The following is a 371,032-nucleotide window of genomic DNA, read 5'->3' as shown; positions in this document are numbered from 1 at the left end:
GGTTATCACCGCGGGAGAGCCGTCTAGGGTTGGACACCGACATCCTCCTGTCGTGGTTGGGACACCAAGCCCGAGCACCACAACAGGGGGATGTCCTCGTTTTCAACCACTCAGGCACTTACTAGGCCCGGGGCGCCTCGGGCGAAGTTCAGGAAAGCCACATTCCGGGCCTCTCCGGCCCTGAATGTGGCTTTCCTGAACTCCAGGGCGGCAGCGGCGCGCGGGCGGAGAAGGCCGGCCTCAGGCCTTCAGCCGCTCCACCGCCGCCTCGATCCGCTCGTCGGTGGCCGTGAGGGCCACGCGCACGTGCCGCCCCCCGATGGGGCCGTAGAAGTCGCCGGGGGCCACGAGGATCCCGGCCTGCGCGAGCCGCCGCACCGTGACGCGGCAGGGCTCGTCGGCGGTGGCCCACAGGTAGAGACCGGCCTCCGAGTGGTCGATGCGGTAGCCCGCGGCCTCCATCGCGGCCCGCAGCCGCACGCGGCGCCGGGCGTAGGTCTGCGCCTGGGCGGCGACGTGGGCGTCGTCCGACGCGGCCGCCTCCATCGCCGCCTGCACCGGCCGGGGCACGATCATTCCGGCGTGCTTGCGCACCTCCAGGAGGTCGGCGACGAGCCGGGGGTCACCGGCGACGAACCCGGCCCGGTACCCGGCGAGGCTGGAGGACTTCGACATCGAGTGCACCGCGAGCAGGCCCTCGTGGGATCCACCGCAGACGTCGGGGTGCAGCACCGACTGCGCCCCGTCGGACAGCGAGAGGTAGCACTCGTCCGACGCCACGACGGCGCCCCGTTCCCGCGCCCAGTCGACGACCTTGCGCAGGTGCTCGACCGGCAGCACCCGGCCGGTGGGGTTGGACGGCGAGTTCAGCCACACGAGCGCCACGCGGCGCGGGCCGAGCGCGGCCGTGGAGTCGGAGCGCACGAGCTGGGCACCGGCGAGCCGGACCCCCACCTCGTAGGTGGGGTAGGCGAGCTCGGGGATCACCACCGTGTGCTCGGCGCCCAGCCCCAGCAGCGTGGGCAGCCAGGCGACGAGCTCCTTGGACCCGATGGTCGGCAGCACCGGGACGGGGTCGATCTCGACCCCGAAGCGCCGCCGGAGCGATCCGGCGATCGCGGTGCGCAGCGACGGGGCGCCGTGGGTGGTCGGGTAGCCCGGCACGTCCGCGGCCGGGCCGGCGAGCGCCTCGCGCACGACGGCGGGCACGGGGTCGACCGGGGTGCCGACCGAGAGGTCGACGATCCCACCGGGGTGCGCCGCGGCGAGCGCCTTGTCCTCGGCGATGGTGTCCCAGGGGAAGTCCGGGAGCGCGCGTCTCACTCGTCGTGCTGCTGGGGCGGGAGGCTGAGTGCGGGCTCGACGTCCCGGTTGATCTTGCCGACCTTCGAGGCGCCGCCCGGGGAGCCCAGCTCGTCGAAGAAGTCGACGTTGGCCTTGGTGTAGGCGGCCCACTGCTCGGGGACGTCGTCCTCGTAGTAGATCGCCTCGACGGGGCAGACGGGCTCGCAGGCGCCGCAGTCGACGCACTCGTCGGGGTGGATGTAGAGCATCCGCCCACCCTCGTAGATGCAGTCCACCGGGCACTCTTCGATGCACGCCTTGTCGAGCAGGTCGACGCAGGGCTCGGCGATCACGTAGGTCACGGGTGGTCCTCCACGCGGGCGAACAGGGGCTGCCCACAGTATGTATCGCGGTGAGAGGGGTGTGGGAGCCGGGGCAGGTGTGACGCGCGTCCTCGGCCGGGCGCACGATGGCCGGGTGGAGATCCCGGACGAGCTGGTGGGGCGCCGCGTGGCGTTGCGGCACCGCGTCGGCGAGCGGGACGGGAGGCCGCTCTACACCGACGCGGTGGGCGAGCTGGCGGCCGACGGCCCCGGGGCGGTGGTCGTCCGGACGCGGCGCGGACCCGTCCGCGTCGACCGCTCCGCGGTGGTTGCGGTGCGCGCCGTGCCGCCCGCGCCGCCGCGCCGGGCCCCGCTCGCCGCGGTCACAAGGCTGGAGGGGCTCTGCGCGGACGCCTGGCCCGCGCAGGTCGAGCGCCCGCTCGGGGAGTGGCGATTGCGCGCCGCGAGCGGGTACACGGGCCGGGCCAACGGGGCGCTCGCGATCGGCGACCCGGGGATGCCGGTGGCCGCAGCGCTGGACGAGGTGCGCCGCTTCGCCCGCGAGCACGGCGTGGAGCCGCGCGTCCAGGTGCCCGTCGGCTCGCCGTGGGACCACGCCGTGGCCGCGCAGGGCTGGGTGCTGAACGTCGGGCACGCACGGGGCGCCGAGGTGTCGGTGCTGGTGGCGCCGGCCGCCGAGGCCGATCCGCCCGCCGCCGGCGCCCTCGAGATGCCGACCGCGCCGTCCGACGAGTGGTGGCGGCTGGCCGTCGGAGGCGCGCCCACTCCGGCCCAAGAGCGGGTGCTCGCCGGCGCGCCCGCCACCGCGTTCGGCCTGCTGCGCGACCGGGACGGCGCGGTGCTCGGGCAGGTGCGCGCCACCGTGCTGGACGACCACGTGCACATCTCCACGCTGGAGGTCGTGCCGGCTGCCCGCCGCCGGGGGCACGCCACCACCCTGCTCGCCGCCGCCGGCGCGTGGGGCCGGGAGCGGGGTGCGCGGTGGGCGGTGCTGCAGGTGGCCCTGCGCAACGACGGTGCCCGTGCGCTCTACGACCGCCTCGGCTACGTCGAGCACCACCGCTACCGCTACCTGGTGCCCCCGCGCTGACGCCCGCGGCTCACTCCTTCTGGAAGCGGACCTCGCGGCTGCGCAGGTGGGCCTCGGCCTGGCGGGCCGCCTTCTTCAGGCCGGACCACTCGCCCAGGTACTTCCCCACCGCCCCGACCACCGGCAGCATGCCGAGGCCCTCGTGCAGGATGTTGCCGTGCGGGCGCTTGTCGAGCTCGTCCTCCACGGCGAAGAGCGCCCGCCCCAGCCGCCACACCGCGCGCGCCACCGTGCCGAGCGTGGGTGTGGTCGACGGTTTCGCCAGGTCGCCGGTGAGCTCGGCCGCGCGGGCGTCGGCGGCCGCGTCCTCGGCCCCGGTGGCGGCCTGCACGGCGAGCTCGCGGCGGAAGAGCACCGTGCCGAGCAGGTCGACCAGCTCGTCCTCGTCGCGGATGCCGTGCTCGCCCGCGATGGCCACCAGCAGCAGGCCCTGCCCGGCCGCCCCGACGGCCTTGGAGACGGGCAACCGGTTGGCGAGCGCGCCCCCGAGCCCGGGCACGGCGGCGATCAGCGTGGTGAACCGTCCCACGCGGCGCACCCACCAGCGGGTGCGCGCGGGCACGTCCATCGCCGCCCAGGCGGCCGTGCCGGGGAACTCGACGGCGGCCAGGGTGTCGAGCACCTTCTCCCGCAGCCCGCGCTCCTCGGCGGGTTCGGCCCCGTCCGCGGAGGCGCGGGAGCGGAGGCCGAAGGGATCGGATTCGCGCAGGGCGTCGAGCACCGGGCGGGTGGCCCGCACGAACGGGCGGAGGATCGCGACGATCGCCCGGTCCGGGATCGCTTCAGCCACCGCTGCCCCCGCGCGACGCGCTCGCGGCGTCGACCCGGTCGCGGTAGTCCCGCTCCATCACCGCGCGCAGGCCCCACAGGCCCGCACCGATCCCGCCGACGGCGAGCGCGAGCGACTGCCAGTTGGCCAGCAGCATCGAGTCGCCGCCCGGGCCGAACAGCCCCAGCACCCCGACGGCGAGCACCCACGCGGTGAGCGGCGCCCCGGCCACGGCGGGCCGGGCGTCGATCTCGCCTGCCTGGCGCACGAGCCACGGGAGCAGCAGCACCGACAGCACGACGCCCATGGGGACGGGGATGCCGTTGGTGTAGAGCGGGGTGAACATCAGCCCGAACGCCCCGAGCAGCAGCCCGTTGACGACGAGGAGGGCGAGCAGCACGGGGTCGGGAAGCAGCGGCTGGTCCTCGTCCTCGACGAAGTCGGCGGTCTCGTCCACGGTCGGCTCAGACATCGCCGACCTCCCCGAACAGGTCGTCCGCGGGGCCGGCCGTGCCGTCGGCGGGCACGTACTCCTCGACGTCGCGCAGGGGCTGCGCCACGAAGTTGCTCACGGCGAAGGCCGTGACCTCGTCGTCGGACCACACGGCCACCTGGGTGGCGTGGGCGCGCAGGGCCGCCACGTGGGCCGCGCGCTGGGCCGAGACGTCGATGCGGACGCCGATCGACGCGTCCGGCACGGTGGGCAGCTCGTCGGGCTCGGGCATCCGGAACGGCAGGCCCTCCCGGCCCGCGAGCTTCGCGAGCCCGGCGTCGAGGGTGGATCGGCCCACCACCGTGTGGAGGAGCCGGGCGGGCACCCGGCGCACCGCGGCGGCGGTGATGTCGTGGGCCCGGACGTGGTCGGGGTGCCCGTAGCCGCCGTCGGGGCCGTAGGTGATCACCGCCTGCGGGCGCACCTCCTCCAGCACGGCCACGAGCTGCTCGACCTGCTCGTCGAACGACTCGGGCCGGGCGAACGCGCGCGGGTGCAGCCGCTCCGGCATGGCGGCGCGCACCCCGTGGCCGGCCAGCGCCATGCCCGTGTCGCGCCAGCGGCAGATCCCGCCGAGGAAGCGGTGGTCACGCACGCCGAGCGCCGCGCAGGCGGCGGCCAGCTCACCGGCGCGGTAGCCGCCGAGCTGGTCACCCCGCTCGGGCGCGAGCTCGGCGAGCTCGGGAGGGATCACCTCGCCCTGCTCTCCGAGCGTGCAGGTGACCAGCGTCACAGAGGTTTCGGGGTCGGCCGCGTACCGCGCGATCGTGCCGCCCGTGGCGAGCGTCTCGTCGTCCGGGTGGGCGTGCACGAGGAGCAGCCGCCGCCGGGCCGGGGGTGGCGTCACGGTCGCAGAGTACGTGCCCCGCGCGTGTGGCCGCTCCCGCCGCGTGCGCAACCCATTTGTGACCTGGAAGGGGTCAACAGGAACGATCCGTCCGGATACTGTCCGGCTCCGAGATCACCCGCTGATACGGAGAAGGCACCACCTCCGCCCTCCGTTCGGACGATATGGGGGCCCATGCGAGCACGACGAGCAGCCGCCTGGACAGCCGTACCCCTGGCCGTCGCACTGGCCACCACCGCGTGCGGTGGCGGCGGGGAGTCCGGCGGGGACGGCGCGGCCGAGAGCGGCGTGACGATCAGTGTGAACGGCACCGAGCCGGAGAACCCGCTCGTGCCCGGCAACACGAACGAGACCGGCGGCGGGAAGATCCTCGACGCGCTGTTCAGCCCGCTCGTCGAGTACAACCCCCAGACGGCGGAGCCGGAGAACCTGGTGGCCGAGTCGATCGAGACCACCGACTCGCAGGTCTACACGATCAAGCTGAACGAGGGCTGGACCTTCCACGACGGCACCCCGGTCACCGCGAACAACTTCGTGCGGGCCTGGAACTACACCGCGTACTCGCCCAACGGCCAGCAGAACGGCTCCTTCTTCTCCCACATCCAGGGCTACGACCAGGTGCACACGGAGGACCCGGACGGCACCGCGGGCCCGCAGACCGCGCCGGAGCCCACGGCGCAGGAGATGTCGGGGCTGCGCGTGGTGGACGACCTGACCTTCGAGGTCACGCTGTCCGCCCCGTTCGCGGTGTTCCCCACGATGCTGGGCTACCGCGCGTTCTCGCCGCTCCCGGACCTCTTCTTCACCGACCGGGCCGCGTTCGAGGCCCACCCGATCGGCAACGGCCCGTTCCGGTTCGTCTCCCGGCAGCCGAACACGAACGTCGTGGTCGAGCGCTACGAGCAGTGGCCGGGGGCGCCGAAGCCGAGCATCGGCGGGGTGGAGTTCCGGTTCTACGAGTCCGCTGAGGCGGCCTACGCCGACGTGGTGGCGAACAACCTCGACTTCATCGAGATCATCCCGCCGTCCGGGCTCGCGGGGAACCTCTACGAGACCGACCTGGCCGGCCGGAGCGTGTCGCGGACGTACCTCGGTGTGCAGCGCCTCGGCTTCCCGCTCTACGACCCGCGCTACCAGAATCCGCAGTTGCGGCAGGCCATCTCGATGGCGATCGACCGGGAAGCGGTCAACCAGCAGATCTTCGGCGGCACCCGCCCGCCGGCTGACGGACTGGTCGCACCCGACGTGCCGGGCCGGGTGCCGGGCCAGTGCGGCGACCTCTGCACCTACCAGCCGGAGCGCGCGCGGCAGATGTTCGAGGCCAGCGGGTTCCAGGGCCCGATCGAGCTCACCTCGAACGCCGACGCGGGCAACCGGGAGTGGATGGAGGCCACCTGCGTGTCGATCAGCAACGCGCTCGGCGTGCAGTGCAATTTCGTGCCGGTGACCACGTTCGGCGAGATCCGCACGGCGATCAACGCGCGGAAGATGGACGACATCTACCGCACCGGCTGGGTGGCGGACTACCCGTCGATCGAGAACTTCCTCAACCCGATGTACCGCACGGGGGCCTCGACGAACGACGGCGAGTACTCCAACCCCGCGGTCGACGAACTGCTCGCCCGCGCCGACGCCGCACCGTCGATCGAGGAGGGCAACGCCCTCTACCAGGAGGCGGAGCGCATGGTCATCCAGGACATGCCCGCGATCCCGGTGTACTTCCAGTCGTTCCAGGCCGGGTGGTCGGAGCGGCTGCAGGACGTCACGGTCACCCCGTTCCGCGAGCTCGACCTCGAGAGCGTCACGGTCGCGGCCCAGTCGTGACGGCGCAGCAGTAACAGCGCAGTAGTAGCGCGGCTCCTGCGGACGGCGACCGGCCACCCCGGTCGCCGTCCGCTCCCGCGATCGGAAGGCGGCATCCTTGGGGCGCTACATCGTCCAACGGCTCCTCCAGCTCGTCCCGGTGTTCCTCGGCACGACGTTCCTGATCTACCTGCTCGTGTGGGCCCTCCCCGGGGACCCGTTCGCGGGCAAGTGCGGTGACCGCCCCTGCCCGGACGCCTACATCAACCGGATGCGCGAGGAGTTCCACCTCGACGAGAACGTGGTGGTGCAGTACCTGCGCTACCTCGGCAACCTGCTGCAGGGCGACTTCGGGCAGACGTTCTCCGGCACGTCGGTGGGCGAGCTGATCGCCGCCGCCTACCCGGTCACGCTGCGCCTGGCCATCGTCGCGCTGGTGATCGAGGCGGTGATCGGGCTGCTCGCCGGGGTCCTCACGGGGCTGCGATCGGGTGGGTTCCTCGACAACCTCGTGCTGGTCTCCACCCTCTTCCTGATCTCGGTGCCGGTGTTCGTCACCGGCTACGTGCTGCAGACCGTGCTCGGGCTGCGGCTGGGGATCATCTCCCCGACGGTGTCGGCCGACGCCGGGTTCGGCGAGCTGCTCGTGCCCGGATTCGTGCTGGCCAGCCTGTCGATGGCCTACGTCGCCCGGCTGACCCGCACGTCCATCGCGGAGAACCGGCAGTCCGACTACGTCCGCACCGCCGTGGCCAAGGGCCTGGCGCCGCACCGGGTGGTGGGCGTGCACCTGCTGCGCAACTCCCTGATCCCGGTGATCACCTTCCTCGGCGTCGACCTCGGATCGCTCATGAGCGGCGCGATCGTCACCGAGGGCATCTTCAACATCCGCGGCATCGGCGGGTTGATCTTCCGCTCCATCGCGCTGCGGGAGGGCGCCACGGTCACCGGCGTGGTCGTCCTGCTCGTGATCGTCTACCTGCTGATGAACCTGCTGGTGGACGTGCTGTACGCCGTTCTCGACCCGAGGATCCGCTATGTCTGACCCCGGCGTGCTCCGCTCCGCGGTGGCCGAGCCCACCGCGGCGGGCGCGGTCTCAGGGGACGCCCCCGACCAGCCACGCAGCCTCGCCTCCGACGCCTGGCACGACCTGCGCAGGCGCCCGCTGTTCCTGATCTCGATGGCGCTGATCGCGTTCCTGCTCGTGCTCGCAGCGTTCCCGCAGCTGTTCACGTCCGTCGACCCGAGCGCGGGCGACCTGGCCCGCAGCCGGCAGCCACCGTCGGCGGAGGCGTGGTTCGGCTACGACCTGCTGGGCCGCGACGTCTACGCGCGCACCATCCACGGCACCCGGGTGTCGATCGTCGTCGGCGTGCTGGCCACGACGTCCACGGTGCTGCTCGGCGGCGCGCTCGGCATGCTCGCCGGGTACCACGGCGGGTGGCTGGACACCCTCGTCTCCCGGATCACCGACGTCGTCTTCGGCCTGCCGTTCGTGCTCGGCGCGATCGTGATCCTCTCCTCGTTCCGCGAGGCCGTCGGCGAGGGCGCGGTCGGGATCACCGCGCTGGTGGTGGTGACGATGGCCGCCCTGCAGTGGCCGGTGGCGATGCGGATCACGCGGTCGGCCGCGATCGCCGCGCGCAGCCAGGACTACGTGCGCGCCGCCCGCGCGCTCGGTGCGAGCCCGGCACGGGTGATCTGGCGGCACATGCTGCCCAACTGCCTCGCGCCCGTGCTGGTCTACGCCACGATCGCGCTCGGTGCCTTCATCGGCATCGAGGCCACGCTGTCGTTCCTCGGGATCGGCCTGCGCAGTCCCGTCGTGTCGTGGGGCGTCATGATCAGCGAGGCGCGCGACTACATCCGCGTCGCCCCGCACCTGCTGCTGTTCCCGGCCGCGTTCCTCGCCGTCACGGTGCTCGCCTTCGTGATGCTGGGCGATGCGGTGCGCGACGCGTTCGACCCGAAGGGGCGCTGATGGCCGACCCGTTGCTCCAGGTCGAGGGCCTGCGGGTGGAGTTCCGCACCCGCGACGGAGTGGCGCACGTGCTCAACGGCGTCGACTTCCACGTGGACGCCGGGGAGACGCTCGCCGTGCTCGGTGAGTCCGGCTCCGGCAAGAGCGTCACGGCGGGCACGGTGATGGGGATCCTGCCCACGCCGCCCGCCGCCGTCACCGGCGGCTCGGTCCGCTACCGCGGCGAGGAGCTGCTCACCGCCACCCCGGAGCGGCGCCGGGAGCTGCGCGGCGAGCACATCGCGATGATCTTCCAGGACGCGCTGTCGGCGTTGAACCCGGTGTTCACGGTCGGGTTCCAGATCGGCGAGCAGCTGCGCACGCGCCGCGGGATGAGCAAGCGGGACGCGGAGAAGCGGGCCGTCGAGCTGCTGGACGTGGTCGGCATCCCGGGCGCGCGGCAGCGGGTGCACGACCACCCGCACCAGTTCTCCGGCGGGATGCGGCAGCGCGTCATGATCGCGATGTCGCTGGCGCTCGACCCCGACGTCCTCATCGCCGACGAGCCCACCACGGCACTCGACGTCACCGTGCAGGCGCAGATCATGGACCTGCTCGCCGAGATCCAGGCCGAGCGGCACATGGCCCTCATCCTGATCACGCACGACCTGGGCGTGGTGGCGGAGGTCGCCGACCGGATCGCCGTGATGTACGCGGGCCGGATCGTCGAGCACGGGGACGTGCACTCCCTCTACGCCAACCCGGGCCACCCCTACACGCGGGCCCTGTTGGAGTCGATCCCGCGCGTCGACACGAAGGGCACCAGCCTGGCCGCCATCCGCGGGCTGCCGCCCAGCCTCACCCGGATCCCGCCCGGCTGCCCGTTCCACCCGCGGTGCCCGATGGCCGCGCAGCGCTGCGCTGACGAGCTGCCGCCGCTGGTGCTCCTGCCGGGCGAGCGGGCGTCCGCGTGCCTGTTCGCCGAGGAGTTGGTCTCCCCATGACCCCGGTCCTGGAGGTCGAGGACCTCGTCAAGCACTTCCCGGTGCAGACCGGCGTCGTCGTCAAGCGCACCGTGGGCCACGTGCGGGCCGTCGACGGCGTGTCGTTCACGCTGCACCAGGGCGAGACCCTCGGCGTGGTCGGCGAGTCGGGCTGCGGCAAATCGACGCTGGCGCAGGTGCTGATGCGGCTGGAACCGCCCACCTCGGGGCGGGTCCGGTTCCGCGGCGAGGACGTCTTCGCCAAGCGCGGCAAGGAGTTGCAGACCCTGCGGCGGTCGATCCAGATCGTGCTGCAGGACCCCTACACGTCGCTGAACCCGCGCATGACCGTGGGCGACATCGTCGGGGAGCCGTTCGACATCCACCCCGACGTCGCCCCGAAGGGCGCGCGGCGCAAGAAGGTGCAGGAGCTGCTCGACGTCGTCGGGCTCAACCCGGAGCACATCAACCGCTACCCGCACCAGTTCTCCGGCGGGCAGCGCCAGCGCATCGGGATCGCCCGCGCGCTGGCGCTGCGCCCCGAGGTGATCGTCTGCGACGAGCCGGTGTCGGCGCTGGACGTGTCGATCCAGGCCCAGGTGATGAACCTGCTCGCCGAGCTGCAGCGCGAGTTCGGGCTCTCCTACCTGTTCATCGCCCACGACCTGTCCGTGGTGCGGCACCTGTCGGACCGGGTGGCCGTGATGTACCTGGGCAAGATCGTGGAGATCGGCACCGAGGAGGAGATCTACGGACGCCCGTCCCACCCGTACACGCAGGCGCTCCTGTCGGCCGTGCCGGTGCCCGACCCCGCGGCCCGCGCCGGCCGCGCCCGCATCCGCCTCACCGGCGACGTCCCCAGCCCGGTGAACCCTCCCAGCGGCTGCCGCTTCCGCACGAGGTGCTGGAAGGCCACGGAGATCTGCGAGACCGAGGAACCGGCGCTCGTGGCCCACGGAGGCGGCCACCACCCGAGCGCCTGCCACCACGCGGAGGAGCAGCACCTGCTCCCCTCCTAGCAGTACGAACGGCACCCTCGTCCGATAGAGCGGTACGAAGGTGCCGTTCGTCCGTCAGAGCAGGGCCTTGCGCTCCGCGTAGTGGCATGCCACCGGGTGGCCCTGACCCCGGTCGACCAGCTCCGGGGGCTGCTCGACGCATGCCGTGCGCTCGGCCTCGGTGAGCTGGTTGGCGAACTTGGGGCACCGCGTGCGGAAGCGGCAGCCGCTGGGCGGGTCGGCCGGACTGGGCACGTCACCGACCACGGTGATGCGCTCGCGCACGCGTTCCTTGCGCGGGTCCGGCAGCGGGATCGCCGAGATCAGCGCCTGGGTGTACGGGTGGGCGGGCCCCTCGAACAGCTGCTCCGACGTGCCCGTCTCGACGATCGTGCCCAGGTACATCACGGCGATGCGGTCGGCGATGTGGCGCACCACGGACAGGTCGTGCGAGACGAACAGGTAGGACAGCCCCAGCTCGGACTGCAGCTCGTCGAGCAGGTTCAGCACGCCCGCCTGGATGGAGACGTCGAGCGCCGACACCGGCTCGTCCAGCACCAGCACCTTGGGGCGCAGCGCGAGCGCCCGCGCCACGCCGATGCGCTGGCGCTGGCCGCCGGAGAACTCGTGCGGGAACCGGTTGCCGTGCTCGGGCTTGAGCCCGACGGTGCGCAGCAGGTCGCGCACGACGGCGCGGCCCTCGTCCCCGAAGAGGCCGTGGATGCGCAGCGGCTCGGCGATGATCTCGTTGACCGGCATCCGCGGGTCGAGCGACGCGTACGGGTCCTGGAACACGATCTGCAGGTCGCGGCGCAGCGAGCGCATCTCCGAGCGGGAGAGCGAGGTGAGCTCCCGGCCCTGGTAGTAGACCTCGCCCGAGGTGGCGGGCTGGAGGTTCAGCAGCACGCGGGCGGTGGTGCTCTTGCCGCACCCCGACTCACCGACGAGGCCGAGGGTCTCGCGCTCGGCGAGCTCGAACGAGACGCCGCAGACCGCGTGCACCTCGCCGACCTGGCGGCGCAGGAGCCCGCGGGAACGCACCGGGAAGTGCTTGACGAGGTTGCGCACGCTCAGCACGGGCGGCGCGGTGGCGGGAGCGGTCATGAGGGGTCGTCCTGCGAGTCGCGGTCGGAGGTCTCGCGCACGAACTCGGCGAGCGCTGCGGTGTCGGTGGCCCGGGTGCCGAACAGCTCGGTGGGCCCGACGCCGACGAGCTCGTCGGAGAAGTGGCACGCGGCCGTGTGGTCGGAGCCGGTGGTGGGCCGCAGCGCGGGTTCCTCCTCGTCGCAGACCTCGCGCGCCAGCGGGCAGCGCGGGGTGAACGGGCACCCGGGCGGCATGTTGACCAGCGACGGCGGGGCGCCGGGGATCGGCGTGAGCCGCTCGGAGGGGCGGTCGAGGCGGGGCAGGCTGCCCAGCAGGCCGAGCGAGTACGGCATGCGCGGGGTGTAGAACACGTCCTCGGCGGTGCCGCTCTCCACGAGCTTGCCCGCGTACATCACGAGCACCCGGTCGGCCCGCCCGGCGATCACGCCGAGGTCGTGGGTGATCAGCACCATGGCGGCGCCGGTCTCCTCGCGGGCGGTGTCGAGCGCGTCGAGGATCTGCGCCTGCACGGTGACGTCGAGCGCCGTGGTGGGCTCGTCGGCGATGATCACGTCGGGGTCGTTGGCCATCGCGATCGCGATGACGACGCGCTGCCGCATGCCGCCCGACAGCTCGTGCGGGTAGCTGTTCAGCCGGGCCTGCGCGTTGGGGATGCGCACGATCTCCAGCAGCTCGACGGCCCGCTTCAGCGCGGCGTCCTTGCTGACGTCGTGGTGGGCGCGCACCGCCTCCGCGATCTGGTACCCGACGGTGTAGACGGGGTTCAGCGACGTCATCGGGTCCTGGAAGATCATCGCGATGCGCCGCCCGCGGACCTTCGCGAGCTCCGCGTCCGGGGCGCCCACCAGCTCCTTGCCGCCGAACCGCACCGAGCCTGCCACCCGGGCCGTGCCCGGGAGCAGCCCCATCACGGCCATCGAGGTGACCGACTTCCCGGAGCCGGACTCGCCGACGATGCCGAGCACCTCGCCGCGGCGCAGCTGGTAGCTCACGCCGCGCACGGCCTGCACCAGGCCGTCGTCGGTGGGGAAGCCGACCGTGAGGCCGTCCACCTCGAGCACCACGTCCTGGGACGCGCGGGCCGCCTCGCCCGCGGTCTGGGTCACCGCGAGCAGGTCCTCCTCGGGCGGGGTCATGAGCGCACCTTCGTCTGCTGCGGGTCGAGCGCGTCCCGCAGGCCGTCCCCGATGAAGTTGATGGTGAGGGCGATCAGGATGATGAACAGGCCCGGGAAGTAGAACAGCCACGGCCGGGTGGTGAGCGCGGTCTGCGCCTCGCTGACGAGGGTGCCGAGCGAGGTGTCCGGCGGACGGGAGCCGAAGCCGAGGTAGGACAGCGCCGTCTCGAGCAGGATCGCGAGCGCCACGAGCACCGTGGCGTTCACGATGATCGCCCCGAGCGCGTTGGGCACCAGGTGCCGGAAGATGATCCGCGCGTCGCTGGCGCCCAGCGCCCGGGCCGCCTCGATGTACTCCTTCTCCCGCAGCGACAGCACGACGCCGCGGGCCACCCGGGAGACGTACGCCCAGTACAGGCCGGCGATCACCAGCGAGATCAACCACCACGTGCCGCCGAAGTTGTGCGCGAGCATGGCCGCGACGGCCAGCAGCGGCAGCGTGAGGACGAGGTCGGAGACCCGCATCATGATCGTGTCGGTGAGCCCGCCGAAGTAGCCCGCGACCGCGCCCCAGACCGTGCCGACGAGCGTGGAGAACAGCGCCACGAGCACGGCGATCTGCAGCGAGATCTGGGTGCCCCGAAGGACCTGCGCGAACTGGTCCTTGCCCGCGGCGTCCGTGCCGAACGGATGGGCGAGCGAGGGGGCGTCGGACTTGTCGGGCGTGAACTCACCGACGTCGTACACCCAGAGCGCCCCGCCGACGTAGGCCAGCAGGACCAGCAGCGCGAGCACGACGAGGCTGCCGACGGCCAGCCGGTGCTGCAGGAACCGGCGCAGCACGAGCTGGAACTGGGTGCGCTCGGCGACGGTGAACTCGCGATCCGCCGCCCCGGTGCGGGGTTCGGCCGCAGGGGCCGTCGTGGGCGTCTCAGGCATAACGGATCCTGGGGTCGAGGACGGCGTAGAGCAGGTCGGCGAGCAGGTTGAACACGATCACCACGGTGGCCGTGACCAGCAGCCAGGCCATCACGACGTACACGTCGTCGGTGCGGATCGCGTTGAGGAGCAGGTCGCCCATCCCCCGCCATTGGAACACGGTCTCGGTGACCACGGCGCCGCTGATGATCGACGCGAGGTCGAGCGCGGTGACCGTGGTGAGCGGGATCAGCGCGTTGCGCAGCGCGTGCTTGATCATGACCCGCCGCCGCGACAGGCCCTTGGCCCTGGCCAGCCGCACGTAGTCGCTGTTCATCACCTCGAGCATCGACGCGCGCTGGTAGCGGCTCCACGCCGCGTACGAGATCAGGGCGAGCGAGATGGTGGGCAGGACCATGTGCCCCGCGATGTCGGCGAGCTGCGCCCCGAAGCCCTCAGGTGGTGGCACCGAGGAGTCGCCGATCGTGTAGATGACCTGCTCGTCGACGGCGTTGTTGAATTCGATCCCCAGCTGCTTGAGCAGGATCGCGAGCCAGAACGCCGGCATCGCGAGGAACAGGAACCCGAGGAACGTGGCGACGTAGTCGGTCTTGGAGTACTGCTTCACCGCGCTGATCACGCCGATGACGACGGCCAGCACGAGCGCCAGGATCATCGCCACCGCGATCAGGCGCATCGTGACCATGAACCGGGCGGCCACCTCGGCGCCGATGTCGAGGTTCGACTGGACCGACGGGCCGAAGTCACCGCTGAGGAGTCCGGTGAGCCACATCCAGTACCGCTCGAGCAGCGGGTGGTCCAGGCGCAGCCGCTCCGCCTCGAGGGCGATCGATGCCGGCGGCGGGGGCGGGTTCCGGTTCAGCAGCGGCGAGAGCGGGTTGCCCGACAGCGACGCGAGCATGAAGACGATGAACGTTGAGATCAGCAGGATCGGGAGCGACACCGCGATCCGCCGCACTGCGAAGGCGAGCATTGGGGATCTTCCGGGTGGTGGGTACGGCGGGTCGACGGGAGGCTACGCCGCTGCCCGGGCGGCCGCTGCAGCTGTGCGGCGGCCGCCCGGGCAGTGGGGAGTGATCAGCCTGCCGCCCGCAGACCCCACTCCTCGACGTTGTAGGTGGGTCCGTCGAGCGAGGAGTTGTTCCGGATGTTCGCGACGTCGTTGCGCGTCGCGATGATCGTCGGCTTCTGGTAGAGCGGCAGCACGTAGGAGTCCTCGGCGAGGATCCGGCCGGCCTCGTTGAGCTTGTCGCGGGCCGGGCCGAGGTCGGTGGACGTGGCGGCCTCGTGCATCAGCCGGTCGACCTCGGGGTTGCTGTACTTGCCGTAGTTGCTCTCCGACTCGCTGTTCCACGTCTGCTCGGCGTTGCTGAACGACGCGGGCGTCTGCACCCAGGCGAAGACGATCAGGTCGTAGTCACCGCTGCTGGTGGTGCCGCCGAGGTCGTCGGTGGGCACGATGTCCATGGTGATGCCGAGCGGGCGCACCTGCGCCTGGATCAGCTCCACGGTGGTCTGCCGGATCGCGTTGCCGACGGTGTAGCGGATGCGCAGCGGCGGCACCGCGCGGCCGTCCGGCCGGGTGAGCTGCTGCCCCTCGGCGATGTTCGTGTAGCCGGCCTCGGTGAGGATCTGGCGGGCGCGCTCGACGTCACCGCTGCCCTGCTCCGCGGGCAGGTAGTCCTCGTAGCCCTCGATGCCCGGCACGAACATGTGGCTCTTGAGGGGCGTGACCTCCTCGTTGAACTGGCCGACGGTGGAGTCGATGATCGCCTGCACGTCGGTGGCCGCGAAGATCGCGTCACGCAGCGGCTCGTCGGCGAGGAACTCGTTCTGCAGGTTCAGGTCGAGGTGCTCCCAGGTGAGCCCGAGGTCCTGGTACTGGGACACACCGGGGATCTCCTGCACCTGCTGCACGAGGTCGACCTGCGGCTGCGGGTAGACCACCTGCACCTCGTCGTTCTGCAGGGCGATCGGCTCCTGCGACGCCTCGGTGATCACCCGGATGACCAGCTGCTGGAGCGAGGGCTTGGTCTCGCCGTACCACTTCGGGTTGGGCATCAGGGTGAGCGCGACGTTGTCCTGCCAGTTCTCCACCTGGAAGGGACCGCCGCTGTAGGTCGGCACCGTGGCGCCGAACCAGTTCCACGCCGCCGCGAGCCCCTCGGGCGTGTTCAGGTCGCCCTGCTGCGCGGCGATGTGCGCCGGGTAGATGGGGGTGCCCGACGCGAAGAGGTTCTGCCAGTCGGCGTACGGCGTGCCGAACACCAGGGTGACGGTCTTGCCGTCGTCCGAGCCGGTGATCGACTCGATCTGGTTGTAGCCCGCGCTCTGGGCCGCCGCGCAGTCCGGGCAGTCCTTGCCGTTCATCGTCTTCCACTGGAAGACGAAGTCCTCGGCCGTCATCGGGGTGCCGTCACTCCACACCGCGTCCGGCCGGATCTTGTAGACGATGGTCTGCGGGCTGGTGCTGGTCTGCTCGGCCGAGACGAGGAAGTTCTCGTTGAGCACCATCTTGAGGTCAGGCGTGGTGGTGAAGGTCCACGGCAGGAACGTCTTGATCGCCATCGCGGGCTCGAAGACGTTGCCCTCGGAGGAGTTGATGTTCCAGTTCGCGATGTTCTTCTCGATCGCGAACGTGAGCGTGCCACCCTGCTGCAGCTGTGCGGCGGGCACGGCGTTGCAGGTGTTCGGGTTGGCGGAGCAGTCCTCGTAGATGCCGCCCTCCGAGGCGTCACCACCACCGCCCCCGCCCCCGCCGCCGCACGCGGCGAGCACGAGCGCCGCCGCGGTCGTGATGGCGGCGAGCGATGCTGCCCTCGATCTCCTCATCCGACTTCCTGCCCTTTCTCTGCTGGACCAGCCCGGTCGGGCCTCCCCGTCACCGGCTCGGCGAAGCCCGGCCCATGTGGCGAACCGGCGCACCGACCCAGGGCACGGTAGGAAGCGCTTTCGCGCACGTCAGCCGCCGCCGCGCGATCGTGACCAAAGGGTGACCGGAGCCCTACGGAGCGACAACATCTCATTACCTCTCGGTAACTTACCCTCGACTCACCCGGCCGGGGCCCGCCACCGTTGGGCACCGGTGATCGGTCCGGTGGTCAGCGGCCCCGGCCCGATCCCCGTCACGGCGTCGGCGGCGGGCGTGCTCACCACGAGGTCCACGGGCTGGAACAGCGGGAGGAACGGCAGCTGCGCCCACAGCACCTGCTCGACGGCGCCCGCCGTCTCCGGACGGGGTGCGGCCGACAGGAGCTCGTCCAGCGCGGGACGCAGCGCCGGGTAGCAGAAGCCGGTGGGCGGGCGCGGCGGGTCCGGCACCAGCTCGGTGGGGGCCGGGCAGCCGTAGTCGGAGGCGAGCTCGGTGCCCGGATCGCCGCCCACCGTGCGGGGCAGCACCATGAGGTCGACCTGCACCCCACCCGGAGCCGGTGGCAGACCGGGGGTGGCGGGGGCCGTGGTGGGGGGCGTCGGGGCGGCCGCCTCCGGGGCGGGCTCGGCCGAGGTGGTGGGCGGGCCGCCCGGCTGGGAGGTCGGCGTGGGGGTGGCGCTCGGGCTCGGCGGCACGGCGGGCACCGCGGCCTGCCCGAACAGCTCGACGGCCGTGGGCGCCACCATCGTGACGTCCACGCCGGCCGCGTCCAGCTGCTCCGCGACGGCGCGGGCCACGTCGACGTCCTCTGGCCGCTCGTTCGCCGCCCCGATCACCAGCGAGACCGGGCCACCCGCCACCGCCCAGCGGCCGGTGGTGAGGTCACGGCTCCACCCCGCGCTCGCCAGCAGCTGGGCCGCGCGCGCCGCGTCGGGGTGCAGCGGCGAGTCGTCCGCCGCCGTGGGCGCGTACCCCGGCTGCGACGGCGCGAGGCCGAACGCGTCGGCCGTGAGGGCCTCCGGGGCCACCGACGCGCGGATCGCCTCCCGGTCGAGCAGCATGGCGATCCCGCGGCGGATCCGGGCGTCGGCCAGCGGGCCCCCGTCGGCGCGCATGCCCAGCTGCGTGACCACCGACTCCGCCACCGACTGCAGCTTGGGCGCCGGCTGCAGCCCGCCCAGCGCTGTGCGGATCTCCGGCTCGGCCCGGGGCATGGCCACGTCGACGTCGCCCGCGGCGAGCGCGGGAGCCAGCTCGTCGGGCCCCAGCCTGCGGAACTGCAGCTCGTCGAGCACGGCCGGGGTGTCCCAGTAGAGGTCGTTGCGGGTGAGCAGCACCTCGCCGCGGGCACGGTCGACCGTGGTGACCCGGAACGGGCCGCCGGAAGCCGGGATGCCGTCGGTGAGCGCACCCGTCCACGAGCCCGGGGCGTCCTTCAGGATGTGCGCGGGCAGCAGGTTGGAGAACAGGTGCTGCCAGGCCGGGTACTGCTGGGAGAACACGACGTCCACGGCCTTGCCCCCCGCGCGGGACCGCACCTCCGTGATGAGCTGGTAGCCGGCGGCGTCGGTGACGCCCGGTTGGCTGCGCATCTGCTCCCAGAGGTAGACGAAGTCCTCGGCCGCGATCGGCGCGTTCGACGACCACGAGGCCTCGAGGTTGAGCTCGTAGCTCACGGTGAACGGCTCGGTGGCGGTGACCTCGGCGCTCGTCGCGATCGTCGGGTCGATGTGCATCGCACCCTCGGCGTCGGGGCGGAACACCGAGGGCAGCACGAGCGTGGCGAGCGCCGAGGTCACCGGCGACTGGTGGGCGAGCAGGTGCGGGTTGAACCCGGCACCCATGTCGTCCACGCCCACCACCAGCCGCGTCGGCTCGGGCTGCGGGGTGGGGATCGGTGCGGGTGGCGGCGGTGCCACCGGCTCGTTCGAGCAGGCCGCCAGCGCCACGACGAGCGCCAGGACCAAGGCAGCACAGCCCGACACCCGCACCTTCCTCATGCCTCCACCGTATGGAGGTGCGGAAGCCCCGAGATCAGCGGGGGTTGCGCGCCCTGGCGCGCTGCCGGGCCCTTGCGTGCGAGTCCAGCTCCACCTTGCGGATCCGCACCGATTCCGGCGTGACCTCGACACATTCGTCCGTGGCGCAGAACTCCAGGGCCTGCTCCAGGTTCAGCACCGTGGGCGGGGTCAGCTTCACCAGCTCGTCGCCCGTGGACGAACGCATGTTGGTGAGCTTCTTCTCGCGCGTGATGTTGACCTCGAGGTCCTCGGCGCGGGTGTACTCGCCGATCACCATGCCCCCGTACACCTGGGTGCCGGGCCCGACGAACAGCACACCGCGGTCGGAGAGCTGGTCCACCGCGTACGCCGTGACCGGGCCGGAGCGGTCGGACACCAGCGAGCCGCGCAGCCGGGTGCGCAGCTCGCCCACCCACGGCCCGTAGCCGTCGAAGACGTGGCTCGCGATGCCCGCACCGCGGGTGATCGTGAGGAACTCGGTGCGGAAGCCGATCAGGCCGCGCGCGGGCACCCGGTAGTCCATCCGCACCCGGCTCTCGCCGTGCACCATCTGGCCCAGCTCGCCCTTGCGCCCCGCCACCAGCTGCGTGACGGCCCCGAGGTGCTCGGTGGGCACGTCGACCGACAGCTGCTCGAACGGCTCGTGCACCTTGCCGTCGATCGTGCGCGTGACGACCTCCGGCTTGCCGACAGTGAGCTCGAAGCCCTCCCGGCGCATGGTCTCGACCAGCACCGCGAGGGCCAGCTCACCGCGGCCCTGCACCTCCCACGCGTCCGGGCGCTCGGTGGGCAGCACGCGCAACGACACGTTGCCCACGAGCTCGGCGTCGAGGCGGCCCTTCACCTGGCGGGCCGTCAGCTTGGTGCCCGGGTGCTCGTCGCGGCCGACCAGCGGCGAGGTGTTGATCCCGACCGTGACGGCGATCGCAGGCTCGTCGACGTGGATGCGCGGCAGCGGCACGGGGTTGTCGGGGTCGGCGAGGGTGTCGCCGATCATGACGTCGGCGATGCCCGCGACGGCCACCAGGTCACCGGCGCTCGCCGAATCCGCGGGCACCCGGTCCAGCGCCTCGGTGCGGAGCAACTCGGTGATCTTCACGCGGGTGACCGTGCCGTCGGCCTTGCACCAGCCGACCTGCTGGCCGCGCCGGATCACCCCGGCCCGCACCCGGCACAGCGCGATGCGGCCGAGGAAGCTCGTGGCGTCCAGGTTGGTGACGTGCGCCTGCAGCGGCGCGTCCGGGTCGTCCGCGGGCGGCGGCACCGTCTCGGCGATCACGTCGAACAGGGCCTCGAGGCCCGGGTCTGCAGGCAGGTCGCCGTCGGCGGGACGGGTGCGGGAAGCGCGCCCGGCGCGGCCGCTCGCGTACACGACGGGGAGGTCCAGCAGCTGGCCCGTGGTGTCCTCGTCGAGCTCCAGCTCGTCGGCCAGCTCCAGCAGCAGCTCGAGGCTCTCGTCGACCACCTCGGCGCAACGCGCGTCGGGCCGGTCGGTCTTGTTGACCACGAGGACGACCGGCAGGCCGGCGGCGAGGGTCTTGCGCAGCACGAAGCGGGTCTGCGGGAGCGGGCCCTCGCTCGCGTCGACGAGCAGCACGACACCGTCGACCATCGACAGACCGCGCTCGACCTCGCCGCCGAAGTCGGCGTGCCCCGGCGTGTCGACGACGTTCAGCGTCATGCCGTGCCAGTCGATCGCCGTGTGCTTGGCGAGGATCGTGATGCCCTTCTCGCGCTCGAGGTCGCCCGAGTCCATGACCCGGTCGACCACGGCGGCGCGCTCCCCGAACGCGCCGGAGGCGCGGAGCATGGCGTCGACGAGGGTGGTCTTGCCGTGGTCGACGTGGGCGACGATGGCGACGTTGCGCAGCCCGGCCGCTCCGCGGGCCGCGCCGGACCGCTGGGCGGGTGCCGCGAGGGTGGATGCTGTGCTCACACTTCACGGTAGCCCGCCCGGGCACGCGCCCTGCGCCCGGCGTGAGGACAGCCTCACCTCCGCACCCCGGTTGAGGGCCCGATCCGGGCCTCCGGGTGGTGGACATCACGTCCCACGGCCGCCGCGATCGTCCCGAGCACGGCTGCGGGCCGCTCGGCGATCCCGGTGCGGTCGACCCGCACCACGTGCCACCCGGGGTGCGCGCGCGACGCTGCGGGCACCCAGCCGGTGACCTCCACGGCCACCCGGGCGGCCGGGAACACCACGGTGGTGGGCCGGCCCGGCAGGAGCCGCCACCCCGCGGCCGGCAGCGACCGCACCAGTGCCCGGTCGGCGGCCCCGGCCAGCACGGCGCTCCCGGCGGCCGTCGGGTGGCGCCGGTGGGCCGCGAGCAGCGCGGGCCAGCCGACCGGGCCCGCGAGCGCGTGGTCCAGCAGCCGCCCGCCCGCGCCCGTGCCGAGCTCGACGGCCGCCTCCAGCGCCGCGAGCGCGGGCGTGGTGACGTCGAGGTGGCGGTGCACGGTGCGGTCGGCCGCCGCGAGCACCCGGCACCGCACCACCACGCCCGGCCGCGCGGGCCGGCGCGCGGGCGCCGTCACGGCGAGGGTGCGCGGGGCGGCGGGCAGCATCCCGTGCCACCAGGCCGCGGCCGCGCCCGACAGCACCGCACCCCCACCCGCCCACAGGGCCGCGGCCCGGGCCCGCGCCTCGTCGCCCGGCTCGTAGCCGCGCACCAGGTAGACGCGCGGGTGCAGCGGCCGCCACCGGCGGGTGCGCACCATCCGGTCGACCGCCGCCGCGGCGCACCCCGCCCGCAGCGCCTGCCCGCGGGAGATCACGCCCGCCTGGCGGCGGAGGAGGGGGTCGAGAACCATGCCGGCACGGACGACACCGGCCGCCGCGCGGTTCCCCCGCGTTCACGGGTGCGAACGAACCGCCCCGCGCAGCAGGGTGAGCAGGTCAGCGGCCACGGCGCGGTCGGCGGCCACCCAGTCGACGTCGGGCACGTCGTCGGCCGTCACCCAGCGCAGCGCGGCGTGCTCCAGCGGCTGCGGCTCGGGGCTGCCCGGTGCCGGCTCGGCGGTGTACACGCGCAGCACCACGTCGGGGAGCGGGAGGTCGGTGCCCAGCCGCCCGGTCACGCGGACGTCCACGCCCAGCTCCTCGCGCATCTCGCGCACCACGGCCGCGGGCTCGGTCTCCCCCTCCTCCACCCGGCCACCCGGCAGCTCCCAGCGACCCGCGAGCGCCGGCGGCCGGGTGCGCTGCGCGGCGAGCACGGCGCCGTCGCGCACCAGGGCCGTGGCCACCACCACCGGCCGGTCCACCAGCTGCGCCGCCTGCTCCACCAGCACCTCCGAGCGCGCGGCCAGCAGCCGCAGCACGAGCCCGCGACCCCGCACCACGTCCCCGGCCCGCCCGAGCACACCCAGCAGGGAGGTCCACGCGACCTCGTCGAGCACCAGCGTGCCCGCGCCGGTCGGCGTCAGCGTGGTGCGGTGCTCCAACGCCCGCAGCGGCCCCGCCACGAGCACCGACTCGATGCCCGACGGCGACACCGCGGTGATCCGGGTGCGCAGCGGCACCCGCACACCGGGGGCGACCCGCACCCCGAACCGGACCGTCTCACCGAGGCACAGCAGCGGGCCGCTCCCCGCGAACCGGTGGCCGCAGCGGCGCATCGCCTCCGCGGAGACCGTGCCATCGCGCAGGAGACCCGCGACGGTGCGCTGGGGGGCGTCGATCAGCACGGTCGACCGCAGTACGGGCACTCACCGATCGTGGCAGCGCCGCCCACCAGGTGCCGCTCCGAGGTACGACAACGCCCACGACCAGGTGAAATAGCCGTGGTGCCACCACCAGAGCACCCCACTCGCTCGTACCGTGATCGACATGGCTCCAGCCGAGCAGCCGCCGATCACCACCCCCGCGTTCGCCGTCGTGCGCCGCGGTTACGACCCGGATCAGGTCGCGTACCACCTCAACCGGGTGGACGCCGAGACCACGATCCTGGCCGCCGACCGCGCCGCCGCCGTCGAGCAGGCCTCCCAGCTCGGCCAGCAGCTCGCGGCGTGCCGCAAGGAGCTGGCGAGCGCACACGCCGAGATCGAACGGCTGCGCGGGGAGCTGCGGGTGCTGTCCGGCCCACCGGACACGGTCGACAGCATGAACGAGCGGCTGCAGGTGATGCTCCGCCTCGCCAAGGAGGAGTTCACCGGGCTGCGGGCCGACGCGTCCGCCCAGGCCGCGTCGCACGCCGCGGACATCATCGCCGCCGTCGGCGCAGAGGGCGACCTCGGCGGCTTCGGCTTCAGCGAGGACGAGCTGCGCGGCCCCCGCGACCTCGACGAGATCGAACGAATGCGCCGCGATGCCGCCGCCGAGCGCACCCGGCTCGACGACGAGGCCGCCGCCCGCCGCGCCGCGGAGGACGAGGAGTTCCGCCAGGTCCTCGCGCTGCGGTGCCGCGAGGCGATGGCCCAGCTCGCGAAGATGCAGACCGAGGCGATGCGCACCGCCCGCCGGGTGATGGACGACGCCGAGGAGCAGTCCCGCACCGTCGTCGCGGACGCGAAGGACGCCGTCCGCCAGACCGTCGAGGACGCTCAGCGCGAGGTCGACGACCTGCAGGCGCTGCGCCTGCGCCTCGCCGCCCAGCTCGACACCAGCCGCCAGCTGCTCGACAGCGCCATCCCCGAGGGGCGGTCTGCGGCCGGCGGCGGCGAGGCGAGCTCCACCAACGGGTCCACCCCCGCCGCGACGCCCCCGGCCGCCGGCCCCGCGGCAGCGGCCGCGGGTGCGGGGGCGGGCGCGGCGGCAGCGACGCCGACCGAGCAGGCCCCGGCCCAGCAGTCGTCGACCCAGCAACCGACCACGCCGGCCAAGCACGCCCCGGCGGCGCAGTCGTCGCCCCAGCAGCCGGCGCAGCAAGCGGTCGCGCAGCAGGCCGAGTCCCAGCAGACGGCGCCCGAGCAGGCGGCCGCGCCCAAGACGGCATCCCAGGAGACCGGGCCCCACACGGTGCCCCAGACGGCGAGCCGACCGGCGAACCCGACGGCACCCGAGCAGCCGAGCACTCCCGCCCCGGAGAGCACCCCCGCCGCCGCGGCACCGGACGCCCGGCCCGAGCCCGCAGCACCGGCACAGCCGGCCTCCCCGCCGCTGCCCGCGCTCGCCGTGCCGCCGGGATGGCCGGTCCAGCCCGGTGCGCCGACGGGATCGGGCGACGTGTTCGAGCAGACGGCGTCGGGCCTGGCCGGGCTCGGCCTCGTCCCCGCCGACGAGGCCCCCCGCGCGCAGCCGATGCGGATCCCGCCCCGCGACCCCGAGGCCTCCGACGTGCCGGGCCCGTCCCGCGTGCCGGTGGAGGAGCAGGAACAGGAGATCGCGCCCCCGCGGCGCTACCCCTGACCCCCCGAGGCTGTCGGGAACGCAGCACTCACCCCGCGAAACGCGAGACTCGCGCATCCGGGGGCGAGTCCCGCGTTTCGGGCGGCGAGTCTCCCGGTTTAAGGGCTGAGAGTCGCGTGTGGAGGGGTGAGCTCAGCTCGTCCGGCTGCTCGACGCGGGCCATCGCACCTCGATGCGGCCGCCGCCGGTGGGCGTGGCCCCCGCCGACACGACGCCGCCACGCCCGTGCACGAGCGCGGCCACCAGCGCCAGCCCCAGCCCGGCGCCGCCGCCCGCGCCCGCCTCGGGGCACAGCCGCACGAACCGGTCGAAGATCCGCTCCCGGTCGCCGGGCGGGATCCCGGGGCCGTCGTCCTCGACCAGCAGCCGCACCACCCGGCCCGCGGGCAGCACGCTGATGCGCACGAACGACCGGGCGTAGCGGCGCGCGTTGGAGATGAGGTTGTCCAGCACCAGCGCCACCTCGGACGGGCTCGCCCCGACCTCGGCGGGGGTGGGCGCCACGAGCTGCAGCACCGGGTCCTCGAGCCGGGTGCAGCCGTGGCCGCCGCTCGCGCGGTCGATGGCCGCCTTGGCGGCGGCGACGAGGTCCACCGGCTGGGCGGGCGGGCGTTGCCCGGCGTCGGCGCGGGCGAGGGCGAGCAGATCGGACAGCAGCGTGGTGAGCCGCGTCGCCTCGTCGACGACGGCGCGCAGCGTCTCCTCCGTGAGCTCCGGGTCCGGGTGGGCGACGGCCACCTCCGCCTGGGCGCGGATCGCGGCCACCGGGGAGCGCAGCTCGTGGGCGGCGTCGCCCGTGAAGCGTTCGAGGCGGGCCACGGCCTCGTCGCGGCGGGCCAGGAGGGCATTGAACTCCTCGGCGAGGGCCCGCAGCTCGTCGCGGGCCACGGGCACCGGCAGCCGCTCCCCCGGTGGCAGCGCGGAGGCGGCCACGCGCATGCGGTCGACCGGGCGGAGGGCGGCGCGGGTGGCCGCCCACCCCGCGAGCGCCACCACGGCGGCGACCACGAGCGCACCGACGACGAACCCGACGGCGGCGTTGGCCAGCAGGATGGCCCCGCCGACGAGGTCGGAGGTGACGACGACGAGCCGCGGCGCACCGTCCGGCAGCACGGCGGGCACGGCGAGCCAGCGGCGCAGCTCCCGGAAGTCGCCGACGACGAAGGCGTCGCCCGAGGCGAGGGCGCGCAACTGGTCGGGTCGCAGCGGCAGGTCGGGGCCGCCGTCGACGGGCACCCCCGACATGTCGACGACCCGCAGCTCGAACCGGCGGACCTGCTCGGGCGGGGTGCCTGCGGCCAGCTGCTCGGCGACGGTGCGGGCGTCGGTGCGCAGCTCGGCGTCGGCGGCACCGAGCATGGTCTCGTAGAGGAGGCTGACGCCGAGCCTGCTCAGCGCGAGCAGCCCGATCAGCGCGACGCACCCCACCACGAGCGTGATGCGCAATCGCAGCGGGCGGGCCGACCACCACTGTCGGAACCCTGCACGGATCACGGCGACTCGACGATGTACCCGTAGCCGCGGACGGTCTTGAGCACGTGCCCCGCTCCCACGGCGTCGAGCTTGCGCCGGACGTACCCGACGTAGACCTCGACGACGTTGCGGCTGGCGGCCTGCTCGTCGCCCCAGACGAGGCGCAGGAGCTCGTCCTTGGACACCGCGGTGTCGGGCCGGCTGGCGAGGGCGTGCAGCAGGGCGAACTCGCGGGGCGAGAGCTCCACGACGTCGCCGTGCCAGCTGACGGAGCGGGCCACCGGGTCGACGACGAGGGGCCCGAGCCGCACCCGCTGGCCGGTGCGGCCCAGTGCGGCGTCGCGCCGACGCAGCATGGCCCGCAGCTGCGCGACCAGCACCACGAACGCGAAGGGTTTGACGAGGTAGCCGTCGGCGCCGAGGTCGAGGCCGTCGGCCTGGTCGAACTCGCCGTCCTTGGCGGAGAGCAGCAGCACCGGGGTGTCGACGCCGGCGGTGCGCAGCTGCTCGAGCACGCGGTAGCCGGACAGCCCTGGCAGGATGATGTCGAGCACGACGGCGTCGAAGCTGCCGGTGAGGGCGGCCTGCAGCCCGGAGTGTCCGTCGCCGACCGCGACGACCTCCATGCCCTCCGCCGTCAGGCCACGCGCGACCGCCGTGCGGATGCCCGGCTCGTCGTCCACCACAAGCACGCGCGCCACGTCCGTTTGCCTCCGCTTCGCTCCGGTGGGCTCGCGGCGGACGCTACCCGCACCGGCATCTGCACACCTCAGAACACTCTCAGCGCGCGTCCGTCACGCTATGCCCCATGGCCACCGCGCGCAGCAACAGGATCGGACGCTCGGCTGCCGCCGGCGTGGCGGTGGCGGGCGTCGTGGGCTTGAGCCTGCTGGCGGCTCCCGCGGGGGCGGGAGCGCAGCCGGCACTGCCCCCGGTGGACCCGGAGGAGCTGGTCCGGTCGGTGCTCGCCGCCGATCACCAGCCGCTCGCGGGCGCCGTGGAGATGGAGAACGGGCTCGGACTGCCCGCCATGCCGGGCATGCCGCAGACCGGCGACGGCACGAGCACGGCCCGCATCTGGACCGATGGCGACCGCCGCGGCCGCGTGCAGCTCCCGACCGGTTCGGGTGAACGCACACTGGTGTCCGACGGCGAGACGTTCTGGTCGTGGAACTCGGAGGACCGCACGGTGCGGCGGGTGCCCGAGGACGGCCACGAGCGCGACACGGCCAACGCCGACCCGGGGGCGGCCGCCGCGGAGGCGCTGGCGGCCCTGCGGCCCACGAGCGAGATCAGTGTCGAAGGCACCTCCGAGGTCGCGGGCCGGGCCGCATACGATCTGGTCCTCGCGCCCGCGTCGTCGGAGCGCACGCTTCTGCGGGAGGTACGGGTCGCGGTGGACGCCGAGCACCGGATGCCGCTGCGGCTCACCGTCCTGGGCACGGGATCGTCCGATCCGGCCGTGGAGATCGGGTTCACCGAGCTCGAGTTCGGCCCGCAGGACCCGGAACTGTTCCGCTTCACCCCGCCGCCGGGCGCCCGGATCGAGGACGCGCAACCGCCGGAGGGGCACCCGTCGAAGGACGACGCCACCGCGGTCGGCGAGGGCTGGGACACGGTCTACGTCATGGCTGCACCCGGTCCCGAACGCCGCGAGGGTGCGCCCGACCTGTCCCAACTGGGCAGGCCGATCTCCGGGCCGTGGGGCAGCGGACGGTTGATCACCAGTGCGGTGGCGGGCGTGATCGTCACCGACGACGGGCGGATCGCGGCCGGGGCGGTGCCGGAACAGGTCCTCAGCGAGGCACTGGCCCGGTGACCACGATGCCATCGGTCGACGCGGCGCCCGCTCCGGCGGGCGCCGCTCCCGTAGAAGGGGTCGCGGCCCGCTCGCTGGGCCTGCGGAAGGTGTTCGGCCGCACGGTCGCGGTGGACGGCATCGACCTGGAGGTCCCGGCGGGTGCCGTGCTCGGGATGCTCGGGCCCAACGGCTCGGGCAAGACCACGCTGATCCGGATGCTGCTGGGGCTCACGCGGCCCACGGCGGGCTCGGCGGAGCTGCTGGGCCGGCCGGTGCCCGAGGGCATCGACCGCGCGCTCCCGCACGTCGGCGCGCTCGTGGAGGGGCCCGGTTTCCACCCCTTCCTGTCCGGGCGGGAGAACCTCCGCAGGGCCGCCGCGATGGAGCCCCTGCTGCCGCGCGGCGAGCTCACGAACGCCGTGGACGTCGCGCTGAAGCGGGTGGGGCTCGCCGACGCCGCCGACCGCCGGTTCCGCGGCTACTCGCTCGGGATGAAGCAACGCCTCGGATTGGCCGCCGTGCTGCTGCTGCCGCGCAGGCTGGTGGTGCTCGACGAGCCGACCAACGGGCTCGACCCGGCGGGCACCCGCGACGTCCGGCGGATCATCGCCGAGCTGCACGCCGCGGGCACCACCGTCATCGTCTCCTCGCACCTCCTCGCCGAGGTCGAGGCCACCTGCACGCACGTCGCCGTGCTGCAGGCGGGCTCGCTCGTCGCGGCCGGTGAGCTGCGCGCGCTGCTCGCTGCTGGCACCACCGGTCTGGTGATCACCACCCCGGACATCGACCTGGCGCTGCGCACGCTGCGCGGCGCGGGCGCCACGGCGTACCGGGCCGAGCGCACCAGCTCCGAGGAGCAGGCCGTGGTGGTGGCCGACGACGGACCGGCCGCGCCCGAGCTGATCGCCCTGCTCGTCCGGGCCGGGGTGGCGGTGCACGAGGCGCGCCGCAGCCGCACCAACCTGGAGGAGCTGTTCGCCCGCCTCACCGAGGACCCGTCGTGACCGCCGCCGTGATCTCCCGCCCCGAATCCGACGCCGCCCCCCGCACCGTCCCGCTGATCCGCCTGCTCGGCGCGGAGGTGCGGTGGGTGCTGCGGCGCCCGCGCACACTCGTGATGCTCGGCGTGTTCGCGCTCGTCCCGGTGCTGATCTCGATCGGCGTGGCGGTGGCCGACGCCGGGCCCGGGCCCGGCCTCATCGGGGCCGTGGCGGGCAACGGGTTCATGCTGCCGATCGTCGCGATCACGGTGTCGCTGTCGTTGCTGCTGCCGCTGGCCGTCGCCATGGCGGCCGCCGACGCGATCGCGGGCGAGGCCGCCCACGGCACCCTGCGCGGGCTGCTGCTCGCCCCCGTCGGCCGGTTGCGGCTGGTGGGGATGAAGGCGTTCGGCGTGCTCGTGGTCGCCGTCCTCGCCGTGCTCGCCCTCGCGGTGATGGGCGTGCTCGCCGGCGTCGTCGTCGTGGGCCGGGCGGAGGGGCAGCTCGTCACGCTGTCGGGCACCGCGCTCGGCCCGGGGGACGCGTTCGCGCGGGTCTCGCTGGTCGTGGCGTGGACGATCGTTCAGCTCGCCGCGGTCGGTGCGGTGGCCCTCGCGGTCTCCGCGCTCACCGAGCACCCGTCGGTGGTGGTCACGTCCGTGCTCGGCGGGCTGATCCTCTTCGGGGTGCTGACGGCGATCCCGGCCCTGGAGTGGCTGCAGCCCTACCTGCTCACCAGCGGCTGGACGGCCGCGGTGGACGCCCTGCGCGACCCGATGCCGCTCGGGGAGATGGTGCAGAGCACGGTGCGGGCGCTGTGCTACCTGGCCCTGGGGGCCGGTCTCACCGTGTACCGGATGCTGCGCCGCGACTTCTGACGGGCTCGCCCGTCAGGCCAGGCGCTCCCGGATCGCGGTCGCGAACGCGTCCGGCGCCTCCAGCGGCCCGAAGTGCCCCACGCCGTCGAGCGGGCGCAGCTCGACGGCGGAGAAGAACTGCTCGAGCCGGTCGGACCAGGTCCGGGGGAAGAGCGGGTCGTGTTCGGGCCACAGCACGGTGGTGGGCACGGCGAGCCGGTCGGCAGGCGCGGGCGGCTGCTCCGCGAGCGAACGTGCGACCGCGCCGGACCCGGCCCGGTACCAGTTGATCGACGCGACGAAGGCACCCGGGCGCCCGTAGGCGGCGGCGAGCCGGTCGAGCTCGGCCGGTTCGGGCTCGTAGTCGGGCCCGGACCAGTGCGACCAGAAGTGCGCGAGGTAGGTGCGCACCACGCCCGGGGACCCGTCGAGCAGCTGTTCGGCGAGGTCCAGCGCGTGGAAGGGCTGGTACCAGAACTCGCGCTGCGCGTCCGGCGTCAGCACCCGATCCCCCACGCCGGGCAGCGGCGGGGCGACGACGAGTGCCCGCACGAGGTCGGGTCGCGCCCTGGCCGCGGCCTGGGCGATGCGGGAGCCGATGTCGTAGCCGGCGAGCACCACAGGCCCCAGCGCCAGCTCCTCGACCAGCGCCAGCACGCTGCGGGCCTGCGCGTCAGCCGCGAAGTCGGCGGGGTCGGCACCGGCCGGACCGGTGGAATCGCCGAACCCGCGCAGGTCCGGCACCACGATCCGGCACGTCCCGGTCAGCCGCGCCACCAGCTCACGGTGGTCGTGGCGGTCTCCTGGCCACCCGTGCAGCAGGACGACGGGGCCGCCGGTTCCTGGGCGGTCGTCTCCTGCGTGGTCTTCGTAGGCGAGGCGGAATCCTTCGACAGGGGAACTGATCGGCACGACTGCACCGTAAGGGGCAGGATGGGCCCATGCCCAGGTTGCTGGACGACCACGAGATCGCAGCCGCTCTCGGAGGCCTCGACGGCTGGGAACGCGACGGCGACGAGCTGGTGCGGGTGGCGGAGCTGCCCTCGTTCCCGGCCGCGATCGCGGTGGTGGACCGGGTCGCGGCGATCGCCGAGGAGCGCGACCACCACCCCGACATCGACATCCGCTGGCGCACCCTGGTGTTCCGCCTCTCCACCCACTCGAAGGGCGGGATCACGGAGCTGGACACCGCGCTCGCCGCGTCGATCTCGCAGGAGCTCGACGCGGCGGCGGAGTAGCCCCTCAGTCCGCGAGCGCGGGCGCGGTGCGGCGACCGCCCGACCGCAGCGCGAGCAGCAGGCCGAGCACCACGAGCCCGAGCACCGCACCCACCTCCGGCAGCGCGAGCACGCCGACGGCACCGATCACGGTGCCGCCGAGCACGCCCGCGAGCCCCATGCCGAAGTAGATCGCCGACGCGTTGAGCGAGAGCACCAACCCGCCCGACGGTGCCAGCTCCAGCAGGAGGCTCTGCACCGGTGGGTTGAACGACCAGGTGAACACACTCCACACGAACAGCGCCACCGCGGCGCCCACGGCAGTCGTGGCGGTGAACGGCAGGGTCGCGATCATGACGACGAAGCCGGCGAGCGTGGCGAAGAGCGTGGGGATGCTGCCGAAGCGGTCGGTGGACCGCCCGCCCGCGGCGTTGCCCACCAGTGCACCCAGCCCGTAGGCGAGCAGGAGCGAGCCGATGGTGGACCCGGTGAGGCCGGTGGTGGCGGTGAGCAGCGGCACGACGTAGATGTAGACCGACATCGTGGCGACCACGCCGAACACGGTGATCGCCAGCACCGTCAGCACGCGGCCGTCGGCCGCCACCGCGAACCGCTCGCGCAGCGGCACCGCGGGCGAGCCTGCGAGGTAGGGCAGCTGCAGGCGCACCGCGGCCGCCGCGAGGACGCTGACGAACGCCACGAGCGCGAACACCCAGCGGTAGCCGATGCCGCCGGCGAGCAGAGAGCTCAGCGGCACGCCGAGCGCCAGGGACAGCGTCAGGCCTCCGAACACGATCGCGACCGCCCGGCCCCGTTCCTCCGGCGGGCGCAGCACGGTGGCGAACAGCGTGGCCGCGGGCGTGTACGCGGCGGCGCCCAGCGCCGCGACGATGCGCCCGCCGAGGAGCAGCGGGTACGTGGTGGCGATCGCCGAGATCGCGTTGCCCGCTGCGGCCACCAGCAGCGCGGCGAGCAGCAGGCGCCGCCGCTCCCAGCGGGCGGTGACGGTGGCGATCAGCGGGGCGCTCACGGCGTAGGCGAGCGCGAAGGCGGTGGTCAGCTGGCCGGCGGCGGTGACGGAGACGTCCAGCTCGGCGCTGACGGCAGGCAGCACGCCGGAGACCACGTAAGCGCTCGTGCCGACGGCGAACGCCCCGGCGGCGAGCAGGTAGGAGCGTGCGGACATCGATGGGAACCTTCCCGATCGGGACGAGTACGACCGGAACCGTACTACGACGTTCGTCGAACTTCGACAGTCGTCGTACCATTCCGCCATGTCCCCGGTCACACAGCCGACCGAGCTCCCGCAGCCGGGCCGCGAGGAGATCCGCATCGAACAGGTGCTCGCCGCGCTCGGCGACCCGGTGCGCCTGCTGTACGTGCGCCAGCTCGCCGAGGCACCGCCCGAGGGGCTGGCGTGCGGATCGGTGCCGCTCCCGGTCACGAAGTCCACCCGCACCCACCACCTGCGGATCCTGCGCGAGGCGGGAGTGATCAGCATGCGCGCGGTGGGCACGCGCCGCATCGCCACCCTGCGCCGCGACGACCTGAACGCGCTCTACCCGGGGCTCCTGGACGGCGTCCTGGGCGCCCCCCACTGACCCACCCGTGAGTGGATACGAGTGCTGGAGCACTCGTATCCACTCACGACCCCGGTGGGGCCTCAGAAGCGGCGGTTGGCCAGCACCGGCACGACGGCGCGGGCCTCCTGCACCTCGTCGAGGTCGATGTCGGTGACCAGCAGGTCCGGCTCCGCGCCCAGCTGGGCCCGGACGTCACCCAGCGGCCCGACCACGGCGCTGGCGCCGATCCCGGTGGGCGCCTTGCCCGCCTCCCGCCCCACGGTGGTGGGGTCGGCCTGGTCGCACGCGGCCACGAAGGCGGTGCTGTCCAGCGCCCTGGCCCGCACGAGCAGGTCCCACTGCTCCCGCTTCCCCGGGCCGGCACCCCACGACGCGGGCACCGCGATCACGCCGGCGCCGCTCGCGGCGAGGCGCTGGAAGAGGCCGGGGAAGCGCAGGTCGTAGCACGTGGCGAGGCCGACGGTGACGCCCTCGACCTTGATGCTCACCGGCCGGGTGCCCGCCGCGACGGTACGGGACTCGGAGAAGCCGAAGGCGTCGAAGAGGTGGATCTTGTCGTAGCTCGCCTCGACCCCCTTGCCGGTGGCGAGCAGCGTGTTGTGGACGCGGCCGTGGGTGGCGGGGGTGAACATCCCCGCGACGACGGTGAGGCGCGCCGTGTCCGCGATGGCGTGCACGCGCTTCGCCCACGGGCCGTCGAGCGGCTCGGCGACCGGACCGAGGGGGTGCCCGAAGGCGCACATGGTGGCCTCGGGGAACACGACCAGCGAAGCCCCGGCGTCCGCGGCCCGCGTGGCCCCGTCCGCGACGAGGTCGAGGTTCTCCGCCGGGTCTGCGGTGGCGGCGATCTGGGCGAGGGCGATCCGCACGAAACCTCCAGTTAATGTATACCTATTGCATGCAGAAGGCGCAGATCTCCGGTCGTGAACGCGCCTACCGCCATCTGCGCGAGACGGTGCTGGTCGATCCTGCCGTGCAAGGAACCTTCCTCAACGAGGTCGACCTCGCCCAGGACATCGGCGTGTCCCGCACCCCCGTGCGGGAGGCACTGCTCCTGCTCGTCTCCGAGGGCCTGGTCGAGATGGTGCCCAAGCGGGGAGCGTACGTCCCTCCGCTGTCCGGGCGGCAGATCCGTGAGCTGATGGAGTTGCGCGAGCTCCTCGAACGGCACTCGGCGTCCGTCACGCTCGCCCAGGGCACGGTCCCCCTCGATGCGATGCGCGCCGCGCTCGCCGAGCAGGAGCGGCTGCTTGCCGCCGGACCGTGCGACGCGCAGGACTTCATCGAGTGGGACCGCCAGTTCCACCAGTCCCTGGTCGACGCGGCCGGCAACGAATTGATCGCCCGCACCTACGCCGGCCTGCGCACGCGGCAGGTGCGCGTGGGCGTCGCGGCTTTGTTCCGGGCGGCCGACCGGCAGCGGTCGGTCTGCGTGGAACACGGCCGCATCGTCGACGCGCTGGACAGCGGTGACGAGGCGGCCGCGCACGAGGCGATCTCCGAGCACCTGCGGATCACGCTGCAGCTCTTCCTCCAAGCGTGAGCAGGTACTCCTCGTCCTCCGCCGGGTCCGGGTTCCGGCCCAGTGCGAGGCCGGCGAGCGTGCACAGCGACGCCACCAGCACGTAGAGGGCGACGGGCACCCAGGTGCCCCACGCGCTGAGCAGCGCGGTGAAGGCGAGCGGCGCGATCGCGCCGCCGAACACGCCCGCGATGGTGTACGCGAGCGAGCTGCCGGTGTAGCGCAGCCGGGTGCTGAACTGCTCGGTGACGAAGGCGGCCTGCGGGCCGTACATGAACGAGTGCAGCGCGAGCCCGATGACGACGCCGATGATCAGCAGCACCGTCGAACCGGTCGAGATCGCCGGGAAGAACAGGAACGGCCAGACGGCGGCGCCTGCGGCGGCCACCCCGTACACGGCGCGCCGGTTGACGCGGTCGGACACGGCCCCGGCCAGCGGGATCAGGCCGAGCTGGCAGGCCGAGCCGATGAGGATGGCGGTGAGCACCTGGCCGCGGCTCATCCCCACAACCGTCGTGGCGTAGGTGATCACGAAGACCGTGAACAGCGCGTAGCTCACGTCCGGGCCGATCCGGCTGAGCACGCCGGCCAGGAGGCCGCGGCCCTGGGTGCGGAAGACGTCGCCGATCGGGGCGGCCGGCTGCTCGCCGCGCTCCTGGATGGCGCGGAACACCGGGGTGTCCTCGAGGCGCAGCCGGATCCACAGCCCGAACGCCACGAGCACGGCGGAGAGCAGGAACGCGAGGCGCCAGCCCCAGCCGAGGAACGCCTCGTCCGACAGCACGCCGGACAGCAGCGCCAGCACGCCGTTGGAGAGCAGGTTGCCCGCGGGCGGGCCGATCTGCGCCGCCGACGACCAGAAGCCGCGCTTGCGCGGGTCGCCGAACTCGCTCGACAGGAGCACCGCGCCGCCCCACTCACCGCCGACGCCGACGCCCTGCGCGAACCGCAGCAGCACCAGGATGATCGGTGCGGCCACGCCGATCGTGCCGTAGGTGGGCAGCAGGCCGATCAGGAACGTCGCGGCCCCGATCAGGAGCAGCGTGAGCACCAGCACCTGCTTGCGCCCGATGACGTCGCCGAGCCGCCCGAACACGAACCCGCCGAGCGGGCGCGAGACGTAACCGACGGCGTAGGTCGAGAAGGCCAGCAGGGTGCCGGTCAGCGGATCGGAGTCGGGGAAGAACAGCTGCGGGAAGACCAGCGCGGCGGCCGCCGAGTAGACCGCGAAGTCGTACCACTCCAGCGACGTGCCGGTGAGGCTCGCCGTGAAGGCCTTGGCCAGCGAGCGCCGGTCGATCTCCGGCGTCTTCGGGTCGGGCATGCGGAATCTCCTGTCAGGTGGTGCGTGCCGCCATACTTCATGTATACAACTGGCATGCGCAAGTCCTGGATGACCGAGCTCGCCTTCGACCTGCCCGACGGGACGTCCGTGCCCGTCACCGTCACCCGCCTGCTCAACGCCGGGTACGCCGGGCGCGAACAGGACGAGGTCGCCGCCCACGTCGCCGAGCTCGCCGAGCTGGGTGTCCCGGCTCCGGAAGTCACACCCGCCCTGTACCCGGTGGCGCCCTACCTCGCCGCGCAGGCCGACGGCGTCCCCGTCCAGCACGGCCGCACGTCCGGCGAGGCCGAGTGGGCGCTCGTGGTGGCCGGCCCGCGGCCCGAGGACCTGCTGCTCACCGTGGCGTGCGACCACACCGACCGCGCCCTCGAGGTGCACGGCGTGGCGTGGAGCAAGAACGCCGGCCTCGACGTGCTCGGCAACGGGGCCTGGCGGCTCGCCGACGTCGAGGACCACCTCGACGAGCTCCGCCTCCGCGCCTGGGTCGCCCACGACGGCGGGCCCGAGCAGCTGATCCAGGACTCCACGCTCGCCGCGCTGCTGCCCCCGCGCCACTGGCTCGACGACATCGCCGAGCTGCTCGAACCCGGCACCGTGCTCCTGTCGGGCACGGTGGCGATGCTGCCGGGCGTCGACCAGTTCGGTGACCGCTGGCGCGTGGAGCTCGCCGACCCGGTGACCGGGCAAACCCTCGAACTGGCGTACGCGGTGGAGCGCATGCCGGAACCGATCGGGTAGGGTCGCGCCCGTGCAGCGCTGGTACTACTGGTTTAGCCGACCGGCCCGGGAGGGGTCGGCGGGCGAACCGCTGCGCTGACCCCCCACCCCGAGCCGGATCCCGAGCCGGCTCGGCGGGTACCTCCTCGGGCGCGGCTCGCCTGACGCAGAGAGCGCCCTCATGACACTCAGCACCGCCGTCCCCGCGCTGGACGAGCACCGCACCACCCGGATCAGCCCGCTGCTGTCCCCGTCCCTGCTGCGCCACGAGCTCCCCGTCGACGCGGCGGTGGCGGACACCGTCACGAGATCGAGAGCAGAGGTCGTCGACATCCTCGACGGCCGCGACGACCGGCTCGTGGTCGTCGTCGGGCCGTGCTCCATCCACGACCCCGACGCCGCGATGGACTACGCCACTCGCCTGGCGGAGCACACCGAGCGCGTGTCCGGCGAGCTGCGGATCGTCATGCGCGCCTACTTCGAGAAGCCGCGCTCGACCGTGGGCTGGAAGGGTCTGATCAACGACCCCGGCCTGGACGGCACGTACGACGTCAACACCGGCCTGCGCACGGCGCGCCGCCTGCTCCTGGACGTGTCGGCGCTCGGCCTGCCGGTCGGCTGCGAATTCCTCGACCCGATCACCCCGCAGTTCCTCGCCGACGTCGTGAGCTGGGGAGCCATCGGCGCCCGCACGGCCGCGAGCCAGGTGCACCGCCAGCTCTGCAGCGCCCTGTCGATGCCGGTCGGGATCAAGAACCCGACCGACGGCGATGTGCAGGTCGCGATCGACGGCGTCCGCGCGGCCGGGGCGAGCCACGTGTTCATGGGGATCAACCCGGACGGCCTCGCCGCCCTGATCACCACCACCGGCAACCCGGACTGCCACGTCATCCTCCGCGGCAGCACCAGCGGCCCCAACCACGACGCCGCGTCCGTGGCCGCCACCCTGGAGCGGCTGCGCGGCAACGACCTCCCGGCTCGGGTCGTCGTCGACGCCAGCCACGGCAACAGCGGCAAGGACCACGTCCGGCAGGCCGCCGTGGTGCACGAGCTCGCCGAGCGCATCGGCGCGGGCGAGGACGGCATCGCGGGCGTGATGATGGAGAGCTTCCTCGTGGCGGGTCGTCAGGACCTCGGCCCGTCGATGACCCGGGGTCAGAGCATCACCGACGCGTGCATGGACTGGGACACCACCGCCGGGCTCCTCGACGAGCTCGCGGCGGCCGTGGCGGCGCGGCGGGGCTGACGCGACCCGCGTCCCACCGTTTGCAGGACTCGGCCCACCGTTCGCGGAACTCGCCCCTTCGGTCGCGGGACTCGCCGCATCGGGGCCAACTGCCCCCGCGAGTCTCGCGTTTCGTCGGGCGAGTCCCGCGTTCTGTTGGGCGAGTTCCGCGGCGTGTACCCACCCGAGACCCACGTCACTGAAACAGCAACTTCTCCCCGTACGAACTTGCAGGCGGCACCCAGGCGGGCCGCACGCAGCGCACCGCACGGCACTCCGAGGCGCGCATCGAGAGCCGCAAGGGCGACAGCAACTTCGTCGTGTGGTTGATCAGCGGCGCCGGCGGTTACCGGCCGGACCTCGCGGTCAACACGATCGGCGGCCACTCCGGCACCGTCCGGGTGGAGACGCCGGCCGTGGCGACCGTGACCTCGGACGGCGAGTGGTCGATCACGCCCGAGTGATCGTCACCCCTCCACCTCCGCCAGGCGACGGGTGAGGAAGCGGCGCTCGGCGTCCGACTCCGTCATCGCCAGGGCCTTGCGGTACTCCTCGGCCGCCGCCTCCCGGCGGCCCTGGCGGCGGAGCAGGTCGGCCCGGGTGGCGGGCACCATCCGGTAGCCGGCCAGCTCGTCGCCCAGCTCGTCGACGAGGGCGAGGCCGGCTGCGGGCCCGTCGGCCATCGCGACGGCGACGGCGCGGTTGAGCCGCACCACCGGCGAGGGCGTGAGCCGGGCGAGCGTGCCGTAGAGGGCGGCGATCTGGCGCCAGTCGGTGTCGGAGGCGTGAGCGGCACTGGCGTGGCAGGCGGCGATGGCGGCCTGCACCTGGTACGTGCCGGGCTCCCGGCGGCGCAGGGCGGCGTCGAGGAGCGCGAGGCCCTCGGCGATCTCGTCCCGGTTCCACGCGCCGCGATCCTGGTCCTCGAGCGCGACGGGGTCGCCGTCGGCGTCGAGCCGGGCCGCCCGCCTGGAGTGCTGCAGGAGCAGCAGGGCCGTCAGGCCGAGCACCTCGGGGTCGTCGGGCATGAGCGTGGCGAGGACGCGCGCGAGGCGGATCGCCTCCTCGCAGAGGTCGTGCCGCACGAGGTCGGGCCCGGTGGCGGCCGAGTAGCCCTCGTTGAACAGCAGGTACACGACCCCGAACACGCCCACGAGCCGATCGGGGAGCAGGTGGTCCGGCGGCACCCGGTACGGGATGCCCGCCTGCCGGATCTTGCGCTTCGCCCGCACGAGCCGCTGGGCCATCGTCGCCTCCGGCACCAGGAACGCCCGCGCGATCTCGGGCGTGGTCAGCCCGGTGAGCGTGCGCAGCGTCAGCGCCACGCGGCCGTCGAGGGGCAGCGCGGGGTGGCAGCAGGTGAAGATCAGCCGCAGCCGGTCGTCCGGCACGGTGCTCTCGTCGCCGTCGTCCGCGGGTCCGACCGGCATCGCCACCACCTCCCTCAGCCTCGCCGATTCGATCTTGCTGCGCTTGAGCCGGTTGAGCGCCGCGTTGCGGGCGGTGGTCGTGAGCCACGCGCCCGGGTTGCGCGGGACGCCGTCGCGCGGCCAGCGGGCCAGCGCCTGCGCGACGGCGTCCTGCGCGCACTCCTCGGCGAGGTCCCAGTCGCCGGTCATCCGGATGAGGGTGGCGACGACCCGGCCCCACTCGTCGCGGAACGCCTCGGCGACCGCGGCCTCGACCTCCGTCATGCCTGGTCGAGCGGCCACACCGGACGGATCTCCAGCACGCCCTGCCGGGCGTGCGGGTGCTTGGACGCCACCTCGATGGCCTCGTCGAGGTCGGCGCACTCCAGCAGGTCGAAGCCGTACATCTGCTCCTTGGTCTCGGCGAACGGACCGTCGGAGATCAGCACCTCGCCGCCGCGGACGCGGACGGTGGTGCTGTCGGCCTGGGGCCGCAGCCGGTCGCCCACCAGCCGCACGCCGCGACCGTCCATCTCGGCCACCCAGTCCTCGATCGTGTAGTCGCTCCGGTCCTCCGGGGCCACCTCGTCGCCGTCGTAGCCGCAGATCAGAAGCATGTACTGCATCTCGGGTCCCTCCTCGTTCTCGGTCGGTCATCCCGACGACAACCGGGACCGCCCGAAATCGACACCAGCTTGACAGGCAAGTCTCCACTTGCCTATAAAGGGCCGTGTCCGAAGCGCTCTTCAAGGCCCTCGCCGACGCGACGCGGCGCGCGATCCTCGACGAGCTCACCGACCGCAACGACCAGACCCTGTTCGAGATCTGCACGCGCCTGGCGATGAAGCACGGGCTCGGCTCCTCGCGACAGGCGATCTCGCAGCACCTCGCTGTGCTCGAGGAGGCCGGGCTGGTCACCACGCGGCGCGAGGGCCGCTACAAGTACCACCACCTCGACACCACCCCGCTGCGCTCGATCGTCGAGCGCTGGCCGACCGAATAGTGGAGCAACGATGCTGACGATCAACGTCACCGCGGTCTACGTCGACGACCAGGCGAAGGCGCTCGCCTTCTACACCGACGTGCTCGGGTTCGTGAAGAAGACCGACGTGCCCGCCGGTGGCGCCCGCTGGCTCACCGTCGTGTCCCCCGCCCACCCGGACGGCGTCGAGCTCCTCCTCGAGCCCACCGGTCACCCGGCGGCCAAGGTGTACAAGGAGGCGCTCGTCGCGGACGGCATCCCGTTCACCTCGTTCGCGGTGGAGGACGTGCAGGCCGAGTACGAGCGCCTGAGCGCCGCGGGTGTGGAGTTCACGCAGAAGCCGACGGACCTGGGGCCGGTCGTCACGGCCGTCTTCGACGACACCTGCGGGAACCTCATCCAGATCGCCGCCGAGAAGGGCTGATCGATCAAGGGAAGATGGTCGCTCACGGAGATCATCAGGCAACCATTTCCCCTTGATCGCGGGGTTCATCGGCTGGGCGTCCGCACCACCGCGTACTGGTAGTGCAGGTCGTGCGTGCCCTCCCACGTCTCCCACCGCTCGATCTCCCCGTGGGCCGCGAGGGCGGCGCGCACCTCGTCGTCAGTGCGGAAGCGGAAGTAGCGCGGCCCGTGGTCCTCGACGGACCGGCCGCCACCCCACAGCCCGACCGCGAGGGGCGAGCCCGGGCGCAGCACGCGCACGGTCTCGGCGAGCGCGGCGGGCAGGTCCTCGTCGGCAACGTGCAGCAGGGTGCTCATGGTCCAGCCCGCGTCGAAAGCGGCGTCGACGAAGGGGAGGTCGAGCACCGACGCCACGTGCGCGTCGAGGCCCGCGGCCCGGCAGGTGGCGACGCTCGCCGGTGCGAGGTCGACGCCGGTGTAGTCGAGCCCTGACGCGGCGAACGCGACACCGTCGCGGCCCGGTCCGGCGCCGACCTCGAGCACCGTCCGGCGCCTCTCGGACCGCAACTGCTCGACGAACGCGCCGCGCCGCGCCACCCGCTCGGCGGGCAGTTCCCGGCGGAGCCGCTCGGCCACCTCGTCGTCGTAGTAGGCGACGAGGGCGCCCTCCCGCTCGGTCCGGCCGGTGTCGGTCACGCCCGCAGCGTGCCACGCGCGGCCTCGGTGGATCCCCCAATCCCTCATCCCCCAACGGTCGCCCCACCCCACAACCGCTGCGGCCGGGCGCTCGCTCGATCCCCGATGTCCAGGGGGTCGCCGCCTCCTAGCTTTTTCCTCAGATCGCCGGAGTGCGAATCGGAAACCGATCTAGGAGACGATCAGGATGACCTCGATCACCAATGTTGCGGATCTGCTCGAGGCGCTGCGCCAGTGGCTGCTCGCGAACCCGAACGGGAACCTGCAGGACTTCGCGGAGGAACACGACACCACGCCGCAGGAGCTGGCGGAGGCGTGGAACAACCACTTCGTGCAGGCCGACTTCAGCCGCCACTACGACCTGGACACCGCGCAGTCCGGCTCGCAGGGCGCCACGCAGGCCGCCACGCAGGCCGCCGCGACCTCGGCCCCGGTGTACGTGCCCTCGGAGCCGCCGCCCTACGACGCGAGCCCGCAGGAATACGTGCAGTACCTCACGCAGGAAGTGAACAACTACCAGAACTTCACGACGATCAACAACATCGAGGACAAGTCGATCAACCAGGTGATCGACACCGGTGGTGGCGATTTCAACCAGGAGATCGACAACAGCGAGCAGACCGTCGGCGAGGGCGGCGTTCTCATCGACGACAGCGACCTGGACGACGTGAACGTCAACACCGGTGACGTCGGCGAGGGCGGCGTGCTGCAGCAGGGCGACGACAACCAGGCCGCCACGGGCGACGAGAACGTGCTGCAGGACGGCGACAACAACGTCGGCAACACCGGCGACCTCACGGCCACCGACGGCAGCGCCGTCAGCGTCGGTGGCGACGCCACCACGATCGGCAGCGGCAACGACAACTTCGGCAGCGGCCAGCAGGCCACCAACGTCGCGGTCGGTGACGGCAACAAGCAGGCCAACCAGCAGCAGGACAACGACACCGACATCGACGTGGACGACGTCCGCGGTGGGGACGCGAGCGCCGACGGCGGAGACGGCGGCACGGGTGGCGCGGCCACCGGTGGCGCGGGCGGTGCCGGTGGCGCAGGCGGCGACGGCGGCCTCGACGACTTCCCGTTCGACGGCGGCGACGGCGGCGACGGCGGCGACGGTGGTGCCGGTGGCGCAGGCGGTGCGGCGACCGGTGGCAGCGCAGACGGCGGTGCCGGTGGCACGGCCGACGGTGGCGACGCGGACGTCGACATCGACGTGGACAACGAGCAGAACATCGATTTCTGACGCATGACCCAGGCCGGCTCGGCACCCGCGGGTGCCGGGTCGGCCCTGCGTCGTGGCACGTCGATCAGGGGGAAACATGGCGGTGGCCGCTGCGATCGAGCTCGTCGATGTCGCCCGCAAGGCGACGCAGGCCTACGGACGCCCGGACCTCACGGCGAAGCTGGCCCGCACCCGGGAACGGCTGACCGACGCGGCGGTGCGGGTGCTCGTGGTCGGGGAGTTCAAGCAGGGCAAGAGCCTGCTGGTCAACTCGCTCGTGTCGGCGTCGGTGTGCCCGGTGGACGACGACGTCGCCACCTCGGTGCCCACGATGGTGCGGCACTCCGCCGAGCCGACGGCGGCGCTGGTGCGCGAACCGGCCGACGGGGGTGAGGTGGAGCGGACCGCGATCCCGATCGCGCAGCTCGCCCGGCACGTCTCCGAGGCGGGCAACCCGGGCAACCAGGAGCGGATCTCGTACGCGGAGGTGGGCCTGCCCCGCGCGCTGCTCGCGGGCGGGCTGGTGCTCGTGGACACGCCGGGCGTGGGCGGGCTCGGTTCCGCGCACGGCGCCGCCACGATGGCCGCGATCGCGGGGGCCGACGCGGTGGTGCTGGTGTCGGACGCCGCGCAGGAGTACACGAAGCCGGAGCTGGACTTCCTGGCGACGGCGATGCAGGTGTGCCCGAACGTCGTCGCGGTGCTCACGAAGACCGACCTGTACCCGGCGTGGCGGCGCATCGCCGACCTCGACCGCGCACACCTCGCCGCGGCCGGCGTGGAGGCCGAGCTCATCCCGGTCTCGTCGACGGTGCGCCAGCTGGCGCTGCGGACGAAGAGCAAGGCGCTCAACGCGGAGTCGGGCTACCCGGTGCTCGTGGAGTACCTGCGGGACAAGGTGCTCGGCCAGGCCGAGCAGCTGGCGCGCCGGTCCACAGGGCACGACATCTTCGCGGTCTGCGAGCAGCTGTCCACGACGATGCGCGCAGAGCTCGCCGCGCAGGAGAACCCGGAGAAGGCCCACGAGCTGGTCGCACAGCTGGAGAAGGCGCGGGGTGCGGCGACGCGGCTCAAGGAGCGCACGGCGCGCTGGCAGGTCACCCTGAACGACGCGGTCGCGGACCTGTCCGCCGACGTCGACCACGATCTGCGCGACCGGCTGCGGAAGGTGCTGCGGGAGGCCGAGACCCTCGTCGACGACGCCGACCCGGCCGACGTGTGGGACCAGCTCGCCAAGTGGGTGCAGCACCAGGTCACCTGCGCTGCCTCGGCCAACTTCGTGTGGGCGAGCGAGCGCGCGGCCGCGCTCGCCCGGCGGGTGGCCTCGCTGTTCGCCGAGGACGGGCAGGTCGCGCTGCCGGAGCTGCCGATGGCCGAGACCGGGCCCGGGCCGCGGGTGGCGGCGCTCGAGCGTCCCGACCTCGCCCGGCCGGGGCTTGGCGAGAAAGCGCTGAGCGGATTGCGTGGCGGCTACGGGGGCGGGCTGATGTTCTTCATGCCGCTCAGCCTCATCCCGGGGCTCGCGATCGCCGCCCCGTTCGCGGCCATCGGCGGGGCGCTGCTGCTGGGCACGAAGCAGGTCCGCGACGAGAAGCAGCGGGCCCTGCAGCGGCGCAAGTCCGAGGCGAAGATGCTGGTGCGCAAGCACATCGACGAGGTGCAGTTCCAGGTGGGCAAGGACTCCCGGGACATGCTGCGGTGCACCCACCGCACGCTGCGCGACCACTTCACGGCGCTCGCCGAGGAGATGCAGACGTCGATGGTGGAGTCGGTGGCCGCGGCGCAGAGCGCGGTGAAATCGACGCAGGCCGAACGCGGCACCCGGATCGGCGACCTCAAGGCCGAGCTCGACCGGGTGGCCCACCTCGCCGACCGGGCCCGCACACTGGTGGAGGGGTCGTGACGGCGACGGCGAACGGCTCCCCCGCGCTGCGCGAGTCGGTCCGCGCGGTGCTGCGGCAGGCCGTCGAGACCTACCGGGACAGCCCGAACGCGCTGCGCTGGCTGCGCCACCACCTCGACCGCTACGACGAGCCGCTGCGCCTCGCGATCGCGGGCAAGGTGAAGGCGGGCAAGTCGACGCTGCTCAACGCGCTGGTCGGGGAGGAGATCGCCCCGACCGACGCGGGTGAGTGCACGCGGGTGGTCACCTGGTACCAGGACGGGCACGCCCCAGCCGTGATGCTCTACCCGCGCGGGGGACGGCCGGAGCCGCTGCGGATCGCCCGCGACAACGGCGCCCTGCGGATCGACATGGGCGTGCCCGCGGAGACGGTGGACCGGCTGGAGGTCACCTGGCCCTCGGCGAGCCTGCGGACCACCACGCTCATCGACACCCCGGGCATCGCATCCCTCTCGCTGGACGTCTCGGCGCGCAGCGAGCGGTTCCTCGCCCCGGAGGACGCGCCGACCGCCGCCGACGCCGTGCTGTACCTGATGCGCCACCTGCACTCGGCCGACATGCGGTTCCTGGAGTCGTTCCACGACCAGGGCGTGGCCCGGGCCGCGCCGGTCAACACGGTCGCGGTGCTGTCGCGGGCCGACGAGGTCGGCGTCGGCCGGGTGGACGCCCTGCGGTCGGCCCGCCTGATCGCGGCGCGCTACCGGGCCGACGAGACGCTGCGGTCGTTCTGCCAGACGGTGGTGCCGGTCGCGGGCCTGCTCGCCGTGACCGGGCGGACGATGCGCCAGGACGAGTTCACCGCGCTCACGAAGCTGGCCGCCCTGCCTCCCGAGAAGCTGGACGCGCTGCTGCTCACCGTCGACCGCTTCGTGAGTGCCGACGAGGACGCGGTGACCGAGCCGTCGGCGGCCGTCCGCGCGGCCCTGCTCGAACGGTTCGGGATGTTCGGGCTCCGGCTGGCCACCTCGCTGCTGCGGCAGGGCGTCGGCGACGCCACGGCGCTCGCCAAGGAGCTCGTGCAGCGCAGCGGGCTCGTCGAGCTGCGCGAGGTGCTGGCCAGCCAGTTCACCCAGCGCCGCGACGTGCTCAAGGCGCGCTCCGCGCTCATCGCGCTCGACCTGGTGCTGCGCCGGGAACCGCGGCCCGCCGCGGCCCGGCTGGCCGTGGAGGTCGAGCGGATCCTCTCGGGCGCGCACGAGTTCGCCGAGCTGCGGCTGCTGTCGGACCTGCGGGGCCGAGTCCTGAAGCCGCCGAAGGAGCAGGCGGCGGAGGCGGAGCGGCTGATCGGCGGGGAGGGCTCCGCCCCCCACCAGCGGCTCGGCCTGCCCGCGGACGCCGACCGGGACGCGCTGCGCGCCGCGGCACTGGCGCACCTGACGGCGTGGCGGCGGCGCGCGGAGAGCCCGCTGACGAGCCGGGCGATGGCCAACGCCGCCCGCGTGGTGGTGCGCAGCTGCGAGGGGATCCTGGCCGGGCTGGGCTAGCCGCGGCCGGGACCCGGGTCACCCCCCGGTGCCCGGCTCCCGGCCGCCGTCCCCGGCCCGGGCGCACTTCTCACGCGCGGACTCCATGTCCGGGTCGTCGCCGTAGTACAGGATGTGGCCGTTGGCGTCCGGGTCCGGGAAGTCCTCCACCCCGTTCTCGCGCATGCAGCGGGCCGCCTCGCGGCGCACCTCCAGCAGCTCTTCCAGTTCAGCGGGACTGGGAGGGGGTCCCGTGGGACCGGTTCGATCGCCGACGTCACCGGTCTCACCGGTCGCGTTCGAATCCGAGTTGCCCGCGGGGGCGGGCGCCGCGCCGCCCGTCTCGGCGGGTGCGTTCGAACAGCCGGTACCGATCAGGGCGACGAGGGCGACGGCGGCCAACACCCGCGCTCCTGTTCGTGCCCGTCCGCAGTAGGTCATGCCTCCAGCCAAGGCGGCGCGGTGTTGCCAGGACGTATCCGGATATCGATACGCCGGCGATATGCCCCGTCTCGTAGCGCCCGCCCGGGAGCATGATCGAGTTCGGACCAGGGCGTGTCTGGTGGATCGTGGTCGATGGGCTTCGGGATCCGGATCGTCCCTGGCAAGGCGGAGGCGCGAGCCGTTGTACCGGCGTACCCGGTCGCGCCGACAACGCAGCCAGGGGTGATCCGGGCCCGAAGACCGCGATCATGATCTGCCGGACGCGCCCTGGAAGTAGGTCCTGACGGCGGGGTGGCCGTAGACGTGACAGGAGGGTGTTCACGATCAGTTTGTGAGGACCGGGTCGTCCGTGGCGACGAGCTGGCCCCACGCGCGCTGATCGATCTGAGATCTGGGTGATCGCCCTCAGGAGGGCGTTCCCAGGCATCTCGCAGCGATCAACGCCGGTGATCCATCCGAGATGTTGCGGAACGTCCTGGGGAGGGCGCTGAGGCGTACCTCGGAACGATCACCGCTCGCCATCGCTCGACGGGCACGGTCGCGAGCACCGTCCGGGGTTCACTGCCGGGCGCGCAGCTCCCGCCGCAGCAGCTTCCCGGTGACGGTCCTCGGGATCTCGTCCAGGAACTCCACCTGCCGCGGGTACTTGTACGCCGCCATCCGCTCCTTGCAGAACGCGATCAGTTCGGCCTCGTCGGCGCTGCGGCGGACTGCGCATGCACCTGGTCTGCACCCCGGCCGGGCTGCCCACCACCTGGACCCCACCCTCACCGCCGACCGGCCCGGGCCGACGATCATCGCCGACAAGGGTGACGTCTCGCCGAGCTGGACCACTACCTGGCCGAGCGCGGGGTGAAGCTGCTCCGCCCCTCCTACCGCAACCGCCGCTACGCCCCGGCGAACAGCTACTCAAACCGATCCGCCAGCTCATCGAGTCGGTCAACGACACCCTCAAAGGCCAGCTCGACCTCGAACTCCACGGCGCACGCAGCATCGACGGTGTCGGCGCCCGTTGAGGCTCAGCGCCTGCTCGCCCTGACCGCGGCGATCTGGCACAACCGCGCCACCGGCCAGCCCTTCACCCGATTTCTGATCGCCTACGACCACTGATCGAGTTCGGACTTGCTCGTCTAGGGCTGCTTCTCCCCCACCAGCATGCGGAGGTGGGCGAAGAGCTCACCCCGGCTGCCGGAGCCCAGCCGCTGGCGCATGCGGGCCACGTGGTTCTCCACGGTCTTGGCGGAGATGAACAGCTGCTCGCCGATCTGCTTGTACGTGAGGCCGGACAGGACGAGCTCGGCCACCTCGCGCTCCCGGCCGCTGATCGCCCCGCCCGGGCTCTCGGTGGCCTGCTCGGGCACCTTGACGCGGCGCACCGGCTGCGCGCGGCCGGCGTCGCCGGTCGTGGCGGGCGGCTGCTCGGTGCCCGCCTGCAGGGCCCGGGCGCAGCCGAGCAGCGCGTTCATGCTCTTGCGGTCGCGGCAGCGGATCGCCGCCTGGCTGGCCAGTCGCCCGCCCTCCCAGCTGAGCCCTGCGGCGTGCAGCCCGCGGGCCGCGGCCTCCACCGCGTCGGCGTCGACGTCGCCCGCGAGGCTGCGCAGCCACTCGCGGCCCGCCGCCGCCACGGCCCCGGCGTAGCGGCCCGCGCCCGCCATGGCGTCCAGCGCGGCCGCGTGCCGTTGCGCCTCCGCGCCCGCGCCGGAGCCGATCGCGGCCTGCAGGCCCGACCAGTGCAGCGCCACCGCCCACAGCGGTGGGTTGCCGAGGCGGTCGAGCAGCGCCTCGGCCTCGTCGAGGTAGGGCTGCACCCACCCCTGCTCGTTGAGCCGGGCGGCGCCGACCACGAGCTCCCCGAGCGGCTGCAGCGAGTACAGGTCGACCGGGTGCCGCACGATCGCCTCCCGGGCCCGCTGCCAGCCGGCGAGGAGCCCCGCGAGGTCGCCCGCCCGGCGCGCGAGGCCCACCTCGAGCGCGGCGGCGAGCAGCTCGTCCCGCGGCTCGAACCGGCCCCCGTCCGACGCCGACTGCAGCAGCGCCCGCGCCTGCGCGCCGGCTCCCCGGTGCATGGCGACCAGGGCCTGCACGAGCAGGTGGCGGGCCGCGGCGGCGCGCCCGCCCAGCTCCGCGGCGACGGCTTGCGCGAGTACCGACCGGGCGACGTCCAGCTCGCCGCAGTGGATCGCGACGAGGGCGGCCAGCGCGGCGGGGGTGTCCGGGAGCAACGTGGCCCGGCCGGACGGCTGCAGCAGCGCCGCTGCCCGGGTGAGCTGCGAGAGCGCGGTGGTGGGGCTGCCGGTGACGGTGTCGTGGATGCCGCGGGCGAGCAGCGCCTCCGCGCCGGCGAGCAGAGTGGGAGCCTGACCTGCGCCGTTCGGGGACGTCCCGAGCACGGCCCGGGCCTCGTCGATCGCGCCCGTTCCGACGAGCGCGGGCACCGCGAGCAGCGACGGGCCGGCGAACGGCTGCGCGGCGAGCCAGCGGTACAGCTCGGCGCTGCGGCTGAGCAGCCCGCGGTGGGCGAGGACGGCGGCGGCCACCGCCACCGCGCGTTCCACCGCGTCGCCGTCGACCGCGGCCGGTTCGGCGAGCACCTGGTCGGCCCGCAGCAACGCCGTGTCCAGGTCGCCCGCGAGGAGCGCCGCCTCGGCCCGCCGCGCCGCCAGCGGGAGCGGTGGCGCCCCGGCCCCCACCGCGGCGTCGAACAGGTCGCCCGCCACGGGCAGGCACTCGCGCAACGCCTCGTCACCCGCGCGTTCGAAGGCGGCCGCCACCCGGGTGCCGGTGGCGCCGCTGCCGAGCAGTCCGCGCGCGGCCACGAGCACGCTGCCGCCCGCGTCGAGCTGGATCTCCGCCAACCGGCGCTGGAGCACCTGGCGGTGGGCGGCCGGGATCGTGCGCAGCAGCGCATGGCGCACCAACGGCACGAGGCCACCGTCGGGGGTCATCAGCCCGGTGGCGGCGGCCTGCTCCAGCAGCTCACCCACCTCGTCGGGAGCCACACCGAGCAGCGCGCCGAGCACGTCCGGGTCGAGCGGGGCGCCCACGCCGCGGCCCAGCAGGAGCTCGCGCACCCCGTCCGGCTGCGCGTCGATCTCGTACCCCAGCTGCCGCACGACCGCCGCGGGCGGCTCACCGCCGGACGATCGTTCGTCGCGCAGCGCCGCCGCCAGCCGGTCGACGAGCACGGGCGATCCGCCGGTCTGCTCGAACACCAGGTCCACCAGCTCGGGGCCGGCCCGCTCCCCCACCAGCAGGTTCACCCGCGCGGCCACCCCCGGGCGGTCCAGCGGCCCGAGCACGACCGGGCCGCGACCCGCTCCGAAGGCGCTGATGAGCGCGCCGAGGCCACCGCCGCGCGGCCACGGCCGGTGGGCGAGCACCACCCGCGCCCCGGGCTGCGCCGCCCGGTCCCGCAGGCGGGAGAGCGCCGCCTCGTCGAGCTCGTGGGCGTCGTCGACGATCAGGACGACGGTCGGGTCGACCGGCTCGTCCGGCCCGGGAACCTCCCTGCGGACGTCGTCACCGGCGGCGGTGTGGAGCGCGGCCAGCGCGTCGAGCAGCACGCTCTTGCCGCTGCCACCCGGCCCGACCACAGCCACCCGGCGAGGCGCGGCGGGATCGGCGGCGACCTCCCGGTAGAGCCTGCGAGCGACGGGCGCACCGGCGAGCGCGCTGTCGGAGGCAGCGCTCCCGGCCTGCACCGCGGTCACGGTCCGGCCTCTCGTCTGCACCGCGGCGAGCCCCTCCCGATGTGTCCCGTCCTGTCGCCGTACGCGACGTTGACGTGCTGCGAGCCCGGGGAGCCCGCTCAGGGTAGCGATCCGCTCGGCAACAGGAGTCGTCCGAACGGCCGCTGATACACGGGCAGCCTGGGTATCAGCTCGGCCCGCCGGCCTGGTCCGTTAGCCGATGTCGAGCGGGTCGTCCAGGTCGTCCGGCGCCCCCAGCTCGGCACCGTCGACCACGTAGGCCTCGTCCGCCGCGGGCTCGACGGGGGCGGGCTCGGCGAACGGGTCGTCGGCGACGAGGTCGTCCACCGGCCCGGCACCCTCCTGAGCGGGCTGGGCGTCCGGCGCGCCGCCGTCGAGCTCGACGCTGTCGTCGGCCACCTCGGCAGGCACGTCCACCGGCCGCAGCCCGTCGAGGTCGTCGACGGCCGCGGAGCCCAGCGTGTCGTAGCCGACCACGTCGAGGCGCGCGTCCTGGGCGAGCTCGCGCAGGTAGCGGTCGGCGTGCTCCTCCGCGGTCTCGTCGGGCTGCTGCACGGGCGGGACGAGCTCGGGCGCGGGCCCGTCGGCCGACGAGAAGTCGGTGCGCAGGTTGTCGACGAAGATCGGGAGCAGCTCGGCGATCTCCACCGCGCTGAAGCCGTGGGCGTGCGCGATCACGGACGGACTGGTCCCGGGACTGTCCAGGATCATCCGCGTGACCTCCCAGATGGAGGCGCTCGGATCAGCAGACACGAAGCAACCCTACGAACTCCGGCGCCGGTCGCAATCAGGGATGCGACGCCGCTCGCGACGGTCCCGGGCGGGACCTCCTGGCCCGCGCGCCTTGGGGGGTTTAGGGGATCCGACCGCGACTTGCCCACCGGGGGATGACCGGGGGCGCACCGGACGTGGACGCTCCGATCGGAGCAGGCGAGGGGGCACCCATGGGCTACCAGCTGGGGATCGATCTCGGCACCACGTACACGGCGGCGTCGGTGTCCCGGGCCACGGCGCAGCAGCACGCCGAGCCGGAGATGGTGTCGCTCGGCGACCGTGCCGTACAGGTGCCCTCGGTGCTGTACCTCGCCCCCGACGGCACCGTCGTGGTCGGCGAGGCGGCCGAACGACGCGCGGCCACCGACCCGGACCGCGTGGTGCGCGAGTTCAAGCGGCAGGTCGGCGACGAGATCCCGCTGGTGGTGGGTGGCACGCCGTACCCGGCCCACGAGCTGGCCTCGATGTTGGTGGGTTGGGTGGTGCAGCGGGTGGCCGAGCGCGAGGGCGGCCCGGCGGACCGGATCGCGCTCACCCACCCCGCGTCCTGGGGCGCGCACAAGAAGGACCTGCTGCACGGGGCGCTGGCCGCCCGCGGCCTGAACGTCACGTTCCTGGCCGAGCCCCAGGCCGCCGCCCTCAGCTATGCGGCTGCCGAACGCGTGGAGCGCGGCTCGACGATCGCGGTCTACGACCTGGGCGGCGGCACCTTCGACTCGGCGGTGGTGCGCAAGAACGGCACGTTCACGCTGCTGGGGCACCCGGAGGGCATCGACCGGCTCGGCGGCGTCGACTTCGACGACGCCGTCTTCGAGCACGTCCGCGCCGCCGTCGGCGACGCCTTCGACCACCTCGACCCGGCCGACGACACCGCCGTGGCCGCGGTGGCGCGGCTGCGGCGCGAGTGCAAGGAGGCGAAGGAGGCGCTCTCGGTCGACACCGAGGTGCGGATCGCCGTACTGCTGCCGGGTCTGCAGACCGCGGTGCGTCTCACCCGCGGCGAGTTCGAGGCGATGATCCGTCCGCAGCTGGAGGAGAGCGTCGACGCGCTGGGCCGCGCGGTGGCCTCGGCCGGGTTGGCGTCCGCGGACCTGAACGCGGTGCTCCTCGTCGGCGGGTCGTCGCGGATCCCGTTGGTGGCCCAGCTGGTGTCGGCTGCGTTCGGCCGCCCCGTGGCGGTGGACGCCGACCCGAAGAACGCAATCGCGCTCGGCGCCGCGCTGTCGATCTCGCCGCGCCCGGAGTCGTGGCCCGCCGCCGCCATCCCGCCGATCCCGGAGCCCAGCGCGGCCGAGCAGACCGGTCCGCTGCCGCTGATCGTCGACCCGCCGCGTCCGCCGATGCCGTCGCTGCCCGCGCCCGACCAGCAGCCACCGCCCGACACCGGCACGCGCCGCCCGGCCGTCGTGCTGGGGGCGGGCGGCCTCCTCGTGGCGGCGGCGCTCGCTGCCGCGCTGCTGTACTCCCCCGAGCCCCCGCCGCCCGCGCCCACGGGCGGCACGACCACCTCGGTGGTGGAGGTCCCCCAGCTCACGCAGGTCCCCGCTCCCCAGGAGCCGGAGAGCGGCGGCGACCCGGCGCCCGCGCGCAACCAGGGCGGGGTGCAACCGCAACGTCCGCAACCCGAGCAGGGTGGCGGCGCCCGCCCCGAGCAACCCGAGACGGAGCCGGAACGGCCACCCACCACGACGACGACCACCACCGAGCCGGAGGTCCCCACGACCACCCCGACCACGGAGCCGGTCCCCCCGCCCTCGAGCGACAATCCGCCACCCGACACCGGCACGCCGGCGGGCGGCGCCCCGGCCGCGGGCAGCACCGCGTCGACCGGGGACGAGGAGGGCACGGGCGAGGAGGGGCCCGCCACCCCCACCACCTGAGGTCGGCGTCAGGCGGCCGGTGCCGGCTCGGTGACGTGTGCGCGGGGCAGCAGGAGCGGCGTGGCCAGGAGCAGCACGCCCGCCGCCGCGAGCGCCGCGCGCGGGCCGGTGGCGGCGGCCACCAGACCCCAGACGGCGGTTGTGGCCGCGATCGTGAGCTTGGTGGTGACCGACCACGCCGACAGCGCCCGTGCCACCTGCCCGGCCGGGATCTCGTCGAGCCGGTGGGCTGCGAGCACCGTGTTGTACGCGCTCGCGCAGACGATCAGCCCGAGCTCCACTCCGATCACCAGGACGAGCCCGCTCGTGCCCTCGTGCACGAACGCCAGCCCGACGGGCCAGCAGGCGCGCAGGACCCCGGCGACGCGCAGCACCCGCAGCCGCCCGTACCTGTTCACGCAGCGCCGGGCGAGCCGCGAACCGACCAGACCGCCCAGGCACGGCACCGCGAACGCGACGCCGTAGTGCCATGGCGTGAACCCCAGCTCGCCGAGCATGAGCACCGCGAGCAGCGGCGCTCCCGCCATGATCAGGCCGTTGACCAGCGCAGTGTTGACCAGCAGCGGGCGCAGCGTGCGGTGGGCCAGGATGCAGCGCCACCCGTCGAGCAGGTCGCGCAGGCGCAGGCGTGGCTGTTCCGGCGGGGCGGGCCGGGGTTCCGTCCCGCCGATCGCCCGGATGCCCGCGGCGGAGAGCAGGTAGCTGACGGCATCGACCGCCACCATCGTCACCGGCCCGAACATCCCCATCGCGACGCCGCCGATCGGCGGCCCGACCGCCGTGGCGGTCCACATCGTCGACTCGAACCGCCCGTTCGCCACCACCAGGTCCTCCGGGCGCACCAGCGACTTCAGGTACGCGCCCGCGGCGGCCTGGAACGTGATGTCGGCCGCCGCCACCACAACCGCCACCACCACGAGCTGGACGTACGACAGCACGCCCGCCGCGTACGCGACCGGGACGCTCATCATGGCCGCGAACCGCGTGCCGTCCATCGCGATCATCACGGGACGCTTGCGGCGCAGGTCCACCCACGGGCCCAGCGGCACCGCGACCACCGCCCCCACCGCGAGCCCCGCCGCCGCCAGCGCCGACACCGCGGCCGGCCCGACCTCCAGCACGAAGATCGCGATCAGCGTGAAGGCGTTGAAACCGAGCCAGGTGCCGAACGTGCTGACCGCGTACGCGCCCCACAACCACCCGAACCGCCGCCCCAGCGCCACCCTGTGATCGAACACCCGGGGGGCCGACAGTCCTACTCCCGGCGGGTACGGAGGTTCAGCAGCTGCTCACGCAGGTCCTCGATGTCCCACAGGTACCGGCCCGACCTCTTGTCCCCACCCGGCGTGACCAGGGCCGGCCGCAGCCTGCCCTCCTGGGCCCACCTCGCCAGCGAGCGTGCCGACACCCCGAGCTCCCGCGCCGCCTGGGTGGTCGTCAGCAGGTCCACGCGGCGACCGTACGTGTGCACCACCGGCCTGAGCACACCCGGGCTGACAGGGCCTAATCGCGGCGGGTTCGGAGCTGCCGGAGTTGTTCCCGCACATCCTCCGACTGCCAGCGGTACTGACCGCCCGGTGTGACCAGCGTCGGTTGCAGCTTCCCCTCCTGCGCCCAGCGCGCGATCGACCGCGCGGAGAGGCCGAGCTCACGAGCCAGCTCACCTGTCGTCAGGAGCCGATCCGCTGCCACTCCCGGACGGTACGTCCGCTCGTCTGTCCTGGTCAGCCTTAGTGACTCGGCTCGCGTGGATAGCGTACATGTCCGAGTTGGCTTAGTCTGCAGGTATGGCGTTCTGGATGACCGAGCTGCTGGGCGGAGTCCGAGGCGGAGGGGTGGTGGTTCGCGAAGGAGGCGGTGAACCGCCCGTACCGACCGACCCACCGCCGTCGCCCGCGGGGCCTGTGGAGCATGCCCCCGGAATGACAGGCGTGCCCGCGGGGTTCGTTGCAGCGTGAAGAACATTGGCTTCCTGTCGTTCGGACACTGGTCGGAGGGTCCGCACTCGATGGTGCGCACGGGTGCGGACGCCCTGCTGCAGTCGATCGAGCTGGCCGTGGCCGCGGAGGAGCTGGGCGCCGACGGCGCGTACTTCCGGGTGCACCACTTCGCGCAGCAGCTCGCGTCCCCGTTCCCGTTGCTGGCCGCCGCCGGGCCGCGCACGAGCCGGATCGAGCTGGGCACCGCGGTGATCGACATGCGGTACGAGAACCCGCTCTACATGGCCGAGGACGCGGGCGCCGCGGACCTCATCGCCGGTGGCCGCCTGCAGCTGGGGATCAGCCGCGGGTCGCCGGAGCAGGTGATCGACGGCTTCCGCTACTTCGGGTACGTGCCGCCCGAGGGCACGAGCGACGCCGACATGGCCCGCGAGCACACCCGGGTGTTCCTCGACGTGATCACGGGCAAGGGCTTCGCGCGCCCCAACCCGCGCCCGATGTTCCCCAACCCGCCGGGCCTGCTGCGCATCGAGCCGCACTCGCCGGGGCTGCGTGACCGGATCTGGTGGGGTGCGGGCACCCGCGCCACGGCGGAGTGGACGGCCGAGCAGGGCATGAACCTGATGAGCTCGACGCTGCTCACCGAGGACACCGGCGTGCCCTTCCACCAGCTGCAGGCCGAGCAGATCCAGCGGTTCCGAGACGCGTGGAAGGCCGCGGGGCACGAGCGCGAACCGCGCGTCTCGGTGAGCCGCAGCATCTTCCCGATCGTCACCGACCTCGACCGGCAGCTCTTCGGCCGCGAGCGCGGCAGCACCGACCAGGTCGGGTTCCTCGACGGCGGCAACGCCCGGTTCGGCCGCAGCTACGCGGGCGAACCGGACGAGCTGGCCGACGAGCTCGCCGAGGACGAGGCGATCGCGGCCGCCGACACGCTGCTGCTCACCGTGCCGAACCAGCTGGGCGTCGAGTACAACGCCCACGTCCTCGAGAGCGTGCTGACGCACCTCGCCCCGAAGCTCGGCTGGCGCTGACCGCCGGTATCGGTTGTCCGTTGCTGCGGACACAGCAACAGAGAACCGATACCGCGGATCATCGCGTTCACCCCCGCGGTGGCGGGAGCACGCAGAACTCGTTGCCCGACGGGTCGGCGAACACGATCCAGGGCAGTTCGCCCTGCCGGGTCAGCTGCCGCGCCCCCATGCCGGTGACGCGCGGCACCGGGTCGCCGTCCTCGTGGTCGGCGCGGACGTCGAGGTGCAGGCGGCTCTTCCCCCGCCTCGGCTCCGGCTCGGGGCAGAGCTCCAGCAGCGGCCCGGCGCCGGACGGGTGGCGCAGCGACACCAGGCCCGCCACGCCGTCGAACGGCACCCAGCCGGTGATCCCGGCCCAGAACGCGGCGTCGCGTTCGGGGTCGGCGCTGTCGAGCGGCAGCGCCGCGATCGGGCCGGTTCCGCGGTAGGCCTCCCGGTCCTCCATCACGCAGAACGCGTTGCCCTCCGGGTCGGCGAGCACCGCCCACGGCACGTCGCCCTGGCCGATGTCGGCGGGGGTCGCGCCCAGCCCCAGCAACCTCTCGACGACCTCCTGCTGCCGGGCGCCGCCCGCAAGGTCGAGGTGCAGCCGCGCCGGCGCCGAGGACGGCTCAGCGACGTGCCCGAAGCACAGGTCGAGGAACGCGTCGCCGGACAGGGGCAACCGGGTCTCGAAGCCATCCGGCCCGTCGGTGATCGGCTCGGCGCCGAGTGCGGCGCTCCAGAACAGACCGAGCGTGCGGGGGTCACGGGCGTCCCACACGACGTTCTCCAGACGCATACCGGACAGCGTGCCAGTCCTTGACATACAACCGATCGGTTGTATGTTTGTGCCGTGACCGACGCGGACGAGGACCGGGCGGACGCCCTGTTCCACGCGCTCGCCGACCGCACCCGGCGCGACATCATGCGCAGGGTGCTGGCCGGGGAGCACTCGGTCTCCGCGCTCGCGGCGAAGTACGACATGAGCTTCGCCGCGGTGCAGAAGCACGTCGCCGTGCTGGAGAGGGCCGGCCTGCTCACGAAGCGGCGCAACGGCCGTGAACAGCTGGCCAGCGGTGACGTGGCGGCGGTGCGGTCGGTGCGGTCCATGCTCACCGAGCTGGAACAGCTCTGGCGTGGCCGCATCGCACGCATCGACGAATTGCTCGCGCTCGACCCCACGACCCGTCCCGACCAGGAGGACTGAGCCATGCCCGTCACCGACGTCCAGCACGACATCGACAGCCGGACCCTGACCATCACCGCCGAGTTCGCGGCACCTCCGGAGCGGGTCTGGCAGATCTACGCCGACCCGCGCCAGCTCGAGAAGATCTGGGGCCCTCCGGGCTACCCGGCCACCTTCGTGGAGCACGACCTCTCACCCGGAGGCCGGGCCCACTTCTACATGACCAGCCCGGAGGGCGAGAAGTTCGCCGGGTACTGGAAGGTCCTGGCCGTCGACGAGCCGAGGAGCTTCACGTTCGAGGACGGTTTCGCCGACCTCGAATTCAACGCGATCCCCGACATGCCGGTCTCGACGAACGTCTACACGTTCACCGAGCACGACGGCCACACCCGCGCGACCTACGTGGCCACCTACGAGACCGCGGAAGGACTCGAGAAGGTGCTGGCGATGGGCGTCGTGGAGGGCGCGAGCTCCGCGATCAACCAGATCGACGACCTCCTCGCGGCCTGACCGTCAGGCCGACCGCAGTGGTTCGATCCGGCCCAGCGCCTCACCCAGCGCGTCGCGCTCGATCTCGAGGTCGTAGCGGTTCTGCAGGTTGACCCAGAAGAGATCGGTGGTGCCGAAGTAGCGGGCCAGGCGCAGGGCCGTGTCGGCCGTGATCCGGCGCTTGCCGTGCACGATCTCGTTGATGCGCCGCGGCGGCACGCCGATCGCCACCGCGACCTTGTGCTGGGTGATCCCGAGCGGCTCGATGAAGTCCTCCATCAGGACCTCGCCCGGGTGCACGGGGGCGAGCTCGTCCATCGATGCCACCCCCTCAGTGGTAGTCCACGATCTCGACGTCCTCCGATCGCCCCGGAGCGCCTCCAGGCGGTTGCCGGGTGGCACCCGGAGATCGTCGAGCGTGACCGCGGCGTCGAGGTGCCCCAGCTTCCGGAGCGCTGCTCGGTGCCCCGGTCCCCGAACGACCCGATCACCCCATCCAGCAAAACGCATCGCGTTGACGACGTCACGCGTCGAACCCGAACTCGGCGAGCGATCGCCGATGAGTCCGGGGCGCCCGCGTGGTCCGATCAGACATGGCCACCGCGAGAACCGCCCGCCGCATGTTCGAGCTCCTCGAGCCGATCTGCCTCGTCACTTTCTTCGCCGACGAGTGCAACGAGGAGCTGGCGGCCCTCGGCCACCGCACCTACTGGGACGGCTACTTCGCCAGCCGCGCCGCACCGCTGGGGCGGGTGGCCGCGCAGGTCGTGCACGCCGCGTTCTACAGCTTCGCCGACGGGGAGGCCGCCCGGCACATCCCGAGCGCGTGGGAGACGATCCCGCCCGAGGCGTCCGTCGCCGCCCGGGAGCGGGGCAGCGCCGCCTCGATCCGGCGCATCCTCGGCGACGACCTGGCCCGCTCCCCCGGCCTGGTGCGCGCCGCCGACCTGACCACCAAGGCCGCGACCAGCGCACCGACGGAAGGCCGGGTGATGTACGCCGGGATGCGCACGCTCCCGGTGCCCGCCGACCCGGTCGCCCGGCTGTGGCACTCCGCCACCATGCTGCGCGAACACCGCGGTGACGGGCACGTGGCCGCGCTCGTCTGCCACCGCATCGGCGGCACCGGGTCCCACGTGCTGTCCGCGCTGGAGATGGGCATCCACCCGCCCGAGTCGTTCGGGCGCATCCACCACCTGCCGAAGAAGCGGCTGGCCGAGGTGATGGGCGGCCTGCGCGAGCGCGGGCTCGTCGACGCCGACGGCCGGTTCACCGACGCCGGCCGCGAGACCAAGCGGCGCATCGAAGAGCTCACCGACGAGCTCGCCACCCCGCCCTACGACGCCCTCTCCCCCGCCGAGCTCGACGAGCTGGTCGCCGAACTCGAACCCATCACCGCGAAGCTGGTGGCCTCGGGGTCGCGGTGAGCGCCGTGCCCAGCCGGGACGGGATCGGCTCGTCGCAACGCCGCTTCGCCTCACCGCCCTCATCTCGGTCATACGCTGTGCCGGATGCTCGATCATGAGGAGGTAATCCGGCTCTACGGCCCGTGGAGGGATCGCACTCCCCCGGACGCGGCAAAGCTGCTCCGCGACTACCCGGGTCGCTGGTGGATCGCCGGCGGATGGGCCATCGACGCCTTCGTCGGATCGTTCCGCGAGCACGGCGACCTCGATCTCGGCATCCCGCGGGAAGAAGCCGGAGGTTTCGCGGCCTTCGTCTCGTCGGAACTCGACGTCTGGGCCGCAGCGGGAAGCCTGACACCGATCCTCCCCGGCCGGGACTCACGCATCCCCGGTGAATGCGGCAACCTCTGGCTGCGGGCCGGCGGTGCCGAGCCGTGGGAGTTCGACGTCCTGCTCGAGAGCGTCCGGGGCGGCACGTGGCACCACAAGCGTGCCCCGCACGTCACGAAGCCCCTCGCCGAATGCCTGTGGACCCGCGAGGGGATCTCGTACCTGGCACCCGAGATCCAGCTCGTCCTCAAGGCGAAGCACGTCCGGCCGAAGGACACCCTGGATCTTCAACGCTGCCTGCCCCACCTCGACGGCGCACGCCGCTCCTGGCTCGAGACGATCGTGCGGCAGGAGCATCCCCGGCATCCGTGGCTCCCGCTGCTGACGCCGTCGGTTAGGAGATCGCTCAACGAGCGCCCACTCTCCTGACCACGAGCGTCTGCGAGAGGCGATCGGCGAACGCCTCCAGAGCTTCCAGGTAGGACGTGTGCCCACCGGGGAGTGGCCGGCTGATGCGGGACTATGCGGACCGTCTGCGGGCCACGCTGCTGACACATCCCGAGGCCGTGCCGATCTTCGCCACCCGGCCCGTCCGTTCGCCGTCCGCGATCGAGATCGGTGGGCCAGCTGCTCGACCCTCAGCGGCCTGCTGGCCGGCGAGAACAGGGGCCGATCAGACGTTGAAGCGGAACTCCACCACGTCGCCGTCGGCCATGACGTAGTCCTTGCCCTCCATCCGCACCTTGCCCGCGGCCTTGGCGGCGGCCATCGACCCGGCCTCGACGAGGTCGTCGTAGGACACGATCTCGGCCTTGATGAAGCCGCGCTCGAAGTCGGTGTGGATCACGCCGGCCGCCTGGGGCGCGGTGGCGCCCTTCTTGATCGTCCAGGCGCGCGCCTCCTTCGGGCCCGCGGTGAGGTAGGTCTGCAGGCCCAGCGTGTGGAAGCCGGCGCGCGCAAGCGAGTACAGCCCCGGCTCCTCCTGGCCGATCGACTCCAGCAGCTCGCGGGCCGACTCCTCGTCCAGCTCCAGCAGCTCCGCCTCGACCTTGGCGTCGAGGAACACCGCGTCGGCCGGGGCGACCAGTGCCTCGAGCTCCTTGCGGCGGCCCTCGTCGGAGAGCACCGCCTCGTCGGCGTTGAAGACGTAGAGGAACGGCTTCGTGGTGAGCAGCGACAGCTCGCGCAACGGCTCGCGGTCGACGCCGGCCGCGAAGAGGGTGGTGCCCCCGTTCAGCACTTCGACGGCGCGCTCGGCCGCCTCCAGCGCCGGGCGGCGGTCCTTGTGGGTGCGCGCCTCCTTCTGCAGGCGCGGCACGGCCTTCTCCAGCGTCTGCAGGTCGGCGAGGATCAGCTCGGTGGAGATCGTCTCGATGTCGCCCGCGGCGTCGATGCGACCGTCGACGTGCACGACGTCCGGGTCGTCGAACACGCGCACGACCTGGCAGATCGCGTCCGACTCGCGGATGTTCGCGAGGAACTTGTTGCCCAGCCCCGCACCCTCCGAGGCGCCCTTGACGATGCCGGCGATGTCGACGAAGGACACCGTGGCCGGCACGGTCCTGGCCGACGAGAACATCTTCGCCAGCACGTCGAGGCGCGCGTCGGGCAGCGGCACCACCCCGACGTTCGGCTCGATCGTGGCGAACGGGTAGTTCGCGGCGAGCACGTCGTTGCGGGTGAGGGCGTTGAACAGCGTCGACTTGCCCACGTTGGGCAGGCCGACGATGCCGAGGGTGAGTGACACGAGAATCCAGGGTAGTCGCGGTCAGCTCACGGCCTGCAGGTACGCGAGCACGGCGCGGGCGCGGCGGTTTTCGTCGTCGGACGGCGCCGGCGCGAGCTTGCCGAAGATGCTGCTGATGTGCTTGCCCACCGCCTTCTCGGTGACGGTCAGCGCAGCCAGGCGAGCGAAGTCGTGGCGTGCACCCAGAACTACTCGAGCCCCGGCCTCTCGCCGGAGGCATGATCATTGTTTCGGTACGAATCCCGCCGTCACGGGTCGGGAAACGCGCCCGACTGACGATCATGGCCTTGCCGGGGCAGGGCTCGCTGCCGCTCCCCGGGGAGCCCCCGCGCCCCGTCGGGCAGCCCTGGCCGGCCCGCTCCGGTGGCAGCCGAGGCCGCCCGTGTGTCGCGGGCGAGCCTCCGTTCCCGGCGCCGAGCGCCCAGTCGTCGCGTGGCCAGTTGGCACCACTGCCGGAAGACCTGGTTGCTCCGACGGCCGTCCCGACGCGGGGGCACGCCCGTTCCCCGGCGACCGTCCCGCTGGCGGCCCCTCCTTCGCCTGTGGTGCCGTTCCGCACCGGCGCCCGGGCGTGATCACAGGTTTGGCGCGATAACGGGCGAAATCGACCCGGGAATGCGCCCACTTCGTGATCATCGGGCCGGTGGGGGCCAGGCTCGCGGCGCGCGCGAGCCGACGGGGGGTCCAAGCCACCCCGCCGTAGGGCTGACCCCCGGGTCGATCCGGGTCCCAGCCCGATCGTCTTCCGACCTCCCTGCCGGAAGCGTGGCCCTCGTGACCCCCCACCCCGTCCCGCCGTGCTGAGCCCGTCGTGCTGACCGCGCTGCTCCACACCGCCGCGGCGTGGCCCGTGCGGGTCGTGCTGGTCGTCGCCTCTGCGGTGCTGGTCGTCGAGAGCGGCTCGCTCGTCGGGATCGCCCTGCCCGGCAGCACGCTCCTCGTGGCGCTCGGGCTCTGGTCGCTCGCCGGGCACGTTGTCCGGGTCGGGGTGTGACGCCGGCCGCAGGACCCGGCCCTCCCCGCGCTCGCCACCGCCGCCGATCCCGTCCGGCTGTCCGAGGCGCTGCGGTCCCCGGGGTACGACGCGACGCGGTCCCACGGGTCCGGGTGCGGTCTCGGTCGCCGCCGACGCCCCCGGCGCACCACAGGCGGCCGAGCCCTCCCACGAATCGGCCGACTCGCCCTACGACAGCCCCGACGACACGCCTGACGACAACACCCCGGACGACGCCTGACGGTGGGTACGGGGCGGGGAAGGGACGTCGCCCCTCTCCGCCCGCGGCCGTCGCCGACTGGCCGGTAGCCGCTCAGCGCGCCCGTTCGCCCGTTCGCGGAACCCGGATAACGCGGCCGGAGCTGGCTCGATGGTCTGAGTGGAGCTGCTGCCGGAACGAAGGGTGGTCGTCGTGCGGTTCCCGCCCCGACTCGTGCTCGCGGCCTCGGCCGTGATCATGATTGCCGCGAGCAGCGGTGCCGTACTTCTGATGCCCGGAAACGCCGGCGAGGACACCGTTCCGGTCCCCGAGATCGCCGTGGCCTCCGACCAGCAGCAGGTACCCGAGACCACGCTCACGCCCGGGCCCTCGATCACCGGGGAGCAGCTCGCCGCCGTCGGGCTCACCCCTGCCCGCGACCGGGCCGCCGCGCTGATCGAGGAGCAGGCCCGTGCCGAGGAGGAACGAGCCCGGCAACGCGAGCGGCGCTCCGACGACGACGGTGATGACCAGGACCGGTGGCGCGAGTTGCGCGACGAGATCCGGGACGCCTGCGACGACGGCCGCATCCGCGGACCGATCTGCCGGTGAGCTTCCGGTGGGTCGGCCCCGGCCGTCGTCGAGCCGGTAGCCCATCCCCCGCACCGTCGTGATCCGCTCCGCTCCGAGCTTGCGGCGCAGGTACCGCACGTAGACGTCCACGACGTTGGACCCGGGGTCGAGTCGTAGCCCCACACGTCGCGGGCGGTCAGCACGATCACCGACCGCAGGGACCGCAGCACCGCGAAGCCGTCGAGGCCCGGCAGGCCGATGTGCCCGGGTCAGCCGCCACCGGCTCGGCGGCGGGTCGGGCGGGGGCGTCGGCATCGCGGTCCCTGCGGGGCCGGTTCCGCCGGTCCGGTGGCGGGGCCGCCGGTGGCGCGGCGGGCGCCCGCAGCGATCTCATCAGCGGGCAGCGTCCGATTCCCGCCAGTCGGAAGCCGTTGCGGGTGGCAGAGTCGACGGCGTGCTGCTCGACCAGGAACGTTGCTACCGCGCCGTCGCCTCGCGCGACGCCCGCTTCGACGGGCACTTCATCACGGCGGTGCGTACGACCGGGATCTACTGCCGGCCGTCGTGCCCCGCGGTGACGCCGAAGCGCCACAACGTCGAGTTCCTCCCGACAGCCGGTGCCGCCCAGCAGCGCGGATACCGCGCGTGCCGCCGGTGCCAGCCCGACGCCGTGCCGGGTTCCCCGGACTGGAACCTGCGCGCCGACCTCGCCGCGCGGGCGATGCGCCTCATCGCCGACGGCGTGGTGGAGCGCGAGGGCGTGCCCGGGCTCGCGGCCCGGCTCGGCTACTCGGAGCGCCACCTCAACCGGGTGCTCACCGCGGAACTCGGCGCGGGCCCGCTGGCGCTGGCCAGGGCGCACCGGGCGCACACCGCGCGGCTGCTCATCGAGACCACACCGCTCGGGATGGCCGACATCGCGTTCGCGGCCGGGTTCGCGAGCGTGCGGCAGTTCAACGACACGGTCCGGGAGGTCTACGGGGTGCCGCCCACCACGCTGCGGACGGAGGCGGGGCGCCGCCGCGGCGCGGCCCCAGCGGTCGCGGGCACGCTGGTGCTGCGGCTGCCCTACCGCCCTCCGTTCGACGCCGACGGGCTGCTCGCGTTCTTCGCCGCCCGCGCGATCGAGGGCGTGGAGTCGGTGGAGGGCACCACCTACCGCCGCACGCTGCGGCTGCCGCACGGTGCGGCCACCGTGGCTCTCGACCTCGTGCCGACGCCGCGCAACGGGCACGTCGTGGCCACGCTGCGGCTCGCCGACCCGCGCGACCTCGGTCCGGCCGTCGCCCGGCTGCGCAGGCTGCTCGACCTGGACGCCGACCCGGTGGCCGTCGACGCCGCGCTCGGCGCCGACCCGGACCTCGCGCCGGCTGTCGCGGCGGTGCCGGGGATCCGGCTGCCGGGCACGGTCGACGGTGTCGAGACCGCGCTGCGGGCGGTGCTGGGCCAGCAGGTCTCGGTGGCCGCGGCCCGCACCGCGGCGAGCCGGCTCGCCGCCGCGCTCGGCGAACGGCTGCCCGCCGGCCTGGCAGGCGACGGCCCTGACCTGCTCTTCCCCACCCCGGAGGCGATCGCCGAGCGGGGCGCGGAGGTGCTCACCGGGCCGCAGCGGCGGATCGCGACCGTCGTCGGGCTGGCCGGGGCCGTGGCCGACGGCTCCCTCGTGCTCGACCCCGGGTGCGACCCCGCCGAGCTGCGCACCACGCTGTGCGCGCTGCCCGGCGTCGGGCCGTGGACCGCGGGCTACCTCGCGATGCGACTCCTCGGCGACCCCGACGAGCTGCTCGCCACCGACCTCGGCGTGCGCCGCGGCGCGGCCGCGCTCGGGCTCCCGTCCGACCTCGCCGGTCTGACGGCCCGGGCCGCCGGCTGGGCGCCGTGGCGCTCCTACGCCGCCACCCACCTCTGGCGGGCGATGCCCGCCGCCACCTCGAACGGAAGGACGTCATGAGCACCGCCACCTGGGCCACGACCGACACGCGGATCGGCCCCTTCACCGCGGTCGTCGACGCCGACGGGGCCGTGCTGGCCTCGGGCTGGACGGCCGACCTCGGCGAGCTCCTGCCGCAGGTCCACCCGACGCTGCGCCCCGCAGAGCTCGTGGCGGGCGACCTCGGCCCCGTCGGCGACGCGATCGTCCGCTACCACGACGGCGACCTCTCCGCGATCGACGACGTGCCCGTGCGGCAGCGGTCGGGCGCGTTCCTCGAGCACGCGTGGGAGGTGCTGCGCACGGTGCCGGCCGGCGCGCCGGTGACCTACACCGAGTACGCCGCGAAGTCCGGCCGTCCGGCGGCGGTGCGGGCGGCGGCGTCGGCCTGCGCGCGCAACGCGGCGGCCCTGTTCGTCCCCTGCCACCGCGTGCTGCGGACCGACGGCACCCTCGGCGGCTTCCGCTGGGGGGTGGAGGTCAAGCGGGCGCTCCTGGAGCACGAGGCGCAAGGCGCGTAGGTCTCTCCCGAGGGGGGCAGGAAAGCCACATTCAGGGCCGCTGCGGCCCTGAATGTGGCTTTCCTGAACTTCCCCCGGGCCCCGCCCCGCTCGACCGTCCGTTCGACCGTTCGCCGATCAACCGCCCCCGCGCCCGCGTGCCTTCCACAGATCGTCGGCCCCGTCCGTGAGGCTGGTGGGATGGAGACCGCGACCGTATCCGTGCTGCTCATCGGCATCATCGTGGGCGCAGCGCTGGGCGCGGGGGCCGTGTGGTTCCTCCTGACGTCCCGGGCCCGGCTCTCCGCGGCGGAGGCCGCGAAGGCCGCGGCCGACGCCACCGCGATGCTGCGGGCCGACGCCGCCGGGCTGCGTGCCGAACGGGCCGGGCTGGTGCAGCGGCTCGACGAGCTCACCGCCGCGCACGACGTGGTGGTCGAGCGCATGCGGAAGGCCGAGGCGGAGTCGGCGGCCGCCACGGCGGCGCTGCGCAGCGAACGCGAGGCGGGGGCGCAGCGCGAGGCACTGCTCACCCGGCGCGACGCCGAGCTGAAGCAGGCGTTCCAGGCGTTGTCAGCCGACGCGCTGGCCCGCAACAACGAGCAGTTCGTGGCGCTGGCCGAGGGCCGGATCAAGGAGGCGACGGCCGCGCTGGCCTCGAAGGCCGACGGCGACGCGGCGGCCCACGCGCAGGCGATCAGCAAGATGGTGGACCCGGTGGCCGCGGCGCTGCAGCGCGTCGAGGGGCAGCTGCGCACCGTCGAGAAGGAGCGGGAGTCGGCGTACGCGAGCCTGCGCGAGCAGGTCACCGCCATGCGTTCGAGCTCCGAGCGGCTGCAGGACGAGACGAAGCAGCTGGTCAACGCGCTGCGGGCACCTCAGGTGCGCGGCCGGTGGGGCGAGTTGCAGCTGGAGCGGATCGTGCAGCTCGCCGGGATGGTCGAGCACTGCGACTTCTCCACGCAGGTCGTCGGGCGGGGCGAGGACGGCGGGGTCCGCCCCGACCTGGTGGTGCACCTCGCGGGCGGCAAGCAGGTGGTGGTGGACGCGAAGGTGCCGTTCGCCGCGTACCTGGAGGCGGTGGAGTCCCGCGACCCCGAGGTCCACCGCGAGCGTCTCGCCGCCCACGCCCGCCAGCTGCGCCAGCACGTCGACGCGCTCAGCGCCAAGAGCTACTGGGCGGCGTTCCAGCCCTCGCCCGAGTTCGTGGTGCTGTTCGTGCCGGGCGACCCGTTCCTGGAGGCGGCACTCCAGTCCGACCCGGCGCTGCTGGAGCACTCCTTCTCGAACAACGTCGTGATCGCCACGCCCACCACGCTGATCGCCCTGCTGCGCACCGTGGCCTACACCTGGCGGCAGGAGGCGCTGGCCCGCAACGCCGCGCAGGTGCACCAGCTGGGCAAGGAGCTGCACAGCAGGCTCGCCACGATGGGCACCCACGTCGCCAAGCTGGGCCGCAGCCTCGACTCCGCGGTGTCGAGCTACAACCAGACGGTGTCCTCGCTGGAGGCCCGGGTGCTGGTCACGGCACGCAAGCTCACCGACCTCGGCGCGGCCGACGGGGAGATCGCCGAGCCGGCGCAGGTCGAGCGCGCACCGCGGACGGTGGCGGCGCCCGAGCTGGTGGCGTCGGCCGCGGAGTCCCTGGTGGCGCTGCACGAGCTCAACCGCGTCGATCGACCGGGTGAACGCACTGGCGGCGACGGACGCGGGGAGTCGCGGGCTACCGTGACGGGATGACCGAACCGGCAGGTGAGCGCAGTCCTCGACGTCGCCCGTCCGCCGATTCCGCCCGCGGCTCCGCCCGGCCTCGCACCGGTGCGTCCGGCCGCGGCGCACGCACGGGATCGGCGGCCGCCCGCTCCCCGAAGGCGGCGCGCAGCGGGGCCGATCCGGCGAAGGACGGGTCGGCGGCCCGCCGGTCGCCCGCGCGTCCGGCGAAGGAGACGACGCCCCCGGCCAAGCTCCCGGCGAAGGCGGCACGCGAGCGGCCCGCCCCGGAGCGGGGCGCGGGCGGGCGCTGGCCGATGGCCGACCGCTCGGCGCTGCCCTCCGTGCTAGGCCTGCCCCCGATCGCGGCGGTCGGGCTCGCAGCCGCGCTCACCGCGATCGGCGTGCTCGTCGACCTCACGTGGGTCGGCAACCTCAGCACCGTGTTCACGGTCTGCCACCTCACCGGGTGCGTGCTCGCGGTGGTCTGGGTGCGCCGCACCGGGCTGTTCGGCCCGATGGTCCAGCCGCCGTTGCTGGTGGCCGCCGCGGTGCCGGTGGTGGTGCTCGCCTCCGGCCCGCCGCGGCCCGGTCAGGGGGTGGCCGAGCAGCTGCTGGTGATCGGGGCACCCCTGGTGAACGCGTTCCCGGTGATGGCGTGGACCACCGGCGCGGTGCTGGTGGTGGGTGTGGCGCGGGCGCTGGTGCAGCGCCCGGTCAACGCGCCGCGCGAGCCGGCCGGAGCTCGCGAGGCAGCGAGAACCTGAGGGTCTCCTCGGCGGTGGTGACCTCCTCCACCGACTCCCAGCCGCGCTCGGCGAGGTGGTCGATCACCCCACGCACGAGCACCTCGGGCACCGACGCGCCGCTCGTGATCCCGACCGTGGTGACGCCCTCGAGCCAGGCGTCGTCGATCTCGCGGGCGTAGTCGATGAGGTGCGCGGCCCCGGCGCCCGCGGTGAGCGCCACCTCGACGAGCCGCACCGAGTTGGACGAGTTCTTGGAGCCGACGACGAGCACCAGGTCGCAGTGCGGCGCCATCGCCTTGACGGCCACCTGCCGGTTCTGGGTGGCGTAGCAGATGTCGTCGCTCGGGGGGTTCTGCAGCGAGGGGAACCGCTCGCGCAGCGCCCGCACCGTCTCCATCGTCTCGTCGACCGACAGCGTGGTCTGCGAGAGCCACACGACCTTCTCCGGGTCGCGGACCGCGACGTTCGCGACGTCGGCTGCCGTCTCCACCAGCTGGATGTGCTCGGGGGCCTCCCCGGAGGTGCCCTCGACCTCCTCGTGCCCGTGGTGGCCCACCAGCAGGATGTCGTAGTCCTCGCGGGCGAAGCGCTTCGCCTCGCCGTGCACCTTGGTGACGAGCGGGCAGGTGGCGTCGATGGTTCGCAGGCCCCGGTCCTTCGCCTGCTCGCGCACCGCGGGCGAGACGCCGTGGGCGGAGAACACGACGAGCGCGCCCTCGGGCACCTCGTCCGCCTCGTCCACGAAGATCGCGCCGCGCTCGCTGAGCGTCTCGACGACGTGCACGTTGTGCACGATCTGCTTGCGCACGTAGACCGGCGGGCCGTGCTGCTCGAGCGCCTGTTCGACGGCCTCGACGGCCCGGTCGACACCAGCGCAATACCCGCGTGGCGCGGCCAGCAGGACGCGCTTCGTGGCAACCGACATGCCACCAGCCTACGGACGACTCCCTCAGCCCGTGGTCCACGGCCGGAGCTTCTCGGGGTTGCGGACCGCCCAGATGCGGGTGATCCGCCCGTCGGCCACCGCGAATGCGTAGACCGTGACGGTGACCTCGTCGACCCGGGCGACGAGGCCCGGCTGCCCGTTGACCGTGCGCTCGAGGAGCGTGAGGCCGGGGAGCCGGCCCGCGATGTCGATGCAGGCCTGCGCGACCTGCTCGCCGCCCTCGGTCGGGTGCAGCTGGGCGGTGGCGATGCCGCCGCCGTCGGCCACGGCCACGGCATCGGGGTCGAGCAGCCCGACGAGGGCGGCGATGTCCCTGGCCTCCCACGCCCGCTTGAACTCCCGGATCACCTCGGCCTGCTGGGACGCGGGCGCGGCCGTGGCACGGGACGCGCTGATGCGGTGCCGGGCCGAGGAGGCCAGCTGCCGGCACGCGGCCGGTGTGCGGCCCACGATCTCGGCCACCTCGCCGAACGGGTACCGGAACACGTCGTGCAGGACGAACGCCACCCGCTCGGCCGGGGTCATCGACTCCAGGACCACGAGGAACGCCATGCTCACCGACTCGTCGAGCGTCACCCGGTCCGCGGGGTCGTCGGCGACGTCGGGCACCGGTTCGGGGATCCACTCCCCCACGTAGCTCTCCCGCCGCTTGCGCGCGGAGCCGAGCAGGTCGAGGCAGATCCGGCCCGTCACCTTCGTCAGCCAGGCGCCCGGGGACACGATCGCGTCCCGCTCGGCGTCGGACAGCGCGTACCAGCGGGCGTAGGTCTCCTGCACGACGTCCTCGGCGTCCGACAGCGAGCCCAGCAGCCGGTAGCCGAGGTTGATCAGCTGCCGGCGCTCGCTCATGACCGCGTTCGGTCCCGGGTCGGTCACGTTCCCGCTCCCTCGCTCGTGGTGTCCCACCGGTACGACGACGCGCAGGCCCCGAGTGTCAGGCCGCCCGCCCGGATCCGGCACGCGGGAGGCCCCTGACTTGTGGAGGCGCCCGGGCAGGGGAGACTGGGGGCATGAGTCCGCTGCCACTGCCGGTCCGCGTCGCCGCCGGCCTCGTCGCGTCCGCCGTGGAACAGGCCAGGGACCTGCCCCGCATCGTCGTCGAGCTGCCCGTCACCGCGGTCAGCCAGGCCCTGCAGGCGTCCATGCGCGTGCAGCAGAAGGTCACCGAGCTGGCGATCAAGGGCGACCAGGCCCTCGGTGCCCTGCGGCCCGTCGAGGAACGACCCGCGTGGGCCACGTTCGACGACGAGGACGACGTGGTGTCCGGGAACGGGGCGCGTGCGGTCACCGAGCTGAGGCCGCACCGCACGCCGGAACCGCCCGCCGACACGGCGGTGGAGACGGCGGCGGCCACCACCGCGGCCGCTGCGGAGGGCCGCTCCGCGGAGCGCGCCGAGCCCGTGCAGGCCGACGCGGCGGGGCCGAACGTCCTGCCCGGCTACCAGGAGCTCACGATCCCGCAGCTGCGCGGGCGGCTGCGCCACCTCACCCTCGACGACCTGCGCACGCTGCTCGAGTGGGAGACCACCCACGACAACCGCGCGCCCTACGTCACGATGCTCAGCAACCGGATCACCACGGTCTCCGAGGGGTGAGCGCGCCGACCTCGCCCGAGCAGCCCTGGCCGGTGCGCACGGTGGCCCGCAAGATCGCCGAGTGGGTCGACCGGCTCGGCGCGGTGTGGGTCGAGGGCCAGCTCGCGCAGGTCACGGCCCGGGCGGGCACCGGCACCGCGTTCCTGGTGCTGCGCGACCCCGCGGCCGACGTCTCGCTGCAGCTCACGGCGCCGATCGGCCTGGTCCGCGACGGCGGCCCCGCGGTGGCGGAGGGCAACCGCGTGGTGGTGCACGGCAAGCCGTCGTTCTTCCTCGGCCGGGGCACCCTCTCGCTGCGCGTCGACGACATCCGCGCCGTCGGTATCGGCGAACTGCTCGCGCGCATCGAGCGGCTGCGGCGGCTGCTGGCCGCCGAGGGCCTGTTCGACGCCGCCCGCAAGCGCCGCCCGCCGTTCCTCCCCAGCTGCATCGGGCTGGTCACGGGGCGCGCGTCGGCCGCCGAGCACGACGTCGTCACCAATGCGCAGACCCGCTGGCCCGCCGTCCGCTTCCGGATCGAGTCCGTTGCCGTGCAGGGCGCGCTGGCCGTGCCGCAGATCGTCGACGCGCTCGGTGCGCTCGACCGCGACCCCGACGTGGACGTCATCGTCCTGGCCCGGGGCGGCGGCAGCGTCGAGGACCTGCTGCCGTTCTCCGACGAGACGCTGTGCCGCGCGGTGGCCGACTGCCGCACCCCGGTGGTCTCCGCGATCGGGCACGAGCCCGACACCCCGCTGGTCGACCACGTCGCCGACGTCCGCTGCTCGACGCCCACCGAGGCCGGCCGCAGGCTGGTGCCCGACATCGCCGAGGAGACCGCCCGGATCGCCGGCCTGCGCGACCGGGCCCGGCGGGCGCTGGCCGGGTGGGTCGACCGCGAGGAGCGGCTGCTCGCGGCGCTGCGCGGCCGCCCGGTGCTGGCCGACCCGCTGCGCGCCCTCGACACCCGCGCCGTGGACGTCGAGCGGCTGCGCGACGCGGCCCGCGCGTGCGTGGAACGCGGGCTCGAACGGCGCGCCCACGACTTCGAGCACGTCCGGGCCCGGCTGACGGCCCTCGGCCCGGCCGCCACGCTCGCGCGCGGCTACGCGGTGGTGCAGCGGGTGCCCGAGGGTGGCGCCGACCCGCTGCCGGTGCTGCGCTCGGTCGACGAGGTCGGGCCCGGGGACCGGCTGCGGATCCGGGTGGCCGACGGCGCGGTCCCCGCCACCGTCGGTGAGCCCGCGGCGGAACGGAACGGCACACGTGCGAAGAGGAAGGCCGGCGCGACATGAGTGAACGCCCCGCCGTCGACGGGCTGGGCTACGAGCAGGCCCGCGACGAGCTCGCCGAGGTGGTGCGCGCCCTGGAGGCGGGCAACCTCGGCCTCGACGAGTCCGTGGCGCTGTGGGAGCGCGGCGAGGCACTGGCCCGCCGGTGCGAGGAACAGCTGGCCGGTGCCCGCGAGCGCGTTCAGAAGGTGCTGGACGAGGCCTCCGACTGAGGTTCGTAGGCGGGCAGCTCGATCGCGTCCGCCTTGCCGAACTGCGTCGCCAGCAGGTTCCGCACCGGCCACCGGTTCATCCACCGCAGCACCGCGGTGGAGAACGCGATCGCGAGCCGTGACGACGGCACGAACCCGGCGACCCCGCCGGGCGGCAGCTCCTGCGCCTGGTCGGTGTAGGGCCGCAGCACGCGCTCGTACGCGGCAAAGGCGGCGTCGCGGTCGCCCCCGGCCCGGGCCAGCTCGCCCGCCAGCACGTAGGCGCCCACCAGCGCGGTGCTGGTGCCCAGGCCCGTGATCGGGGACGGGCACCACGCGGCGTCGCCGAGCAGCACGACGCGCCCGGCCGACCACGAACCCAGGTGCGCCTGGCCGAGCTCCTCGACCACGAGGTCGGTGCTCTCCCGCAGGTCGGCCACCACCTGGTCGGCCACCCACCCGATGCCGGTGAACGTGCGGGTGAGCAGCGCGCGCTGAGCGGCCGGGTCGCTCCGGTGCAGGCCCGACGGCGGCGTGCGGAACGCCATGAGCGCCTTCACGCGGCCGGGCACCCGGTCCGGCCGCAGCGCGAGCGTGGCGCCGGGTGCCTGGTACATCCGCATCCACCCGTCGAGCCCGTAGCGGTCGGGCACGGTGAAGAACGCCATGGCACACCCGAGCGGCCGCACGCACCGCCCCTCCGGCCCGAAGCCCAGCTCCCGCACCCCGGAGTGCAGCCCGTCCGCCCCGACCACGATCTCGAACCGGCGGGCGGGCCCGCGGCGGAACCGCACGGTGACGCCGTCCGCGTCCTGGTCGATCGCGGTGACCGCGTCGTCGTAGCGGTACTCCACGCCCTCCGCGGTGGCGTCGAGGAGCACCCGCGCGAGGTCGCCCCGCATCACCTCGATCTCCGCGACCATCCCCTCACCGCCGAAGGCGTCGGCCGCCATCCGCGCGCGGCACCGGCCGCGGGTGTCGACGTACGCGATGCCGCGCTCCTCCACGGCGACCGCGCGGACGGCAGGCAGCAGGCCCATCCGTTCGACGACGGTGCGCCCGGCTCCGCGCAGGTCCACGGTCTGCCCGCCGGGGCGCGGCGCGGGGGCCCGCTCCACCACCGTGGGCCGGTACCCGTACCGGACCAGCCAGTGGGCGAGCGCGGGACCGGCGATCCCCGCGCCGGAGATCAGAACGTCCTTCTCGTGCACCGTACAACCCCTTTCGACGTGGCAGACCGTACGGCGTACGTACGCTTCTAGCTAGGTGCTCGCTCGGCTTCAGGAAAGGGAGCACTAGTGCACTAGCATGTGTTGCCGAGACAGCCGGATCCCGCCGCACTAGTGCACACGCCCTCGGGAGGATCGAACATGACGGAGACCACATCCGCACGAATCGCCGCCGACCTGCGCGCGCGCATCGCGGCCGGCGAGTTCGGCCCCGGCGACCGCGTCCCGTCCACACGGGAGCTCACACGGCGGTGGGGGGTGGCGATGGCCACCGCCACCCGGGCCCTGTCCCTCCTGCAGGACGAGGGCGTGCTGCGCGCGGTCCGCGGCGTCGGCACCGTGGTGGCCGCGCGACCGGGCGGCGCTCGCCCCGCCCGCCGCCGCGCCGTCGCGAGCCCGGTGCGGGACGACGTCGTGCGCACCGCGATCGCGGTGGCCGACGACGAGGGCCTCGCCACGCTGTCGATGCGGCGGATCGCCGCCGAGCTCGGCATGCCGACGATGTCGCTCTACCAGCACGTGTCCGGCAAGGACGACCTCGTCACGCTCATGATCGACCGGGCGTTCGCCGAGCAGCCGCTCCCCGAGCCGGCGCCGTCGGACTGGCGCGGCGCCCTGGAGGCCACGGCCCGGCTGCAGTGGGCCGTGTTCCGGCGCCACCCCTGGGTCGCGCCCGCGATGTCGCTCACCCGGCCCCAGCTCTTGCCGAGCGCGGTGCGGCACACCGAGTGGGTGCTCGCCGCACTCGACGACCGCGGGCTCACCCCGGCCGCCTCATTCGACGTCCACGTCATGCTGTTCAGCTACGTGCGGGGCATGGCGGTGAACCTCGACGCGGAGGCGCAGGCCGAGGCGGAGAGCGGCGTCACCGCGGACGAGTGGATGGACGCGCAGGCCGGCGCGCTCGCGTCCCTCACGGAGGGCGAGGATTTCCCGCACTTCCGGCGCGTCACCGAGCTCGACTACGACCTCGACCTCGACGCCCTCTTCGAGCTCGGCCTGCGCTGCCTGCTCGACGGCCTGCGCGGCGCGCTCCCCTGACCCGCGACCCGGGACGGATCCGGGGAAATTCCTGATCACGCGGCCGTCCCGGCAGGGCACCGTCGTGGGTGTGCGTGGGAACGATCGGACGTGGCGGCACCTGGTGGTGTGGCTGCACATCGTGACGTCGGTGGGCTGGATGGCGCTGGCGCTGGCCCTCTTCGCCCTGCTCCTCCACGGCGCCACCGATCCCGGCAGCGCCCCGGCCGCCACCGAGATGGCCCACTTCGTCGACACCGTCCTGCTGGCGCCCCTGGCCAACACGTCGGCGTCCACCGGGCTGGTGCTCGCCCTCGGCACGGCGTGGGGGCTGGTGCACCAGCTGTGGGTGCTCACGAAGTTCGCGATCACGCTCGTCCAGCTCTACGCGGGGATCTTCCTGCTCTCCCGCGGGCTCGAGGCCGCCGCCTCGTCCGCCGAGGCCGGCCCCACCCTGGCCGCGGGAACCGTCGCGATGGCAGGCGCGCTCGGATTCCAGGCGTGGCTCTCGGTCGCGAAGCCCGGGTCGCGCACGCGCTGGGCGCGGGACCGGCGGACCGGGCGTCCGGTGAAGCTCCCGACGGCCCCCGCCGCGCTCTTCGCGGTGGCCGTGCTCGCCCCGCTCATCGACATCGCCGTCGGCACCGCCGTCGGCTTCCCGACCCCGCTGCTGTCGCTGCTGTCGGTGGTGGCGGCGGTGGTCGTCCGGCGGCGCGCGCTGCGGGCGCACGCGGCGCCCGTACCGGCCATCCGGTGATGGTCTACCTCGTGAGCACCTCGCCGCGCACCGCGGCCGCCGCGAGCGTGCGGAAGTCGGCCTCGCTCCCGCTCCCGGTGACCAGCATCCGCACCCCGTCGACGTCGGTGATCCAGATCGGCTCTCCGCGCTCCCCCGTGTAGGACACCCACTGCAAGCCCTCGACGTCGACCACGCCGGTGCCCTGCGTGGCGTCGCCCGCCTCGGCGCGCAGCATCGACTCCTCGCCCGCGTCGCCCTGCTGCAACCGCAGGTACCGACCCTCCGCGGTGAGGTAGCCGATGCGCACGGCCCGCCCGCCGTCGGGCAGGGACGTGCGGTCCACCGCGTTGGCACGCCACTGCGGCGGCACCGCGGGCACGCGCAGCGGGAACGTCGAGTCGGGCACGAGCCGCCCCACCTCGGCCGGGACGTCGACGGCCGGGAGCCGGGAGGCGTCGACCGTGGGGCCGGTGGGCGCGAACGTGCAGGACCGCGAGAGCCCGCCCGCCGCGAGGACCACCAGGCCGAGCACGACGAGTGCGCCGATCATGTCGCGCACGGTCAGGGCGGACCGCGGCGGCTTCGCCGGTGGGCCGGGTTCGGTGCTCACGGCTCCATCGTGCACCCCGGGCCGAACCCCCGGTCGAGCCGCTGCCGTCGTCGTGCGAATGATCTCACTGCGCATCGACCCCACCTCGGACCCCGTCGTATCTGCGAGGATCGGTGTCCACAGGCCCCGCGCCATCGCCGCCGCGGGAGGTAAGGAGGGCGAGATGACGACTTCCGAGGGCACCACCGCCCCGCGCGAGAGCCGCCGCGAGGCACCGGACCGCAACCTCGCGATGGAACTCGTCCGCGTCACCGAGGCGGCCGCGATGGCGGCGGGCCGCTGGGTGGGGCGCGGCGACAAGAACGGCGGCGACGGCGCAGCGGTCGACGCGATGCGCCAGCTGATCGGCACCGTGTCGATGCGCGGCGTCGTGGTGATCGGCGAGGGCGAGAAGGACGAGGCGCCCATGCTGTACAACGGCGAGCACGTCGGCGACGGCACGGGCCCCGAGTGCGACGTGGCGGTCGACCCGATCGACGGCACCACGCTGATGGCCAAGGGCATGCCCGGGTCCGTCGCGGTGCTCGCGGTGGCCGAACGCGGCGCGATGTTCGACCCGTCGGCCGTCTTCTACATGGAGAAGCTGGCCGTCGGCCCGGAGGCGGCCGACGTCATCGACATCACGGCACCGATCGGCGAGAACATCCGCCGGGTGGCCAAGGCCAAACACCTCGACGTCAGCGACGTCACCGTGTGCGTCCTGGACCGGCCGCGCCACGAGTCCCTCGTGAAGGAGATCCGCCGCACCGGGGCGCGCATCCAGTTCATCACCGACGGCGACGTCGCGGGCTCCATCTCCGCCGCCCGGGCCAACACCGGCATCGACCTGCTCGTCGGGATCGGCGGCACCCCGGAGGGCATCATCAGCGCGGCCGCGCTCAAGTGCATGGGCGGCGCGATCCAGGGCAGGCTGTGGCCCCGCGACGACGAGGAGCGGGAGAAGGCCATCGCAGCCGGGCACGACCTCGACCGCGTGCTCACCACCGACGAGCTCGTCCGCGGCGACAACGTCTTCTTCTGCGCCACCGGCGTCACCGACGGCGACCTGCTGCAGGGCGTGCGCTATTGGGCAGGCGGCTGCACCACGCAGTCGATCGTGATGCGCTCGAAGTCGGGCACCGTGCGGATGATCGAGGGCTCCCACCGGCTCACGAAGCTGCGCGAGTACTCCTCGGTGAACTTCGACCTCTCGGCGGAGCAGCTCGCCGAGGTCGAGCACACGCCGCCGCCGCTGCCCTAGCCCCGGAAGTTCAGGAAAGCCACATTCAGGGCCGCTGCGGCCCTGAATGTGGCTTTCCTGCCCTCGTGGGCGGGGCGGGCGGGGCCCGCCTACCGCGGCGCGATCAGGCCCAGGCGCTGGGCCCGCAGCACGGCGGCCAGCCGGTCTCCGACGCCGAGCTTGGTGTAGAGCCGTTCGAGGTGCTTGTGCACCGTCCGCTCGGTGATCAGCAACTTGCGGCCGATCGCGGCGGCGGTGAGCCCGTCGGCCAGCACGGCGAGCACGGCGAGCTCGCGGGGCGTCAGGTGGAGGCTGGTGGCCACCTCGCGAGCGGGACCGTCGACGCGCGCCGCGGTGGCGGCGACATGGCGGTCCAGCCCGCGCACCAGGCGCAGCAACGTCTCCGCGAGGCGCACCTCGCCGGGGCTGAACGGGTCGGGCCTGCCCATCACGAACGCGCGGTGGCTGTGCTGGCCGACGTGCAGGGGAAGAGCTAGCTGCGCCGGCGCGCCCCAGGGCACGGTCAGCTCCCGCCATCTCGCCTGCACCGACGCGTCCGCGAACCGCATCGGGACGTCGGCCACCTGGATGGCCCGCCAGTCGCGCGTGGCGAGGTAGTACCGCAGGATCGGGTGCATGTGCGGGGTGCAGCGCACGCCCCAGTGGTCGACCTCGGTGCGGTGGCCGAAGAACTGCTCGTCGGGCGGCCACAGCCGCTGCACCACCCCGTGCTGGGGGTCGCGGTGGTGGTAGGCCACGGCGAGCAGGCCGAACGTGGTGTGGAGCTGCTCGGCGATCCGCTCCTCGGGCAGCTCCGTGAGCGGAGCGGCCAGCAGCTCCGCAACGAGGTCCAGCCACTCCCGCTCGCGGGTCGTGCCGTCCATGGTGGTGGCCTCGCCGCGGGGGTTCGGCGGCGTTAGCGCGCCACGGCCTCGCTCACCCGGCCGGAAGGCCCGGTTCCCACGGTCAGCGGACACCAGCACCGCGGCGCCGCCCGACCGCAGCAGGGCTGGGCAGCACGTCCGGCGGGAACGTCACCGTCCTGCCGGTCCTCGGGGTCCGGTCGCGCACGCGGCTCGGGGCGGGGCTTCCGCACACGGAGATGGTGCTGCGTCGAAGCGGTCCCGGGGATACGTAGACCTGCGTACCGCGTGGGCGCCGCCACCTCCGGGTGCGTGCGGGCGGGCCCGAGGAGAACACTGGACGCATGGCATCCGACGACCGGTTCCGGATCGAGCACGACACGATGGGCGAGGTCCAGGTGCCCGTCGACGCGCTGTGGCGCGCACAGACCCAGCGCGCCGTCGAGAACTTCCCGATCTCCGGGCGCGGCCTGGAGCGCGCCCAGATCCGGGCGCTGGGCCTCGTCAAGGGCGCCGCCGCGCGGGTGAACAAGAAGATCGGGGTGCTCGCGCCCGAGCTCGCCGACGCGATCGCCGCCGCTGCCGACGAGGTGGCCGCGGGTCGTCACGACGACCACTTCCCCGTCGACGTGTTCCAGACCGGGTCGGGCACAAGCTCCAACATGAACGCCAACGAGGTGATCGCCTCGGTCGCCGGTCGCGCCGGGCTCGACGTGCACCCGAACGACCACGTCAACGCCTCGCAGTCGTCGAACGACGTCTTCCCGACCACGATCCACCTCGCCGCCACCGAGGCGTTGCTGCGCGACGTCGTCCCCGCGCTCGAGCACCTCGCCGCGGCGCTGCGGCGCCGGTCGGAGGACTGGGCCGAGGTCGTCAAGGCCGGTCGCACGCACCTGATGGACGCCGTGCCGATCACGCTCGGCCAGGAGGCGGGCGGCTGGGCCTCGCAGATGGAGTACGGTGCCGACCGCGTCCGCGACGCGCTGCCCCGCCTCGCCCAGCTCCCGATCGGCGGCACCGCGGTCGGCACCGGACTCAACGCGCCCGAGGGGTTCGCGGCGGGGGTGGTCGAGGAGCTGCGCACCGCCACCAGGCTCGACCAGCTCAGCGAGGCCAAGGACCACATCGAGGCCCAGGGCGCGCGCGACGGGCTCGTGGAGGCCTCCGGCGCGCTGCGCACCGTGGCCGTGTCCCTGTACAAGGTGGCCAACGACATCCGCTGGCTCGGATCGGGCCCGCGCACCGGCCTCGCCGAGCTGCGCCTGCCGGACCTGCAGCCCGGCAGCTCGATCATGCCGGGCAAGGTCAACCCGGTGATCTGCGAGGCCGCGATGATGGTGGCCGCCCAGGTGATCGGCAACGACACCACCGTCGCGTTCGCAGGCACCCAGGGCAACCTCGAGCTCAACGTGATGATGCCGGTGATGGCGCGCAACCTCCTCGAGTCGGCCCGGCTGCTCGCCTCCGCGGCCCGGGTGCTCGCGGACAAGGTCGTCGACGGCGCCGAGGCCGACGTGGAGCGCACCCGCGAGTACGCCGAGTCGTCCCCGTCGATCGTCACCCCGCTCAACCGCTACCTCGGCTACGAGGAGGCGGCCTCGATCGCGAAGCAGTCCCTCGCGGAGCGCAAGACTATCCGCGAGGTCGTGATCGAACGCGGCCACGTCGAGAGCGGCACGCTCACCCTCGAGCAGCTCGACGCCGCCCTCGACGTGCTGGCGATGGCCCGGGGCGGCCGGTCCACCGGATAACCCACGCCCGCTGCTCCGAACAGGGGAAACGCCGGTCGCGGGAAGGCGGCCGGCATCCTGTGGGACGACGTGCCCGCGGAGGCCGTCCGGCAGGTGCTCGCCGGCCACCCGCAGGCCGGAACCGTGGTGCTGCTCGACGACGCGGGCGCCTGCACCGGCATCGTCCGCGTCACCGACCTGCTGCAGGAGGCGGCGCCGGCCGCCTGCACCGCCGGCCCGGCGAACTCCGGCGCCGGAACGGGGGTTTCCGCCACCGAGACGGGAGACTCGCCCCCCAAAGTCAGCGAGTCTCCCGTCTCGCGGCGTGAGTCCCCCGTCTCGGCGGGCGAGTCCCCCGATCGTCGGCTGTGTCCGCGCGGTGTCGGTGCGCGCTGCCAGGATGGGGACGTGCTGCTCGCCGACGTCGTCGCCACGTCCGCCGCGGTCGGGGCCACTCGCGCCCGCACGGCGAAGACGGCCGCCCTGGCCGCGCTGCTGCGCCGTGCCGACGATGCCGAGATCGAGCCCGCCACCGCGTGGCTGGCCGGGGAGCCGCGGCAGAACCGGCTGGGCACGGGCTGGCGCACCCTCTCCGGCATCGACGCCGCGCCGGCGGATCAGCCGACGTTGGAGGTCGCCGCGGTCGAGCGCACGCTCGACGAGCTCGCCGCCACCACAGGTCCCGGGTCCACGGCCCGCCGGGCCGCCGTGCTCGGCGAGCTGTTCGGCGCCGCCACCGCCGACGAGCAGGCATTCCTGAAGAGGCTGCTCACCGGCGAGCTGCGCCAGGGCGCGCTCGAGGGCGTCATGCTGGAGGCCATCGCCGCGGCGGCGGAGGTCCCGGCGGCGGTCGTGCGCCGGGCGTTCATGCTGTCCGGGCAGCTCCCGGCCACGGCCCGGCTCGCGCTCACCGCGGGCGTCGCCGGGCTCGAGGCCGTCCGGCTGCAGGTCGGCACGCCGGTCCGGCCGATGCTCGCCTCCCCCGCCGACACGCTCGACACCGCGCTGGCCGAGCTGGCGCCGGAGGCGAGCGTGGAGTTCAAGCTCGACGGGGCACGCATCCAGGTCCACCGCGACGGCCCCGAGGTGCGGGTGTGGACGCGCACGCTGCGGGAGATCACGGGGAGCGTGCCCGAGCTGGTCGAGCTGGTGCGCGGCCTGCCCTGCCGCACGGTGGTGCTCGGCGGCGAGACGCTCGCGCTGCGCGACGACGGCAGGCCGCGGCCGTTCCAGGACACGATGAGCCGCTTCGGTGCGGCCGCGGGCGAGCTGCTTCTGCAGCCGTTCTTCTTCGACTGCCTCCACCTCGACGGCACCGACCTGCTCGACGAGCCGCTGCACGTCCGGCTCGACGCCCTGGAGCGGGCGGCACCGGGCCACCGGATGCCGGGTGCGGTGCGGCCCACCCCGGAGGAGGCGGCCGAACTGCTCGAACGGGCGCTCGACGCGGGCCACGAGGGCGTCATGGTCAAGTCGCTCTCCGCGCCGTACGCCGCGGGCAGGCGGGGCCGGGCGTGGCAGAAGGTCAAGCCGGTCCACACGCTCGACCTGGTGGTGCTCGGCGCCGAGTGGGGCTACGGCAGGCGCACCGGGTCGCTGTCCAACATCCACCTCGGGGCGCGCGACCCCGACGGCGGCGAGCCGATCATGGTGGGGAAGACGTTCAAGGGCATGACCGACGAGCTGCTCGCCTGGCAGACGGCCACGTTCCCGGGCCTCGCCCGCGAAGAACGCGATCACGCGGTGCTGCTGCGCCCGGAACTGGTGGTCGAGATCGAGCTCGACGGCGTGCAGCGCAGCCCGCGCTACCCCGGCGGCGTGGCGCTTCGGTTCGCCCGGGTGCTGCGCTACCGCCCCGACAAGTCGCCCGCGGAGGCCGACACGATCGACGCCGTGCGGGCGCTGCTGCGCGAATGACGCTCCTCTGGTCGTTCCAGCCGCTCTCCCGGGTGGCGGTGCTGCGCGAGGCGGGCGAGCTGGTGGGCTCGTGGGAACACGTGCCGCCCAGCCCGGGCGGGGTGATCCGCGGGGCGTACGAGGAGATGGTGGCGGCCATGGCGCGGGCGGGCGTGCCCACGCAGGGGCGGCCGCCGGTGTGGGCGTGGGGCGGCGGCCGCGGCGTCACCGTCGAGGATGCGCACATGCTGGTGGGCGATCCCCCTTCCGTCGACCACGCCACCGTCGAGTTCGACGCTCCCGACGGGCTGCTGCTCGCCACCGACTACGGGGCGTGGAACGACTACCTGGCCGCGCTGTTCGACCGCTCCGGGCCGGTAGCACGCACGTGGGACGTCCCCACTGCCGTCGCCGACCACCTCGTGCAGGTGTGCCTGCCGGTCCTGCGCCTCGAGTGGGTGCGCGCGATCCGGCCGCTGCCGCGGTCTCCGCACGGGAGCGCGGGCGCGTAGACTCATCTATTCGTGCGCTTCCTCGACGGGCAAGAGCCGAACCACGACCTCACCTACGACGACGTCTTCCTCGTCCCGGGCCGGTCGTCGGTGGCCTCGCGGTACGACGTCGATCTCACCACCGCCGACGGATCCGGTGCCACGGTCCCGGTGATCGCCGCGAACATGACCGCGGTCGCCGGCCGCCGCATGGCCGAGACGCTCGCCCGCCGCGGCGGCCTCACCGTGCTCCCCCAGGACGTCGCGCCGGAGGCGGTGGCGGAGATCGTCGCGTGGATCAAGTCCCGGCACCCGGTGTGGGACACCCCGCTCGTGCTCACGCGCTCCGACGCCGTGGCCGACGCGCTGAACCTGCTGCCGAAGCGCGCCCACGGCGCGGTGGTGGTGGTGGACGAGGCCGGCCGCCCGGTCGGCACGGTCGACGAGGCCGCGTGCACGGGCGTCGACCGCTTCACCCGGCTCGGCGATGTGCTCGACCCCGGCCCGCTCACGCTCCCCCTGGACACGCCTCCCGGCGAGGTCTTCGAGGCGCTCGGCGGCCGCCGCGTGGCCCTCGGCCTGGACGCAGACGGCCGGCTCGCCGGCCTGCTCACCGGGCTCGGTGCGCTGCGCGCCGAGCTCTACCGCCCCACCCTCGACGGCGCGGGCCGGTTGCGCACCGCGGCCGCGGTGGGGATCAACGGCGACGTCGGCGTCAAGGCGAAGGCCCTGCTGGACGCCGGCGTGGACGTGCTCGTGGTCGACACCGCGCACGGCCACCAGGACAAGATGCTCGACGCGCTGCGGGCCGTCCGCAAGGCCGTGTCCGAGGCCGACCGGGACGTGCCGGTGGCGGCGGGAAACGTCGTCACCGCGGAGGGTGTCCGCGACCTCGCGGCAGCGGGCGCCGACATCATCAAGGTCGGCGTGGGCCCCGGCGCGATGTGCACCACGCGGATGATGACCGGCGTCGGGCGCCCGCAGTTCTCCGCGGTGCTGGAGTGCGCGGCCGCGGGCCGCGACCTCGGCGTGCGGATCTGGGCCGACGGCGGTGTGCGCCACCCGCGCGACGTCGCGCTCGCGCTCGCGGCGGGCGCGTCGGCCGTGATGATCGGCTCCTGGCTGGCGGGCACCTACGAGTCGCCCGGCGACCTGCTGCGCGACGAGAACGGCCGCCCGTACAAGGAGTCGTTCGGGATGGCGTCCAAGCGGGCGGTGAGCGCCCGCACCCGCGAGGAGAGCGCGTTCGACCGGGCCCGGAAGGCGCTGTTCGAGGAGGGCATCTCCAGCTCGAAGCAGCTGCTCGACCCCATCCGTCCCGGGGTGGAGGACGTGCTCGACGAGATCTGCTCCGGCGTCCGCTCGGCGTGCACGTACACCGGCGCGCGGAGCCTCGACGAGCTGCACGAGCGCGCGGTGATCGGCGTGCAGACCACGGCCGGCTTCACGGAGGGCACGCCGCACGGCCTCTGACGAGCCGTGAGTGGATACGAGTGCTGGAGCACCCGTATCCACTCACGACCGGCGTCAGGCGGCCGGGCCCTCCAGCATCTCCGTCACCAACGCCGCGATCGGGCTGCGCTCCGAGCGCGTGAGCGTCACGTGGGCGAAGAGCGGGTGGCCCTTCAACTTCTCGATCACCGCCGCGATGCCGTCGTGCCGCCCCACGCGGAGGTTGTCGCGCTGCGCCACGTCGTGGGTGAGCACCACCCGGGACGCGGTGCCCAGCCGCGACAGCACCGTGAGCAGCACGTTGCGCTCCAGCGACTGCGCCTCGTCGACGATGACGAACGCGTCGTGCAGCGACCGGCCGCGGATGTGGGTGAGCGGGAGCACCTCGAGCATCCCGCGTGCGATGACCTCCTCGAGCACGTTCTGGCTGACCAGCGCACCGAGGGTGTCGAAGACGGCCTGCGCCCAGGGCGCCATCTTCTCGCTCTCGCTGCCCGGCAGGTAGCCCAGCTCCTGCCCGCCGACGGCGTAGAGCGGCCGGAAGACGACGACCTTGCGGTGCTGCTGGCGCTCCATCACCGCCTCCAGGCCCGCGCACAGGGCGAGCGCCGACTTGCCGGTGCCGGCCCGGCCGCCGAGCGAGACGATGCCGACCTCGGGGTCGAGGAGCAGGTCGAGCGCCACGCGCTGCTCCGCGGAGCGCCCGTGCAGCCCGAAGGCCTCCCGGTCGCCGCGCACGAGCCGCACGCGCTTGTCCGCACCGACCCGCCCGAGCGCCGCCGACGCGCCGCCGATGAGCCGCAGCCCGGTGTTGGGGGGCAGCTCGCGGGCGGCGTCGTGGTCGATCACGCCGTCGCGGAAGAGCGCGTCCACGTCCTCGCTGGTGACCTCCAGATCTGCCATCCCGGTCCACCCCGAGGGCACCACGTCGAGGGCGTGGTACTCGTCGGCCTGCAACCCGACGGCGGCCGCCTTGACGCGCAACGGCATGTCCTTGCTGACCAGCACGACCTCACCGCGGCCCTCGAGCTTGCGCTCGGCGGCCAGGTTGAGGGCGCACGCCAGGATCCGGCTGTCGTTGGAGTCGGTGCGGAATCCCGCGGGCAGCACCTCCGGGTCGCTGTGGTTGAGCTCGACGTGCAGGGTTCCGCCTCCGGTGCCGATCGGCACCGGTGAGTCCAGGCGGCCGTGTTCGATGCGCAGCTCGTCGAGCGTGCGCAACGCCGTGCGGGCGAACCACCCCAGTTCGGGGTGGTGCCGCTTGCCCTCGAGTTCGGAGATCACCACGAGCGGCAGGACGACCTCGTGTTCGTCGAACCGGGTCAGCGACCAGGGGTCCGACAGCAGCACCGAGGTGTCGAGCACGTAGCAGCGGGTGGTGGGCGAAGCGGGGGCATTACGACGGTCGGTCACGGAGGCTCCTCGCTAGCGCTCGCTTCGGCCGCCACCGGTGCCCGGGGTCCCAGCGCGCTGAACCCGGGCGTGCGACCGACGAGTGCTCCCTGGTGGACACGGCACCGCGTCCACGTCACCGGTGGGCCGGTCGGCCCTGGCTCGGACGCTGCCGACGACGTGGAGCTCGCCGCCGAACACGCCCACGAGGGCCGGGTGCCGGCCCCCTCTGGTGCAAGTGCCACCACGACCAGGGCCTCCCCAGCGGTCCGCATCGGGTACGGGCCGCCGCCCTGAACGCTACCGGCGGTCACCCGGGTGCGGTCAACAGCAACTCAGTGTTCTCCTTCGTCAGCGAACCGAGAATTAACAGAACGGACTACCGCTCATCGCTCCACAGACACCGCCCGTCGCGCCTGTTGTGGGCGGTCTGACCCGTTCGGCCGCGCCCGGCGACCCCGCCCGGCGCACGGAGTGGGGCCGCACCGGGTGTCTGCGCGTGCGCCGGACGCCGGACACGCGCAACCCGCACCGCAAGATGCGGCGCACGACGCCGGAATGGCGTCACGGAGCCGCGAACACGCTGCGTCTCCGACAAAAAGGATACGCGCGCATCCGAGTGATTCAGGATCACGGATCGTGGCGATCACGTGCGTTCGGGCAGTCGGCACCAGTGCGCAGCACCCCCGAAAGAGGGCGTAACCAAACGCAGAGTACCCGACTCACACGATAGTGGTAGGCAGTTTGTTTTCGCCAGGTGCAGCCCACTAACTTTTTCCTCAGTCAGCGAGGGCTCCCCGGTCATAAACGCTGACTCTGAATGGGATCGGCTCCGGTCGACTCCGGACACTCAACAGGAGATGAACTGTGCTGAAGAAGGCTGGAATTGTCGTGGCTGCGGCCGCTGCCGGTCTGCTCGCGGTGAGCCCGCTCGCCTTCGCTGGCGACAAGGACGACCACGACCACCACGGGCACGGCAGCAAGACCAAGGTCGAGGACGTCAACAGCATTGACGGGTCGAACGAGGGCCTGATCAACGTGGCCGGCAACAACATCGCCGTCCCGGTCAACGTCTGCGACAACCAGGTGCCGGTGAACGTCCTGGGTGTCCAGGTGCCGCTGAACGACACCTCCGTGCTCGCCGACCTGACCGGTGCGCTCGGCCTCGGCCTGCTGGGCGAGAACGACACGGACGCCGACTCCGACGGCGACAACACGATCGACGACTCCTGCAAGGCGGCCGCCGAGTCGGGCGACAGCGCCGAGATCGACGACTGATCTCAGGATTTCGCGCCGAACGGCGCCGGACCTCCGGGTCCGGCGCCGTTTTGGTGTGCCGGGATCGGGCGGATCAGGAACCGAAGCGGCGGTGCCGGGCGGCGTAGTCGCGCAGCGCCCGCAGGAAGTCGACGCGGCGGAACTCCGGCCAGTAGGCCTCGCAGAACCAGAACTCGGAGTGCGCCGACTGCCAGAGCAGGAATCCGGAGAGCCGCTGCTCCCCCGAAGTGCGGATGACCAGATCCGGGTCGGGTTGGCCGGACGTGTACAGGTGCGCCGCGATGTGGTCGACGTCGAGCACCTCGGCGAGCTCCTCGATCGAGGTGCCCGACTCCGCGTGCTGCAGCAGCAGCTTGCGCACCGCGTCGGCGATCTCCTGCCGGCCGCCGTAGCCGATCGCGACGTTGAGCTCGAGGCCCGGCCGCCCGCGGGTGCGCGCCGCCGCGGCGGAGAGCTTCTCGGACATGTCGCCCGGCAGCAGCTCGAGCGCACCCACCACCCGCAGCCGCCAGCGGGCGGCGGGCCCGGACAGCTCGTCGACGACGTCGGTGATGATCTTCAGGAGCGGTTCGAGCTCCTCCGCCGGGCGCTTGAGGTTGTCGGTGGACAGCAGCCACAGCGTGACGACCTCGACGCCCGCCTCCTCGCACCACTCGAGGAGGTCGGCGATCCGCGCGGCGCCCGCCCGGTGCCCGTCGTTGACGTCGACGAAGCCGGCGTCGCGGGCCCAGCGCCGGTTGCCGTCGAGCATCACCGCCACGTGCCGGGGCCGGGCGGCCGCACCGGCCAGCTCTCGGCTCAGCTTTCGCTCGTACACCGAGTACAGCAGGTCGCGTACGCCCACGGCCGAACAGCGTACGCCCGGCCGGTTCGCCGCTCCGCGCACCCGGTCGTGCGTTCACGCACACGACACCCGGGCAGCCCCGGACCTGACGTAACCTCGGTCGGGTGGCCGCCGAGACACTGAACCCGCCTCCCGCCGGCGGGCAGCTGCTCAAGCCGCGGATGCGGGGATGGTTGCACTTCTGGTCGTTCACCGTGTCGATCGGCGCGGGCGCCACCATGATCGCCGTTTCGGCGGCGCTGGTCGGCGCCGGCGCGGCGCTCGCGACGTCGGTGTACGCCGCCACCACCCTCGGCCTCTTCGGCGTGAGCGCGCTCTACCACCGGCGCACCTGGCGCACCCCGCGCAGCCGGGCCGTGATGCGCAGGCTCGACCACTCAATGATCTTCCTGTTCATCGCGGGCACGTACACGCCGGTCGCCGCGCTCGCGATGGACCCGGACACCGCCCGCACCGTGCTCACGGTGGTCTGGGTGGGTGCGGCGGCCGGCGTGGTGCTGAAAACGGTGTGGCCGCACGCGCCCGCCTGGGTCGGGGTGCCGGTCTACATCGCCCTCGGCTGGGTGGCGGTGTTCGTCATCCCCGCCATCCTGGTGGGCGGCGGCGTGGCGGCCCTGGTGCTGATCCTGGTCGGCGGTCTCCTCTACACCGTGGGCGCGATCTTCTACGCCACGCGCAGGCCGAACCCGTGGCCCGCCACGTTCGGGTTCCACGAGTTCTTCCACGCCGCCACGGTGCTCGCGGCCATCTGCCACCACGTCGCGATCTGGCTCATCCTGTTCTGAGCGCCGAGCGGAATGCGGGTCCGCTGCCGTCGGTTGGCCCGGGCATGACCACCGCCTTCGACCCGCATGCCCTGCTCGCCGAGAACCGGATCGGTGTGCTCGCCACGATCCGCGCCGACGGCCGTCCGCAGCTCTCCCCGGTCACCCCGTTCTACGACCGGGAGGCCGGGATCATCTACGTCTCGATCGTGGAGGGCCGCGCGAAGACCAAGAACCTCCGGCGCGACCCGCGCGCCGCGCTCGAGGTCACCAGCGCCGACGGCTGGTCCTGGGCCACCGCCGACGGCACGGCCGAGCTGATCGGCCCCGGCACCGACCCGCACGGGCCGGAGGTCGAGGCGTTGGTCCGGTACTACCGGTCGGCCGCGGGCGAGCACCCGGACTGGGACGAGTACCGCTCCGTGATGGTGGCCGACAAGCGGGTGCTGCTCGCGCTGCACGTCGAGCGCGTGTACGGCGAGAAGATCCGCTAGGACGCACGGGTTCAGGCGCTGCTGCTGCCGCTGGTGGGACCCTTGGCCCGAAGCTCGTCGACGCGCGCCATGGCCGCCCGCAGCTCCCCCAGCCACTCGTCGGCGTGCTGGCCGACCAGCTTGACGGCCCAGGCCAGCGCGTCCGACCGGGACCGGGCGACCCCGGAGTCGACGAGCGTGTCGAGCACGATGCGCTCCGGCTGGCGCAGCCGCGTCATCACCGGCACCGAGGCCACCGTGAACAGCTCGACGGTGTCGCCGATCCGCGCACCCCATGCCACCTTGCGCTGGTAGCGGTGCTCGGCCTGGCGCGCGATCTCGATGCGCTCCTCCCGCGTGGTCTCCCGGAACCGCGAGATGCGCCCGGCCACGGCCGCGGCGCGGTCGGCCCGGCCCGATTCGGTATCGGGGAACTCGGTCTCGAGCGGCGGCAGCTCGCCGACGATCAGGATCTCCTCGCGGTCGACCGTGACGTCCGCCGGGCCGGTGAACCACCCGTCGGGCAGCCGGCCCTGCAGCCAGGCCGCCGCGTCCTCGGCTCCGGGGAGGTCGGCCTGCTGCCAGCCGCCCCGGCCCGGACCGCGCCCTCGCCCACCGGGCCACCCGCGATGGATCCGTCCGCTCATCACACACCTCCCGTGAACGATGCTTACGAGATTACACCGCAAACACGGGTGTGGCGGGACGTTCTCCGGGGGTGAACAGGCCGGCAGCCCGGCTCAGGGGCGCAGGAGGAGGCTCGCCGTGAGCTCCTCCTCCGTGGTGGCCGGGCGGTCGCAGACGAAGCCGCGGCAGACGTAGGCGGCAGGCGCGCCGTCGACGAGGGGCCGGTCGGCCAGGAGGGGCACGCCCGGCGCGTCGGGTGGGCCGGGCACCACCACGGTGCCGCCCGCGGCCCGCCGCCGTGCGTGGGCGAGCAGCGCGTCCCGGCGCGGGTCACCATCCGGCCCGGCCACCGCAACCTGCAGCGGGCCGCGCACCAGCGCCTCGGCCGCCGTGAGCCAGTGGCCCGCGAAGCGCGGGTGCTTCTCCGCGAGGAACCCGGCGGACCGCAGCGCCGCCTCGGCCGCCACCCGGTACCGGTCCGGCTCCGCCACCAGCACCGACGCGGCGAGCAGCGCCGACGCGAGTGCCGACGCCCCACACGGGGACGCGTTGTCCGTGACGTCGCGGGGCCGGTGCAGGAGCGCCTCCGCGTCGTCCGCGGTGTCGAAGAACGAGCCCGGCTGGTGGGGGTCGGCGAAGTGCGCGAGCGCGGTGTCGAGCAGGTCCGTGGCGGCACCCAGCCACCGGGCCTCGCCGGTGGCCTGGTGCAGCGCGAGCAGCCCCTCGGCGAGGCAGCCGTGGTCCTCCAGCACGCCCGCCGCCGCGCCGACCCTGCCGCCGCGCGACGAGCGCCGCAGGCGCCCGTCCACCACGTGCAGCCGCAGCAGCAGGTCGGCGGCCTCCGCGGCGGCGGTGACCCACTCTGGCCTGCCCAGCGCGGCCCCGGCCTCGGCGAGGGCGAGCACCGCCATGCCGTTCCACGACGTCACGACCTTGTCGTCGCGAGCGGGCTGCGGCCGCAGCGCGCGGGCGGCGAGCAGGGCGGCGCGCACGCGTTCCCAACGGTCGGGGTCGTCGGGGTCGCGGAGCAGCTGCAGGGTGGACGAGCCGTGCTCGAAGGTGCCGGCCTCCGTGACCGTCAGCAGCTCGGCGGCCCACGCGCCGTCATCGGGGCCGAGCACGTCACGCAGCTGCTGGGGCGTCCACGCGTAGGTGAGGCCCTCGACGCCCTCGGTGTCGGCGTCGAGGGCGGAGGCGAAGCCGCCCTCCGCGGTGCGCAGGTCGCGCAGCAGGAAGGCCGCGGTCTCCTCGGCGATCCGGCGCGGCAGCGGGTCGGCCGTGAGCCGCGCCAGGTGCGCGTAGACCCGCAGCAGCAGCGCGTTGTCGTAGAGCATCTTCTCGAAGTGCGGCACGACCCACCCGGCATCCACGCTGTAGCGGGCGAACCCGCCTGCGAGCTGGTCGTACATCCCGCCGCGGGCCATCCGCTCGCACGTCACCGCCACCGCGGCGGGCAGCTCGGCCGCGCCGCTGCGCTCGTGCCTGCGCAGGAGGAACTCGAGCACCATCGACGGCGGGAACTTGGGGGCGCCGCCGAACCCGCCCGTCCGCGGGTCGAACTGCGCCTCGAGAGCCGACGCGGCGCGGTCCAGCAGGTCGGGGTCGATCGCCGCCTCCGGAAGCACGGCCGCGGCGCTGTCGGCCAGGCGCGCCGCGATCTCGCCCGCCGCCCCGCGCACCCGCACGCCGTCCTCCCGCCACGCGGTGGTGACGGCGTCGAGGAGCTGGCGGAAGCCGGGCATCCCGCCCCGCGGCGTGGGCGGGTAGTAGGTGCCGCAGTGGAACGGCTCCCCCGCCGGGGTGAGGAAGCACGTCATCGGCCAGCCACCCTGGCCGGTCATGGCCTGCGTGGCGGCCATGTAGACCGCGTCGATGTCCGGGCGTTCCTCCCGGTCCACCTTGATGGCCACGAAGTCGGCGTTGACCTGCTCGGCGGTGGCCGGGTCCTCGAACGACTCGTGCGCCATCACGTGGCACCAGTGGCAGGCCGCGTACCCGACGGACAGCAGCACCGGCACATCGCGGCGCGCGGCCTCCGCGAACGCCTCGTCGGACCACTCCCACCAGTCGATGGGGTTGCCGGCGTGCTGGAGCAGGTACGGGCTGGTGGCCGAGGCCAGGCGGTTCGGCATGGCACCAGCCTCTCAGGCGGTGCCGCCGTCCGCCGTTTTGCCGTCGGCCTTCTGCGTGCCGGGCTCCTGCTCCGGCTCGGCCTGCTCGAAGCTCGCGGGCAGCCGGCGGATGCGCTTGCTCATCCCCCGGATCAGCAGGATCGTGGCCAGGGCCAGCACGAGGATGACCACCAGCGCGATCGGCGATGCCTTGCCGAACTCCTCACCCTCCCCGGCAGGCGGGGCGGGGTTCTGCACGGGCACGGCGACCTGCGCCGTGCCGGCAGGTACGGCGTGGACCAGCAGCGGACTCATCGGACGAACGGTACGCGCCCGTCAGACGGCCGGGCGCACCGCTACTGGCGCCCGGATGCCGGCGAACAGGTCGTCCTCGGGGACCGGGGAGTCGACGAGGCTGCGGACGAGCTCGTAGTCCTCGGTGGGCCAGATGTCGCGCTGGATCTCCAGCGGCACGGAGAACCACCGGCTGCCCGGGTCGATCTGGGTCTCGTGGGCGAGCAGCGCCTTGTCGCGGGTCTCGAACCAGTCGGCGCACTCCACGCGGGTGGTGACGCGCTCGCCCGGGTCGGGCCGGTCGGCGGGCCAGTTCTTGAGCCACTCGTCGTAGGGCGACTGCATCCCGCGCGACTCGAGCGCCTCGTGGAACATCTCCATGCGCTTCTTCGAGAAGCCGTGGGAGTAGTACAGCTTGAGCGGCTGCCAGGGCTCGCCCGACTCCGGGAAGCGGTCGGGGTCGCCCGCGGCGTCGAAGGCCGCCACCGAGATCTCGTGGCAGCGGATGTGGTCGGGGTGGGGGTAGCCGCCGTTCTCGTCGTAGGTGACGACCACGTGCGGCCGGAACTCGCGCACGATCCGCACCAGGCGCTCGGTGGCGACGTCGAGCGGCTGCAGCGCGAAGCACCCCTCGGGCAGCGCCGGCTTGGGGTCGCCCTCCGGGAGACCGGAGTCGACGAAGCCGAGCCACCGGTGCTGCACACCGAGGATCTCGGCAGCCCGTGCCATCTCGCCCCGCCGGATCTCGGCCATGTTCTCGAGGACCTCGGGGCGGTCCATCGCGGGGTTGAGGATGCTGCCCGCCTCGCCCCCGGTGCACGTGACGACCATGACCTCGTGGCCCTCGGCCACGTAGCGGGCCGTGGTGGCCGCGCCCTTGCTGGACTCGTCGTCGGGGTGCGCGTGCACCGTGATGAGCCGCAGCGGACCGGCACTGTTCGGATGGATCGAGGACATCGGAACGGCCGCGTTCCTTCCCACTCGGGCCCACGGGGGCCGAACGAATTCTGATCGGGGTGTCGATGGTCCCAGACATCCCCGACGGTTCCTGCAACGCGATCCGGCGCCCGTACGTTCCCTCCGACGGGCTTCGCGTACCCGGCCGTCGCAGTGCTCGCGCGCCCTCCCCCGGACGGCTAAGATGAGCGGTCGTTCGCCCGCCGAACAGCCCAACCGGATGCGCGCGCAGATGCACGTTCATCCGCTTGACCAGCACCGATGTCGATGTCGGGAACTTCTGCGGACACCCGACCGTTTGTCGAAAGGCTGCGACGAGCGGCACGCTCCGTGTTACGGTGGACACCACACGGCCCGCAGGCGGGTCGTGTTTTTCCTTACTCGGGGCTTTGCCGCCCTCGAACCGGGCCGCCCTCACAGGGCGGTCGTGGCCGCGGGCGAAGTGGTCCGTGAGTCACATGGACCCTGGACAGGCTGGAGGAGTGATGACCGTGACGGACACCCAGGCGACCTGGCTGACCCAGGATGCCTACGACCGGCTCAAGCAGGAACTCGACGAGCTGATCGCGAACCGCCCCGTCATCGCTGCCGAGATCAACGCCCGCCGCGAGGAGGGCGACCTCAAGGAGAACGGCGGCTACCACGCCGCGCGCGAGGAGCAGGGCCAGCAGGAGGCGCGCATCCGCCAGCTGCAGGAGCTCCTGCGCACGGCCAAGGTCGGCGAGACGCCCACCGATTCCGACACCGCGGCTCCCGGCATGGTGCTGAAGATCCGCTACGACGGCGACGACGAGACCGAGACGGTGCTGCTCGGCTCCCGCGAGGAGGGCAGCCGCGCCGACCTGGAGGTCGTGTCGCCCAACAGCCCGCTCGGCGGGGCGCTCCTGGGCGCGCACCCGGGCGACACGCGCGAGTACCAGCTGCCCGACGGCGGCAGCATGGCCGTCACGCTCGTGTCCGCGGAGCCGTTCCGCGCCTGATCGACCCACCGCCGGCCCGTGCGGGGAGTGCGCTCCCCCGCGCGGGCCGGTCGTTTCACCCCTCCGGTCGGGCCACGTCTAGCACGGAGTGCCCGGCCGCGCGCAGGGCGTCCACCACCTCGGCGCAGTGCTCGGGTCCGCGGGTCTCCATCGAGAGGGCGATCTGCACCTCGCCCAACGGGGTGCCGGACACCCGGGAGTGCGAGACGTCGAGGACGTTGGCGCCGAGGGAACCGACGAGGGCGAGCAGCTCGGCGAGCGCGCCGGGCCGGTCGCGCACCCGCACCCGCAACGACAGGTAGCGGGCGGCGGACGCCATGCCGTGCTCGATGACGTGCAGCAGCACGAGCGGGTCGATGTTCCCGCCGGAGAGCACGGCCACCGCGGGCGTGGCGAACCGGCCTGGTTCCTCCATCAGCGCCGCCACCGCCGCCGCACCCGCCGGCTCCACCAGCAGCTTGGCCCGTTCGAGGCAGTGCAGCAGGGCGCGGGATATCGCCTCCTCGGACACGGTCACGATCTCGTCGACCAGGGCCGCGACCTGCGGGAACGTCACGTCTCCCGGACGGCCGACCGCGATGCCGTCGGCCACCGTGCGCATGGTCTCGAGCGCACGCGGGCCACCGGCGGCGAGCGAGGGCGGCCACGCGGCGGCGCCCTCGGCCTGCACGCCCACCACCGCGACGTCCGGCCGCTGCCCCTTGACGGCCGCGGCGATCCCGCCGAGCAACCCGCCACCACCGGTGCAGACGAGCACGGTGCGCACGTCGGGCACCTGCTCCAGCACCTCCAGACCCACGGTGCCCTGGCCCGCGATCACGTCGGGGTGGTCGAACGGGTGGACGAACACCGCACCCGTGCGCTCGGCGAACTCGGTGGCGGCCGCGATGCTGCCCTCGATCGTCTCGCCGACCAGGTGGACCTCCGCGCCGTAGCCGCGGGTGGCGCCGACCTTCGGGATCGCGGCCCGTTCGGGCATGAAGACGGTGGCTCGGATGCCCAGCATCTGCGCTGCGAGCGCCACGCCTTGCGCGTGGTTGCCCGCGCTCGCGGCCACCACCCCACGGGCCCGTTCGGCGTCGTCCAACCGGGCGATCCTCGTGTACGCGCCCCTGATCTTGAACGAGCCGGTGCGCTGCAGGTTCTCGCACTTGAGCCAGACCGGCCCGCCGCACAGCTCGCTCAGGGCCCGGGACCCGGCCATCGGCGTGGTCGAGACCACCCCGGCGAGCAGCTCGCGCGCCGCGCGGACGTCGTCCAGCGCGACGGGCGGAACGGCGGTATCAGGGGCCGGCATGCGGGCATCCTCGCACCGGCCTTCACCACCACCGTCGCAGCACCGGGGCGAGCGGCCCGGTAACCTCGGCGTGGAAGACAGCGGTGCGTCGCGGGGGCCACCGCTCTCCGGGAGGTCGGGATGACACGGCTGCGGGCGATCGCTCCGCTGCTCGTGGCCGCGGTGCTCACCGCGATCGCGGTGGTCACGGTCAAGAGCGCCGGGTGCGACGACCCGGGGCGCTACGAGCTGGTGGGCGGCGCCTACCAACTCGTGGGCGGGTGCATCGCCCCGGGCGACCTCGTGGTGCCCGAGCCAGCCCCGGTCACCCCGCTGCCCGCGGCCGAGCCCGCCCCCGCCAAGGGCTGAGCTCAGCCCGCCGCCGCGTCCAGGGCCTGGCGCAGGTCCTCCACGAGGTCCTCGACGTCCTCGATGCCCACCGAGAGGCGCACGAGGTCGTCCGGCACCTCGAGCGCGGACCCGGCCACCGAGGCGTGTGTCATGGCGCCGGGGTGCTCGATCAGCGACTCGACGCCGCCGAGCGACTCCGCGAGCGTGAAGATCTCGGTGGCGGCGCACACGCGCAGCGCCGCCTCGCGCCCGCCTGCCACCGTGAACGACACCATCCCGCCGAAGCGGCGCATCTGCTTGGCGGCCACCTCGTGGCCGGGGTGCTCGGCGCGGCCGGGGTAGTACACCCGGGTGACGGCCGGGTGGGCGGCCAGCAGCTCCGCCACCCGCTCGGCGTTGTCGCTGTGGCGCTCCATCCGCACGGCGAGGGTCTTCACCCCGCGCAGCGTGAGCCACGCGTCGAACGGACCGGGCACGGAGCCGACCGCGTTCTGCGTGAACCGGAGGGCATCGGCGATCTCGTCGTCGCTGGTGACGAGGGCGCCACCCACCACGTCGGAGTGCCCGCCGACGTACTTGGTGGTGGAGTGCAGCACCACGTCGGCCCCGAGGGCGAGCGGCTGCTGCAGGTAGGGCGAGGCGAACGTGTTGTCCACGACGAGGCGCGCGCCCGCCGTGCGCGTGACGTCGGCGACCGCGGCGATGTCGGCGATCCCCAGCAGCGGGTTGGTGGGCGTCTCGCACCACACGACGCGCGTGGTGGGCCGCAGCGCCGCACGCAGCGCGTCGACGTCACCCAGGTCGACGGGCGTGTACTCCACGCCCCACTGCGCCAGCACCTTGTCGACCAGGCGGAACGTGCCGCCGTACGCGTCGTGCGGGATGACGAGGTGGTCACCGGGCTTCGCCAGTACCCGCAGCAGCACATCGGAGGCGCCCATGCCGGAGCCGAACGCCACCGCGTGGCGGCCGCCCTCCAGCGCCGCGAGGCACTCCTGCAGGGCGGTGCGGGTGGGGTTGGCGCTGCGCGAGTACTCGTAGCCGGAACGCAGGCCGCCCACCCCGTCCTGCGCGAACGTGGACGACGCGTGGATCGGCGGGATCACCGCCCCCGTGGTGGGGTCCGGGTCCTGGCCGGCGTGGATCGCGTTGGTCGAGAAGCCGCGCATGCGACCACGCTACGCGCGGGCCGGCAGCCGACCCGAACGGGTCAACTGCCCAGGAAGGCCAGGACGTCGGACCGGGTCACCACGCCTGCAGGCTTGCCGTCCACCAGCACCAGCGCCGCGTCCGCCGAGGCGAACGCGGTCATCGCGGTGTCCAGCGGCTCGCCCGCCCCGATCGTCGGGAGCGGCGGGGACATGTGGTGCTCCAGCCGGTCCGAGAGCTGCGCCCGCCCGGTGAACAGCGCGTCGAGCAGGTCGCGCTCCACCACGGCGCCCGCCACCTCGGCGGCCATCACCGGCGGCTCAGCCCGCACCACCGGCATCTGCGACACGTGGAACTCACGCAGGTACTGCACGGCGTCGGCCACCGTCTCGTTCGGGTGGACGTGCACGAGGGCGGGGATCGTGCCGTCCTTGCGGCGCAGCACGTCGCCGACAGTGGCCCCCTCGGTGGGCGGCAGGAAGCCGTAGCTTGCCATCCACTTGTCGTTGAAGACCTTGCCCAGGTAGCCACGGCCCCCGTCGGGGAGCAGTACGACCACCACGGCGTCGGCGGGCAGCTCGCGGGCCACCCGCAGCGCCGCGACCGTGGCCATCCCGCACGAACCGCCCACCAGCAGCGCCTCCTCGCGGGCCAGGCGGCGGGTCATGTCGAACGAGTCGGCGTCGGACACGGCGACGATCCGGTCGCAGATCCCCTTGTCGTACGTGGTGGGCCAGAAGTCCTCGCCGACGCCCTCCACGAGGTAGGGCCGCCCCCCACCACCGCTGTACACCGACCCCTCCGGGTCGGCACCGATCACCTGCACGCGCCCGCCCGACACCTCCTTGAGGTACCGGCCGGTGCCGCTGATCGTGCCGCCCGTCCCGATGCCGGCCACGAAGTGCGTGATGCGCCCCTCGGTCTGCTCCCACAGCTCCGGGCCGGTCGCCCGGTAGTGCGACTCCGGGTTCTCGGTGTTGGCGTACTGGTTGGGCTTCCACGCGCCGTCGATCTCGCCGACCAGGCGGTCGGAGACCTGGTAGTAGGAGTCCGGGTGGTCCGGCTCCACCGCCGTCGGGCACACGACGACCTCGGCGCCGTACGCGCGCAGCACGTTGCGCTTGTCCTCGCTCACCTTGTCCGGGCACACGAAGACGCACTTGTAGCCCTTGCGCTGGGCCACCATCGCCAGCCCGACACCGGTGTTGCCGGAGGTCGGCTCCACGATGGTGCCGCCCGGCTTCAGCTCCCCGGACGCCTCGGCCGCCTCGATCATCCGCAGCGCGATGCGGTCCTTGACGCTGCCGCCGGGGTTGAAGTACTCGACCTTCGCCAGCACCGTGGCCGCGATGCCGTCGGCCACCGGGCCGAGCCGCACGAGCGGGGTGTTCCCGACCAGGTCGGCGACGTGCTCGACGTAGCGCATGGCGCCATCGTCGCACTGGCCGTCGCCGGCGGGCGGATCGGTGGGGCGACCGGCACCTGCTCCACCGATCGGGTACCCGCGCAGCGCCGAGCGGCGCGGAGGCGCCGTGTAACACGGGCGAATGCGCCCGATCCGCACCGGCCGCCGTGTACGGCCGCCGAACGGCAGCGCGGGAGGGCGCGTACGGACTACTGTTCGCCGTCGGAGAGTAACCGGGACGAGGGGCGGGTCGACCGGTCGGAGGTCATTCGGACGAGACCGGGCGCGGGCGGCACACCGCGCCCGCCGACCGGGCCTTCCGCGAGGGGGCAGGAGGGGCGCCGGTGTCAGCCACCGGGGACGAGGTGATCGGTGCCGACGAAGCCGAGCGGGCCGACCGGGCCCGGTCGGCCGCTCGGGATGCCGAGCTGAACCGCCTCGCCACGCTCGCCGCCGCCGGTGACCAGGGGGCGCTCGAAGGGCTGCTCGGCCGGATCCGGCCGATGGTCGTGCAGTACTGCCGCGCGCGGATCGGGCTCGGGACGCTCGGCACGCAGTCCGCGGAGGACATCGCCCAGGACACCCTGATGGCCGTGGTCGGCGCCCTGCGGCGCTGGCAGCCCGACAAGCGCGTGATGTCGTTCGTGTACGGCATCGCGAGCAACAAGGTGGTGGACGCCTACCGGGCGGCCGGCCGCGACCGGTCGGTGCCCACGGACGTCGTGCCGGACGCGCCGGACCTGGACCACGGCCCCGAGCAGTCCGCGATGCGCGGCGGCCTGCTCGCCGAGCTGCGGAACCTGCTCGACCAGCTCCCCGAGCACCACCGGGAGATCCTGGTGCTGCGCGTGGCCCTCGGGATGACGGCCGTGGAGACGGCCGCGGCCGTCGGGTCGACCTCCGGGGCCGTGCGTGTCACCCAGCACCGGGCGATGGCGAGGCTGCGGGAGCTGGTGGCCCGCCGCACGACCTGACCGCGGCGCGCACCTCCTCGAGCCGGCGCGCCAGATACTCTCGTTCCGCGTCGTTGCCCACCGCCGCCAGCGCCTCCTCGTAGGCAGCGGCCGCCTCCCCGCACCGGCCGAGCCTGCGCAGCAGGTCGGCACGGACAGCAGGCAGGAGGTGGTAGCCGCGCAGCCGCTCCTCGCCCGCGAGCCCGTCCAGCAGCGCGAGCCCGGCCGCGGGACCGTCGCGCATGGCGACGGCGACAGCCCGGTTGAGCGCCACCACCGGGGACGGGGCGACGTCGGTGAGCACGTCGTAGAGCGCCACCACCTGCGGCCAGTCGGTGGTGGCGACGTCGGCGGCCTCGTCGTGGACCGCGGCGATCGCCGCCTGCAGCGCGTACGGACCGGGCGGGCCGCCGCGCAACGCCGCCACCACGAGCGCCCGGCCCTCCTCGATCGACCCGCGGTCCCACCGCGAACGGTCCTGGTCGGCGAGCAGCACGAGCTGCCCGTCCGGGCCCGTGCGCGCGTCGCGGCGGGCGTCGACGAGCAGCAGCAACGCCAGCAGCCCCGTCACCTCCCGCTCCAGCGGGAGCAGCCGGCGCAGGATCCGCGCCAGCCGGATCGCCTCGTCGGCGAGGTCGCCGCGCACCAGTTCCGGGCCGGCGCTCGCCGCGTACCCCTCGGTGAAGATCGCGTAGAGGACGCGGAGCACGCCGGGCAACCGCGCGGGCAACTCGTCCGCCTCCGGCACCCGGAACGGGATCCGCGCCGCCTTGATCTTGCGTTTGGCCCGCACGATGCGCTGCGCCATCGTGGCCGGCGGCACCAGGAACGCCCGCGCCACCTCCGGCGTCGACAACCCGCCCAGGCAACGCAGGGTGAGCGCCACCTGCGCGTCGAGCGGGAGGGCGGGGTGGCAGCAGGTGAAGAACAGGCGCAGGCGCTCGTCGGGCACGTCCCCGTCCTCGGCGGGCGGCGCGGCCGGTCCGTCCCGATCGGCCTCCGCCTGCAGCACCGCGAGCCGCGCCGCGTAGGCCCGGTCACGCCGCAGCCGGTCCACCGCCTTGCGCCGCGCGGTCGTGAGCAGCCACGCGCCCGGCCGGGCGGGCACCCCGTCCACCGGCCACCGCTCCAGCGCCGCGGCCACCGCCTCGGAGGCGACCTCCTCCGCCAGGTCGAGGTCGCCGAACCGGTGCACCAGCGCGGCGAGCAGCCGGCCCCGTTCCTCCCGGAAGACGGACTCCACGGAGCCGGCCACCCCGTTCACGGCTCCTCGAACTCCATGACCGGCCGCACCTCGACCCGGCTCCCGTGGTGCGCACCGGGGCAGCGGGCCGCCCAGTCGAGCGCCGCGTCGAGATCGGGGACGTCGAGCAGGTAGTAACCGCCCAGGATCTCGCGCGTCTCGGCGAACGGCCCGTCGGTCACCACCCGTTCCCCGTCGTCGCGGACCTCGACGGTCGTGGCCGTCTCGACCCCCTGCAGCGCGTCGCTCGCGATGCGCACGCCGGCGTCGGCCACGGCCTTCTCGTAGGCCCAGTACTCGTCCATCACCTTGTCGATGGCCTCGGGTGTCTGCGGCTGCACCTCCGGCGCCCCGTAGATCAACAGCATGTATTTCACGTCCGGCTCCTCGTCGTGTCCCGCGGTGGCCCGGGTGGCCACCAGCATGACGACGAACGGGGACACGCGGAATCGACAGCGGCCCTCCTCCTGCACCGGCCTCCTGGTGGCGCCGCGGATCATCTAGCGACCATTTGCCCTTGATCGACGACCCTGGGCCACCAATTTGGCCCATGATCAGAGGTTTGGCGCATTCCCGGGTCGATTTCGCCCGGGAACGCGCCGAACCCGTGATCATGCCAGAAACCGGCCGCAGGCGGCGCGCGCCAAGAGGCCAGGCCCCGGCCTGCCCAAGTGATGCCTGGGAGGGGCCGCAGGGGCTCACGGGTCAAGGGGTGCGAAGCGCTCGCGCCCGCCGAAGGCGCCCTTGACGCGTGAGAGGCGGCCCCGCACGATGCGCGGCGCCACCGGAGGCCCCGGCGCCACCAGAAGCAGCGGCACCACCGGAGGCCCGGCGCCACCGGAGGCAGCGCGGCACCGGGAGCAGCGCGGCTCCGACTGCTCCCGCTATTCCCGCTCCACCCGCCGCAACCCCCGGCCGGGCGTCCAGCTCTCGATCACCAGCTTCGTGGCCTCGGGATTCAGCCCGGTGACGACGACCTCGGTGATGTCGGCGCGGAACTGCTCGCCGTCGGCGTCGCCGCCGACGGTGCCGGCCGGAACCGCCCGGCCCGCGATCTTCGCGTCACCCGCCCAACCGGCCGGGTTGCCCTCCGGCGGGTCCACCGAGGGGCTGTGGAGTGCGAACCGAGGGTCCCGGTGCAGGTCGGCACCCTTGCGCGCGCCGGGCATCGAGCCGAAGGTCAGCTCGCCGTCGGCGAACTCCGCCTCGATGCCCGAGATGCGGGGCCCGCCGTCGGCCCGCAGCGTGGCGATCGTCTTGTGCTTGTGCGCGGCGAAGATCTTCCGGACCCGCGCGGCGAACTCGGGTACTGCGTCCTCGACGTCCTTCCATGCGGTCATGACGACGAGGATCGCGCACAACCCTGCGAACGGGTGTCGGGTTCTGCCGCCCCCACGAGGGGTTACCGGCGCGTAGGCTCCGCCGTGAACCCAGCCCGTGCGAGGAGGAACGACCATGCCCGAAGCCGTGATCGTCGCGGCGGCCCGGTCCCCCATCGGCCGCGCGCACAAGGGATCGCTCACCACGATCCGCCCGGACGACCTGACCGTGCAGATGGTGCGCGCCGCGCTCGCGCAGGTCCCGCAACTCGATCCGGCCGACATCGACGACCTCATGCTCGGCTGCGGCCTCCCCGGCGGCGAGCAGGGCTTCAACATGGCCCGGGTGGTCGCCGTCCTCCTCGGCCACGACACGCTGCCCGGCACCACGATCACCCGCTACTGCTCCTCGTCGCTGCAGACCACGCGCATGGCGTTGCACGCCATCAAGGCGGGCGAGGGCGACGTCTTCATCTCCGCGGGTGTCGAGACCGTCTCGCGCTTCACCAAGGGCAGCTCCGACTCGTTGCCCGACACCCACAATCCCGTGTTCGCCGACGCCGAGGACCGCACCCGTCACATCGCCGAGAACGGCGCCGACTCGTGGAGCGACCCGCGCGCCGACGAGCACCTGCCCGACGTCTACATCGCCATGGGCCAGACCGCGGAGAACCTCGCCCGGCTCAAGGGCGTCACCCGCGAGGACATGGACCACTTCGGTGTCCGCTCGCAGAACCTCGCCGAGAAGGCCATCGCCGACGGCTTCTTCGCCCGCGAGATCAGCCCGGTCACCCTGCCCGACGGCACCGTGGTCGAGAAGGACGACGGGCCGCGGGCGGGCGTCACCTACGAGGCGGTCTCCCAGCTCAAGCCCGTCTTCCGCCCTGACGGCCGGGTCACCGCGGGCAACTGCTGCCCGCTCAACGACGGCGCAGCCGCCCTCGTGATCATGTCCGACACGAAGGCCGCCGAGCTGGGCGTCACCCCGCTCGCCCGCGTGGTCTCCACCGGCGTCACCGGGCTCTCCCCCGAGATCATGGGCCTCGGCCCCGTCGAGGCGTCGAAGCAGGCGCTCGCCCGTGCCGGCATGACCCTCGACGACGTCGACCTCGTCGAGATCAACGAGGCGTTCGCCGCCCAGGTCCTGCCGTCGGCCCGCGATCTGGGCGTCGACGAGGAGAAGCTGAACGTCAACGGCGGCGCCATCGCACTCGGCCACCCGTTCGGCATGACGGGCGCCCGCATCACCACCACCCTGCTCAACGGCCTGCGCGCCCACGACAAGACCATCGGGCTGGAGACCATGTGCGTCGGCGGCGGCCAGGGCATGGCGATGATCGTCGAACGGTTGAGCTGACCCCTTGCCCGGCGGGTAGCGCCGGAGGAAGGTGTGGGACTCCGGCGGCGCCGCCGGGGCGCTGCCCCGACCTCCAAGGGGGTGGGTCGTGCACGCACGCTCCACCACGATCCGCGCGCACCCGGAATCGCTCGACGCGGGTATCGCGCTCATCCGTGACGAGATCATGCCCGAGGTGCTGGACCTGGAGGGCTGCGTCGGGATGTCCATGCTCGTCGACCGGATGACGGGCTACTGCATCATCACCACGGCGTGGCAGTCCGAGGAGGCGATGAACGCCACGGCGCAGCGGGTCCAGCCGTTGCGGGAGCGGGTCGCCGACGTGCTCGGCGGGCGGCCGCAGGTCGACGTGTGGGAGATCGCGGTCATGCACCGCGACCACAACTCGGCGCCCGGCGCCTGCGTCCGGGCCACGTGGGTGCGGATGGCGCCCGAGGAGATGGACCGCGGCATCGACGTCTACCGCATGGGGGTGCTGCCGGCCACGCAGGAGTTCGAGGGCTTCTGCAGTGCCAGCCTGATGGTGGACCGCTCTGACGGCTACGCCGTGTCCTCGGTGGTGTTCGACAGCCAGGAGGCGATGGAGCGCTGCCGCGCGGAGGCCGACGAACTGCGCGAGCGAGCCACGCGGGAGGCCGGGATCGAGATCGTGGAGGTCGGTGAGTTCGAGCTCGCGCTCGCCCACCTGCGCGTGCCCGAGATGGCCTGACGACGCGGAACGGCGCCCGCCCCCGGCTCGGGGACGGGCGCCGTTCGCGTCAGGCGCGGATCATTCCTGGCGGAGGTAGCTCAGGAGCCGCAGGATCTCGATGTACAGCCAGACCAGGGTGGTCATCAGGCCGAACGCGATGTACCACGCGAACTTCGCCGGGGCACCGTCGCGGACGGCGCGGTCGGCCATGTCGAAGTCGAGCAGCAGGCTGAACGCGGCCACGCCGATGCAGACGATGCTGAACAGGTAGGCCAGCGGCGAGCCGTCGCGCAGGCCGATGCCGCCGGTGGTGAAGAAGCTGGCGACCAGGTTCACCACCATCAGGATGACGACGCCGAACATGGCGCCCATCAACCACTTCGTGAACTTCGGTGTGACCCGCACGGCGCCGGTCTTGTAGACGACCAGCATGCCGATGAACACACCGGCGGTGCCGACGACGGCCTGGAAGCCGATACCCTCGAACTGGGTGCCCGACATCTCCAGCGCGCCGGTGATGCCCCCGAGCGCCACACCCATGGCGGCCGAGTAGGTGAGCACCAGACCCGGGTTCGTGCTCTGCTTGAAGATGACGATCAGCGAGACGATGAACCCGGCGATGAACGCCGGGAGCACGAGCCAGTACATCCCGCTGAGGGCGGTGAGCACGCCCGCGGCGAGCGCGACGCCGCCGGTGATCGCCGTCTTGGTGACGACATCGTCCATGGTGAGCGGGCGCTCATCGACCCCGGCCCGCCCGTAGCCGACCTGCGCGGCCTGGGCGTCGGCGTAGGCGGTGGCCCCGCCCATCGCGCCGCCCTGGCGGTCGAACGTGGCGTACCCACCCTGCCCACCGGGCAGGTTGCGGAACGCCGGGTTGCTGCTGGTGCGCACCTGGGTCCTCCTCGGAAGCGAATCATGCGTCCGTGCACTTCAACGAGGGAGCGCCCTTGGACGTTCCCCGTTCGGTAAAGATGACTTTACTGCGATTCGGTCACGGCGGGTCCAGGGCGATCCCCGCGCGCTCCAGGGCGGCCTCGGTGAGGAGCCGGGCGAAGGGCCGGTCCCGCGGATCCGCGGTGGCGAGCGGGGCGTCCACGGCCACGAGCCGGCAGCACTCCAGCAGCGTCTCGTCGTACGCCTCGAGCGTGGCCCGGCGGCGCACCTGGTTGCGGAAACAGCCGCAGCACACCTCGCGGCGCAGCCGGCGCAGGTTCGCGACCACGGACTCGAGCGGCGGCCCGGCCGGTGCGACGTGACGGCGCCTGCGACGCTCGATCCACGCCGTGGCGGCGGCGGGGAGCAGCCGCACGACCACCCAGAAGAGCGCGGTGGGCAGCACCGCGACGAGGACGTAGAGCAGCAGCCCCAGCAGGACAGGACGGTCGCCCGCCATCGTCGAATGGTAGCCCGCACGCACGGGCCGCGGGAGCGTTCGCGCCGGTCGTCCAGGGGACGTACCCCGGTTTGCACGTGCACGCAGCGGCCGCGCCGCATACGCTCCGGCACTCGGCACTGGGGAATTCGACACTCGGGGAACCTGCTGGAGGTGGCCGTCGATGTGGGCGTTCTTGTCCGCCCGGCTGCGGTGGTGGCTGATTCTCACGATCGGCGTACCGCTGCTCGCCTGGGTGCTCGGCCGGATCGGCGATCTCATCGAGGCGAAGCGTGGCCCCAACGGCGTGAGCACGGCGTTGCAGAAGGGCCGCGGATGGCTGCGTCGCCGCTCGCGCGGGCCGCTCGCCCGGCGCCGGTCCGGCGACCCCACCGGGGTCCGCGACGCCGGCGCCCCGGCCCGTTGACCGGCCGCAGATGACCGAGCAGCCGGTCCACACCTACCGCGCCCTGTGCTCCTGGTCCGGTTCCACCGCGGGTGGCTACCCGGCCTACGACCGCGGGCACCGTGGCAGCACCCCGCCCGCCGAGCAGGAGCTCGCGCTCTCGTCCGACCCGGCGTTCCTCGGCGATCCCACCCGGCTCAACCCCGAGCAGCTCCTCGTGCTCTCCGCGGCGTCCTGCCAGCTGCTGTCGTTCCTCGCGGTGGCCGCGCGCGCCCGGCTCGACGTGCGCGACTACCGCGACGACGCCACCGCGCTGATGCCGGAGACGCTGCGTCCGGTGCGGCTCTCCGAGATCGTGCTGCGGCCGCGGATCACGCTCGTCGCGGGCCCGACAGAGGAACGGGTGCGTCACCTCGTCGAGGTGGCACACCGGGAGTGCTTCATCGCCAACAGCCTCACCACCCCGGTGCACGTCGAGCCGTTGATCGCGTTCGTCGAGGCCGGATGAGGGCCGCCCCGTTCGTCGCGGCGTTGGCCGTCGCCACGGTGGTGCTGTGGCTGGTCGCGTTCCCGGCCGACTGGAGTTCGGTGCCCACCGCCGACCCGCAGACCTGGGAGTCCCCACTCACGGCCGGGCACTGGGCCGCGGCGCTGGCCGGGCTGGCGGTGCTGGCCTTCGCGGGCGGTTACGCGCGCGGCCCGGTGGCCGCCCTGCTGGGCGTCGCGGTGCCCGCCGTCGTGCTGTTCTGCTGGTTCAGCGCCACGGCGGAGGTCATCGGGGCGAACCTCTGGCCGGTCGGGGCCCTGTTCCTCGCCCCGCCGCTCCTCGCGGGCGTCGCACTGGCGGCGGCGCTCGGCGCCGCGGCGCGCCGGCACCGCAACCGGGTCTGACCGCCCGCGTCAGCGGCCCGCGCCGGTACGGGCCGCCGCCAGCAACTCCGCCCGCAGCACCCCGCCCAGCTGCGCGGGCCGGGACAGGAACGGGGAGTGCGAACCGGGCATCCGCAGCACCCGGTCGGCGCGCTGCGCCATCGCCTCCTGCGACGCCACGGGGATCGCCGCGTCCCGCTCGCACACGACGTAGGTGCTCGGGATCGTGCGCCAGGCCGCGTTCGTGAGCGGCTGCTCGAACGCAGTCAGTGACTGGTGACCCAGCCGGGCGACCGCGCCGCGCGCCGTGTGCGGGCGCACGTCGGCGTAGAACACCTCGAACGGGCGCAGCGCGTCGACGTAGCCCTCCGTGCGGTGCACGTCCCACCAGCTCGGGACGTCGCCGCCGGCGGCCCCGAGCACCGACTCCCCGATGTCGAGCTGGAACGCACACAGGTAGACCAGCCCGACGACATTGGAGGCGCCTGCCAGGCCCTGCGTGGCCGGCACGCCGCCGTAGGAGTGGGCGCACACCACCACCGGCCCGTCCACCACCGCCACCGCCGCCCGCACGGCCTCGGCGTCGGTGCGCATGTCGGCGAGCGCGCTCGCGTCGGGACCCACCGAGGGGAGGGACACGGTGCGGACGTCGAGGTCGGCGAGCTCCCCGACCAGCCTGCGCCACACCCACGGCCCGTGCCACGCGCCGTGCACGAGGACAAGGGTGGGAGCCGGGGCCATGGCGACCTCCAGGAAGCGCGTGCGGAGCCCGGAGCAAACCGCCGCAGGCCGCAACCGGGCAACGTCACTTCCGCGGAACGGAAGAACCGTTGCCCGGCCTTGACGGACGGCTCAGGGTTTGCGGCCGACCGCGCCGACGATGGTGTAGGAGACCGACGGCATCGGACGCACCCGCGGGCCGTCGGGCCACCAGTTGGCACAAAGCACGAGACCCGGTTCGACGAGTTCGAGCCCCTCCAACATGCTGAGGATCTGTTCCCGGGTGCGGAACGACCCGCTCCCCATCGGGCTGTGCAGGAAGATGTCTTCCATCTTGCGCGCGAGCGCGCTGTACTCGTCGGTCTCCGGGTCGAAGAAGTGGCTCAGCGCCACGTACGAACCCGACGGCAATGCGTCGATGTACTCCCGCATGATCTCGGCGTACCGGTCACCCGTGTAATGGTGCATGGTGCCGCAGTGGTACAGCGCGATCGGCTCGGAGAAATCGAGGTTCTTGCGCACGACCTCGTTCTGCAGCACCTCGCTCGGCTCGAAGATGTCGGCACCGATGAGGTGGGTCTGGTCGTTCTCCTCGAGCAGCGCACGGCCGTGGGCCAGCACCACGGGGTCGTTGTCGACGTAGACGACCTTGGACTCGGGGTCGATCCGCTGCACGACCTGGTGGGTGTTCTCCGCGGTGGGCAGACCGGAACCGCAGTCGAGGTATTGCTTCACGCCGGTCTGGCTCGCGATGAACCGGCTCGCACGAATGAGGAATTCCCGGTTGTCCCATCCGAGCTGAGTGGCCTCGGGAGCGACTTTCTGGATCCGCCGCAGAACCTCGCGGTCGATCTCGTAGTTGTCCTTGCCGTTCAGGAAGGCGTCGTAGACCCGGGCAACACTGGCCTTCGACACATCGATGTAGGCGGGAACGACCTCTTCCTCGGTACTCGACACACTCGCCTCACTCGGTAGTTGATCTCGGGAACCCGGGAGTCTACGGCGGCCAGACGAGTGTAGGGCAAGGACTGATCGTGTTGAACCTCGGACGCGATCCTCCACTTGCCCTTCTTCCCGTGTACGGTCATCGTCCAGCAGAGTGCCGGCCTTGCTCGTTCTCCCATCAGCGGGAAGTGGGGTGGGGCCCGAACAACGGAGCCGGAAGTCCGCGAGGAGGAGCGATGGCCGAGGGTGGCCGCGCCGAGCCCAGCTCCGCGCTGTCCGCCGACGCCCGCGGGGTCACCGCACGGCGGATCGTGCTCGGCACCCAGCTGCGCAAGCTGCGCGAGAACGCAGGCATCTCGCGCGCCGACGCCGGCTACCAGATCCGAGCGTCCGACTCCAAGGTCTCCCGGCTCGAGCTCGGCCGCGTGGCGTTCAAGGAACGCGACGTCGCCGACCTGCTCACCATGTACGGCGTCAGCGACCCCGAGGAGCGCGAGCAGTTCCTCGAGATGGTGCGCCGGGCCAACGAGCCGGGCTGGTGGCGCCGCTACACGGACGTCACGCCGAGCTGGTTCCAGGACTTCGTCGGCATGCAGGAATCGGCATCGCGCATCCACACCTACGAGCTGCAGTTCGTCCCCGGCCTGCTGCAGACCGAGGGGTACGTGCGCGCCGTGCTCACGCGCGGCCGCCCCGACTACGCACCGCCCGACACCGAGAAGCGCATCCACCTGCGCATGCAGCGCCAGACCCTGATCACCAACCCGAACCCGCCCCGACTGTGGGCGGTCATCGACGAGTCGGTGATCCACCGCCCGATCGGCGGACGCAGGGTGCTGAAGGAGCAGCTGCAGTTCCTGCTCGAGATGTCGAAGCAGCCGCACATCACGATCCAGATCGTGCCCACGCAGCTCAGCGGCTACGCCGCGGAGGGCCCCTTCACCCTCCTGCGCTTCGCCGAGCCCGAGCTGCCGGACGTCGTCTACATCGAGCACCTCGGCGGGGCCGTCATGCTCGACGGCGTCGAGGAGATCGAGATCTTCAGCCGCGCCCTCGACCGCCTCACCGTCGACGCGGAGACCCCGGACCGTTCCCGGCAGATGCTCTCGAAGGCGATCGCCGAGCTCTAGCCGGCTCCCCGCGCCGAGAAGCACCACAGGGTCGCCGCACCCGCCGCGCACTGCTCGATCAACAGCCCCGAGCAGCACCTCGCTGCTGTCCCAGCAGCCCTGCTGTGCGGCTCGGCGCCGATCGGGGCACCAGGTCCCCGGCCCCGAGAAGCACCACACAGTTGCCACGCCCACAACGACGTACTACTCACTTCGATCAAGGACCCCCAGCAGCACCCCACAGCTGTCCTCGCGGCTCTGACGTGCGACTCGGGCACGACCACGAGCGGGTGACCGGTGCCCACGAAGATCGAGGCGAGCCTCGGCCGGCCGTCACCGCGGCGCCACCCCGGCCCCGAGAAGCACCGCACGGTCGTCCGCTCGCGGTGACGTACTGCTCGGCCCGATCAACAACCCCGAGCCGCACCCCACAGCTGTGTCGACAACGCTCATGTGCGGGTCGGCGCCGATCACCGCCCGGCAGGACCCCGTCCCGAGAAGCACCACACGGTCGCCGCGCATACAGGGACGTACTTCTCGCTCCGATCAACATCCCCGAGCAGCACTTCACTGCTGCCGCGACAGCCCTGACGTGCGGGTCGCGCAGTGCGTCAGCCGGTCCGGACACACCGACGCCCGGCGTGAGGAGCACGCCGGGCGGCAGTCGGAGCGGGGCGAACCCGGTGGTCAGCGCGCGGGGCGCTCGCCGAACTCGCCGTGCCAGGCGCCCTGGAGGAACGCCGACCACTCGTCGGGGGTGAACACGAGCGCGGGGCCGGCCGGCTGGCGCGAGTGGCGCACGGCCACGTCGCCATGGTCCAGCATCGCGACCTCGACGCAGTTGTGCTGCCCGCTGAACGAGCTCTTGCGCCAGTGGGCGCCGTCGATCTCCTGCGCCGGCACCACGATGCGATCGTTCGCCATCTTGATCACCTTCCGGGTGGTCGAACAGAACGGCGTGCGTCGCTGACGGTAGCAGCCTGCATATGCACGTGCATATGGCTTGCGCACCTGCAGTCGACGAACGCAGCCCGGTTCATCCGAATGAGTGGCCCCTGATCAGGGCTTCTGGCAGGCGAGCACTCTCCGTGCGTGCCTGTCGGTCACCCCGAAGATCGGGATTTCGGCCGTGCAGGACTCAAGTGCACGCTCGTCTGCACGTGCACCAATGCATGTGCAGCGTCGGCTTGCATTTGCAACCTGTGACCGTCACACTGCTCTATGTGTCCGAGACTTCACTCAGCGGAGCCTCGAACGCTTCAGGGGAATCGACGGCACGAGCCGTCTGACGGGCGCCCGAGCTCGTCGTTCGGGCCGGGTTTCCGGCCCCCGACGATCGGCGGCACGGTGAGCGACGGAGCGCCAACCGGCGAGAGGAGCAGCGGTGTTGCGGGGTACAGCGAGGGGGAGCTCGCGGGCAGGTCGACGAGAACGACGGGCGGCAGGTCTGCGCGACCTGCGGATCGCGTGATGGGCGCGGCTCCGGTGGCCCGGGAACCGAGCGACCAGATCCACAGCATCGCCGAGGTCCTCGCGGCCACCTTCACCACGTCGGCGGTGCGCCACATCCTCGCCGAACACAGTCCCGACGACACCGGCCACTGCCGCGGCTGCCGGCTCCCCACCACCACCGCGCCGGTGTGGCCCTGCCGGCTGTGGGAGATCGGCAAGGAGATGGAACGGCTGCGCGCCGCGGGCGGGCGTCGCTAGGCCCGCTCCCACCCCTGAACCCGGCGGCGGGCGTCCCCAGAGGGGGTGCGCTCGTCGCCGGCCTGTTCCGGGGTTTCCGGCCGGCGGTCAGCGGGACCCGTGCACGACCCAGGCCCGCGCGAACAGCCGGATCGAGCCGTCCGGCTCCACGGGGAGGCGGTCGCCCAGCAGCCCGCGCAGCCCCGCGCGCCCGCGGTCGTCGAGCGAGCTGACGTACCCGGGAGCGGGGCCCTGGCCGCCGAGGAACGGATCCCAGAAGTCGTCGAGGTCGCGGAACCGGGTGGGGACGTCGACGGGCTCCACGTCGACGCCGGTGAGGCCGGCCGCACGCCAGAGCGCCGCGAGGGGCCCGGGCCGGCACAGCGGGAACCGGCGCCCCTCGGCCCGCTCCGCCATCGCAGGGTCCAGCTCGGTGGCGGCGTCCCAGAAGTGGCGGATCATCTGCATGCCCTCGGCGTAGTCCCACAGGTAGGCGGCCACCACGCCGCCGGGCGCCGTCACCCGCACCAGCTCCCCGAGCGCCTCCTCTGGATCCGCGACGAAGTTGAGCACGAGCCCACTCACCGCGGCGTCGAAGCACCGGTCGCGGAACGGCAGCGCACGGGCGTCGGCCACCGCGAAGTGCGCCCGCGGGTCGGCCACCGACCGGCGGGCGTGGCCGATGAAGCCCCTCGACGGGTCGATGCCGAACACACCGGCCGGCTCGCAGTGCCGCAACACGGCCGCGGTCAGGGCGCCGGTGCCGCAGCCGACGTCCAGCCACCGTGCGCCGGCGGGCACTCCGAGCCGGCGCACGACGACCTCGGCGACCACGCGGCTCCATCGGCCGACGTACCGCTCGTAGGCCTCCCCGACCTCCCAGGCCTCGGCGCCGTCCACGAGCGGGAACCTACGCGCTTGCCGTCAATAGCTGAACGTCGTCGCGCCGTCGCCTATCCAGCGCCACATCGGCACGGTGCCGCCGATCTCGGCCGACTTGATCAGGTTCGTCTCGTCGAGCTGCTTGGCGGTGAAGCAGATCGGGCAGACCAGGAACGTGCCGCCGGCGGTCTGGTAGCGCTCGATCAGGTCCGCGAGCGACGGGCAGCCCGCGCACGCCGTGCCGGTGGCGACGCCGGGGACGGCCAGGCGGACGGCCTCCTTGGTGAGGAACACCAGCGTGGGGCGGCCCTCCTCGGCCGCGGCGAAGGCCACGAGCATCGCGACGGTGACCCGCTCGGCGTCCTCCAGGCCCGTGGTCAGGCTGATCACGGCCTTGTTCGTGGTGGTCGTGGTGGTGGTCGGGGCGGTCATGGCGGTCGTCCTCTCCGTGTCATCGGTACGACCGGGACGACGTTAGGAACCGCGGACCCGCGGCGGATCGGGGTCGGCCGCCGACTTCCGCGGGCCGGGTCCGCGGGCGATGGCGGTGAACACGTAGCCCTCACCCGTGGGTGAGCAGCCGCGCCACCGCGGCCGCGCGGGCCGAGCGCCCGGACAGGCCGAGCTTGCTGTAGACGCTCGTGAGGTGCCGTTCCACGGTGCGCACCGACATCGCGAGCTGGCGCGCCACCTCCTGGTTGTCGTCCCCGCGACCGACCAGCCGCAGCACGTCGAGCTCGCGCTCGGTGAGCAGCCGCAGCACCGCGTCGGGGGCACGGGCGGCGATGCGGTCGGCGGCGAGGAACGCCGCGAGCTCGTCGAGCAGCACGGGCCAGGCCGCTTCGTGGGCGAGGGTGATGTGGTTGTCGCTGTCCAGGGTCACGAACCGCGCGCCCGGGATCCGCGCGGCCAGCTCGCGCCCCCGGGCGAACTCGACCATGCGATCGCCGCGGGCGTGCAGCACGAGCGTGGGCACCGTGACCGCCGGCGCGAGGTCGGAGACGTCCACCCGCATCCGCGCCGCGCGGGAGCGCACCGCGTTGTCCGGGCTCGTCGCCACCGCCTGCAGGTCGTCGAGCCAGCCCGCCTGCTCCTCGGTGGCGTCGGGGATCATGAGCGTGGTGAACACCCGCCGGAAGGTGCTGTCCTTCCGGCCGAACCCGACCTTGATCATCTGCTGGAACGTCTGCTCCAGCTCGGCGCCCTCCGGGTCCCGGCTGATCGCCACCGCGTACGTGCCGTAGAGGACGAGCCTGCTGAGCCGGTCCGGGTGCCGCACGGCGTAGGAGACCGCCACCGGCCCGCCCTGAGACATGCCCAGCAGCGCGAACCTGTCGAGCCCCGCGGCGTCGGCCACCGCCTCGAGGTCGGCGAGCCGGGCGTCGAGACCGTAGTCGGGCACCTCCCGGTCGGAGAGGCCGTAGCCGCGCTCGTCGTACCGCACGACGGTGGCGAACCGGCCGATGTCGAGCAGGAAGTGCCGCCACACCGGGCTCTGCCAGTCGAACTCCAGGTGGCTGAGCCAGCACGACGCCAGCAGCAGCGGCGGCCCCGCCCCATGCACGGCGTAGGCCAGGCGCGTGCCGTCGGCGCTGCGACAGAACCGCAGGTCCTGCGGCGGATCGGCCCCCGGCGGCATCGGGCCAGCGTAACCGCGCTCACCCCGTACGCGGACCCCTCGTCACCAGGTCCGCCGCAGGATCGCGTAGCCGTCGCCCTCGGCGACCGGCGTGTACGCCGGCGCGAGCACCTGCTCGACACCGGCCAGGTCGGCTGGGCACGCCACCGCCTGGACGTAGGGGTGGTCGGCCGCGCTGGGCAGCACCGCGCCCGGCACTTCCGCGGGCGAACGCGCGAGGACGGTCATGCCACCGGTCATCGGCTCGCGGGCGCGGACGATGGAGGTCTCGTCGACGTTGACCTTCTCCTGCCCCGTCTCGATCGCGTGGTCGACTCCGAACCACTTGAGGGTCGGCACGCCGACGGTCACGCCCGGGGTGTCCTCGCAGCCGTGCCGCGACGGCACCGTCAGGTACAGCAGCGGTGACCCGGCCGGCACCGCGGCGTCCGTGGCCGCGTCCACCCGCGCGATCCGCCGGCCGACGTCGACGTACTCCACGGCGTGCAGCCCGAGGACGCCGACCACGAGCAGGCCGGTCACGACCGTCAGCCGCGCCCGGACGGCCCGGTACGGCAACGCCGCGACCGCCAGGAGCAGCGCGGGCATCACGAACCGCTCGTCGGGCTTGATCAGACCGTTGATCATGCTGATCGGCAGCACCAGGGCGATACCTGCGAGCAGGCCGGCGAGCCAGAGCACCGGCCTGCCCTCGACCGCGGCGCGCAACGCCCGCCGGTCGAGCTGGAACAACACGAGCGCGGTGAACGCGACCGCGAGCCCCAGGTTGAGCCAGAAGAGCGGCCACACCGCGGGGAACGGGTCGAGCCGCAGGAACAGCTGCAACGTCTCGGTCAGCGAGATCGCCTTGTCGAACCACGACGAGTACAGGACGACGCCGTCGCCGCCGCGTTCGGCGCCCACGTACCAGGCCGCCAGCAGCACGCCGGGTAGCACCGTGCCGAGCAGGAACAGGGCCCGGCGGCCGCGCCCGGTGCGGGCGAGGACCAGCGCGTGCAGGAGGACGGCGAGCCCGCCGATCCCCCACGCCACCAGGTGGGTCAGGTAGAGCCCGACGCCGAGCAGGCCCAGCTGCACCAGGCGCCCGCGGCCCGGGCCGTCCGGCGTCCCCACCGCCCGGTGCAGCACCGCGACGAGCACGAACACGAGGGCGAGCCCCACCATGAAGCTGAGGTAGCCCTTGTAGAGGTAGAAGCCCGGGGCCCACAGGAACCCGAGGAACTCGATCGGCGTGGCTCGGCCCTGCAGGGTGCGCACCAGGTAGCCGAAGGAGATCGCGAACGCGAGCACCGTGAGGACGACGAAGAGCTGCCCCGCGGCCTCGATCGGCAGGAACACGTCGAGCACGGCGATGCCGAGCGGTGCGGCGAGGTTGGGCACCGGCACGGGGTCGAGCGAGTAGGTGCGGGCGAGCCCGAGGGAGCTCGCATCCGTCCCGAACAGCAGACCCGACACGACGTGGCCCTGGAAGAGCCACTGGTAGTAGTCGTAGAACGGCAGGAGCTGCGAGCTGTAGAGCACCGCGACCGTGGCCGAGCACAGGACGAGCCAGGTCACCGCGCCGTCGAAGCGCACTCCCGAGCGGACCGTCGTGGGCATCCCGGCATGGTGCGTTCCGGACGCTGTGGATTCGCTGAACGTGTCCGATCTGTTCACGACGTCACACCCCGAGGCGAGCAGGCTGGGGCCATGTCCATCGACCTGAAGGCCGCGGAGTCCTTCCTCGCCCGCCACGCCCGCCTGCTCGACCGGCGCCGCTACGAGTTCCTCATCGGCGCCGCGCCGCCGGAGGCCGTGCTCGCCGCCGTCGACGGCTACCGCAACCCCGACGGCGGGTACGGCTGGGGGCTCGAGCCCGACCTGCGCGCGCCGGAGAGCCAGCCGGGCGGCGCGCTGCACGCGTTCGAGGTCTTCGCCGAGATCGGTCCGCGCACCACCCCGCGCGCAGCGCAGCTCTGCGACTGGCTCGAGACGATCACGCTGCCGGACGGCGGGCTGCCGTTCGCCGTGCCGGTGGCCGACGACAGCGGCTGCGCGCCGTTCTGGGCTCAGGCGGATCCGGCGGTCTCCACGCTGCACAGCACGGCGTTCGTGACGGGCGTCGCGCTGCGGGTGGCGGCCCACGACCGGGCCGTCGCAGGCCACCGGTGGACCGGCCGAGCCGTCGAGTACTGCCTGGCCCGGATCGACGCGCTGGACGCCGCCCCGCACGCGATCGAGCTGTCCTTCGCGGTCCGGTTCCTGGACGAGCTGGCCGCCACACGGCCCGACGCCGCCGACCGGATCGACCGGTTGCGCCGCTTCTTCCCGGACGACGGCATCGTCCCGGTGGCGGGCGGCTCGCCCGGCGAGGTCCTGCGACCGCTCGACTTCTCGCCCCTGCCCGGCCGCCCCTCCCGCGGGCTGTTCCGGCCGGAGGTCGTCGAGGCCGAAGTCGACCGGCTCGAGTCCACGCAGCACGACGACGGCGGCTGGTCCGTCGACTTCGCCAGCTACTCGCCCGCGGCCGAGCTCGAGTGGCGCGGGTACGCGACCGTCGGCGCGATCGCGACCCTGCGCGCCAACGGCAGGCTGACACGCGCGGCGGTGGCGGGTTAGAGCACCCTCCGGGCGCCCGGCAGCCTGCGGACCACGAACGCCACGACCCAGCACAGCGGCACCCCGAGCACGGCCAGCAGCGCGAACTTCGCCACGGCAGGCGCCTGCACACCGCTGAGCGCGTGGCCCAGGGCGACCAGCACCACGGGGTGGACGACGTAGACGGCGAAGGCGTGCGCCGACAGGAACCGGGCGCGTCGCCCCTGCCGGTCGGCGCGCTCCCGGAACAGCACCAGCAGGCCTACGACGATCCCGACAGCGAACGCCTGCTCGCAGGCCGCCATCAGCAGGGACGGCCAGGTGCCGCCACCCAGCACCGCGTCGGCCCCGGCGTTCATCAACAGGAGGACGATCGCCACCGCGGCGACGGCCGCGGTGGCGAACCCGGCCCGCCCCGCCGCCCGGGACAACCCCGCCGTCCACCCTCGGCGGGCCGCGACCAGCCCGACGACGAACAACGCCGCGTACTGCGGCAGGTAGGCGGCCGTCGGCAGGCCGGGGACCTGCACGTCCATCGGCACCACGATGCGCCACAGGTAGGTCACCAGGGCCAGTCCGGCGACGAAACCGGCGATGGCGCCGGCTCCGGGTGCGCGCTCGGCGGCCGGGACCGGTGCGGCGTGCCGCCCGTCGTCGGACCGCCGCCGCCACAGCACGTACAGCGCGCTGAACACCAGCAGCACCCCGACGAACCACATCGGTCCCGGGTTGATCGACTGCAGCGAGAACTGCCAGTAGGGCAGGTCGACGCCGTGCCGGGCGGCGGCGTCGCGCTCCTGCACGAAACGGTCCACCGTCACCAGGGGACGCAGCACCAGCAGCCAGAACACCAGCGGCACCCCCAGGCGCAGCAGGCGGTCGGAGAGGAACCGGCCCGCCCCCTTGCGGTCGTAGGACCCGGGGACGAAGAGCGCCGAGATGAGGAAGAAGGCGCCCATGAAGAACGCCTGGTCGAGCAGCACCAGCACGTCCAGCAGCACCGCCGAGGCGTCGGCAGGCGGCTCCACGTAGAACCAACCCGGGATGGTGCCGTACCCGAGCGCGGCGTGGTGGATCACGACCAGGGCCGTCAGGGCGGTGCGCAGGTTGTCGACGTACCCGAGCCGGGGGCGGGTGGTGGTGGACCGGGTCATCGCTCGACCACGCCCTCCGGAGCCGCGGCGCGCATGGCGTGCTCGAACAGGTCAGCCAGTTCCTCGGCGTGCGCCGCCATGTCGTGGTCGGGATGGGCCACCCAGTAGGCGAACATCGCGTCGATCGCGGCCTGCACGGACACGGCCATCACGCGCGTGTCGAAGCGGCGCAGCTCGCCGGACCGCTGGCCGCGGCGGAACAGCTCCTCCCGGGCGCGGTGCACCGGCTCGTTGAAGGCGGCGCCGTACCGGCGCCTGCCCTCCGCGTCGCGGACGTTGTGGAAGATCTCGCCGAGCGCGAGAAGGTGGGCCCGCCGGTCGCGCATGTAGGCGGCCACCGACCGGATGTTCGCCCGCAGCGCGCCGCACGCCGTGGGCTGCTCCTCCATCCGCGGCAGGACGAACTCGCCGATCTCGCGGTAGACCTCCTCGACGATCTGCTCCATCAGCTCGGTCTTGCCCGCGAAGTGGTAGGAGATCACGCCCTTGCTGATGCCGGCGCGCTCCGCGATGCGCGCGAGCGACGTGCCGGCGTAACCCAGCTCGGCGAACGTCTCGATGGCGCTCTCGATGATCTGGGCGCGGCGCGCCTCTTCGATGAAGGACGGCCGCTTCTGACCAGCCGTCGCATTTTCTGACCGCACGGCCAGAAAGTAGCACGAGCGGTCAGCCCGGCACACTGCGCGCGCCTCGTCGGTATGGGAGTGAGTTCGCGTCTACGTCTACGACAGCGCTGGCGACCGGTCCAAGAGCGCGAGATCGTGCTGGGCAACCGCGTCGGCGGGCCGGAGATGGTGATCGACGAGGTCGAGCGCCGCGCCCCGGACGGCTTCGACCGCCTCGACGACGTCATCGACCCGGCCGAACTGGAGGCCATCGGGAAGAGCTACGCCGCGGCGTCCGTGGCGGCACCCCCCGCTAGCCCACACACCACCTCAGTCGTTCACACACCGACTGCAACCGGTGTGCCGGCACCACACCTGGTGTGCGAGCGCCTGGACGACGTCGGCGCTGGTGTCTCCCTCGGCGGCGCTGTCGCTGGCACATCGACTTCGGCACTGGCACATCAGCGCGAGCGTCGACACATCGACTGCAACTGGTGTGTCGGCGCGAGAGGTGGTGTGTGAGCGCCCGGAGACCGGTGGAGGCGTCGGCAGGGGCTGGCGGCTGGCACACCGGCTTCGGCGCTCACACACCGACTGCAACCGGTGTGCCGGCACCACAACCGATGTGCGAGCGCCCCAGCCGCCTCGCGGACGCCCCACGGAAGGCCGGCCTCCACCCCGACGAGCTCACACACAACCTCCGGCCCTCACACACCGACTGCAACCGGTGTGCCGGCACCACGACCGTTGTGCGAGCCCGGCGGGGCCGGCCTCATTGCCCCCGCAGCCGCGACGACCTCCTTGACGAAGAGGTCGAGCCGCCGGCGCCGGTCCCAGGAGGTGATCCGGAGGGTGACCTCGGTGGCGCCGTCGGCGTAGACAGGCGCTGCTCGTGGAGATGCAGTACGTGCCCCCGGTGGGGTTCGAACCCACACACGAGCCCTTTTAAGGGGCTTGCCTCTGCCGGTTGGGCCACGGGGGCGCGCGCCCAGCCTACGGCCGGCGCCCGCCCCGGGCGATCAGGCGTTCTTGGGTCCGGTGGCGACCGGCTCCGGGTCCTTCTTCTCCTCCGCGGTGCGCTTGCTCGGGCCCGCGACTCGGCTGAACTCCGCCTTCGGGTCCATGAGCTGGCCGAGCGCCACGACCTCGCGCCCGAGGAACAGCGCGCCCGTCCAGTCGAAGACGATGCGGATGCGCCGGTTCCAGGTGGGCATGCGGCTCACGTGGTACGTGCGGTGCATGAACCACGCGATCGGCCCGCGGAGCTTGACGCCGTAGATCTCCGCCACGCCCTTGTACAGGCCGAGGCTGGCCACCGAACCGGCGTAGCTGTGTTCGTACTTCTTCAGCGGCCGCCCGCGCAGGTGCGCCACGATGTTGTCGGCGAGCACCTTGGCCTGGCGCACCGCGTGCTGGGCCGACGGGCTGGTGCGGGCCTCCGGGTCGTCCTTCGACAGGTCGGGCACCGACGCGCAGTCGCCCGCGCTGAACACCTCGGGCATCCCGACCACCTGCAGCTCAGCCGTGCACTCGACCCGGCCCCGGCTGTCGCGCGGCAGGTCGGTGTGCTCGAGCATCGGGTTCGGCTTGACGCCCGCGGTCCAGACGATCGTGTCGGTGTCGAACTCGGTGCCGTCGTCGAGGACGACGTGGCCGTCCTCCATCGTCTTCACCCGGGTGTCGAGGAAGACCTCGATCCCGGCCTCCATCAGCCGCTCGACGGTGTAGCGGCCCATCCGCGGCCCGACCTCGGGCATGATCCGCCCCGCCGCCTCGACGAGCACCCAGCGCAGGTCCTCCGGCGCGATGTTCTCGTAGTAGCGCGTGGCGTACCGGGCCATGTCCTGCAGCTCGGCGAGCGCCTCGATCCCGGCGTAGCCGCCACCGACCACGAGGAACGTGAGCAGCCGGCGCCGCAGCTCGGGGTCGACCGTGGTGGCGGCCGCGTCGAGCTGCCCCAGCACGTGGTTGCGCAGGTAGATCGCCTCGCCGACGGTCTTGAACGCGATACCCCGCTCGGCCAGCCCCGGCACCGGGAGCGTGCGCGCCACCGACCCGGGCGCCACGACGAGCACGTCGTAGCCGAGCGTGGTGACCGTGCCCGAGACCAGCTCGGCGGTGACCTCGCGCGCCGCGTGGTTGATCGAGGTGACCCGACCGGTGAGGTGGTGACACTTGCGCAGGACCTTGCGCAGCGGCACCACCACGTGACGCGGCTCGATCGAGCCGGCCGCCGCCTCCGGGAGGAACGGCTGGTAGGTCATGTGCGGCTGCGGGTCGATGACGGTGATCTCGGCCTCGCCGCGCCGCAGCTTCTTCTGGAGCCGCAGTGCGGTGTACATGCCGACGTAGCCGCCGCCGACGACGACGATCCGCGTGTTGCGCGCCATGACACCCATGTTCCCACTGCTCACGGTGCGGACACCTCCCTCCCGGGGGTGAGCCTGGCAACGCCCGCCGCACGTTTGAGCACGTCCTCGAGCATCGCGGGCGTCAACCGCCCGGTGAAGGTGTTCTGCTGGCTCACGTGGTAGCAGCCGAAGAGGTGCAGCGGGCCCCGCTCACCCGCGAGGTCGACGTGCGCGCCGTGGGCGAACCGCGGCCGCGGCCGGGGCACCACCCAGCCCGCCTCGGCGAGCACGGGGAGCAGCGCCTGCCAGCCGAACGCCCCGAGCACCACCACCGCCCGTGGCCGCAGCAGCGCGAGCTCCGCGCGCAGCCACGTGCCGCAGCGGTCGCGCTCCTCCGGCGTGGGCTTGTTGTCCGGCGGCGCACAGTGCACGGGCGCGGTGATCCGGGTGTCGAACAGTTCCAGCCCGTCGCCACTGTGCACGGCCGTCGGCTGGTTGGCGAGCCCGACGGCGTGCAGCGCCGCGTACAGGACGTCACCGGAGCGGTCGCCGGTGAACATCCGGCCCGTGCGGTTCGCCCCGTGCGCGGCCGGGGCGAGCCCGACGATCAGCAGCCGCGCGTCCGTGGGCCCGAACCCGGGCACCGGCCTGCCCCAGTACTCCTGGTCGCGGAACGCGGCTCGCTTCTCCGCGGCCACCCGCTCCCGCCAGGCGACCAGGCGCGGGCAGGCGCGGCAGTCGACGAGCGCCGCATCCATCTCGGCGACGCTCCGGAAGCCCCCCGTGGCCGCGCTCGTCCCCCCGGCGCTCGTCCCCACGGCTTCCACGCTACGCACGCCCACCCCCTCCCGCGCGAGTCCCCCACCCACTCCGGCGAGTCTCGCGTTCCGCCGGCTGAGAGCCCCAATCCGTACGGAGAACTCAGCCGCACCGACGCGGGACTCGCGCGGCCAGACGGGAGACTCGCCCGACTTGGCGCGAGTCCCGCGTTCCAGTGGCCGAAAGCCCCATACCGAACGGAGAACCCGGCCGCGCGGATGCGCGACTCGCCCGACGAAACGCGGGACTCGCCGGCCAGATGGGGGACTCGCACGGCGAGACGGGAGACTCGCCCTGGCCGAATGCGGGACTCGCGCCATGAGACGGGAGACTCGCGCGGCCGGGTGGGGGACTCGCCGGGTCAGGCGATGGAGCGGGCGATGCCGTCGAGGATGTCGTGCTCGCTCACGACCAGCTCGGAGATGCCGGCGCGGGCGTGCAGCTCGGCGGCCAGCACGTCGACGATCAGCGCCCCACCGCCGATCACATCGATGCGGCCGGGGTGGATGCCGCCGTGGCGGCCGCGCTCCTCGCGCGTCATCCCGAGGAGCTCGTCGGCGATCCGGTGCAGGTCGGCCCGGGGGATCCGGGACAGGTGCACGGCGTCCGGGTCGTACTGCTCGAGGCCCTGCGCCACCGCGGACAGCGTGGTGATCGTGCCCGCGACGCCGACCCAGGTGCGCACGCCGTCGACGGGCACGGCGTCGAACGCCTCGTGCAGCACGGCTGCGGCCAGCTCGCGCCCCTCGGCCACCTCGGCCGCGGTGGGTGGGTCGCCGTGCAGGCACCGCTCGGTGATCCGGACGCTGCCGATGTCGACCGACCGGGCGGCGCGCACCGCGGCCGCACCGTCCTCGATCGTGCCGACGACCAATTCCGTGGACCCGCCCCCGACGTCGACCACGACGAACGGCCCGTCGTCCGGGTCGAGGTCACCGACGGCGCCGGTGAAGGCGAGCTGGGCCTCCTCGTCCCCGGAGATCACCTCGGCGTCGACGCCGAGGGTGTCGCGGACCATGCCGAAGAAGTCGTCGCGGTTGCGCGCGTCGCGGGTGGCGCTCGTGGCCACCATGCGGACGCGTTCGGCGCCCTTGCGCCGCAACACGGCGGTGTAGTCGGCGAGGGCGGCGCGGGTGCGCTCGATCGCCTCCGGCACGAGCTCGCCGGTGGCGTCGACGCCCTGGCCGAGCCGCACGATCCGGGTCTCGCGGTGCACATCGCGCAGCGCGGGCACCCCGTCGAAGCCGGTGGTCACATCCGCGACCAGCAGGCGGATCGAGTTCGTCCCGCAGTCGATCGCGGCCACCCGTGCCATGCGCTCCCCCTCCGTCGCCCTCACCGTAGCGCCACGGCGCGAATCGGCTACGCGGCGCCGACCTGCCGCTACCCTCGGCGCGTGGACCCGATCAGCGAGGAGCAGGCGCGGAGCGCTCCGGCGGGTTCCGCGCCCAGCATCCCGGCCCAGGCCGGGCGCAACGGCCGTGGCCGGCCCGGGCGCGTCCCCTCCCCCGAGCCACCGTTGCAGCCCGGCGACCACCGCACCCACCGCGTCGAGAACCAACCGCCACCCGTGGCCGGTGCCGACGTGCTGGCCTGCGACCCGGCGCTCACCGAAGCGGTGGCCCGCGAGGGCGCGGAGGAGGCGCTGCCCGCCCTGCGGCAGCTCGGCGCCCTCGTCACGTCACCGGAGGCCCGGGAGCACGCCCGCCTCGCCGACACCCACCGGCCGGTGCTGCACACGCACGACCGGTACGGGCACCGCATCGACGAGGTCGAGTTCCACCCGTCGTGGCACTGGTTGATGCGCACGTCGGTGGGCTGGGGCCTGCACGGGGCGCCGTGGGTGGCCGAGCCCGGCACCGGCGCCCACGTCGCGCGCGCCGCGGGCTTCTACCTGATGAGCCAGCTGGAGGCGGGCCACGGCTGCCCCATCTCCATGACGTACGCGGCGGTGCCCGCCCTGCGCCACGACCCGGAGCTCGCCCGGCGGTTCGAGCCGGGCCTGCGCTCCACCTCGTACGAGTTCGGGCTGGCGGAGCCGTCCACGAAGGCGGGGCTGCTCGCCGGGATGTCGATGACGGAGAAGCAGGGCGGCTCGGACGTACGCGCCGGCACCACCACGGCCACCGTCACCTCCGACGGCACCTACCGCCTCCTCGGGCACAAGTGGTTCACCTCGGCCCCGATGAACGACCTGTTCCTGACGCTGGCGCAGGCCCCGGGCGGGTTGACCTGCTTCGTGCTCCCCCGGGTGCTGCCCGACGGCACGCGCAACGCCATCCGCCTGCAGCGGCTCAAGGACAAGCTCGGCAACCGGTCGAACGCCTCGGCCGAGATCGAGTACACCGGGGCCACCGGCTGGCGCCTCGGCGACGAGGGCCGGGGCGTGCAGACGATCATCGAGATGGTGTCGATGACCCGCCTGGACTGCGTGCTCGGCTCGGCCGCGCTCACCCGGGCCGCGCTCACCGAGGCCGCCCACCACGTGGCCCACCGCAGCGCGTTCGGCACCCGGCTCGCCGACGCCCCGCTCATGCAGGCGGTGGTCGCGGACCTCGCGCTGGAGTCCGAGGGCGCCACCGCCCTCGCGATGCGCCTCGCCGGGGCCGTGGACCGCGGGGAACGGCAGCTGCTGCGGCTCGCGCTGCCCGCCGCCAAGTACCTGGTGTGCAAGCGGGCGCCCGCCGCGGTCGCCGAGGCCCTCGAGTGCCTGGGCGGCAACGGCTACGTCGAGGAGTCCGGCATGCCGCGCCTCTACCGGGAGGCACCGCTGAACTCGATCTGGGAGGGCTCGGGCAACGTCACCGCGCTCGACGTGCTGCGCGCGGTCACGCGGGAGCCGGACTCGGTCGACGCCGTGTTCGAGGAGATCGAGTCGGCCTCCGGCCGCGACTCCTGGTTCGACCGCGGGGTGCGCGAGCTGCGCACCGAGCTGCGCGCCCGCGAGGAGCGGCGCGCCCGCAGGCTGGCCGAGATGCTCGCGCTGTGCCTGCAGGGCTCGCTGCTGCTGCGCCACGCGCCCGACGAGGTGGCGCGCGCCTTCGTCGCGAGCCGCTTCCTGCCCGACGGGCCGTGGCGCACGTCGGGCACGCTGCCCGCGGAGTCGCAGACCGCCGAGCTGGTCGCGCGGGTCACGCCGTCCTGAGCCCCACCCGGCGGCGGGCCGCGGCACCGGCCGCGGCGGCGCGGGCCACGGCGTCGGCGTGCGAGCGTTCGGCGAGGTGGCGCAGCTCCGCGAGCGCGGGGTCGTCCGCGGCGGCCGTGAGCTCGGCGACCAGCAGGGTGACGTCGGCCCCGAACAGGTCGGCGAAGATCCGCCGCAGGTACGGGGTGGCGTGGTCCCAGCCCTCCCGCGGGCTGCCCGCGCCGTAGCCGCCACCGCACGCCACGGCCAGCACCACCGGCACCCCGTCCAGCGCCGTGCCGGGCGGTGTGCGGCGCGGGTCGAAGCGCGGGTCGACGATCAGCAGGTCGATCCAGCTCTTCACGACCGCCGGGATCCCGAAGTTGTACATCGGCGCCCCGACGACCACCGCGTCGGCGGCGAGCACCTCGTCGGCCAGGGCCGCCGCCACCGACGAGCGCTGCGGCCAGGCGCCGGTCAGCCGCGGGTCGGCTGCCAGGTCCCGGTGCACGACGTCGCCGCCCGGCCCGGCGGCCCGCCACGCCCGTTCCACCGCGCCGGTCAGCTCGCGGCTCACGGAGCCGTCGTGCCGGATGCTCGAGTCCACGCGCAGGAGTGCCATCGGTGTCCCTTCCTGGTGATCCGATCCGTCACCCTCATGACGGACGCCGGGAGACGGAGGGGACGGATGCCGGACGACGAACTCGCGCCGCGGTTCGAGGAGCACCGCGCGCACCTGCGGTCGGTGGCGCAGCGGCTGCTCGGCTCCCCCGCGGAGGCGGACGACGCGGTGCAGGAGGCGTGGCTGCGCTACCGGCGCGCCGACACCCGCGACGTCGCCAACCTGCGCGGCTGGCTCACCACCGTGGTCGCTCGGGTGTGCCTGGACGCGCTGCGCGCACGGACGGCGCGCCGGGAACAACCGGCCGGATGGGACCTCCCGGACCTCGCGGGCGGCCCGGACCCGCAGGACGAGGCACAGCTGGCCGACTCCGTCGGCCGGGCCCTGCTCGTCGTGCTGGAACGGCTCGGGCCCGCCGAGCGGATCGCGTTCGTGCTGCACGACGTGTTCGCGGTGCCGTTCGCCGACATCGGCGCGGTCCTGCACCGCTCACCGGACGCGGCGAAGAAGCTCGCGGGCCGCGCCCGGCGGAAGGTGCGGCTGCCCGACGGCGAGCTGCCACCCGACCTCGACGGGCACCGCCGGATCGTCGACGCGTTCCTCGACGCCGTCCGCCGCGCCGACCTGGACGCGCTGCTGGAACTGCTCACGCCCGACGTCGAGCGGCGTGCCGACCCGGTGGCCCTGCCGCGGGGTGCGGCGACGGTTCTCCGCGGTGCCGCGGACGTCGCGGCCGAGGCGCGGGTGCTGTCCCCGCGGCGGGCCCGGCACGCGACGCCCGCGCTCGTGGACGGCGGCGTCGGCGCGGTGGTCGTGTCCCCGGCCGGGCGGCTCGTGGCGGCGCTGACGTTCACGATCGCCGACGGCCGGATCACCGCCTTCGAGGTGATCGCCGACCCGGCCCGGCTGGCCGGACTGGACGTGGCCACCCTCGCCTGAGCCTGAGCCCGGGTTCGGAGGTTCAGGAAAGCCACATTCAAGGCCTCTGCGGCCCTGAATGTGGCTTTCCTGAACTTGCCGGCGTCACGGGCCCTCAGGGCTGGACGCAGGGCCCCGCGCACCACCAGTCGCCGATCTCGGCCAGCGCCTCGTCACCGAACGGGTTCACGCCGGGCCCCGCGGCGAGCGCGTGGGCGACGCAGACGTGCAGGCACTTGACGCGGCCGGGCATCCCGCCCGCGCTGACGTCCGTGCCCAGCGGCTCGATCGCGTCGCGCTCGGCGAGGTAGGACTCGTGCGCCCGCCGGTAGGCCGCGGCCAGCTCGGGGTCTTCGGAGAGCCGCTGCGTCATCTCCCGCATCCGCCCGGAGGCCTCCAGCCCGCCGATCCGGGAGTTCAGCCGGGAGCAGGTCAGGTAGTAGAGGGTGGGGAACGGGGTGCCGTCCTCCAGCCGCGGCGAGGTCTTGACCACCGCGGGCAACCCGCACCGGCAGCGGTGCGCCACCTCACGTACTGCTCGTGGCTTGCGCCCCAGCTGGGCCGCCACGGCCGCCACGTCCGCGTCGGCGATCTCGTGCTGTTCCGTCACCGCGGTCCTTCCGCCACCTCGCGCCACAACACCCGGTACCACGGCACACCCGCGTTGGCCGCGTCCGCCGGGTCGGGGCCGGGCGGGAGCGGCAGCTGCACCACGTAGGGGACCTCGCCGGGCATCACGTATCCGAGCCGGGAGCGGGCCTGCGCCTCGATCTCGGCCGGGTCCGACAGCCGGGCTCGTTCCTGCTGCAGCCGGGCGACCTCCGCCGAGAGCGCCTGCTGCTGCTCGGACACCGCGGCCAGCTCCTGGCGCTGGGCCACGTAGTTGCGCAGCGGCACCGCGACCGTGAGGGCGAGCGCGCACACGACGAGCGCGAGGATGCCCGCCCGCTTCGTCGAGGACAGGCCGAGGAAGCCCGTGGTGGCCGCGACGACGCCGCGCCCGCGGCGCACCCGCTCCAGCCGCGGCTCCCGGACGCGACGGCGCGGCGCGGCGGTGCCCGAACGGCGGGGACGCGGGGTGCTGCGCGTGCGCTCCCCGCGTGCCCTGGTCCGCTCGTCCCCCACGTGCGCGCCTACGCCCCGGCGTCGGCCGACGAGGTGTAGCGCGGGAACGCGAGGTCGCCCGCGTACCGGGCCGCGTCGCCCAGCGCCTCCTCGATGCGCAGCAGCTGGTTGTACTTGGCCACGCGCTCCGAGCGGGCGGGCGCGCCGGTCTTGATCTGCCCGCACCCGGTGGCGACGGCGAGGTCGGCGATGGTGGTGTCCTCGGTCTCGCCCGACCGGTGGCTCATCATGCAGCGGTATCCGGACGACTGCGCGAGCGTGACCGCGTCCAGGGTCTCCGAGAGAGTGCCGATCTGGTTGACCTTCACCAGCAGCGCGTTGGCCGCACCGCGGGCGATGCCCTCGTCGAGCCGCTCCGGGTTGGTGACGAACAGGTCGTCGCCCACGAGCTGGACCTTGTCGCCGATCGACGAGGTGAGGGCCACCCAGCCGTCCCAGTCGTCCTCGGACAGCGGGTCCTCGATCGAGACGAGCGGGTAGGCCTCGACGAGCTCGGCGTACACGGCCGCGAGCTCGTCGGACGACAGCTTCTTGCCCTCGTAGCCGTAGACGCCGTCGCTGTGGAACTCGGTGGCGGCCACGTCGAGCGCGAGCGCGACGTCGCGGCCCAGCGTGTAGCCGGTCTTGTCGATCGCCTCGGAGATCAGGTCCAGCGCGGCGCGGGTGCCGGGCAGGTCGGGCGCGAACCCGCCCTCGTCGCCCAGCCCCGTGGGCAGGCCCTTGCTCTTCAGCACCGACTTGAGCGACTGGTAGACCTCCGCTCCCCAGCGCAACGCCTCGCGGAAGGAGTCGGCACCCACCGGCGCGATCATGAACTCCTGGACGTCCACGGACGTGTCGGCGTGGGCACCGCCGTTGAGGATGTTCAGCATCGGCACCGGCAGCACGTGGGCGTTGGGCCCGCCGACGTAGCGGAACAGCTCCAGCCCGGACGACTCGGCTGCTGCCTTCGCGACGGCGAGGGAGACGCCCAGCAGGGCGTTGGCGCCGAGCGCCGACTTGTCCGGTGTGCCGTCGAGGTCGACCAGCCGCTGGTCGACCAGCCGCTGGTCGACGGCCTCCATGCCGGTGAGCTCCGGGCCGATCGTGTCGAGCACCGCGGAGACGGCCTTCTCGACCCCCTTGCCGCCGAAGCGCAACGGGTCGCCGTCGCGCAGCTCGACCGCCTCGTGCTCACCCGTCGACGCGCCGGACGGGACCGCGGCACGCGCCAGCGTCCCGTCGTCGAGCGCGACCTCGACCTCGATCGTCGGGTTGCCCCGCGAGTCCAGGATCTCGCGTGCGCCGACCTGCTCGATGACCGCCACCAGTGCTCCCGTCGGAAAGGTTCGCTCGTCCGGGGGGCCAGCCTAGTCGGCGGGGGTGCAGGGCCCGTGGAGGAACCCGCACGTCGGCTGCGGTTTCCCCCGAGGACACCTCGTCACCTCTCGCAGATGGCGCCGCCGACACCTAACGTAGGAACGACCATGACGAGCCAGCCAGCATCCGACGGCCTGTTCGAGTCGTTCCGCCGCGCCGAGATGCTGATCGCGCGCAGCCGGCCGCTCGACGCGCTGCAGGCACTCTCCCCCGTCCTGGAAAGCCAGCCAAACGACGCGTCGGTGCAGCTGCTCGCCGGTCGTGCCTATCTCAACTCCGCACAGCTCCAGCGTGCAGAGGAGGCATTCGGCCGGGTCGTGGACATCGACCCGGCCGATCACTACGCGCGGTTCGCGCTCGGCAAGGCACTGCAGCGGCAGGGCAGGCTCGCCGAGGCGCACACGCAGCTGAAGATGGCCTCCGCGATGGATCCGCGCCCCGAGTACCAGGAGGCGCTCGGCGAGGTGCGGGCCCGGCTGGCGAACGAAGGCGCCGAACCGGGCGATCCGGGCTGAGCCGGCGACGCCGATCCTGAGCTGCGCGGATGTGCTCCGCATGACTCTTCCGCATCCTCGACACTCAGGCTAGCCTCACCGAGCCAGTGGTCAGCCTGGCCTCACAGGGGGGCGGATGTGCTCGGGAACGCTCTGATCGGACTGCGGGAAGGCCTGGAGGCCGCCCTCGTGGTCAGCATCCTCATCGCCTTCCTCGTGCGCACCGACCGGCGCTCCGAGCTGCCCAAGGTCTGGCTGGGCGTGGGCATCGCGGTCGTCGTGAGCGCAGGCGTCACCCTCGCGCTCGCACTCGCCCAGCAGCAGCTGACGTTCGAGGCGCAGGAGGCCTTCGGCGGCGCGCTCTCGATCGTCGCGGTCGGCTTCGTCACGTGGATGGTCTTCTGGATGCGCCGCGCCGCCCGCACGATCTCCGCGGAGCTGCGCGGCAGGCTCGAGGGCGCACTCGCGATGGGCCCGGTCGCCGTGGTGGTGATGGCCGCCCTCGCGGTGGGCCGCGAAGGTCTCGAGACGGCGCTGTTCTTCTTCACCGCCGCGCGGGCGGCCGGTGAGACCACCCAGCCGCTGATCGCCTTCCTCGCGGGCATCGCGGTCGCGATCGTGCTCGCCCACCTCGTCTACCGCGGCGCGATCAGCCTGAACCTGGGCCGGTTCTTCACGGTCACCGGCGTGCTGCTGATCCTCGTGGCCGCCGGCATCCTCGCCTACGGCGTCCACGACCTGCAGGAGGCCGGCATCCTTCCCGGGCTCACCACGCTCGCGTTCGACGTCAGCGCCGCCGTTCCGCCCGACTCCTGGTACGGCACCCTGCTGAAGGGGATCTTCAACTTCTCGCCGCAGACCACGGTGGCGGAGGCCGTCGTCTGGGTCGCCTACGTGGCTGTCGTCCTCCCCCTGTTCCTCCGCCCCCAGCGGACCCGCGCCGCCGCCCCCACCACCTGATCCGCTCGAGGAGCACCATGTCCCGCACGTCCCGAGTCGCGGTCCTCATCACGACCGCCGCCGCGCTGGCCGCCTGCACCAGCACCGCACCACCGGCCGGCGCACCCGAGGGCGGTGGCGCCATCCCCGTCACCGCGGGGGACGACAGCTGCGAGGTCGGCGTCGCCGAGGCATCCGCAGGCACGATCACCTTCTCCGTGCGCAACACCGGCAACAAGGTCACCGAGTTCTACCTCTACGGCACCGGCGACCGGATCATGGGCGAGGTCGAGAACATCGGACCCGGCCTCACCCGCGACCTGATCGTCGAGGTGCCCGACGGCGGGGCCTACACCACGGCGTGCAAGCCCGGCATGGTCGGCGACGGCATCCGCGCCCCGTTCACGGTCACCGGCTCGGCCACCCGGTCCGTCGACGAGAACACGCGACTCGCCGAGGCCACCGCCGGCTACCACCGGTGGGTCACCTCGCAGGTCGAGGCGCTCGTGCCGAAGACCCAGGAGTTCGCCCACGCCGTGAAGGCGGGCGACGTCGCCACCGCGCAGGCGCTGTTCCCCGTGGCACGGACCTACTGGGAGCGGATCGAGCCGGTGGCCGAGTCGTTCGGCGACATCGACCCGAAGATCGACGGTCGCGAGGACGACGAACGCGACCCCGGCGTGGAGTTCACCGGCTACCACCGGCTGGAGAAGGACCTGTGGGTCGACGGCCTGCAGCCCGACTCGCCCGCTGTCGCCGACCAGCTGATGGCCGACATCCAGGACCTGCAGTCGCGGGTCGCCACCGTGGAACTCACGCCGGTGCAGCTCGCCAACGGCGCCAAGGAGCTGCTCGACGAGGTCGCCACCGGGAAGATCACGGGCGAGGAGGACCGCTACTCGCACACCGACCTGTGGGACTTCAAGGCCAACGTCGAGGGCTCCCAGGGCGCCGTCGCCTCCCTCCGCCCGGTGATCGACGAGAAGGACCCGACGCTCGGCCCGCTGCTCGACGAGCAGTTCGCCGCGGTCGACGCGCTGCTCGAGGAGTACCGCTCCGGCGACGGCTACACGCTCTACACCGAGCTCACCGAGGATGACATCCGGCGGATGTCCGAGGCGGTCGACGCCCTCGGTGAGCCGGTCAGCCAGGTCGCCGGGGTCGTCACTTCGTGATGGTGCGACTCTCTCGGCGGCGGCTGCTCGGCTGGGCGGGCGCCGGGGCGGCGCTCGCCGGCACCGGCGCGGTGACCGCCTGCTCGGCGACGACCGCGCCCGCCGCCGAGGGGGTCGTCCCGTTCCGCGGCGAGCGGCAGGCCGGGATCGTCACGCCGGCGCAGGACCGGCTGCACTTCGTCGCACTGGACCTCACCACCGACAACCGCGACCGCGTCCGCGCGCTGCTGCGGAAGTGGACGACCGCGGCCGAGCGCATGACCGCGGGGGCGGAGACCGCGCCCAGCGGCGCCGTGGGCGGCAACCCGGACGGGCCACCCGCCGACACCGGCGAGGCGCTCGGGCTCCCGGCCGCGTCGCTCACGCTCACGTTCGGGCTCGGGGCCGGCTTCTTCGACCGGCTCGGCCTCGACCCCGCCCTGCGCCCGCCGGGTCTGGCCGAGCTCCCCCACTTCACGCTCGACCAGCTCGATCCCGCTCTCTCCGGCGGGGACCTGTGCATCCAGGCCTGCGCCGACGACCCGCAGGTCGCGGTGCACGCCGTGCGCAACCTCGTCCGGATGGGTTTCGGCACCACCGCGGTGCGGTGGTCGCAACTCGGGTTCGGGCGCACGTCCTCGACGTCCACCGCGCAGGCCACGCCGCGCAACCTCTTCGGCTTCAAGGACGGCACGCGCAACCTCAAGGCGGAGGACGGCGCCGAGCTCGACCGGCACGTCTGGGTGCAGCCCGGCGACGGCCCCGGCTGGCTGGCGGGCGGCACGTACCTCGTGGCCCGCCGGATCCGGATGCACATCGAGACCTGGGACCGCACCTCCCTCGCCGAGCAGGAGGCGATCGTGGGGCGGACGAAGGGCGAGGGTGCCCCGCTCGGGGCGAGCGGCGAGTTCGACACCGCCGACTTCGCCGCGACCGGCCCGGACGGCACCCCGCGGATCCCGGAGGACGCCCACATCCGGCTCGCGTCGCCCGAATCGCTCGGCGGCGTGCGCATCCTGCGGCGCGGCTACAACTTCGTCGACGGCAGCGACGGCCGCGGCCACCTGAACGCCGGGCTGTTCTTCGTGGCGTTCATGCGCGACCCACACGCCCAGTTCGTGCCGATGCAGCGGGCGCTGGCCAACAACGACGTGATGATGGAGTACATCGAGCACACCGGGTCCGCCGTCTTCGCCTGCCCGCCCGGCCTGGGGGACGGCCAGTACTGGGGCCAGCCGCTCCTCGAGGCCTGAGTCACCGGGTCGTCGCGCGGAGGCGCGAGCAGCACGTGGCTGTCGCCGTGCCCGCTCGGAGGTGCTTCTCGATTCGACCGACCGGCCCGAGCAGTACCTCACGGCTGCCGCAACAGCCGCGGCGTGCGGCTCGCGCTGATCTGCGCGGCGCCACCAGGGGCCGCTGCGGTAGCGGAACTCGGGGCCCGACGAGACACCAGAGCCCTGGCGGGGCGCCAACCATCGGTTGCCCGAGGCTGCGCCCACGACCCCAGGCGCCCGAAGCCGCGGATCAGGCGGCCGTGGCCTCGGCGTAGCGGTCGACCGCGGCCCAGACGAGGCGGGCGTAGTCGAGGGAGGCGTTGTAGGTGAGCACCCCGGCCCACCAGCCCTCGCCACTGGCGGTGTTGCGGCCGCCGGCGCACAGGTAGTGGGCGGCGGCCAGCGCGGCGTCGTCGAGCTGGTGGGGGTCACGCACGCCGTCACCGTTGCCGTCGGCGCCGAAGTCGGCCCAGGTGGTGGGCAGGAACTGCATCGGGCCGACAGCCCGGTCGAACGTGGTGTCGCCGTCGAGGCGGCCGCCGTCGGTGTCGCGGATCTCGCGCACGCCCGCGGTGCCGTCGAGCGGCACCCCGATGATGCGCGGGCGGGCCACGCCGTCGGCGTCGACGTCGGCGCCGCCGAAGCGGCCGTGGTCGGACTCGACGCGCCCGATCCCGGCGAGGGTGCTCCAGGACAGGCGGCAGCCGGGGGTGTCGGAGCGCTGGGCGATCTCCGCGGCCGCGTAGGCGCGCAGGGCGCGGGCGGGCACGCCGCTGCGCCGGGCGGCCGTGCCGGCCCATGCGGCGAGGTCGGTGTCCTCGGCCAGCGGCGCCGGCTGGGGAACGGGGGTGTCCGGGGCGACGTCGGCGGCGGTGAGGCCGTCACCCCGCTGGGGGCGGTTCGACCGGTCGTCACGGTCGTCGAGGGCGGTGACGATCGAGACGCCGACGATCACCACCATCGCCGTGATCGCGAGGACGGCCACTGCGATCGCGCCTGCCCGCGATCGACGAGGTGCGCTCACCCGACCAGGTTAACCAGATCAGCTCGGCCAGTACCGGCGCCACCCGGCGGCGTCGAGGGCATGGGGATCGGCGCCGTCGGCCACCGCGGCGCGCTCGGCGGCGCGCACGGTGTCGGCGAACCGCCGGGAGGCCGCGCGCAGCTCGGCCTCCGGGTCGATCCCGGCGAGCTTGGCGCGGGCGGCCAGTGCGAACAGCTGCTCCCCCACTCCCGCGCCGGTGGGCAGCAGGTCGGGGGGCAGGTGCACGCGGGCGGTGCGGCTGGTGAGCTTCGCCGCGAGCGCGACGGCGGGCTGCCCGAGCGGCACGCCGTCGACGCTCGACTCGCGCTGCTTCTCGGCGCGCTTGAGCTCCTCCCAGCGGTGCTCCTGGCGTTCGGCGGTGTCGATCCGCTCGCTGCCCGCGAACACGTGCGGGTGCCTGCCCACGAGCTTCGCGACGAGGTCGCCCGCGACGTCGTCGATCGTGAACGGCCGGGAATCGTGCTCCGCGGCGACGCGGGAGTGGAACAGCACCTGCAGCAGCACGTCGCCGAGCTCCTCGCGGATGGCGTCGCGGTCGCCGTCCTCCACGGCCTGGTAGAGCTCGTAGCACTCCTCGATCAGGTACTGCAGGAGCGACTCGTGGGTCTGCTCGGCGTCCCACGGGCAGCCGCCGGGGGAACGCAGCCGGTCCATCACGGCGACGGCGTCGAGGAGCGCGGCTCCGGCGGGCGGCCCGACGACGGCCTCACCGTCGGCACGGGCGGGGTCGGTCGTGAGCAGCACCTCGGGTGCCCCATCGTCGCCCCAGGTGTCAGCGCGGGTGGCGCCCGTGGCGGCGACGACCTCCTCGGGCACGGTGGCGTCGGCGAGCACGCGCTCGGCGGCGCGCAGGGCGGGGAGGGCGGCTGCGGGCAGGACGCCAGCCCACCGCTCGGGCAGGACGACGACCGTGCGCTGCACGGTCCCCGTACTCATCAACTCGCGACCGGCGGCAGGACCGTGCCCGCCAGCTGGTCCTCGCCGACGATCCGCAGCTGGACCGGGTCCCACACGCCGTAGCGGGGGTTGACCCGGATGCCGACCTGCTCGGCGGTGGGCTGGAGCAGCCGCTCCCCGATCGCGACGAGCTGGGCCTGGCTGATGCCGCTCACGGCGGCCGGGTCGGACGGCGCGTCGGTGCGGCGGTCGGTGATCCGGGCGATGATCCACGTGCTCTGCTGCGGGTTCGGCTGCCACGCGACCACGGCGCCGACGGGCAGCCCGAACAGCACGGTGCTCGCGTTCTCCGGCGAGGAGATGGCGTCGAACGTCCGGCCCCGGGCCGAGGTGTTCGGGTCGGCGAACAGGGCCTCGGCCTCCGCGCCGCCCGCCTGCAGTGCCCTGGCCGCGGCCTCGGCGTCCTCCCGGGATGCGGCGCCCACGAGGTCGGCCGTGACCGCGAGCCCGCCGACCTCGCGCTGGGCGAGCTGTGCGGCGACCAGGTCGTCGCGCATGCGCTCGCGCAGCGCGGGCAGGTCGTAGAGGGAACCGTCGAGGAGGGCGTCGGCCCCGCCGTTCTCGGCGATCTGGGCGTCGACCTGCGCGTCGGTGACGACGATGCCCTCCTCCTCCGCGCGCCGGCCGAGGAGCTCGTGCATCACCGCACGGGTGACGACGCTGCGGGCCAGGTCGGCCGTGGTACCGCCCTGAGCCGTGATCTGCGCGATGAGGTCCTTCTTCTCGAGCGCGGCGTCGAGCCGGGTCTGGACGCGCTCGATCGGGACGGCCTCGTCTCCGACGAACACCGCCGTGCCCGCCTGGACCGGTCCACCGCACCCGCTGATCACAGCGCCGATGACGGCGACCGCCGCCGCGACGCGTCCCACCTGCATGCGCACGACCGACACCCTCTCACGCTCGGCGTGAGGCCCGGATCAGAGGTCGACCTGCACCACGAGCGTCGAGCAGGCCTTGTCGGCGAACGTCTGCCGCTGCTCGTCCCACAACGGCCAGAGGAAGCCGATCCCGAGCGGGAGCCCGTCGAGCAGGTGGGCGATCTGGCGGACGAAGGCGCGGGCGGTGCCGACGGGTTCGCCCGAGTGCACGCTGACCAGGCGCGTGCCCAGCGCCCACTTGCCGAGGCTCTGGCCGGAGCGCCCCTGCCGGTAGCCGCTGTTCCAGAGCAGGAACGCCAGCCCGACGAGCGCGGCGACCGGGTAGACGAGGCCGATCACGACGATGTCCCGGGTGGCGAGCGCGGCGATCAGCACGATCGCCAGCAGGCCGGCGGGGATGCCGACGTCGATGAGGTAGCCGCCGACCCGTTGGCCGTACGTCGCGAGGAACCCGTGGTGCGCGGGGGGCTGTGGTCGCAGCGCCCCGCCCGGGGCTTCCCGTCGCGACGGTTCGGTCTCCGGATGGGGCTCGGGCACGCATGTCTCCCGGCGGGCGTCGCGCCCTTCCAGGCCGGTCCCGGAGGGCTCCAACTAGTTGATCGCGCGAGCGACCGGTCCGTTACTCCGCGCAGGTGATCGGATGCACCCTGTCAGACCCGCACGGGTGCCAGCAGGTCGCTGAGGAGCTTCGTGCACCACTCCAACAGCCCAACGTCGCGCAGCGGAGCCCCGCCGACCCGGCCGTTCTCGGTGGGCTTGGGAATGCTGACGATCTTGGCCGCCGGCTTGTAGGTGGCCTTCGGGTGCAGGCGCTTGAGCCGCATCTGGGCCGAGTCGGGCAGTTCGACGGGACCGATCCGGATGCTCGTGCCCGCCGCGGCCACCTCGGCGACGCCGAGGGTGCGGCAGGTCTGGCGGAACGCCGCCACGGCGAGCAGGTTGCGCACCGGGGTGGGCGGCTCGCCGTAGCGGTCGGTGAGCTCCTCGACGATCGCGTCGAGGGCGGCGCCGTCCGCGGCCTCGGCGATCTTGCGGTAGACCTCGAGCCGCAGCCGTTCGCCGGTGACGTAGTCGTGGGGCACGTGCGCGTCGATGGGCAGGTCGACCCGCACCTCGGCCAGCTGCTGCTCCTCCTCCTCGCCGTTGCCGGCCCCGGCCTGCTTGCGGAAGGCGGCGACGGCCTCGCCGACGAGGCGGATGTAGAGGTCGAACCCGACGCCCGCGATGTGGCCGGACTGCTCCGCACCGAGGATGTTGCCCGCGCCGCGGATCTCCAGGTCCTTCATGGCGACGGCGGCACCGGAGCCGAGGTCGGAGTGCTGGGCGATGGTGGCGAGCCGGTCGTGCGCGGTCTCGGTGAGCGGGTGCTCGGGCGGGAACAGGAAGTAGGCGTACCCGCGCTCGCGGCCGCGCCCGACCCGGCCGCGCAGCTGGTGCAGCTGCGAGAGCCCGAGCGTGTCGGAGCGCTCCACGATGAGGGTGTTGGCGTTGGAGATGTCGAGGCCGTTCTCGACGATCGTGGTGCAGACGAGGACGTCGAACTCCTTGTGCCAGAACCCGTTTACCGTGCGTTCGAGCAGGTCCTCGTTCATCTGGCCGTGCGCGATCGCCACGCGCGCCTCGGGCACGAGGTCGCGGATCCTGCGCGCGGCGCGGTCGATCGACGAGACGCGGTTGTGCACGTAGAACACCTGGCCGTCGCGCAGCAGCTCGCGCCGGATCGCCGCGGCCACCTGCTTGTCGTCGTAGGCGCCGACGTAGGTGAGCGTGGGGTGGCGGTCCTCGGGCGGGGTGGCGATCGTCGACATCTCGCGGATGCCCGCGAGGCTCATCTCCAGCGTGCGCGGGATCGGGGTGGCCGACAGCGTGAGGACGTCGACGTGCGTGCGCAGGGCCGTGATGTGCTCCTTGTGCTCCACACCGAAGCGCTGCTCCTCGTCGACGATCACGAGGCCCAGGTCCTTCCAGCGCACGCCGGTCTGCAGCAGCCGGTGGGTGCCCACGACGATGTCGACGGTGCCGTCGGCGAGGCCCTCGATCGTCTGCTTCGCGTCAGCGGCGTCGGTGAACCGGGACAGACCCTTGACGGTGACCGGGAACGCGCGCATGCGGTCGGAGAACGTCTGCAGGTGCTGGGTGGCCAGCAGCGTGGTGGGCACCAGCACGGCCACCTGCTTGCCGTCCTGCACGGCCTTGAACGCCGCGCGCACCGCGATCTCGGTCTTGCCGAACCCGACGTCGCCGGAGATCACCCGGTCCATCGGGACCGGCCGCTCCATGTCGCGCTTGACCTCCTCGATGGCGGCGAGCTGGTCGGGGGTCTCGGTGAACGGGAAGGCGTCCTCCAGCTCGCGCTGCCACGGGCTGTCCTTGCCGAACGCGTGGCCCGGCGAGGACTGGCGCGCGGCGTAGAGCTGCACGAGCTGCGCCGCGATCTGCCGCACGGCCTTGCGGGCCCGGCCCTTGGTCTTGGCCCAGTCGGCGCCGCCCAGCTTGTTGAGCGTGGGCACCTCGCCGCCGACGTAGCGGCTGATCTCGTCGAGCGCGTCGGTGGGGACGAAGAGGCGGTCGGCCGGCTGGCCGCGCTTCGAGCTCGCGTACTCGAGCACGAGGTATTCGCGGGTGGCCCCGCCGACCGTGCGCTCGCGCATCTCCACGAACCGGCCGATCCCGTGCTGGGAGTGCACGACGTAGTCGCCGGGCTGCAGGGTGACCAGGTCCACCGCGTTGCGGCGCCGGGACGCGAGTTTGCGCGGCTCGGTGCCCGCCGCCCGGTTGCCGGTGAGGTCGGCCTCGGTGAGCACGACGAGCCCCCGGGCGGTGAAGCCCTCGGTGAGCCGGCCGCAGGTGACGGTGACCAGCCCCGGTTCCGGGGCGCCCACGAGCTCCTCGACGAGCTTGGCGGGCACGTCGGCGTCGCGCAGCTGCTCGAGCGAGCGCTGCGCGGTGCCCTGACCCGCGACGACCAGCGCGGCGGTGCCGCCGGTGGCGACGTGGGCGCGCAGGTCGACCAGCGCGCGGTCGATGTCGCCGCGGTAGCTCTCGATCTCGTGGACGGCCGGCGCGAGCACGTCGTCGCGCCCGGACATGAGCGGGCTCAGCGTGACGACCGGGCGCCCGCTCGCGGACGCGTGCTCCAGCACCTCACCGAGGTCGCGGTAGGCCGAGGCGCCGACGTCGATCGGCGAGTCGCCCCCGACGCCCGCGGCGAACCAGGAGGCCTCCAGGAACTCCTGGCCCGTGCGCACCAGGTCGGCGCTGCGGGTGCGGATGCGCTCCGGGTCGGCGAGCAGCACCAGCGACCGCGCGGGCAGCAGGTCGGTGAGCAGCTCCAGCTCGCCCGCGACGAGCGCGGGCACCAGCGACTCCATGCCCTCGCCCGGGATGCCCTGGGCGAGGTGCTCGAGCAGCTCCCGCAGCTGGGGGTTGTTCTCGTGCACGCGCGCGAGTTCCGCGGCCCGCTCCCGCACCGGTTCGGTGAGCAGCAGCTCCCGGCAGCCCGGCGCGAGCAGCTCGTCGACCGGGGACACCGAACGCTGGTCGGCCACGGAGAACGAGCGCAGCTCGCTCACCTCGTCACCCCAGAACTCGACCCGCACCGGGTGCTCGGCCGTGGGCGGGAAGACGTCGACGATCCCGCCGCGGACGGCGAACTCGCCGCGGGCGGTGACCATCTCGACGCGGGTGTAGGCGAGCTCGACGAGGCGCACGAGCAGCCCGTCGAAGTCGTGGGTGTCGCCGACGCGCAGCCGCACCGGGTCGAGCGTGCCCAGCCCGGGCGCGATCGGCTGGATCAGGCTGCGCGCCGCGGTGACCACCACGCGCGGGGCGGTCTCCGGCGCGGAGAGCCTGCGGAAGATCTCCAGGCGCCGCCCGACCGTGTCCGGGCGCGGTGAGAGCCGCTCGTGCGGCAGCGTCTCCCAGGACGGCAGCACGGCCACGTCGTCGGACCCGAGCAGGTCGGCGGTGGCCGCGGCGGTGTCCTCGGCCTCGCGGTCGGTGGCGGTGACGACGAGCACGGTACGGCCCGAGCCGCCGTCGGCCTCGGGCGCGCCGAACGCGGCGGCGAGGAACGGGCGCAGCGCCGCGGGCCCCTCCACCTCCAGGGCGGGCACGTCGCCGGGGCGGGCGTCGCGGGCGGCCTCGACCACCGCGTTCAGGTCGGGGTCGGACAGGCTGATGTGCAGGAGACCGGAGAGCTTGGCCACGATCGAGGACCCTCGCAAGGCAGGAGAAGCGCACGCAGAACAGACCCCTGCCCGGGTCGTCCCCCGGGGTCGGGGCCTTCCCCCACCCTACGCTGGCCTGCCCCGGCGCCCGTGAGCTGGCAGCATCAGCCGACATGACCACCGACCTGTCGAAGCTGCCGCCGGTCGACCCCGAGGTGCCCAACGCCGCCCGGATGTACGACTACTTCCTGGGCGGATCGCACAACTTCGCCGCCGACCGGGCCGCCGTGGAGCGGATCACGGCCGTGATGCCCTTCGCCACCCAGGTGATCCACGCCAACCGGTACTTCCTGGGCCGGGCCGTGCGGTTCTGCGTGCGGGAGGGGATCGACCAGTTCCTCGACCTCGGCTCCGGCATCCCGACCGTGGGCAACGTGCACGAGGCGGCGCGGGAGACCACGCCGACCGCCCGCGTGGCCTACGTCGACAACGAGCCGGTGACCGTGGCCTCGGCGGCGGCGCTGCTCGACGGGGACCCGCTCACCTCCATCACGGCGGCCGACCTGCGCGACCCGGACGACGTGCTCGCCGCGTCCGGCGTGCGCGACCTGCTGGACTTCTCCCGCCCGGTCGCCCTCCTCACGCTGTCGGTGATGCAGTTCGTGCACGACGACGCCGAGGCCGCGGGCCTGCTCGCGGAGTACCGCAGCCGCCTCGCTCCGGGCAGCCTGCACGCGCTGTCGCACGTCACCGGCGACCACGACGCGGCCGAGCTGAGCGCCGCCGAGGACGAGTACCGGTCCACCGCCAACCCGGGCCTGCTGCGCACCCGGGAGCAGGTCGCCGCCCTGCTGGGCGACGTCGAGCTCGTGGAGCCGGGGATCGTGGACGTCACCGAGTGGCGCTCGGAGGACATGGTGGGCGAACAGCACCGGGGGATGTGGGCGGGCGTCGGCCGGATCGGCTGACGGAGGCTTTCACGAACCGGTAACGGCCGGCGCGATCACCTGCAACATCACCTGCGTGTACTGATCCGCGACTCACGGAACGTGAGGCGCGTCTAGGGTTCCGCCCCGCTCGCCGGGGGTCTGGTCCGAGAGACGCAGGCGGCCACGCACGTCGGTCGCCCCACGGCGGGACAAAAGCCCGGGAGACAGCTGGTGGTTCCGGCTGCTCCGCGGTCGGTGCCCCCGACCGTGAGGAGCTTCCGTGCACTACCACCCCCGACGCCCCGATCAGACGCCCGACGGTCCGCAGCTGCACGAGAACTACGGCCCCGAGGCGGCGTTCGCGGTGCGCGCCGAGGCCGGCCTCCCCACCACCAAGTGGGACGAGGAGGTGGCCCGCGGTCTCGAGCTGGGGCTCCCCGGCGCCGACTCGATCGTCGACAAGCGCATCCCGACGTTCTCCCGGGGCGAGCTGCCGCACTTCGCCGGCATCAACACCTTCCTCAAGGCCCCGTACGTCGAGGACGTGCGCCGCTGCGGCGAGTACGACGTGGCCGTGCTCGGCGCCCCGTTCGACGGGGGCACGACGTACCGCTCGGGCACCCGGTTCGGACCGCAGGGCATCCGCAAGATCTCCGCGCTGTACGGCCCGTACAGCTTCGAGCTGGGCGTCGACCTGCGGGAGTCGATCACGATCGCCGACCTGGGCGACGTCTTCACGATCCCCGGCAACATCGAGAAGACCTTCGACCAGATCAGCAAGGCCGTCTCGCACGTCTACGCGTCCGGCGCGTTCCCGGTGGTGCTCGGCGGCGACCACTCGATCGGCTACCCGACGGTGCGCGGCGTCGCCCCGCACCTGAACGGCGGCAACCTCGGGATCATCCACTTCGACCGCCACGTCGACACCCAGGAGACCGACCTCGACGAGCGGATGCACACCACGCCCTGGTTCCACGCCACCGACATCCCGAACGTGCCGGCGAAGAACCTCGTGCAGATCGGCATCGGCGGCTGGCAGGCCCCGCGCCCCGGCGTGCAGGTCGGCCGCGAGCGCGGCACCACGATCATGACCGTCACCGACTGCGTCGAGATGGGCATCGAGGAGGCCGCGCAGCGCGCCCTCGACGTGGCGTGGGACGGCGCCGACGCGGTGTGGCTGTCGTTCGACGTCGACTGCCTCGACGCGGCCTTCGTGCCCGGCACCGGCTGGCCCGAGCCCGGCGGGTTCCTGCCCCGCGAGGTGCTCAAGTTCATCCAGATCATCGCCGACGCCCGCCCGCTCGCCGGGATCGAGGTCGTCGAGTGCTCACCGCCCTACGACAACGCCGAGATCACGTCGCTGATCGCCACCCGCGTCATCTGCGACACCCTCGGCTGCCTGGTCCGTTCCGGTCACCTGCCCCGCCGCGCGGCCTGAGGAGCAACCATGATCATCCTCGGTGTCGCGATCAGCGTCCTCGTCGTGCTCGCCGTCGGGCTCGCCGTCGCCCGCAAGGTCGACGGGGACAGCACCAACTTCCTCGTCGCCGGGCGCTCGCTGGCCCTGCCGCTGTCCGCGGCAGGCCTGATGGGCCAGGCCGTCGACTCCAACGCCACGCTCGGCAACACGGACCTCTCGGCCGGCCTGGGCTTCTGGGCGGGTGCGTCGCTGCCGCTCGGGCTCGGCATCTGCCTGCTGCTCACCGGCATCTTCTTCGCCAAGCCGATGAACCGGATGGGCCTGCTGAGCCTGCCCGACTTCTACCGCCGCCGGTACGGGCGCGGGATCGAGCTCGTCGCATCCGTCCTCATGATCTTCAGCTTCTGCATCCTGCTCGCGGGCAACCTCGTGGCGGGAGGCTTCCTGTTCGAGCGCTTCCTCGGCACCAACTACACCGTCGGCGTGCTGCTGATCGTCGGCGTCGTGCTCGCGTACACGATCACCGGCGGCATGTTCAGCGACGCTTACACGGCGTTCATCCAGATGGTGATCACGGTGATCGGCTCGGCGGCCCTGCTGATCTGGGTGGCCGTGACCTACGGGATCACGATCCCCGAGGGCATGGGCCCGTTCGACCTCGGCCAGCTCACCGACTCCGCCCAGGGCGCCCCGATCAACTGGGCCACGCTCGTGGCGCTCGGCATCGGCGACATCGTCGCCATCGACTTCATGCAGCGCATCTTCTCCGCGAGGTCGCCCGAGACCGCGCGGCGCGCCTGCTTCGTCGGAGCGGCGGGCACGGCCGTCGTCGGCATCCCGTACGCGCTCGTGGCGCTGTCCAGCGGCGCGATCCTCGGCGCCCCCGCCGACGGCCCCGTGCTGTTCGCGCTGCTGGAGGGCTACGCCCCCGCGGTCCTCACGATCCTCGTGCTGTCCGCGATCGTCGCCGCGTCGTGCTCCACGGCCAACGGCGTCATCCTCGGCACGGCGTGCGTGGCCGTCCGCAACATCGCCGGGCTCGAGCAGCAGGCCGACCCGGCAGGCGGGCGCGACCCGCTGCTGCGACGCGTGCGGATCACCATGCCGGTCGTGGTGGGCATCGCGATCTTCTTCGCGCTCCGGGTGCCCGAGACCGGCATCCTCCTCACGCTGGCGTTCGACCTCATGCTCGCCGGGCTCGTGGTGCCGTTCGTGCTCGGCCACTGGTGGGCCACCCGCGTCACCTCGGCGGCCGCCGCGGCCGCGATCACCGTGGGCGTGCTGCTGCGGCTCGTGCTCTTCGCGCTGACCCCCACGTTCTACGGCGTCGACAACACGCTGTTCCACATCCCCAACGACCTGATCGGCGCAGGCTTCGACGGCTGGCCGACGCTGATCTGCCCGGTGGTGGCGCTTGGGGTGTTCGTCGCGGTGACCCTGCTGGCCCCGAGGAGGACCCCGTCGGAACCGCTGCCGGCGGCGGTCCCGGCCGAGCGCTAGCGGCCCCGCCGGGGTGCCGGCATGGTGGCTTTGCTGGCGTATTACGCCAGTAAAGCCACTGGGATGATGTTGGTGTCGCTGCTGCGGGTGGTCTGACCCTTAAAGCCACCGGCTTCGTGCCTTGGCATGGATCTGTCGACCCTTGTGGCAGCGGTGTGTGGATTCCGCCGGGAAGACGAGCGGTGACCTGATAGGAGCCTGGCCAGAGGCCCCGTCCCAGTGCTGTCCCGCTCGCCCGTCCCGGCGGTGACCATCCCGTCCACCCAACCGGAGGAGACAGCCGTGACCAGCATGACCGATCCCGCCGCCGGTGACGACCCGGCCCCGGTCACGGGGGTGGTGATCGGGGTCGACACCCACAAAGACCGCCACGTCGCGGTGGCGATCACCCCGCTCGGGGTGCGGCTGGGCCAGACCAGCTGCCCGGCCAGCACCACCGGCTACCGCCAGCTCCATGCGTGGGCGGGCGGGTTCGGGCCGGTGCACGCCTTCGGGGTGGAAGGCACCGGCAGCTACGGGGCCGGGTTGCAGCGTCACCTGCGCGCGGCCGGGCAGGTGGTGTGTGAGGTCAACCGGCCTGACCGGGCCACCCGCCGCCGCCGCGGCAAGTCCGACCCGATCGATGCCGAGGCCGCCGCCCGCGCGGTCCTGGCCGGACACGCCCAGACGAGTCCGAAGGCCGCCGACGCGGCCGTGGAAATGATCCGGATGGTCAAAACCGTCCGCAGCTCCGCGGTCAAGGCCCGCACCCAGGCGATCAACCAGATCCACGCCCTGCTGGTCACCGCACCCGCCGAGCTGCGCGAGGAACTGGCCGGGCTGTCCACCACCCAGCTGATCACCACCTGCGCCGACCTCACCGACACCACCGACAGCACCGACCCGGGCGACCTGGCCGACGCCGCTGGCCTGGCTGATCTGTTGGCCGGCCCGACCGCGCTGGCCCGCCACACCCTGGCCGTCCTCGCGCGGCGCGCCCAGGCCCTGCACACCGAGGCCACCCAGGCCAGCGCCCTGATCGCGCGCCTGGCCCGGCGGGCCGCGCCCCGGCTGCTGCAGCTGTTCGGGGTCGGCCCCGACACCGGCGCCACCCTGCTGATCACCGCCGGGGACAACCCCGAGCGCATCCACACCGAAGCCGCGCTCGCCGCGCTGTGTGGCACCAACCCCATCCCCGCCAGCTCCGGCAAAACCAACCGGCACCGGCTCAACCGAGGCGGAGACCGCCAAGCCAACGCCGCCCTGCACCGCATCATCGTGGTCCGCCTACGCCACCACGCACCCACCCGCGCCTACATGGCCCGCCGCACCGCCGAAGGCAAAACCAAACGCGAGATCATCCGCTGCCTCAAGCGCTACCTCGTCCGCGAGATCTACCAGGCCCTCAACACCCCAACCGCCGCTTGACATCAATAGGAGCGTCCATGCCGGCATTCCGGGGCGCTCCTACGATCAGCCGATGAGGTTCGGGATCGGCATTCCGCAGTTCTACTCCGACGGCGATTTCGACGGCGAGGCGTTCCGCCGCTACCTGCTGCGGGCCGAGGAGCTCGGCTTCGAGAGCGGGTGGACCCAGGAGCAGGTGCTGGGGACGTCGTCGCAGCTGTCGGCGCTCGAGACCATGACCTGGGCCGCCGCGTGCACGCAGCGGCTGCGGCTGGGCTGCGCGGTGTTCGTGTCCACGCTGCACAGCCCCGTCCACCTCGCCAAGAGCCTGGCCACGCTGGACCAGATGAGCCGGGGCCGGCTCGAGATCGGCCTCGGCCACGGGGGCAAGCGGCCATTCGGCCCGTTCCGGGTGGACCCCGAGCGCTACATCGCGCAGTTCACCGAGGGGATCGCGCTGCTGAAGGCGCTGTGGACGGACGAGCGCGTGACGTTCGACGGCGAGTTCTGGCAGCTGGAGAACGCGGGGATGCAGCCGAAGCCGTTCCAGAAGCCGTACCCGCCGATCTGGATGGGCGGCCGCGTCGAGGCGGCCCTGCGGCGCGGGGTCCGGCTGGGCACGGGCTTCTTCGGGGCCGGGTCGTCGCCCACCGCGCGGTTCGCCGAGCAGGTCACCACGGTGCGCCGCCTGGTCACCGAGAACGGCGGGGACGCGGCGGCGTACCCGATTGCGAAGCGGGTGTACGTGCTCGTCGACGACGACGCCGGACGCGCCCGGCGCCGCATGGACGACGCGCTGGCCTCCATCTACGGCGCGCGGATCCCGGCCATCGAGGCCGCCGGCGTGGCCGGCCCGCCCGCCGACTGCGCCCGCGCGGTGCAGGAGGTGCTCGACGCGGGCGCCGAGCTCGTCCTGTTCACGTGCGTGGGCGACCCGGCCGAGCAGATGGAGCGCCTGGCGGCGGAGGTGATCCCGCAGCTCGAGCCGTCCCGGGCGTAGGTACTCCCACCCACCCCACCCGCCCGAATGCCAGCAAGGTGGCTCTCCTGGCGTATTACGCCGGTAAAGCCACCTTGCTGGCGTCTTGGGGGCGGTCACGGGCGCGGGGGCAGCTCCGGGCGCCGTAGGGACGGCCGCGTGGCCGGGTCCGGCGGGCGCACGGCCGGGCGCGCGGCGAGCGCCTCGAGTGCCAGGTCGACCGCGCGCTCCAGCTGCGGGTCGCGTCCTGCCACCCAGTCCTGGGGCCGGACCACCACCTCGACGTCGGGGTCGACGCCGTGGTTCTCGACCGACCAGCCGGAGTCGTCGAACCAGGTGGCGTAGCGCGGCTGCGTGACGCCGGTGCCGTCGACGAGGCTGTAGCGGCTGTCGATGCCGATCACGCCGCCCCACGTGCGCACGCCGACGACCGGGCCGATCCCGAGCCGCTTGATCGCGGCGGTGACGATGTCGCCGTCGGATCCCGCGAGCTCGTCGGCGAGCGCGACGACCGGGCCGCGCGGCGCGTCCTCCGGGTAGGTGGTGGCCTGGCGGTGTCGCGGCACGTCCCAGCCGATCACCCGCCGGGCGAGCTTCTCGATCACCAGCTGCGAGGTGTGGCCGCCGCCGTTGCCGCGCACGTCGAGGATCAGCCCGTCACGCGAGGTCTCCCGCGACAGGTCGCGGTGCAGCTGCGCCCACCCCGGCGCCGCCATGTCCGGGACGTGCAGGTACCCGAGCCTGCCCTCGGACCGGTCCGCGACGAACGCGCGCCGCCCCGCGACCCAGTCCTGGTAGCGGAGCGCGGCGTCGGAGCGCAGGGGCTTGACGACCACCCGGCGCACGGTGCCCGCGTCCGGTCGGTCCGGCCCGGACCGCACCGTGAGCTCCACCAGCGCGTCCGCCCCGGAGAGCAGCAGCGGCGCCGGGCCGTACCCCGGGTCGACGGGCCGGCCTGCCACCTCGAGGATCACGTCCCCCGCCCGCACGTCGACGCCCGGGCCGGAGAGCGGGCTGCGGGCGGCGGGCGCCGAGGTCTCCGGCGGGAGCACCCGCACCACGCGCCAGCCCTCCCCGTCAGGAGCGGGTTCGAGGTCGGCGCCGAGCAGCCCGGGCCGCCCGCCCGGGTCGCCCGCCCCGCCCGACTGGACGTAGGCGTGCGACGTGCCGAGCTCGCCGTGCAGCTCCCAGAGCAGGTCGACGAGGTCGTCGTGGCTGCCGACGGCGTCCACGAGCGGGCGGTAGCGCGCGAGTTCCGCGTCCCAGTCGACGCCCGCCATGTCGGCGACCCAGAAGTGGTCGCGCATCAACCGCCCCGCCTCGTCGAACATCTGGCGCCACTCGGCCGTCGGGTCCACCGTGACGACGATCCGGCGGGTGTCGATCTCGAACTCGTCGGCGTCGCCGGGCGAGGGCGCGTCGGAGCCGGACCGGTCGGTGCGCAGCAGCCGCAGCGTGCGCCCGTCGCGCACGACGAGGCGGGTTCCGTCACCGCTCACCGCGAACGCGCTCACCGGGTCGGCGATGACGTCGAGCTTGCGGCGCACCAGGTCGAACCGCTCCAGCACCGGGCGGTCGGCGCGGTCGTCCGCGTCGGCCAGCGAGTCGCCCAGCACCCCGGAGACGGGGATGCGGTACCAGAGCAGGCAGTCCTTGCCCGCCTGCATCCCGCTGTAGCGGGCCGCCTGCACCGGCACCGGCACGACCCGGGCGGTGAGCCCCTCGACGTCGACGACCACCTGCGGCGGCGCGTCGTCGTCCTTCTTCTCCTCCTCGGCCCGCTCCTCGTCCTCCCCGGGCGCGGGCAGGTCCGTGTTCTGCTCCTCCCCTGGCGTCACCGGGCGCCCGTCCGGGCTCGCCCCGAACGGGGACGGCGTCCGCGCCGCGAGCGGCACCAGGAACGGCCGCCACGACGCGGGGAACGTGAGGTCGAACGCGTGCTCGTCGTAGATCGGGTCGAAGCTGCGCCGGGACAGGAACGCCAGGTACTTGCCGTCGGAGGTGAAGACGGGGTCGGTGTCGGCGAAGCGGGGCTCGGTGACGGCCACGAGCGTGTCGTCGGCCATCCGGACCATCATGATCCGGGACAACCCCGCCTCCGCCGGGTCGCTGTAGGCGAGCCAGGCGCTGTCGGGCGACCAGGCGAGATCGGTCACCTCCCGGTCGGCGCCCCGGGCCACCTGCCGCAACGCGCCCGCCGCCACGTCGAGCACCAGGAGCCTGCCGTCGTGCGTGGCCAGGGCCACCGCGGAGGCGTCCGGGGCGGGCGCCAGCTCCAGCACCCGGCCCACCTCGCCCGCGCCGAACCGCCGCAGTGGCTCGGCGCCCTCGGCGCGCTCGTCGAGCGGGGCGATGCAGACGGCGTCCTCGCCCTCGGCGTCGTCGATCCACACCGCGCGGTCCGCCCCCAGCGGCCGCGCGAGCCGGGCCCGCACGCCCGGCTCGGCGAGCAGCGTGCGCGCCGGGCCGTCGCGGTGGGTGAGGCGGTGCACGGTGCCGCGCACCAGCGCGATGCTCGTGCGGCCCGTCTTGTCCGGGGCCGCCGAGGTGAGCTCGGAGGCGGTCGACACCCGGTAGGGCTCCCGGCTGCGCCGCGGACCGCCGAGCCGCACGTCCAGCCGCCGCGGCTCGGCGTCGAGCGCGTCGAGTATCCACAGCTCGCCCGCGGACTCGTAGACCACCCGCTGCCCGTCGGTGCTCGCGTGCCGCACGTAGAAGGCGGGCGTGCCCGGGCCGCCGTGGTCGGTGTGCCTGCGCAGCCCGGTGCCGTCGGCGGCGAGGGAGTAGACGTTGCCCCAGCCCTCGTGGTCGGACAGGAACGCGATCCGCAGTTCCTCACCGCTGCCGACGAGCATCGGCGAGCTGAGCTGCCCGTCGAGGTCGGCCGCGAGCCGCTCGAACTCCCCGGCCCCCTCGCGGTCCCACCACAGCTTGCCCGCGGTGCCACCGCGGTAGCGCTTCCACCACGCCGGCTCCCGGCCCATCAGCGTGCTGACGAGGACGGTGGGCCCGCCCGCGGCCGACGCCACGTCCGACACCGGGCCGTAGGGCAACCGCCGCGGCGTGCCACCGCCCGCGGGGATCGCGTAGGCCCACGCCCGCCGCGGCGACGCCTGACCGGACGCGCTCGCCGCCAGCACCTCGCCCTCGGGCGTCCAGTCGAGCGACTGCGCCCGCGGATCACCCCAGTACGTCAGCCGCAGGGCCCCGCCACCGTCGACGTCGCTCACGCAGACCTCGGGCGCCCCGTACTTCCACGACGTCCACGCCACCCGCGTGCCGTCCGGGGACAGCCGCGGCCGCGCGACCGGCACGTCGTCGGCCGTGAGCCGGTAGGCGCGGCCCCCGGCGACGGGGGCCGTCCAGACGTCGTCCTCCGCCGTGAACACGATCGTGTCGCCGTGCAGGTGGGGGAAGCGCAGGTAACTCGGGGGCATGACCGCGACCGTATCGAGTGGTGCCCCGCCTACGGCACGTTCACCCCGGCGGCGGGAGGATGGGCGGCATGTGGGGGTTGTCGCGGGTGACGGGGCCGGTCCGAGCCGCTCTGGTGGGCGTCGCAGCGATCCTCGGCGCCACAGGCTGCGCCACCGCGGAACCCACCCCGGGCGAGGCCGCCGCCCCACCACCGCCGCCGGTCGCGCTCACCTCCACCGCCCCCGCCCGCACCGGCGTGCCCGAACTGCAGGTCGAGCTGGTGGCGGGCGGGCTCTCCCACGTCTGGGACATCGGCTTCCTCCCCGACGGCCAGGCCCTCGTCACCCAGCGCGACGGGCGGATCGCGCTCCTGTCCGGGATCGGGCCGGGCGCCACCGTCCGCCCCGTCGACGCCGACCTCACAGACGTCCACGTCCGCGGCGAGGGCGGCCTGATGGGCATGGTCGTGCACCCCGACTTCGCGCAGACGCGCCGCTTCACCACCTGCCAGACCCACACGCAGGACGGCACCCCCACCGACGTCCGGCTCGTCACGTGGCAGCTGTCGGCCGACGGCGCCTCGGCCACCCGCGTGACCGACCCCCTCGTCGGCGGGCTGCCGATCAACTCCTCCGGGCGCCACTCCGGCTGCCGCCCCACGATCGGCCCGGACGGGGCGCTGCTCGTCGGCACCGGCGACACCGCCCGCGGCGCCGTCTCGCAGGACCTCAACTCGCTCGGCGGCAAGGTGCTGCGCGTCGACCTCGAGACCGGTGAGCCCGCCCCCGGCAACCCGTTCGCCGACGCGCAGAACCCGGCACAGCGTCTGCTCTGGACCTACGGGCACCGCAACGTGCAGGGCGTGGCCGTGCGGCCGGGCACCACCGACGTCTACACCGTCGAGCACGGCCCCACCGTCGACGACGAGGTCAACGTCCTGCGGCCGGGAGGCAACTACGGCTGGGACCCCTCGCAGGGCGGCCGCGTGGGTGGCTACGACGAGTCCGTGCCGATGACCGACGTGGAACGCTTCCCCGACGCCGTCCCCGCTGTGTGGAGCTCGGGCAGCCCGGTGGAGGCCGTGTCCGGGGCGGCGTTCCTGTCGGGCGGGCAGTGGGGCGACCTGGACGGCGCGCTCGCCGTCGGCGCACTGCGGGGCGAGAAGCTCCTCCTGATGACCCTCGGCCCCGACGGCGCCGTCGCGAACGTCACAGTCCCCGAGCCGCTCGACGGCACCTTCGGCCGGCTGCGAGCGGTGCGGCTCGGGCCGGACGGGGCGCTGTACGTCTCGACCTCGAACGGCACCGACGACCAGGTCCTGCGGGTCACGCCGATCTAGGCTTCCCGCGGCGCCATCACCCGGTCATGATCGCCGGCTTGGCGCGTTTTCCGACGCCTCGCGTCGGGCTTTGCGCCGGAGCAACGATCATGCGAATGGTCGCTCCCGAAGATCATCTAGCGACCATTTCCCCTTGATCGGCGACCCCGCGGCCGCAAATCTTGCCCATGATCGCGTTGGCGCATTCCCGTGTCGATTAGAACCGACCGCAGGTGGCGCCGCGCGCGTCCACCGGGCAGGCCCGGCCTACCCCCGCAAATGCCCGGGGGGCCGCAGAGGCTCACCGGTCAAGGGGCGCGAAGCGACGCCGAAGGCGCCCTTGACGCGTGAGAGGCGGCCCCGCACGATGCACGGCGCCACAGGAGGCCTGGCACCACCGGGCCGCCGTGGCCGCGCTCGTGGTGGCCGCGGCGTGGCCGGGCCCGGGTCAGCGGGCGTAGCGCAGCGCCGCCCGTTCCCGCGCCTTCGCCGCCTCGACCTCGCGGTTCTTCGGCGGCGCCGCGGTGACCAGCTCGTCGAGGAGCCGCTGGGTGGCCTCGGTGACGGCGTCGACGGCCCGGGCGAACGCGGCCTCGTTGGCCTGTGACGGCTTGGCCGCCCCGCTGATCTTCCGCACGTACTGCACCGCCGCGGCACGCACCTCGTCGGAGGTGGCGGGCGGCTCGAAGTTGTGCAGGGTCCGGATGTTGCGGCACACGGGACAACCCCCTCGTCGGCGAACAGCTCTCGCGGCCCGAAGGTACGCGGCCGCACCGACCGGCCACACGTACGAACGGCACCCTCGTCCCGCTCTATCGGACGAAGGTGCCGTTCGTACGGGTCGTGCTCAGGAGACGACGCGCATGTTCCCGTCCAGCTCGCCCTTCTCCTGGCGGGCGGCCAGCACGGCGAGGCGCGTGAACTTCTTGTCGAACGCCTCCTGCGTGAGGCCGCGCTCCTTGTACTCCTTCGCCAGCTGGACCGCGCCGTCCGGAATGGACCACTGCGCCTCGAAGCCGAGCTCCTTGCGGGCGCGCGAGAAGTCCACGCGGTAGGAGCGCGGGTCGTTGCCGGCCTCGCCGGTGATCGACAGCTCGGAGCCGGGGACGGCGTCGACGACCGCCTGCGCGATCTCGGCGACCGTGCGGTTGTTCTTCTCCGTGCCCACGTTGTAGGCGCGGGCGCGCACCACGTCGGCGGGGGCCCCGAGGGCGGCCACCACGGCACCGGCGATGTCCTCGGCGTGGGCGAGCGGGCGCCACGGGGTGCCGTCGGACAGCACCTTGACCACGTTCGACAGGATCGCGTGGCCCACCAGGTTGTTCAGCACGATGTCGGCGCGCAGCCGCGGCGAGAAGCCGAAGGCCGTGGCGTTGCGCATCGAGACCGGCACGAAGTCGCTGTCGGCCAGCTCGGCCAGGTCGTCCTCCACGCGGACCTTCGAGATCGCGTACGGGGTGACCGGCTTGAGCGGGGCGTCCTCGTCCACGAGGTCGTCGCCGGACTGGGCGCCGTACACCGAGCAGGTGGAGGCGTAGACGAACCGCTGGACGCCCGCCTCCTTCGACAGCCGCGCCAGCCGGGTGGAGGCGTGGTGGTTGATGTCGTAGGTGATCTCCGGGGCGAGCGAGCCCAGCGGGTCGTTCGACAGCGCCGCCATGTGCACCACGGCGTCGAAGCCCTGCAGCTGGTCGACGGTGACGTCACGCAGGTCGGTGGACAGACCCTGCACGTCGGGCACGTCGAGGGTGCCGAGGACGCAGTCGGCGAACAGGCCGCTGTCCAGGCCGGTCACCTCGTGTCCTGCCGCGGTGAGGATCGGGGCCATCACGGTGCCCAGGTAGCCCTGGTGGCCGGTCAGCAGGATGCGCACGAGTGGTTCTTCCCTTCGATCGTTCGTCTCGTTGTCCGTCGGGCGGTTCGGGGCGCCCGTTACCGGATCCCGTCCATGGGGTCGCCACCCGGGAGCGGCGCCACGCCGAGCACGAGCTTCGCGACGTGGAACGCCTCGGCGTACCGGGCGTGGCACTGCACGCCCCGGATCCGCGCGAGACCGCCGAACGTCTCCGCATCGAACCAGACCCGGTCGCGCTGCGAACCGTAGTGCTCGTGCAGTTTGGCGATCTTCTCGCGCAGCACCGGTTCGGCGAGCGGGAGGTACACCGAGGGCTGGGCGAGGTCGCCGTCCCACTTGAGGATCTCGTAGCCCAGCGTGAGGTGATCGCGGAACACGGTGGGGACGAGCTCCGCGAGCGTGCGATGGTCCTGGTGGGCATCGTGGGCCGAGGGGGCGATCACCAGGTCGGGTTCGCCGTGCGTGCGCAGCTCCTCCAGCGCGAGCTTGGCCCGTTCCCAGCGGGTGGGGACGCGCCCGTCGGGCAGGTCGAGCACCGTGACGTCGAGCTTGGCGCCGGGGCAGAACGCGGTGAGGGCCGCGCGCTCCTCCTCCTCGCGCAGCGACCCGCCGCCGGTGAGCACGAGCGCCGTGACGGTGACGCCCGGGTGCGCCCGGCACAGCTCCAGCAGCGCCCCACCCGCGCCGATCGCGATGTCGTCGCAGTGGGCGCCCAGGAGCGTCATCCGGTCCAGGCGTTCGGGTAGCAGGCTCAGCACGGGTCGCGCCTTCGTCAACGCTCGACGAGGGAACCGCGCACGGACGCGAAGGCGGCGTGCAGCGGATCGTTCTCGGGGGTGGTGAGATCGGGGTCGCCCGCGCTCGCGTTGTCGGCGTCCCGCTCCCAGAGCATCCACGGGCGGTCGCCGACCTGGTAGGACGCCTCCAGGGCGTGCCGTTCCTTGACGGTGTCGGCCGGCTGCCAGAACCCGCGGTGGCGGTAGGCCATCAGGCGGCCCTCCTTCGCCAGTGGCCGGCAGGCGTCCATGATCAGGTCGCCGTTGCGGGGCAGGTAGTCGAAGATCTCCGGGCGCAGCACGAAGTAGCCGCCGTTCTCCCACAGCGGCATCTCCTGCAGCGTGCTGATCCCCGCGACCCGGTCGTCGTCGCCCACGTCGACGCAGTGGAACGCCGACTGCGGCGGCACCGCCAGCAGCGCCCCCACCGCGTTCGATGTCCGGAACCGGTCGATCATCCGGTTCAAGGGGAGGTCGGTGAGCACGTCGGCGTAGTTGGCCAGGAACATCTCCTCGCCGGCCACGTGCGGGCGCACGCGCCGCAGCCGCTCCCCGATCGGGGAGTCGAGGCCGGTGTGCACGAACGTGATCGTCCAGTCCGAGATGTCGCTGCCCAACAGGTGCACGTCGCCGCCGCGCAGCACGAAGTCGTTGGACGCCGTCTCGGAGTAGGTGAGGAAGAAGTCCTTGATGTGGTGCGCCCCGTACCCCAGGCAGAGCACGAAGTCGGTGTGCCCGAAGTGTGCGTAGTAGCGCATCACGTGCCAGATCAGCGGCCGCGGTCCGACCTGGTGCATCGGCTTGGGCAGATCGGAGACGCCGTCGCGCATCCGCATCCCGTACCCACCGCAGAACAGCACGACCTTCACGAGACCACCTCGAGCTCGGGGATCGGGAACACGAGCTTGCCGCCCCACTCGCGCACGTAGGACAGCTGCTCGACCAGCTCGTCACGCAGGTTCCACGGCAGGACGAGCACGTAGTCCGGCCGGTCGGCGGCGATCCGCCCCGGCTCCAGCACGGGGATCCGCATCCCCGGGGTGAACTTGCCGTGCTTGTAGGGGTTGCGATCCACGGTGTAGGCGAGCAGGTCCGGCCGGATCCCGCAGTAGTTCAGCAGCGTGTTGCCCTTGCCCGGCGCGCCGTAACCCACCACACGCTTGCCGGCCCGGCGCGCCTCGACCAGGAACGCCACCAGGTCATCCCGCACCCGCGACACCGCCTCGGCGAACCCGTCGTGCCCCTCCGCCGTGTGCAGCCCCGCAGCCTCCTCCGCGGCCAGCACCTCACGCACCCGCGCCGACGGCTCCCCCGCCACCTCACTGGGCCGCGCCCACATCCGGATCGACCCACCATGGGTGTCCAGCAGCTCCACGTCCACCAGCGTGAGTCCACCCGAGGCCAACGCCCGCTGCCCGGTCAGCAGCGTGTAGTACTGGAAGTGCTCGTGGTAGATCGTGTCGAACTGCGTGCGCTGCACCAGCGTCAACAGGTGCTGCACCTCGATCGACACCCACCCGTCGTCGGCCACCATCGACCGCAGCCCGCGGGTGAACCCGATGACGTCCGGGATGTGCGCGTACACGTTGTTCAGGCACACCAGATCGGCCGGACCGTGCTCGGCCCGCACCCGCTCCCCCGTCTCCGGGGTCAGGAACGCCGTCAACGTCGGCACGCCCTTCTCGCGCGCCGCGTCGCCGACGTTCACCGACGGCTCCACACCCAGGCACCGGATCCCGCGCTCCACCACGTGCTGCAGCAGGTACCCGTCGTTGCTGGCCACCTCGACCACGAACGAGTCGCTACCCAGCCCCAGCCGCGACACCGCATCGTCGACGAACCGGCGCGCGTGCTCCACCCACGACGTCGAGAACGACGAGAAGTACGCGTACTCGGTGAACGTCTCCTCCGGCGTGATCAACGGCGGCAACTGCGCCAGCAGGCAACCCCCGCACACCCGCACGTGCAACGGGTAGGTCACCTCCGGCGCCTCCGCCTCCTGCGCCGTGAGGATCCGCTCACACGGCGGCGTGGCCCCCAGATCCAGGAAGCTCCGCAGCTGCGTGGACCCGCACAACCGGCACGTCAGAGCCGGTGCTTCGGCGGTCTCCACGGGCGCGGGCGCGCCGGATCGGACAGAGTTGTCGGTCAGCACCTCGTCGTCGCCCCCCGGGTGTCGCCGGTGTGCGCTGGCTCCACGCGCACGGCGGCCAGTGTTCCACGACCCGCGCCGCGCCCGGCCCCGGGTCGGTCGGCGAGTCACGCAACAGCTGTGGCGGGCACCCGGTGGCGCGGAACCCGTTCCGCCTGGTCAGACCGTTGGACCGGGGGTCATCCTGCGGTGAGGCGGGCCAGCCTGCGGCTCGTCGGCCAGCGGACGTCGTAGGCCCAGCCGAGCCGTTCGAACACCCAGATGAGTCGAGCGGAGATGTCGATCTGGCCGCGCAGCACCCCGTGCCGGGCGCACGTCGGGTCGGCGTGGTGGAGGTTGTGCCAGGACTCGCCCATCGACAGGATCGCGAGCGGCCAGAAGTTGCGCGAGCGGTCGCGGGACCGGAACGGGCGCTCCCCCACCATGTGGCAGATCGAGTTGATCGACCACGTGACGTGGTTGGAGACCGCGAGCCGCACGAGGCCGCCCCAGAAGAAGCCGGTGATCGCGCCGGTCCACGACCACGACAGCAGCGCGCCCAGCGCCGCGGGCAGCAGCATGCTGAGCGCCACCCACACCCCGAACGTCCTGCTGACCCGCACGATCGCGCGATCGGCGAGCAGGTCGGGGATGAACCGGCGGTGGTTGGTCTCGTTGCGGTCGAAGAACCAGGTCATGTGCGCGTGCAGGAAGCCGCGCGCCACCGCCAGCGGCGAGGTGCCGAACAGCCACGGCGAGTGCGGGTCGCCCTCCCGGTCGGAGAACGCGTGGTGGCGGCGGTGGTCGGCCACCCAGTTGAGCACGTTGCCCTGCACGGCGAGCGAACCCGTGATCGCCATCGCCACCCGCAGCCACGGCTTCGCCTTGAACGACTTGTGGGTGAAGTGCCGGTGGTAGCCGACGGTGACCCCCAGCACCGCCACCACGTAGAACACGGCGAGCAGCAGCAGGTCGTGCCAGTCGACGCCCCAGCCCCAGACGAGCGGCACCGCCAGCACGAGCGCGACCATCGGCGTGGCGACGAAGACGTAGATCAGCGCGTGCTGGAACCCCGTGCGGCGGCCGGCGACGACCGGGTGCGGACCGGACCTGGGCGGGTCCTCTGCCGTGACGGACATCTGGCTCCTCGGGCTCTGGACCACCGGTCGGTACGTGGGGCTGTGCGGCGAGGTTAAGCGAACTCGGTGTCGTCCACCGCGTGAGGACACGAACTCCGGGCGAACCGCCCGGAGCGCGCAGACGTCTCCGCGAATCGCCAACGCGGCGCCGTGCACGGCGGTTCCCGGGCCCGTGCCAGGATGAAGGCCTGTCCGCCGTGGTGTAACGGCAGCACCTCGGATTTTGGTTCCGATGGTCCAGGTTCGAATCCTGGCGGCGGAGCAGCACGTCCGCGCGACGAGGGCGGCGGTCCTCAGGCCGCGGGCAGCAGGTCGTCGAGCCCCTCCACGCACTCCTTCGCGGTCTCGCCCGAACGCGGCAGCATCACCCGTTCGTAGGCGCGCACCGCGTCGTCCACAGTGGCCTCCGCGGCGATGGCGGTGGCGAGTTCGGCGCCGTCGAGCATCGCGAGGTTGGCCCCCACCCCGAGGGGTGGCATCAGGTGCGCGGCGTCCCCGAGGAGCGTCACCCCGGGCACGTGGTCCCACAGGTGCGGCGCCGGCAGCACGAACAGCGGCCGGTCGACGAACCCGGAGTCGCTGTGGCGGATGAAGGCGCGGAGGCTCTCGTGCCAGCTGTCGAGCAGCGACAACAGGTGGGCACGGGTGGCGGCCGCGTCGGCGAGGTCGAGTCCGGCCGCGGCGGCCCAGTCCGCACGCCTGCGGAGGGCGAGGAAGACCTGCACGCGGCCGCCGCTGTTGCGCTGCGCGATCAGCCCCGTGCCGGGCATGACGGCGAACATCGTGCCGTGGCCGACGAGCCGCACGACCTCGGCGTGCCGGTCCTCCTCGAGCCAGGTCTCCACGAACGTCACACCGCTGTAGGTGGGCACGGCGGGCGACACCGCCGGGCGCACGCGCGACCACGCCCCGTCGGCGCCGACGACCAGGTCGAAGGTCTCGCTCGTGCCGTCGAGGAACTCCACGCGGGTGCCGCCCGCTGCGCCCGCGTGGACGCGACCGACCCCGCGACCCCACCGGACGGTGCCGTCGGCGAGCGAGTCCAGGAGCAGGGCCCGCAGCAGGCCGCGGTCGATCTCGGGCCCTGCGCTGAACTCGGCGTCCGGCTGGTCCTGAACGGTGCCGGTGGCGGCGTCGAGCAGCCTCGACTGCTGGCCGTCGGGGCGGGCGAGCGCGGTGAACACGTCGAGCAGGCCCGCGGTGCGCAGCGCGGCCTGGCCGCTGTCCGGATGCATGTCGAGCGTGCCGCCCTGCGAGCGCGCGCCGGGCCCGGGTTCGCGCTCGAACACGGTGACCGGGTGCCCGTGGAGCTGGAGCACGCGTGCGCAGACGAGGCCGCCGAGCCCTGCTCCGGCGATCGCGATACGAGGTTCATCAGCCATGTCCCCAGATAAGCAGACCGACTCCAAAAGTACAACGACTCAACTTGTTGACTGAGTAAGCCTCGCGCTAGGCTGACGTCGTGACCGAACCGAGCGGCCGCCGCGAGCGGAAGAAGGCCCGTACCCGCCAGGCGCTGGCCGACGCGGCCCTCCGGCTGTTCCTCGAGCGCGGCTACGACGACGTGGGCGTGAAGGAGATCGCGGACGAGGCCGACGTGTCGGTCACGACGCTGTTCAAGCACTTCCCGAGCAAGGAAGCGCTGGTCTTCGACGAGGACGAGGAGGTCGAGAGCGCACTGGTCGCCGCGGTGCGGGAGCGCTCCCGCGGCGAGTCGATTCCCGAGGCGCTGCGGGCGCACCTGGTGCGGTCGCGGCGCACCCACGACGACCCGGAGAGCGCGCGGTTCGTGCGCCTGGTCGAGGAGACCCCGGCGCTGCGGGAGCACTGGCACCGGATGTGGCTGCGGCACGAGACGGCGCTCGCGAGCGCCATCGCGCAGGAGACGGGGGTGCCCGACGACGACGTGCGCTGTGCGGCCCTGGCCCGGTTCGCGCTCGAGGCACGGGAGCTGGCCTCCCGGTACCCGGACCCGGACCGCACCCTCGGAGAGGTGTTCGCGTTGCTCGAAGACGGTTGGGCGGGTCGTGAGCCGGCCGGATGAGCGGTCAGCTTGATCATCGATTTGGCGCGTTCTCCGACGCGAGCCGTCGGGAAACGCGCCCGAGCAGTGATCATTGCTCTTATCAGCGGCCTCCTGGTGGCGCCGCGCATCGTGCGGGGCCACCCCTCACAGGTCCCCTTGAAGGGGCGAATCCGGAGGTTTCACGGCGATCAAGGGCAAATGGTCGCCCTTGAAGATCATCAAGCGACCATTTCCCCTTGATCGACGCTACTTGCGGAAGATCAGGTAGAGCACCAGCAGGATCAGGAGCAGGGCGATCAGCCCTCCGCCTTCCTCGGACCCGCCGCCGTCGGCAAGCAGCTGTCCCACCGTTCCTGTCACGGCCAACCCTCCGGAGCGTGTCCGAGTAGGAGTCGGGAAACGCTATCGGGTGTACCCAGGTCAACCGGTCAGCGACACTCGCCGGGCGTGCATTCACGCACCGATACGCCGCCTGCGAGCGCGGGACGGCTCCGAACGGCGGTGGACGGGCGGCAGAAAGGCAGCACCCCCGCCGGCGGGATCGCCTGCGGGGGTGCGCGTCGGAGTGTTCTCAGCGGCCGCCGGGACGCGGCGGCGGCTCGGGCGGACGCCCGTTCCCCGTGCACCTCATGTCCAACTCCTCACCCCTCGAGACCCGCCGGGTACCCGCCCTAGTCGAGGGCGGCGTCCAGCGTGATCGTGGTTCCGGCCAGTGCCTTGCTGACCGGGCAACCGTCCTTGGCCGCCTGGGCGGCCCGATCGAAACCAGCGGCGTCGAGGCCCTCGACCTCGGCCCGCACGGTGAGCGCGATCTCCGAGATGCGGAACCCGCCCGCGGGGTCCGGCCCGAGCGTGGCGGCCGCCGTGACGTCGAGCGACTGCGGGGTGCCCCCCGCGCGGCCGATCTCCGCCGAGAGCGCCATCGAGTAGCACGCCGAGTGGGCGGCCGCGATGAGCTCCTCCGGACTGGTGGTGCCGCCGGCGTCGTCGGCCGTCCGCTTCGGGAAGCTGACGTCATAGGTCCCGACGCCGCTGCTGGTGAGCTCGACCTGGCCCGACCCGTTCTGCAGGTCGCCGTTCCAGGCCGTGCGGGCGGTGCGCGTCGGCATCCGTGCCTCCTCCTCGTCGCTCTACCCCGTCAACTGATGTGTCGCGCCGACAGTCTCCGATGACACAGGTGTTGAGCCGACCGGTTCCTGATCGACGCCGAGTGGTCGTTCCGCCCGGACGAGTGCCGGGGAGACTAGTGGACCTCGACCGCGTCGCCCACTTCGAGGAAGTCGTAGAACTCGATGGCGTCCTCGCGCCCGAGGCGCACGCACCCCTTCGAGGGACTGTTGAGCTCGCCCTCGTGGAACGCGATGCCGCCCTCGGCGAAGAACACCGCGAACGGCATCGGGGCGCCGTCGTACTCGACGCTGCGGTGGTTCGTGTGCTTCCACTCGACGCGGAAGGAGCCCTTCGGCGTCTCGTGCCCCGGGGCGCCCACGGCGACCTTGACGGGACCACGCGTCACCACGCCGTCCTCGATGAGCCAGGCGCGCTTCGCGCCGAGGTCGACGCAGGCGCGCGTGTCCTCCGAGCAGGGGGTGCCCTGGACGGTTCCGTCGTCGGCCTGGGCGGTGCCGGCCACCCCGAACGCGCCGAGGACGATCAGCGCGGCCACCGCCACCAGCGAACGTCCCCGCAGGCGTGCCGCCCTGCTGTGCTTGCCCATCGACGCCTTCCGACTCGAACCCCCGCGCGCTCCGTGACGTCTCGTGCACGGAGAGTGCCCGGCTCGCCCAACGAGCGGCTCCCGTCGGGGTTACGAGGGCTCCCCGGGCAGCGGCGCACCGTCGGGTGAAGCCGTACGATCGGCCGGTCCCGACCGCCGGCACCGGCGCGTCGTGCCGCGCCCGGCGCGGCATCGCCGTCCCGCCTGCCGTGCTGGTCCCGGCCACGACCAGGAGTGGACTCCATGCTCGACCCGCACGGGCGAGGACCGTCCGGCGCCACACCGAACCGGCCCGCCGCAGCGATCGTGCTGGCAGCGGGCGAGGGCACGCGGATGCGGTCCGCCGTCCCGAAGGTCCTGCACCCCATCGGAGGCCGCAGCCTGCTCGGCCACGCGGTGCACGCCGTCGCCGCGCTCGAACCCGAGCACCTGGTGGTGGTCGTGGGAGCCGGGGCCGAGCAGGTCCGGGAGGCGATCAAGGGGATGGAGGCCGCCCTGGCCCGTCCCGTGCTCGTCGCCGAGCAGCACGAGCGGCGGGGCACCGGCCACGCCGTGCGCTGCGCGCTCGACGCGCTCCCCGGCGACATCGCGGGGTCGATCGTCGTCACCTACGGCGACGTGCCGCTGCTCGAGCCGCCCACCCTGGCCGGCCTGCTCGACCACCACGCGGCGGCGGGCGGGCCGCTCACGCTGCTCACCAGCGACGTCGACGACCCCACCGGTTACGGCCGGGTGGTCCGCGAGTCCGACGGCACGGTCACACGGATCGTCGAGGAGGCCGACGCCACCCCCGAGCAGCGGGCGCTGCGGGAGGTCAACTCCGGCGTCTACGCGTTCGACGCGGCCTTCCTGCTCGGCGCGATCGACCGCCTGAGCACCCACAACAGCCAGCACGAGCTGTACCTCACCGACCTGGTGAAGATCGCCCACGACGACGGCGCCGACGTGCACGGCGTCCGCTGCAGCGACGACTGGCAGGTCCGCGGCGTGAACGACCGGGTGCAGCTGGCCGCGATGCGCGCCGAGCTCAACCGGCGGCTGCTCGAGCGGTGGATGCGCGAGGGCGTCACCGTGATCGATCCCGCCACCACCTGGGTGGACGTGCAGGTCCGGCTGGAGCCCGACACCGTGCTGCACCCCGGCACCCAGCTGCACGGGGCCACGTCGGTGGCGGGCGGCGCCGAGATCGGCCCCGACACCACGCTCACCGACTGCGAGATCGGCGCCGGGGCCGTCGTGGTGCGCACGCACGGCAGCGGGGCGGCGATCGGGCCAGGCGCGAACGTCGGGCCGTTCGCGTACCTGCGCCCGGGCGCGCAGCTCGGCGAGCGGGGCAAGATCGGCACGTTCGTCGAGGTCAAGAACGCCGAGATCGGCGCGGGCTCCAAGGTGCCGCACCTGACCTACGTCGGCGACGCCACGATCGGCGAGCACAGCAACATCGGCGCGTCCTCGGTGTTCGTCAACTACGACGGGGTGCGCAAGCAGCGCACGGTGGTCGGCTCGCACGTGCGGACCGGATCGGACAACACGTTCGTCGCTCCCGTGCAGATCGGCGACGGTGCGTACACGGGTGCTGGCACTGTGGTGCGGGAGGACGTCCCGCCGGGGGCGCTGGCCGTGTCGGCCGGGTCACAGCGCACCATCGAGGGGTGGGTCGCGCGCAAGCGGCCCGGCACCCCGGCCGCAGAGGCCGCCGCCAGGGCGGCCGATCCGGCCATCGACGTCCATGGAGGCACAGCACGGTGAGCGCGATGTCGGCGACGCCCAAGAAGAACCTCATGCTCTTCTCGGGGCGGGCGCACCCGGAGCTGGCCGAGCAGGTGGCGAAGCACCTCGACGTGACGATCACGCCCCAGTCGGCGTACTCGTTCGCCAACGGGGAGATCTTCGTCCGGTTCGAGGAGTCGGTACGCGGCTGCGACGCATTCGTGCTGCAGTCGCACTCGGCACCGATCAACGACCAGATCATGGAACAGCTGATCATGGTCGACGCGCTGAAACGCGCGTCCGCCAAGCGGATCACGGTCGTGATGCCGTTCTGGGGCTACGCCCGCCAGGACAAGAAGCACCGCGGCCGCGAGCCGATCTCGGCCCGACTCGTCGCCGACATGTTCAAGGTCGCAGGCGCCGACCGGATCATGACCGTCGACCTGCACACCGCCCAGATCCAGGGCTTCTTCGACGGCCCGGTCGACCACCTGTTCGCGTTGCCCGTGCTCGCCGAGCACATCAAGCGCACCTACGCCGACGAGCAGCTCGCCGTGGTCTCCCCCGACTCCGGCCGCGTCCGGCTCGCCGAGCGGTGGGCCGAGACGCTGGGCGGCACGCCGCTGGCGTTCATCCACAAGACGCGCGACCCGCGCCGGCCGAACGAGGCCGTGGCCAACCGCGTCGTCGGCGAGATCGACGGCCGCACGTGCGTCGTGATCGACGACATGATCGACACCGGTGGCACTGTGGCGAAGACGGTCGAGGTGCTGCTCAAGGGCGGCGCGAAGGACGTCGTCGTAGCGGCCACGCACGGCGTGCTCTCCGGGCCCGCCCCGAACCGGCTCGCCACGTGCGGCGCGCGTGAGGTGATCTTCACCGACACCCTGCCGATCCCCGACGAGAAGCGCTTCACGTCGATGACCGTGCTGTCGATCGCCCCGCTGCTCGCCCGCGCCATCCACGAGGTCTTCGACGACGGCTCGGTCACGAGCCTGTTCGACGGCAACGCCTGACCCGGGTGGGGCGTCGGATCCGGCGCCCTACCCGATCACCTGGAACAGGATCGCGACGCTCCACAGCCCGAGCGCGAGTGCGACGACACCGGCCACGATGCCGAACACGAGTCTCCTCCGCGAATCGCTCTCGCGATCGGCGGGCTGGGGCTGTGGGGGCTGGGGCGCCGGCTCCGCCGGCGGCTCGTACGCGCGGTGGCGGCCGGGCCCGGCCGGGCGCGCGGGCTGCCCGTGCGACGGCCGGGGCTGGGGCCACGGCTGCGGGTGCGACCCGTTCGTCCGCTGCAGCGGGAACCCGTTCGGCGGGCGGGGCGGGCCGCAGGGCTGGGGGCCGCGCGGCTGCTGCTCGAGCCCGTCGGGGGGCGTCCAGGGTTGGGTCACGGGGAGCGCTCCTGATCGTGCGGTCCCCGACGCCGATCACGGAGTCGGAGGCGGGGACGGGCCCGTTACCCCGCGGGTACCCGGGCGGCCGGGCGGCGCAGGCGGCGCGTATCGTTGATGACCGTTCCGCGGCGAGGGTGGGTGCACGCTGGCCCGCCGTGATCGACGCAGTTCCGGTTCGACCGGTCTGCCTCGTCGCGCGCGTCCACCGCAGCAGTTCTGATCGAGGAGACCCACCGTGGCCGAGGCCCGTATCGACGCCGAGACCCGCACGGAGTTCGGCAAGGGCGCCGCCCGTCGCACCCGCCGTGCCGGCAAGATCCCCGCCGTGCTCTACGGGCACGGCACCGACCCGCAGCACCTCTCGCTCCCGCAGCTCGAGTTCGCCCGCGTGGTCCGCGACCAGGGCCGCAACGCCGTGCTCACCCTCAACATCGACGGCACGCCGCAGCTCGCGCTGACGAAGACCGTCGTCACGCACCCGATCCGCCCCTACATCGAGCACGTCGACCTGCTGGTGATCCGCCGCGGCGAGAAGGTGTCGGTGGACGTTCAGCTGGTGGTCACCGGCGAGGCCGCCCCCGGCACGATGGTCAGCCAGGAGCTCAACACGCTCGAGGTGGAGGCCGACGTGTCGAGCATCCCCGAGCAGATCGAGGTGTCGGTCGAGGGCCTCGAGGTCGGCGCCCAGATCCACGCCTCCGACGTGCAGCTGCCCGAGGGCACCGAGCTGAAGGCCGACCCGGAGCTGCTCGTCGTCAACGTCGTGCCGTCGCCCACGGCGGAGCAGCTCGAGAGCGAGGTCGACCTCGAGGCCGCCGGTGTGGTCGAGGACGCCCCGTCCACCCCGGCCGCGTCGGACGACTCCTCGGAGAGCTGATCGTGGCGCCCGGGCCCGCGCTCGTGGTCGGGCTCGGCAACCCGGGCCCGGCCTACGCCGACACCCGGCACAACGTCGGGTTCGCCGTGGTCGACCTGCTCGCCGCGCGTGCGGGCGGTGGCAGGTTCTCCAAGCACCGCAGCAACGCCGACGTGCTGGAGGGCCGGCTCGCCGGCCGCCGCGTGGTGCTCGCCAAGCCGCGCACGTACATGAACGTCTCGGGCGGGCCGGTCGCCGGCCTCGTCCGGTACTTCTCGGTGCCGGTCGAGGACCTCGTCGTGGTGCACGACGACCTGGACCTCGGGTTCGGCGTGATCCGGCTCAAGCGGGGCGGCGGCGAGGGCGGCCACAACGGGCTGCGCTCGATCAGCGCGTCGCTGGGCACGAAGGACTACCTGCGCGTGCGGTTCGGCATCGGCCGGCCGCCGGGGCGCCAGGACCCGGCCGACTTCGTGCTCAAGCGCTTCTCGAGCACGGAGCGCAAGGAGCTGGACCTGGCCGTCGACCTGGCGGCCGACGCGGCGGAGGCCCTCCTGTCCGACGGCCTCGAGCCCGCCCAGAACAAGTTCCACGCCCTGAGCGGCTAGGTGTACCCGGCCGCGGGCCACCGCAAGTCATGCTCGTGAGCTGAGCAGCTCCGCGGTGGCCGCCCGGCGCAGCTTCCCGGACGGGGTCTTGGGGAGCGATCCGGGCGGCAGCACCACCACCTCCGCGGGGCGCACGCCCACGGCCGAGACCACGCAGCCGATCACATCCTTGCGGATCAGCTGCTCGGCCTCGTGGTCGCCGGCTCGGCGCGATTCGACGACCACGGTGAAGGACTCACGGTGCCGCCCGCCCTCGGCACCGGCGAGCGCCCGCACGGCGACGGTGTTGCCCGCCCGCACGTCCGCGGCGGTGGCGGCGGCGCGCTCGATGTCGGTGGGGTAGATGTTGCGGCCACCCATGATGATCACGTCCTTGCGGCGCCCGCAGACCACGACCTCGCCGTCGACGAGGTAGCCCTCGTCGCCGGTGTCCAGCCAGCCCTCGGCGTCCTGGGTGGCGACCGGGCCGTCGACGGTGAGGTACCCGGGCGTCACCGACTCGCCGCGCAGCTGCAGCACGCCCACCTCACGCTCGCCGAGCACGCGGCCGTCGTCGGCCACGGCGCGCGCCTCGATCCCGGGCAGGGTCGGGCCCAGCCGCGGGAACCGGCGCGCGGGTGCGTCGCCCGCCGGGACGGCGCGGCGGTGCTCCTCCAGCTGCTCGGCGTCGATCGTGTCGACCTGCAAGCCCGTCTCCACGGGCGCGAACGACACCCCCAGCGCCGTCTCCGCCATCCCGTAGGCGGCGAGCACGGACTCGGGCCGCAGCCCGAACCGCGCGCCCGCGGAGGTGAACGCCTCGACCGCGTCCGGGTCGATCGGCTCGGCGCCGTTGAGCGCGATGCGCAGCGTCGAGAGGTCGAGCGAGCCCTCCTCGGCACGTGCGAGCTGGCGGGCCAGCACCGCGTAGGCGAAGTTCGGGGCGGCGGTGACGGTGCCGCCGTGCTTCGAGATGAGCTCGGCCCACAGCAGCGGGCGGGTGAGGAAGTCGGCGGGCGTGACCGACACGAGCTCCAGACCCGTGGTCATCGGGACCGTCATGAACCCGACCATCCCCATGTCGTGGAACAGCGGCAGCCACGACACCATCACGTCGCGCTCGACGTCGAGCCGCGAGGCCTCGACCATGCCGGAGAGGTTCGCGTACAGGTTGCGGTGGGTGATCCGCACCGCCTTCGGCTCGGCCGTCGACCCGCTCGTGAGCTGCAGCAACGCTGTGTCGTCCTCGCCTGCGACGGCCGCGTCCGGCTCGAGGTCGCCGTTCTCGGCGAGCGCGTCGAGGGTGCGGAACGGGATGCCGTACTCGGTGAGCACCGGCGCGAGCGCGTCGAACGGGGCGCCGAGCAGCACGAGCCGCGCGTCGATCATCCGCAGCACCGACACCGTGTCCTGCGCCCACGCGGCCAGGTCGGTGCGCGCGGTGGGCTGGTGCAGCATCGTGACGCTGCCGCCGCACAGCCACACGGCCTGCGCGGCCGGGGCGATCGTGACGGGCTGGCCCGCGAGCACGCCGACCGCGCCGCCGCGCTCGAGGCCGGGCACGCCCGCGGCGCCGGAGCGCAGCGCCGCCGCCATCCGGCGAGCCGTGGCGTGCACCTGCGGCCAGGTGTGGCGCACCGGCTCCCCGGGCTCACCGGTCGTCATGCCGCGCGGCGAGCCGTCGGCGGAGTCCAGCAACATGGCGAGGAACCGGGACATGGTCACCAACCTACGGCCTCCCAGCGGCTACTAGCATCGGCGCACATGTCTGAGCAGTCCGTCGCCGCCACCGTGGCCGCCGCCCTGCCGGGCGCGCGCGCCGACCTCGAACGGCTGGTGCGCATCCCGAGCATCTGGGCCGATCCGGCCCACGCCGACGACACGCACCGCAGCGCCGAGGCCGTCGCCGACCTGGCCCGGGACGCGGGCGCAGCGGACGTCACGATCATTTCCGCCGACGGCGGCGCCCCCGCCGTGGTGGCGCACTTCCCGGGCCCGGAGGGCACGCCCACCGTGCTGCTCTACGCCCACCACGACGTGCAGCCCACCGGCGGCGACGAACACTGGACGAGCCCGCCGTTCGAGCCCACCGAGCGTGACGGCAGGCTCTACGGGCGCGGCGCGGCCGACGACAAGGCCGGTGTGATGACCCACCTCGCGGTGCTGCGGGCCTACGGCGGGCGGCCCCCGGTGGGCGTCACGCTGTTCGTGGAGGGCGAGGAGGAGTCCGGTTCCCCCACGCTGCCCGCGCTGCTGCGCGCCCACCGGGATCTGCTGGCCTGCGACGTCATCGTGATCGCGGACGCGGCCAACCCCGCCACGGACGTGCCCGCGCTCACCACGAGCCTGCGCGGGCTCGTGGACGTCACGGTCGAGGTGGCGATGCTGGAGCGGCCCGCGCACTCGGGCGTGTACGGCGGTCCGGTCGGCGACGCGCTCACCGCGCTGTGCCGGGCGCTCGCCACCCTGCACGACGAGCGCGGCGAGGTGGCCGTGGCCGGCCTCGTGCACGGCACCTCCGAGGCGCCCGACGTCGACGAGTCCGTGTTCCGCTCCGACGTCGGCCTGCTCGAGGGCGTGGAGCTCATCGGCAGCGGCAGCATCCCGACGCGGACGTGGGCGAAGCCCGCCTTGGCCGTTCTGGGGATCGACGCGCCCCGCGTGGAGGAGGCGGCGAACGTGCTGCTCCCCCGCGCGCGGGCGCGGGTGGGGATGCGGCTCGCCCCGGGCGACGACGCGGTCAAGGCGCAGCGCGCGCTCGCCGACCACCTCGAGGCCAACGTGCCGTGGGGCGCCCACGTGGCGGTGCGGCTCGAACCCGGGATCGCCGAGCCGTTCACGATCGAGGCGTCGGGCAGCGCGTACGACGCGGCACGGCGCGCGTTCGCGGAGGCTTACGGCAACCCCGTGGTGGAGACCGGGATCGGCGGTTCCATCCCGTTCATCGGGGAGTTCGCGCGCCAGTTCCCCGGCGCGGCCGTGCTCGTCACCGGGGTGGGCGACCCCGCGAGCCGCTGGCACGGCATCGACGAGAGCCTCGACCTCGCGATGTTCGGGCGGGCCGTGCTCGCCGAGGCCCTCATGCTGGCCGAGCTGGCCCCCCGGTAGCGCGTTCCTCCAGGTCGTACATGCCGACCGGCCCCTGCCGCCGTCGGGCCGGCAGGGGCCGGTCGCGCGGTGCGGGACTCCCCGTCCCGGGCCCCCCAGCCCGGCCCGCACGCTGATCACGTTATGCGGGTGGCCGCGTCACCGGATCGGTCGAAAGGTTGATCCTGCCCCCTACTTCGGTTGGAGGCCGTCGCGGACCACCGCGAGGAGCCGGTGCGGGAGATCCGGGTCCGGGTCGCCCTGCACCGCCACCACGAGGCCCTTGAGCAGCGCGACCAGGTCCCCCACCGACACGTCGCGGCGCACGGCGCCCGCCTCCTGCGCCCTCGCGAGGAGGACGCCGAGCGCGTCGTCCATCTCGGCCCGCGCCGCCACCATCGCGTCCGCGCCCGCTCCCGCGAAGGCGTCGGGGAGATCGCGCTTGGCGATGGCCTGCTCCGCGATGCGGTCCAGGAACCCGATGAAGGCGGCACCGGGGTCGGCGGCCGACGCCCGGGCGCGGGCCTCGGCGGCGAGCTCCTCGACGTTCGCCACCGCGATCGCCGCGAACAGCGCCTCTTTCGTGGGGAAGTGCCGGTAGACGGTGCCCGGGCCGACGCCGGCCGCCGCGGCGATCTCGTCGAGCGGCACCGCGTAGCCGCGCTCGGCGAACGCGCTGCGGGCAGCGGCGAGCACCCGCTCGCGGTTGCGGCGGGCGTCGGCGCGCAGGGGTCGCTCAGCCATGGCGGTTGCTAACCGGGGCGTGCGTTCCGTATCTTCGAAACGGGGTCACCGTTCCGATTCTAGGAGGGTCACATGAGCCGCAGCCCGCGCGATGTCGTGGAGGACGTTCGCCGGATGGTCGCCGGGGAGGGCATCCTCTTCGGCGACCTCTTCGCCGAGGACGGGGTGCTGCGCTACCCCTTCGCCCCTCCCGGCACGCCGCGCGAGCTCGCGGGCCGCGACACGATCCGCAAATACCACGGCAAGGCGTCCACTGCGCGGTCGATGCTCGAGATGGAAGGCGTCGACATGCTCGTCCGCGACACCGACGACCCGGAGGTCGTCGTCGTCGAGATCGAGCACCACGGGCACTCGCACGCGATCGGCGGGCCCTACCGCTTCCGCGCGATCGGGGTGGTCCGCGTCCGGGACGGCGAGATCGTGGAGTACGACGACTACATGGACCCGATCGCCCAGGCCGCGTTGTTCGGCCGCACCCGGGACCTCGCGCAGGCCCTCGGCGCGGCCTGACCGCTCAGAGGTGGCGCGCCGAGGCCCACAGCTGCTCCCACGGCACCTGCCTGCCCTCGAGCAGGTGGATCGGGGTGCCCTGCACGAGGTTCGCGACCCGTTCGTCGTTGTCGAGCTCGCCGATCCGGGTCACGGAGCGGAACGCGCCCGCGATCGGCGCCGGGTCGCCGACGAACACCACGGCGCCGGAGTCCTCCGGGGGCACCCCGAACCACGCGGCGCCGCGGGCGAAGCTGAACGAGGGCAGCTCGGGCGCGAACACCTGCACGGCGGAGTAGGTCCAGTAGTCACCGGTGACCACCACGGCGTCGCGCGCGAGCTCGGGCGGCAGCGCCCGGTACGCCGCCTGCACGTCGGCCACCATCGCGGGCCACCCGATCTCGTCCCGCTGGAAGTTGCCGATCTGCAGCGGCTGGTCGGCGTGCGCCGACACCGGCTGCACCGGCAGGACGTTGCCCAGCAGGAGCGCAGCGGCCGTCACGGCGTAGACCGGCCAGGTGGGCACCCACCGCCACCACGCCGCGGGCCGCTGCCGCTCCACGCGGGCCGCGCCTGCGGCCCACAGCAGCGGCAGCACGCCCGCGATGTAGTACGGGCGCCCGCCGGACACCATGAACAGCAGCGTGACACCCAGCGCCACGATGCCGAGGAACCGCAGCTCGCGCGAGCGGAGCAGCCATCCGAGGCCTGCGATCCCGAGTGCCGTGCCCACGACCAGCCCGGCCAGCAGGAAGCCGAGCGGGAGGAAGCCGAGCATCCCGCCGGCGTACACGCTCTCCGCGGCGACGACCCGCCCCATCTCCAGCTGCGGCCAGCCGTTGCGCGCCTGCCAGACGAGGGTCGGGATCGTGGCGAGCACGGCGATCGCCCCACCGGTCCACAGGGCGGGGCGGCGCAGCAGCTCGCGCGGCCCGCACGCCAGCACGGCGACGATCACCACAACCCAGAGCCCGCCGATCAGGAACTTCGCCTGCAGCCCGAGCGCCGTGACGATCCCGGCCACGACGAGCAGCCGGTCCGAGCGGGTGCGGACCCAGCGCACCAGCAGGAACGTCACCGCGATCCAGACCACCGGGTCGATCGTCGACGTGGCCAGCAGGTGGCCCGTGCCGAGGAAGCCGGGTGAGACGGCCACCGCTCCCGCCGCCAGCAGCTGCGCCCGCCTGCCCCCGCCGAACTCGCGCGCGAGGAGCGCGCTGAGCACCACCGCCACGACGATCGCGAGGGTCGCCGGGATGCGCAGGACCGCGACGGAGCCCGGGGCGATGCTGTCCATCGCCAGCGCGAGCAGCGGCAGGAGCGGCGGCTGGTCGGCGTAGCCCCAGTCGAGGTGGCGCCCGGCCGCCACGAAGTACAGCTCGTCGCCGAAGTAGCCGTAGCGCCCGCTCACGGCGGTGAGCGCCACCCCGACGGCCGCGGCCACGGCGAACACCGGGCCGCGGGCGAACGGGTGCACCACCCCAACCGGTGCCGGCCCCTCGGTGGTCGTCGTCGTTGTTGTCATACGTCCCCCCTCGGGGTCGACGCTAGATCGGGTCGACGCCCCGCCACGTCGATCGTTCGGTGGATTCGCCGGTCCACCGGGCGGCGCCCGCCAGAAATCGATTGCAGCCGTAAACTGCGAGCCCCGTCCGCGGCGGGCGGGATCCGACGACCTGACCTGCGTTGGGGGCCATGGCGACGATCTACGACGTGGCGGCGCGGGCCGGGGTGTCACCGGCCACCGTCTCCCGGGTCTTCAACGGGTCGAGCGTGTCCCCCGACAAGGTCCGCCAGGTGCTGCGCGTGGCGAAGGAACTCGGCTACACGCCCAACCGCACCGCGCGCGCCCTGCGCATGCAGACCTCGAACGTGATCGGGCTGATCCTCGCCGACATCGAGAACCCGTTCTTCACCGCCCTCGCCCGGGGTGTCGAGGACGTCGCGGGCGAGGCCGGGTGCTCCGTGGTGCTCTGCAACAGCGACGAGGACCCCGCTCGGGAGGCTCGGCACCTGCAGATCGCCGTGTCCGAGCACATGGCGGGCGTGATCCTGGTGCCCGCGGGCGGCCACAGCGACGTCACCGCGCTGATCGAGCGGGGACGCCCGGTGGTGAGCGTCGACCGCACGCTGCACGGGTCGCCCGTCGACTCCGTGGTGGCCGACAACCTCGCGGGCGGCCGGGCCGCCACCACCCGCCTCTACGAGCGCGGGGCGCGCCGGGTGGCGTGCGTGACGGGCCCGGAGGCGGCCGAGACCGCCCAGCTGCGTAGCGCGGGCTGGCAGGAGGTGTTCACCGAGCGGTCCCCGGGGGCCGACCCGCGCGAGTACCTCGTGCACGCCGACTACCGGGTGGGCGGCGGCCGCGCGGCGATGGTGCGGCTCCTGGCCCACCCCGACCCGCCGGACGCCGTGTTCGTCGCCAACAACCTCATGGCCGTCGGGGCGCTGCGCGCGCTCGAGGAGCGGGGGCTGCGCCCGCCCGGGTTCGGGATGGCGGCCTTCGGCGACCTGCCCTACTTCCCGCTCGGCCCGGCCGGGATCGACGTCGTACCGCTGCCCGCGCGCACGATCGGCGCCACCGCCGCCAAGCTGCTCCTGGAGCGCATCAAGGGCAGCACCGAACCCCACCGCACGATCGTCCTGGGCAACGAACCCGACACCTGACCCGTGAGTGGCAACGAGTGCTGGAGCACCCGTATCCACTCACGGGGTGGCCAGGGCGGCCAGCGCCGGAGCCACCTCCTCCGGGGCCGAGCGGGTGGACGCGCTCATCTCGACGTGGGCGAACGGCAACCCGAACAGCGCCGCGGCCCGGCCCTGCACGTTCGTGCGGCCCTCCAGCTCACTGCAGCCGCCGTCCCACGCCCGGCACACCTGCAGGCCCGCGCCCTCGATCCGGTCGGCGAGCGCCCGCACCGCCTGCGCGGGCTCGTCCGGGCCGCCGCCGAGCACGATGTCCGCGTCGAGGTCGTCGCGGTCGGCGAAGCCGTGCAGCTGCAGCTGCGGGAGCCGCAGCCGCGTGCTGAGGTCCACGGCCAGGGCGTGGAACAGCGAGTCCTCCTCGTGCGCGACGTCGGCCCGCTCGTCGTCGGCCCTGCGGTGCGCACCGGCCTGCAGGTACACGGCGTCCGGCATCGCGGCGAGCACCGCCGTGCCGACGTTCTCGGTGTCGTAGTCGGCGTTCGGGTGGGGCACCTCGACGATAAGCCGCGGCGCCCGGCCCAGCGGGAGCGCGATCAGCCCCCACGACCGGGGCGAGTCCGGGTCGCTGCGGGCCACGAGGAACTCCGCACCCGACGCGTTGCGCGCCGTGCCGACGGTGAACCCGGCGTCCTCGAGCACCCGCCGGGCGGGCTCGTCCGCGCCGGCCCCGGCCAGCACCGCCACCGCACCGACCACGGCCTCCCGCTCGGCGGTTTCGGGCGCGCGGTACGGGCCGCGCGGGCTGAGCCGGTCGGTGAACTCCCTGACCTGCGCCTCCAGCGACGGCGGCGGGGCGGGCGGCGCCTCCCGTTGCGCGAGCACGGCGAACATCGCCGCCACCGCGGCGATCGCGAGCGCCACCAGCACGGCCACCATGGTCCCTGCCCGCGTCACAGCCGCTTGGCCGCCCGGAACGACCTGGCGTAGTGCCCGCCGTCGTCCAGCAGCGAGGTGCCACCGAGGTCGCCGAGCGTCGGCCCGTCGGCCCGCCGCCTGCTCGAGACGAACCGGTGCTGCCCGTTGACGTCGCGCCCCAGGTAGATCCCGACGTGGTCGCTGCGCAGGTCCGGCGCCTGGTCGAGGTCGAAGAAGAGCAGGTCGCCCGCCTGCAGCGCACCGAGGTTGGACGGCGGGACGCCGTTGTCGGGGAGCACGACGACGCCCGGGCCGGTGTCGGCCATGGCCCGCGCGCGCCGCGGCAGGCCGGGGCCGGGGTCCTCGGTGGCGAGCAGTGGATAGCCTCCGCGGTAGCCGTACACGAGCCGGACGAACCCGGAGCAGTCCACCGCCCCGTAGCGCACCGGGTCCGGCCTGCGGGCCGCCCCGTCGGCGAACCGCCACCGGACGCCGAGGTAGTCGTAGAAGTCCGAGTTCTCCGGGGAGGGGCCGCCGTTCGGTCCGGGCGGGCCGAACCGCGCGTCACCACGGATGCGCATCCCCTCGTCGTCCTCGCCCGCGGGCGCCCCGTCCAGGTACTCGCCCGCCATCGCGAGGATGTCGGGCGCCGGGCTGTCCAGCTGCTCCTGCAGCCACGGCCGGAACCAGCCCTCCTGCTCCGCGCCCGCCCGCCACTCCTCGGGCAGCAGCCGCACCCACACCCGCGTGGTGACCGCGGCGCCGTCGAACTGCGGCTCCGCGAACGTCCGCTCCGGGCCGTCGAGGGTGGCCGTACGCGCGCCGTCGGTGAGGGTGGCGAGCACGGTGCCCGCGGCGTCGACCACCGTGGTGCCGTCCGGGTCGTCCCGGCGCAGGAAGCGCAGGTCGGCCGCGGCCGCCGCCACCCGCGACTGCGGCTGCCCGGGCACCGGCGGCGCGTCCTGCATCCTGCCGACGACGATCCCGCTGCCCCCGATTACCAGCGCCAGCACGCCCATGAGGATGCGGCGGGCGCGCAGGCCGGCGGCCCGGGTGGTCACAGCGCCGTCACCGCCCCCAGCACGAGCCCGCTCGCCAGCACGCCGTAGCTGGCGAGGCTCACCGCCGACGTCGCCAGCACCGTGGCCAGCGGCGGCTGCCGCACGAGCTGGTAGGCCACCAGCCCCGGGATCACGAAGCCGAGCGTCTCGTGCGCGAAGATCAGCGGGTAGTCGCGCTGCACCAGCAGGAACAGGCCGGTGGAGAGCAGCACGGACAGCATCATCACGGCCGCGAACAGGCGCTTGCCGTAGAGGATCACGGCCCGCTGCAGGCCGCGCAGGCCGAGGTAGGTGACGACCGTGACGGCGGCGATCACGGCGACCTTGCGCGGGTCCTCCACCAGCGTGAGCGCGAGCCAGCCGGGCGTGATCATCCCGCCGGGCGAGAGGTTCGTGGTGAGGTAGCAGACCAGCGCGAAGAGCAGGCCGATGGCGAGTGCGACGGTGGCGGCCTGCGGTGCGAGGGAGCCCGCCAGCATCAGACGGCCCTGAGCCGGGCAGGTGGTCGCGGCAGCTCCGCGATCTTCTCCAGCAGCACCTCGCCCTGGCCGTGGATGTTCCCGGCGGTGACCACGGAGCCCGTGCCGTCCGGCCCGATCGCGACGGCGTCGAGGAACGCCGTCACGTCGAGCGCGCCACCGAGGTCGACGACGCGATCCGCGAGCTCGCGCGGCACCCGGGCGCGCGCCGTGTGGGTCTGCTCCCCGATCAGCACGATGCGATCCGGGAGGACCCGGCCGGTGAGCTCCCCCATCTGACCGTTGCGCTCGATGCGGTCCGGCCGGCAGTTGATCACCATCGTGAGCGGCGAGGAGATCAGCCCGCGGTCGCGCAGCAGCCCGATGTTCATCAGCGTGGACTCGGGGTCGTTCGCCGCGAAGACGTTGGCGAACGCGATCACGCCGCGCGGCGTGGCGTAGCGCTCCACGGTGACCGTGCCCGGGTCGGGCCGCGCCGCCACCATCCCGGCCATCGCCTCGCCGCGCCCGATGCCCGCGAGCTGCGCGACGGCGAGCGCGATCGCCACGTTCTCCTTGAACGTGATCCAGCGGAAGCGCTCCATCTCGTCGTCGCGCACCGACTCCGGGTCGACGGCCACGAGCTCGCAGCCCCGCCGGTCGGCCTCCTCCTGCAGGACGTGCAGCCGGTCTCGCTCGGCCGTGACGCAGATGCCACCGCGCGGCATCGACCGCGACAGCGAACGGGCGACGTCGTCGAGGGTGGGCCCCATCTCGTCGAGGTGGTCCTCGCGGACGTTGCAGATCACGCAGATCGTCGACTGGATCAGCTTGCGCTCGTTGACCTCCTGCAGGTCCGGCAGCACGGCCATGCACTCGATCACCAGCGCGTCCGGCTTCCAGGACGCCGCCCGGCGCACGATGCCGATCTGCTCCACGACGTTGGCGATGCCGAACTTGCGATGCACCGGTTCCTCGGTGCCGTCGGGGAGGATGAAGCGCGCCGCCGTGCCGGTGGTCTTCGCGACGACCCGCCGCCCGCCGCCGCGCATCGCGCCCGCGCAGAGCCGGGTGATGGAGCTCTTCCCGCGGATCCCGTTCACCACGATCCGCTGCGGGATGGAGCGCAACCGCTGGTGGTGGTTGCGCTGCTCCACGACACCGGCCACGAGGAGCGTCAGGCAGCCCGCGACGTACACGCCGAACAGGAACGTCACGTGCCGGCCACCGCCCTCGGCGTCTGCACGTGGGGCCGGCGGACGCCGCGCACCTCCGCGGCGACCACCTTCGGGCTGACGGTGCGGACGGCGGCCAGCCGGTTCGTGGCCTCCACCGAGGTACCGATCTCATCGAGGCGCTGCGGCGCCAGCGGCGCCACCGGCTCCCCGGTCGCGAGCAGCTCGGCGTGCCGCACCAGCCTGCGCGCCGGCGCGATCACCGTGACGGCCGTCCACAGGAGCGCCCCGCACGCGACGAACGCAGCCGCGACGATCGCCACCAGCGAGGCCCGCCGGTTCCCGTCGCCCGCGAACGCCGCCGCCACCACGCCCTGGTCCTCGACCAGCACCCAGCCCAGGTCGGTGGCCGTACCGGGAGGCGCCACCCGCTGCGCGGCCGCCACCCGCCCCTCGTCCGGGGTGTCCACCACCGGCGGGCCCCCGGCCGCCGCGGCGGCAAGCGCCCCGAGCGCCGGGTCGTCCAGCGGGGCGAACGCGGTGTAGCCGCTGTCGTCCAGCACGGTGGCCCGCTGCTCGTCGACCACCCGCGTGTGCCCGCCCGGGCCGCGGATCACGGCGTTCAGCGCGCGCGGGTCGAACTCGGCGACCACTGCGCTCGTGCCGTCCCACATCGGGGCCGAGGCACGGACGATCGGCTCGCTGCCCGCGGTGTTGGCCTGCACCACCCGCGGCCCGCCGGGCGGCACCTCGAACTCGGCCCCCGCGGGTGCCCCCGCCGTCGCGACCGGACGGCCGGACGCGTCCACGACCGCCGCGGAGCGGAAGAGCGGCTGCTCCTCCAGCACCTGGGCGGCGGTGGTGGCCGGATCGGCGACCGCGGCGCCCGTCGGCAGGGCTGCGGCCCGCTCGACGGCCTCCAGGCCCCCGCGCAAAGCGCCGTGCAGGTCCGCCGCCTCCGCCGCGGCGTTCGCGCCCGCGTCACGCACCACGACGTCCGTGCGCGCTTCGACGCCGCCCACCGTGGCGACCGCCGCCGGGAGCGCCCACGCCAGCACCAGCCCCGCCACCAGGCACGGGGCGGTGGCCAGCGGGAACCGCCTGCGGGGCCGGGCGCTGCGCCGACCGGGCCGGATGCGCCGGAACCGGTACAGGGCCACGGCGATGCTGTCGAACTCCGCGATGCGGGCCCGGGGCACCAGGTCCACCCGGTCCTCGGCGGCCATGCGGGCCATCGCCGCGGCGAACCGCCGCGCCGGCCGCACGAAACCGCCCCAGAGCGCAACGGACGCGACGACCGTCACCAGCGCCAGACCGGCCGGGAGCCACCAGTCCGGCCAGCCGCCACCGAGCACGGCGATGACGGTGAGCGCGACGGCGCCTGCCACCAGCGCCGCCAGCGCGATGATCGGGCCACCGCTCACGCCGGACGACGATCGCGGCTCCGGGAACGGGGGGAACCGCATGTCGGGCATCGTCTGCGCGGGCAGCGGGACCGTCGGCGGGGAGGACTGCATACGGGGGGAGCTGTCCCTTCGAACGTTCGACGGGCTGCAGCGGTGCCACGGCGGACATCGGCGTCCACCCCGCCCCAGCCCGTGATGTCACGACACCAGGTCCAGACCGTCACGATAGCGTGACGGTGTCGCCCGAATGACGCAGCGTCCATCACAGTAACGCCACACACCGTCGCGCCTGGTCGCGCAGCCGTCACCCGGTGGTGTAGGTGCCCCTCAGGATTCGGCGAGCTCCGCCGCCGCGAGCCACTCCATCTCGACCGTCTCCCGCTCCGCCACCACGGCCTTGAGCTCGCGGTCCAGCTCCATCAACCGCTCCGGGTCCGTGGCCGCCTCCACGAGCTGCGCGTGCAACCGCTCCTCGGTGGCCGCCAGCGCTTCCATGCGCCGCTCCAGCCGGGCCGCCTCCTTGCGGGCGGCGCGCTGCTGCGCCGCGTTCGACGCCTGCTTCGCCCGCGGCGCGGACGGCGTGGGGCCCGCGCCCCCGGCGTCCGCCCGCCGCTGCAGGTACTCGTCGATCCCGCCCGGCAGGTGCGTGATCTTCCCGTCGCCCAGCAGCGCCACCACCGTGTCGCAGGCCCGTTCCACCAGGTAGCGGTCGTGGCTGACGACGACGAGCGTGCCCGGCCAGCCGTCCAGGAGGTCCTCGAGCTGCGTGAGCGTGTCGACGTCGAGGTCGTTGGTGGGCTCGTCGAGCAGCAGGACGTTCGGCTCCGCCATCAGCAGGCGCGTGAGCTGCAGGCGGCGCCGCTCGCCACCGGACAGGTCACCCACCGGCGTCCACTGCCGCGCCGCCGGGAACCCCAGCCGCTCCAGCACCTGCGACGCCGACATCTCCGTCTTGCCGAGCCGCACGTACTTCGCCACCTGCTCCGTGGCCTCCAGCACCCGCATGTCCGCGGGCAGGTCCACCAGCTCCTGGGAGAGCTGGGCCAGCTGCACCGTGCGCCCGCGCACCAGCCGGCCGCCGTCGAGCGGGCGCTCGCCGGACAGCGTGCGCAGCAACGTGGTCTTGCCCGACCCGTTCACGCCGACGATCCCGATCCGGTCGCCCGGCCCGATCCGCCACGTGACGGCGTCGAGCAGCGTGCGCCCGGCCACGACCGCGGTGGCGTCCTCCAGCTCCAGCACCGTGCGGCCCAGCCGGTTGGCGGCGAAGCGGTGCAGCTCCACGCTGTTGCGGGGCGGTGGGACGTCCGCGATCAGCGCCTCGGCCGCCTCGATCCGGAACCGCGGCTTCGACGTGCGCGCGGGCGCGCCGCGGCGCAGCCACGCCAGCTCCTTGCGGGCGAGGTTCTGCCGGCGCGCCTCCGCGGCGTCGGCCTGCCGGGCGCGCTCGGCCCGCGCGTAGACCCAGTCGGCGTAGCCACCCAGGTAGCTCTCCACCCGGCCGTTCGCGACCTCCCAGGTGCGCGTGCAGACGGCGTCGAGGAACCACCGGTCGTGCGTGACGACCACCACCCCGCACCGCCGGGCGATCAGGTGGCGGGCCAGCCACGTGATGCCCTCGACGTCGAGGTGGTTCGTGGGCTCGTCCAACACCACGAGGTCCGGGTCGCCGACCAGGGCGGCCGCGAGCGCCACCCGCCGCTTCTCGCCACCGGACAGGCCCTCGACGCCGCGGTCGAGGTCGGTGATGCCCAGCCCGTCGAGGACGTCGCGCACCTTCGGGTCGCCCGCCCACTCGTGCTCCGCGGCGCCCGCCCACGCCGCCAGCACGACGTCGCGCACCCGCGCGCCCGCCGGCAGCACGTCGGACTGCGCGAGGTGCGCCAGGCGCAGGCCACCGAGCCGGCTCACCCGGCCCCCGTTCGGCTCGCGCTGCCCGGTGATGATGTCGAGCAACGTGGTCTTGCCACCGCCGTTGAGCCCGACCACACCGATCCGCTCGCCCTGCTCCACCCCGAGCGACACCGCGTCCAGCAGCACCCGGGACGCGTCGCCCGGCACGTGCGCCGTGACCGTCTCCAGGTTGACCAGGTTCTGCCCCGCCATCAGGCACGCACCGGGGGCCACGAGGTGGGCGGCGGCGGGATCGTCGGTGGATCGTGGTCGACGACGCGGGCCCCCGGCACCGGGCCGTGCGCGATCCGGACCGTGCGGCACACCCCCACCCCGGCGAGCTCGGTGGCGACGTCCAGCGCCGCCTCCGCGCTGCTGCACAGGAACGCGCAGGTCGGGCCGGAGCCCGACACCAACCCGGCCAGCGCGCCCGCCGCCACGCCGGCCCGCAGCGTGCGCCGCAGGTCGGGCGCCATGCTCACGGCCGCCGCCTGCAGGTCGTTGCCCAGGCTGAGCGCGAGCTGGCGGGGATCACCGCCGGCGAGCGCCTCCAGCACCGGCTCCACCGGGCGCTCCGCGGGCGCGCTGTCGCCACGCAACCGGTCGAGCTCGCGGAACACCGCAGGCGTGGCCAGGCCCCCGCGGTGCAGCGCGATCACCCAGTGCTGCGTGTGCCGCGACAGCACCGGCACGATCTGCTCCCCGCGCCCGGTGCCCACCGCGGTGCCGCCGTAGAGCGCGAACGTGACGTCGCTGCCCAGCTCGGCCGCGAACACCGACAGCTCGTCCCGGGACAGGTCGAGCTTCCACAACGCCGACAGCCCGACGAGCGCCGCCGCCGCGTCGGCGCTGCCACCCGCCATCCCCCCGGCCACCGGGATGCCCTTGCGGAGCACCAGCCGCACGTCCGGCTCCCGCTCGGCCTTCTCCGCGAGCAGCTGGACGGCCCGCCACGCGAGGTTCGTCTCGTCCGCCGGCACCTCGGACACGCCCTCGCCGTGCACCTCGATCCCGGGTTCCTCGCTGGTGGCGACCGTCACCTCGTCGAACAGGCTCACGGCGTGGAAGACCGTGACCAGGTCGTGGAAGCCGTCGGCACGCAGCTGTCCGACGGCGAGATGCAGGTTGATCTTGGCGGGCACGCGCACGGTGACCGGTGGTGGGACGGCGGCGAGCACCGGTCAACCCTACGTGCGTCCGCACCCGGCGTGCCGCGCCCCGGCGGCGCCGACGCCCCGGGAGGCCGGGTTGTCCATCCGCAACCGGACGGTTCCCCCACCCCAACCAGCCGAGTCCCGCATTCCAACAGGCCGAGTCCCCGCCGGCACGAGCCGAGTCCCACGCCCCACAGGCCGAGTCCCCCGTCCTGCACAGCGCCGTCCCCCACCCAGGCGAGTCTCGCGTTCTGCCGGGCGAGTCTCGCGTTCCATAGGCCGAGTCCCACGTCCTGCGCAGCGGCACCGCCCCGACCCGGCGAGTCCCGCGTCCCACGAGCCGAGATGCGCGTTCGGCCAGCACGCCGGGCCGTCGCGACGCGAGGTCCCCCGACCTCGACGCGGCGAGTCCCGCGTCCCACGAGGCGAGATCCGCGTTCGGCCCGGGCGCCGAGCCGTCCCGACGCGGGTACACCCGAACGTTCGCGCAAACCACCCCGGCATCTGTGGCACTCGCCCGGCGATTTGGGGGACGCGCCCGAAGATGTGCGGGACTCGCCCTCCCCTGTACACCACCAAACGCGCAACTCCCGCCGACGAACGCGGGACTCGCCGGACGATTCGGGGGACTCCCCGGCGATGTGCCGGACTCGCCACCCTGCCCACCCTCGAATCGCGCAACTCACGCCGACGAACGCGAGACTCGCCCGGCCATTTGGGGGACTCGCCCGACGATGTGGGGGACTCGCGGTCAGGGGCGCGTCGCGGCGAGGCGGGCGAAGTCCTCGATGGCGAGGGTCTCGGCGCGGGCGAGCGGGTCGATGCCTGCCGCGCGGAGGGCGGCCTCGGCTGCGGCCGGCGAGCCCGCCCAGCCGGCGAGGCCGGCGCGCAGGGCCTTGCGACGCTGGGCGAACGCCGCGTCGATCAGCCGGAAGACGGCCTCGCGGTCGCCGGGGGGTGGGTCGCGGCGGTCGAAGGCGAGCAGGCCCGAGTCGACGTTCGGCACGGGCCAGAACACCGCACGCGGCACGGGCCCGGCCCGGCGGGCGGCCGCGTACCAGGCCAGCTTGGCGCTCGGCACCCCGTACGCGCGGCTGCCCGGCGCGGCGGCGAGCCGCTCGGCCACCTCGGACTGCACCATCACCAGCCCACGGCGCAGCTGCGGGAGTTCAGCGAGCAGGTGCAGCACCACCGGGACGCCGACGTTGTAGGGCAGGTTCGCGACGATCGCGGTGGGTGCGGGGTCGGGCAGGTCTGTCGCGCGCACGGCGAGGGCGTCGGCCGTGGTGACGGAGAGCCGGTCGGCGAGGGCCGGCGCCCGGTCCGCGACGGTCTGCGGCAGGCGGCCCGCGAGGACCGGGTCGATCTCGATGGCGTGCACGGCGCGCACGGCGGGCAGCAGCGCGAGCGTCAGGGAGCCGAGCCCGGGCCCGACCTCGACCACGACGTCGTCGGGCTCCAGCCGGGCCGCCTTGACGATGCGGCGCACCGTGTTCGCGTCGTGCACGAAGTTCTGCCCGAGCCGCTTCGTGGGGCGCAGGCCGAGCTCGGCGGCGAGGGCCCGGACCTCGGCCGGCCCGAGGAGGCCGGGCTGAGTGTTCGTCACGGGGGCAGCATGCCCGGTCAGCGCGGGAGGCCCAGCCGCCGGGAGCACGCGGGCCACGCCCCGTAGCCGCCGCGGTCGTCCCGCACCCGGGACGCGACGGCGATCTGCTCCTCGCGCGATGCCTGGTGCGGCAGCGGTGCGTAGTCGGTGCCGCCGTAGGCCCGCCAGGTGCCGGCGTCGAACTGGAGGCCGCCGTAGTAGCCGTTGCCGGAGTTGACCGCCCAGTTGCCGGTGGCCTCGCACTGGGCCAGGCGGTCCCACACGCTGCCATCGGACACGAAGGGGGCGCGGAGGCTGTCGTTCGTGCCGAGCCGCACGACGCGCTCCTTCGGGGGCGTCATGCTCCCCGCCCGAACCTGCTCGCGGCGGACTTCCTGGCCGTTCTGCACGTAGACGCGCATGATCGCGGTCTGCTCCCCGGGCTCGCCGCGCTCGGCGATCACCCGCTTGCCCCGCGGCAGCTCCGGGTCCTCGATCACGCGCTCGGGCGGCGCGATGGGCCGGACCTCGACCACCTCGCCCTCACCGTTGCGCACGACGTGGACGTCGAGGCCCTCGGTGAGCGGGGTGTCCGCCGAGGGCACCGAGACGTCGTCCGGCCCGAGCTGGATGCCCTTCTCGACGAGGAGCCCGCCGACCGTGCCGGACGTGGTGGTGACGGGTTCGAGCGCGCCGGTGCCGTCGGTGAACTTGACGGTGCGGGGCACGCGCAGTTCCAGCCGGAACCCCTCGAGCGGGATCGGGGTGGACGGCGCGGCGGACATCTGCAGCGGCGCCGCCTCCAGCCCCAGGAGCTGCATGGCCTCCTCCACCGTGGTGGCGGGGATGGGCATTTCGCGCACGGAGCTGCCCTCGACGAGGGTCAGCGTGCGGGAGTGGGTGAAGATCACCTCGTCGCCGTCGAAGAGCTCGGTGGTGGGCGCGGGTTCCACGCGGTCCCGGGGGGTGGCGTCGATCCCGGCGGCCTCGAGCGCCGCAGCCACGTCAGCGGCGTAGGTGTGCACGGTGCGGTTCTGGCCGTCCACCATCACCGTGATCGTTTTGGAGAAGGTGAGCGCGCTCGCCGCGCCGGCCAGCATCGCGAGCACGACGAGCACCACGGTGGCCCGCAACAGCGCGCTGCGCTGCGGCTCCTCCTCCGCCATGCGGCGTTCGCGGCGCGACCGGCGGGGGGTCGCGACGGGCGCTGCCGCCGGCCGGGGCCGCGGCCGCGGGGCGGCCACCGGCGGGGGTGCTGCGGCTGGTGCCGGCGCCGCGGCTTCGACCGGCTCGGGTTCGGGGGCGGGCGTGGGCGGCGCGGGGGCCGGGGCGGGCGGCGCGGCGACGGCGTCGACCGGTCCGGTGACCGTGCCCATCGGGTGCGTGAGCGGCAGGTCGTCGAGCACCGGCATGGGTCCGGTGGGCGCGTCGTTGAGGTACGCCGTCCAGGACGCCCGGCCGGCCCGTGCCCTGGCCCGCTCGAGCGCCTCGGCGCTGCGCCGGTCCGGCTCGACGACCGCGGGCTGCGGACCGGTGATCTCCGTGGCGGCGGGGCTCGGGACCGCGCCGGTGCGCGCGACGGCCGGTGCGGCGACGTCGTACGCACCGGTGGGCGAGCCGGCGGGCCGGGCCTGCGCGCCACTGCGCTCGACGGGGGGCACCGCGCCCGTCCCGGTCGCCCCCGGACGCGGAGGCGCGTCGGCAGGAGGGGCGCTGCGCTGGCCGGGCCGAGCCACCGGCGCCGCCTGCGCACCACTCCGCTCGACCACGGGCACCACACCGGTGCCGGTGGCGGTGGGCGCGACCGGGAGGGGCCCGGTGGGCGCGTCCGCCGCGATGACGGGCAGTTCGCCGGTGACCGGGTCGGCCGAGGCGTCGTCGGCGGAGCCGTCGGTGGGGCGGGTGACGATGGGCCGGAACTGCCCGGTGGTGATGGCGGGGTGGTCCGGGGACTGCGGGGCGCGGCGGTGGGCGCGTGAGCGGGTGAGGGTGGAGCGGGCCGCCGGGGTGGCGGGCGGGACGACCTCGAGAGCGGAGGTGGGGACCGCCTCGGGGGCCTCCGGGTCACCGCCCGCGTACCAGGCCGAGTACGGGTCCTCCGGGGTCTCGGCGTCAGCGGCAGCGCGATCGAGCCGGGCGCGCACGGCGGCGACTCGCCGAGCTCGCGTTGGGACGTCGACCACGGGCTTCCAGACCTCGTCGGACCGGGCAGGGGAGGACGTCGCGGTCACGGTGGCCCGGAGGCCGTGGTGCTGGGGGAGCGCCCCGGACCACCGTGACCGCATCAGCTGGGGAGCGTTCCCCACCCCGGCTAGCGATCACAGAACCGTAACGGACGGTGAGCGCCAGGGTCGATTCCCGACACGCGGCCAGCGCTGAACGGCCAGCCCCCTACGCCGAGCGCGAGCCCTCGCCGCCGGGTGCCGCGGGCGCTGCGGCGGGCGGCAGCTCGGCGAGCCCGAAGACCCGCTCGGCGTTGCGCCCGGCGACGGCCGCCAACCGTTCGTCGGGGACTTCCCGCAGGTCCGCCAGGCCACGGACGGTCCACGGCAGGCAGTACGGCTCGTTCGCCCTCCCGCGGTGGGGGTGCGGGGTGAGGAACGGCGCGTCGGTCTCGACGAGCAGTTGCTCCTCGGGCACGACGACGGCTGCCTGCTGGAGTGCGCGGGCGTTGCGGAACGTAACCGGCCCGGCGAACGAGAGGACGTACCCGGCGTCGGCGCACTCGCGGGCCATCGCGGCGTCGCCGGAGAAGCAGTGGAACACCACGGTGGCGGGCGCGCCCTCCTCGCGGAGGATGCGCAGGACGTCGTCGTGGGCGTCCCGGTCGTGGATCATCAGCGGCTTGCCGAGGCGTTTGGCGAGGTCGATGTGCCAGCGGAACGAGGCCTGTTGCGCGTCGGGGGGCGAGTGGTCCCAGTAGTAGTCCAGGCCGGTCTCCCCCACCGCGACGACGCGGGGGTCGGCGGCGAGCCGCTCGATCTCGGCGCGGTCGCCGTCGGTGAGCGCGGCCGTCCGCGTGGGGTGCAGCGCGACGGCGGCCACGACCCGGTCGTCCCAGTGCGCCGCCTGCACGACCCAGCGTGCCGACGCGAGGTCGTCGGCCACGGTGACCGCGCGCGTGACGCCGACGGCCGCGGCACGGTCCATCGCGGCGCGCACGTCGGCCGCCGACTCGCACCCGCAGGCGTCGAGGTGCGTGTGGGCGTCGACGGTGGCGGCGCCCAGGGGTTCGGGAGGAGGCGGCGCCTCCCGCCGCCCGTACGCCCCACTCACCGGGGCCTCCGACCCCCGTGAGTGGATACGAGGGCTGGAGCACTCGTATCCACTCACGGCCTCATTTCTCGATCGGGGCCCACTCTGGTCCCGTCTCGGCGAGCTCCGGCTCGAGCTTCCGGAAGATCGGCGTGGGCTTCGCGAGCGGCCGGCCCACCTCGATCGGCGTGGACTCCCAGCGCGCCTGCTCCTTCCCGTAGTCCCCGGTGAGGATCGGGTTGATGCGGCCGGGGATGTCCAGGTCGGGCACGTCCTGCAGCTCCGGCTGGGCCGCCCACACACCGGTGCCGCCCAGCGCCTCGTGCACCTTCTGCGCGGAGTGCGGCAGGAACGGCGTGAGCAGGGTGTTGACGTCCTGGACGACCTGCAGCGCCGTGTGCAGCACCGCGTCGCGCCTGCCCGGGTCGTCCTTCAGCTTCCACGGCTCCTGGTCGGACAGGTACCGGTTGGCCGCGGACACGACCCGCATCGCCTCGCTGACTCCGGCCCGGAAGCGCGACCGGACCAGGTGCCCTCCGACGGTGTCGAACGCCGCCTTCGACAGCGCCAACAGCTCGGCGTCGGCCGCGGCGGGGGTGGTGGGCGGCGGGACGGCCCCGTTGTTCTTGTGGGCCATCGAGATCGACCGGTTGACGAGGTTGCCCCACTCGTTGGCGAGCTCGAAGTTGACCCGGCGGACGAACTCGTCCCACGTGAAGTCGACGTCCTGGGTCTCCGGCCCGGCCGCTGCGATGAAGTACCGCAGGCTGTCCGGCCCGAAGCCGCGCAGGAAGTCGTTCAGGTAGATCACGGTGCCGCGGGAGGTGGAGAACTTCGAGCCGCTCATCGTGAGGAACTCGCTCGACGCGATCTCCGACGGCAGGTTCAGCACCCCGTACGGCCCCGGCTCGCCGCCGTGGTCGCCCTGACCGTTGTGGCCGAGCAGCAGCGCGGGCCAGATCTGGGCGTGGAAGGTGATGTTGTCCTTGCCCATGAAGTACACGAGCTCGGAGGCGGGGTCGTTCCACCACGCCTTCCACGCGTCCGGGTCGCCGGTGCGCCGGGCCCACTCGACGCTGGCCGAGAAGTAGCCGATCACCGCGTCGAACCACACGTAGAACTTCTTGAGCGGCTGGTCGCTCCACCCGTCCAGCGGGATCGTGACGCCCCAGTCGAGGTCGCGCGTGATCGGCCGCGGCCGCATGTCGTCGACCAGGTTCCTGGTGAAGTTCAGGACGTTCGGGCGCCACCCGGTCTTCGACGCGAGCCACTTGCCCAGCGACTCGGTGAACGCGGGCAGGTCGAGGAACAGGTGCTCGGTCTCGACGAACTTCGGCACCTCGCCGTTGATCCGCGACCGCGGGTTGATCAGGTCGGCGGCGTCGAGCTGGTTGCCGCAGTTGTCGCACTGGTCGCCGCGCGCACCGTCGTACCCGCAGATCGGGCAGGTGCCCTCGACGTAGCGGTCGGGCAGCGTGCGCCCGGTGGACGGGCTGATCGCCCCGGTGGTGGTCTTCGGCACCACGTACCCGTTGCGGTGCAGCGCCAGGAAGATCTGCTGCACGACGTCGGAGTGGTTGCCCGTGGTGGTGCGCGTGTAGAGGTCGTAGGTGACGCCGAGCCCGCGCAGGTCCTCCGCGATCACGCGGTGGTACTTGTCCACGGTCTGCTGCGGGGTGAGGCCCTCCTTCTCGGCCTGCACCAGGATCGGGGTGCCGTGCTCGTCGCTGCCCGAGACCATGAGCACCCGGTTGCCGGCCATCCGCTGGTAGCGGGCGAACACGTCGGAGGGCACACCGATGCCGGAGACGTGGCCGATGTGCCGCGGGCCGTTGGCGTAGGGCCAGGCCACGGCGGTCAGCACGTGGGAGCTCATGCTCCCAGCCTATGCCCGGGCATCATCCCGTTTCCCGCGCCCGGTCCCGGGCACGGGCCGCCGGGCGGCAGCAGCGGCCGTCACCCACCGCACCGCGTGAGCACCGAGTACCGGCCGTTATGTTGAAAGGGTGAACGTGGAGGTCACCCCCCTGCCCGGAATCGGAGTGCGCAAGGACTTCGCCCTGCGCAACGGCAGGCGGATCGGCGTCGTCACCCACCGTGACGGCAAGATCGATCTGATCGTGTCGAAATCCGACGACCCGGACGCATGCCTCGCCGAGCTGCCGCTCACCACCGAGGAGGCGGGGGCCTTGGCCAACCTGCTGGGTGCCCCCCAGCTCGTCGCGCAGCTCCGCGAGGAGCACGCCGACCTGCCGGGCATCCACACCCGCCAGCTCCCCGTCGGCCCGCCGTTCGACGGCCGCACCCTCGGCGACACCGCCCTGCGCACCCGCACCGGTGTGTCCGTGGTGGCCGTGATGCGAGCCGGGCAGGTGCACGCCAGCCCCACCCCCGACTTCACCCTCACCGCGGGCGACCTGTTGGTCACCGTCGGCACCGCGGAGGGTCTCGACAACGCCATCAAGATCCTCAAGCGTGGATGACGCGTGACCGATACCGCGCTGGAGCTCATCGAACTCGGAGCCGTCTTCTTCGGACTGGGCCTGCTCGGCCGGCTCGCGGGCCGCATCGGCCTGTCCCCGATCCCGCTGTACCTGGTCGGCGGCCTGTTCTTCGGCACGGGCGGTGTGCTTCCCCTGCACGGCATCGAGGGCTTCACGGCCCTCGCGGGTGAGGTCGGCGTCATCCTCCTGCTCCTCCTGCTCGGCCTCGAGTACTCGGCCACGGAGCTGATCGTCGGCATGCGGCGGTCGTGGACGGCGGGGCTGCTCGACATCGTGCTCAACGCCGCGCCCGGCGTGGCGGTGGCACTGATCCTCGGGTGGGGGCCGGTCGGCGCGCTCGTGATGGGCGGGGTCACCTACATCTCGTCGTCCGGCATCGTCGCGAAGGTCCTGGGCGACCTGGGCCGCCTCGGTAACCGGGAGACGCCGGTCGTGCTGTCCATCCTCGTGTTCGAGGACCTCGTGATGGCGCTGTACCTGCCGATCCTCACCGCCCTGCTGGTCGGGGTGACGCTCACCGGTGCGCTGGGCGCGGTCGGCATCTCGGTGGCGGTGCTCGCGGTCGTGCTGGTGGTGGCGCTGCGCTACGGGCGTTACGTCTCCGCCGTGGTCGACTCCCCCGACCGCGAGGTGTTCCTGCTCAAGGTGCTCGGGCTCGCCCTGCTCGTGGCGGGCGTCGCCTCGGCGATGCAGGTCTCCGCCGCGGTCGGCGCGTTCCTGCTGGGCATCGCGATCTCGGGTTCCACCGCGGAGAACGCCACCAAGCTGCTCGAGCCGCTGCGCGACCTGTTCGCTGCGGTGTTCTTCGTGGTCTTCGGGCTGAACACCGACCCGGCGTCGATCCCGCCGGTGCTCGGCTGGGCCGTCGTCCTCGCCGTCGCCACCACGGTCACGAAGCTGGGCACCGGCTGGTTCGCGGCACGCCGGGTGGGGATCGGCCCGCTGGGTCGCGCCCGCGCGGGCGCGGCGCTCATCGCGCGCGGGGAGTTCTCCATCGTCATCGCCGGGCTGGCCGTCGGCTACGCCGTGGCGGATGACCGGCTCGCGGCCCTCGCCACCACCTACGTGCTGCTGATGGCGGTGATCGGCCCGGTGGCTGCGCGCCTCGTCGAACCCGCCGCGCAGTGGGCGCGGGCCCGCCGCCCTGCGGCCGCTACGGCGCCCTCAGCGGGCAACTGACCAGGCGACGAAACACCGTTGCTCCGAATGGCCTAGTGCCCGGTACCGCTCATCGCACAGATCGATCAACTCGTCGGTGGGCAGGCAACCCCGGACGGAGACGTCGATAGCTTTCCTCTCGACCGAACCGGTCACGGAACGGACACGGGGACTCCCCACCCCAACCGGCACCCCCCGAGCCGGGTCCGCGCCGGCCGGTCGTCGATCCGGAAGGCAGGTTCGTGGCCCGGCACCGCTCCCCCGGAACCCGCCACGCGCAGCCGTCCCGACCGCCGCACGCGCAGTGGTCGGAGCAAGGCGACGGCGCGCGTGCAGCGGGTCCCGCCCGTTCACTGACCCACCACAGCACGATCCTCGTGGCCGTCGCCGTCGCCGCGGTGATCGCGGTGGTCGGCAGCATGCTCTCGTTCGCGGGCGCGCTCGGCCCGCCCGCCGAGGAGGACGTCAACCTCGCCTCCCGCGACCTGGCGGACCTCCCCACCCCGGAACTGCCCCTCCCCGAGCTGCCTCTGCCCGAGCCGGAGCCCACCACCGAGGCGCCCGAGCCCACCACCGAGGCCCCGCCCACCACCGAGGGCGAGAGCGAGGGCGAGGACGAGAAGGAGGGCGAGGGGCTCGGCGCCGCCGTGGCCCGCGCCGTGAAGTTCCCGGCCGAGCTCATCGACACCAGCAAGTGGTACCTCACCCTGCCCACCGGCTCCGAGGGCAGCCCCGACACGGTCGAGACGAAGGACCTGGCCACCTACACGAGCAAGTGGTTCCAGCTCAACGACTCGAAGGACGGCGTCGTGTTCACCGCCAACGCGGGCGGCGCCACCACCAAGAACAGCAAGTACCCGCGCTCCGAGCTGCGGGAGATGATCAACGGCGAGAACGCCGCCTGGGACGGCCGGTCCGGCAAGCACGTCATGGAGCTCGACCAGGCGATCACGAAGACGCCCGCCACCAAGCCGGACGTCATCGCCGGGCAGATCCACGGCGGCGACGACGACGTCATGCAGATCCACCTGTCCGGCGCCCGGCTCACCGTGAAGTACGCCGACGGCGACAAGGACGTCCTGCTCGACCCCTCGTACGAGCTCGGTCAGCGCTTCCGCGTGAAGATCGAGTCGTCCGGCGGCAAGGTCAAGGTCTGGTTCAACGGCAACCTGAAGGCCGACCTGCCGATCTACGGGGCGGAGAGCTACTTCAAGGCCGGCGCGTACGTGAACTCGAACACGAGCAAGGGTGCCAGCGCGTCGGACATCGGCCAGGTCGTCATCTACGGGCTGAAGATCAGCCACAGCTGACGGCTACGGCCGTTCGTGCCTGAGCCGCATCTCCCGCGTCAGGTCCGCGGCGCGCCGGGCGTGGACGTCGGGGACCTGCGCGACGAGCCGGTCGGCCCGTTCGGCCACCAGTGCGAGCCGGCCACGCAGCTCACGGGCCCCGGGTTCGTCGAGGCACCCGGGCAGGTCGGCGCGCACGATCTCGGCGACGTCGGCGAGCCGTCCGGGCGCCGCGATGCGGTCGGCCTCCTCGTCGGAGACCTCGTCGAGCCGGTCCAGGGCGAGCTGCACGGAACGCACGATCCGGTCGACCTCGGCGGCCGTGCCCCTCGGCAGGTCGGCCGCGCGACTCTGCACACGGCGGAGCAGCTCGGTGGCCTCAGAGCGCAGTTCGTCGGTGAGGCGGGGCTCGGGTGCCCGGGCCGGCGGGTCACTCGGGCCGACGAGGGCACCGACGCCGTACAGCCCGGCGGCGACCACCGGCCAGACGTCGCCGACGATCCCCGCGAGGTGCAGTCCGACCCCGCAGAGCGCGCCCGCCGTCCCGGCGGTGTTCCTCCGGGACCCGAGGTAGCGGCGTACGGCGCGGCCCCGTCTGCCGGAGCGCCGGGCCGCCGGAGCGGTCATGCCGTGATCGTCACCTGCGCGGGTGAACGGGTCGTGAACGCCGGGATCCGGCTTCCGCTACGAGTCGCCTGCGGCGAGCGTGGCCGCGTACAGCTCCCGCTTCTTGACCCCCGCCGCCTCCGCCACGGCGGCCACCGCGTCCTTCATGCGCTCGCCGTCCGCCACCCGCTCCTGCACAGCGCCCACCAGCGACTCGACGGCGGGCGCCTCCGCGGGTGCGGCCCCTGCCAGCACCACGGTGATCTCACCGCGGACCGGCCCCTCGGCCGCCCACCCCGCGAGCTCGGTGAGCGGCCCGCGCAGCACCTCCTCGTGCACCTTGGTGAGCTCCCGGCACACCGCGGCCGCGCGGTCGCCGCCCAGCAGGTCGACGGCCGCGGCGAGGGTGTCGGCGAGGCGGTGCGGGGACTCGAAGAACACCACCGCCCGCGGCTCCGCCACGAGGCCGGCGAGCCAGCGCCGCCGCTCCCCGTCGCGGCGCGGGGCGAACCCCTCGAAGCAGAACCGCTCGGCCGGCAGGCCGGAGAGCACGAGCGCCGTGGTGACGGCCGACGGCCCGGGCAGGCACGTCACCGGGAGGCCGGCCTCCGCAGCGGCCGCGACGAGCCGGTAGCCGGGGTCGGACACGGCGGGCATGCCGGCGTCGGTGACGACGAGCACGGTGCGGCCGGACCGGACGTCGTCGAGCAGGCGGGGCAGGCGCGCCGCCTCGACCGCGTCGTAGTGGCTGATCACGCGGCCGCCGACCGCGACGCCGAGAGCGGCCGCGAGCGACCGGAACCTGCGCGTGTCCTCCGCCGCGACCACGTCCGCTGTAGTCATCGCCTCGCGCAACCGATCGGAGGCGTCGCGGGCGTCGCCGAGCGGGGTGGCGGCGAGTACGAGGCGACCGGGACCTGAGCCAGTGGACACGGGCCACAGCCTACGATCGGGGCCGTGGTCAGCCGGGCGGTCGAGGGCACCCGGGCGGCCTCGGGGGACCGGCCCGTCGCGGGCGTCGAGCCGCTGGGGGTGTGCCCGGAGCTACCGCCGCGCCCGCTCGACCCCACGGCCGTGTTCGGGCCGCCGCCACCCACCGACCGCCTGCGCGGCTGGGCCGTCACCCTCCTCCTGACGCTCGTGGCGGGGCTGGTCCGGTTCGCGGGCCTCGGCTACCCCACCGACGGCGGCACCCCGGTCTTCGACGAGAAGCACTACGTGCCCCAGGCGTGGCAGATGCTGCGCAACGGCGGGGTGGAGGACAACCCGGGCTACGAGCTCGTGGTGCACCCGCCCCTGGGCAAGCAGCTCATCGCGCTGGGCGAGCTGGTCTTCGGCTACGACGGGTTCGGCTGGCGCGCCGCGTCGGCGATCGCCGGCACGCTCACGGTGCTGCTGGTGATCCGCGTGGCGCGCAGGCTCACCCGCTCCACGCTGCTGGGCGGTCTCGCCGGGATCCTGCTGATCTGCGACGGCCTGTCCCACGTCCAGTCCCGGATGGGGATGCTCGACAGCTTCTCGGCGTTCTTCGTGCTCGCCGCGTTCGCGGCGCTGCTCTGCGACCGCGACGACGTGCGCGCCCGGATGGCGCTCGTCGTCACCGAGGGCCGGGTCGACGACACCCCGTACGGACCCCGGTTCGGAGTGCGCTGGTGGCGGCTGCTGGCGGGCGCCGTGCTCGGGTGGGGGTGCGCCGTCAAGTGGTCGGGGGCGTACTGGGTGGCCGGGTTCGCCCTGCTCGTCCTGCTGTGGGACGTCGGCCTCCGGCGCGCCGCGGGCGTGCGGCGCCCGTGGGTGGGCACGCTGCGCCGCGACCTGGGCCCCGCGGTGTGGGCGCTCGCCGTGGTGCCGGTGCTCGCGTACCTGTCGGCGTGGTGGGCCTGGTTCCGCAGCGAGACCGCCACCGACCGGTACGTCGTCGGGCTCGACGTGGGCACGGGCGGGCCGTGGTCGTTCGTGCCCGACGCCCTGCGCTCGCTCTGGTACTACAGCGGGAAGGTGCTGGAGTTCCACAGCGAGCTCACCACGGAGGCCAGCGGGGTGCACCCGTGGGAGTCGAAGCCGTGGACGTGGCCGATGGGGCTGCGGCCGATGCTCTACCACTACGCGTCGGGCGACCAGGTCACCGGCTGCGGGCGCAGCGACTGCATCAGCGCGGTGATGCTGATCGGCACCCCCGCCCTGTGGTGGCCCGCGGTGATCGTGCTGGGGTTCGCCCTGTGGCGCACGGTGGCGCGCTACGACTGGCGCTCCGGAGCCGTGCTGCTCGCGTACGCGGCGGGCATCCTGCCGTGGTTCGCCAACATGTCCCGGCAGATGTACTACTTCTACATGGCGCCGCTCGCGCCGTTCCTCGTGCTCGCCACGGTGCTGGCGATGGGTGTGGTGCTCGGGCCGGCCGGCGCCGGGCGCGAACGCCGTCAGACCGGGCTGCTGGTCGTCACGTTGTGGACCGGGCTGGTGGTCGCCAACTTCATGTGGCTGTGGCCGATCCTGATGGGCGTGCCGATCACGCCGGAGATGTGGGACGCGCAGCTCTGGCTGCCGTCCTGGCGCCAGTAGGGCTCAACCGGCGGCGAGCATCGCGCTCGACGTCAGCGCGAGGGCGGCGGCCACCAGCTGGGTGGGCGTGAGCCGCTCCCCGAGCACCACGCGGGCGAGCAGCACCACCACCACGGGGTAGAGCGAGACCACCACGGCGCTCACGCCGAGGTCGCCGATCCGCGCGGCCACGAGGAACAGCACGTTGGCGAGCGTGTCGAACACCCCGCTCACCACCATCAGCACGACCGGGGTGCGCCCGGTGCGCGGCCGCGGTGCGGGGGCGGCGGCCGCGCCGGGGACGGGCACGAGCCGCGCGGTGCGCGTGGGCAGCGGCAGGTGGTGGCGCAGGACGAGGCCGGTGAGCAGCACCACCGAGACGACCCGGCCGCCGAGCAGCGGCCACAGGCCCGAGTCGTCCGGCGCGGCGTCGACGCCCACGAAGAACATGCCGAAGCCGACGCCCGCGGCCAGGCCGAGCAGCACGCCCGTGCCCGCGGCGCGGTCGGCCCGGGTGCCCGCCGTGGCGAGCAGGATGGCCACGAGCGCCACCCCCACGCCGATCAGGGCGACCGGCCCGAGCCGCTCCCCGCCCAGCAGCCCGACCGCGAGCGGGAGCCCGGCGCCGACCACCGCCGACAACGGCGCGACGACGCCCATCGGCCCGACCGCGAGCGCCTTGAGGTAGAGCAGCAGCCCGCTCGCCCCGGCGATCCCCGCGAGCGCGCCGAAGCCGAACGCCGCCGTCGACGGGCGGCCCGCCACCAGGCCGATCACGAGCAGCAGGCTCAGGAGCCCGGCCGCCTGCGCCACCACGGTGACGACCAGCACGGGTGCGCGGCGCGCCGCGAGTCCACCCGCGAAGTCGGCGATGCCGTACGTGACGGCGGAGGGCAGGGCGAACGGAACGGACATCGGACCTCGGTTCAGCGTGGTGCAGCAGAGCGAACTTCAAAGGACAGCGAACTAGACGCTAACCGAGAACCACTCCGGAGTACAACCAACTATCCGCCAGGGTCCGGCAAACTGTCCGAATGCAGTCCCCCGAGGACGTGGCCACCGCCGTCGGCCGCAACGTCCGCGCCCTGCGCCAGCAGCGGCGGATGACCATCGACGCGCTGGCGGCCGCGGCCGGCGTCAGCCGCGGCACCGTGATCCAGATCGAGACCGCGCGGGGCAACCCGAGCATCGCCACGCTCACCGCGCTCGCGGTCGCGCTCCGCGTGGGCGTGGCCTCCCTCGTCGAGGACGCCACCGAGCCACGTGTGATCGTCCGCCGCGGCAGCGAGGCCGCCACGCTCTGGAGCAGCGCGGCGGGCAGCAGCGCCCTGTTCCGCATCGGGACCGACCCGCCCGACGTCGTCGAGCTGTGGGACTGGACGCTCCAACCCGACGACGGGTTCGACGGCGAGGCCCACCCCATCGGCACGCAGGAGGTGCTCTCGGTGCTGTCGGGGCGGCTCGGCCTGCGCGTCGGCACCACCGAGCAGGCGCTGGACACCGGCGACACCGTGCTGTTCCAGGCCCACGTCCCGCACCGGTACTCCGGCATCGGCGACGAGCCCGTCCGCTTCGTGATGGTGGTGCTGCAGCCCGGCGACGCCGGCCTCGTGCCCCCGACGAGCATCGCCGAGGCGGAGCTGCCCGGGCCCTCCTGAATGCCGACCCCGGGGGCCCTGGCCCGGTATGCCAGCAAGGTGGCTTTACTGGCGTAATGGGCCGGCAAAGCCACCATGCTGGCGTACGGGGCGGGCCTCAGCAGGTGTCGGGGCGCAGGGTGCGGTACACCGGGTCCACCGCGAGCGTCACCGGCTCGACCTCCGCACGGTAGACGCAGGGCCCGGTGCGCACCTCGACGGTGTCGGCGTCGACGAACCGGACGTCGGACGGCGCCGGCCCGGCCTCCACGCCCTGGTAGACGACGGTTTCCTGCTCGAAGAGGCCGTCGCCGGAGCGGACCACCACCGCGTAGACGGGCCGCGCGGGCGGGGTCGCAGCTTCCACCACCACGAGCCGGCGGCCACCGTCCTGCACCTCCGACACCGTGCGGTTCTCCACCGTCGCGCGGGTCGCGAGCGCCACCATCCCCACCCAGCCGAGCGCGGCGATCCCGCCGAGGACGAGCACGGCCACCCGCACACCGCCACGCGGCACGAGCACTGCCAGCGCCGCGGCGCCGAGCACCACGGCGAGCAGCACGGCGGAGGCGGTGAACCACCGGATGTGCCGCAGGTGGAACGGATCGGTGAGCGCCACCACGGCCAGCCCGACGACGAGCACGGCGCATGCCGCGAGGACGAGGGCTCCGCGCAGTCTCCGCACCCGGGGCATCCTGCCCTGCCGGGCAGCCGGACGCCCGACGGACGGGAACGGCGGGCTTCGGCCGACAGGCAGACCTCCCTCGGCCGCCCATCACCACGTCTTGATCGCCAGTGTGGCGCGTTTTCCGACGTGTTTCGTCGGGTTTTGCACCGGACCAACGATCATGCCCCCATCTCGAGGCCTCCCCGGGAGGCCTGGGTTCCGCGGCGATCAGGGCCAAACGGCGGATCTCACGGCGATCAAGGGCAAATGGTCGCTCTCAGAGATCATCTAGCGACTATTTCCCCTTGATCGACGCCCCTGAGCCGCAAATTTGGCCCATGATCGGAGCGTTGGCGCATTCCCGTGTCGATTTCGCCCGATGATGCGCCGAACCCGTGATCATGCCCGCGGAACCGGCTTCGGTGGCACCGCGCGCCCACCGGGCGGAACGACATCGGGCCGCACCCACCTGCGCGGTGTGTGCGGCCCGAGGATGACCTCCGAGGAACCCGCCTACGGCGTGGCGGCCGGCCCGATGGTCGGCATCTGCACCCGGTTGCGGCCGCGGTTGAAGCGCCGCTGCCGGATCGAGTGGACCTCCTCCAGCACCACGGCCAGCAGGATCAGCGGGATGCCGATCACGCTGATCACGCCGAGGGGCGGCAGGCTGAGGTCGTTGATGCCCGCGAGGTCGATCTCGCCGCGCACCGAGTCGAGGGCGTGCACCTGCGAGTCGGCGAGCAGGAACGGGCTCCCGGACGCGGCGTTCACCCCGATCTCCTGGGTGTCGATCACCACGCCGCTGACCCGGACGAGGTCGGGCGAGCTGGACCGGATCCCGGCCAGGGCCGAGTCGATCGTGGTGGCGGTGATCGTGGTGGCGGCCTCGGCGTCGATGCCGGTCTCGCCACCGGTGATCCGGCCACCGACGATCCGGGTGCCCGGGCCCGCGGTACGGATGGCGTCGGACTCCACGTGGCTCGCCGTGAGGCCCGTGATGACGACCCCCTCGCTGCCCGGCTTGGTGACGATGCCGTCGCGCCCGCCCGCGATCGTGAGGTTGTTGAGCACGGCGTCGTGCGCGCCGCGTTCGACCCGCACGGCGGTGGTCGAGTCGTCCACCCGCACCCCGTCGAGGGTGGTGCGGCGGCCACCGATGGCCACCCCCGCCACCTGGGCTCCCTCGAACGAGGAGTCGCGGATCTCGACGCCGTCGGTGCTCTTCTCGAGCGACACGCCCCACCGGCCGTCGGAGGTGCGCACGCGCTCGAGCGTGAGCCCACCGCTGCCCACGTGGCTGAACACGCCGACCCGCTGGTCGGTGGCCGTGAAGTCGGCCACGAGGACGTCCCGGCTGCCGCTCAGCTCCAGCCCGCCGCTCTGGTCGGCGGTGGTGGTGACGGCCGTGATCTGCGGGCCCGTCTGGTTCTTCACAGCGATGCCGTAGTTGCCGTTGCCTGCCGTGGTGATGCCGGTGATCGGGCGGTCGGAGCTCTCGCCGGTGACCAGCACGCCGTTGCCACCGTTGCGTTCGACGCTGATCCCGCTCAGCGCGGTGCCGCGGTCACCGGACAGCACCAGGCCGTCGCCGCGCGACTCCGCGATCGCGACGTCGGCGACCTGCACGCCGTCGGAGCGCCGCAGCGCCAGCCCGGTGCTGCTGCGCAGCAGGGTGGTGCGGGCGATCGAGCCGGTGCTCTGCCGGTTGAACACCACGGCGGGCTCGCCGTCGTCGTCGCCCACGGGCGGCGCGCCGAGTTCGGTGATCGTGAGGTCGGCCGCGTCCAGCCTGCCACCAGAGGAGGCCACGATGGACGGACGGCCGGCCGCCCCCGGGGGGAGGGGCTGCCCGGTGGCCGCGTCGACCGACGTCACGGTGAGGCCGGTGAGCTTCAGCGCGCCCCCACCGGTGTGCAGGGACGCCACGTCGGTCGAGTTGGACCCACCGGCGAGCCGCAGCGTGTGCGTGGTGTCGCCTGCGATGCCGAGAGCGGTCCCCCTGCTCAGCACGACGGTGGCGGTGAGCGTCGCCGCCCCGTCCTCGATCGTCAGCCAGTCCCCGGGGAGGGCCCGGTCGAGCTCGCCGAGGGTGAGCGCGCCGCCGCCGAACGGGATGCGGCTGCGCACCCGCCCGTCGACGAGCACGTCGAGCGACGTGGTGCGCACGGTGACCATGCGGCTCGGACGGCCCCGCGAGACCCAGGACCTGGGCCCGGCGATCTGCGGGGCCTCCTCGAGCGACGGAGCCACCGGGACCTCCGGCGGCGGCGCCAGCTCGACGTCCTCGTCGTAGGCGCCCGCCGCGAGCCCGGACGCGGGTTCCGCGGTGCCGGCGATCGGCCGCGCGAGCCCCCACGCCGCGGCGCCCCCCGCCAGCAGTCCGACGCCGATGACCAGCGCGAATGCGATGCCCTTGGCCGATGTGCGGCGGCCCGATCGGGCGGTGGTCATGCCGGATTCCTCATTCGTTCTGGGTTCTGCTCAGGACGGGATGCGGGCCCGCCCCTCACTCCTCGCCCGCGGCAGCGGGGACGACGGCGTGGGTGGCGGCCTCGCGCAGCTGGTCGTGGGTGGCGTGCCCGATGACGTCCGCCTCGTGGCCGACGATCTCGGCGAGCCGGTCGTTGACCTCGACCACGGCCGACAGCAGCGGCATCTCCACCCCGACGGTGTCGGCGTACCCGAGGAAGCCCTGGGTGTCCTTGGGCAGGCACACGCCGCCGTAGGGGGCGCCGCCGCGGATGCCGTACTCGGGGTTGATCGAGCCCTCGGCGGAGCGTGCCACGGTGGCGGCGATCGGGTCCAGGTCGACGCCGATCTTCTGCGCGACCAGCCACATCTCGTTCCAGAAGCTGATCTTCGTGGCGTTGTAGATGTTGTGGGCGCTCTTGACGAACTCGGCCTCGGCCGGGTTGGTGAAGGTGCGCAGCTCACCACCGAACGGCGACAGCAGCGCGCGCAGCCGCTCGACGGTCTCCGGGTCCCGGCTGGCGACGATCGTCATCCAGGGGTTGGCGAAGTCCTCGGCCGCCGACACGGCCCGCAGGAACTCCGGGTTCGACCCGAGCGCGAACCCGTTGCCCGCGACGAGCTTCGAGTTCTCCTCGAGGGTCGACTTGACCAGGCCCTCGGTGGTGCCCGGCGGCACGGTCGAGCGCACCACGACGGTGTGCTTGGCCGTGGCCGTGGCCAGCGCCTTCCCGACCGCAGCGGTCCCCGCGGTGAAAGCGGTCAGGTCGTAGCGGTGCCCGTCGTTGGGCGTGGGCAGGGTCAGGAAGATGAACGACTCCGGCTCACCGGACAGGTCGAGCTCGGAGCGGACGTCCAGGCCGCGCTCGGCCAGCTCGGCGATCCGCGGCGCCGACACGTCGATGAAGGTCACCTTGTGCCCGGCCGCGAGGAAGCCCTCGCCCGTCGCCGCCCCGACGACACCCGAACCCACGATGAAGATCCGCGAAGACTCCACGACTTACCTCTCGGTCTGTTGATGACACGCTTGTTCGAAGCTCATGCAGCTTCTGATCGGCTCGCTCGAGCCGGGACCCGGCGATGGGCCGGAAGCAGCGGGTTCAGCGGCGGTGCGCCACGCGGCCGGGAGGCATCGATGCCCCCAGGCGGCACGTCGCCGCTGGTGGACGGTGAAGCCGCAGCGGGGAGGTTCGACCGGTTTACGCGGCGGCGCGCACCCGATCGACGCCCTGGAGCAACACTTCAACCATGTAGCTTCAACGCTGAAGCAACTCCGAGGGTTACGCACCCGATCGTGTGCCCATGATCACTTCAATCTTGAAGGAAGATTCGTTCAACCGTTGAGCTACACTCCGCGGCGTGCAGACGACGGAGCGGGCGAGCTGGCTGGACGAGGAGGAGTTGTCCACCTGGCTCGCGCTCGTCGGAGTGCTGATCAAGCTGCCCGCCGCGCTGGACGACCAGCTGCAGCGCGACGCCGGGATGAACCACTTCGAGTACCTCGCGATGATGGCGCTGTCGCGGCACGAGGGCCATCGCGTCCGGATGAGCGAGCTGGCGGTACTCACCAACGGTTCGCTGTCGCGGCTGTCCCAGGTGATCTCGCGGCTCGAGAAGCGCGGCTGGGTGCGCCGCGAGCCGGATCCGACCGACGGCCGCTGCACCCTGGCGATCCTCACCGCCGACGGGCTGGCGAAGCTCGTCGACACGATCCCCGGCAACGCGGAGGCGATCCGCCGCCTCGTCTTCGAGCCGCTGACGAAGGCGCAGTCGCGTCAGCTGCGCGAGATCGCCCACCGGATCATCCGGACCATCGACCCGGCCTTCGCCGACCGCAAGGGCATCGGCGAGCCCCCCGCGAAGAACTGCTGCTGCTGACGGCCTCCCCCGCTGACAGCCCGCTGAGCGCTGCTGCCGCCGGCCGAGCTGCTCAACCCTCCGTCGGAACGGCACCGCTGCCGGGCTGCCACATCGCGTGGTTCCCGCACTCTGCCGTGATCTCAGCCGTGGCCAGAGCCGCGGCGAAGAAGTCGTCGGCCAGCGGCGAGGTCCGCGATGCCGCCATCGCGAGGTACACCTGGTCGGGCGCCAGATCCGGGATGGGCACGTAGCTGATGTCCGGACGCGAGTAGAACACGGTCTCCGAACGCCCCGCGTACGAGATACCCCGCCCGGCCGCGACGTGCTCGAGCTTCTCCTCCACCCCGCGCACCCGGAGCCCGGAATCGGGGTGCGGGCGCCTGGTGGGCTGCGTGCTCGCGTCGGCGTGCCAGACCAGCGGCTCACCGGCCAGGTCGGCCTCGGTGACCTCCTCCTTGCCGGCCAACCGGTGACCGGCGGGCAGCACCACCATGAGTGGCTCGGTGTAGAGCGGAGTCAGTCGCAGACCGGTCTCGTCGATGGGCAGCCGCACATAGCCGACGTCGACGCGGCCGTCGAGCAGCATCCGGGCCTGGTCGTCCCATTCCATGCGCTGCACGTCCACGACCACGTCCGGATGCTGTTTCCCGAACGCCCGCGCCGCAGGGATGACCGGGATGCCGGCCCGGAAGCCGACCACCAGCCGCCGGCCGCCGCGGGCGGCCACTGCCACCCGGCGCCGGACCGCGTGCGCGGAGGCGAGCAGCGGACCGGCGTCGTCCAACAGCTGTCGGCCCGCGTCGGTGAGCGTGACGCCGTGGCTGTCCCTGGTGAACAGCGAGGCGCCGAGATCCTGTTCCAGCGCGCGGATCTGCCGGCTCAGCGCCGGCTGAGCGATGTGCAGCTCATCGGCGGCGCGGCCGAAGTGCAGCTTGCCGGCGACGGCGACGAAGTACCGCAGCTTGCGCAGGTCCAGATCCACGGGGCCTCCCGGTGCGGCAATGCCTCAAGGGTATCACCACGGCCGAAACAGGTCTTGGACACGCACTCAGGCCAATGGCATCGTGATCGGTGCCGAAAGAATTTGGTACACGAATTCGGGATCAGCATTCGACAGCAGGGCTCCAGCCCAGGGTAGGCACATCAAGAAACGGGCTTTTCCCGATCCAGTTCGGAGCCCATCATTTCAAAGGAGTGACCGTGGGGAAGCTCGACGGCAAGGTCGCGGTGATCACCGGAGGGTCCGCCGGCCTGGCACTGGCCGGCGCCGAACTGTTCGTCGTGGAAGGAGCACACGTCTTCATCCAGGCCCGGCGGAAGGAAGCGCTGGACGAGGCCGTCGCGCTGATCGGCCGCAACGTCACGGCCGTCCAGGGTGACGCGGCCGACCTGGGCGACCTGGACCGCTTGTTCGACACCGTCGAGCGGGAGAAGGGCTCGATCGACGTGCTGTGGGCCAGCGCGGGGATGGGCGAACCCGCCGTGCTCGGCGAGATCACCGAGGAACAGTTCGAACGCTCCTTCTCGCTCAACGCGCGCGGCACCCTGTTCACCGTGCAGAAGGCACTGCCGCTGATCAACGACAACGGCTCGATCATCATGACCGGTTCCAACGCCTCTCTCGGCGCCTTCCCCGGCTGGAGCCTCTACGCGGGAAGCAAAGCCGTTCAGCAGGCCTTTGCCCGCGTCTGGCTCAACGAGCTGCGCGACCGCAAGATCCGGGTCAACGTCCTGACCCCCGGCCAGGTCGGCACCGCCAAGCAGGAAGAGCTGTTCGACGAGGCAACGAGGGCCGCATTCGAGTCCCTCATTCCCCGCGGAACGATGGGCCGCCCCGAAGAGATCGCAACCATCGCCCTGTTCCTCGCATCCGACGACTCCAGCTATGTCAACGGCCTGGAGCTGGTCGCCGACGGCGGCACGACCGCCATCTGATCCACACACGAAACGAGTCGGAACGGTGCCTGGAGAACAGGCGCCTCAAGAACAGGAAGAGAGCACAGCTCATGAGCAGCATCACGTTCATCGGTGCGGGGAACATGGCCCGCACGATCGGCACGCGCGCGGTAGCGGGCGGCAACACCGTCGAGATCATGGCACGAGATCAGTCCAAGGCCGAGGACCTGGCCAAGGCTCTGGGCGGCGGCGCGACGACAGGTGAGTGGGGCGCCGTCCCGGCCGGGGACATCGTCATCACGGCCCTGTTGCACGCGGGTGTCGTTCCGACCGTCGCCGAGTACGGAGACGCCCTCGCGGGCAAGATCATCATCGACATCAGCAACCCCTTCAACGCCACGTTCGACGGGTTGGCCCACAGCGAGGAGACCTCGATCGCGCAGGAGGCCGCCAAGATCGCCCCGGCCGGCGCCAGCGTGTTCAAGGCCTTCAACACCATCTTCCGGGACGTCCTCGAGAAGGGCCGGCCCGACGTCTTCTTCGCCGGCGACGACCCGCAGGCCAAGGCGGCCGTGACGGCATTCATCGAGAGCCTCGGACTGCGCCCGCTGGACGTCGGCGGCCTGAAGATGGCGCATTGGCTGGAAAGAGCGGGCGTGCTCACGGTAGGCCTCGCCGGCAACGGGATCGGCCACGGGAACTTCGCCATGGGCGTCAAGGAATTCACAGACTGACCCCCTGGGCTGAGCAGTCGGCGAAGACACGACCACGCGAGGAAGAGAGCACTCACCATGAGCAGCATCAGTGTCATCGGACTGGGTGGCATGGCCCACGCCATCGCCGCGCGCGCGGTCGCGGGCGGCCACTCGGTCGAACTCATCGGCCGCGACCCGGCCAAGGCCAAGGGCCTGGCCGCCGAACTCGGTGTCGGGGCCACGGTGGGGACCTTCGGCACCGTTCCCGTGGGCGACATCGTCGTCCTGGCCGTGCCGTACGCCGGCGCCGTGCCGGTCGTCGCCCAGTACGGGGACGCACTCGCCGGCAAGGTCGTCATCGACATCTCCAACACCTTCAACGCCGACGCCACCGCGCTGGTCGTCCCCGATGGCACGTCCGGTGCGCAGGAGATCGCCAAGGCGATCCCCGCGAGCGCGCACGTCGTGAAGGCGTTCAACACCGTCTTCGGTCACGTGCTGGTCCAGGAGCGTCCGTTGGACGTGTTCTTCGCCGGAGATGACGCGCAGTCCAAGGCGAGCGTGTCGGCGTTCATCGAGAGCCTCGGACTGCGTCCCCTCGATGTCGGCGGCCTGGAGATGGCCCACTGGCTGGAAGGGGTCGGGCCGCTGCTGATGGGCCTGGCCCGCCACGGCGCGGGCACCTTCGACGTCGCGCTCGGCGTCGACATCCCCGGCTGAGGGCCCGACACCACCTCCCGCGCCACATCACTCACGAGGAGCAGGAACGTGCGCGTTCTCGTCACCGGTGGAACCGGCCATTCCGGTTCGTACATCATCCCCGAGCTCATCGCCGCCGGGCACGAGGTCACCGGCCTGGCCCGGTCGGACACGGCCGCGGCGGCGGTGTCCGCGCTCGGCGCCACGGTGCGTCGGGGCGACCTCGAGGATCTCGACGGGCTCAAGGAGGCGGCCGCCGATTCCGACGGCGTCATCCACGTCGCGCACAGGCAGGACCTGCTCCCCTCCGGCGGGATTAACGCCGTGGCCGCCGCCGAGCTCCCGATCGTGCTCGCGTACGGCGAGGCACTCGCGGGAACCGGAAAGCCGCTGGTCGCGGCGGGGAGCATCGGTTCGCCCGGGAATGGGGGAGGGAACCTGGGCCGCCCGGCCACCGAGGACGACCCGGCCCTTCCCGTCGGCGATGAGCACAAGGGCACCCTCCGGGCCCGCAACGTCGTGGAGACCGCGGTCATCGGCCTCGCCGAGCGGGGAGTGCGGTCTTCGGTCGTGCGGATCGCCAACATCGCGCACAGCACCTCCGACCGGGCCGGCTTCCTCCCCACGCTGATCGCCCTCGCGAAGGAGAAGGGCTTCGCCGGGTACCCCGGCGACGGCACGAACCAGTGGAACGCCGTGCACGCCCGCGACGCCGCCTCCTTGTTCCGCCTGGCGCTCGAGAAGGGCCCGGCCGGCAGGTACTGGCACGCCGTGGGGGACGGGGCCATCCCGGTCCGCGATATCGCCGAGGCCATCGGCAGCCGCCTGGGCCTGCCCGCCGTGAGCGTGCCCCTGGACGAACTGATGGTGCCGGGGTACTTCGGGTTCCTCGCGAACGTCGTCACGCAGAACTACCCGGCGTCCAACCTCATCACCCGCCGGACCCTGGGCTGGGAACCCGCTCAGCCCAGCCTGCTCGCCGATCTGGACAACGGCCACTACTTCCCCGCCGGCTGACGGAAGGCGGACACACATCGGGCATCCCCGAGGTTCAGGAAAGCCACATTCAGGGCCGCAGAGGGCCTGAAAGTGGCTTTCCTGAACTCCTCGGGAGGCGGGACGAGCACCCCCGGAAGGCACCCACCGAATCGACAGGCGCCGAAGATCGCCAACCGGCACCGCGGGGATGGGGGTCCGGGAGCGTAGCCCCCGGCTGGGGGTCTGGGGGCTCGGCCCCCAGAGGGAACGCGACCCCCCGACGAGGGGAGCGCAACCCGCGACCGCGGGTTGCCAGAGGGTGGAGCTGAGGGGAATCGAACCCCTGACCTACTCGATGCGAACGAGTCGCGCTACCAACTGCGCCACAGCCCCGGGTCCGGCGGACCGGACGTTGAAGACCTTAGCAGGGGGTCATTCGCCCGCCGCACGGCGGTAGCCGGGTCGGGCCGGGCCGCCGAGGTCGTAGAGGTCGGGGTCGTCCTCGTCGGCTTCGAGGAGCGAGGTGCCGGCGGGCAGCGCGGGGGGTGGGGCGGGGCGCAGGCGCGGGAGGGCGGGTTCGGGGTCGGCCGGTTCGGGCTCGTCGTGCTCGGCGCGGGCGGCCTCGTGGTCGCGTCCGTCGTCTGCGGTGTCGTCCTCGTCGTCCCAGTCGTCGTGCTGGTCGTCGGCGTAGTCGTCGGCCCAGTCGTCGTCGGCGGCGTGGTGGTCGTCGCGGCGGGTGAGTTCGCGGCCGCGGCGGGCCCACGCGTCGAGCTCGGGGTCGTCGGCGGCTGCGGGGCGGCGGGTGCCTGCCATGCGGGCGGCTCGGCGTTCGCGGATCGCTTCCTCGAGCCGGACCTGGCGGCGCAGGTAGACGAGGTAGCCGACGAGTGCGAGGTCGACGGCGCCGTGCACCCACCACATGCCCTGGACGACGGCGGCGGCGATGACGCCGGTGACGAGCGCCGTGATCAGCATGGTGAGAACGACCCGCTGGCGGAAGGCGTAGCGGGTGCGGGCGGCGAGGGCGGCGGCCTCGGGATCGAACCCGCCACGGCCGGGGCGGTAGCGGGGCTGCGGGGGTTCCCAGCGGCGGTCGTCGTGGGCGGCGACCCCGCGGGCCGGCGGGTCGTCGTAGTCGTCGACCCGGTCGTGGTCGTGGTCGTCGATCCGGTCGTGGCCGTCGATCCGGTCGTGGTCCTGGTCGTCGTCCTCGATCTCGACGCGGCCCGTCTCGTCCATCCCGTCCACCTCCCGTTCGCGGCCCGGGGCCGGAACCTGGCGCTGCCGCGGTCGGTCGAGCACCCGCCCGGACAGGGCGGCGACGCTCGGTCGTGCCACTTCCTGCCGGCGTCGCGCCACGGCGGGGACGAGGATGAGCAGCCAGACCACGACCAGGCTCGCGAAGATCATCGAGCTCGGCACGGCTGCCTCCTACCCCTCCCCCACGGCGCAGTCCCGGGGCGATCCGGTGTACCCCGGACAAGATCGCTCCCGCGGGTCCACGGTAGTGAGCGCCACCGGGTGAGGGTGGCAACGACGCGCCGACGCGCCGAGGTTCACCCCTACGCCGGTGTGGTGTGGACGCGTTCCGCGCGGCCCGCCGCGACGAGCCGGCCGGTGAGCCCGCCGGGGCGCGTCTCGTCGGCGGTGAGGGCGAAGCAGGCGTGGTCGCGCCAGTCGCCGTCGACGTCGAGGTAGCGGCGGAAGAGCCCTTCCTCGCGGAACCCGAGCTTTTCGAGGACGCGCAGGCTGGCGGCGTTCTCCGGGCGGACGGTTGCCTCGACGCGGTGCAGGCCGACGCGGGTGAAGCAGTGGTCGACGACGAGCGCGACGGCCCCGGTGATCACGCCGCCGCCCGCGACGGAGGAGTCGACCCAGTAGCCGACGTAGGCCGACAGCAGTGGTTCCCGGACGACGTTGCCGACCATGACGTGCCCGACGAACCGGTCGTCGAGGGTGACGGCGAACGGGAGGGCGGTGCCGCGGCGCCCGGCGGCGCGCAGCTGCAGCCAGCGGGCGGGCCACTCGCCGGGGGCGTGGCGCTCGGCCCAGCTGCCGGGCATGGTGGGTTCCCACGGCGCGAGGTACTGCTCGTCGCGGATCCGGATGGCCGACCAGACGCCGCCGTCGCGCAGGCGGACGGGGCGCAGTGCCACCACGCCCGCGCGGACGCGCAGCGGCCCGAGCCGCGCCGGCCAGCCGGGGTGGCGGGCGGACGACCGGCCCGGGTACGCGTGCGCCATCGGGCCTTCAGTGGGGTGCGGGCAGGAACGCCACGCTGACCTGTTCGTCGACCGTGGCTTCCGTGAGGTCCTCGGGGAGGACGATGAGCCCGTTGGCCTCGCCGATGGACGACAGCAGGTGCGTGCCGGAGGTGCCGAGGGGTTGCACGAGGTAGTCGCCGGTGGCCTCTTCGCGCAGGAGCCTGCCGCGCAGGTAGCCGCGGCGGCCCTTCACCGAGACCACGGGGGACGTGAGCCGGGCCGAGACCATGCGCCGGTACGGGTCGGTGCGGCCGAGCGCGAGGCGCACGAGCGGGCGGACCAGCACCTCGAACAGCAGCAGCGCCGTGGCCGGGTACGAGGGGAACACGAAGGTGGGCACGGCGTCGGGCCCGAGCCGCCCGAACGCCTGGGTGGAGCCGGGGTGCATGGCGACGCGGGTGATGTCGAGGTCGCCGAGGCCGGCGAGCGCGGAGCGCACCTCGGCTCCCGCGGAGCCGCCTGCCGCACCGCACACGACGATCACGTCGCTGAACGGGAGACGGTCCTGCAGGGCGGCGCACACCTCGCGCGCGTCGCCGCGGACGAGCCCGGCCCGCGCGGTCTCGGCGCCGGCCTCGCGCGCGGCCGCGGTGAGGGCGTGCGAGCAGACGTCGGCGAGCTGGCCCGCGCCGGGGGTGCGGGCGAGCTCCACGAGCTCGTCTCCCACGGAGATCACCGACACGCGGGGCTTCGGGTGCACGAGCACCTTGTCGCGGCCGGCCGCGGCCAGCATGGCCACCTGGGCGGCGCCGATCACGGTGTCGCGGCGCACGGCGACGTCGCCGGGCTGCACGTCCTCGCCGATGCGCCGCACGAACGCGGCGGACGGCACGCCCTGGTGGATGTCGAGGCGGGCGGTGCCCGCGTCGGTGTTGGCGACCGGGACGACGGCGTCGGCGAGGGTGGGCAGGGGCGCGCCCGTGGCGACTCGCACCGCCTGGCCGGGCTGCAGCCTCAGCGGCTGGCGCGAGCCGGCCGGGATCTCCCCGACGACCGGCAGGGACACCGGGTCGGACACCGACGCGCCGACGAGGTCGACGCTGCGCACCGCGTAGCCCTCGATCGCCGCCTGGTCGAAGCCGGGAAGCGGGCGGGAGGACACGACGTCCTCCGCGCAGCGCAGTCCGTGCGCGTCCGAGATCGCGACCCGCACCGGGGCGGGTCGCACCGCCGCGGAGAGGATCCGCTCGAGCTGCTCGTCGACGGTGCGCACCGCGTCAACTTTCCAGGCGGGCGGCCAGCCAGGCACGCAGGTCTGGGCCGATGTCCGGGTCGGCGAGGGCGAAGTCGACGTAGGCGCGGACGTACCCGGCCGGGTTGCCGAGGTCGTGGTGGCCGCCGCGGTGCACCACCACGTGGACGGGGTGGCCCTCGTCGATCAGGAGCGCGATGGCGTCGGTGAGCTGCAGCTCGCCGCCCGCGCCCGGCTCGATCCGGTCGAGGGCGTCGAAGACGGCCCGGTCGAGCAGGTAGCGCCCGGCGGCCGCGAACGTGGACGGGGCCTCGTCCGGCGCCGGCTTCTCGACCATGCCACGGACGCGCTTCACGTCGTCGTCGTCGGTGTCCTCGACCTGGAAGACACCGTAGGCCGCGGTGGCCTCGCGCGGGACGTCGAAGGCGCAGAGCACGCTGCCGCCGTAGCGCTCGCGCACCTGCGCCATCGTGGTGAGCACCCCGGTGGGCAGCACGAGGTCGTCGGGCAGCAGCACGGCGAACGCCTGCTCGTCGGGCCCGATGGCGGGGCGGGCGCAGCCGACGGCGTGGCCGAGGCCCCGCGGCTCGTCCTGGGTGACGGTGCGCACGGCGATCAGCTCGTGGGCCCGGCGCACCTTCGCGACCAGCTCCTCCTTGCCGCGTTCCGCGAGCTCCTTCTCCAGCTCGGGCGACTCGGCGAAGTAGGCGGCCACGGAGTCCTTGCCGGGCGAGCTGACGATCAGCAGCTGCTCGGCACCCGCCTCCGCGGCCTCGGCGGCGACGAGCTCGATGCCCGGCGTGTCGACGACCGGGAGCAGCTCCTTCGGCACGGCCTTGGTGGTGGGCAGGAAACGGGTGCCCAGACCGGCGGCCGGAACCACCGCGGAGCGGAACGGCAGCTTGCCAGGGCCCTCGTCGCGCTCTCGCTCGCTCATGGTCGGCGAGCCTAACGGCGAGAGTAGGGTCATCGCGTGTCAGGACGCGCCGTTCTTGCCGAGAAGAACCGGTGGCGTACCGCTCTCGTGGCTGCTCGGCGGGCCCTTCCCGCTGCCGAGCGGGCGGCGCGGGCCACGGCGCTGGCCGCCGCAGCGGTCCGTCTGGCCGCCACCACCGGCGGGCCGGTGTGCGCGTACCTCCCCGTCGGTTCCGAGCCCGGGTCGCCGGAGCTCGCCGACGCCCTGCACGACGCGGGCCACGAGGTCCTCCTGCCCGTGGTGCCACCCGAAGCCGGTCCGCTCGACTGGGCCGTCTACACCGGTCCCCGCTCGTTGCGGCCCGGCCCGCACGGTCTGCGCGAGCCGTCGGGGCCGCGTCTCGGGCCCGACGCGATCGCCCGCGCACGCCTCGTGCTCGTGCCGGGACTCGCTGTGGACCGGCGTGGCGTGCGGCTCGGCCGCGGCGGCGGCTACTACGACCGCAGCCTCCCGCTGGTCGGGCCGCAGGTACCCATCGTGATCGTGCTCAACGACGAGGAAATCGTCGACGAGCTACCCGCCGAGCCGCACGACCGTCCGGTGACCGGTGCGCTGCTGCCCGGAGCGGGCCTCGTCACGCTGGGGAACAACAGCGGGCACTGACGGGTTATGCTGGCACTCAGACTGTTCGAGTGCCAGCTCGATCGTGTGTGCCTCCGGAGGGACACGTGCCGACCTACCAGTACGCCTGCACCGCCTGCGACCACCGGTTCGAGGCCGTGCAGTCCTTCACCGACGCGTCGCTCACCGAATGCCCGGCGTGTTCGGGCCACCTGCGCAAGGTGTTCTCGTCGGTCGGCATCGTGTTCAAGGGCAGCGGCTTCTACCGCACCGACAGCCGTTCCGGCGGCGGTGGCGTCGCCGCCGGCAGCGACTCCGGCAAGAGCGACTCGGGCAAGAGCGAGTCCAGCTCGTCCGCGCCGTCGTCGAACGGCTCGAAGGACAGCTCCTCGTCGTCGTCGTCGAGCTCGAGCGGCTCGTCGAGCGCTCCCGCCGCCGCCGCGTCCTGAGCGCGGCCGCACCCATCCACATCGCCACCCGGTTGTCCACAGGCCGGTCGTCCCGGCCCCGGTGACCCCGCCGCCGCCCTAGCGTCGGCCGCATGACCGACTCCCGGCTCGCGCCCCGGCCGCTCGCCCGGCTCGGCACGCTCCTGGGGGCGCCGGGCTGGCGGCGGATCGCGCTGCTGCGCCGGGTCGCCGCGGGCGTTCTCGCCGCATTCGCGCTGGTGCTGGCCGTCGCGCCCGGTCCCGACCGCGCCGGCGTGCCCGTGGTCGTCGCCGCCGTCGACGTCGTGGCGGGAGCCACGCTCGCCCCCCACCACCTGGCCGTGCGCCACTGGCCCGCCGAGCTCGTACCCGGAGGAGCCCTCCCCGATCAGGCAGGCGCCGAGGGCCGCGTGCTCGTGGGCGCGGCGCGGGCGGGCGAACCGATCACCGACACCCGGCTGGCCGGTCCCACGGCCGCGCTGGGCGCGCCTCCCGGCTCGGCCGCCGTGCCCGTACGGCTGGCCGACGCCGGGGCGGCCGCGTTGCTCGTGCCGGGGAGCACCGTCGACGTCGTCACGCTCGGTGCGGCGAGCGACGACCCGATCGTGCTCGCCGTGGGCGCCTCCGTGCTGGCGGTCCTGCCTCCCGACTCACCGTCGTCGGGGCGGTTGGTGCTGGTGGCGATGCCGTCCGCGGTGGCGGCGCGGGTGGCGGCGGCCTCATTGTCCGAGCAGGTGGCCGTTACCCTGCGGTGAGTGATCAAAGGATTCAAGGACTTCATCCTGCGCGGCAACGTCGTCGACCTCGCCGTCGCGGTGGTCATCGGGGCGGCGTTCGGCAGCATCGTCACCTCGTTCACCCAACGCATCCTGCAGCCGCTCATCAACGCGATCACGCCCCCGGAGAGCCCCGGGTTCGGGATCCAGATCGTGCCGGGCAAGGAGAGCACCTACATCGACATCGCCTCGGTGATCTCGGCCGCGCTCAACTTCCTCATCGTGGCCGCCGTCGTCTACTTCCTGATCGTGCTCCCGCTGAACCACCTCAAGGAGCGGCGCAAGCGCGGTGAGGAGGCCGGCCCGGCGGAGCCCACCGACGTCGAACTGCTCATCGAGATCCGCGACCTGCTGCGCGAGCAGCGCGCAGGCAGCGGCGGTCACTCCTGATCGTGGTGGGGCGGCCGGTCGGCCAGTAGAGCGGCGTCGGCGGAGCGGGGGTCCTGCGGGTCCTCGCGCTCGTCCGAGGTGGTATCGGGGAGCACGTCGCCGAACACCTCGTCGAGCCGGCGACGCACCTGTTCGGGCAGTTCGTCCACCCCACCATCGTGCACCGGTGCCACCATGGTCCGCATGGGACTCACGGACAAGGCCAAGGAACTCGCCGACACCGCGCTGACCAAGGCCGGCGAGCTGTCGGAGGTGGCGCGTGAGAAGGCGCCCGGCTACCTCGACCGGGCCGCCGACCTGGCGGTGAAAGCCACCGACGCCGCCGCCGGCGGGGTGGACCGCGCGACCGGTGGGCGCTTCCACGAGCGGATCGAGGAGGTCACCGCGAAGGTGGGGGCCTCGCTGGACCGCCCGCGCCCGGCCGACTCCCCCACCGTGGTGGTGGAGCCCGACGAGCCCAAGCAGCCCTAGGGCCACGCTCAGTCGAGCCCGGACAGCTCCGAGATCACGTGGGAGACGAGCGGGGTGAGCGTGGCCATCCCGTCGCGCACGGCCGCGCGGGACGGCGCCAGGTTCACCACGAGCGTGCTGCCGGACACCCCGACGAGCCCGCGTGACAGCCCGGCGTCCACCGCGCCCGCGGCGAGGCCGGAGGCGCGGATGGCCTCGGCGATGCCGGGGATCGGCCGGTCGAGCACGCCCGCGGTGGCGTCGGCGGTGACGTCGCGGGGGGACACCCCGGTGCCCCCCACCGTGACCACCAGGTCGACCCCGCCGATCACGGCGGTGTTGAGCGCGTTGCGGATCGCCACCGGGTCGCCCGGCACCACGACGACACCGTCGACCACCAGGCGCGCCTCCTCGAGCAGCTCCGTGACGAGCGGCCCGATGGAGTCCTCTCGTTCGCCGTGGCTCACCCGGTCGTCCACGACCACCACGAGGGCTCGACCGATCTGGGGCGGCGCCATCTCCATGCCACTCACCGTAGCGGGGAGGCCCGAGGTCCTTGGTCACCCGGTCCGGGGACGCCGGGTCGCGCCGGCGCTGGGAGGGGGTACCGGCGCCGACGCGACGGGCGCTCGGCGTGGGGCACCACGACCGAGACCACTGAACGAGACCAGAACGTCACCCTCCGCGTCAACTGCTGGCCACGACGATCCACCTGAGGTGCGAACCCACCGCCGCAGGTACCCGCACACCGAGCCGCCGAACTTCTGGCTCCGGCTGATCCGGCAGGCGCGGCATGATCACGGCTTCGGCGCATTCTCGGGCGTTTTCGACCCGGGAATGCGCCAACCCCCTGATCATGAGCCAAGTTGGCGGCCCGAGGTCGTCGATCAAGGGGAAATGACCGCTAGATGATCTCTGAGAGCAACCATTTCCCCTTGATCGCGTATAGCCTCCGACCCGGGCCTGCCGGTGAAGCCTGCCGCGCAGGCCCTGGCCCGACCGCGGTGACCACGGCACGCCTGGGGCCTCCGGTGGCGCCACGCATCGTGCGGGGCATTCACGTGGGCAGACAGGGCCTGCCCGGTGGCCGCGGCGCCACCGGAGGCCGGTCCCGCGGCCATGATCACGGGTTTGGCGCATTCTCGGGCGAGATAGACCCGGGAATGCGCCAACTCTGTGATCATGGCCAAATTGGCGGCCCCGGGGCCGTCGAGAGTGGCCGTTTCGCCCCTGATCGCCGCGGAACCCAGGCCTCCCGGGGAGGCTGCCTCCTGGTGGCGCCGCGCCCCATCGGGCAGGCCCTGGCCTGCCCGCGGCGCCTGCCGTAGGGCGGCCCCGCACGATGCGCGGCGCCACCAGGAGGCCCTGCGATGCGGGCACTGAGGGCCAGGGATTGGACTCCCGGTCGTCGAGAGTCGCCGTCCGGCGCCGATGACGCCGGCCTGATCAGCGACGCGGCCCTTCTAGGCCGTGTTCAAGAAGTCCTGATCGCGGTCTTCGCGCCCAGGCGACCCCCATCGACCCGGACTTCCTAAACACGGCCTAGTTCGGGGCCGCGGTGAGGGTGGCCTGCACCGTGCGGTCGGCGAGCTGGATCTCGACCACCTCGCCCGGGGCGCGGGACCCGACCGCCGCCTGCAGGTCGGTGCCGGTGGAGATGCGCTGGTCGCCGAAGCGGAGCACGACGTCGCCCTCGCGGATGCCCGCCAGCTGGGCGGCCCCGCCGGGGGTGACGCCCCGGATGATCGCCCCGGCCTGCCGGGGGTCGTCGGCCACGGTGACGCCGAGGACGGCGCGGGAGGCGCGCCCGGTGCGCTCGAGCTCCTCCGCCACCCGGCGGGCCTGGTTGATCGGGATCGAGAAGCCGACGCCGATCGACCCGCCCTGGGCGCCGGTGGTGGCGATCGCGGAGTTGATGCCGACGACCCGGCCCTCCATGTCGACCAGTGGCCCGCCGGAGTTGCCGGGGTTGATCGCGGCGTCGGTCTGCAGCGCGTTCAGGACGGTGGGGGTGTTGGCGCCCGCCTCCTCGCCGACGTTCACGGCGCGGTCGACGGCGCTGATGATCCCGGTGGTGACGGTGCCGCCGAGGCCGAGCGGCGCACCGAAGGCCACGACCTGCTGGCCGACGCGGATCGAGTCGGAGTTGCCGAGCTCGACGGGGGTGAGCCCGGTGAGGTTCTGGGCGCGGAGCACGGCGACGTCCGAGCTCGGGTCGCGGCCGACGATCTGGGCCTGGGCGGTGGTGCCGTCGTGGAACACCGCGGTGACGGTGCCCGCCTGAGCCGCCTCCTCCACGACGTGGTTGTTGGTGAGCATCAGGCCGTCGGCGCTCAGGACCATCCCCGAGCCCTCGCCGGTGGCCGTGGGGCCCTCGACGCGCAGCTGCACGACGCTCGGCAGCACCCGTGCCGCGACCGCCTCCACCGGGGTGGTGGGAGCGGCGGCCTCGTCGACGGACGGCAGCGGCTGCCCCAGCACGCCGATCGATCCGCCGCGTCCGCCGGCCAGCGAATTGCCGACGACCCCGCCGATCAGCCCGGACAGCAGCACCGCCACCAGCCCGAGCCCGATCAGGGCGCCCCGGCGCGGCGCCCGCTGCCGCGGCGGCGGGAGCTGGTACGGGCCGAACCCGTGGGCCTGTGTGGCGGCGTTCGGTGCGGGCGCGCCGTACCCGGGCACGGGGTACTGGGTGGTGCTCTGCTGCGGCGCCCCGTACTGGGACCCGCTGTACGGGTCGGCGCTGTACTGGTTGGCGCTGTACTGGTTCGCGTTGGGCTGGTTGGCGGCGTATTGGGGCGGGCTGTACCGGGACGCGCTCGACCACGGCGGCGCCGCCGGGCTGCCCGGCGCCCACTGGGAGTCGCCGGAAGTCTGCTGGGTGGGCCAGCCGCCCGACCAGGACGAGGCCGGCGGTGGGGAGTAGGAGCCGACGTCACCCTGCCCAGCGGGTGGGGGGAACTCCGCCGTGGCCGCTGCGGGTGGCTGCGCGCCGGCGCTGCGTGGACCCCCCTCGTCCGGCCCTCCCGCAGCCCCGTTGTGGTCGGAAGGGTGGTTCGCCATGCCATCACCGAATTCGCGTCAGGGGACGTGCGGTCCCCAGCCTAGCGACGCGCGGGGTGTTCCATCGATCTTCCGGTCAGGCGAACAAACGGTGTCCCGGCAGCCGCATCGCGAGCAGTGCGCCGCCCTCCGGGGCCCGCCCGGCCCAGACCGCGCCGCCGTGCCGCACGGCCACCTGCCGCACGATCGCGAGGCCCAGCCCGGAGCCGGGCATCGTCCGGGACGTGGCAGCCCGGTAGAAGCGCTCGAACACCAGCGGAAGGTCCTCCTCGGCGATCCCCGGCCCGGCGTCGGCCACCTCGAGCACCACCGACCACTCGTCCACCGGCCGCATCTGCACGCGCACCCGTCCCCCGGGCGGGCTCCACTTCGCGGCGTTGTCGAGCAGGTTCAGCACGGCGCGTTCGAGCGCGGTGGCGTCCCCCATGAGCGTCCAGGGCACCAGCATCGGGTCGAACTCGACGTCACCCGACCGCCGCCGCGCCCGTTCGAGCGCCCGCATGATGACGTCGGTGAGTTCGAGGGGCTCGTGCACGACCATCGGGGCGTCATCGCGTGCCAGCTCGACGAGGTCGCCGACCAGCGTGGACAGCTCGGCCACCTGCGCCTGGACGTCGTCGAGGATCTCGGCGCGCTCGGACTCGGGCAGGCTGGGCGCGCCGGGCCTGCTGGCGGCGGCGAGCAGCTCCAGATTGGTGCGCATCGAGGTGAGCGGTGTGCGCAGCTCGTGCCCGGCGTCCGCCACGAGCCGCCGCTGCTGTTCCTGCGACGCGGCGAGGGCGCCGAGCATCTCGTTGAAGCTGGCCGTGAGCCGCGCGAGCTCGTCGGACCCCTCCACCGGGATCGGTCGCAGGTCCCCGGTGGCGGCGACGCGCTCGGTGGCGGCGGTGAGCCGGTCGACCGGGCGCAGCCCGGCGCGCGCGACCGCCACGCCCGCGAACGCCGCGACCACCACCCCGAGCCCGCCGACGATCGGCAGCGCGAACCCGAGCTTCGTGAGCACCTGCTCGGTGGCGTCGAGGCGCTGCGCGATGACGAGCGCCTGCGCGGGCCCGGCCTGGACGGCCACCACCCGGTACGGCACCCCGTCCTCGGTGGCCGTCCTCGTGGAGGAGCTGACCTCGCCCTTGGCAACCTCCAGCTCGTCGGCGCCCAGCGGGGGCGCGGACGCCGCTCCCTCCGCGGAGATCGCCTGCCCGTTCGCGAGCAACAGCGCGAGCCGGATGTCACCCGCGCCGAGCACCTCGGTGGGGATCGTGGCGAGCTGCTGCGGGTCGGCGAGCTCGCTCTGCGCCGCGGCGGACGCGCGCTGGAGCAGGTTGGCGTCGAGCGTCTGCAGGATGTTGACCCGCACGGTGACGAACGCGGCGGCCGACACCAGCACCACCGCCAGCGCCGCCACGAGCGCGGCCAGCGCGCCGACGCGGGTACGCAGCGAGAGCTGGTCGAACCGCTCCATGCCGGGCGTCCCGTTCGGCCTCGCGGGCCGCTGCGGCACACCGGGCCACGTCACGGCGGCGTGTCGCGCAGGACGTACCCCACGCCGCGAACGGTGTGGATCAGCCTCGGCTCACCCTCGGCCTCGGTCTTGCGCCGCAGGTAGCCGATGTAGACCTCGAGGGCGTTGCCGGTGGTCGGGAAGTCGTAGCCCCAGACCTGCTCCAGGATCTGGGCGCGGGTGAGCACCCGGCGCGGGTTGGTGAGCAGCAGCTCCAGCAGCGAGAACTCGGTGCGGGTGAGGCTGATGTGCCGGTCACCCCGGCGGACCTCGCGGGTGTCGGGGTCGAGCGAGAGGTCGGCGAACTCCAGCGGCTTGCTCTGGCCGGCCGCGGCGGCGATGTCGTCGGGTGAGCGCCTGCGCAGCAACGCGCGCAGGCGGGCGAGCAGCTCCTCGAGCGCGAACGGCTTGGGCAGGTAGTCGTCGGCGCCCGCGTCTAGCCCGGCCACCCGGTCCGACACGGCGTCGCGGGCCGTGAGGACGAGGATCGGCAGCTCGTCGCCCGCGGCGCGCATCCGGCGGCACACCTCGAGCCCGTCGAGGCGAGGCATCATCACATCGAGGACCATCGCGTCCGGGCGCTGGTTGAGCACGGCGTCGAGAGCTGCCTGCCCGTCGCCGGCGAGCTCCACCTGGTAGCCGTTGAAGGCCAGCGAACGGCGCAGTGACTCCCGGACGGACCGGTCGTCGTCGACGACGAGGATGCGCATGCCGCAAGTGTGAACCGGCGATCTGAGACGTGCCTGAGAGCTGCCTGTGTCGCGGGCAACGTTCCCCCCGCGGGTGACCAGGGATTTCAGCGGCACGGCGCGGGCTGCCGCGCTACCGTTCCTGCATGGTGCACACGCAGCGGTTTCCCCGCCCCCGGCCGCGGTGCGGCCGCGGGGGCGCAGGCGCATCCGTCTGATCCCGCGCGCCGGAGCGACCGGGGGGGTGAGCCCCGCCTGCCGGCCCCCGTCGGTGCCGAGCAGGCACGCTCGGAGGCGCCGGCCGAGCGCCTCCTCCGAACGGGAGGACCCGTCGTGCCCACCACCCTCTCCCCCGAGCAGGTCGCCGCGGCGCTCGCGCTGCGCGACCTCTCCGACCCCGCGCAGGGCCCGCACGCCGTCGGGCTCGTGCTCGACGCCGTGGTCGGCGCGCTCGCCGCCCGCTGGGCCTGCAGCGTGCGCGTGCTGCGCTCGTCGCCCGCCGTGGCCGTCGAGGACAACTACGACCGCCTCGGCTACCCGCCCGCGGCGGTCACCCGCGACTCGCGCTACTCGCGCTACCTCGGCGACACGGTGATGCTGCGCAGCCACACCTCCGCCGGCGTGCCACCGGCGTTGCGCGCCCTCGCCGCCGAGCCGGACCCGCCCGACGACGTCCTGCTCGTGCTGCCCGGGCTCGTGTACCGGCGCGACGTCATCGACCGCACGCACGTGGGCGAACCCCACCAGGTCGACCTGTGGCGCATCACCCGGGGCGTCGTCGACCTGGACGAGATGGTCGGCACGGTCGGCGAGGCCGTTCTGCCAGGGGCCGGCCTGCGCACCGTGCCCGCCCGCCACCCGTACACCGAGCAGGGGCGCCAGGTGGACGTCCGCATCGACGACGAGTGGGTCGAGCTCGCGGAGTGCGGGCTCGCCGCGCCGCACGTGCTGGCCGGGGCGGGGCTGGACCCGGACCGCCGGCGCGGCCTCGCCCTCGGCATGGGCCTCGACCGGGCCGTGATGCTGCGCAAGGGCCTGCCGGACATCCGGCTGCTGCGCGCCACCGACCCGCGGATCGCCGAACAGATGCTGGACCTCTCGCCGTGGCGGCAGGTCTCGATGCTGCCGCCCGTCCGGCGCGACCTCTCGGTGGTCACCGCGGCCGGCACCGACGACGAGGTGCTCGGCGACCGTGTCCGCTCCGCCCTCGGCGCCGACGCCGACCTGCTCGAGAGCCTCACGGTGCTGGCCCGCACGCCCCACGAGCGGCTGCCCGCCCCGGCGCGCGACCGCCTGGGCACCGTTCCCGGGCAGGACAACGTGCTGCTGCGGATGGTGCTGCGCCCGCTCGACCGCACGCTCACCGACGCCCGGGCCAACGCCGTACGCGACCGCGTCTACGCCGCCTTGCACGAGGGGCCCTACCAGGAGTGGTCCTGGTTGCCGGAACGGCAACAACGCTCGACGGGGTCAACGGCCGGCGGGCACGGTGCCGGCATGGATGACAAGGACGTGTTCTCCGCGGCGAGCGAGGCCGAGGTGTGCGAGCGGGTGCTCGGCGACGCCCGGCACGGCCTCACCCCGGAATGACCGCGGGGTGATCAGGAGGCGGCCCACTGCGCCAGCACGTCCTGCGCGTCGCCCACCACGCGGGCGTGGAACGCAGGGTCGACCGGACCGTCCGGGTGGAGGTCGACGTTCACACAGAACGCGCCGGCCGCGCGGGCCGTGGGCGCCAGCCAGGACGCGGGCGCCACCCGGCCCGAGGTACCGACCGCGAGGAAGAGGTCGCACGCCGACACGAGCCGGCGCGCCGCGCCGAGCGCCTCCGGGTCGAGCACCTCGCCGAAGAGGACGACGGCGGGCCGCGCCGGTTCGGTGCAGCGCGCGCACCGCGGCGGCTCGGCGCGCCGCGCCTCGTCGGCGGGCCCGGTCCAGCCGCAGAAGTCGTCGTCGAGGCAGCGGGCCCGACCCGCGGAACCGTGCAGCTCCACGACGTCGACGGAGCCCGCGGCCTGGTGCAGCCCGTCGACGTTCTGGGTGATCACCGCTGCCCCGGCGGCCGCGAGCGCGCGGTGCGCGGGCGTGGGCCCGGCGGCCGCGGCCGTGTTCCACATGCCGCCCCAGACCTCCCAGAGCGCGTCGACGTTGCCGGGAAGCAGGTGGGCGTGCATGGCCCGCTCCACCTCGGGCGCCAGCGTCCAGAGCCCGTCCGGGCCGCGGAACGTGCCGAGCCCGGCGGCCACGCTGATCCCGGCTCCGGTGAGCGCGCAGATCCGCGTGAACCGCTCCCGCGGCGCGACCTCGTCGAGGGTGCTGACGTCCACGCGCTCCGGCCTCCCGCCACATCGCGAACAATGAATAGGCCACCAGGGTAGAAGTGGGTTCCGCTGCACGCTGCCATGCGTAAGATCCGCTCGGTGGACGTATCGAATCGGCTGATTGCCGAGGCGTTCGTCGAGCTCGCCGACCGACCCGCTGCCCGTATCGGCCGGCTCGCCGACCGCTGCGTCCAGTTGCTCGGGGCGGACGCCGCGGGGGCGCTGCTGGCCGGCCCGTCCAACGGCTCGACGGCTGCGCTGGACACGCGCCCGGTGCAGGTGAACGAAGGCCCCGGCATCGAGTGCCTCACCACCGGGCTACCGGTCCGCTGCCTCGACCTCGACACCGCCTGGCCACGCTGGCCTCGCTTCACCCCACCCGCCCTCGAGGCCGGGTTCGGCTCGGTCTACGCGTTCCCCATGCGGCACAGCGGCGGGACCGTCGGCGCGCTCGAGGTCTTCGCCGCTCACGCCGTCGGACTCGGCGACGACGAGCTCGCGCTCGCCCAGGGGCTGGCCGACATCGCCGCCGTCGGTATCGTCCACGAGCGCGTCGCACGCGAGGCCACCACCCGGGTCGAGCAGCTCCAGCAGGCCCTGAACAGCAGGGTCACCATCGAGCAGGCCAAGGGCATCATCGCCGAGCGCTACGAGATCGACGTCGACACGGCGTTCAGCGCCCTGCGCGACTACGCCCGCAGCCACGGCAGGCGGCTGCACGACGTGGCCGAGGCCGTGGTCACCACGCCCACCGGCTCGGCCACCTGCTCGCAGTGACGCCGCCTGTCGACGTTGCCGCCGGGCGGGCGGAGCGCCCCGGGTACGCTGCCGCCAGGCCCTCGTAGCTCAGGGGATAGAGCACCGCTCTCCTAAAGCGGGTGTCGCAGGTTCGAATCCTGCCGGGGGCACGCAGGTCAGCAGCTCGGGCCACCGATCAGGTTCTCCGACGGGGAGCCATTCGGGGAGCGAGAGCGCTAGCTTCGCTCCCGTGGCGCGCAAGCCGACCCGCCAGCGGGGCGAGATCGAGGCCAGGGCCAGCGGCTCCCTGCGGGTCCGCGTGTACGCAGGCGTCGATGCCCTGACGGGCGCCGGCACTACCTCACGGAGTCCGTGCCTGCCGGGCCGAAGGCGTACGCGGAAGCGGAGAAGATCCGCAGGCGCCTCGTCAACCAGGTCGACGAGGCAGTGCAACCCGCGCACGAAGGCCACGGTCAACCAGCTCATGGACCGCTACCTCGAACTCCTCGACGTCGAGGAGACGACGCTCGAGCGGTACGAGCAGGCGATCCGCATCCACATCCGCCCCACTCCTTGGGCATCTGCCCGTCGCGAAGCTCGACGGCGAGACGCTCGACGCCCACCAGGCGATCCTGCGCCGGTGCCGGACGCACTGCGGCGGGCGGCCACGCGTCGAGCACGCCACAGCCGGCCCGCACAGCTGCTCTCCCGCCTGCAAACCCCACGTCTGCCGACCGCTGGCCACCTCGACGATCTGACTCGCCCTGGGTCTGATGGAGGCCCGGTCTATGGGATTCCGACCGCAGTGCGGTCGTCCCGTTGGGCAGCGTAGAACGTCTGCTCGAACTCGGTCGGTGGCCGGTCGTCGAGGTAGGCGTGCAGGCGCCCGGTGTTGTGCCGGTGCACCCAGCCCAGCGTGGCGAGTTCGACGTCCTCGACGGTCTTCCACGGCTGCCGGCGGGCGGGTCCGCGGATCAGCTCTGCCTTGTAGTAGCCGTTGACCGTCTCGGCCAGGGCGTTGTCGTAGGAGTCGCCGACCGAGCCGATCGACGGGACTGCGCCGATCTCGGCGAGCCGCTCGCCATAGCGCACCGATGTGAACTGCGACCCGGCATCCGAGTGACACCGCAGCCCGGCCAGCGTGGTGCCGCGTGACCAGCGGGCCATCTCGATGGCGTCGAGCACCATGCTGGTGCGCATGTGCCCGGCGACGCGCCACCCGACGATCGCCCGGGAGAAGGCGTCGACGATGAAACACACGTAAGCCACCCCCGCCCAGGTCGGGACGTAGGTCAGGTCAGTGACCCACAGCTGGTTCGGTGCCTCGGCCTGAAAGTGGCGGCCGACCAGGTCGGGGTGGCGGGCTGCGACGGGATCGGGCCGGGTGGTGCGCACCTTCTTGGTCCTCCGGACGCCCTCGATCCCAGCCATGCGCATGAGGCGGGCGACCTGATCACGGCCCACCTTCAGGCCGGCCCGGCGGGCGGCCTTCCAGAGTTTGCGAGCCCCATAGACGCGGTAGTTGTCTTTCCACAACGTGACCAGCTGCGGGGTCAGTTCCGCGTCGCGGCATGCCCGCTTCGAGGGTGGGCGGGTCTTCGCGGCGTAGTAGGTGCTCGGGGCCACCTGCAGGACCCGGCAGATGGGCTCGACCCCGAGCGGCTTTCCTTCAACCACGTCGTCGCGGTGGGCGTCGATGAACGCCACTACCTGCGATGCTGGCGGTCGAGCTCCGCCCCGAAGAAACTCGCGGCCCTCTTCAAAATCTCGTTCGCCCGGCGCAGCTCGCGGACCTCCTGCTCGAGCTCGCGGACCCGGGCAGCCTCGTCGGTGCTCACGCCGGGTTCGTGCCCGTCGTCGATGTCGGCCTGGCGCACCCACAACCGCACCGACTCGACCCCGTAGCCGAGCTGCTCGGCCACCCGCTTCACGGTGCCATGATCGCTGCCCAACTCCGCGCGCAATGTCCGAACCATCCTCACCGCGGCGGTCTTCTCCTCCTCGGAGTACCGGCGCGTGGTCGGCTTGCCCGGCGACTGCTCTCTCGGCATGACTCCATCCTCGTTTCCAAGGTCAGGAGCCTCCACAGGACCCAGGGCGAGTCACGGATCGTCGCCGCGCCCCCTCCACCGCGGCGAGCATCGGAGCGCTGGTCGGGCCTCCGCTTCCCCCGCCGTTGACACCGACGCGTCAAACACCGGCGATGCCTCGACAGGCGCGGTCACCGGTCACCTCGAGTACTGGCGTACCGGGTTCGACTGGCGGGCCCAAGAGGCTGCGGCCGGGTCGCCGGCAGGGGTGTGACCGGTAGCTCGGCAGGACTCAGGGCGTCATGGGCCGCCACTCCGACGACGTCCGGAGCCGCTCATCCCGGCCCTCGGCGCCCTTGCGCCATGATCGGCGAGTTCCGGCCCCACCGCCTCAATAGCCGTCATGAACGAGATTGGTAAGAGGGCGTCCGGCTCCGAACAGGGCGATCTGCTCGGCAGCGACGCGGTAGGCACGAACGAGCGCGCCCGGCGTGTTGCTGCCGATGTGCGGGGTGAGGAGGAGGCCGGGTGCCCGCCACAGCGGGTGCTCTGGCGGGAGTGGCTCGGGGTCGGTGACGTCCAGAGCCGCCCGCAGGCGACCGCTGCTCAGCTCGGCCACCAGCGCACCGGTGTTCACCACCGCACCGCGGCCGGCATTCACCAGGACCGCTCCGCGGGGCATCGCGGACAGGAACCCGGCATCGACGAGTCCTCGCGTGGCATCCGTCAGCGGAACGACCACGACGCAGGCGTCGTGCGCCGGGAGCAGCCGGTGGACCTCCTCCACCCCGTGGACGCCGGGCCGAGGAGTCCGTCCGACCATCGTCGTCGTGACCTCGAACGCGGCGAGGCGCCGCGCGACGTGCGACGCGATGTCACCGGCGCCGAGGATCAGCACCCGCTTCCCGTCCAGATCGTCCACCGGGGAGGGCGACCAGCGGCCCTGCAACTGGTCGCGCATGAAGTGCGGGATGTTCCGCCATGTCGCGAGGAGTGCGGCGAGCACCCAGTCGGCGGTGGCGGCCCCGTGTGCGCCTCGACAGTCGGACAATTGCACCGCGCGGGGCACCTTCCCCGTCCAGATCTCCGCGCCGGCGGACAGCAGCTGCACGAGCTCGAGCCGCGGCATCGCCTTCATGAGCGCCGCAGTGTCCGTCGGTGCCAGCGGAGGGATCAGGACCGGTGCTGTCGCCGCCGCGTCGGGCAGTGGGGCGTTCGGCTCGTACGGAACGGGCTCGACAGCCGGGACGTCCCCCAACAGTTCGGGGCCGTCCCGGTGCGGAACCAGCACGACCAGGGGTCTGGCGGGCGCCGTCACCGGTCGACCTGCGCGCGCGTGGCGTCGATCGGGGTGGTTAGGTCCCGGTCCCTCGTCTCGGGAGCCAGCCGTGACGCGACGAAGCTCATCGCCGCCATCGCGGACATGTACACGGCGACCGGCACCCAGGACCCGGCGAACGCGCCGATCAGGGCGGCGCAGATGAGCGGGGCGAGCCCGCCCCCGAGTACCGCGGCGAACTCGCGGCCGAGCGTAACCCCGGCGTAGCGGTAGCGGTTCCCGAACAGCTCCGGGTAGTAGCTCATCTGGACCCCGGACGAGCCGAACCCGGCAAGCACGAATCCGAGGATGATCGTGACGCTGATCGCGACCGGGGACCCGGTGTGCAGGGCGATGAAGGAGGGCCCCGGAATCAGGACCATCGCGCCGAGGATCGCCGAGTAGACGGGCTTGCGCCCGATCCGGTCGGACAGGATGCCGAATCCGACGGTGGCCACCCCGCCGCACACGGCGGCGACGAGCAGCAGCGGCGGCACGAAGGCCGGGTCGACACTCATGGCGGTGATCAGATACGAGGCCATGAAGACCTGGTAGGTATACGACTGGGCACCGGCCCCCAGCGTCATGAAGATCACCAGCAGCAGCGGTCGCCTGCCGTTGCGGAAGATCTCCGCGACGGGTTTGCGAGGTTCGATGTGCTGTCGCTTGAGGTCCTGGAAGACGGGGCTCTCGTTGAGCCTCCGGCGGATCAGCAGTGCGACGACGGTGACTCCGAGGCTGGAGAGGAACACGAGGCGCCATCCCCAGATCAGGACCTGGTCCTGCGGGAGGAGTTGCACCAGCGCCCAGACGCCCGCGCCGGCAGCCGTTCCCGCCGCAGCGCCCGCGATGACGAGCGAGGCCAGCCGGCCCCGACGCCCCCGGGGCGCGGTCTCGGTCAGCAGGGTGGCCCCGCCGGACTGCTCGGCGCCGGCCCCGAAGCCCTGCATAAAGCGGCAGGCGACCAGCAGCACCGGAGCCAGGACGCCGACCTGCTCGTAGGTGGGCAGTAGGCCGATGGCCATCGTCGAGATGCCCATCAGCAGGAGGGTGCAGACGAGCACCCATTTGCGTCCCAGCCGATCGCCGAACCGGGAGAAGAACAGCCCACCCAGCGGTCGGGCCGCGAACCCGACGGCGTAGGCGCCGAAGCTGGCGATCACACCGGCAACGGGCGAGAAGTTGGGGAAGAACAACGTGGAGAAGACCAGCGCCGACGCCGTGCCGTAGATGACGAAGTCGTACTGTTCGAGCGCGGTTCCGATGAACCCCGCCCATGCGGCGCGCCGCGTACCGGAGCGAGGAGCACCGTGCGCGGCCGGGGCCGGTGCGGGCCGTTCTGTTCCCGAGGCCATCACCGCGCTCCAGCCGTTGGGCACGGGAGCCCCACGGCGGGGCGAGCGGGTCCCAGGTCTGTCCGATCAGGATGCAGCGACGTCATCGTCGTTCCCTCGTTGTCGTGGACTCGGTCCGGTGGGTGGTCGGGGCGTGACAGGGCCTGGCACCGACGTATTGGGACGTGGGTGTCGCGGAAGTCCGGCGCGGAGGCTCAGCTCACCGGCCGGTTCGCCTGGTGGGCCGCCCCGTCACGGTCGGAGCAGCGCGGACGCGTCGGCGTAGCGGCCGAGCGACTCGGGGTCGAGATCGACGCCGAGGCCGGGCCGGTCCGGGACGGCGAGCATCCCGTCAGCGTCGAGTCGCCAGGGCGTGGTCGTGATGTCATCGACGTAGGGGGACCCGGTGACGTACTCGACGAGGTCCGTCTCGGGGAGCGCCGACGCCAGGTGCAGGTCGGCGGCGAGCCCGATGGCCGTGTTCCACCCGTGCGGAATGAGCCGCAGGCCGTGGTCGTGCGCGGCCCACCCGATCCGGCGCTGCTCGCTGAGCCCGCCGACCTTCGTGACGTCGGGCTGGACGATGTCGAAGCAGCCGGCCTCGATCCACGGATGGAAGCTCTGCCGCCGGGTTAGAACCTCACCACCGGCTATCGGGACTGGTGCCGCGCGGCGCAGCGCCGCGTAGTCGGCGAGCGCGTCGGGACTCAGCGGCTCCTCGAACCAGGCGACGTCGTGGTCGTCGAGCATCCGTGCGGTGCGCAGCGCCCACTTGTAGCCGTTCGTCCACCCGCTGTCACTGCCGCCCGCATCCACCATCAGGAGCGCATCCGGACCGACGGCGTCGCGGGCCGCGGCCACGATCCGCTCGTCGAGCGCCGAACTCACCCGCCCGAACGGCCCCCAGCCGATCTTGAACGCGGTCCATCCGCCGTCGGCCAGCCGCCGCAGGTGCTCGGCCAGGGCCTCTGGCTCCTCCATCAGGAGGGAGGCGTAGGGGCGGACCCGCTGGCGGTACCGGCCGCCGAGCAGCCTCCCGACGGGTTGACCGGTGACCTTGCCGAGGATGTCCCACAGCGCGGTGTCGACGCCGCTGATCGTGTGGGTGATCGCCCCACCGCGCCCGAGCCAGAAGGTGGAGCGGTGCAGGCGCTCGGAGACCCGTTCCGGCTCGGTCGCCTCCTCGCCGGCCAGCAGCGGAGAGAGCACCTCGAGCGCGGCCTGCACCAGCGCCTCGCTGGTGAAGACGCTCCCGACGCCGACCACCCCCTCGTCGGTGTGCACCGCCACGAGCGTGTGCACGACGTCTTCCTGGGTGAGCTCCTCCTCCCATCCCCCCGCAGGGGTCGCCCCGCGGAGACCGACGGCTCGGATGTCACGAATCTTCATAAGTGCCTTTCGGTGTATTGCGCTCAGAAGGAGCGACGGAGGTGAACGCCGGCTCGCGCACCGAGGTGCACCCCCCGGTCGACGACCTGGACTCCGTTCACCAGGACATGCGGCACCCCGGCCGCGTACGTCCCCTGCCGGTAGGTGGAGGTGTCCTGCTCGGCGAGGACCGCGACGTCCAGCACGGCGACGTCGGCGTGGCAGCCGGGGACGAGGCGCCCCCGGTCTGCCAGTCCGAAGTGGTCGGCGACCATCGAGGTCATCTTGCGCACGGCCTCGGCCAGCGTGAGGGTTCCGCGTTGCAGCACGTGGTGGGTCAGGTAGTGGGTGTGACCGGTGAAGAACAGCGGATGGCGGGTGCGGGCGGCGAGCACCCCGTCGGTCCGGCTCGTGAAGCCGTCAACGCCGAGGCAGAACAGCCGGTGCTCCACGGCGTCCGCGACGTGCTCCGGGGTGAACAGCCGCCCCATGAGCTGCACGGCGGGCATGTCCGCCCCCGCGGCCTGCAGGACGTCGAACAGGCAGTCCCACGGGTCGCGGCCCAGGCGCTCGGCGATCTCGGGGAAGCCGAGCCCCTCCAGCTCCGGCGTGGCCGGGCTGACCGCGAGGGTGACCCGGTCCCACTGTCCCCGGTGCAGGAACCGCCAGTACCGGTCGCAGTCCCCGCGCAGCTGTTGACGCACCTCCGGGTCGGCTAGCCGCTGCGCCGCCCGGACCGGCCCGTCGGCGACCAGCCAGGCGGGCAGCAGGCCGATGGCGAGACCGATGCCGTCCGGGTACGGAGTGATGTCGGCCAGCACGTCGAGCCCCGCCTCCCGCTCGGCGTCGAGGCGCTCCACCGCGCGGGCCCAGGCGTCTGGAGCCGCACCCGTGTCGTAGCGGACGTTCAGGTGGGACAGCTGGGCACGGAGCCCAGTGCGCCGGGCAACGTCGAAGAACTCGTCCACGGCGGCACCGAGATGCGCGTCGCGGTTGCGGATGTGGCTGGCATAGAGCCCACCGTGCCGGGCGACCCGCGCGGCCGTGCGGGTGAGTTCCGCAGTCGTGGCGTCGCGGCCCGAGCCGTACTCGAGTCCGGTCGAGAGTCCGATGGCCCCGGCGTCCAGCGCCTCGTCGAGCAGGCGGTCGACGCGTGTGGCCTCGTCGTCGGTGACCCGGTCCCCGTGGATCCCGGCGGCGTCGCGCAGCGCGGTGTGCCCGACGAACCAGGCGAGGTTCTGCGCGGTGCCCCCGCCGTGCACCCGTTGCAGGAGCTCACCGAACGAGCGCCAGTCGACCTCACCCTCGTAGCCGAAGGCGGCCAGTGCGGCGCCGGCCTCCCGTGCGTTGCCGTCGGTGAGCGGGGCGTAGGTGACCCCGCAGTTCCCGACGACCTCGGTGGTCACTCCCTGCCGGATCGTGCTCTGCGCGTCCCGGTTGCCGAGGATCGACCAGTCGGAATGGCTGTGCGGATCGATGAACCCCGGCGTGACGGTCAGCCCGGTCGCATCGATGGTCCGCGCCGCGCGGGTCTCGATCTCCGGTCGTACGGCGACGACCTTCCCGTCCGCGACGGCGACGTCCGCCCGCAGCGGCCGGGCGCCGGTCCCGTCGATGACGGTCCCGTTCCGGATCAGGACGTCGAGCACGGGCGCACTCCCGGCGATCGCAGGTCGTTCCCGGTCGGACGCCCGGTCACCGGAGCTCCTCCGCGTGCCGGTCGGTGATCCGGACCAGAAGCAGCAGCGAGACGGCGGCGCCGAAGATCAGGTAGAAGGCCGGCGCCACGTCGATCCCCGTCCGGGTGGCGAGGAGGGTGTTCACGAACGGCGCCGTGCCGCCGAACACCGCGACGCCGATGTTGTAGGAGCTGGAGAACGCGGTACTCCTGACCCGGGTCGGGAACATCTCGACGAACATCGCCGCCATCGGCCCGGACACGGCGGCGAACAGCGTGACGAAGACGATCTGTCCCAGCAGCGCTCCGAGCACGGTGCCGCCGGACACCAGCAGGAAGATCGGATAGGTCGCCAGGGCGAGCAGGGACAGCCCTCCGACCATCATCGGCTTGCGCCCGACCCGGTCGGACAGCGCGCCGGCCGCGACGATGAGCGGTACCTGGATGCAGAGGGCCACGACGTTGGTGGTGAGGGCGTCGGCCAGGGGGAGATCAGTGGTTCCGGCGAGGAACGCGGGGAAGCTGGTAGCCGTGTAGCCGTGGACCGTGATGCCGAAGACGATCCCGAGCAGGAGCAACCAGTTGCGACGGGTGCCCTGCCGCTCCGCGGACTCCGTCGGGCCGGGTGCGGCAGGCCCAGCGTTGCGGAGCTCGGCGTAGGCCGGTGACTCATCCAGCTTGAGTCGCACGAAGAGTCCGATCGCGGCGACCAGGCCGCCGACGACGAACGGTACCCGCCACGCCCAGGAGTCGACCGCGTCCTGCGGGACCAGCCGGACGATGACGGTGGCCACGCCCGTGCCGAGCAGGAAACCCAGGACCGTGGAGGCCTGCACGATGCTCGCGAACAGGCCCCGGCGGCCGGTCCGCGCGTGCTCGATGAGGTAGGTCGCCCCGCCGGTCCACTCAGCGCCGACCGCGAGTCCCTGCACCATCCGCAGCGCGACGAGCAGGATCGGGGCGAGGACCCCGACGCTGGCGTAGGTCGGCAGCAGCCCGATGAGCAGGCTCGACACTCCGACGATGACCATCGTGATCGCGAGCATGCTGCGCCGGCCCGCGCGGTCGCCGAGCCGACCGAGCCAGATCGCCCCGAGCGGTCGGCAGACGAACCCGACGGCGTACGACGCGAGCGTGACCAGCAACGACACCGTCGGATCGTCCGACGGGAAGAACAGGCGGCCGATCACCGTGGCGAGCGCTGCGTAGACAGCGAAGTCGTACCACTCCAGCACGGTGCCGAGTGCGGCCGCCGCTGTGGCCTTCCGAGGAACACCGGCGGTGGTCGCTTCGGACGGCGCGGAGACGGAGCTTGATCTCACTGGCGGCCTCCTTCGATCCGGTGTCCAGCGAGGCACGAACGTACGGCCCAAATGGCAGATGGTCAACCATCTGCAACCTGCAGGTCATCGTCTACCATCGAGGCGGCCGCGCCCTGCGACCGCTGGAACAGGAGAACCGTTGCCCAGATCAGCACCGCCGGCGGCGCTGCCCGTGTCTCGCCGGGACTGGATCTTGGCCTGGCTGCGCCAGGCGATCGCCTCGGGCGAGCTAAAGCCGGGCGAGCGGCTCGTCGAACGGGACATCTCCGCTCGTTCGGGAGTCAGTCGCGGCCCGGTCCGGGAGGCGATCAAGGTCCTGGAGCAGGAGGGACTGGTCGTGTCCCACCTCTACCGGGGCGCGGAGGTCGCCGGGATCTCCCAACGTGAGGTGCGCGAGGTGCTCGTGCCGATCCGGGTGGCCATCGAGCGGTTCGCCTTCCGAGAGGTCGTGGCGCTCATTGACCGCGACGACCTGGTCCAGGAGCTCGAACGGATCGTCGACGAGATGGAACGGGTTGCCCGTGACGTCGAGCGGTCAGCAGAACGACTGGCCGATCTCGACGTCGCGTTCCACGAAGCGGTGATTGCCGCCAGCGGGCACGTGCAGAGCCTGCAAATCTGGCGGACGATCCTGCCCAGGGTCAGGGCGTACTTCGTCCGGGACGCCCCTCGGCACGCGAACCCCAACGAGATCCCCGAGCAGCACCGAGCACTGCTCGACGCCCTGCGCTCCGCCGACAGCGACGCGGTCGACCGCATCGTCATCGAGCACATCGGTGTTTACCTGGAGGATTAAGCGCTGGGCTCAGTGGGTGGCGGTGCGATGCCCGGTATGATCATCCTGACGCGCCCGCCCCGGTGAGATGAGATGAACGCAAGCTGCCGGGCCTTGCCACTCTGGGATCCGGGAGAACCGCGACCGGATCGACACGGGAGAGGCCGAAGACATGAGCGCGTCACCGTCGCCATCCGGTGCGGACCGAGCCCGCCGTCTGGACCGCGGCGCAGGCCGTGGCCTTCCTCGGCCACGTGGCCGACGACCGGCTCGGCGGGCTGTTCGAGGTGCTCATTGGCACCGGCCTGCGCCGTGGCGAGCTACTCGCGTTGCGTTGGGAGGACATCGACATCACGGCGCGCACGCTGCACATCGACCCGGAGCGCGGCACGTTGTCGAGCGTGGCCGGGCAGCTGGTCTTCACTGCGTCCGGCAGGTCGGCCGGCGTCGGACTGTCGCCCCGGGTGGTGCGCGCGCTGGAGCGGCAGGCCGAGGTGCAAGCCGTCGAGCGCGCGCAGTGGGGCTCTGCCTACGAGGACGACCGACTCGTGTTCGCCCGCGAGAACGGCACCGTTGGTGGGGTGCCGGGGACGCTGATGTGCAGGATCAGGGGCCCTCGCCTCAGGAGAGACTCACGGCAGTCAGCTGCACGACCGGCAGCGGGTCCTCGGCCCCGACCACCCGCCACATCGAGCACGCGCCGCGGGATCGCCGCCCTTGCCGCATCGGGCGCGGAACCGAGCAGTGAGACGTCATAGCCGCAGAATGGCCCTCCGATTGGAGGAGCTGCCCGGCGGAGAGCGCAGTCGCGAACGCGCCCGTATACGCCGGACGCCGACGGAGAGCTGAGGACTACCCTGCAAAGCTGGCCGACGACGTCGACCAGGACCACTACCAGCCGCTGCGGCATCGCGGCGACCCACTGTGACCACCCGTGACACATCGGTCGACCACGGTTCGTGTCACGACACGTGTCACGACGTCCGCCGCACCTCGGGTGCCTCGGGCTGCCCTTGACCGTGAGCCTCAGCTGGGACATCGCAGGCCCTCTCGGACAACCGCCGCTTCAAGGTCGTCTGGCAGGTCCTGAACGCGCTGCGCGCGCACGACGACCGCTTCAACACCATGGTCAACTCCATCGCGCTCAACGTCGCCGAACCCAGCGCCGAGAAGGGACAGGGCACCGACCGGCTTCTCGGCGGGCACATCGGCGACCCGCGCGCCGACGCTACCGAGACCCTCGCCGACACCGACACCACCACCGAGGAACCCGGCGACGCCGGTGAGCCCGCGACCGGGCAGCTCGCCACCCAGATGGCGCTATTCTCCCTATCGGAGTGGCAGGAGGCGATCTTCGCGCGGATCGTCGACAAGGTCGGCACCCGCACCTACTGGGAGGACTGGGCCCGCGACGTCGCCGACATCGCCAACGCCCTGATCACCCGCATCATCGCTCTCCTGGGCGCCGACACCGCCGTGACGGCCGCGTTCGAGCAGTTTCTGCAGGGCCTGCGGGACAACCTCAACGGCTCCATCACCGCCGCCGACGCGGTCAGCATGCTGGCCCAGCACCTGATCACCAAACCGGTGTTCGACGCCCTGTTCACCGGCCACGAGTTCGCCGCCAGCAACCCCGTCTCCCAGGTGATGGAGACGATGATTGACCGGCTCGGCGACGCCGGCCTCGGCGCGGAGACCGCAAACCTGGAACGCTTCTACGCCTCCGTGCGGGTCCGCGCGGCGGAGGTGACCACGCTTGAGAGCAAACAGCAGGTGGTCGCCGACCTGTACGACAGGTTCTTCACGATCGGCTTCGCGAAACAGGCCGACGCGCTGGGCAACGTCTCCACTCCAGTGGAGATCGTCGACTTCATCCTGCGCTCAGCTGAGGACATCCTGCGCCAGCACTTCGGTCATGGGCTCACTGACGAAGGTGTGCACATCATCGACGGGTTCACTGGTACGGGCACCGTCATCACTCGCCTCCTGCAGGCCGGTTTCATCCACCCCGATGACCTGGTCCGCAAGTACCGCGAGGAATTACACGCCAACGAGATCATGCTGTTGACATATTACATCGCCGCGGTCAATATCGAAACCATCTACGCCGACGACTCCTACATTCGAGCAATCAAGTGAGCCAGCCTGGCCATCAAGGACCGCGGCGTCATCGCCTATGTCACCAACGGGAACTGGCTCGACTCCAACACCGCCGCGCTGGGCGAGGCCTACGAGACACAGTCGGCCACGAAGAAGGGCCGCGAGTCTGTCCAGAGGGACGCAGAGGGAGGCAGAGGGCGCTCCCATCGTCGACGCTGACTCGCAGCTCACGAGGCTGGACCGAGCGTCGACCCGGGAGCGGGCTGCAGCCGGCGTGCCCGCGCCGGAGTGCGTTTGGGACCGGACGGGAGCCCGGTGACCACCTCGACCGAAGTGAAGCCGGCATCTGCAGGTGGAGCCTCGAATGTAGACGGAGGTCAACACCCCTGAAGCGGGTGTCGCAGGTTCGAATCCTGCCGGGGGCACGCAGGTCGGAGCGGGAGCGCGCCGCGGGCCGGTGCGGGTCTTCAGCTGGGCAAGGCGATGCTGTGCGTGTCCATGAATTCCCGCAGACCCTCGATGCCCATCTCCCGCCCCATCCCCGAGCCCTTCACCCCGCCGAACGGGGCGCGCTGGTCGAGCACGGCGGCGCTGTGGCAGTTGACGAACACGTAGCCCGCGTGCAGGCGCGCGCCGATCTCCGCCGCCTTCGCCCGGTCCGCGGTCCAGACGGACGCGCAGAGCCCGGCCCAGGTGTCGTTGGCCGCGGCGACGGCGTCGTCCTCGTCGTCGAACGGGATCACCGGGATCGTCGGACCGAACTGCTCCTCGGTCACCACCCGCAGGGCCGGATCCGGATCGAGCACCAGCGACGGGCGCACGAAGTTGCCGCCTCCGAACTCCGGGCCGGCCGGGAGCGCACCGAACTCCCGCACGTCCGCCCCGGCCGCGCGGGCCTCCGCCACGATCTCCTCGACGAACTCCTTCTGCGTGGCCGCGTGCAGCGGCCCCATCGTGGTGTCCGGCGCGTGCCCGTCTCCCAGGACGGTGCGCTCCAGGCGGGCGGACAGACCGTCCACCACCTCCTGGTAGCGCGAGCGGTGCACGTAGACGCGCTTCGCGGCCATGCATATCTGGCCGGTCGTGTCGAAGATCCCGTGGAAGAGCCCGTCCAGGGCCGCGTCGTCCAGCACCGCGTCGGCGAGGATCAGCGCCGGATCGTTCCCTCCCAGCTCGAGCGCCACGCGGGTGAGCGTCCGCGACGCCATCGCCATGATCGTGTTCCCGCCGCGGGGGCTGCCCGTGAAACAGACCTTGGCGACGTCGGTATTGGCCACGAGCGCCTCACCGATCTCGGCGTCGGCACCGGTGACGACGTTGAGCACGCCCGGCGGCAGTTGCTCGGCCATCCGCTGCACGAGCCGGGTGGTCGCCAGGGGCGCGGTCGGTGGTGGCTTGACGACGACGGTGTTGCCGGCGACGAGCGCGTAGGGCAGCGAGGCGCCGAGGATCGCGAGCGGCCAGTTGAACGGGATGATGATCGTGACCACGCCGAGGGGCGCGTACCGGACCACGGTCTCGGTGGGCGGCCCGGGCAGGACCACCTCGTCGTCGACCTGGTCGGCCATCGCCGTCGCGAGGCCGCAGCGGTGGGAGAAGACGAACACGTCGCCGTGCGCCTCGCCGAGGATCTTGCCGGTCTCGCGCGCCAGAATCCCGGCGTGCTCGTCGGCGAACGGGGCGAGCGCCGCCACGGCCGCGTCGATCCGGGCCGCCCGCTCCTGCGCACCGAGCGCCGACCACGCGGGGAAGGCGCTCCTCGCCGCGGCAACCGCGCCGAGGGCCTGCGCGCGGGACGCCGCCGCGGCAGCGCCGACACGCACCCCCGCGCGGGCGGGGTCGGCGACATCGAGCGCGCCGGCCTCGCCGTCCGCCTCGACCCCGTCGACGTACAGCCGGGTGGCCACGTCGACGGCTTGCAGATCACCTTCGCTGACCGTCATCCGTCCTCCTCGACGAACGCGCACCTGTGAGGTGTCGCCAGGCCCGACGGGACGTCCGGCATCCACCACCCGCACACCCTCGTGCCCCGGGCACCTCTGTGTCCCGAGCACTTCCGCGTTGCGAAAGGCGTGGGCCCCGTCAGCGTTCCGCGGAACCCGCCCACAGGTTGATCCCGGCGTCCACCGCGTGCTGGTCGATCTCCGCGAGCTCGTCGGTGCTGAACTGGAGGTTGGCGAGCGCTCCGAGGCTGTCGTCGAGCTGCGCCACGCTGCTGGCGCCGATCAGCGCCGAGGTGACCCGCGGGTCGCGCAACGTCCAGGCGATGGCCATCTGGGCGAGCGACTGACCGCGGGAGCGCGCGATCTCGTTCAGCGCACGGACGTGGCCGAGCGCCTCGTCGGTGAGCAGGTCGGGCGAGAGGGACTTGCCCTGCGACGCGCGGGAACCCTCGGGCACACCGTCCAGGTACTTGCTGGTGAGCATTCCCTGCGCGAGCGGCGAGAAGGCGATGCAGCCCGCGCCGGTCTCCTCGAGGGCGTCGAGCAGGTCCTCCTCGATCCAGCGGTTCAGCATCGAGTAGGACGGCTGGTGGATCAGCAGCGGCGTGCCCAGCTCGCGCAGGATCGCAGCGGCCTCCCGGGTGCGCTCACCGCTGTAGGACGAGATGCCGACGTAGAGCGCCTTACCGGAGCGGACGGCCGCGTCGAGCGCGCCCATCGTCTCCTCGAGCGGCGTGCTCGGGTCGAAGCGGTGGCTGTAGAAGATGTCGACGTAGTCGACGCCCATCCGGGCGAGCGACTGGTCGAGGCTCGCGAGCAGGTACTTCCGCGAGCCACCACCCTGGCCGTACGGGCCCGGCCACATGTCGTAGCCGGCCTTCGTCGAGAGGATCAGCTCGTCGCGGTAGGGACGGAAGTCCTGGGCGAAGATCGTGCCGAAGTTCTTCTCGGCGCTGCCGTACGGCGGCCCGTAGTTGTTGGCGAGGTCGAAGTGCGTGACACCCGAGTCGAACGCACGACGCAGCACCGCCCGCTGCGTCTCGATCGGCTTGTCGTCGCCGAAGTTGTGCCACAACCCCAGCGAGATCGCCGGCAGGTCGAGGCCACTGCGTCCGCAGCGGCGGAAGGCCGGACGGCCGGAACCGTCGGAGTCGTACCGCGTGGGGTCGGCGACGTAGGTCATGGGCCCATCATCGTCCAGACCCACTCGCTGACACGGCGGTCGGGCCGGTGATCAGGTTCTCCAGCGCCGATCGGGGAGCGAGCGATGCTTCGCCGTTCGTCGTTCACACCTCGACGCGCACCAACGTGGGGTGGCTCGTGTCCGCGGGCTCGGCGATGTCCTCGAAGCTCCATGCGGCGATCGTGGCCGTCTCGGGCACGAGGTGGACGTAGGTCATCTCGGCCTCGAACCCGGGCTGGAGGTGGTAATTGCACTCGGGGTTGCCCTTGATCTTGTACAGGTCGTCGATCGGGTCGAACTCGCGGTCGAGAGCGTCGATCAACTTCGTGTCGACCGGCCGGCTGCACGTCAGGTCGATGCTGCTCTTCCCGCTGTTGACGATCCGGGTCTGGATCATCACGAACTTCGCGCCCTGCTGCGGCTGGGTCGCCGTGTAGGTCTCGTAGCCCGAGCCCGGACGGAAGCCGGACTCGTTCATCTCGACCGACTCGACGACGCGTGCCCCGGTCACCGTGAGGGTGATCCCGCCGTTGCTGACGACCTGACCGACCTCTGCCGGCGGCTCCTCCGCGGGCAGGGTCGGCGCAACGGGTGCGGCCGAGGGGATCGCGGCCGGGGCCGGAGCCGCCGACGGCGCGGCCGGATCCTGGCGGCCGTTCACGAGGCCGATGACGACGAGCAGCGCGACGACGGCACCGACGACTACCCACGGAAGCCTGCGTCGCACCGTCTTCCCGCGCGCAGGCGGCGGGGCGTCGAAGCTGAACCGGCGCGCGATCCCCTGCGGATCGCCGGCGGCGCGGCCGCGCGCCTCGGCCTTCGCGATGTCCCGCTCGGCTCGCAGGCGGGCCACCGCGGCGTCGGCGACCGCCTGCTCCTCAGGGGTGAGCATGTCGGACATCGGCGTGTCTCCTCGGCTTGATCGGCTCCCGACGCGATCAACTGCTCGGGCGAGGGACCGAGGTTGTTACCGCTCGTCGCCGGCCGACCGGCGTCTATGATCGCGCCTCGCGCACTCCGCACGTCCGTCCCACCCGCTTGACGCGGCACGCGCAGACCCGAGGGGACCGTGGCCACAGGCGTCGACATCCGCGGGCGGTGGTCGCCGGGCCGGTGGGCGGGGTTCACGGGGTTGGTCGGCCTGGTGTGCGGTGTGCTGCTGCTGTTCGCCCCGGTCGAGTTGGACGTGCCGACGGTGCGCTGGCCGCTCGACCGGGCGGCGCCCCGGTCGACGCTGCTCACGCCCACGGCGCACCGGCCGCTGGATCTCGACGTGCGCTTCGGCTGCGACGTCGCGCGGGCCGGTGGGGTGGTGCTCTCGACCCTCCCGCCGGGGTCGCCCGACGCCTCGGCGGGGCTGCTCGTGACCGCCGCCGACGGCAGGCTCGCGATCACGGCGCAGGGGAGACTCGTCCTGGACGAGGCCGTGCCGGCCGGGCCGTGCGAGTACCGGATCACCGGCAGCGGTTCGGGGCGCCCGGTCCACGTCGCCGCGCCGCCGAGCCCGGCCACCCGGTTCGACCCGGGCGTGCCCGTCGAGGGCGCCCCGGTGGACCGCAGCCGGTTCGCCGGGCCAGGCGACGCCCAGCTGCTCGTCCTCCGCGACGGCGTGCAGCTGGCCACGGACCAGGCGGAGCAGCTCCCCGAGGTCGCCGTCCTCGGCACGGACCTCACGCGCCTGCCCGCCGGGGTGGACGCGCCGCTCGCGGTCACACTTCGCCTGGACGACGAGTCGGCGAGCCGGCCGGCACCGGTCAAGGTCGCGCTGATCGTCGCGGTCCTCGTGGTCCTGCCGGTCACGGCCGCGCTGCTCGTGCTCGCCGACCGGGGGCCGCCGCGGCGGCCGCGGTTCGCCGTCCCGCGGGTGGTCGACGTGGTGGTGCCGGGTGCGCTCGGGCTGTGGCTCGTGGTCGCCCCCGCCACCGACGACGACGGCTGGTTCGCCACCCAGGCCCGCAACGCGGCGCTCTCCGGCGAGGTCGGCGGCTACTACCAGCTCTACGACCAGAGCTTCACCCCGTTCACGTGGGTGTACCGGGGGCTGTCGTGGTGGCAGCAGTTCGCGGGACTCACGCCGGTGGTCCAGCGGGTGCCCGCGCTCGTCGCGGGCCTGCTGACCTGGGTGGTCCTGCGGCGCGTCCTCGCGGTGGTGCTCGCCGCCGCGCCCGGGTCGCGCAGGCGGGACGCGGTGGCGCGCGGGGCGCTCGCCGTCGCCTTCCTCGCATGGTGGCTGCCGTACGACATGGGGGTGCGGCCGGAGGCGGTGGTCGCGCTGTGCGCCGCGGCCGCGCTGCACCTGGTGCTCGGCGAGCGGCTCTGGACGGCGTGGGCGGCCTGCGCCGTCGCCGGGGTCGGGCTCGTCGCGCACCCGAGCGGGACGGTCGCGCTCGCGCCGCTGGTGGCGGGGCTGCCGCTGCTCGCCCGTCGCGTCCGGGTGCCGGGCGACCGCGCGGCCACCGCGTTGCGCGCGCTCGCCGTCGGCTCCGGCGGTGCCACCGCGCTGCTGCTCGGGTTCGCCGACGGGGCGCTGCGCGACTTCCTGCGCGGCCAGCTCGTGACGGAGTCGATCTTCCCGCAGGACGGGTGGGCCGAGGAGCTGGAGCGCTACGCGTTCCTGCTCGACCAGATCCCGATGGGGTCCTACGCGAAGCGGGCCGCGGTGCTGGCCTGCCTCGTCGCGGTCTGCTGGTTCGTCGCGCTCGCCCTCGTCGCCCGCGCACGCCGGGGGACGGTGCTGCAGCCGCTGCTCATGGCGGCCGGCGCCACGGCGCTGGGGTTCGCGGCGCTCGCGTTCACCCCGTCGAAGTGGACCCACCACTTCGGCTCGCTCGCGGGCGTCGGGCCGGTGTTCCTCGCGGGGGTGCTCGTGCTCGGCGTGCCGCTGGCGCGCGCCGCGCTCGGGCGGCGCGTCCCGCCGCCGGTGGTGGTCGCGGTGGCAGCCTCGGTCGTGGTCGCCGCCGCGCTGGCCTGGCGCGGGCCGAACTCGTGGCCCTACGCCTGGCTCGACGGGATGCCGTCGGCGTACCGGCCACCCGCACCCGGCGGGATCGCCCTCGACGACCCGGCGCTCTGGGCCATGGCCGTCGCAGTGGGCGCACTCGTCCTCGTGCGCCGCACCGGGGCGTGGGAGGCGCTGCTGCGCGCCGCGCCCGCCGTGCTCGCGCTGTCGCTGGCGGCCTCGACCGTGCACCTGCTGGCCACGTTCACGGGCGCCGCGGCCGCGGGCACCCCGCGCGACTCGGTGTGGGCCCGGTCGTGGGCCGGCTCGCAGTGCGGGGTGGGCGACACGCTGCACGTACTCGACCCGTTCACCGCCCGCCCGCTGCCGGTGGTGGAGCCCGCCGGGCCGAGCGGGATCTTCGTGGCGGACGGCGGGTACTACGCGGGCAATGCGCCCCAGGGGTCGTTGGCCCGCCAGGTCTGGGGCAGCCACGACGGGGCCGCCGCCGACGCGCCGACCGGCAGCACGGCCACGGGCTGGTACGCGCTGCCCGGCGGGGACGCGCACGTCACGGTGATCGCGGCGGGCACCTTCGACCGCGGCAACGCGCTCACCGCGGTCTACCGGCGAGGATTGGCGACCGTCGGCGTGCAGCCCCTCACCGACGCCGCCGCCTCGCCGTCGTGGCGCACGTTCACCCTCGCCCCGCCCGCGGGGGCCGACGCCGTCCGCCTCGAGGCCACCGACGCGCTCGCCGGCACCCACGGGTGGCTCGCGTTCAGCGCACCCGCCGTGGCCCGCCCGGTGCCGGTGAGCGAGCTCGCGCCGCGGCAGACACCGGTCGCCCTCTCCTGGCAGGTGGCGTTCGGCTTCCCCTGCCTGCGCCCCTCCGCCGTGGTCCACGGGATCACCGAGCCGCCCGCCGTCGGCGTGCTGCGCGCCGCCCAGCCCCTCGGCGGGCTCTCCGACCTCGCCTGGCAAGGCGCGCGCGGTGGCGTGTTCGCCCAGGTGCCGCGCACGCAGTCGGTGCTGCAGCTGGCCACCGTCGCCCCGGCCGACCCCTACCTGCAGGTGTACGTCTTCGGCTCGCCGCTCGCCCGCTCGGCCTACGCGCTCGAGGTGACGACCCGCACCGTCGCGGGCGGATCGGTCGCGGTCCGCTGAGCGACGGCCTCCCGAGATGCCAGCAAGGTGGCTTTGCCGGCGCAATATGCCAGTAAAGCCACCTTGCTGGCCTAAGGGCACGGGCCACAGCCGGGGATGCCTTAGGGTCCCCTTCGTGACGTCGGGTTCGAGCGCGCCCGCGCCGAGCGTGCGCCGCCCGGTGCTGGTCGGGGCGGTCGGGAAGGTGGCGGAGGCCGCCACCCTCGCGCTGCTCGCCACCGTGGTGCCTCGGGTGCTCGGCCCCGCCGAGTACGGCCGGTTCTCCGTGGCGCTGACGGTCGTGACGCTCGGCTCGCTCGCCATGACGCTCGGCGGCTCGACGACGCTGTCCCGGTTCGTGCCGGCCGCCTCGCCGGCGGACCGCGCCGCGCTGGCCGTGGCGTTGACGCTGCGGCTGGCCCGCAACCGCGCCGCGCTGTTCGCGGCGCCGGTGCTCGCGGGTGCCGCGCTCGCGGTCCTCGTCCCCGCCGTGTTCCCGCCGCTCGTGGTGGTGTGCGTGCTGGTCGCGCTCGGCCTGAACGTGGCGGTGACGCTGGTGCTGCAGGCCGACCTCGGGCTGGGGCGCGCGGCCGGCTGGTGCCTGCGCTACCCCGTGCAGAACGCCGTGCTGGTGCTGGTGGTCCTCGTGCTGCACGACGACCTCGGCCTCGCCGGGGCGGCGCTCGCGATCCTGGCGTCGGCGGTGGCGGGGGCGGCGGTCGCGGTGGCCGCGTCCGGGCCGCTGCGGGCGGGCGCCGGACGCCGCGTGCCCCTGCCCGACGGCGCCCTGCGCTTCGGGCTCCTGCAGGCCGCGGGCGGGGCGGCCACGCAGTTCGTGCACCGCGGTGGGGTGCTCGCCGTCGTGTTGCTCACCGGCTCGGCCGTGCAGACCGGGTTCGCCGCACTGCCGATCGGGATCGCGCTGGCCGCCACCTACGCGGTGGCGCAGCTGTTCACGGTGGCCCTCCCGGCGCTCACCGCGCGGGCGGACGGGGAGCCCGCGCTGCGCAGGCTGGCCGGGATCCTGCTCGCCCCGGTCGCGCTGGGCGCGGTCGGTGCGGCGCTGGTCGTCGACGCGGTCGTGCCGGTCGTGTTCGGCGAGGCGTACGCCGCCGCGGCGGCCACGTTCGTGCCGGCGATCGCGATGGTCGTCCTCGCCCCGGTCAACGCGCTGCTGGTGCAGGCGAGCGCTCTGCGCATGCGCCCGGACGCCGTCCTGTACGCGGGGCTCGCCGGTGCCGCGGCGTTCGTCGCGGCGTGCCTCGCCCTCGTGCCCGGCGCGGGTGCGGCGGGCGCGACGACCGCCGCGCTGGTGGGCACGGCCGTCACCGCACTGGTGTCGTTGCTGCTCCTCCCCCGCGCGGTCGGGGCCCGGCTCGCCCTGGGCACCGCCGCTGCGGTCGCGGCCGTGCTGGTGCTGGGATGACCGGGCTGAGCGTGGTCGTGCCGACCCGCGACCGGCCCGATCGGCTCGCCGTCTGCCTCGCGGCTCTGGAGGCCCAGACCGCCGCCGAGATGGAGATCGTCGTGGTGGACGACGCCTCCCGCGACGCCCGTGCCGTCGCCGCGGTCGTGGCGGACGCGCCGCGGGCCCGGCTGCTGCGCGGCGAGGGCCGCGGGCCGGCGGCGGCTCGCAACCTCGGCGCCCGCGCCGCGGAGGGGGCGATCGTCTGCCTCACCGACGACGACTGCGAGCCGGTGCCGGAGTGGGCGGCCCGCCTCGCCGCCCGTCTGGAGGACGACGAGGTCCAGGCCGCGGCCGGGCCCACCCGCAACGCCCGCCCGGACAACCCCTTCGCCGCGGCTGCGCAGACCATCGCCAGCCACCTCGCCGAGGCGTCGATCGACGCCGCGGGCCGGATGCGGTTCGCGCCGACGAGCAACCTGGCCTGCCGCGCCGACGTGCTCGCCGCCCTCCCGTTCGACGAGCGCTACCCGCTCGCCGCGGGTGAGGACCGCGACTGGTGCGCCCGGCTGGTCGGCTCGGCGCGCAGCCTCGTCTTCGAACCGGCCGCGGTGGTGCGCCACCACCAGGAGCTCGGCGCGCGGACGTTCTGGCGCCAGCAGGTGCGGTACGGGCGCGGCGCGTACCGCTTCCGCGCCGACCACGGCACGCTCCGCCGCCCCGAGCCGCCCTCGTTCTACGCGGGCCTGCTGCGGCGCGGTTTCGCCGAGGGTGTGCCGGCGGGGCTGCTGGTGTGCCTGGCGCAGGTCGCCACGGCGTGGGGATTGGGCCGGGAGGCGCTCGCCCGTCAGGACAGGTAAGGCTAAGTTTCCCGTCATGCTGACGATCCTGCAGTTCGACGCCGCCAGCGCCTCGGTGCTGCAGCGCCTGCTCGCGGCCGGAGACCTGCCCACGCTCGCGGGGCTGCGGGAGCGTGGGCGCTGGCACGAGCTCGACGCCCCGGCCACGCAGTTCGCCGCGGGAGCGCAGCACACCCTGTACAGCGGCGTCGAGCTGGGCGAGCACGGGCTGTTCTACCCGTTCCAGTGGTCGGCGCCCGACCAGCGCGTGCGCTACATGGGCGCGTTCGAGGCACCGGCCCCGATCTGGGAGCGGCTGGGCACGCGCACCCTCGCCGTCGACCCGTACGAGAGCAGGCCGCCCACCACCACGCCCCCGGGCGAGCTCATCTGCGGGTGGCAGCTGCACGACCGGGTGGTGCTGCGGCAGTGGTCGGCGCCGGGCGGCGCGCACGGCAGGCTGGAGCGGCTGTTCGGCCCGCCGGAGCCGGTGGACGAGGTGTTCGGCCGCCACACCGCCGACGAGATGCTCGGCCTGCGCCGCCGCCTGCTCGCCGCGCCGGGCCGGGTGGCCGACGCCGCCACGCTGCTGCTGGGCGAGCAGTCCTTCGACCTGGCCTGGCTCACGTTCTGCGCCGCGCACGTCGCGGGCCACCAGTTCTGGGACCTCTCCCAGCTCGACCCCGCCGGGCTCGACCCCGCGGCCGAGCGGGTGCTCGGCGCCACGCTGGAGGACGTCTACCGGGCCGTCGACGCCGCGATGGGGCGGGTCGTCGCGGCGCTCCCCCCGGACGCGGATCTCATGGTCGTCTCCCCGGTCGGCATGGAGATCAACACGAGCCGGGCGGACATGCTGCCCGAGATGCTGCGCGCCGTGCTCGACCCCGCCACCACCCGGGACGCGCCGGCGCAGGGCGGATCGATCTGGCGGCTGCGGGCGGCGCTGCCCAGCGGGCTGCGGGCGAAGGTGGCCTCGGCACTCCCGGAGAAGGTCGCGCTGGAGCTGACGTCGCGGCTGGAGACGCGCGGCGTGGACTGGAGTACCACGAAGGCGTTCGCGCACCCCGCCGAGAACCAGGGCTACATCCGGCTGAACCTCCGCGGCCGCGAGCGCGACGGAATCGTCGCCCCCGAGGAGGCGAAGGACGTCATGGAGGAGATCATCGCGGGTCTCTCCACCTTCACCGACCTCGACGGCTCCCCGGTGATCCGCTCGATCGAACGCGTCGCCGACCTCTTCGGCACCGGCGAGCGCGCCCACCAGCTGCCGGACCTCATCGTGAAGTGGGTCGACACCCCGGCCACGCAGGCCCGCGGGGTGACGTCACCGCAGTACGGCACGGTGCTGCGCCACGGCGTGGGCAGCGGCCGGTCGGGCAACCACACCGAGGGCGACGCGTGGGCGCTCGTCGTGCCCGGCGCGTCGACGCCGGTGCACCCCGAGGGCAGGCCCCGCCTGGAGGACATCGCGGCGACGGCGGCCGCGCTGGCGGGCCGCGACGCCGGGCTGACGGGCCGTCCCCTCCTGCGCCCGTAGCCGGGTCAGGCCGCCCGCTGCGCCGCGCCGCGGGCGGCCTCCAGCGCCGCCATCACCGCCACGCCGTCCGCGGCCGTGCCCAGGGTCGGCTCGGCCTCGCCGCGCACCGTGCGGGCGAACGCCTCCAGCTGGGCGGTGAGCGACGCGACGAGGGGGTGCGGGCCGGACGGGCCGATGCGGCCGCGCACGGCGGCGACCAGCCCGCCGCGGACCAGGCGCCCGACCAGCCCGCCGCCGCGGTGGCGTACCTCGATGCGCTCGCGGTGGGGACGGTCGGTGGCGCAGCGGATCCGGGCCCGCGCGACCCCCAGCACGAGGTCGAACTCGGCACGCTCCGGGCGGACGACGGCGCGCCGGACGTCGGTGACGTCGGCGCCGGTGAGCCACCGGGCCATGTCGACGAGGTGCGGGCCGAGGTCGGTCAGCGCGTCGTCGCGGACGGTGTGCGCGGCCCAGCCGCCGCGGCGGTAGGAGATCTCGAGGAACGCCCCCACCTCGGCGTCGCGCGGCACGGCGGCCCGTAGCGCGGCGACGCCCTCGTCGAAGCGGCGGTTGAAGCCGACCCGCGGCGCGGGCTGCAGCCGAGCGAGCTCTTCGGCCCCGGCGAGATCGGGCGCGGGCGGCTTCTCGACGAGCACCGGCAGCCCGGCATCCACGGCGAGCCGGGCGTCGACGAGGTGCGCGGGGGCCGGGCTGGCGAGCACGACGGCGTCGACGCCGCCCGCCGCGATCAGCTCGTGCGCCGACGCGAACCCGGGCACGCCCGCCGCCACTCGGCGGCGCCGGATGGGGTCCGGTTCGGCCACCGCCGCGAGCCGCACCCCGGCAGCCGCCGCGAGAGCGGGGACGTATCCCTGCTCGCCGAGGCGACCGGCGCCCACGAGCCCGATCCGCAGGTCCTCACCCATCGTTCCTCCGATCACGCAGGTGGCGGGCGACGCCGAACGGCACGGACGCCACTGCCGTGAGGTGGTGCACCGCGTGCAGGCCGACGCCGAGCAGCGCCTCGCCGGGCCCGCGCCTGCGCGCGAGCAGCCGGTAGAAGCCGTGGTTCAGGCCGAGCAGCGCCGCGAGCGCCGCGCCCGCGGCGGCCGGGCGGCGCACGAGCAGGGCGCCCACGCCGACGACGCAGGCGAGCGCGCTCGCCCGGTGCCGCCACCCGAGGTTCAGGGCGGTGGACCCGGCGCGCCCGTGGCGCAGCTGCAGCGCCACCCACGGCACCCCGCGCCGGGCGAAGTCGGTGACCACCATCGACCGCAGCGTCCACGCCTTGAGGTGGGTGCCCTGGGTCCGCGGGTCCAGCTCGATGCGGGCGCCTGCCGCGACGAGCCGGGCGCCGAGGTCGATGTCCTCCACCGACGGCACCGGGTAGCGCTGCTCGTCGAACCCGCCCGCATCCAGGAACGCCTGCCTGCGGACCGCACCGAGCCCGGACCAGAACGTCTGGGCCGGGCCGCCCGCGTGCTGGTGGACGTGGTGGTGCAGCAGGTTGCGGAACGCTGCGACGGGCCCGCCGCGCGACGGCGAGTCGTCGTAGGAGCCGAAGAGGGCGGTGAGGGCCGGGTCGCCGAACGCGGCGGCGATGCGGACCAGCGCGTCGGGGTGGACCTCGACGTCGGCGTCGACGAACACCACCACGTCGCCGGACGCTCGCCGCGCGCCGCTGTTGCGGGCGGCGCACACGGGCTGGAACGCGGGCGCGTCGACGACCACCACCTCCGCCGCGCCGCCCGCCGCCTCGAGCGCCGCGACCGCGCGGTGGAGGGCCGCGCGGCACGCGGGCAGCGTGGGTGGTGCGTCGGTGGCGGGCACCACGACCGACAGCATGATCATCCGGGGCTCCCGCAGGACTCGGTGTAGACGGCCCAGCGCGCGGTGCGGGCCACGAGCACGACGTCGCCCGCGGAACGCTGCCGCATCGCCGCGTGCAGCGGGCTGCCCACCTGGGCGATCGTCGTGCCGGGGCCCGGGGTGTGGGTGATCGCGCTGAGCGGCACGTCGAGCCGGTAGGTGATCGCGGGCCGCACCTCGACGGCAGGGCGGACGGTGTCGATGGCGATGTTCCCGCAGGCCAGCATGCGTTCCCGGCCGCCGAGAGCGGCCACCACCGCGTACAGGTCGCGTTCGTACGCCGACCGCTCTTCGGCGTGCTGCAGCTGCAGCGGCAGCCAGGCCACGCGCGGCGCTGCGAACGGCACGGCGACGCCGGCGAGCCCGACCGCGACGGCGGCCCGTAGCAGCACCGGGCGCGGCACGGTGACGACCCACCCGGCCGCCACCCCGCCCAGCACGCAGAGCACGGCCGAGACCGGGGCGAGGAACCGGCCGAGCGCCGCGTAGCCGAACACGCCCGCCATCACCGCCACCTCGGCCGCCCACAGCAGGGCGCACGCGGCCAGCGCGGCGGGTAGCCCCCGCCGCAGGTGGGCCGCCCACACGACGCACACCGCGGCCGCCACCCACACCGGCGCGATCACGCACGCCGCGATGTTCTCGATCGCGAGGAGCCAGCGCTGCGTCGGCGTGCTGGCCGTGAGCACCTGCGCGACGACCGCGCCGCTCAGCGGGTGCCCCGACACCAGCCGGTCACCCGCGAACCACAGCACCGGCACCGCGGCGAGGACGGCGAGCACCGCGGGCGCCGCCCACCACCACCGGCGCCGCTCGCACCACAGCAGCCACCCGGCGTACAGGCCGAGGAACGGCCACGCCTCGGGCCGCGCCAGCGCGGCGGCGCAGATCAGCAGCAGGGCCTGCCACCGGCGCCCGTCGAGGTGCCGTTCCACCGCCCAGAGGCAGCACATCACGATGACCGGCTCGATGTTGGCCTGCAGCGCGTGCCGCACCCAGCGCGACTCCGCGTCCGGGGTGAGCAGGAACGCCGCCCCCGCCACGATCCCGGCCACGGCCCGGCCGCGCGGCGCCGCGATGCGCGCGGCCAGGCGCACGACCAGCACGACCCCGAACAGCCCGCAGGCCCGCACCACGACCGCCCAGAGCGCGGGCGCGGCGTCGCCGAACACCGCCGCGGGGGCGGTGACCAGCACCGGGAGCGGCTTCCACGCCACCGACCCGTCGGTGGCGAGCGCGCCGCGCAGGGCCTCCCGGCCCCAGATCAGCCACACCCAGGGGTCGAAGCCGAGCAGGGCGGGCAGCACGAGCGACGCCGTCGCGACCCCGGTGCAGCCGGCGAACACGGCGAGCCCCGCGAACCGGCCCGCCACGGCGGCGCGGACCGGCGCGGCGGCGGCCACCGGCGCGGCGGCGACGGCAGCGCCCGCCGAGCCGTTCATGCAGGCAGGACGATGGGGTCGCCGGACAGCCGCAGCCGGACCGTGGCGCCCGTTCCCCAGGACACCCGGCCGTGCGTGCGGCTGCGCAGCCGCACCCCGCTCGCGAGCTCGAGCCACACGATCTGGTCGTGGCCGAAGTAGGAGTGGCCCAGAACCGTGGCCGTCGGGCCCGCACCGTCGTCGACGATCTCGATCTGCTCGGGACGCAGGATGACCTCCCCGCGGTCGCGCACCCCGGGGGCGGGGAACGCGCCGAGCTCGGTGGAGATGAATTCGCCCGCCACGGACCCGGGCACCGCGTCGGCGTCACCGAGGAACTCCGCGACCCATCGCGACACCGGCCGCTCGTAGATCTCGCGGGGCGCTCCGACCTGCTCGATGCGCCCGCTGCGCATCACGGCCACGACGTCGGCGAGCGAGAGCGCCTCCTCCTGGTTGTGCGTGACGAGCAGGGCGCTCGCACCCGCCGCGCGCAGCACGGCCGCCACCTCCTCGCGCAGGCCCACGCGCAGGCCCTCGTCGAGCGCGGCGAACGGCTCGTCGAGGAGCACGACGTCGGGGTCGACGGCGAGCGCGCGGGCCAGGGCGACGCGCTGGCGTTCGCCACCGGACAGCTCGTGCGGGTACGACGCGGCGCGGTCGGCGAGCCCGACGAGGGCGAGGCACTCCTGCGCGCGCCCGGGGCGCGGCTTGCCGAACTCGAGGTTCTCGCCGACCGTGAGGTGCGAGAACAGGGCTCCGTCCTGGAACACCATGCCGATCCGGCGCCGGTCCGGTTCCTCCCAGACGCCCTCGCCCGCCACGAGGCGCCCGCCGATGCGGACCGTGCCGCTGTCGGGGGCCTCGAACCCGGCGAGGAGCCGCAGCAGCGTGGTCTTGCCCGACCCGCTGGGGCCCAGCAGCGCCACCAGCTCGCCCCGTCGCACCCGCAGGTCGGCACGGTCGACGGCACGGTTGGCCCCGAACGACTTCGTCACGCCGGTGGCGTCGATCGCGAACTCTGTCATGGCGCGTTCAACTTAGCCTAAGCTCGCTCCACTCGAGCTTCGCTGAACCTGGAGCGCTGGATGGCCGCATCCCCCCGCGGACGCCTGTTGTTGCTGATCGCCGTACCGGTTGCCGTCGTGGCGCTCGTCGTCGCACTGGCCGTCGCCGTGCTCGACGGCGGGTCCGATGCGGGCACGGCCGACGCGGCGCCGCCTGCACCGGAAACGGGACCGGCCGAGGTCAGTACCGACGGCATCCGGTACGCCGAGACGCTGGTGGTCTACAACGGCCGCTCGCACTACGGCGACGAGCAGGTGTTCCGCGACTTCGAGGCCGCCACCGGCGTGCGGCTGGAGCTGCGCGGCGGCACCGGGCCGGAGCTGTTCGAGCGGCTGCGCCGGGAAGGGGCCGACACCCCCGCCGACGTCCTCGTCACCACCGACCTGGCCAACCTGTGGCGGGCCGAGGAGGCGGGCCTGCTGCAGGGCGTCACGAGCGAGGGCCTGCGCGCGCAGGTCCCGGACGGGCTGCACGACGTCGACGGCACCTGGTGGGCGGTCTCCACGCGGCTGCGGGTGCCCGTCGTCTCCACCGAGCGGGTGCCCGCGGGCGCGGTGACGAGCTACGAGTCGCTGGCCGACCCCCGGTTCCGCGGCCGCACCTGCCTGCGCACGTCCAACAACGAGTACAACCAGTCGCTGGTGGCCGACATGATCGTCAAGCGCGGGCCGGAGGCCACCGAGCAGCTGTTGCGGTCGTGGATGGCCAACGAGCCGCAGATCATCAACTCCGACGGCGAGATGCTCGCGATGATCGCGGGCGGCGAGTGCGACGTGGGCCTGGCCAACCACTACTACCTCGGCCGCACCCTGAAGGAGAACCCTGCCTTCCCGGTGGCGCCCGCGTGGCCCGACCAGCAGGCCGCCGGCGCGCACGCCAACGTCTCCGGCGTCGGGGTGGTCGCGGGCTCCGACGCGGTGCCCACTGCCGTGGCGCTGATGGAGTGGCTCACCTCGCCGCCCGCGCAGGAGCAGATCATCGCCGGCAGCGAGTTCGCCGCCAACCCCGCCGTCGCACCGCCCGCGCACATCGGCGACTGGGCGAACGTGAAGATCGACCCGATCGACGGCCAGCAGGCCGGGCCTGCGCTCCAGCAGGCCGTCGAGATGATGCTGAGGGTGGGGTGGACGTAGCCACGGCCCCTCGGCGGAGGGTGTCGGGCTGGGCCGTCCTCGGGGTGCTGGTCGCGCTCGGGGTGGCCGGCCCGCTGGTCGCGCTGCCCGCGAGCTTCGTGCTCGGCGGCGTCGACGCGGTCACGCTCACGCTGCTGCCGCCCGCGCTCGGGCGCAGCGTGCTGCTCGGCGCCGGCGTCGGGATCGGCACCCTCCTGCTCGGCGGGGCCCTCGCCGTGCTCGTCTCGTTCTACGACTTCCCGGGCCGCCGCGTCGTGGAGTGGGCGCTCGTGCTCCCGCTCGCGATCCCCGGTTACGTGCTGGTGTTCGTGATCGTCGGCCAGTTCGGGTACGCCGACCCGCTGCAGAGCAGCCTGTTCGGCGGGTTGCAGTTGCCCGGCCTGCGCGGACCGGTCGGTGCGATCGGCGTGCTCACCGCGGTGCTCTACCCCTACGTGTACGTGCTGGGGCGCAGCGCCTTCCTCGGGCAGTCGCGGCAGTCCCTCGAGGCCGCCCGCAGCCTCGGCCACGGGTACCTCGGCTCGGTGTGGACGGTGGCGCTGCCGTTGGCGCGGCCCGCGCTCGCCGGCGGGGTCGCCCTCGCGGTGATGGAGGCGCTCGCCGACTTCGGCGCCGTGAACCTGCTCGGCTACCAGGCGCTCACCGACGCGATCTACCGCGTATGGTACGGCGCCTTCGACACCACCGCGGCCCTGCAGCTGGCCACCGTGCTGGTGGGGCTCGCGCTCCTCGCGGTGGTGCTGGAGCGGGCGCTGCGCGGCCGGGCGCGCTACCACCAATCTCTCGCCCACGGCGACGCCGTGCTGCCCCGCAGGCTCACCGGCTGGCGCGCCGGGTTCGCCTGCGGCCTCCCGGTGCTGCTCCTCGTGCTGGTCTTCGCCTTCCCGGTCACCCAGCTCGCGGCGTGGTCGGTGGAGACGGTCCTCACCGGGCGGGTGGCCGACCGGCTCGGCGAGGCCGCCGTCAGCACGTTGCTGCTCGCCGCGGCCGCCGCGGCCGTCGCGGTCTGCACCTCGACCACCGTGGCGTACGGGCAGCGCGTCCGGCCCACCCGCACCGGCGCCGTCGCCGCCCGCCTCGCGGCCGTGGGGTACGCGGTGCCCGGGGCCGTGATCGCCGTGGCGATCTACGTGCCGCTGGTCTGGCTCGACCGGCGCCTCATCGCGGTGGCCGACAACTGGTTCGGCGTGGAGATCGGGCTGCTGTTCACCGGCACGATCCTCGGGCTGGTCGGCGCGTACGTGGTGCGGTTCCACGCGCAGGCCTACGCCGCGGTCGAGTCCCGCATGGGCCGCGTCCACCCGCACCTGGACGACGCCGCCCGGGCGCTCGGCGCCGACCGCGCCCGCGTGCTCACCGACGTCCACCTGCCCCTGCTGTGGCCGGGGATCGCCACGGCGGCCCTCCTCGTGACCGTCGAGGTGATCAAGGAGCTGCCCGCCACCGCGCTGCTGCGGCCGCTCGGGCGCGACACCCTCGCGATCATGACGTGGGAGGCCACGAAGGACTCCCGCTTCGACACCGCCGCCCTGCCCGCGCTGCTGATCGTGCTGGTCGGGCTCGTGCCGGTGGTGGTGCTCGTCCGGTTGTGGAACCGGCCCGTCGGAACGGCCCCGCCGGTCCCCCAGGGGTGAGGCGTGAGGGCTCCCCGAAGTTCAGGAAAGCCACATTGCAGGCCTCTCCGGCCCTGAATGTGGCTTTCCTGAACTTCCCGGGGCCTCAGCGGCACGAGCGGGGCCGCACCGGGGCGTCCCGACCCGTGCCGATCTCCTCGTGGTAGTCGGCGTCGACGTTCACCGACCAGATGTCGTGGTGGCCGACGCCGAGGAGGTTCTCCACGGCGAGCATGGCCGTGAGCATGGAGTGGTCCTGGTTGTTGTAGCGGTGCTGGCCGTTGCGGCCCACGGGATGGACGTTCGGGGCGTGCTCGGCGAGCCACGCGCGCAGCAGCGCGACGCGCTCGGCGAACCCCTCCTCGTAGACGGGGTAGGCCTTCGGCATCCGCACGACGTAGCCGGCCTCGACCCGGTCGGCGGGCACCAGCCCCATCGCGGCGAGCTCCCGGGCGGCCAAGGCCACCAGCTCGTCGTCGGGTCGCTCCCACAGCTCGTCGCCCTCGAACACGAAGTACTCAAGGCCCAGGCACGTGCGCCCGGGCTGGACCATCGACTCCGACCACGCCCCGAAGTTCTGGATCCGGCCCACCGCGACGTCGGGCGTGTGCACGTAGATCCAGTTGTCGGGGAACGCGCACTCCTCGGGCACGACGAGCGCCACGGTGAGGAAGTCGCGGAAGCGCAGGCCGTCGGCCGCGGCGAGCACGGCGGGCGGTGCGGGCGGGTCCATGGCCCGGACCAGCTCGGGCAGCGGCATCGACGAGATCACGTGCGTGCAGGGGTAGACGGTGACGGCGCCTTCGGCGGTGGTCTCCACCGCCACCACGCGCCCGCCCTCGCGGCGGACGCGGGTGACCGGCTGCTCGAGGTGGACCTTGCACCCGGCGGCCTCCACCCGCTCGGCGCAGCGCTCCCACATCAGGCCGGGTCCGAGGCGCGGGTAGTGGAACCGCTCGATCAGCGAGACGATCCCGGCCGACCGCCCGCGGGGCAGCACCGCGCTGCGCGCCGCGGCCGCGAGGGAGAGGTTCTTGATGCGCTGGGCCGCCCAGTCGGCGGGCATGGCCGACGCGGGCATGCCCCACACCTTCTCGTTGTAGCTCTTGAAGAAGTGCCGGTAGAGGCGCGCTCCGAAGCGCGCGGAGACCCAGCCCTCCAGGTTCGTCTGGTCGGCGGGTGGGCGCACGCGCGCCCACGCGTACGACGCGATGCAGCGCAGCGCTTCGACGGCGCCGAGGTTGCGCAGCGCGTCCCAGGGCCGCAGCGGGTATTCGAAGAACCGGCCGCGGTAGAGGATCCGGCTGCGCCGCGGCCGCACGAGGAACTCCTCGTCGCTCAGCAGCGCGTGCCAGAACCGCGACACCCGCTCCACCTTGGTGAAGAAGCGGTGGCCGCCGATGTCGAAGCGCCAGCCCTCGCGCTCGACGGTGCGGCTGATGCCGCCGACCACCGAGTCGGCCTCGACGACGGTGGTGGGCACCCCGGCCGCCACGAGCTCGGCGGCCGCGGTGAGGCCGGCCGGCCCGGCTCCGATCACGACGACGTCCAGCTCGGGCTGGACTTCGGCCGACGACGACATCCAGGTCAGACGGCGCGCGCCGGGGCGGGGTCGGCGCCGAGCTCCCCGCGGAACCAGTCGATGGTGCGGCGCAGGCCGTCGGCGAGGTCGACCCGTGGCTCCCACCCGAGCACGGAGCGGGCGAGGGAGATGTCGGGCCTGCGCACGGTGGGGTCGTCCTCGGGCCGGGGGACGTACTCCAGCAGGCTGGCGGAGCCCACCAGCTCGCGGACGAGCAGCGCCAGCTCGGCCATCGAGACCTCGCAGGGGTTGCCGATGTTGACGGGCCCGGCTTCCCGCGAGTGCAGCAGCCGCAGGCAGCCGTCGACGAGGTCGTCGACGTACTGGATGGAGCGGGTCTGGCTGCCGTCGCCCGCCACGGTGATCGGCCCGCCCGACAGGGCCTGGCGGATGAACGTGGGCACCGCGCGGCCGTCGTCGGGGCGCATCCGGGGCCCGTGGGTGTTGAAGATGCGCACGATCGCGGTGTCGACGCCCTGGGCCCGCCGGTAGGCCATCGTCATCGCCTCGGCGAACCGCTTCGCCTCGTCGTAGACCCCGCGGGGCCCGACCGGGTTGACGTGGCCCCAGTAGGTCTCCGGCTGGGGGTGCACCTGCGGGTCGCCGTACGCCTCGGACGTGGAGGCCAGCAGGAACCGGGCCCCCTTCTCCTTGGCCAGGCCCAGCGTGTGCAGCGTGCCGATGGAGCCGACCTTGAGCGTCTCGATCGGCATCCGAAGGTAGTCGACCGGCGACGCGGGCGAGGCGAAGTGCAGCACCACGTCGACGTCGCCCACCACGTGCACGAAGTCGGTGACGTTGGCCCGGACCAGCCGGAACGGCCCCGCCTCCGCGAGGTGGGCGACGTTGGCCGGGGAGCCGGTGGAGAAGTCGTCGAGGCACAGCACGCTGTAGCCCTCGTGCAGCAATCGTTCCGACAGGTGCGAGCCGAGGAACCCGGCCCCACCCGTGACGACAGCTCTCGGTCGCGCCACAGCCCACCACCCCTGATCGGCCCCGACGACTGAAAAGGTGTGGTCACCCTAGCCTAAGAAACTCGCGAACCCGGACGAACCGCTCGATCGGTTGTCGAGATCACGGGACCGGCGCGGCGCCCTCGGTCAGCCCGGGCCGGCGCCGTCCGGCGCGACCTGCACGACCGCCTCGACCTCGACGGCGATACCGACCGGCAGCTCGGCCACCCCGATCGCCGAACGCGCGCCCCACCCGGCGTCGCCGAACACGTCGATCAGCAGCTCCGAGCAACCGTCGATCACCTGCGGGGCCTGGGTGAACCCGGGCGCGGCGTTGACCATCCCCAACACCTTGACCACCCGGCGCACCCGGTCCAACGACCCGAGTTCGGCGGTCAGCGCCGCGAGGACCTGCAGGCCGGTGAGCCGGGCGGCGTCCAGGTCGAGGTCGCGGCCGACCTTGCCGGTGACGACGGTGCCGTCCGGGCGCACCGGGCCGGTACCGGAGAGGAACAGCAGGTCGCCGACCTGCACCGCCGGGAGGTAGCGCCCCATGGGCGGGAACGGGTCCGGCACGGTGATGCCGTGGCGGCGCAGGCGCAGGTCGATCGTGGTCATGGAGCCCCCTCCGGACGCACGTCAGCGGCGTCTCGGGAGGACTCGCCATCCGATCCCACCGGGTTACGACCACGGCGCACCTCGTCTACCCGGCGAGGACCTCCCGCAGCCTGCGCGCGAACGCCTCGGGCTGCCCGGGGTAGCCGAACTCGTCGCCTGCGAAGCCGCCGTGGTGGCTCGGGAACACCGTGGCCTCCTGGCCGAGCAGTTCGGCTGCGGCCACCGCTGTGCGTCCGGTGAACGTGTCGCCGGTCTCCTCCCCCACCGCGATCACGATCCGGGTGGACGCCGCGGTGAGCGCACCGACGTCGAGCCGGTAGCTGCTGACGGCCCAGGACCGGTCGGAGAGCAGCGGGTCGTCGCGCGAGCCGTCGTCCTCGGCCGGCAGCCCGAAGTCGGCGGGACCCGGAACGGGCTGGGCGAAGTACTCCTCGGTGAACTCGCCCTCCCAGGACGTCATCGCAATGAAGGCCGCCATGCCGGCACCGAACCCGCCCGCCTCGTACGCGTCGCGGAAACCGGCCCGGGCGCGCTCGGCCGCCTCCGCGTCGGGCAGGACCGGGATCAGCGGCGGCTCGTGCGCCACCAGCACGGTGACGTCCTCGGGGTGCGCCGTGACGAGCGCGAGCGCGGTGACCGCGCCTCCGCTGCTCGCGAACACCTCTACCGGGCCCGCGTCGAGGTGTTGGACGAGGGCGTGCAGGTCGGCGGCCTGGACCTCGGGGTCGTGGTCGGTGCGGCCGTCCTTGCGCGTGCTGCGCCCGATCCCGCGCGGGTCGTAGGTGATCACCGTGCGGTCCGGGAGGAAGGACGCCAGCGTCGCGAAGCCGTCGGCCGCCATCGGCTGGCCGACCATCAGGATCGGACGGCGTCCGTCAGCGGGCGGCAGCGGACCGCGGACGTCGTAGGTGAGCTCGACCTCGGGGGTCACGAGCGTGCCGGTCTTCATGGAGGTATGACGCCCCGGCCGCCCGGAACTCATCGGTCACACCCGGGCGAGCCACTCGTCGAAGGTGGTGGGCGCGATGCGGGCGCCGTCGGCGGGCAGCAGCGCGTCGCCCGCCATGTCGGGACCGAAGAGGCCCGACCACGTCGGCACGAGCTTCACGTCGCGCCCGCGGGCGGCGAGCGTGCGCCGGGCCATGTCGACGAGGTCCTGCGGGTCCGGCCCGGCGAGGTCGGGGTGGCGGCCGAGCGGCTCGCCGGTGGCCACCTCTGCCAGCACACCGGCCACGTCCCCGGGTGCGACGGGCTGCACGAGCAGCGGCGCGATCGTGGCCACCCCGTCCTGCTCGGTCCATCTCGCCACCATCTCGGCGAAGTCGTGGAACTGGGTGGCCGGCACGATCGTCCACGGGATCGGGCCCGCGACGACGAGGCGCTCCTGCTCGCGCTTGCCCGCGTAGTGGGCGTTGCCCTCCACGCGGTCGACCCCCGCGATCGACAGCAGCACGTGGTGACGCACCCCCGCCCGCTCCTCGGCGGCGAGCAGGGTGCGCGTGGTGCCGCCGAAGAACGCGACGGCCTCGGCCGGGTCGCCCGCCGGGCCGTTGAGGACGTCGACGACCGCGTCGACGCCGGTCAGCGCGGCGTCCAGCCCCTCGCCGGTGCTGAGGTCGACGCCGAGCGCGCGGCTGATGCGCACGACCTCGTGGCCGCCGCGCTCGAGGACGTCGACGGTGAGTGCTCCGATGTTGCCGGTGGCCCCGGCGACCGCGATCCGCATGCCGGCACCGTATCTCGGACTAAAAAGGTCTGCAATATCCAAGATAGGATGGGCGGGTGAAGCTGCCCACGAGCACCGAATGGGTTCTGCACTGCGCCACCACGCTGGCGCAGCTCGAGCCGGGGGCCACGGCCTCGGCCAAGCAGCTCGCGGAGTACTACGACCTCCCGGCGCCCTACCTGGCCAAACAGCTCCAGGCCCTGGTCAGGGCGGGCGTGCTGGCCGCCACCACCGGGCCGCGCGGCGGTTTCCGCCTCGCCCGGCCGGCTACCGGGATCACGTTGCTGCAGCTCGTGGAGGCCGTCGACGGCGCCGCCCCGCCGTACGAGTGCCGCGAGATCCGACAACAGGGGCGCGGCGCGCTGCCGCCCGAGGACTGCCGCGACACGTGCATCCTCGCCCGGAAGATGGGCGAGGCGCACGACGTGTGGCGCCGCCACCTCGACGGCACCACCGTCGCCGACATCATCGCCGAGCTGCCCCCGACCGTGCCGGCCCGCACCCGCTCGCGCATGGCGTCCACGGGCGGCCGCTGATCACCGGCCGCTGATCACCGGCCGTTGCGCCACTCGCTCGGCGTCATGCCGTACGCGACCCGGAACCGCCGCGCGAAGTGGGTCGGGTCGCGGAAACCCCAGCGCCGGGCGACCACCGCGATCGGCCGCGTGCTCCCCTGCGCCGCGAGCTCGTCGCGCGCACCGCGCAGCCGCTCGGCGATGATCCACTGTTCGAGGCTGACGCCGGCCTGCGCGCAGACCTTGTACAGCTGCCGCTGCGACACGGCGTGCGCCGCGGCGATGGAGGCGGGCGACAGGTCGGGGTCGGTGAGGTGCAGGCGCACGTGGGCGCGCACGCGCGTGAGCAGGGTGTCGGCCGACACCTCGCGGGAGTCCACCCGCGCCGCCGACACGAGCAGCGCCCTCGCCAGCTCGACGGAGGCGGTCCCGAGCGCGGGGGCGCCCGGGTCGGCGCAGATCCGATCGGCGCGGGCCGTGAGGTGTGCGACGTGGTGGCGGACGAGCGGGTAGAGCGGGCTGCCCCGCACGTTGCCCACGGCCCGCCGGACCACGTCGACGGGGAGAGCGAGCTCGTCGATCGGGATCTGGACGCACCCGGCGGCACCCCGGCCCGACCAGGAGAAGTCGTAGGGCGCGGACAGGTCCACCACCATCAGTGCCCCGGGCGGCACGATCTCCTGCCCGGCCGGCCGGGCGTACCGGCCCTCGGCCCGGCGCTGCACCGACAGCGCGACCACCGGCATCACGTCCTGCCTCGCCTGCCGGGGCGTGCGCAGCAACCGGAGCCCGGAGGCCCGCGCGGTGAAGATCGTGGTGGCGCCCAGCTCCCACAGCCCCATCCGGACGCGCACGTCGCCGGGATCCTCGTGGAACACCTGGCACGGCGCCGACGCCCGGCTCATCGCGTCGGCGACGGCCTCGACCCGGTCGCGGGCGGGGAGCGCGGTCGAGTCCAGCAGGAAGGGCATGCGAGGTCGCCTCCGCTCGTGCCGCCCCGACCACTGTGCAGAGTAGGCCGACAACCGTGCGCCCACAGCCGAGCAACCGGATGACCGCGCTGCCAATGTCGGCGTGGTCCTGGTGCTCGACGTGAGGGGGTCCCCCGATGCCGTACATGTCGCCGCTCGACTCCGAACGGAGCACCGCGTGAGCGCCCCCGACACGATCGTCCTGGTGCACGGCTTCTGGGTGACCCCGCGCAGCTGGGAGAACTGGGTCACGCACTACGAACGGCGCGGCCTGCGGGTGCTCGCCCCCGCGTACCCCGGGTTCGAGGTGGAGGTGGAGGCGTTGAACGCCGATCCGGCTCCGGTCACCGCCCTGACCGTGCCCCGGATCATCGAGCACCTCACCGCGGTGGTCGAGGCGCTGCCGGCACCGCCGATCATCATCGGGCACTCCGCCGGTGGCGCGTTCACCCAGATCCTGCTCGACCACGGGCTCGGCGCCGCGGGCGTTGCGCTGAACTCGGCACCCACCGAGGGCGTCCGGGTGGCCCCGCTGGCGCAGCTGAAGTCGACGTTCCCGGTGTTCCGCAGCCTCGCGAACCGGCACAAGGCGGTCGGGCTCTCGTTCGAGGAGTGGCGCTACGCGTTCACCAACACCTTCAGCGAGGAGGAGTCGCGCTCGCTCTACGACCGCTACCACGTGCCGGCGGCGGGATCGATCGTGTGGGGTGGCGTGCTGGCCAACTTCCAGCCGGGCCACCAGGACACGTGGGTGGACTACCACAACGACGCCCGGGCACCGCTGCTCTTCGTCTCCGGCAGCGAGGACCACATCATGCCGCCGGCGATCCAGCGGTCCAACGCGAAGCACTACACGTCGGACGCCGTCACCGAGATCGAGGAGTACGAGGGCTTCGCCCACCTGCTGCCGGCCCAGAAGGGCTGGGAGGAGATCGCCGACCACGTCCTCGACTGGGCGCTGGAGCACGCGCGGAGGTGACCGGCGTCCGCATCACCCACGTCGGCGGCCCGACCACGCTGATCGAGGTCGGCGAGTGGCGGATCCTGACCGACCCGACGTTCGACCCGCCCGGGCGCCGGTACGCGTTCGGGTGGGGCACGTCGTCCACCAAGCTCGTGGGCCCGGCGATGCCACCCGAGGCGATCGGCCGGATCGACGCGGTGCTGCTCACCCACGACCACCACGGCGACAACCTCGACGACGCCGGCCGGGCGCTGCTGCCCTCGGCAGGCGCGGTGCTGACCACGGTGCCGGGCGCGGCCCGGATCGGCGGCGGCGCCGTGGGGCTCCGGCCGTGGTCGGCCACGCTGCTCGAACAGCCCGGCCGCCCGACGATCGAGGTCACGGCCACCCCGTGCCGGCACGGCCCGCCGCTGTCCGGCCCGATCGTCGGCGCCGTGATCGGGTTCGCGCTGCGCTGGACCGGTCAGCGCCACGGGGTGCTGTGGGTCTCCGGCGACACGGTGCTGCACCGCGGCACCCGCCAGGTGGCCGACCGGCTGCGGGTCGGGGTGGCCCTGCTGCACCTCGGCGGGGTGCGGTTCCCGGTGACCGGGCCGCTGCGCTACACGCTGACCGCCCGCCGGGCCGTGCGGCTGTGCCGCGTCCTGCGCCCCCACACGGTCGTGCCGGTGCACTACGAGGGGTGGCAGCACTTCCGCGAGCCGAGGCCGGCCGCCGAGCGCGAGCTCGCGCAGGTGCGGGAGAACGTCCGCTGGCTGCCGCTCGGTGCCCCGGTGGAGCTCGACATCTGACCGGAGCTGGTCAGTCGGACTCGCCGAGCTTCACACCCTCGACGAACGCCCGCCACTCCGACGGCGTGAACAGCAACGTGGGCCCGCCACAGCCGGTCCTTGCTGTCGCGCACCGCCCGCGACCCGTCCGGCAGATCGGCCACCTCGACGCACTCGCCGCCGTCGCCGTTGCTCCGGCTGGACTTACGCCAGACCGCGTCCGCAAGGTCGGTCATCGGAGGCAGCCGGAGGATGTGGAACGACGAGCCCATCGCGGCCGCCCGCCTCCGGCGGGTCGTGAGTGGATACGAGTGCTGGAGCACTCGTATCCACTCACAGGGCCCGGAGGGCTACTCCGGCTGGCAGCGCGGGCACCACGCCGTACCCCGCCCACCGACGCGCCCGTGGCACAGCGTCGTGCCGCACCTCGGGCACGCGCCGGGCCGCTCGTCGCGGTGCCCGGTGAGCCAGGACCCCCGCGGCGGCACCCGGCCGGTCGGCACGGAACGGCGCAGGACCTCCCGCATCGCGGTGTGCAGCCGCGCGAGGTCGTCCGGCGTCAGGTCCGCGCAGCTGCGGCGGGGGTGGATCCGGGCGCGCCAGAGGATCTCGTCGGCCAGCAGGTTGCCCAGGCCTGCCAGCACCGACTGGTCCACCAGCGCCGGCTTGACCTGCCGTCGCACCCCCGCGAGCAGGTCGCGCAGCTGGGCCCGGGACACCGTAGACGCGTCGGGCCCCAGCCCGCCCAGCGCCTCTTCCACCTCGTCGTCGGCGGCGAGCCGCAGCCCCTGCAGCTTGCGCATGTCCCGGTAGCGCAGCTCACCGTCGGGGAGGACGAACACCACGCGATCGTGCGGGTGCCGCGCCTCGCCGCCGTCCGGCACCCAGTGCAGGGAACCGGTCATGCCGAAGTGCGCCAGCAGCACCGGGCGCCCGTCCGTCGGCACGATCAGCCACTTGCCGTGGCGGCGCGGCTCGGCGAACCGGCACCCGCGCAGCCGTTCCCGGAACCGCCGCGGGGTCACACCGCGCAGCACACCCTCGTCGAGGACGTCGACCCGCTGGACCGGCCGGCCGGTGGCGTGCTCGGCCAGCACCCGGCGGAAGCCCTCGACGTCCGGCAGTTCGGGCACGAACACCGACTACCCCGGCCGGAGCGCGCTCAACTCCCGGTGATCGGCCGGACGTCCCACACCCACGCATCGACAGCCCGGTGGGCCGGGCCGAGGAGCGCCGACACCGCGGTGTGCAGCTCCTCCTGGCGCGGGCCGTCGGTGAGCACCACGGCGTCGGCGCGCCAGAACCGCAGGTCGTCGACCATGGCGGCGCGGTCGGCGTCGGAGATCGGGGGCACCTCCCCGGTGGCGGCCACCCCGTCGAGCAGGAGGGAGCTCGGCCGCTTCGGCGCACCGTAGGAGCCCAGGCGCTCCTCCCCGGCCGGGCCCACGAAGTACCCCTGCGGGATCGCGAAGCCCATCCCGGCGTCGATCTGCCACCGCAGGGGATCGGCGCGCAGTGGCTCGGGAAGCGGCACCGGCACGATCGTGCCGCCGTCGCCGACCCACCTCGCCCACTCCCCGCCCGCGTAGAACTCGGGGGTCGGCGCGCGCGTCACGGTGTCGAACGGCAGCGGGGCGATGGGCAGCAGCGCCACCACGAGCGCCCCGGCCCAGACGGCCCGCAGCGACGCCGTGCCGAACCGGCGGTCCGGCGGCGCGTCGAGCACGCGCTGGGTGGCGACGGCGAGCAGGCAGCCCACCGCGGGCACGCAGGCCAGCGCGAGCCGGGACTCCAGCACCGACTCCAGGAGGGGCAGGTCGGCCAGCAGCGCCCACGGCGCGGGCCACCCGGTCGGCTCCCCGTCGACGCTGAGCACCGGACCGAGGGACAGCACGGCACCCACCGCGCACGCCGCGGTGGCGATCCGCGCGGGCAGCTCGGCACGCAGCCACACCGCCAGCACCACGACGAGCGTGACGAGGCCCCAGCCGAAGAACGCGTTCTCCTCGGTGCCGTTCATCGCGAGGGTTCCGGGCCCGCCGGTCACCAGGCCGCCGAGCGACTGGCTGGGATACCCGACGAATGCGGCGAGCGCGTTGCCCTTCGGGCCGTGCTCGATGGCGTGGTAGCTCTGCGGGCCGGCGAACTGCAGCCACAGCGGGTAGGCCACGAGCGCGGTGGAGACGCCGATCGCCGTCGCGACCCCGACCACCACCTGCCGGGGCATCCGCCTGCGGGTGAGCCCGAACCAGATCGCGTACGGCGCGACGGCCAGCACGCCGATCAGCAGGATCTCCTCGCCGATCAGCACCTGCAACGCGCCGAGCACGCCGAGGCCCACCCCGTGCAGCACCGGCCTGCGCGCCTCCGGGAGTCGGATCAGCCGGATCGCGATCACCGGGAGGAGGAACGTCGCGGCGAAGTTGGGGTGGGCCTTGGCGTGCGAGATCACCGCGGGCGCGAACGCGCAGAACGCCCCGCCCACCGCCGCCGCGACCGGCGACCGCACGACGTGCCGGGAGAACAGCCAGTACCAGGCGGTGGCCGTGCCTGCGAGCCCGCCGGTGAGCACGACCGTCCACGTCGCCGTGGACCCGAACGCCAGGGTGACCGGCGTCAGCGGCACGGCCAGGGCGGGCAGTCCGGTGTTCGCCATCAGATTCACGCCGAGCGGGGCGTTCTGCAGGTCGGAGAACAGCGGGTTCTCCCCGCGCGCCACCGCGTGCGCCTGGGCGGCGAACATCCACTCGAACAGGTTCTGGTCCTGCATGCTCCCGACGAGGTAGCCGCCGTCGAGGTCCCGCCACAGCCCGGCGTACAGCAGCACCGCGGCGAGCACGTACCCCTCGATGACGAGGAGGTCCGCCCCCCCGATGCCGAGCCACCGCCGCCCGGCCGGGACGCGGGTCCGAGCCGTCACCCGCTGCTCCCCGCCCACGCATCCGTCACGGGCCCCATGCCATCACGCCGGGTCGCCCGCGCCCAAGCGGGCCTCCGCTCAGGCGCGCCGCGACCGCCCGGTCACTCGGACTGCGCGGGAACCGGCGGGGTGCCGTGCGTGTGGAAGGACTGGATGGTCTTCAGCCCCCACGCCTGCCCCTTGGCCCGCTCGGCCTCGGTCCAGGTGACCGGCTCCCAGTCGGGGGCGAAGATGAGCCGCGCCGTCGGGTTGCACAGCTCGATGCGGTTGCCGCCGGGCTCGTAGACGTAGAGGAAGAAGGTCTGCTGGATGGCGTGCTTGTGCGGCCCGGTCTCGATGAACACGCCGTTGTCGAGGGAGATGTCCGCGGCGCGGAGGATGTCCTCGCGGGTGTCCGTGGCGAACGCGATGTGGTGCAGGCGCCCCGTGGAGCCGGTCCAGTCGTTCGTGTAGACGAGGTCGTAGGACTTCTGCGCGAAGTTGGTCCACTGCCCCGAGATCACCCCGGTGTCGAGCTGGATCTGCTCGGTGACGCGGCCGCCGAGCGCGTCGCAGATGAACCCGCCGTTGGTGGCGGCGTCCTTGGCGAGGTAGTTGACGTGGTCGAGTCTCCGCACGCTGACGCCGCGCCCGGGGTAGGCCTGGGCCTGGTTCTTCAGGGCGGGCCGCAGCTCCTCCGGGGGCTGGTAGCGCTCGGTCTCCCAGTAGATCTCGATCTCGTGGCCGTCGGGGTCGCGGAACAGGTACGTGGGACCGAGGCCCGGGTCGCCGTCCACCCAGCCGATCCCCAGCCCGCGCTCCTCGACCGCCGCCACCCGCCGCTTCAGCGCCTCCTCGCTGGACGCCCGCAGGCCGGTGCGCCCCACCCCCGAGGTCGTCGCGGCGGTCAGCTTCAGGCTGTGGTGCTCGTAGTCGTCCCAGGTGCGCAGGAAGACGGAGTCGCCCTGGCTGCCGTTCTCGGTGAGCCCCAGCACGCGGACGAAGAAGTCGAGGCTGCGCTCGGGCTCGGGCGTGAACAGCTCCACGTGCCCGAGGTGCGCGATCTCGTGGCGGGGGGACTTCTCGTGGGTCATCGTGGCTCCAGACGTCGGTCAGGGGCGGGGGTAGGTCGTGCCGTCGAACAGGGGCCGGGCGGTGCGGATGACGGCGGCGCGGCGCACCGCGGGCGGGTCGCTGTGCTGGTCGAGGTCCACCTCGACCTCCAGCGCACCGCTCGCGTGCTCCACGGCGAAGGGCCGTCCGGACGGCGGGCGCACCAGCAGCTCGTGGCCGACGGCGCCGTCGAGCAGGGCGGCGGTGACCACGCTGACCGCCCCGAACACGCCGATCGACGGGTGCGGGCGCACCGGGTCGAACACGTTGAACGTGCGCGTGGCGATCGCCCCGCCGTGCCGCGGGGCCGAGACCAGCGTGACCTTCGGGACGGCGGTGCCCGTGACGTCGCCCAGCCCCATGCGCTTGCCCGCGTGGCGCCGCAGCGACCCGACGCGCTCAGCCAGCTCGGCGTCGGCGGCCAGCTCGGCCCGCGTCTCGTACCCGGTGCGGCCGAGGTCCGCCGCGCGGACGACCACCACGGGCATCCCGTTGTCGACGCAGGTCACCGCGAGCCCGTCGATCTCGTCGACGCGCCGCCCGGTGGGCAGGAGGCTGCCGCAGACCGAGCCCTCGGTGCCGGCGAACGCCAGCGCCACCGGGGCCGCCGTGCCCGGCACGCCCGCCACCGCCGTGGCGCCCGCGTAGTCCACGCACCCGCCGGGAGTGGCGAACGTCGACTCCGCGCGCCCGCCGGTGTTGACCATGTGGATCCGCACGCTGGTGCGCTCCGGCCCCGCCGCGACGAGACCCCGCTCCACGGCGAACTGGCCGACGGCGGCCAGGAGATTGCCGCAGGTCTGGTTGTCCGCCACGGTGGCGCTGTCGATCCCGACCTGCAGGAACAGGTAGTCCACGTCGCAGTCCGGCTCGGCCGAGGGCGACAGCACGGCCACCTTGCTCGTCACCGGCTGGGCGCCACCGAGCCCGTCGATCTGCGTGGGGTCCGGGCTGCCCATGATCCGCAGCAACAGGTCGTCGCGCTCCGCGGCGTCGGCAGGCAGGTCCGAGGCCAGGAAGAACGCCCCCTTCGACGTGCCGCCGCGCATGAGCAGGCAGCGGACTCCCGTCATCGGGGCGCCTTCACGTACTCCACGCCCAGCTCGGCCAGCTTCGCGCGCAGGCCGTAGCGGTCGAGGCCGAGCTCTCCATCGAGGAACGCCCGGCGGGTGGCCTCCTCCTTGGCGACCCGCGCGCGGCCCGCCTCGAGGGCCTCGCCGACCCGTTCCCGCGGCACGCACACGACGCCGTCGTCGTCGGCCACCACGGCGTCGCCGGGCCGCACGACCTGGCCGCCCACCACGATCGGCACGTTCACCGCACCGGCCGTCGCCTTCACGGTGCCCTGCGCGCTCACCGCGCCCGACCAGGCCGGGAAGCCCATCGACCGCAGGTCACCCACGTCCCGCACCCCGGTGGTGGTGACCAGTCCGCGCACCCCGCGGTGGGCCAGCGCGGTGGCGAACAGCTCGCCGAACAGCCCGTCCCGGCAGGGCGACGTGGTGGTCACGACCACCAGGTCGCCCGGGCCGCACTGCTCGACGGCCGCGTGGATCATGAGGTTGTCGCCCGGCCAGCACAGCACGGTGACGGCCGTGCCGCCCACCCGCGCGCCCTGCTGCACCGCGCGCAGGTCCGGACCCAGGTAGCAGGTGCGCCCCAGCGCCTCGTGCACCGTGGCCACCCCGAGCTCGGCGAGCGCGTCGACGTCGGCGAGATCGGCGCGCGGCGGGTCGGTGACGATGATCGGCTTCATGCGGCGGCTCCCGTGCCCGTCGCTCCGGTGATCCGCCTCGACTCCGCCATGCCCCCAGCATCGACGCGGGCCGGAACCGATGTCATCGATCTCAGCGCCCGCTCCGGCCGAGTCGAATGTCGTACCCGGCGCCGTGCTGGGCCGTAAGCTGCGAAAATGGCGGATCTCGTGGAGGCGTTGCGCCACGTCTCCTACGAGGTCCTCCCGCTGAAGGGCACCGAGCAGGCCGTGCTGGCCCACGTGCCGGCCGACGTGCCGATCACCATCAGCACCAGCCACGTCAAGGGCGTCGAACCCACCGTCGACCTCGCCGTCCGGCTCACCCGCCACGGCTACTGCGCGTCCCCGCACCTGGCGGCACGCCAGATCCACAGCCGCGCGCACCTGTCCGACCTGGTCGGGCGGCTGCGCGACGGCGGCGTCGACACCGCGTTCGTCATCGGGGGCGACGCGCCGCGGCCCGCCGGGCCGTACTGCGACGCTCTCGCGCTGCTCGGGGCGCTCGACGCGCTCGGGCACCCGTTCCGGCGCATCGGGATCGCGGGCTACCCCGAAGGGCACGCCCGGATCGACACCCGCCTGCTCGACGAGGCGCTCGACCGCAAGGCCGCCCACGCCACCCACGTCATCACCCAGATCTGCTTCGACGCCGCCGCCACCGTCGGATGGGCCCGGCAGGTGCGCGAACGCGGCATCACGCTCCCCATCAGGGTGGGCCTGCCCGGGGCCGTGAGCAGGCAGAAGCTGGTGCGCATCGCGGCCGGCCTCGGCCTGGGCCAGTCGGCGCGGTTCCTGCTCGGGCAGCAGAACCTGTTCTGGCGCTTCTTCCTGCCCGGTGGCTACCGGCCCGGCCGCCTCGCCCGCAGGCTCGCCCCGCACCTGCAGGAGCCCGCCACCCACCTCGCGGGCTTCCACTTCTTCACCTTCAACGAGGTCGCGGCCACCGAGGCGTGGCGCCGCACGCTGCTCGCCCGCGGCTAGTCACTCCCCGGCCCGCTGCGTCGCGGCGAGCGTGCCGAGCAGGCGCAGGGCGTCGGCGCTGCTGCTGCCGCGTTCGGCGTGGTACACCACGAGCTCCTGGCCCGGGCGCTCCCGCACGTCGAACGTCTGCATCGTGAGCGTCAGATCCCCCACCTCCGGGTGGTGGAACCGCTTGCGCTCCAGCGACTTGCCGCGCGCGTCGTGCCGCGACCACAGCGCCCGGAACTCCGAGCTCATCTCCACCAGCTCGACCAGCACCTGGCGGACCCGGGGGTCGTCCGGCGCCCGGCCGTGCCCCACCCGGAACCCCGCCGTGGAGTTGCGGGCCACGTCGTCCCAATCGACGTAGAACTCGCGCGCCCGCGGGTCCCGGAACACCACGTGCATCAGGTTGCGGGAGAACGACCAGCCGCCGAACAGGGCGTCCGCGATCTCGTTCGACGCGAGCACGTCGTAGGCGCGGTTGTACACGAGGGCCGGGTTGTCCGGCCACGAGTCCATCAGCTCCAGCAGGCTCGGGTCGACCCGGTCGGGCACCGCCGCCGCCCGGTCCCGCGGGGTGACACCCGCGAGGTCGAACAGGTGCCGCCGCTCGTCGGGGTTCAACCGCAGCGCCCCGGCCAGCGCGTCGAGCACCTGCGCCGACGGGTGGCGCTCACGCCCCTGCTCGAGCCGCACGTAGTAGTCCACGCTCGTGCCGGCGAGCAGCGCCACCTCCTCGCGGCGCAGCCCGGGCACCCGCCGCAACCCGGTGGAGGCGAGGCCGACGTCCGCGGGCGTGATGCGCGCACGCCGCGTGCCGAGGAAATCGCCCAGGTCCGAACCCATGCCGTCGACGGTAGGAGCTCGCCACCGGACGTGCATGGGTGCGGCACACCCAGGAAGAGCTCGTCCTGCCGCGCACCACCGGCCCGCCGCACGGTGGAGGCCACCGACAACAGGAGGCACCGCATGTCCGGATCCACCCGCAAGGTCGTGCTCGTCACCGGCGCCAGCAGCGGCATCGGCGAGGCCATCGCCGCCCGCCTCGCCCGCGAGGGCCACCAGGTCGTCGCAGGCGCGCGCCGCACCGACCGGCTCGAGCACCTCGTCGGGAACACCCGCGCCGACGCCGCGGCGGCGGGCGGCGGGATCGAGGCCGTGCGCCTCGACGTCACCGACCGCGCCGACGTCGCCGCCTTCGTCGAGGACGCACGGGACCGGCACGGCCGCGTCGACGTGCTCGTCAACAACGCGGGCGTGATGCCGCTGTCCCGGCTCGACTCGCTCCTCGTCGAGGAGTGGGACCGGATGATCGACGTCAACGTCCGCGGCCTGCTGCACGGCATCGCCGCGGCGCTGCCCGTGTTCGCCGCGCAGGGCGGCGGCCACTTCGTCACCACCGCCAGCATCGGCGCACACCAGGTGGTGCCGACGAGCGCCGTCTACTCCGGCAGCAAGTACGCCGCGTGGGCCATCACCGAGGGGCTGCGCCAGGAGTGCGACCCGTCGATCCGCGTCACCACCATCTCGCCCGGCGTCGTCACCTCCGAGCTCGCCGACACCATCACCGAACCCGGCGCAGCCGAGGCCATGCGCACCTACCGCGCCCACGCGATCGACCCCGACGCGGTCGCCCGCGCCGTCGCGTTCGCGCTCGCCCAACCCACCGACGTCGACGTCAACGAGATCGTGGTGCGCCCGGCCCGGCAACGCTGACGACGGGCGGCTGTGGTGCGATGCTCCGGTGAAGATCCGTGTCGCCGCGGTCGTGGTCGCGCTGGCGGCGCTGGCCGGCTGCTCCACACCGCCCGGCTCGGCCCCCGCGGCGCCGGCACCCGCGCTCCCCGAGGACGCGATCGCCTACGACGACCTGCTCTCCACCGACCGGCAGTTCCCGTTCGACAACACCTGCGACCAGCTGAACCCGGACTCGCTCGACCGGGTCGGCGCGCAGGACGTCCGGGTGCTGGAGACCATCGCCGGTCCCTCGGGGTGCGCCGTCGAGTTCGGCAACGCCGAGCTGGACGAACTGTGGATCGAGACCCAGTCCCCACCGAACCCGTCGGAGCCGCGGTACTTCCCGCTCCTGTGGAACGGCGACGCCGGCACCAGCGTCAGCTACCACCGCAGGCTCCTCGTCGGCGAGCGCTACTACGCGGTGGAGACCATCGATTTCTACGGCGCCCAGCCCGGCTGCTACCTCACCGTCGACACCGGATCGCCCCACGCACTCCGGTTCCGTGGCATCGTCCCCGAGGCGGTCGCGGCGCGCTACGGCGAGCTGAACTACGCCATGACCGACTACGAGATCGACCACGCCGGCACGGAGCGGTTCATGACGGACAACTGCCCCGTGGTGGAGCAGGCCGCCCTCGTGCTGCTCGGCGACATCGACCCGGGCGGCGGCTCGCTCGCCACGAGCTGACCGTCGCCTGGGGGTCGAGAAGCACACCACGGCCCACCCGAGCCCGGCAACGTCCCCCGCCAACAGCAGCGCGCGCCCCGGCGCTTGATCATCACGAGAAGCAGATCTGCGCGGGTCCGACAGCTGCCAGGTGCTGCTGACCACGGCCACAGCCGACGCCCGAAGAGCAACAGAACCTGAACGTCTCTCCGACAACAGCAGCGTGCGCCTCGGCACCGCCACGCCAGCTTGATCACCGCCAGAAGCACACCCGGGCGGGCCCGACAGCAGCCAGGTACTGATCACCACGGCCACGGCCCGCCCCCCGAAGATCAACAGAACCTCAACGCCCCCGCGACCACAGCCACATGCACCTCGGCCCACCAACCCCCTCCCGGTCACCACGAGAGGTACCACCACGCAGGGCCGACGGCAGCCGCGTACTGATGACCACGGCCGCGGTGCAGCCGAGTCGGCACCCGAAGATCAACAGGACCTGAACGTCCTTCCGACAACGGCAGCGTGCGCCTCGGCCCCGCCACCCCAGCCTGATCGCCACGAGAAGCACATCCGCGCGGGGCCGACAGCAGCCAGGTGCTGCTGACCACGGCCGCGGCCGGCATTCCGAAGATCAACAGAACCGCAGCGCCCCCGCGACCGCAGCAGCGTGCTCCTCGGGCGAGCAACCCACAGCCGCAGCTGAATGGGTGCTCACCGCGATGAGCACGACCGGCGCGGCCGACGCCGAGCTCGCAACAACAGCAGCGTGAGCCTCGGGCCGCCAACCCTCACCTGGCCACCACGAGAAGTACATCTGCGCCGTTCGACAGCAGCCAGGTACTGATGACCGCGGCCGCGCCCGACACCCTGAAGATCAACAGGATCTCGGCGTCCTCCCGACCGCAGCTGCGTGCGTCTCGCGCCCGCCTCCTGCAGCAGACTCCCGCACCCGCGGCAGCAACCAGGTACTGCCCACACCTATTACGTGCCACCGAGGCCGTGCCCCCAAGATCAGCCGCACCTCAGAGCCGTTCCGACAACAGCAGCGCGCGCCTCGCGCCCCGCCACGCCAGCCCGATCACCGCGAGAAGTACATCTGCGCCGTTCGACAGCAGCCAGGTGCTGATGACCACGGCCGCGGCCGGCACTCCGAAGATCAGCAGTACCTCAACGCCCATGCGGCGACGGCAGCGTGCGGCTCGGGCCGCCAACCCTCGCCTGGCCACCACGAGAAGTACATCCGCGCGGGACCGACAGCAGCCCGGTACTGATGATCACGGCCGCGGCCGGCCACCCGAAGATCAACCGAACCTGAACGTCCCCCGCCGACAGCAGCGTGCGGGTGATCTCAGGCCAGGTCGCGGCGGGCCACACGGTAGCCGGCCAGCCCGAGCAGGCCGATCCACAGCAACAGGGAGACGATCACGGGACCCGGGCCGTCGACGGGGGCGAGGGTGGCCAGTGCCGCCGTGGGGGTCGAGGGGTCGATCCAGGCGAACACCTGCGGGGCGAGCCCGCTGATCGTGAGCATCACCGGCACCGTCGCGAAGTAGACGGCGAGGGCGCCTGCCGCGTTCGACACGAGCATCGCGACGGTGAGCGCGACGAGGATCGTCAGCAGCGACCCGAGCACGCACACGCCGATCACCCAGCCGGGCCGGTACCCGAGCAGGTAGGTGGCCCCGACGCCGCTCACGGCGCCCGGGGCGACGATCAGGGTGGTGGCCAGCTGCAGGACCGCGGCCACGAACCACAGCATCAGCACGACCGTGGCCTGCGCGAGGAAGTACCGGGCGCGGGACGGCTGGGCGAGCAGGGTGGGCTGCGCGCTGCGGTGCTGCCATTCCCCGGCGATGAGCTTGATCAGCACGGCGTGCAGGAGCACGTGCCCCACCCGCACCGTGTAGAAGGTCGGGGCGATCTGGTTGGCCGCCGACGCGTAGGACGACGCGTAGTCCGAGCCGGTGTGGATCAGCACGGTGACGCCGACCAGTACGACCGGGGCGAGCGCCAGCAGGATGCGGTCCGAGAGCGTGCCGGTGAGTTTGCGCAGTTCCACCAGCACGAGCGTGGGGAACGGGGTGCGCCGCGACGCCGCGGCGAACGGGCCTCCCACCGCCGGGGCAGGGACAGGCGGCGGTGCCGGAACAGACGACGGTGCCGGGACGGGCGGCGGCGCCTGCCAGGCCGCGACGGGCGGCACACCCTGAGGGTGCACCGGCGGCGGTCCGCCGGGCCCCGGCCTGCCCACGCCCGGCACCAGCGGTCCCTGCGGAGCCGGCCCTGCCCAGGTGGGGGCCTGCCCGTTCGTCCCCTGCCCGGTCGGCGTGGTCATCGCCCACCGCCGGACAGCCGGAAGAACAGCTCCTCGAGGTTCTGCTGGTGGTCGCTGATGCCGTGCACGCGCACCCCCGCGGCGTAGACGATGTCGGAGACGCGGTCGCTCGGCGCGTCGGCGAGGATCTGCCCGTCCGGGCTCGGCTGGATGCGCACGCCTGCCTGCATGAGCGCGTTCGCGATCGCCTGCATGTCCGGCCCGCGCACGAGGGAGCGGTGGGACGCGAGCAGCTCGCGGATCGGCCCGTCGGCGACGATCCGGCCGTTGCCGATCATGACGATGCGGTCGGCGGTCTGGTCCACCTCGGACAGCACGTGGCTCGACAGCAGCACGGTGCCGCCGCGCGCGGCGTGGGCGCGCAGCAGTTCGCGCACCGCGCGGATGCCGACGGGGTCGAGGCCGTTGATCGGCTCGTCGAGCATGAGCAACGGCGGGTCGGCCAGCAGCGCGTGGGCCAGCCCGAGCCGCTGGCGCATCCCGAGGCTGTACTTGCCGATCTTCTTGCGGGTGGCGTCGCCGAGGCCGAGCTGGCCCATCAGCTCGTCCGCCCGCCGGGCGGGCACCCCCATCAGCGCCGCGGCGTTGCGCAGGTGCGAGCCGCCGGTGCGGCCGGGGTGCACGGCGGAGGCGTCGAGCAGCACGCCCGCCACGTGACCGGGGTTCGGCCAGTCGCGGAACGGCTTGCCGCCGATCCAGCTGCCGCCGCGGGTGGGCGGGGTCAGCCCGGTGATCATCCGGAGGGTGGTGGACTTGCCGGCCCCGTTGGGCCCGAGGAACGCCGTGACGGTGCCCGGATGCAGGTCGAACGAGACGTCCTCCACGGCGGGCCGACCTCCGTAGATCTTGGTCAGCCCCCGGACGCTCAGCACGACGGGATGGTAGCGATCACCCTCCCGGGACTCCGGCGCAGGTCAGCGGCGCGTGAGCGCCACCAGGTAGCGGCAGGGCCGGACACCGGGGTTGACGTACGCGCGCGCGACCGGCGGGCCGAGCTGGAGGCAGTCGCCGACGTCGAGCTCGTGGACCTCGTCGCCCTCGTGCAGGCGCAGGCGCCCGTCGAGCACCCAGACCTGCTGGTGGACGACGGGGTAGGCGTCGGCCGCGAACGCGACCCTCGCCCCGGCCGGCAGCTCGATCTCCACGAGCTCGAGCGGCCGCCCGCCGGGTGGCGACACCGTCCGGCGCCGGTAACCGCTGGCCGGGTCGGTCCAGACGGGCTGGTCGGCCGCGCGGGCGAGCCGGCCCCCGTCGTCCTCGGCGCGGGCGACGAGCTCCGACAGCGTCATCCCGAGCGCGTGGGCGAGCCGGGCGAGCAGCACGGCGGTGGGCTGGGCGTCGCCGCGCTCGACCTTCCCGATCATCGCCCGGGAGACGCCCGCCCCCTCTGCGAGCGCGCTGACCGAGAGGCCGCGCGCCTTCCGGGCTTCCTGCAGCGCGGCGGCGAGGGACGACGTGAGGGCGTCGGACACGGCTGCCACTATAGTGGCGTCTCTGCGTATCATCGTCGCCATGAAGGTCCGTGCCGCCACCGAGGAGGACGCCGCAGCCTGCGCGGCGATCTACGCGCCGTACGTCACCGACACCGCGATCACCTTCGAGACCGAGCCGCCGACCGTCGCACAGATGGCGGAGCGGATCGCGGCAGCCGAGCGCACCCATGCCTGGCTCGTACTCGAGGACCTGGCCGACGGCCGGGTCGTCGGCTACGCCTACGCGGGGCCGTTCAAGGCGCGTCCCGCCTACCGGTGGTCGTGCGAGACGAGCATCTACCTCGAGACCGGCCTGCGCCGCTCCGGCGGCGGGCGCACCCTCTACGGAACACTCTTCCCGCGGCTGGCCGAGCGGGGCTACCGCACGGCAACGGCAGGCATGACGCTGCCGAACGACGCGAGCGTCGGCCTGCACACGGCCATGGGCTTCGAACCCGTGGGCACCTACCGCCGCATCGGCTGGAAGCACGGCCGGTGGCACGACGTGGCCTGGATGCAGCGGACCCTCGCCGAGGCGGCCGACCCGCCCGCCGAACCCCGCTAGCCGCGGCCGTCAGGCGCGGACGCGCACGACCACCTCGGTGTCGGTGACCTCCTCGACGCCGACCACGAAGCCGCCCGCCTCGGTCTCGCCGCCCACCGGCACCGTGATCTGCTGACCCGCCACCTCCAGCTGCGCGGTGCCGTTCTGCACGCCGACCAGGCGCGCGTCGACGCCGAGCACGGACACCACGACGTCGCCGCTGCGCGGGAACGTGACCGTGCAGCCGTCCAGCCCGCAGTCGACCTGCGAGCCGCCACCACCGCACCCGGCGACGAACACCAGCGCGGCCAGCAGGGGCATCGCGGACAGAACCGCACGACGGATCACGAATCGGAGCTTACGGGCACCCGAAAGATCACCTCATCGAGGGACCGCGCAGACGACGGACGTCCGGTACGGATGCACATGCAGAGAGACGTTGCAGATTCCTCTTGCGTCTGCAAGCGGAGAGCGACACACTGGATGCGGTGGGTGGCATGTCCGTCGGACAGCCGCCGGAGGGGTGGACCTGTGGCGGAGTGGGGACCGTGAGCAGACCGCGTGGACAGACGAGGCCGCTCGGCATCGCCGACAGCGCCACCATTTCGGTCACTTGCGTGATGGACGGTCGCTGCCATTCCGTCCCCGACGAAGAACTGGCGATCGGTATCGCACACCGCGGCGGTCAGTACTCGGCCGTCTGCGGACACGTCGTCACGCCGGCCCCGATGGTCGCCCCCGACGGTGACCTCTGCCCCCACTGCGCCGAGCGCGACTCCAGCCACCGCAGCCGACGGGGCTTCCGCCTGCGGCTCTGACCCCCGTCAGAGTGTCCACCGGTTGTGCGCAATCGGGGCCGAACAGGTGTGATCCGGGTTGGGATGGGCATCCGCAAGATGCGACATCCTTTCGACCTGGGAGTTCCCGATGTTCGACAACCTCGTCGCAGCGCTGGGCGACGCGATGCGCGCAGTCGTGGTCTTCGTGCCACAACTGATCCTGTTCCTGGTCATCCTGTTCATCGGGTGGCTGATCGCGAAGGGTCTGCGCAAACTCACCGATTCGGTACTCGAACGCCTGCACTTCGACCGCGCTGTCGAGCGCGGCGGGATCGGGCAGGCGCTCTCCCGGTCCAAGTACGACGCGAGCGACCTGATCGCCATGGTCGTCTACTACGCGGTGCTGCTGCTCACCCTGCAGCTCGCGTTCGGTGTGTGGGGGCCGAACCCGGTCAGCGAGCTGCTGACGGGCATCGTCGCGTTCCTGCCGCGGATCGCGGTGGCGATCATCATCGTCGTGGTGGCCTCGGCCATCGCCGCGGCCGTCAAGGACCTGGTGCTGGGCGTCACCGGCGGGCTCTCCTACGGCAACGTGCTCGCCAACATCGCGTCGATCTTCATCATCGCGCTCGGCGTGATCGCCGCCCTGAGCCAGATCGGCGTCGCCGTCGCGGTCACGCTGCCGGTGCTCATCACGGTCCTGGCCACCGTCGGCGGCATCCTGGTCGTCGGTGTCGGTGGCGGCCTCATCCGGCCGATGCAGCAGCGCTGGGAGCGCTGGCTGGCCCGCGCCGAGGAGGAGGCACCCCAGGCCCGGGCCCACGCCCAGGCCTACGAGCGGGGCCGGGAGGACGCCGCGCGTCCCACCACCACCTCCACCGGAGCCCACCACGCGGACATGACCGACCCGGTGGGCACCCGGATGGACCCGGCCACGGAGTCGCACAACAACCCGTAACCGCTCCCACCGGAGCACCCGGCGGGGTCGGCATGAAGGGGTCGGCCCCGCCGTGGCCCTTTGCGCGCGCGGGTTACGCAGGTTCAGGAAAGCCACATTCAGGGCCTCTCCGGCCCTGAATGTGGCTTTCCTGAACTTCGGGGGCGTCTCGCCTCAGCCGAGCAGGCGGTCCGGGGTGAGCGGCAGATCCGTCACGCGCACCCCCGTGGCGTGGTGCACCGCGTTCGCCACTGCCGCGGCCACCCCGGAGATGCCCACCTCCCCCACGCCGAGCAGGCCGAGGGGGGTGGTGGGGTCGGGCTCGTCGAGCCAGGAGACGTCGATCGCGGGGACGTCGGCCTGCACGGGGACGTGGTAGTCGGCGAGGCCTGCGCCGACGATCCGCCCGGTGCGCGGGTCGACCTCGGTGGCCTCGCTGAGCGCCGCCCCGATCCCCATGACGATCCCGCCGCGCAGCTGGCTGGCGGCCGTCTTCGGGTTGATCACCCGGCCGACGTCGAACACCGCGACCCACCGCGTCACGCGGACCTCGCCGGTGTCCTCGTCGACGGCCACCTCGCAGAAGTGGACCCCGGTGGCCGCCCGCACCTGACGCCGCTGATCGCCCACCATCCCCGCGAGGAAGCGCACCTGGCCCGCGACGCGGCCCACCGAGGTGCGCGCCCCGACCCGCCCCTCGAGCGAGGGCCGTCCGGAGCGGGCGAGGATCTGCGCGTAGGTCTCGCCCGAGCCGTCGGCCGCGAAGAGCCCGCCGTCGCGCGCCACCAGGTCGTCGATCCGCCGACCGCGCAGCGGCGAGCGGGACGACCGGCGGGCCAGCGCGAGCGCCGATCGTCGCAGCTCCTCGCACGCGCGCAGCACGCTCGCCGCCACCGTGGCGGTCTGGCCCGAGCCGCCGGCCATCGGTGCGACCGGCAGCGTCGAGTCGCCGAGCTCAACTCTGACCGCCTCGACCGGAACGCCGAGCGCGTCCGCCGCGATCTGCGCCTGCACGGTGGCTGCGCCCACCCCGATCTCCTGCATGCCGCAGCGCACGACGACTGTGCCGTCCATGCCGAGCCGCACGGTGACGTCCGCCATCAGCTGGATGGGCATGTGGAAGGCGGTGGCCACGCCCCAGCCGCGCAGCGTGTGCCCGTCGCGCATCGAGCGCGGACGGAGCGGGCGGTCGGCCCAGCCGAACCGCTGCGCCCCGCGGACGTACGCGGCGCGCAGGTTGCGGTGGGTGAACCGCTTCCCGTCGAGGGGGTTGCTCTCCGGTTCGTTGCGCATGCGGAGCTCGAGGGGGTCCATGGCGAGCTCGTGGGCCAGCGCGTCCATCCCGGACTCCAGCGCGAAGGTGCCCACGGCCTCGCCCGGTGCGCGCATGGCCGAGTTCGGGAGCGCGTCGAGCGTGGCGGTGCTGTGGCGCACGAGGATGGTGCGGGCCGCGTAGATGTGCTGCGACTGCCGCCCCACCGTCTCCGGCATCCCGCCGACGCGGCCCACCTGCGAGATCCCGGTGTGCACGATGGCGGTGAGCTCGCCGTCTCGCTCCGCGCCGAGCGCCACGCGCTGGATGGTGGGCGCGCGCCCGCCGACGGTGCGGAAGACGGCCTCGCGCGACAGGGCCAGCCGCACCGGGCGCTTCGCCACCCGCGCCGCCATCGCGCAGAGCACGGTGCCCGCCCAGACGAACCCCTTGCCGCCGAACCCGCCGCCGATGTTCGGCGCGATCACGCGGACACCCTCGAGGGGCACGTCGAACCGCAGCGCGAGGTGCCTGCGCACGAAGTCGATCGCCTGGGTGCTGTCGTGCACGGTGAGCCGGTCGCCGTCCCACACGGCGGTGGTGGCGTGCGGCTCGATCGCGTTGTGGTTCTGCGGTGGGGTGGTGAACCGCATGTCGACCGAGACGGGGGCGGCGGCGAGGGCCTGCTCGGCGTCGCCCTTGCGTCCTCCCTCGGGGAGGATCGGGATCCCGCGGGCGGGCTCGGCCGACCCCTCGGCGGCCGCGAAGTCGGTGACCGCGGGCTCGGCGGCGTAGCTCACCCGCACCAGGCGGGCGGCCTCCACCGCCGTCTCCAGGGTCTCCGCGACGACCACCGCGACGGGCTCGCCGTTCCAGTGCACCTCGTCGCTGCCGAGGTAGTTCACCTTCGTGCCCGCGGCCATCGTGCTCAGGTCGAACGGGTTGATCCGGGCCGCCGGCGGCTTCAGCGGCGGCGCGTTCCGGTGGGTGATCACGGCGAGCACGCCCGTGACCTCCTCGGCGGCCGCGGTGTCGATCGCCGTGATCCGGCCCCGCGCGATCGAGGCGTGCACGAGGGTGGCGTGGGCGATGTCCGGGTAGGGCCGGTCCGCGGTGTACTCGGATTCCCCCGTGGTCTTGACGGCGCCGTCGACGCGGTCGATCGACCGGCCGACCGCGGGTTCGGTCGCCGACGTGGGGCGGGTCCGCTCCGGTGCCTGGGTCATGCCGCGCCTCCCTCGGTCGCCAGCTGCCGCAGCGTCGCCACCACGGTGCGCTGCACCATCTCGATCTTGAACGCGTTGTCTGGCCGCGCCACGGCGGGCGCCAGTTCCGCGGCCGCCGCCTGCCGGAAGCTCTCCTCGGTGGCCGGCGCCCCGAGCAGGAGCCGTTCGGCCTCGTGGGCCCGCCACGGCGTGGTGGCGACGCCGCCGAGCGCCAACCGCACGTCCACGACGTCGCCGTCACGCACCTCGAGAGCCGCCGCCACCGACACCAGCGCGAACGCGAAGGAGGCGCGGTCGCGCACCTTGCGGTAGCGCGACCTGCGGGCCACCGGCGCCGCGGGCAGCTCGACGGCGGTGATGAGCTCGTCGGACTCGAGCGTGGTCTCGACGTGCGGGGTGTCGCCGGGCGCGCGGTGCAGCTCCGCGAGCGGGACGCGCCGCGTGCCCCGCAGGCTCTGCACCTCGACCACCGCGTCGAGCGCCACCAGCGCCACGGCCATGTCGGAGGGGTGCGCCGCGATGCAGTGCTCGCTGGTGCCGAGCACGGCGCTGCCGCGGTGGACGCCGCCGAGCGCGGCGCAGCCGGATCCGGGCTCGCGCTTGTTGCACGCGGCCGCGTGGTCGCGGAAGTAGGGGCAGCGGGTGCGCTGCAGCAGGTTGCCGCCCACCGTCGCCATGTTGCGCAGCTGCCCGGACGCGCCGGCGAGCAGCGCCTGGGAGAGCACCGGGTAGCGGGTGCGGACCAGCCGGTCGGCGGCGAGCCGGCTGTTGCGCACCATCGCACCGATGCGCAGGCCGCCGTCGGGCAGCTCGTCCACCCCGGCGAGCGGCAGCGCGCTGACGTCGACGACCGTCTCGGGCCGCTCGACGTCCTCGCGCATGAGGTCCACCAGGTTGGTGCCACCGCCCAGCGGCCGGGCACCCGCGGCGACCGCGCCCAGCGCGGTGGGGAGATCCGTGGCGCTGACGTACCCGAACGGCCTCACCGGGCCACCTCCTCGATGGCCTCGACGATCCCGTCGTAGGCGCCGCAGCGGCAGAGGTTCCCGCTCATCCGCTCCTTGATCTCGGGCTGCGTCAGCTCGATCTCCTCGGCGTCCACACGCGGTGTGACCACGCTGGGCATGCCGGCCCGGTGCTCGGCGAGCATCCCGAGGGCGGAGCAGATCTGGCCCGACGTGCAGAATCCGCACTGGAAGCCGTCCTGGCGGATGAACGCCTCCTGCAGCGGGTGGAGGTGGCCGGGCTGCCCGACCCCCTCGATCGTGGTGATGTCGCGCTCCGCGTACTGCACGGCGAGCGCGAGGCAGGCCACGATCCGCTCGCCGTCGACGAGCACGGTGCAGGCACCGCAGGCGCCCTGGTTGCAGCCCTTCTTGGTGCCGGTCAGCCCCAGGTGCTCGCGCAACGCGTCGAGCAGGCTGACCCGGGGGTCGAGCTCGAGGAGCTCGGTGGTTCCGTTGACACGGAGCTTCACGGGGATCACCCGGCACAGACTAAGGGAACGGCGTTGACTTAACAAGTCAACGCCGTTTCGCTATCGGCGGGTTAGGGTCGACGCGATGACCACGAAAGCCGGCTTCCTGCGCGCACGGCGGCCGGAGCAGAAGCAGCAGCGCTACGCCGCGATCCTCGACGCCGCGCGCGACCTCGCGGTGCGCGACGGTGTCGGCGCTGTCAGCCTCGCGGCGATCGCGGCCGAGGTCGGCATGCACAAGTCCGCGCTGCTCAGGTACTTCGAGACGCGCGAGGAGATCTTCCTGCGGCTCGCCGAGACCGAGTTCCAGGAGTGGGCGCCCAGCACCGCCGCCGCCCTCGCACACGCGGGGCCCGAGCCCGACGACGTGGCCGACGTCCTCGCGGGCTCGGTGGCCGACCGCCCCCTGCTCTGCCAGCTGCTGCTGCACTCACCGCTCACGCTGGAGCGCAACGTCTCGCTCGACGTCGTCCGCGCCTACAAGCAGGCCGTCCGCCGCTCCCTGGAGCAGATGGTGCCCGCGCTGCACCGGGCACTTCCCGCGCTCGACGAGGAGGCGTGCCTCGACCTGTTCGCGATGGCGGGGATCGCTGCCGCCGGGCTGTGGCAGGCGGCCCACCCGTCGCCGCAGGTGGTCGCCCTGCACGCCGAGGACCCGAACACCACCCACTACCCGGACTTCCGCGCCTCGCTCACCCGGTTCGTGCGGGTCTACCTCTCGGGCCTGCTGGCGGCGTGACGACAGGCGCCTAAGCGGCCACGGCGGGCGAGCGCCGCCAGCAGTCGTCGCGGCTGAGGGCGCACACGGCGAGCACGCGAACGGTGAGCCAGTCGGCGCGGTGCCAGCAGTCCCCCACGGCGGCACGCAGCCGGGCCGCATCGGTGCCCGCCTGGTCGAGCAGGCCCTTGGCGTAGCCGGCGAGCAGCACGGCACCCGCGGCCGCCGCCGAACCCTCGACACCGAGCAGCAGGATGTCGCGCACACCGGCGGCATGCTGGTCGACCGCGGCCATCAGCGCGGGGAGGGCAGCCGCGGCGCCGAGTCCGGCGTCACCCACCTGGTCCATCAGGCTCGCCAGCCAGCGCTCTGCGTGATGGTTGACCAGGAGGTCGAACAGTCCTGCCACGGCTGGGGAGGATATCCCGCCCGATCCGGCGATGGATTGGACCGTGACCGAACACGCAGTGACGTGCCCGGCTCAGAGCCAGATGCCGGGCCCGCCGAACGGACCCCTGGCCTCGCGGCCCGCGTCGCGCTCGCACGGCTCAACGGCGTCCGCGGTGCGCAACAGCCACCAGACCGACCCGAACGCGGCCACGACGACCACGGCGAACACCGACCCGGTCAGGGCGACCAGGCCGAGCACGATCGAGATCATCGCCCACTCCGGCACCGTCGTCTCGCCGGGACGGGCACACGGATCCTCCCCGGCGTCGTGCCGGCGCACGGCTTCGGCGAGCTGCTGGTCGTCGTCAGCGGTCCACTCCATGCCGCTCACCTCCCTTGTCGGGGGTACCCGCAACGGCCTACCACCCATGCGGCCGCTTCGCATCCGGCAACCGGGCGAGTCGCCCATAAGTGTTACCCGGCTGTCATGCCATCGCCCCGCGCGCGGCGAGATCGCCGGCGAGCGCGCCGGCCGCGGCCTGCAGCATCGGGACGATCCGCTCCACCGTCGCCCACGTGACGCGCGTGTCGGGCCCGGAGACCGACAGCGCGGGGGAGGCCGGGCCCCCGGGCACCGCGACGGCCACGCAGCGCACGCCCAGCTCCTGCTCGGCGTCGTCCACGGCGTACCCCTGCGCCCGGATGCGTTCCAGCTCGCGCTCCAGCCGATCCGGATCGGTGATCGTGTGCGGGGTCTGGGGGGCCATCCCGGTGCGGGCGACGATCGCGCGGACCTCCGTGGGCGGCAGCTGGGCCAGCAGCACCTTGCCCACCCCGGTGCAGTGCGCCGGGACCCGCCTGCCGACCTCGGTGAACATGCGCATCGAGTGCCGCGAGGGCACCTGGGCCACGTACACGACCGCGTCGCCGTCGAGCATCGCGAGGTTCGCCGTCTCCCCGGCCTGGTCGACGAGCTCGGCGAGCTGCGGGCGGGCCCACTCGCCGAGCATCCGCGACGCGGCGTCGCCCAGCCCGATCAGGCGCGGACCGAGCGCGTACCGGCGGGACGGCAGCTGGCGAACGTAGCCGGACGCCACCAGCGTGCGCACGATGCGGTGGATCGTGGGAAGGGGCAGGCCGGAGCGGGTGGCCAGCTCGGAGAGCGCGACGGCACCGCCCGCGTCCGCCATGTGCTCCAGCAGGGCGAACGCGCGGTCGAGGGACTGCACACCGCCGCCGCGGTCCGGCTGGCTCGCTGCGCCCACCGTGCTCCTTCCTGCGAGGTCTGGGGCCACCAGGTTAGGACGTGGCCGTCATTCCCCGGTCCAGGTGGCACGTTCCTTCCGGGCGAAGGCGGCAACCGCGGTCGCGAAGTCGGCGCTGCCGTACACGCGGGCCACGATGTCGTCCGCGTCCGGGAGCCCGGCCCGGCGCAGCCGCGTGAGCGTCTGCTTGGTGGCCCACATCGACAGGGGCGCGTGCGACGCGAGCGTCGCCACGGTCTCGGCGAGCGCAGCGTCGAGCGCCGCGCTGTCGTCGACGAGCTGGGTGACGAACCCGGCCGCGTGCACCTCGTCGGCGTCGAACAGCCGGGCGCGCAGGAGCATGTCCATGGCGCGCGAGCGGCCCAGGTGCGCCACCAGCAGCGCGGTGGTGTCCACCGACAGACAGTTGCCGAGCGTCCGCGCGATCGGCACGCCGAACCGGGCCGCGCGCGTGGCGATCCGCAGGTCGCACGTCGCGGCGAGCGCCAGCCCGCCGCCGACGCAGTAGCCGTCCACGGCGGCGACGGTGGGCACCGCGGTGTCCTCCAGCCTGCGCAGGATGCGGGTCATCCGCTCCTCGTACGCCACGCCCGCCGCGCCGTCGAAGCCGTCGAACTGGGCGATGTCGGTGCCGGACACGAACGACTTCCCGCCCGCCCCGCGCAGCACGAGCACGCGGATGTCCGGGTCGGCGTCGGCCTTCTCGCAGGCGTCGTGCACGCCCTCGTACATCGCGAACGTCAGCGCGTTGTGCGCCTGGGGGCGGTTGAAGGTCACCTGCAGGACGGGGCCGTCCTGCTCCACGAGGAGATCGCTCATGCCTACAGCCAACCCGGGGCGACGAGCAGCAGCCAGGTGATGGGCGGTGTGATGAGCACCATCGCGGCACCCCACTGCAGCAGCCGCTTGTACACGTAGTCGCGGTGCTCCTCGGGGGCGTTCGCCACGGTGAGGGCGCCGGAGGTGGAGTAGGGGCTGGAGTCGACCACCGACGAGGAGATCGCGAACGCCGTGATGACCCCGACCACGCCCAGCTGCCCGCCCATCAGCAGCGGGACGGCGAGCGGGATGAGCACCGTGATGATCCCGGTGGTCGAGGCGAACGCCGAGACCACGCTGCCGATGTAGAACAGCAGGAGCGCCGACAGCAGCGCGATGCCGATCCCGGCCACGCCCTCGCCGAGCACGTCGACCGTGCCGTTCTCCTCCATCAGCGAGACGTAGGTGGCGACACCGCAGACCAGCAGGACGGTGGGCCAGGCGACCTGCGCGACCGCGCCCTTGTACGCGGTCGGCGCGAGCAGCGAGAGCAGCACGGCCGCGGTGATGGCCAGGAACCCGACGTCGAGCTGGAACGCCAGCGCGCCCACCGCAACGCCGAGGAGCGCGACGAGCGTGAGCGACCGGTTGCGGTCGAGCTTGGTGACGGTGTGGTGCTCGCTGGAGAAACCGGCGCCGGTGGCACCCGTGGTGGCGCCGGTGTTCTTGGCCGCTCCGGGGCCGTCCTTCGTGAGGGCCGGGGACTCAGCGGCCATAGCCGGGGTGTCGGCCCGCCTTCCGATGAGCTGCCTGCCGCCGAAGAGGAAGAACATCGCGACGTTGAGCAGGGTGTTGTAGGCGAGGCTGCCCAGGAAGAGGAACAGCGGGTTGCCCGGCAGCCCCGCGGCGGCCACCACGCCGTTGGTGATCGACCCGAAGATGCTGATCGGCGAGAAGCCGCCCGCCGTGGCGCCGTTGATGATCGACAGGCCCATCAGCACCGGGTTGATGCGGTGCTGCACGGCGAGGCTGAGGCCGACCGGCGCGATGATCGCCACCGCGGCCGGTACGACCGAGCCGAAGGCGGTGAGCACGGCGGTGACCGCGAACATGATCCACGGGATGAGCACGATCCGGCCGCGCACCGCGCGCACCGATCTGTCGACCAGCCAGTCGACGGTGCCGTTGGCGCGGGCGATCGCGAACAGGAACGTCACCCCCACCAGGGTGACGAACAGGTCGCCCGGGAAGCCGGCGACGATCCCGTCGGCGACGTCGCCCGGGTCGCCCTCGAGCACCATCGTGCCGACGATGAACGCCGCGACGAGCGCGATCGCCCCGAGGTTGATCGGCACGGTGGTCGCGATGACGAATGCGACCACGAGGAGGAGGATCGAGATCAGGTGGATGGACATGAGCTCTTCCTCACGGCGGCGTTGTCGGAGGTTGTTCCGCATCGCGGAAGCCTGATTCCGGGCAGCAGTATGGTGGGGGTCACCTTCCGCGTCAACCGGAGGTGCGTCGGGCCGACAACCGGAGCATGCTGACCGGGCTGATGACGTCAATCACGATGCGGTAGGCGACTTCCGCGATACGACATAGGAGGCCGCGTGCACACCACCGGAGGCCGTCACTTCCTGCAGATCCCGGGCCCCACGAACGTGCCCGACCGGGTGCTGCGGGCGATGGCCGCGCCCACGATCGACCACCGCGGACCGGAGTTCGCCGAGCTCACCAAGGCCGTGCTGGCCGCGCTCGGCCCGGTGTTCGCCACCTCGGGGCCCGTCGTGATCTACCCGTCGTCGGGCACGGGGGCGTGGGAGGCGGCGCTGGTCAACACGCTCAGCCCGGGCGACCGCGTCCTGATGAGCGAGACCGGCCAGTTCTCCACGCTCTGGTCCGAGCTCGCGGGCCGGCTCGGGCTGCAGGTCGAGGTGATCCCCGGCGACTGGCGCCACGGCGCCGACCCCGCCGAGATCGGCCGCAGGCTCGCCGACGACCGCGAGCACGCGATCAAGGCCGTCTGCGTGGTGCACAACGAGACCTCCACCGGCGTCACCAGCCGCGTGCCCGAGGTGCGCACCGCGATCGACGAGGCGGGCCACCCCGCGCTGCTGCTCGTCGACACGATCTCCTCGCTCGGGTCCATCGACTACCGCCACGACGAGTGGGGCGTGGACGTCACCGTCGCCGGGTCGCAGAAGGGGCTCATGCTGCCCCCGGGCCTCGGCTTCAACGCGATCAGCGAGAAGGCGCTCGCGGCCTCACGCTCGGCGGGCCTGCCGCGCTCGTACTGGGACTGGGGCCCGATGATCGAGGCCAACGCGCGCGGGTTCTTCCCGTACACGCCGGGCACCAACCTGCTCTACGGCCTGCGCGAGGCCTGCGCGATGCTCGCCGAGGAGGGGCTGCCCAACGTCTTCGCGCGCCACCAGCGCCACGCCGCGGCCACCCGGGCCGCCGTGCGGGCCTGGGGCCTCGAGGTGCTGTGCGCCGACGAGCGCGAGCACTCCTCCTCCCTCACCGCCGTGCTGCTCCCCGAGGGCCACGACGCCGACGAGGTGCGCCGGGTGATCCTCGAGACGTTCGACATGTCCCTCGGAGCGGGCCTCGGCAAGCTCACCGGGAAGGTCTTCCGCATCGGCCACCTCGGCCACTTCAACGACCTCACGCTGGCCGGAACCCTCGGTGGGGTGCAGATGGGTCTGCAGCTCGCCGGGGTCCCGATCAAGCCGGGAGGTGTGGAAGCGGCACTCGAGCACGTGCGGGAGGCAAAGCGATGACCGAGCTCCAGCGGGCGCTCGACCGGGCACTCGACGGCGAGGTCCTGTTCGACGACTACACGCGCCACCTGTTCTCGCGCGACGCGAGCATGTACTCGATCACGCCGATCGGGGTGGTGGCGCCCCGCCACGCCGACGACGTCGTCACCGCCGTGCGCATCGCGGGCGAGCACGGCGTGCCGGTGCTCCCCCGCGGGGGCGGCACCAGCCTGGCCGGGCAGACCGTCGGCGAGGCGGTCGTGCTCGACTTCTCCCGGCACATGAGCACGATCCTCGACCTCGACCCGGAGGCCCGCACCGCTCGCGTGCAGCCCGGGGTGGTGCAGGACCAGCTCAACCGGGCCGCCGCGGCGCACGGGCTGATGTTCGGGCCCGACACGTCGACGTCCAACCGCGCCACGATCGGCGGGATGATCGGCAACAACTCCGCGGGCAGCGGGTCGGTCCGGTACGGGATGACGATCGACCACGTCCGCGAGCTGGACGTGGTGCTCTCGGACGCGTCCACCGCGCGGTTCGGGCCGGTCGACGAGGCCGAGCGCGCCCGGCGGGCGGAGGGTGACTCGCTCGAGGCGAGCCTGTACCGCGCGCTGCCCGCGCTCGTCGACGCGCACCGCGACGCCATCGCCGCCGGGTTCCCCAAGTTCTGGCGCCGGGCGGGCGGGTACCGGCTCGACCGGCTCACCGACTCGTTCGACCTGGCCCGTTTCGTGGTCGGCTCGGAGGGCACGCTCGTCGTCGCCACCGAGGCCGTGGTCGGGCTCGTGCCCAAGCCCACCAGGACCGTGATCGCGGTCGGGCACTTCCGGTCCACGCAGGCCGCCATCAACGCCACCCACGACGCGCTGTCGTGCGACCCGTCGGCCGTCGAGCTGATGGACCGCACCATCCTCGACCTGTCCCGCTCGAAGCACGAGTACGCCGCCCTCGGTTCGATCCTGGTGGACGACCCGGACGCGCTGCTCTTCGTCTCGTTCAGCGGCGACGACCCCGCGGAGCTCCGTGACCAGCTCGACCGGCTCGACGCGGCGTGGAAGCGCAACGGCCACAGCTACCACACGCTCCTCGCCGAGACCCCCGCGCAGCAGTCGGCGCTGCTGAAGGTCCGCAAGGCGGGCCTCGGGCTGCTGATGGCCGCGAGCACCGGCTCCAACCGGCCCGCCGCGTTCGTCGAGGACACGGCCGTCGACCCGGCCCGGCTCGCCGAGTACACCGAACGCTTCGCGAAGGTGCTCGACCGGCACGGCATGCGCGCCGGGTTCTACGGCCACGCGTCGGTCGGCTGCCTGCACGTGCGGCCGTTCGTCGACCTCTCCCGCCCGGAGGAGGTCGCGAAGATGCGGGCCGTGGCCGAGGAGGTCCGCGACCTCGTCGCCGAGTTCGGCGGCGCCAACTCCTCCGAGCACGGCGACGGCCTCGCCCGCAGCGAGTTCAACCGCAGCCTGTTCGGTGACGAGCTCTACGAGGCCATGCGCCGCGTCAAGGGCATCTTCGACCCGGACGGGCGGATGAACCCCGGCAAGATCGTCGACGCGCCGTCGATGACCGAGAACCTGCGTGAGCCCAAGCTGCCGCCCGCGGGCCCGCTCACCACCATGCTCGACCTCACGGTCGTGGCGGGCGGCGAGCACGGGATGCGCGGCGCCGCCGACCGCTGCCAGAACATCGGGCTGTGCCGCAAGGACGACACCGGCGTCATGTGCCCGTCCTACATGGCCACCCACCGCGAGGAGGACGCCACCCGCGGCCGGGCCAACGCGCTGGTCAAGGCGCTGTCCGAGCCCGACCCGCCCACCGCGCTCGGCGACGAGCGGCTGCACGAGGTGCTCGACCTGTGCCTCATGTGCAAGGCGTGCAAGAGCGAGTGCCCGCTCTCGGTGGACATGGCCACCCTCAAGGCCGAGGCCCTGCACCACAAGCACGGGACGAAGGGCATCCCGCTGCGGTCGCGGGTGTTCGCCGGCATCCGCGGCCTCAACCGCCTCGGCGCGGCGAGCGCCCCGATGGCGAACCTCCCCAACCGCGTGCCTGCGCTGCGGAAGGTCTTCGCGAAGGCCATCGGCATCGCGCCGGAGCGCCCGCTGCCGAGCTTCGCGAGCGAGACGTTGATGGCGTGGTTCCACTCCCGGGGAGTTCAGGAAAGCCACATTCAGGGCCGCACAGGCCCGGAAAGTGGCTTTCCTGAACCTCGGAGCCGCGGCCCCCTCACCTTCCTCGGCGACTCCTTCACCTCCTTCACCGAACCCGCGATCGGCATCGCCGCCATCGAGCTGCTGGAGCGGGCCGGCTGGGACGTGCGCCTCGAGTCGAGCGGCTGCTGCGGGCGGGCCGCGTTCTCCAAGGGCATGCTCGACCAGGCCAAGCGGCAGGCGTCCGGGCTCGTGGACGCGCTGGCGGGCACCGAGGGCCCGATCGCGGGCGTCGAGCCGTCGTGCGTGCTCACGCTCGGCGACGAGCACCGCGCCCTGCTCGGCGCGGACGACCCTCGCGTCGCGGACGTGTCCGGGCGCGCCAAGCTGGTGGACGAGCTGCTCGTCGAGGCGATCGACGACGGGTCGCTGAAGCTGCGGGAGGACGCCTGGCCCGCGGGGAAGCGGATCCTCTACCACGGCCACTGCCACCAGAAGGCCGAGGTCGGCACGGCGGCCACGGTGGCGTTGCTGTCGCGCATCCCCGGCGCGGAGGTCGTCGAGGTCGACGCCGGGTGCTGCGGGATGGCGGGCTCGTTCGGGTTCGAGGCCGAGCACTACGAGGTGTCGATGCAGGTGGGCGAGGACCGCCTGTTCCCCGCGGTGCGCGCCGAGCCGGAGGCCACGATCGTCGCGGCCACGGGGGTGTCCTGCCGCCAGCAGATCGCGCACGGCACCACCCGGGAGGCCCACCACCCCGTGGAGCTCATCCGCGCAGCCCTGGCCTGAGCTGCACGAACGGCACCCTCGTACCGCTCTATCGGACGAGGGTGCCGTTCGTACGCGGGAGCGCGGCCTCCACCTGCCCCACCGGGGCGCCGTGGCCCAGCACCGGGACCTCACCCACGCCGGCCGGCACGGAGACCTCCAGCTCGCCCACGAGCGCCGTGACCACCGCGGGCAGGGCGCGCGGGGCACCGTCGGCGATCTTCACGGCCAGCGCGCCGCCGTCGGGGAGGGCAGCGGCGAACACGCCCTCCGCACCGTCCTTCGCCACGATCCCGGGCACCGCCTCGACCAGGCGCGTGACGAAGCGTCCTGTGCCGCCGACCCACCACGGGTGCGCCCGCACGGCGTCCGCCACCCGGTGCTCGGACGTGCCGGGCGCGGCCGTCGCGATCCGCCGGAACGCGCGCGCCAGCCCGGTGGGGGTGCAGGAGAAGAGCGGGGCGCCGCAGCCGTCCACGGTGACGTGGGCCGGGTCGCCGTCGCCGGTCAGCTCGGCCACCGTGGCGCGGATCGCCCGCTGCAGCGGGTGGCCGGGGTCCCGGTAGCCGACGTGGTCCCAGCCCGCGGCCACGCACGTGGCCAGCATCGCAGCGTGCTTCCCGGAGCAGTTCTGGGTGATCGCGGTGGGCCCGTCCCCCGCGCACAGCCAGGCCGCCGCGGCGTCGGCGTCGAGCGGCAGGGCGGGGGTGTTGTCGAGGTGGGCCTCGCCGAGGCCCGCACCCTCCAGGATGCGGCACACCCCCGCGAGGTGCTCCCGCTCGCCGGAGTGGCTCGCGCACGCGAGCGCGAGCAGCTGTCCGTCGAGGTCCAGCCCGCTGCGCAGCATCGCGACCGCCTGCACGGGCTTGAGCGACGACCTCGGGAAGAACGCCCGGTCGGGATCGCCGTGGCGCAGCAGCACCGAACCGTCCGGCGCCAGCACCACCAGGTGCCCCCGGTGCACCGACTCCACCACCCCGCCGCGCACCACGCGGGCCACGACCTGCGCCCCGTCCTCGATCACACCGGCACGCTACGTCGCGTCCCTACGCCACCGGCGGTAGGGCGAGGCACTCCCGCGGACGGAGGTGCGCGGCGCCCGCGCCGGTTAGCGTCGGACCATGCGAACCGGTGGGCGTCCGAGCTGGTGGGCGGGGGTCCTGCCCACCGCGGTGCTGCCGGTGGCCGTCGCCTTCGTCACCATCGTCGGCACCTCGTTCACCCAGGAGTTCGGCACCGGCACCCGCTACCTCGACGTGGCCGGCAGGCTGCTGCTGCTCGCAGGCCCCGCCGCGCTGGTGTTCCGCCGGTGGAACCCGCCCGCCGTGTTCGCCGGGGTCGCCGCCGTGCTGCTGGTCTACCTCGCGGCCGGCTACCCGTTCGGGCCGGTGCCGCTCGCCTCGTTCGTCGCGCTCGGCACCGCCGTCGGCCGCGGGCACCGGCGGGCGGGGTACACGATCGCCGCCGTCACCTTCGCCGGCGTGGTGGCGTCGTACGTGCTGAACCACCCCGGACACGCGTTCCCCCTCGGCGGCGCGTCTGCATGGCTCGCGTGGATCGCCGCGTTCGTCGCGGCCGTCGAGCTCTGGCGGGCCCGGCGCGAACGCCGCGAGCAGGCGAGGGCTGCCGCGGCCGAGGTGGAGCGCCGCCGCGGCAGCGAGGAGCGGCTGCAGATCGCGCGCGACCTCCACGACGTGCTCGGCCACCACATCTCGCTCATCAACGTGCAGGCCGGGGTGGCGCTCTACCTGATGGACGACGACCCGGAGCAGGCTCGCTCGGCGCTCACCGCGATCAAGCAGTCGAGCCGGGACCTGCTGCGCGAGATGCGCTCGACCCTCGGCGTGCTGCGCGGGGTGGACGAGGAACCACCGCAGCACCCGGTGGCCGGGCTGGCGCGGCTGGACGAGCTGGTGGACGCCACCCGTGCGGCCGGGCTGCCCGTCGACGTCGAGATCGACGGGGAGCCGCGGGAGCTGCCACCGAGCGTCGACACGGCCGCGTACCGGATCATCCAGGAAGCGCTGACCAACGCCCGCAAGCACGCCGGACCGGCGCGGGCGTCGGTGCTGCTCACCTACACCGAGGACGGGATCAGGATGCGGATCGACGACGACGGCGCCGGCCCCGCGGGTGGGCCCGGCACGGGCAACGGGCTGCCGGGGATGCGCGAACGCGCCGAGGCCCTCGGTGGCACGCTCACGGCGGGCCCGCGCCCCGGTGGCGGCTTCCGGGTCGACGCACACCTGCTCACGACGGGAGGCGATCGGTGATCGGGGTCCTGCTGGTGGACGACCAGGCGCTGGTGCGCGCGGGGTTCCGCGCACTGCTGCGGGCGCAGCCCGACATCGAGGTGGTCGGCGAGGCCGAGGACGGCGCCACCGCCCTCACGATGGCCCGCGACACCAAACCGGACGTCGTGCTGATGGACATCCGCATGCCGGGTCGCAACGGCCTCGACGCCACGAAGGACATCGTGGCCGACCCGCGCCTGTCCGGCGTGAAGGTCATCGTGCTGACGACGTTCGCCGAGGACGCGTACGTCTTCGACGCCATCCGCAACGGCGCGAGCGGCTTCCTGGTGAAGGACATCGAGCCGGTGGAACTGGTGCACGCGATCCGCGTGGTGCACGGCGGCGACGCACTGCTGTCCCCGGTGGTCACGCGGCGGCTGATCGAGGAGTTCGCGGCGCGGGCCAAGCCGCCGCAGCCGGCCAAGCAGATCACGGCGCTGATGGACCAGCTCACCGACCGCGAACGCGAGGTGGTGGCGCTCGTGGCCGCCGGCCTGTCCAACGACGAGATCGCCGAGCGGCTCGTGGTGAGCCCGGCCACCGCGAAGACGCACGTCAGCCGGGCCATGATCAAGCTCGCCGCGCGCGACCGCGCGCAGGTGGTGGTGCTGGCCTACGAGAGCGGCCTCGTGCGGCCCGGCTGGACCGGTTAGACGAGCAAGTCCGAGCTCGATCAGTCGTCGAGGTCGGTGAATCGACGGGCGGGCGGCCGCGGACGGCCTCCTGATGGCGCCGCGCATCGTGCGGGGCCGCCCCTCCGGCAGGCTCCGCGGGCGGGCCGGGGCGCCTGCCCCTTTGCGCGCACGGCGCCACCAGGAGGCGGTCCTCCCATCAAACGAGGGCTCCCCAGCCGATTGATCGGTGAACCGGCCCGTTTCCCGACGGAACGCGTCGGGTTCCGCGCCGAAACAACGATCATGCTCCGGGGCGGGCGGCCCATGCCGCGTGTGATCAGCGCGAGCCGCGCACCAGGGCTGTCACAGCCGCCGTGAGGTCCTGCTCGGGCGGGTTGGTCGAACCGAGAAGCACGTCCCAGCGCGCACGGCGACAGCCTCGTGCTGCCCGAGCCCCCGAGGACCAGACGCCGCTCCGTGCTGACCGACGATCGAGTGGGAATCGCTCGTCAGGAGACCAGGCTCCCGGCTCCCCAGTAGAACGGCCCGGTGGTGGTGGCGCGGACGTCCACCCGCCAGCCGATCCGGGCCAGCCGATCCGCGAGCTCGTCCGGCCGGTGCGGCACCTTGACGGCCCGGTGCGGGGTGCCGTCGGTGAGCCGGCGCAGCACCGCGGCGGAGGCCTCCCCCTCGATGAGCTCCTCCGGCGTGCGGTACGCGTCGTCGACGAAGAACACCCGCCCGCCCGGCTCCAGGCAGTCCGCCACCAGCGCCCAGAACGACTCGAACCGCTCCAGCGGCACGTGCGAGATCCAGAAGCCGAAGAAGACCACGTCGTAGCGGCGGTCCGGCCGCCAGTCGAAGACGTCCGCCTGCACGAACCGCACACGGTCGTCCGCCACCCGGCTCGACGCGATCGCGATCATCTCGGCCGACGCGTCGACGGCCGTGACCGTCTCGGCGTGGCGCAGGAGCTGCCGGGTCCAGGGACCCTGGCCGCACGCGAGCTCGAGCACGTGACCAGCCGGCCGGAACGCCTCCAGCGCCGCCGACAGCTCCTCGCCTCCGTCGAACGGCAGCGTGTGGTCCTCGTACTCCGGCGCCACGGCGCGGTAGTAGGCCACCTGCTCGGCCAGGAGTCGATCGAGATCACCGTCGGGCACCCGGGCGCTCATGCCCTCGATGATGTCGGGTCGCTCAACCGGTTGACGGCCGGGTCCGCGCGCTAGATCGTGTGCGCAGCACACGAGGAGGTGGCTGGGGTGGACCCGGAGTCGACATCGCCGTCGAAGATCGCCGTCGCAGAGGCCGGGTCGCGCCCGGACCAGCTGCGAAGGGTCGCGCTCGCGAGCGCCGTGGGCACCACGATCGAGTGGTACGACTACTTCATCTACTCCACTGCGGCCGCGCTGGTGTTCGGCTCGCAGTTCTTCACCGACCTGGAACCGGCGTCCGCCACGCTGGCCGCCTTCGCCACGCTCGGCGTCGGGTTCCTTGCCAGGCCGATCGGCGGCGTCGTCTGGGGCCACTTCGGCGACCGGGTGGGCCGCAAGGCGATGCTCATCGCGTCGCTGCTGCTGATGGGGTTCGCCACGGTCGGGGTCGGGCTTCTGCCCACCTACGACCAGATCGGCCTGCTCGCCCCCGTGCTGCTGCTCGTGCTGCGGCTGCTGCAGGGGCTCTCCGCAGGCGGGGAGTGGGGCGGCGCCGCGCTCATGGCCGTCGAGCACGCACCGGAGGGGCAACGGGGCAAGTACGGCTCCTACTCGCAGGTCGGGGTTCCCGCCGGGCTGATCCTCGCCCAGCTGGTGTTCGTGGCCGTCGGCGTGCTCGACGACGAGCAGTTCGCGGCCTGGGGCTGGCGGCTGCCGTTCCTGTTCAGCATCGTGCTCGTCGGCATCGGCCTGTTCATCCGGCTGCGCATCGAGGAGAGCCCGGTGTTCACGGCCCTGCGGTCGCAGGACGTGCGGGCGCGGGTGCCGATGATCGACGTGATGCGCGAACGGCCCCGTGAACTGCTGCTGGCGTCGGTCAGCTTCATCGCCAACACCGCGATCGGCTACGTCTTCCTCGCCTACCTGCTCTCCTACGGCACGTCGGTGCTGAAGGTCGACCGCACCACGATGCTGGTGGTGGTGATCATCGGCAGTGTGTCGTGGCTGGTGAGCATCGTGGTGTCGGCCCAGTGGTCGGACCGGGTCGGCCGCAAGCCGGTGTACCTCCTCGGCTCGGTGCTGCTGGTCGTGTGGCCGGTGCCGTTCTTCCTGCTGGTCGACACGCGGTCGACGGCATTGATGATCGTCTCGGTGATCGTCCTGACGATCGGGCTGGGTGCCTCGTACGGCCCGCAGTCGGCGCTGTTCTCGGAGATGTTCGAGCCGCGCTACCGCTACAGCGGCGCCTCGTTCTCCTACGCCGTGGGCGCCGTGCTCGGCGGCGGGTTCGCGCCGCTGATCGCCACCGCGCTGCAGACCTCCACCGGCACCTCGCTCTCGGTGTCGGCGTACATGGTGGTGGTCGCGGTGATCAGCCTGATCGCCGTCATCTGCATTCGGGAGACCCGACGGGTGTGACCGTCTTGCGCGCCCGCGGCGCCGTGGCCAGCACGGAGCCGGTGAGGATCAGCGCGAACGCCACCAGGATCGACGCGGTGAGCGGCTCACCGAGCACCAGCACGCCCGCCGTCACCGCCACGGCCGGGTTGACGTAGGTGAACACCAGCGCCCGCGACGGCCCGACCTCCCGGATGAGGGCGAAGAACACGAGGAACGCCAGCGCCGTGCAGAGGACGGCGAGCCCGGCGAGCGCGGCGAGCACCCGCCCGTCGGGCATGGTCTGCGGCCAGGTGAGGGCAGCGGCGGGCGCGTAGACGAGCGCGGCACCGCCCAGGCACACGGCCGTCATCGGCAGGGTGGGCACGTCGGACAGCCGCCGCGCCGCGATGATCGGCGCGGTGGCGTAGCAGAGCGCCACCAGCAGCACCTCGACGATGGCCCACGGGCTCCCGCCGCCCAGCGCGGGGCCTGCCAGCACGGCCACGCCGATGATCCCGACCGCGAGGCCAGCCCATCGCACCGCCCCGAGCCGCTCCGCGTCGCCGGTGAGGCGGCCGATCAGCACCGCGACGATCGGCGTGGCGGCGATGAGCAGGCCGGTCATCGAGCTGCTGATGTGGCGCTCCGCGTCCGAGAGCAGCCCCCACGGGATCATGATCTCGATGGCCGCGAAGGCGAGCAGCGGGCGCCAGCGCAGCCGCAGCCACGCCGGTCGTCCGGCCCGGAGCGCGAGCGGCAGCAGGACGGCCGCGCCGACGGCGGTGCGCGCGAACACGAGCACCGGTACCGAGACGCCCTCCACGGCCACCTTGATCATCAAGTAGGGGATGCCCCAGAGCACCCCCATCAGCGCGAACAGCACCCACCCGCGACCGCTCACCGGCCGGCACCTCCGATCCGAACCCCCGCGTGCTCCCCGGCCACGTTACGGCCACGTGAACCCGCGGGCGACGGATTACGGCGCGGTGGTCGCCCGCCCCATGAAGGCGCCGTCCGGGAAGCCCTCCACCGCGATCCCGGAGAAGCCCATCCGGTCGTAGAACGCCCGCGCGCGGGTGTTGGCCGGGTCCATCTGCAGGTGCACACGGGGCACGCCCCTGTCGTTCAGGGCCCGCAGGAACGCGGTCATGAGCGCCCGGCCGTGCCCGGCGCCCTGGTATGCCGGCAGCAGGTCGATGTGCAGGTGGGCGGGGTGGTCGGCCACCTCCGCCACGAGCATCCGCTCCGGGTGGTGCAACACGACGGCGAGCTGTTCGAGCGGGGTGGCGGGCCGCTCCCGCAACGGGTACCGGTCGGCGAGCGGGGGCAGCCGCTCCTGCCGGAACCACCTCACGAAGGCCGGGGTGTCGGCGGTGCCGAGTACGTAACCGACGGCCGTGCCGCCGTCGTCGAGCACGAACGCGAGCTCCGGCTCGTGGTCGACGTAGGGCAGCGCGAAGATGTTCGCCAGGAGGTCGGGATCCGGCCACCGCTCGCGGGAATCCTCCCCGCCGTCACCGGTGAGCACGCAGACCTCGGTGACCGCGGCGCGGTCCTCCGGCCGGTAGGGACGGATGATCGGCACGGCGCAACGGTAGTGCCCACGGCCCCGTGAGTGGATACGAGTGCCGGAGCACTCGTATCCACTCACGGGGTGGTGAACCGGTGGGCCTCCACGATCACCTCGGCCAGCCGGCCCACGGCCGCCTCGAAGATCGTCTTCCCGTGCTCCGCGGTGGCAGCGGTGGGATCGCCGACGTGACCGTCGGGCCCGAAGTCGTCGCTCGTCCAACCGAACGACACCGGCTTGCCGAACCCGATGTGCTCGTAGTCGCGCAGCCCTTCGGGCACGTTGCGCCGCGCGAGCTCCATGTGCACCAGGTCGGGGCGCAGGTGCAGCATCAGCGACGTCTCGCCGTGGCCCGCGTGCACGCCCATGCCGAACTCGTTCTCCGCCGAGGTGCGCCCGCCCTGGTCGGCGGGCACCGAGAGGTGCGCGAAGAACGTGCGCAGCCCGAACCTGATCCGGATCTCCCGGCACGCCACCTGCCCGAGCGCGGAGTTGCCGCCGTGCCCGTTGACGAACAGCAGCCGCGTGATGCCCGACGTCGAGAGCGACCGGCCGATGTCCACGAGGGTGCGCATCAGCGTGTCCCAGGACAGCCAGATCGTGCCGGCCGACCAGTGGTGCTCGTCGGACTTCGTGTACGCCAGGCCGGGGAGCAGCACCACCGGCGCGCTGCCGGCCTCGGCCACCGCGCGCACGGCCGCCTCGGCCGCCTCGGTGGCCGTGACGTAGTCGGTGGACACCGGCAGGTGGGGCCCGTGCTGCTCGATCGCCCCGAGCGGGAGCACCGCCACGGTGTCGGCGGGCAGCGCCGCCACCTGCGGGCCGGTGAGGTCGACGAACCGGGGCACCATCAGCGCACCCCGATGTTCACGCGGGTGTCCACGGGCGGGGTGGCCGTGAGCTTGCCCGGGTTGAGCAGGCCCTTCGGGTCGGTCACGCGGGCCGTCTCGATGGCCAGCTCGACGTTGCGGTCGACGTACCACTGGTGCGGAGAGTGGACGCCCACGCCGATCGCGTCCAGCTTCGGGATCCCGGCGAGCACGGCCTCCTCCCCCCGGTACTCGGCCACGATCATGGCGCCGGGGCCGTGGCCGAACAGCTCCAGGTGCAGGTGCACCGGCCCCTCGTACACGGCGCGCACGGCGTCGGGGTCGTCCCAGATCGGGGTGCCGCCCGACTCCATGTGGAAGTACGTGCGGTCCGGGTTGCCGCGCTGGAAGAACCAGACCGGATGGTTGTAGGACATGCCCGAGAGGCGGTCGGTCTCGGCGTAGTCGGGAAGCGTGGCGACGTGCTCGCCACCCACGGCCATCCGCCGCTCCACCTCCGCCACCGTGGACGCCTCGGCGATCACGCGCAGGCTGTGGCGCGTGGGGTCGAGGTCCATCGGCGCCGTGAGCGTCGGCACGAGTGCGGGCTCGTCGCCCGAAGCGAGACGCGGCAGCTGGGGCAGGTCCAGCAGCGAGCGGTGCACCGCCACCAGGTCGGCGTAGGAGGCGAAGCTCCCGTAGACGGCCGCCCACTCGCGCGCGGGGTCGGTGCGGATCTCGACGTCGACGAGGATGCCGGTGACGCCGTAGGTGTGGACGTAGGCGGCGAGCTCGTCGCCGGTGATCCGGCGCATGGTGCCGCTGCCGTCCATGGGCGCCACGAGCGCCGAGACGACGAACCCGTCGGCGGTGGTGCGGTGCTCGATCGTGCCGGTGCCCGCCGACCCGCCGCCGATGAAACCGCCCACCGTGGAGCTCTTGGTGGACGGGTACATCCAGATGTCGCGCCCGGCCGCCCGGCCCACCTTGTCGATCGCGGTGAGCCGGGCGCCCGCGCCCGCCGTGATGGTGCCGCCCGGGTTCACCGTGATCGAGTCCAGGCCGCGCAGGTCGAGCAGGATGCCGCCGTCGAACGGGGTGGCCTGCCCGTAGTTGCCGGTGCCCGCCCCGCGCGGGGTGACCGGTACGTCGTGCTCGTAGGCCACCCGCAGCACCTCGGGCACGTGCTCGGGCTGCGTCGGGCGCACCACGGCGTCGGCGAGGTAGCGCCCGGCCGGCACCTTCTCCTGCAGCACCGGCGACATGCGCGACCAGTCCGACGAGACCTTCAGGATCAACGCCGGGTCGACCGAGACCGTGCCGACGCCGAGCCGCGCGATCTCGGCGACGGCCTCGGCCGTGCGCTCCGCAACGCTCACGGGGTTCCCATCTTGATGTTCGGATCGACGAAGTCGTTGGTGTAGAGGCTCGTCGGGTCCGGGATCTCGGTGATCGTGCCCTGGGCCTGCAGGATCGGCCCGAACGTCGACACGATCTCCTGCATGCGGGCCGGGTCGAGCTGCCCGAACACCCCCGACGCGGGGTCGTCGTGCACGAAGCCCTGCTCCACCTGGGCCTTCGCGGAGTACTCCGCGACACCCGCCGAGTAGCTCCAGCCGGTCTGGTACGCCTCGACGAGCTCCACGATGAGCCGGTTCGTCGGCGCCGGGTCGGCGAGGTAGTCGATCTGCGACTGCTGCATGATCGGCACCAGCTTCTGCAGGCACGGGCGCAGCTCCTCGAGCTTGTCGGCGCGCACGGCCAGCGGCTCCGGGTAGATCGAGTAGCCGTAGTTCGCCAGCGGCTCGAAGCCGACCGGGCGCCCCCACTGCGAGATCTCGTTCTCGTAGACGTACGGCTCGGCCGTGGCGAACCCCTGCTGCAGGATCGTCGGCTCGGACACGAACCGCGCGGGCGTGCCCTCGTAGCTGGTGTCGACCTGCGACTGCTGGATGATCCCCCTGTTCACCAACAGCGCCGGGATGATGTCACCCGCGGTGACGACCGGCGTGCCCGCGGCGGCGACCTCGCGGATCGTGGTCGCGCCCGGGTGGGACTCCGGGTCCCACATGAGGATCTGCGGGCTCACCGTCAGCTGCGAGGCGACGGCGACGGTGGGCTGCTCGGCGAACCCCGCGAGCGCCGCGTCGCTGTTGACGGCGCCGAGCGTGATCGCGTCGTCCAGGTACATCAGCGCGGGCACCGGCTGGAACCCCACGTTCGGCCCGCCGGGCCGCACCTCGACGTCCACCCCGGTGTCCACGCCCTGTGTGACGAGCGAGCCGGTGACGGACTTCGCGTCCGCGTCGATCGTGTAGTCCGGGCCGATGAGGGAGTACATCGAGCCGTGCTCGGCCTCGGGCTGCCAGTCCTGCTGCAGCACGACCGTGGCGGGGCAGACCCCACTGAGGTCGAGCGGGCCGCCCGCCTCCGCGGCGGGGGCGGCCGGAGCGGACGCCGCGCCGGACTCCTCCCCTCCGCCGCCGCACGCCGAGAGCAGGAGCGCGGCCGCGAGCGCGGTCGCGGCGATGGGGCCGGATCTACGGGTCATGGGGAGCTCCAGTGGTGGGGACGGGTCAGCGGGCGACTCGGCCGTACCAGCGGCCGACGACCGCCCGGTCGAGCACGGCGAAGATCGTGAAGATCACGACGCCGAAGAGCGCGGTGAGGGTGACGGAGGTCAGCAGCGCCTCCATCTGCAGGCGCTGGGTGTACACGCGCAGGAGGCCGCCGATGCCGGGTGCGCCCTGCTGGAAGAAGTAGTCACCGACGATCGCCCCGATCACGGACAGGCCCGCGGCGTTGCGCAGCCCCGTGAAGATCGACGGCACGGCGGCGGGGAACTGCAGCTTCGTCAGCCGCTGCCACCGGGTGGCCTTGTTCAGCGTGAACAGGTCGTGCGCCGCGGCGCTCGCCGACTGCAACCCGAACAGCGTGTTGGCCACCATCGGGAACAGCGCGATGATCACGCAGACCGCCACCCGGGCGAGGAACGAGTACCCGAGCCAGATCCCGATCAGCGGCACCAACGCGAGGATCGGGATCGTCTGCAGGATCACCGCGTACGGGTAGAGCACCTTCTCCGCCCACGACCACTGCGACATCACCACGGCGTAGGAGATGCCGAGCACCACCGCGATCGCGAGCCCGACGAGCGCCACCGCGAAGCTGCGGGCGAGCGCCTCCATCATCGGGCCCATCAGCTGCGGGTTGGAGAAGGCCTCGCCGTACACCTGGTGCGGGGGCGGCAGCAGGAACCGCTGCTTCGCGGGGAGCACCAGGTAGGTCACGGCGTACCAGACCGCCACGAAGCCCACGAGCGCTCCGACGATCGGCAGGGAGCTGCGCACCGCCGAACGCGCGGCGGAGCGCGGCGGCACCGCCTCCGGGGCGGGTGCCTGCACCCGCGTCTCGACCGTGGTCATGAGTGCTCCCCCAGTGCCGTCGAGACGCGCCCGGTGATCTCGCCGAACTCGGCCGAGTACCGCAGCTCCGGTTCCCGCGGGTAGTCCCACGGGATCGGGATCTCCGCCACGATCCGGCCCGGCCGCCCGCTCATCACGAGCACGCGCGTGGACAGGTACACCGCCTCCGACACCGAGTGCGTGATGAACAGCCCCGCGAACCGCTCCTGCCGGAAGATCCGCTGCAGCTCGGTCTGCATCTGCAGGCGCGTGATCTCGTCGAGCGCGCCGAACGGTTCGTCGAAGAGCGCGAGGTCGGGCTCCGCCACCAGCGCGCGGGCCAGCGACACGCGCATCCGCATGCCGCCGGAGAGCTGCCGCGGGTGCTGGGACTCGAACCCGGTGAGGCCCACCAGGTCGAGCGCCGCCTGCGCCCGGCTGCGCCGCTCCTCGCGCGGCGTGGAGCGCAGCTCCCCCACCAGCTCGACGTTGCTCAGGGCGCTGCGCCACTCCAGCAGCGTGGCGTCCTGGAAGACGTAGCTGGTGGCGCGCGCGGACACCTCCACCGCGCCGCTCGTGGCGTCCTCCAGACCCGACGCCAGCCGCAGCAGGGTCGACTTGCCGCAGCCCGACGGGCCGACCACGGTGACGAACTCCCCCGCGTGCAGGGCGAGGCTCACGTCGGTGAGCGCGACGGTGCCCGTGGGGAACCGCTTGCTCACCCCCTGGAGTTCCAGGGTGCGGGTGCGCTCTGCGATTTCGGTGGTCACGATCGCTACCTCACATCGGACAGCGGTGGCGGGGCAAGGTCGGGTCCGACACGGCCCGGCAGGTCGACGGCGCGGGCGGTGCGGGTGTCGGCCACCACACGCCCGCCGGACACCACCACCCGCGCGTCCACCGCACCGGCGAGGACGTCGCCCAGGTCGCCGTCGGGGACGAGCACGAGGTCGGCCGCGGACCCGGGCGCGGTGCCGGCAGGCGGCAACCCGAGCACGGTGCGCGCCCCGGTGGTGACCGCGGCCAGCGCCTCCTGCGGGCGCAGGTGCGCGGCCGTCATCAGCAGCGACGTGGTCTCGAACGGGTCGGCGCGCCCGGCCGGGTTGAACGGGTCGCGCAGGTTGTCCGCGCCGGCGGCGAGCGGGACGGCGGCATCGAGGATCTGCCGGACCGCGGCGATCCCGCGCGGCACGGCGTGCGTGGCATCGCGGCCCTGCAGGTACAGGTTCGTGATCGGCAGCGTGACGATGCCGAGCCCGGCGCGCGCGGCCAGTTCCAGCACCCGCTCCAGCCGGTCCGGCGGCAGCATGCCCAGGCGCACGCAGTGGCTCGCCGTGACCCGCTGCTGCAGGCCACGGGCGATCACCTGTTCCGCGAGGTCGACGATGTCCAGGCCCGCGTCCTCCGGCGGGAGCCCCGTCTGCTCGTCGGCGTGCAGGTCCACCGGCAGGTCGAGGCGTTCGGCGAGGTCGAGCATGCGCGCGGTCTCGCGGCGCGGATCGGGGGCGATGTGGGGGCACCCCCCGATGACGTCGACGCCGCGGGCAGCGGCCTCGGCCAGCACCGCGTCCGGCGTGCCGTGCCCGGCGAGCATGCAGACCTGCAGCGTGACCCGGCCCCGCAGCTGTTCGCGCACCGCCACCAGCGCGTCGATGCCGCGCATCGGGTCGCCGGACTCCGGGACGTCCACGTGCGAGCGGATCGCGGTGATCCCGTTCGCGACGTAGCGGCGCACCGCGGCGAGCGCCCGTTCGGCGATGTCGGCGGCGTCGATCCCGGCCACCAGCGCCTTCCACTGCGCGATCGCGGCGGACAGGTCGTTGCCCGCGGCGGGGTCGACCCGGGGCGCGGTGAGCGCCTTGTCCAGGTGGGCGTGCGGCTCCACCGCGGACGGCAGGACGCGCCAGCCGGTGGCGTCGACGTCCACCCCGTCGTCCGCCCCGGGTGCCGGGTTCGCGCTGATGCGGCCGTCCACCACCTGCAGGTCGGTGACCGTGCCGTCCAGCAGACGCACACCGCGCACGGAGCGCAGCCGCACGCCCGACAGCTGCGCCGCGTCGTCCGGCGCCCCGATCGGGCGGATCCGTGCCGTATCGATAGCGTCCTCCTAGACCGCGCTCTACCTGCACAATATTGATGGGGTCAACATCGGTGGACGTTAGGGAGCCCATGTTTCAGCGACGTTGCCGCGTGCGCGCGGCGATGTGAAACCGTGCACGCCACGAGCGAGCCCGAACGCGCCGCGGACGCCCGGCTCGGCCGCGCCATCCGCGCCGCCCGCCACGACCGCGGGATGACCCTCGCCCAGGTGGCCGCGCACGCCGGGCTCTCCCAGCCGTTCCTGTCGCAGCTGGAGCTCGGACGCACCCGCCCGTCCATGCGTTCGCTGTACCGCATCGCCACCGCACTCGGCACCACCCAGCAGGCCCTCCTCGGCCGCGCCGCGGGCCCGCCCGCCACCGAGGCGGTGCGCGGCGACGCCGCCGCGCTCGTCGAGGTGGAGGCGGGCGGCGCCCGGCTGCTCCTGCACGACCCGGCCGGCGCCGACGTCACCGAGTTCGTCGGCTCGCCCCAGGAGTTCGGCGAGTTCTTCCGCCACGAGCGCACCGAGCTGCTCTACGTGGCCCGCGGCACCGTGGAGGTCGAGCTGCGCGAGAACGGCACCAGCCGGTTCAGCACCTTGCACACCCGGGATTCGATCACCTACCCCGGCCGCGTGGACCACCGGTTCCGGCAGGTCGGCCCCGAGACGTGCGTCGTGGTGCTCGTGCACTCGGGGGCGCCCGATGCCTGAGGAGGTCTCCGGCGACCCCCTCGCCCTGCTCGCCCGCTGGGCCGAGGCGGGCGCACACCGCACCATGACCTTCGCCACGGCCGACGCCGACGGCGTGCCCCACGCCCGCACCGTGCTCGTCACCGGCATCGGCGCCGACGGTGTGCGCTTCCACACCTCCACCCCCACCACCAAGACCCGCGACATCGCCGCCAACCCCCACGCCTCCGCCGTTTTCCACTGGCGCGAGCAGGAACGGCAGGCGGTGCTGCAAGGTCGCGCCGTCGAGCTCGACGCCGCCGCCTCCCGCGCGGGCTACCTCGCCCAACCCCGCAGGCTCCAGGTGCTCGCCTGGGCCATCCGGTCCCTCCTCCCCCACCTCCGCGCCCCCGACTACGCCGTGCCCCCCGGCGTCATGGAGGAAGCCTTCGCGGCGGCCGCCGCCGACCCCGCCTCCCACGAGCCTCCGGACACCTGGACCACGATCCGGCTCGAGCCCGACCGCATCGACTTCTGGCAGGGCGGCACCGAGACCTCGCCGTCGACGAAGACCCGGTTCGTGCGCGACGGGCAGGGCTGGCGGAGCTTCCCGGTGCTGCCCTGAGGATCGCGCGGAGCTGGGCGTCGCGTGGGCTCGCACATCGGTTGTGGTGCCCGCACACCGGTTGCAGTCGGTGTGCGGGCGCGAGGGGTTGTGTGCGAGCGACGCGGGTACGGCCGCTGACGCGCCGGCACACCGGTTGTGGGGTCCGCACACCGGTTGCAGCCGATGTGCGAGCACCCGAAGTTGTGTGTCAGCAGACCGGCGGCGACCGCGGCCAGGCCGACACCGGCTGTGGGGGGCCCACACACCAGTCGCAGCCGATGTGCGAGCACCAGAGGTCGTGTGCGAGCAAGCCGAGGACCGCCCCGACCCGCCGGCACAGCGGTAGTGGGCCCCCCAACCAGCTGCAGCCGATGTGCGAGCACGCAAAGTTGTGTGCGATCAGACCGAGGCAGCGACGAACGCGCCGGCACACCAGTTCTGGTGCCCGCACACGGTTGCAGTCGGTGTGCGGGTGCGAGGGGTTGTGTGCGAGCGACGCGGGTACGGCCGCTGACGCGCCGGCACACCGGTCGTGGTGTCCGCACATCAGTTGCAGCCGGTGTGCGAGCACGCGAAGTCGTGTGCGAGCAGACCGGGGACGGCCACGACCCGCCGACACACCACCAGTAGTGAGGCCCACACCCGGAATCGATGTGCGAGCACCAGAACTTGTGTGCGAGCGCGCCAGGGGCCACCGCAACCCCGTCGGCACACCGGTTGTGGTGTCCGCACACCGATTGCAGTCGGTGTGCGAGCACCGGAGGTTGTGCGCGAGCAGCCGCCGAACACGCCGGCGCGGCCGCCGATCGTGCCTACCGCTCCGGGCGCCCGGCGAGGAGGGCCCGGAGGGCTTCCGCCACCTCCCGCTCCGGGCCCCCGACGAGCTCCCCGTCGCGCACGACCACCCGGCCCGCCACCACCACGTGCCGGGGCCGCCGCCCGGGGGTGGCCCACAACAGGCCGGCGAGCGGGTCGGCGACGCCCGCGTCGGCGACGCCGGTGATGTCCCAGCAGGCGAGGTCGGCGGCGCAGCCGGGGTCGAGGCGGCCGAGCTCGGGGCGCCCGAGGCCGGCGGCCGAGCCGGCCGTGGCCCAGGTGAGCACCTCGCGCGCGGTGACGGGCCGGCCGGCGAGCGGGGCGACCTGCATCGCGAGGCGGGCGTCGGCAAGCAGGTGGCCTGCGTCGTTGCTGCCGCCGCCGCTCGTGCCGAGCCCGACCGGGACGCCCGCGTCGGACAGCGCGGCCGCCGGCGCGACGCCCCAGCCCATCGGCACGTCGCAGCCGGGGGCGTGGGTGGCGCTCGCGCCCGCCGCTGCGACCCGGGCGATTTCGTCCCCGGTCACGCCGCACAGGTGCGCGATCGTGACGTCGGGGGCGAGCCAGCCCCACTCGTCCAGCAGGTCGAGGGGGCGGCGGCCGTAGCGCCGCTCGGCCACCTCGACGTCGACCTGCTCGTTCGCCTGCGTCCGCCGGCGCAGTCCGTGCCGTCGTGCCACCTCGCCCAGCAGCGCGAACGTCTCCGCTCCGTCGCTGTGCACGCCCGCCGGGCCGACGGCGACCTGCACCATCCCGGTCGGGTCGCCGCCCAGTGCCGCCGCGATGGCGTCGGCGGACGCCGCCGCGTCCTGCGGGTCGTCGCGCGCGCTGCCGCGGACGAACACCAGCCGCGCGCCCAGCTCCCCCGCCGCGGCGGCTACGGCGCGGGCGATCCCGACCCCGTCGCCCGCAGGCCAGGTGAGGTGGTGGTCGGCCACCGTCGTGACGCCGCACAGCAGCGCCTCCGCCAGGCCGGCCGACGCGGCGGCGTGGGCCAGCTCGTCGTCGACGCCCACCGCGGTGTACGCCGCGGCCATCCGCGGGAGCCAGTCGCGCATCGGCACACCACGCGTGCCGGGCAGCGTGCGGAACGCGGTCTGCAGCAGGTGGTGGTGGGCGTTGACCAGCCCGGGCGTCACCACGCACCCCGAGGCGTCCAGCACCTCGCCGTCGACACCGCCCGCCACGACCCGGCCGTCCGGCCCGCAGGCGACCTCGCCGCCCGGGAGCTCCGCGCTCCCCGTCCACACCAGCTCGGCACCACGCACGATCAACACGGGGCAGTTCTACTCCGTGCCGTCGTCACCGGGCGCGCCGCGGCCCAGCCCTGCGAGCACGTCGAGGGTGGTGGCGAGCACGTCGAGCGGCGGCGTCGCGAGGGCCAGCCGTACGGCGCTCGGCGCGTGCCCGGCCCCGGCCGCGTACGAGGCCGCGGGCGTGACGGCGATCCCGCGGCGCGCGGCCGCCGCCACGAACGTCTCGGCGCGCCACGGCGGCGGCAGTTCCCACCAGCAGTGGTACGCGGCCGGGTCGGCGCGCACGGTGAACCCGGCCAGCCGCTGCGCCACCAGCGCCTGTCGCCGCGCCGCGTCCTCGCGCTTCGCCCGCTGGATCTCGGCCACGACGCCGTCGGCCATCCAGCGGGTGGCGGCCTCCACCGAGAACGACGGGGCCAGCCAGCCACCCGCGCGGATCGCCCCGCGCACCCGCTGGTGGCGGGCCGTCGGTGGCACGACGAACCCGAGCGTGGTGCCGGGTGCGACGCGCTTGGACAGGCTGTCGACCACCACCACGTGCTCCGGCGCAAACGCGGCGAGCGGTGGGGGGTCGTCGCGCAGGAAGGAGTAGACGCGGTCCTCGATCGCGGGAACGTCCTGGTCCACGAGCACCGCGGCGAGCTCCCGCCTGCGCGCCACGGGCATGGTGGTACCGAGCGGGTTGTGCATCGTCGGCTGCACGAACACCGCGTCGAGGCGCCCCGCCGCCCGCACGGCGTCCGGCTGCAGCCCGTCGCCGTCCACCGCGAGCGGCACGACCTCCACGCCGAGCCGCGCCGCGATCGTGCGCGTCACCGGGTAGGTGAGCGCCTCCACGCCGAGACGCCCGCCGACGGGCACGAGCGCGCCGACCGCCGCCGCGATGGCCTGCCGCCCGTTGCCCGCGAAGAGCACCTGCTCCGGGTCCGGCGCCCAGCCCGGGCCGGCCAGCAGCTGCGCGGTGGCCCGGCGAGCGGCCTCCGTGCCCGCTGCCCGGCCCGGTGCCAGGCCGGCCCGCAGCCCGTCGGCCCGCACCAGCCCGGCCAGGGCGACGGCGAGGAGCTCGGCCTGCCCGTCGAGGATCGGGAAGTTCATCTCGAGGTCGACCACGCCCGGACGGGGCTCGGCGAGCACGGGCGACGGCGGCGGGGACGCTGCGCGCACGAACGTACCCCGGCCCACCTCCCCCGCCACCAGGCCGCGGCGGGCGAGCTCGGCGTAGGTGCGCGAGGCGGTGGAGACGGCGATGCCGCGGTCGCGCGCGAACCGCCGCTGGGTGGGCAGCCGGTCGCCCGCGCGGAGCCGGCCCACGGCGATGTCCGCGGCCACGGCGTCGGCCAGCGCCCGGTAGTCGTCCACGATTGCTCCGAGTTCATTGTCGCGCTTCAACTGCATTGCTTCGCCGCTTTGTACCGAGGAGACTCGGAACGGTCAACCGGGAGGGAGTCGGGATGCGCACGATCGCACTGGAACGGACCGTTCTCGCCTACGAGGACGTCGGCCCGGACCGTGGAGTCCCGCTGTTGCTCGTGCACGGCCACCCGTTCGACCGCTCGATGTGGGAGCCGCAGCTGCGGCGGTTCGGAGCCGACCGGCGGGTGATCGTCCCGGACCTGCGCGGGTACGGCGCCAGCGGCGGTGCCGTGCCCGACTGGGCTGCGTTCACCGACGACCTCGCCGCGCTGCTCGACGGCCTGCGCGTGCCGCGCGCCGTGGTCGTGGGGCTGTCGATGGGCGGGCAGATCGCGTTGGAGCTCTGGGCGCGTCACCCCGCCCGCGTGGCGGGCCTGCTGCTCGCCGACACCACCGCGGCCGGCGAGACAGCCGAGTCGCGGGACGCGCGCATCGCCCAGGCCCAGCGCCTCCTGCGCGAGGGCATGGACCCGTACGCCGTCGAGTCGCTCTACCTGATGGTGGCGCTCGACGCTCCGCCCGCCGTGACCGAGCACGTGCTCACGATGATGCGCTCCACCGACCCCGGCGGCGCCGCTGCCGCCCAGCGCGCCCGCGCCCACCGGCCCGACCGGCGGGCCGACCTGGCCGCCGTCGCGGTGCCGACGGTGGTGGTGGTCGGGAGCGAGGACACGTTCACGCCGGTGGCGGACGCACGCGCGATCGCCGACGGCGTGCCGGGTGCCGAGCTGGTGGTCGTGGACGGCGCCGCGCACATGCCCAACCTGGAGCGCCCAGAGGCCTTCGACGCGGCGCTGCAGCGTCTCCTCGACCGCGTCGGCTACGCGGTGGGCGACCTCAGCGAGGTGGACGGCGCGACGCCGTAGACCGCCTGGTAGCGGGCCGCGAACCGCCCGGGGTGGAAGAAGCCCCACCGCGCGGCGATCTCGGTGACGGTGCGCCCGTCCCGCACGTCGGCGGCCAGCAGGTCACGGTGCGCCTTGCGCAGCCGCGTCCGCACCATGTACTGGTGCGGCGTCTCGTCGAGAGCCCGGCGGAACCCCAGTTCCAGCGCGCGGACGCTCACGCCGACGTGCCGCGCCAGCTCACCGACGTTCAACTCCGCGGCACGCTCCTCGTCGATCAGCCGGATCGCCGAGCGCACCGCGTCGCTCGGAGCGGCGTGCGGACGCCTCGCGGTGGTCGGCCCCTCCTGCGCCAACCCGAGCAGCAGCGCGCTGCAGGCGTGCTCCGCGAGCAGGTGGAGCAGCCCACGCGGGACGTCCGCCGTCGAGCGGTAGCGACCGAGGGTCTCGACCAGCAGGGAGGCGGCGCTGCACAGGGCGTGTCCCCGGGCGAGTGAGAACACGCGGTGGGCGGAGCGAGCCGGCAGCGGCAGCTCGTCGTCGCGGAACGCGCGTGCCGTCGACGCGAGGAACGCCGTGGAGACGCGCAGCACCAGCACGTCGCACCCCTCGGCCCACTCGAAGCGGAGCGGGTCGTTCGCGCCGATGACAGCCATCGACGCCCCGGCACGCACCTCGGCCGGCCGCCCGTCGAGCCACACCTTCATGTGCCCGGTCAGCGGGATCGCCACACCGACGTACGGCGAGGACGCCCGCCTCTCGATCGTCGTGGCCGCCCCGTACCGCATGAAGCCGATGCCCACCGGCCCGGTGTCGGCGAGGGAGGCGAGCGCAGCGAACCGCGGCCGGTCCTCGGCGCGCACCACCAGGTGCCCCGGCGACAGCAGCTTGGCGACCTCCGCCTCCGCCGTCTCCGGGTCCCGGGTCTCGTACCGCTTGTACGCCTCGAGCTGCACCCCGCCCCCCTGTACGTCCGATCCTAGGCTCGCCCCCACAGCCGGGCGGCGTTCGCGGCGACGAGCTCGCGCCACGGGCCGTGCTCGGCGGCCCGCCAGCCCTTGTCGAGCGAGTCCACCTGAGCGGCCACCAGGTGCGGTGGCGTCCAGCAGAAGTCACTGCCGTAGAGCAGCCGGCTCGTGCCGACCTGGTCGACCAGCGTGTCGGCATGGACCGGCATCGGCGTGCCCGCGAGGTCGAACCACAGCCGTTCGAGGCCCTCGTCCACGGTGGCGGGCTCAGCGGACACCGCCGGGAGGAGCGACGCGAAGAGCCGCAGCCGGTCGATCAGGACGGGGAGCGACGCACCGCAGTGCGGCACGATCATGCGCAAACCGGGGTGATCGGCGAGGAAGCCCCGTATGAGCAGCGCCGACACGCTGCGGGTCGTCTCGGCGAAGAACTCCACCATCGGCTGCGGGAAGCCCAGCGCCGCGCATTCCCAGCCGACGGGCGAGGTGGGGTGTACGAACACGACCGCGCCTCTGCGGCCGAGCTCGGCGAGGAACGGGTCGAGCGCCGGATCACCGAGGTAGCGACCGCCGGCGTTCGTGGTGATCACCACCCCTGCCGCGCCGAGGTCGTCCAGTGCCCGGCCCGCCTCCTCGAGGGCCTCGTCGACGGCGGGCAGCGGCACCGAGGCGAAGAACCCGAACCGGTCCGGGCGCCGGGCGACGAGCTCGGCCGCGTGGTCGTTCACGCGCCGGCACAACTGGACCGACGCGGCGACGTCACCGAAGGACACCCCCGGCGAGGAGATCGACAGGACGGACCGACCGATGCCGTGCTCGTCCATGAGGCGGAGGTGGTCGTCCGGGGTCCAGCTCGGATATGCCGGCATCCCGTCGGGGAACCGGTGGCCCGCGGCTTCGGCGGCATCGACGTACCAGGGGGTGAGGAAGTGCGCGTGCACGTCCACGAGGGGGGCGCTCATCGGACTCCTTGCGCTCGGGCTGTGTCCGCCATGCTGCCGCCGCATCCGGGCTGATCGACCGAAGTGCGGATTCCGGCTTCCCCGACTTCGGAGAACGACCCGAAAGTGGCGGAACGGCCCACGGCGGGCGGCCGCGCTGGCAACATCAACTCCCGTGACCACGGCCGTCGGCATCCGCCCCACGTCGATGCACGTGTTCTGCGCGGTGCTGCTGGTCGCGATCCTCGCGCGGCCGCTGCTCGTCGACGCCCTGTCCGTGCCCGTGCTGCAGACGGCAGCCACGGTGTTCGTCGCCGTGTGCGTGCAGGCGCTGCCGTTCCTCGTGCTCGGGGTGCTGCTCTCCGGCGCGATCGCGGCGTTCGTCTCGCCCGCGGTGCTGCGCCGGGTCCTCCCCGCGCGCCCGGAGGCGGCCGTGCCGGTGGCGGGCGCCGCCGGGCTGGTGCTCCCCGGCTGCGAGTGCGCGTCGGTGCCGGTGGCGCGGCGGCTGATGGGGCAGGGCGTGCCGGACGCCGTCGCGCTCGCGTTCCTGCTCGCCGCCCCGGCGGTCAACCCGGTGGTGCTCGTGGCCACCGCCGTCGCGTTCCCCGGCGAACCGCGCATGGTGCTGGCCCGGGCCGTCGCTTCGCTCGCCACCGCGTGCGTCACGGGGTGGCTGTGGCAGCGCTTCGGCCGGGCCGAGTGGATCGCCCGGCGGGCCGCCCCACCCCATGCCGGCGGCGGGCGCTGGGCGGTGCTCGCCGAGACCGCGCGCCACGACCTCGTCTCCGCGGGCGGGTTCCTCGTGGTGGGCGCGGCCGCGGCGGCCGCGCTGTCGGTGCTCGTGCCACCGGAGTGGACGGAGGCGCTGGCCGGGCAGCTGGTGCTCGCCGTGCTGGTCATGGCCGTGCTGGCCGTCGTACTCGCGCTGTGCAGCGAGGCCGACGCGTTCGTCGCCGCGTCCCTCACGATGCTCCCGCTGCTGCCGCGGCTGGTGTTCCTCGTGGTCGGCCCCGCGGTCGACGTCAAGCTGATCGCGCTGCAGGCAGGCACGTTCGGCCGGGCCTTCGCCGCGCGGTTCGCGCCGCTGACGTTCGCGGTGGCCGTGTGCTGTGCCGTGGGCGCGGGGTTGGTGCTGCTGTGAGGCGCGACACCCAGCACGCGCTGCTCGTGCTGCTCGGCGCCGCGCTGCTGCGGATCGCGGCCGACGACACCTACCTGCGCTACGTCCGCCCCTCGCACCGCTGGCTGCTCCTCGCCGCGGGTGCGGTGATCGTGGTGCTCGCGGTGGTGGGCCTCGTGCGCGACCGCGCCGGGCCGCCCGCCCACGAGCACGGCCACACCCCCTGGCTGCTGCTCGCGCCCGTCCTGGTGATCGCGCTGGTGGCCCCGCCCGCCCTCGGCGCCGACGCCGTGAGCCGCGCGGGCGCGGGCAACCCGGTGGTACAGGACGCCGACGTGTTCGACCCCCTCCCTCCGGGAGCGCCCCAGCTCCCGGTGGCCGAGTTCGTGCAGCGCGCGGTCTGGGACACGGGCGGCTCCCTGCACGGGCGCGAGGTCGTCCTCACCGGGTTCGTGGTGCGCCGCGGGGCGGCCACCGAACTCGCGCGCATGACCATCGCCTGCTGCGCCGCCGACGCCCGGCCCCACCGCGTGCGGCTGGTCGGCGACGTGGCCGATCCCGCCCCGGACACCTGGCTGCAGGTGCGGGGGGTGCTGCAGGAGGGCAGCGCCACGTCGGTGACCGGCCACGTGCCGGCGCTCACGGTGGCGGAGGCGACGGTCGTGCCGGCGCCACCGGACCCCTACGAGTACTAGCGGCCACGGCCTCCCCAATGCCAGCAAGGTGGCCATACTGGCGTAATACGCCAGCAAAGCCACCTTGCTGGCATACGGACGAGGGGGCTAACCGCTGGGGGTCGCCTCCCGGGCGCGGACCCGGCGCACCACCAGGACCGCCAGCCCCACCGCCAGCAGCCCGAGCACCACGTAGCTGACGGGCCCGAGGTAGCCCTGCACCTGCTCCCAGTTCTCCCCGAGCGTCCAGCCGAGCGCGATGAAGGCCGCGTTCCAGACCCCGCTGCCGACCGCGGTGAGCACGGTGAACCGCACCAGCGGCATCCCGGAGATCCCGGCGGGGATCGAGACCACGCTGCGCAGGAACGGGACGCACCGCGCCAGCAGCACGACCTTGCCCCCGTGGCGGTCGAAGACCGCGTCGCCGCGCTCCAGGTCCTTCTGGCTCACGAACACGAACCACCGTTTGCCCGCGAGGCGGTGCAGCCGGTCGTAGCCGAGCCACGCCCCGAGCCCGTACAGCAGGAGCGCGCCGAGCACCGAGCCCGCCGTGGCCGCGGGCCACACCGCGAGGACGTTCAGCTCACCGGTGCGGGCGCGGAAACCCGCGAGCGGGAGGATCACCTCCGACGGGATCGGCGGGACGATGTTCTCGAGCAGGATGAGGAAGCCCACGCCGAGGGCTCCGAGCCGGTCGATGGTCTCGAACACCCAGTCGGTCACATTTCCAGAGTGCCCGACTCGTCCGGTCCCACGCAGCGCGTTGGAAGCGTCACAGGTGGGTACAGGGCCCCGTGAGCGTACGAACGGTGGGGATCGAAGAAGAGTTCTTGCTGGTGGACCCGGAGTCGGGGCGCCCGCGAGCGGTGGGGGCGGCGGTGCTCGCGGCGGGCGAGGACCTGGAGGCGGAACTGCAGCAGGAGCAGATCGAGACCTGCACCAGGCCGTGCCATTCGCTCGAGGAACTCGGGGCACAGGTGCGGGCTGCGCGAGCCGCGGCGGCCGCCGCGGCGCACGACGTGGGGGTCGCGCTGGCCCCGCTGGCCACCTCGCCGCTCCCGGTCGAGCCCACCGTCAGCCCGAAGCTCCGGTACGCGGAGATGTGCCGCCGTTTCGGGCTCACGGCGGCCGAGCAGCTCACCTGCGGCTGCCACGTGCACGTGGCCATCGACTCGCCCGACGAGGGCGTCGAGGTGCTCGACCGGATCCGGCCGTGGCTCGCCCCGCTGCTCGCGATCTCGGCCAACTCGCCGTTCTGGAACGGCGAGGACTCCGGGTACTGCAGCTACCGTGCGCAGGTCTGGCAGCGCTGGCCGTCCGCGGGCCCGTACGCCCCGTTCGGGTCCGCCGCCGCGTACCGCGAGCTGGTCGACACCGCCCTGGCCACGGAGACGGTGCTCGACGAGGGGATGATCTACCTCGAGGCGCGGCTGTCGCGTCAGCACCCGACGGTGGAGATCCGGGTGGCGGACGTCTGCCGCGAACCCGACGAGGCGGTGCTCGTGGCCGGGCTCGTCCGGGCGCTCGTGCAGACCGCGGCCGACGCCGCGAAGCGGGGCTCCGCCCCCGACCCCGTGCGCACCGAGGTGCTGCGGCTCGCGGAGTGGCGGGCGAGCCGCTGGGGTCTCGATGCCGACCTGCTCGACCCGCGCACCTGGCAGCCCGTTCCGGCTGCCAAGGCGCTGGACGCCTTCGTCGAGCACGTGACGCCCGTTCTCGAGGACTCCGGCGACCTCCCCCTGGTGCGCGAGCTGATCGACGACCTCGCACAGCGGGGCACCGGGGCGCGGCGCCAGCGCGAGGTGCTGGGCCGCACCGGTGACCTGTCGGCCGTGGTGCGCGACGCGCTGCACCGGGCCCCCTGAACGCGGGGGCCCGGCGCCGCGTCGGCTACGCCGCGGCCTTCGCCCGGGCGCGGAGGCTCTCGGGCACCTCGAAGCGCGGGCCGTGGCGGCGCGCCAGCTCGTCGGCCCGCGCCACGAACCCGGCGACGCCACCCGGGTAGCCCTCGACGTACTGCACGACGCCCCCGGTCCAGGCGGGGAAGCCGATGCCGAAGATCGACCCGATGTTGGCGTCGGCGTCGGTGGTGAGCACGCCCTCGTCGAGGCACTTCTGCGTCTCGATGGCCTCGACGAACAGCATGCGCTCCGACAGCTCGTGCAGGTCGACGTCGTGGTTGGTGGCACCGAACTCGGTGCGCAGCCCGGGCCACAGGCGGGTCCGCTTGCCGTCGGCGTACTCGTAGAACCCGGCGCCCGTGCTCTTGCCCTTGCGGTCGAACTCGGCCACCAGCCGGTCGATGACGGCCTCGGCCGGGTGCGGCTGCCAGGTGCCGCCCGCCGCCTCCACGGCCGCCTTCGACTCGTTGCGGATCTTCTGGGGCAGCGTGAGCGTGAGCTCGTCCATCAGCTGCAGGACCGGCGCGGGGTAGCCGGCCTGCGCCGAGGCCTGCTCGATCGTCTGCGGGTCGATGCCCTCGGCGATCATCGCGACGCCCTCGTTGAGGAAGGTGCCGATCACCCGGCTGGTGAAGAAGCCGCGGCTGTCGTCGACGACGATCGGCGTCTTCTTGATCCCGAGCGTGACGTCGAACGCCTTGGCCACCGAGGCGTCCGAGGTGCGCTCGCCGCGGATGATCTCCACGAGCGGCATCTTGTCGACCGGCGAGAAGAAGTGCAGCCCGATGAAGTCGCCCTGGCGGTCGAGACCCGCGGCCAGCTCGCTGATGGGCAGGGTGGAGGTGTTGGAGCAGAGCAGGGCGTCCGGCTCGACGACCTTCATCGCCTCGCGGAAGACCTCCTGCTTGAGCTGCATCGACTCGAACACGGCCTCGATGATCATGTCGCAGCCCGCGAGGTCGTTGTAGTCGGCGGTGGGGGTGATCCGCTGAAGGAGCGCCTCGCCCTTCTCGAGGGTCGTCCTCCCGCGCTTGACGCCCTTCGCGACCAGGCTCTCCGAGTAGCCCTTGCCCTTCTCGGCCGCCTCGAGGGAGACGTCCTTGAGGACGACCTGCCAGCCGGCGAGCGCGCACACGTACGCGATGCCCGCGCCCATCATCCCGGCGCCGAGCACCGCCACCTTGGTGGGCTGCCACTTCTCGTGGCCGTCCGGCCGGGACTTCCCGCCGTTGATCGCCTGCAGGTCGTAGAAGAACGCCTTGGTCATGTTCTTCGCCGTCTGCCCGATGGCCAGCTCGGTGAAGTAGCGGGCCTCGATGCGGAAGGCGGTGTCGACGTCGACCTGGGTGCTCTCCACGGCCGCGGCGAGGATGTTGCGCGGGGCCGGCATCGGCGCGCCCTTGAGCTGCTTGCGCAGGTTGGCCGGGAACGCGGGCAGGATCGAGGCGAGCTTCGGGCTCGACGGGGTGCCGCCGGGGATCCGGTAGCCGGGCTGCTCCCACGGCTGCTTCGCCTCGGGGTTCGCCGCGATCCAGGCGCGCGCCTTCTGCAGGGCCTCCTCCGGCGTGGCGGCCAGCTCGTCGATGATGCCGATCTCCAGCGCCTTCGCCGGCTTGTGCCGCTGGCCCTGCACCAGGACGTTCATCACGGCGTTGGCGATGCCGAGCATCCGCACCGTGCGCACCACGCCGCCACCGCCGGGCAGCAGGCCCAGCGTGACCTCGGGCAGCCCGTACACCACGCCCTTCGCGTCGAGCCCGATCCGGTGGTGGCAGGCCAGCCCGATCTCGAGCCCGCCACCGAGCGCGGTGCCGGTCATGGCGGCCACCACCGGCTTGCCCAGCGTCTCCAGCTTCCGCAGCTGCTTCTTGACGGTCATGGACTTCTCCATGACCGCAGGCGCGTCCGCGGGGGTCGCCTTGCTCAGGGTGTCGAGGTCGCCGCCCGCGAAGAACGTCTTCTTCGCCGACGTGATGATCACGCCGGTGAGGTTCTCCCGGTCGGCGACGAGCGCGTCGACGCACTCGCCCATCGCCTCGACGTAGCGGTCGTTCATGGTGTTGGCGCTGCGGCCCGGGTCGTCGAGGGTGACGACGACGATCCCGTCCTCGCCCTTCTCCCAGCGGACGGCCTTCTGCTCGCTCACGTTCGAAGTCCCTTTCGTCAGGAGAGGCGCTCGACGACGGTGGCGATGCCCATGCCGCCACCCACACACAATGTGGCCACGCCGAAGCGCTGGTCGCGGCGCTCGAGCTCGTCGATGAGGGTGCCGAGGATCATGGCGCCGGTGGCGCCCAGCGGGTGGCCCATGGCGATCGCGCCGCCGTTGACGTTGACCTTCTCGTGCGGCACGCCCATGTCCTTCATGAAGCGCAGGACGACGGCGGCGAAGGCCTCGTTCATCTCGAACAGGTCGATCTGGTCGGCGGTCATCCCCGCCCGGGCGAGCGCCTTGCGGGTGGCGGGTGCGGGGCCGGTGAGCATGATCGTCGGGTCGGCCCCGGACAGCGCGGTGGAGACGATCCGGGCCCGCGGGGTGAGCCCGGCGGCCTTGCCCGCCGCCTCGGTGCCGACCAGCACGAGCGCGGCGCCGTCGACGATGCCGGACGAGTTGCCGGCCGTGTGCACGTGGTTGATCTTCTCCACCCAGTGGTAGCGCTGCAACGCCACGGCGTCGAACCCGCCCTGGTCGCCGATCATCTCGAACGAGGGCTGCAGCCCGCCGAGCGCCTCCAGCGTGGTGCCGGCGCGCACGTGCTCGTCGCGGTCCAGCACGGTCAGGCCGTTGCGGTCCGTCACCGGCACGACCGAGCGGGCGAAGTACCCGTTGGCCCACGCCTTCGCCGCGCGGGTCTGCGACTCCAGCGCGTAGGCATCGACGTCGTCGCGGCTCCAGCCCTCGAGAGTGGCGATCAGGTCGGCGCCGATGCCCTGCGGCACGAAGCCCGTCTCGTAGGAGGTCTCCGGGTCCATCGCCCACGCGCCACCGTCGGAACCCATCGGCACCCGGGACATGCTCTCGACTCCCCCGGCGAGCACGAAGTCGGCCATGCCCGCGCGCACCTGGTGGGCGGCGCTGTTGACGGCCTCGAGTCCGGAGGCGCAGAAGCGGTTGAGCTGGACGCCCGCTGTGGTCTCGGGGAGGCCGGCGAGGATGGCCGCGGTCTTGGCGATGTCGCCGCCCTGGTCGCCGATCGGCGAGACGACGCCGAGCACCACGTCGTCGATCGCGGTCGGGTCGAGCTCCGGGTAGCGGGCGCGCAGCTCGTGGATGAGGCCGACCACGAGCGACACCGGCTTCGTCTCGTACAGGGAGCCGGAGGCCTTGCCCCGGCCACGAGGCGTGCGGATGGCGTCGTAGACGTACGCCTCGGGCATCTCTGCCATGGGAAACCTCTCCTCGACCGGGTCGGACCTCACCTCGTTTGTTACAGCAGCACTGTCACATAGGTCAAGCGGTGTCGTAACCTGCGCCTCATGTCGGCGCCACTGCTACCCGTCCAGGGCCAGCTCCTCACGATCGACCAGCTCGCCGACCGCACCGGCATCACGGTCCGCAACATCCGCTACTACGCCGCCCGCGGGCTGCTCCCGCCGCCGCAGCTGCGCGGCCGCACCGGCCTCTACGGGCCCGACCACGTCGCCCGGCTCGAGCTGGTGAGCGAGCTGTCCGCGCTGGGGTTCACCCTGTCGGCGATCGAGGGCCACCTGGAACGCATCCCGCCGCACGCCGGCCACGCCGAGCTGGCGCTGCACCGCGCGCTGCTCACGCCCTGGGTGCCGGAGGAGATCGAGGAGGTCGACCGCACCGAGCTGCAGAAGCGGGCCGGGCGCGCACTGTCGGCCGAGGACCTCGACGCGTTGGCGGACCTCGGCGCCGTCACCCCGCTGCCCGACGACCGGTTCCGGCTGCACGGCGCGGGAACCCTCGGGAACGCGCTCGCCGTGCTCGACTCGGACCTGCCGACCGACGTGTGGCGCCGCGCGCACGGTCTGATCGAGAAGCACACCACGGCGCTGGCCGAGGATCTGATGGCGATGTTCCAGGACGAGGTGCTGCAGCCCTACCGCGACCGCGGCCGGCCTGCCGACGAGCGCCACCGCCTCGCGGCGGCGCTCTCGCAGCTCAAGCCGGTCACGGTGATGGGGCTGGTCACGGCGTTCGGGCGCGCGGTCAACCGGACGATCCGCGACCGCCTGGGCGATTGAGGGGAAGGGACGGACAGTGGCCGACTCGCAGGAATGGACCTTCGAGGGGCATGCGGGCGAACTCACCGCCCGCACGTGGCCGAACGAGAGGGCGCGCTACACCGCGCTGCTCTGCCACGGGTACGGCGAGCACATCGGCCGGTACGAGCACGTCGCCGACGCGCTCGTGCGCCACGGCGCAGCGGTGCACGGCGTCGACCACATCGGGCACGGCAGGAGCACCGGCGAACGCGTGCTGATCCCGGACTACGAGGCCGTGGTGGACGACGTCCACGAACTCTGGACCCGCGTCCGCACGCCGGAACTGCCCACCGTGCTCGTCGGACACTCGATGGGCGGCATGATCGCGGCCCGCTACGCCCAGCGCTACGGCCACGAGCTCGCCGCGCTCGTCCTCTCCGGTCCGGTCCTCGGCCGCTGGGACGTCGCCACCGACCTCCTCGGCCTCGACGAGATCCCGGACACCCCCATCGACCCCGACACGCTCTCCCGCGACCCGGCCGTCGGGAAGGCGTACGCCGACGACCCGCTCGTGTGGCACGGCCGCTTCCGGCGCACCACCCTCGAGGCGCTCGTGACCTGCCTCGACCGCATCCGCAGCCACGGCCCGCTCGGCGCACTCCCCACGCTCTGGGCGCACGGAGCCGACGACCAGCTCGTCCCCATCGACGGCACCCGCGAGGGCATCGACGACCTGCGCGGTGTCGTGTTCGAGGAGAAGGTCTACCCCGGCGCCCGGCACGAGATCTTCAACGAGACGAACAAGGACGAGGTCCTCGCCGACGTCACCCGCTTCGTCGACCGGGCGCTCTGACCATGGGCGATGTCTTCACGCTCCCCCTCACCGTCCGCTACATGGAGGTCGACGCCCAGGGCGTGGTGTTCAACGGCTGGTACCTCACCTACTTCGACGAGGCCATGTCCGCCTTCCTCACCGCGCGCGGCCTGCCGTACCAGAAGATGCTCGAGTCGGGCCACGACGTGCAGCTCGTGCGCTCGGAGATCGACTGGCGCGCGGGCCTTCGGTGGCAGGACAGCGTGGAGGTGGCCGTGTCGACCGCGCGGATCGGGCGCACCAGCTTCGCGCTCGACTTCGAAGTGCGCCGCGACGGCCACGAGGTCACCTGCGCCGGACGCACCGTCTACGTGGTGGTGGCCACCGACGGCTCCGGCAAGCGCGAGATCCCGCCGCTGATCGCGGAGGCCCTGGGCGAGCCGGCGCCGCTGCACACCGGCGGTTCAGGAACGCCACGTTCCTGAACCTGCAGGACAGGAACGTGGCGTTCCTGGACTCCGGCGACCCGCCTCGCGATCGCTACGCCTCGAGCCGAACATCGGAGCTCCCCCGGAGTCGGACCGGCGATCGGACCGAGCAGCACACGGCGGCCCCGGCGACAGCCGCCAGGCACTGCTCGACCGACCACGGCCGGTCGAACGCACCGAGCAGCACATCCCAGCACCCACGAGGACACCCAGGTACTGCTCGAGCTGACCAGACCGTGTCCGCCGGCTCGGCCACGAGGGGCTTCCCAGCGCCAGACCGGTGATCACACCGAGTCGCACTCAGCGGCCCCGCGGACAGCCGCCAGGTACTGCTCGACCCGACTGCGCTCCCACTCTCCCGCCGATCAAGGGCAAATGGTCGCTCCTGAAGATCATCAAGCGACCATCTCCTCTTGATCGCGCAGATCAGCGCGGCCCCACCCCGGCTCGACCGGCGATCACATCGAGTCGCACACGCCGGCCCTGAGGACAGCTGCCAGGTACTGCTCGCAGCGGGTTGAACTCACCGAGCCGCACATCTCGGCGCCCACGAGGGCAACCAGGTACTGCTCGCGCGGATCAGACCGGTTCGGCTGTCGGAGTTCCTCCCGTGGCCAGACGGGCGATCGCGCCGAGTCGCACACAGCGGTCGCGGGGCAGCCGTGACGTACTGCTCGACCCGGCTTCGCCACGGGGCCTCAGCTCAGCCGGGCGTCCACCCACCGCAGCGCGGCCTCGCCCTGCACCCGCTGGAACGCCCGCACGCGCTCGAGGTTTCTGGGCGGCGGCAGCACGGACTGGTGCAGGAAGAATCCTGTCAGGGCGACGAGAACTGCGGTCACCGCGTCCGGGTCGGCGGCCCGCGCGGGCGGGTAGGCGGACCAGACCTCCTCCGCGTCGGTGCCCGTGGCCGCGGCGCTCGGCAGCAGGAACAGCAGGTCGAGCCACGGGGCGCCGATCATGGCGTGCGGCCAGTCGACGAAGACCACCCGATGCGGGGTGAGCAGGATGTTGTCGGCGCGCAGGTCGCCGTGCACGAGCGATTCGCCCGCGGCGGCGTCCGCCCAGCCCTCCTCGATCGTGGCGAGCTCGTCGAGCCGGGCCAGGACGGCGGGACCGAGCGGGGCGGCCACGGACGGGTCCGCGGCCATGGTGCGCCAGCCCCGGAACCCGCGTTCGTCCATCGTGGCGACCGGCGGCCGCGCGACCGGGCTCGGGGTGACCCGGTCGGCGAGCACAGCCATGGCGTCGACGACGCGCGCGAGCTCGGCCGGACGCCACGGCTCGGCGGGGCACTCGCCGTCCACGTCCTCGACGACGAGCGCCACCCACTCACCGTCGTCGTAGCTGCCGAGCAGGCGCGGCACGGGCAGGTCGGGCGGGAGCGCGGCGAGCACCTCCACCTCCCGCCGGTGGAACCGCGGGGCGTCCGGGTTGCGCAGCGCACCCACGGCCTTGGCGAACGCGCGCCTGCCGTCGGCGAGCACGAGGCGGGCGGCCAGGCCGGGTGAGAACCCGCCGGGCTGCGAGGTGGCCGCCGCGACCGGCGCGCCGAGGATCTCCTCGATCGCCGCGCGGACGCGCCCGGGGACCTCGTCGAGCCCCAGCCGGGCTCCGCCGCCGTTCACCATGGCCCAAGATCACCGGGTGACGCGCTCGCTGTCCAGCCGATTTCCCCCGGAGAGCTTGCGGACCGCGCGGTTGAGCATCGCCCGCACGACGATCGGGTGCACCGGCCGGACCAGCGCCGAGTAGGCCCGCCCGCGCCGGTTGTGCAACAGCACGGCGGTGGTGAGGAGCACACGGTCGGGTTCCCGGCGCACCGACACCCGGAAGTCGAGGTGGTTCGCGTCGCTGCCGAGCAGCACCTCGTCGTCGGTGAAGGCGAGCGTGTCGAAGGCACCGCGACCGGCGCGGTCGATGCCGACGAGCCCGACGAGGAGCTCGCGGAGCCCGAGCGCGGCCAGCACCCACCGCGGCGGGTCGCGGAACACCGCGTCCGCCCAGGCCTGCGGGTCGAGCGGGGTGCCCGGCGGGGCGGCGACGGCGTGGGCGTCCGACCAGTCGACGCGCGGCAGGGCACCGACGATCAGCCCGGTGCGCACGGGCTCCGCCTCGCACGCCCGCGGCACCTCCAGCAGGCGGAGCAGCCGCACCCACGGTGAACGCCGGGCCGGCCGCGCCGGCTCGACCCCGACCGCACGCTCGGCGTTGTCCAACAGCTCCTCGAGCACCGCGTCGTGCGCCCACCGGATACCGAGCGCCCAGGCAGGCCGCATCACCCCGAAGACCCGCCCTTCGACGACGTGGCGCACGAGCGTGCGATCGGGACCGGCGGGGTCCGCGGTGATCGTGTGAGTGCCGGCGAGCCCCTGCCCGGGCAGGAACTCGAACTCGACCTTGCGGCCGGACACGTGGCCGACCACCCGGTAGCGGATGGAGCCGTGCCCGCCGACGGCACCGACCGCGACCGGGCAGTCGAGCACCATCGGCTGCCATCCCGGGCTGGGCCACAGCTCGTCGTCCGGACCGCCGAGCCGGTCGAGCAGCGGCCCGACCCGCTCGACCGGAGCGGGGACGAGGCGCTCGTGCACATTCCGGATCATCCGCCCTCCTCCGTACGCCACCGTATGGTTTTTCCGTACGGTACCGTACGGAGGTGGCGGGGAGGAAGCGGCTGACGGCCCGGGACTGGACGGCGGCAGCGCTCGCGGCCCTCGCGCGCGGGGGGATCGAGGCCGTGGCCGTCGAACCGATCGCGGCGTCGCTCGGCGCCACGAAAGGCAGCTTCTACTGGCACTTCAGCAGCCGGGACGCGCTGCTGGAGTCCGCGCTCCTGGAGTGGGAGCGCACCGACACCGACGACGTGATCACGCTGGTCGAGGCCGAGCCGGACCTGCGGCGCAGGCTGCGGCGGCTGCTCGCCGTGGCACTGGGCGACGGCACGCGCGCGGGCGAGCGCGTGGAGCTCGCGCTGCAACCCGCGGCGGGCCACCCGCTCGTCGCCCCGGTGCTCGCCCGGGTCACGCAGCGGCGCCTCGGCTACCTCACCGAGCTGTTCGGCGAGCTCGGGTTCGGCCCCGAGGAGGCGCGGCAGCGCAGCCTGCTGGCGTACACGGCGTACCTGGGGCACGCGCAGCTCGCGCACGCCACCCCGGACGCCGCCCCCGCAGGCGCCGACCTCCCCGCGTACGTCGACGCCGTGATCGCCACTCTCACCGCCCGATAGCGCCGTCCGGGCCGTGCGTACCCTCGCCGCCGATGGGTTTGCGATTCAGCGTGCTCGGCCCGGTCGAGGCACACGAGAACGGCCGGTCCGTCGATCTCGGATCCCCGCGACAACGGTACGTGCTCGGGGCATTGCTCACCGACGCGAATCGCGTCGTCGGCACCGAGGAGTTGACGGCCCGGATCTGGGGCGACAACCCGCCGTTACGGGCCGTTCCCACATTGCAGAGTTATGTGTCACGGCTGCGATCGGCGCTGTCCTGCGAGATCCAGCGACGGCCCGGTGGCTATTCCCTCGTCGTCGACGAGGACGCCGTCGACGTGCACCGGTTCCGCCGCCTGTCGGCATCGGCCCGCAGCACCGACGACGAGACCGCGGCGGCCCGGCTGGCCGAGGCGCTGCGCTGCTGGCGGGGCCCGGTGCTCGCCGGCCTGGACACGCCGTGGGCGGCGCGCACCCGCGACGCGCTGAGCGCCGAGCGGTTCGCCGCGGAGCTCGACCTCTACGACGTCCAGCTCCGCCGCGGCGAGCACACGAGCGTGCTGGCCGAGCTCACCGCACGGGCCGAGGAACACCCGCTCGACGAACGACTGGCCCACCAGCTGCTGCTCGCCCTGTACCGCAGCGGCCGCCAGGCCGAGGCGCTGCAGCGCTACGAGGACGTCCGGTTGCGGCTGGCCGACGAACTGGGCGCGGATCCGGGTCCCGCGCTGCAACGGCTCCACCGGCAGATGCTCGACGCCACCCCGTCGCTCGACGTCCGGCCGCGCGCCCGCGAGCTGCCGGTGCCCCGCCAGCTGCCCGCGCCGCCGCCGGTGTTCTCGGGCCGTAGCGCGGAGCTCGCCGCTCTCGACGAGGCGCTGGCGCCCCTGCGCCCGGCGGGCCGTCCGGTCGCGATCTCCGCCGTCGGCGGCTCCGGCGGGATCGGGAAGACCGCGCTCGCGCTGCACTGGGCGTACCGCAACCTCGAGCACTTCCCGGACGGCCAGCTGTATGCGAACCTCCGCGGGTTCGACGGCGGGATCGGCGACGCCGCGGAACCGCTCCCGGCCGAGGCGGTGGTACGCAGCTTCCTGGACGGGCTGGGTGTGGAGGTCGAGGCCATCCCGCACGGCCTCGATGCCCAGGCAGCGCTGTACCGCAGCCTGGTGGCGGGCAAGCGCATGCTCGTGCTGCTGGACAACGCCCGCGACACCGACCAGGTCGTCCCGCTGCTGCCGGGCAGCCCGAGCTGCACCGTCCTGCTCACCAGCAGGCGCCAGCTCGGCGGACTCGTGGCGGTGCACGGTGCCCGCCCGATCACCCTGGACGTCCTGCCCGAGCCGGACGCGCGGACGCTCCTGGCCGGCCACCTCGGCCGCGAGCGTCTCGACGCGGAGCCGGACGCGGTGGCCGCCGTGCTGAAGGCCTGCGCCGGGCTGCCGCTCGCGCTGAGCATCGTGGCCGCCCGGGCCGGCACCCGGCCCGGCTTCCCGCTGTCGGCGGTGGCGGCCGAGCTGCAGGACGAAGGCCGCCTGGACGCGCTGGACGCCGGGGACCCCCGCGCCGACCTGCGGAGCGTGTTCTCGTGGTCCTACCGGACGCTGCGCCCCGAGGCCGCCCGGCTGTTCCGGCTGCTCGGCCTGCACCCGGGCCCGGACATCGGCCTCCCGGCCGCGGCCAGCCTCGCCGGCGTCGGCGTCCGGGAGGTGCGTGCCCTCCTCGCCGAACTGGTGCGGGCGAGCCTGCTCACCGAGCACCGCCCCGGCCGCTTCACCCTCCACGACCTGCTGCGGGAGTACGCCGCCGAACGCAGCGGCGCAGACGACACCGACGCCGAGCGGCACGCCGCCGTCCGCCGGGCGCTGGACCACTACCTGCACACCGGCATCGCCGCCAGCTCGATCATCACGCCCACCCGCAAGCGGATCGACGTCGCCCCGCCCGCGGACGGCGTCTCACCGGAGGCGCCTGCCGACCTGTCGCGGGCCAGGGCGTGGTTCGCCACCGAGCGCCCGGTGGTGCTCGCCGCGATCCGGCTCGCCGCGCAGCTGGGCTTCGACACCCACTGCTGGCAGCTGGAATGGACGATCGGCGAGTTCCTCGACCGGCACGCGCACTGGCACGACTACGCCGATGCCTGCGCCACCGCGCTCGCCGCGGCGCAGCGCCTCGGCTCGCCCGCCGTGGAGGCGATCGTGCTGCGGGCCTTCGCCAGGGCGTGCACCCGGCTGGGTGCGTTCTCCGACGCGTACGCGCACCTGGAACGCGCGCTCGAGCTGTACCGGCAGCTGGGCGACCGCGCGGGCCAGGCCGCCGTGCACATCGGGTTCGGGCGCCTGCTCGAACCGCACGGCCGGCACACCGAGGCGCTCACCCACGCCGAGCAGGCACTGGAGCTCGCCCGCGCCGACGGCGACCGGGTGGGCGAGGCCTACGCCCTCAACGGCGTGGGGTGGTGCCACGCCCAGCTGGGGAACTACGCGGAGACCCTCACCCACGCCACGGCGGCCCTCCGGGTGGCGGGCGGGATCGAGGGCTGCCCGACGGCCGGGATGTGGCACACCCTCGGCTACGCGCACCTGCGCCTCGGGAAGCGGGCCGAGGCGATCGAGTGCCTCCGCCGGTCCGTGGCGGCCAGCCGGGCCACGCCCGACGTCAACGTCGAGGCGCTCGCGCTGAGCCGCCTCGGCGACGCCCACCGCGCAGCGGGGGATCTCGACGCCGCCCGCGCCAGCTGGCAGGAGGCGCTCGCGATCCACCGCGCCCGCGGCAGGCCGCGCGCCGCCGAAAAGATCGAACGAAAGCTTGCAGACGCCATGCAGAACCCTTGAATTGCCAGGTCCAGCCACTCACTCGAAAGCGTGACGGGAGCGTTCCCCCTTCGTTGGCCTCATGGATCGACCAACCGCTCCCCACTACTTGGAGGATTTGAGTGGACTCGGCACGCAGCCGACGCAGAATCGCCCGCATTGCAGCCGTCACCGGCGCAACCGCATCGATGGCGCTCGGCGGCACCATTCTCGCTTCTCCCGCTTTCGCGGACGAGGAACACGCATTCACGCTCGAGATCCAGGAGCCCGACCCGGTCGCTCCCGGGACCGAGGGCCTGATCACCTACGAGCTCACCAACGGCGGGGACGAGGCCACCGACGGCGTCCTCGTCAACGTCTCGCTCCCGCCGGACGTCGTGCTCAACTTCGACGTGACGCGCTGCCAGAAGACCGGCACGAACGAGGAGGGTGGCGACCTCGTCAGCTGCAACTTCAGCGACGAGTTCGGGAAGTTCGCGCCGGGCGAGTCGAAGACGTCGCAGGCCTCCTACACGGTGGCCGCGGACGCGCCGGAGTCGACGAGCCTCGGTGAGGTCGGCGCGCTGGCGGTGCCGCTCGAGAAGGGCGAGCCCACCGAGGACTGGTCCGACCTCTCGGGTTCGCACGTCGACACCGCGGAGATCACGACGGGCGCGGGTTCGGCCGGCACGTGGGACCAGCTGAGGGGCTTCTTCGGGCTCTGATCCACGGTCCGGAGGAACAGGACCACCGGCGGGGTGGGCGTTCGGGGTCGCCGGCGCCGCCCTCGGAGGGCAGGAAAGCCACATTCAAGGCCGCACAGGCCCTGAATGTGGCTTTCCTGAACCTCCCGAGTCCCGTCAGCGGCGGGTTACCGACGCCAGGTACCCGGCCACCCAGCCGTCGCCGATGTGCCGCTCCCACAGCGCCTCGACCAGCTCGTCCTCGTCGCGGTAGCGGTCGGTGCGCTCCAGCGCCCCGCGTCGCAGCTGCGCCTTGGTGGTGGCGAAGGTGTCGGACGGGATGTCGCCCGCGAGCGCCGCCGCCGCGGCCACGGCCCGCGACCCCAGCTCGGCGGCCGGCACGACCTCGTGCACGAGCCCGAGCTGCGCGGCCTGCTCCGGCCCGTACGTCTGCGCGCCCATCACGAAGTCGCGCGCTCCGCGTTCCCCCACCGCCTCGCGCAACACCTCCAGCGCGATGCGCGGGAACGGCACCCCCACCCGGAGCTCGGGCACCCCGATCTTGCCCCCGCCCTCGGCCATGAGCACGACGTCCGCGCACGCCGCGAGGATGCACCCGCCCGCGATCGCGTGGTTGTTGACGGCCGCGACGAGCGGCTTGGGCAGCTCGAACGCGGCGCGGAAGGAGTCGGCCAGCGCCGGGAGGAACTTCGCGACGTACGCGTCGCCGCCGTCGGTGCAGCGCTTGAGGTCGACACCTGCCGAGAAGGCTCGGTCCGATCCGGTGACCACCACCGCACGGGCCGGATCGTCCGCGAGTTCGCGGAACCGTTCGGAGAGCGCCTGGCACAGCTCGAGATCCATTGCGTTGACCGGTCCGTGCGCCATGCGCAGCACCGCGATCGGAACACCTTCGACATCCACGTCATCGCGTTCGAGCACGCGGTCGAACCTACCGACGGCCGCTTCACATGGCAGGCTGCGCATGCACGCATCCGGACAACGAGGTGAGGGATTGCCATGCCGCAGCAGGTCCGCGGGGTCGTCGCGCACAAGAAGGGCGCGCCGGTCTCCCTGGAGACCGTGATCGTGCCGGACCCGGGGCCCGGCGAAGCAGTGGTGAAGGTGCAGGCCTGCGGGGTCTGCCACACCGACCTGCACTACCGCGAGGGCGGGATCAACGACGAGTTCCCGTTCCTCCTCGGCCACGAGGCCGCCGGCGTCGTCGAGTCGGTCGGCGAGGGTGTCACCGACGTGGCGCCCGGTGACTTCGTGATCCTCAACTGGCGCGCCGTCGACGGCACCTGCCGCGCCTGCAGGCGCGGCGAGCCCTGGTACTGCTTCTCCACGCACAACGCGGCGCAGAAGATGACGCTCGAGTCGGGCCAGGAGCTCTCGCCCGCCCTCGGCATCGGCGCGTTCATCGAGAAGACGCTCGTCCACGCCGGGCAGTGCACGAAGGTCAACCCCGCCGTCAAGCCGGAGGTCGCGGGCCTGCTCGGCTGCGGCGTCATGGCCGGCATCGGCGCGGCCATCAACACCGGCCAGGTGGGCCGCGGCGACTCGATCGCCGTGATCGGCTGCGGCGGCGTGGGCGACGCCGCCATCGCGGGCGCCCGGCTCGCCGGCGCCTCCACGATCATCGCGATCGACGTGGACGACCGGAAGCTCGGCTGGGCCAAGGAGTTCGGGGCCACCCACACCATCAACTCGCGCGAGCAGGACGTGGTCGAGGGCGTGCAGGCGCTCACCGACGGCAACGGCGCCGACGTCGTCGTCGAGGCGGTCGGCCGCCCGGAGACCTACAAGCAGGCCTTCTACGCCCGCGACCTCGCAGGCACCGTCGTGCTGGTCGGCGTGCCCACCCCGGACATGACGATCGAGCTGCCGCTCATCGACGTGTTCGGCCGCGGCGGCGCGCTCAAGTCGTCCTGGTACGGCGACTGCCTGCCGTCGCGCGACTTCCCGATGCTCGTGGACCTGCACCTGCAGGGCAGGCTGCCGCTGGAGAAGTTCGTCAGCGAGACGATCGGGCTGGGCGACGTCGAGTCCGCCTTCGAGAAGATGCACAAGGGCGACGTGCTGCGTTCGGTGGTGGTGCTCTGATGCCGCCGATCGACCACCTGGTCACCTCCGGCACGTTCTCGCTCGACGGCGGCACCTGGGACGTCGACAACAACGTGTGGATCGTCGGCGACGACCGCGAGGTGCTCGTGATCGACGCCCCGCACGACGCCGACGCCATCGCCGCGGCGATCGGCGACCGGCGCCTCGTCGCCGTGGTGTGCACGCACGGCCACGACGACCACGTGCGCAAGGCGCCGGAGCTGGCCGACCGGTTCGGGGCGCCGATCCTGCTGCACCCGGGCGAGGCGCCGCTGTGGGAGATGACCCACCCGGACCGCAAGCCCGACCGCGAGCTGGCCGACGGCGACACGGTGAGCGCGGGCGGCGTCGAGCTGCGCGTGCTGCACACCCCGGGCCACTCCCCCGGCTCGTGCAGCCTGCACGCACCCGAGCTGGGCACCGTCTTCACCGGCGACACCCTGTTCCAGGGCGGCCCCGGGGCCACCGGACGGTCGTACTCGTCGTTCGACACGATCATCGACTCGATCCGCGGCCGGCTGCTGACGCTGCCCGGCGACACCGTGGTGCGCACGGGCCACGGCGACTCCACGGCCATCGGCGACGAGCTCCCGCACCTGGAGGAGTGGATTGCGCGAGGGCACTGACCCCGGGCAGGTCCGTCGGCCCAGGGCACCCTCGCGACGACCCTCGCCGCTCTCGAGCCGCTGAGCGCCGAGGAGCGGTAGCTCCGCCCGGCTCCGGGCCGCGGCGGAGGCTCACGACCTCCCGACCGCGGCCCCGGGCCTGGCCCAGGCCACCACCACGCCGACGAGCAGCAGCCCCGCCGCCGTGCCGAACGCCGCCGGGTAGCCGAAGGGATCGGCCACGGCGCCCAGGCCGAGCGCGCCCGCGCCGGTGCCCGCGTCGAAGGCGATGTTCCACACCGCGCTCGCCGCGCCGTAGCCCGCGCTGCCGAACGCGGCGAACAGCACGGTGAGGGAGTCGTTCTGCACCATGCCGAAGCCGAAGCCGACGGCGGTGGACCCGGCCACCACCAGCGCGCCCGTGCCGGTGCCCAGGGCCGCGACCTCGGCGATCATCCCGGCGGCCGAGAGCAGCATCCCCGGCACGAGCAACCGGCCGCCCCAGCCGCGCCGGTCCACGAGCTCGCCCGCCACCAGCCTGCCCAGCAGCGAGCCCGCTGCCGTGGTGAGCAGCGCCATGGGCACGAGCAGCCCGGCGCCCGGCACCGCGAGCGGCAGGAACGTGATCAGGCCGCCCTGCGCGATCGAACACGTGAGCATGGCGAGCACCGGGGCGAGTGCCGCGCGGGCCGTGGGCCGGGCGCGCGTGCCCGCCGCCACCACGACGGGTCCGCCGGACATGCGGATCGCCGGCACGAGCAGCGCGCCCAGCACCGGCGCCACCCCGGCCGCCACGAACACGGCGGTGAACCCCACCCGTTCGACGAGGGCCACCCCGGCCGCCAGCAGCACGAGCTGGGGCAACCCGACCGCGAGCCCGTAGCGTCCCGCGGCCCTCCCGTGCTGCTCCCGCGGCACGAGCTCGGCCACGAGGGCGCTGCCGGCCACCGTGGCCAGCCCGAACCCCACGCCGCGCAGCGCGGACAGCAGCAGCACGGGTGCGAGGTCGGCCGACAGGGCGAGGAACGGCGTCGGGGCGCCCAGGAGCGCGCAGCCCGCCGCCAGCACCCAGCGGTGGCCGAACCGCACGAGCATCCACGGCACCGCGAGCTGGGTTGCGACGGTGGTGGCCATCAGCACCGCGGTGGTGGCCCCCGAGCCGAACGCCCCCGAGCCACCGCGCTCCGCCCAGAGCGGCACCACCGGCAGCAGCAACGCGTACCCGCTGAAGCAGAGCACCGTGGCACCGAGCATGAAGCGGAACGGGGCGCCGGCAATCCCGGCAGGAGCGCTCGTCGGTACCACGCCCCGAGCCTAGGCATGGACGGTTGACGCGACCGCCGGTGGCCGGGGCACCCTGGTCCGGTGCCGCTCCCCGACACCGACTTCCCCGCGGATCCCTACCCCGGCCGCGTGCCCGGCTTCTCGTTCGCGCACGTTGACGAGCGGTCGCACCCGCTGCGGCGCGACCCGCGGCACGGCTGGACCGTCGACGGCCACCCCCTCGACCACTGGCTCGCCCGACACGGCGGGGCGCCCCGCGCGCAGCGCGTGCCCGTGCTCGCGTACGGGTCCAACCGCTGCCCCAGCAAGATCACCTGGCTGCGCCGGGCGCTCGGGATGGGCGAGGGACCGGTCGTGGCGCTGCGCGTCCGCACCCGCGGGATCGCCGCGGTGTGGGCGAGCGGGCTGCGCAAGCGCGACGGCCAGCGCCCAGCTGTGCTCGCCGCGGCGCCCGGCGTGGTCGAGGAGCACGTGGTGTGGCTCGCCACACCCGACCAGATCGCGGTGCTGGACCGCTGCGAGGGCCGCGACGAGCGCTTCCGGCTGGCCCGGCTGCGCACCGGCGAGGTGCACACCGAGGACGGCGGCACCCCGGTCGTCGAGCCGTGGTGCTACGTGGCGCACGGCGCCGTCCGCCGCCCGCTGCGGGTCGACGGCGCCCTCGTCCGGTGCGCCGACCTCCCGCAGGAGGCGGCGCAGGGGCTCGCCGGCGCACCGGCCGACGACGGCCTCGACGCCCCCACCGTGACCGGCGCACCCCATCCCGACGAGTGGCCGCCCGCTCTGTTCGCCTACGGGCTCCTGAGCCCGGGAGAGCGCTCATGGCACCTGCTGGCCCCGCACGCCGCGGGCGCTCCGTGGCGAGCCACCGTGGACGGGACGGTCTACGACACCCGCCTCGGCTACCCGGCGTTGCGGCGGGGCACCGGCGACCGCGCTCCCGGCTGGGTCGTGCCGCTGCGCGACCCGGCGGCGGTGCTGCCCGCACTCGATGACCACGAGGGCGCGCAGTACCGCCGCGAGCGGGTGGTGACCAGCGACGGCACCACGTGCTGGGCCTACGTCTGGGCGGAGTCCTTCGACGGGCTCGCGCCCCTGCCCACCGGCTGGTGAGCGGGCTCAGGCCAGCCGCGGGGTCAGCGCCGCTGCGGCCGCCGCGCCGGGCAGCGGCTTGCGCGCGCTCTCCGTCACCGCGATCACGGCCGCCAGCGAGATGACCGAGGCCACGACGATGTAGATCCCCGGCATCGCGTTGTTGCCGGTGCTGATCACCAGCGTCTCCAGGATGAACGGGGCGGTGCCACCGAAGATCGATGTGGACAGGTTGTAGCCGATCGAGAAGCCGCCGTAGCGCACGTCGGTGTTGAAGAGCGCCGGGAGCGTGGCCGACATCGTGCCGAGCAGCAGCACCAGCAGCAGGCCGAGGATGGCCAGCCCGGCCACCGTGCCGAGCACCGTGCCCAGCGCGAGCAGCATGAACGCCGGGTAGCCGAGCAGGATGAACCCGACGCACGCCGTGACGATCAGCGGCTTGCGGCCGATCCGGTCGGACAGCGCACCCACCGGGATGATCACGAACATGATCATCAGCATCATGCCGAGGATGTACAGCAGCGCCGGCGTGGCCTCCAGGCCGAGCGTGGTCTGCAGGTAGGTCGGCATGTAGAAGAGGATCGTGTAGACGGCCACGTTGTAGAACAGCACCAGGCCCATGCAGACCAGCACCGGCCGCCAGTGGTGCACGAGCGTGTCCTTGAGCGGGGAGTCCGACACCTGCTGCTGCTCCTCGAGCTCCCGGAACGCGGGCGTGTCCTCGAGCTTGCTCCGCAGGTACAGCCCGACGAGCCCGAGCGGACCGGCGATCAGGAACGGGATCCGCCAGCCCCACGTGGCCATGGCGTCCGGCGACAGCCCGAGCTCGAGGATCATCACCAGTCCGGCCGCGAGCACGAACCCGCCCGTGGTGCCGAACTCGAGGAAGCTGCAGTAGAAGCCGCGCCGCTTGTCCGGCGCGTACTCCGCGATGAAGGCGGCGGCCCCGCCGTACTCACCGCCCGTCGCGAAGCCCTGCACCAGCCGGGCGAGCACCAGCAGGATCGGCGCCAGCCACCCCACCATGCCGAACGTCGGCAGCAACCCGATGGCGAAGCTCGCCGCCGACATCACGACGATCGTGAGCGCGAGCACGCGCTTGCGCCCGATCCGGTCGCCCAGCGGGCCGAGGATCGTCCCGCCCAGCGGCCGCACCAGGTAGGCCACCGCGAACAGGGCGAAGGTGAGCGCCACGTTCGAGCCCGAGTCCCCGCCCGGGAAGAAGCTCGTGGCGATGTAGATCGCCACGTAGCTGTAGATGCCGTAGTCGAACCACTCGACCAGGTTGCCCATCGCGGCGGCGCCCACCGCCTTGCGCACGGTGCGCTCGTCGACCTCCGGTGAGGCGTTCTCTTCCGTTGTGGCCATATTCCTAGGTACCCCCCTTGCGGTTTGCCGAACGACGCTAAGAGGGGTGGAGTGGGCCCGCAACAGCTGGCACGGCGCCCTGGGCCTACGGTCGAGCGGTGCTGGAGATCGTTCGGGTCGGCAAGCGCTTCGGCTCCCGCCAGGCGCTGGAGGACGTCTCGTTCACCGTCGAGCGCGGTGAGGTGTTCGGCTTCGTCGGCAGCAACGGCGCAGGTAAGACCACCACGATGCGCATCGTGCTGGGTGTGCTCTCGGCCGACTCGGGCGAGGTGCGCTGGAACGGCCGCGCGGTGGACGCCGACCTGCGGCGGCGCATCGGATACATGCCCGAGGAGCGGGGCCTCTACCCGAAGATGCGCGTCGGCGACCAGCTGCAGTACCTGGCCCGGCTGCACGGCCTGGGCCGCGCCGACGCCGCCGCGGCCGTGACGCGCTGGACCGAGCGGCTCGGCGTCGGCGACCGGCTCGGCGACGAGGTGCAGAAGCTCTCCCTCGGCAACCAGCAGCGGGTGCAGCTGTGCGCCGCGCTCGTGCACGACCCGGAGGTGCTCGTGCTCGACGAGCCCTTCTCCGGGCTCGACCCCACCGCAGTCGAGGTGATGAGCACGGTGTTGCGCGCCAAGGCCGACGCCGGCGTCCCGGTGATCTTCTCCAGCCACCAGCTCGAGCTGGTGGAGCGGCTCTGCGACCGGATCGGGATCATCGCGGACGGGCGCATGGTCGCCGTAGGCAGCGTGGCCGACCTGCGGGCGCGCGGCGGCGCCTCGGCGGTGCTCGACGTCGAGGGCCCGCCGGCGGGATGGGCGACGGACCTGCCCGGGGTCGAGGTCCTCGTCGACGGCGACGGGCACACCCGCCTGCGCCTCGCCGCGGGCACCGACGACCAGGACGTGCTGCGCGCCGCGCTCGCCGCCGGGCCGGTGCGGGAGTTCCGCCGCTGGCGCCCGCCGCTCACCGAGCTCTACCGCGACGTGGTGCGGGCGAGCCCGGCACCCGGGGACGCGGCGGCATGAGCGCGCCCCTGCCCGCGCGGAGCGCGGTGCTGCTCGTCGCGCGCCGGGAGTTCGTCACCCATGTGCGCTCCCGCAGCTTCGTGATCGGGATCGTCGTCACGCTGGTCTTCTTCAGCGGCATCTTCCTGCTCGGCGCGTACATCGGCGGGCAGACGGCAGGCCACTCGCTCGGCCTCACCCCCGGGTCCGCACCCCTGGGGCCTGCCCTGGAGCACACGGCGCACCTGCAGGGCGTGCAGCTCACCGTGCGCGAGGTCGACGACGCCGCGGGCCGCGAGCAGGTGCGCACCGGCGAGCTGGACGCCCTGCTCACCGGGGCGCCGGGCAGCTACGACCTGGTCGGCCTCGACTCCGTCGACGGCGACCTGCAGGCGATCGTCCTCACCGCGGTGGAGCAGCAGGCGGTATCGGCTGCGCTCGCCGGGGCCGGGGTCGACCCCGGGCAGGTCAGGGACGCGTCCGCGCTCGACGTCTCCACCCTGGAGCCGGCCGACGACGCCCGCGGCCAGCGGCTCGCCGTGGCCGTCGTGGGCACGATCCTGCTGTTCTTCTCGCTCAGCGGCTACGGCAGCCTGGTGGCCACCGGTGTGGTGGAGGAGAAGCAGAGCCGCGTGGTGGAGCTGCTGCTCGCCACGATCACCCCGTGGCAGCTGCTCGCGGGCAAGGTGCTCGGGCTGGGCGCGGTGGGCCTGCTGCAGCTGGTGATCCTCAGCGGCATCGCCGCGTTCGGAGCGGGTGCCGCCGGGCTCCTGGTGGTGCCGGGCGCCGCGGTGGGCATGTTCGTGATGGTCGTGCTCTGGTACCTGCTCGGGTTCTTCCTCTACGCCTCGCTCTACGCGGCCGTGGGCTCCACGGTCTCGCGGCAGGAGGAACTGCAGTCCGTGGTGGCACCGATGATCTTCCTGCTGCTGATCCCGTTCATCCTGACGCTCAACCTGCTGCCCAACGACCCGCGCAACGGGCTCGCCACCGTGCTGTCGTTCATCCCGTTCTTCTCCCAGACCGTGATGCCCGCGCGCTACGCGCTCGGCGTCGCGTCCCTGGGAGAGGTGATCGTGGCCGCGGGGATCGCCGCGGCCACGATCGTGGTGGTGGTGCGGGTCGCCGGGCGCGTCTACCGGAACTCGGTGTTGCGCACCGGCGCCCGCGTCAGCCTCCGCGAGGCCTTGGCCGGCACACCGTCCTGACGCTGCCGTCGATCAGCCGGCCGGCGCCGGGCGGGGCCGCGGCGACGGGCGCCGCGGTGCCTGCTCGGCGGGCGCGGCCTGCGGCTGCAGGGCGGGCGCCTGCGGTGCCGCGCCGGACTCCGCGAGCCGAGGTGGCGGCCACCCGGTGTCGGTGTCCGCACGGGCGGACCGCCACGACCTGACAGCCCACACCGCGATCGCCAGCAACACGGCGAGCACCAGCCAGCGGCCGCGACGGCCCCGGTGCCCTTCGACACTCTCCATCGACCTCATCCTTCCGCCGGATGCGCCAGAAGAGTAGGCCGCCCGCCGCATCCGCGCGCCGCGCCCCGCCGTCCGGATCGGGTCAGCGGCCCGCCATCGGCACGTACGGGCGCTCCGTGGAGCCGACGTACAGCTGGCGCGGCCGGCCGATCTTGGTGGTCGGGTCGTTGATCATCTCCCGCCAGTGGGCGATCCACCCCGGCAGGCGGCCGAGGGCGAACAGCACCGTGAACATCTTGGTGGGGAAGCCCATGGCCCGGTAGATCACACCGGTGTAGAAGTCGACGTTCGGGTAGAGCTTGCGCTCGATGAAGTAGTCGTCGGCCAGCGCGCGCTCCTCCAGCGCCTTCGCGATGTCGAGCAGCTGGTCGTTGACGCCGAGCTTCTTCAGGATCTCGTCGGCGCTCTGCTTCACGATCCGGGCGCGCGGGTCGTAGTTCTTGTAGACCCGGTGCCCGAAGCCCATGAGGCGGGCACCGTGCTCCCGCTTCTTCACGCGCTCGACGAACGCGTCGACGTTGCCGTCCTCCACATCGCGGATGCGCTGCAGCATCTCCAGCACCGCCTGGTTGGCGCCGCCGTGCAGCGGACCGAACAGGGCGTTGATGCCCGCCGAGATGCTCGCGAACAGGTTGGCCTGCGAGGAGCCCACCATCCGGACCGTGGACGTCGAGCAGTTCTGCTCGTGGTCGGCGTGCAGGATGAGCAGCACGTCGAGCGCACGGACGAAGTCGGGGTCGACCTCGTACGGCTCGGCCGGGAACCCGAAGGTCATCCGGAGGAAGTTCTCGACCAGGCCCAGCGAGTTGTCCGGGTAGAGGAACGGCTGGCCCATCGACTTCTTGTAGGCGTACGCCGCGATCGTGGGCACCTTGGCCAGCAACCGTACCGTGGACAGCTCCACCGCGTCCTCGTCGAACGGGTCGAGGCTGTCCTGGTAGAAGGTGGAAAGCGCGCTGACGGCGCTGGACAGCACCGGCATCGGGTGCGCGTCGCGCGGGAACCCGTCGAAGAACCGTTTCAGGTCCTCGTGCAGCAGCGTATGGCGGCTGATCCGGTTCGTGAACGAATCGAGCTGCGCCTGCGTCGGCAGTTCCCCGTAGATCAGCAGGTAGCTGACCTCCAGGAACGTGGAGCTCTCGGCCAGCTGGTCGATCGGGTACCCGCGGTAGCGCAGGATGCCGGCGTCACCGTCGATGTAGGTGATCGCCGACGTGCACGCGGCGGTGTTTCCGTAACCCGAGTCGAGCGTGGTCAGCCCCGTCGACGACAGCAGCTTCGAGATGTCGAACGCGGACGCACCCTCGGTCGCGGGCCGGATCGCCATCTCGTACGCGCCGCCAGGGTGGTTCAGGACAGCGGCGCTGGTGGTCTCGTCGGCCATGTGGAGGTTCCCTCACACTCATGTTTCCGTGGTTGGCCGCAACGCTAGTGCTCCGGATCGAGATTGCGCCCGTCCTGGCGTTGACGCGTTCATCACGGCTGACGTCATGTGCCGTGAACAGCCCGGTAACGCCAGAAGACCGGGAACACCGCCACCACCACGACGGCACCGACGACCACGAGGACGCCACCGATCGACGCGGCAACGCCCGGCCCCCACCAGTCGGCGGCGGGCCCGTGCCACATGTCCGCCACCCTGGGCCCACCGGCCACCACCACGGCGAACACCCCCTGCATGCGGCCCCGCATCTCGTCGGTAGCCACCGTCTGCAGGATCGACATCCGGAACACGCTGCTCACCAGGTCACCCGCGCCTGCGAGGGCGAGGAACAGCACCGCGAGCCACAGCGAGCCGGCGAGGCCGAACAGGGTGATGCCGACACCCCACACGCAGATCGCGATCGTGACGGCCACCCCCTGCCGCCGCACCCGGTGCAGGCTGCCGGAGAACAGGCCTGCCACCACCATCCCGGCCGGGATCGCGGCGAACAGGGCCCCGTACGCGACGCCGCCGCCCGGCGGGTCGCCGAACACCGTCTGCGCGATCTCCGGGAACACCACCCGCGGCATGCCGAACGCCATCGCCACGACGTCCATCAGGAACGAGACGAGGAGCACGGCGTGCAGCGCGGCGTACCGGAAGCCCGCGGCGATCTCGCGCAGTCCGGCCCGCCTGCGCTCGCCGTTGGTCTCCGGCGGCACCGGCGGCAGCTTCCAGGTGGCCCACAGCGTGGCGAGCAGCGCGATCGCGTCGAGCAGGTAGAGCGTGGGGAGCCCGATCGTCGGGATCAGGACGCCGGCCAGCAGCGGGCCCGCGATCGCACCCGTCTGGAAGACGGTCATGTTGAGCGTGTTCGCGGCCGGGATCTGGTCCAGCGGCAGCAACCGCGGGATCACCGCGTTGCGCGCGGGCTGGTTGACCGCGAGGAACGCCGTCTGCACCGCGAACAGCACGAGCACCAGCCACACGCCGCCCACACCGCTCGCCGCCGTGACCCACAGCGCCAGCGACGACAGCGCGATCCCCGCCCCGCTGAACAGCAGCAACGTGCGCCGATCCATGGCGTCGGCGATCGCGCCACCCCACAGGCCGAACACGACCAGCGGCACGAGCCCGAACAGCCCCGTCAGGCCGACGTACGCCGACGACCCCGTGAGCTGGTAGATCTGCGCGGGCACCGCCACCACCGACAGCTGCGCGCCGATCACCGTGACGATCCCGGCCGTCCACAGCCTGCGGTAGGCCGGGGTGCGCAGCGGCCGGGTGTCGGTGAGCACCCCGCGGATGGCGCGCCCGATCCGGCGGGTGGTGGAGTCGCCGCGGCGCGCCGTGGGGCTCGTCGGCGCGTCCGGTCCGGTGGTGATCGGCTTCGTGGGGCCATCCGGACCGGACGTTGTCATGCGACAACGAGTACCACCAGAGGACCGCGCAGCGCGCCCCGGCCGACGTCCGGAGTGCCCGGCCTCACGATCGGACCGGGCGGATCCCCCCGCCCTGGGACCTCAGGGGGCGAGGCGGCGGATGCGCCAGATGCGGCTGTGCGCATCCAGCTCGTAGCGCAGCCGGTCGTGCATCCGGTTGCGCCGGCCCTGCCAGAACTCGACCTGCTCGGGCAGGATCCGCCAGCCACCCCAGTGCGGAGGCGGGGGCACCTTCTCCTCGCCGGCGAACCGCTGCGTGGCGGCCTCGAGCGCGTCGTCGAGCACCCGCCGGTCCCGCACCTCGGACGACTGCGCCGACGCCCAGGCACCCAGCTGGGAACCACGGGGGCGGCTGGCCCAGTAGGCGGCGTTCTCGGCGGGCGTGACCAGTTCGACGTTGCCGCGGACGTGCACCTGCCGGTGCTGGGCGTACCAGGGGAAGGTGGCCGAGGCGTACCGCGTGGCGCGCAGCTGGTGACTCTTCACGGACGTGTAGTTCGTGTAGAAGACGATGCCGCGCGCGTCGAGCCCCTTGCAGAGCACCGTGCGCGAGGTCGGTTTGGCGTCCTCGTCCGTGGTGGCCAGCACCATCGCGTTCGGTTCCGCGACGCCGTCGGTGATGGCCTCGTCCAGCCATGCCGCGAGCTGCTCGTGCCACGTGGCAGCGAGATCACCCACGTCCAGCTCGTCCGTACGTGCGTAGTCGACACGCATCGTCGCAAGCTGCTCCGCCATCGACGCCTCCCCCGGGGTAGCGGACCCACCACGCTATGTGCAACGCCACCCGATCGGCACCCCCGGTGACCGAAGCCACCCGGACGCCCATTGCACCACCTCCGGATGCAGCGGGATGGTTGCGCCAACCACGACGAGGAGGACGCGTGACCACTGCGCCGACCGCACCCGGTTCGGACCAGGGTTCGGAGGCGGTACCCCCGCCTCCGCCCGGTTTCACGCCCGGCCTGGAGGGCCACGTCGCCTTCCGCACCCGCATCGCCGAGCCCGACAAGGACGGGGGCGCCCTGCGCTACCGCGGCGTCGACGTCGAGGACCTCGCCGGGAAGGTCACCTTCGGCAACGTCTGGGCGTTGCTGGTCGACGGCCGGTTCGGTCCCGGCCTGCCGCCCGCCGAGCCGTTCCCGATCCCGGTGCACACCGGTGACGTCCGCGTGGACGTGCAGGCCGCGCTCGCCATGCTCGCGCCGTACTGGGGCTACCGCCCGCTGCTCGACATCGGCGACGAGGAGGCCCGCGACCAGCTCGCCAGGGCGTCGGTGATGGCGCTGTCGTACGTGGCGCAGTCGGCGCGCGGGATCGGCGTGCCCGCGGTGCCGCAGTCGCGCATCGACGAGTGCTCCACGATCACCGAGCGGTTCATGACGCGCTGGCGGGGCGAACCGGACCCGAGGCACATCGCGGCCGTCGACGCGTACTGGGTCTCGGCGGCCGAGCACGGCATGAACGCCTCGACGTTCACGGCCCGCGTGATCGCCTCCACCGGCGCCGACGTCGCCGCGTCGCTGTCCGGTGCGATCGGCGCGATGTCCGGCCCGCTGCACGGCGGCGCACCGGCCCGCGTGCTGCCGATGATCGAGGAGGTCGAGCGCACCGGCGACCCCGAGGGCCTGGTCAAGGGCATCCTCGACCGCAAGGAACGCCTGATGGGCTTCGGCCACCGCGTCTACCGCGCCGAGGACCCGCGCGCCCGCGTGCTGCGCCGCACCTGCCGGGAGCTCGACGCCCCCCGCTACGAAGCCGCCGCCGCGCTGGAGCAGGCCGCGCTCACCGAGCTGCGCACCCGCCGTCCCGACCACCCGATCGAGACGAACGTCGAGTTCTGGGCCGCCGTGATCCTCGACTTCGCCGAGGTGCCGCCGCACATGATGCCCGCGATGTTCACCAGCGCCCGCACCGCCGGGTGGTCGGCGCACATCATGGAGCAGAAGCACGAGGGCAAGCTGGTGCGCCCGAGCGCGCAGTACATCGGCCCCGGCCCGCGCCGCCCCGAGGACGTAGAAGGCTGGGCGGAAATCCGCTGATCAGGCCCCGTGAGTGGATACGAGTGCTCCGGCACTCGTATCCACTCACGGGCGCGTAGCGCGCACCGCCAGCGAGAGGAAGCCCGCCACCACGCAGAGCGCTCCGCCCGCATACCAGGCCGTGTCGTAGGCGCCCAGCTCGTCGCGCACGATGCCCGCACCCAGCGCCATCGCCGCCGCACCCACCTGGTGCGAGGCGAACACCCACCCGAAGACCACGGGCGCGGCCGCGCCGAACAGCTCCCGGCACAGCGCCATCGTCGGCGGGATCGTGGCCACCCAGTCCAGGCCGTAGAACACGATGAACGCCACCATGCTCGCCTGGATGTCCGGCCCGAACAGCGCCGGTAGCGCCAGCAGCGACAGCCCGCGCAGCACGTAGTAGACGAGCAGCAGGTAGCGCGGGTCGACCCGGTCGGTGAGCCAGCCGGACGCGATCGTGCCCGCCACGTCGAAGATCCCGACGAGGGCGAGCAGTCCCGCGGCCACCGTCTGCGGCATGCCGTGGTCGTGCGCGGCGGGCACGAAATGCGGCTGGATCAGCCCCATCGTGGTGGCCCCGCAGATCATCATCCCGGCCGCCAGGTACCAGAACCCCTTCGTCCGGGCCGCGTCGGCGAGCGCCCGCAGCGCCAGCCGGGCGGCACCGCTGCGCACCGGGTCGACGTCGTCGGCCGGGGTGCCGCCGTAGGGCGCCACGCCGAGGTCGCGGGGCCGGTCGCGCAGCAGCCACATGACGAGCGGAGCCACCGCGAGCGCCGAGAACGACACCGCGAGCGAGGCGGGCCGCCAGCCGTGGCTCTCGGCGACCTGGGAGACGAGCGGCAGGAACACCAGCCCGCCCGCGGCACCGCCCGCCGTCAGCACGCCCGACACCAGGCCCCGGCGGGCGACGAACCAGCGCCCGGTGACCGTGGCCACCAGCGCGAGCGCCATCGCACCCGTGCCCAGGCCAACGAGCACGCCCCAGCAGAGGATCAGCTGCCAGCTCGCCGTCATGAACACGGTGAGGCCGCTGCCCGCGGCCACCACCACCAGCGCCGCCGAGACGACGCGGCGGATGCCGAAGCGCTCCATCAACGCGGCGGCGAACGGAGCCGTCAGCCCGTAGAGCGCCATGTTGACGGCGGCGGCCAGCGAGATCGTGCTGATGGACCAGCCGAACTCGTCGTGCAGCGGATTCATCAGCACGCCGGGCACCGCCCGGAACCCGGCAGCGCCGACGAGGGCGAGGAAGGTCACGGCGGCCACCCACCAGGCGGGGTGGATCCGGGTCGATCGCGCGCTGTCGAGCTGTGTCACCCCACGAGCATCACGGGGCGGCGCGCGATCCGACAGTGGCCCGACGGTCAACACATGAAAGAATCGGGCCATGCACGACCGGCACGAGGTCGCGGTGTTGGCGCTGCCCCAGGTGGTGGCGTTCGAGCTGGGCCTCCCCCACAAGCTGATCGGCACGGCCGTCGACGACGCGGACCGGCCCCTCTACCGGGTGCGCGTCGCCACGCTCGACGGCGGGCCGGTGCGCACGTCAGCGGGGTACCGCGTGCTCCCCGAGCACGACGCCTCCATCCTGCGCACGGCCGACACCGTGATCATCCCGGGCATCTACGGCGGGTCGCCCATGGAACGCGGGGCTCTCGAGCCCGACGTCGCCGGGGCGCTCGACGGCCTGTCCGCCCGGATGGTCTCCATCTGCACCGGCGCGTTCGTGCTCGCCGCCGCGGGCCTGCTGGACGGCCGCCCTGCCACCACCCACTGGATGCACGCCGACGCGTTCCGGGCGCTGTTCCCGCAGGTGAAGCTGGACGCCGACGTCCTGTACGTCGACGACGGCGACGTCCTCACCTCCGCGGGCAACGCCGCGGGCATCGACCTGATGCTGCACATCGTGCGGCGCGACCACGGCGCGGCCGTGGCCAACCGCGTGGCCCGCCGCAGCGTCGTCGCACCGTGGCGCGAGGGCGGTCAGTCGCAGTTCATGGAGCCGCTGCCCGAGGTCGACGGAGCGAGGACGGCCCCCACCAGGTCATGGGTCCTCGAACGGCTCCATGAACCGCTGGCCCTCGCCGACCTGGCCGCGCACGCCGCCATGAGCGTGCGCACCTTCACCCGCCACTTCCGCGAGGAGACCGGCATGAGCCCGGCGCGGTGGGTCGCCACCCAGCGGGTGGCGGCCGCGCGCCGGCTGCTGGAGTCCACCGACCTCCCGGTGGAGCGCATCGCCGCCGAGACCGGGTTCGGCACCACCGCGTCGCTGCGCCAGCACCTGCACGCCGCCATCGGCGTGGCGCCGCTGGCGTACCGCCGCACCTACCGCGGGTCGGCCGGGTAGCGCGCCAGCTCGACGTCGAGACGTTCCCGGCGGATCCGCTGGTCCACGTAGAGCAGCCCGGTGACCCCCACGGTGAAGGGGGTGGCGAACGTGCCGACCACCGTGGAGCCGATCGCGACCCGGGCCAGGTCGACGAGGTCCGCCGGCCGGTCGACGAGCGCGCCGAACACGCCCAGCACGACGATCGCCGCCACGCCCACGATGAGGCCGGCCAGCAACAGCACGCCGAAGGTCCGCCACCACGCCCCGTGCACGAGCCGGGCCGACCGCTTCAGCGCGTCCACCACGCCGATCGGCTCCAGCACGTACGCGGCGCTCGCGAACGCCCACAGCACGCCCAGGTAGACGATGGCGACCAAGCCTGCCAGCAGGAGGAGGAGCCCCAGCGCGATCCCATTGCCCGATCCCGTGGCCGCGGCGACGAGCCCGAGCATGCCCACCACGAAGATCCCCACGACCACCAGCGAGATCAGCAGCATCAGCCCGATCAGGCCGAGCAGCCGGGGCGCGACCACCTTCACGGCCTGGCCCGCCCCGATGTGGCGGCCGATCACGGCCTGGCCGAGCGCCACGAACAGCACGCCGGTGAGCGCGGTGCCGAGCACGATGCCGAACAGCCCGCTCCCGAACCCCCCGAACACCGCGCCGGCCAGCCCCGCGACCCGCCCCCGCTCCAACTCCGCGGGGTCGATCGACGGCAGCGCGAACTCCAGGCCGAGCTGGAGCACCTGGCTCACGAAGACGACCACCGCGCTGAGCCCGATCGTCAGGGCTGGGTTGGCCCTGATGAAGCGGCCGGCCCCGGCCAGCACGTCACCTGTGGTGAGCGGGCGCAGGGGCACGACCCCCGGCTGCGGGACCGACCCGGGCGGCCCGTACGGCGGGTAGGCCTGCTGCCCGGACGTGCCGTAGCCCGGCTGCCCATGACCCTGCTGGCCGTACCCGGGCTGCCCGTACCCGGGCTGCCCATGGCCCTGCTCGCCGTAGCCCTGCCCGTACCCGGGCTGCCCGTACCCCGACTGCCAGTAACCGGACGGCTGCCCGTAGCCCTGCTGTCCATACGCGGGCTGCCCGTACGCCGGCTGGCTGTACCCGGGCTGGCCATACCCGGGCTGGCCATACCCGGGCTGGCCATACCCGGGCTGGCCATAGCCGGGCTGGCCGTAACCAGGCTGGCCGTACCCGGGCTGCGCATGTCCCTGCTGCCACTGCCAGTACCCGTAGGGCTGCCCGTACTCCTGCTGTCCATACGCGGGCTGCCCGTACCCGGCCGGCTGCACGTCGGTCTGCTGGTGACCCGGCGGCGTGCCCAGGTGCGCGGTGGGGTCGGGCGCCGCCGCTCCCCCGCCGTCGCCAGGGGCCGCGCCGCCGTTCTCCCCCGGCGGCGCACCACCGGCGCTCGCGGCAGCTGAATCGGCTGCACCCACCACGGTCGTCTCGTCGGATGCGTTCCCCGCGACCGTCGCGTCGTCAGCGCTCCCCCCGGTCGCGGCATCGGCCGATGCCGGATCGGCGGCGCGCCCCGCGGGCTCGGCCTCACCAGCGCTGCCCGCGGCGCTCGCGTCGGCCGCGCTCACCACGGTCGTCGCGTCGGCGTCCCCCGCGCCGCCCGCACCACCAGGTTCAGCGGAGCCGGCGTTCACGTCCGCCGCGCTCACCACCGTCGCGTCCGCGGCATCCCCCGCACCGCCCGCACCACCAGCTTCAGCGGAGGTGGCTCCTTCACCGGCAGCGCTCCCGGCGGACGCCGCGTCGGCGGCGGGTCCCGCACCGGCTGCGTCGGCGGCCGGCTCCACGCTCGCCGCCTCTCCGCCCCCCGGGGAGCCCGCATCTCCGGTGTTCGCCGGGGTCCCGGCGTCGGCGGCGGGGGCGGGCCCCGCACTCGCGGACGAGCTGCCGGCCGACCCGGCAGCCGGCTCGTCGCGGGACGGGCCGGCGGCGGGCTCATCCGCGCGCGACTCCCCGGACGAGCCGGCGGCGAAGGGGCCGGCCGGCGGTTCACCCGCGGGATCCGGCTGCGGACGCGCGGCCGCGCCCTCGTCCTCCGGCTTGTCCGATGCGTTCGACATCTCTCCGCGTGCTCCTTCAACCGACGATCACTTCCCATCGTGTCAGCGAACGGCGGCACGCGTGCACCCACTGCAGCCGGGCGCGTCGGCGCCGTGACTTCTCCCACGCGGGGCGCCGTTCGCGCCGGGCCGGCCGCCCGTGAAGTGGACATCGGGGGTGTGAAGTGCGGTTTCTCCGCCCACCGGGAGGACCCGCACCCGTTCGGGCGCCGGCGCGGCTGAGACACTGGGGAGGTGACCGTTTCCTCGTCCACCGACCTGCAGATCCCCGCCGACCTCAAGCCCGCCGACGGCCGGTTCGGCTGCGGACCCTCCAAGGTCCGCCCCGAGCAGCTCGCGGCGCTCGCCGGGGCCGGTGCGGCGATCATGGGAACCTCGCACCGCCAGAAGCCGGTGAAGTCGCTGGTCGGGCGGGTGCGCTCCGGGTTGCGTGAGCTGTTCTCGCTGCCGGAGGGGTACGAGGTCGTCCTCGGCAACGGCGGGTCCACAGCGTTCTGGGACGCGGCCGCGTTCGGCCTGGTGCGCGAGCGCGCGCTGCACCTCACGTACGGCGAGTTCTCCTCGAAGTTCGCCGACTCCACCCGGGGTGCGCCGTTCCTCGCCGAGCCGGTGGTGGTGAAGGCCGAGCCGGGCAGCGCGCCCGAGCCGACCACCGACCCCACGTGCGACGTGCTGGCCTGGGCGCACAACGAGACGTCCACCGGTGTGTCCGTGCCGGTCGTGCGCCCGGAGGGCGCCACGGCCGACCAGCTGGTGCTCATCGACGCCACGTCCGGCGCGGCCGGCCTGCCGGTCGACGTGAGCCAGGCCGACGCCTACTACTTCGCGCCGCAGAAGGGCTTCGCCTCCGACGGCGGGCTCTGGGCCGCGCTGATGAGCCCCGCCGCGCTGGAGCGCGTGAGCGAGCTCGCCGCCACCGACCGCTGGATCCCGCCGTTCCTCTCGCTGGCCACGGCGGTGGACAACTCGGTCAAGGAGCAGACCTACAACACCCCGGCGATCGCCACGCTCGTGCTCATGGCGGAGCAGATCGACTGGATGCTCGGGCTCGGCGGCCTGGACGCCTGCGTCGCGCGCACGGCCGACTCGTCCGGGCGGCTGTACGCGTGGGCCGAGAAGTCGGAGTTCGCCACCCCGTTCGTCGCGGAGCCCGCCCACCGGTCGCAGGTGGTCGGCACGATCGACTTCGTCGACTCCGTCGACGCCTCCGCGGTGGCGAAGGTGCTGCGGGCCAACGGGATCGTCGACACGGAGCCGTACCGCAAGCTGGGCCGCAACCAGCTGCGCATCGGCATGTTCCCGGCGGTCGATCCGGCCGACGTCACCGCTCTCACCGCCTGCATCGACTGGGTCGTCGAACGGCTCTCGTGATCACCCGTACGAGCGCTGCGTAGTCACAGCAGTAACATCCGTCCCAGCTCAACCCTGGTGACGTCGGCGCGCCTCCGACGCAGGGCGCGATCCGGCAACTAACGTCACCCGGACGGGGAGAACGAGAGCGGGAGGGCCGCTGATGCGGGCGCTGCGGGTCGTCGGGATCACCGAGGGCGGCGGTGAGTTCTCCGTCGTCCTCGAGGACCCGGTGCGACGCGAGCGGTACACCGTGCCCGCGGACGAGCAGCTGCGCGCCGCCGCCAGGGGGGACCTCACCCGGCTCGGACAGATCTCTATCGAGTTGGAGAGCCAGTTGCGTCCACGTGAGATCCAGGCCCGCATCCGTGCCGGGGCGTCCGTGGAACAGGTCGCCGCCGCCGCCGGGGTCCCGTTGCAGAAGATCGAGCGGTTCGCCTACCCCGTGCTGCTCGAGCGTTCCCGCACCGCGGAGGTGGCCCAGCGGGCCCACCCCATGCGCGCCGACGGGCCCGACACCCGCACGCTCGGCGACGTCGTGGCCCACACCTTCGGCCTGCGCGGCCAGGAGTACGCCGACGCGGAGTGGGATTCCTGGAAGGGCGAGGACGGCAAGTGGGTCGTCTCCCTGTCCTGGCACGCCGGGCGCTCCGACAACCGCGCCCACTGGACGTTCCAGCCGGGCGCGCACGGCGGCACCGTCACCGCCGTCGACGAGCACGCGAGCGATCTGATCGAGGGCCTGCCCGCGCGGCCGCTGCGCACCGTCGGGCCGGTCATCGACATCGCCCGCTCCGAGGAGCCCGCACCCGCACCCGCCCCGGGTCCCGAGGAGGAGCTGCGCGCGGTGGCGTCCGACCCGGTGCGCGGTGCGCGGATCGACCCGCCCGCCGCCGCGGAGGCGCGCACCGCCGAGCGCACCCCGCCCCGCACCGCACCCGAGCCGCGCCGGCCGGTGCCGCCCACCCAGCGCCAGGCCCCGGCCGAGCCCTCGCGCACCGAGCCCGCCCCCGCGGAGGCGGACCGCGACCGGCGGCCCCGGCGGCAGGCGAACGACGAGGCCGTGGTCGCGCCGAGCAGGCCGGAGCGCACCGAGGACGCCCGTCCAGGCTCCGCGAAGCCGGCCGCGCGCAGGGACGCACCGGAACGCCGCCGCCCGGAACCCGCCCGTCCGGAGAAGGCGCCGAGCGCGCCCGCCGAGCCCGTCGCGGAGAAGCCCGCACCCGCGGAACCTGCCGAGAAGCCCGGCGACGGGAAGCCCGCTGCCGAGAAGCCCGCGGAGAAGCCGGCGGCGGAGAAGCCCGCCGCCGAGCCGGCCGCTGCCGCCGCGGCAGCGCCGCCCGCCGGGAGCAAGCGCACGAAGAAGGGCAAGCCGGTGATGCCGTCCTGGGACGAGGTGCTGCTCGGGGTGCGCGGACAGCGGTGAGACAACCGCTGCCGATCGGTAGCGGTGCGCGCCCCTTGTCTGGGCGTCAGCCGAGCTGCCCGAGCAGCAGCACCACCCACGCGATCACGAGCCCGGCCGCGGTGCCGATCGCGGGCCAGCGCCAGAACGGCGTGAACCGCAGCAGGTGCAGCGACGGGGCGAGCCCGATGGCGACGAGGATGTTGGCCGGCACCCAGAGCAGCCCGAACGCCTCGGCGAACGCGCTGCTCACGGCCACGTCGCCGACCACGACGACCACCGCCGTGAAGGCCGAGATCGTGAGCCCGGTGGCCCACGGCGTGGGCTCCGCGTCGTCGGTGCGGCGCGGGATCGGCCCGGTCTGCGGGGCGGGCACGGCCTCCACCCGCCCGGAGACGGGATCGGTGTAGGTGACGGTGCGGCCGAGCGCGTCGGCGAGCCGTACGGCCAGCTGCCGGCCCCGGCGCTGCAGCATCTCGCGCTCCGCAGGCCCGCCCGAGCCGGCGACCCGCACGGCGAACGCCGCCCACTCCCGCAGCGCGTCCTCGAGCTCGCCCGGCAGCGGCGGATCGCCTGCCCGGCGCTCGCCGAGCAGGACCCGTCCCCCCGAGGCGAGCCGCACCCCGCCAGCCTAGGTTCCCGGCGTCTCGCCGGCAGCGCGGCAGCCGTGACCTGACGAAGTCGACACGCTCGGCCTGGATCTCCAGCCCGAGTGGGCGCCCGCCCGGCCGCTCGGCGACCACCAGGGTGGTTCCCGACCCTGCGAAGGGATCGAAAGACCAGGTCGCCCGGCCCGGAGTACTCCTCGACGAAGACCTCGACGAGCGCCTCGGCGTAGCACTCGCCGTCCTCGAACCCATGGGCCCGCTCGGGCTGCGGCGGCTCCGCCTGAAGGGACCCGACCGGCTGCACGGGAGAAGGACAGGCGCAAGCGCCCCTGCCGGGTCACCGCGGTCGCATCCCCCGGAGTGCCTGCACCAGAGCGCTACGCGGCCTCGGTGAGACAGAACTCGTTGCCCCCGGGATCCAGCATGGTGGTCCAGGTGTCGAACTCCTCCAGCACCGATGCACCGAGCTCGACCAGCCGGCCGACCTCGGCCGTACGGTCCTGGACCGTGATGTCGAGATGGACCCGGTTCTTGGCCCGTTTCGGCTCCGGCACCTGCTGGAAGCAGAGGATCGGGCCAGGGCCGTCGACCATCACGGTGGGATCGGTCTCCGGGGTCAGCCCTTTCTCAGCCAGTCGCGCGATCTCGTCGTCGTCATAGGGACGAACGGCGTAACCGTCGAGAAGGGCGGCCCAGAAGCGGGCCAGCCCCGCCGCGTCCCGGCAGTCGAACACGATCTCCCGGATCTTCGTCATGGGCCGTGCCTTCCTCGACGGGATGCGAAACGACGCCAAGGTATCCGGACGAAGCGGACGGGAAGCGGCGGCGTCAGGCCGGCGATCCCAGCACGTGGAAGGCCACTGCGGCCGCCGTCGCCACGTTCAACGAGTCGACGCCGGGGGCCATCGGGATCCGCAGCCGCAGGTCGGCCGCGGCCATCGCCTCCGCGGTGAGCCCGGGGCCCTCGGCCCCGAGCAGCACGGCGACCCGCTGCCCCGCCGGCCCGCCCGCGGTGAGGGGCCGGGCGTCGGCTGCGGGGGTGAGCGCGGCGACGCGCAGGCCGGAGGCCCGTAGGACGTCCAGCGACGCGGGCCACGGGCCCGGCAGTTCGGCGAACGGGACGCGCAGGACGTGCCCCATGGACACGCGCACACTGCGGCGGTAGAGCGGGTCGGCGCAGCGCGGGCCCAGCAGCACCGCGTCGACGCCCAGCGCCGCGGCGTTGCGGAAGAGCGCTCCCAGGTTCTCGTGGTCGTTCACGCCCTCCAGCACGGCCACGAGGCGGGCGCGCCGCAGCAGCGCGGCGGCGTCGGGGGGCGCGGCCCGGTCGGCCACCGCGAGCACACCCCGGTTGAGGTGGAACCCCACGACCGCGGCCATCGTGTCCGCGTCGGTGGCGTAGGCGGGCACGGGAAGCCCGGCGAGGTCGTCGGCCAGCTCGGCGAATCGGCGGGGCACGCCCAGGAGCGACCGCACCGGGTACGGCGACTCGATCATGCGCCGCACCACCACGACACCCTCGGCGATCACCAGGCCCCGGCCACCTGGCCGGTCGGGGCGGCGGTCGGCGGTGGTGAGGTCGCGGAAGTCGTCGACGCGCGGATCGGCCGGGTCGTCGACGGGAGTGATGGTCGCCACGGCGCTCCATCGTCCCAGGCTGCGCCGGTCGGGCTGCAGCGGTCATCCGGTCGGCCGTAGCGAAGGGATCACCACGGGTGCCAAGGTGGACAGCCCGCGCGCGTCGCGGCCGCCGCCGCGGCCGCTCGCCCGCGAGCATCGAGCGGAGCTCCGGGCACCACCCGGGGTCGGGAGGCAGCGCAGGCATGGGCCAGGACGTCGACCGACGGACGTTCAGTCGACGCGATCGCCAGCGCTACCGTGCGAAGGTGCAGCGCTGTCTCGACGCGCTGGCGATCATGCTTCGCGACCACCCGTTCGCCCACGACGAGCCGATGACCGGGCTCGAGGTGGAGCTCAACCTGGTGGGCCACGACCTCGCGCCGTCGCTCGCGGGCGCCGACGTGCTCGACGCGATCGGCTCGTCGCAGTTCCAGTCCGAACTGGGGCGCTGGAACCTCGAGCTGAATCTGCCGCCGCGCCCGCTGCCCGGCGACGAGTGGGGCCACCTCGAGCGCCACCTGGTCGAGGAGCTCGCCGTGGCCCGGGCCAAGGCGGTCGACTGCGGCGCGCAGCTCGCCGTGATCGGGATCCTGCCCACGCTGGAGCGCCGCCACCTCGTGGTCGACGCGCTCTCCCCCGACCAGCGCTACGCCACGCTCAACGAGCAGATGCTGAGCGCCAGGGGCGAGCCGATCCGCCTGGACATCGCGGGCGACGACCCCTCCGGCAAACACGGCGTCGCGCCCGAACACCTGCAGGCCGACTTCGACTCGATCGCGCCGGAGGCGGCGTGCACGTCGATGCAGCTCCACCTGCAGGTGCACCCCGACTCGTTCGCCGGCTACTGGAACGCCGCGCAGTGCCTCGCGGGCGTGCAGCTCGCCGTCGGCGCGAACTCGCCGTTCCTGCTCGGTTCGAGGCTGTGGGCCGAGACCCGCGTGCCGCTCTTCGAGCAGTCCTGCGACGTGCGCACGCCGGAGCTGCGCAACCAGGGCGTCCGGCCACGCGTGTGGTTCGGCGAACGCTGGATCACCTCGATCCTCGACCTGTTCTCCGAGAACGGGCGCTACTTCCCGGCGCTCATGCCCGTCACCGAGGACAGCGATCCGATGGCGGAGCTCGAGGCCGGCCAGGTGCCGGGCCTCGACGAGCTGCGGCTGCACAACGGCACGATCTGGCGCTGGAACCGCCCGGTCTACGACGTGGCCGACGGCGTGCCGCACGTGCGCGTGGAGAACCGGGTGCTGCCCGCCGGACCCACCGTGGTGGACATGGTGGCCAACGCCCTGTTCTTCTACGGCCTGCTGCGCACGCTCGTGGAGGCCGAGCGCCCGCTGTGGAGCATGATGTCGTTCGAGGCCGCCGAGGAGAACTTCACCACCGCCGCCCGCCACGGGCTGGACGGCCCCCTGTACTGGCCGGGCACCGGCTGGATCCGCCCCGACGAGCTGGTGCTGCGCAAGCTGCTCCCGCAGGCGGCCGACGGGCTGGCGCGCTGGGGAGTCGAGAGCGACGTCACCGACCGCTTCCTGTCGATCGTCGAGCAGCGCTGCGTCACCCGCCGCACGGGCGCGAGCTGGCAGCTCGACACGGTGGCCGCCCTCGAGGACGGCGGCGCCGACCGGCCCACCGCGCTGCACGGCATGCTCACGCGCTACCTGGAGTGGTCGGCCGCCAACGAGCCGGTGCACACCTGGCCGGTCCCCTGACCGCGATCACGACCGCCCGCGTTCACGATCGCAAACCGCTCCCCCGGATCCGGCCCACGACGGCCACGGTCCTTCCTACCGTCGACGTCGTGCTGCGCCCGACCGATGGGGGAACCATGCGCGATCCCGCCCGCCCCGGCCGCCCCGCCGTCCCCGCGGGCCGGTGACGGCCGTGGCCCGGTTCCGCCTCTTCGGCCGTTCCCCGGGGCAAGCCCACCCCGAGCCGGGCACGCACCCCGCGTCGGGCCCCGAGGCGCCCCCTCCCGGCCCCCGCTGGGCCGGCACGGCCTGGCCCACCGGGTGGGCCGCGCCGCACGTCGCCGAACCCCCCACCGACCCGCGCGGCTTCGCCCCGGTCCCGCCGCCCCGCCCGGCCTGGCAACCCGGTCCCTCCCCCACACCCGATCCGGCCGAGGCCGCGGCCCTGGCCGGCGCGTTCGCGGTCGACTACCTGTCCTGGGACGAGGAGGAGCCCGCCCGCCGCGGCCGGGTGCTGCGCGACTACCTGGTCGTCCCGGGCGGCGACCCGGCCCGCATCGGGTGGAACGGCGAGGGCAGGCAGCGCGCCGACTTCGCCCTCCCCGGGCGGGTGCGCTCCGACGGCGACGGGCGCGTGCTCGTCGACGTCCGCGTCCGGGTCACGCCGTACCGGGCCGTCGGCGAGCACGAGGGCCGACCCTCCGGCGCCGACGCGGAGCAGGCGCAGGTGGGGGTGCCCGCCGTGGCGCCGGCGCCCACCGGTCGCGGGTGGCGCAGCCAGGCGTCGCGCTGGGTACGGCTGTCGGTGCCGGTGATCTGGGAGAACGGCAGGCTGGCCGTCGACGCCTGGGAGGAGACGCTCGGCGAGGACAGGCCACCTCCGCCCGTCCCGCCCGCCGGCTGGGGCGGCGAGCACACCCTCGCCGAGGACGATCCCTTCGCCGAGCTCTCCGGGGGTGCCCGATGACCCGCGTGCGCCGCCCGGTGATCGTCGGCGTCGGCCGGGGATGCGGCGCCCGCACGCTCGCCGCGGCCCTGCACGCGGTCCACGGGGGCATGCTCGCTCCGGGCTCGGCCGGGGAGGCCGACGTGCTGGTCTGCGGGTCCGACGGGCAGTCGCTCCGGCAGGCCGCCGCGATGGCGTGCGCGCCGTCGGGGCCGCGGCCGGTGCTCGTGCTCACCCCGCTCGTCCCGGGCGCCCCCGCGTTCCCCCCGCCCCCCGGGTTCGGCGCCGTGATCGCGCTCCCGCACGTGCGCCGCTGGGTGGCGGCCGACGCTCGCGCGGAGGCCGCCGCCGTGCTCGCCTACGCCCCCGAACGCCTGCCTCCCGACGTGCGCGGCTACGCCGCGGGGCTGCACCGGATCGTGTCCGCCCTCGTCGGGTCGGGCCAGCTGCAGCGCGCGGTCCCCCCGCTGGTCTCCCGGCCCGCGGGCGTCACAGGCACGTCCGCGACGCTGTGGCGGGGCCTGCACCGGCCCGCGCCGGTGGCGCCGCCGCGGCCGGTCCCGCGCACCCCGGAACCCGACGACGAGGCGCTGGAGGGCGACCCCGTGGCGGCCGGGCGCGGACGGTAGGCGGGCCCGCCCACCCGGGCGGGGTACCCAGGCCGGGTGAAATGGCGGCCCGCGCGGCCGGGGGTGTGTCGCCCACGTCTACCTGATCGATCGCTTGGGAGACGTCTGATCGTCCGGGTCAAGCGGGCCCGGCACCGGCGCAATCATGATCATCTCGCGGTCCCGGTGGGTGGGCCGCGTCTCCCGAATGGGGTGAGCGGATACCCCGGCCCGCTCTGAATCGGTCATGCACACTGGGCTCCGCAAACCCGGGATCACGTTCCCGGACGTTTGCCGGAGCGGGCCGGCACTTCGACGACGAATCCGGTTCCGCGTCACCCCTGCCTTCTCGGCGCGGTCCCGCGCCGAGTTCGGAACTGCCAGGAGAGAAAGTGCACTTCGAATTGAACGACGCCGGCACCACGACGATCTGCGGCGAGGCCCTGCGCCCCGTCTCGGACCAGGAGTGGGTCTGCGTCGGACACCCCGCGCACGAGGACGACCACCTCGCGCACGACGGCACCCGCTGGTGAACGGCATGCTCACGGTGGGCACGACCGAGACCGTCACCTACCGCGTGGGCCGGGAGAACATGGTGCAACGACTGCTCCCCGGCGTGCCGGAGTTCATCCACAAGCCGGAGGTGATGGCGAGCGGCTGGCTGCTCGGGGTGTGCGAATGGCCTCCCATGCTCGCCATCAGCAGATTCATCGAGGCCGACGAGTGCTCACTGGGCACGCGTTTCGAACTCACGCACGTGGCGCCGGTTCCGGCGGGAGCGACATTGACCGTGACGGCCCACTGCACGCTCGCGGACGGTCGGTACAGCGAATGGCAGGTCGACGCCCGCGACGACGTGGAACTCGTCGCCTCGGGAGTGCTGGGTTTCTGCGTGGTCGGCCTCGCGCGGTTCACCGCGCGGCGGCTGGACCCCAAGTCGGCGCTGCTCCAGCAGCAGCAGGCCCTCGGCCGCCGGGTGCCGAAGCCGATCCTGGCGGGCGTCGCGGCGATGGCCTGACCCGGCGACCCCCGATGCGGTGACCCCACCCCGATGTGCCAGCAAGGTGGCTTTACTGGCCGATTACGCCAGTAAAGCCACCTTGCTGGCGTTCGGGGGCGGGGTACGGGGGGCGGGGCAGGGCGGCGGGGCCGCCTTACCTCGCCCTCGCGAATGGGACCGCTGTCTCGTCCTCGATCGCGGCGGCCGGTGTTCCTGACGGCGGTTCCCACAGCCCCCGCGCGTGCAGCACCGGCAGCACGCCCTCACCGACCCACCAGGCCTCTTCCAGGTGGGGGTGGCCGGACAGCACGAACTCGTCGATGCCCAGCTCGTGGTACTCCGCGATCCGGTCGGCCACCTCGGTGTGGCTGCCGACCAGCGCCGTTCCGGCACCGCCGCGGACCAGGCCGATGCCCGCCCACAGGTTGGGTGCCGCCTCGAGGCGCTCGAGCGAACCGCCGTGCAGTTCGCGCATCCGGCGCTGGCCCTCCGACTCGCTGCGGGCCAGCCCGGCCTGGGTCTGCGCGATGACCGCGGGGTCCATGGCGTCGAGCAGCGCCTGGGCGTGGGCCCACGCCTCCTCGGAGGTGTCCCGGGCGATCACGTGCAGCCGGATGCCGAAGCGGACCGTCCGGCCCCGCTCCGCCGCGAGGCCCCGCACCCACGCGATCTTCTCGGCCACCTGCTGGGGCGGCTCGCCCCAGGTGAGGTAGACCTGCACGTGCTCGGCCGCCACCGCGCCCGCCGCGGGCGACGAGCCGCCGAAGTAGATCTCGGGCACCGGATCCGGGACCTGCTCCAGCGACGCACCCCGCACGCTCAGGTGCTCGCCGGTGAAGTCGACGGTCTCGCCCCGCCACAGCGCGCGCACGACGTGCAGGAACTCGCCCGTGCGGGCGTAGCGGGCGTCCTTGTCCAGGAAGTCGCCGTACGCCTGCTGCTCGGCCGGCGCACCGCCCGTCACCACGTTGACCAGCAGCCGTCCGCCGGAGTGGCGTTGGAAGGTGCCGCCCATCTGCGCGGCCAGGGTGGGCGTCAGCATCCCGGGCCGGAAGGCGACCAGGAAGCGCAACCGCTCGGTGGCCTGCGCGAGCATCGCGGTGGTGAGCCACGCGTCCTCGCACCACATCCCCGTGGGCGTGAGCACGGCGTCGAAGCCGACGGCCTCAGCGGCCTGGGCCACCTGCGTCAGGTACCGCAGCGTGGGCGGACGGCGCCGGGCGGCCGAGCCGACACCCGGGTGCTGGTTGCCGAGCAGGCGGCTGTCGCCGTACGTGGGCAGGAACCAGTGCACGCGCATGGCACTCACACCTTCTCCGGATCGCCTGGACGGGTCGGACCGGCCCATCAAACCCGATCGACCGGCGCATGCAATTGGCCGGACTTATCCGAGCCGATTCCACGGAAATGTTCGTACATTTTACGCACAGCGGGCCGCATCACACGGGACGGACCACGACCGCGCACGCTGATACGTTTCGAATGCGGTGGCGCATTCTTCCGATGCCGCCACCGCGTCCCCGGCACCCAGCCGCTTCCCGACGAAGAGGAGCCCCGGCCCTCATGACCGACTCCAGCACTCGCCACCCCGTGGGCCTGGACACGTCGCACGGGGCACGGCACCGGCTCACGACGCTGCGCACCTTCCTGCCCGAGATCGCCCTGCTCGTGGTGGCGGCGGTGCTGTGGCTGCAGACCGCCTGGTTCCGGGCCGGACAGCCGCAGGACCTCGGGCCCGCCTTCTGGCCGCGCCTCCTGATCGTCCTGCTCGCCGTGTGCACCCTCGCCCGGGTGGGCCAGAAGGCCCGGGCGCTCCGGTCCGGCGGCACCGACCCCGACGAACCCCGCTCCGAATCCGATTCCGACCCCGGGAACGACGAGCCGGCCGCCGACGGCCGGCGCGCGGCAATCGCGATACTGAGCATCGTCGGATACGTCACCGCGGCGATCTACCTCGGATACCTGATCGCCACCGCCGCATTCGTCGTGGGCTTCCTCCTCCTTTCCGGGAGGCGCCGCACCGTACTCAACACGGCACTCGGAGTGGCGGCCGCACTCACGTTCTCGTTCCTCTTCCTGAAAGTCGTGTACATCTCGGTGCCGAGCGGCGTCGGGATTTTCGACACCTTCACCGTGGGCGTCTACGAACTGATCGGGATCTACTGACGATGGACACCCTCGCCGGCGTCGTCCAGACCATCCTGTCCTTCGACGTCACCCTCTGGGCGCTGCTCGTCCTCGGCACGCTGCTCGGGCTGCTCATCGGCGTGCTGCCGGGCCTCACGTTCGTGATGGGTGTGCTGCTCATCCTCCCGTTCACGTACGGGATGGACGTCGACGCGAGCTTGATCGTCATGGTCACCGTGTACGTCGCGGGCACGTACGGCGGGGCGATCACGGCGATCCTCCTGCGCGTACCCGGGGAGCCGAACCACGTCCCGCTGCTCTGGGACGGCTACACGATGAGCCGCCGCGGCCAGGGCGCGCAGGCCCTCGGGTGGGCGGCCACGTCGGCGCTGGTCGGCGGCCTCGTCTCCTGGCTGTTCCTGGCCTTCGCGGCGCAGCCCTTCGCGCAGATCGCGCTGAGCTTCTCCTCGGTCGAGTACTTCGTGATCGTCCTGCTCGGTCTCACCAGCGTGCTCGCGCTCTCCCAGGGGTCCGTGCTCAAGGCGTTCATCTCCCTGATCGGCGGCATGCTCCTCGCCACCGTCGGCGTCGACTCCGTCTACGGCGAGCTGCGCTTCGACTTCGGCAGCCCGGTGCTGCAGAGCGGCGTCGACTGGATCGTCGTGATGATCGGCGTGTACTCGCTCGGCGAGGTCGTCACGCGGTTCGCGAACCGGTTCGGCGGCGACGCCACCACGCAGCAGCCGGAGCGGATCCGCACGGTCGTCCCCGGGCCGAAGGCGTTGTGGGAGCGGTCGGGCAGCCTCGGGCGCGGGGTGCTGATCGGCTCCCTGATGGGCACCGTCCCCGGCGCCGGGGCCACGGTCGGCTCGTTCGTGGCCTACGGGCTCGAGAGGCAGTTCGGCAAGTACCGGCGCGATGTCGGCAACGGATCACCGGCAGGCGTCATCGGCCCGCAGGCGGCGTCGACGGCCACGGTCGCAAGTGCCTTCATCCCGATGCTGGTGCTCGGCATCCCGGGGAGCGCATCGGCCGCCGTGATCCTCGGCGCGCTCCTGCTGCACGACGTGCAGCCCGGCCCGGACATCTTCCGGACCCAGCCCGAACTGATCCACACGATCCTGGCGGCGCTCCTCGTGGGCGTGGTGCTCATGTTCGTGGCCGGTCTCCTGACCGCCAAGCCGATGATCCGCATCCTCAAGGTGCCCGAGCCCTACGTGGCCGTGTTCATCGTGCTGTTCTCGTTCATCGGCGCATTCGCCCTGCGCAACTCGATGGCGGACGTCTGGCTCATGGTGGCCTTCGCCGGCCTCGGGACGCTCATGAACCGCTTCGGTTTCCCGATCTCGCCACTCGTGCTCGGCGCGATCCTCGGGCCGCTGGCCGAGCGATTCTTCCTGACTTCCATGATCTCGTACGCCAACGACCTCACGGTCTTCGTCACCCGGCCCATCAGCGGCGCACTGATGGGTGTCTGGGTCCTCGTCGTCGCGCTGGTGGGCCTGCAGGCCTTCCGGCGGTCCCGCACCGCGATCACGTCTCGACACGAGGGAGATGCACGATGAACCGCAGACGCACGGGACGGAGGTCCACGACGCTGCACGCCGCCGCCGTCACGGTCGCCGGGGCGATCCTCGCGGCCGCCTGTGCCACCCCGCAGACGGCCGGGCCGGACCGCGGCGCCGAGGGCGGTGCCCCCGCCCTGCCGGACCGGCCCATCACGATGATCGCCGCCTTCGGCGCGGGCGGCGGGTCCGACCAGGTCGCCCGCGCCGCGGCGCAGGTGATGGAGCGGTCGCTCGGCGTCAGCGTGCCCGTGGTCAACGTGCCCGGCGCCACCGGCAACGTGGGACTGAACAAGCTGGTGACCGGCCGTCCCGACTCCATGGCGGTGCTCATCCAGGACACGCTCGCCACCGTCCCGCTCGGCACGTCGCAGTTCCAGCTCGACCAGATCAAGGCCGTGTGCCGTCTGCAGAACATGCCGTCGGCCCTCCTCGTCCGCAAGGACACCTTCGGCGGCACGTGGGACGGCCTCGCCGCGGCCGCGAAGGAACGGCCGAACGAGGTCAAGGTGGCCACCGTCGGCCGCGGGGGCGTCGACGACCTCATGCTGGCCGCACTGACCGAGTCGCAGACCACCGCGTTCCGGGCGGTGCCCTTCGCCGAGCCGAGCGAACGCTACGCGGCACTGCTCAGCGGCTCGGTCGACGCGCTCTACGAGCAGCTCGGCGACGTGCGCCAGTACCTCGACTCCGGCGACTTCGTGCCGGTCGTCCTGTTCGCCGGCGAGCCGATCGCCGCCTACCAGGGCGTGCCGAGCGCCACCGACCTCGGGATCCCGGCGGAGTTCGTCCTCCCGCAGTTCCGGGGCGTCGTGGTGCACGCCGACACCGACCCGGCCCTGATCGACCAGCTCGACGACGCCTGCGCGGAGGTGGTGGCGGACCCGACGTTCCAGGGGTTCCAGGAGCAGGTCTTCTCCACCTCCGACAGCTACCTCCCCACCGCGGAGTTCGAGCAGTTCCTCCGCGATCAGGAGAAGGTGATGGGCGAGCTGCTGCAGCGCTACAACGTGGCGGGCTGACCCCTGGAACGCCTGTGGGGCCCCGGCCGGATCGGCCGGGGCCCCACTGGTTTCCCGAACTGACGCGCCGCTCCCACCACGAAGCGACGAGCTGAGGTTAGCCTACCCTCTTCTCGACGCGCAACCCCCGTCACGCAACGCCGAACAACCCGCGCAGCGGCCCCACCGCGAAGTACGCCGCGAACGCCACGGCCACCACCCACATCAGCCAGTGCACCTGCCGCGCCCGCCCGGTGGCCGCCGCCAGCACGACGTAGGAGACGAACCCCGCCCCGATCCCGTTGGCGATCGAGTAGGTGAAGGGCATCACCACGATCGTGAGGAACGCCGGGAGCGCCACGCGGAAGTCGGTGAGGTCGATGTCGGTGATCTGCCGGATCATCAGCGCGCCGACGACCACCAGCGCGGGCGCCGCCGCCTCGATCGGCACCACCGTGTAGAGCGGCGTGAAGAACATCGCCAGCAGGAACAGCACCCCGGTGAGCACGCTCGCGAGGCCGGTGCGCGCCCCCTCCGCGATCCCGGACGCCGACTCGACGTACACGGTGTTGGACGACGACGAGGCCACCCCGCCCGCCACCGCACCGGCGGCGTCGACCACCAGCGCGGCCCCGATCTTCGGCAGCTGCCCGTCGGCGCCGATGAAGCCGGCCTGGCGGCCGAGCCCGGTGATCGTGCCCATCGTGTCGAAGAAGTCGGCGAGCACCAGCGAGAACACCAGCAGCACCACGGTGAGCAGGTCGACGTGGGTGAACGCGCCGAACGAGAACGCACCCACGAGCGAGAGGTCCGGGATGCCCACCACGCTGTCCGGCAGCGCGGGCACGGAGAGCCCCCAGCCCTGCGGGTTCGTGCCCTCCGAGGGCCCCACCTGCGCGATCGCCTCCACCACCACGGCCAACACCGTGGTGACGGCGACGCCGATGAGGATCCCGCCGCGCACGCCGCGAGCCACCAGCGTGCCGGTGACGAGCAGCCCCACCGCGAACACGAAGGTGGGCCACGACGCGATCGAGTTGTCGATTCCCAGCCCCACCGGCACCGTGGTGCCCGCCGCGTCGGGCACCCGCCGCACGAACCCGGCGTCCACCAGGCCGATGAAGGCGATGAACAGCCCGATCCCCACCGCGATCGCCGCCTTGAGCGACTGCGGCACGATGTTGAAGACCGCCGTGCGGAAGCCCGTGGCGGCGAGCGCCAGCACCACGAGCCCCTCCACCACGATGAGCCCCATGGCCTCCGGCCAGCTCATCTGCGGCGCGAGCGTGAAGGCGACGAACGCGTTCAGCCCGAGACCGGTGGCGATCGCGAACGGGTAGTTCACGATCAGCCCGAACAGGAGCGTCATCACACCGGCCACGAGCGCCGTGACGGCCGCGACCTGCGCCACCGGGAGGACGTTGCCCAGCGCGTCCGGTTTGGCACCCGGCCCGTCCGCCGTGAAGCTGCCGATGATCAGTGGGTTCAGCACGACGATGTAGGCCATCGTCACGAACGTCACGAGGCCGCCGCGCAGCTCCCGGCCGACCGTGGACCCGCGTTCGTCGACGCGGAAGAGGCGTTCGATCACGCGCGCAGGGTAAGGGCCCCGTGTCACGGGCGCTATCCGCGTACTCTCCTCGGCGTGATCTCGCCCCCGCCGCTGTCGCCCCGGCTGTCCCGGCCGGCGGTCGTGGCGGTGGTGGGCAGCGTGCTGTGGCTGGTGGCCGCGGTGGTGCTCCTCGTCGCCGCGCTGCTGGGCGTCCGCCCGCTCGACATCTGGTTCACCACGTGCCTGGCCGGCGTCCTCCTCGGCGCCGTGGGCTACGGCATCTTCGCGTGGCAGCGGGCGGCCGCGCGCCGCGGCTCCCGTACGGCACAGCAGGGCCTCGAGTAGCCCCGAGCCGTACATGACGGTCGTGCCGAGCGCCCTGACGTGCTGCTCAGAAGGATCATCAGCAGCCAGAAGTACCTCAGCGTCGCTAGGCCGCGCTGACGTACTGCTCGGCGCGATGCGAGCGTGCGATCCGCCGCCCGCGGGGCACAGGTCCCGCGAGCAGCACTCCACGGTCCCGACGAGCACCCTGATGTACTGCCCACCCAGCCCACCGAGAGATCACCAGCACCTGAGCGCCCCACCGACCGCACCGATGTGCTGCTCGGCGTCCGGAGTCCGCTCACCCACGCCTCGATCGGCCCGGCCTCGCCTCCCCGCGGCACCGCCCACGATCGGCGAGCCGCACCCCACGGTCTCGACGAGCACCCTGACGTGCTGCTCACCCCGACTGCCAGAGGCGAGAAGCACCTGAACGCTCCTTGATCGCATTGAGGTACTGCTTGTCGCCGGAGCGGGTGCGCCGATCGACCGGCCTCCGCGTGATCCCGCGAGCCGCTCCTCCCGGTGGTGACGAGCGCCCTCGTGTGCTGCTCACGATGATCAACGGTCGCCAGAAGTACCTCGGCGTCGCGTCGGTCGCGCTGGGGTGCGGCTCGGCGCGGGAGCAGCACGACTCGCGCGTGGCGCGGCCGGCGGTCGTGACGAGCGCCCTGGTGTGCTGCTCGCGCTGCCGACGCCCGCATAGGGTTCCGGTATGACCGATCGACCGACCGCAGTTGTCACCGGCGCCAGCTCCGGCATCGGCGCCGCCACCGCTCGCGCCCTGGGGAAGGCGGGCTTCCACGTCGTGCTCGGGGCGCGCCGGGTCGACCGGTGCGCCGAGATCGCGGCCGAGATCGACGGCACCGCAATCCGGCTGGACGTCACGGACGGCGACTCGGTGGCAGCCTTCGCCGCGGCCGTGCCGGACTGCAGGCTGCTGGTCAACAACGCGGGCGGCGCGAAAGGGCTCGAGCCGGTGGCCGAGGCCGACGAGGACGCGTGGCGCTGGATGTTCGAAGCCAACGTGATGGGCACGCTGCGCATGACGAAGGCCCTGCTGCCCGCGCTGCTGGCCTCCGGCGACGGGCACATCATCACGGTGACGTCGATCGCGGCGATCGAGGTCTACGACAACGGCGCCGGGTATACGGGTGCGAAGCACGCGCAGTCGGTGCTGCACCGCACGCTGCGCGGCGAGCTGCTCGGGCAGCCGGTGCGGCTCACCGAGGTATTGCCGGGGATGGTCGAGACCGAGTTCTCGCTGGTGCGATTCGACGGCGACGAGGAACGGGCCGCGGGCGTCTACCGGGGGATCACGCCGCTCACGCCGGACGACGTGGCCGACGTGATCGCGTTCGCCGCCACCCGGCCGTCGAACGTGAACCTCGACCAGATCGTGCTGAAGCCGCGGGCCCAGGCGAGTGCCACCCGCGCCCATCGCACGGACCGATAGGGCCGGTCCGGAAGAAGTCTTCCTTCATCAACGACGCGGCCGGGTGCCATCGTCCTCATCGCGCCGCCCACGCCCGAGGGGCGGCACGGAGGGGGAGCGCCCGATGATTCGCCTCAGTTGTGACGGTTCCGCCCACCGCGAGTCGCTTCCCGCGCCTGGCTGGGCACGGTATCCCAGCAGGTTCGCGGCCGCTGCGGTCGCAGCGTTGGGGCTCGTGGTGGCGCTCCCCGGTTCCGCCATGGCGGCCGACGGGAAGGTTCCGTTCGAGGAGGGGGGCATGGTGGTTCGCGTGAGCCCCGGAGGTCAGAAGGCGGTGGCTGACGGGCTGCCGCTGACCGCGCAAGCGGTGATGTGCATGACCACAAGTCCTGTGGGGTGTGCGATCAACTCGGTGATCTTGGGAATGGTCTCTCACGTCCTCGAGGAGAACGCCGTGTGCCCGGACGACCAGTGGCGCGAGATCGAGATCGGGATCGTCGACACCGGCCCGAACCCGCCGACGATCGGCAGCGGGGTTGCGATCACGCCGTGGGCGCAGAAGTCGAGCAGGTGCGTTGACGCCTGATCCATGAGGCGATCTTGACCGGCCCCACCGGGGATGATTGCCTGACGGCCGGACGTCACGAAGGAGAGCCGGCTGATGCGAGACCTGCTCGAACCCGGAGCCGAACTGGAGAAGGTCGCCACCGGATCGATCTGGGCCGAGGGCCCGGTCTGGCTCCCCGGGAGCGCCGCGGTGCGCTACAGCGACATCCCCAACAACCGCATCCTGGAGTTCTCCGAGACCACCGGGGAGCTCAGCGTGTACCAGGAGGGCGTCGAGTTCACCAACGGCCGCACGCTCGACCTGGACGGCTCGGTGATCCAGTGCTCCCACGGCAGGCGGCGGGTGGAGCGCGACCGCGGCGGCGTGGTGGAGAACGTGGTCGACCGGTGGGCGGGCGTGCGGCTCAACTCGCCGAACGACGTGGTGGTGAAGAGCGACGGCACGATCTGGTTCACCGACCCGTCGTACGGGATCCTGAAGCCGACCGAGGGTCACGAGGGCGAGCTCGAGTACGGCGACCACTACGTGTTCCGCTTCGACCCGCGCGACGGGTCCGTGGTCCCGGCCGTGATCGACGTCGAGACGCCGAACGGCCTGGCGTTCTCCCCCGACGAGTCGCTGCTCTACGTCGCCGACTCCGGAGCGTCCCCGCCCGGCGGGGAGCGCGACCCGGACCGCCCCGGCGGCCACTCCATCCACGTCTACGACGTGTTCGACGGGCGGCTGTGCAAGAACGGGCGCGAGTTCGTGGAGGTCTCGCCGGGCGTCCCCGACGGGTTCCGAGTGGACGAGCACGGCAACGTGTGGACGTCGAGCCACGACTCCGTGCAGGTCTTCGACCCGGCGGGCACGATGCTGCTGCGGATCCCGGTGCCGGAGAAGATCGCCAACCTGTGCTTCGGCGGCGCCGACGGCCGCACCATCTACATCACGGCCAGCACGAGCCTCTACCGCATCCGCAGCACGGTGCGGGACGCGGCGGCGCTGCTGCGCGGCGCCTGATCACCCACCCGCCGTCTCGTCGGTGGGGCGGTTCTCCCGGGCCGCGTCCGCCGGGCGCGGCCCGCCGGCCGCCTCGTCGACGCGCTGCTCGGAGTCGCGCAGGATCTCCCTCGCCTCGGCCCGGCGGTCCTCACCGCCCTCCTCCACCCGCGCCTCCTCGGGCAGCGGCGTGGCACGGCTGTCGACCTGGTCGTTGAGCTCGTCGGGGCGCATGCCCGCGCGTACCCGCGTCCCGACCGGCCTACTCGCCTGCGCTGCTCAGCTCCCGAGGGCCGACAGGCCCTTCCACTCCTCCCAGGACAGCGTCCAGTCCCAGATGTCGCCGTCACGCGCCGAGAGCGCGACGTTGGTGCCGCTGACCTCGACGGGGTCGCCGTAGATCGCGGAGTCGTAGTACGACTTGGCGTTCGCCGGGGACAGGTTGATGCAGCCGTGGCTGACGTTCGACGAGCCCTGCACCCCCACCGTGGCGGGCTGGGCGTGCAGGAACTCGCCGTTGTTGCTGATCCGCACGGCCCACTTCATGTTGACGTCGTAGTCGAACTGCTGGCTGATCATCCGCCGCTCCGGGAACTTCTCGGTGACGACGTGGACGCCGGTGCGGGTGTTGCGCCGCGGGTCGGAGTCGAGGCCGTAGCTCGCGGGGAAGTCGAACACCTGCTTGCCGTCGCGGATGACCTGCACGCGGTGGCTCGAGGCGTCGGCCTTGACGATCTGGGAACGGCCGATCTCGAACGTGCTGGTGACGTCGGCCGCCCCGTACTTACCGCCGCCGTACGGCACGCCGAACAAGTCGGCGGTGACGGTGACCGTGGTGTAGGCGGGCCAGTACTCGCGGGGCCGCCAGTCCACCCGCGAGCCGCCCCCCTCGTCGGGCAGCCAGCCCCAGGAGCCCTCGACGGGCACCGACGTCTCGACCGACAGCGCCCGCTCCACGGCCGCGCGGTCGTCGACGTGGTCGTTGAACTGGATGCGGATGGGCGCCGCCACGCCGACGGTGCGCCCGTCGCCGATGTTCAGCGTGCCGCGCACCACCTTCTGCGGCGTGAGCGTGGTGAACGAGCCCTTCACCGGCACGACGGCACCGTCGCGGCCGGTGGCGGAGCCGCTCCAGGTGTAGGTGGCGCCGTACTCGAGCTCCTCGGTGCTGCTCCACCCGGTGCCGTTGCCGTCCGGCTCGCCCGCGACGGCCGCGCCGTCCGGGCCCGTCAGCGTGACGCTGTCGAGCGTGCCGTCGGTGACGGTGATCGTGGCCGACGTGCGCGGGTCGACGTCCTTCGCGTCGGGGCCGGGTGAGTAGGCGAGCGTGGCCGGCGGTTCGAGCACCGGTGGCACCACGGGCTCGCCGACCCGCCCCGACGGGTCGGCCGTGGCGATCGTCACCACACCCAACAACGCGACCACGACAGTGGCCAGCGCGAGCAGGATCCTGCGCAAAACCAGTCCCCCTTGCCAGAGCTTCCCCACTGCACGGACGCCCCGCGGACGCGACGGTTGCCCGGCAGCCAGCCCCGGATCCAGATTACGCGGCGCTCAGATCACGCAGCCGACGAGAACCGGTTCGGGCGACAGTGTGACTCCCCACCGTGACGACACGCCGTCGCGCACCTCCCGGGCCAGCGCGAGCAACTCGGCGGTGGTACCCCGGCCGCGGTTGGTGAGCGCGAGCACGTGCTTGCCCGAGAGGCCCACCCGCCCGCCGGGTCCGGGGTGGCCGCGCCGGAAACCCGCCCGCTCGATCAGCCACGCCGCAGGCACCTTGGCCAGGCCGGGCCCCGCGGGATAGCGGGGCGCGCCGTCCGGCACGTCCCCCTCCGGCAGCACCGGGTTGGTGAAGAACGACCCGGCGCTCCACGTGTCGTGGTCGTGGGCGTCGAGCACCATGCCCTTGCCGCGGCGCAGGTCGAGCACCGCCTCCCGGGCGGCGGCCGCGGGCACCTGCCCGCCCACCTCGACGCCCAGGGTGCGCGCGAGCTCCGGGTAGCGCACGGGCGCGCTGTCGGCCGTGCCCGGCAGGGCGAACCGCACGCGCAGCACCACGGCGTCGTCGCGGCCCTTCAGCACGCTCGTGCGGTACGCGAGCCCCAGCTCCGCGGCCGGAACGTGGGTGCGCACGGCGCCGCTGCGCCGGTCGTAGAGATCGACGTCGACGAGCAGGTCGGAGACCTCCACGCCGTACGCGCCGACGTTCTGCACCGGGGTGGCGCCCGTCCGGCCGGGGATCCCCGACAGGCATTCCAGCCCGCCCAGCCCGTCGGCCACGCAAGCGGCGACCACCTCGTCCCACTCGGTGCCCGCCTCCACCGTGAGCAGCACCGAGCCGTCGGGGCGGCGCTCCACCCGCCGGCCGGTGTTCGCGACGTGGACCACGGTGCCCGGCCAGCCCTCGTCGGCGATCACGACGTTGGAGCCGCCCCCGAGCAGCAGCAACGGCTCGCCCGCTGCGTCGGCGGCGCGCACCTCCCGCACGACCGCGTCCGCCGTGGTGGCCTCGACGAACCGCTGGGCGGGTCCGCCCAGCCGCAGCGTGGTGAGCGGCGCGAGCCGCTGCGTCGGCGGCGGGAGCACGTCGGGAACCGGCACGGGCGCCAACGGTAAGGCAGGACCGCTACCGGCCACCGGGTAGCCTCCGCTCATGCCCCGGCAGATCGACTTCCGGTCCGTCTCCCCGCACCCGGCGGACGAGGTCTACGCCACGATGGTCGACCCCGACTACCTCCGTGCCCGGCTGGACCGCATCGGCGGCCCCGGAGCGAGCCTCCTGGAGCACACGGCCGACCTCGAGGGCGCGCGCTACCGGCTCCGGCTCGGTCTCGACGCGAAGGATCTCCCCTCGGCGGTGCGCAGCGTGCTGCCCGGGGACATCACGGTCGAGCGCGACGAGCGGTGGACCCGCGAGGACAGCGGCCGCTACCACGGCGACGTCGACGTGGCGATCCCCGGCGCGCCAGCGTCCGCGAACGGCGGGATGCGCCTTCGGGACCTCTCCGACGGCGGCAGCGAGCTGGAGGTGCGGCTGGAGGTGCGGGTGACGGTTCCCCTGTTCGGGAGCAAGATCGAGGCCGTGGTCGGTGACCAGGTGCAACGGCTGCTCGCCGCGGAGACCGCGTTCACCCAGGACTGGCTCTCCGGCAACGGGCGGCCCTGACACCGGGCACCATCCTCATGTGGACCCCACGGCCGAGCACCGGTACGTCATCACGCTGAGCTGCCCCGACACCACGGGGATCGTCGCGCGCATCGCGGGTTTCCTCGCCGATGCCGGCGGCTGGATCGTGGAGGCGGGCTACCACTCCGACCCCGCCACCGGCTGGTTCTTCACCCGCCAGGTGGTGCGGGCGGAATCCCTGCCGTTCGGCGCGGAGGAGCTGCGGGAGCGGTTCGCCACCGTGGCCGCCGACCTGGGCGGCGACACCACGTGGACGGTCACCGACACCCGCGAGCCGAAACGCGTCGTCATGCTGGTGAGCGAGGAGGCCCACTGCATGCACGACATCCTCGGCCGCGTCGCGGCCGGGGAGCTGCCCGTGCGGCTGGCCTGCGTGATCGGCAACCACGATCGGCTCGGACCGATCGTGCGCGCCCACGGCGTGCCGTTCCACCACGTGCCGTTCCCACCGCCCGGCGGCGACCCGGACGCCAGGGCGGCGGCGAAGGCGGAGGCGTTCGGCCAGGTGCGCCACCTCGTGGAGGAGCACGACCCGCACGCCGTGGTGCTCGCCCGGTTCATGCAGATCCTGCCGCCCGACCTGTGCCGCGACTGGGCCGGACGGGCGATCAACATCCACCACAGCTTCCTGCCGTCGTTCGTGGGCGCCCGCCCCTACCACCAGGCGTACGCCCGCGGCGTCAAGCTCATCGGCGCCACCTGCCACTACGTCACGCCGGACCTGGACGCGGGCCCCATCATCGAGCAGGACGTGATCCGGGTCGACCACGGCGACACCGCCGCCGACATGGTGCGCCGCGGCCGCGACATCGAACGGCTGGTGCTCGCCCGCGGGCTGCGCTGGCACCTCGAGGACCGGGTGCTCGTGCACGGCAACAAGACCGTGGTCTTCCCCTGACCCCACCCGTGAGTGGATACGAGTGCTCTGGCACTCGTATCCACTCACGGGGTTCAGAAGCCGCGCACCCGGGTCGGGCGGATGCGCAGCGGCACCGAGTAGATCGACGCGAACTGCTCGGCGCCGCCCCACCCCCGCGTGATGCGCTCGCCGTACTTGGCCAGGTACTCCGGGTTCTCCGGCACCGGCGGCACGTCCTCGTCCACCACGGCCTCGCCGGTGAGCACCACGACGTGCGCCGCGGCGTCCACGCTGTCGAAGTGGAACGCGACGCGCGGGTTGGCCCGCAGGTGCGCGAGCCGCTTCGCGTCACCCTTGCTGTAGACGAGGATCGAGGAGCCGTCCCAGAGGAACCAGACAGGTGTGGGCTGCGGCGTGCCGGAGGCGTCGACGATCGTGAGCCAGGCCACGACGTCGTCGCTGAGGTGGCGCGCCGCGCGGGCACCGAACTCGGTGTCGGGCAGGGCGAATGTCATGCCCGGCAGAATGCCGCGCGGCGCCCCCGGATTCCCGGTCAGGCCGGCTTGATGTTCGCGTTCAGGTGGAAGAGGTTGCCGGGGTCGTACTCGGCCTTGATCGCGGCGAGCCGGTCGTACTTGTCCCGACCGTAGGAGGCCAGCACCCGGTCCTCCTCGTACTCGGCCATGAAGTTGACGTAGCTGCCCGCGTTCCGCGCGAACGGGCGCATGGCCTCCCAGAGCGAGCGCACCCAGGCGCGGTCGACGGCCAGTGTCTCGGCGTCCGGCGCGACCGCGTCCATGGTGAGCGCGAACCGCGCGGCACGGCTGCCACCGAACGCCGTCTCGTCCTCGCCGACACGTGCGTAGGCCCCGCCGAGGGCGAAGATCGGCACGAGGGTCATCGGCGAGGTCTTGGACGGCAGCCGCTCGGCGAGCACGTCGATCGCCGCGTCGGGGAGGTCCTCCAGCATGAGCGCCTTCGTGTAGGCGTGGCTCCCCCACGGCGCGGCGTCGTCGAGCATGCTCTGCAGCTCGGTGTACGGGAGCGGCGTGACGAGCTCGAACAGCGGTGGCATGGCCTCCCGCAGCGGCGCGACCAGCCGCGCGTGCTCCTCGGCGGATCCGAAGCCGGCGACGAGCACGGCCACGCCCCGGGCGAAGTGGTGCTCCTCCGGCACGAACGGTGCCGGCGGGGCGTCCAGCGCGACGAGCATCGCCCCGGCGTCGTCGGGCAGCCCCGCGATGAGGTCGCGGCCGCGGCGCAGGGCGGCCGCGCAGCGATCCACCTCGTAGAAGAACAGGCCCAGGTGCACGATCGGGCCGACCTCGTGCAGCCGGAACTCGAACTCGGTGACCACGCCGAAGTTGCCCCCACCGCCGCGCAACGCCCAGAACAGCTCGGGGTGCTCCTGCGCCGAGGCGCGCACCACCCGCCCGTCGGCGAGCACCACTTCGGCCGAGACGAGGTTGTCGATGGACAGGCCGCACTTGCGGCTGAGCCAGCCGATCCCACCCCCGAGGGTGAGGCCGCCGACGCCGGTGTGGCTGATCGTGCCGCCGGTGACCGCCAGCCCGTGCTCCTGCGTGGCGGCGTCCAGGTCGGCCAGACTCGCCCCGCCGCCGCACCGGACCCGCCTGGCCTCGACGTCGACGGTCGCCCGGTTCATGGTGCTCAGATCGATCATCAGGCCGCCCTCCGGCACCGCGGCGCCCCAGTAGCCGTGCCCCCCGCCGCGGACGGCCACCTCCAGCCCCGCGTCCCGCGCGTAGGCGAGCGCGGCAGCGACGTCGGCGGCCGACGCGCAGCGGGCCACTGCGGCGGGGCGGCGGTCGATGTCGCCGTTCCACACCGACCGCGCCTCGTCGTACCCGGGGTCGCCGGGCTGGATCACCGCCCCCACCATGTCCGCCCGCAGTTCAGCCACGGATCCGATCCGAGTCATGGCTGGGCTCCTTCCTGGAGGGACCGCCACCCGACCCGACGTCAGGCGGGCTTGATGTTCGCGTTGGCGCGCAGGACGTTGCGCGGGTCGTACACGGCCTTGATCAGCGACAGCCGCTCGTACTTCGCGCCGTACGAGGCGCGGACGCGGTCGTCCTCGAATTCGGTCATCATGTTCACGTAGGTGCCGTCGTCGGCGGCGAACGGGCGCAGGGCGTCCCAGGTTGATCGCGCCCACCGCCGCTCGGGGTCGAACATCAGCGGGTCGGGCACAACGGCGTCGACCACCACGGCGAACTTCGCGGACCGCCGCCCGCCGAAGGCCGTGGCCTCGTCGGGCACGTCCGCGAAGGCACCGCCCAGGGGGAACAGCAGCACCTGCGACATCGGCGACGGCTTCGCCCGCAGCTGCGCCGCCACCACGCCGATCGCGTCGTCGGACAGCTCGTCCAGGTAGAGACCCTTGCTGTAGGCGTGCACACCCCACGGCGAGCCGTCGTCGAGCATCTGCTGCAGCCCGACGTACGGCATCGGCGTGACGAACTCGAACAGCGGCTGCGCCTCCCGCAGCGGTGCGATCAGGGTGGTGTGCTCCTCGGCCGTGCCGAACCCGACCGCCATGACCGCGACCCCGGGCGAGCGCCGCGCCTCCACCGGCACGAACGGCGCCGGCGGAGCGTGCACGCCGACCATCGCCCCGCTCGCGTTGCGCGGGGCGCCGGCGAAGAACGTGCGGCCCAGCCGGACCGCCTCCTCCGCCCGGTCGAGCTCGAAGAAGAACATCCCCAGGTGGACGATGGGGCCGACCGGGTGCAGCCGGAACTCGAACTCGGTGACCACACCGAAATTGCCGCCACCGCCGCGCAACGCCCAGAACAGGTCCGGGTAGGCGTCCTCGCTCGCCCGCACGACCCGCCCGTCGATGAGGACGACCTCGGCCGAGACCAGGTTGTCGATCGACAGACCCGCCATCGGGCTCAGCCAGCCGAACCCGCCCCCGAGGGTCAGCCCGGCCACGCCGGTGTGGCTCACCGTGCCGGCCGGCACGGCGAGGCCGTGCTCCTGGCAGGCGGCGTCGAGCGCGGCGAGGGTGGCCCCGCCGCCGCAGCGCGCCCGCCGCGTGACCGGGTCGACGACCACGGAGTCCAGCCCGCTGAGGTCGATCGTCAGACCGCCGTCGATCACGGCGGCCCCCGCGACGTTGTGGCCCCCGCCGCGCACGGCGATCTCGAACCCGTGCTCCTGGCCCCACCACAGCGCCGCGGCGACGTCGTCGGCCGACGCGCAGCGCGCCACCACCGCGGGCGACCGGTCGACGGCACCGTTCCAGACCAGGGCCGTGAGGTCGAGGTCCGGATCCCCTGGAAGCAGCACCTTCCCGTCCATCGCCGCGCGCAGGGCGTCGACGGCACTGTTCGTCGTCTTCGTCATCCACTCCCCCTCTGTCCGGTACCGAACAGGAGGAGCGGGCGTCAAAGGCCCTGATACAGCCGATGTCTCAGGCGGGCTTGATGTTCGCATTCCGGTGGAGGAGGTTGCCCGGGTCGTACGCGGCCTTGATGCGGGCGAGCCGTTCGTACTTCGCCGCTCCGTACGTCGCGCGCACCCGCTCCTCGTCCCCGGGGTCGGAGAGGAAGTTGAGGTAGCCACCCGCGTCGGGAGCGAGCGGGCGCAGCAGGTCCCACGTACTGCGTACCCAGGCCCGGTCCGCCGCGAACTCTTCCGGGTCCGCGCTGCTCGCGGCCGTGTCGACGACGAAGTGCGGGCGGCGCAGCCCGCCGTATGCGGTGTCATCCGGGCCGACCGCGGCGACCGCGCCGTGCAGGACGAAGATCGGCATGAAGGTCACGGAGGACCGCTTCTGCGGCGCCCGCTCGACGATCACGGCGATCGCGTCGTCGGTGAGCTCCGGCAGGGCGAGCGCCTTGTCGTAGGCCAGGGTCCCGAACGGGTAGTTGTCGTCGAACAACTGCTGCACCTCGGTGTAGGGCATCGGTGTCAGCAGCTCGAACAGCGGCGGGCACGCCTCCCGCACCGGTGCCACCGCGCGCGCGTGCTCGTCCGGCGTGCCGAAGCCCACCACGAGGAACGCGTGGCCGATCCGGCCGTGGTGCTGCTCGGGTACGAAGGGCGCCGGGGGCGCACTGAGCGCGCCGCCCACGATCATGCCCAGGTCGGCGGGCATGGCCGGGATGAGGTCCCGGCAGGCGCGCAGCGCCTCGGTCCCGCGCTCCGCCTCCCAGAAGAACAGGGCGAACTGCACCTCCGGACCCACCGGGTGCAGCCGGAACTCGAACTCGGTCACGACGCCGAAGTTGCCGCCGCCCCCGAGCAGCGCCCAGAACAGGTCGGGGTGCTCCTGCGCCGACGCCCGCACCACCCGCCCGTTGGGGAGCACCACCTCGGCCGACTCGACGTTGTCGATGGAGAGGCCGTGCCGGTTGGCCAGCCAGCCCATCCCGCCCCCGAGCGTGAGGCCGCCGACCCCGGTGTGGCTGATCACGCCCCCGGTCACGGCGAGGCCGTGCGCCTGCGCGGCCGCGTCGACCTCGGCCCACGTGGCACCGCCGCCCACCCGGGCGCGCCGCGTCCGCGGGTCGACGTCGACGTCGGACATCCCACCCAGGTGGATCACCAGGCCGTCGTCGACCCCGGACGCGCCGGCGAACGAGTGCCCCCCGCCCCGGACCGCGATCTCCAGGCCGGTGGCCTGGCCGAACGCGAGCGCCTCCGCCACGTCCGCGGCGGAGCGGCAACAGGCGACCACGGCCGGGTGCCGGTCGAAGACCCCGTTCCACAGGACGCGCGCCGTGTCGTACCCCGGGTCGTCCTCTGTGATCACCGCCCCCGACAGCTTCGACCGCAGGGCCTCGACCTCCGTCGTCCGCACCATCAGGCACCTCCCTCGCCGGCACCAGGAGTGTTCGCCGGTGGGCGGAGCGGGGTTAGTGCGCGAACGGGTGGTCGCCCGGACCACCCGTTTCGCCGCCGCCGAACGTACGAAAGGCACCCTCGTCCGATAGAGCGGGACGAGGGTGCCGTTCGTACGTGGGTCAGGCCGCGGCTGCCACCGGTGCGGGCTCCAGGGCCAGCTCCAGCACCTCCGCAACGTCCGACACGGGGTGCACCCGCAGCTCGCCGCGCACCGACTCCGGCAGGTCGTCGAGGTCCGGCTCGTTGCGCTTCGGGATGATCACGTCGGTCAGCCCGGCCCGATGGGCGGCCAGCAGCTTCTGCTTGACGCCGCCGATCGGCAGCACCTTGCCCTGCAGCGTGACCTCACCGGTCATGCCGACCGACGACTTCACCGGCCGCCCGCTCGCGAGCGACGCCAGCGCCGTCGTCATCGTGATGCCGGCGCTCGGTCCGTCCTTCGGCACCGCGCCCGCGGGCACGTGGACGTGCAGCTTGCGCTGCGCCAGCTCGCCGGCAAGCCCCTTCGACCGCAGGTAGGACAGCGCGATCGAAACGGACTCCTTCATCACGTCGCCCAGCTGGCCGGTCAGGGTCAGGCCCGGGTCGCCGTCCATCGCGGTGGCCTCGATGAAGAGCACGTCGCCACCGGTCCCGGTGACGGCCAGGCCCGTCGCGACGCCGGGCACGGACGTGCGCTCGGCCGTCTCGGGCGTGAACTTCGGCCGGCCCAGGTAGCCCACCAGCGCGTCGGCGTCGACGTGGACCGGCGCCTCGGCGCCCGAGTCGAGCTTCACGGCCACCTTCCGCAGGACCTTCGCCAGGCCCCGCTCCAGCTGCCGCACCCCCGCCTCGCGCGTGTACTCGGCGGCGATCATCGACAGGGCGACGTCGGAGAACTCGACGTCGGACGGCTCCAGGCCGGCCTTCTCGATCTGCCGCGGCAGCAGGTGGTCGCGGGCGATGGCGACCTTCTCCTGCTCGGTGTATCCGTCGAGCTGCACCCACTCCATGCGGTCGGCCAGCGGGCCCGGGATGGCCTCCCCGACGTTCGCCGTGGCAAGGAACAGCACGTCGGACAGGTCGAGGTCGACCTCGAGGTAGTGGTCGCGGAACGTGTGGTTCTGCGCCGGGTCGAGGACCTCGAGCAGGGCAGCGGTGGGGTCGCCGCGGAAGTCGCTGCCCACCTTGTCGATCTCGTCGAGCAGCACGACCGGGTTCATCGACCCGGCCTCGCGGATCGCGCGGACGATCCGGCCGGGCAGCGCACCGACGTACGTGCGCCGGTGGCCCCGGATCTCGGCCTCGTCCCGCACGCCGCCGAGCGCGACGCGCACGAACTTGCGGCCCAGCGCCCGCGCCACGGACTCGCCGAGCGACGTCTTGCCCACACCGGGCGGACCGACGAGGGCCAGCACGGCACCGGAACCCCGGCCACCGACCTTCTCCATGCCCTTGCGGTCACGACGCGCACGCACGGCCAGGAACTCGATCAGCCGCTCCTTGACGTCGTCGAGGCCCGCGTGGTCGGCGTCCAGCACCTCCCGGGCCGCGACCAGATCGTCGGTGTCCTCGGTGCGCGAGTTCCACGGCATGTCGAGGACCGTGTCCAGCCAGGTGCGGATCCAGCCCGACTCCGGGCTCTGGTCCGACGCCCGCTCCAGCTTGCCCACCTCGGTCAGCGCGGCCTTGCGCACGTGCTCGGGGAGGTCGGCGTTCTCGACGCGCGTGCGGTAGTCCGCCGAGTCGTCCTGGGAATCGGGGTCGAGCTCGCCCAGCTCCTTGCGGATCGCGGCGAGCTGCTGGCGCAGCAGGAACTCCCGCTGGGTCTTCTCCATGCCCTCGCGGACGTCCTGCGCGATCTTCTCGGAGACCTCCTGCTCCGCGACGTGCGCCTTGGTCCACTCCAGCAGCAGCTCCAGCCGCTTGACCACGTCGGTCTCGGCGAGCAGCTGCGACTTCTGCCCCAGGTCCAGGTACGACGCCCAGCCCGCGGTGTCGGCGAGCTGGCCGGGGTCGGTGATCTGCTGCACCGAGTCGACGACCTGCCAGGCGCCCCGCTCCTGCAGGATGCCGATGACGAGGGCCTTGTACTCCTTGGCGAGCTCGGTCATCCGGCCCGTCACGGGCTGCTCCGGCACCGGGGCGGCCTCCACCCACAGCGCGGCACCCGGCCCCGTGACACCGGAACCGATCTGGGCGCGACCCTCACCGCGCACCACGGCCGCACGCTCCCCGCTGGGGAGGCGGCCCACCTGCTCGAGGACGGCGACGGTGCCCACGGACGCGTACTTGCCGTCGAGGCGGGGGACGACCAGAACCTTGCGGTCGACGCTGTTTGCTGCATCGACCGCCGCCTGGATCTCCGGCTCGTCGAGCCGGACGGGAACCACCATGCCGGGCAGCAGCACCGAGTCGGCGAGCGGAAGCACCGGCAGCTTCAGCGTCTCTGTCATGCCCTCCCCAACGCTTACACCGTTGGCGTCATTCCAGCGTTCAAGTAGTTCGGCTGCCGGTGAACGCAGGAACCTTGAGCGGATGTGACTCACCCCGTGAGGCTTGCTCACACACAACCAGTGCCGCCCACACACCGGTTGCAGTCGGTGTGGCGACACCACAACCGGTGTGCCAGCCACCCCGAGGCCGCCGGCCGACCGCTCACACACCACCACCCGCGTCGGCACACCGGCTGCAACCGATGTGCCGACACGACAACCGATGTGCCAGCGCCCGCCGAGGCCCGGGTTCCGCGCTCACACACAACAACGCGCACCCGCACATCGATCCCACGCGGCGCGCCAGGTGCGGGCGGCCAAGGGCCCGCCCGGCCAGCTCACACAACCCGTGGCGCTCACACGCCGGTTCCAGTCGGTGTGCCGACACCACAACCTGTGTGCGAGCACCCCGAGGACCCCCGCGCCAGCGCTCGCGCCCCGAGGGGCCACCCGGCCCGCTCACACACAACCTATGGCGCTCACACACCGGTTGCAGTCGGTGTGCCGGCACCACAACCGGTGTGCGAGCACCCCGAGGACCCCCGCGCCAGCGCTCGGACACGATCAGTCGCGCTCACACACCGACTGCAACCGATGTGCCGGCAGCACAACCGATGTGCCAGCACCCCGAGGACCCCGCGCCGGCGCTCACACACAACGACCCGTGCACACACACCGACCACCCCACTGCGCCGAGCCGGCGCTCGCACACCGACTGCAGCGGCTGTGCCGCTAGCGACCCAGGCCCTCGACGACCTCGGCACCGGGGAGCCGGGCGGCCAGCTCACCGGGCAGGGCGAGCTTGGAGCCGCGGATGCCGCTGCCGATGACGACGGCCGGGGCGACGGCGACCGCGGAGTCGACGAGGAGTGGCCAGCCATCGGGCAGGCCGATCGCGGTGATGCCGCCGTAGGCCATGCCGGTGCGCTCGACGGCGTCGTCCATGGGTGCGAAGGATGCCTTGCGGGCGTCCAGGCGCCTGCGGACCAGCCCGTTGACGTCGGCGCGGGTGGTGGCGAGCACCAGGCAGGCCGCGTAGCGGGTGTCGCCCCCGCGGCGCCCGGCGACGACCACGCAGTTGGCGGAGCGGTCGAGCGGCGAGGAGTAGGCGGCGCAGAACTGCGCGGTGTCGGCCAGGTCCGGGTCGATCTCCGCGGCGCCGACGAGCGCGGCGTCGGCCGGGTCGAGGGCCTTGAGCGCGGCCGCGACCGGGGCACCGAGGAGGTCGGGACGGTCGAGGGCGGGAACCGCCTGCAGCGTGCCGAGGACGGACCAGTCGGTCACCAGCGCTGCCCACCACCTTGCACGCCGACCACGGCCGGCTTGACGTCGACGATGTACACCAGCACGGCCACGAGCGCGGCCAGCCAGAACAGGGCTCCGCTGCCGAGCGGGCCGCCCTGGAAGAAGATGAGCACCAGCGCGCTGGCCCCGGTGATGCCGAGCCAGGCGGGCTTGGTGAGCTTGTCGGCAGCGGTGAACGCGTCGGCGCGCTGCATCAGCGCGTGCACGAACGCGTAGCCACCGACGGGGATGGCGAGCAGCCAGATGGCCCACAGCACCCAGACGTCGAGGTTGTACAGCAGGCTCACGCGGTCAGACTACGTGTGAATACGGTCATGGCACATCCCCGGTCCGGTTCAACGGTCGCTGCGGGCCGGTCACCGACCACGACAGCACGGCGCCCCCGAGGCACGGGAGTCCTCGGGGGCGCCGGTGGGTGCAGCGGATCAGCTGCTGGACTTCGAGCCGTTGCGCGCGTTGGTCCTGCGGGCGGCCGGCTTGCTCGGGCTCGTCGCCGACCCGGTCTTCGGGGTCGTGCGGGCGGCGGCTCGGCGGGTGGTGCTGCGCGCCTCGCGCGCGGCCTCGGTGCCCGCCTCCGAGATGGTGTCGGCGGCCTCGGTGCCGGCCTGCGCCACGGTCTTCGAGGCGTCGTCGGCAACCTCGGTGACCGTCTCGGCGGCACGGCCGGTGAACCGCTGGGTGGCCCGGGCGAGCCGCTCGCCGGTGGACCGCGTCTGCGTGCTGACGACGGCGAGCGCCTTCTCGGTGGCGTCACGCGCGTCGTCGACGATGTCGTCGACCCGCGAGTCGAGCTTGCCGGTGTAGCTGCCGAGGCGCTCGATGGCCTCCTTCACCTGCGGCTGCTCGCGCAGACGCCACCAGGTGCGCTCCCCGTGCTGGGCGAACCCGGCGTAGGTGTGCTCGGCCTGCTCGCGCAGCTCGGCGACGGCCTTGCGCAGCTCCTCGCTGTTGAGGTGCTGCGGCAGCTCGGCGACCCGGCTCTGCACGCCCTTCTGCACGCCCTCGGCCTGCACGCGGGCCGCGGCGACGGCCTTGGAGACCGCGTTGACGGCCAGTTCGCCCGCGCCGAGCACGGCGAGCAGCGGCGTGCGTGCGACGCCGGCGCCGGTCTTGGCGGCGTTGTGGCGCGCCTTGCGCACCTCGGCAGTGGTGGGAAGGTCGACGGCCATGGTGATCACTCCTCTGTCGGCGACGAGTCGTGCTCCCGCCTGAATGACTGGTAGATGTCGAGGAGCACCTGCTTCTGGCGCTCCGACAGGCCCGGATCGGCGAGCACGGCGTCGGTGACGGCGCTCGCGGGCTTCTCGTCGAGGATCCCGGCCTTCACGTACAGGGCTTCCGCGGAGATCCGCAGACCCTTCGCGATCTGCTGCAGGATCTCGGCGGACGGCTTGCGCAGCCCCCGCTCGATCTGGCTGAGGTAGGGGTTGCTGACGCCGGCAGCTCGTGCGAGCTGCCGCAATGACACCTGGGCGCCTTCCCGCTGGGTGCGGATGTAGGTGCCGATGTCGTCGACGGCCTGTCCGACCACGTGGCCCACCTGCTCGACCGCGTGCCCGACGCGCTCCCCGGGGCCTCCGTCACCGGACCGGGGTGGCTGCTCCGTCGCTGCCACTCGCGCTCACCTCCGTGCGTCCCCCTCGAAGGTACGCACGAGTGCTAGCTCTTGCAAGCACCCTGCTTGCGCAGGTGGATGACGCTCCCCACACCAGCTCGAGGTTTCAGCCCCCGAAAGCGAGCTGCCCCACCGTGTAGATGACGAGACCGGCGAGCGAGCCGACCACGGTGCCGTTGATCCGGATGAACTGGAGGTCGCGACCGACCTGGAGCTCGACCTTGCGGGAGGTCTCCTCCGCGTCCCAGCGCTCGACGGTGTCGGTGATCAGCGTGGTGATCTCGCCGCGGTAGTGCCGCACGACGTAGGCGGCGGCGTCGGCGAGCCACCCGTCGATCTTCGCCCGCAGCTCGGGGTCGGCCGCCAGCCGCGTGCCCAGCGCGACGAGCCCGTCGCGCACGCGGGTGCGCAGCGCGCTCGACGGGTCGGCGGCCGCGTCGAGGATGAGGCCCTTGACCGTGCCCCACGCCTGCCCGATGAAGTGCTGGACGTCCGGGTGGCCGACGATCTGGTGCTTGATGCGCTCGGCGCGCTCGATGGTGTCGGGATCGGTCTGCAGGTCGGCGGCGAACTCGACGAGGAACGTGTCGACGGCCTTGCGCAGCGGGTGCTCCGGGTCGGTCTTCACCGCCCACGCGAAGTTCTGGACCTCGAGGAAGACGCGGTCGGCGATCAGGTCGTCGACGAACCGCGGCGACCACGCGGGGGCGCGGTCGTGCACGATCCGCAGCACCGTGTCGTGGTTGGCGGTGACCCAGTCGTACGCGCGGTCGCAGACCAGGTCGACGAGGCGGTGGTGAGAGCCGTCGACGAGCACGCCCTGCAGCACCTTGCCCAGCGGAGGGCCGACCGGGCGCTCCATCAGCTTGCGCACCAGGACCTGCTCGATGACCTCCTGCACGGCGTCGTCCCGCAACACGGTGACGACTCCCCGCGCGGCCGTGGCGAGCTCGGCGGTGATGCGGTCGGCGTTGGCCTCCTGGCCGATCCACGCGCCGACCCGGGAGGAGGCCTCGACCCGCGCGAGCTTGTCGCGCACGACGTCCTCGGCCAGGAAGTTCTCCCCGACGAAGTCGCCGAGGTTCTCCCCGAGCGCGTCCTTCTTCGTCGGGATGATCGCGGTGTGCGGGATGGGCAGCCCCAGCGGCCGCCGGAACAGCGCGGTGACCGCGAACCAGTCGGCGAGCGCACCGACCATGCCGGCCTCGGCCATGGCGCGGACGTACCCCACCCAGACCGGGCCGTCGTTCACCTCCCACCAGCGAGCCAGCAGGAAGATCACCGTTGCGACGAGCAGCAGGCCGGTGGCCAGCGACTTCATCTTCCGCAGATCGCGC

At 73.4% G+C, this 371,032-nt stretch carries 353 protein-coding genes, 4 tRNA genes, 4 pseudogenes, 1 riboswitch and 1 other annotated feature (1 of these 363 cut by a window edge); of the genes and pseudogenes, 157 read left to right on the top strand and 204 right to left on the bottom strand.

Features of this window, described 5'->3' with window-relative positions; translation table 11 throughout:
* Positions 1–240: 240 nt before the first annotated feature.
* On the bottom strand, positions 241–1,323 hold the full coding sequence (dapC, locus tag ACFPL3_RS14190) for a succinyldiaminopimelate transaminase (RefSeq protein WP_343945302.1): 1,083 nt from the start codon (positions 1,321–1,323) through the stop codon (positions 241–243).
* Positions 1,320–1,646, bottom strand: coding sequence for a ferredoxin (gene fdxA / locus ACFPL3_RS14185; RefSeq protein ID WP_142105339.1), 327 nt, complete (start codon positions 1,644–1,646; stop codon positions 1,320–1,322). The genes dapC and fdxA overlap by 4 nt, the downstream gene beginning before the upstream one ends.
* A gap of 115 nt (positions 1,647–1,761) precedes the next feature.
* Here fdxA and ACFPL3_RS14180 point away from each other — a divergent pair, with 115 nt between their 5' ends.
* Positions 1,762–2,718: a GNAT family N-acetyltransferase gene (locus ACFPL3_RS14180; protein WP_379589072.1), complete on the top strand. Its 957-nt coding sequence runs from the start codon at positions 1,762–1,764 to the stop codon at positions 2,716–2,718.
* A 10-nt stretch (positions 2,719–2,728) separates the two neighbouring features.
* Here ACFPL3_RS14180 and ACFPL3_RS14175 read toward each other — a convergent pair whose 3' ends face one another.
* The 3 genes from ACFPL3_RS14175 to mshB are packed head-to-tail and all read right to left on the bottom strand — an operon-like array spanning position 2,729 to position 4,827.
* A complete protein-coding gene (locus ACFPL3_RS14175; RefSeq protein ID WP_343945299.1) occupies positions 2,729–3,508 on the bottom strand; it encodes a hypothetical protein in 780 nt (259 codons plus the stop codon).
* Positions 3,501–3,959 (bottom strand): hypothetical protein, encoded by a 459-nt coding sequence (locus ACFPL3_RS14170; protein WP_343945298.1) that lies wholly within the window; start codon positions 3,957–3,959, stop codon positions 3,501–3,503. The genes ACFPL3_RS14175 and ACFPL3_RS14170 overlap by 8 nt, the downstream gene beginning before the upstream one ends.
* Positions 3,952–4,827 (bottom strand): N-acetyl-1-D-myo-inositol-2-amino-2-deoxy-alpha-D-glucopyranoside deacetylase, encoded by an 876-nt coding sequence (mshB, locus tag ACFPL3_RS14165; protein ID WP_343945297.1) that lies wholly within the window; start codon positions 4,825–4,827, stop codon positions 3,952–3,954. Before mshB ends, ACFPL3_RS14170 begins: the two co-directional genes overlap by 8 nt.
* Positions 4,828–5,001: 174 nt before the next feature.
* Between mshB and ACFPL3_RS14160 the strand changes: the two genes are divergently transcribed.
* The 5 genes from ACFPL3_RS14160 (at position 5,002) to ACFPL3_RS14140 (ending at position 10,593) form a co-directional block, all read left to right on the top strand.
* Positions 5,002–6,651, top strand: a complete 1,650-nt coding sequence (locus ACFPL3_RS14160) for a peptide ABC transporter substrate-binding protein (protein ID WP_379589071.1) — start codon at positions 5,002–5,004, stop codon at positions 6,649–6,651.
* A 97-nt stretch (positions 6,652–6,748) separates the two neighbouring features.
* The gene (locus tag ACFPL3_RS14155; RefSeq protein WP_343945295.1) at positions 6,749–7,675 is read left to right on the top strand and encodes an ABC transporter permease; all 927 of its coding nucleotides are present in this window, start codon (positions 6,749–6,751) and stop codon (positions 7,673–7,675) included.
* A complete protein-coding gene (locus tag ACFPL3_RS14150) occupies positions 7,668–8,612 on the top strand; it encodes an ABC transporter permease (protein WP_343945294.1) in 945 nt (314 codons plus the stop codon). Before ACFPL3_RS14155 ends, ACFPL3_RS14150 begins: the two co-directional genes overlap by 8 nt.
* The gene (locus tag ACFPL3_RS14145; protein ID WP_343945293.1) at positions 8,612–9,595 is read left to right on the top strand and encodes an ABC transporter ATP-binding protein; all 984 of its coding nucleotides are present in this window, start codon (positions 8,612–8,614) and stop codon (positions 9,593–9,595) included. The genes ACFPL3_RS14150 and ACFPL3_RS14145 overlap by 1 nt, the downstream gene beginning before the upstream one ends.
* Positions 9,592–10,593 (top strand): ABC transporter ATP-binding protein, encoded by a 1,002-nt coding sequence (locus ACFPL3_RS14140; RefSeq protein ID WP_343945292.1) that lies wholly within the window; start codon positions 9,592–9,594, stop codon positions 10,591–10,593. The genes ACFPL3_RS14145 and ACFPL3_RS14140 overlap by 4 nt, the downstream gene beginning before the upstream one ends.
* Positions 10,594–10,647: 54 nt before the next feature.
* Here the strand turns inward: ACFPL3_RS14140 and ACFPL3_RS14135 are convergent, their stop codons facing one another.
* The 9 genes from ACFPL3_RS14135 to ACFPL3_RS14095 all read right to left on the bottom strand — a co-directional run bounded on the left by ACFPL3_RS14135 (position 10,648) and on the right by ACFPL3_RS14095 (position 22,336).
* The gene (locus ACFPL3_RS14135) at positions 10,648–11,676 is read right to left on the bottom strand and encodes an ABC transporter ATP-binding protein (RefSeq protein WP_343945291.1); all 1,029 of its coding nucleotides are present in this window, start codon (positions 11,674–11,676) and stop codon (positions 10,648–10,650) included.
* Entirely contained in the window at positions 11,673–12,815 is a 1,143-nt protein-coding gene (locus tag ACFPL3_RS14130; RefSeq protein ID WP_343945290.1) for an ABC transporter ATP-binding protein, read from the bottom strand. The genes ACFPL3_RS14135 and ACFPL3_RS14130 overlap by 4 nt, the downstream gene beginning before the upstream one ends.
* Positions 12,812–13,735, bottom strand: coding sequence for an ABC transporter permease (locus ACFPL3_RS14125; RefSeq protein ID WP_343945289.1), 924 nt, complete (start codon positions 13,733–13,735; stop codon positions 12,812–12,814). The genes ACFPL3_RS14130 and ACFPL3_RS14125 overlap by 4 nt, the downstream gene beginning before the upstream one ends.
* Entirely contained in the window at positions 13,728–14,708 is a 981-nt protein-coding gene (locus ACFPL3_RS14120; RefSeq protein WP_343945288.1) for an ABC transporter permease, read from the bottom strand. The genes ACFPL3_RS14125 and ACFPL3_RS14120 overlap by 8 nt, the downstream gene beginning before the upstream one ends.
* 104 nt (positions 14,709–14,812) lie before the next feature.
* Positions 14,813–16,567, bottom strand: a complete 1,755-nt coding sequence (locus ACFPL3_RS14115; protein WP_343945287.1) for an ABC transporter family substrate-binding protein — start codon at positions 16,565–16,567, stop codon at positions 14,813–14,815.
* 219 nt (positions 16,568–16,786) lie between these two features.
* On the bottom strand, positions 16,787–18,607 hold the full coding sequence (locus tag ACFPL3_RS14110) for an ABC transporter family substrate-binding protein (protein WP_379589069.1): 1,821 nt from the start codon (positions 18,605–18,607) through the stop codon (positions 16,787–16,789).
* Positions 18,608–18,641: 34 nt separating this feature from the next.
* Positions 18,642–20,564, bottom strand: coding sequence for a translational GTPase TypA (gene typA / locus ACFPL3_RS14105; protein WP_343945285.1), 1,923 nt, complete (start codon positions 20,562–20,564; stop codon positions 18,642–18,644).
* A 53-nt stretch (positions 20,565–20,617) separates the two neighbouring features.
* Complete coding sequence (locus tag ACFPL3_RS14100) at positions 20,618–21,439, bottom strand: hypothetical protein (RefSeq protein ID WP_379589067.1); 822 nt, start codon at positions 21,437–21,439, stop codon at positions 20,618–20,620.
* 42 nt (positions 21,440–21,481) lie between these two features.
* Positions 21,482–22,336 carry an NUDIX domain-containing protein gene (locus ACFPL3_RS14095; RefSeq protein WP_343946419.1) on the bottom strand — a complete coding sequence of 285 codons (855 nt, stop codon included), beginning with the start codon at positions 22,334–22,336 and terminating at the stop codon, positions 21,482–21,484.
* Between the two features lie 121 nt (positions 22,337–22,457).
* Here ACFPL3_RS14095 and ACFPL3_RS14090 point away from each other — a divergent pair, with 121 nt between their 5' ends.
* Positions 22,458–23,975, top strand: a complete 1,518-nt coding sequence (locus tag ACFPL3_RS14090; protein WP_379589065.1) for a hypothetical protein — start codon at positions 22,458–22,460, stop codon at positions 23,973–23,975.
* A gap of 132 nt (positions 23,976–24,107) precedes the next feature.
* Here ACFPL3_RS14090 and ACFPL3_RS14085 read toward each other — a convergent pair whose 3' ends face one another.
* Together ACFPL3_RS14085 and ACFPL3_RS14080 are read right to left on the bottom strand one after the other, a co-directional pair.
* Complete coding sequence (locus ACFPL3_RS14085; RefSeq protein WP_343947215.1) at positions 24,108–25,469, bottom strand: sensor histidine kinase; 1,362 nt, start codon at positions 25,467–25,469, stop codon at positions 24,108–24,110.
* Positions 25,466–26,140, bottom strand: a complete 675-nt coding sequence (locus ACFPL3_RS14080; RefSeq protein WP_343947218.1) for a response regulator transcription factor — start codon at positions 26,138–26,140, stop codon at positions 25,466–25,468. Before ACFPL3_RS14080 ends, ACFPL3_RS14085 begins: the two co-directional genes overlap by 4 nt.
* A 116-nt stretch (positions 26,141–26,256) precedes the next feature.
* Here ACFPL3_RS14080 and ACFPL3_RS14075 point away from each other — a divergent pair, with 116 nt between their 5' ends.
* The 3 genes from ACFPL3_RS14075 to ACFPL3_RS14065 are packed head-to-tail and all read left to right on the top strand — an operon-like array spanning position 26,257 to position 29,107.
* Positions 26,257–27,267, top strand: coding sequence for a LolA family protein (locus ACFPL3_RS14075; protein WP_343947214.1), 1,011 nt, complete (start codon positions 26,257–26,259; stop codon positions 27,265–27,267).
* 5 nt (positions 27,268–27,272) lie between these two features.
* Positions 27,273–28,253, top strand: coding sequence for an ABC transporter ATP-binding protein (locus tag ACFPL3_RS14070; RefSeq protein WP_343947217.1), 981 nt, complete (start codon positions 27,273–27,275; stop codon positions 28,251–28,253).
* Positions 28,250–29,107 (top strand): ABC transporter permease, encoded by an 858-nt coding sequence (locus ACFPL3_RS14065; RefSeq protein ID WP_343947213.1) that lies wholly within the window; start codon positions 28,250–28,252, stop codon positions 29,105–29,107. Before ACFPL3_RS14070 ends, ACFPL3_RS14065 begins: the two co-directional genes overlap by 4 nt.
* Before the next feature lie 12 nt (positions 29,108–29,119).
* Here the strand turns inward: ACFPL3_RS14065 and ACFPL3_RS14060 are convergent, their stop codons facing one another.
* Positions 29,120–29,998 (bottom strand): alpha/beta fold hydrolase, encoded by an 879-nt coding sequence (locus tag ACFPL3_RS14060; protein WP_343947212.1) that lies wholly within the window; start codon positions 29,996–29,998, stop codon positions 29,120–29,122.
* Positions 29,999–30,027: 29 nt separating this feature from the next.
* On the opposite strand from ACFPL3_RS14060, the gene ACFPL3_RS14055 reads away from it, so the two are divergent.
* Positions 30,028–30,324: a 4a-hydroxytetrahydrobiopterin dehydratase gene (locus ACFPL3_RS14055; protein ID WP_343947211.1), complete on the top strand. Its 297-nt coding sequence runs from the start codon at positions 30,028–30,030 to the stop codon at positions 30,322–30,324.
* Positions 30,325–30,328: 4 nt separating this feature from the next.
* On the opposite strand, the gene ACFPL3_RS14050 is transcribed toward ACFPL3_RS14055, so the two are convergent.
* Positions 30,329–31,489: an MFS transporter gene (locus tag ACFPL3_RS14050; protein ID WP_343947210.1), complete on the bottom strand. Its 1,161-nt coding sequence runs from the start codon at positions 31,487–31,489 to the stop codon at positions 30,329–30,331.
* Between the two features lie 88 nt (positions 31,490–31,577).
* Here ACFPL3_RS14050 and ACFPL3_RS14045 point away from each other — a divergent pair, with 88 nt between their 5' ends.
* A complete protein-coding gene (locus ACFPL3_RS14045; RefSeq protein ID WP_343947209.1) occupies positions 31,578–31,904 on the top strand; it encodes an ArsR/SmtB family transcription factor in 327 nt (108 codons plus the stop codon).
* 62 nt (positions 31,905–31,966) lie between these two features.
* Here the strand turns inward: ACFPL3_RS14045 and ACFPL3_RS14040 are convergent, their stop codons facing one another.
* Positions 31,967–32,755, bottom strand: a complete 789-nt coding sequence (locus ACFPL3_RS14040; RefSeq protein WP_343947208.1) for a carbon-nitrogen hydrolase family protein — start codon at positions 32,753–32,755, stop codon at positions 31,967–31,969.
* A gap of 29 nt (positions 32,756–32,784) precedes the next feature.
* Between ACFPL3_RS14040 and ACFPL3_RS14035 the strand changes: the two genes are divergently transcribed.
* Complete coding sequence (locus ACFPL3_RS14035) at positions 32,785–33,429, top strand: GntR family transcriptional regulator (protein WP_343947206.1); 645 nt, start codon at positions 32,785–32,787, stop codon at positions 33,427–33,429.
* Here the strand turns inward: ACFPL3_RS14035 and ACFPL3_RS14030 are convergent.
* Entirely contained in the window at positions 33,401–34,732 is a 1,332-nt protein-coding gene (locus ACFPL3_RS14030; RefSeq protein ID WP_343947205.1) for an MFS transporter, read from the bottom strand. The genes ACFPL3_RS14035 and ACFPL3_RS14030 overlap by 29 nt on opposite strands.
* A 69-nt stretch (positions 34,733–34,801) precedes the next feature.
* Between ACFPL3_RS14030 and ACFPL3_RS14025 the strand changes: the two genes are divergently transcribed.
* The 3 genes from ACFPL3_RS14025 (at position 34,802) to ACFPL3_RS14015 (ending at position 37,159) form a co-directional block, all read left to right on the top strand.
* Complete coding sequence (locus ACFPL3_RS14025) at positions 34,802–35,491, top strand: DUF2848 domain-containing protein (protein ID WP_343947216.1); 690 nt, start codon at positions 34,802–34,804, stop codon at positions 35,489–35,491.
* Between the two features lie 160 nt (positions 35,492–35,651).
* Positions 35,652–36,716 carry a 3-deoxy-7-phosphoheptulonate synthase gene (locus ACFPL3_RS14020; RefSeq protein WP_343947204.1) on the top strand — a complete coding sequence of 355 codons (1,065 nt, stop codon included), beginning with the start codon at positions 35,652–35,654 and terminating at the stop codon, positions 36,714–36,716.
* A gap of 299 nt (positions 36,717–37,015) precedes the next feature.
* On the top strand, positions 37,016–37,159 hold the full coding sequence (locus tag ACFPL3_RS14015; protein ID WP_343947203.1) for a hypothetical protein: 144 nt from the start codon (positions 37,016–37,018) through the stop codon (positions 37,157–37,159).
* 3 nt (positions 37,160–37,162) lie between these two features.
* On the opposite strand, the gene ACFPL3_RS14010 is transcribed toward ACFPL3_RS14015, so the two are convergent.
* Both ACFPL3_RS14010 and ACFPL3_RS14005 read right to left on the bottom strand, forming a co-directional pair.
* Positions 37,163–38,389: an RNA polymerase sigma factor gene (locus ACFPL3_RS14010; protein WP_343947202.1), complete on the bottom strand. Its 1,227-nt coding sequence runs from the start codon at positions 38,387–38,389 to the stop codon at positions 37,163–37,165.
* Positions 38,386–38,730, bottom strand: a complete 345-nt coding sequence (locus tag ACFPL3_RS14005) for a YciI family protein (RefSeq protein ID WP_343947201.1) — start codon at positions 38,728–38,730, stop codon at positions 38,386–38,388. Before ACFPL3_RS14005 ends, ACFPL3_RS14010 begins: the two co-directional genes overlap by 4 nt.
* 104 nt (positions 38,731–38,834) lie before the next feature.
* Here ACFPL3_RS14005 and ACFPL3_RS14000 point away from each other — a divergent pair, with 104 nt between their 5' ends.
* Positions 38,835–39,107: an ArsR/SmtB family transcription factor gene (locus ACFPL3_RS14000; protein ID WP_343947200.1), complete on the top strand. Its 273-nt coding sequence runs from the start codon at positions 38,835–38,837 to the stop codon at positions 39,105–39,107.
* 10 nt (positions 39,108–39,117) lie between these two features.
* Entirely contained in the window at positions 39,118–39,510 is a 393-nt protein-coding gene (locus ACFPL3_RS13995) for a VOC family protein (protein WP_343947199.1), read from the top strand.
* A gap of 65 nt (positions 39,511–39,575) precedes the next feature.
* On the opposite strand, the gene ACFPL3_RS13990 is transcribed toward ACFPL3_RS13995, so the two are convergent.
* Positions 39,576–40,187, bottom strand: coding sequence for a class I SAM-dependent DNA methyltransferase (locus ACFPL3_RS13990; protein ID WP_343947198.1), 612 nt, complete (start codon positions 40,185–40,187; stop codon positions 39,576–39,578).
* A gap of 187 nt (positions 40,188–40,374) precedes the next feature.
* Between ACFPL3_RS13990 and ACFPL3_RS13985 the strand changes: the two genes are divergently transcribed.
* The 3 genes from ACFPL3_RS13985 to ACFPL3_RS13975 all read left to right on the top strand — a co-directional run bounded on the left by ACFPL3_RS13985 (position 40,375) and on the right by ACFPL3_RS13975 (position 44,796).
* Positions 40,375–41,430, top strand: a complete 1,056-nt coding sequence (locus ACFPL3_RS13985; RefSeq protein ID WP_343947197.1) for a hypothetical protein — start codon at positions 40,375–40,377, stop codon at positions 41,428–41,430.
* A 76-nt stretch (positions 41,431–41,506) separates the two neighbouring features.
* Positions 41,507–43,312, top strand: a complete 1,806-nt coding sequence (locus ACFPL3_RS13980) for a dynamin family protein (protein WP_343947196.1) — start codon at positions 41,507–41,509, stop codon at positions 43,310–43,312.
* The gene (locus tag ACFPL3_RS13975) at positions 43,309–44,796 is read left to right on the top strand and encodes a dynamin family protein (RefSeq protein ID WP_343947195.1); all 1,488 of its coding nucleotides are present in this window, start codon (positions 43,309–43,311) and stop codon (positions 44,794–44,796) included. The genes ACFPL3_RS13980 and ACFPL3_RS13975 overlap by 4 nt, the downstream gene beginning before the upstream one ends.
* 18 nt (positions 44,797–44,814) lie before the next feature.
* On the opposite strand, the gene ACFPL3_RS13970 is transcribed toward ACFPL3_RS13975, so the two are convergent.
* Positions 44,815–45,180 carry a hypothetical protein gene (locus ACFPL3_RS13970; RefSeq protein WP_343947194.1) on the bottom strand — a complete coding sequence of 122 codons (366 nt, stop codon included), beginning with the start codon at positions 45,178–45,180 and terminating at the stop codon, positions 44,815–44,817.
* Between the two features lie 597 nt (positions 45,181–45,777).
* A pseudogene (locus ACFPL3_RS13965) lies at positions 45,778–45,921 on the bottom strand (AMP-binding enzyme); the annotation flags it as partial.
* A 215-nt stretch (positions 45,922–46,136) separates the two neighbouring features.
* Here ACFPL3_RS13965 and ACFPL3_RS13960 point away from each other — a divergent pair.
* A pseudogene (locus ACFPL3_RS13960) lies at positions 46,137–46,329 on the top strand (IS982 family transposase); the annotation flags it as partial.
* 20 nt (positions 46,330–46,349) lie between these two features.
* Here the strand turns inward: ACFPL3_RS13960 and ACFPL3_RS13955 are convergent.
* Both ACFPL3_RS13955 and ACFPL3_RS13950 read right to left on the bottom strand, forming a co-directional pair.
* The gene (locus ACFPL3_RS13955) at positions 46,350–48,929 is read right to left on the bottom strand and encodes a helix-turn-helix transcriptional regulator (protein WP_379589062.1); all 2,580 of its coding nucleotides are present in this window, start codon (positions 48,927–48,929) and stop codon (positions 46,350–46,352) included.
* 192 nt (positions 48,930–49,121) lie between these two features.
* A complete protein-coding gene (locus tag ACFPL3_RS13950; protein ID WP_343942345.1) occupies positions 49,122–49,682 on the bottom strand; it encodes a hypothetical protein in 561 nt (186 codons plus the stop codon).
* Positions 49,683–49,873: 191 nt separating this feature from the next.
* Here ACFPL3_RS13950 and ACFPL3_RS13945 point away from each other — a divergent pair, with 191 nt between their 5' ends.
* Positions 49,874–51,583: an Hsp70 family protein gene (locus ACFPL3_RS13945; RefSeq protein WP_343942344.1), complete on the top strand. Its 1,710-nt coding sequence runs from the start codon at positions 49,874–49,876 to the stop codon at positions 51,581–51,583.
* Between the two features lie 8 nt (positions 51,584–51,591).
* Here ACFPL3_RS13945 and ACFPL3_RS13940 read toward each other — a convergent pair whose 3' ends face one another.
* The 3 genes from ACFPL3_RS13940 to ACFPL3_RS13930 are packed head-to-tail and all read right to left on the bottom strand — an operon-like array spanning position 51,592 to position 53,548.
* Positions 51,592–52,806 (bottom strand): MFS transporter, encoded by a 1,215-nt coding sequence (locus ACFPL3_RS13940; protein WP_417715109.1) that lies wholly within the window; start codon positions 52,804–52,806, stop codon positions 51,592–51,594.
* 32 nt (positions 52,807–52,838) lie between these two features.
* Entirely contained in the window at positions 52,839–53,033 is a 195-nt protein-coding gene (locus tag ACFPL3_RS13935) for a helix-turn-helix domain-containing protein (protein ID WP_343942343.1), read from the bottom strand.
* A gap of 53 nt (positions 53,034–53,086) precedes the next feature.
* Complete coding sequence (locus ACFPL3_RS13930) at positions 53,087–53,548, bottom strand: helix-turn-helix domain-containing protein (RefSeq protein ID WP_343942342.1); 462 nt, start codon at positions 53,546–53,548, stop codon at positions 53,087–53,089.
* On the opposite strand from ACFPL3_RS13930, the gene ACFPL3_RS13925 reads away from it, so the two are divergent.
* The gene (locus ACFPL3_RS13925; RefSeq protein ID WP_343942341.1) at positions 53,538–54,557 is read left to right on the top strand and encodes an LLM class flavin-dependent oxidoreductase; all 1,020 of its coding nucleotides are present in this window, start codon (positions 53,538–53,540) and stop codon (positions 54,555–54,557) included. The genes ACFPL3_RS13930 and ACFPL3_RS13925 overlap by 11 nt on opposite strands.
* Positions 54,558–54,624: 67 nt before the next feature.
* Here ACFPL3_RS13925 and ACFPL3_RS13920 read toward each other — a convergent pair whose 3' ends face one another.
* The gene (locus ACFPL3_RS13920; protein ID WP_343942340.1) at positions 54,625–55,338 is read right to left on the bottom strand and encodes a VOC family protein; all 714 of its coding nucleotides are present in this window, start codon (positions 55,336–55,338) and stop codon (positions 54,625–54,627) included.
* A gap of 54 nt (positions 55,339–55,392) precedes the next feature.
* Between ACFPL3_RS13920 and ACFPL3_RS13915 the strand changes: the two genes are divergently transcribed.
* Together ACFPL3_RS13915 and ACFPL3_RS13910 are read left to right on the top strand one after the other, a co-directional pair.
* A complete protein-coding gene (locus tag ACFPL3_RS13915; protein ID WP_343942339.1) occupies positions 55,393–55,746 on the top strand; it encodes an ArsR/SmtB family transcription factor in 354 nt (117 codons plus the stop codon).
* A 3-nt stretch (positions 55,747–55,749) separates the two neighbouring features.
* The gene (locus ACFPL3_RS13910; RefSeq protein WP_343942338.1) at positions 55,750–56,235 is read left to right on the top strand and encodes an SRPBCC family protein; all 486 of its coding nucleotides are present in this window, start codon (positions 55,750–55,752) and stop codon (positions 56,233–56,235) included.
* 3 nt (positions 56,236–56,238) lie between these two features.
* Here the strand turns inward: ACFPL3_RS13910 and ACFPL3_RS13905 are convergent, their stop codons facing one another.
* Positions 56,239–56,532 (bottom strand): HigA family addiction module antitoxin, encoded by a 294-nt coding sequence (locus ACFPL3_RS13905; RefSeq protein ID WP_343942337.1) that lies wholly within the window; start codon positions 56,530–56,532, stop codon positions 56,239–56,241.
* A gap of 275 nt (positions 56,533–56,807) precedes the next feature.
* On the opposite strand from ACFPL3_RS13905, the gene ACFPL3_RS13900 reads away from it, so the two are divergent.
* A complete protein-coding gene (locus ACFPL3_RS13900) occupies positions 56,808–57,641 on the top strand; it encodes an SCO6745 family protein (RefSeq protein ID WP_343942336.1) in 834 nt (277 codons plus the stop codon).
* 84 nt (positions 57,642–57,725) lie between these two features.
* Positions 57,726–58,379 (top strand): nucleotidyltransferase domain-containing protein, encoded by a 654-nt coding sequence (locus ACFPL3_RS13895; RefSeq protein WP_343942335.1) that lies wholly within the window; start codon positions 57,726–57,728, stop codon positions 58,377–58,379.
* Positions 58,380–58,623: 244 nt separating this feature from the next.
* Here the strand turns inward: ACFPL3_RS13895 and ychF are convergent, their stop codons facing one another.
* On the bottom strand, positions 58,624–59,697 hold the full coding sequence (ychF, locus tag ACFPL3_RS13890; protein WP_343942334.1) for a redox-regulated ATPase YchF: 1,074 nt from the start codon (positions 59,695–59,697) through the stop codon (positions 58,624–58,626).
* 811 nt (positions 59,698–60,508) lie between these two features.
* Between ychF and ACFPL3_RS13885 the strand changes: the two genes are divergently transcribed.
* Positions 60,509–60,691, top strand: coding sequence for a hypothetical protein (locus ACFPL3_RS13885; RefSeq protein ID WP_343942333.1), 183 nt, complete (start codon positions 60,509–60,511; stop codon positions 60,689–60,691).
* A 490-nt stretch (positions 60,692–61,181) separates the two neighbouring features.
* On the top strand, positions 61,182–61,502 hold the full coding sequence (locus ACFPL3_RS13880) for a hypothetical protein (RefSeq protein ID WP_343942356.1): 321 nt from the start codon (positions 61,182–61,184) through the stop codon (positions 61,500–61,502).
* Positions 61,503–61,526: 24 nt separating this feature from the next.
* On the opposite strand, the pseudogene ACFPL3_RS13875 reads toward ACFPL3_RS13880, so the two are convergent.
* Positions 61,527–61,648, bottom strand: a pseudogene (locus tag ACFPL3_RS13875) (winged helix-turn-helix domain-containing protein); the annotation flags it as partial.
* A 269-nt stretch (positions 61,649–61,917) separates the two neighbouring features.
* Here ACFPL3_RS13875 and ACFPL3_RS13870 point away from each other — a divergent pair.
* The 4 genes from ACFPL3_RS13870 to ACFPL3_RS13855 all read left to right on the top strand — a co-directional run bounded on the left by ACFPL3_RS13870 (position 61,918) and on the right by ACFPL3_RS13855 (position 66,370).
* Positions 61,918–63,414 (top strand): AlkA N-terminal domain-containing protein, encoded by a 1,497-nt coding sequence (locus ACFPL3_RS13870; RefSeq protein ID WP_343942332.1) that lies wholly within the window; start codon positions 61,918–61,920, stop codon positions 63,412–63,414.
* Positions 63,411–63,914 (top strand): methylated-DNA--[protein]-cysteine S-methyltransferase, encoded by a 504-nt coding sequence (locus ACFPL3_RS13865; RefSeq protein ID WP_343942331.1) that lies wholly within the window; start codon positions 63,411–63,413, stop codon positions 63,912–63,914. Before ACFPL3_RS13870 ends, ACFPL3_RS13865 begins: the two co-directional genes overlap by 4 nt.
* Positions 63,915–64,094: 180 nt before the next feature.
* Positions 64,095–65,633, top strand: a complete 1,539-nt coding sequence (locus tag ACFPL3_RS13860; RefSeq protein ID WP_343942330.1) for a DNA recombination protein RmuC — start codon at positions 64,095–64,097, stop codon at positions 65,631–65,633.
* The gene (locus ACFPL3_RS13855; protein ID WP_343942329.1) at positions 65,630–66,370 is read left to right on the top strand and encodes a DUF6542 domain-containing protein; all 741 of its coding nucleotides are present in this window, start codon (positions 65,630–65,632) and stop codon (positions 66,368–66,370) included. The genes ACFPL3_RS13860 and ACFPL3_RS13855 overlap by 4 nt, the downstream gene beginning before the upstream one ends.
* On the opposite strand, the gene ACFPL3_RS13850 is transcribed toward ACFPL3_RS13855, so the two are convergent.
* Together ACFPL3_RS13850 and sigJ are read right to left on the bottom strand one after the other, a co-directional pair.
* Entirely contained in the window at positions 66,321–67,277 is a 957-nt protein-coding gene (locus ACFPL3_RS13850) for a 4-hydroxy-3-methylbut-2-enyl diphosphate reductase (protein WP_343942328.1), read from the bottom strand. The two genes, ACFPL3_RS13855 and ACFPL3_RS13850, sit on opposite strands and share 50 nt — an antisense overlap.
* A gap of 24 nt (positions 67,278–67,301) precedes the next feature.
* Positions 67,302–68,147 (bottom strand): RNA polymerase sigma factor SigJ, encoded by an 846-nt coding sequence (gene sigJ / locus ACFPL3_RS13845; protein ID WP_343942354.1) that lies wholly within the window; start codon positions 68,145–68,147, stop codon positions 67,302–67,304.
* Between the two features lie 161 nt (positions 68,148–68,308).
* Here sigJ and ACFPL3_RS13840 point away from each other — a divergent pair, with 161 nt between their 5' ends.
* Genes ACFPL3_RS13840 through ACFPL3_RS13830 form a run of 3 tightly spaced genes read left to right on the top strand, consistent with a single transcriptional unit; the run spans position 68,309 to position 70,376 of the window.
* Positions 68,309–68,893, top strand: coding sequence for a lipid droplet-associated protein (locus ACFPL3_RS13840; protein ID WP_343942327.1), 585 nt, complete (start codon positions 68,309–68,311; stop codon positions 68,891–68,893).
* Positions 68,890–70,167, top strand: a complete 1,278-nt coding sequence (gene xseA, locus ACFPL3_RS13835; RefSeq protein ID WP_379589057.1) for an exodeoxyribonuclease VII large subunit — start codon at positions 68,890–68,892, stop codon at positions 70,165–70,167. Before ACFPL3_RS13840 ends, xseA begins: the two co-directional genes overlap by 4 nt.
* The gene (locus ACFPL3_RS13830; RefSeq protein ID WP_343942324.1) at positions 70,164–70,376 is read left to right on the top strand and encodes an exodeoxyribonuclease VII small subunit; all 213 of its coding nucleotides are present in this window, start codon (positions 70,164–70,166) and stop codon (positions 70,374–70,376) included. Before xseA ends, ACFPL3_RS13830 begins: the two co-directional genes overlap by 4 nt.
* Here ACFPL3_RS13830 and ACFPL3_RS13825 read toward each other — a convergent pair.
* Positions 70,346–71,566, bottom strand: a complete 1,221-nt coding sequence (locus tag ACFPL3_RS13825; protein WP_343942323.1) for an FAD-dependent monooxygenase — start codon at positions 71,564–71,566, stop codon at positions 70,346–70,348. The genes ACFPL3_RS13830 and ACFPL3_RS13825 overlap by 31 nt on opposite strands.
* Before the next feature lie 159 nt (positions 71,567–71,725).
* On the opposite strand from ACFPL3_RS13825, the gene ACFPL3_RS13820 reads away from it, so the two are divergent.
* A complete protein-coding gene (locus ACFPL3_RS13820; protein ID WP_379589055.1) occupies positions 71,726–72,625 on the top strand; it encodes a TetR/AcrR family transcriptional regulator C-terminal domain-containing protein in 900 nt (299 codons plus the stop codon).
* 70 nt (positions 72,626–72,695) lie between these two features.
* On the top strand, positions 72,696–73,361 hold the full coding sequence (locus ACFPL3_RS13815; protein ID WP_343942321.1) for a hypothetical protein: 666 nt from the start codon (positions 72,696–72,698) through the stop codon (positions 73,359–73,361).
* Positions 73,362–73,365: 4 nt separating this feature from the next.
* On the opposite strand, the gene ACFPL3_RS13810 is transcribed toward ACFPL3_RS13815, so the two are convergent.
* Positions 73,366–73,953: a DUF4245 domain-containing protein gene (locus ACFPL3_RS13810; protein ID WP_343942320.1), complete on the bottom strand. Its 588-nt coding sequence runs from the start codon at positions 73,951–73,953 to the stop codon at positions 73,366–73,368.
* Between the two features lie 163 nt (positions 73,954–74,116).
* On the opposite strand from ACFPL3_RS13810, the gene glpX reads away from it, so the two are divergent.
* Positions 74,117–75,193, top strand: coding sequence for a class II fructose-bisphosphatase (glpX, locus tag ACFPL3_RS13805; RefSeq protein ID WP_343942319.1), 1,077 nt, complete (start codon positions 74,117–74,119; stop codon positions 75,191–75,193).
* Positions 75,194–75,282: 89 nt separating this feature from the next.
* On the opposite strand, the gene ACFPL3_RS13800 is transcribed toward glpX, so the two are convergent.
* Positions 75,283–76,056, bottom strand: coding sequence for a response regulator transcription factor (locus tag ACFPL3_RS13800; RefSeq protein ID WP_343942318.1), 774 nt, complete (start codon positions 76,054–76,056; stop codon positions 75,283–75,285).
* 323 nt (positions 76,057–76,379) lie between these two features.
* Here ACFPL3_RS13800 and ACFPL3_RS13795 point away from each other — a divergent pair, with 323 nt between their 5' ends.
* From ACFPL3_RS13795 to ACFPL3_RS13780, 4 genes are all read left to right on the top strand, one after another.
* Complete coding sequence (locus ACFPL3_RS13795) at positions 76,380–77,789, top strand: class II fumarate hydratase (RefSeq protein WP_343942317.1); 1,410 nt, start codon at positions 76,380–76,382, stop codon at positions 77,787–77,789.
* A 387-nt stretch (positions 77,790–78,176) separates the two neighbouring features.
* Positions 78,177–79,685 (top strand): ATP-dependent DNA ligase, encoded by a 1,509-nt coding sequence (locus ACFPL3_RS13790; protein WP_343942353.1) that lies wholly within the window; start codon positions 78,177–78,179, stop codon positions 79,683–79,685.
* Positions 79,682–80,176 carry a hypothetical protein gene (locus ACFPL3_RS13785; RefSeq protein ID WP_343942316.1) on the top strand — a complete coding sequence of 165 codons (495 nt, stop codon included), beginning with the start codon at positions 79,682–79,684 and terminating at the stop codon, positions 80,174–80,176. Before ACFPL3_RS13790 ends, ACFPL3_RS13785 begins: the two co-directional genes overlap by 4 nt.
* Before the next feature lie 12 nt (positions 80,177–80,188).
* Positions 80,189–81,628, top strand: a complete 1,440-nt coding sequence (locus ACFPL3_RS13780) for a GuaB1 family IMP dehydrogenase-related protein (protein ID WP_343942315.1) — start codon at positions 80,189–80,191, stop codon at positions 81,626–81,628.
* Positions 81,629–81,682: 54 nt separating this feature from the next.
* Here ACFPL3_RS13780 and ACFPL3_RS13775 read toward each other — a convergent pair whose 3' ends face one another.
* Positions 81,683–83,020, bottom strand: a complete 1,338-nt coding sequence (locus ACFPL3_RS13775; RefSeq protein ID WP_343942314.1) for a PhoH family protein — start codon at positions 83,018–83,020, stop codon at positions 81,683–81,685.
* Positions 83,021–83,890: 870 nt separating this feature from the next.
* On the opposite strand from ACFPL3_RS13775, the gene ACFPL3_RS13770 reads away from it, so the two are divergent.
* Positions 83,891–84,277 carry a hypothetical protein gene (locus ACFPL3_RS13770; protein WP_343942313.1) on the top strand — a complete coding sequence of 129 codons (387 nt, stop codon included), beginning with the start codon at positions 83,891–83,893 and terminating at the stop codon, positions 84,275–84,277.
* A 73-nt stretch (positions 84,278–84,350) separates the two neighbouring features.
* Here ACFPL3_RS13770 and ACFPL3_RS13765 read toward each other — a convergent pair whose 3' ends face one another.
* A complete protein-coding gene (locus ACFPL3_RS13765) occupies positions 84,351–85,121 on the bottom strand; it encodes an isoprenyl transferase (protein WP_343942312.1) in 771 nt (256 codons plus the stop codon).
* A 104-nt stretch (positions 85,122–85,225) separates the two neighbouring features.
* Here ACFPL3_RS13765 and trhA point away from each other — a divergent pair, with 104 nt between their 5' ends.
* Positions 85,226–85,906: a PAQR family membrane homeostasis protein TrhA gene (gene trhA / locus ACFPL3_RS13760; RefSeq protein WP_343942311.1), complete on the top strand. Its 681-nt coding sequence runs from the start codon at positions 85,226–85,228 to the stop codon at positions 85,904–85,906.
* Positions 85,907–85,950: 44 nt separating this feature from the next.
* Positions 85,951–86,379, top strand: a complete 429-nt coding sequence (locus ACFPL3_RS13755) for a PPOX class F420-dependent oxidoreductase (protein WP_343942310.1) — start codon at positions 85,951–85,953, stop codon at positions 86,377–86,379.
* Between the two features lie 11 nt (positions 86,380–86,390).
* Here ACFPL3_RS13755 and ACFPL3_RS13750 read toward each other — a convergent pair whose 3' ends face one another.
* The 4 genes from ACFPL3_RS13750 to mca all read right to left on the bottom strand — a co-directional run bounded on the left by ACFPL3_RS13750 (position 86,391) and on the right by mca (position 90,347).
* Entirely contained in the window at positions 86,391–87,005 is a 615-nt protein-coding gene (locus ACFPL3_RS13750) for a hypothetical protein (RefSeq protein ID WP_343942309.1), read from the bottom strand.
* A gap of 93 nt (positions 87,006–87,098) precedes the next feature.
* Positions 87,099–89,117 carry a thioredoxin domain-containing protein gene (locus ACFPL3_RS13745; RefSeq protein ID WP_343942308.1) on the bottom strand — a complete coding sequence of 673 codons (2,019 nt, stop codon included), beginning with the start codon at positions 89,115–89,117 and terminating at the stop codon, positions 87,099–87,101.
* A 12-nt stretch (positions 89,118–89,129) separates the two neighbouring features.
* A complete protein-coding gene (locus ACFPL3_RS13740; RefSeq protein WP_343942307.1) occupies positions 89,130–89,411 on the bottom strand; it encodes a hypothetical protein in 282 nt (93 codons plus the stop codon).
* Between the two features lie 21 nt (positions 89,412–89,432).
* Positions 89,433–90,347: a mycothiol conjugate amidase Mca gene (mca, locus tag ACFPL3_RS13735; RefSeq protein ID WP_343942306.1), complete on the bottom strand. Its 915-nt coding sequence runs from the start codon at positions 90,345–90,347 to the stop codon at positions 89,433–89,435.
* Between the two features lie 485 nt (positions 90,348–90,832).
* Between mca and greA the strand changes: the two genes are divergently transcribed.
* The gene (gene greA, locus ACFPL3_RS13730) at positions 90,833–91,327 is read left to right on the top strand and encodes a transcription elongation factor GreA (RefSeq protein WP_343942305.1); all 495 of its coding nucleotides are present in this window, start codon (positions 90,833–90,835) and stop codon (positions 91,325–91,327) included.
* A gap of 55 nt (positions 91,328–91,382) precedes the next feature.
* Here greA and ilvA read toward each other — a convergent pair whose 3' ends face one another.
* On the bottom strand, positions 91,383–92,624 hold the full coding sequence (gene ilvA / locus ACFPL3_RS13725; RefSeq protein WP_343942304.1) for a threonine ammonia-lyase: 1,242 nt from the start codon (positions 92,622–92,624) through the stop codon (positions 91,383–91,385).
* A 120-nt stretch (positions 92,625–92,744) separates the two neighbouring features.
* On the opposite strand from ilvA, the gene ACFPL3_RS13720 reads away from it, so the two are divergent.
* Entirely contained in the window at positions 92,745–92,972 is a 228-nt protein-coding gene (locus ACFPL3_RS13720) for a hypothetical protein (protein ID WP_343942303.1), read from the top strand.
* A 2-nt stretch (positions 92,973–92,974) separates the two neighbouring features.
* Here ACFPL3_RS13720 and ACFPL3_RS13715 read toward each other — a convergent pair whose 3' ends face one another.
* Positions 92,975–94,123, bottom strand: a complete 1,149-nt coding sequence (locus ACFPL3_RS13715) for a cystathionine gamma-synthase (RefSeq protein ID WP_343942302.1) — start codon at positions 94,121–94,123, stop codon at positions 92,975–92,977.
* 41 nt (positions 94,124–94,164) lie between these two features.
* Positions 94,165–95,529 carry a cystathionine beta-synthase gene (locus tag ACFPL3_RS13710; protein WP_343942301.1) on the bottom strand — a complete coding sequence of 455 codons (1,365 nt, stop codon included), beginning with the start codon at positions 95,527–95,529 and terminating at the stop codon, positions 94,165–94,167.
* Positions 95,530–95,852: 323 nt separating this feature from the next.
* Between ACFPL3_RS13710 and shbA the strand changes: the two genes are divergently transcribed.
* Positions 95,853–96,482: an RNA polymerase sigma factor ShbA gene (gene shbA / locus ACFPL3_RS13705; protein WP_343942300.1), complete on the top strand. Its 630-nt coding sequence runs from the start codon at positions 95,853–95,855 to the stop codon at positions 96,480–96,482.
* Here shbA and ACFPL3_RS13700 read toward each other — a convergent pair.
* The 3 genes from ACFPL3_RS13700 to ACFPL3_RS13690 form a co-directional block, all read right to left on the bottom strand.
* Positions 96,424–97,716: an RNA polymerase sigma factor gene (locus ACFPL3_RS13700; protein ID WP_379589052.1), complete on the bottom strand. Its 1,293-nt coding sequence runs from the start codon at positions 97,714–97,716 to the stop codon at positions 96,424–96,426. The genes shbA and ACFPL3_RS13700 overlap by 59 nt on opposite strands.
* Before the next feature lie 5 nt (positions 97,717–97,721).
* Entirely contained in the window at positions 97,722–98,204 is a 483-nt protein-coding gene (locus ACFPL3_RS13695; RefSeq protein ID WP_379589050.1) for a YciI family protein, read from the bottom strand.
* 384 nt (positions 98,205–98,588) lie between these two features.
* Entirely contained in the window at positions 98,589–99,044 is a 456-nt protein-coding gene (locus ACFPL3_RS13690) for a pyridoxamine 5'-phosphate oxidase family protein (RefSeq protein ID WP_343942298.1), read from the bottom strand.
* Between the two features lie 115 nt (positions 99,045–99,159).
* Between ACFPL3_RS13690 and ACFPL3_RS13685 the strand changes: the two genes are divergently transcribed.
* Positions 99,160–100,380 carry an acetyl-CoA C-acetyltransferase gene (locus ACFPL3_RS13685; protein WP_343942297.1) on the top strand — a complete coding sequence of 407 codons (1,221 nt, stop codon included), beginning with the start codon at positions 99,160–99,162 and terminating at the stop codon, positions 100,378–100,380.
* A gap of 88 nt (positions 100,381–100,468) precedes the next feature.
* Entirely contained in the window at positions 100,469–101,089 is a 621-nt protein-coding gene (locus ACFPL3_RS13680) for a hypothetical protein (protein ID WP_343942296.1), read from the top strand.
* 60 nt (positions 101,090–101,149) lie between these two features.
* Here the strand turns inward: ACFPL3_RS13680 and ACFPL3_RS13675 are convergent, their stop codons facing one another.
* Entirely contained in the window at positions 101,150–101,965 is an 816-nt protein-coding gene (locus ACFPL3_RS13675; RefSeq protein ID WP_343942295.1) for a Bax inhibitor-1/YccA family protein, read from the bottom strand.
* Positions 101,966–102,065: 100 nt separating this feature from the next.
* Entirely contained in the window at positions 102,066–102,467 is a 402-nt protein-coding gene (locus tag ACFPL3_RS13670) for a hypothetical protein (RefSeq protein ID WP_343942294.1), read from the bottom strand.
* A 163-nt stretch (positions 102,468–102,630) separates the two neighbouring features.
* On the opposite strand from ACFPL3_RS13670, the gene ACFPL3_RS13665 reads away from it, so the two are divergent.
* Genes ACFPL3_RS13665 through ACFPL3_RS13655 form a run of 3 tightly spaced genes read left to right on the top strand, consistent with a single transcriptional unit; the run spans position 102,631 to position 103,743 of the window.
* A complete protein-coding gene (locus ACFPL3_RS13665) occupies positions 102,631–102,873 on the top strand; it encodes a hypothetical protein (protein WP_343942293.1) in 243 nt (80 codons plus the stop codon).
* Positions 102,874–102,883: 10 nt separating this feature from the next.
* A complete protein-coding gene (locus tag ACFPL3_RS13660) occupies positions 102,884–103,360 on the top strand; it encodes an OsmC family protein (RefSeq protein ID WP_343942292.1) in 477 nt (158 codons plus the stop codon).
* Positions 103,357–103,743, top strand: coding sequence for a hypothetical protein (locus ACFPL3_RS13655; protein ID WP_343942291.1), 387 nt, complete (start codon positions 103,357–103,359; stop codon positions 103,741–103,743). The genes ACFPL3_RS13660 and ACFPL3_RS13655 overlap by 4 nt, the downstream gene beginning before the upstream one ends.
* Positions 103,744–103,752: 9 nt before the next feature.
* Here the strand turns inward: ACFPL3_RS13655 and ACFPL3_RS13650 are convergent, their stop codons facing one another.
* Positions 103,753–104,463: an alpha/beta hydrolase gene (locus tag ACFPL3_RS13650; protein WP_343942290.1), complete on the bottom strand. Its 711-nt coding sequence runs from the start codon at positions 104,461–104,463 to the stop codon at positions 103,753–103,755.
* 111 nt (positions 104,464–104,574) lie between these two features.
* Positions 104,575–105,399, bottom strand: a complete 825-nt coding sequence (locus ACFPL3_RS13645; protein WP_343942289.1) for an SAM-dependent methyltransferase — start codon at positions 105,397–105,399, stop codon at positions 104,575–104,577.
* Positions 105,400–105,623: 224 nt separating this feature from the next.
* Between ACFPL3_RS13645 and ACFPL3_RS13640 the strand changes: the two genes are divergently transcribed.
* On the top strand, positions 105,624–106,517 hold the full coding sequence (locus tag ACFPL3_RS13640; RefSeq protein WP_343942288.1) for a helix-turn-helix domain-containing protein: 894 nt from the start codon (positions 105,624–105,626) through the stop codon (positions 106,515–106,517).
* A 666-nt stretch (positions 106,518–107,183) separates the two neighbouring features.
* On the opposite strand, the gene ACFPL3_RS13635 is transcribed toward ACFPL3_RS13640, so the two are convergent.
* Positions 107,184–107,420, bottom strand: a complete 237-nt coding sequence (locus ACFPL3_RS13635) for a DUF397 domain-containing protein (RefSeq protein ID WP_343942287.1) — start codon at positions 107,418–107,420, stop codon at positions 107,184–107,186.
* Between the two features lie 546 nt (positions 107,421–107,966).
* Here ACFPL3_RS13635 and ACFPL3_RS13630 point away from each other — a divergent pair.
* Complete coding sequence (locus ACFPL3_RS13630) at positions 107,967–108,206, top strand: hypothetical protein (protein WP_343942286.1); 240 nt, start codon at positions 107,967–107,969, stop codon at positions 108,204–108,206.
* An 87-nt stretch (positions 108,207–108,293) separates the two neighbouring features.
* On the opposite strand, the gene ACFPL3_RS13625 is transcribed toward ACFPL3_RS13630, so the two are convergent.
* The 4 genes from ACFPL3_RS13625 to ACFPL3_RS13610 all read right to left on the bottom strand — a co-directional run bounded on the left by ACFPL3_RS13625 (position 108,294) and on the right by ACFPL3_RS13610 (position 112,305).
* Positions 108,294–109,085, bottom strand: a complete 792-nt coding sequence (locus ACFPL3_RS13625; protein WP_343942285.1) for a class I SAM-dependent methyltransferase — start codon at positions 109,083–109,085, stop codon at positions 108,294–108,296.
* A 24-nt stretch (positions 109,086–109,109) separates the two neighbouring features.
* Positions 109,110–109,499, bottom strand: a complete 390-nt coding sequence (locus tag ACFPL3_RS13620) for a DsrE family protein (protein WP_343942284.1) — start codon at positions 109,497–109,499, stop codon at positions 109,110–109,112.
* Between the two features lie 130 nt (positions 109,500–109,629).
* Complete coding sequence (locus tag ACFPL3_RS13615; protein ID WP_343942283.1) at positions 109,630–110,706, bottom strand: alpha/beta fold hydrolase; 1,077 nt, start codon at positions 110,704–110,706, stop codon at positions 109,630–109,632.
* A gap of 42 nt (positions 110,707–110,748) precedes the next feature.
* A complete protein-coding gene (locus ACFPL3_RS13610; protein ID WP_343942282.1) occupies positions 110,749–112,305 on the bottom strand; it encodes a hypothetical protein in 1,557 nt (518 codons plus the stop codon).
* Positions 112,306–112,395: 90 nt separating this feature from the next.
* Here ACFPL3_RS13610 and ACFPL3_RS13605 point away from each other — a divergent pair, with 90 nt between their 5' ends.
* Positions 112,396–113,304, top strand: a complete 909-nt coding sequence (locus ACFPL3_RS13605; protein ID WP_343942281.1) for a hypothetical protein — start codon at positions 112,396–112,398, stop codon at positions 113,302–113,304.
* On the opposite strand, the gene ACFPL3_RS13600 is transcribed toward ACFPL3_RS13605, so the two are convergent.
* Positions 113,301–114,437, bottom strand: coding sequence for an acyltransferase family protein (locus ACFPL3_RS13600; RefSeq protein WP_343942280.1), 1,137 nt, complete (start codon positions 114,435–114,437; stop codon positions 113,301–113,303). The two genes, ACFPL3_RS13605 and ACFPL3_RS13600, sit on opposite strands and share 4 nt — an antisense overlap.
* The gene (locus ACFPL3_RS13595; RefSeq protein ID WP_343942279.1) at positions 114,434–115,081 is read right to left on the bottom strand and encodes a TetR/AcrR family transcriptional regulator; all 648 of its coding nucleotides are present in this window, start codon (positions 115,079–115,081) and stop codon (positions 114,434–114,436) included. The genes ACFPL3_RS13600 and ACFPL3_RS13595 overlap by 4 nt, the downstream gene beginning before the upstream one ends.
* A 117-nt stretch (positions 115,082–115,198) precedes the next feature.
* On the opposite strand from ACFPL3_RS13595, the gene ACFPL3_RS13590 reads away from it, so the two are divergent.
* Positions 115,199–115,564: a hypothetical protein gene (locus ACFPL3_RS13590; protein WP_343942278.1), complete on the top strand. Its 366-nt coding sequence runs from the start codon at positions 115,199–115,201 to the stop codon at positions 115,562–115,564.
* A 386-nt stretch (positions 115,565–115,950) separates the two neighbouring features.
* Here ACFPL3_RS13590 and ACFPL3_RS13585 read toward each other — a convergent pair.
* The 4 genes from ACFPL3_RS13585 to ACFPL3_RS13570 all read right to left on the bottom strand — a co-directional run bounded on the left by ACFPL3_RS13585 (position 115,951) and on the right by ACFPL3_RS13570 (position 119,527).
* A tRNA-Leu gene (locus ACFPL3_RS13585) sits at positions 115,951–116,024 on the bottom strand.
* Positions 116,025–116,061: 37 nt separating this feature from the next.
* Positions 116,062–117,441 carry an NAD(P)/FAD-dependent oxidoreductase gene (locus tag ACFPL3_RS13580; protein WP_343942351.1) on the bottom strand — a complete coding sequence of 460 codons (1,380 nt, stop codon included), beginning with the start codon at positions 117,439–117,441 and terminating at the stop codon, positions 116,062–116,064.
* Between the two features lie 11 nt (positions 117,442–117,452).
* A complete protein-coding gene (locus ACFPL3_RS13575; RefSeq protein ID WP_343942350.1) occupies positions 117,453–118,151 on the bottom strand; it encodes a uracil-DNA glycosylase in 699 nt (232 codons plus the stop codon).
* Positions 118,152–118,573: 422 nt separating this feature from the next.
* The gene (locus tag ACFPL3_RS13570; RefSeq protein ID WP_343942277.1) at positions 118,574–119,527 is read right to left on the bottom strand and encodes a Ppx/GppA phosphatase family protein; all 954 of its coding nucleotides are present in this window, start codon (positions 119,525–119,527) and stop codon (positions 118,574–118,576) included.
* A gap of 204 nt (positions 119,528–119,731) precedes the next feature.
* On the opposite strand from ACFPL3_RS13570, the gene ACFPL3_RS13565 reads away from it, so the two are divergent.
* Positions 119,732–121,357, top strand: coding sequence for an isovaleryl-CoA dehydrogenase (locus tag ACFPL3_RS13565; RefSeq protein ID WP_379589088.1), 1,626 nt, complete (start codon positions 119,732–119,734; stop codon positions 121,355–121,357).
* On the opposite strand, the gene ACFPL3_RS13560 is transcribed toward ACFPL3_RS13565, so the two are convergent.
* Positions 121,344–121,958, bottom strand: a complete 615-nt coding sequence (locus ACFPL3_RS13560) for an FMN-dependent NADH-azoreductase (RefSeq protein WP_379589046.1) — start codon at positions 121,956–121,958, stop codon at positions 121,344–121,346. The genes ACFPL3_RS13565 and ACFPL3_RS13560 overlap by 14 nt on opposite strands.
* Before the next feature lie 66 nt (positions 121,959–122,024).
* Here ACFPL3_RS13560 and ACFPL3_RS13555 point away from each other — a divergent pair, with 66 nt between their 5' ends.
* A complete protein-coding gene (locus tag ACFPL3_RS13555; protein WP_343942275.1) occupies positions 122,025–122,897 on the top strand; it encodes a sigma-70 family RNA polymerase sigma factor in 873 nt (290 codons plus the stop codon).
* A gap of 94 nt (positions 122,898–122,991) precedes the next feature.
* Here ACFPL3_RS13555 and ACFPL3_RS13550 read toward each other — a convergent pair whose 3' ends face one another.
* The 3 genes from ACFPL3_RS13550 to eno are packed head-to-tail and all read right to left on the bottom strand — an operon-like array spanning position 122,992 to position 125,308.
* Positions 122,992–123,486, bottom strand: a complete 495-nt coding sequence (locus tag ACFPL3_RS13550) for a DUF501 domain-containing protein (protein WP_343942274.1) — start codon at positions 123,484–123,486, stop codon at positions 122,992–122,994.
* A complete protein-coding gene (locus ACFPL3_RS13545; protein ID WP_343942273.1) occupies positions 123,483–124,001 on the bottom strand; it encodes an FtsB family cell division protein in 519 nt (172 codons plus the stop codon). Before ACFPL3_RS13545 ends, ACFPL3_RS13550 begins: the two co-directional genes overlap by 4 nt.
* Before the next feature lie 8 nt (positions 124,002–124,009).
* Positions 124,010–125,308: a phosphopyruvate hydratase gene (gene eno / locus ACFPL3_RS13540; RefSeq protein ID WP_343942272.1), complete on the bottom strand. Its 1,299-nt coding sequence runs from the start codon at positions 125,306–125,308 to the stop codon at positions 124,010–124,012.
* Between the two features lie 159 nt (positions 125,309–125,467).
* Here eno and ACFPL3_RS13535 point away from each other — a divergent pair, with 159 nt between their 5' ends.
* From ACFPL3_RS13535 to efeB, 4 genes are all read left to right on the top strand, one after another.
* Positions 125,468–125,875, top strand: a complete 408-nt coding sequence (locus ACFPL3_RS13535) for a tetratricopeptide repeat protein (RefSeq protein WP_343942271.1) — start codon at positions 125,468–125,470, stop codon at positions 125,873–125,875.
* Between the two features lie 117 nt (positions 125,876–125,992).
* Positions 125,993–126,814, top strand: coding sequence for an iron uptake transporter permease EfeU (efeU, locus tag ACFPL3_RS13530; RefSeq protein WP_343942270.1), 822 nt, complete (start codon positions 125,993–125,995; stop codon positions 126,812–126,814).
* A gap of 17 nt (positions 126,815–126,831) precedes the next feature.
* Positions 126,832–127,968: an iron uptake system protein EfeO gene (gene efeO, locus ACFPL3_RS13525; RefSeq protein WP_343942269.1), complete on the top strand. Its 1,137-nt coding sequence runs from the start codon at positions 126,832–126,834 to the stop codon at positions 127,966–127,968.
* On the top strand, positions 127,968–129,200 hold the full coding sequence (gene efeB, locus ACFPL3_RS13520; protein WP_343942268.1) for an iron uptake transporter deferrochelatase/peroxidase subunit: 1,233 nt from the start codon (positions 127,968–127,970) through the stop codon (positions 129,198–129,200). The genes efeO and efeB overlap by 1 nt, the downstream gene beginning before the upstream one ends.
* A 271-nt stretch (positions 129,201–129,471) precedes the next feature.
* Here the strand turns inward: efeB and ACFPL3_RS13515 are convergent, their stop codons facing one another.
* The 5 genes from ACFPL3_RS13515 to mfd all read right to left on the bottom strand — a co-directional run bounded on the left by ACFPL3_RS13515 (position 129,472) and on the right by mfd (position 136,309).
* A complete protein-coding gene (locus ACFPL3_RS13515; protein WP_343942267.1) occupies positions 129,472–130,245 on the bottom strand; it encodes a lytic murein transglycosylase in 774 nt (257 codons plus the stop codon).
* Positions 130,246–130,263: 18 nt separating this feature from the next.
* Positions 130,264–131,202, bottom strand: coding sequence for a nucleoside triphosphate pyrophosphohydrolase (locus tag ACFPL3_RS13510; protein ID WP_343942266.1), 939 nt, complete (start codon positions 131,200–131,202; stop codon positions 130,264–130,266).
* Positions 131,202–132,113, bottom strand: a complete 912-nt coding sequence (locus tag ACFPL3_RS13505; RefSeq protein ID WP_343942265.1) for a SurA N-terminal domain-containing protein — start codon at positions 132,111–132,113, stop codon at positions 131,202–131,204. The genes ACFPL3_RS13510 and ACFPL3_RS13505 overlap by 1 nt, the downstream gene beginning before the upstream one ends.
* Positions 132,114–132,140: 27 nt before the next feature.
* A complete protein-coding gene (locus ACFPL3_RS13500; protein WP_343942264.1) occupies positions 132,141–132,638 on the bottom strand; it encodes an RDD family protein in 498 nt (165 codons plus the stop codon).
* Between the two features lie 113 nt (positions 132,639–132,751).
* Entirely contained in the window at positions 132,752–136,309 is a 3,558-nt protein-coding gene (gene mfd / locus ACFPL3_RS13495) for a transcription-repair coupling factor (RefSeq protein WP_343942263.1), read from the bottom strand.
* Between the two features lie 134 nt (positions 136,310–136,443).
* Between mfd and ACFPL3_RS13490 the strand changes: the two genes are divergently transcribed.
* The 5 genes from ACFPL3_RS13490 (at position 136,444) to ACFPL3_RS13470 (ending at position 142,505) form a co-directional block, all read left to right on the top strand.
* Positions 136,444–137,238, top strand: a complete 795-nt coding sequence (locus ACFPL3_RS13490) for an SAM-dependent methyltransferase (RefSeq protein ID WP_343942262.1) — start codon at positions 136,444–136,446, stop codon at positions 137,236–137,238.
* Positions 137,239–137,319: 81 nt separating this feature from the next.
* Positions 137,320–137,425, top strand: a riboswitch (guanidine-I (ykkC/yxkD leader).
* Positions 137,426–137,479: 54 nt separating this feature from the next.
* Complete coding sequence (locus tag ACFPL3_RS13485; protein WP_343942261.1) at positions 137,480–138,637, top strand: agmatinase family protein; 1,158 nt, start codon at positions 137,480–137,482, stop codon at positions 138,635–138,637.
* A gap of 9 nt (positions 138,638–138,646) precedes the next feature.
* A complete protein-coding gene (locus tag ACFPL3_RS13480; protein WP_343942260.1) occupies positions 138,647–140,119 on the top strand; it encodes a high affinity choline transporter 1 in 1,473 nt (490 codons plus the stop codon).
* Positions 140,120–140,410: 291 nt separating this feature from the next.
* Complete coding sequence (locus ACFPL3_RS13475) at positions 140,411–141,526, top strand: IS110 family RNA-guided transposase (protein ID WP_343942348.1); 1,116 nt, start codon at positions 140,411–140,413, stop codon at positions 141,524–141,526.
* Positions 141,527–141,578: 52 nt separating this feature from the next.
* A complete protein-coding gene (locus ACFPL3_RS13470) occupies positions 141,579–142,505 on the top strand; it encodes an LLM class flavin-dependent oxidoreductase (RefSeq protein WP_343942259.1) in 927 nt (308 codons plus the stop codon).
* Between the two features lie 95 nt (positions 142,506–142,600).
* Here ACFPL3_RS13470 and ACFPL3_RS13465 read toward each other — a convergent pair whose 3' ends face one another.
* On the bottom strand, positions 142,601–145,921 hold the full coding sequence (locus ACFPL3_RS13465; RefSeq protein ID WP_343942258.1) for a S41 family peptidase: 3,321 nt from the start codon (positions 145,919–145,921) through the stop codon (positions 142,601–142,603).
* A 68-nt stretch (positions 145,922–145,989) separates the two neighbouring features.
* Between ACFPL3_RS13465 and ACFPL3_RS13460 the strand changes: the two genes are divergently transcribed.
* A complete protein-coding gene (locus ACFPL3_RS13460) occupies positions 145,990–147,240 on the top strand; it encodes a PQQ-dependent sugar dehydrogenase (protein WP_343942257.1) in 1,251 nt (416 codons plus the stop codon).
* 427 nt (positions 147,241–147,667) lie between these two features.
* Here ACFPL3_RS13460 and ACFPL3_RS13455 read toward each other — a convergent pair whose 3' ends face one another.
* From ACFPL3_RS13455 to ACFPL3_RS13430, 6 genes are all read right to left on the bottom strand, one after another.
* The gene (locus tag ACFPL3_RS13455; protein ID WP_343942256.1) at positions 147,668–147,937 is read right to left on the bottom strand and encodes a DUF2277 domain-containing protein; all 270 of its coding nucleotides are present in this window, start codon (positions 147,935–147,937) and stop codon (positions 147,668–147,670) included.
* A 129-nt stretch (positions 147,938–148,066) separates the two neighbouring features.
* Positions 148,067–149,092 carry an NAD-dependent epimerase/dehydratase family protein gene (locus ACFPL3_RS13450; RefSeq protein ID WP_343942255.1) on the bottom strand — a complete coding sequence of 342 codons (1,026 nt, stop codon included), beginning with the start codon at positions 149,090–149,092 and terminating at the stop codon, positions 148,067–148,069.
* 59 nt (positions 149,093–149,151) lie between these two features.
* Positions 149,152–149,832 (bottom strand): PIG-L deacetylase family protein, encoded by a 681-nt coding sequence (locus ACFPL3_RS13445; RefSeq protein ID WP_343942254.1) that lies wholly within the window; start codon positions 149,830–149,832, stop codon positions 149,152–149,154.
* Between the two features lie 14 nt (positions 149,833–149,846).
* Complete coding sequence (locus ACFPL3_RS13440) at positions 149,847–150,719, bottom strand: sugar phosphate nucleotidyltransferase (protein WP_343942253.1); 873 nt, start codon at positions 150,717–150,719, stop codon at positions 149,847–149,849.
* Positions 150,716–151,939: a class I SAM-dependent methyltransferase gene (locus ACFPL3_RS13435; RefSeq protein WP_343942347.1), complete on the bottom strand. Its 1,224-nt coding sequence runs from the start codon at positions 151,937–151,939 to the stop codon at positions 150,716–150,718. Before ACFPL3_RS13435 ends, ACFPL3_RS13440 begins: the two co-directional genes overlap by 4 nt.
* Positions 151,940–152,181: 242 nt before the next feature.
* A complete protein-coding gene (locus ACFPL3_RS13430) occupies positions 152,182–153,120 on the bottom strand; it encodes an acyl-CoA desaturase (protein ID WP_343942252.1) in 939 nt (312 codons plus the stop codon).
* 191 nt (positions 153,121–153,311) lie between these two features.
* On the opposite strand from ACFPL3_RS13430, the gene ACFPL3_RS13425 reads away from it, so the two are divergent.
* Positions 153,312–153,382 (top strand) — tRNA-Gln (locus tag ACFPL3_RS13425).
* A 31-nt stretch (positions 153,383–153,413) separates the two neighbouring features.
* Here the strand turns inward: ACFPL3_RS13425 and ACFPL3_RS13420 are convergent.
* Positions 153,414–154,502 (bottom strand): FAD-dependent oxidoreductase, encoded by a 1,089-nt coding sequence (locus tag ACFPL3_RS13420; RefSeq protein ID WP_343942251.1) that lies wholly within the window; start codon positions 154,500–154,502, stop codon positions 153,414–153,416.
* 80 nt (positions 154,503–154,582) lie between these two features.
* Here ACFPL3_RS13420 and ACFPL3_RS13415 point away from each other — a divergent pair, with 80 nt between their 5' ends.
* Positions 154,583–155,164, top strand: coding sequence for a TetR/AcrR family transcriptional regulator (locus tag ACFPL3_RS13415; protein WP_343942250.1), 582 nt, complete (start codon positions 154,583–154,585; stop codon positions 155,162–155,164).
* A 653-nt stretch (positions 155,165–155,817) separates the two neighbouring features.
* Here ACFPL3_RS13415 and ACFPL3_RS13410 read toward each other — a convergent pair.
* Both ACFPL3_RS13410 and ACFPL3_RS13405 read right to left on the bottom strand, forming a co-directional pair.
* Positions 155,818–156,255: an OsmC family peroxiredoxin gene (locus ACFPL3_RS13410; protein ID WP_343942249.1), complete on the bottom strand. Its 438-nt coding sequence runs from the start codon at positions 156,253–156,255 to the stop codon at positions 155,818–155,820.
* A gap of 134 nt (positions 156,256–156,389) precedes the next feature.
* Positions 156,390–156,863, bottom strand: a complete 474-nt coding sequence (locus ACFPL3_RS13405) for a L,D-transpeptidase (RefSeq protein WP_343942248.1) — start codon at positions 156,861–156,863, stop codon at positions 156,390–156,392.
* 243 nt (positions 156,864–157,106) lie between these two features.
* On the opposite strand from ACFPL3_RS13405, the gene glmU reads away from it, so the two are divergent.
* Positions 157,107–158,612, top strand: coding sequence for a bifunctional UDP-N-acetylglucosamine diphosphorylase/glucosamine-1-phosphate N-acetyltransferase GlmU (gene glmU, locus ACFPL3_RS13400; protein ID WP_343942247.1), 1,506 nt, complete (start codon positions 157,107–157,109; stop codon positions 158,610–158,612).
* Between the two features lie 5 nt (positions 158,613–158,617).
* A complete protein-coding gene (locus tag ACFPL3_RS13395; RefSeq protein WP_343942246.1) occupies positions 158,618–159,589 on the top strand; it encodes a ribose-phosphate diphosphokinase in 972 nt (323 codons plus the stop codon).
* 27 nt (positions 159,590–159,616) lie between these two features.
* Here the strand turns inward: ACFPL3_RS13395 and ACFPL3_RS13390 are convergent, their stop codons facing one another.
* A complete protein-coding gene (locus tag ACFPL3_RS13390; RefSeq protein WP_343942245.1) occupies positions 159,617–159,970 on the bottom strand; it encodes a hypothetical protein in 354 nt (117 codons plus the stop codon).
* A gap of 238 nt (positions 159,971–160,208) precedes the next feature.
* On the opposite strand from ACFPL3_RS13390, the gene ACFPL3_RS13385 reads away from it, so the two are divergent.
* Both ACFPL3_RS13385 and pth read left to right on the top strand, forming a co-directional pair.
* The gene (locus tag ACFPL3_RS13385) at positions 160,209–160,850 is read left to right on the top strand and encodes a 50S ribosomal protein L25/general stress protein Ctc (RefSeq protein ID WP_343942244.1); all 642 of its coding nucleotides are present in this window, start codon (positions 160,209–160,211) and stop codon (positions 160,848–160,850) included.
* A complete protein-coding gene (gene pth, locus ACFPL3_RS13380; RefSeq protein ID WP_343942346.1) occupies positions 160,847–161,437 on the top strand; it encodes an aminoacyl-tRNA hydrolase in 591 nt (196 codons plus the stop codon). Before ACFPL3_RS13385 ends, pth begins: the two co-directional genes overlap by 4 nt.
* Positions 161,438–161,464: 27 nt before the next feature.
* Here the strand turns inward: pth and ACFPL3_RS13375 are convergent, their stop codons facing one another.
* Entirely contained in the window at positions 161,465–163,135 is a 1,671-nt protein-coding gene (locus ACFPL3_RS13375; RefSeq protein ID WP_379589034.1) for a fatty acyl-AMP ligase, read from the bottom strand.
* A 45-nt stretch (positions 163,136–163,180) separates the two neighbouring features.
* On the opposite strand from ACFPL3_RS13375, the gene ACFPL3_RS13370 reads away from it, so the two are divergent.
* Positions 163,181–164,524 (top strand): dipeptidase, encoded by a 1,344-nt coding sequence (locus ACFPL3_RS13370; RefSeq protein WP_343942242.1) that lies wholly within the window; start codon positions 163,181–163,183, stop codon positions 164,522–164,524.
* Positions 164,525–164,695: 171 nt separating this feature from the next.
* On the opposite strand, the gene ACFPL3_RS13365 is transcribed toward ACFPL3_RS13370, so the two are convergent.
* The gene (locus ACFPL3_RS13365; protein WP_343942241.1) at positions 164,696–165,247 is read right to left on the bottom strand and encodes a TetR/AcrR family transcriptional regulator; all 552 of its coding nucleotides are present in this window, start codon (positions 165,245–165,247) and stop codon (positions 164,696–164,698) included.
* Positions 165,248–165,319: 72 nt separating this feature from the next.
* Between ACFPL3_RS13365 and ACFPL3_RS13360 the strand changes: the two genes are divergently transcribed.
* Positions 165,320–165,757 (top strand): nuclear transport factor 2 family protein, encoded by a 438-nt coding sequence (locus ACFPL3_RS13360; RefSeq protein ID WP_343942240.1) that lies wholly within the window; start codon positions 165,320–165,322, stop codon positions 165,755–165,757.
* Between the two features lie 4 nt (positions 165,758–165,761).
* Here ACFPL3_RS13360 and ACFPL3_RS13355 read toward each other — a convergent pair whose 3' ends face one another.
* Complete coding sequence (locus ACFPL3_RS13355) at positions 165,762–167,261, bottom strand: glycosyltransferase family 39 protein (protein WP_343942239.1); 1,500 nt, start codon at positions 167,259–167,261, stop codon at positions 165,762–165,764.
* A 170-nt stretch (positions 167,262–167,431) separates the two neighbouring features.
* Here ACFPL3_RS13355 and ACFPL3_RS13350 point away from each other — a divergent pair, with 170 nt between their 5' ends.
* Entirely contained in the window at positions 167,432–168,403 is a 972-nt protein-coding gene (locus tag ACFPL3_RS13350) for a LacI family DNA-binding transcriptional regulator (RefSeq protein WP_343942238.1), read from the top strand.
* 39 nt (positions 168,404–168,442) lie between these two features.
* Here ACFPL3_RS13350 and ACFPL3_RS13345 read toward each other — a convergent pair whose 3' ends face one another.
* The 11 genes from ACFPL3_RS13345 to metG form a co-directional block, all read right to left on the bottom strand.
* Positions 168,443–169,318, bottom strand: coding sequence for a hypothetical protein (locus ACFPL3_RS13345; RefSeq protein ID WP_343942237.1), 876 nt, complete (start codon positions 169,316–169,318; stop codon positions 168,443–168,445).
* A 14-nt stretch (positions 169,319–169,332) separates the two neighbouring features.
* Complete coding sequence (locus ACFPL3_RS13340) at positions 169,333–170,358, bottom strand: NlpC/P60 family protein (RefSeq protein ID WP_343942236.1); 1,026 nt, start codon at positions 170,356–170,358, stop codon at positions 169,333–169,335.
* Complete coding sequence (locus tag ACFPL3_RS13335) at positions 170,355–170,837, bottom strand: poly-gamma-glutamate biosynthesis protein PgsC/CapC (RefSeq protein WP_343942235.1); 483 nt, start codon at positions 170,835–170,837, stop codon at positions 170,355–170,357. The genes ACFPL3_RS13340 and ACFPL3_RS13335 overlap by 4 nt, the downstream gene beginning before the upstream one ends.
* On the bottom strand, positions 170,837–172,033 hold the full coding sequence (pgsB, locus tag ACFPL3_RS13330; RefSeq protein WP_343942234.1) for a poly-gamma-glutamate synthase PgsB: 1,197 nt from the start codon (positions 172,031–172,033) through the stop codon (positions 170,837–170,839). The genes ACFPL3_RS13335 and pgsB overlap by 1 nt, the downstream gene beginning before the upstream one ends.
* Positions 172,030–173,457 (bottom strand): hypothetical protein, encoded by a 1,428-nt coding sequence (locus tag ACFPL3_RS13325; protein WP_343942233.1) that lies wholly within the window; start codon positions 173,455–173,457, stop codon positions 172,030–172,032. Before ACFPL3_RS13325 ends, pgsB begins: the two co-directional genes overlap by 4 nt.
* 267 nt (positions 173,458–173,724) lie before the next feature.
* A complete protein-coding gene (locus tag ACFPL3_RS13320; RefSeq protein ID WP_343942232.1) occupies positions 173,725–175,503 on the bottom strand; it encodes an ABC-F family ATP-binding cassette domain-containing protein in 1,779 nt (592 codons plus the stop codon).
* A complete protein-coding gene (locus tag ACFPL3_RS13315) occupies positions 175,503–176,468 on the bottom strand; it encodes a 4-(cytidine 5'-diphospho)-2-C-methyl-D-erythritol kinase (protein WP_343942231.1) in 966 nt (321 codons plus the stop codon). Before ACFPL3_RS13315 ends, ACFPL3_RS13320 begins: the two co-directional genes overlap by 1 nt.
* Before the next feature lie 727 nt (positions 176,469–177,195).
* Complete coding sequence (gene rsmA, locus ACFPL3_RS13310) at positions 177,196–178,050, bottom strand: 16S rRNA (adenine(1518)-N(6)/adenine(1519)-N(6))-dimethyltransferase RsmA (protein WP_343942230.1); 855 nt, start codon at positions 178,048–178,050, stop codon at positions 177,196–177,198.
* 17 nt (positions 178,051–178,067) lie between these two features.
* Complete coding sequence (locus ACFPL3_RS13305; RefSeq protein WP_379589029.1) at positions 178,068–180,173, bottom strand: transglycosylase family protein; 2,106 nt, start codon at positions 180,171–180,173, stop codon at positions 178,068–178,070.
* A 247-nt stretch (positions 180,174–180,420) separates the two neighbouring features.
* Entirely contained in the window at positions 180,421–181,305 is an 885-nt protein-coding gene (locus tag ACFPL3_RS13300) for a TatD family hydrolase (RefSeq protein WP_343939298.1), read from the bottom strand.
* Between the two features lie 61 nt (positions 181,306–181,366).
* Positions 181,367–183,160 (bottom strand): methionine--tRNA ligase, encoded by a 1,794-nt coding sequence (gene metG / locus ACFPL3_RS13295; protein ID WP_343939296.1) that lies wholly within the window; start codon positions 183,158–183,160, stop codon positions 181,367–181,369.
* A 130-nt stretch (positions 183,161–183,290) separates the two neighbouring features.
* Between metG and ACFPL3_RS13290 the strand changes: the two genes are divergently transcribed.
* The 3 genes from ACFPL3_RS13290 to ACFPL3_RS13280 all read left to right on the top strand — a co-directional run bounded on the left by ACFPL3_RS13290 (position 183,291) and on the right by ACFPL3_RS13280 (position 186,256).
* The gene (locus tag ACFPL3_RS13290) at positions 183,291–183,767 is read left to right on the top strand and encodes a cation:proton antiporter regulatory subunit (RefSeq protein ID WP_343939294.1); all 477 of its coding nucleotides are present in this window, start codon (positions 183,291–183,293) and stop codon (positions 183,765–183,767) included.
* A gap of 3 nt (positions 183,768–183,770) precedes the next feature.
* Positions 183,771–184,967 carry a cation:proton antiporter gene (locus ACFPL3_RS13285; RefSeq protein ID WP_343939293.1) on the top strand — a complete coding sequence of 399 codons (1,197 nt, stop codon included), beginning with the start codon at positions 183,771–183,773 and terminating at the stop codon, positions 184,965–184,967.
* Between the two features lie 356 nt (positions 184,968–185,323).
* Entirely contained in the window at positions 185,324–186,256 is a 933-nt protein-coding gene (locus ACFPL3_RS13280; RefSeq protein WP_343939291.1) for a polysaccharide lyase family 7 protein, read from the top strand.
* 3 nt (positions 186,257–186,259) lie between these two features.
* Here the strand turns inward: ACFPL3_RS13280 and ACFPL3_RS13275 are convergent, their stop codons facing one another.
* Both ACFPL3_RS13275 and rsmI read right to left on the bottom strand, forming a co-directional pair.
* Entirely contained in the window at positions 186,260–186,862 is a 603-nt protein-coding gene (locus tag ACFPL3_RS13275) for a hypothetical protein (RefSeq protein WP_343939289.1), read from the bottom strand.
* A 57-nt stretch (positions 186,863–186,919) separates the two neighbouring features.
* Positions 186,920–187,774, bottom strand: a complete 855-nt coding sequence (rsmI, locus tag ACFPL3_RS13270) for a 16S rRNA (cytidine(1402)-2'-O)-methyltransferase (RefSeq protein WP_343939287.1) — start codon at positions 187,772–187,774, stop codon at positions 186,920–186,922.
* 93 nt (positions 187,775–187,867) lie between these two features.
* On the opposite strand from rsmI, the gene ACFPL3_RS13265 reads away from it, so the two are divergent.
* Positions 187,868–189,403 (top strand): dolichyl-phosphate-mannose--protein mannosyltransferase, encoded by a 1,536-nt coding sequence (locus ACFPL3_RS13265; RefSeq protein ID WP_379589086.1) that lies wholly within the window; start codon positions 187,868–187,870, stop codon positions 189,401–189,403.
* 3 nt (positions 189,404–189,406) lie between these two features.
* On the opposite strand, the gene ACFPL3_RS13260 is transcribed toward ACFPL3_RS13265, so the two are convergent.
* Complete coding sequence (locus tag ACFPL3_RS13260; protein ID WP_343939285.1) at positions 189,407–190,297, bottom strand: EamA family transporter; 891 nt, start codon at positions 190,295–190,297, stop codon at positions 189,407–189,409.
* 119 nt (positions 190,298–190,416) lie between these two features.
* Here ACFPL3_RS13260 and ACFPL3_RS13255 point away from each other — a divergent pair, with 119 nt between their 5' ends.
* Positions 190,417–191,040 carry a helix-turn-helix domain-containing protein gene (locus ACFPL3_RS13255; protein ID WP_343939283.1) on the top strand — a complete coding sequence of 208 codons (624 nt, stop codon included), beginning with the start codon at positions 190,417–190,419 and terminating at the stop codon, positions 191,038–191,040.
* A 97-nt stretch (positions 191,041–191,137) separates the two neighbouring features.
* Here ACFPL3_RS13255 and ACFPL3_RS13250 read toward each other — a convergent pair whose 3' ends face one another.
* The 3 genes from ACFPL3_RS13250 to ACFPL3_RS13240 all read right to left on the bottom strand — a co-directional run bounded on the left by ACFPL3_RS13250 (position 191,138) and on the right by ACFPL3_RS13240 (position 195,152).
* Positions 191,138–191,704: a hypothetical protein gene (locus tag ACFPL3_RS13250; RefSeq protein WP_343939281.1), complete on the bottom strand. Its 567-nt coding sequence runs from the start codon at positions 191,702–191,704 to the stop codon at positions 191,138–191,140.
* A gap of 495 nt (positions 191,705–192,199) precedes the next feature.
* Entirely contained in the window at positions 192,200–194,137 is a 1,938-nt protein-coding gene (locus ACFPL3_RS13245) for a right-handed parallel beta-helix repeat-containing protein (protein ID WP_343939279.1), read from the bottom strand.
* A gap of 55 nt (positions 194,138–194,192) precedes the next feature.
* Complete coding sequence (locus ACFPL3_RS13240; protein WP_343939277.1) at positions 194,193–195,152, bottom strand: 2-dehydropantoate 2-reductase N-terminal domain-containing protein; 960 nt, start codon at positions 195,150–195,152, stop codon at positions 194,193–194,195.
* A 362-nt stretch (positions 195,153–195,514) separates the two neighbouring features.
* On the opposite strand from ACFPL3_RS13240, the gene ACFPL3_RS13235 reads away from it, so the two are divergent.
* Positions 195,515–196,033, top strand: a complete 519-nt coding sequence (locus tag ACFPL3_RS13235) for a MarR family winged helix-turn-helix transcriptional regulator (protein WP_343939275.1) — start codon at positions 195,515–195,517, stop codon at positions 196,031–196,033.
* A gap of 52 nt (positions 196,034–196,085) precedes the next feature.
* Here ACFPL3_RS13235 and ACFPL3_RS13230 read toward each other — a convergent pair whose 3' ends face one another.
* A complete protein-coding gene (locus ACFPL3_RS13230) occupies positions 196,086–196,997 on the bottom strand; it encodes a LysR family transcriptional regulator (protein ID WP_343939272.1) in 912 nt (303 codons plus the stop codon).
* A 218-nt stretch (positions 196,998–197,215) separates the two neighbouring features.
* Between ACFPL3_RS13230 and ACFPL3_RS13225 the strand changes: the two genes are divergently transcribed.
* From ACFPL3_RS13225 to ACFPL3_RS13210, 4 genes are all read left to right on the top strand, one after another.
* Positions 197,216–197,950, top strand: coding sequence for an SDR family NAD(P)-dependent oxidoreductase (locus ACFPL3_RS13225; RefSeq protein WP_343939270.1), 735 nt, complete (start codon positions 197,216–197,218; stop codon positions 197,948–197,950).
* 71 nt (positions 197,951–198,021) lie between these two features.
* The gene (locus ACFPL3_RS13220; protein ID WP_343939268.1) at positions 198,022–198,645 is read left to right on the top strand and encodes an NADPH-dependent F420 reductase; all 624 of its coding nucleotides are present in this window, start codon (positions 198,022–198,024) and stop codon (positions 198,643–198,645) included.
* Positions 198,646–198,702: 57 nt separating this feature from the next.
* Complete coding sequence (locus tag ACFPL3_RS13215) at positions 198,703–199,326, top strand: NADPH-dependent F420 reductase (RefSeq protein ID WP_343939266.1); 624 nt, start codon at positions 198,703–198,705, stop codon at positions 199,324–199,326.
* Positions 199,327–199,374: 48 nt separating this feature from the next.
* Complete coding sequence (locus ACFPL3_RS13210; RefSeq protein ID WP_343939264.1) at positions 199,375–200,322, top strand: SDR family oxidoreductase; 948 nt, start codon at positions 199,375–199,377, stop codon at positions 200,320–200,322.
* A 281-nt stretch (positions 200,323–200,603) separates the two neighbouring features.
* Here ACFPL3_RS13210 and ACFPL3_RS13205 read toward each other — a convergent pair.
* The 5 genes from ACFPL3_RS13205 to ACFPL3_RS13185 form a co-directional block, all read right to left on the bottom strand.
* Positions 200,604–200,676, bottom strand: a tRNA-Ala gene (locus ACFPL3_RS13205).
* Between the two features lie 39 nt (positions 200,677–200,715).
* Positions 200,716–201,705 (bottom strand): divisome protein SepX/GlpR, encoded by a 990-nt coding sequence (gene sepX, locus ACFPL3_RS13200; RefSeq protein WP_343939262.1) that lies wholly within the window; start codon positions 201,703–201,705, stop codon positions 200,716–200,718.
* Between the two features lie 140 nt (positions 201,706–201,845).
* Entirely contained in the window at positions 201,846–202,526 is a 681-nt protein-coding gene (locus ACFPL3_RS13195; protein WP_343939260.1) for a GNAT family N-acetyltransferase, read from the bottom strand.
* 7 nt (positions 202,527–202,533) lie between these two features.
* A complete protein-coding gene (glp, locus tag ACFPL3_RS13190; protein WP_343939258.1) occupies positions 202,534–203,760 on the bottom strand; it encodes a molybdotransferase-like divisome protein Glp in 1,227 nt (408 codons plus the stop codon).
* 4 nt (positions 203,761–203,764) lie between these two features.
* Positions 203,765–204,676: a UTP--glucose-1-phosphate uridylyltransferase gene (locus tag ACFPL3_RS13185; RefSeq protein WP_343939256.1), complete on the bottom strand. Its 912-nt coding sequence runs from the start codon at positions 204,674–204,676 to the stop codon at positions 203,765–203,767.
* A 36-nt stretch (positions 204,677–204,712) separates the two neighbouring features.
* Between ACFPL3_RS13185 and ACFPL3_RS13180 the strand changes: the two genes are divergently transcribed.
* The 4 genes from ACFPL3_RS13180 (at position 204,713) to mscL (ending at position 206,870) form a co-directional block, all read left to right on the top strand.
* Positions 204,713–205,318 carry a 5-formyltetrahydrofolate cyclo-ligase gene (locus tag ACFPL3_RS13180; protein WP_343939254.1) on the top strand — a complete coding sequence of 202 codons (606 nt, stop codon included), beginning with the start codon at positions 204,713–204,715 and terminating at the stop codon, positions 205,316–205,318.
* A 65-nt stretch (positions 205,319–205,383) separates the two neighbouring features.
* The gene (locus ACFPL3_RS13175; RefSeq protein WP_343939252.1) at positions 205,384–205,725 is read left to right on the top strand and encodes an FmdB family zinc ribbon protein; all 342 of its coding nucleotides are present in this window, start codon (positions 205,384–205,386) and stop codon (positions 205,723–205,725) included.
* A gap of 92 nt (positions 205,726–205,817) precedes the next feature.
* A complete protein-coding gene (locus ACFPL3_RS13170) occupies positions 205,818–206,459 on the top strand; it encodes an SAF domain-containing protein (RefSeq protein ID WP_343939250.1) in 642 nt (213 codons plus the stop codon).
* Positions 206,460–206,870, top strand: coding sequence for a large conductance mechanosensitive channel protein MscL (mscL, locus tag ACFPL3_RS13165; RefSeq protein WP_343939248.1), 411 nt, complete (start codon positions 206,460–206,462; stop codon positions 206,868–206,870).
* Here mscL and ACFPL3_RS13160 read toward each other — a convergent pair.
* Entirely contained in the window at positions 206,861–207,019 is a 159-nt protein-coding gene (locus ACFPL3_RS13160) for a hypothetical protein (protein WP_343939246.1), read from the bottom strand. The two genes, mscL and ACFPL3_RS13160, sit on opposite strands and share 10 nt — an antisense overlap.
* A 34-nt stretch (positions 207,020–207,053) precedes the next feature.
* Between ACFPL3_RS13160 and ACFPL3_RS13155 the strand changes: the two genes are divergently transcribed.
* Positions 207,054–207,341 carry a hypothetical protein gene (locus ACFPL3_RS13155; RefSeq protein ID WP_343939244.1) on the top strand — a complete coding sequence of 96 codons (288 nt, stop codon included), beginning with the start codon at positions 207,054–207,056 and terminating at the stop codon, positions 207,339–207,341.
* Positions 207,342–207,349: 8 nt separating this feature from the next.
* Here ACFPL3_RS13155 and ACFPL3_RS13150 read toward each other — a convergent pair whose 3' ends face one another.
* Complete coding sequence (locus ACFPL3_RS13150; RefSeq protein WP_379589084.1) at positions 207,350–207,838, bottom strand: MogA/MoaB family molybdenum cofactor biosynthesis protein; 489 nt, start codon at positions 207,836–207,838, stop codon at positions 207,350–207,352.
* Between the two features lie 1,024 nt (positions 207,839–208,862).
* Positions 208,863–210,002, bottom strand: a complete 1,140-nt coding sequence (locus ACFPL3_RS13145) for a S1C family serine protease (protein WP_343939240.1) — start codon at positions 210,000–210,002, stop codon at positions 208,863–208,865.
* A 10-nt stretch (positions 210,003–210,012) separates the two neighbouring features.
* Here ACFPL3_RS13145 and ACFPL3_RS13140 point away from each other — a divergent pair, with 10 nt between their 5' ends.
* Entirely contained in the window at positions 210,013–210,246 is a 234-nt protein-coding gene (locus ACFPL3_RS13140; protein WP_343939238.1) for a hypothetical protein, read from the top strand.
* A gap of 213 nt (positions 210,247–210,459) precedes the next feature.
* Here the strand turns inward: ACFPL3_RS13140 and ACFPL3_RS13135 are convergent, their stop codons facing one another.
* Both ACFPL3_RS13135 and ACFPL3_RS13130 read right to left on the bottom strand, forming a co-directional pair.
* Positions 210,460–211,842: a HAMP domain-containing sensor histidine kinase gene (locus ACFPL3_RS13135; protein ID WP_343939236.1), complete on the bottom strand. Its 1,383-nt coding sequence runs from the start codon at positions 211,840–211,842 to the stop codon at positions 210,460–210,462.
* 50 nt (positions 211,843–211,892) lie between these two features.
* Complete coding sequence (locus ACFPL3_RS13130; RefSeq protein ID WP_343939235.1) at positions 211,893–212,591, bottom strand: response regulator transcription factor; 699 nt, start codon at positions 212,589–212,591, stop codon at positions 211,893–211,895.
* Positions 212,592–212,903: 312 nt separating this feature from the next.
* On the opposite strand from ACFPL3_RS13130, the gene srmL reads away from it, so the two are divergent.
* Positions 212,904–214,160, top strand: a complete 1,257-nt coding sequence (gene srmL / locus ACFPL3_RS13125) for a PheS-related mystery ligase SrmL (protein ID WP_343939233.1) — start codon at positions 212,904–212,906, stop codon at positions 214,158–214,160.
* A gap of 11 nt (positions 214,161–214,171) precedes the next feature.
* Here the strand turns inward: srmL and ACFPL3_RS13120 are convergent, their stop codons facing one another.
* Positions 214,172–214,897 (bottom strand): SIR2 family NAD-dependent protein deacylase, encoded by a 726-nt coding sequence (locus ACFPL3_RS13120; protein WP_343939231.1) that lies wholly within the window; start codon positions 214,895–214,897, stop codon positions 214,172–214,174.
* Between the two features lie 93 nt (positions 214,898–214,990).
* Here ACFPL3_RS13120 and ACFPL3_RS13115 point away from each other — a divergent pair, with 93 nt between their 5' ends.
* Together ACFPL3_RS13115 and ACFPL3_RS13110 are read left to right on the top strand one after the other, a co-directional pair.
* A complete protein-coding gene (locus ACFPL3_RS13115; protein WP_343939229.1) occupies positions 214,991–215,668 on the top strand; it encodes a GAF and ANTAR domain-containing protein in 678 nt (225 codons plus the stop codon).
* A gap of 58 nt (positions 215,669–215,726) precedes the next feature.
* Positions 215,727–215,799, top strand: a tRNA-Arg gene (locus ACFPL3_RS13110).
* Positions 215,800–216,415: 616 nt separating this feature from the next.
* Here the strand turns inward: ACFPL3_RS13110 and ACFPL3_RS13105 are convergent.
* The 6 genes from ACFPL3_RS13105 to ACFPL3_RS13080 form a co-directional block, all read right to left on the bottom strand.
* A protein-coding gene (locus ACFPL3_RS13105) for an IS3 family transposase (protein ID WP_343939300.1) occupies positions 216,416–217,680 on the bottom strand; the annotation gives its coding sequence in 2 pieces (ribosomal slippage) (positions 216,416–217,377 and positions 217,377–217,680; 1,266 coding nt in all).
* Positions 217,247–217,381, bottom strand: a sequence feature (AL1L pseudoknot). (Overlaps the previous gene by 135 nt.)
* Before the next feature lie 370 nt (positions 217,681–218,050).
* On the bottom strand, positions 218,051–218,797 hold the full coding sequence (locus ACFPL3_RS13100) for an NAD(P)-dependent oxidoreductase (RefSeq protein WP_343939227.1): 747 nt from the start codon (positions 218,795–218,797) through the stop codon (positions 218,051–218,053).
* A 176-nt stretch (positions 218,798–218,973) separates the two neighbouring features.
* Entirely contained in the window at positions 218,974–220,332 is a 1,359-nt protein-coding gene (locus ACFPL3_RS13095; RefSeq protein ID WP_343939225.1) for an MFS transporter, read from the bottom strand.
* Positions 220,333–220,563: 231 nt separating this feature from the next.
* On the bottom strand, positions 220,564–221,613 hold the full coding sequence (locus ACFPL3_RS13090) for a mandelate racemase/muconate lactonizing enzyme family protein (protein WP_343939223.1): 1,050 nt from the start codon (positions 221,611–221,613) through the stop codon (positions 220,564–220,566).
* 110 nt (positions 221,614–221,723) lie between these two features.
* Positions 221,724–223,328, bottom strand: a complete 1,605-nt coding sequence (locus ACFPL3_RS13085) for an N-acyl-D-amino-acid deacylase family protein (RefSeq protein ID WP_343939221.1) — start codon at positions 223,326–223,328, stop codon at positions 221,724–221,726.
* Positions 223,329–223,374: 46 nt separating this feature from the next.
* Positions 223,375–224,679 carry an MFS transporter gene (locus tag ACFPL3_RS13080; protein ID WP_379589013.1) on the bottom strand — a complete coding sequence of 435 codons (1,305 nt, stop codon included), beginning with the start codon at positions 224,677–224,679 and terminating at the stop codon, positions 223,375–223,377.
* Between the two features lie 193 nt (positions 224,680–224,872).
* On the opposite strand from ACFPL3_RS13080, the gene ACFPL3_RS13075 reads away from it, so the two are divergent.
* The 3 genes from ACFPL3_RS13075 to ACFPL3_RS13065 all read left to right on the top strand — a co-directional run bounded on the left by ACFPL3_RS13075 (position 224,873) and on the right by ACFPL3_RS13065 (position 227,593).
* Positions 224,873–225,475, top strand: a complete 603-nt coding sequence (locus ACFPL3_RS13075) for a GntR family transcriptional regulator (RefSeq protein ID WP_379589012.1) — start codon at positions 224,873–224,875, stop codon at positions 225,473–225,475.
* 215 nt (positions 225,476–225,690) lie between these two features.
* Positions 225,691–226,212, top strand: coding sequence for a tyrosine-type recombinase/integrase (locus ACFPL3_RS13070; protein WP_343939215.1), 522 nt, complete (start codon positions 225,691–225,693; stop codon positions 226,210–226,212).
* Positions 226,213–226,579: 367 nt separating this feature from the next.
* Positions 226,580–227,593: a hypothetical protein gene (locus ACFPL3_RS13065; RefSeq protein ID WP_343939213.1), complete on the top strand. Its 1,014-nt coding sequence runs from the start codon at positions 226,580–226,582 to the stop codon at positions 227,591–227,593.
* 428 nt (positions 227,594–228,021) lie between these two features.
* Here the strand turns inward: ACFPL3_RS13065 and ACFPL3_RS13060 are convergent, their stop codons facing one another.
* The 3 genes from ACFPL3_RS13060 to ACFPL3_RS13050 all read right to left on the bottom strand — a co-directional run bounded on the left by ACFPL3_RS13060 (position 228,022) and on the right by ACFPL3_RS13050 (position 231,581).
* Positions 228,022–229,497, bottom strand: a complete 1,476-nt coding sequence (locus ACFPL3_RS13060) for an aldehyde dehydrogenase family protein (protein WP_343939211.1) — start codon at positions 229,495–229,497, stop codon at positions 228,022–228,024.
* Between the two features lie 139 nt (positions 229,498–229,636).
* Positions 229,637–230,680: an L-glyceraldehyde 3-phosphate reductase gene (gene mgrA, locus ACFPL3_RS13055; protein WP_343939209.1), complete on the bottom strand. Its 1,044-nt coding sequence runs from the start codon at positions 230,678–230,680 to the stop codon at positions 229,637–229,639.
* A gap of 103 nt (positions 230,681–230,783) precedes the next feature.
* Positions 230,784–231,581 carry a DUF4352 domain-containing protein gene (locus ACFPL3_RS13050; RefSeq protein ID WP_343939207.1) on the bottom strand — a complete coding sequence of 266 codons (798 nt, stop codon included), beginning with the start codon at positions 231,579–231,581 and terminating at the stop codon, positions 230,784–230,786.
* Positions 231,582–231,749: 168 nt separating this feature from the next.
* Between ACFPL3_RS13050 and ACFPL3_RS13045 the strand changes: the two genes are divergently transcribed.
* From ACFPL3_RS13045 to ACFPL3_RS13030, 4 genes are all read left to right on the top strand, one after another.
* A complete protein-coding gene (locus ACFPL3_RS13045) occupies positions 231,750–234,785 on the top strand; it encodes an arabinosyltransferase domain-containing protein (protein WP_379589010.1) in 3,036 nt (1,011 codons plus the stop codon).
* A 115-nt stretch (positions 234,786–234,900) separates the two neighbouring features.
* Positions 234,901–236,190: a hypothetical protein gene (locus ACFPL3_RS13040; RefSeq protein WP_343947045.1), complete on the top strand. Its 1,290-nt coding sequence runs from the start codon at positions 234,901–234,903 to the stop codon at positions 236,188–236,190.
* Positions 236,187–237,029, top strand: coding sequence for a glycosyltransferase family 2 protein (locus ACFPL3_RS13035; RefSeq protein ID WP_379589009.1), 843 nt, complete (start codon positions 236,187–236,189; stop codon positions 237,027–237,029). The genes ACFPL3_RS13040 and ACFPL3_RS13035 overlap by 4 nt, the downstream gene beginning before the upstream one ends.
* Positions 237,030–237,045: 16 nt before the next feature.
* Positions 237,046–238,545: an alkaline phosphatase family protein gene (locus ACFPL3_RS13030; RefSeq protein WP_379589007.1), complete on the top strand. Its 1,500-nt coding sequence runs from the start codon at positions 237,046–237,048 to the stop codon at positions 238,543–238,545.
* Between the two features lie 5 nt (positions 238,546–238,550).
* On the opposite strand, the gene ACFPL3_RS13025 is transcribed toward ACFPL3_RS13030, so the two are convergent.
* The 4 genes from ACFPL3_RS13025 to ACFPL3_RS13010 are packed head-to-tail and all read right to left on the bottom strand — an operon-like array spanning position 238,551 to position 242,845.
* The gene (locus ACFPL3_RS13025; RefSeq protein ID WP_379589005.1) at positions 238,551–239,453 is read right to left on the bottom strand and encodes a Gfo/Idh/MocA family protein; all 903 of its coding nucleotides are present in this window, start codon (positions 239,451–239,453) and stop codon (positions 238,551–238,553) included.
* On the bottom strand, positions 239,446–240,378 hold the full coding sequence (locus ACFPL3_RS13020; protein WP_343946598.1) for a glycosyltransferase family 2 protein: 933 nt from the start codon (positions 240,376–240,378) through the stop codon (positions 239,446–239,448). The genes ACFPL3_RS13025 and ACFPL3_RS13020 overlap by 8 nt, the downstream gene beginning before the upstream one ends.
* Positions 240,375–241,838 carry a hypothetical protein gene (locus ACFPL3_RS13015; RefSeq protein WP_379589003.1) on the bottom strand — a complete coding sequence of 488 codons (1,464 nt, stop codon included), beginning with the start codon at positions 241,836–241,838 and terminating at the stop codon, positions 240,375–240,377. Before ACFPL3_RS13015 ends, ACFPL3_RS13020 begins: the two co-directional genes overlap by 4 nt.
* Complete coding sequence (locus tag ACFPL3_RS13010) at positions 241,835–242,845, bottom strand: ABC transporter ATP-binding protein (protein ID WP_343945210.1); 1,011 nt, start codon at positions 242,843–242,845, stop codon at positions 241,835–241,837. Before ACFPL3_RS13010 ends, ACFPL3_RS13015 begins: the two co-directional genes overlap by 4 nt.
* Positions 242,846–242,905: 60 nt before the next feature.
* On the opposite strand from ACFPL3_RS13010, the gene ACFPL3_RS13005 reads away from it, so the two are divergent.
* Complete coding sequence (locus ACFPL3_RS13005; protein ID WP_343945211.1) at positions 242,906–244,018, top strand: extracellular solute-binding protein; 1,113 nt, start codon at positions 242,906–242,908, stop codon at positions 244,016–244,018.
* Positions 244,009–245,652, top strand: coding sequence for an ABC transporter permease (locus ACFPL3_RS13000; RefSeq protein WP_343945212.1), 1,644 nt, complete (start codon positions 244,009–244,011; stop codon positions 245,650–245,652). The genes ACFPL3_RS13005 and ACFPL3_RS13000 overlap by 10 nt, the downstream gene beginning before the upstream one ends.
* An 85-nt stretch (positions 245,653–245,737) precedes the next feature.
* Here ACFPL3_RS13000 and ACFPL3_RS12995 read toward each other — a convergent pair whose 3' ends face one another.
* The 5 genes from ACFPL3_RS12995 to ACFPL3_RS12975 form a co-directional block, all read right to left on the bottom strand.
* Positions 245,738–247,213 carry an NAD(P)/FAD-dependent oxidoreductase gene (locus ACFPL3_RS12995; protein WP_343945213.1) on the bottom strand — a complete coding sequence of 492 codons (1,476 nt, stop codon included), beginning with the start codon at positions 247,211–247,213 and terminating at the stop codon, positions 245,738–245,740.
* Between the two features lie 5 nt (positions 247,214–247,218).
* Complete coding sequence (locus ACFPL3_RS12990; protein ID WP_343945214.1) at positions 247,219–248,187, bottom strand: UDP-glucuronic acid decarboxylase family protein; 969 nt, start codon at positions 248,185–248,187, stop codon at positions 247,219–247,221.
* 126 nt (positions 248,188–248,313) lie between these two features.
* Positions 248,314–248,784 carry a RidA family protein gene (locus ACFPL3_RS12985; protein WP_343945215.1) on the bottom strand — a complete coding sequence of 157 codons (471 nt, stop codon included), beginning with the start codon at positions 248,782–248,784 and terminating at the stop codon, positions 248,314–248,316.
* Positions 248,785–248,869: 85 nt separating this feature from the next.
* A complete protein-coding gene (locus ACFPL3_RS12980) occupies positions 248,870–249,733 on the bottom strand; it encodes an alpha/beta fold hydrolase (RefSeq protein WP_343945216.1) in 864 nt (287 codons plus the stop codon).
* Between the two features lie 36 nt (positions 249,734–249,769).
* A complete protein-coding gene (locus ACFPL3_RS12975; RefSeq protein ID WP_343945217.1) occupies positions 249,770–250,510 on the bottom strand; it encodes an SDR family oxidoreductase in 741 nt (246 codons plus the stop codon).
* Between the two features lie 56 nt (positions 250,511–250,566).
* On the opposite strand from ACFPL3_RS12975, the gene ACFPL3_RS12970 reads away from it, so the two are divergent.
* Positions 250,567–251,046, top strand: coding sequence for an RrF2 family transcriptional regulator (locus tag ACFPL3_RS12970; RefSeq protein WP_343945218.1), 480 nt, complete (start codon positions 250,567–250,569; stop codon positions 251,044–251,046).
* 14 nt (positions 251,047–251,060) lie between these two features.
* Here ACFPL3_RS12970 and ACFPL3_RS12965 read toward each other — a convergent pair whose 3' ends face one another.
* A complete protein-coding gene (locus ACFPL3_RS12965) occupies positions 251,061–251,996 on the bottom strand; it encodes a helix-turn-helix domain-containing protein (protein ID WP_343945219.1) in 936 nt (311 codons plus the stop codon).
* Positions 251,997–252,174: 178 nt separating this feature from the next.
* On the opposite strand from ACFPL3_RS12965, the gene ACFPL3_RS12960 reads away from it, so the two are divergent.
* Both ACFPL3_RS12960 and ACFPL3_RS12955 read left to right on the top strand, forming a co-directional pair.
* Positions 252,175–252,975 (top strand): alpha/beta hydrolase, encoded by an 801-nt coding sequence (locus ACFPL3_RS12960; protein WP_343945220.1) that lies wholly within the window; start codon positions 252,175–252,177, stop codon positions 252,973–252,975.
* On the top strand, positions 252,972–253,751 hold the full coding sequence (locus ACFPL3_RS12955) for an MBL fold metallo-hydrolase (protein ID WP_343945221.1): 780 nt from the start codon (positions 252,972–252,974) through the stop codon (positions 253,749–253,751). The genes ACFPL3_RS12960 and ACFPL3_RS12955 overlap by 4 nt, the downstream gene beginning before the upstream one ends.
* A gap of 10 nt (positions 253,752–253,761) precedes the next feature.
* Here the strand turns inward: ACFPL3_RS12955 and ACFPL3_RS12950 are convergent, their stop codons facing one another.
* From ACFPL3_RS12950 to ACFPL3_RS12920, 7 genes and pseudogenes are all read right to left on the bottom strand, one after another.
* Positions 253,762–253,827 carry a DUF397 domain-containing protein gene (locus ACFPL3_RS12950; protein WP_379589081.1) on the bottom strand — a complete coding sequence of 22 codons (66 nt, stop codon included), beginning with the start codon at positions 253,825–253,827 and terminating at the stop codon, positions 253,762–253,764.
* Positions 253,828–253,891: 64 nt separating this feature from the next.
* Positions 253,892–253,966 (bottom strand): annotated as a pseudogene (locus tag ACFPL3_RS12945) (DUF397 domain-containing protein); the annotation flags it as partial.
* A gap of 114 nt (positions 253,967–254,080) precedes the next feature.
* Positions 254,081–254,863, bottom strand: coding sequence for an Fpg/Nei family DNA glycosylase (locus tag ACFPL3_RS12940; RefSeq protein WP_343945222.1), 783 nt, complete (start codon positions 254,861–254,863; stop codon positions 254,081–254,083).
* 29 nt (positions 254,864–254,892) lie between these two features.
* Positions 254,893–256,650 (bottom strand): DUF6311 domain-containing protein, encoded by a 1,758-nt coding sequence (locus ACFPL3_RS12935; RefSeq protein ID WP_343945223.1) that lies wholly within the window; start codon positions 256,648–256,650, stop codon positions 254,893–254,895.
* Positions 256,651–256,751: 101 nt separating this feature from the next.
* Positions 256,752–257,723 carry a VOC family protein gene (locus ACFPL3_RS12930; protein WP_343945224.1) on the bottom strand — a complete coding sequence of 324 codons (972 nt, stop codon included), beginning with the start codon at positions 257,721–257,723 and terminating at the stop codon, positions 256,752–256,754.
* An 18-nt stretch (positions 257,724–257,741) separates the two neighbouring features.
* Positions 257,742–258,815: a 4-oxalomesaconate tautomerase gene (locus ACFPL3_RS12925; protein ID WP_343945225.1), complete on the bottom strand. Its 1,074-nt coding sequence runs from the start codon at positions 258,813–258,815 to the stop codon at positions 257,742–257,744.
* Positions 258,812–259,498, bottom strand: a complete 687-nt coding sequence (locus tag ACFPL3_RS12920) for a 4-carboxy-4-hydroxy-2-oxoadipate aldolase/oxaloacetate decarboxylase (RefSeq protein WP_343945226.1) — start codon at positions 259,496–259,498, stop codon at positions 258,812–258,814. The genes ACFPL3_RS12925 and ACFPL3_RS12920 overlap by 4 nt, the downstream gene beginning before the upstream one ends.
* A gap of 156 nt (positions 259,499–259,654) precedes the next feature.
* On the opposite strand from ACFPL3_RS12920, the gene ACFPL3_RS12915 reads away from it, so the two are divergent.
* Positions 259,655–260,479, top strand: coding sequence for a methylenetetrahydrofolate reductase (locus ACFPL3_RS12915; protein WP_343945227.1), 825 nt, complete (start codon positions 259,655–259,657; stop codon positions 260,477–260,479).
* Here ACFPL3_RS12915 and ACFPL3_RS12910 read toward each other — a convergent pair whose 3' ends face one another.
* Complete coding sequence (locus tag ACFPL3_RS12910) at positions 260,480–261,307, bottom strand: helix-turn-helix domain-containing protein (protein ID WP_343945228.1); 828 nt, start codon at positions 261,305–261,307, stop codon at positions 260,480–260,482.
* Between the two features lie 123 nt (positions 261,308–261,430).
* On the opposite strand from ACFPL3_RS12910, the gene ACFPL3_RS12905 reads away from it, so the two are divergent.
* Both ACFPL3_RS12905 and ACFPL3_RS12900 read left to right on the top strand, forming a co-directional pair.
* Positions 261,431–262,177 (top strand): SDR family oxidoreductase, encoded by a 747-nt coding sequence (locus ACFPL3_RS12905; protein ID WP_343945229.1) that lies wholly within the window; start codon positions 261,431–261,433, stop codon positions 262,175–262,177.
* 28 nt (positions 262,178–262,205) lie between these two features.
* On the top strand, positions 262,206–262,886 hold the full coding sequence (locus tag ACFPL3_RS12900; RefSeq protein WP_343945230.1) for a hypothetical protein: 681 nt from the start codon (positions 262,206–262,208) through the stop codon (positions 262,884–262,886).
* 1,001 nt (positions 262,887–263,887) lie between these two features.
* Here the strand turns inward: ACFPL3_RS12900 and ACFPL3_RS12895 are convergent.
* The 4 genes from ACFPL3_RS12895 to ACFPL3_RS12880 all read right to left on the bottom strand — a co-directional run bounded on the left by ACFPL3_RS12895 (position 263,888) and on the right by ACFPL3_RS12880 (position 266,672).
* Positions 263,888–264,043 carry a hypothetical protein gene (locus ACFPL3_RS12895; protein ID WP_343945231.1) on the bottom strand — a complete coding sequence of 52 codons (156 nt, stop codon included), beginning with the start codon at positions 264,041–264,043 and terminating at the stop codon, positions 263,888–263,890.
* A gap of 170 nt (positions 264,044–264,213) precedes the next feature.
* Positions 264,214–264,981, bottom strand: coding sequence for a hypothetical protein (locus ACFPL3_RS12890; protein WP_343945232.1), 768 nt, complete (start codon positions 264,979–264,981; stop codon positions 264,214–264,216).
* A gap of 215 nt (positions 264,982–265,196) precedes the next feature.
* Entirely contained in the window at positions 265,197–266,072 is an 876-nt protein-coding gene (locus ACFPL3_RS12885) for an ABC transporter ATP-binding protein (RefSeq protein WP_343945233.1), read from the bottom strand.
* Positions 266,073–266,114: 42 nt separating this feature from the next.
* The gene (locus tag ACFPL3_RS12880) at positions 266,115–266,672 is read right to left on the bottom strand and encodes a helix-turn-helix domain-containing protein (protein WP_343945234.1); all 558 of its coding nucleotides are present in this window, start codon (positions 266,670–266,672) and stop codon (positions 266,115–266,117) included.
* A 40-nt stretch (positions 266,673–266,712) separates the two neighbouring features.
* Here ACFPL3_RS12880 and ACFPL3_RS12875 point away from each other — a divergent pair, with 40 nt between their 5' ends.
* A complete protein-coding gene (locus tag ACFPL3_RS12875; protein ID WP_343945235.1) occupies positions 266,713–267,237 on the top strand; it encodes an arsinothricin resistance N-acetyltransferase ArsN1 family B in 525 nt (174 codons plus the stop codon).
* A 9-nt stretch (positions 267,238–267,246) separates the two neighbouring features.
* Here ACFPL3_RS12875 and ACFPL3_RS12870 read toward each other — a convergent pair whose 3' ends face one another.
* Positions 267,247–267,564 (bottom strand): hypothetical protein, encoded by a 318-nt coding sequence (locus ACFPL3_RS12870; RefSeq protein WP_343945236.1) that lies wholly within the window; start codon positions 267,562–267,564, stop codon positions 267,247–267,249.
* Between the two features lie 579 nt (positions 267,565–268,143).
* On the opposite strand from ACFPL3_RS12870, the gene ACFPL3_RS12865 reads away from it, so the two are divergent.
* Entirely contained in the window at positions 268,144–268,953 is an 810-nt protein-coding gene (locus ACFPL3_RS12865) for a mechanosensitive ion channel family protein (protein WP_343945237.1), read from the top strand.
* Between the two features lie 153 nt (positions 268,954–269,106).
* On the opposite strand, the gene ACFPL3_RS12860 is transcribed toward ACFPL3_RS12865, so the two are convergent.
* Genes ACFPL3_RS12860 through ACFPL3_RS12850 form a run of 3 tightly spaced genes read right to left on the bottom strand, consistent with a single transcriptional unit; the run spans position 269,107 to position 272,896 of the window.
* Positions 269,107–271,410 (bottom strand): xanthine dehydrogenase family protein molybdopterin-binding subunit, encoded by a 2,304-nt coding sequence (locus ACFPL3_RS12860; RefSeq protein WP_343945238.1) that lies wholly within the window; start codon positions 271,408–271,410, stop codon positions 269,107–269,109.
* Positions 271,407–272,396: an FAD binding domain-containing protein gene (locus ACFPL3_RS12855; RefSeq protein WP_343945239.1), complete on the bottom strand. Its 990-nt coding sequence runs from the start codon at positions 272,394–272,396 to the stop codon at positions 271,407–271,409. The genes ACFPL3_RS12860 and ACFPL3_RS12855 overlap by 4 nt, the downstream gene beginning before the upstream one ends.
* A complete protein-coding gene (locus ACFPL3_RS12850; RefSeq protein ID WP_343945240.1) occupies positions 272,393–272,896 on the bottom strand; it encodes a 2Fe-2S iron-sulfur cluster-binding protein in 504 nt (167 codons plus the stop codon). The genes ACFPL3_RS12855 and ACFPL3_RS12850 overlap by 4 nt, the downstream gene beginning before the upstream one ends.
* Positions 272,897–272,972: 76 nt before the next feature.
* Here ACFPL3_RS12850 and ACFPL3_RS12845 point away from each other — a divergent pair, with 76 nt between their 5' ends.
* Positions 272,973–273,626, top strand: coding sequence for a TetR/AcrR family transcriptional regulator (locus ACFPL3_RS12845; protein WP_343945241.1), 654 nt, complete (start codon positions 272,973–272,975; stop codon positions 273,624–273,626).
* A 10-nt stretch (positions 273,627–273,636) separates the two neighbouring features.
* Here the strand turns inward: ACFPL3_RS12845 and ACFPL3_RS12840 are convergent, their stop codons facing one another.
* The 5 genes from ACFPL3_RS12840 to ACFPL3_RS12820 form a co-directional block, all read right to left on the bottom strand.
* Positions 273,637–274,014 (bottom strand): DUF6401 family natural product biosynthesis protein, encoded by a 378-nt coding sequence (locus ACFPL3_RS12840; protein WP_343945242.1) that lies wholly within the window; start codon positions 274,012–274,014, stop codon positions 273,637–273,639.
* 72 nt (positions 274,015–274,086) lie between these two features.
* Entirely contained in the window at positions 274,087–274,377 is a 291-nt protein-coding gene (locus tag ACFPL3_RS12835) for a hypothetical protein (RefSeq protein ID WP_343945243.1), read from the bottom strand.
* Positions 274,378–274,480: 103 nt separating this feature from the next.
* Positions 274,481–275,260 (bottom strand): IclR family transcriptional regulator, encoded by a 780-nt coding sequence (locus tag ACFPL3_RS12830; protein ID WP_343945244.1) that lies wholly within the window; start codon positions 275,258–275,260, stop codon positions 274,481–274,483.
* Between the two features lie 48 nt (positions 275,261–275,308).
* Entirely contained in the window at positions 275,309–276,079 is a 771-nt protein-coding gene (locus ACFPL3_RS12825; protein ID WP_343945245.1) for an enoyl-CoA hydratase, read from the bottom strand.
* 2 nt (positions 276,080–276,081) lie between these two features.
* Positions 276,082–277,434, bottom strand: a complete 1,353-nt coding sequence (locus ACFPL3_RS12820; RefSeq protein ID WP_343945246.1) for an SLC13 family permease — start codon at positions 277,432–277,434, stop codon at positions 276,082–276,084.
* 195 nt (positions 277,435–277,629) lie between these two features.
* Here ACFPL3_RS12820 and ACFPL3_RS12815 point away from each other — a divergent pair, with 195 nt between their 5' ends.
* Together ACFPL3_RS12815 and ACFPL3_RS12810 are read left to right on the top strand one after the other, a co-directional pair.
* Entirely contained in the window at positions 277,630–278,802 is a 1,173-nt protein-coding gene (locus ACFPL3_RS12815) for a pyridoxal-phosphate-dependent aminotransferase family protein (protein WP_343945247.1), read from the top strand.
* Positions 278,799–281,720, top strand: coding sequence for an FAD-binding and (Fe-S)-binding domain-containing protein (locus ACFPL3_RS12810; RefSeq protein ID WP_343945248.1), 2,922 nt, complete (start codon positions 278,799–278,801; stop codon positions 281,718–281,720). The genes ACFPL3_RS12815 and ACFPL3_RS12810 overlap by 4 nt, the downstream gene beginning before the upstream one ends.
* Positions 281,721–281,748: 28 nt before the next feature.
* Here the strand turns inward: ACFPL3_RS12810 and ACFPL3_RS12805 are convergent, their stop codons facing one another.
* Entirely contained in the window at positions 281,749–282,723 is a 975-nt protein-coding gene (locus tag ACFPL3_RS12805) for an asparaginase (RefSeq protein ID WP_343945249.1), read from the bottom strand.
* Between the two features lie 97 nt (positions 282,724–282,820).
* Here ACFPL3_RS12805 and ACFPL3_RS12800 point away from each other — a divergent pair, with 97 nt between their 5' ends.
* A complete protein-coding gene (locus ACFPL3_RS12800; protein WP_343945250.1) occupies positions 282,821–283,972 on the top strand; it encodes a sensor histidine kinase in 1,152 nt (383 codons plus the stop codon).
* Positions 283,969–284,646 (top strand): response regulator transcription factor, encoded by a 678-nt coding sequence (locus tag ACFPL3_RS12795; RefSeq protein ID WP_343945251.1) that lies wholly within the window; start codon positions 283,969–283,971, stop codon positions 284,644–284,646. The genes ACFPL3_RS12800 and ACFPL3_RS12795 overlap by 4 nt, the downstream gene beginning before the upstream one ends.
* A 470-nt stretch (positions 284,647–285,116) precedes the next feature.
* On the opposite strand, the gene ACFPL3_RS12790 is transcribed toward ACFPL3_RS12795, so the two are convergent.
* Positions 285,117–285,782 (bottom strand): class I SAM-dependent methyltransferase, encoded by a 666-nt coding sequence (locus ACFPL3_RS12790; RefSeq protein ID WP_343945252.1) that lies wholly within the window; start codon positions 285,780–285,782, stop codon positions 285,117–285,119.
* A 117-nt stretch (positions 285,783–285,899) separates the two neighbouring features.
* Here ACFPL3_RS12790 and ACFPL3_RS12785 point away from each other — a divergent pair, with 117 nt between their 5' ends.
* Positions 285,900–287,180 carry an MFS transporter gene (locus ACFPL3_RS12785; RefSeq protein ID WP_379589078.1) on the top strand — a complete coding sequence of 427 codons (1,281 nt, stop codon included), beginning with the start codon at positions 285,900–285,902 and terminating at the stop codon, positions 287,178–287,180.
* On the opposite strand, the gene ACFPL3_RS12780 is transcribed toward ACFPL3_RS12785, so the two are convergent.
* From ACFPL3_RS12780 to ACFPL3_RS12745, 8 genes are all read right to left on the bottom strand, one after another.
* Positions 287,149–288,042 (bottom strand): DMT family transporter, encoded by an 894-nt coding sequence (locus ACFPL3_RS12780; protein ID WP_343945254.1) that lies wholly within the window; start codon positions 288,040–288,042, stop codon positions 287,149–287,151. The two genes, ACFPL3_RS12785 and ACFPL3_RS12780, sit on opposite strands and share 32 nt — an antisense overlap.
* Positions 288,043–288,117: 75 nt before the next feature.
* Entirely contained in the window at positions 288,118–288,726 is a 609-nt protein-coding gene (locus ACFPL3_RS12775; protein ID WP_343945255.1) for a GNAT family N-acetyltransferase, read from the bottom strand.
* A gap of 62 nt (positions 288,727–288,788) precedes the next feature.
* Positions 288,789–289,562 (bottom strand): creatininase family protein, encoded by a 774-nt coding sequence (locus tag ACFPL3_RS12770; RefSeq protein ID WP_343945256.1) that lies wholly within the window; start codon positions 289,560–289,562, stop codon positions 288,789–288,791.
* Complete coding sequence (locus ACFPL3_RS12765) at positions 289,562–290,899, bottom strand: FAD-binding oxidoreductase (protein WP_343945257.1); 1,338 nt, start codon at positions 290,897–290,899, stop codon at positions 289,562–289,564. The genes ACFPL3_RS12770 and ACFPL3_RS12765 overlap by 1 nt, the downstream gene beginning before the upstream one ends.
* The gene (locus tag ACFPL3_RS12760; protein ID WP_343945258.1) at positions 290,896–292,071 is read right to left on the bottom strand and encodes an ABC transporter substrate-binding protein; all 1,176 of its coding nucleotides are present in this window, start codon (positions 292,069–292,071) and stop codon (positions 290,896–290,898) included. Before ACFPL3_RS12760 ends, ACFPL3_RS12765 begins: the two co-directional genes overlap by 4 nt.
* A gap of 25 nt (positions 292,072–292,096) precedes the next feature.
* The gene (locus tag ACFPL3_RS12755) at positions 292,097–292,945 is read right to left on the bottom strand and encodes an ABC transporter permease (RefSeq protein ID WP_343945259.1); all 849 of its coding nucleotides are present in this window, start codon (positions 292,943–292,945) and stop codon (positions 292,097–292,099) included.
* Positions 292,942–293,694, bottom strand: coding sequence for an ABC transporter ATP-binding protein (locus tag ACFPL3_RS12750; protein WP_343945260.1), 753 nt, complete (start codon positions 293,692–293,694; stop codon positions 292,942–292,944). The genes ACFPL3_RS12755 and ACFPL3_RS12750 overlap by 4 nt, the downstream gene beginning before the upstream one ends.
* Before the next feature lie 5 nt (positions 293,695–293,699).
* The gene (locus tag ACFPL3_RS12745) at positions 293,700–294,962 is read right to left on the bottom strand and encodes an amidohydrolase family protein (protein WP_343945261.1); all 1,263 of its coding nucleotides are present in this window, start codon (positions 294,960–294,962) and stop codon (positions 293,700–293,702) included.
* 174 nt (positions 294,963–295,136) lie between these two features.
* On the opposite strand from ACFPL3_RS12745, the gene ACFPL3_RS12740 reads away from it, so the two are divergent.
* Complete coding sequence (locus ACFPL3_RS12740) at positions 295,137–295,718, top strand: helix-turn-helix domain-containing protein (RefSeq protein WP_343945262.1); 582 nt, start codon at positions 295,137–295,139, stop codon at positions 295,716–295,718.
* The gene (locus tag ACFPL3_RS12735) at positions 295,711–296,301 is read left to right on the top strand and encodes a pyridoxine/pyridoxamine 5'-phosphate oxidase (protein ID WP_343945263.1); all 591 of its coding nucleotides are present in this window, start codon (positions 295,711–295,713) and stop codon (positions 296,299–296,301) included. Before ACFPL3_RS12740 ends, ACFPL3_RS12735 begins: the two co-directional genes overlap by 8 nt.
* Positions 296,302–297,095: 794 nt before the next feature.
* Here the strand turns inward: ACFPL3_RS12735 and ACFPL3_RS12730 are convergent.
* Together ACFPL3_RS12730 and ACFPL3_RS12725 are read right to left on the bottom strand one after the other, a co-directional pair.
* Complete coding sequence (locus ACFPL3_RS12730; protein ID WP_379588990.1) at positions 297,096–298,376, bottom strand: amidohydrolase family protein; 1,281 nt, start codon at positions 298,374–298,376, stop codon at positions 297,096–297,098.
* 9 nt (positions 298,377–298,385) lie between these two features.
* Positions 298,386–299,714 (bottom strand): aminotransferase-like domain-containing protein, encoded by a 1,329-nt coding sequence (locus ACFPL3_RS12725; protein WP_343944074.1) that lies wholly within the window; start codon positions 299,712–299,714, stop codon positions 298,386–298,388.
* Positions 299,715–299,806: 92 nt separating this feature from the next.
* Here ACFPL3_RS12725 and ACFPL3_RS12720 point away from each other — a divergent pair, with 92 nt between their 5' ends.
* Entirely contained in the window at positions 299,807–300,634 is an 828-nt protein-coding gene (locus ACFPL3_RS12720) for an alpha/beta fold hydrolase (RefSeq protein WP_343944073.1), read from the top strand.
* Here the strand turns inward: ACFPL3_RS12720 and ACFPL3_RS12715 are convergent.
* Both ACFPL3_RS12715 and ACFPL3_RS12710 read right to left on the bottom strand, forming a co-directional pair.
* Entirely contained in the window at positions 300,589–301,569 is a 981-nt protein-coding gene (locus tag ACFPL3_RS12715; RefSeq protein ID WP_343944072.1) for an AraC family transcriptional regulator, read from the bottom strand. The two genes, ACFPL3_RS12720 and ACFPL3_RS12715, sit on opposite strands and share 46 nt — an antisense overlap.
* Positions 301,570–301,592: 23 nt before the next feature.
* Complete coding sequence (locus ACFPL3_RS12710) at positions 301,593–302,543, bottom strand: amidohydrolase family protein (protein WP_343944071.1); 951 nt, start codon at positions 302,541–302,543, stop codon at positions 301,593–301,595.
* A gap of 187 nt (positions 302,544–302,730) precedes the next feature.
* Between ACFPL3_RS12710 and ACFPL3_RS12705 the strand changes: the two genes are divergently transcribed.
* Positions 302,731–303,663 (top strand): permease, encoded by a 933-nt coding sequence (locus ACFPL3_RS12705; protein WP_343944078.1) that lies wholly within the window; start codon positions 302,731–302,733, stop codon positions 303,661–303,663.
* Complete coding sequence (locus ACFPL3_RS12700; RefSeq protein ID WP_343944070.1) at positions 303,660–304,337, top strand: TIGR03943 family putative permease subunit; 678 nt, start codon at positions 303,660–303,662, stop codon at positions 304,335–304,337. The genes ACFPL3_RS12705 and ACFPL3_RS12700 overlap by 4 nt, the downstream gene beginning before the upstream one ends.
* Before the next feature lie 87 nt (positions 304,338–304,424).
* On the opposite strand, the gene ACFPL3_RS12695 is transcribed toward ACFPL3_RS12700, so the two are convergent.
* Positions 304,425–305,039, bottom strand: coding sequence for a DedA family protein (locus ACFPL3_RS12695; protein WP_343944069.1), 615 nt, complete (start codon positions 305,037–305,039; stop codon positions 304,425–304,427).
* Positions 305,040–305,110: 71 nt separating this feature from the next.
* On the opposite strand from ACFPL3_RS12695, the gene ACFPL3_RS12690 reads away from it, so the two are divergent.
* Complete coding sequence (locus tag ACFPL3_RS12690; protein ID WP_343944068.1) at positions 305,111–306,181, top strand: carboxylate-amine ligase; 1,071 nt, start codon at positions 305,111–305,113, stop codon at positions 306,179–306,181.
* Positions 306,182–306,206: 25 nt separating this feature from the next.
* Here ACFPL3_RS12690 and ACFPL3_RS12685 read toward each other — a convergent pair whose 3' ends face one another.
* Both ACFPL3_RS12685 and ACFPL3_RS12680 read right to left on the bottom strand, forming a co-directional pair.
* A complete protein-coding gene (locus tag ACFPL3_RS12685; RefSeq protein ID WP_343944067.1) occupies positions 306,207–308,363 on the bottom strand; it encodes a 3-hydroxyacyl-CoA dehydrogenase NAD-binding domain-containing protein in 2,157 nt (718 codons plus the stop codon).
* 17 nt (positions 308,364–308,380) lie between these two features.
* Entirely contained in the window at positions 308,381–309,595 is a 1,215-nt protein-coding gene (locus tag ACFPL3_RS12680) for an acetyl-CoA C-acetyltransferase (RefSeq protein WP_379589076.1), read from the bottom strand.
* 99 nt (positions 309,596–309,694) lie between these two features.
* On the opposite strand from ACFPL3_RS12680, the gene ACFPL3_RS12675 reads away from it, so the two are divergent.
* From ACFPL3_RS12675 to ACFPL3_RS12665, 3 genes are read left to right on the top strand one after another with little or no spacing between them, the layout of a single operon-like run.
* Positions 309,695–310,426: a MerR family transcriptional regulator gene (locus ACFPL3_RS12675; protein WP_343944065.1), complete on the top strand. Its 732-nt coding sequence runs from the start codon at positions 309,695–309,697 to the stop codon at positions 310,424–310,426.
* 16 nt (positions 310,427–310,442) lie between these two features.
* Positions 310,443–311,240: an alpha/beta hydrolase gene (locus tag ACFPL3_RS12670; RefSeq protein WP_343944064.1), complete on the top strand. Its 798-nt coding sequence runs from the start codon at positions 310,443–310,445 to the stop codon at positions 311,238–311,240.
* A 2-nt stretch (positions 311,241–311,242) separates the two neighbouring features.
* A complete protein-coding gene (locus ACFPL3_RS12665; RefSeq protein ID WP_343944063.1) occupies positions 311,243–311,686 on the top strand; it encodes an acyl-CoA thioesterase in 444 nt (147 codons plus the stop codon).
* 701 nt (positions 311,687–312,387) lie between these two features.
* On the opposite strand, the gene ACFPL3_RS12660 is transcribed toward ACFPL3_RS12665, so the two are convergent.
* Both ACFPL3_RS12660 and ACFPL3_RS12655 read right to left on the bottom strand, forming a co-directional pair.
* The gene (locus ACFPL3_RS12660; protein ID WP_343944062.1) at positions 312,388–313,320 is read right to left on the bottom strand and encodes a phosphotransferase family protein; all 933 of its coding nucleotides are present in this window, start codon (positions 313,318–313,320) and stop codon (positions 312,388–312,390) included.
* A 9-nt stretch (positions 313,321–313,329) separates the two neighbouring features.
* The gene (locus tag ACFPL3_RS12655) at positions 313,330–314,295 is read right to left on the bottom strand and encodes a DUF2867 domain-containing protein (protein ID WP_343944061.1); all 966 of its coding nucleotides are present in this window, start codon (positions 314,293–314,295) and stop codon (positions 313,330–313,332) included.
* Positions 314,296–314,348: 53 nt separating this feature from the next.
* On the opposite strand from ACFPL3_RS12655, the gene ACFPL3_RS12650 reads away from it, so the two are divergent.
* From ACFPL3_RS12650 to ACFPL3_RS12640, 3 genes are all read left to right on the top strand, one after another.
* Positions 314,349–314,918, top strand: coding sequence for a TetR/AcrR family transcriptional regulator (locus ACFPL3_RS12650; protein ID WP_343944060.1), 570 nt, complete (start codon positions 314,349–314,351; stop codon positions 314,916–314,918).
* Between the two features lie 32 nt (positions 314,919–314,950).
* On the top strand, positions 314,951–317,731 hold the full coding sequence (locus ACFPL3_RS12645) for an AfsR/SARP family transcriptional regulator (RefSeq protein ID WP_343944059.1): 2,781 nt from the start codon (positions 314,951–314,953) through the stop codon (positions 317,729–317,731).
* A gap of 167 nt (positions 317,732–317,898) precedes the next feature.
* The gene (locus ACFPL3_RS12640; protein WP_343944058.1) at positions 317,899–318,414 is read left to right on the top strand and encodes a hypothetical protein; all 516 of its coding nucleotides are present in this window, start codon (positions 317,899–317,901) and stop codon (positions 318,412–318,414) included.
* A 135-nt stretch (positions 318,415–318,549) separates the two neighbouring features.
* On the opposite strand, the gene ACFPL3_RS12635 is transcribed toward ACFPL3_RS12640, so the two are convergent.
* Positions 318,550–319,314, bottom strand: coding sequence for an enoyl-CoA hydratase/isomerase family protein (locus tag ACFPL3_RS12635; protein ID WP_343944057.1), 765 nt, complete (start codon positions 319,312–319,314; stop codon positions 318,550–318,552).
* 78 nt (positions 319,315–319,392) lie between these two features.
* On the opposite strand from ACFPL3_RS12635, the gene ACFPL3_RS12630 reads away from it, so the two are divergent.
* Complete coding sequence (locus ACFPL3_RS12630) at positions 319,393–320,478, top strand: S-(hydroxymethyl)mycothiol dehydrogenase (RefSeq protein WP_343944056.1); 1,086 nt, start codon at positions 319,393–319,395, stop codon at positions 320,476–320,478.
* A complete protein-coding gene (locus ACFPL3_RS12625) occupies positions 320,478–321,104 on the top strand; it encodes an MBL fold metallo-hydrolase (RefSeq protein WP_343944055.1) in 627 nt (208 codons plus the stop codon). Before ACFPL3_RS12630 ends, ACFPL3_RS12625 begins: the two co-directional genes overlap by 1 nt.
* Before the next feature lie 111 nt (positions 321,105–321,215).
* Here ACFPL3_RS12625 and ACFPL3_RS12620 read toward each other — a convergent pair whose 3' ends face one another.
* A complete protein-coding gene (locus ACFPL3_RS12620) occupies positions 321,216–322,388 on the bottom strand; it encodes an MFS transporter (RefSeq protein WP_343944054.1) in 1,173 nt (390 codons plus the stop codon).
* A gap of 60 nt (positions 322,389–322,448) precedes the next feature.
* Here ACFPL3_RS12620 and ACFPL3_RS12615 point away from each other — a divergent pair, with 60 nt between their 5' ends.
* Entirely contained in the window at positions 322,449–323,480 is a 1,032-nt protein-coding gene (locus tag ACFPL3_RS12615; protein WP_343944053.1) for a gamma-glutamylcyclotransferase family protein, read from the top strand.
* A 6-nt stretch (positions 323,481–323,486) separates the two neighbouring features.
* Here ACFPL3_RS12615 and ACFPL3_RS12610 read toward each other — a convergent pair whose 3' ends face one another.
* Positions 323,487–324,827 carry an MFS transporter gene (locus tag ACFPL3_RS12610; protein ID WP_343944052.1) on the bottom strand — a complete coding sequence of 447 codons (1,341 nt, stop codon included), beginning with the start codon at positions 324,825–324,827 and terminating at the stop codon, positions 323,487–323,489.
* Positions 324,828–324,925: 98 nt separating this feature from the next.
* Here ACFPL3_RS12610 and ACFPL3_RS12605 point away from each other — a divergent pair, with 98 nt between their 5' ends.
* Together ACFPL3_RS12605 and ACFPL3_RS12600 are read left to right on the top strand one after the other, a co-directional pair.
* Positions 324,926–325,840: an ABC transporter ATP-binding protein gene (locus ACFPL3_RS12605; RefSeq protein ID WP_343944051.1), complete on the top strand. Its 915-nt coding sequence runs from the start codon at positions 324,926–324,928 to the stop codon at positions 325,838–325,840.
* Positions 325,837–327,027 carry an ABC transporter permease gene (locus ACFPL3_RS12600; RefSeq protein ID WP_343944050.1) on the top strand — a complete coding sequence of 397 codons (1,191 nt, stop codon included), beginning with the start codon at positions 325,837–325,839 and terminating at the stop codon, positions 327,025–327,027. The genes ACFPL3_RS12605 and ACFPL3_RS12600 overlap by 4 nt, the downstream gene beginning before the upstream one ends.
* Before the next feature lie 12 nt (positions 327,028–327,039).
* On the opposite strand, the gene ACFPL3_RS12595 is transcribed toward ACFPL3_RS12600, so the two are convergent.
* The 4 genes from ACFPL3_RS12595 to pdxH all read right to left on the bottom strand — a co-directional run bounded on the left by ACFPL3_RS12595 (position 327,040) and on the right by pdxH (position 330,891).
* Positions 327,040–327,291 carry a hypothetical protein gene (locus tag ACFPL3_RS12595; protein WP_379588980.1) on the bottom strand — a complete coding sequence of 84 codons (252 nt, stop codon included), beginning with the start codon at positions 327,289–327,291 and terminating at the stop codon, positions 327,040–327,042.
* An 82-nt stretch (positions 327,292–327,373) separates the two neighbouring features.
* Positions 327,374–328,675: a citrate synthase gene (locus ACFPL3_RS12590; RefSeq protein WP_343944048.1), complete on the bottom strand. Its 1,302-nt coding sequence runs from the start codon at positions 328,673–328,675 to the stop codon at positions 327,374–327,376.
* A 104-nt stretch (positions 328,676–328,779) separates the two neighbouring features.
* Positions 328,780–330,135, bottom strand: a complete 1,356-nt coding sequence (locus tag ACFPL3_RS12585) for an MFS transporter (protein WP_343944047.1) — start codon at positions 330,133–330,135, stop codon at positions 328,780–328,782.
* Positions 330,136–330,237: 102 nt separating this feature from the next.
* Positions 330,238–330,891 (bottom strand): pyridoxamine 5'-phosphate oxidase, encoded by a 654-nt coding sequence (gene pdxH / locus ACFPL3_RS12580; protein ID WP_343944046.1) that lies wholly within the window; start codon positions 330,889–330,891, stop codon positions 330,238–330,240.
* Positions 330,892–331,037: 146 nt separating this feature from the next.
* Between pdxH and ACFPL3_RS12575 the strand changes: the two genes are divergently transcribed.
* Positions 331,038–332,195 (top strand): citrate synthase 2, encoded by a 1,158-nt coding sequence (locus ACFPL3_RS12575; RefSeq protein ID WP_379588978.1) that lies wholly within the window; start codon positions 331,038–331,040, stop codon positions 332,193–332,195.
* Positions 332,196–332,240: 45 nt separating this feature from the next.
* Here ACFPL3_RS12575 and ACFPL3_RS12570 read toward each other — a convergent pair whose 3' ends face one another.
* Positions 332,241–333,497, bottom strand: coding sequence for an MFS transporter (locus ACFPL3_RS12570; protein WP_379588976.1), 1,257 nt, complete (start codon positions 333,495–333,497; stop codon positions 332,241–332,243).
* A 70-nt stretch (positions 333,498–333,567) separates the two neighbouring features.
* On the opposite strand from ACFPL3_RS12570, the gene ACFPL3_RS12565 reads away from it, so the two are divergent.
* On the top strand, positions 333,568–334,530 hold the full coding sequence (locus ACFPL3_RS12565; RefSeq protein ID WP_343944045.1) for a GlxA family transcriptional regulator: 963 nt from the start codon (positions 333,568–333,570) through the stop codon (positions 334,528–334,530).
* On the opposite strand, the gene ACFPL3_RS12560 is transcribed toward ACFPL3_RS12565, so the two are convergent.
* The gene (locus ACFPL3_RS12560; protein ID WP_379588975.1) at positions 334,509–336,599 is read right to left on the bottom strand and encodes a hypothetical protein; all 2,091 of its coding nucleotides are present in this window, start codon (positions 336,597–336,599) and stop codon (positions 334,509–334,511) included. The genes ACFPL3_RS12565 and ACFPL3_RS12560 overlap by 22 nt on opposite strands.
* 234 nt (positions 336,600–336,833) lie before the next feature.
* On the opposite strand from ACFPL3_RS12560, the gene serC reads away from it, so the two are divergent.
* Both serC and sepH read left to right on the top strand, forming a co-directional pair.
* Entirely contained in the window at positions 336,834–337,970 is a 1,137-nt protein-coding gene (serC, locus tag ACFPL3_RS12555) for a phosphoserine transaminase (protein WP_343944042.1), read from the top strand.
* 142 nt (positions 337,971–338,112) lie between these two features.
* Positions 338,113–339,375, top strand: a complete 1,263-nt coding sequence (gene sepH, locus ACFPL3_RS12550) for a septation protein SepH (protein WP_379588973.1) — start codon at positions 338,113–338,115, stop codon at positions 339,373–339,375.
* A gap of 46 nt (positions 339,376–339,421) precedes the next feature.
* Here sepH and ACFPL3_RS12545 read toward each other — a convergent pair whose 3' ends face one another.
* The 3 genes from ACFPL3_RS12545 to ACFPL3_RS12535 all read right to left on the bottom strand — a co-directional run bounded on the left by ACFPL3_RS12545 (position 339,422) and on the right by ACFPL3_RS12535 (position 341,600).
* Positions 339,422–339,976, bottom strand: coding sequence for a DUF2537 domain-containing protein (locus ACFPL3_RS12545; protein ID WP_343940911.1), 555 nt, complete (start codon positions 339,974–339,976; stop codon positions 339,422–339,424).
* Positions 339,977–340,339: 363 nt separating this feature from the next.
* Entirely contained in the window at positions 340,340–340,717 is a 378-nt protein-coding gene (locus ACFPL3_RS12540) for a VOC family protein (RefSeq protein WP_343940912.1), read from the bottom strand.
* 73 nt (positions 340,718–340,790) lie between these two features.
* Positions 340,791–341,600, bottom strand: a complete 810-nt coding sequence (locus ACFPL3_RS12535; protein ID WP_343940913.1) for a TrmH family RNA methyltransferase — start codon at positions 341,598–341,600, stop codon at positions 340,791–340,793.
* A 185-nt stretch (positions 341,601–341,785) separates the two neighbouring features.
* Between ACFPL3_RS12535 and ACFPL3_RS12530 the strand changes: the two genes are divergently transcribed.
* The 5 genes from ACFPL3_RS12530 (at position 341,786) to ACFPL3_RS12510 (ending at position 345,842) form a co-directional block, all read left to right on the top strand.
* Positions 341,786–343,291, top strand: a complete 1,506-nt coding sequence (locus tag ACFPL3_RS12530) for a glutamate-cysteine ligase family protein (RefSeq protein ID WP_343940914.1) — start codon at positions 341,786–341,788, stop codon at positions 343,289–343,291.
* Between the two features lie 172 nt (positions 343,292–343,463).
* Positions 343,464–344,237, top strand: a complete 774-nt coding sequence (locus ACFPL3_RS12525) for a hypothetical protein (protein WP_343940915.1) — start codon at positions 343,464–343,466, stop codon at positions 344,235–344,237.
* Positions 344,234–344,845, top strand: coding sequence for a hypothetical protein (locus ACFPL3_RS12520; protein WP_343940916.1), 612 nt, complete (start codon positions 344,234–344,236; stop codon positions 344,843–344,845). Before ACFPL3_RS12525 ends, ACFPL3_RS12520 begins: the two co-directional genes overlap by 4 nt.
* Before the next feature lie 371 nt (positions 344,846–345,216).
* Positions 345,217–345,357 carry a hypothetical protein gene (locus ACFPL3_RS12515; protein WP_343940917.1) on the top strand — a complete coding sequence of 47 codons (141 nt, stop codon included), beginning with the start codon at positions 345,217–345,219 and terminating at the stop codon, positions 345,355–345,357.
* Between the two features lie 5 nt (positions 345,358–345,362).
* Positions 345,363–345,842 carry a thioesterase family protein gene (locus ACFPL3_RS12510; protein ID WP_343940918.1) on the top strand — a complete coding sequence of 160 codons (480 nt, stop codon included), beginning with the start codon at positions 345,363–345,365 and terminating at the stop codon, positions 345,840–345,842.
* Positions 345,843–345,978: 136 nt separating this feature from the next.
* On the opposite strand, the gene ACFPL3_RS12505 is transcribed toward ACFPL3_RS12510, so the two are convergent.
* Positions 345,979–347,124 (bottom strand): LLM class flavin-dependent oxidoreductase, encoded by a 1,146-nt coding sequence (locus tag ACFPL3_RS12505; RefSeq protein ID WP_343940919.1) that lies wholly within the window; start codon positions 347,122–347,124, stop codon positions 345,979–345,981.
* A gap of 263 nt (positions 347,125–347,387) precedes the next feature.
* Here ACFPL3_RS12505 and ACFPL3_RS12500 point away from each other — a divergent pair, with 263 nt between their 5' ends.
* Genes ACFPL3_RS12500 through ACFPL3_RS12490 form a run of 3 tightly spaced genes read left to right on the top strand, consistent with a single transcriptional unit; the run spans position 347,388 to position 350,538 of the window.
* Positions 347,388–347,990 (top strand): tripartite tricarboxylate transporter TctB family protein, encoded by a 603-nt coding sequence (locus ACFPL3_RS12500; RefSeq protein WP_343940920.1) that lies wholly within the window; start codon positions 347,388–347,390, stop codon positions 347,988–347,990.
* A 2-nt stretch (positions 347,991–347,992) separates the two neighbouring features.
* The gene (locus tag ACFPL3_RS12495) at positions 347,993–349,516 is read left to right on the top strand and encodes a tripartite tricarboxylate transporter permease (protein WP_343940921.1); all 1,524 of its coding nucleotides are present in this window, start codon (positions 347,993–347,995) and stop codon (positions 349,514–349,516) included.
* On the top strand, positions 349,513–350,538 hold the full coding sequence (locus ACFPL3_RS12490) for a tripartite tricarboxylate transporter substrate binding protein (protein WP_343940922.1): 1,026 nt from the start codon (positions 349,513–349,515) through the stop codon (positions 350,536–350,538). The genes ACFPL3_RS12495 and ACFPL3_RS12490 overlap by 4 nt, the downstream gene beginning before the upstream one ends.
* Before the next feature lie 130 nt (positions 350,539–350,668).
* On the opposite strand, the gene ACFPL3_RS12485 is transcribed toward ACFPL3_RS12490, so the two are convergent.
* Positions 350,669–352,108, bottom strand: a complete 1,440-nt coding sequence (locus ACFPL3_RS12485; RefSeq protein ID WP_343940923.1) for an NCS2 family permease — start codon at positions 352,106–352,108, stop codon at positions 350,669–350,671.
* 54 nt (positions 352,109–352,162) lie between these two features.
* Here ACFPL3_RS12485 and ACFPL3_RS12480 point away from each other — a divergent pair, with 54 nt between their 5' ends.
* The 4 genes from ACFPL3_RS12480 to ACFPL3_RS12465 all read left to right on the top strand — a co-directional run bounded on the left by ACFPL3_RS12480 (position 352,163) and on the right by ACFPL3_RS12465 (position 355,398).
* Positions 352,163–352,414 (top strand): DUF2530 domain-containing protein, encoded by a 252-nt coding sequence (locus tag ACFPL3_RS12480; RefSeq protein ID WP_343940924.1) that lies wholly within the window; start codon positions 352,163–352,165, stop codon positions 352,412–352,414.
* A 694-nt stretch (positions 352,415–353,108) separates the two neighbouring features.
* Complete coding sequence (locus tag ACFPL3_RS12475) at positions 353,109–353,849, top strand: SDR family NAD(P)-dependent oxidoreductase (protein ID WP_343940925.1); 741 nt, start codon at positions 353,109–353,111, stop codon at positions 353,847–353,849.
* A 214-nt stretch (positions 353,850–354,063) separates the two neighbouring features.
* Positions 354,064–354,414 carry a hypothetical protein gene (locus ACFPL3_RS12470; RefSeq protein WP_343940926.1) on the top strand — a complete coding sequence of 117 codons (351 nt, stop codon included), beginning with the start codon at positions 354,064–354,066 and terminating at the stop codon, positions 354,412–354,414.
* Positions 354,415–354,489: 75 nt separating this feature from the next.
* The gene (locus ACFPL3_RS12465; protein WP_343940927.1) at positions 354,490–355,398 is read left to right on the top strand and encodes an SMP-30/gluconolactonase/LRE family protein; all 909 of its coding nucleotides are present in this window, start codon (positions 354,490–354,492) and stop codon (positions 355,396–355,398) included.
* On the opposite strand, the gene ACFPL3_RS12460 is transcribed toward ACFPL3_RS12465, so the two are convergent.
* From ACFPL3_RS12460 to ACFPL3_RS12450, 3 genes are all read right to left on the bottom strand, one after another.
* Entirely contained in the window at positions 355,399–355,611 is a 213-nt protein-coding gene (locus ACFPL3_RS12460) for a hypothetical protein (RefSeq protein ID WP_343940928.1), read from the bottom strand.
* A gap of 45 nt (positions 355,612–355,656) precedes the next feature.
* A complete protein-coding gene (locus ACFPL3_RS12455) occupies positions 355,657–356,835 on the bottom strand; it encodes a L,D-transpeptidase (RefSeq protein ID WP_343940929.1) in 1,179 nt (392 codons plus the stop codon).
* 96 nt (positions 356,836–356,931) lie between these two features.
* A complete protein-coding gene (locus tag ACFPL3_RS12450) occupies positions 356,932–357,981 on the bottom strand; it encodes a UDP-N-acetylmuramate dehydrogenase (protein WP_343940930.1) in 1,050 nt (349 codons plus the stop codon).
* A 52-nt stretch (positions 357,982–358,033) separates the two neighbouring features.
* Here ACFPL3_RS12450 and ACFPL3_RS12445 point away from each other — a divergent pair, with 52 nt between their 5' ends.
* Positions 358,034–358,546, top strand: coding sequence for a DUF2505 domain-containing protein (locus ACFPL3_RS12445; protein WP_343940931.1), 513 nt, complete (start codon positions 358,034–358,036; stop codon positions 358,544–358,546).
* 19 nt (positions 358,547–358,565) lie between these two features.
* Positions 358,566–359,465 (top strand): formyltetrahydrofolate deformylase, encoded by a 900-nt coding sequence (gene purU, locus ACFPL3_RS12440; protein ID WP_343940932.1) that lies wholly within the window; start codon positions 358,566–358,568, stop codon positions 359,463–359,465.
* Positions 359,466–359,518: 53 nt separating this feature from the next.
* Here the strand turns inward: purU and ACFPL3_RS12435 are convergent, their stop codons facing one another.
* The 10 genes from ACFPL3_RS12435 to ACFPL3_RS12390 all read right to left on the bottom strand — a co-directional run.
* On the bottom strand, positions 359,519–359,941 hold the full coding sequence (locus tag ACFPL3_RS12435; protein ID WP_343940933.1) for a TIGR03667 family PPOX class F420-dependent oxidoreductase: 423 nt from the start codon (positions 359,939–359,941) through the stop codon (positions 359,519–359,521).
* 38 nt (positions 359,942–359,979) lie between these two features.
* On the bottom strand, positions 359,980–361,368 hold the full coding sequence (locus ACFPL3_RS12430; protein WP_343940934.1) for an FAD-binding oxidoreductase: 1,389 nt from the start codon (positions 361,366–361,368) through the stop codon (positions 359,980–359,982).
* 41 nt (positions 361,369–361,409) lie between these two features.
* Complete coding sequence (locus ACFPL3_RS12425) at positions 361,410–362,798, bottom strand: FAD-binding oxidoreductase (RefSeq protein ID WP_343940935.1); 1,389 nt, start codon at positions 362,796–362,798, stop codon at positions 361,410–361,412.
* Positions 362,799–362,865: 67 nt separating this feature from the next.
* Complete coding sequence (locus tag ACFPL3_RS12420) at positions 362,866–364,260, bottom strand: FAD-binding oxidoreductase (RefSeq protein WP_343940936.1); 1,395 nt, start codon at positions 364,258–364,260, stop codon at positions 362,866–362,868.
* Positions 364,261–364,420: 160 nt separating this feature from the next.
* Positions 364,421–366,736: an endopeptidase La gene (lon, locus tag ACFPL3_RS12415; RefSeq protein ID WP_343940937.1), complete on the bottom strand. Its 2,316-nt coding sequence runs from the start codon at positions 366,734–366,736 to the stop codon at positions 364,421–364,423.
* A gap of 771 nt (positions 366,737–367,507) precedes the next feature.
* Entirely contained in the window at positions 367,508–368,062 is a 555-nt protein-coding gene (locus ACFPL3_RS12410; RefSeq protein ID WP_379589075.1) for a YbaK/EbsC family protein, read from the bottom strand.
* Positions 368,056–368,367 carry a DUF2516 family protein gene (locus ACFPL3_RS12405; RefSeq protein WP_379588964.1) on the bottom strand — a complete coding sequence of 104 codons (312 nt, stop codon included), beginning with the start codon at positions 368,365–368,367 and terminating at the stop codon, positions 368,056–368,058. The genes ACFPL3_RS12410 and ACFPL3_RS12405 overlap by 7 nt, the downstream gene beginning before the upstream one ends.
* Positions 368,368–368,505: 138 nt before the next feature.
* The gene (locus ACFPL3_RS12400) at positions 368,506–369,249 is read right to left on the bottom strand and encodes a hypothetical protein (RefSeq protein ID WP_343940939.1); all 744 of its coding nucleotides are present in this window, start codon (positions 369,247–369,249) and stop codon (positions 368,506–368,508) included.
* Positions 369,250–369,254: 5 nt separating this feature from the next.
* Positions 369,255–369,620, bottom strand: a complete 366-nt coding sequence (locus ACFPL3_RS12395; protein WP_343940949.1) for a helix-turn-helix domain-containing protein — start codon at positions 369,618–369,620, stop codon at positions 369,255–369,257.
* Between the two features lie 181 nt (positions 369,621–369,801).
* Positions 369,802–371,032: the 3' portion of a DUF445 domain-containing protein gene (locus tag ACFPL3_RS12390; RefSeq protein ID WP_343940950.1), read on the bottom strand. Its footprint extends 20 nt past the window's final position; the window shows 1,231 of its 1,251 coding nt (coding positions 21–1,251); its start codon lies off the right edge, out of view; its stop codon occupies positions 369,802–369,804.

Source organism: Pseudonocardia zijingensis, from assembly GCF_042657305.1.
Taxonomy (GTDB): Bacteria; Actinomycetota; Actinomycetes; order Mycobacteriales; family Pseudonocardiaceae; genus Pseudonocardia; species Pseudonocardia zijingensis.
This window is presented reverse-complemented; position numbering and strand designations above follow the sequence as displayed.

Coding starts and splice junctions, on each gene's coding strand:
- ACFPL3_RS13865 (WP_343942331.1), top strand. CDS start 63,411: ATGAGCACCGCCACCTGGGCCACGACCGACACGCGGATCGGCCCCTTC.
- ACFPL3_RS13610 (WP_343942282.1), bottom strand. CDS start 112,305: ATGCCCACGACGGTCCGCTCGGGAGTGCGCTTCGACGGCGCGGTGACC.
- lon (WP_343940937.1), bottom strand. CDS start 366,736: ATGACAGAGACGCTGAAGCTGCCGGTGCTTCCGCTCGCCGACTCGGTG.
- ACFPL3_RS12400 (WP_343940939.1), bottom strand. CDS start 369,249: ATGGCCGTCGACCTTCCCACCACTGCCGAGGTGCGCAAGGCGCGCCAC.
- ACFPL3_RS12895 (WP_343945231.1), bottom strand. CDS start 264,043: ATGGGCGTTGAGGTACTGCTGATCTTCGGAGTGCCGGCCGCGGCCGTG.
- ACFPL3_RS13895 (WP_343942335.1), top strand. CDS start 57,726: ATGCTCGATCATGAGGAGGTAATCCGGCTCTACGGCCCGTGGAGGGAT.
- ACFPL3_RS13150 (WP_379589084.1), bottom strand. CDS start 207,838: ATGGCGCCGCCCCAGATCGGTCGAGCCCTCGTGGTGGTCGTGGACGAC.
- ACFPL3_RS13985 (WP_343947197.1), top strand. CDS start 40,375: ATGACCTCGATCACCAATGTTGCGGATCTGCTCGAGGCGCTGCGCCAG.
- ACFPL3_RS12980 (WP_343945216.1), bottom strand. CDS start 249,733: ATGAAGACCGGCACGCTCGTGACCCCCGAGGTCGAGCTCACCTACGAC.
- ACFPL3_RS13275 (WP_343939289.1), bottom strand. CDS start 186,862: ATGACCGCTCCGGCGGCCCGGCGCTCCGGCAGACGGGGCCGCGCCGTA.
- glpX (WP_343942319.1), top strand. CDS start 74,117: ATGACGACTTCCGAGGGCACCACCGCCCCGCGCGAGAGCCGCCGCGAG.
- ilvA (WP_343942304.1), bottom strand. CDS start 92,624: ATGCCGGCCCCTGATACCGCCGTTCCGCCCGTCGCGCTGGACGACGTC.
- ACFPL3_RS13470 (WP_343942259.1), top strand. CDS start 141,579: ATGAGGTTCGGGATCGGCATTCCGCAGTTCTACTCCGACGGCGATTTC.
- ACFPL3_RS13920 (WP_343942340.1), bottom strand. CDS start 55,338: ATGCGTCTGGAGAACGTCGTGTGGGACGCCCGTGACCCCCGCACGCTC.
- ACFPL3_RS14110 (WP_379589069.1), bottom strand. CDS start 18,607: ATGAGGAAGGTGCGGGTGTCGGGCTGTGCTGCCTTGGTCCTGGCGCTC.
- ACFPL3_RS13130 (WP_343939235.1), bottom strand. CDS start 212,591: ATGCGCATCCTCGTCGTCGACGACGACCGGTCCGTCCGGGAGTCACTG.
- ACFPL3_RS12835 (WP_343945243.1), bottom strand. CDS start 274,377: ATGGAGTGGACCGCTGACGACGACCAGCAGCTCGCCGAAGCCGTGCGC.
- ACFPL3_RS13745 (WP_343942308.1), bottom strand. CDS start 89,117: ATGCCGAACCGCCTGGCCTCGGCCACCAGCCCGTACCTGCTCCAGCAC.
- ACFPL3_RS13660 (WP_343942292.1), top strand. CDS start 102,884: ATGACCGAGCAGCCGGTCCACACCTACCGCGCCCTGTGCTCCTGGTCC.
- efeO (WP_343942269.1), top strand. CDS start 126,832: ATGTCCCGCACGTCCCGAGTCGCGGTCCTCATCACGACCGCCGCCGCG.
- ACFPL3_RS13855 (WP_343942329.1), top strand. CDS start 65,630: ATGACCGAACCGGCAGGTGAGCGCAGTCCTCGACGTCGCCCGTCCGCC.
- ACFPL3_RS12965 (WP_343945219.1), bottom strand. CDS start 251,996: ATGCCCTTCCTGCTGGACTCGACCGCGCTCCCCGCCCGCGACCGGGTC.
- ACFPL3_RS13475 (WP_343942348.1), top strand. CDS start 140,411: ATGACCGATCCCGCCGCCGGTGACGACCCGGCCCCGGTCACGGGGGTG.
- ACFPL3_RS14135 (WP_343945291.1), bottom strand. CDS start 11,676: ATGACCGCTCCCGCCACCGCGCCGCCCGTGCTGAGCGTGCGCAACCTC.
- ACFPL3_RS13375 (WP_379589034.1), bottom strand. CDS start 163,135: ATGTCCCGGTTCCTCGCCATGTTGCTGGACTCCGCCGACGGCTCGCCG.
- ACFPL3_RS13830 (WP_343942324.1), top strand. CDS start 70,164: ATGAGTGAACGCCCCGCCGTCGACGGGCTGGGCTACGAGCAGGCCCGC.
- ACFPL3_RS13800 (WP_343942318.1), bottom strand. CDS start 76,056: ATGGACGGCACGACCCGCGAGCGGGAGTGGCTGGACCTCGTTGCGGAG.
- ACFPL3_RS13685 (WP_343942297.1), top strand. CDS start 99,160: ATGCCCGAAGCCGTGATCGTCGCGGCGGCCCGGTCCCCCATCGGCCGC.
- ACFPL3_RS13785 (WP_343942316.1), top strand. CDS start 79,682: ATGACGCTCCTCTGGTCGTTCCAGCCGCTCTCCCGGGTGGCGGTGCTG.
- ACFPL3_RS12820 (WP_343945246.1), bottom strand. CDS start 277,434: ATGTCCATCCACCTGATCTCGATCCTCCTCCTCGTGGTCGCATTCGTC.
- mca (WP_343942306.1), bottom strand. CDS start 90,347: ATGTCCTCGATCCATCCGAACAGTGCCGGTCCGCTGCGGCTCATCACG.
- ACFPL3_RS14125 (WP_343945289.1), bottom strand. CDS start 13,735: ATGCCTGAGACGCCCACGACGGCCCCTGCGGCCGAACCCCGCACCGGG.
- ACFPL3_RS12465 (WP_343940927.1), top strand. CDS start 354,490: ATGCGAGACCTGCTCGAACCCGGAGCCGAACTGGAGAAGGTCGCCACC.
- ACFPL3_RS12905 (WP_343945229.1), top strand. CDS start 261,431: ATGTCCGGATCCACCCGCAAGGTCGTGCTCGTCACCGGCGCCAGCAGC.
- ACFPL3_RS13185 (WP_343939256.1), bottom strand. CDS start 204,676: ATGAGCGAGCGAGAGCGCGACGAGGGCCCTGGCAAGCTGCCGTTCCGC.
- ACFPL3_RS14100 (WP_379589067.1), bottom strand. CDS start 21,439: ATGGTTCTCGACCCCCTCCTCCGCCGCCAGGCGGGCGTGATCTCCCGC.
- ACFPL3_RS13155 (WP_343939244.1), top strand. CDS start 207,054: ATGGGACTCACGGACAAGGCCAAGGAACTCGCCGACACCGCGCTGACC.
- ACFPL3_RS13065 (WP_343939213.1), top strand. CDS start 226,580: ATGGTCAACTCCATCGCGCTCAACGTCGCCGAACCCAGCGCCGAGAAG.
- ACFPL3_RS12660 (WP_343944062.1), bottom strand. CDS start 313,320: ATGGTGAACGGCGGCGGAGCCCGGCTGGGGCTCGACGAGGTCCCCGGG.
- ACFPL3_RS13670 (WP_343942294.1), bottom strand. CDS start 102,467: ATGGCGGGCGACCGTCCTGTCCTGCTGGGGCTGCTGCTCTACGTCCTC.
- ACFPL3_RS13335 (WP_343942235.1), bottom strand. CDS start 170,837: ATGCTGGCGGGCTCCCTCGCACCGCAGGCCGCCACCGTCGCACTCGCC.
- ACFPL3_RS14150 (WP_343945294.1), top strand. CDS start 7,668: ATGTCTGACCCCGGCGTGCTCCGCTCCGCGGTGGCCGAGCCCACCGCG.
- ACFPL3_RS13260 (WP_343939285.1), bottom strand. CDS start 190,297: ATGTCCGTTCCGTTCGCCCTGCCCTCCGCCGTCACGTACGGCATCGCC.
- ACFPL3_RS14075 (WP_343947214.1), top strand. CDS start 26,257: ATGGCCACCGCGCGCAGCAACAGGATCGGACGCTCGGCTGCCGCCGGC.
- ACFPL3_RS13750 (WP_343942309.1), bottom strand. CDS start 87,005: ATGAGCGGACGGATCCATCGCGGGTGGCCCGGTGGGCGAGGGCGCGGT.
- metG (WP_343939296.1), bottom strand. CDS start 183,160: ATGAGCTCCCACGTGCTGACCGCCGTGGCCTGGCCCTACGCCAACGGC.
- ACFPL3_RS14030 (WP_343947205.1), bottom strand. CDS start 34,732: ATGCCCGACCCGAAGACGCCGGAGATCGACCGGCGCTCGCTGGCCAAG.
- ACFPL3_RS13710 (WP_343942301.1), bottom strand. CDS start 95,529: ATGCGCTACGTCGAGCACGTCGCCGACCTGGTCGGGAACACCCCGCTC.
- ACFPL3_RS13580 (WP_343942351.1), bottom strand. CDS start 117,441: ATGGGTGTCATGGCGCGCAACACGCGGATCGTCGTCGTCGGCGGCGGC.
- ACFPL3_RS12865 (WP_343945237.1), top strand. CDS start 268,144: ATGTTCGACAACCTCGTCGCAGCGCTGGGCGACGCGATGCGCGCAGTC.
- ACFPL3_RS13850 (WP_343942328.1), bottom strand. CDS start 67,277: ATGTCGGTTGCCACGAAGCGCGTCCTGCTGGCCGCGCCACGCGGGTAT.
- ACFPL3_RS13220 (WP_343939268.1), top strand. CDS start 198,022: ATGAGCAGCATCACGTTCATCGGTGCGGGGAACATGGCCCGCACGATC.
- ACFPL3_RS13635 (WP_343942287.1), bottom strand. CDS start 107,420: ATGGCGAACGATCGCATCGTGGTGCCGGCGCAGGAGATCGACGGCGCC.
- ACFPL3_RS14140 (WP_343945292.1), top strand. CDS start 9,592: ATGACCCCGGTCCTGGAGGTCGAGGACCTCGTCAAGCACTTCCCGGTG.
- ACFPL3_RS12625 (WP_343944055.1), top strand. CDS start 320,478: ATGCCGCCGATCGACCACCTGGTCACCTCCGGCACGTTCTCGCTCGAC.
- ACFPL3_RS13995 (WP_343947199.1), top strand. CDS start 39,118: ATGCTGACGATCAACGTCACCGCGGTCTACGTCGACGACCAGGCGAAG.
- ACFPL3_RS13255 (WP_343939283.1), top strand. CDS start 190,417: ATGCAGTCCCCCGAGGACGTGGCCACCGCCGTCGGCCGCAACGTCCGC.
- ACFPL3_RS12460 (WP_343940928.1), bottom strand. CDS start 355,611: ATGCGCCCCGACGAGCTCAACGACCAGGTCGACAGCCGTGCCACGCCG.
- ACFPL3_RS13100 (WP_343939227.1), bottom strand. CDS start 218,797: ATGAAGGCGATGCCGCGGCTCGAGCTCGTGCAGCTGCTGTCCGCCGGC.
- ACFPL3_RS12800 (WP_343945250.1), top strand. CDS start 282,821: ATGCGAACCGGTGGGCGTCCGAGCTGGTGGGCGGGGGTCCTGCCCACC.
- ACFPL3_RS13005 (WP_343945211.1), top strand. CDS start 242,906: ATGGCCGCATCCCCCCGCGGACGCCTGTTGTTGCTGATCGCCGTACCG.
- ACFPL3_RS14005 (WP_343947201.1), bottom strand. CDS start 38,730: ATGCAGTACATGCTTCTGATCTGCGGCTACGACGGCGACGAGGTGGCC.
- ACFPL3_RS13010 (WP_343945210.1), bottom strand. CDS start 242,845: ATGACAGAGTTCGCGATCGACGCCACCGGCGTGACGAAGTCGTTCGGG.
- ACFPL3_RS13030 (WP_379589007.1), top strand. CDS start 237,046: ATGCTGACGATCCTGCAGTTCGACGCCGCCAGCGCCTCGGTGCTGCAG.
- ACFPL3_RS12995 (WP_343945213.1), bottom strand. CDS start 247,213: ATGTCGTCGTCGGCCGAAGTCCAGCCCGAGCTGGACGTCGTCGTGATC.
- ACFPL3_RS13035 (WP_379589009.1), top strand. CDS start 236,187: ATGACCGGGCTGAGCGTGGTCGTGCCGACCCGCGACCGGCCCGATCGG.
- ACFPL3_RS13350 (WP_343942238.1), top strand. CDS start 167,432: ATGGCGACGATCTACGACGTGGCGGCGCGGGCCGGGGTGTCACCGGCC.
- ACFPL3_RS13095 (WP_343939225.1), bottom strand. CDS start 220,332: ATGGCCTCGGGAACAGAACGGCCCGCACCGGCCCCGGCCGCGCACGGT.
- ACFPL3_RS14115 (WP_343945287.1), bottom strand. CDS start 16,567: ATGAGGAGATCGAGGGCAGCATCGCTCGCCGCCATCACGACCGCGGCG.
- ACFPL3_RS13135 (WP_343939236.1), bottom strand. CDS start 211,842: ATGGAGCGGTTCGACCAGCTCTCGCTGCGTACCCGCGTCGGCGCGCTG.
- ACFPL3_RS13655 (WP_343942291.1), top strand. CDS start 103,357: ATGAGGGCCGCCCCGTTCGTCGCGGCGTTGGCCGTCGCCACGGTGGTG.
- ACFPL3_RS12630 (WP_343944056.1), top strand. CDS start 319,393: ATGCCGCAGCAGGTCCGCGGGGTCGTCGCGCACAAGAAGGGCGCGCCG.
- ACFPL3_RS12520 (WP_343940916.1), top strand. CDS start 344,234: ATGACCCGCGTGCGCCGCCCGGTGATCGTCGGCGTCGGCCGGGGATGC.
- ACFPL3_RS13630 (WP_343942286.1), top strand. CDS start 107,967: ATGGGCGCGGCTCCGGTGGCCCGGGAACCGAGCGACCAGATCCACAGC.
- ACFPL3_RS12585 (WP_343944047.1), bottom strand. CDS start 330,135: ATGACAACGTCCGGTCCGGATGGCCCCACGAAGCCGATCACCACCGGA.
- ACFPL3_RS12490 (WP_343940922.1), top strand. CDS start 349,513: ATGAACCGCAGACGCACGGGACGGAGGTCCACGACGCTGCACGCCGCC.
- ACFPL3_RS13405 (WP_343942248.1), bottom strand. CDS start 156,863: ATGGGCAAGCACAGCAGGGCGGCACGCCTGCGGGGACGTTCGCTGGTG.
- ACFPL3_RS13650 (WP_343942290.1), bottom strand. CDS start 104,463: ATGGCCCCGGCTCCCACCCTTGTCCTCGTGCACGGCGCGTGGCACGGG.
- ACFPL3_RS13605 (WP_343942281.1), top strand. CDS start 112,396: ATGTCCATCGACCTGAAGGCCGCGGAGTCCTTCCTCGCCCGCCACGCC.
- glmU (WP_343942247.1), top strand. CDS start 157,107: ATGCTCGACCCGCACGGGCGAGGACCGTCCGGCGCCACACCGAACCGG.
- ACFPL3_RS12735 (WP_343945263.1), top strand. CDS start 295,711: ATGCCTGAGGAGGTCTCCGGCGACCCCCTCGCCCTGCTCGCCCGCTGG.
- ACFPL3_RS14055 (WP_343947211.1), top strand. CDS start 30,028: ATGCCCAGGTTGCTGGACGACCACGAGATCGCAGCCGCTCTCGGAGGC.
- ACFPL3_RS12560 (WP_379588975.1), bottom strand. CDS start 336,599: ATGTCGAACGCATCGGACAAGCCGGAGGACGAGGGCGCGGCCGCGCGT.
- ACFPL3_RS13690 (WP_343942298.1), bottom strand. CDS start 99,044: ATGACCGCATGGAAGGACGTCGAGGACGCAGTACCCGAGTTCGCCGCG.
- ACFPL3_RS12680 (WP_379589076.1), bottom strand. CDS start 309,595: ATGCCCGAGGCGTACGTCTACGACGCCATCCGCACGCCTCGTGGCCGG.
- ACFPL3_RS12920 (WP_343945226.1), bottom strand. CDS start 259,498: ATGAAGCCGATCATCGTCACCGACCCGCCGCGCGCCGATCTCGCCGAC.
- ACFPL3_RS12825 (WP_343945245.1), bottom strand. CDS start 276,079: ATGAGCGATCTCCTCGTGGAGCAGGACGGCCCCGTCCTGCAGGTGACC.
- ACFPL3_RS13560 (WP_379589046.1), bottom strand. CDS start 121,958: ATGGCACTCCTGCGCGTGGACTCGAGCATCCGGCACGACGGCTCCGTG.
- ACFPL3_RS13795 (WP_343942317.1), top strand. CDS start 76,380: ATGGCATCCGACGACCGGTTCCGGATCGAGCACGACACGATGGGCGAG.
- ACFPL3_RS14160 (WP_379589071.1), top strand. CDS start 5,002: ATGCGAGCACGACGAGCAGCCGCCTGGACAGCCGTACCCCTGGCCGTC.
- sigJ (WP_343942354.1), bottom strand. CDS start 68,147: ATGAGCGAGCGCCGGCAGCTGATCAACCTCGGCTACCGGCTGCTGGGC.
- efeB (WP_343942268.1), top strand. CDS start 127,968: ATGGTGCGACTCTCTCGGCGGCGGCTGCTCGGCTGGGCGGGCGCCGGG.
- ACFPL3_RS13025 (WP_379589005.1), bottom strand. CDS start 239,453: ATGGGTGAGGACCTGCGGATCGGGCTCGTGGGCGCCGGTCGCCTCGGC.
- ACFPL3_RS14025 (WP_343947216.1), top strand. CDS start 34,802: ATGACCGAGCTCGCCTTCGACCTGCCCGACGGGACGTCCGTGCCCGTC.
- ACFPL3_RS12810 (WP_343945248.1), top strand. CDS start 278,799: ATGACCGAGCTCCAGCGGGCGCTCGACCGGGCACTCGACGGCGAGGTC.
- ACFPL3_RS12565 (WP_343944045.1), top strand. CDS start 333,568: ATGCACGACCGGCACGAGGTCGCGGTGTTGGCGCTGCCCCAGGTGGTG.
- ACFPL3_RS12770 (WP_343945256.1), bottom strand. CDS start 289,562: ATGGTGCCCCGGTTCGTCGACCTCACCGGCCCGCAGGTGGCGGCGCTG.
- ACFPL3_RS13575 (WP_343942350.1), bottom strand. CDS start 118,151: ATGGATGCGGCGCTCGTCGACTGCCGCGCCTGCCCGCGCCTGGTCGCC.
- ACFPL3_RS12610 (WP_343944052.1), bottom strand. CDS start 324,827: ATGGCCACAACGGAAGAGAACGCCTCACCGGAGGTCGACGAGCGCACC.
- ACFPL3_RS13365 (WP_343942241.1), bottom strand. CDS start 165,247: ATGGCTGAGCGACCCCTGCGCGCCGACGCCCGCCGCAACCGCGAGCGG.
- ACFPL3_RS12975 (WP_343945217.1), bottom strand. CDS start 250,510: ATGCGGATCGCGGTCGCCGGGGCCACCGGCAACATCGGAGCACTCACC.
- ACFPL3_RS13715 (WP_343942302.1), bottom strand. CDS start 94,123: ATGCGCGGCTTCTCGACCAACGCGATCCACGCCGGCCAGGACCCGGAC.
- ACFPL3_RS13860 (WP_343942330.1), top strand. CDS start 64,095: ATGGAGACCGCGACCGTATCCGTGCTGCTCATCGGCATCATCGTGGGC.
- ACFPL3_RS12500 (WP_343940920.1), top strand. CDS start 347,388: ATGACCGACTCCAGCACTCGCCACCCCGTGGGCCTGGACACGTCGCAC.
- ACFPL3_RS13910 (WP_343942338.1), top strand. CDS start 55,750: ATGCCCGTCACCGACGTCCAGCACGACATCGACAGCCGGACCCTGACC.
- ACFPL3_RS14145 (WP_343945293.1), top strand. CDS start 8,612: ATGGCCGACCCGTTGCTCCAGGTCGAGGGCCTGCGGGTGGAGTTCCGC.
- ACFPL3_RS13245 (WP_343939279.1), bottom strand. CDS start 194,137: ATGACCACCGCCCGATCGGGCCGCCGCACATCGGCCAAGGGCATCGCA.
- ACFPL3_RS12925 (WP_343945225.1), bottom strand. CDS start 258,815: ATGACGGGAGTCCGCTGCCTGCTCATGCGCGGCGGCACGTCGAAGGGG.
- ACFPL3_RS12435 (WP_343940933.1), bottom strand. CDS start 359,941: ATGACATTCGCCCTGCCCGACACCGAGTTCGGTGCCCGCGCGGCGCGC.
- ACFPL3_RS12915 (WP_343945227.1), top strand. CDS start 259,655: ATGGCGGATCTCGTGGAGGCGTTGCGCCACGTCTCCTACGAGGTCCTC.
- ACFPL3_RS13900 (WP_343942336.1), top strand. CDS start 56,808: ATGGCCACCGCGAGAACCGCCCGCCGCATGTTCGAGCTCCTCGAGCCG.
- ACFPL3_RS13325 (WP_343942233.1), bottom strand. CDS start 173,457: ATGCGGTTCCCCCCGTTCCCGGAGCCGCGATCGTCGTCCGGCGTGAGC.
- ACFPL3_RS13615 (WP_343942283.1), bottom strand. CDS start 110,706: ATGCCGCCGGGGGCCGATCCGCCGCAGGACCTGCGGTTCTGTCGCAGC.
- ACFPL3_RS13840 (WP_343942327.1), top strand. CDS start 68,309: ATGAGTCCGCTGCCACTGCCGGTCCGCGTCGCCGCCGGCCTCGTCGCG.
- ACFPL3_RS13360 (WP_343942240.1), top strand. CDS start 165,320: ATGAGCCGCAGCCCGCGCGATGTCGTGGAGGACGTTCGCCGGATGGTC.
- ACFPL3_RS12720 (WP_343944073.1), top strand. CDS start 299,807: ATGCGCACGATCGCACTGGAACGGACCGTTCTCGCCTACGAGGACGTC.
- ACFPL3_RS12790 (WP_343945252.1), bottom strand. CDS start 285,782: ATGAGCGCCCGGGTGCCCGACGGTGATCTCGATCGACTCCTGGCCGAG.
- ACFPL3_RS12495 (WP_343940921.1), top strand. CDS start 347,993: ATGGACACCCTCGCCGGCGTCGTCCAGACCATCCTGTCCTTCGACGTC.
- ACFPL3_RS14035 (WP_343947206.1), top strand. CDS start 32,785: ATGCAGAAGGCGCAGATCTCCGGTCGTGAACGCGCCTACCGCCATCTG.
- ACFPL3_RS13980 (WP_343947196.1), top strand. CDS start 41,507: ATGGCGGTGGCCGCTGCGATCGAGCTCGTCGATGTCGCCCGCAAGGCG.
- ACFPL3_RS14045 (WP_343947209.1), top strand. CDS start 31,578: ATGTCCCCGGTCACACAGCCGACCGAGCTCCCGCAGCCGGGCCGCGAG.
- ACFPL3_RS13880 (WP_343942356.1), top strand. CDS start 61,182: ATGCCCGGAAACGCCGGCGAGGACACCGTTCCGGTCCCCGAGATCGCC.
- ACFPL3_RS13430 (WP_343942252.1), bottom strand. CDS start 153,120: ATGTCCGTCACGGCAGAGGACCCGCCCAGGTCCGGTCCGCACCCGGTC.
- ACFPL3_RS13345 (WP_343942237.1), bottom strand. CDS start 169,318: ATGGTGGCCGTGCTGGTGGCGCTCGCGATCGCCGCGGTGGCGGCGATG.
- ACFPL3_RS13600 (WP_343942280.1), bottom strand. CDS start 114,437: ATGACCCGGTCCACCACCACCCGCCCCCGGCTCGGGTACGTCGACAAC.
- ACFPL3_RS13640 (WP_343942288.1), top strand. CDS start 105,624: ATGGCCGAGGGTGGCCGCGCCGAGCCCAGCTCCGCGCTGTCCGCCGAC.
- ACFPL3_RS13905 (WP_343942337.1), bottom strand. CDS start 56,532: ATGGACGAGCTCGCCCCCGTGCACCCGGGCGAGGTCCTGATGGAGGAC.
- ACFPL3_RS12755 (WP_343945259.1), bottom strand. CDS start 292,945: ATGACCACGGTCGAGACGCGGGTGCAGGCACCCGCCCCGGAGGCGGTG.
- ACFPL3_RS12510 (WP_343940918.1), top strand. CDS start 345,363: ATGCTCACGGTGGGCACGACCGAGACCGTCACCTACCGCGTGGGCCGG.
- ACFPL3_RS13720 (WP_343942303.1), top strand. CDS start 92,745: ATGACACGGCTGCGGGCGATCGCTCCGCTGCTCGTGGCCGCGGTGCTC.
- ACFPL3_RS13755 (WP_343942310.1), top strand. CDS start 85,951: ATGACCACCGCCTTCGACCCGCATGCCCTGCTCGCCGAGAACCGGATC.
- ACFPL3_RS12505 (WP_343940919.1), bottom strand. CDS start 347,124: ATGCGCGTGCACTGGTTCCTGCCCACGTACGGCGACAGCCGCCTGCTC.
- ACFPL3_RS13535 (WP_343942271.1), top strand. CDS start 125,468: ATGACGAGCCAGCCAGCATCCGACGGCCTGTTCGAGTCGTTCCGCCGC.
- ACFPL3_RS14170 (WP_343945298.1), bottom strand. CDS start 3,959: ATGTCTGAGCCGACCGTGGACGAGACCGCCGACTTCGTCGAGGACGAG.
- ACFPL3_RS12760 (WP_343945258.1), bottom strand. CDS start 292,071: ATGACCCGTAGATCCGGCCCCATCGCCGCGACCGCGCTCGCGGCCGCG.
- ACFPL3_RS13490 (WP_343942262.1), top strand. CDS start 136,444: ATGACCACCGACCTGTCGAAGCTGCCGCCGGTCGACCCCGAGGTGCCC.
- ACFPL3_RS12590 (WP_343944048.1), bottom strand. CDS start 328,675: ATGGCCGACGAGACCACCAGCGCCGCTGTCCTGAACCACCCTGGCGGC.
- ACFPL3_RS12430 (WP_343940934.1), bottom strand. CDS start 361,368: ATGACTCGGATCGGATCCGTGGCTGAACTGCGGGCGGACATGGTGGGG.
- ACFPL3_RS13215 (WP_343939266.1), top strand. CDS start 198,703: ATGAGCAGCATCAGTGTCATCGGACTGGGTGGCATGGCCCACGCCATC.
- ACFPL3_RS13740 (WP_343942307.1), bottom strand. CDS start 89,411: ATGAGTCCGCTGCTGGTCCACGCCGTACCTGCCGGCACGGCGCAGGTC.
- ACFPL3_RS12640 (WP_343944058.1), top strand. CDS start 317,899: ATGGCGCTCGGCGGCACCATTCTCGCTTCTCCCGCTTTCGCGGACGAG.
- ACFPL3_RS13555 (WP_343942275.1), top strand. CDS start 122,025: ATGCCGGACGACGAACTCGCGCCGCGGTTCGAGGAGCACCGCGCGCAC.
- ACFPL3_RS12425 (WP_343940935.1), bottom strand. CDS start 362,798: ATGACGAAGACGACGAACAGTGCCGTCGACGCCCTGCGCGCGGCGATG.
- pdxH (WP_343944046.1), bottom strand. CDS start 330,891: ATGGCGGAGCAGCTTGCGACGATGCGTGTCGACTACGCACGTACGGAC.
- ACFPL3_RS14010 (WP_343947202.1), bottom strand. CDS start 38,389: ATGACGGAGGTCGAGGCCGCGGTCGCCGAGGCGTTCCGCGACGAGTGG.
- ACFPL3_RS13410 (WP_343942249.1), bottom strand. CDS start 156,255: ATGCCGACGCGCACCGCCCGCACGGCCTGGAACGGCGACCTGCAGAAC.
- ACFPL3_RS13170 (WP_343939250.1), top strand. CDS start 205,818: ATGACCGACTCCCGGCTCGCGCCCCGGCCGCTCGCCCGGCTCGGCACG.
- ACFPL3_RS13395 (WP_343942246.1), top strand. CDS start 158,618: ATGTCGGCGACGCCCAAGAAGAACCTCATGCTCTTCTCGGGGCGGGCG.
- ACFPL3_RS14090 (WP_379589065.1), top strand. CDS start 22,458: ATGGCTCCAGCCGAGCAGCCGCCGATCACCACCCCCGCGTTCGCCGTC.
- ACFPL3_RS12985 (WP_343945215.1), bottom strand. CDS start 248,784: ATGACCACGATCGACCTGCGCCTGCGCCGCCACGGCATCACCGTGCCG.
- ACFPL3_RS12910 (WP_343945228.1), bottom strand. CDS start 261,307: ATGGGTTCGGACCTGGGCGATTTCCTCGGCACGCGGCGTGCGCGCATC.
- ACFPL3_RS13050 (WP_343939207.1), bottom strand. CDS start 231,581: ATGTCCGACATGCTCACCCCTGAGGAGCAGGCGGTCGCCGACGCCGCG.
- ACFPL3_RS13020 (WP_343946598.1), bottom strand. CDS start 240,378: ATGATCATGCTGTCGGTCGTGGTGCCCGCCACCGACGCACCACCCACG.
- ACFPL3_RS13665 (WP_343942293.1), top strand. CDS start 102,631: ATGTGGGCGTTCTTGTCCGCCCGGCTGCGGTGGTGGCTGATTCTCACG.
- ACFPL3_RS13570 (WP_343942277.1), bottom strand. CDS start 119,527: ATGGCACGGGTGGCCGCGATCGACTGCGGGACGAACTCGATCCGCCTG.
- ACFPL3_RS12540 (WP_343940912.1), bottom strand. CDS start 340,717: ATGACGAAGATCCGGGAGATCGTGTTCGACTGCCGGGACGCGGCGGGG.
- ACFPL3_RS12645 (WP_343944059.1), top strand. CDS start 314,951: ATGGGTTTGCGATTCAGCGTGCTCGGCCCGGTCGAGGCACACGAGAAC.
- sepH (WP_379588973.1), top strand. CDS start 338,113: ATGCGGGCGCTGCGGGTCGTCGGGATCACCGAGGGCGGCGGTGAGTTC.
- ACFPL3_RS13695 (WP_379589050.1), bottom strand. CDS start 98,204: ATGATCCGCGGCGCCACCAGGAGGCCGGTGCAGGAGGAGGGCCGCTGT.
- ACFPL3_RS12595 (WP_379588980.1), bottom strand. CDS start 327,291: ATGGAGAGTGTCGAAGGGCACCGGGGCCGTCGCGGCCGCTGGCTGGTG.
- ACFPL3_RS13945 (WP_343942344.1), top strand. CDS start 49,874: ATGGGCTACCAGCTGGGGATCGATCTCGGCACCACGTACACGGCGGCG.
- ACFPL3_RS12710 (WP_343944071.1), bottom strand. CDS start 302,543: ATGAGCGCCCCCCTCGTGGACGTGCACGCGCACTTCCTCACCCCCTGG.
- ACFPL3_RS12845 (WP_343945241.1), top strand. CDS start 272,973: ATGACCACGAAAGCCGGCTTCCTGCGCGCACGGCGGCCGGAGCAGAAG.
- ACFPL3_RS12705 (WP_343944078.1), top strand. CDS start 302,731: ATGCACGTGTTCTGCGCGGTGCTGCTGGTCGCGATCCTCGCGCGGCCG.
- ACFPL3_RS12860 (WP_343945238.1), bottom strand. CDS start 271,410: ATGACCCAGGCACCGGAGCGGACCCGCCCCACGTCGGCGACCGAACCC.
- ACFPL3_RS13015 (WP_379589003.1), bottom strand. CDS start 241,838: ATGAACGGCTCGGCGGGCGCTGCCGTCGCCGCCGCGCCGGTGGCCGCC.
- ACFPL3_RS13620 (WP_343942284.1), bottom strand. CDS start 109,499: ATGACCGCCCCGACCACCACCACGACCACCACGAACAAGGCCGTGATC.
- ACFPL3_RS12930 (WP_343945224.1), bottom strand. CDS start 257,723: ATGACCCACGAGAAGTCCCCCCGCCACGAGATCGCGCACCTCGGGCAC.
- ACFPL3_RS13420 (WP_343942251.1), bottom strand. CDS start 154,502: ATGGCTGATGAACCTCGTATCGCGATCGCCGGAGCAGGGCTCGGCGGC.
- ACFPL3_RS12445 (WP_343940931.1), top strand. CDS start 358,034: ATGCCCCGGCAGATCGACTTCCGGTCCGTCTCCCCGCACCCGGCGGAC.
- ACFPL3_RS14130 (WP_343945290.1), bottom strand. CDS start 12,815: ATGACCCCGCCCGAGGAGGACCTGCTCGCGGTGACCCAGACCGCGGGC.
- ACFPL3_RS12875 (WP_343945235.1), top strand. CDS start 266,713: ATGAAGGTCCGTGCCGCCACCGAGGAGGACGCCGCAGCCTGCGCGGCG.
- ACFPL3_RS12600 (WP_343944050.1), top strand. CDS start 325,837: ATGAGCGCGCCCCTGCCCGCGCGGAGCGCGGTGCTGCTCGTCGCGCGC.
- ACFPL3_RS13930 (WP_343942342.1), bottom strand. CDS start 53,548: ATGTTCTTCACGCTGCAACGAACCCCGCGGGCACGCCTGTCATTCCGG.
- greA (WP_343942305.1), top strand. CDS start 90,833: ATGACCGTGACGGACACCCAGGCGACCTGGCTGACCCAGGATGCCTAC.
- ACFPL3_RS12675 (WP_343944065.1), top strand. CDS start 309,695: ATGTCGGCGCCACTGCTACCCGTCCAGGGCCAGCTCCTCACGATCGAC.
- ACFPL3_RS12655 (WP_343944061.1), bottom strand. CDS start 314,295: ATGATCCGGAATGTGCACGAGCGCCTCGTCCCCGCTCCGGTCGAGCGG.
- ACFPL3_RS13465 (WP_343942258.1), bottom strand. CDS start 145,921: ATGCCCCCGAGTTACCTGCGCTTCCCCCACCTGCACGGCGACACGATC.
- ACFPL3_RS13355 (WP_343942239.1), bottom strand. CDS start 167,261: ATGACAACAACGACGACGACCACCGAGGGGCCGGCACCGGTTGGGGTG.
- ACFPL3_RS13060 (WP_343939211.1), bottom strand. CDS start 229,497: ATGACGGTCAGCGAAGGTGATCTGCAAGCCGTCGACGTGGCCACCCGG.
- ACFPL3_RS13480 (WP_343942260.1), top strand. CDS start 138,647: ATGATCATCCTCGGTGTCGCGATCAGCGTCCTCGTCGTGCTCGCCGTC.
- mgrA (WP_343939209.1), bottom strand. CDS start 230,680: ATGACCTACGTCGCCGACCCCACGCGGTACGACTCCGACGGTTCCGGC.
- ACFPL3_RS12420 (WP_343940936.1), bottom strand. CDS start 364,260: ATGGTGCGGACGACGGAGGTCGAGGCCCTGCGGTCGAAGCTGTCGGGG.
- ACFPL3_RS14120 (WP_343945288.1), bottom strand. CDS start 14,708: ATGCTCGCCTTCGCAGTGCGGCGGATCGCGGTGTCGCTCCCGATCCTG.
- ACFPL3_RS13370 (WP_343942242.1), top strand. CDS start 163,181: ATGTCTGAGCAGTCCGTCGCCGCCACCGTGGCCGCCGCCCTGCCGGGC.
- ACFPL3_RS12530 (WP_343940914.1), top strand. CDS start 341,786: ATGGGCCAGGACGTCGACCGACGGACGTTCAGTCGACGCGATCGCCAG.
- ACFPL3_RS13460 (WP_343942257.1), top strand. CDS start 145,990: ATGTGGGGGTTGTCGCGGGTGACGGGGCCGGTCCGAGCCGCTCTGGTG.
- ACFPL3_RS14050 (WP_343947210.1), bottom strand. CDS start 31,489: ATGTCCGCACGCTCCTACCTGCTCGCCGCCGGGGCGTTCGCCGTCGGC.
- ACFPL3_RS14020 (WP_343947204.1), top strand. CDS start 35,652: ATGACACTCAGCACCGCCGTCCCCGCGCTGGACGAGCACCGCACCACC.
- ACFPL3_RS12665 (WP_343944063.1), top strand. CDS start 311,243: ATGGGCGATGTCTTCACGCTCCCCCTCACCGTCCGCTACATGGAGGTC.
- ACFPL3_RS13320 (WP_343942232.1), bottom strand. CDS start 175,503: ATGGCGGGGCAGAACCTGGTCAACCTGGAGACGGTCACGGCGCACGTG.
- ACFPL3_RS13510 (WP_343942266.1), bottom strand. CDS start 131,202: ATGAGTACGGGGACCGTGCAGCGCACGGTCGTCGTCCTGCCCGAGCGG.
- ACFPL3_RS13820 (WP_379589055.1), top strand. CDS start 71,726: ATGACGGAGACCACATCCGCACGAATCGCCGCCGACCTGCGCGCGCGC.
- ACFPL3_RS12475 (WP_343940925.1), top strand. CDS start 353,109: ATGACCGATCGACCGACCGCAGTTGTCACCGGCGCCAGCTCCGGCATC.
- ACFPL3_RS14070 (WP_343947217.1), top strand. CDS start 27,273: ATGCCATCGGTCGACGCGGCGCCCGCTCCGGCGGGCGCCGCTCCCGTA.
- ACFPL3_RS13195 (WP_343939260.1), bottom strand. CDS start 202,526: ATGGCGCACGCGTACCCGGGCCGGTCGTCCGCCCGCCACCCCGGCTGG.